The following is a 449413-nucleotide window of genomic DNA, read 5'->3' on the forward strand; positions in this document are numbered from 1 at the left end:
ATCCTGGTCGCGCGCCCCGAGCTGATCGGCAGCGACAGTCAGGCCGCCGAACGCCGCGAGCGCCTGCGCGGCGACTTGCTGCAAGGGGTCAACCGGCGCCTGGCCGAACTGGCGGCGAGCGGGCAGGGGATTGGCGTCGAGGTGGCGCGGGTCGACGTCCAGTCGAGCCTGCCGGGCCCGGCGGTGAATGCCTTCAATGCGGTACTGACCGCCAGCCAGCAGGCCGACAAGGCCGTCGCCAATGCCCGTAACGAAGCGGCCAAGCTCGGCCAGTCGGCGACCCAGGAGGCCGATCGTCTGGTGCAGGTCGCCAAGGCCCAGGCCAGCGAACGCCTGGCCAGGGCCCAGGCCGATACGGCCACGGTGGCGAGCCTGGGCAAGGCGCAGCAGGACGGCAGCGACCCGGGCCTGTTGTTGCGCCTGTACCGCGAGCGTATGCCGAAGATTCTCCAGCAGGCCGGGTCGGTGACCACGGTCGACCCCCGGGACGATTCCCGCCTGATCATCCAGGGAGCAGAGCAATGAGTGCATCGACCACGGCCCATCCGCCGTCCAGCCTGCTGAGCCGCGCCGAACAGCGCAGCGCGGCCCGCCAACTGCTGCTGGCGATGCTCGCCCTCGGCCTGCTCGGGCTGGGCCTGCTGTGGCGCTGGCTGGCGCCGGGGCAGGTCGGGGTGAGCGAGTTGCTGCTCGGTTTTGCCTCGATCCTGGTGGCGGTGCCGGTGATGCGCTCGGCCTGGTACAGCCTGCGCTATCCGAGTCTGCACGGCATCACCGACCAGTTGATCGCCCTGGCGATGCTCGGCGCCTGGGCCACCGGCGACCTGCTGACCGCCGCCCTGCTGCCGATCATCATGATCTTCGGCCACGTGCTCGAAGAGCGCAGCGTCATCGGCTCCCAGGAGGCCATCGGCGCCCTCGGCCGGCTGACCCGCAGCCACGCGCGGCAGGTACAGGCCGATGGCAGTGTGCTTGAGGTGGACAACGCCAGCCTCAAGGCCGGCGACCAGGTGGAGGTCCGCGCCGGCGACCGGGTACCGGCCGACGGCGTGGTGCTGTTCGGCCAGGCGAGCCTCGATACCGCGCCGATCACCGGCGAGTCGGTGCCGCTGGAGGCGAGTGCCGGGGTGCAGGTGTTCGGCGGGGCGATCAACCTCGATGGGCTGCTGCGCATCGAGGTGACCCGCACCGGCCATGAGTCGACCCTGGGCAAGGTGATCGCGCTGATGCAGAGCGCCGAGCGGGCCAAGCCGCCGATCACCCGCCTGCTGGAGCGCTATGCCGGCAGCTATCTGGTGCTGGTGCTGATGATCGCCGCGGTCACCTGGTTCATCACCAACGACGCCCAGGCGATGCTCGCCGTGCTGGTGGCAGCCTGCCCCTGCGCGCTGGTGCTGTCGGCACCGGCCACGGCGATTGCCGGCATCGCCGTGGCGGCGCGGCACGGCATCCTGATCCGCAGCTCGGCGTTTCTCGAGGAACTGGCCGACCTGACCTCGCTGGTGGTGGACAAGACCGGCACCCTGACCTACGGCAGCCTGCGCCTGCAGTCGCTGCAGACCGCAGTGACGGACCGCGAGCCGTTGCTGCGCCTGGCGGCGAGCCTTGGTTCGGCCAGCAGCCACCCGGTCAGCCGGGCACTGGCGGGGCTGGCGCAGCCGGCCGAGCATGTGGCCTTGAGTGACGTGCACGAGCGCCAGGGGTTGGGTATCGTCGCCAGCACCGCCCACGGCCAGGCGGCGCTGGGCCGGCCGGAGCTGTTCAGCCAGTTGGCGATCGCCACCACGCCGGTACCCGAGCACGACGGGCCGATTGCCGGCCTGGCCCTGGAGGGTGAATTTCTCGCCTGGCTGTTGCTGGCCGACAGCACCAAGCCCGAGGCCCGACACGCTCTGGGCGAGCTGCGTGAGCTGGGTCTGGGCCGGCAATTGCTGCTGACCGGTGACCGCCAGAGCGTGGCCGACTGCCTGGCGCGGGAGGTCGGCATCAGCGATGTCGCCGCCCAGGCGCTGCCCGAGGACAAGCTCCAGCGGGTGCTCGGCGAGATCGACAGCGGCTTCCGACCGATGGTGGTGGGCGACGGCATCAACGACTCGCTGGCGCTCAAGGCCGGGGTGGTCGGGGTGGCGATGGGCGCGGGCGGCGCGGACATCGCCCTGGCCTCGGCGGACGTGGTGCTGATCGGCAGCGACCTGCGCCGCCTGGGCACCTGCGTACGCCTGAGCCGGCAGTGCCGCCGGACCCTGCAGGTCAACGTGGTGATCGGCCTGGGCTGGACCCTGGCGATCGTCGCGGCGGCGGCTTTCGGCTGGCTGGGCGTGGCGGGAGCGATGATCGCGGCGCTGTTGCACAACCTCAGCACCCTGCTGGTGCTGGGCAATGCCGGGCGGCTGCTGCGCTTCCAGGAGCCGTTGCTCAAGCTTCCCGAGTAAATGGGGATAAAGCGGTGCCCATGCGGGCTATTCGCGGGCAAGCCCAAGCGCCCTCCCACTGCGGTGACAGCAGGCGAACATCATGAATCGGGTCTATCATCCCGATAGCCTGACAGTTCCCGGTAATGCGCTACCCTTTAATCAGACTTCTGAAACAAGGGGGGGACCACTCATGCTCGCGCAACTTCCACCGGCCTTACAGAATCTTCAGCTACCGCTGCGTCTGAAACTCTGGGACGGCCATCAATTCGATCTCGGGCCGCATCCCAGCATCACCATCACCGTGAAGGACCCGCAACTGGTCGCGCAATTCAGCCATCCGACGCTGGACCTGCTCGGCAGTGCGTTCGTCGAGGGCAAGCTGGAACTCGAAGGTCCGGTCAGCGAAGTGGTGCGGGTCTGCGACGAACTGAGCCAGGCGCTGCTGGAGGACGAAGGGGACGGTCCGGCACAGCGCCACTCCCACGACAAGGAAACCGACGCGGCTTCGATTTCCTACCACTACGACCTCTCCAATGCGTTCTATCAGCTCTGGCTGGATCGCGACATGGTCTATTCCTGCGCCTATTTCGAGCGCGACGATGCCAGCCTGGAGGAAGCCCAGCAGGCCAAGTTCCGTCACCTGTGCCGCAAGCTGCGCCTGCAACCGGGCGAGTACCTGCTGGATGTCGGCTGTGGCTGGGGCGGCCTGGCGCGCTTCGCCGCCCGGGAGTTCGGGGTCAAGGTGTTCGGCATCACCCTGAGCAAGGAACAGTTGGCGCTGGCCCGGGAGCGGGTGATCGCCGAGGGCCTGCAGGACAAGGTCGACCTGCAATTGCTCGACTATCGCGACCTGCCGCAGGACGGTCGGTTCGACAAGGTGGTCAGTGTCGGCATGTTCGAACATGTCGGCCATGCCAACCTGCAGCAGTACAGCAATATCCTGTTCGGCGCGGTGCGCGAGGGCGGCCTGGTGATGAACCATGGCATCACTGCCCGCCATGTAGACGGCCGCCCGGTCGGGCGCGGTGCTGGCGATTTCATCGACCGCTACGTATTTCCCAATGGCGAGCTGCCGCACCTGTCGATGATCTCGGCGTTCGTCAGCGAGGCCGGGCTGGAAGTGGTCGACGTGGAGAGCCTGCGCCTGCACTACGCCAAAACCCTGAACATTTGGAGCCAGCGCCTGGAGGGCAACCTGGAGGCGGCTGGCAAGCTGGTGCCGGACAAGGCCCTGCGGATCTGGCGGCTGTACCTGGCCGGCTGCGCCTACGCCTTCGAGAAGGGCTGGATCAACCTGCACCAGATCCTCGCGGTGAAACCGTTGGCCGACGGCGGCCACGACCTGCCCTGGACCCGTGGCGACCTCTATCGCTGACTGGCCGTCTTACCACTTGAGCGGGCGCGGGTCGGCTACCGGGTTGCTCTCCAACCGGTAGCGGCCATGTTGGCGGGGAATATCCTGGTCCGAGGGCAGCAGGGCCTGTTGCTCGAAGGTGCCGGTTTCCCGGTCGAAACTCAGGTCATGCTGGGCGACGTTGCCGTACCAGTCGCTGGAGGGTAGCGAGATATAGCTGATGGCGTAGCGCAGGTCGTCGAAGCTGCCCCTCACCACATAGACGCCGTAGTGTTCTTCGCCCGGCGAGACGATCTTGTAGAGGCCGTTGTCGTAGTAGTACAGGGCGGCCTCCTCGAAGGGTTTGTCCTTGTAGAGCACCTGGTAGTGCAGGTGATGGACATGGCTGGGCTTGCCGAATTCGACGGTGATCGACGGTGGGGTGCTGGAACTGCCAGATGTGAACTTCATCGTGGGGCCTGCGGAGGATTGCTCGGCGAAACCCCCAGCTTAAAAGACCCTCGGTGTCGATCGCAGGGCCGGGCCGGCCTTTCGGAACGGTCCTACGTTTATCTGAAAATAGTCCTTCCTGCTACAGAATCGGCGAAATCAGCCGGGCGATGCGCATGCCCAGTTGCTGCAGGCGGTGGGTTTCCCGGCTGTCCTCGTGGGTGACTTCGCGGGCCAGGTCGAAGTCCTTCAGCAGCATGTTTTCCACCTCGCCGGCGAAGGCCGGGTCGACGGTCAGCAGCATCAGTTCGAAATTCAGCCGGAACGAGCGGTTGTCCAGGTTGGCGCTGCCGATGGCGCTGATCTCGTTGTCCACCAGTACCACCTTCTGGTGCAGGAACCCCGGGCCATAGCGGAATACCCGGACCCCGGCGCGCACGGCTTCGAAGGCATAGAGGCTGGAGGCGGCGTAGACGATCCGATGGTCGGGCCGCGAGGGCAGCAGCAGGCGCACGTCGACGCCGCGCAGGGCCGCCAGGCGCAGTGCGGCGAACACCACTTCATCGGGGATGAAGTACGGGCTGGTGATCCATACCCGCTCGCGGGCGGCGTGGATCGCCTCGACGAAAAACAGCGAGCAGGTCTCGAACGGGTCGGCCGGACCGCTGGCGAGCAACTGGCAGAGGACGCCGTCGTCGGGGTAGGTGTCCGGCAGGATCAGCGGCGGCAGCTGGCGCGCGGCCCAGAACCAGTCTTCGGCGAACGACTCCTGCAGGCAGGCCACCACCGGGCCGCTGACCTGCACATGGGTGTCGCGCCAGGGCGACAGCGGCGGCCTGGCCCCCAGGTATTCATCGCCGACGTTGTGCCCGCCGACGAAACCGACCAGACCGTCGACCACCACCACTTTGCGGTGGTTGCGAAAGTTCACCTGGAAGCGGTTGAGCCAGCCGCTGCGGGTGGCGAAGGCTTTCACCCGCACGCCGCCGTCGCGCAGGCTGTCGGCATAGCCGTGGGGCAGGGCGTGGCTGCCGATGCCGTCATAGAGCAGGTAGACCTCGACGCCCTCGGCAGCCTTTTTTTGCAGCAGGCTGTGCAGGCGTCGGCCGAGCCGATCGTCGTGGATGATGAAGAACTGCACCAGCACGGCATGCCGGGCCTGCTCGATGGCCTGGAAGATCGCCTCGAAGGTGGCCTCGCCGTTGACCAGCAAGCGCACCTGGTTGTTGGCCAGGCACGGCATGCGGCCGAGCTTGGGCATCGCCCGCAGTGCCGCGTAGGCCTGGGAGTTGCGGGCGGCCAGGGCCTCCTCGACCCAGGGCCGCCAGTTCAGGTCGGCGATGGCCTTGCGCATTTCCACGTTGGCCTGGCGCCGGGCCTTGATGTAGGCATCGAAGGTGCTGCGGCCGAAGACCAGGTAGGGAATCAGCGTGAGGTAGGGAATGAATACCAGCGACAGCGCCCAGGCGATCGAGCCCTGGGCGGTGCGTACGGTCAGCACGGCGTGAATGGCCGCGATACTGCCAAGCGTGTGAATCAGCGCTATCAGATAGCCGAAGACATGAGGGCCAAAAAAATCCATGAGGTCCTGATCCTGAATCCGTACCGTCTAACAGACCATGTTCCGGCGCGATTGTCGCTATTTAATTCATCACGCAACCCAAGCATGATTCTGGCGTCTAAGCAGGACCTTTCTTCAGGAGCTATACGATGAACCTTCGTCTGCCGGGGCTGGCCCTCGCCTGTGCCTTCGTGATTCCCGTGGCCCAGGCGCAAGTGCTGCAGCCCGGTCTGTGGGAACTGACCTCCAGCAATGTGCAGGTCGAGAACCAGTCGCTGGATGTGAACATGCTGCTGGGCGTGCTCAAGCAGAACACCACGCCGGAGCAACGCGCCGCCCTGGAAAAGCAGGGCATCAACCTGGGCGGACAGGGCGTGCGGGTGTGCCTGACGCCACAGCAGGTGGCTTCCGAGGCGATTCCGCTGACCGATCCGCAGTCCGGCTGCCAGCAGCAGGTCACCGAACGCAAGGGGCCGGACTGGAAGTTCCGTTTCAGCTGTCCGAAGGCCCAGGGCGCGGGCACGGCGCATTTTGTCAGTGATCGCGAGTTCACCACCAAGGTCAGCGGCACGTTCAATGCCACCGGTATCCAGCAGAATGGCAGCATGGACACCAAGGCGGTCTGGTTGGGGCAGGATTGCGGGGCGGTGAAGCCGCGGTCCTGATGAAAGAGCGGCCTGCGGTGGGTTGTAGGAACGGGGCTTGCCCGCGAAGCTTTTGGCGACCTTGAGGACGCATTCGCGGGCAAGCCTCGCTCCTACAGGTAGAGGGGTGTCCTCAGGTGTCGAGGCGTTGCAGCAACGCCTCGACCGTCATCGTCCCCAGGTCCTCTCCCGCCCGGCTGCGTACGCTGACCAGCCCCGCGGCCTTTTCCTTCTCGCCGACCACCAGCAGGTAGGGCACCTTCTGCAGGCTGTGTTCGCGAATCTTGTAGCCGATCTTCTCGTTGCGCAGGTCAGCCACCGCTCGCCAGCCATGGGCCTTGAGCCGCTGGACGGCCTCCCGGGCATAGTCGGCCTGGCCCTCGCTGATGTTCAGCACCACCACCTGACAGGGCGAAAGCCACAGTGGCAGGGCACCGCTGTAGTGCTCGATAAGGATGCCGATGAAGCGCTCCAGCGAACCGAACAGCGCCCGGTGCAGCATCACCGGCCGCTGGCGCTCGCCGTTCTCGTCGATGTAGCCGATATCGAAACGCTCCGGCAGGTTGAGGTCGACCTGCAGGGTCCCGCACTGCCAGTCGCGGCCGATGGCATCGCGTAGCACGAACTCCAGCTTCGGCCCGTAGAAGGCGCCTTCGCCGGGGTTGATCCGGTAGTCGATGCCCATCCGGCCCAGGGCGCCGAGCAGCGCGCCTTCCAGCCGGTCCCAGGTCTCGTCGCTGCCGATGCGGTTGAGCGGGCGGGTGGAGAGTTTCACCAGCACGTCGCTGAAGCCGAACTCGCGGTAGATATCGAACACCAGGGCGATCGCCGTTTCGCACTCATCCTGCATCTGCTCCGGGGTGCAGAAAATGTGCGCATCGTCCTGGGTGAAGTGGCGCACCCGCAACAGCCCGTGCAGGGCGCCGGACGGCTCGTAGCGATGGACCTTGCCGAACTCGGCGATGCGCAATGGCAGGTCGCGATAGCTCTTGAGGCCATGGCCGAAGATCGACACCGCGCCCGGGCAGTTCATCGGTTTGAGGGCGAACACCCGCTCGTCCTCGGTGCTGGTGGTGAACATGTGATCGCGGTAGTTCTGCCAGTGCCCGGAGGTTTCCCACAGGCCGCGGTCCATCACGTCCGGGGTGTTCACCTCGACGTAGCCGGCCTGCTCCTGGCGCTGGCGCATGTAGCCGATCAGTTGCTGGAACAGCGTCCAGCCCTTGGCATGCCAGAACACCGAACCCGGTGCGCAGTCGTCGAAGTGGAACAGATCCAACTGCGTACCGAGCTTGCGGTGATCGCGCCTGCCGGCCTCCTCCAGGCGGGTGAGGTAGGCCTTGAGGTCCCGGGCGTTGGCCCAGCAGGTGCCGTAGATCCGCTGCAGCGGGGCGTTGTTGGCGTCGCCGCGCCAGTAGGCCCCGGCCACCTTGGTCAGTTTGAACGCCTGCAGGATGCCGGTCGACGGCACGTGCGGCCCGCGGCACAGGTCCTCGAAATCGCCCTGGCGGTACAGCGACAAGGTTTCGTCTTCGGGGAGGGTACGGATCAGTTCGGCCTTGTAGTGCTCGCCCAGGTTCTCGAAATATTCGATGGCTTCGTCACGCGGCAGGGTACGACGACGTACCGAATGATTGGTCGCGGCCAGGGCCTGCATCCGCTCCTCGATCAGTTCCAGGTCCTGGGGCGTGAAGGGGCGTTCGTAGGCGAAGTCGTAGAAGAAGCCGTTCTCGATCACCGGGCCGATGGTGACCTGGGCCGAGGGGTAGAGCTGCTTGACCGCCATGGCCAGCAGGTGCGCGCAGGAATGACGGAGGATCTGCAGGCCTTCGTCGTCGCGCGGGGTGACGATGCTCACTGCCGCGTCCTGCTCGATGAGGGTGTCGCAGTCGACCAGCACGCCGTCGATCCGCCCGGCCACCGCTGCCCGGGCCAGGCCGACGCCGATGCTGGCGGCCACTTCGAAGACCGACAGCGGCTGGTCGTACTCGCGTTGCGAGCCATCGGGGAGGGTGATGCGGATCATTGCTGGGGGCCTCGGTCGATCTGGAAGGGTATTAGCGGAGAAACTGCAGGGGCAGGCCCTGACAGCCGTCATGAAGTCGGCCGGCATGCCAGGCGACCTGCCCGGAAACCACGGTGGTGTGCACGTGGTGGCGGAAGCTGTGCTCGATGAAGGGGGTCCAGCCACATTCGTAGAGGATCGGTTCACCGGCGACCGGCCGCGGCTGCGGCTGGCGATTGAGCAGGACCAGGTCGGCCCAGTAGCCCTCGCGCAGGTAGCCGCGTTCGGCGATGGCGAACAGGTCGGCGACCCGGTGGCTGGTTTTGTCCACCAGGGTGGTCAGTGGCAGCACCTTGTCCGCCACCAGTTCCATCAGCGCCGGCAGAGCGTGCTGCACCAGCGGCAGGCCGGAGGGCGCTTCCTCGTAGGGCCGCTGCTTTTCTTCCCAGGTGTGCGGCGCGTGATCGCTGCCGATCACGTCCAGGCGGTTGCTCAACAGCGCCTTGCGCAAGGCATCGCGGTCCGACTGCTGCTTGATCGCCGGGTTGCACTTGATCCGGTTACCCAGGCGCGGGTAGTCGCGATCGTCGAACAGCAGGTGATGCAGGCAGACTTCGGCGGTGATGAGTTTTTCGCCCAGCGGCTTGTTCTCGAACAGCTCCAGTTCGCGCTCGGTGGTCAGGTGCAGCACGTGCAGGCGGGTGCCGTGTTTCCTGGCCAGTTCCACCGCCAGCGACGAGGAGCGGTAGCAGGCGTCGGCATTGCGGATCAGCGGGTGGGCGGCCGGCGGGATCATGCCGCCCAGCAGTTCCTTGAGGTTCTTCAGGCGCGTGTCGACGGTCGGCGTGTGTTCGCAATGGGCCAGCAGAAGGGTCGGTACCTCGGCGAACAGCCGTTCGAGGATGTGCGGGTCATCCACCAGCAGGTTGCCGGTGGACGCGCCCATGAACACCTTGACCCCGGCGACCTGGCGCGGGTCGAGGGCCGCCACGGTGTCGAGGTTGTCGTGGCTGACGCCGAAGTGGAAGCCGTAGTTGGCCACCGAGGCGTTCGCCGCCCGGCGCTGCTTGTCGGCGAGGGCGTCGAGGGTCAGGGTCGCCGGGCGGGTGTTGGGCATGTCCATGTAGCTGGTGATGCCGCCGGCCACCGCCGCCCGCGATTCGCTGTAAATGGTGCCCTTGGCCGGTGCTCCCGGGTCTCGGAAGTGCACCTGGTCGTCGATCATCCCCGGCAGAAGCCAGTCACCATTCGCGTCGATTTCCACGTCGGCGCTGGCGTTGCCGATCTCGGCGGCGATGGAGTCGATGCGGCCGTTGATCACCCGGACATCGGCGTCGAACTGACGGCCCTCGTTGACCACGCGGGCATTGCGGATCAGCAGGCTGCTCATGCTCAGAACTCGTTCTGCAGGGCCTTGTAGCCCCGGACCAGGTCGACGTTGGTGCGCGCCACGTCCTCGGAGAACTCCGAGGCGCTGACGCTGACCGGTGGGAACTGCGACAGGTCGGTATGGGGGCCGATGCGGGTGGTGGAGGGCACGTAGAAGCCGGGTGGCAGGTCGCGGCCGTCGACCACCGAGTTGTGTCGGACCACGCTGCCGTCGCCGACCGCGCAGTTGAACAGCACGCTGTTGAACCCGATGAATACCCGGTTGCCGACCGTGCAGGGACCGTGGACGATCGAGCGGTGGGCGATGGAACTGAACTCGCCGATGGTCACCGCCGCGCCGGACTTGGAGTGGATCACCACGCCGTCCTGGATGTTGGAGTTGGCGCCGATGATGATCGGGTCCATCTCGCCGTGTTCGTTGACTTCATCGGCGCGGATCACCGCGTAGGGGCCGACGAAGACGTTGTCACCGATCACCACCTTGCCGCAGATGATCGCGGTCTTGTCCACGTAGGCGGATTCGGCGATCACCGGCAGGTCGCCGGAAGGGTTCTTGCGGATCATGGGGAGGTCTCCTGAGGGGCGCTGATGATCTCTACCGCGCCGTCGCGGATGGCGTTGTAGAAACAGTTGGGACGGCCGGTATGGCAGGCTGGGCCCTGTTGCTCGACCCGCAGCAGGACCGCATCGCCGTCGCAGTCGAGGCGGGCCTCGACCAGGCGCTGGCGGTGCCCGGAGCTTTCGCCCTTGCGCCACAGCTGCTGGCGCGAGCGCGACCAGTAGCAGACCTGGCCGCGTTCGAGGGTTTCGGCCAGGGCCTGGCGGTTCATCCAGGCCAGCATCAGTACTTCGCCCGTGTCGTGTTGCTGGGCGATGGCGGCGATCAAACCGTCGGCGTTCCACGGCAGGGCGTCGAGCACGGCCGTGAGGGGCCAGCGGCTGCCCGCAGCGGCGCGCTCCAGATCGAGCATCGACAGGGGCGGCCGGGCAGTCACTTGCTCAGTGCCGCGTGCAGGGTGTTCATGTTGTATTCGAACAGGCCAATGAAGGTGCTGGCCGGGCCTTCGGCGGCGAGGGCGTCGGAGTACAGGGTGCCGCCGATCTTCGCGCCGCTTTCGTCGGCGATCTGCTTGAGCAGGCGGGCGTCCTTGATGTTCTCCATGAATACCGCGGTGACCTTGTCCTTGCGGATCTGCCGGATCAGTTCGGCGACTTCGGCGGCCGACGGCTCACGCTCGGTGGACAGGCCCTGGGGCGCCATGAACTGGATGCCATAGGCCTGGCCGAGGTAGCCGAAGGCGTCATGGGAGGTGACGATGCGTCGGTTGCCGGCCGGCAGGTTGCCGAGCTTGACCTTGGCCTCGGCCAGCAGGCGGTAGATCTGCTTCAGGTAGTCCTGGCTGTTGCGGGTGTAGTCGTCCTTGTGCGCCGGGTCGACCTGGATCAGCGCCTTGGTGATGTTGTTCACGTACAGCTCGACGTTCGCCAGGTTGTGCCAGGCGTGCGGGTCGGGCACGGTCTGGCCGTCCTCTTCCATGGTGTGCGAGAGCACGCCCTTGCTGGCGGTGACCACCGGGGCCTTGGTCTCGGTGCTGGTCACCAGGCGGTCGAGCCAGGGTTCGAACTCCAGGCCGTTCTTGACGATCAGTTTGGCCTTGAGCAGCGCCTGGGCATCATCCGGGGTCGGCTCGTAGGTGTGGGCGTCGGCGTCCGGGCCGACCATCGCGGAAACCTGGATATGGTCGCCGCCGATCTGCTGGGTGATGTCCCGCAGGATACTGAAGCTGGCGACCACCGGCAGCTTCTCCGCCGCCTGGGCGCTGGACAACTGCAACGACAGGGCCAGCACGGAGCTGAACAGAACGAGTAACGCACGCATCGGGTGACACCTCATTGGGATGGCAGGGGTGGGCGGCGCAGCAGACCGTGCACCGGACCGAAGACCACGGAGAACAGGTACAGGCAGCCGGCGACCAGCACGATGGCCGGGCCGCTGGGTTGCGAGCAGTAGAACGACAGCAGCAGGCCGGCGGCGACCGAGACGCAGCCGAGCAGCGCGGCGATCAGCATCAGCACCGGCAGGCGACGGCTCCAGAAGCGCGAGGCGATCGCCGGCAGCATCATCAGGCCGACCACCATCAGGGCGCCGATGGCCTGGAAACCGATCACCAGGTTGAGCACCACCAGGGTCAGGAACACACCGTGGGCCAGCGGGCCGAGGCGGCTGACGGTCTGCAGGAACAGCGGGTCGAGGGTGTCGAGCATCAGCGGCCGGTAGATCGCCGCCAGCAGCACCAGGCTCATGCCGCAGACCCAGAGCATGCCGGTGAGGGTCGGCCCGTCCACCGCCAGTGCCGAGCCGAACAGCAGGTGCAAGAGGTCCAGGCGCTTGCCGGCGATGCCGAGCAGCAGCACGCCACTGGCCAGCGAGATCGGATAGATCGCCGCCAGGCTGGCGTCTTCGCGCAGGCCGGTGCGCCGGGTGATCCAGGCCGACAGGCCGGCCATGCCCATGCCCGCACCGAGGCCGCCGAGGGTCAGTGCCGGCAGGCTCAGGCCGGCGATCCAGAAGCCGACGGCGGCGCCGGGCAGGATGCCGTGGGCCACCGCGTCACCGATCAGGCTCATGCGTCGCAGGATCAGGAACACCCCCAGCGGCGCGGTGCTGCAGGCCAGGACCAGGCCGCCGAGCAGGGCCCGGCGCATGAACACGAAATCGTGGAACGGCTGCCACAGGTGCTGGGCGAACATCAGCATCAGGCCACCTGTGTGATCGGTTGTTGCACGATCAGCTCGCGGCTCGGTGCCAGTACGCAGCCGCTGTGCTTGATGCGCAAGGCGTCGGGGATGTGCTGGCGTACGGCGGCGAGGTCATGGCAGACCACTACCAGCGTACGCCCCGCCGCGTGCCAGGCGTGGATGTGTTTCCACAGCAGTGCCTGGCCTTCCTCGTCGAGGGCGGCGTGGGGTTCGTCGAGCAACAGCAGCGGCGCTTCGGCCAGGCTCAGGCGGGCCAGCAGAGCGCGTTGCAACTGGCCGCCGGACAAGGCCATCAGCGGCCGCTGTTCCAGGCCTTCGAGGTCCCAGTCGGCGATCACCGCCTGCAGGCGTTCGTTGCGTTGCTGCGGGCTCAGCTTGATGCCCCACAGGCCGGCGACCACCAGTTCCTGCAGGTTGATCGGGAACTGCCGGTCGAGGTGCTGCTGTTGCGGCAGGAACGACAGGCCACCGCGGCGTGGAACATCCAACTGCACCTTGCCGGCCAGGGGCTTCTGCAAACCGGCGAAGACTTTCAGCAGGCTGCTCTTGCCGGTGCCGTTGGCACCGATGACCGCGGTGAGGCTACCGGCGGCCAGTTCGAAATCCACCGCGGGGGTCAGTGGCTGGCCGGGTGGGCCCCAGCGCAGGCCTTGGCAGCGGATCATGCCGGCCTCCAGTTCCACCCGCTCTCGGCCACGGCGTCGTGGGCGTGCAGGCTTTCAGCGTGAACCACCCGCAGGTGGAAACCCTGCACCGCGTCTGCACGCTTGAGCGCCAGGTTCAGGCGGCGTGCCGCGTCTTCGCAGAACATCAGGTTCTGACCGTTGGCGAGGGCGAAGGCCTGCTCGTCGGCGCGCTTCACCGCAGTCTGCACGGCGGTGCCCAGTGAGGCCTCGGCATCATTGATCAGGGCTTCGAAGGGAAACCGATACGTTTTTTCATCAAGTCGGATTTGCAGGTGTGCAATGCTGCGCTGGCTATGGGGTGTGGCGACGATGCCTTGGGTACTGCCGAGCCAGTTGAGGACCTTGCCGTGTTCCAGCGGCTGGTTGGCGAAGTCCTGGTTGAACTGTTGCTGGATCAGTTGTCGGGCGAGGGCGGCCGAGCAGGGGCAGGTGGAGGAGTAGGCCACGTCAATTTTCAGTTCCACGTGGAACACTCCGCTTTTCAGCTCGGCTAACACACTGACGGGATAGGCTTTCCAGCCGGCCAGCGGGCTGACCAGCGCCGGGCGCTTGAGCAGCAGATTGGTGTGGATGCGCAGGTAGGCGTTACTGGACAGCCCGTCATGGCTGTCGAGGAATTGCTGCAGCACCGCGTGGACCCGTGCCGGTGTCAGTTCTTCCTGTTGCAGGCGCTCCAGGGCCAGGTACAGCCGGGACATGTGAATACCCCGCGCTTCGCCGTCATCGAGGCTGACGCCGGCGTCGGCGCTGGCGCTGAGGCGTTGGCCGTCGAGGGTGATGGGCAGAGCAATGCCGCACATGCCCACCCACTCAAGGGGCAGGGCTTGCCGGGATGACTGCGCGGCGATATCCGGCAGCGTCAACGCATTCATGAGCAGGTCCATCGTTGGAAATAAAATGTCATGTTATATTATAACAATTGATTCGACGATGCCTTTTTTCGCCAGGGCTCTACACAGCCATATCGAGCAGGGACGCTCCCTCAATTTGTGGTTATCGGTTCATGCATAGACGTCAATTGCTCAACTTCCTGCTGGCCAGTGCGGCCTTCATCCCGCTTGGCGTGTCGGCGGCGCAGATCCGCAACGCCCGGCTCTGGCGCTCCGGCGACAAGCTGCGACTGGTGCTCGATCTCAGTGGCCCGGTGCAGTACAAGACGTTTTCCCTGACCGCGCCCGAGCGGCTGATCATCGACCTGAGCGGGGCAAAGCTGACGGGCGACTTCAGCCAACTGGCCCTGAAGAACACGGTGATCCGCTCGATCCGCTCGGGACATTTCGGCCAGGGCGACACGCGGATCGTCCTCGACCTGGCCAACCCGGTGCAGTTGAACAGCTTCCTGCTGCCGCCCGGGGAGGGGCAGGGCCACCGGCTGGTGCTCGACCTGGCCAGCAACGCCAGCGCCGCCGCACCGCCCCAGGCTCTGGCCGCGGCAGCTGTCGCGCCCCAGGCCAGGCATGAACCGGCGCCGGGCAAGGTTCACCCCAAGCGCGACATCATGGTGGTGGTCGACCCCGGGCACGGCGGCAAGGACCCGGGCGCGGTGGGCTCCAAGGGGCAGCGCGAGAAGGACGTGGTGCTGTCCATCGCCCAGCTTCTGGCCAAGCGGCTCAAGCGTGAAAAGGGCTTCGATGTACGCCTGGTACGCAACGACGATTTCTTCGTGCCGTTGCGCAAGCGCGTGGAGTTCTCCCGCAAGCACAACGCCGACATGTTCATCTCGGTGCACGCCGATGCGGCGCCGCGGATCACCGCGTCGGGGGCGTCGGTGTACTGCCTGTCCGAAGGCGGCGCGACCTCGACCACCGCGCGCTTCATGGCCCAGCGCGAGAACGGTGCCGACCTGATCGGTGCGCAGAGCCTGCTCAACCTCAAGGACAAGGACCCGATGCTGGCCGGGGTGATCCTCGACATGTCGATGAACGCGACCATCGCCGCCAGCCTGCAACTGGGGCATACCGTGCTCGGCAGCCTGGAGAACATCACCACCCTGCACCAGAAGCGCGTGGAACAGGCCGGCTTCGCGGTGCTCAAGTCACCGGACGTGCCGTCGATCCTGGTCGAGACCGGCTTCATTTCCAACGTCCGCGACAGCCAGCGGCTGGTCACCACGCGGCACCAGCAGGCGATTGCCGACGGGCTGTTCCAGGGCCTGAAAACCTACTTCGAGAAGAACCCGCCGCAGGACAGCTACATCGCCTGGCGCCAGCAGCAGGCAAACGAAGTGCTGGCCTAGCAGCCCACCAACCGATCACAGGTGAACTTCTTGCTCAGCCCTCCGGAGCTGGAGAAGCGGTTCACCGTGGTCCACCCCACCCGCCGGCTGTAGCCGACCCAGGCCTCGCCATCCGAGGCAATGCCGGTGAAGAAGGTCAGTTGTCCGTAGCGGCTGCTGGTCTGCGCCCAGTAGCGCTTGCCGGTCACTTCGAACCCCTGCAGGTAGATCGTCTTGCCCACCGTGGCGACGCCATAGGCGTTGCCGGCGGCGTCCTTGCACGCCAGCAGGGTGGCGCTGCGGGTGCAGTTGGCCAGTGGGCCGGGCACCTGGGCCCCGGCGCCGGTGGCGCAGAGCAGCAGGCTCAGCAACGGGTATTTCAGGGCGGCGCGCATCGGCATTCTCAAGAGAGGGTTGGCTCCAGCATCAACCCCTTCGTCGCCAGCGGCAAGTGGGGATTGGCTAAAATGCACTGTTATAATATAACATTAAACAAATCCCCCGACGGCGACCTCTCCATGACCGAAGACGAACTGCTCGCCCAGCCCGAGGCGGACTACATGAACGATGCACAGCAGGCGTTCTTCCGTGAGTTGCTGCTCCAGCAACGGCGTGAACTGCAGGAGCGCATCAGCGGCGAGTTCGTCGTGCTGCGCGAGCACGAGCCCAGCAGCGATCCGGCGGACATCGGCAGTGCCGAGGAACAGCGCCAATGGCAACTGCGCCTGCTGGAGCGGGAGAAGAAGCTGCTCGACAAGATCGACCAGGCCCTCGAGGCCCTGGCCCGTGGCGAATACGGCTGGTGCCGCGAGACCGGTGAACCGATCGGCCTCAAGCGTCTGCTGCTGCGGCCCACCGCCACCCTGTGCATCGAAGCCAAGGAACGTGAAGAGCTGCGCGAGCGCCACAAGCGGGCGCTCTGAGCCGGCCAACCTGATGAGGAACCAACCATGACCCAACGTCTTCCCGTGACCGTGCTGTCGGGCTTTCTCGGCGCCGGCAAGAGCACCCTGCTCAACCATGTGCTGCGCAACCGCGAAAACCTGCGGGTAGCGGTGATCGTCAACGACATGAGCGAAATCAATATCGACGGCAGCGAGGTTCAGCGTGACGTCAGCCTCAATCGCGCCGAGGAAAAACTGGTGGAGATGAGCAACGGCTGCATCTGCTGCACCTTGCGCGAGGACCTGCTGGAGGAGGTCGGCCGGCTCGCTCGCGACGGGCGCTTCGACTACCTGCTGATCGAGTCCACCGGTATCTCCGAACCGTTGCCGGTGGCCGAAACTTTCACCTTCCGCGACGAGACCGGACAGAGCCTGGCCGACATCGCCCGCCTCGACACCATGGTCACGGTGGTCGACGGCATGAACTTCCTGCTCGACTACCAGGCGGCGGAAAGCCTGGCCTCCCGCGGCGAAACCCTTGGCGAGGACGACGAGCGCTCGATCACCGACCTGCTGATCGAGCAGGTCGAGTTCGCCGACGTGATTCTGATCAGCAAGATCGATCTGATCTCCAGCCAGGAGCGCGAAGAACTGATGGCGATCCTCGCGCGCCTGAATGCCCAGGCCGAGATCATCCCGATGGTGATGGGCGAAGTGCCCCTGGCGAAGATCCTCAACACCGGCCGCTTCGACTTCGAGCGTGCCTCCCAGGCTCCGGGCTGGCTGCAGGAACTGCGTGGCGAGCATGTGCCGGAAACCGAGGAATACGGCATCGCCTCGACCGCCTACCGGGCGCGGCGGCCGTTCCACCCCGAGCGCTTCTTCGACTTCATCAACCGGCCCTGGGTGAACGGCAGGCTGCTGCGTTCCAAGGGTTTCTTCTGGCTGGCGAGCAAGTACCAGGAAGCCGGCAGCTGGTCCCAGGCCGGTGGCCTGATGCGCCATGGTTTCGCCGGGCGCTGGTGGCGCTTCGTACCGAAACAGCACTGGCCGCAGGACGAGGATAGCATCGCGGCGATCATGCAGAACTGGGCGGCGGCCACCGGCGATTGCCGCCAGGAACTGGTGTTCATCGGCCAGGGTATCGATTTTGCGCAACTGACGGCCGACCTGGACGGCTGCCTGCTCAGCGACGACGAAATGGCCCTGGGGGTCGAGGGTTGGCGGCTGCTGCACGACCCGTTCGGACCGTGGCACGACGAAGAGGCGGCTGCCTGATGCTGGCGCCGCGCTTGCAGGCGCAACCGTCGATCCGCCAGGTCGAGGGCGAGGCCCCGACCGTGCTTGGCGAGATTCTTCAGGATGGGGTCAACCTGGCACTCTGGCAGCGCCGCCTACCCAGCCATATCGCCGATTTTGCGCACTTGCTGCTGTCGTTGGGCGAGCCGTTGGCGCAGGCGCTGAGCCTGGAGATGCCGGACGACGAGTCCAGGCCGAACCTGCACGGGCTGGCCTCGGGGTTCAGTGACCTGGAGGGTTACGAGGGCTTCATCAGCGACGTGTCCTGGCTGGTCGGCGCCTATGCCTGCCTGCTCGGCGCGCGGCGGATCGGCCTGCGCCTGCGGGTGCTGGACAAGGCGATGTGCCCGCGGTTTCACGTCGACCATGTGCCGGTGAGGTTGATCACCACCTACGCCGGTTTGGGCAGCCAGTGGCTGGCGGAAGGGGCGATGGATCGGCGGCAGTTGGGCAGTCCGGTGGCGGAGCCGATGGAGGCCGGGTCGATTCGGCAGATGGACAGCGGCGCGGTGGCCTTGTTGAAGGGCGAGCGCTGGCATGGCAATGAAGGGTTCGGGCTGGTGCATCGTTCGCCGCAGGTGGGGGCGGGGGAGCGCCGGTTGATCCTGACGCTGGACTGGCTGGCTTGAGTTCAGGCGCCGCAAAGCTTCAGGTGTGCTCAGGGCACCTGCCACTGCCCGGCACTCTGGCCCTCGCAGAACGGCTTGAGGTACGCCGCGTCCGTCGCCACACCGTAATAGTGAATATTCTGCCGGTAGGGCATATTGGCAACCTGGGCGTTGCGGCAGATACCGAATGAGCCGCCCGGGCACTGCTCCACGTATTCGACCTCGACCTTTTGGCCCGCCAGGCTCGGCTGGCAGAAACCGTCGTTGAACAGCTTGGCCGGGATATTCACGTTCTCCTGGCAGACCTTCACGTCGAGCCGTTCGCCCTGGCTGTGGACCACACAGGCTTGCGCCAGGACCTGACTCGACCCCAGCGCCGCCAGCAGCGTCAGGCCAATCGACCGCATCATTCACCCACCCCTTCAGGCATATCGGCCCGCTTATGTTGCAGAACATTCCCACGCATGTCATCGCCGGTCCCCTCGGTGCCGGCAAGACCAGCCTGATTCGTCAGTTGCTGGCGCAAAAACCGCCCGGCGAGCGCTGGGCCGTGCTGATCAACGAGTTCGGCCAGATCGGCCTGGATGCCGCGCTGCTGACCCGGGCCGACGATGGTATCGCACTGGGCGAGGTGGCTGGCGGCTGCGTGTGCTGCGTCAACGGCGCACCGTTCCAGATCGGCCTCGGCCGGCTGCTGCGCAAGGCGCGCCCCGACCGCCTGTTCATCGAGCCTTCCGGTCTCGGTCATCCGGCGCAGATTCTGCGGCAACTGGGCGCGGCGCCGTGGCGCGGGGTACTGGCCTTGCAGCCGTGCGTGATGGTGCTGGACGCACCGGCCCTGGCGGCGGGCCAACCGTTGCCGGCGTCGCAGCAGGAGGCCTTGGCGTGGGCCGGGCTGCTGCTGTTGAACAAGTCGCAAGGGCTGGATGAGGCCGCGCGCGGGCAAGTGCTGGCGCGTTTGCCGGAGCGTCCGCTGCGCTGGACCGAGCAGGGTGTATTGGCGCTGGACGAGTTGCTGGCCCTGGAGTCGCCAGGCCTGGATGAATCGGCAACGCCGGGCGTGCTGCCCACGGCACCGGCGAGCGTGACGCTGCCGGCGATCTGGACCGACCCGAGCCAACCGATCTGCCAGGAGCATGCCGGGGAGGGCAACTGGAGCATCGGCTGGCGCTGGCACCCGAGCCAGCAACTGGACCCGGAACGCATTCGTGAGTGGTTGGCCACTCTGGACTGGCGGCGGGCCAAGCTGGTTATCCACAGCCCGGCTGGCTGGGTGTCGGGCAATGCTGTGGATAACTCGTCGCTGGCCTGGCAGCCCAGCGCGTGGCGCAAGGACTCGCGGCTTGAGCTGATCTTCAGTCAGCCCCAGGACATCGAGCCGCTGAAAGCCGGCATGCAGGCCTGCCGGCTGAGCTAGCCTGTTCGACTTCGGCCCGGGGCTTCGCCGGGCTGCGCTGCCATTCCTGGCAGGCCCCTGAACTGGAATGCAGGCATGCGCATCGGCCGTACAGGCCCCCAGCCGCTCAGTGACGCGACTGGCTGTGGTCCTTGGGATGATCCTGGCGCCATTGGCTCAGTTCGATGATCTCGGCCGTCGGCTGTTCGGCCCTGGCTTCGAACGGGTAGGGCGGCAGATCGATCTGCGCGCTGTGGGCGCCGAACTGGGTGATGGTGCCGACGTGGCGCTGCTCGCCGGTGACGGTGAACTCGAAGTGGTAGATCCGCGCCAGGCGCCGTCGGCCGTTGGCATCACGGACGATACCGATACGCTTGAGGGCCACGGCACCGTCGAGCAGTTCCAGGTCAAGCCGGGCACAATGCTGCTTGACCCGCTCCAGCGCCCGTTCGCGCAGGCCATGGTTGTGCCAGAGCCAGGCAGCGCCGGTGGCCAGCAACATCAGCACGAACATATTTCCCAGGGTCAGCATGAATGCCACTCCATCAAGTTGAGAGCAGCTTAACTGGCTCGCCGGTCTGTCGTACAGGCTCTGTTTAGTCGCATACTGCGTGGCTCGAATCTTTTTGTCTTGCTGGAATTCGGAATGAAACGCACTCCTCATCTGCTTGCCATTCAGTCCCACGTGGTTTTCGGTCATGCCGGCAATGGTGCGGCGGTTTTCCCCATGCAGCGGGTCGGGGTGAATGTCTGGCCGTTGAACACCGTACAGTTCTCCAACCACACCCAGTACGGCCAGTGGGCCGGCGAAGTGTTGGCGCCGCAGCGGATCCCGGAACTGGTGGAAGGTATTGCCGCCATCGGCGAGCTGGGCAATTGCGACGCGGTGCTGTCCGGCTACCTGGGCAGCGCGGCGCAGGGGCGGGCGATCCTCAGCGGCGTGGCGCGGATCAAGGCGGCCAACCCCAAGGCGCTGTACCTGTGCGATCCGGTGATGGGCCATCCGGAGAAGGGCTGCAGCGTGCCGGTGGAGGTCAGCGACTTCCTGCTGCAGGAGGCGGTGGCGCAGGCCGATATCCTCTGCCCCAACCAGTTGGAGCTGGACAGCTTCTGCGGCCGCTCGCCCCAGTCGCTGTTCGATTGCCTGGCGATGGCCCGTAGCCTGCTGACGCGGGGGCCGCAGGTGGTGCTGGTCAAGCACCTGGCCTATCCGGGCAAGCCCGAGGACAGCTTCGAGATGTTGCTGGTGACCGCCGAAGGCAGCTGGCACCTGCGCCGTCCGCTGCTGGCGTTCCCGCGCCAGCCGGTGGGCGTCGGCGACCTGACTTCAGGGCTGTTCCTGGCCCGGGTGCTGCTGGGCGACAGCCTGCTGGCGGCCTTCGAGTTCACCGCGTCGGCGGTGCACGAAGTGCTGCTGGAAACCCAGGCCTGCGCCAGCTACGAGCTGGAACTGGTGCGGGCCCAGGATCGCATCGCCCATCCGCGGGTGCGCTTCGAGGCGTTGCCGATCAGCCTGTGATCTCCGGGCCCACTCCATGTACCCGTGTGGGAGCGGGCTTGCCCGCGAATAGGCCCTCAAGTCTCGCGCCGCTTGAACGGACGCCTTCGCGGGTAAGCCCGCTCCTACAAGAGCTTAAGGCGCGTCGGCCTTGATCTCCTGGTAACGCTTTTCCAGCTCCTGGCGGATCTGCCGGCGCTGTTGGGCCTGGGCGTAGCGGCGCTTGCCCTCGCTGGTCTCCGGCTGCAGTGGCGGCACCGGTGCCGGCTTGCGCTGGTCGTCGACCGCGACCATGGTGAAGAAGCAACTGTTGGTGTGGCGCACCGAGCGCTCGCGGATGTTCTCTGTCACCACCTTGATGCCGACCTCCATCGAGGTGTTGCCGGTGTAGTTCACCGAAGCCAGGAAGGTCACCAGTTCGCCGACATGCACCGGCTCGCGGAAAATCACCTGGTCCACCGACAGGGTCACCACGTAGCGGCCGGCATAACGGGCGGCGCAGGCATAGGCCACTTCATCCAGGTATTTGAGCAGGGTGCCGCCGTGGACATTGCCAGAAAAGTTGGCCATATCCGGGGTCATCAAAACGGTCATCGACAGCTGGGCGTTTCCAGGTTCCATAGCACGCTCACGGGTAGGTAGGGACAGGTTCAGGCACCTCTGCGGGCGCTTTGGGCATTTTTCAGACACCTCGATTACGGGACGCCAGCCATGGTTGCATCGTCACGCGCCAAGCGATCTGTTTCTACATATTGCACCGGCTTTCTGTCGGAAGTCGCGGTGTTAACCTTCGAAAAGCCATGCCATAGAAAATTCTTACACCCGGAACGTTGACCGCCGACGACTCAATGGGCGCGGTGGGCGGTCTGGCCAACATCCGCCGACACAAGGAGCGTCACGCCATGCATGCCATCAGCTTTATTCAGGACCTGGCCGTGATCATGCTGGTGGCGGGTGTGGTGACCATCCTGTTCCACCGCTTCAAGCAGCCGGTGGTGCTCGGCTATATCGTCGCCGGTTTCATCATCGGCCCGCACACCCCGCCGTTCGGCCTGATCCATGACGAGGACACCATCAAGACCCTGGCCGAGCTCGGGGTGATTTTCCTGATGTTCTGCCTGGGGCTGGAGTTCAGCCTGGGCAAGCTGTTCAAGGTCGGCGCGACGGCGTTCATCGCCGCGTTCCTGGAAATCGTGCTGATGATCTGGATCGGCTACGAGATCGGCCGCTGGTTCGACTGGAACACCATGGACTCGCTGTTCCTCGGCGCGATCCTGGCGATTTCCTCGACCACCATCATCGTCAAGGCGCTCAATGACCTGAAGATGAAAAACCAGCGCTTTGCGCAACTGATCTTCGGCGTGCTGATCGTCGAGGACATTCTCGGCATCGGCATCATCGCCCTGCTGTCGAGCATTGCCGTCAGTGGCACGGTGAGTTCCGGCGAAGTGTTCTCCACCGTCGGCAAGCTGTCGCTGTTCATGATCGTCGCCCTGGTCATCGGCATCCTGCTGGTGCCACGTCTGCTGGCCTATGTCGCCCGTTTCGAAAGCAACGAGATGCTGCTGATCACCGTGCTGGGCCTGTGTTTCGGCTTCTGCCTGCTGGTGGTGAAGCTCGAGTACAGCATGGTGCTGGGGGCGTTCCTGATCGGTGCGATCATGGCCGAGTCGCGCCAGTTGCTGAAGATCGAGCGCCTGATCGAGCCGGTTCGCGACCTGTTCAGCGCGATCTTCTTCGTCGCCATCGGCCTGATGCTCGATCCGGCGGTACTGCTCGAATACGCCTGGCCGATCGCGGTGATCACCGTCGCGGTGGTGCTGGGCAAGATGGTCTCCTGCGGACTGGGCGCGTTCATCGCCGGCAACGATGGCCGCACCTCGCTGCGGGTGGGCATGGGGCTGTCACAGATCGGCGAGTTCTCCTTCATCATCGCCGCGCTGGGGATGACCCTGCAGGTCACCAGTCACTTCCTCTACCCGGTGGCCGTGGCGGTCTCGGTGATCACCACCCTGCTCACACCGTACCTGATCCGCGCGGCCGACCCGCTGTCGCTGAAGCTCGCCGCCGTGGTACCGCGCCGCATGGGCCGGGTGTTCGGCCTGTATGGCGAATGGCTGCGCAGCATCCAGCCCCAGGGCGAAGGCGCGCTGCTGGCCTCGCTGATCCGCAAGATCCTGCTGCAGGTGGGGGTGAACCTGGCGCTGGTGGTGGCGATCTTCTTTGCCGGCGGCTTTTTCGCCCAGCCGATCGCCACCTATCTGCAAGGCTGGGTCAGTGAGCCGAGCTGGAACAAGGCATTGATCTGGGGTGGCGCGCTGCTGCTGTCGCTGCCCTTTCTGATTGCCGCCTACCGCAAGCTCAAGGCGCTGTCGATGCTGCTGGCGGAGATGGGGGTGAAGCCGGACGTGGCCGGGCGGCATACCCAGCGCGTGCGCCGGGTGATCGCCGAGGTGATTCCGCTGCTGTCGCTGCTGGTGATCTTCCTGCTGTTGTCGGCGCTGTCGGCGAGCATTCTGCCCACCAGCGAACTGCTGATGCTGATCGCGGTGGTCGCCGCGGCGGTGGCGGCGCTGCTCTGGCGCTGGTTCGTCCGCGTGCATACGCGGATGCAGGTGGCCCTGCTGGAGACGCTGGAGAACAACAGGGACTCGGCGGGGCACTGAGGCCTCAGGGTGCCCCGCCGATTCCGGCGGGGTGTCAGCTTTCCAGCCAGACGTCCCGCGCCCAGTGCCAGACCGACTCCCAGGACTCTTCGGTGATCAGTTCCTCTTCGCCGGACCACAGCACCACAGTGCCGTCCTCCTCGACGCAGTAGTAGTCGTCACCGTCCTGGCAGATCGGGATCAGGTCCCGCGGCACGCCGCTGTCCCAGGCGTTGGCCGCCACTTCCGGCAGGTAGGTGTGGGATTGCGGGTCGGTGACGGTCACCGGCTCCAGGCTGCCGTAGACCACGTCGCTGACGGTCAGCAGGAATTCCTTGAAGACGAAGGGGATGTTGATGAACAGCTCCTCTTCGATCTCGACCAACTGATCCTCGTCGGGCAACTCCAGTGGCACCGGTACGGGTTCGTTGGCTTCACGCAATTGTTCGATAACTTCTTCCACGGCCTCGATCCTCTTGCTGCATGGCGCGGTTGGGTATGACGCGTTTTATACAGTAGCTCGTTACAAGTGCAATCGTGAAATGCAAAACCCCGGACAAGTCCGGGGTTCTGATGTATCAGACAACGCGCGTGGATCAAACGTTCTGGCGGATACCGGCGACCAGCCAAGGCTGGTTGTCGCCTGGCAGGCGCTCCATGTTCCAGCTTTCACTGAACACTTCGCCCTGGTCGAAACGCGAGGTTTTCGACACGCCGCTGAAGGTCAGGGTGGCGATGGTCTTGTCGGCACGGTCATCCACGCCGTCCAGTTGCACCTGCAGGTTGTCGATGTAGGTGGACTGGAAGCCGTCGCCCAGGCTGGCGCGTTCCTGCCTGAGGAACTGCAGCATTTGCGGGGTCACGAACTCGGCGATCTTGTCCATTTCGTTGGCGTCCCAGTGCTGCTGCAGCGCCTGGAAGTGGCTGCGGGCGGCTTCCAGGAAGCGCTCCTCGTTGAACCAGGCCGGGGCGTTGATCACGCGGCGCGGCGCGGCGGAACCACCGAAGATCGGGTTCTGGGCAGGAGCCGGTTGCTCGAACACTTCACGCTGGTACGGCGCGCCGGCTGGAGCCATTTGCTCCTGCTGCTTGCGGCGACGGGAGGCAATGAAGCGGAAGATCACGAAGGCGATGACCGCCATGATCAGGATGTCGAAGAACTGCATGCCCTGGAAACCGCCGCCCATGAACATGGACGCCAGCAGGCCGCCAGCGGCGATACCGGCCAATGGGCCCAGCCAGCGCGAGGCGCCGCCGGCCTTGGCTGCCGCACCTGCGGCACCCGCTGCGCCAGCCGTGGCGGCTGCACCGCCGGCAGCGCCAGTGGCAGGGGCCATCTGGCTGGTTTGGTGGGTCGGTGCCGACCCCGCGCTTTTACCGCCGCCAAAGCGCTTGGCGTTGGCGTCGAGGCTCATCGTCAGGCCGATGCAGAGCGCCAGGGCGATGCTAAGAAAACGTTGCATAAAGGGTATTCCCGTTTGTGGAGTGCACGCGAGTCATACTGCACAGGTGAATTGTTACTGGCTAGTGAGAGAGTGTTTCCGGCTTTTGCCTGAATCCTCTCACCTCAATGCTGAATATTTCATGAAAGCCAGTAGGTCCAATGTTCATTGGGTTGTTGGCTTGTCTTTAGATATTGTATGAAATTTCCAATTCGCCACCCCTCCTGTAGGAGCCGGGCTTGCCCGCGAAGCTTTTAGCGATCTCAAGGGCCCCTTCGCGGGCAAGCCCGGCTTCTACAGGGGCGCGGCGGCGCCCAAGAGGTTTCAGTGCCGCAGGAGCAGCGGTGCCCAAGGCGTTTCAACACCACAAGGCTGTGTGCCCCGGAAGCGTCAGCGCCGCAGCGCCAGCAGGACCACGCCGCCGGTGATCAGGCCGATACCGGCCCATTGCCGCAGGTCGAGCCTTTCGCCCAGCAGCAGGACGCCGATGATCGCCACCAGCACCACGCTGAGCTTGTCCACCGGCGCCACCAGCGACGCCGGGCCGGCTTTCAGCGCACGGAAGTAGCAGAGCCAGGAAGCACCGGTGGCCAGGCCCGACAGCAGCAGGAACAGGTAGCTCTTGCCGGAGATCGACCTCAGGGACTGATATTGGCCCGTGGCGTACAAAATCAAGGCCAGGCTGATCAGCACCACCACCGTGCGCAGCAGGGTGGCGAAATCCGAGTTGACGTTATCGATGCCGATCTTCGCGAAGATCGCGGTCAATGCGGCGAAGGTCGCCGACAGCAGCGCCCAGAATGTCCACGAGGAAAAGAAGCCAGGGCCCATGGTGTCGCACTCCCGCAGAGTGAATTCGATTCGATCGTTCCCACGCATCGCGTGGGCCTGCATCCGGTGTCGCCCCGCGTGACAGGGAATGGACGCCGAGCGTCCCGGGCGGCGCTCCCACGCGGAACGTGGGAGCGATCCTGGTTTCTTCCTTTCCGTTTAGATGGCTTCGAGCTTGGCGTAGCCGAGCATCAGCCACTTGCTGCCTTCGCTGAAGTTGACCTGGACCCGTGCCTGGGCGCCGGAGCCCTCGAAGTTGAGGATCACGCCGTCACCAAAGATGCTGTGGCGTACCGCCTGGCCGAGGCTGAAGCCGGTCTGCGGAATCTCGCTGCCGCTGAACAGGCTGCTGGCCTGCTGCTGGCTGCCACCGAACGGCCGGCTGACGCTGTTGGACAGGCGCACTTCCTGCACCAGGCCCTTCGGTACTTCACGTACGAAGCGCGACACCTTGTTGTAGGTCTCGCTGCCATACAGCCGACGGGTTTCCGCGTAGGTCATGACCAGGTTCTGCATCGCCCGGGTGATGCCGACATACGCCAGCCGACGCTCTTCCTCCAGGCGGCCGGGCTCTTCCAGGCTCATCTTGTGGGGGAACAGGCCTTCTTCCATGCCCACCAGGAACACGTAGGGGAATTCCAGGCCCTTGGCGCTGTGCAGGGTCATCAGCTGGATGCTGTCTTCGTGCTCGTCGGCCTGGGCATCGCCGGCTTCCAGCGAGGCATGGCCGAGGAACGCCGCCAGCGGCGACAGGTCTTCCTCGCCCTCGGCGGCTTCGAAGTTGCGCGCCGCACTGACCAGTTCCTCGAGGTTTTCCACCCGGGCCTGGCCTTTCTCGCCTTTTTCCGCCTCGTGATAGGCGATCAGGCCGGACTGCTCGATGACGATCTGGGTCATCAGGTGCAGCGGGCTGTCCTGGGTCCTGGCGGCCAGGTTCTCGATCAGCTCGATGAAGGCCCCGAGCGCGCTGGCGGCCCGGCCGGTCACGCCCTTGTTGGCGATCAGCTGGGCCATGGCCTCCCACATCGACACATTGCTGTGGCGGGCGTGTTCGCGGATGGCCTCGACGGTCTTCTCGCCGATGCCGCGGGCCGGGACGTTGATCACCCGCTCCAGCGCCGCATCGTTGCCCCGGCCTTCGAGCAGGCGCAGGTAGGCCATGGCGTTCTTGATCTCGGCCCGTTCGAAGAAGCGCTGGCCACCGTAGATCCGGTAGGGGATGCGCTCGCGCAGCAGGGCTTCTTCCAGCACCCGTGACTGGGCGTTGGAGCGGTAGAGAATGGCGATGTCGCTGCGCGCCAGGCCGGTCTTCAGCGCGCTTTCGATGGTTTCCACCACGTAGCGCGCCTCGTCGTGTTCGTTGAAGGCGGCGTAGAGGTTGATCGCCTCGCCGTCGCCGCCGTCGGTCCACAGCTCCTTGCCCAGGCGCCCGGTATTGTTGGCGATCAGGGCGTTGGCGGCCTTGAGGATACCGGCGGTGGAGCGGTAGTTCTGCTCCAGGCGGATGGTCTCGGCGTCCGGGAAATCGTCGGAGTACTGGTAGATGTTCTCGATCTTCGCGCCGCGCCAGCCGTAGATCGACTGGTCGTCGTCACCGACCACCATCAGGCTGTCGCCGCCCTTGGCGAGCATGCGCAACCAGGCGTACTGCACGGCGTTGGTGTCTTGGAACTCGTCCACCAGGATGTGCCGGAAACGCTTCTGGTAGTGCTCGAGCAGGCCCGGGTGGTCGCGCCACAGGTCCAGGGCGCGCAGCAGCAGCTCGGAGAAGTCGATCACGTTGGCCCGGGCGCAGGCGGCCTCGTAGGCCTCGTAGATGCTGCGCATGGTCGCCAGGAACAGGTCGCCGCTGGCCTGGATATGCTGCGGGCGCAGGCCCTCGTCCTTCTGCCCGTTGATGAACCACTGGGCCTGGCGGGCCGGCCAGCGCTGCTCGTCCAGGCCCAGGTCGCGGATCACCCGCTTGACCAGCCGCTGCTGGTCGTCGCTGTCGAGGATCTGGAAGGTCTGGCTCAGCCCGGCTTCCTGCCAGTGCGCCCGCAACAGGCGGTGCGCCAGGCCGTGGAAGGTGCCGACCCACATGCCGGCCGGGCTGATGCCCATCAGTTGCTCGATGCGATGGCGCATCTCGGCAGCGGCCTTGTTGGTGAAGGTCACCGACAGGATCGAGTAGGGCGAGGCGTTCTCGACCTGGATCAGCCAGGCGATACGGTGCACCAGCACCCGGGTCTTACCGGAGCCGGCGCCAGCCAGGACCAACTGACGACCAACGGGGGCGGCTACGGCCTGGCGTTGGGCGTCGTTGAGGGAGTTCAGCAGGAGGGAGAGGTCATCGTTGCGCATCGGCGCATTCTAGGGTGCTGGCTACGGGTGGGCAAACCCTAATGCAGGGCGGTCGAGGCCGTGGTCGACGAAAAAACCGGTGCGATGACGACCGGCGGGTCATTGCCCGCAGGCGGCGCAGTACCTGACTTTGTCCGGTGTGGAAGGGTCTATCGCGGGAAAATCCATTACATTTTATGACTTGGAGCAGTTTGGTCCGGCCGGAGGCTTGTGTATGCTCCTGCGACATTTATGGCTCAACCATTATAAGAACAATGCCCATATGACACACAGCTCCGACACGCTGAGCCCCTCCGTGGAGGCCGGGCGGGTGATCCGCAAGCAGTTCGCCACCGAGTTGGCGGTCGAGCGCACACGCCTGCTGTACCAGGGCTCGTTGCTGCCCACCCTGTTCATGCTGATCAACGGTCTGGTCTGCGCCTGGCTGCTCTGGAGCCCGCAGCGTTACCTGCTGGTCAGCATCTGGATGGTCTGGCTGATGGCGCTGGTGGCCTTGCGCGTGATCCAGGTCGCGGCGTTCGATTCGGCCATTCCCAGCCGGCAGGCCCAGCCGATCTGGCGCCGGATGTTCCTGCTCGGCTCCGCCGTCAGTGGCCTGACCCTGGCCTGCGCCGGCATCGCCCTGGTGCCTACCGACAGTTTTCTCCAGCAGGCCTGGGTATTCGGCCTGATCGGCGCGGCCACCCTGTCTGCCAGCATCGCCTATGCCGTGAGCTTTCCGGCGTTCCTCACCTTCACCTTGTCCTGCCTGCTGCCTGCCATCGGCTACCTGTTCTGGGAGGGTGATGGCGCCCGCCAGGGCTGGGGCTGGCTCGGACTGATCCTGCTGGCCTCCCTCAGCGTGGTGGCATTGCAGGTCAACCGGCTGATCGAGCGCGGCCTGCTGCGGCGCTTCCAGAACCAGGCGCTGATCGAGAACCTGCAGCAGGCCCAGGCCCGCAGCGAGCAGCTCAACCAGGAGCTGGCCCGCGAGGTCGAGCAACGCCGCCGGGCCGAACTGGAACTGCGCGAGGCCCAGGCCGAGCTGGAAAACCGTGTCGCCCAGCGCAGCCGGGAGCTGGACCTGGCGAACCAGGCCCTGACCAAGAGCGAAACGCGCCTGGCGCTCGCCCTGCAGGCCAGCGAACTCGGCCTGTGGGACTGGAACCTGCAGACCGACGAGGTGCACCACACCCAGCTCAAGGAGCTGTTCGGCCTCGACCCCGAATACGTCACGGCCATGCTCAGCCACCTCAAGCCGCGCCTGCACCCCGAGGACCTGCCGGCGCTCAAGCGCGCCCTGGTGGAGCACCTCAAGGGCCGCAGCGAGGACTATGTCATCGAATACCGCATACGCCATGGCGACGGCCACTGGGTCTGGATCGAGGACCGCGGCCGGGCGGTGGAACGTAGTGCCAGCGGTCGCGTACTACGAATGGTCGGTACCCGGCGCGATATCAGCTCGCACAAGGAGCTGGAGGCGCAGCGGCAACTGGCCGCGACGGTGTTCGAGGCCGCCAGTGAAGGCATCGTGATCTTCGACCCGAACTACGCGCTGCTGGCGGTCAACCAGGCGTTCAGCCGGGTCACCGGCTACCAGATCGAGGACATGCTGGGGCGCAACGTCGTCGAACTGCCTTGCAGCCGCGACGCCCGTCGGCATTACTCGATGATCCACCAATCCCTGGAGCAGTACGGCAGTTGGCAGGGCGAACTGGTGGAGGCGCGCAAGAACGGCGAGCTGTATCCGCAGTGGCTGCAACTGAATACCGTGCGTGACAAGCGGGGAAAAGTCAGCCATATCGTGGGCTTCTTCGCCGATCTGTCGGCGCGGCGCGAATCCGAAGAGCGCATGCGCTACCTGACTCATTACGACGAGCTGACCGGCCTGGCCAACCGCTCGCTGTTCAAGGAGCGTCTGCGCGAGGCCAATCAGCGGGCCCGCCAGGAAGGGCGCAGCCTGGCGCTGCTGCATATCAACCTGGATCGCTTCAAGCTGCTCAACGACAGCCTCGGCCATGAAGTCGCCGACCAGTTGTTGCAGAAGATGGCCCGGCGCCTGGTGAACGCGCTGCCGGAGGCGAACACCATCGCCCGCCTGTCCGGTGACGAGTTCGCGGTGCTGTTCGATGCCTACGGCACGCTGTCCAGCCTGGCCAGGATGGCGACGCGGCTGCTCGGCAAGCTGCGCCTGCCGGTGACGGTGGAAGGGCATGAGCTGGTGGTCAGCGCTTCCATGGGTATCAGCCTGTTGCCGGACAGCGCCCGGGAAATCCCGGCGCTGGTCAGCCAGTCGAACATCGCCATGCAACATGCCAAGCACCTGGGCGGCAACAACTTCCAGTTCTATACCGAAAGCCTGCAGGCCAGCACCCTGGAGCGCCTGCAACTGGAGAACCAGTTGCGCAAGGCCATCGAGGAACAGCAACTGAGCGTCTTCTACCAACCCAAGCTGTGCCTCGCCACCGGTCGCCTGAACGCCGCCGAGGCGCTGGTGCGCTGGGAGCATCCGACCATGGGCCGGGTGCCGCCCGGGGACTTCATCGGGCTGGCCGAGGAAACCGGGCTGATCGGTCCGATCGGCGAGTTCGTGTTGCGCCGGGCCTGCTGGCAGGCGTGTGAGTGGCAGCGCCAGGGCCTGCCGGCGATGCGGGTGTCGGTGAACCTGTCGGTGCACCAGTTGCGCCAGGGCAAGCTGGTCAGCCTGGTGCGCCAGGTCCTCGAGGAAAGCGGGCTGGCGCCGCACCTGCTGGAACTGGAACTGACGGAAAGCCAGTTGCTCGACAGCGTCGAGCACATCATCGCGACCTTCCAGCAACTGCGCGACCTGGGCGTGAAGCTGGCCATCGACGATTTCGGCACCGGCTATTCGTCCCTGAGTTACCTCAAGCGCTTCCCGGTGGACTACGTGAAGATCGATCAGGCCTTCATCCGCGGCCTGGACGAAGGCAGTGAAGACGCCGCGATCACCCGGGCAATCATCGCCATGGCCCACAGCCTGGGCCTGAAAGTGGTGGCCGAGGGCGTGGAAAACCCGCAGCAACTGGAGTTCCTCAAGCTGCACGGCTGCGACGAGGTGCAGGGCTACCTGATCAGCCGGCCGGTGGAGGCCGCGGAGTTGGTACGGCTGCTACGCAACGACCGGCACGCCGGTTGATTCGTGCACTGACTTCATGATCACCGCTTCATCTTGTAGGAGCCGGGCTCGCCCGCGAACCGCCAAAGGCGGCCATTCCCCGGCGAAACCGGCTCCTGAAAACGCATTCTCCAACGCAATGGCACAGGCGAGCACCGATTTCATGTAGTATAACTACAAGAATGCTACATCCCAGGCGTTCGCCCATAACAATCGAGTCCAGCCCTTGAACCTGTTGCAACACATCGCCCAGTCCCGCACCCTGCTTCGCAAATCGGAGCTCAAGGTTGCCGATCATGTCCTGCTCGACCCGGCGGCGGTGATGCACAGCTCCATGGCCGACCTGGCCCACAGCGTGGGCATCAGCGAGCCGACCATCGTGCGATTCTGCCGGGCCATCGGCTGCTCGGGCTTCCAGGACCTTAAGCTCAAGCTGGCCCAGAGCCTGGCGGCGGGTGCCAGTTTCGGCCAGTTCGCGATCCATGAAGACGACTCTGTCGCCGACTACAGCCTGAAGATCTTCGACACCACCCTGCACACCCTGATGGAGGTGCGCGAGAAGCTCGACCCGGCGGCCCTGCAGCGGGCGGTGACGGCCATGTCGGCCGCCCAGCGTGTTGAGTTCTACGGCTTCGGTGCGTCCGGTGCGGTGGCGGCGGATGCCCAGCACAAGTTCTTCCGCCTGCTGCTGACCGCGGCGGCATACTCCGACCCGCACATGCAGGCGATGTCGGCGGTGACCCTCAAACCCAGCGACGTGGCGATCTGCATTTCCCAGTCGGGGCGGTCCAAGGACCTGCTGATCACCGCCAACATGGTCCGTGAAAGCGGCGCGACGCTGATCACCCTGTGCCCGAGCCAGACACCGCTGGCCGAGCTGTCGACGATCAACCTGGCGATCGACGTGCACGAGGACACCGAGATCTACACGCCGCTGACCTCGCGTATCGCCCACCTGGTGGTGATCGACGTGCTGGCGATGGGCGTGGCGATGGCCCGCGGGCCGAGCCTGGTGAACCACCTCAAGAGCGTCAAGCGCAGCCTGCGCAGCTTGCGGCTGTCGCCCAAGTCGCTGAAGAACCTCGAAGACTGATTTCATCTCCCTGTCATCCGGCTGCCGCCAAATCGTAACGCCCTGAAGCCATCTTGGAGTCTCCAACCCAACCTGGGAGACTCGAAATGGCCCGGCACCACGAAGAGCAAAGCAGCGTAAAGACCCGTCGGCAGCAGGAAGACCAGCGCCGCATGGAATTCCGTCGCGCAATCGAAGACCGCAACGAACTGCGTCAGCTGCAACAGGAAATCGCCGCCCTCAATTACTGGCAGATGGACTCGGCAGCCGACCGTCGAAGCGCTCAGCGAGCCCACTGATCTGCAGCCTTTCACTTCGGATGAACCCCAGGAACGCATGCGCGACCGGTGACAGGCGTTTATCCCTGGCCTGAACCACGCACCAGCTGCGATAGAGCGGCAGTTCTTCCACCGGCAGTTCCCGGAGCACGCCGGTCGCCAGTTCCAGGCTCAGGGCGTGGCGCGTCAACAGCGCCAGGCCCAGCCCCGCCACCACGCTTTCGCACTGCGCCTCGCCAGAGGTCACTTCGAGTGTCTGCGAGAAGTGCACGCGCTTTTCCTTGAAGTACTCCTCGCAGGCCATCCGGGTGCCCGACCCCGGTTCGCGGATCAGCAACGGATAGGGTTCCAGGTCCTGCAGGCGCAGCGGGCCCCTGTGGCACAACGGATGATCGGGTGGGGCCACGGCGACGATCGGGTTGTTCAGGAACGGCAGGAATTCCAGGCCCATGTCCTGGGGCACCATGGACATGATCAGCAGGTCGTCGCGGTTGTCCGACAGCCGCCGCAGGGCCTGGGCGCGATTGACCACCGTGAGGTGCAGGCTGACCTCGGGATACTGGCGCTTGAAGGCGGCGAACAGGTGCGGCACGAAGTACTTCGCGCTGGATTCCACCGCCAGTTTCAATTGCCCCTGCAGCGATCCCTGCATGTCGGAGAGCTGCATGTCGAGGTTTTCCAGCCGGCCGAAGATGTCCCGGCTGGCGCGCTGTAACGCTTCAGCCGCTTCGGTCATGTAGAGCTTTTTGCCGACATATTCGAACAACGGCTGGCCAATCAGCTCTTCCAGCTGACGAATTTGCAGGCTGACGGCTGGCTGCGTAAGCGACATTTCCTCGGCCGCGCGGCTGTAGGAACGCAAATCGCAGACCTCATTGAAGATCTTCAACTGGCGTAATGTCATACGCATCAAGGACTTACGCATTTCTTGCAAGCACTCTCGGGCGGCTGGTCAGGCAACTATAAGTCATTGCTTATAAGCGACCCAATAATTATTGATTTTAGTTTATCGCTGACCGGGACTAGTGTGGTGATGCGACTGGCTTGAAACATTTAGTCACTCGTCGACCCGTGCTGTGGGACAGATATCGGGTCGTGGACATAGGGCTGGCCCGCGAGGCTTCTGGTGTTTTGACGGACACCATCGCGGGCGGGCCCAGGTCCTTTCTGGTTCCAGCAGGTTGTTTTGTTCCAGCGGCTTAGGAATTTCCAAGTGATAAAAAAGATCCTGATCGCCAACCGTGGTGAGATTGCCGTACGTATCGTGCGGGCCTGTGCCGAAATGGGCATTCGCTCCGTGGCGATCTTCTCCGACGCTGACCGGCACGCCCTGCACGTCAAGCGCGCGGACGAGGCCTACAGCATTGGCGCCGAGCCCCTGGCCGGCTACCTCAACCCGCGCAAGCTGGTGAACCTGGCGGTGGAAACCGGCTGCGATGCCTTGCATCCCGGCTATGGCTTTCTCTCGGAAAATGCCGAACTGGCAGAAATTTGCGCTGAACGTGGGGTGAAGTTCATTGGCCCGGCGGCGGAAGTGATCCGTCGCATGGGTGACAAGACCGAAGCCCGGCGCAGCATGATCAAGGCCGGCGTGCCGGTCACTCCAGGCACCGAAGGCAACGTCTCCGGCATCGAGGAAGCCCTGCGCGAGGGTGACCGTATCGGTTATCCGGTAATGCTCAAGGCCACCTCCGGTGGTGGCGGTCGCGGCATCCGGCGCTGCAACAGCCGCGAGGAGTTGGAACAGGCATTCCCGCGGGTGATTTCCGAAGCGACCAAGGCCTTCGGCTCGGCGGAAGTCTTCCTGGAAAAATGCATCGTCAACCCCAAGCACATCGAGGCGCAGATTCTCGGCGACAGCTTCGGCAACGTGGTGCACCTGTTCGAGCGCGACTGCTCGATCCAGCGCCGCAACCAGAAACTGATCGAAATCGCCCCGAGCCCCCAGCTGACCCCTGAACAGCGCGCCTACATCGGCGACCTGTCGGTGCGTGCGGCCAAGGCGGTGGGCTACGAGAACGCCGGCACCGTGGAGTTCCTGCTCGCCGATGGCGAGGTGTACTTCATGGAAATGAACACCCGGGTGCAGGTGGAACACACCATCACCGAGGAAATCACCGGGATCGATATTGTCCGCGAGCAGATCCGCATCGCCTCCGGCCTGCCGCTGTCGGTCAAGCAGGAAGACATCATCCATCGCGGTTTTGCCCTGCAGTTCCGGATCAACGCCGAGGACCCGAAGAACAACTTCCTGCCCAGCTTCGGCAAGATCACCCGCTACTACGCGCCCGGCGGTCCCGGCGTGCGGACCGACACGGCGATCTACACCGGCTACACCATTCCACCGTTCTACGACTCCATGTGCCTGAAACTGGTGGTCTGGGCGTTGACCTGGGAAGAGGCGATGGACCGTGGCCTGCGGGCCCTGGACGACATGCGCCTGCAAGGCGTGAAGACCACCGCCGCCTATTACCAGGAAATCCTGCGTAACCCGGAATTCCGTAGTGGCCAGTTCAATACCAGCTTCGTGGAAAGCCATCCGGAACTGACCAACTACTCGATCAAGCGCAAACCCGAAGAGCTGGCCCTGGCCATCGCCGCCGCCATCGCCGCCCACGCAGGCCTGTGAGGACTATTACAATGACCAAAAAGATTCACGTTACCGACACGATCCTGCGCGACGCCCACCAATCGCTGCTCGCCACCCGCATGCGCACCGAAGACATGCTGCCGATCTGCGACAAGCTCGACAAGGTCGGCTACTGGTCGCTGGAAGTCTGGGGCGGCGCGACCTTCGACGCCTGTGTGCGCTTCCTCAAGGAAGACCCGTGGGAGCGCCTGCGCAAGCTGCGCGCGGCCCTGCCCAACACCCGCCTGCAGATGCTCCTGCGCGGCCAGAACCTGCTCGGCTACCGCCACTACAGCGACGACGTGGTCAAGGCCTTCGTCGCCAAGGCGGCGGTCAACGGCATCGACGTATTCCGTATCTTCGACGCCATGAACGATGTGCGTAACCTGCGCGTCGCCATCGAGGCGGTGAAGGCCGCCGGCAAGCACGCCCAGGGCACCATCGCCTACACCACCAGCCCGGTGCACACCATCGAGGCCTTCGTGGCCCAGGCCAAGCAGATGGAAGCCATGGGTTGCGACTCGGTGGCGATCAAGGACATGGCCGGCCTGCTGACTCCGTTCGCCACCGGCGAGCTGGTCAAGGCACTGAAGGCCGAGCAGTCGCTGCCGGTGTTCATCCACTCCCACGACACCGCAGGCCTGGCCGCGATGTGCCAGCTCAAGGCGGTGGAAAACGGTGCCGACCATATCGACACCGCCATCTCCAGCTTCGCCTGGGGCACCAGCCATCCTGGCACCGAGTCGATGGTCGCCGCCCTCAAGGGCAGCGAGTTCGATACCGGCCTGGACCTGGAACTGCTGCAGGAAATCGGCCTGTACTTCTACGCCGTGCGCAAGAAGTACCACCAGTTCGAAAGCGAATTCACCGCGGTCGACACCCGGGTGCAGGTCAACCAGGTGCCGGGCGGGATGATTTCCAACCTGGCCAACCAGCTCAAGGAGCAGGGCGCCCTCAACCGCATGAACGAAGTGCTGGCGGAAATTCCGCGGGTGCGCGAAGACCTCGGCTTCCCGCCGCTGGTGACCCCGACTTCGCAGATCGTCGGCACCCAGGCCTTCTTCAACGTCCTGGCCGGCGAGCGCTACAAGACCATCACCAACGAAGTGAAGCTGTACCTGCAGGGCGGTTACGGCAAGGCGCCGGGCACCGTCAACGAGCAGCTGCGCCGCCAGGCCATCGGCAGCGAGGACGTGATCGACGTGCGGCCGGCCGACCTGCTCAAGCCGGAAATGGCCAAGTTGCGCAACGACATCGGCACCCTGGCCAAGTCGGAAGAAGACGTGCTGACCTTCGCCATGTTCCCGGACATCGGGCGCAAATTCCTCGAAGAGCGCGAGGCCGGCACCCTGGTGCCTGAAGTGCTGCTGCCGATCCCCGAGGCCGGCGGTGTGCGTGCGCCGGGCGGCGAGGGCGTACCGACCGAGTTCGTCATCGACGTGCACGGCGAAACCTACCGCGTGGACATCACCGGGGTCGGCGTGAAGGCCGAAGGCAAGCGGCACTTCTACCTGTCCATCGACGGCATGCCGGAAGAAGTGGTGTTCGAACCGCTCAACGAATTCGTCGGCGGTGGCAGCAGCAAGCGCAAGCAGGCCAGTGCGCCAGGCCACGTCAGCACCACCATGCCGGGCAACATCGTCGATGTGCTGGTCAAGGAAGGCGACAGCGTGAAGGCCGGTCAGGCCGTGCTGATCACCGAAGCCATGAAGATGGAGACCGAAGTGCAGGCCGCGGTATCGGGCAAGGTCGTCGCCATCCACGTGGCCAAGGGCGACCGGGTCAACCCGGGCGAGATCCTGATCGAGATCGAAGGCTGATCGACAGCCTTCATCTATCAATGTTTATCCTCGGGGAGGCGTATGCCTCCCTTTTTTTGTTCATTCTTTGAGCATGTTGTGTGGGGTGTTATGGTCTGCTGCTCTAGAACGATATGCATTTTATTGCGTATATTTGCGCCGTATAGCAAGGCTGATGCATTATATTGCAGTTATTGGGCGATGCTGGCAGGCGAATCTGTACTATATTGCAGTTTTGGCGGCAGTCTCTGCCTATAAAGTGCATTAAGTTGCAGGTTGAATCATGTACGCACTCACACTTCAGGCCTACACCGACGGAATCTGGCAGGACGCCATGACCCTGATTTTCGAGTCGCCGGAAAAAGGTTTCGAGGGGCGTTGCAGGTTTGCCTACAAGCAGAGCTATCTGCTCGATCATATCGAGGATATGGGCAGCCCATTCGCCTGTGCGGTCAGTGCGAACCTCCCGCTGGACTGGGACAGCATGGATGACCGGCAGGCTCCGGCCTTCCTGCAGGATATTGCTCCTGCCGGTGCTGCCAGGCGCTTCCTCATCGCCAGGGTGGGGCGGGAAAAGCCTGATGATGTCAATGCCGACCTTTTTTTGCTGGGTAAAAGCACCCCGGCTCCCGTTGGCCATCTGCGGGTCAAGGAGTCCGTGGACGTGCAGGACGGTCGTGAGCCCATGGGATTTACCCGAGCGGACGTGGTGGCGCGCGATAACCGATTTCTCGAGTACGCCTACGAGCAGGGCGCGGCGATTGGCGGAGCTACGGGAGCTGGAGGCGAAGCACCTGGAGGTGATCACTCGTCTGGTTGCACTTTGGCGCCAGGCCGGCCAGGGGGAGCAGGTGGAAGATCTGGTGGCGGATTATCTGCGCCGTGATTTGCTCAACAAGATCCTGGGCAACTCCGACAACCATGGGCGCAACACATCGATCATCCGCGATCAGCGGGGGGTTCGCCTGGCACCTATTTACGACCTGGCGCCCATGGTCATGGATGATGAAGGTGTGACACGCAGCACCAAGTGGGCAAGAGATATCGAAAGGGGCGGGGAGGTGGATTGGCGCAAGGCGTGCGACGCGCTGGCGGGGCTGGTCGAGCCCCAGGCGGCCTTTGAGCGGCTTCGGGCGGATGCCAGGCATCTGTTGGCCTTGCCCGATATTCTGACGGATAGTGGCTTGCCCGCCGTCACCATGAACCATCCGTTGATTGCCTTGAAAAGGCTTGGTCAGCGTCTGCGAGACTGGGGGTTGGCATGACGCTCAGCCTGGAAGTCCGTGCCCTGCTGATCCAGGCCATTCAGGATGATCTGGCCCAGGGCATGATCAGCATCGGTGTTGCGGTCAGGCGCTTGCGGACGGAGGTAACGGGGTTGCAGCAGACCCAGTTTGCCCGGATGTGCCGGATTTCGGTCCGTACCCTGGTGCATATCGAGCATGACGAAGGCAATCCGACCCTCAAGTCGTTGAACTCTGTATTCAGGCCCTTCGGGTTGCAGATGGGCGTGGTGCGACTGCGCAAGACATCAGGCTGAGGGGCTCAGCGGTCAGGCACCTGTTCATGAGCCTGACCGGTTGATGGAAAGCTGTCAGAAAGCCAGCGCCCACTGCCCCATGATGCCGTGGTTGCTGTTCTTCGCGCCGAGTTCGCCGCTGTAGCCCAGGCCCAGGCGATGGCGGGAGGACAGGTTCAGTTCGAGTCCGGCTTCGATCGCCAGGCTGTCGCGGTCCTGGGCGATGCCGCGGGTCGTGAAGGTCAGGGCGGTGGTCCGGTTCGTCTGGCGGGTGATGCTGTCGAGTTCGCCATACAGGTGCTTCCAGCCGGCACTCAGGTGCGGGGTCAGGCTCATGCCGTGGCCGAAGCGCCAGTTGCCGGCGGCCCGCAGGCCCAGTGTGGTGCTGAAGTTGTCCAGGGCCTGGCCGCTGTTCTTCAGCACCGCCTCGCCGCCTTTTTCCGTGTGTCCCTGGCGTGAGTAGCGCTGGTAGCCCAGGTCGGCAAAGGGTTCGGCACTCAGTTGGTTGTTGCCCAGGCTGTAGCCGAATTCGGCGAAGGCCTGCTGGCTGGTGGCCGTGTAGTTGCCGGAGAGTCGATCCTGATAGCCGCTGAACGCGACGTGGCGTTGAGTGCTGCCAGCGTGGCTGCTATGGATCGCGCCGAAGCGCAAGGCTGCGGGGCCGTCCTGGCGCAGGGCGTAGGCGCCGGCATGCCAGCTGTCCAGTTCGCCCCTGGAGTGGCTGCCCTTGTGCTCGGAACGGGATTTTCCGCCGAGCAGGCCCAGGCGCCATTCATTGCCCAGCGACCAGTCGGCCCCCAGCACCAGGCCCCGGGTCGTCTGCTGGAAGTCCTTGCCGCCCTGTGCCGGCTCGAATCGGCCCACGTTACTCAGGCTCTGTAGCCACAGGCGACTCCTGCCGTTGTCGGGCTGGAGCATGGCCGACAGCGCGCTGGCGCCCACCTGTCGGGTAGCGCCGAGAGTGGCCTGGGCCAGGTTGGCATTATCGGCACCGGCCAGTTGGGTCAGGGCGGCTTCTCTTTCGGCCGGACCGAGCCGGTTCAGGGCTCCGAGTAGTGGGGATGCCGGAATCGTCGGCAGAATGTTGCCACCCTGGCCGCCTTTGGCGGGCTCATGGGCGGGTGGCGGGGAGGTGGTCGGCAGGCTGCCCCCGGGTTCCGGTGGCTGTTTGAGCAGCCAGTCCCAGTCGTAGACGCTGGATGAACCGCGGTAGGCATTTGGCGGTGGCTGCTGGGCCTGTGCCTGCTGGGCCAGCAGTCCGTTGAGCACCAGGGCCAGGGAGATGGCGAGACGGGTCTTGGGGAGCATTCCATTTCATCCTCAGAATAGGTCGAGGAGGAAATGTATCGAGCTGTCCAAGCGGTAAATGTCGGGGTTTTTACCTGGGCTTCGCGGGAGATGTCAGCAGCTTTCCGTTTATTTCGGCTGTGTCCTGGTGTGCGGTGGCCGGAAAGTCGGCCACCGCGTGTCAGGCCTTCAGGCTTCGCGACATTCGGTCAGGGTCCGCACCTGCCCCGTTGCGCCCAGGTTGTCCTCCGACAGCCAGCGCTCGAAGCCGGCATTCACGGCGGGCCACTCCGAGTCGATGATGCTGAACCAGGCGGTGTCGCGGTTCCTGCCCTTGACCACCATGTGCTGGCGGAACACGCCCTCGAATTGGAAACCCAGGCGCTCGGCGGCGGCGCGGGAGCGGGCGTTGTCGTTGTTGCACTTCCACTCCAGGCGCCGGTAGCCGAGGGCGAAGGCCTCCCTGGCCAGCAGGTAGACCGCCTCGGTGCTCTTGGGCGAGCGCTGCATCGGTGCGCCGAAGGTGACGTGGCCGATCTCGATGCGGCCCTGGGCCGGCACGATCGACATCAGGCTGAGGACGCCCTGGACTTCGCCGCTGGCCTTGTCGACGACGGCAAAGAAGTAGGGATCGCTGCTCGCCGCGTGGCCGGCAAGCCAGTCGTCGAAGGCGCCTTCACGCTGCGGGAACGGGCCGTAGGGCAGGTAGTCCCACAGTTTCGGATCGGCGCCGGGGCCTTCCAGGGCGCGATACAGCTCGTCGCCATGGCGGGCGGCGTCGAGTTTTTCCAGGATGATGAAGCGTCCTTCGAGGCGTCGGGTGGACGGCGCCGGGGCGCCATTCCAGTTGGCTACGGGTGTCGACATGGTGTTGTTCTCGGGCTCAGAGGCCGTGGCGGAATTGAATGAAGCCCGGGCGCTCGGCAATCCGCTCGTACAGCTGGATGGCCGTGGCGTTGGTTTCGTGGGTCAGCCAGTGCACCTTGCTGCAGCCGTCCCGGGCCGCCGTGGCGTACACATGCTCGATCAGCTTGCGACCCAGGCCGGTACCGCGCACCTCGGGGGCGACGAACAGGTCCTGCAGGTAGCAGGAATTCTGGATGCTCCAGTTCGAGCGGTGGTAGATGAAGTGCACCAGGCCCACGGCCTTGCCGTCCTGCCAGGCCAGGGCGGCGTGGGTGGTCTCGGCCGGGTCGAGGAAGCGCTGCCAGGTCGACTGGTAGATGCTGTCCGGCAATTCGGTTTCGTAGAACTTCAGGTAGGCCTGCCACAGCGGGCGCCAGACGGCCTGGTCGGCGGCGGTCACCGGACGGATTTCGATCGAACTCATGCTGACACTCCTTGATGCATCAATTGGGCGAGGGCTTGGTCCTGGCTGTCGGCACTGGCCGCCAGCCCTTGTTGTACGCCGGCGATATCGACGGCACTGCGGTTCTGGCTGAGCTTGCGCTTGCCTTCCAGGCGCTGGATCGGCAGGGCGATGCCGACGATGGCCTTGAGCATGGTGGCGATGTACGGCTCGGGCGCATCGTCGACTGTCCAGGGGGTGGCCCGGCCGGCTTCATGGCGGTCGGTGAGGGCACCGACCAGTTGGCGCAGGCGCCCGGCCTCGTCGAACACCTCGGCCTGGCCGTAGGCGTGCACGGCCGTGTAGTTCCAGGTTGGCACGACCTTGCCGTGTTCGGCCTTGCTGGCATAGAAGGACGGGCTGACATAGGCATCGGCCCCCGGAAAGATCACCAGCGCCTCGGCGCCTTCGGCCAGCTCCTGCCACTGCGGATTGGCCCGTGCCAGGTGCCCGAGCAGGGTGCCATGGGCGCCCTGGCCCGGGTCGAGCAGCAGCGGCAGGTGGCTGGCCTGCAGGCCCAGTTTGCCGTGGGTGACCAGGATCGCCAGGCGCGTGGCCTGGATGTGCCGGTGCAGGGTGGGCAGGTCGTGTTCGGCGAAGGCGCTGGGTGTGTACATGGAAATTTTCCTTGGCGAATACCGGCATCCTAGGCAGGCTATTGGTTGGTTGTAAGAGCCATTGTTGGTGATTTTCATAGGTCCAATGCCATGCCCAGCCCATCGCTGCCCCTGTCGTTCGACCCTGCCGGGATCCAGCTGGATCCGGCCAAGGGCCTCAGCCGCCAGCTCTACCAGGCCCTGCGCCTGCGGGTGCTGGACGGACGCCTGGCCAGTGGCAGCCGCCTGCCGGCCAGCCGCGACCTGGCCAGCGCCCTGGGGATCTCCCGCAACAGCGTGGTTCGGGCCTATGACCAGCTGTATGCCGAGGGCTTCATCGAGGGGCGGATTGGCGATGGCACCTACGTTGCGCAATTGCCAGACAAGGCGCTGCCGATCAGAAAGTTGTCCACAAAAATATCCACAGAGTTTTCAACAGGCTTATCAACAGAGTTATCCACAAAATCGGTGAAAGATACTGGGATTTCATCCAGTAAAGTTATCCACAATCAGGCACTGGAGCGCATCGAGCGCAACGCGATGTACGAGCCACCGGAGGGTCCGCCACGGGCCTTTCGGGTGGGAGTGCCGGCTTTCGACCTGTTCCCGTTCGGCGTCTGGGCCAAGCTGCAGGCGGCTTTCTGGAGAAAACCGGACCTGGCGCAGCTGTGCTACGGCGAGCCGGCGGGGGAGAGGCAGTTGCGCAGCCTGATCGCTGCGTACCTGCGCAGTTCCCGTGGTTTGTCCTGCTCGCCTGAACAAATTGTGATCACCAGCGGTGCACAACAGGGCATCAGCCTTTGTGCACAGTTGCTGGTGGACCCCGGCGACGGCGTGGCGGTGGAAAACCCCGGCTACCGGGCGGCGCGGCTGGCGTTCGCGGTAGCCGGGGCGACGGTGCATGGCGTGGCGGTGGATGACGAGGGCCTGGACTGTGCCGAACTCGGGCGGTTGCCGGACTGCCGGCTGGCCTATGTCACGCCGGCTCATCAATACCCCACCGGGGTGATCATGAGCCTGGCGCGGCGCCTGGAGCTGCTGGCCTGGGCCGAACGCACCGGCGGCTGGATCGTCGAGGACGACTACGACGGCGAGTACCGCTACAGTGGCGCGCCCTTGGCACCGTTGGCGGCCCTGGACCGGCAGGGGCGGGTGCTCTACGTCGGCACGTTCGGCAAGATCGCCTTTCCGGCGCTGCGCCTGGGTTACCTGGTGTTGCCGCCGACGCTGGTGGACGCCTTTTCCCAGCGGCGCGCACTGGACATGCGCCACTCGGAAGTCAGCACCCAGGCGGTGATGGCCGAGTTCATGGCCGCCGGGCATTTCCAGCGGCATATCCGCCGCATGCGCCGGGCCGCCCTGAGCCGACGCAACACCCTGCTGGCCCATTGGCCGACCGATATCCGCGGCTGCGGCAGCCTGCCGGAAGCGGTCGCCGGCCTGCACCTGACGGTACCGGTCGAGAGCCTGGAGCGGGAGCAGGAACTGATCGCCCGGGCGGTGGCTGTCGGCGTCGAGATCAGCTCCTTGAGCAGCTTCTGGATCACCCCGCCGCAGCCGCCGGCGGAGCGCCACGCAGGGCTGGTCCTGGGGTTTGCGGCGGTGCCGGAAGCGGATATCGAGGCGGCCCTGGGACGTTTGCGCGAGGCCTGGCGGGACTGACCAGGCGGCAACGCCGGACTACTTAGTTACCGCTTCCCGTGAGCGGCGCATGACTATGGTCGAGGGCCAGATTCTTCAGCCCCGAGACCCTTTGTCATGTCCAATGCTTCAAGTCCCCTCTCTTGCGTTCTGGCTCCGGTGAGCGAGAGCGACCAGGCCTCCCACGTCTTCAGCCTCGCTGATTGCCTGGCCGCTCGTCCCAGCCTCGAGCGTGCCACGGCCGAGCTGGTGCAGGCGATGCTGGAAGACCATTTCCCGGCCCAGGGAAAACAGCTGCGCAATGCGGCTTTCATCAATCTCACGGTGGGCGCCGGCAGTGATGCACCGGCGACCCGGCAGATCGTCCCGCTGACCCATCGGCTGATTGACTGTTGGCTGGGAAAGGCCGCGCCGACTCATCCCCTGGGCAGCTACCTGACGCTTGATCCGGGCGCCGAGACGCCACAACTGCTGCGTCTGCCGGTGGGCACGGTGGAAGGACTGATAGGCGAATGGGCGCCGTCATTGCTCGATGCCTACCAGCAGAGCCTGGTGGATTTCTGGAGTTCGCCTGCTTCGTCGTGGCAGGGCTTGGCGGATTTCTGGAACCCGTCACAAGGGGCTTCGCCCTGGCAGCAACTATCGGATTTCATCGCGGCCCAGTTGCGCCAGGCCAGTGCTGTGCTCACGGGCGAGGAGTTGGACACGGTACAGGCCGTCCTCGATTTTCCGGATTTTCAGGGCCGTTCCCAGGCGCTGGGAGAGAGTTGCGCGAGGGCGCGCATCACGCTGGTCGGCACCCGTGCCCAGGGCTCCGAGACGCTGTACCGGCAGGCACTGCTGCTGACGCGTCAGGTCGGCCAGCGACAGATCGTGTTGTTGTACACGCTGCTGGGAGGCATTGAGGCGTTCGACTCCATCGAGGCGCTGGAGATGACCTTGAGTGAGGATGAGCCGGGCCCGGCCGACTATTCGGCGGACTATCATGTCTTCGATGCCCTGACGGCCACCCTGCTGACCCGCCAGTTGCAGCACATCGCCACGCTCGAACCGGGCGACTACAGCGACCGCGCCAGGCTCGACCAGCACCTGCAAGAGCTGACCGGGGCACAGGGGCTGCTGGGAGCCTTTCACTCCGACCATGAAGCGAAGCTGCGGCAGTTGCACGAGCTGCTGCCCGACTGGCTGCAGCAGGCCTCGACTGCGGACCGTAGCACCTACGCCCGCTATGTCAGCAGGCTGGCGCAAGTCCAACGGTCCCTGGGCGGCAAGGCGTTTCTCGATGGCATTCCCGGCATTCTCGAATTTGCCGAACAGGAGCTGGCCAAGAGCCTGGTCAGGCTCGACCCCAGGGCCGAGGGGGTATCGGTTGGCCATATCCGCGTGACGCTCACCCAGAGTGACAACAGTTCGTGGGAAGCCGCCGACCGGGGTTTCAACCCTGGCCTGGACCAGCGCACCCGCTCGTCCACCGAGGATTACACGGACATGGCGCTGCAGAACATCGAGGCCTTTCCACTCTCCGCCGTCGCGCAGATTCACTACGGCAAGCCTGAGACGCCGGTACCGGCCTGGATGACCTTTGAGCGGCTGCGTGCAGCCGTGAGCGAGGCCAACATCGGTGCCACCTATCCCGCCTTGCTCAAGCGCAAGCTCAAGTGCAATCCGGCCGAGCGCTATCGGCAGTCTTCGCTGTTCAGCCAGTACCTGCAGGCGCTGTTGCCGATGTTGGCATTGGAGCTGCGGTTGACGCAGCGGCTGACGGAGCCTGCGCAGCTTTACGTCGAGGCCGTGATGAGCCTGGGCACCCAGGCTCTGGTGGTGTCGGGACAGTCCATCGTGGTCCGGCCCCTGGCCTTGCTGGCGCACCCTGGCGCTACGGCGGACCAGGTACTCAATCATTTCGTGGTCGGTCCGCGGAGCGTCGACCGGGGGCCGCAGGTGCTCTTGCGACCGGCTGCGGCAGAGCCTTTGCTCGAGTTCGCCTCGCTCGCGCACCTGCTGGCAGCCATCCAGGTCGAGGGGGGATTGCAACAATCGGTGCTGGCGGGCCTCGATGACTACAGTCGCAGGGTCTATGACCGGGGTGGCTTCATTGAGCCGCATCTGTCGCAGCTCATCATCGACGACTGGACACTGCCCGCGATTCCCGAGCCGCCCACACTGGATACCGCGGTGTTGTCCGGCCGGGTCACCGACGCTCTGTTTGATGCCAGCATCGAAGCGCTGATCAGACACGCCGAGGCGGTCACGGTGTCCAATGCCGAAGCACGCCGGCAGCGCCTCACCAACCTCGGCTGGGCGTTGTTCAACCTGCTGCTGCCATGGGCGCCAGGTCCCCTGGCGGGCGTGGGGCTGATCGTGCAACTGCTGCCCAGCCTCAAGGCGCTGGCCGAGCCGAATAACCGCAGCCCCTGGGCGGCGTTCGCCGATGTGCTGTTGAACCTGGCGGCCGTGCTGGTCTATCACCGCCGGCTGGCACTCGGCCCATCGCCCGTCGTCGGTGTCGGTGGCTCGGTCCTCAGCCCATGGAGTGGTGGCGGCAGGAAGCTGCCGGCCTTCATCTGGACCCGCCGAGGACGTGAGCTGACAGCATCCGAGCTGGAGCGGCTGAAACCGTTCCACCTGGCGACCGAGGTGCCTGGCGGCATGTCGGCAGCCGTGGGTGAATGGCAGGGCCTGTATCAGCGCGACGGCTTGTTCTATGCCCATGTCGATGGCGAATGGTTTCGGGTTTCGCGCACCCTCGAAGGGGTGAGGATCGTCAATGACAACCACCCGGCGTTACAGGGGCCCTGGTTGACCCGCACGGCTTCGGGAAGCTGGCAACTGGACCGCGGTCCCCTGTTGCTGGGCGGTGCCGGCGAGCTGAGTGTGCGGGCCAGGAAGAAACTCAACACCCTGAAGTACCAGGCCCGCCAATTGCTCGACTCCTTGCCTGGCCGGCTGCACAGGGGCGAGAAGAACCTGCGTATCGCGCATGGTCCGGCCGATATCGAGACCCTGTTGGCCAATGAGGCCGGGTTGTTCAGCGAGCTGTCGGTCAAGCTGCAGGCGCTGACCCAGGGGCTGGAGGAGTATCCCGCAGAGCTGGTGGACAAGCTCGACGCCGGCGCGAAACTCCTGCGCGCCCAGGGCGTACGCCTGCGTATCGAAAGAGTGAAGCTCGACCCGCCCTCGGTCATTGGCGTGGCGTACCTCAAGAGCCGGCAGCAGATCAGGATTCGGCGCCTCGGGCCGCGCAAGGACATGTCCGGCGGCAAGGGCCGGGACTTTCTGCAGGAGTACGAGATCGCCGATCTGCAGCGTACCCCGCTGTGGTACGCGCACTTTCACTATGCGAGCCTGGAGGCGGCGGATGCCCGTTTTACCGCGGCCCATCTCAAGACGCCGCAGCAGCGTTTCCTGGGGAGGAGCTTCCAGAAGGCCCAGCAGCATTCGGGGCAGAGCATCGATGACATCCAGCGTTACACGATCGACCCGACCTCGGCCGCCGAACTGTTCCTGTCGCCGGACCGCCAGGTGTAGGCCCTGTCGCCACGGGGGCGGCGACAGGGCTGCGCCTCAGGTGCCCGACTTGATCCGGGTCCAGGCCCGGGTCCGTGCCCGTTCGGCCTTCTGGTCCAGCGGCTGCAGGGTGTAGAGGGTCTTCATCGCCGCCTCGGTGGGGTACAGGTTGGCGTTGTGGCGGATCGTCGGATCAACCATTTCGGTCGCATCCTTGTTCGGGTTCGGATAGCCGACGAAGTCGCTGATCGGGGCGATCACCTGCGGTTGCAGCAGGTAGTTGATGAAGGTGTAGGCGTCCTCCGGGTCCTTGGCGCCCTTGGGGATCGCCAGCATGTCGAACCAGATCGGCGCGCCTTCCTTGGGCAGGCGCATGTCCACCACCACGCCGTTCTTGGCGTCCTTGGCGCGGTTGGCGGCCTGGGAGAAGCTGCCGGAGTAGCCGACGGCGACGCAGATGTCGCCGTTGGCGATATCGGCCATGTATTTGGACGAGTGGAAATAAGTGATGTAGGGGCGAATCTTCAGCATCAACGCCTCGGCCTTTTCGTAGTCCTTGGGGTTCTTGCTGTTGGGGTTCAGGCCCAGGTGCTGCAGGGTCAGCGGCAGGATCTCCGACGGCGAGTCGAGCAGGGCGACGCCGCACTGCTTGAGCTTGCTGATGTTCTCTTCCTTGAAGATCAGGTCCCAGCTGTCCACCGGCGCGTTGTCGCCCAGGGCCGCCTTGACCTTGGCCGGGTTGAAGCCGATCAGGATGGTGCCGTACATGTAGGGCACGGCGAACTGGTTGCCCGGGTCGTTGGCCTCCAGCAGCTTCATCAGCTTGGGATCGAGGTGGTTCCAGTTCGGCAACTTGCTGCGGTCCAGCGGCTGGAATACTCCGGCCTCGATCTGCTTGGCGAGGAACACGTTGGACGGCACCACCACGTCATAGCCGGAATTGCCGGTGAGCAGCTTGGCCTCCAGCGCCTCGTTGGTGTCGAAGATGTCGTAGACCAGCTTGACCTGGCTGTTCTGCGCCTTGAAGTCGTCCAGGGCCTTGGGCGTGATGTAGTCGAACCAGTTGTATACCCGCAGGGTACGGTCTTCGGCGTGCGCCGCGCCGCTGAGCACGGCGGCGCACAGGGCCGGGGCGATGAGACGCTTGAGTCTGTTCATTCTTCTAGTTCCTCATTGGGCGTTCTGGAAACCTTCGAGTACGTTCACGGCATTGATGCCGATTTCTTCCACCGCATAACCGCCTTCCATCACGAACAGCGTCGGCTTGCCCAGGCGGGCGATGCGTTCGCCCATGCGCAGGTAGTCGGGGCTGTCGAGCTTGAATTGGGAAATCGGATCGTCCTTGAAAGTGTCCACGCCGAGAGAAACCACCAGCACGTCGGCGTCGTAGCGCTCGATCTCGCCGCAGGCCTGCTCCAGCGCCGTGCTCCAGCGCTCCCAGCCGCTGCCGGCGGCCAGCGGGTAGTTGAAGTTGAAACCCTCGCCGGCGCCTTCGCCCAGTTCGTCGGCATAGCCGAGGAAGAACGGGAATTCGGCTTGCGGGTCACCGTGGATCGAGGCGAAGAGCACGTCACTGCGCTCGTAGAAAATCGACTGGGTGCCGTTGCCGTGGTGGTAGTCGACGTCGAGGATCGCCACCTTGGCGCGGCCCTGGTCGAGGAACGCCTGGGCGGCGATGGCCGCGTTGTTCAGGTAGCAGTAGCCGCCCATCAGGTCGCTGGCGGCGTGGTGCCCCGGTGGCCGGCAGAGGGCGAAGGCGCTGTGGGCGCCGCGCTGGATCTCGGCCTGGGCGGTGAGGGCGACCTGCGCTGCGCTGTAGGCGGCCTGCCAGGTACCGGCGGTGATCGGTGCGCCACCGTCGAAGCTGTAGTAGCCGAGCTGGCCATGCAGGCTCTTGGGCAGGACCTGACGCAGGGTGCGCGCCGGCCAGGTGAACGGCAGCAGGTCGCCGTCCTGGCCCAGTTCGGCCCAGCGGTCCCAGGCGCCCTTGAAGAAGTCCAGGTAGGCGGCGTCGTGGATGCGGCGGATCGGTTCGAGGCCGAAGTCCTCGGGCTCACGCACCGGCCCCAGGGCCTGGTGGCGGACACGGGCGAGCACGTGATCGGCGCGCGAAGGCATCTCGAAGCAGGGCATCAGTTGCCCGTCGATCAGCTCGCAGCGGCCGTGGTGCAGGTGGTGATCGTCTGAGTAGATCGTCAGCATTTATTGTTCTCCGTTGGCGTGGACGTGGGCTCATTCTTGATGCCCGGCGCGGATCGGAGAACGGCAGGAGCGGCCAAAAGGGGATCGATATGGCCAAAACCTCTGTCCTGATTTCGCCCCTGAATGAGGCAGCGCCGCACCGTTGGGTGGCACGCTCGGTCAGGGCCGGAACTGGCTCGGGCTGACGCCACTCCAGCGCACGAAGGCATGGCGGAAGCTGGCGGTTTCGCTGAAGCCCAGTTCGTCGGCGATCCGGTGGATCGGCAACTGGTCGTCGGCCAGCAGTTGCTTGGCCCGCTCGAAGCGTAGCTCGTCGAGCAATTCCTGGTAGCTGCAGCCGAGGTCGCGCAGGTGCCGGCGCAGTGTTCGCGCCGAGCAGTTCATCTGTTCGGCCAGGCCTTCCAGGCCGGGCGCGGTGTGCAACTGGGCGGCGAGCAACTGGCGGATGCGTCCGAGCCAGGCCTGGCGCCCGGTGAACTCCAGATTCTGCTTGCGGCAGCGTTCGGCCATGGCCTGGTGGGTGATCGGGTCGGCCAGCGGCAGCGGCTGGTCCAGCCAGGTGCGGTCGAAGGCGAAGGCGTTGCGGGTGGCGCAGAATTGCAGCGGGCAGTCGAAGCTGGTGGTGTAGTCGGCCTGGTAGTCCGGCGCGTCGTGTTCGAAGCGTGCGGCGAGCAGGGGCAGGGGACGGCCGAGCAGGTCGTCGCAGATGACTTTCAGCGAGACCAGGCAGAACTCGACGTTGAAGGTCGCCAGTTGCGGGCTTTCGCGGTAGTCCGCGGCGGTGAACCAGATGCGCTCGCCGTCTTCCTCCAGGCTCAGTTCGAAGAGTGTTCCCAATAGCGCCGGATAACGCAGGGCCAGGCGCAAGGCGTCACCGAAGGTGGCACTGGTGAGCAGGGCGTAACCGAGCATGCCGTAGGACGAGACGTGCATGCGCCGCCCCAGTTCCAGGCCGATTTCCCGACGCAGGGCCACGGCGTTGGCGCACACCTGCATCTCCTGGTTGGTGGTGATGCGGGTGTCGGCGCGGCTCAGGTCCGCGGCGCTGATGCCGCTGCCGGCCAGCAGCGTGTCGTCGGGCAGGCCCTGTTCGCGGAAGGTCTTGAGCACCAGGGAAACGGCGTTGAGGGTGGTCAGGTGGGAGTGGAGCATGCTCGATTCCGGCCTTGGGAGGTGCTGGAGTCGAGCAAGTTGCGTGCCGCCGAAGTCTTTCCTGAGGTCGACACGCTCTTGCAGGATGCAGAGTTTCTCGCGAAGTTTCTAGCAATCAGAGCGTTCCACACCATGTAGTTGTTCCAGTTCCTCCAGTGTTATGGCGTTACTTCGGCCTGACTGAATATCCGAGAGGCGTTGCTGGGCCAGAGAGGCATCCTTGAAATTGTCCATGTGTTCAAGAATGGCCCTTCGGAAATGGATAGCTGCATTGATTGACTGGGTCAGGCGTCTCCCAATCATCTTTGCTCACCCTCGTTCTCCTACCGGTTGTGATCCGTCCAGCAACGCATCCACCAGCGCCCGGGCCATTTCCACCGAATGCACCATCGACCAGATCAGGCCGCGTTCGATGCCGCTGCCCTGTTCGGTGATTTCATCGGAGACTTCTTCGGCGCAGCGCAGCAGCAGGGAGACGTGGTTGAGGGTGGTTTCGGCGTCGATACCGGCCTTGACGTCGAACAGCGAGCGATGGCGGCCGTCGCGCAGGTCGCCGGGGCGGGCGGCGGTTTCCTTCAGGGCTTGCAGCAGAGGCGGTTCGTGGGGTTGGTCGTTGAGCACTTGCAGCAGGTCGGCGTTGGCCTGTTGCAGGATCGCCGTGATGCGGCGGCGGGTGGCTTGGCTGGGCGGATCGGGGACCGGCTTGTGCATGGTGTCACTCCTATTGCGGCATGGGAGCTGGCACCTGTCGCTGCTAAACGAGAGGGTGGCAGCTGTACGCGGGTTAGCAGACCGGCCAATAGGAAACCGGCGCACCCGAAGGTGCCCCACGCACAGCCGCCATGAGACTGGGGGCGTGAAAAAACGCCGGCCATGAGCCATGGGGGCGCTGTGCGCCTATTGAGCGTGGGCTGCTAAACCCGATCACCGCGAAAGAGCGGTGACGCAACGACGATAGTCACGCGGCTGGACAGGCGCAATACGTTGGAATTTTCTAGGAAATATCCCTCAAGTGAAAGGGATTTGTCTTGAAACGCAATGTTTCATGCATCGCGATTTGTCGTCGGTTGAGAGGGGGAGAGAGGCTGTCGTGGCGAGCGGGCTTGTCGGAACGCCGCACCGCCGCTCTCGGCTGCGAAGCAGTCGTAAAACCTACCGACTCGATCATCCTGACATATCGAGTGCACGGGTTTCAGGGCCGCCTCGCGCCCCAGCGCGGGCAAGCCCGCTCGCCACGAGATTGAGGGGGCCGGGATTCCGGCTCAGCAGTCTGGGAGCCGGTTGCCCATCACGTCTCCGGCATCGCCGAGGAGTGGTGGGTCGAGATTCTCCAGCCGTTGGCGCTGCTCCAGGCATAGGTGAAGGTGTAGCGGGCGGACACGCTCGGCTTGTCCTTGAAGGCGAAGGTGTAGGTACCGATGTCGATCGCTTCGTTGCAGCCGGTGCGGATGGTGCGGCTGTCGATCCTGCCGCTCGGCTTGTTGGCCAGGAAGTGCTCGAAGTAGTCGATGCGCTCGGCGTCGGTCAAGCGTGGTTTGTTCGATACGGTGGGCAGCAGCACGGCATCGTAGAGATACTCTTGCGCGACCTTTTTCGCATCACCGGTCTGCAACGCCGCGTTCCATTCATCGAACAGGACTTCGATCTGGGCGGCTGTCACCGGTGTACACATCAGGGGCTTGTCGGCCAAGGCCGGTACGGAAACAAGGCTGCACAGCGCGGCCGGTACGACTTGTTTTTTCATGGTTTTCCCAAGGCTGCTCCGGCAACTGTTCGAATAAGAAAGAGCCAATACTTCCGTGACCGGCACACTTCATCCGTTCGGGGCAGAATGCCCGTCCCGATTGGCTCGTGAGGTAATGGGCCGATGCGACGCATAAGGCTGTCGGCGTCTGTTTGCAGGCGTGACAAGGCGTCGGTGTCTGACCCGAAGTTGTTACTTGAACGTAAAAAGTTGCTCTTTTGTGCGATTGGCCTGGCGTGTTTCTTATTGTTGGAAGACAGTGCGTTCAAACAATCGACGAGAACTTTCCTGTCTATGCACGGCAACTTGGAACAATCCTACCCGAGGCGTTATGGCGGGGTGTAGTGCTCGGACGGTCTATAGGAATTGCCCTACAGATATATCGGGAGGATGTTGCTGGAGTCTGTAGGAAGGGGCTGTAACCCCAGTGAGTGCTGGCTCACTGGGGCGCATCGGACGGCAGGGCGCCGCCCGCAGGTTACATCAGCGTTGTGTCACCGGTACGCCTTGGGCGGCGCTTTCAACCTGTGGGTTGGCCGGCCAGGCGGCACGGTCCAGGTCCAGGTCGTTGAACTTGCTGGAATCGAACACCGGCTGCTTGATGCCGGCACGACGCTGTTCGTCGTAGTCGCGCATCACCCGCAGGCCGACCTTGAACAGCAGGGCCAGGGCGACCAGGTTGACGAACGCCAGGCAGGTCATGGTGATGTCGGCGAAGGCGAACACGGTCGACAGGTCCTGCATCGAACCCCAGACCACCAGCGCCAGCACCAGGCCGCGGAAGGCCATCAGTACGACACGGTTGCGGCTGAGGAACTGCAGGCTGTTCTCGCCCAGGTAGTAGTTGTAGAGAATGCAGGTGAAGACGAACAGCGACAGCGCAACGCTGACGAAGATCCGGCCCCAGTCACCGACCACGGCGGCCAGGGAGTTCTGGGTCAGGACGATACCGTCCCCTTCGAAGCCCGGGGTGTAGAAGCCCGACAGCAGGATCAGCAGCGCGGTGCAGGTGCAAATCACGAAGGTGTCGAGGAACACGCTGAACGCCTGGACCACGCCCTGGGCGCCCGGGTGTTTCACGGCCGCCACGGCGGCCACGTTCGGGGCACTGCCCAGGCCGGCTTCGTTGGCGAACACGCCACGCTTCACGCCCATGACGATGGCGCTGCCGAGCAGGCCGCCGAAGGCTGGGTCGAGGCCGAAGGCGCTCTTGAAGATGGTTTCCAGCATGGCTGGCACGTGTTCGATCTGGGTGCCGATCACGTACAGGGTCACGCCGATGTAGGCCAGGGTCTTGATCGGTACCAGCAGGTCCGACACGGCGGCGATACGCTTGATACCACCGATGAAGGTGATGGCCAGCAGCACGGCCAGGACGATGCCGGTGTGCTTCGGATCGAAGGCGAAGGCGTTCTGCAGCGAGTGGGTCACGGTGTAGGACTGCAGGCCGATGAAGGCAAAGCCGTAGGTGACCAGCAGCAGGATCGAGAACACGATGGCCATGCTTTTCAGCTTGAGGCCGTGCTGGATGTAGTAGGCCGGACCGCCACGGTACAGGCCATCGCCATCGGCGCGCTTGTAGACCTGGGCCAGGGTACATTCGAAGAAGCTGCTGGACATGCCGACCAGTGCGGTGACCCACATCCAGAACACGGCGCCCGGACCACCGAGGGTCACGGCGATACCGACGCCGGCGATGTTACCGGCGCCGACGCGGCCGGCCAGGCTCAGCATCAGGGCCTGGAACGAGCTCAGTTGGCCTGCCTGGCCGCGCAGGGATTCCTTGAAAACCCCGAACATGTGGCCGAAGTGGCGGAACTGGACGAACCGTGAACGAAGTGTGAAGTAGCTGCCGAGCCCGACGATGAGCACGATCAGTACTTTCCCTGAGAGGAAGTCGTTGATGACTTCAAGCATGGATGGATCCTCGCTTTTTTTGCAAAGGCGGCTCGATCGGCCGGTCGCGTCAACACCCGGTGTTGCGGGCAGTGTGGGCTGGCGACAGGTCTTCCCGAGCTTGCGCGGGTTGTTTTTAGTGTTGTTTCGCGTGTTTCAGTGCCGCTGTGCCGCGGATCGCTTACGCGAAGAGGGGCGGCACTATACCGATCAGGACTGCCAGCGTCTGCACAGCCTGTCATTTTTCATGAATAACCCTGTAAGCGTTGTCCCTGACACCTCGCCAGTCGGATGACGAGTACCGCTGTCTGGTAGACGATCGGCAGGGCGTTTTCACTATGAAAAATCCAGTCAAAAAAAAGGGCTTGAAGGATGGACCTTCAAGCCCTCAAAAGGTGAGAGGTGTCTAGTCCCTCGACCTGGTGAGCGTGTTGCGATCAGGTGGCTGAAGGTCAGGCCTTCAGGGGCACCAGACGTGGAGCGATCATGTTCTCCGGGCGCAGGATGTCGGCGAGCATCGCTTCGTCGAGCAGGCCTTCCTCGCGCACCAGTTCCAGTACGCCGCGGCCGCTTTCGAGGGCGACACGGGCGATACGGGTGGCGTTTTCATAGCCGATGTACGGGTTCAGCGCGGTGACCAGGCCGATGGAGTGTTCCACCAGCTCGCGGCAGCGGGTCTCGTTGGCGGTGATGCCGACGATGCAGTGTTCGCGCAGCATGTCCATGGCGCGTTGCAGCAGGCGGATCGAGTCGAAGATCTTGAAGGCGATCAGCGGTTCCATCACGTTCAGTTGCAGTTGGCCGCCTTCGGCCGCGATGGTCAGGGCCAGGTCGTTGCCGATGATCTGGAACGCCACCTGGTTGACCGCTTCCGGGATCACCGGGTTGACCTTGCCGGGCATGATCGAGCTGCCTGGCTGACGCGCTGGCAGGTTGATTTCGTTGATGCCGGTGCGTGGGCCGCTGGATAGCAGACGCAGGTCGTTACAGATTTTCGACAGCTTGACTGCGGTACGCTTGAGCATGCCGGAGAACAGGACGAAGGCGCCCATGTCGGAGGTGGCTTCGATCAGGTCGGCAGCCGGTACCAGCGGCTGGCCGCTGATGGTCGCCAGGCGCTCTACCGCCAGGTTCTGGTAGCGTGGGTCGGCGTTGATGCCGGTGCCGATCGCGGTACCGCCCAGGTTGACTTCGGTGAGTACTTCCGGTGCCAGGGTCTTCAGGCGTGCCAGGTCTTCGCCGAGGGTGGTGGCGAAGGCGTGGAATTCCTGGCCGAGGGTCATCGGTACGGCGTCCTGCAGCTGGGTGCGGCCCATTTTCAGGACGTGGGCGAATTCTTCACCCTTGGCGCCGAAGGCCTGGATGAGGCTCTCCAGGCTGGCGAGCAGAGCGTCGTGGCCCAACAGCAGACCCAGGCGGATGGCCGTCGGGTAGGCGTCGTTGGTCGACTGCGCCATGTTCACGTCGTTGTTCGGGTGCAGGTACTGGTATTCGCCCTTGCTGTGGCCCATGGCCTCCAGCGCGATGTTGGCGATGACTTCGTTGGCATTCATGTTGGTCGAGGTGCCAGCGCCGCCTTGAATCATGTCCACCACGAACTGCTCGTGGAAGTCGCCGCGGATCAGGCGGGCACAGGCCTCGCTGATGGCGGCGTGCTTGGCTTCGCTCAGGTGGCCCAGTTCGCGGTTGGCGTCGGCGGCGGCCTGCTTGACCATGGCCAGGGCCACGACGAATTTCGGGTAGTGCGAGATCGGAACGCCCGAGAGGCGGAAGTTGTTCACCGCTCGCAGGGTCTGGATGCCGTAGTACGCGTCGCCGGGTACTTCAAGTACGCCAAGGAGGTCTTTTTCTGTGCGGAAGGATGCAGCGGAGGACATGATAGAAATCATCTCGATATGAACCCGGTCGATGCCGGAACGTCGCCAATGCTAGGCCTGTGCGGTTTTTTGGGCCAATGCTGTTGCACACTGCCCCATGCATAAACGGCATAATGCAGGTGTGACGCGGCGTGCGTGACGATCGTGTGAACCAAAATGGTGCGCGTGACGGAGAAGTTGATGAATCTCGAAAGCAAATGGTTGGAAGATTTCAGTGCCCTGGCGGCCACCCGCAGCTTTTCCCAGGCTGCCGAGCGCCGCTTCGTCACGCAGCCGGCCTTCAGCCGGCGGATCCGCAGTCTGGAGGCGGCGCTGGGGTTGACCCTGGTGAACCGCTCGCGCACCCCCATCGAGCTGACGGCGGCGGGGCAGTTGTTCCTGGTGACGGCGCGTACGGTGGTCGAGCAGTTGGGCGAGGTGGTGCGCCACCTGCATCACCTGGAAAGTGGGCAGGGCGAGGTGATGCAGGTGGCCGCCGCGCACTCCCTGGCGCTGGGGTTCTTCCCGCGCTGGGTCGCGCAGTTGCGCAACGAGGGCCTGAACATCGCCACGCGGCTGGTGGCGACCAACGTCGGGGACGCGGTGCATGCGTTGCGCGAGGGCGGTTGCGATCTGATGCTGGCCTTCTATGACCCGGATGCGGCGTTGCAGATGGATGCGGAGATCTTCCCGTCGCTGCACCTGGGGCAGACCGAGATGTTGCCGGTGTGCGCGGTGGGGCCGGATGGCAAGCCGCTGTTCGACCTGGAGGGCGAGGGTAGCGTGCCATTGCTGGCCTATAGCGCCGGGGCCTTTCTCGGGCGCTCGGTGAACCTGTTGCTGCGCCAGCGCAACCTGCGGTTTACCACGGTGTACGAGACGGCCATGGCCGACAGCCTCAAGGGCATGGCGCTGGAGGGCCTGGGAATCGCCTGGGTGCCGCAACTGAGCGTGCGGGCCGAGTTGGCGCGGGGAGAGCTGGTGGTGTGCGGCGGCCCGCAATGGCATGTGCCGCTGGAGATCCGCCTGTATCGCTGTGCACTGGTACGCAAGGCCAACGTGCGGCTGCTGTGGCGCAAGCTGGAGAGCGGTACGGCGCAGGCAGTGGTGACGAACTGAAACAAACCGTCTGGGTGCAGGCTTGGCCCCTGTAGGAGCCGGCGGTCCGGCGTCCCGGTTTATCCGCGAAGAACGATGACGCGTAGTCCGGAAAAACCGCGCCGCTCCATTCGCGGAAAAATCCTGCTCCCACAGCGTTCGGCTTCCACAGGGACAGCGTTCGAGCTGGGTTCGGATTGACCTGAAAGTCAGGTAAACCGGCCTTCAGCGGCTAAAATCGACCCAGCGACAAAGGTGCGTCAAACGCGCTTTTTTCGGTATACTGCGCGGCCTTCGGTCGGTTTGCCCGGCCATTATTCGCATGACAAGCCACGCCGGTCCTCCCGCGTGGCTTGTTGTTTTTTGACGCGCCCGCGGGCGCCCAAGAGAAGAGGCACGACGATGAGCGCACTGGTTGGCGTGATCATGGGCTCCAAGTCCGATTGGTCCACCCTTAGCCACACCGCCGATATGCTGGAAAAGCTCGGTATTCCCTACGAGGTGAAAGTGGTATCGGCCCACCGCACCCCGGACCTGCTGTTCCAGTATGCCGAAGAGGCCGAGGGCCGCGGTATCGAGGTGATCATCGCCGGCGCGGGTGGCGCGGCCCACCTGCCTGGCATGTGTGCGGCCAAGACCCACCTGCCGGTCCTGGGCGTGCCGGTGCAGTCGTCGATGCTCTCGGGTGTGGACTCGCTGCTGTCGATCGTGCAGATGCCGGCCGGCATTCCGGTCGCCACCCTGGCCATCGGCAAGGCTGGCGCGATCAACGCCGCACTGCTGTCGGCGAGCATCCTGGGCGCCAAGCACCCGCAGTTCCACGCCGTGCTGAAAAAATTCCGTACTGAGCAGACAGACAGCGTTCTGGACAATCCAGACCCACGCATCGCCTGAGGTTTTTGACGATGAAGATCGGTGTAATCGGTGGCGGCCAACTGGGCCGCATGTTGGCCCTGGCAGGCACTCCGCTGGGGATGAACTTCGCTTTCCTCGACCCGGCGCCGGATGCCTGCGCGGCCGCCCTGGGCGAACATCTGCGAGCCGATTACGGCGATCAGGACCACCTGCGCCAATTGGCCGAGGAAGTCGACCTGGTGACCTTCGAGTTCGAAAGCGTGCCGGCGGAAACCGTGGCCTTCCTGTCGCAGTTCGTCCCGGTCTACCCGAGCGCCGAAGCCCTGCGCGTCGCCCGTGACCGCTGGTTCGAGAAGAGCATGTTCAAGGACCTGGGGATTCCGACCCCGGCCTTCGCCGACATCCAGTCCCAGGCCGACCTCGACGCGGCAGTGGCCAGCATCGGCCTGCCGGCCGTGCTCAAGACCCGCACCCTGGGCTACGACGGCAAGGGCCAGAAGGTCCTGCGCAGCGCGGCCGACGTGGTCGGCACCTTCGCCGAACTGGGCAGCGTGCCCTGCCTGCTGGAAGGTTTCGTACCGTTCACCGGCGAAGTCTCGCTGATCGCCGTGCGTGCCCGCGATGGCGAAACCCGTTTCTACCCGCTGGTGCACAACACCCACGAGAACGGCATTCTCAAGCTCTCGGTGGCGAGTACCGACCACCCGTTGCAGGCCCTGGCCGAAGACTACTCCAGCCGGGTGCTCAAGCAACTGGACTACGTCGGCGTGATGGCGTTCGAGTTCTTCGAGGTCGACGGAGGCCTGAAGGCCAACGAGATCGCCCCGCGCGTGCACAACTCCGGGCACTGGACCACCGACGGCGCCGAGTGCAGCCAGTTCGAGAACCACCTGCGGGCGGTCGCCGGCCTGCCATTGGGCTCGACCGCCAAGGTCGGCGAGAGCGCCATGCTCAACTTCATCGGCAGCGTGCCGCCGGTGGAGCGCGTGGTGGCGATCGCCGATTGCCATCTGCACCACTACGGCAAGGCATTCAAGGCCGGGCGCAAGGTCGGTCACGCCAACCTGCGCTGTGCCGACCGGGCTACGCTGCAGCAGCAGATCCTGCGGGTCGAAGCGCTGATCGCCGAGTAAAAGTTATCCAGGCGGGCGGGAACCATCGGTCCCCGCCGTCCTCTGATGGCAAGATGCTGGGGCCCAACTAGGCTTCAGTTGGGGGCAATTATTCAGAGGAAACGTCATGGGTATCATCGGAACCATTTTCATCGGCTTGATCGTTGGCCTCGTGGCGCGTTTTCTCAAGCCGGGCGATGACAGCATGGGTTGGATCATGACCATTCTGCTGGGTATCGGCGGTTCGATCGCCGCGACCTACGGTGGTCAGGCACTGGGCATCTACCACGCCGGGCAGGGTGCCGGTTTCATTGGCGCGGTGGTCGGCGCCATCGTCCTGCTGGTGATCTACGGGCTGATCAAAAAGAACTGAGCGACCTGCGCAACCCCCTCTGTGCAACCCGCGCAGAGGGGCTAGAATGCGCGACTTGATTCCCTCCTGCCGAGTTCCTCATGCGTCGTCTCTTGTTGACACTTCTCCTGCTGGGCAGCGGCCTGGCCCATGCGGCCGAGCTGCCGGAAACCGACTGGCTGGAACTGATGCCAAAATCGGATCAGAAAGCCCTTGAGCAAATGCCGGAAATCAGCCACAACTCCCCGGAAGCCAACGGTACCTTTACCGCCAAGGGTGGGCTGAAGCAGGCCAAGGGCTTGCCGGCGGTGATGTATTCGACCAAGACCGTGGCCGCCATGAACGGCAAGGACATCCGCATCGGTGGTTATCCGGTGCCGCTGGAAACCGACGCCAAGGGTCGCAGCACGCTGTTCTTCCTGGTTCCCTATCCGGGCGCCTGCATTCACGTACCGCCGCCACCGCCGAACCAGTTGGTGCTGGTGCGTTACCCCAAGGGCCTGAAGCTGGACGATATCTACACGCCGTTGTGGGTGACCGGCACGCTGAAGATCGAGAAGGTCAGCAATGACCTGGCCGATGCGGCCTATGCGCTGGATGCGGCGAAGGTGCGTGTGGTGAAGGAGTCGGACTTGTAAGGTGTTGGTCGGTCAGGTCGCTGTTCGCGGCGGCGGACCGCCGCGAAACAGGCGCCCGGTCTTAACCCAGGCGGCGGCTGCCGATGGTTACGCCCAGCGCATGACTGGCGCCCGGCGCCAGCGTCACCACGTCATTCATCACGTTCGCCGTCTCGATGCACAGCATCTTCGGCCAGCCATCGTCAGCTAGGTCGGCCAGTTGGCTGGCCCGGTCGATCCACGGGTTCCAGATCACCGCCGAACGCGAGTTCTCGGCCGTCAGCTCGATACGCCGCTCCCAGGTCGGGTCGACGATGCTCAATTGCGCCGGGGTATCCAGGTAGATGCGGTCGGTTTCGCCGGTGAAATGCAGCTCACCCTGCTGCCGGACCTGTTTCCAGTCATCCGTCGTGTCGATGTAGGTCAGGCCATCGAGGCCGTCGACGTGCACGTTGCGCACATCGCTGACCGCGAAGTAGGTGTGCAGCGCCTGGCTCAGGGTGACCGGATGATCGTCGAGGTTCTCGCTGGTGAGGCTGATGTGCAGCTTCTCGCCCAGATGCACCGCCAGTTTCAGTCCGACCTTGTGCGGCCAGCCCGCAAAGCCGCCTTCGGGCAGCGGCAGGGTGAATTCGGCCAGTACGCCGTCGTTATCGGCCTGGATGCCCTGCAGGTTCCATTCCCGGGTCCGGACGAAACCGTGGGCGGTCGGCGCCTCGCTGGCCTGGCGCATCGCCTGGACGCTGTCGGGGTTGCGCTGGAACACGCCGAACCAGGGCCAGCATACCGGCACGCCGGCGCGGATACTCTTGTCGTGCTTGAACTGGGCCTGGTCGTTGAGCCAGATCACCGGCGGTTCGCCGGCCAGCTGATAGCTGAGGATATGCGCGCCCTGCTGGGCGATCAGCAATTCGGCCTGGTCATGGCGGATCCGCCAGCAATTGAGTTCATCCAGCTTGACCGTTTCAACGTGTGGCGTGCTCATGGTGTTCTCGCTCGGCAACAGGGACTGCAATGGACCGCAAAAAACGCCGCGGGTTTAGGTGCGCCGTGGCACGGAGCGGGTGCGGCCGCTGCCGTCGATGGCGACGAAGACGAACACCGCTTCGGTGACCTTGCGCCATTCGCTGGACAGCGGGTCGTCGCTCCACACTTCGACCATCATCCGGATCGAGCTGCGGCCGATTTCCAGGGCCTGGGTATAAAAGGACAGCTGGGCCCCGACCGCCACCGGCACGAGGAACGCCATGCGGTCGATGGCCACCGTGGCCACCCGGCCACCGGCGATCTTGCTGGACATGGCGGTGCCGGCCAGGTCCATCTGGTTGACCAGCCAGCCGCCGTAGATATCGCCGAAACCGTTGGTTTCGCGGGGCAAGGCGGTGATTTGCAGGGCGAGATCGCCTTGCGGGATGGGGTCTTCTTGTTCGAGTTCGATCATATTCAGGGCCTCTGACCCATGACGCTACGTGGGTATTGCAGGTGAATGGACGTCTTCAGGAAAAACGATTCAGCCCGAACATGCTACGTTCGTCACGTTTCTCTAAGGCGTACTCAAGGGAAACTCTGCAAAACCGGCTGGAGGGAGCTTCCAGCGACGTTTTTGCACAGCACCCTTGCAGGGTGGCAGCCACCAGTATATCGAGCGACCCGCTTGACTTCGACCGTCAGAAAGCCCTTTCGATCGCTCTATATCGGGACATTACTTACTTTCTGAAACATTTTATTATCTTTTCCCGGCCATCCGCGCTTGTGCATGGGCAGGGTGAACGGGTGGGGCCGCGGGAGATTTTCCTGCCCGCCTGCTGCCTCGAGTGCCATCGGCCTGGCGAGCGTCAGGCTGCCGACGATATGTTTTACCGGTTTATCGTTTTACTACAACCGTGCTTGTGCGATCTTTGCCGGATCGACACCGGTGACGTTGCGGCCGGGCCACCTACAGACCTATCAGTAAATATAAGAGAAGCCTTGCATGAGTACTGTGTCTCCCAGCCTTGCGCCGCCCGCGCGCCCGCTGACCCGTAATGACTACAAGACGCTGTCGCTGTCGGCCCTGGGAGGCGCGCTGGAGTTCTACGACTTCATCATCTTCGTGTTTTTCGCGGCGGTGGTCGGCAAGCTGTTCTTCCCGGCCGAGATGCCGGAATGGCTGCGCCTGATGCAGACCTTCGGGATCTTCGCCGCCGGTTACCTGGCGCGGCCGCTGGGCGGTATCGTCATGGCGCACTTCGGCGACCTGCTGGGCCGCAAGAAGATGTTCACCCTGAGCATCTTCATGATGGCCGTGCCGACCCTGATCATGGGCCTGCTGCCGACCTACGCGCAGATCGGCATCTGGGCGCCGATCCTGCTGCTGTTGATGCGGGTGATCCAGGGTGCCGCCATCGGTGGCGAGGTTCCGGGCGCCTGGGTGTTCGTCGCCGAGCACGTGCCGGAGCGGCAGATCGGCTTCGCCTGCGGCACCCTGACGTCGGGCCTGACCGCCGGCATCCTGCTGGGCTCGCTGGTCGCGACCCTGATCAACAGCCTCTACAGCCCGCTGGAAGTGAGCGATTACGCCTGGCGTATCCCGTTCCTTTTGGGCGGCGTGTTCGGCCTGTTCTCGGTGTACTTGCGCCGCTGGCTGCACGAGACCCCGGTATTCGCCGAGCTGCAGCAGCGCAAGGCATTGTCCGACGGCATTCCCCTCGGCGCGGTGCTGCGTGACCACCGTGGCGCGATCATCATCTCGATGCTGCTGACCTGGCTGCTCTCGGCTGGCGTGGTGGTGGTGATCCTGATGACCCCGACCGTACTGCAGACCGTCTTTCACTTCACTCCGACGGTGTCGCTGCAGGCCAACAGCCTGGCGATCGTGTGCCTGACCCTGGGCTGCATCGCTTCCGGCGCCCTGGCCGACCGCTTCGGTGCGGGGCGGGTGTTCGTCATCGGCAGCCTGGCGCTGATGGCCACTTTCTGGACCTTCTACAGCACCGTGGCGGCCCATCCCGAGTGGCTGTTCCCGCTGTACGCCCTGAGCGGCCTGTTCGTCGGCACCATCGGTGCGGTGCCTTACGTGATGGTCAAGGCGTTCCCGGCGGTGGTGCGTTTCAGCGGCCTGTCGTTCTCCTACAACCTGGCGTACGCGATCTTCGGCGGCCTGACGCCGATGGTGGTGACCCTGCTGCTCAAGGACAGCCCGATGGGGCCTGCGTATTATGTTGCAATCATTTGCAGCGTCGGCGTGCTGGTGGGCGGCTACCTCTGGTCCAAGTCCCGCTGACCCCGAGGGGTGAGGACGGGTCGACCTCCTCGCCACGCACTGATTCGGCTATGGCACTCGCGCTCGGGCAGTCGTGCCCCGCGAGCTGTCATGGTTTCCAGTGAGTTGGCTGCTTGTGCAGGAGGGATGATGGCATGTTCCACCATCAGATCCAGAAGCCAGAGCGCGCCGTGCACCTTTAATCCGTCACGTAGCGCCTGGCGTCTGAGCCGGCCATCCCCGGTAAGGAGTGGGCGTCCTGTTTCCTGTGCCAGCAAGTAACATGAAACGTCGGCCAGAGAGCTGTTGTTGTGCTCGATCTTGAGCGTGAAAAGCCGCTTTACCCCGTCACCGTCGAAGGACTCCACCTTAAGCCCTTGAGACAGCAGTGCCTCACAGGGAAAGTCCCTCAGTTCTTCCAGCACGAAATCGGTGCAGCACAAGGAGAACGGCAGCCTGAACAGTTGCTCCAGCAGTCCGGCATTTCTGAAGTCGATCCAGATATTCGTATCGCTGATGTAGATCAGGTTCATGCACTCTCCAGTGCCCCCAGGAAATCTGGATCCAGGGCCGTTACCGGTCTGCGCAGAAACTCGGCGGCTCGGGACTGGGTGATCAATCCTTCCGCATACCCCCGGAATACCAGGGACTCAAAGCGATGTGGCGCCTTGCAGAGAAGGGGTTCTGGCTCCGACTTGCGCCAGCCATTGGTGCTGAATCGAATGGTGAGGGATTTGTAGCCACTTTCGCTGAGCAGATTCAGATCCTTGAGCCGGCGCAGGACTGCTTGCATCGAGAGTCCATATTGACGCTTGGCGATCAGCAACTCACGGGGGTGCACTTTCGACCTGGGGTGATGGCCGAAATCGCCAGTCACGCATTTGGCTGGGTAAAGGAAGGCCCCGGCGAAACGATGACAGCAGTTTTCCCGGTCCCGTTCGGACATTTCTTCGGGCAGCCGCATGGTCCAGTGCCCGAGTTCATGGGCGGCGGTGAACCTGATGCGCTCACCGGGGCGTTCTGCGTTCAGAGCAATCAGCACATGGTGCCCATCGCGAGTGGCGGCACAGGCTCCGTCGAAATCATTCGGTCCCTCAAGCATTACCACCTTGATGCCGTGTTCCTCCAGTTGCTCACTCAGGTGGAAAATCGGGTCGCTACCAATGCCCCATAGCTCGCGCAGTTTCTCTGCGGCCCGTTCGGCGTCGTCCGCGCCGCTCACTTCAATTATCTGGGCGGGAGTAGTGGTGGTGAGAATATCCAGTGGGTCGAAACACATTTCCAGGGAAATGTAGCGCTCAAGGTATTCGCGCATCCGTTCTTCAACCTGGAGCTGGCGATACCTGGGCATCTTCGCCAGCTTGCGAAACTCCAGGGGCGCCAGCACGACCGCTTCTTCGCGGAAGAAATATTCGGGACTCACATCCAGGGCTCTGGCGAGTTGCAGCAGCCGCGCAGAGCCTGGGATCACCGTTCCTTTTTCATACTTACTGAGGGCCTGTTTCGTGATATCGCCCATCTGAAGAGCCAAAGCCTCAAGGGTGATGCCTTTCAGTTGGCGGGCCCGGCGGATTCGGTCGTTGATCATGAAACCCCCTTTCAGTTGACAAAATTGTATTTTATCTGTGTTTTGTCAACTGGGTGAAAAGTTTCAAAATGTAGCGTGCTATCAGGAGCGTGCCTGGGCCGGGCGGCAAATTTGAGAGAGTGTTTCTAAATGATGCGGCCGATGATATGGACATCAGGGTAGGTGAGGCAGACCGTGGCTTTGCGCTTGTGCAGGAGGGTGCCGATCGCTTCGCTCCATGCTGGCCTTTCATCTAATTGTCACATACCAGTCATAGAGTGTTCATGCGGCCTGCCGATACTTGGCCCCGACTTAACATAACCTCTCTGCTAGGAGTAAGGCATGAAACTGAAACGTTTGATGGCGGCAATGACCTTTGTCGCTGCTGGCGTCGCGACTGCCCACGCGGTGGCCGCTGGTGTAGATCCGTCCATTCCCGCCTATACCAAAGTCCAAGGCGTGTCGGGCAACCTGTCCAGCGTCGGTTCCGATACCCTGGCAAACCTCATGACCCTGTGGGCTGAGGGCTACAAGAAAGAATATCCGAACGTGAACATTCAGATTCAGGCCGCCGGTTCCGCCACCGCACCGCCCGCACTGACTGAAGGTACCTCGAACCTCGGCCCCATGAGCCGCAAGATGAAGGACACCGAACTGGCAGCCTTCGAGCAGAAGTACGGCTACAAGCCGACCGCCATCCCGGTCGCTGTCGATGCCCTGGCGGTATTCGTGCACAAGGACAACCCGATCCAGCACCTGACCATGGAACAGGTTGACGCGATCTTCTCCTCGACCCGTCTGTGCGGCGCCAAGGCCGACGTCAAGACCTGGGGTGACCTGGGCGTGACCGGCGACCTAGCCAACAAGCCGGTCCAACTGTTCGGCCGCAACTCGGTATCCGGCACCTACGGCTACTTCAAGGAAGAAGCCCTGTGCAAGGGCGACTACAAGCCTAACGTGAACGAGCAGCCGGGTTCGGCTTCCGTGGTGCAGTCCATCAGCTCCTCGCTGAACGGCATCGGCTACTCGGGTATCGGCTACAAGACCGCCAGCGTGAAGACCGTGGCCCTGGCCAAGAAAGGCAGCACCGACTTCATCGAAGACAGCGAAGAAAACGCCCTGAACGGCAAATACCCGCTGTCGCGCTTCCTGTACGTCTACGTCAACAAGGCTCCGAACAAGCCTCTGGCCCCGCTGGAAGCCGAGTTCGTGAAGCTGGTTCTGTCCAAGCAGGGCCAGGAAGTCGTAGTCAAGGACGGTTACATCCCGCTGCCAGCCAAGGTTGCCGCCAAGGCGCTGGCTGACCTGGGCCTGAGCGAAGGCGCCAAGAAGTAAGCACCGGGCCGGCGTCTGGTGGCCTGTGTGGCTGATCGCACACCCAACTCCAAGTCCCTGAACCTGGATTTGAGTATCCGAATCAACCGTACAGGCCACTGGCCCCGGTATGTGGGAGCGGGCTTGCCCGCGAAAGCGATCCTGGAAGGACGCTTCGCAGGCAACCGGCAACCCGCGCACTAAATTTCCGAATCCGCTGCCAGCCATGCTGGGCGGCGGCTTCCGTGCGTCACTGCACTGTCATCTTTCTGTCATACAGGATCGCTAGGGTGTGCGCATGAACGATCTGGCCAATTCCACCATGACTACGACTTCTCCCCCCAAGCGCATTGACTTCAATACGCCTGAACTCAAGCGCAAGCGCCAAATTCGTGCGCTCAAGGACCGCCTGACCCGCTGGTATGTATTCGTTGGCGGCCTGGCCGTCCTGGCGGCGATCACGCTGATCTTCTTCTTCCTCGGCTATGTGGTCATGCCGTTGTTCCAGGGCGCCTCGCTGACGGCGGAAAAAGCCATCAGTCCGGCCTGGATGCGCGATGCCGGCAACCCGCTGATGATCTCCCTGGAAGAACAGAACCAGGTCGGCATGCGGGTTTCCGACCAGGGGCAGGTGCTGTTCTTCGCTGTCGAAGGCGCTGCCGAGCTGTCGCGGGTGAACCTGCCGATTCCGGCCGGTACCAAAGTCACCGCCATCAGCAAGGACCAGCCGGGCGTCCCGCTGGTTATCGTCGGCCTGTCCAACGGCCAGGCGCTGGTGTTCCGCCACAGCTACAAGGTGACCTACCCGGATGGCAAGAAGACCATCACCCCGACGATCGAATACCCGTACGGGGAGACGCCGATCACCCTGGATGAGCAAGGGCATGCCCTCGAGCATGTGAACCTCAACGCCAGCGACTCGACGCTGATTGCCGTGGGTTCCAATGGTGCGCAACTGCACGTGCTGGCGCTGACCAAGGAAGAAAACATGATGACCGGCGAGGTCACCAGCGAGCAGAAGAGCATCGATCTGCCGCAGATGACCGAGCCGGTGAAGGCGATCTACATCGATCCACGCCAGCAGTGGCTGTATGTGATCAACGGGCGTGCCCAGGCCGACGTGTTCAGCCTGCGCGACAAGAGCCTGAATGGCCGCTACAAGCTGCTTGAGGACGCCAACGCCGAAGTGACCGCCACTGCACAGCTGGTCGGTGGCATCTCGCTGATCATCGGTGACTCCAAGGGCGGCCTTGGCCAGTGGTTCATGGCCCGTGACACCGATGGCGAACTGCGCCTGAAGCCGATCCGCAGCTTCCAGATGGGCAGTGCGCCGATCGTCGAGATCAGCGCCGAAGAGCGTCGCAAGGGCTTCGTCGTCCTGGATGCCGCCGGCAAGCTCGGCGTGTTCCACAGTACTGCGCACCGTACCCTGCTGGTCGAGCAGGTGGTCGACGGTCCGGGCCTGTTCGGCCTGTCGCCGCGGGCCAACCGGGTGATCGTCGAACAGGGTGGCAAGATCCAGCCGCTGCTGCTCGACAACCCGCATCCGGAAGTGTCCTGGAGCGCGCTGTGGAGCAAGGTCTGGTACGAGAACTACGACGCACCCAAGTACGTCTGGCAATCGACCGCCGCCAACACCGACTTCGAGCCCAAGCTGAGCCTGTCGCCGCTGACCTTCGGTACCCTGAAGGCCGCGTTCTACGCCATGCTGCTGGCGGCGCCGCTGGCCGTCGCCGCAGCGATCTACACCGCCTACTTCATGGCCCCGGGCATGCGCCGCAAGGTCAAGCCGGTGATCGAGCTGATGGAGGCGCTGCCAACGGTGATTCTCGGCTTCTTCGCCGGCCTGTTCCTGGCGCCGTATGTCGAAGGCCACCTGCCGGGGATCTTCAGCCTGCTGCTGTTGTTGCCGATCGGCATCCTGGTGGCCGGCTTCGCCTGGAGCCGACTGCCCGAATCGCTGCGCCTGCGGGTGCCGGACGGCTGGGAAAGCGCGATCCTGATCCCGGTGATCCTGTTCGTCGGCTGGCTCTCGCTGTTCATGAGCCCGCACCTGGAGTCGTGGTTCTTCGGCGGCGACATGCGCCTGTGGATCTCCCACGACCTGGGCATCACCTACGACCAGCGCAACGCCCTGGTGGTCGGCCTGGCCATGGGCTTCGCGGTGATTCCGAACATCTACTCGATCGCCGAAGACGCCGTGTTCAGCGTGCCGCGCAGCCTGACCCTGGGCTCCCTGGCCCTGGGCGCCACGCCCTGGCAGACCATGACGCGGGTGGTGATCCTCACCGCCAGCCCGGGCATCTTCTCGGCGCTGATGATCGGCCTGGGCCGCGCCGTCGGCGAGACCATGATCGTGCTGATGGCCACCGGCAACACCCCGGTCATGGAGATGAACCTGTTCGAGGGCCTGCGCACCCTGGCGGCGAACGTCGCGGTGGAGATGCCGGAGTCGGAGGTGGGTGGTAGCCATTACCGCGTGCTGTTCCTCTCGGCACTGGTGCTGCTGCTGTTCACGTTCATCATGAACACCCTCGCGGAACTGATTCGTCAGCGTCTGCGCAAGAAATACTCGTCGCTTTAATAAAGGTAGAAGTCTGTGAAACAGAACTCCCTGAATGGCTGGTTCAAGAGCGGCGCCCCTGGCGTCTGGATCAGCGGTGGTGCGGTGTCCATCGCGGTCATCATGACCATCGGCTTGCTGGCGGTGATCGCGGTACGTGGGCTGGGGCATTTCTGGCCGGCGGATGTGATCCACGCCGAGTACAGCATTCCCGGCCAGGCCCCGCAGGTCGTGGTCGGCGAGGTGGTGCAGAAGGAAGAAGTGCCGCGGGCGCGCCTGAAGACGGCGGGCCTGCCGGTGCCGGACAACGGCCCCGAGTTCATGACCCGCGAGCTGGTCAAGGTCGGTAACCGCGACCTGAACGGCAACGATTTCACTTGGGTCGTCGGTGAGTGGCTGACCCACCTGAGTACGCCGGCCGAGCTGATGGCCATCGAGCGTCGCGAGTGGGGCAACTTCTACGGCACCCTGGTCAACGTCAAGGAAAACGGCAAGGTCGTCGCCGAAGGCGAGGCCGCCTGGCCTGAGCTGCAGGCGCGGATCGACCGTGTGAACGGTCTGGCCAGGCAGCTCAAGACCCTGGAAAAGAGCGACATCGGCGCGATCAACGCAGGTCTGGAGCGTATTCGCCTGCATGGCCGCAAGCTGGAACTCGAAGGCAAGCTGGACGCTGCCGCCCAGGCCGACATGGAAGCCGAAAAGGCCGAGCTGCATGCCCGCTACCAGGCGATCGAAGCGCGCCTGAGCGAGCTGCACACCGAGTTCAATCGCGACAGCCTCACGGCCCGCGATGGCAACGGCAAGGAACTGGAAATCGGCATCAGCAAGGTGGTCCACGCCTACCAGCCGAACGCCATGGGCACCTTCACCAAGCTGGGTTTCTACTTCAGCAAGGTCTGGGAGTTCCTCAGCGACGACCCGCGGGAAGCCAACACCGAGGGCGGGATTTTCCCGGCGATCTTCGGCACCGTGATGATGACCCTGATCATGGCGATGATCGTCACTCCGTTCGGCGTGCTGGCGGCGGTCTACCTGCGTGAGTATGCCAAGCAGAACACCCTGACCCGGGTGATCCGCATCGCGGTGAACAACCTGGCCGGTGTCCCGGCGATCGTCTACGGTGTGTTCGGCCTGGGCTTCTTCGTCTATGTGCTGGGCGGCTCGCTCGACCGGCTGTTCTTCCCCGAGGCCCTGCCGGCGCCGACCTTCGGCACCCCGGGCCTGCTCTGGGCCTCGCTGACCCTGGCGCTGCTGGCGGTGCCGGTGGTGATCGTGGCCACCGAGGAAGGCCTGGCGCGTATTCCGCGCACCGTCCGCGAAGGTTCGCTGGCACTGGGGGCGACCAAGGCCGAGACGCTGTGGAAGATCGTCCTGCCGATGGCCAGCCCGGCGATGATGACCGGCATGATCCTCGCCGTGGCCCGTGCCGCCGGTGAAGTGGCGCCGCTGATGCTGGTGGGCGTGGTGAAGCTGGCGCCGTCGCTGCCGGTGGATGGCAACTACCCGTACCTGCACCTGGACCAGAAGATCATGCACCTGGGCTTCCACATCTACGACGTCGGCTTCCAGAGCCCCAACGTCGAGGCGGCGCGGCCACTGGTGTACGCCACCGCGTTGCTGCTGGTGCTGGTGATCGCCACGCTGAACCTCTCGGCCGTGTGGATCCGTAACCATCTGCGCGAGAAGTACAAGGCGCTGGATAGCTGATGACGCATTACCTGTAGGAGCAAGGCTTGCCCGCGAAGCTTTTGGCGGCCTCCGAGGCCCTTCGCAGGCAGGCCTTGCTCCTGCAAGGTCCCTTATTGCACACGCCGCCCAGCGGCGTACCGAAACGAATTTGTTAGCGCAGGGAGTTTACCCATGCAGCATGAAACCCAACCCCACGGCATCAACATGTCCGCCCTGGGTCGCAGCAAGCAGAGCCTGGACCTGGCCAGCGAGACCGTAGCCATCGAAGTGCCGAAACTGAGCCTGTTCTACGGCGAGAAGCAGGCACTGTTCGACGTCAGCATGAACATTCCCAAGCAACGCGTGACCGCCTTCATCGGCCCGTCCGGTTGCGGCAAGTCGACCCTGCTGCGCACATTCAACCGGATGAACGATCTGGTCGACGGCTGCCGCGTACAGGGCGAGATCAACCTCTACGGCAACAACATCTACCGCAAGGGCGAGGACGTGGCCGAGCTGCGTCGCAAGGTCGGCATGGTGTTCCAGAAGCCGAACCCGTTCCCCAAGACCATCTACGAGAACGTCGTCTACGGCCTGCGCATCCAGGGCATCAACAAGAAGCGCGTGCTCGACGAGGCCGTGGAATGGGCCCTCAAGGGCGCCGCCCTGTGGGATGAAGTGAAGGACCGCCTGCACGACTCCGCACTCGGCCTCTCCGGCGGCCAGCAGCAGCGTCTGGTGATCGCCCGTACCATCGCCGTGGAGCCGGAAGTGCTGTTGCTCGACGAGCCGTGCTCGGCACTCGACCCGATCTCGACCCTCAAGGTCGAGGAACTGATCTATGAACTGAAATCCAAGTTCACCATCGTGATCGTGACCCACAACATGCAGCAGGCGGCCCGGGTTTCCGACTACACCGCGTTCATGTACATGGGCAAGTTGGTTGAATTCGGCGATACCGATACCCTGTTCACCAATCCCGCGAAGAAGCAGACCGAGGACTACATCACCGGTCGTTATGGCTAGGAGCGGCTGTGTGCCGCAGGCCGGAGGCGGCAAGGCAGATGCTGTGCGAACCCCGGATCACCCTATCACTGCTTGAAACGCGCGGCTTGAAGCCTGCAAGTTTCGCGGAGCTAAACCAATGATTGATAAAGAAGGTCTTACCCATCACATCTCCGCGCAGTTCAACGCGGAACTGGAAGAAGTTCGCAGCCACCTGCTGGCCATGGGCGGGCTGGTGGAGAAGCAGGTCAACGACGCGGTGACCGCACTGATCGAGGCCGATTCCGGCCTGGCCCAGCAGGTGCGCGAGATCGATGAACAGATCAACCAGATGGAGCGCAACATCGACGAGGAGTGCCTGCGCATCCTCGCCCGTCGCCAGCCGGCGGCCTCCGACCTGCGGTTGATCATCAGCATCTCCAAGTCGGTGATCGATCTCGAGCGTATCGGCGATGAAGCCACCAAGATCGCCCGTCGTGCCATTCAGCTGTGTGAAGAAGGCGAAGCGCCGCGCGGTTATGTCGAAGTTCGTCACATCGGCGACCAGGTGCGCAACATGGTCCGCGACGCACTGGATGCCTTCGCCCGTTTCGACGCGGAGCTGGCGTTGTCCGTGGCGCAGTACGACAAGATCATCGATCGCGAGTACAAGACCGCCTTGCGCGAGCTGGCCACCTACATGATGGAAGATCCACGCTCTATCTCGCGGGTGTTGAGCATCATCTGGGTGTTGCGTTCGCTGGAGCGGATCGGCGACCACGCACGCAATATCTCCGAGCTGGTAATCTACCTGGTACGTGGAACCGACGTACGGCACATGGGCCTCAAGCGCATGCGTCAGGAAGTTGAGGGAGTGGCCCCCGAAACTGCTAATGTTCCGGACAAAGCTGACGATAACTAAGATTGCCCGAGAGAAACGCCCGGCCAATGGTCGGGCGTTTTTGTTTGTGGCGTACGAATTTTATGCGCCTTGCGAGCGATAAAATCCCGGCGTGACTGATCAGTTTTGCAAATGGCCATTAGCCAGTATGCTGGCCGGGATTTTTAGAGGAATGGTCAATGAGCAAAGTCAGTGTGTTGGTGGTGGATGACGCATCGTTCATCCGCGACCTGGTGAAAAAGTGCCTGCGCAACTACTTCCCGGGTGTGCGGACCGAAGACGCCGTCAACGGACGCAAGGCCCAGGCGATCCTGGCGCGCGAGGCGTTCGACCTGGTGCTGTGCGACTGGGAAATGCCTGAGATGTCCGGCCTGGAGCTGCTGACGTGGTGCCGTTCGCAGGAGGCTCTCAAGACCATGCCGTTCGTGATGGTCACCAGCCGCGGCGACAAGGAGAACGTTGTGCAGGCGATCCAGGCCGGGGTTTCCGGCTACGTCAGCAAGCCGTTCACCAACGAACAACTGCTGACCAAGGTCAAGCAGGCACTGCACAAGGTCGGCAAGCTCGACGCGCTGATGAGCAGCGCTCCGAAGTCGAACGCGGGGTTTGGCAACGACTCGCTGAGCGCGCTGACCGGCGGCAAGCCGGCGGTGGTGTCGCCTGCGGCTCCAGCAGCCCCCGCAGCGGCGCCCGCTGCGTCCAAGGGCATCCTCAACAGCCCGCCGGTACGTCCGGCGGCTGCGGCTGCGGCCGCGAGCCCGGCGACCGGCGGTCGTGGCCAGGGCCAACTGCGCCTGGCCAGCGGCACCCAGCAATGTGTGATCAAGGCCCTGAGCATCAAGGAGGCCCTGCTGGTGGTGCGTCGCGGCGAGGCCCTGCCACAGATCCTGGAAAGCGCCGTGCTCGACCTGGAGCAGGGTGACAATGCCGAGGTCGCCCGCCTGAACGGCTACCTGCACGCGATCGTCGCCCATGAGCCCAAGCCGGACAGCGACTGGCTGCAACTGACCTTCCGGTTCATCGACCAGGATGCGCAGAAGCTCGACTACATCTCCCGCCTGATCGCCCGCGGCACCGCCCAGAAGCACTTCGTTCCTGGCGCCTGATGCCCGTCTGACAACCCGGTGCGGCTGGCGCCGGGTTGTTTCTCTTCGTTCCTACGTTACGTATCGAAAGACCTTTCGTCCGAATATCCGCTCGTCCGATTTCTTTATATCTGTTTTGATATAGATTGATCAGCAAGGCATGGCTGCCGGCCAAGTCTTGCAACAACCTCGTGCCACGAACGCTTCGCCCGTTGCTTACGCTTTTCCTGGCAAGCACGGGAGGTATCGCGATGGCAAGGCACAAGGACGTGGTATTCGTAGGGAGTTCGCTCAGGGATTTGCGAGCCTTCCCGCTGGAGGCGCGAAGAGTGGCGGGTTTTCAGCTGGATCTCCTGCAGCAGGGTGAAGCACCCTGTGACTGGAAGCCCATGATGACGGTGGGCAGGGGGGTCTACGAAATTCGGATCAATGATGAGAGCGGGGCATTCCGGGTGTTTTATGTGGCCAACAGGGTTGATGCCTTGTATGTGCTTCACGCCTTCAGGAAGACGACGCAGAGGACCCAGGCCCGGGATATCGAGCTGGCCAGGGCGAGATATCAGGAGATAGGAGCAAAACCATGAGCGATCATGTCCATATCGAACGTTTTTCCTCCGTCTGGGATGCCCTGGAGGAGACTCCCCGGGAGGCGGCCAACATGCGTCTGCGCTCCCGGCTCATGCTGGAACTGATCCGTAGGATCAGCGCCTGGGAGTTGTCCCAGAAGGCCGCGGCCAAGCGCCTGGGGATCAGCCAGCCCAGGCTCAACGACCTGCTCAATGGCAAGATCGACAAGTTCTCCCTGGACGCGCTGGTGAACCTCTCGGAGCCGGCGCAACTGGACGTCGACCTGTGCTTCGGCCAGGGTGCGACTCAGCTCGCCTGAGTCACACAAACATCTCGGCGGCCTGCTAATCTGCTCGCCACGTTTGGTTTGGCGGCTTGCCCTATGTTGTTCCTGCGCCTGTTGTTTTCCTGTGGCCTGCTGATGGTTGCCACCTCGGCTGCGGCCATGACGGTCTACAAGTACGTGGACGCCAATGGCGTGGTCACCTACAGCGACCGCCCGGCGCCGGGGGCCGAGGTGTTCGTGTTTCGCGATCGGATGGTCGAGCACCTGGAGCGCCAGGTGCGCCTGGACATTCGCAGGCAGAAGGGTGGCGACGAGGTGTTCGTGCGTAACGACCTGTATGCGCCGGTGGAAATCGAGTTGAGTTTCGCCGCGCTGAAGAACGTCAGCGGAGCGCCCGTGCAGCCGATTCGCAAGGTGTTGCCGGCGCGCAGTCACCAGCGTCTGGCGCTGCTCAGCGCGAGCCAGGCCGGGCAACCGTTCCTGTATACCCCCAAATTCCGCTATTCCCTTGGTGACCCTTCAGGCCAGGCTCAGGGCTATCGTTATCCGTTTCCCTGGCGCGGCGGGCCCTTTCGCCTGACCCAGGGGCCGAACGGCGAATACAGCCATCATGGCGCCAAGAGCCGCTATGCGATGGATATCGCCATGCCGGTCGGTACGCCGATCATCGCCGCGCGGGGTGGGGTCGTGGTCAAGACCGAGAACGACCAGTCCGGGCGTGGCAAGAACCCTGCGGGCAACTTCGTGCGGATCCTGCATGACGACGGCACCATGGGTGTCTACCTGCATCTCAAGCAGGGCTCGGTGAGCGTGCGCGAGGGGCAGCGGGTGGCGGTGGGGAGCCCGCTGGGGCTGTCGGGCAACACCGGCAACAGCACCGGGCCGCACCTGCATTTCGTGGTGCAGCGCAATACCGGGCTGGGCCTGGTGTCGATTCCGTATCAGTTCAGCCAGCCGATGGAGGCGTTGCCGAACTTCGCCGTGGGCGGGCAGTGAGACCACGGGTTGGACGCTGACCTGTAGGAGCGTGCCTTGTCGGAACGCCGCACCGCCGCGAACAGGCCGGCAAGCCTGGAGCCTCCCACAGGCCTGGCATCCGTTCGCCCGGGGCGTCAGTCGAGCTTGAGGACCTTGGCCAGGATGATCTTCGGCCCCTTCATCTTCTTGATGATGATGCGCAGGCCTTCGACTTCCATCACCTCTTCCTCCTCGGGCACCCGCTTCAGGCTCTCGTAGACCAGGCCGGCGAGAGTTTCGGCCTCGATATGGTCCAGGTCGATACCCAGCAGGCGCTCGACCTTGAACAGCGGCGTGTCACCGCGCACCAGCAACTTGCCCGGCTGGTAGGCGAGGATGCCGCGTTCGGCCTTGCGGTGTTCGTCCTGGATGTCGCCGACCAGCACTTCGAGCACGTCTTCCATGGTCAGGTAGCCGATCACCTTGCTGTCGGCTTCCTCGACCAGGGCGAAGTGCGAGCCGCCCTGGCGGAACTGCTCGAGCAGGCGCGACAGCGGCATGTGCTTGGACACGCGCTCCAGCGGGCGGGTCAGTTCGGCCAGGTTGAACGACTCGGGGATGTGGTCCAGGGCCGCCAGTTCCAGCAACAGGTCCTTGATGTGCAGCAGGCCGACGAACACATTGCGCTCGGCGTCGTACACCGGGTAGCGGCTGAACTTGTGGCGACGGAACAGCGCCAGGATTTCCTTGAGCGGGGCGTTGCAGTCCAGGGTCACCAGGTCTTCGCGGGAGTTGGCCCAGTCGACCACCTCCAACTCGCCCATTTCCACGGCCGAGGCCAGTACGCGCATGCCCTGGTCGCTGGGGTCCTGGCCGCGGCTGGAGTGCAGGATCAGCTTGAGCTCTTCACGGCTGTAGTGGTGTTCGTGATGCGGGCCGGGCTCGCCCTGGCCGGCGATACGCAGGATGGCGTTGGCGCTGGCGTTGAGCAGGTAGATGGCCGGGTACATCAGCCAGTAGAACAGGTACAGCGGCACCGCTGTCCACAGCGACAGCAGCTCCGGCTTGCGGATGGCCCAGGACTTGGGTGCCAGCTCGCCGACCACGATGTGCAGGTAGGAAATGATGAAGAAGGCGGTGAAGAACGACACGCCCTTGATCACTTCGGGAGAGCTTACGCCGATGGCGCCGAGCACCGGTTCCAGCAGGTGGGCGAAGGCCGGTTCACCGACCCAGCCCAGGCCCAGCGAGGCCAGGGTGATACCCAGCTGGCAGGCGGACAGGTAGGCGTCCAGCTGGCTGTGCACGGTGCGCAGGATCTGCCCGCGCCAGCCGTTCTGCTGGGCGATGGTTTCGACGCGGGTCGAGCGCAGCTTGACCATGGCGAACTCGGCCGCAACGAAGAAACCGTTGAGCAATACCAGCAGCAGAGCAAAGAGAATCATGCCGAAATCGGCGAATATCGAGAAGAGGGTCAAGCTACTAGGGGAAGGGTCCATGATGGGGTTTTACGGGTTCCATATTTCAATTTGAAGTGGTGTTTCACGGCCTGAAAGGCAGGCCCAAGCCTTCCAATGTAACGGCACACGGGCCCCTTGCCTAGTGGCCCGTGTGGCTAATTCGCATGCTCCACTCCGAGCCCATGGCTTCGCCAGACAGCGTTGCCATTCCTCGCCGTAGCCCTGCTACGACTCGTCATGGCGCCTTGCCTGGCAAACCCCTGGGCCCGAATTTGAGTATTCGAATTAACCGTACGGGCCACTAGTGGCCCGTGTGCCTGATCCCGATGGGACCGCGTATTCAGACGGAGAGTTCGTTCTTTTGCGAACGCACGACCTGGGCCGGCGCGAAATGGCAGGTGAAGGTGCTGCCGTGGCCCGGCACGCTGCTGATCTCCAGGCGCGCCCGATGGCGCAGGAGCACGTGCTTGACGATGGCCAGGCCCAGGCCGGTGCCGCCGGTGTTGGAGTTGCGGCTGGAGTCGACGCGGTAGAAGCGCTCGGTCAGGCGCGGCAGGTGCTTGTTGTCGATGCCGATCCCCGAGTCCTGGACGCTGAGGTGCGCGCCCTGTTCGTCGCCCCACCAGCGTACGCGAATGGTGCCCTCGGCCGGAGTGTACTTGACGGCGTTGAACACCAGGTTGGAGAAGGCACTGCGCAGTTCACCCTCGCTGCCCTTGAGACGGATGCCCGGATCGGCTTCGACGGTGATGGTCTGGTTGAGTTGCCCGGACAGCGCCTGGGCATCGTTGCGGATCGTCTGCAGCAGGCTATCGACCTGCACCGGATGGTTGTCCGATGGGTAGTCGGTGGCCTCCAGCTTGGCCAGCAACAGCAGGTCGTTGAGCAGCGTCTGCATGCGACCGCCTTGCTGCTGCATCTGCTGCAGGGCGCGCAACCAGCGCGGGTTCACGTCCTCGACGTTGTCCAGCAGGGTCTCCAGGTAGCCGCAGATCACCGTCAGCGGGGTGCGCAACTCGTGGGAGACGTTGGCGATGAAGTCCTTGCGCATCTGTTCCAACTGGTGGATGCGGGTGACATCACGGACCAGCATCAGATGCTCGTTGTTGCCGTAGCGGGTGATGTGCAGCTGGATGCGCAGGCGGTCGTTGGTGGGCGAGGGGATTTCCAGCGGTTCGGCGTAGTTGTCCTGCTCGAAGTATTCCTTGAAGCGCGGGTGGCGTACCAGGTTGGTTACCGGCTGGCCGCTGTCCTGCGGGGTCTTGAGGCCGAGCAGGGTTTCGGCGGCGCGGTTCCACCATTCCAGGTTGCCGTCGCTGTCGAGCATGACCACCGCGTCCTTGAGCGCCGCGGTGGACTCCTGGACCCGGTCGATCACCGCCTGCAGGCGGCCGCGCACGCGTTGGTCGCGGCGTTGCAGGTGGTAGATGCTGTCGAACACGTCGCCCCACAGGCCGTAGCCATCGGGCGGTGCCTCGTCGGGTTTGTGCAGACGCAGCCACTCATGCAGGCGCAGCAGTTGCTTGAGGGTCCAGACGAGGTAAATCCCCAGGCCCACGGCCAGGGCCCAGCTGTAATAGCCGCTGATCAGGCCGACCAGCAGGCAGCCGGTCACGAGCAACAACAGATGGCGGATCAGGGTGCCATGCCAGTTCTGATTCACTTCAACATGCGTCCTTGTCAGCGGTCAGTGCGCGTAAGGCGGCTCAGCCCTTGGTGGAAAACCGGTAGCCGGTGCCGCGCACGGTTTGTACCAGATTTTCGTAGGCATCGCCGAGGGCCTTGCGCAGGCGGCGGATATGCACATCGACGGTACGCTCTTCGACATAGACGTTGCCGCCCCAGACCTGGTCCAGCAACTGCCCGCGGGTGTAGGCGCGTTCCTGATGGGTCATGAAGAACTGCAACAGGCGATATTCGGTGGGACCCATCTCGGCCGGCTTGCCGTCGATGGTCACGCGGTGGCTGATGGGGTCGAGCAGCAGGCCACCGACTTCGATCGGCGCTTCGCCGTCGGTCGGGCCGGCGCGACGGAGCACGGCCTTCAGGCGGGCCACCAGTTCCCGGGGGGAAAACGGTTTGGTGATGTAGTCGTCGGCACCGACTTCCAGCCCCTGGATCTTGTTGTCTTCCTCGCCCTTGGCGGTGAGCATGATGATCGGGATGTCGCCGGTCAGCTCGTCGCGCTTGAGGCGGCGGGCCAGTTCGATGCCCGAGGTGCCGGGCAGCATCCAGTCGAGCAGGATCAGGTCAGGCTTGCGGTCGACGATGATCGCATGGGCCTGCTGGGAGTTTTCCGCTTCCATGCAGTCATAGCCGGCCATTTCCAGGGCGACAGCGATCATCTCCCGAATCGGGGCTTCGTCATCGACGATCAGAATGCTCCTGCCAACCATGTCCCTTAATCCTCTTGTCATTGAACTGTCTTGCGCCGCATTAGATAACGAAATTATTGCAGTCATGTGACAGCTTTTCCGCGTTGCCGACGATAGCCAGTTTCATGAACTAAGCTGGGGGTTCGAATCTACAACCACAAAAGGAAGGTTCTGATGACTAACTCTTCGTTTTCGCTCAAGGCCCTGATGGTTACCGCCGTGCTGGCCCTGCCGGCGCTGGCCTCTGCCGCCGAACCTGCCATGGCCAAGGGTGGAATGCTGGTCGACCATCATGGCATGACGCTCTATACCTTCGACAAGGACGCCGCGGGCAAGTCGATGTGCAACGGCGACCCCTGCGAGACCAACTGGCCGCCGCTGGCCGCCACCGCCACGGACAAGGCCTCGGGCAAGTGGAGCGTGATCAAGCGCGATGACGGCAAGCTGCAGTGGGCCTATGACGGCAAGCCGCTGTACACCTTCAAGGCCGACAAGAAGGACGGCGACATGACCGGCGACGGCAAGGGTGGCGTCTGGCACGTGGCCAAGCCCTGAGGACCCGTGAACCAGGGTTTTCGCGCCCCTTGTAGGAGCCGGGCTTGCCCGCGAAGCCTTTAGCCAATTCGAGGGCCCATTCGCGGGCAAGCCCTGCTCCTACAGTCTGCGGTGTATTGGGTTGCTGTGGATTGGGAATAGGCTCAACGCAGCGCGTAATCCAGCACCACGCCGATGAAGATCGCCAGCCCCGCCCAATGGTTGTGCAGGAACATCCTGAAGCAGCGCTGCGGATCGCGATCGCGGGTCATCCAGAATTCCCAGGCGAAACACGCCGCCGCCATCAGCAACCCGACATGGAACCAGGCGCCCAGTTCGAAGCGCGAGCCGGCCAGCAGCAGGCAGCCGAGCATCAGTCCCTGCAGGGTGAGGATGATCACCCGGTCGGCATCGCCGAACAGGATCGCGGTGGATTTCACTCCGATCTTCAGGTCGTCCTCGCGGTCGGTCATTGCGTAGTAGGTGTCGAAGGCCACCGTCCACATCAGGTTGGCGATGTACAACAGCCACGCCGTCGCCGGCAGGTTGCCGTCCTGGGCGGTGAAGGCCATCGGAATGCCCCATGAGTAGGCGGCACCCAGCACTACCTGCGGGTAGTAGGTGTAGCGTTTCATGAAGGGATAGCAGGCTGCCAGGGCCAGGGCACCGAAGGACAACCACACGGTGGTGGCGTTGGTGCACAGCACCAGCACGAAACTGATGCCCATCAGCAGGGCGAACACCGCCACCGCCTCCTTGCCACTGATCCTGCCCGCTGCCAACGGCCGTTGTTCGGTGCGCTTGACGTGGCCGTCGACCCTGCGGTCGGCGAAATCGTTGATCGCGCAGCCGCCGGCGCGGGTCAACACCACGCCGAGGCCGAAGATCAGCAGATGGCTCAGCGAGGGCACGCCCTTGGCGGCGATCCACAGTGCGCTCAGGGTCGGCCACATCAGCAGGTAGATGCCGATCGGCTTGTCCATCCGCGTCAGTTGCAGGAAGTCCCAGGCCCGTGGATGCAGGCGGTTCAGGGATTTGAGCAGGTTGAGGTACATCAGCAGGTCTCCTCGGTGGCATCGACGGCCTGCCACAGACTCGGCAGGAAGATCTCCGCCACCAGCAGGCTCAACGGCCCGCGGTTGAAACGCGAGCGGCGGCCCCAGAGGTTGTCGGTACGGTGTTCGGCCGGCAACCATTGTGCCGGGTAATGGCAGACCTCGATTGCCTGGCGTTCGAAGGCCTGGTCGCAGAACAGCAGTTCGCCCAGCGAGCGGCTGCCCAGTTCATCCAGGTTCAGCCCGCCCTGTTGCAGCACGCTCTGCGCCGCCACGCTGCGGGCGAACACCCAGGGCTGGCCATGACCGCGCAGATAGACCTCGCGCACCCAGCCGAGGCTCCCCGGCGGCAGCTCGAGGGCGGTGCACTCGTCGTCGCGCAACGCTTGCCAGCCCTCTAACAGCGGCGTGACGCTGAAGGCATTGTCGCAAAGCCTGGTCAGGCGTCGGGTCAGCGAACCTTCGTCGAACAGCCAGTCGAGGGTCCGAGTGCTGGGTTGGGGCGCCAGTCGACTCTGCGTGAGCCAGGCGGGAGAGGCCGGAATAGGGGCGTTGTGCGACACGATGGGCAGTTGATCGGCAGCCAGTGAGGCCGCGAGCTTACCACAGGGTATCCGGCCAATTAGAGCGCCTGGGCGGTCATGGCTGGCGATCGTGCTTGCATCTGCCGGCTTCGGTCAGTACAAAACGCCCTGAGCCGGACGACAACGCCGTACCCATCGATCGTCCGTGCCGAACATGCCTGGGAATCGAGGAAGTAACGCATGAAGAAGTGGCAGTGTGTGGTCTGTGGCCTGATCTACAACGAAGCCGAGGGCTGGCCGGATGACGGCATCGCCCCGGGTACCCGCTGGGAAGATGTACCTGAGGATTGGCTGTGCCCGGACTGCGGCGTCGGCAAGTTGGATTTCGAGATGTTCGAAATCGCCTGATCGAGCAAATTTCAAACAATCATGGATGTGGAGAAGGGAATGAACGCACCTGTCGTGATCGTCGGTACCGGGTTGGCCGGTTACAACCTGGCCCGGGAGTTTCGCAAGCTCGACGGCGAAACTCCGCTGTTGCTGATTACCGCCGATGACGGGCGTTCCTACTCCAAGCCCATGTTGTCCACCGGCTTTGCCAAGAACAAGGACGCCGACGGCCTGAGCATGGCCGAGCCCGGTGCCATGGCCGAACAGCTCAAGGCCGAAGTGCGCACCCATACCCGCATCAGCGGCATCGACCCGGGCCACAAGCGCCTGTGGATCGGCGAGGAAGCGGTGCCCTATCGCGACCTGATCCTGGCCTGGGGCGCGGAAACCGTGCGGGTACCGGTTGAGGGCGATGCGCCCGAGGCGATCTTCCCGATCAACGATCTGGAGGACTACGCCCGTTTCCGCGCTGCTGTCGCCGGCAAGCAGCGCGTACTGCTGCTGGGCGCGGGGCTGATCGGCTGCGAGTTCGCCAACGACCTGATCCTGGGCGGCTACGAGGTCGACCTGGTGGCGCCTTGCGAGCAGGTCATGCCGACCCTGCTGCATCCGGCCGCCGCCGCCGCGGTACAGGCCGGCCTGGAGGGCCTGGGCGCGCGTTTCCACCTGGGGCCGGTGCTGACCCGTCTGCAACGGGTCGGCGATCACCTGCAGGCGCACCTGTCCGACGGCAAGACCCTGGACTGTGACGTCGTGGTCTCGGCCATCGGCTTGCGCCCGCGCATCGACCTGGCCGCGGCGGCGGGCCTGCAGGTCAACCGCGGGGTGGTGGTCGACCGCCATCTGCGCACGTCCCACGCCAATATCTACGCCCTGGGCGATTGCGCCGAGGTCGATGGCCTGAACCTGCTCTACGTCATGCCGTTGATGAACTGTGCCCGTGCCCTGGCCCAGACCCTGGCCGGCAACGCCACGGCGGTGAGCTATGGCGCCATGCCGGTGACGGTGAAGACGCCGGTCTGCCCGCTGGTGGTATCGCCGCCGCCACGGGGCCTGGAGGGCGCCTGGACGGTCGAGGGGCAGGGTGCCGACATCAAGGCGCTGTGCCGTGATGCCAGTGGTCGCCTGCTCGGTTATGCCCTGACCGGCGGCGCGGTCGCGGAAAAACTGGCCTTGAACAAGGAACTGCCGGCGCTGCTGGCGTAAATAACGCTCCTTCTGTCGTAAACACCCTGCTTTTGCCTCTACAAAGGTCGCAGGCAGACTGGCGCGGGGCTCGACGCCGTGCCATTCTCCTCCCGTCTGTCGCAGCGTAGAGCCTGCGGCGCTTTGGGCGCTGTTCCGGAAGAACAGCACGGACATAACAACAAAAAACCGTCAAAGAGGCTTCACTATGCGTAAACCAGAACTCGCCGCTGCAATCGCTGAAAAAGCGGATCTCACCAAAGAACAAGCCAACCGTGTACTCAACGCGGTTCTCGAAGAAATCACCGGCGCGCTGCACCGCAAAGACAGCGTGACACTGGTGGGCTTCGGCACCTTCCTGCAGCGTCATCGTGGCGCCCGTACCGGCAAGAACCCGCAAACCGGCGAGCCAGTGAAAATCAAGGCCAGCAACACCGTGGCGTTCAAGCCGGGCAAGTCGCTCAAAGACAGCGTCAACCCGTAAGCCTCATGGCAGTACTCCCGGAGCAAGGGGAGTGTTGGGGAAGAATGGGCACGCCGATCGGATCGGGTGCCCATTTTCATTGCCGGCCCGGTTGGGCGGCGGACAAAAATGAGAGGGGCGTCATGGCTCGGTGAATGGTTGCGCCGGGCGCCTTGATTGTTACCAGTTATTGCCTGAAGATTCGCGGCTCATCGAGTCATCCACCTGCATGGAAAGCGTCTTCGACCATGACTGCATACCGCCTTCAGGAAGCCGAGCTGGACATTCCTGAGACCTGGCAGGACCAGAGCCTCAACATCTTCAAGCTGCCCGCCGTCGGTGGTGCGCGCGAAGCCAGTTTCGTCATCAGCCGCGACCCGAGCCGCGCTGACACGCCGTTTGCCGACTACGTCGAGGCCCAGCTGAAAAGCGCCGGGCAGCAGTTGCCTGGCTTCAACCTGATCAAGCGCTGGGACTTCGTGCTGAGCGAGCACGCCGCCGTGCTGCTCGACTACAGCTGGCAGCGCGAAGGGCGCGAGCTGATGCTGCGCCAGGTGTTCATCGATCGCCAGCCGGTGGGCCTGATCGCCACCCTGACCACCACGCCGAACGACCTCGTGCACCACGAGCCGGCCTGGAAGGCGGCTCTGCAGACGCTCAAGCTGCAGCCCCGGACCTGATCGGCGGCAATCGTCAATATGGACATGTTGGCCGCCGCCCGCCTCGGCGATGAGATAGCCCACGGTTTCGGCGTGGCCGCGATGGTCGCCGGTGCCGTGGCCGGTGCCCTGATCGGCGCTGCGGTGGTGGCCGCCACCGTAGCCACCGGCGGCGCGGCGCTGGCGATCATGGCCGGTTCGATCGCTGCTGGCGGGCTGTCGATGTTCCAGATCGTCAAGGGCCTGAACACCATTTTCGATTTACCGGAGCCGACGACCGGAACCTTGATACTCGGCAGCCAGAATGTCTTCATCAACAGTCGCAACGCCATGCGCGCCGGCGTCGATGCGGCGGACTCCTGCTCGGGCCTGCCGCTGAACCATCCGTACTGGCCGTTCAACGTCGAGATCGCCGAAGGCAGCGCCACGGTCTATATCAACGGCCAGCCGGCGGCGCGCCTGAAGAGCAAGATGAGCTGCGGCGCGCACATCAAGACCGGCAGCCCGAATACCTTCATCGGCGGGCCGACGGTGGCCGTGGCGTTCGTCCTGGATATCGAGGGCTGGATGCACACCGGCCTGGAAGCACTGGGCCTGGCGGCGCTGGGTGGTGCGGCGATACTGGCGGCCATGACCGGGCTGGCCGCCCTGGGTGGCTTCGTCGTGATCGGCGGGGCGATGATGGGGGGTATGGAGCTGCTGGGCCAACTGGGCGATCGCCTGGGGCCGGGCTACCGCGACCTGCTACAGGGCGTTGCCGGCATGGCCCTGCTGGGCATGGGGCCGAAGATGGCGCGCCTCGCCGAGACGCCGACGCCGCGCGCGGCAGCCTACAAGGCCGGGATGACCGAAGCCGATATCATGGCGATTCCCAAGGGCAGTCGGCCACCGCCGAGCGACTACCTCGAGGGCTCGTATATCGACAGGCACCTGCAGACCTTCAAGGACGAGGGCGGCGGCTTCCTGTTCACCGCCGACGACATTTCCAACCCCAAGTACGGCTCGTTCAACCCGAACAAGTTCGTCATGGCAAAGTCCGACCTGCAAGGCGTGGTGGCCGAGTACCAGAAGGCCGGCGATGTCTCGGTGCTGGAGTCGGCCCTGGGCTACGATCCCGGCTCGCTGGTGGGCAAGGACATCTACATGGTGAGCCTGGACAACCCCAAGGTGCTGATGCCCACCGGCAACGAAGGGGGCGTCAACTCGCTCTGGCGCCCGGGCGGCCTGACCTATCCGGGCGGCATGCGCGAGGCAGTGCTGGACAATGTGCCGATTTCCCACGGTAATGACGTCAATGTGCTGATGTCGACCCACGATGTAGTGAAAATCCAATGAGCAACCCGTTCGACAATGTGCTGCAACTGGCCCTGGCCAACGATGAGCTGGACAAGTTCCTGGTGGGCGAGCCGTTCTACTTCCTCGAAGCCAAGGTCGACAACGACGAGCCGCAGAACGTGGTGGCGGCCTTCGACCAACTGATCGTGCCGTACTGGCGTCTAACCCACGATGCGAGCTTCCCGACGCGTTTCGTCGCGGCCCTGCTGACCCTCCTGGCGACCTATCCGGATCGCAACCGGGCGATCTACATCGCCCATGACTGGGTCTGGTACTACCGCTTCTGCCAGGACAAACAACGCAAGCAGCCGCAGGGCCCCTACGGCGACCTGTTCGACGTCGACCTGGGCAGTGTGGCCGTGGCACTCAAGCGCCAGCTGGAAAGCCGCAAGGCCGACCTGCAGGCCGACACCCGCTGGGCGGGCGCGGCCTGGAACAGCCCGGATGGCATGTGGACGCCACTGATGCGTTCGGCGCTGATGGTGCGTGACAAGCTCGGCGGGCCGGACTTCGTTCCGGCCAATGCCTGAGCTGGCGTCAGGCGGTCATTGCCTGTGCGGGGTGGCCGGCGTCCTTGAGCAGGGCGTCGACCTTCTTCAAGTGATTGAGCAGGGCGCCGACGTTGCCGGCATTGATCAGCGTGCCCTGGGCGAAGGCCCTGTTCAACGGGATCATGGCACTGGACACCGCGTGGTTGGCCTGGGCTTCCTGCAGATTCTCCTGAAGTTGCCTGAGCATGTCCCTGAGCAGGGGATCATCCAGGGATAGCGGGGCGCCCAGGTCATGCTTCTTCAGCGTACTGACCAGCAACCCCAGCGCCACGCTGGCCCGCATCAACGCTCTTTCTCGTGCATCCATACGCCATCTCCCATGTTGACGATCCTGGTGACGACTCAAGAATAGACCACGATTGTGACCAACCCGCAAACAGAACATCGGGACGTGAAGTCGCACCCGTCTATCGACGTCAGCGACCCACGACGGGGTAGTGCCTGATGCGGCACGGATGGCTGTTGCCATCGCCCTTGCACATGCCATCCAGATAGCGATAGTCGACCCGTACCGTCTGTCCCTTGCCGGGCCAGCGCTTGCGTGGAAGGGTGCTCTGGTAGTCGGGCGTTTCCGGGGTGAAGGTGAGGCTCGTGCCTGCCTCCGGACACTCGACCGCCGCCGATTGCGGACTGGCCTCCAGGACCTGGGCCTGCAACTGCGGATAGGGTTGTTTCACGACCTCGGTGACGCGCAGGTCCAGGCGGCAGATCTGCCAGGTTGCGGCGTGTGCGGGGACGCACACGGTCGATAACGCCAGGGCCAGTAGCGTAGAAAGCGTGGTCTGTTTTTTCATGATCGCGCAGTGCCTGTGTGAGAGGTTCCCCGGCTGTCTCAGCCAGGTTGTTGCAGCAGCGAAATGAGCTGATCGGCGAACTCCTGTCCTTCGACCTCCACCAGGTTTTTCAGATTGAAGATGCCGCCACGCTGCATGGCCAGGTTCTTGAGTCGGCGCTTGAGCAGGTTGTTCTGCGGGCTCTCGGGTTGGCTCGTGACCTGGGCCAGGGCCTTCCTGGCGCGTTCGGCCAGATCCCGGACGTAGAGGTGGCGGCTGTCCGTCGGTGGAGAAATCTGTTCCAGGTTGCAGTTCTTGAAGGTTACGTAGTCCAGGATGCAAGCGCTGAAATCTGCCCGGAGCATGGTGTTCGGTTGCTCTGCAACGAAGTTCACTTCCTGGAGCTTGCCGGAAAAACTGCAGTTTTCCAGCTTTCCGGCGTCGAAGGTGTTGTCGATGATCTTGCAGGTGTCGAACAGGCAATCGACCAGGACGCAGTCATTGAAGGGGCTTTGGCGAAAGTCGCATTTGATGAACGTGCACTGGCGGAACACGCTGTCATTGAGGCCCGCAGCGCGGAAGTCGATGTTCCTGAAGGTGCATCGTACCAGCTCGGTGGCGCTGAAGAAGCGCGCGTTGGAGAAGTCACTCTTCTCGAATGTGCAGTCTTGCAGCAGGCTCTGGTCGAAGATCGGGTAGGCGAGGTTGGTGTTCTTCAGCTCGCATCCCTTGATCAGGGCCTGCTCGAAGCGGGTTTTCTCGGGCAGTGCCCAGTCTTCGCGCTTGACGCCCGAGAGCAGTTGCGATTCGGTTCGGTTGTTCACCACGTTACTCCTTCGTAGCCGTTTCCCCAGTCGCCGTAACGTCGCTGGTGGGTGCCTCTGGCCCAGTCAGCTTTGGTTGTCAGGTCCCACCAGGATTTATTCTTCGAATCATACACGTCGGGTAGTCGTTGACCCGACTTGGATACATTGAGGTGGGCCAACGATGGGTCCGCCTGTACGCGACGCTTGAACTCGGCATCGATCCGCTGGCCTACATACCGTCTATAGCGCGACCTGGCCTGGCCAAGGTCACCCCTGTCATAAGCTCGTTTTATCGCTGCCCGCTGTTTAACGGTAAGTGATCGTTGCGGGTTCTTGTAGACCGCCTTGCGTGCAGCGTTTGCGTGCGCCTGCAACTTTTTCGTCGTAGCGCTGCAAGGCGCCCATCCCCACGGGTCGATCCACTCGAACGGGTTGGGGGCATACTGATAGAGGTTGAAGCCACCCAGTAGCCCAATCGGATCCGGTGTGGTGAAGCGTCCGATATCGGGGTCGTAGAACCGGAACGTGTTGTAGTGCAGGCCGGTCTCACGATCCAGGTACTGGCCCTGGAATCGCAGGTTCTGCTCTTCGATGTAATAGGGCTCACGGACTTCCTCCAGGGTGTTGCCCCAGACCCTGTAGCGTGCCTGCCACAGCGTATGTCCGTCGCTTTCCGTCAGTTGCTCGGGCAGGCCGTTGAGGTCGTTGTGGTAGTAGCGCACCTTTTGCAGTGCGCCCAGCCCGTCGACACGCGCCAGCGGCTCATAACTTCCATCGTCATACAGGTACAGGCTTGTCTGGCCGTGCCGATGCTCCTGCAGCAACCGCAGCCCATCCCAGGTGAAGCGTGTCTCGCCCAGCGGATAGCCATTGCTGTCATGCTCGGTCTTCTCGATACGCCGCCCCAGCGGGTCGTAGCGCATGCGCACCACGGTCTGCTTCGCGCCCTCCTGGTTATGCACCTCGATCAGCCGATGTTCGGCGTCGTAGGCAAAGCGTTGCACCCGCCGGCTACCGCTGCGCTTTTCGATCATCCGGCCAAAGGCGTCGTAGCGGTAGCGCTTGTCCTGGTAGGTCAGCAGCTTGTTGTGCACCACCAGGCCGGCGCCAGCCGCCGGGCCGTCGAGCAGGTTGGCGGCGGCGTCGTAGGCGAAGGTTTCGCTCTGGCCCTGTACGTTGTCCTGGCTGGCGAGGATCCGTCCGGTGGCGTCGTAGTGCAGCAGTTGGCGCCGGTCACCAGGGGGTTGCTGGTCCAGGCGGCCGATCAGGTTGTCGGCCGGGTCGTAGTCGAAGTGCTTCTGTACCGGTGCCGGCAAGGCCGAGGGTGGGCCGGCGGGGCGGCGCAGGCGTGAGCGCAGTCGGCCGCTGCGGTCGTAGTCGCTGCGGGTGCTGAGCTGGCCTTGGGTGCGCAGAACCTCGCGGTGCAGGCGGTCGCGCTCGAAGTCGCTGATCACCTGGCCGTCAAGGTTGAGCTGGTGCAGGTGGCCGCTGCCGTAGTACAGGCGGTTGATCCGGCGACCGTCCGGTAACTGCGTCTGCTGCAGGTTGCCCAGTTCATCGTAGTGGTGCTGAAGGCTGCCCGCCGCGCTCTGTTCTTCCAGCAACTGGCCAAGGGCATCGTAGGCGAAGCCCAGGCTCTGGGTCTGTCCGGCGTTGTCGGTGAAGGTCACGGCGGTCAGTTGGTCGACCGAGTCATAGCTGTATTCGGTGCGGCCATCGTCGGTGACCTTGGCCACCAGGCGACCGACGGCATCGCGTTCCAACTGGTGGACGATGGGTTTGACCGGCTCGCTCGGCACGGCGGCCAGCCCAGTGCCGAAGGGGGCCGGTACATACTCCAGGCGGGTGACGTCATCCAGCCCGTCGTAGGCATAACGCCGGGCGCTGCCGTCGAGGTCCTGCTGTTCCACTAGGCGGTCGCCGGCGTCCCACAGGAAGCGGTAGCTTTCACCATTTTCGTTGGTCAGCGCCATCAGGCGGCCGTAGGCGTCGTAGCTGAACTGTACCTGGCGTCCGACGGCATCGATGCGCTGGCGCACCTGGCCGCGGCGGTCGTACTGGTAGGCGGTGGCGTGGCCGGCCGGATCGACATGGCCGGTCAACTGGCCGCTGCTGTCGCGCAGGTACCGTTCGACGCGGCCGTCGGCCAACGTGGTCTGCAGCAGGTTGCCCTGGGCGTCGTGCTGGTAGGTGGTGCGTTCGCCGAGGGCGTCGGTGACCACCTGCAGGTAGCCACGGCGGTCGTAGCCGAAGCGCGTCGGGTAGCCGGAGCAGTCGATGTGCTCGGTCAGTTGCCCGAGGTCGTTCCAGTGCAGCGTCTTGCTCTTGCCGCTGGCGTCGATGATCTGCACCACCTGGCCACGGGCGTCGTAGCGGTATTGGGTGACCTGGCCCAGCGGGTCGGTCTCGTGGGTGCAATTGCCACGCGGGTCGTAGCGGTACTGCCAGTTGTGGCCGGCGCTATCGGTCTCCACCAGCGGCAGGGCCCAGTGCTCCAGCCACACGGTCGACTCGCTGCGTCCCAGCGGATCGAGGCTGTCGCTGAGGTTGCCGGCTTCGTCGTAGCTGTAGCGGTACTGTCCGCCCTGGGGATCGATGGCGCCGAGCAACTGGCGCTCGTCGTTCCATTCGAACTGCCAGGTCTGGCCGAGGTTGTCGGTGTATTCGGTGATCTGGTGCTGCGGGTTCCAGCGTCGGATGCTCACGCGCTTCAAACCGTCGGTGATCCGCGTGGTGCCGCTGTCCAGGTCGTAGTCGAAGCGGTACTCGTCGCCGTCATCGGTCCAGTGGCGAATCACTCGCCATTCGCGATTGCCGACCTCGGCCCACTGGTAGAAGCAGCGCAGGCCGGTGGGCAACTGATGCTCGACCATCCGCCTGTGCTCGTCATAGGCGAAACGCCGCTGGACCTGGCCGAGGGCATCGCGGACTTCGGCCAGGTCGCCGCCGTTGTCGTAGGCGTAGCTGACCAGCACCTCGCGCTGGTGATCGGGATACAGGCGCTCGATCTGCACGATCCGCTGTGGCCATTGTGGGCTGTAGACCAGTTCCACCTGCACCTGATCGAAGGTGTCGCGCAGGCGGGTCAGCTTTCCGGATTCGTCGTAGTCGAGATAGAGGCGATTGTCGTTGCGATCGCCCAACTGGCTCAGGCGCAGATGGGCGGGGTTGGCCGGGGTCGGCTCGAACAGGCGGTACAGGCCGTCATCGCTCTCGATCAGCAACTGGCCGTTGCCATTACGGCGCACGGCCAGGCCTTCGCCGGCGCTGAACACCGCACCGCCGAGGGGGATCGTGCCCATGTCGATGCGCCGCGCCTGTTCGTCGGTGTAGATCAGCCGTTCGCCACCCTCGGGATGCCGCTCGACTTGCACGCAGACTTCATAGGGCACGCTCCAGCCGCTGCCGAGCAGGCTGCCCTGGCGTTCGTCGCGGCTGTTGTAGAAGCGCTGCCAGTCGATGGGCAGGATGCCGGGCAGGACGAAATCCAGCTCATCCGCGTCGCCCAGCACCTTGGCGCCGGTGGCGGCATGCACCGGGTTGGGCGAGCCGGCGATGGCCCGGGTCAGGGCGCCGGTGGCCTGGCTGACGACGAACGAGTTGACCCCCGACAGCAGCATGCACGGCAGGTTGCTCAGGAACTTGCCCTTGCCGCCCTTGAGCATCATCAGCACGGTCACCGCCAGGCCGATGCCCGGCGTCTTGCCGCTGCGGATCTCGCGGACCACCACCGAGTTGCCGCCGATGGTCACGTTCGGCGAGATGGTGCCGGAGGACACGACCTTGCCGTCGCAGGTGCTGCGGTCGCCGCTGCGCACGGCGGGTTGGCCGTTGATGCTGACCTTTTCCGAGCCTTCGGCGAGATACTGCTGTGGCATCGGCGAGTGCTTGGTGCAGGTCACCAGGTCCAGCGGCTTGGGTTGTGTGCCGGGTGCCGGGCTGGCGACCGTGGGCCGCCACATCTGCGAGAAGAAACCCTTGGCCATGTCGAGGAAGCCGGGGCTTTCCTCCTCTGCCGCGGCTTCCTCGGGAACGTTGGCGGCCTCGCTGCCGGGCACTGCGCCAGCCGGTGCCGGCGGTGGTGCGGTACCGGCGGCGCGTGCGGCGGGAATCGAGTTGGTCAGGGTATTTTTGGAGCCGGTCTGGATGGTCGCCTGCACCGTGGGCGGAAACAGCGCGTTGCCGATCCCCTCGCACATGTCGCTCAGACCCTTGTCGGCGCCGGTCTTGCTCATCACCACGCCGACGATCACCCCGACCACCGCGCCCAGCAGGCAGGCGCCGAGACCGCCGGTGGCCACCGTGATGCCGGTGGCGGCCACCACCGCCGCTGTCGCCAGTGCGCCGATGGCGACGTTGGCCGCCACCTCCAGCACGCCGCCGACGATGTCGGCCATCACCGAGGTGTGTTCCAGCCCGTCTCCCAGGCGGGCGGCCCAGAGTGCGTCGGACATGGCTCAGGCCAGTGCCAGGCTGTGCTTGATCGTGGCCCAGTGGGCGGCTTCGGCATCGCCCAGCGGCTGTGCCTTGACGTAGCTGAGCGCAGTCATCTTGCGCGTGCCGGGCAGGACGAAGGCCAGCTGGAACTGGTAGACGTTGTCCGCGCCCTTGCTGTACTGGCTGCGCGACTCGATGGCATCGAGGGATTGGTCCGCACCCAGGCGCACGTCCTGGCGCGGCTGGTAGCGCAGTGCCTGGACCTGCTGTTCGAGGCGCTTGAGCTGGCTGTCGAAGTTGCTGCGCAGGTCCTCGCCGTCGGCCAGCAGGCTGCGGCTGACGATCAGCGACGTGCCCAGTTCCGGAAACTTGAGGATGTTGATCGAGGCATCGAGCAACTCGCTGTCGGGTAGCTGGAACTGGAATTCGTTGAGGCGATAGGTCATGGCGTGAAGTCCTTTTTACTTGGCCTTGGGAAAGGCCGATGCCACCTTGGCGTCGATCGTGCCTTTCACGCCGTCGCCTTCCGGGGCGGCGTCGGGGCCCTTGCCGTTGTTGAGGTGCAGGACGCCGCCGGTGTTGAACTGCGCGTCACCGCTGGCGTGGAAGCTGATCTGCACGCCGCACAGGTTGATCTGGCCGCTGGCGTTGAGCTCCAGCACGCTGGCGCCGCAGACCAGCCGCAGGTTCTCGCCGACCTCGATCAGGTAGCTCTGGCTGACGCTGTCGGTCTTGCTCTGGCCGACGGTGAGCACGTCCTGCTGCTTGACGATGCGCACCCGGTTGTTGCCGATCAGCACGGTCTCGTCGTGGCCGATGCTCTTGTTGCGGTCATTGCCCACCGAGTGGCTTTCATTGACCTCGACCACGATGTCCTGGTTGCGCTCGGCATGGATGTACAACTGCTCGGCCCCCTTCTTGTCCTCCATGCGGATTTCGTTGAAGTTGGCCGGGCTGCCGCCCTTGCTCGAACGGCTCTTCATGCCGCTCTGGGTGGCGTTGGCGGGCAGGTCGTAGGGCACTGTCTGTTCGGCGTTGTAGACTCTGCCTGTGATGATCGGCCGGTCGGGGTCGCCTTCGAGGAAACTGACGATGACTTCCTGGCCGATTCGCGGGATCTGCATCGAGCCCCAGTTCTTGCCGGCCCAGGCCTGCGACACGCGAATCCAGCAGGAGCTGTTTTCGTTGGACTGGTCGTGGCGGTCCCAGTGGAAGTGCACCTTGACCCGGCCGAACTGGTCGGTCCAGATCTCTTCGCCGGCCGGGCCGACCACCACGGCGGTCTGCGGGCCGCGGACGATGGGCCGGGTGGTGTTGGGCAATGGGCGGAAGCTCTGCTGGGCATCGATGCAGGTCAGGCTGCTTTCGAACTGCGAGCCCGCCGTGCCGGTACCCGACTCCAGGCTCTCCTGGGCGAGGTAGTAGCGCGCGGCGACGATCAGGTATTCGCGGTTCTGGTCCTGGCGGCCGAAGCCGGTCAGGCTGAACAGGTTGCCGGCACCGATGCCGCGGGCATTGCCGTTGAGCTGCACGCGCTCGTGCAGGCTCTGGATCGCTTCGATGCGGGTGCGCGCGTAGTGCTCGCCGTCCTGGCTCTGCACGTAGCTGCCGGGGTAGTCGTACAGCGGATAGTCACCGGCGGTGTGCGGGCGCGGCATGGTCGAGCGCACGTCGATCCGCGCGCTGGGGCGCTGGAAATCATAGTCGTTGAGTTCCAGGGAGCCGGGCTGGACTTCCTGGGCCAACTGCCAGCCGTTGAGATGGTCGCGCTCGCGGTGCTGGCCATCCGGCGGGTAGTAGGGGATCGACTCGTAGCCGGGAGCCGGGTGGTGGGCACCGTAGGCGTCGGCCAGCACCAGTACGTGGCGGTCCTTCTCATGGCGGAAGTAGTAATAGATGCCTTCCTGCTCCATCAGCCGGCTGACGAAGTCGAAGCTGCTCTCGCGGTACTGCACGCAGTATTCCCACTCGCGGTAGGGCTGGCTGAGCACGTCTTCGAAGTCGGAGAAACCGAGGTCGCGGAACACCTGCTTGATGATCTGCGGGATGGTCATGTGCTGGAAGATGCGGCAGTCGGAGGTGCGGGTCAGCAGCCAGAGCCAGGGTCGCAGGGTCACCTGGTAGCTGGCGAACTGGCCGCTGTCGACGTTCTGGCTGCAGCGCGCGACGATGCCGTGGAAGTAGCGGCTGGCCCCGCCCTGCAATTGCAGGGAGAGGCTCATGGGTTTGCCCAGCAACTGGTTCAGGTCGATGGCGCCGTCGTTGGAGGTCAGGTGCAATTCGTATTCGAACGGCCGCCCCAACTCCTCGCCGCCGCCCATGTCCTTGAGCAGCAGCACATCCGGCCCGAGGGGGCTGTGGACCTGGGCCAGGCGGGTGGCTTGTGTGAATAGCATCGGTTATCTCTGGGTCTTGTGGTGACCGGGAGGGCGCTTTCGCGGGCAAGCCACGCTCCTACACGTGTTGCGTCGTACACGTGCTCTGTGTGCGACGCTGACCTGTAGGAGCAGGGCTTGCCCGCGAAGAGGCCGGCTCAGGCTTCCACGTCGCTGAACTGGTAGTGCAATTCGTTATCCCGCACGCTGATCCTCACACCCGCCAGCGGCTTGCCTTCGAGCATGCGCGTGAGGAACTCGCGGCTCATGTCCGGCAGCAGGCTGTTGGTCAGGATCGCATCGATCATCCGTCCGCCGCTCTCGGTCTCGGTGCAGCGCGAGACGATCAGGTCGACCACCTCGTCGTCGAAGTCGAAGGCGACCTTGTGGGTGCTCTCCACGCGCTTCTTGATGCGCCCCAGCTGCAGGCGGGTGATCGCCTTGAGCATGGTGTCGCTGAGCGGGTAGTACGGAATGGTCACCAGGCGGCCGAGCAGCGCCGGCGGGAAAATCTCCAGCAGCGGCTGGCGCAGGGCCTTGGCGATGTCCTCGGGGTCGGGGACGTTGCCGGCGTCCTTGCACAGGTGCGCGATCAGCTCGGTACCGGCGTTGGTGGTGAGCAGGATCAGGGTGTTCTTGAAGTCGATCAGCCGGCCTTCGCCGTCTTCCATCACGCCCTTGTCGAACACCTGGAAAAAGATCTCGTGCACGTCCGGGTGGGCCTTCTCCACCTCGTCCAGCAGCACCACGCTGTAGGGCTTGCGCCGTACCGCTTCGGTCAGCACGCCGCCTTCGCCGTAGCCGACGTAGCCGGGAGGGGCGCCCTTGAGGGTGGAGACGGTGTGGGCTTCCTGGAACTCGCTCATGTTGATGGTGATGACGTTCTGCTCGCCACCGTACATGGCCTCGGCCAGGGCCAGGGCGGTTTCGGTCTTGCCCACGCCGGAGGTGCCGGCGAGCATGAACACGCCGATCGGCTTGCTCGGGTTGTCGAGGCCGGCGCGGGAGGTCTGGATGCGCTTGGCGATCATGCTCAGGGCATGGTCCTGGCCGATGATGCGCTTGCTCAGGTGCTGGTCGAGGTTGAGCACGGTTTCCAGCTCGTTGCGGGCCATGCGGCCCACCGGGATACCGGTCCAGTCGGCGACCACCGAGGCCACCGCCTGGTAGTCCACGGTCGGCAGGATCAGCGGGCTCTCGCCCTGCAGGTCACTGAGGCGCCGTTGCAGGTCGATCAGTTTCTCGCGCAGGGCATGGCCCTGTTCGCCGCCGACATCGCTGTCCACCACGCCGGTGCTTTCACGCAGCTCGGCCCGGGTGGCGAGCAGTTCGTCGACCAGGCTCTTCTCCTCGGCCCAGCGGCTTTCCAGTTCGGCCAGGCGCTCGCGCTCGCTGGCGAGCCGTTCTTCGCTGGCGTTCCGGCGGCTGGCGGTGTCGATGCCGATGGCATGTTCGCGGGCGATGATCTGCAGCTCGGTCTCCAGCGCCTCGATACGCCGCCGGCTGTCGTCGACCTCGGCCGGTACCGCGTGCAGGCTGATGGCGACCCGCGCGCAGGCGGTGTCGAGCAGGCTGACCGACTTGTCCGGCAGTTGCCGCGCCGGGATGTAGCGATGGGACAGCTTGACCGAGGCCTCTAGGGCTTCGTCGAGGATCTGCACCTGGTGATGTTTTTCCATGGTCGAGGCGACGCCGCGCATCATCAGCAGCGCCTTGTCTTCCGACGGTTCCGGTACCTGCACCACCTGGAAGCGGCGGGTCAGGGCCGGGTCTTTCTCGATGTGTTTCTTGTACTCGGCCCAGGTGGTCGCGGCCACGGTGCGCAGGCTGCCGCGGGCCAGCGCCGGCTTGAGCAGGTTGGCCGCGTCACCGGTACCGGCGGCGCCACCGGCACCGACCAGGGTGTGGGCTTCGTCGATGAACAGGATGATCGGCTTGGGCGAGGCCTGGACGTCCTCGATGACCTGGCGCAGGCGCTGTTCGAACTCGCCCTTCATGCTCGCGCCGGCCTGCAGCAGGCCGACGTCGAGGCTGCGCAGTTCGACGTCCTTGAGCGACGGCGGTACGTCGCCGGCGACGATACGCAGGGCGAAACCCTCGACCACCGCGGTCTTGCCGACCCCGGCTTCGCCGGTGAGGATCGGGTTGTTCTGGCGGCGTCGCATGAGGATGTCCACCAACTGGCGGATCTCCTCGTCACGGCCGACGATCGGGTCGAGCTTGCCGCTGCGGGCCTGTTCGGTCAGGTCGACGGTGAAGCGCTTGAGCGCCTCCTGCTTGCCCATGGCGCTCGGCGCGATGGCACCGCTGGCTTCGCCCGGCGTGGCGCCGGCATTGAAGCCGTCGCTGGCGCCCAGGTTGTTCTCCGGCGAATCGCCGACGTACTCGTCGAAACGCTCGCTCAGGGCCTCGGCCTTGATCTTGTCGAACTCCGACGACAGCCCCAGCAGCGCGTGGCGCAGGCTCGGGGTCTTGAGGATGCCGAGCACCAGGTAGCCGGTGCGCACCTGGCTTTCGCCGAACATCAGGCTGCCGTAGACCCAGCCGCGTTCCACCGCTTCCTCGACATGGGAGGACAGGTCGGTGATCGAGGTCGAGCCGCGCGGCAGGCGGTCCAGCGCCTCGGTCAGGTCACGGGCCAGGCGTGCCGGCTCGATGTTGAACTGGCGCACCAGGCGGTGCAGGTCCGAGTCCTGCAACTGCAGCAACTGGTGGAACCAGTGGGCGAGTTCCACATAGGGGTTGCCCCGCAGCTTGCAGAACACCGTGGCGGCTTCGATGGCCTTGTAGGCAACGCTGTTGAGTTTGCCGAACAGCGCGGCGCGACTGATTTCACCCATGCTCTGTGCTCCTTGAGTGGTGGGCTGGTGTGGCGTGTTCGGCGTAATGCCGGGCCAGGATCAGGTCCCTGGCGTCCTCTTCGGGTTGGCCGACCCAGGTGTTGAAACCCAGGCGGAATTGGCCGTTGAGTTGCAGCCGGGGGACTTCGGGCTGTTCCAGGACCAGGTTGAGGTCCCAGTCCAGCTCGTGTCCCAGGTATTCGGCGACCCACGCCACCAGGTGGTGGAAGGATTCGCCATCGGGCAGCAGGCTCATGTATTCGTCGAGCTTCAGCGGGCCGAAGCGGATGCGGAACTTGTGCTGGCGGTCCCACACGTGGCGGCCGAGGCAGAAGTCCACGCCGAGCTGGTTGGCGGTAACGCCGAGACGGCTGCGTTCCGGCAACTCCAGCCACTGGCCAACGTATTCCTCGATCTCCACCGGCAGGCCGAAGTACTCGCCGAGAATGGCTTTCAGGCCGTCCGGGTAGCGGGTCTGGGCGGCGAGGTGGCCGCTGAAGTGCAGCTTGGCGGTCGGTGGAACCAGGCCCTGGTCGAGCAGGCCGGGCATGCCCCGGCCGCTGAGGGCGGCCAGGCGCCCGGACCAGTAGTCGTCGTCCGGGCGGTCATGGCTGACGGTCGGCCGCGCTTCGGCCCAGGCCCGATAGAACAGGCTCAGCAGGCGGTGGTGGAACACGTCGAGGAAGCGCTTGCTGGTGCTGTCGGCGTTGTTGCGCTGGCGTTCGCGCACGTATTCGGTGAGGTGCAGCGGCAACGGGCCGTTGGGGCCGCCGAGGCCGAAGAAGAACTGCTCCAGACGGGCCGGCGCGTTGTCGCTGGCGGGCGTCATCGAGGCCAGGGTCGCCGGGGCGAAGGCGCAGTCCAGCTGTTGACCCAGGCGCAACGGATCATCCGCCAGGCGCAGCGAATGGCCGAAGCGTGGCAGGTGCGGCGATTCGCACTCGATACGCCGCAGCGCCTGGAAGAAGTCGTATTCCCAGGGCTCGGCTTGCATCGCCGTGAGCGTGCTCACAGGGTCGGACGGCGTCCGGGCTTGGCTTTCCATCGCATGATCTCGCCGCGTTCGGTGGTTCGGATCACCGTCTCGGTAAAACTGTTGATCGACACGTAGCGTGCCAGGAAGCGTTCGAACACTGCGCCGAGGAGGAACACCCCGGTGCCGCGGAACGCGTTCTCGTCGAATTCCAGGGTGATCTCCAGGCCGCGCCCGAAGACGATCGGCCCGGGCATCGGCAGCCGCCGGGTACAGGCCTTGCTGCTGACTTCGCGCAGGCCCTCGATCTGCAGTTGCAGGGCGGCATCGTTGCTCTCGCCGTACAGCCGCAGCAGCTCGCGCAGGGCCGCGGCGCCCTGGCCCTGTTCGCTCAGCGACAGGTAGTTCAGCGAGAGCTGGCTGATCAGGCGCCAGGCCTTGTTGTCGTGGGCATGGCTGGCCCGTGGCCGGCTCGGCCCGGCCAGGCAGCGCACGGCCGATACCGGGGCGCTGTCGGCCAGGGTGAAGTCGCTCTTGCCGCTGCCCACGCTCATGAACAGCGGCAGGTCGCGGTTGGTGCACAGCGCGCTGACGCCGAGCTGGCGCAGGTCATGGCGGTAGGGCGCCTGCTGGCTGTCGACCAGGCTGACGAAGGTTTCGCTGCCGATGTAGGTCGAGCGGGTACCCTTGCGCCGCTGCTCGCTGGACAGTACCCGCGGCTCTCGGCGCAGGATGTAGTAGGCCTGGTCGCGGCCGTAGCGCGACGGATCGCGCACGGCGTAGAAGGGCAGGAATGGCTGGTCGGGCCCGGTGCCGTGGCCGGTGACGCCGGTCAGCGAGTGGATCTCGAAATCCATCGGCCGGGTGCGGTCGGCGATCACATGGTGTTCGTTGACCCGTTCGGACAGATGGATGCGGTCCAGGCGGCGCGGGAACAGGTTGATCGCCGGGGTGCAGAAAGGCACGAACTGGGCGGTGTCGACACTGCTTTCCAGGCTCGGGTCGAAGCGCTCGAACAGCACGATCAGTTCCAGCTCCTGGCCGCTGCAGCGCTTGACCGCCCGGCCCAGCCCGCTGAAGTCGACGAACAGGTAGCGCTGGGGCAGGGCGAAGTATTCCTGCAGCAGGCGATAGCCCTGGAAGGCCTGGGCCACCACCGGCATCGCCGCTTCGCGGTCGTCGAAGCCGCAGGAACGCAGGGCGTCCTGGGGCAGGCGCTCGACCCAGTCGCCGCCCGGAGCACGGGCGAAGACCGCGCAGGCGTTGCCCAGCAGTTGTTCGTAGAGGCGGAACGGTTGCTCGTCGGCACCATTGAGGTACAGCGGCAGGTTGTCCAGGTCGAGCTGGTTGAAGGGCAGCTCGGCGCCGGTGCGCAGGGTCAGGCGCAGGCCGGCCTTGGCCTTGGGCTCGCTGGCGGCCAGACGGCCGAGCACGGTTGCCGGGTTGCCGAAGTACTCGGCCTGGCTGACCTGCAGCGGCCACAGCGTCACCGCATGGGCGGTGCGGTACTCGCAGGAGGTCTGGGTGTCCTTGCCGAGGGTCGCGCGCAGCACGCTGTCCCGTGGCAGGGTGAAACCGCTGGCCAGCGAACCCTCGTCGGGGTCGGTCTGCAACTGCACCACGGTCATCGACGGCGTCGGTGCCAGGTAGTGCGGATAGGCGATTTCCAGCAGGTTGTGGGTGAAGGTCGGGTACTCGGCGTCGAGCTTGAGCTGCACACGCGCGGTGAGGTAGGCGAAACCTTCCAGCAGGCGCTCGACATAGGGGTCGGCGCAGTCGATCCCGGACAGCGTCAGGCGCCCGGCGATCTTCGGGTATTCCTTGGCGAACTCGGCGGCACTTTCGCGGACGTGCTGCAGCTCCTGGTTGTAGAGGTCGAGCAGGCGCGGGTTCATGAACGTCTCCGTTGCTCGGCCGGGACCACGCGGACATGGCCGGATTCCAGGTCGAGGTCGGTGCGCAGCAGCAGCGGCAGGGGCGCCGGCAAGGCCCACAGGTCACCCTCGATCTCGAAGCTCAGGGCATTGTGGTTCATCTCGCCGTAGGCAACCTGGGCGCGGACCCGCAGGGTGCTGGCCAGGATGCGTGGCTCGAACGTGGCGATGGCCTTGTGGATCAGGCTTTCCAGCGCCGGGATATCGATGCTCGAGGCACTGTAGCCGGCCAGTGCCGGCAGGCCGTAGTTGACCACCGAGGTGCCGGCCGGGGTATGCAGGGTGGCGTCGGCGTCGAGCAGCGAGGTGGTATTGAGCAGCCAGGTCAGGTCACGCAGCACCGAGGCCTTGAGTTGGCTCAAGGACAGCACGCGCTTGTCCGTGCCCTCCTGCGGGTGGCCGGGGTCGTCGTCGGTCAACCGGTCGAGCAGCGACGGCTGCAGCCGCTCGCGCAGGGCGAAGTCGCTGGGCACGCTGCTCATCGTGCGACGTCACAGGAACTGGACGCTGCGGGGCGGCAGCTCCACGGATCGGGAAGCGCAGGCTTGGCCATGCTTGGACACCGGCAATGAATCGAATTCGGGGGTGTTGCACCAGGTGCCCCCGACGCCGGGCGTCGGGGGCACGAGGATCACATCTTGGTGTTCGAGCGGATGTTCCAGCCGAACTTGACCGGGCCGCCCTGCTTGGAACCGTCGGCCTTCTGCTCCTGGTACTCGACCTGGACCTGGGCGAAGTTCAGGGTGACGTTTTCGGTCAGGCGATCATCGCTGCCCGAGCCGCCGGTGCTCAGCGAGGTGATCAGCACTTCGCTCAGGTCGATCTTCATGTACTCAACCTGGCTTTCGCCGCCGGCCTTGCGCACCACCAGGGTGACCTTGTCGACGTGCTTGCCGCTGGCGCAGTGCATCATCAGATTGGGCGAGGACTTGTCGACGTACTTGGTCAGCGACAGGTCCTGGATGTTGACCTTGCCGGCGCCACCGCCACCGCCCATGTGCATGTTGCCGGACTGGGACATGCCCCAGCTCCAGTTCAGGACGTCGATTTCGTCCTTGTGGGCCTTGTCCATGGACTCGCCCTTGATGTCACCGATCTTGATGAAGATATCAACAGCCATGTTTTCTCCAGTGTGGTCTGCACCACGAGGTTGTTAGCCAGGACCTGCCGTCGGTGGCGAGGTCGCCGTTATTACGGGTGACGCCTTCCCCGTATGGGAGCCTGCTCCCATCGGGGAAAACAGCGCCTGTGGGGTTACGCCCCCTTCGCCGATGGCAGCTTCGACACCAGGCGCAGCGACACGGTCAGGCCTTCGAGCTGGTAATGCGGACGCAGGAAGAACTTGGAGGTGTAGTAGCCCGGGTTGCCTTCGACGTCCTCGACCACCACTTCCGCCGCCGCCAGCGGATGCTGGGCCTTGGTGGTTTCGGTGGAGTGGGCCGGGTCGCCGTCGACGTAGTTGAGGATCCAGTCCTGCAACCAGCGCTGCATTTCGTCCTTTTCCTTGAACGAACCGATCTTGTCGCGAACGATGCACTTCAGGTAATGGGCGAAGCGGCAGGTGGCGAACAGGTACGGCAGGCGCGCGGCCAGGTTGGCGTTGGCGGTGGCGTCCGGATCGTCGTACTCGGCCGGTTTCTGCAGCGACTGGGCACCGATGAACGCGGCGAAATCGGTGTTCTTCTTGTGCAGCAGCGGCATGAAACCGTTCTTCGCCAGTTCCGCTTCACGACGGTCAGAGATGGCGATCTCGGTCGGGCATTTCATGTCCACGCCGCCATCGTCGGTCGGGAAGGTGTGCGCCGGCAGGCCTTCGACCTCGCCGCCGGACTCGACGCCGCGAATCCGCGAGCACCAGCCGTAGTGCTTGAACGAGCGGTTGATGTTCACCGCCATGGCGTAGGCCGCGTTGGCCCAGGTGTACTTGTTGCTGTCGGCGCCGTCGGTGTCTTCCTCGAAGGCGAAGGCCTCCACCGGGTCGGTTTTGGCGCCATAGGGCAGGCGGGCCAGGAACCGCGGCATGGTCAGGCCGATGTAGCGCGAGTCTTCCGATTCACGCAGGGAGCGCCAGCCGGCGTATTCCGGCGTGGTGAAGATCTTGGTCAGGTCGCGCGGGTTCGACAGTTCCTGCCACGAACCCATGCCCATCACGGTCGGCGAGGCGGCGGAAATGAACGGCGCGTGCATCGCCGCGCAGACCTTGGACAGCTCGCCCAGCAGCTCGACATCCGGTGGCGACTGGTCGAAGTAGTAGTCGCCGACCAGGCAGCCGTAGGGCTCGCCGCCGAACTGGCCGTATTCCTCTTCGTACATCTTCTTGAAGATCGGGCTCTGGTCCCAGGCCGTGCCCTTGAATTTCTTCAGGGTCTTGTGCAGCTCCGGCTTGGAGATGTTCAGCACGCGAATCTTCAGCTGTTCATCGCTTTCGGTGTTGTTGACCAGGTAGTGCAGGCCACGCCAGGCGCTTTCCAACTGCTGGAACTCGGGGTGGTGGATCACCTGGTTGACCTGGGCGGTGAGCTTGGCGTCGATGGCGGCGATGATCGACTCGATCGACTTGATGGCGTCGTTGGACACCAGGTCGGTCTGCGCCAGGGCCTGTTCAGCCAGGGTGCGCACGGCGCCCTCGACGGCCTCGCGGGCACGCTCGGTCTTGGGTTTGAACTCCTGCATCAGCAGGCTGGCGAATTCGCTGGGTTCGGTGGTGCCGCTTTGCAGAGGCTGATTGTCTTGCTGCAACTGGGTCATGATCGTTCGTCCTGATTAAGCGCTGGGCTCGGAGTCCTGGGGCTTTGGCGCACTGGCCAGGGCCTGGAGCAGCGCCGGATCCTTGATGGCCTTCATGATGATTTCCTCGGCACCGGTCTTGCCGTCCATGTAGGTCAGCAGGTTGGCCAGCTGGGTGCGCGCCTCGAGCAGCTTGTTCAGCGAGTCGACCTTGCGCGCCACGGCGGCGGGGCTGAAGTCGTCCATGCTTTCGAAGGTGATGTCCAGGCTCAGGTTGCCTTCACCGGTCAGCTCGTTCGGCACGTTGAACGCGACCCGCGGTTTCATGGCCTTGAGACGCGAGTCGAAGTTGTCGACGTCGATCTCCAGGAACTTGCGGTCGGCGACGGCGGCCAGCGGCTCGGCGGGTTTGCCGGCCAGGTCGGCCAGCACGCCCATCACGAAAGGCAACTGGACCTTTTTCTCGGCGCCGTAGAGTTCCACGTCGTACTCGATCTGGACCCGTGGCGCGCGATTGCGCGCGATGAATTTCTGAGAACTTTGCTTCGCCACGTTGCTGCTCCTGGTCGCTGTTGCGACGGTGTAGGCGTCATCGGTATAGGCCGTTAACGTAACTGCGCGGAGGGTTCAGGCTTATTCGCCTTCCGGACCACGCAGGTTTTCAAACTGGGACATGCCGTCGGGGATCAGGTTGCGCACGATCGCCTCGAAGTCGGCGTGGACCAGATGCTTCGCCCGGTTCAACAGCACCGGCAGCGGGCTCGAAGGCTCGTGGCGGGTGTAGTAGGCGAGGATCCGGTCGAGGCTGCGCAACACGTCGTCGCGGTTGCCGATCTCGCCGATGGCACGTGGCGCCGCGACCGCGGGAGCGTCCGCCGACGGGTATTCGCTGCTGTCGCCGGTGCCGTCGGTAGCCTCCGGGGCCGGGGCGGCACCGCCCGGGGCGTATTCGGCGAGCACCTGCAACGCCAGCTTGAGCGGTTGGCGCAGGGCGCTGAGGTCGACCCCCTGGGCCGAGCCGACCTGTTCGGAAACGAAGCGCTCGATGGCTTCCAGCGTGCTGCGGGCCTCGGTGATGGCGTTGCGCACGGCCTCCAGTTCATCCGGGTCGGTATCGCGCAGGGCGCCGCTCAGTTCGTCGGGGCTCAGGCTCTCGTCGGCGAAGCTCAACAGGCCGCTGGCGTTCAGTGCGGCGCGCAGGGTTACGGTGCCGAAGGCCCGCGAGCGGGTCAGCACGCTTTCGCGCAACAACCGCACGTTGGTGTCGCAGGCCAGGCCGGACAAGGCGTTGACCCGCACCGTGGGGTCATTGTCGTCGTCGGCGTCGAGCAAGGGATAGAGTTCGCCCCAGTATTGCTGGAGCAACTGGTGAATCAGTTCGAGGGCGTCGCGCAGGCCGGCGAAGCCTTCGAGGGCCAGGCTGCTTTGCGCCAGGAAATGGGTGATGCGCAGGTCTTTGCTGCGTTGCAGCAGGGCCGTGCTCGATTGCTCGATGACACGCCAGGCGGGCGGTTCTGCCGGTTGCACGGAGTCGCCCATGATGCGCTCGGGTTTACCCTGGGCATCACGTTCCAATTGCAGGAATTGCGCGTCATATTCCAGGTCCTCGCCGCAGGGCGAGTTCGCGGAAACAGCAGCAAGCAACAACGGCAGGTCCAGCAAGTTCGATCTCCTTATCGCCTGGCAAAGTGCCAGCTATTTCCCGAGAAAGTTCCCTCGGGGAAATTCTCATAATTCTCGTGGATATAGGGACTTTGATATCACACGGCCATCATGTATAAACAGGAAGTTGTGCATTTTTGGTGTAGTACTTGGGGCTTGTCAAGGTAAGCTACTCACCCTTTGTTACAGTTGTGACGGGCTCGGCAAGGCCGTCGACTGCCGGGTCATGACCTGTACGATTGTGGGAAAATTGTGGGTAGAATCTTCCAGTTTCGCCGAAATGGCTGAAAATAATGGGGTTTTACCCCGGGGCCGGAAGGCCCGGACCGCGCTTGCTGCAGGAACACCGCAGCGGGCCGGCTGTGCGTGGAAGTACTGCAAGGAGGCGCAATGTCGCTGTGCTTGACTATTACTAGTTATCACAAGATCACCCCTGGCCAATGTCCCGAAAAGACCATGGACAAGGGCGTGATGGCAATTGGCCGCAGTTCTGAGAATGACTGGGTGCTGCCCGATCCGGAGCGGCTGGTTTCTTCACGACATTGTGTTATCCAATACAGGGAGGGTCGTTACTATCTGACGGATAACAGTACCAATGGCGTGGAACTGGTCAATTCCGGTATCCGCCTACGCCGGGGCAACAGCGAGCTGTTGCAGGATGGCGAAATCATCCGGATCGGCGAGTATGAAATCCGTGTACGGATCGACTTCAACCTGCAACTGGCCGATTCGCCCCTGTCCGGGGTGGACACCTCCAACAGTTTCGAGGCCCTGATGGGGCGTGCCGCGGCCGCTCCCACGCCGACGCCCCAGCCGGCGAGCATCCCGGCGCATTTCCAGGGCGGCTCGGCGATGGACACCTTCCCCGATCTGTTCGACTTCCTGACGCCCGCGAGCGTGCCGCCGGCGACCGTACCGGATCATGTGCCGGCGCAACAGCATGATTTTCGCCCGCCGACGCCAGTGGCTCCGCCTGCTCCGGTGATTGCGCCGACCCCGCCGATTCCCTCGGCCCCGGTCGCCAGCCCCGGTATGAACATGATTCCGGAAGACTGGGACCTGTTCGGTGATACACCCAAGGCCCCGGTCGGCCAACCGGCGCCGATCCCGGTGGTGATGCCCGATGTCGTTGCTCCGGCACCCCTGGCGGTGGAGCCTGTCCCGGCTCCGGCTCCGGCTCCGGCTCCGGCTCCGGCTCCAGTCGCCGCGCCCGAGCCTGCGTCCATCCCCACACCGCAGCCCGTATCGCAGCCTGCTCCGGTGGCCGCCCCAGTGCCACCGGGAAGCCCGCAGGCCGACCTGCTGCAGGCCTTCCTGCGGGGCGCCGGGCTCGACCAGCTACGCATCGACGGTGCCCAGGTGGAAGCGCAGATGGAGGCGGTCGGCCGCAGCTACCGGCTGATGGTCGAGGGCCTGATCGACGTCCTGCGTGCCCGCAGCAGCCTCAAGGGCGAGTTCCGCATGCAGCAGACGATGATCCGGCCGGTGGAGAACAACCCGCTGAAGTTCGCGCCGAATGCCGATGAGGCACTGCTGCTTCTGCTGCGCCACGGCAATCAGGCATTCGTGGCGCCGGACCAGGCGGTCCGCGACAGCTTCGACGACCTGCGGGCGCACCAGCTGGCGGTCATGGCCGGGGTGGAAGCGGCGATCAAGCATTTGCTCAAGCGTTTCGAGCCGGCCGAACTGGAGGCGCGCATGAGCCGCCCGGGCGGCCTGTCGAACCTGTTCGGCGGTTCGCGCCAGGCGCAGTACTGGCAGCAGTTCACCGAGCTGTATTCGCGGATTTCCCGCGAGGCCGAGGACGACTTCCAGGACCTGTTCGGACGCGAGTTCAGTCGGGCGTATGAGGAACACAGCGCGCGGCTGGGCAGGGGATAGGTTGAGGCGGGTGACGGCCTTGAGGGCGCTTTCGCGGGCGAGCCCGCTCCCTCAAGGGCCAGTCCCCCGGCAGGTTCTGCAGGCTGAAGGCAACAAACGGATTCAACGGAAAGCCAGACCGTCACTGAGGACGCAGGATGATTCACCGAGTTTTACTGGCAGCGGCCATGACGCTGCTGCTCAACGCGTGCAGCAAGGACGCGGCCGCACCAGCGCCTGCCGATGAGCCGGCGGCCGACAGCGCCACCGCTGTCCTGAACTTTCATGCCATCAGCGGTCTCAACCCCGGCGCCAACGGGGCCCCGGCTCCGGTGCGGGTGCGCATTTTCGAGCTGAAGAACACCGCCAACTTCAATCGAGCCGACTATTTCGCCCTGGCCGAACGGGCCCAGGCGACCCTCGGCGCCGACCTGATCGACCAGGACGAAGTGCTGGTGCAGCCCGGCGAACAGTTGAGCGTCGAGCGGCCGCTCAACCCCGCGACCCGCCATGTCGGGCTGGTGGTGGGTTATCGCGAGATCGACCAGGCGTTGTGGCGCAGCGTACTCAGCGTCCAGCCCCGGCAGGTCACCGACTATCAGATCAGCCTCGATGTGCGTGCCGTGCGCAGCGTCGTCGAAGGCTCCGCCCCTTAGGCAAACGGAGAAGCCATGTCCTGGAACAATCGAGTGGTCTGGTCGGAAGGCATGTTCATCGGAACGCAGCACTTCCAGCAGCATGACCGTTACCTGGAAAACCTGATCGACGCCCGCAGCCGTCCGCTGTCCGCCGGTGCCTGGGGGTTCTCCGAACTGTTGATCGACCAGGGCCTGCTGGCCCAGGGCAAGCTGGCCATCGTTTCCGCCAAGGGCCTGCTGCCGGACGGCACGCCGTTCAACATTCCCCACGATGACCTGGCGCCGAGCCCGCTGAGTATCGAGGACAGCCTGCGTGACGGGGTGATCTACCTGGCGCTGCCGCTCAAGCGCGCCGGTGCCCGCGATACCGTGGACGAGGGCGAGGAGCTGGGCGGGGCGCGTTACCTGAGCCAGGTGCGCGAGGTGCGTGACGACAACGCGCCGTTCGAGAACCGGGCGCCGGTGGCCGTCGGTTCCCGGGCCCTGCGCCTGCTGACCGGGGGCGATGGCCTGAGCGACTACGCCGCCATCGGCCTGGTGCGGATCAAGGAAAAACGCGCCGACCGCGCCCTGGTGCTGGACGAAAGCTATATCCCGCCGGTGCTCGACGTGGCCGCGAGCAAGCCGCTGGCGGCGTTCCGCAGCGAGCTGCTGGGCCTGCTGCACCAGCGCGGTGAAGCGCTGGCCGGGCGCGTGGTCGCCTCGGGCGCCGGCGGCGCCTCGGAGATCGCCGATTTCATGCTGCTGCAACTGGTCAACCGCGCCGAGCCGCTGATCAGCCACCTGAGCCAGTTGAGCCCGCTGCACCCGGAACGCTTCTACAGCGAACTGGTGAGCCTGGCCGGCGAGTTCTCCACCTTTTCCCAGAGCGGCCGGCGCCCGGCCGAGTATCCGCAGTACCAGCACGACGCCCTGGCGCTGAGCTTCGCCCCGGTCATGCAGGCGCTGCGCGAGGCGCTGTCGATGCTGATCGACAGTAAGGCGACGCCGATCCCGATCGTGGAAAAGGCCTACGGCATCCATGTGGCGATGCTGGCCGACAGGACGCTGATCGACAACGCAAGCTTCATCCTGGTCGTACGTGCCGACATCCCCAGCGAAACCCTGCGCGGGCGTTTCGTCCAGCAGAGCAAGATCGGTTCGGTGGAGCACATCCGCGACCTGGTCAACCTGCAACTGCCGGGCATCGGCCTGCTGCCGTTGCCGGTGGCGCCGCGGCAGATCCCGTTCCACGCCGGCTCCACCTACTACGAGCTCGATCGTGGCAGCGAGCACTGGAAGCAACTGATGCACTCCGGCGGCTTCGCGTTCCATGTCGCCGGGGAGTTTCCGGGGTTGAACCTGGCTTTCTGGGCCATCCGAGGATAAGCGGCGATGCACTCCAATGAAGATCCGCTGGGCCAGCCAGCCCCGGTACCCAACGACCGTACCCAGTTCATGCCGCGGCCCGGTGGCCGCGAGCCCCAGGCCGCGCCACGGGCCGAGCCGAGCGCCCCGCTGTCGATGCCGGCCGCGCCGCTGCCGATTGGCCAGTCCCAGGGCCTGAACCCGCTGGAAAGCGCCGCCGGCCCGTTGCTGGCGCTGCTCACCCGGCTGCGCAACACCATCGCCCATCCGGCCCCGGCCAGCCTGCGGGCGCAGTTGCTGGGTTACCTGCGGCAGTTCGAGGAGCGTGCCGAGGCCGCCGGCGTGGCGCGCAACGAGGTGCTGCTGGCGCGTTATGCGTTGTGCACCGCCCTCGACGAAGCGGTGCTCAGTACCCCATGGGGCAGTACCAGCGAGTGGGGCAAGCAGAGCCTGCTGATCACCGTGCACAACGAGGCCTGGGGTGGCGAGAAGGTGTTCCAGCTGCTCGAACACTGCCTGCAGAGCCCGCGCGAGCGCCTGTACCTGCTGGAGCTCTTGTACCTGTGCATGTGCCTGGGCTTCGAAGGTCGCTACCGGGTCATGAACGACGGCCGCAGCCAGCTGGAGGCGTTGCGTGAGCGCACCGCCGCGACCATTCGCAGTGCCCGTGGCGAATACGAGCGTGAACTGTCGCCGCGCTGGCGCGGCCTGACCGTGGCCCGCGACCGCCTCAGCCAGTTCATGCCGCCCTGGGTCGGCGTGGCGATCGGCCTGGCGCTGCTGCTGGCCCTGCTGTTCGGCCTGCGGATGAAGCTGGCCGCCGACGCCGAGCCGGTGTTCAAGAACATCCATGCCCTGGGCGAGATCCCGGTGCAGACCATCGACCGGCCGGTGGTGCAGCCCAAGGTGGTCGAGCGGCCGCGCCTGGCCGGTTTCCTCGCCGAGGAAATCAGGGCCGGCAAGGTCGCGGTGGAGGACAAGGTCGACCGTTCGGTGGTGACCATCCGCGGCGACGAACTGTTCGCCTCGGGCAGCGCCAGCATCGTCGATGACTTCCAGCCGCTGATGCTGCGCATCGCCGACGCGATCCGCAAGGTCAAGGGCCAGGTGCGGGTCACCGGCCACAGCGACAACCGTCCGATCGCCACCCTGCGCTTCCCGTCGAACTGGGCGTTGTCCCAGGCGCGGGCCGAGCAGGTGCTGCAGATTCTCGCGGCGAAGACCGGCCAGCCCGAGCGCTTCAGTGCCGAAGGGCGCAGCGACACCGAGCCGCTGGCGTCGAACGCCACGGCCGAAGGCCGGGCGAAGAATCGCCGGGTGGAAATCACAGTCTTTGCGGAGGGAGTCGAGTGAAGGCTTTTTTCGGTTTTGTCATTCGCTGGGTGATCCCGGTGCTCGGGCTGATCGCCCTGAGCCTGATCATCTGGTTCGTCGGCCCGCTGCTCGAACTGCTGGTGCCGCAAGGGCGGCGCTGGGCACTGATCATCCTGATCTTCGCGATCTGGATCGCCTACCGCGTGTTCCGCCTGATCCAGGCCCGCCGCCAGGCGGCGAAGGTCATGCAGAGCCTGGCCGCGGATACGCCGCCGGATGCGGCCAGCGTCGCCACCGCCGAAGAGCTGGCGACCCTGCGCCAACGCATGGACGAGGCCCTGGCCCTGCTAAAAAAGGCCCGGCTCGGTGGCGATGAGCGCCGTAACCTGTACGAGCTGCCGTGGTACGTGATCATCGGCCCGCCCGGTTCGGGCAAGACCACCGCGCTGGTCAACTCCGGCCTGCATTTCCCCCTGGCCGCGCAACTGGGCGCCGGGGCGATCCGCGGTGTCGGCGGTACCCGCAACTGCGACTGGTGGTTCACCGACGAGGCCGTGCTGCTCGATACCGCCGGCCGCTACACCACCCAGGACAGCCATGCCCAGGTGGACAAGGCGGCCTGGCTGGGTTTCCTCGACCTGCTCAAGACCCAGCGTTCGCGCCGGCCGATCGATGGTGCGTTCATCGCCATCAGCCTGTCCGACCTGCTGCTCGGCACCGACGCCGAACGGGCCGCCCATGCCGCGGCGATCCGCGCCCGGATCCAGGAGTTGTACACCCAGCTCGGCGTGCGCTTCCCGATCTACCTGATGCTGACCAAGCTCGATCTGGTGCCGGGTTTCATGGAGTTCTTCGACTCCCTGAGCAAGGAAGAGCGGGCACAGGTGTGGGGCACGACCTTCACCCTGGACGACGGCAAGAACGCCGAAAGCCCGCTGGTGCACTTCAAGGGCGAATTCGCGGCTCTGGAGCAGCGGCTCAACGAGCGCCTGGTGGAGCGTCTGCAGCAGGAGCGCGACCCGGCCCGGCGTGACCTGATCTATGGTTTCCCGCAACAGTTCGGCGCGCTGCGCGAGTGCCTGCAGAGCTTCCTCGACGGTGTGTTCAAGCCCAACGCCTATGAAGACCGCGCGCTGCTGCGCGGGGTGTACTTTACCAGCGGCACCCAGGAAGGCAGCCCGATCGACCGTCTGATCGGTGCCATGGCCCAGAGCATGAGCCTGGACCGCCAGCACCTGGCCCGCCAGAGCGGCACCGGGCGCAGTTACTTCATCGAGAAGCTGTTCACCGCAGTGGCCTTCGCCGAGCGCGGCCTGGTCGGGGTCAACCCCAAGGTCGAGCGGCGGCGCAAGTGGCTGGCCCGTGGCGTACTGGCGGCGACGGTGGCGGTGGTGCTGCTGGTCAGCACCCTGTGGCTGATCAGCTACAAGGCCAACCAGGCCTATATCGCCCAGGTCGACCAGAAGGTCGCACCGCTGGGCCAGAGCGTGCAGAACCTCAGCCCGGCGCAACGCGACGTGCTGGCGGTGCTGCCGCTGCTCAATGCGGTCCGGCACCTGGCCGGCGATGCGCCGGGCTGGTCCGAGGGGCTGGGGCTGTACCAGGGCGACATGCTCGAGGCCGAGTCCGCCAGCGTCTATCGCAAGCTGCTGATCGCGGTGTTCGCGCCACGTCTGGTGACCCGTGTCGAGGAACAGTTGCGCAGTGGCGGCAGCTCGGACTTCCTCTACGAGGGCCTGAAGGCCTATCTGATGTTGGCCGATAACGAGCACTACGACCCGGAGTTCATCAAGGCCTGGATCGCCCTCGACTGGGACCGCAATCTGCCGCGCGACTTGCCGCCGGATCAGCGTCTGGCCCTGGGCGAGCACCTCAAGGCGCTGTTCGACCGGCATCCGCCGAATGCGCGACTGGACGAGCGGCTGATCGATGACCTGCGGCGGCAGTTGCAACAACTGCCGGTGGCGCAACGGGTCTATGACCGGGTCAAGCGCCAGAAGCTGCCGGCCGGAGTCAGTGACTTCCGCATCAGCGACGCCGCCGGCCGCGATGCCGCGCTGGTGTTGAGCCGCAAGAGCGGCAAGCCGCTGAGCGAACCCCTGAGCGGGTTCTTCACCGCCAAGGGCTACCGCGAAGCGTTTCTGCTGGCCAGCCTGAACCAGGCCGGGACCCTGGCGGAAGAGCAGTGGGTGTTGGGCCGCGACCAGGGGGAGCAGCAGAACGTCGCCAGCCTGGCCGCGGATGTGCGCCGGCTGTACTTCCAGGATTACCTGCGGCAGTGGGATGCGCTGTTGGCCGATATCGACTTCGTGCCGATCACCAGCGTGGCCCAGGCGGCCGACGTGCTGCGGGTGATTTCCGGGCCGACCTCGCCATTGAAGAAGCTGCTGGTGGCGGTGGCCAAGGAAACCGACTTGCAGCAGGAAGAGCGCCTGCTGGCGGCCCAGGGCAAGAAGGTCGACAGCGGCGTCGACCAGATCAAGCAGCGCCTGGGCTCGATGCTCGGCCAGGAACAACCGGCCAGCGACGCGCCGGCGGCACCGGCCGAAGACCCGGTCAGCGCGCATTTCGCCGAACTCAATGCGCTGGTCAGCAAGGGCGAGGGCGAGCCGGCGGCCATCGATGGCCTGCTGGCGGACATGAACGCGCTGTATGTGCAGGTCAGCGCCATGGTCGGGGCCAGTGGCGATGCCCTGCTCGGCGAGGCCAAGAACCAGGCCGCGGGTGCCGCCGCCCGGGTCAGCCTGAATGCCGAGCGGCAGCCACCGCTGGTGCAGGGACTGGTCAAGTCGGTGGTCAGCTCGACCACCAACAGCATGATGGGCGGGGTGCGCAACCAATTGAACGCGGCCTGGGTCAGCGAGGTGGTGAACGTCTACCGGCAGTCTCTCAGCGGGCGTTATCCGTTGTCCCCCGGCAGTTCCCGGGATGCGACCCTCGACGACTTCGGGCAGTTCTTCGGCGTCGGCGGGGTGATGGACAACTACTTCCGCAAATACCTGCAACCCTATGTCGACACCTCGACGGCGACCTGGCGCTGGCAGCCGGGGGCGGCGCAGAAGCTGGGGATTTCTCCGGGCGTGCTGCAGACCTTCCAGCGCGCCGCGGCGATTCGCGATGCGTTCTTCCGCTCCGGTGGCACCCAGCCGATCGTGCGCTTCGAGCTCAAGCCGGTGGCGATGGATGCTTCGATCACCCAGTTCCTGCTCGACCTCGACGGCCAGCAGATCAGCTACGACCACGGCCCGAGCCGCCCGGTGGCGATGCAGTGGCCGAATCCGGGCAGCATCGGCGTGGTGCGCCTGTCGATCTCGCCTCCTTCGGCCACCGGCCGTTCCGGCGTGACCCTGGACGGTCCGTGGGCCTGGTTCCGCCTGCTGGAGCAGTCGGACCTGGTGGCCGGCAACTCGCCGGACCGCTTCAACCTGCGCCTGCGGGTCGATGGTGCGAGCATCTCCTACGAGCTGCGCGCCAACAGTGCCTTCAACCCGTTCAAGAGCCGCGTGCTCAGTGGCTTCAGCCTGCCGGAGCGCCTATGACGACAGTCGGTTACTACGGCAAGCTGGCCAGCCGCGGCGATTTCGTCAGCCGTGGACTGCCTCAGGATTTCGTGCAGCCGTGGGACGCCTGGCTGGCGTCCGGGCTGCATGCCAGCCAGCAGCAGTTGGGCAGCGAATGGTTGAACGTGTACCTGGTCAGCCCGCTCTGGCGCTTCGTGCTGGCAGCGGGGGTCTGCGGCCCGGAGGCGGTGGCCGGTGTGCTGATGCCGAGCATCGATCGGGTCGGACGCTACTTTCCGTTGACCATCGCCCAGCCGCTGGATGATGGGCATGCCCTGGCGACGGTGGTCGGCGGTGCCGATGACTGGTTCGAGCGGGCCGAAGCGCTGTTGCTGGCGACCCTGGAGGAGGGCGCCAGTTTCGAGGCGTTCGAACACGGTGTGCAGAACCTCGGCCGGCTGGTGTACGCCAACAAGACGCCGGGCAGCGAGTTCGCCGGTCTGCAGCGCTTTGCCGCGCTCGATGCCCAGAGCCGCGCCCAGGCCCTGGCCGAACAGGCCTGTGTCGGTTCGAGCCTGTGGTGGGGGCGGGGGTCACAGCGGATCGACGCGGGCCTGATGCGTTGCCAGGGGCTGCCGGCCACCGCCGATTTCGGCAGTTTCCTGCTGGGCAAGGGAGCGGCGAGCTAAATGGCCAATACCCCTGAAATCACCTACAAGTCGGCCAGCTACAGCCATGTCGGCATGGTGCGCCAGATCAACGAGGACGCCTGCCTCGACCTGCCCGATGCCGGGCTGTGGGCCGTGGCCGACGGCATGGGCGGGCATGCGGCGGGCGACTATGTCGCCAGCCTGATCGTCGACACCCTGCGGCGTATTCCGCCGTCGGACTCGCTGGCGATCTACAGCAATGCCCTGCGCACGCGCCTGGCCGAGGTCAACGCGGCGGTTCGCGAAGAGGCCGGCAACCGCGGGGTGTCGATGATGGGCAGCACCGTGGTGCTGCTGGCGGTGCGCGGTGACGCCGCGATCTGCCTGTGGGCCGGTGACAGCCGCCTGTATCGCCTGCGCGATGGCCAGCTGGAGAGCATTTCCCGCGATCACAGCTACGTCCAGGACCTGCAGGACAGCGGCCTGCTCAGTGAAGCCGAGGCACGGGTGCACCCGCGGGCCAATATCGTCACCCGGGCGATTGGCGTCGAGGCGCAACTGGAACTGTCGACGAGCAACTTCCAGGTGCTCCCCGGCGACAGCTTTCTGCTGTGCAGCGACGGCCTGAACAAGACCGCCGAGGACGCCGAGATCCGCGACGTGCTCGGCCATCCGGAACCCTATGCCGTGGTGCGCAGCCTGGTCCACCTGGGCCTGACCCGGGGCGCCCCCGACAACATTACGGCGATCGTCGTCAAAGCCACCTGAAGACACTTCCCCACATGGACATACTGATTCCCGGATTCGACATAGACGGCGAGATTGGCGAAGGCGCCATGGCCACCGTCTATCTGGCGACCCAACGGTCGCTGGAGCGCAAGGTGGCGCTGAAAGTCATGGCGGCCGCGCTGGCTGCCGACCCGACCTTCTGCGAGCGCTTCCTGCGCGAAGGTCGGACCCTGGCGCGGCTGTCGCACCCGCATACCGTGACCATCCACGATATCGGCAATGTCGGCGAGCTGTACTACATGGCCATGGAGTACCTGCCCAACGGCACGCTCAAGGAGCGCATCGCCGCCGGCCTGAGCCCGGAGCAGGGCGTGCAGTACATCCGCCAGATCGCCTCGGCACTGGGCTATGCCCATGCCCAGGGGCTGGTGCACCGCGACGTGAAGCCGGCCAACATCCTGTTCCGCGCCGACGGCACCGCGGTGCTCTCGGACTTCGGCATCGCCAAGTCGCTGGACGACCGCACCCAGTTCACCCAGGCCGGCTTCGCCGTCGGTACGCCGAGCTACATGAGCCCGGAACAGGCGCGCGGCCAGGAGATCGACGGCCGTGCCGACCTCTATGCCTTGGGCGTGGTGCTCTACGAAATCCTCGTCGGCAAGCTGCCCTACACCGGTACCGACGCGCTGTCGACGGCGCTGGCGCACCTCACCGAACCGCTGCCGGAACTGCCGATCCAGCACGGTCGCTACCAGCACATCCTGCAGCGGCTGCTGGCCAAGGATCCGGCGGAGCGCTTCGCCGACGCCGCGGCCTTGCAGGCGGCGCTGGACAATCTGCCGGCCGAGGAGGCGCTGGAGTCGACCCTGATCCAGCCCCTGGCCCTGCCCAAGGTGCCCGAGAAACCGGCGACCCCCGACCTGGGCGGGCTGACGCCGGTCTCGATCGAAATTCCCAACCCGCCGCCGGCGCAACCGGCCTCGCGGCCGACGCCCCAGCCCGCGCCACCACCGAGTCCGCAGCCGGTGCTGCGCGACGCTGGCGACTCGCAGCAGCGCCGTGGTCCGGTACTGGCCCTGCTGGCCGTCGCGGTGGCGGCGGCCATCGGCGTCGCCGGTGCCGGCTACTGGTGGCTGGGCAGTGACAAACCGCTGAAGGCGCCAGCGACCACCAGCACCACGCCGCCGGCGTCCGGCACGCCGGTGGCGGGGACTCCTGCCCTGTCGAGCACGCCGCCCGCCTCGGACAGGCCGGCAGACCCGGTGAGCACGACGCCGGTTGCCCAGGCTTCGCCGGGCGAGGCGGACGGTGGCAACCGCCCGTTGCTCATGGTCGGCAAGAAAACCCTGTTCCAGCGCGTGTTGAGCCAGCCCGGAGCGCAGTTGTACAACTCGCCCGGTGGCCAGGCCGACAAGGCGCTGCCGGCGTTCTCGGTGCTGTACGTCTACCAGCGCAAGACCGTCGACGGTGCGCCCTGGCTGCGCGTCGGTGCCGCCAGCGACGGGCGCAGTGAAGGTTGGCTGCCGGGCGCCAAGGTCAGCGAGTGGAAGCAGAGCCTGGTGCTCAAGTTCACCGAGCGCTCCGGGCGTGAGCCGGTGATGTTCCTGCGCGATGCCGCCGATATCGACAAGCTGCTGGCCAATCCGGCCTCGGCGAAGAACCTGTTGCTGAACGCGCAGAAGAATCCGGCCGACAACCAGCGGGTGCTGGCCCTGGAGCCGGCGGCCAGCGCGGTGCCGCAGAACCAGTTCTACCTGCTGCCGATCTTCGGTTCGCGGGAAAGCTTCGACGAAAACGGCCAGCCGGTGCAGTTGCTCAATGTCGCCTCGATCGACCCCGGCAGCACCCCGCAGAAAACCGCCAATGGCGCGGCACCGGTCGCGGCGGCGACGGACAAGTTCCGCACCGCGATCGTGCTGGTGGTCGACACGACGGTGTCGATGCAGCCCTACATCGACCAGGTCCGCGACGTGGTCCATGAACTGCAGAGCAAGATCGCCGAGCGCGGCGAGCTGGACAGCGTCAGCTTCGGCATGGTGGGCTTTCGCAACAGCATCCAGAAAACCCCTGGCCTTGAGTACCTGAGCAAGACCCTGATCACCCTCGACCAGGGCCGCGATCCCGAGCGTTTCCTGGAGTTGGCGCGGCAGGTCAAGGCCTCCACGGTGTCGAGCCATTCGTTCAACGAGGACTCGTTCGCCGGGATCATGCAGGCGGTCGACGGCATGGACTGGTCCGGCTACGGCGGGCGCCTGATCCTGCTGGTCAGCGACGCCGGTTCGCTGCGCAAGAACGACCCCTACAGCAGCACCCGGATGAACGAGGCGGAGATCCGCCAGGCGGCGCTGAGCAAGCAGATCAAGATTTATGCGCTGCACCTTCGCAGCGAGGCCGGCAAGAAGAACCACGCCTTCGCCGAGCAGCAGTACCGCACCCTGACCGCCGACGCCAACCCGAAGATCGGCGACCTTTACATCCCGGTCCAGGGCGGCGATGCGCACAAGCTCGGCGAGCGGGTCGAGGAGATCGGTTCGGTGTTCGCCAACCTGGTGCACCAGGTGCGCAGCAACCAGGCCCAGGCGGCGCCGTTGCTGGCTTCGGCACCGAGCCTGGCGGACAAGTCGGCGGCCATCGGTTATGCCATGCACATGGACTTCCTCGGTCGCAAGGGTGCCAGCCAGGCACCGCAACTGGTCAGCGCCTGGACCGCCGACCGCGACCTGACCAACCCGGCGCTGCCGGCGTTCCAGGTCTGCGTGATGCTGACCAAGCTGCAGCTCAACGACCTGCAGCAGTCGCTGAAGCTGATCGTCGATGCCGCCCGCAAGACCCAGAGCTCGCCGAAGGATTTCTTCCAGGAAATTGCCAGCGCCAGTGCCTACATGAGCCGCGACCCCTCGGCCCTGCGCAAGGGCGGCAACCTGGCCGATGGCGGAGTGCTCGGCGAATACCTCGAAGGCCTGCCGTACCGCAGCAAGTCGTTGAGCATGACCCAGGATCTGTGGCTGTCGCTCAGCGTGGCCGAACAGGAGGATTTCATCGACGAACTGGAGTCGAAAATCCGCCTCTACGAGACGTTCCACAACGATGTGGCCAACTGGGTCCGGTTCGGCGATGCCGAGCCGGGTGACGCGCTGTACCGCGTGCCATTGTCGACGCTGCCGTGATGATCAGCCTGCGCGACGTACGCAAGACGCGGGGTGAGGGTGCCCAGCGCTACAGCCTGGTGATCCCGCGCCTGAGTCTGGCGCCTGGGCAGCAGTGGGCGGTGGTCGGCCCCAGCGGCTGCGGCAAGAGTACCTTGCTCGACCTGCTGGCGCTGGTCTCGGCCCCTGACCGCGCCGGGTTGTTCGCCTTCGAGGGGCCCGCCGGCGCGCAGGATATTGCCGCGCTCTGGCGCGAAGGACGGCAGGACGTGCTGGCGCAACTGCGCAGCCGCTATCTCGGCTATGTGCTGCAGAGCGGCGGGCTGCTGGGCTTTCTCGACGTGCGCGGGAATATCGAGCTGTCGCGCAAGTTGCTGGGCATGGCCGACGACGGCAGCGTGCGGCGGCTGGCCGAGCAGTTGGAAATCGCCGATCAGTTGGACAAGAAACCCCAGGCCCTGTCGGTCGGCCAGCGTCAGCGGGTCGGCTGTGCCCGGGCCCTGGCCCATGCGCCGCGGCTGTTGCTGGCCGACGAGCCGACGGCCGCACTCGACCCGCTGAATGCCGGGCGGGTCATGCAATTGCTGCTCGGGCAGGTGGCGGAGCAGGGCGCCTGCTGCGTGATCGCCAGCCACGACGAAGCGCTGGTGCGCGACCTGGGCATGAACGTGCTGCGCATTGCCTGCCAGCGCGACGCCGATGGCGGCGTGACCGCGACCCTGGGAGGCCAGCCGTGATGCGCGCTTCGCTGGTGGCGGCCCTGGCCTGGCAGGACTACCGCGCCGATGCGCGGCTGTCGGCCTGCTCGGTGTTGGCCCTGGTGGCGGTGATCGCACCCCTGCTGGTGCTGTTCGGGCTCAAGTTCGGCCTGGTCAGCAGCCTGACCGAGCGCCTGGAGCGTGATCCGCTGGTGCGCGAGATCATTCCCCTGGGTGGCGGGCGCTTCGGCGCGGCCTACATCGCCGAGTTGGGGCGCCGCGACGACGTGGCGTTCGCCCTGCCGCGCACCCGGCAGATCGCCGCGACCGCCGACCTGTCGATCAGTCGCCAGGGCCCGGCGTTGAACGTCGAGATGCTGCCGACCGCCGAAGGCGACCCGTTGCTCGGCGGCCTGCCGGCGCCGACCGGGCTGGCGGCGATGCTGTTGAGCCATACCGCGGCGGAAAAGCTCGGGGTCAAGGCCGGTGACTGGCTCGAAGTGTCCTTCGGGCGTCAGGTGGCCGGCCGGGTGGAAAGCCAGCACACGCAGATCCAGGTGCAGGCGGTGCTGCCGCTGGAGGCCTTCGGTCGCGATGCGCTGTTCGCCCCGCTGGCGCTGCTGGAGGCTGCCGAGGATTATCGCGATGGCCGTGGTGTGCCGATGCTCGGCTGGAGCGGCGAGCCGGCCGGTTCCGCCGCGCAGCGGGTGTATCCGGCCTTCCGGCTGTACGCCCGCGAACTTGACGACGTCGAGCCGCTGCGCCGCTATTTCGCCGAACGTGGCCTGCTGGTCTCGACACAGGCCCAGACCATCGCCCAGGTGCAGTCGCTGAGTCGCAACCTGTCCATCGTATTCTGGATCATCGCCACCCTGGCCCTGGCCGGGGCCTTCGCGGCGATCTTCGCCGGCGCGCTGGCGGCGGTCGAGCGCAAGCGCCGCGAGCTGTCGGTGCTGCGCCTGCTCGGCCTGGGCACCGGCGCCCTGTTGCTGTTCGTGGTGCTGCAGGCGCTCTACAGCGGGTTGTTCGCCGCCGGCTTGAGTGTGCTGTTGTACGTCGTCGCGGAGCAGGGCCTGAATCATCTGTTCGTGCAGGTGGCCGGCGAATACGCCAGCCAGTTGCTAGGGCGCCATTACATGCTGGCACTTTTTTCGGTGTTGGCGGTCTGTGCTCTGGCTGCGGCCCTCGGTGGCTGGCGAGTGGCACAGATAGAAGCTTCGGAAGGAATCAGAGATGTTTAAGCTGCGCAGCGCGGCCTTCATGGTGTTGATCGGCTCCCTGGGCCTTGCTTCTCTGGGGGCAGGCGGCCTGGCGTGGGCCGACGACGACACCAACAAACTGGACAACCCCAAGCCGCTGAGCGGCGATATCAGCCTGCCGCTGCCGTGCGATGGCGAGATGGTGTTCCGCTACGTCTACATTCTCGCCCAAGGCACCCTGGACGACCGCGAGATCAGCCTCGGCTACCCGTTCAGCGAAGACGAACCGGGCTACAAGCAGTCGTTCATTTCCGGTTACCGCCGGGACTTCATCAATGGCCAGTTCACCCTCAAGGACCTGCCTGCCGATTGGCAGAAGGCGATCTCGCCGGCCCTGCCCAAGACCGATGCCGACTCGCCGTTGAAACCGATGTTCTATTTCATGGGCAAGTACCCGGTGACGGCGCGCCAGTACGCACTGGTCATGTCCCAGGCGCCCTCGCTGGCCAGTGGCGAACCGGCCCCGGCCTGCGAAGCGCCCGAGGGGATTGCCGGGCGCCTGCCCAAGGTCAAGGTGTCGCGCTTCGATGCCGAGCGTTTCTCCGCGGTCTACAGTGCCTGGCTGATGAAGTACCACCGTGACCGGCTGCCGGTCAGCGGTCGTGGCCGCTCGGCCGAGGACGGTGGCGCCGGTTTCGTTCGCCTGCCGACCGAGGTCGAGTGGGAGTACGCCGCCCGCGGTGCCCAGGCGGTCAGCCGCCAGGAACTGGAAGGCCGGTTGTTCCCGCGCCGGCAGCCGGGCAGTGACACGGACGGCCCGCTGTCCGACTATGCGGTGTTCAACCAGGTCGCCGGCGGCACCGGCCAGGCGCCACGGCTGATGCCGGTGGGCACCAAGCTGCCGAACCCGATCGGCCTGTTCGACGTGATCGGCAACGCTGCGCAGATGGTCCAGGAGTCGTTCCAGCTGGTTCATGCCGGGCGCCGCCAGGGCGCCTACGGCGGCTTCGTGGTCAAGGGTGGCAACTACCTGGAAGGCGAGGGCACGCTGTTCACCGGCATGCGCCGCGAGTACCCGCTGTTCGCCGCCGATGGTACCGAGCAGAGCAACGAGACCACCGGTTTCCGGGTCGCCATCGGCGCGCTGTCGGCGCCGCGCTCGCGCTACAAGGAGCTGTTCGAGCAGTGGCAGAAGGAGGGCCGCCTGGCTGCCCTGACCGATGCCATCGACGACGTCCAGGATCCGACCAAGCGCCTGGACAGCATCATTTCCGGCACCACCGACCCGCGGCTGCAGGCCGAACTGGGGCTGGTGAACGAAGAGCTCAAGCGCAACGTCTCGCTGATCGCCCGCCAGCGCGAGGAAGCGGCCGGCAACCTGATCCAGTCGGCGGCGCTGGTGGCCGAAACCGTCAACAACTACAACATCCGCCTGACCAACCTGAAGAAGAGCCGCCAGCAGGCCGTCGACGCCAAGGACGAGGCCAGCGCCGCGCTGTTCGCCACCGCCATCGACAACGGCACCAGCGCGCTGGACGGCGCGGTGGCGATCTACATCGACAACCTGGCAACGGCCACGCGGTACACCGATGCGGTGATCCAGGCGCAGTTCCAGCGGGTCAAGGAAGAACTCAGTCGCAAACCCGTGCTCGGCAACAGCCTGGTGGCACGGGCGACCCTGTTCGTTCGTCATGTCGGCGATTATCGCAAGCAGCAGCGGGCCGACCCGGCGACGATCTTGAAAGCGTTACTCGCATCCAACGCCCAGAAGCCCTGAGTGTTGGGAATCCGGCGAGTGTAGAGGGGATCCGGGCGGTAGGTGCCGCATCGGCCAAGTCAAACCAAGAAAGGAAACATGAACATGATTTTCTCCAGCAAACCCCTTGTTTCAACCTCGCGGTGCCGCGCCGCGCTGTGGGTTGCCGCCGGATTCAGCACCGTGCTGATGGGCGGTTGCGCCACCTCGCCAACCTCCAAGGTCGGCGCCAGCACCAAGGTCGAGTACTACCCGACCTGCTACGAGCCGGTGCAGCACCTGCGTGCCACCGATTCGGACATGACCCGCTCCATCGCCACCGGTGCGGTGCTCGGTGCCCTGGGCGGCGCCGCGCTCGGCGCGCTGACCGGCGACGATTCGAGCAAGCGCGGCCGTAACGCCGCCATTGGCGCCGCGGGCGGCGCGCTGGCCGGTGGTGCGGCGGGCTACTACACCGAGAAGCAGAAGCAGATCGCCGACGACAAGCAGCGCATCAGCTCCTATGCCGGCGACATCAGCAAGAGCGCGGCCGAGATGGATCGCAACACGGCTTATGCCCGTGCTTCGCAGAGCTGCTACCAGCGTGAGTTCGCCAACCTGGTCTCGGCCCGCAAGGCCAAGACCATCGGCGATGCCGAAGGTCGCAAGCGCCTGGCGGAAATCGTCGCCGGCCTGAAGGAGTCCAATGACCTGATCGTCGCGGTCAACGGTCGCAACGCCGAAGACCTGAACAACTACACCCAGGCCTACGAGCAGGACCTTCGCCAGGTGGGTGTGCAGCGCACCGACGTGGTCACCGTGGCGACCGCGGATACCGATCCGGTGGTCGCACCGACCACCGCCAAGACCAAGGGCAAGAAGCCGCCCGTGAAGGTCGCCAAGAAGCAGCTGCCGACGGTGCCGAGCGAAGCGGTCGCCACCGAGAAGACCCTGCAGGACGCCAATGCCAAGAAAGCGGCGAGCCAGGAAGTCGCCACCGCCGGCCAGTCGCAGGTCAACAGCATGTGCAAGAACCCGGACCTGGGCGACTGGGCTCCGGTCCCTTGCCCGAACGTCTGAGTGACTGCCTGGTCACGAACGTGCTGATATAAGTGGCAAACGCCAGCCGATCTTCTTGCAAACAAGGAGATCGGTGGCGTTCTTCGAACAAACCGCTACACTGCGCCGGCCCTTTCATTTTTCTGCCGAGGCGTTGTGCATGAAATTCCGTTTTCTTCTCTGGGCGATGGGCCTGCTGATGGCCCGGGCCAGTCGCAATAACCCCGCGTTCCAGCAGCAACTGGCCGACAAGGCGCTGGTGTTCCAGCTGCAGACCCTGGACGGCAGGATCGCCCGTCACTTCATCGTCAGGGACCTGCGTATCAGCAGCAAGTCCGGAACCCATCCGGAGCCGGCGTTCGCCATCGGCTTCAAGGATGCCGCGTACGGCTTCGCCACGTTGCAGGCGAAGAACAAGCAACTGGCGTTCATGACGGGGATTCAGGACAAGTCGATCCAGATCAAGGGCAATCCGGCCCTGGTGATCTGGTTCCAGGGGCTGACCAAGTACCTCAAGCCGAAGAAAAAGAAGGCCTGAAGCGTCACCTCTCTTGATCGTTCCCACGCTCCGCGTGGGAATACAGCCCGTGACGCTGTGCGTCACAAGAGCGGACGCCGAGCGTGGGAACGATCGGTGTCCGGGTCTGCAGTCGTCGGGGGATTCAGTGCTGGCTGAACTGCGAAGCCAGTTCGCGCAGCAGTACTTCGGCTTCGAGCACCTTGTTCACCACGTCCTCGGCCTTGTCGCGGCTCAGGCCCAGGCGATCGAGCAGGGCGTCGGGGATTTCTTCGTCCGGCCCGGAACCGATGTTGCGGCTGCGCAGCAGGCGCACCGCCAGGCACACCAGGTTCGGATACTCGGCATACACGCCATCGTAGTGCGGGTCGTGCTGGAAGCGCAGGGCGGTGGCCAGTTCGTCCGGCATGTCCCAGTAGCGCATCAGCCAGGCGCCGATCTGCTCGCGGCTGATACCCAGCAGATGCTGCTCGACATAGCTGTGGCACAGGTGCGGGTTGACCTCCAGGTGCCGGCAGATCAGCGAGAAATGCGGCGGGAACACGTGGGCCAGCAGCAGGTAGCCGAAGTTGTGCAGCAGGCCGGCCAGGTAGGTCAGGCCGGCTTCCGGGCGCTGGGTGCGCGGCATGGCGCGGGTCAGGCCCTCGATCACCGCGGCGGTGTAGATCGATTGCTGCCAGTACGGCGTGCTGTGCTGTGGCTGGTCCTTGGGCAGGCTCAGGGTCTTGCCCAGGGCCAGGCCGAGCGCCAGGTTGATCACCAGGTCGAAACCCAGCACCCGTACGATCGCGTCTTCCACCGAGCGGATCTTGCCCGGCGAGGCGTAGTACGGTGACGCTGCCCAGCTCACCACCTGGGCGGCCAGGGCCGGGTCGGTCTCGACCACGCCGGTGATGTCGTCGATGGTTGCGTCAGGGTCGACCCGCAGCTTGATGATCTTCTGCGCAGTCTCCGCCAGCGGTGGAATCTCGATGGTCGCTTCCAGGCGCTGCTGGATGCGCCGGGCGGTAAATACCTGGACCGCCTGGGTGATTTCCTTGCGATCGTCGTCCGGACGGTCGAGGTTCGGACGAATGTTGCCCAGGGCTTCGCCGAAGCTGGCGGCGCTGGCCTTGGTAAGCATGCTCCTGAAGTCGTCGGTGGCGATTTCCAGCAGCAGGCCGGTTTCGCCGGAGTTGATCAGCAGGCTCGGCTCGCGCAGCAGCTGTTCTTCGTACAGGCAGGGCGAACTGGTCAGCGCCGGCAGGCCGGGCAACAGGTGCAGGCTGTGCTTGCCGAGCATGCGCTCCAGGCGTTCGGTCGACACCGCCGTCAGGCGCCGACCGGTGAGTTCGGCCAGGCGGTTGAGGTCGAGCAGTTGGTTCTGCGGGAACAGCACCATGAGCGCACCGACTGCGTCATCGAGCAGCACCGCCTGAACCTTGCGCGCCGCCGGCAGACTCGGGGAGTCGGTGACTTCACGGTAGTTGATGGCGAGCTTGTCGAGCAGCATTCGAACCACAGACGGGGTGTGCGGGGTTGCATCGATGAGGGCAACTTCAGTCATGGTCTGTATCCGGCTTCCTACAATTTCAGCAGTATAACCAGCTTGTCCCGGTCATTGGTCCACGAAATGTGAGGTCTATCACACTTGGCCGTATTGTTGGCCGTGGCGCAGCCAGCGTTCCAGCAGCGGGCTGACGTGCTGCGGCCAGCGTGCCAGCAGGGCTTGAGCCGCATCGCGCACGGCCGGAAGCAGGTCGGCGTCGCGCATCAGGTCGGCGACCTTGAACTGCAGCAGCCCGGTCTGGCGAGTGCCGAGCATTTCCCCGGGACCGCGCAGCTCCAGGTCCTTTTCGGCGATGACGAAGCCATCGTTGGTCTCGCGCATGATCCCCAGGCGCTGGCGGCCGATCTGCGACAGTGGCGGGTGGTAGAGCATCACGCAGTGGCTGACGGCGCTGCCGCGACCGACCCGACCGCGCAACTGGTGCAACTGCGCCAGGCCCAGGCGTTCGGGGTTCTCGATGATCATCAGGCTGGCGTTGGGCACGTCGACACCGACTTCGATCACCGTGGTGGCGACCAGCAGTTGCAGGTTGCCGACCTTGAATTCGGCCATCACCGCGGCTTTCTCCGCGGCTTTCATGCGCCCGTGGATCAGCCCGACCCGCAGTTCGCCGAGGGCGGCGGTCAGCTCTTCGAAGGTGGTCTCGGCGGCCTGGCAGGTCAGTTCCTCGGACTCCTCGATCAGCGTGCAGACCCAGTAGGCCTGCCGCCCTTCGGCGCAGGCGGCGCGGACCCGCTCCACCACCTCGAAGCGCCGGCTGTCGGCGACCAGCACGGTGTTCACCGGCGTCCGGCCGGGTGGCAGTTCGTCGAGGATCGAGGTGTCGAGATCGGCGTAGGCGCTCATCGCCAGCGTGCGCGGGATCGGTGTGGCGGTCATGATCAGCTGGTGCGGGCACATCTGCCCGCCAACGCCTTTCTGGCGCAACGCCAGGCGCTGCTGGACGCCGAAGCGGTGCTGCTCGTCGATGATCACCAGGGCCAGGTTCCTGAACTGCACTTCGTCCTGGAACAGGGCGTGGGTGCCGACCACCATCGGTGTACCGTTGGCGATCTGTTCGAGGGCGTTGGCGCGGGCCTTGCCCTTGAGCTTGCCGGCCAGCCAGGCGGTTTCGATGCCCAGCGGTGCCAGCCAGCGCTGGAAATTGATGAAATGCTGCTCGGCAAGAATCTCGGTCGGCGCCATCAGCGCCACCTGGTAGCCGGCTTCCAGCGCCTGCAGGGCGGCCAGGGCGGCGACTACGGTCTTGCCCGCGCCGACATCGCCCTGGATCAGTCGCAACATCGGCTCGGGCTGGCTGAGGTCATAGGCGACCTCGTTGCCCACCCGCTGCTGGGCGCCGGTCGGCGGGAAACCGAGGTTGGCGAGAAACTGTGCGGGCAGCCTGCGCGCTTTCGGTAGCGCCGGGGCACGCAGGGCCCGCAGGCTTTCGCGCAGGCGCTGCTGGGACAGTTGGTGAGTGAGCAATTCTTCGAAGGCCAGCCGATGCTGGGCCCAGTGGTGACCGAGGGCGAGTTCCTCGACGTCGGCATCGGCCGGCGGCTGGTGCAGGTAACGGATCGCATCGTCCAGCGGTGCCAGCTGGTAGTCGCTGGCCAACTCCCGCGGCAGCCAGTCCGGCAGGCTGCGCGGGCCGAGCATGGCCAGGCTCTGCTGGCTCAGCAGGCGCAGGCGTTGCTGGGTCAGGCCCTCGGTCAGCGGGTAGATCGGCGTCAGGGTCTGGTCCACCGGCGGTGGCTCGTCGCCGGTCAGCGCGCGGTATTCCGGGTGGTAGATTTCCAGCCCCGAAGCGCCGGGGCGGGCCTCACCGTAGCAGCGCACATGGGTGCCGCGCTTGAGGCCTTCCTTCTGGGCGTTGCTGAAGTGGTAGAAGCGCAGGCTCAGGCTGCCGGTGCCGTCATTGAGGCGCACCAGCAGGCTGCGGCGCTTGCCCATGACCACATCGGCGCCGCTGACCACGCCCTCGATCACCGCGTCCTGGCCGGGGCGCAGGGCGCCGATGGGAACCACGCGGGTGCGGTCCTGGTAGCGCAGGGGCAGGTGGAACAGTACATCCTGGATGGTTTCCAGGCCGACCCTGGCCAGTTTCTCGGCCATGGCTTCGCCGACACCCTTGAGTGCCGTGACTGAGACCTGCGACAGCTCGGTCACGGCATTCAGCTCGCAACGGGCGGCTTGGCCACCGAGCACAGGCGGATCGAATCGGCGAGGATCTCGATCGCCTTGGGTCGCGGGAAGCTGGCGCGCCAGGCGATGGCCACGGTGCGGAACGGTGTCGGCGGCGTCAGCGGACGCACCTCGATGACGCCGGGCGCATAGTGATGGCTGTCCACGGCCGACAGCGGCAGTACCGATACGCCCAGGCCCGAGGCCACCATGTGGCGGATGGTTTCCAGCGAACTGGACTCGACCGTGGTGTGCTTGGACGCTTCGGTGCCCTTGCCCAGGGTCGGGCAGGCTTCGAGGACCTGGTCGCGGAAGCAGTGGCCTTCGCCGAGCAGCAGCAGGCTCTTGTCGTTGAGCAGGGTACTGTCGATGGTTTCCTTGCGGGTCCAGGGGTGCGTGGCCGGCATCAGCACGTAGAACGGCTCGTCGTACAGCGGCAGGGTCAGCACATCGGCCTCGTTGAACGGCAGGGCGATGATCACCGCGTCCAGTTCGCCGTTGCGCAGCTTGTCGCGCAGCACGTGGGTGAAGTTTTCCTCGATGTACAACGGCATCTGCGGGGCGACCCGGTGCAGTTGCGGGATCAGGTGCGGGAACAGGTACGGGCCGACGGTGTAGATCGCGCCGACCTTCAGCGGCGCGGTCAGCTGGTTCTTCCCGGCCTGGGCCAGCTCACGGATGCCCTGGGCCTGTTCCAGGACCTTCTGGGCCTGGGCCACGATGCTTTCGCCAACCGGCGTCAGGCGCACGGCACTCTTGCTGCGCTCGAAAATCAGTACGCCCAGCTCGTCTTCCAGCTTCTTCACGCCCACTGACAGCGTCGGCTGGCTGACATGGCAGCGCTCGGCCGCGTGGCCGAAGTGCTGCTCTTGGGCGAGGGTAACGATGTAGCGTAATTCTGTCAGGGTCATAGTGGGCGTCCATGAAGTTGCCAACCAAGCATAACGGCTGCAATCGATAGACGCACGTTATCAGGTGAAGGTTTGGTGAAGATTGTCGTCAATGTCGATCGGAGGGGGCGGCAGGGAGGCACTGTGGAAGCCCGCTCCCACAAGGGGCGAGCCAAAGCCGCTGTCAGTTTCTATATGAAAAAAGGAAGAATCCCACGGGTTGCGTGGGATTCGGGAAGGGCTAGCGGTTGCGCTTGTCGATCGAGTAGACGAAGGGCGCAACGATCTCGATGCTGCCGTTGGTCAGCATGTCGGCCGGCGGCTTGGGCAGCGGCTGGGCACGACGGATCATTTCCAGGGTGGCCCGGTCCAGGTCGGCGTTGCCCGAACGGCCCACCAGTTCGTACGAGAGCACCTTGCCTTCGGCGTCGACGACGAAGCGCAGACGGTTCAGGCCTTCCTTGCCGCGCGACTGGGCGGCAGGCGGGTACTTCTTGTACTTGCCCAGGTGCGCCAGCAGGGTGCCTTCCCAGCTGGCCTTGGCAGCGAGCTGCTGGGGCGATGGGCCCGGTGCCGGCGCCGCGGATTTCTCCGGCGGGCGGGTGGTCGGCGGCTCCTCGGAAGGTTTCTCCTCTTCCTTGGGCTTTTCCTTCTCCGGTTCCTTCTTCACTTCCGGCTTGGGCGGCTGTGGCTTGGGTTTGGGCTTGACCGGCTTGGGGACCGAGATCGTCGGTTTCGGTGCCTCGGCCAGCTTCGGCAGCGGCAGCTCTTCCTCCGGCTCCGGCGGCTTCGGCGGGGTCACCACCTTGGGCGGGGCCGGTGGGGGCGGCGCGGGCGGCAGCGGGGCCAGCTCGACCATCATCGCCTGCGGCGGCAGTTCGATCGGCTTGGACACCGACCAGTTCAGGGCGGCGAGGATCGCCACCGCGTGAACGCCCAGCACCAGGGCCAGGCTACCGCCGTAACGCGTCAGTTTTTGGCGCGTCGTGATCATTTCTTGGCTGCCGTCTCAAGTCCGACCAGGCCGACCTTCAGGTAACCGGCCGCGCGCAGCGCGTCCATGACGTGCATCAGGTCGCCGTAGTCCACACCCTTGTCGGCCTGGAAGAAGATGGTGGTGTCCTTCTTGCCATGGGTCTTGGCGTCCAGGGCCGGGCCCAGGGACTCGGCCTTGACCTCTTCCTCGCCGAGGAACAGCTTCTGGTCGGCCTTGACGCTGAGGAACACCGGTTTCTCGGGCCGTGGCGACGGCTTGGCGGTCGAGGCCGGCAGGTCAACCTTGATGTCCACGGTGGCGAGGGGCGCCGCCACCATGAAGATGATCAGCAGTACCAGCATCACGTCGATGAACGGCGTGACGTTGATTTCGTGGTTCTCGGACAGCTCGTCGTCCGCGCCTTCCTTCAAATGCAGACCCATGGCGGATTAACCTACCTTGACCATGTGCGGCTGGCTGGCGCGCTCGGACGGCAGGTGGTCCAGGTCACGGCTGACCAGCAGCAGAACCTGGGCCGAAGCGTCGGAAACCTGGGCCTTGTAGCCGGCGATGGAGCGGGCGAAGACGTTGTAGATGACCACCGCCGGAATGGCGGCGACCAGGCCGAGGGCAGTCGCCAGCAGGGCTTCGGCGATACCCGGGGCAACCACGGCGAGGTTGGTGGTCTGGGTCTTGGCGATGCCGATGAAGCTGTTCATGATGCCCCATACGGTACCGAACAGACCGACGAACGGTGCGGTGGAGCCGATGGTGGCCAGTACGCCGGTGCCGCTGCTCATGTTGCGGCCGCAGGCGGCCACCAGTCGCTCCAGGCGGAAGCTGACGCGTTCCTTGATACCTTCCTTCTCGCGGCTGTTGGCCGACAGACGCATTTCCTCGAGGGCATCGTGCACCAGCAGGTTGGCCAGGGTACCTTCCTTGGCGGCGGTGGCGCTGGCGTCCTTGAGAGTGACAGCTTTCTTCAGGCTGGCGATTTCACCGCGCAGGCGACGCTTGGCGCCCAGCAGTTCGAAGCCCTTGGCGATCCAGATGGTCCAGGTGATGATCGAGGCGATGGCCAGGCCGATCATGACCAGCTTCACGATGATGTCGGCGTTCTGGTACATGCCCCACGGAGACAGGTCGTGGGACATGCCCAGGCTGTTGCCTTCGGCTGGCAGTGCGTCGGCATCGGAGGCCTCGGCCGGGGCGGCGTTCTCCACGGGGGCCTGGTCGGCCGCGATCGGCGCGGTCGCGGCCGGTGCTGCTGCGGTGGCGGCCGGTGCGGCGTGGTTGGTCGGCTCATCGGCGAATGCGGCGGTCGGGGCCAGCAACAGGCTGAACAGCACCGCTGCCACCGAGCGCCAGACGCGCGACGGGCTGTGGAACTGGGTTGGCGAGGCGGAGGAGTGAATGCGTGTCATGCTGGCCGGACCTGAGCGAAGTAAAAGTGGGTCTTGTCCTTCCAGGCCTCGTTGGGCCGAGAACAAATGGGTGGTCATTATTGCAAGTAATTCTTGTTAACAGAAGTAATAGAGTATCTTTTTTTCTTCGATTGCTGGCCGTTCGTCCATTCCTGACGCTAGGCTGTGGCCCTTTGCGTGGAGGTTTCCGATGTCCGCTCCTTCTGTTCTGATTGCCGGCTGCGGGGATGTCGGTTCTCGCCTGGCCAGCCAACTGCTGGGCCGGGGCTGGCAGGTCTACGGTCTGCGCCGCTCGATTTCCCGTCTGCCGGAGGGCGTGCAGGGGGTGGCGGGCGATCTGTTCAGTGCGCAGCGCCCTGCGGGCTGGCCGACCGGTTCACTGGACTATGTGGTGTATTGCGCGGCGGCGACCGAGCACGACGAGGCCGGCTATCGGGCGGCCTATGTCGACGGTCTGCGGCATGTCCTGGGCTGGCTCGGGGAGTCCGGGCAGCGGCCGCGGCGGCTGTTGTTCGTCTCCAGCAGCAGCGTCTACGTGCAGCAGCAGGGCGAGTGGGTGGATGAAACGTCGGCGACCGAAGCCGAGGGTTACTCCGGGCGATTGATGCTCGAGGCCGAGCAACTGGCACTCGACAGTGGCATTGCGGCGAGCCGGGTGCGCCTGACCGGGATCTACGGGCCGGGCCGCGAGTGGCTGCTGACTCAGGTGCGCCGGGGTTATCGGGTGGCTGTCGAGCCACCGCTCTACGGCAATCGCATTCATGCCGACGACGCGGCCGGGTTGCTGGCATTCCTGCTGGAGGCCGATCGGGCGGGCCGGGTGCTGGAGGATTGCTACATCGGTGTCGATGATGCGCCAGCTCCGTTGGCCGAGGTGGTGGCCTGGTTGCGCGAATACCTGGGGGTCACCGAATGGGATGCCGAGGCCAGCGTGCGTCGTACTGGCAGCAAGCGTTGCAGCAACGCCCGGGCACGGGCGCTGGGCTGGGTTCCGCGTTATCCCAGTTATCGCGAGGGGTATGCGGCGATTCTCGAAGGGCGCTGAAAGCTTCGTCGGCAAGCCCGCTCCCACAGGAGCCTGGCTTGCCAGGCCTTGAGTGCGTCTTCGTCGGCAAGTCGGGCTCCTACAGGAACGGTGTTGTCACTTTTCCAGTAGCCACTGGCGATTGCCGGGATAGAGCTGTGGCTTCTCGTCGGCGGCCGCCGAGTTCAGCGCCTGGAAGATCTCCAGTTGCTTGCCCTTGCGGACGAAGATCCAGGCATTGCCGCGGTCGCCCTGCTGCAGCCAGATGCTGTCGTTGTCGCCGCTCATCGAGGCGCAGTCGCCCGCCAGGCACAAGGCGTAGCGGTCGGCGCCCGGCAAACCTTCGAGGCGTCCGTCCGGAAGGAATTTCACCTCGCTGCCTTCACCCGGGCCACTGGCGATTTTCCAGTCGCCGCCCATGAACGCCGAATACAGCGCCTGCTCGAAGCTGGCACCGACCGGGGCGTTGGCCGGCAGTTCGGTCGGGGCGCGGACGAACGGCTGCTCGGGCTCGTAATCGCTGGCGCCCTGGATCAGCTCCTTGCCGTCGCGGGCCAGCGAGGTGCCGGCGCTGCCATAGAAGTCGACATGCCACTGCTTGCCATCGGCACGCACTTGCCCTTCAGGGCGCTCGAAACCGTTGCTGTATTTGGCCTGGCCGGTGCGGGTGTCGACACTCCACTCCAGGTTCGGCCCATAAGTGGCCAGGGCTTCGCGCAGGCTGCCCTTTTTCACGGCCGCGTCGATGGCGGCCTGGTTGATCCAGGTGCCGCTGACGTCATATTTGGCGGGATCGCTGGCGCAACCGCCAAGCAGGAGGGCGAACAGCGGGAGGGCTAGCGCTTTGCGCATGGTGAAATCCTTGCAGGCGAGGCTGGCGCGCTGTCGGGGGTCGCGCCAGGCAGTGCGGTGTGGTTCCGGGGGCTTATTCGATGACCAGGACGGCGTCCATCTCGACTTGCGCGCCGCGTGGCAGCGAGGCAACGCCGATGGCGGCTCGCGCCGGGTACGGCTGTTCGAAGTACTTGCCCATGATCTCGTTGACCTTGGCGAAGTGGCTCAGGTCGGTGAGAAAGATGTTCAGCTTGACGATGTCCCGGAACGAGCCGCCGGCGGCTTCGGCCACGGCCTTGAGGTTCTCGAACACCTGCACGGTCTGGGCCTCGAAGCCTTCCACCAGTTCCATGGTCCTGGGGTCCAGGGGAATCTGGCCGGACATGTACACGGTGTTGCCGGCCTTGATCGCCTGGGAGTAGGTGCCGATGGCGGCAGGGGCCTTGTCGGTGCTGATAACGCTCTTGGTCATGAATGACTCCTTGTAATGTCCGGCCGCGGGAGGCTACGCACGCATGCGGGTGATGCGGATCACTCCGGCCAGGGCGCGCAGTTTCTTGATCACCCGGGCCAGGTGCACGCGGTCGTGCACGCTGACCACCAGTTGGACCACGCTGATGCGACCATCGCGTTCGTCCATGCTGATCTTCTCGATATTGCCGTCGGCCGCGTTGACGCTGCTGGCCAGCAGGGCGATCAGGCCGCGCTGGTGTTCCAGTTCGACGCGCAGCTCGACGTTGAATTCGCCGGTGACATCCTTGGCCCAGGAGAGCTGGATGCATTTTTCCGGGTTGTGGCGGATTTCGCTGATATTGCGACAGTTTTCCAGGTGCACGACCATGCCCTTGCCCGCCGACAGGTGGCCGACGATCGGGTCGCCCGGAATCGGCGTGCAGCACTTGGCATAGCTGAGCACCAGGCCTTCGGTGCCGCGAATCGCCAGCGGGCCCTCGGGGCTCGGCAGCTGTTCGCCCTCGCCCAGCATGCGTCGGGCCACCACGTAGGCCATGCGGTTGCCCAGGCCGATGTCCTCGAGCAGGTCCTCGATCAACTCCAGGCGGTACTCGTGGAGGATCGATTGCACGCGCTCGGCCGGAATCCTGTCCAGGGCACTGTCGAAACCGTTGAGCACCTTGTTCAGCAGGCGCTCGCCGAGGGCGATGGATTCCGAGCGGCGTTGCAGCTTCAGGGCGTGGCGGATATGGGTACGGGCCTTGCCGGTGACCACGAAGTTGAGCCATGCCGGGTTCGGCCGGGCGCCGGGGGCGCTGACGATCTCGACCGTGGAGCCACTTTGCAGCGGTTCGGACAGCGGGGCGAGACGGCGATTGATCCGACAGGCAATACAGCTGTTGCCCACGTCGGTGTGCACCGCGTAGGCGAAGTCGACCGCCGTGGAGCCCTTGGGCAGCTCCATGATCCGGCCCTTGGGCGTGAACACGTAGACCTCGTCCGGGAACAGGTCGATCTTCACGCTCTCGATGAATTCCAGGGAGTTGCCCGCGCGTTGCTGCATCTCCAGCACGCCCTTGACCCACTGGCGGGCGCGGGCATGGGTGCCCTTGGGCTGCTCGTCGCCGCTGGACTTGTACAGCCAGTGGGCGGCGATGCCGTTGTTGGCCATCTCTTCCATTTCGCGGGTGCGGATCTGGATCTCGATCGGTACGCCGTGCATGCCGAACAGCGTGGTATGCAGCGACTGGTAGCCGTTGGCCTTGGGAATCGCGATGTAGTCCTTGAAACGGCCGGGCAGCGGCTTGTACAGGTTGTGCACGGCGCCGAGCACGCGATAGCAGGTGTCGACCTTGTCGACGATGACCCGGAACGCATAGACGTCCATGATCTCGTTGAAGGCCCTGCGCTTGCCGCGCATCTTCTTGTAGATGCCGTAGAGGTGTTTCTGCCGGCCGCTGACTTCGCCCTGGATACCGTCCACCGCCAGGCAGTGGCTCAAGGATTCCTCGATCTTGTTGACGATTTCCTTGCGGTTGCCGCGGGCGCGCTTGACCGCCTGGTAGATGCGCGCCGAGCGCATCGGGTGCATGGCCTTGAAGCCCAGGTCCTCGAACTCGATACGCACCGCGTGCATGCCCAGGCGGTTGGCGATGGGCGCGTAGATCTCGAGGGTTTCCTTGGCGATGCGCCGGCGTTTTTCCCCGGACAGCACTTCCAGTGTGCGCATGTTGTGCAGGCGGTCGGCGAGCTTGACCAGGATCACGCGGATATCGCGGGCCATGGCCATGGCCATCTTCTGGAAGTTTTCCGCCTGGGCTTCGGCCTTGGTCTCGAAGTTCATCTGGGTCAGCTTGCTGACCCCGTCGACCAGTTCGGCCACGGTCTCGCCGAACTGCGCCTGCAGCGCTTCCTTGGCGATCCCGGTGTCTTCGATCACGTCATGCAGCATCGCGGCCATCAGGCTCTGATGGTCCATGTGCATGTCGGCAAGAATGCTAGCCACCGCCAGCGGGTGCGTGACGTAGGCTTCGCCGCTGCGACGGCGCTGGCCGTCGTGGGCTTGTTCGGCGTAGAAGTACGCCCGGCGGACCAGGTTGACCTGGTCGGCACCGAGGTAGGTCGATAAGCGATCGGCGAGGACGTCTATGCTCGGCATGAGGTTTCCCCCGGCCGAAGCCTTGTACCCTGCGCCGTGCTACGTCGACCAGGCATAGGCTTAGACGGCCTCGTTGGACTCGTCCTCGAAAGCCGCGAACAGAGGTTCGTCTTCGACGATCTCCTCGTTGGCGATCATTTCGTAGTTCACCAGGCCTTCGGCGATTTCACGCAGGGCAACGACGGTAGGCTTGTCGTTTTCCCATGCCACTTTCGGCTCTTTGCCGCCGGTCGCCAGTTGACGAGCACGCTTGGTGGAGAGCATGACCAGCTCGAAACGGTTATCCACGTGTTCTAGGCAGTCTTCAACGGTTACGCGGGCCATGGTGTTCCTCGTAGCAAATGCGGTAGGCGGGCTGCCCGGATGGGCGAGCGGACTCAACAGTTTAAAAAATCACCAGCGATTAGGGAAGCGCTGTTTTTTTCAGCAGAGATTCCGTTGCGCCACAAGGTGCAATGTAAAGCCCTTGCGACGCTTTTGGAAAGTCTTTGTTTCAGGCCAGCAACTCGCTCAACAGGGCGGCATGCTGCTGTTGCTGCGGCTGCTGTTGCAGCCGGTTGGCGCGGAAGATCGCCTTGAGATCGTCCAGGGCGTGGGCGAAATCGTCGTTGATGATCAGGAAATCGTACTCGACGTAGTGGCTCATTTCGCTGACCGCTTCGCGCATCCGGCCTTCGATGATTTCGTCGCTGTCCTGGCCGCGGTTGTTCAGGCGCTGGCGCAGGGCCTGCTGGCTCGGCGGCAGGATGAAGATCGAGCGGGCCTGGGGCATCTGCCGGCGGACCTGCTGGGCGCCTTGCCAGTCGATCTCCAGGATCAGGTCGTGGCCGGCGTCGAGGGTCTGCTGCAGGCTGCTCTGGGAGGTGCCGTAGAGGTTGCCGAAGACTTCGGCCTGTTCGAGGAAGTCGCCCTGTTCGGTCAGGCGCACGAACTCGGCGCGGTCGACGAAGTGGTAGTTCACTCCGTTGGTCTCGCCCGGGCGCATGGCGCGGGTGGTGTGCGAGACCGACACGCGGATCTGCGGCTGGGCGTCGATCAGGGCCTTGACCAGGCTGGTCTTGCCTGCGCCCGACGGTGCGGAAATGATGTAGAGGGTGCCAGTGCTTTGGGTCATGTCGGGGTAGCCTTACTCGATATTCTGTACTTGTTCGCGCATCTGTTCGATCAACACCTTGAGGTTGACCGCGGCGGCGGTGCTGCGCGGGTCGAAGGCCTTGGAGCCCAGGGTGTTGGCTTCGCGGTTGAGCTCCTGCATCAGGAAGTCCAGGCGCCTTCCGGCGGCACCGCCGGACTTGAGCACCCGGCGTACTTCGATGATGTGGGTGCTCAGGCGGTCGAGCTCTTCGGCGACGTCGCTCTTCTGCGCCAGCAGGACCATTTCCTGTTCCAGGCGCAGCGGGTCCAGTTCGGCCTGCATGTCGGCGAAGCGGTCGAGAATCTTCTGGCGCTGGGTAGCGAGCATCTGCGGCACCTGCTCGCGCAGGGTGGCGACATCTTCCTCGATCGCGGCCAGGCGCTCGTTGATCAGGCGGGCCAGTTCCGCACCTTCGCGCTCGCGACCTTTCCTGAGTTCTTTCAAACCGTCGGCGAACAGGGCCAGGGCCTGGTTGTTCAGGGCCTGCGGGTCGCTGGCGTCGGCCACCAGCACGCCGGGCCAGGCCAGGACTTCCAGCGGGTTCAGGGCAGCCGGCTGCTTGATCAGGCTGGCGACGGTCTCGGCGGCGGCGATCAGTTGCGTGGCGCGCTCGCGGTCGATCTGCAGCGGCTGGCCGCCGGTTTCCTCGGTGTAGCGCAGGGTGCATTCCAGCTTGCCGCGGGACAGGCCCTGGCGCAGGGCTTCGCGCACGGCGCCCTCGAGGTCGCGGAACGATTCCGGCAGGCGCAGGTGCGGTTCCAGGTAGCGGCTGTTGACCGAGCGCAGCTCCCAGCTCAGGGTGCCCCGGGTTCCGGCACTTTCGACACGGGCGAAGGCGGTCATGCTATGGACCATGGAAGTACCTCGCTGTTCGGGCCTGCCGACGTTGTCGGGCGGGCCTGATGGGTAGATTGAAGCCGACTGGCAGCAAAGGCGCAGGATTGTAGCGCAGTGTGGCGGGCAGGACGAAGGTCTCCTGCCCTGTGGTTGGGTTGTAGAAGCCGGAAGTATGCTGTTGGATTTTTAGAAGTGCCCAGCGCCGGCCATGACCTCTATAATGCCGGGTAGATTTCCGTCCCTGTACAGGTATTCCCAGATGAAACGTCCAAGTGGTCGCGCCGCCGATCAGCTTCGCTCGATCCGCATCACCCGCAACTACACCAAACACGCCGAGGGATCTGTACTGGTCGAGTTCGGCGACACCAAAGTGATCTGCACGGTCAGCGTCGAGAATGGGGTGCCGCGCTTCCTCAAGGGGCAGGGCCAGGGTTGGCTGACCGCCGAGTACGGCATGTTGCCGCGGGCGACCGGTGAGCGCACCCAGCGCGAAGCCAGCCGTGGCAAGCAAGGTGGCCGGACCCTGGAGATCCAGCGTCTGATCGGGCGTTCGCTGCGCGCAGCGCTGGACATGTCCAAGCTCGGCGACATCACCCTGTATGTCGACTGCGATGTGATCCAGGCCGATGGCGGCACCCGCACGGCGTCGATCACCGGCTCCATGGTGGCGCTGGCCGACGCGCTGAAGGTGATCAAGAAGCGCGGTGGCCTCAAGGCCGGTAACCCGCTCAAGCAGATGATCGCCGCCGTGTCGGTGGGCATGTACCAGGGCGAGCCGGTGCTGGACCTGGACTACCTGGAAGACTCCGCTGCCGAAACCGACCTGAACGTGGTGATGACCAGCACGGGCGGTTTCATCGAAGTGCAGGGCACCGCCGAAGGTGCGCCGTTCCAGCCTGAAGAGCTGAATGCGATGCTGGAGCTGGCGAAGAAGGGCATGGGCGAGATTTTCGAATTGCAGAACGCCGCCCTGGCTGACTGAACGGTACGAGCAGATGCAAAAAAGCCGACAGGATGTCGGCTTTTTTGTGGGCGCTGTCCAGGTTCCCGCCGGGACCCTGTCTCACTGGCTCAGATGGTCAGCGTCCAGTCGTAGTCCACGATCAGCGGCGCGTGCTGCGAGAAGCGCGGCTGGCGTGGCAGGCGGGCGCTGCGCACGGAGCGACGCAGACCCGGCGTCAGGATCTGGTAGTCGAAACGCCAGCCGAGGTTGAGCATCTCGGCTTGTTCGTTATCCGGCCACCAGCTGTACTGGTCACCTTCACGGCTGACTTCGCGCAGGGCGTCGACATAGCCCATGTTGCCGAGAATTTCGTCCATCCAGGCCCGTTCCGGAGCCAGGAAGCCCGGAGACTGCTGGCTGTCGCGCCAGTTCTTGATGTCGAGCTTCTGTTGCGCCACGTACAGCGAGCCGCAATAGATGTATTCACGACGTTTGCGCCGCTGCTTGTCCAGATAGCGGGCGAAGTCGTCCATGAGCTTGAACTTCTGGTTCAAGTCTTCATCGCCGTTCTGCCCTGATGGAAGCAGCAAGGTCGCGATGCTGACCTTGTCGAAATCGGCTTGCAGGTAGCGCCCGTAGCGGTCCGCCGTCTCGAAACCGAGACCGCTGATGACGGCCTTCGGTTGCAACCGCGAGTACAGAGCCACGCCACCCTGGGCGGGGACTTCGGCATCGCAGGCATAAAGGAAGTAGCCATCCAGTTGGAAGGCTGGATCATCCAGTTCAAAGGCGGAGGCGCGGGTGTCCTGCAGGCAGATGACGTCGGCATTCTGGGCTTGCAGCCAACTGAGCAAACCGCGCTCGACTGCAGCCTGAATACCATTGACGTTCACACTGATGATCCGCATAAATGGCCCCAAAAATCACGTGCGTGTATGATACCCGAGGTCTACCTAATTAGCTAAATTCGTGGTATTTGGGGTTTTTTCATGCAGGCGTATCAGCGCGATTTCATCCGTTTTGCCATCGATCGCGGGGTTTTGCGCTTCGGTGAGTTCACCCTGAAGTCGGGGCGTACCAGCCCGTACTTCTTCAATGCCGGCCTGTTCAACTCAGGTTCCGCGCTGGCCCAGCTGGGGCGTTTCTATGCCGCGGCGATCGTCGACAGCGGCATTCCCTTCGACGTACTGTTCGGCCCGGCCTACAAGGGTATCCCGCTGGCGGCCGCGACCGCCGTGGCCCTGGCCGAGCATCACCAGCGCGACCTGCCCTGGTGCTTCAACCGCAAGGAAGCCAAGGCCCATGGCGAAGGCGGCAACCTGGTGGGCGCGCCACTGACCGGCAATGTGCTGATCATCGACGACGTGATCACCGCCGGCACCGCGATCCGTGAGGTGATGCAGATCATCGAGTCCCAGGACGGCGCGAAGGCCGCGGGCGTGCTGATCGCACTGAATCGCCAGGAGCGTGGCAACGGCGAGTTGTCGGCGATCCAGGAAGTCGAGCGCGATTTCGGTATCCCGGTGGTGAGCATCGTCTCGCTGAACCAGGTACTGGAATTCCTCGCCGGTGACGAGCAGCTCAAGCAGCACCTGCCCGCGGTGGAGGCCTACCGCGCGCAGTACGGGATCTGATTCCCCTTGCGCCCGGTCTGCCTGTTTCTGGCCCTGGCGCTTGGCGCCCCGTTCGCCGTACAGGCGGACGAGGTGCTGTTCTATCGGTATGTCGATGACAAGGGCGTCACCGTGCTGGACCGCCAGGGTGTGCCGCCGGAGTACGTCGGCAAGGGCTACCAGGTGCTGAACCAGCAGGGCCGGGTGGTGCAGACCGTGGCTCCGGCGCTCACGCCCGAACAGCAGCAGCGCAAGCAGGCCGAGAAGGCCCAGGCGGATGCCAATGCCCAGTTGCTGCAGCGCTATTCCAGTGTCGAGGACGTCGACAAGGCCCAGGCCCGCAGGCTGGCCGAGCTGGATGCGCTGATTGCCAACGTGCAGAACAACCTCCAGGCGCTGCTGGCCCAGCAGGCGGGCCTGCAGGGCCAGGCGGCGGAGCAGGAGCGTGCCGGCAAGGAGGTTGCTCCCGAGTTGCTGGCGCAGCTCGGCGGCCTGCGCGACGAGCAGGTGCGGATGAAGGCCGATATCGCCAGGTATCAGGCGGCGCGGGTCCGGGTTCAGCAGGACTTCGCTGCGGATCGGGCGCGGGTCGAGCAGTTGTTGCGCTGAGATCTCGGCCATGAAAAAGCCCCGCCCGGTTTCCCGGAGCGGGGCTTTTTCATTAGGGGTGTCCGGATCAGTGACGCTTGCGGTTGCTGATCAGGGTGCCCATGCCGGTGTCGGTGAAGATCTCCAGCAGCACCGCATTCGGTACCCGGCCGTCGATGATCAGCGAGCTGCCCACGCCGCCCTGGACCGCTTCCAGTGCACACTGGATCTTCGGCAGCATGCCACCGTAGATGGTGCCGTCGGCGATCAGCGCGTTGACCTGGTCGGTGCTCAGGCCGGTCAGCACCTTGCCTTCCTTGTCCAGCAGGCCGGCGATGTTGGTCAGCAGCATCAGCTTCTCGGCCTTCAGCGCCTCGGCGATCTTGCCGGCCACCAGGTCGGCGTTGATGTTGTAGGACTCACCGTTGGCGCCGACGCCGATCGGCGCGATCACCGGAATGAAATCGCCCTTGACCAGCAGGTTCAGCAGGTCGGTGTTGATCCCGACCACTTCACCCACCTGGCCGTAGTCGATGATTTCCGGTGCGGTCATCTCCGGGGTCTGGCGGGTGACGGTGAGTTTCTTCGCCCGGATCAGTTCCGCGTCCTTGCCGGTCAGGCCGATGGCGCTGCCGCCGTGGCGGTTGATCAGGTTGACGATGCTCTTGTTCACCTGGCCGCCGAGGACCATTTCCACCACGTCCATGGTCTGCGCATCGGTGACGCGCATGCCGTCGACGAAATGGCTTTCGATGGACAGGCGCTTGAGCAGGTCGCCGATCTGCGGGCCGCCGCCGTGCACGACCACCGGGTTGATGCCCACGGCCTTCATCAGCACGATATCGCGGGCGAAACCGGTCTTGAGCTCTTCGCTTTCCATAGCGTTGCCGCCGTACTTGATCACCAGCGTCTTGCCGACGTATCGGCGGATGTAGGGCAATGCTTCGGAAAGAACCTTGGCGGTGTTGGCAGCGGCTTCGCGTTCGAGGGTCATTCAGGGCTCCGGTGAAACAAGTGGTCAGGCGGTGTTCTACACCGCCCGGATGTCAGAACGGTAATTGGAGATCGGGTGCAACACGTTTGAGCTGGGCGTGGAACACGTCCTTGATACGCTGCAGCTCGTCCTCGGTATCGGCCTCGAAGCGCAGTACCAGCACCGGTGTGGTGTTGGACGCGCGAACCAGGCCCCAGCCTTTGGGGTAGTCGACCCGGACCCCGTCGATGGTGGTCAGGTTGGCATCGCCCCATTGTGCGTCGTGCAGGGCTTCAATGATGCTGAATTTGCCCTCGTCGGTCACATTAATGTTGATCTCCGGCGTGGAAATATCGTTCGGGAAGGTCGCGAACAGCTCCTCGGCGCTGGATTTCTCCTGGCTGAGGATCTCCAGCAGGCGTGCCGCGCTGTAGATGCCGTCGTCGAAACCGAACCAGCGTTCCTTGAAGAAGATATGGCCGCTCATCTCGCCGGCGAGCAGGGCACCGCTCTGCTTCATTTTCTTCTTGATCAACGAATGACCGGTTTTCCACATGACCGGGCGACCGCCATATTCCTGGATCAGCGGTGTCAGGCGGCGGGTGCATTTGACGTCGAAGATGATATCCGCGCCAGGGTTGCGTGACACCACGTCCTTGGCGAACAGCATCAGCAGGCGGTCGGGAAACACGATGCTGCCGGTGTTGGTCACCACGCCCACGCGGTCGCCGTCGCCATCGAAGGCCAGGCCCACGTCGGCGTTGGTTTCCTTGACCTTGGCGATCAGGTCCTCGAGGTTTTCCGGCTTGCCCGGGTCCGGGTGGTGGTTCGGGAAGTTGCCGTCGACTTCGCAGAACAGCGGGATCACCTCGCAGCCCAGCGCTTCAATCAACCGGGGCGCGATCACGCCGGCGGCGCCGTTGCCGCAGTCGACCACCACCTTGAGTTTTTTCGCCAGGACGATGTCCTCGCGGATCTGGCTGAAATAGCGGTCGAGGATCTCGACCTTCTCGATGCTGCCCTTGCCGCTGCTCAGGTCGTTGGTCTTGAGGCGGGTGTGCAGGGCCTGGATCTGTTCGTTGGCCAGGGTGTCGCCGGCGATGATGATCTTGAAGCCGTTGTAGTTCGACGGGTTGTGGCTGCCGGTCAGCATCACCCCGGACTTGCCCGCCAGCACGTTGGCCGCGTAGTACAGGGCCGGGGTCGGCACCAGGCCGACGTCGCTGACGTGGCAGCCGCTGTCATGCAGGCCCTGGATCAGTTGCTGGACCAGTTCCGGGCCGGACAGGCGGCCGTCGCGGCCGACCGAGACATTCGGTTCGCCCTGGGCCAGGCTCTGGGAGCCGATGGCGCGGCCGATCCAGTAGGCGGTCTCGCCGTTCAGGGTTTCCGGGACGGTGCCGCGGATGTCGTAGGCGCGGAAGATGCTGTCTGGAAAGGTCGGTACGGTGCTGTTCATGGGTTGAGGGTGCTCCGTTCTCAGGAAGTCCTGGTTTTCGTCGAGAATGTCGATATCAAGGATGTCGACACCTTGGAATAGCGGATCGGTCCAGTTGGCACCGTGGGTGACGGGCTGGATCGGCTCCGGGGCACTGCTGGTCGTCTGGCCCGGGTCAATGCCGGTGTGGTCCGTGGTGGCGACAGGCTGGGCGTTGCGCTGGGAGAAGCGCGCCAGTTCCTGCGCCAGTCCATTCAGGGCCGGCAGGCTCAAACTGAAGGCTTTGACGGCTTTTCCGCTGGAGAGTTCGTGAAGCAGTTGTTCCAGCTGTCGGGCATCGTCGTCGAGACGCTGTTGCAGGCGCCGGTGGGTCAGCCGGATCGCCAGTGCGGCGCTGCCGAGCGCCAGCGCGATGGCCAGCAGCAGGAAGCCGTAGATCTGGAGCGGATAGCCGAACTGGAAGGCCGTTCCCGGGACGAACTTCAGTGTCCAGTTGCCGTTGCCGGTGCCGAGTGGGTAGCTTTCGGTCGAGGCGCCGATGCCGCGCTGATCGAGCACCTGCTCCGGGCTGCCGAGAATGCTCTGGGTCAGGTGTAGCGAGCCGATGTTCTCTTGCCAATAGCTCAGGGGTTGCAGCAGCCGTTGCAGGTCGAAGACCAGCAGCAGGGTGCCAGCCACTGGCGCGTCCGTTGTCTCGTGCAGTGCCGCGACGCTGTAGACCAGCCAGCGCTGGCCGACCTTGTAGGCTTCCGGTGGGGGTTTGACGCCACGCTCGGCGCGCCGGATCAGGTCCAGTGCCGAGAAATTGAGCGGTGCCGCACGATCGGTGAGAGGCTGGGCGGCGTCGCGCAGGTTCAATTGCGCATCCACCAGGCCGGGCAGGTAGCGCAGGCTGTTTTCCGCCGCCTTCACGGCATTGCCGTCCGGGTTTTGCAGGGCCTTGAGCAGGGCAGGGTTGAGCGCGGCGGCGTCGGTCTCGGCGATCAGGTCGTTGGTGGCCTGGCTCAGCCTGGACGCTGCCGTGCCACCGGCCGATTGCGCCATTTGCGAGCGAAAGAACTGGTGCGTGGGGGTCAGTACGCCGAACCAGAGCAGTGCGGCCGCCAGAAGCACGCCGCCGAGCGCGATTTTCAGGCCTGGCAGCAGTGGATGGGCGGCCTCTTTCGAAGACGGCTGGTCATGATGTCCGGGTCCGTTGCCGGCCTTTGCACTGCGCTTGAAGCCTTTCAAATACCGCCTCCGCGAAACTCATCCTGAAATGCCGCGCGAATCATCCTGGCCGGTTTCTCGGCACCGGCCAGGATCAGCGTAGGTCAATGGCTGCCCGAATGCCCGAAACCGCCAGCACCGCGCTGGGTTTCGTCGAACTCCTGGACCAGTTCGAAGTGCGCCTGGACCACCGGTACCAGTACCAGTTGGGCGATGCGTTCGCCGACGGCGATGGTGAAGGCGCTTTGGCCGCGGTTCCAGCAGGAGACCATCAGTTCGCCCTGGTAGTCCGAATCGATCAGGCCCACCAGGTTGCCGAGGACGATACCGTGCTTGTGGCCCAGGCCCGAGCGCGGCAGGATCAGTGCGGCCAGGCCCGGGTCACCGATGTAGACCGACAGGCCGGTGGGAATCAGCAAGGTCTGGCCCGGTTCCAGTACGGTGTCCTGCTGCAGCATGGCGCGCAGGTCGAGGCCGGCGGAGCCGGGCGTGGCGTACTGCGGCAGGGGGAATTCGCTGCCGATGCGCGGGTCGAGGATCTTGGCTTGCAAAGCGTGCATGGGGATTAAACCTGGTTCAGTCGTGAAGCGATGAAAGAGATCAGCTGGCGGGCGATCTTGCCCTTGCTGGTCTGGGTGAAAACGGTGGCCTGCAGGTCGCGGTCGATCACGCTGCAGGCGTTCTCCTCGCTGTTGAAGCCGATGCTGGGGTTGGCCACGTCATTGGCGACGATCAGGTCGAGGTTCTTGTCCTTGAGCTTGCGCGCGGCGTAGTCGAGCAGGTGCTCGGTCTCGGCGGCGAAACCGACGCTGAAGGGGCGGTCGGGGCGGCCGGCGATGGTTGCCAGGATGTCCGGGTTGCGCACCATCTGCAGCAGCAGGCCGTCGCCGGTCGTAGGGTCTTTCTTGAGTTTTTGCGGGGCAACGACTTCCGGGCGGTAGTCCGCTACCGCGGCGGAGGCGATGAACAGGTCGCAGGGAATTGCGGCCTCGCAGGCGGCGAGCATGTCGCGGGCACTGACCACATCGATACGGCTGACCCGGTCCGGTGTCGGCAGGTGCACCGGGCCGGTGATCAATGTCACCCGGGCGCCGGCTTCGACCGCGGCCTCGGCCAGGGCGAAGCCCATTTTTCCGGAGCTGTGGTTGGTGATGTAGCGAACCGGGTCGATGTTTTCCTGGGTCGGGCCGGCGGTGATCAGCACATGCCGGCCGGTCAGGGCCAGGTGCTGGAAGCAGTCGGCGGCGCGCTGGGCCAGGTCGGTGGCCTCGAGCATGCGGCCCAGGCCGACGTCGCCACAGGCCTGGCTGCCGGCGGCCGGACCGAAGACCTTGAAGCCGCGGCTTTGCAGCAGCTGGGTGTTGGCCTGGGTCGCCGGGTCGCGCCACATGGCCTGGTTCATGGCCGGTGCGATGGCGACGGTGGCATCGGTGGCGAGCACCAGGGTGGTCAGCAGGTCATCGGCGATACCCTGGGCCAGGCGGGCGATCAGGTCGGCGGTGGCCGGTGCGATCAGCACCAGGTCGGCCCATTTCGCCAGTTCGATGTGGCCCATGGCGGCTTCGGCCGCCGGATCGAGCAGGTCCAGGTGCACCGGGTGCCCGGACAGCGCCTGCATGGTCAGCGGGGTGATGAATTCGCTGCCGCCACGGGTCATGACCACGCGTACTTCGGCGCCCTGGTCGAGAAGTCGGCGAACCAGCTCGGCGCTTTTGTAGGCGGCAATGCCGCCGCCGACGCCGAGAACGATGCGTTTCCGATACAGCCGCTGCATAGGCCTGCCTTTTAGTGTCCAGTGATTACTTCCCCCGAGGACGCCTCCCCAGGCCGGTTCGGGGGTGAAAAAGATGGACTACGATAACACAGCGCCCGTCATGGAACAGCGGGCCCCAGGGGCACAGGGAGGTGTGATGAGTATTCGTGATTGGCCGGCGGCGGAGCGGCCGCGGGAGAAATTGCTGGAGTTGGGAGCGGCCAGTCTGTCCGATGCCGAGTTGCTGGCGATCTTCCTGCGCACCGGTGTGTGCGGCAAGAGCGCGGTGGATCTGGCGCGGCATCTGTTAGGGCAATTCGGTAGTTTGCGTAGTCTGTTGGAGGCAGGCCAGCGGGAATTCAGCCTGGAGCTGGGCCTGGGGCCGGCGAAGTTCGCCCAGTTGCAGGCGGTGCTGGAAATGGCCCGCCGGCATCTGGCCGAGCGTCTGCGGCGCGAGTCGGTACTGGAGAGTCCGCGGGCGGTACGCGATTACCTGAAGGCGATGTTGCGCCATGAGGCCCACGAAGTGTTCGGCTGCCTGTTCCTGGATGCCAAGCACCGGGTGTTGGCCTTCGAGGCGCTGTTTCGCGGCACCATCGACAATGCCAGCGTGTATCCACGGCAGGTGGTCAAGCGGGCGCTGGCGCACAATGCGGCGGCCTTGATCCTCTGTCACAACCACCCGTCGGGGGTGGCCGAGCCCAGTCACTCCGATCGGCTGCTGACCGGCCGCCTGCGCGATGCACTGGAACTGGTGGACGTGCGGGGGCTCGATCATTTCGTGATCGGCGATGGCGAGCCGTTCTCGATGATGGAGCATGGGATGATGTAGCGCACGGCCCCGTTTCCGGGGCCGCTAGTGGCCTGTGTGGCTAATTCGCACAGGCCACTAGGCGAGTCAGGGCTTGACGCTGACCTTGGAGAAGTCCTGGCGCCCGAACGGGCTTACCTGGTAGCCGTGGACGTCCTTGCGCACCAGGGCGAAGGCGGTCGGATGGGCCAGCGGCAGCCAGAGTGCCTGCTGCTGGATCTGGGCCTGCGCCTGCTGGTAGAGCTTGCTGCGCACGCCCTGCTCGCTGGTGGTTTTCCCGGCGCTGATCAGCTTGTCCAGGTTGGCGTCGCAGTAGCGGGCGAAGTTGGTCCCGGACTTCACGGCGGCGCAGGAGAATTGCGGGGTCAGGAAGTTGTCCGGGTCGCCGTTGTCGCCGGCCCAGCCCATGAACAGCAGGTCATGTTCGCCAGCCTTGGCGCGACGGATCAGTTCGCCCCACTCGATCACGCGGATTTCCGCCTGGATGCCCACTTCGGCGAGGTCGGCCTGCAGCAGTTGCGCACCGAGGCTCGGGTTCGGGTTGAGCAGGCTGCCGGATGGCCGGGTCCAGAGGGTGGTCTGGAAGCCGTTCTTCAGCCCGGCCTTGGCCAGCAGCGCCTTGGCCTTCTCCGGGTCGTGGGCGTAGCCGGGCAGGTCCCTGGCGTAGCTCCAGGTGTTGGGCGGATACGGGCCGTTGGCGGCTTCGGCGGTATCTTCGAAGACGGCCTTGAGGTAGCTGGTCTTGTCGAAGGCCAGGTTGATCGCCTGGCGCACCTCAGGCTTGTCCAATGGCGGGTGCTGGCTGTTGATGGCGACGAACGCGGTCATGAAGGCAGCGGTCTTCTCCACCTTGAGTGCCGGGTCCTTGCTCGCCGAGCCGACATCCAGGGGCTTGGGCGAGAGGGCGATCTGGCATTCGTTGCGCTTGAGTTTCTGCAGGCGCACGTTGGCGTCCGGGGTGATCGCGAACACCAGGGTGTCGACCGCCGGCTTGCCGGCGAAGTAGTCCGGGTTGGCGCTGTAGCGGATCGAGGCGTCCTTCTGGAAGCGGCCGAACACGAACGGGCCGGTGCCGATCGGCTGGCTGTTGAGTTTTTCCGGGGTGTTGGCGGCCATCAGCTTGTCGGCGTACTCCGCCGAGTAGATGGAGGCGAAGCCCATGCTCAGGGCGGCGAGGAAGGTCGAGTCCGGGTGATCGAGGGTGAAGCGCACGGTCAGCGGATCGGTGGCCTCGACACGCTTGATCAGCGCCGGCAGTTGCAGTGACTGGGCGTGGGGGAAGCCGCTCTGGGCAATCTTGTGCCAGGGGTTGGCCGGGTCGAGCATGCGCTCGAAGCTGAAGCGCACGTCGGCCGCGCTCAGGTCGCGGGTCGGCTTGAAGTAGTCGGTGTGATGGAACTTCACGCCCGGATGCAGCTTGAAATCGTAGGTCAGGCCGTCATCGGAGACGGTCCAGCTGTCGGCCAGGCTCGGAACCAGCTTGCCGCTGGCGGCATCGAAGTCCACCAGGCGGTTCATCAGCACGTCCGCCGAGGCGTTGGTGGTGGTCAGCGAGTTGTACTGCACGACGTCGAAGCCTTCGGGGCTGGCCTCGGTGCAGACGCTCAACGAGGTCGCGGCATGGGCCAGCGGGCCGAAAAACGGGACGAGCAATAGCGGCAGGGCAGCGAAGCGCATGTTCAGTTTCCTTTGCAGGTCGTTGTCCCATCTGCGAGTGCAGTCTGGAAAAACCTCTACCCTAGTACCCCGGACGGCAATTGACTATCCCATTTTTACTCGGCCGGCCTGGGTTGCTGTAGAATCCGGCGCTCTTGTCCGTAAGAGATTTGCGGACTCCTGCCGTGTGTGGCGAATTTTGTGCGACGAGCGGCATTTTTCGTCCCGAGCCCCGGCATTGGGGTCTCGTACCCAGGTTTTCGGGCACTCGACACGGTTTTAATCGCACTTGATGTTGTTGCACCGTAGTCTTTCTGGTATAAAGCAGCGCTCTTTTCTAGGGGCCCGGTTCCTTCGCTTGTAGGTGTAGCCGGTAAGACCCTTAAAGAAACGCGGCGCCTGGCGCCAAATGACTGAGAGATTAAGCGGCCAACCCATGCCGGGTTGGGCATGTGGTTTTAGAGGGCTGAGGCATGTCTAGAGTCTGTCAAGTTACCGGTAAGGGTCCGGTGACTGGGAATAACATTTCCCACGCAAACAACAAAACCCGTCGTCGTTTCCTGCCGAACCTGCAGCATCACCGCTTCTGGGTCGAGTCGGAGAAGCGTTTCGTGCGCCTGCGCGTTTCCGCCAAGGGCATGCGTATCATCGACAAGCGCGGCATCGACGCCGTGCTGGCCGAACTGCGCCGTGATGGCAAGGTATAAGGAGCTAAATCATGCGTGAATTGATTCGTCTGATCTCGAGCGCCGGTACTGGTCATTTCTACACGACTGACAAGAACAAGCGCACTACTCCGGACAAGATCGAGATCAAGAAATATGATCCGGTTGTTCGCAAGCACGTGATCTACAAGGAAGGCAAAATCAAGTAATTGATTTTGTTTTTCGAAAAAAACCCCGACTGGTTCGGGGTTTTTTTCGCCTTTTTTCCGGCCTTTTCCTGCGCAGCGCTCCGCCATTTCCTGCGTTTTTTCCGTTTTGCCTTTCCTAGACTGCCTGGGCAACCAGAAAACGCAGTCAGGGAGGACGTTCATGGTTATCGCAAGGATGTTTTTATTGTTGCTGCTGGTGTTCCTGGCGGCAGCCAGTGTCGCGGTCTCGGCGGCCCCCCTGGCCGCTGTCGAAATCACCACCGAAGCCTATGTGCAACGGCTGATCCGGGCGACGCGGACGGCCTGGCCGGCGCTGGCCGGGCTCAACCACGCTACCCGGATATTCGCCGACATCCGGTTGGTGGTCAGCGACGGGCGGCGGGCCTTTGTGATGGGGATGCGCGAAGGGCAGGAGGTGGAAATGGCGAAGGTCAGGGCGCTGGGTGTCAGCCATGAGTACCAGCGCTATCGGCGGATTGCCTGGGAAGGGCGCCCGGCGATCTTCGTCGGCCTGGGTGAGACGGTACCGGAGCATGAGCGACAACGGCTGCAGGACCCGAAGGCGTTGCCCGAGCTGTTCGCTCTGGCGACCCACGAGGCCTTTCACTTCCATGTCGAAGCCGCCTGGCTACGCCTGCCGGGGGCGCAGCGCAGCATCGCCTATCCCGCCAGCGCCGAGCCAAGGCTGCTGCGCAATCGGATCATTCGCCAGTTGCTGGCGGCGGCCCGGGGGCAGTCCGAGGGGCTGGCTCGGGCCAGCTACTGGTATCGCCGCTGGCTGGACGAACATGCCGAGGAGGCGGTGCGTCTTCGCCAGGTCGACCGCTCCGAGGGCAGTGCGCGCCACGTGGAGACGGTTGCCGGCCTGCTGGCCCGGGGAGTGCGCCTCGGCTCGGCCGAGTGGTCGGAGTCGATGCTGGAGGCATTGACCCGCCAGGCACAGGAGGACTACCTGGCTCCTGACCTGGAGAGCTATGTGCTGGGGGATCTCGCTGGCTACCTGCTCGAACGCCAGGGCGTGGACTGGTTGCCCCGTGTGGCTCGGGGCGAAACACCGCTGGCGATCCTGCTGGAACCGGTGGCGCCGGTTGTCGCGCCCGCCGATGAACGCATGGAGCGGCGCATCCGCAAGGCTGTCGCCGCTGCCAACCACCAGGCGGCGCAAGCCCTGGAGCCTTTCGTGCAGCGTTTCCACGACCCGGCGGGCGGGCGCCTGCTGGTGCCGAACCGGGCCCTGCCGGACAGTTTCGAGATGGGCGATTCCTACCACCTGGCCATGCAGCCGGGGACCATTGAGGTCGGGGTGCGGGCCGGCTTCGTCCTGGGCGACGGCCGAATCGATCTCCACGCGGCCACGGTTGCCACCCAGCTGACATCCGCCTGCGGCCGCGAGGATCTCTACTGGATCCTCGCGCTGGCCCCGACCGAGCTGGAAAAAACCGCCGATGGCCGGCTGCGTGTCGAGCGCGCCGACCTCAGCCTCGACATCCCCTATCCGCAGCGCGCCGCCGGGGAGTTGCGTAGCTGGTGCGTGGCCGCCTGATCAGGCTTTCTGTTCGAACACCACATAGATCTTGCGGCAGTGCTCCAGCACCTCCCAGGTACCCTTGAAGCCGGCCGGGATCACGAAGCGGTCGCCAGCGCGCAAGGTTTTGGTGTTGCCATCGTTGTCGCGCAATACCGACACACCCTGGACGATTTCGCAGTATTCGTGTTCGGTGTAGTTCACGGTCCACTGGCCGACCGCGCCTTCCCAGACGCCGGCATTCATCTGCCCGCAGGGGCTGTCGTAGTGATTGAAGATCGTCTGCTCCGGATCGCCCTTGAGCACCTTCTCCGGCGCCGGGCGGAAGCGTTCGGGGGCGGTGGTGGCTTCGCTGAAATCGACGATGTCCTGGATGTTCATGCTGCTTTTCCTCGGCAGTGACAGGGCGGGTACTCGAATGTCTGGAGTCTATGTTTATTAAAATGAACATGGCAACGGCGTTTGCCCAGCTGCTGTCAAATATATTGAAAGTTCAGGGGCCGCTGGTTTAGGGTGGTGGGTGTCGTGGGCCGAAAAAATGGGCCATCGAACAGGATTCTCGACGGTGCTTGCGCGCGAGCGCGTGGCGCTTCTATTTCAATAAGAGGAGGACACTCGCATGACCACCCTGACTCGTGCCGACTGGGAACAACGCGCCCGTGAGCTGAAGATTGAAGGCCGCGCCTACATCAATGGCCAATACACCGCCGCCGTTTCGAACGAAACCTTCGAGTGCATCAGCCCGGTCGATGGCCGGCTGCTGGCCCAGGTTGCCAGTTGCGACAGCGCCGACGCCCAGCGTGCGGTGGAAAATGCCCGTGCCACCTTCGATTCCGGGATCTGGTCGCGCCTGGCCCCGGCCAAGCGCAAGGCGACCATGATCCGTTTCGCCGCGTTGCTGAAAACCAATGCCGAAGAGCTGGCCCTGCTCGAAACCCTCGACATGGGCAAGCCGATCACCGACTCGCTGTTCATCGACGTACCCGGCGCCGCCCAGGCACTGAGCTGGAGCGGCGAGGCCATCGACAAGCTCTACGATGAAGTCGCCGCGACGCCCCATGACCAGCTGGGCCTGGTGACTCGCGAGCCGGTCGGCGTGGTGGGCGCCATCGTGCCGTGGAACTTCCCGCTGCTGATGGCCTGCTGGAAGCTCGGCCCGGCCCTGGCCACCGGTAACTCGGTGATCCTCAAGCCTTCGGAAAAATCCCCGCTGACCGCCATCCGCATCGCCGCCCTGGCCGTCGAGGCCGGTATCCCGGCCGGTGTGCTGAACGTGCTGCCCGGCTACGGTCACACCGTCGGCAAGGCCCTGGCCCTGCACATGGATGTCGACACCCTGGTGTTCACGGGTTCGACCAGGATCGCCAAGCAACTGCTGGTCTACTCCGGCGAGTCGAACATGAAGCGCGTCTGGCTCGAGGCCGGCGGCAAGAGCCCGAACATCGTCTTTGCCGATGCCCCGGACCTGCAGGCCGCCGCCGAGGCCGCGGCCAGTGCGATCGCCTTCAACCAGGGCGAGGTGTGCACCGCCGGTTCGCGCCTGCTGGTCGAGCGTTCGATCAAGGACACGTTCCTGCCGCTGGTGGTCGAGGCCCTCAAGGCCTGGAAGCCGGGCAACCCGCTGGACCCGCAGACCAACGTCGGGGCGCTGGTGGACACCCAGCAGATGAATACTGTGCTGTCCTACATCGACGCCGGGCATGCCGACGGCGCCAAGCTGGTGGTCGGTGGCAAGCGTACCCTGCAGGAAACCGGCGGGACCTACGTCGAACCGACGATTTTCGACGGCGTGACCAACGCGATGAAGATCGCCCAGGAAGAGATCTTCGGCCCGGTGCTGTCGGTGCTCACCTTCGATACCGTCGAGCAGGCCATCCAGATCGCCAACGACACGCCGTATGGCCTGGCCGCTGCCGTCTGGACCGCGAACATCTCCAAGGCGCACCTGACCGCCAAGGCCCTGCGGGCCGGCAGCGTATGGGTCAACCAGTACGATGGCGGCGACATGACCGCGCCGTTCGGTGGCTTCAAGCAGTCGGGCAATGGCCGCGACAAGTCGCTGCATGCGTTCGACAAGTACACCGAACTGAAGGCGACCTGGATCAAGCTGTAACCTCTTCAGGGCGCCTTGGCCTGTAGGAGCCGGCCTGCCGGCGATTGCCATCTGTCTCCTACCGATCGTTCCCACGCTCGGCGTGGGAATGCCTCCCCGGACGCTCGGCGTCCGCTCTTGGGACGCGTCGTGTCACGGGCTGCTTTCCCACACGGAGCGTGGGAGCGATCCAAGGATGTGGTGCGTCCATGATGCAGCCGGGCTTTGCGCGAGGAGGTCCGGCTGCGTCGTCTTTGACAAGAACTTGTCCACAGGAGCGTGGAAATGCGTTGGGCGACTTATTTCGCCGTCCTGGCCTCGGTGCTCAGCGTCGGCCTGGCGCTGGGGGTGAGCATGCCGCTGGTGTCGTTGCGCCTGGAAAGCTGGGGTTATGGCGCGTTCGCCATCGGCGTCATGGCGGCGATGCCGGCCATCGGCGTGCTGGTCGGTGCCAGCCTGTCCAGTCGGCTGGCGGCGCGGCTGGGCACTGCCCGGCTGATGGCCTCGTGTCTGTGGGCCGGGGCCTTTTCCATCGGGCTGCTGGCGCTGTTGCCCAGCTATCCGGTATGGCTGGTGCTGCGCCTGATGATCGGGGTGATTCTGACCATCGTGTTCATTCTCGGCGAAAGCTGGATCAACCAGCTGGTGGTCGAGCAATGGCGCGGACGCCTGGTGGCGCTCTACGGCAGCAGCTATGCCTTGAGCCAACTGGCCGGGCCGCTGCTGCTGGCGGCGGTGGGCACCGAGCGTGACTATGGCTTCTGGGTCGGCGTGGCGCTGCTGGTGACCTCGCCGTTCCTGTTGCTGGGGCGTACCGGAGCGCCGAGCGCGGAGTCCGGGCGCGTGACCCTGGCCGACCTGCTGGGTTTCTGTCGCGGCCTGCCGGCGATCGCCTGGGCCATTTCGCTGTTCGCCGCCTTCGAGGCGATGATCCTGACGCTGCTGCCGGTTTACTGCCTGCGCCAGGGTTTCACGGCGGACATCGCCCTGGCGATGGTCAGCACTGTGGTGGTCGGCGATGCGCTGCTGCAGTTGCCCATCGGGGCCTTGGCCGACCGTATTTCGCGGCGGGCGATGTTCGTCGGTTGCGCGGTGGTGCTGATGCTGTCGAGCCTGGCGGTGCCCCTGCTGATCGACACCCTGCTGATCTGGCCGTTGTGGGTGCTGTTCGGGGCGAGCGCGGGAGGCTTGTTCACGCTGTCGCTGATTCTGATCGGCGAACGTTATCGTGATGACGCGCTGGTTCGTGCCAACGCCCACGTGGCCCAGTTGTGGGGTATCGGTTGCCTGCTCGGGCCGCTGGCGGCAGGGGCGGGCAGCCAGTGGATCAGCGGGCATGCCTTGCCGCTGTTCATGGCGGCAGGGGCGCTTGGCCTGGTGATGCTGGTGTTGCGCCAGGGGGCATTCGGTCGGGTCGAGCCCGTGTCGGTCTAGAGCATGCGCTCCAGGCCGACGCGGTTGGTCAGCCAGGCGTTGATCCGGCGCCACCAACTGCCAGGTTCGCGGTGCAGGACATGGATCTGGCCGTTGTCTTCGGTGACCCACACCAGTTGCCCGGCCTCCAGGCGCGGCTCGTAGCTCAGCGCCGGGGCCATGCCCTGCAGGGCCAGGGTGCGCACGTGCTCGGCCAGTTGCGGGCTGTCCACCAGCACCCCGACCTCGGTGTTCCACAGCACTGAGCGCGGGTCGAAATTGAACGAGCCGATAAAGGCCTTCTGCCGGTCGAAGATCATCGCCTTGCTGTGCAGGCTGGAGTCCGAGCCCTTGGACGAACCGCTGTGGAACAGGCGCGGACCGCTGCCGCCAGGGGCGCCGGGCTGGCGTCGCAGTTCGAAGAGTTTCACCCCGTGTTCCAGCAACGCCTTGCGATAGGGTGCGTAGCCGCCGTGCACGGCCGGCACGTCGGTGGCCTCCAGTGAGTTGGTCAGCAGGCTCACCGAAACCCCGGCGTCGGCCCGCCCCGTCAGGTACACCAGCCCCGGCTGGCCGGGGACGAAGTAGGCGGAAATCATCATCAGCTCGCTGTGCACGCTGCTCAGCACGGGTGACAGCTGGGTGGTCAGCAGCAGGCGCGGGTCGGGTTCGTCCTGCGCCAGTACCTTGCTCGGCGCATCCCACAGCGCCTGGTTCCAGGCCCAGATCAGCTCGCGGCGCCAGGTGTCCAGCCGGGGGTGGTACTGGTAGTCGGCCAGGCGCTGGTACAGCGCGGCATTGCGCTGGCGCCAGTCGGCCAGGGAACGCTGCAGGCGCTCGCGGGTGTCGACCAGGTCACTGGCGGTGGGCTGGCGCGAGAGGAACTCGCCGATGGGTTTGCTCAGGGCGCTGTTCCAGTACTGGTCGAAGCTGTGGCCGAGCTGCTCGGTCACCGGCCCGATGCTGAGCATGTCGATGTCGGTGAAGTTCAGGTCCTGTTGTGCGCCGAAGTACTCGTCGCCCAGGTTGCGCCCGCCGACGATGGCCGCGCTGTTGTCGGCCAGCCACAGCTTGTTGTGCATGCGCCGGTGCTGCAGGTTGAGGTTGAACAGCCGGCCGAGGGTGCGCGTGGCCAGGGTGCTGCGGCCCAGGTCCAGCGGGTTGAACAGGCGGATCTGGATATGCGGGTGGGCGGCCAGGGTGGCGATGAGGTCGTCGAGGCCGTCGCTGGTGGTGTCGTCCAGCAGGATACGCACCCGTACGCCGCGGTCGGCGGCCTTGAGCAGTTCGTCCACCAGCAGCCGGGTGCTCAGGCCGTCATGGACGATGTAGTACTGCAGATCGAGGCTGCTCTGGGCGTTGCGGATCAGCTCGGCGCGGGCCCTGAAGGCCTCGCCGCCGTTGGGCAGCAGACGGAAGCCCGAGCGCCCCTGGTAGGGCGCAGCCTGGGCCTGGAGGTCGCGACCGAAGGCCGAGTCCGCGGCCGGCAGTGCCTGGCTGGGAACCCGGGGCGCGTTCAACGAGGCGCATCCGCCCAGCAGCAGGGCGAGCAACAGAAAGCAGGATTTCAAGCGCGGTCGCCCCAGGTCGAGTCTGGCCAGTGTCGGGATATGGACGCTGGCCGGCGGATAAAGGTCAATCGTCGCTGCACGAATCTTCGTTCAACAGGCGGATCGCTGTCGCGCCAACCTTGCGGACCGCCTCCTCGATCTGCGCCGTTGGCTTGGCAGCGTAGTTCATCCGCAGGCAATTGCGGTATTTGCCCGAGGCCGAGAAGATGCTGCCCACCGCGACCTGGACCCCCTGGTCGGCCAGGGCGCGATTGAGCCGCAGAGTGTCGAAGCCCTCCGGCAGCTCGACCCACAGCATGAAGCTGCCCTGGGGCCGGCTGGCACGGGTACCGGCGGGGAAGTAGCGGCTGACCCAATCGAGCATCAGGTCGCGATTGCGCTGGTATTGCGTGCGCATCCGCCGCAGATGGGGCTCGAAATGGCCGTTGCGCAGGAAGTCGGCGACCGCCAGTTGCGGTTGCGGGGCGCTGGCGCCGGTACTGATGTACTTCATGTGCAGCACGCGTTCCAGGTAGCGGCCGGGCGCGACCCAGCCGACCCGCAGGCCCGGGGCCAGGGTCTTGGAGAACGAACTGCAGAGCAGCACCCGGCCATCGTCGTCGAACGACTTGATGGTCCGCGGTCGCGGGTAGGTGTAGGACAGTTCGCCATACACATCGTCCTCGATGATCGCGACGTCGAAGCGCTGCGCCAACTGCAGCAGTGCCCGCTTGCGCGACTCCGGCATGATGTAGCCCAGCGGGTTGTTGCAGTTGGGGGTCAACTGTATGGCCTTGATCGGCCACTGTTCCAGGGCCAGTTCGAGGGCGTCGAGGCTGATGCCGGTGAGCGGGTCGGTGGGAATCTCCAGGGCTTTCATGCCCAGGCCCTTGAGGGTCTGCATGGCGCCATGGAAGCTGGGCGAGTCCACCGCGACGATGTCGCCATGGTTGCAGGTGGCACGGATACTGGCCGACAGCGCCTCGTGGCAGCCGGTGGTGACCACCAGGTCCTGGGCGCCTAGGTGGCAGCCGGAATCGAGCAGCAGCCGGGCGATCTGCTCGCGCAGGCCGAGGTTGCCGTAAATGTTGTCGTAGGCCAGCCCTGGCAGGTCCTGGCGACGGCTGATCTGCGCCAGGCTGCGCAGCAGCGGCTTCATGGTCGGGCTGCCGATGTCGGGGATGCCGCGGCCCAACTGTACGGTGTCCTTGCGTGGCACCGCGCGGATCAGGTCCAGCACCTGGTCCCACTGGGAGATTTCCACCGGCCGCTGTGCCGGGCGACCGGCGACCGGCAACGCTGGCAATTCCCGGCTGGCCGGCACGAAATAACCGGACTTGGGCTTGGGCAGGGCCAGTCCGTTGTCTTCCAGCAGCCGATAGGCCTGCTGCACCGTACTCAGGCTGACACCATGCTCCACGCTCAACGCCCGTACAGACGGCAGGCGGTCGCCCGGACGGTAGAAGCCTTGTTCTATGCGGGTTCCCAGCAATTCGGCGAGGTTGACGTAGAGGCTCATGGCGGCTGCTCGATCAGGATGCGAACGGGATACCGGTACAGATTGCCAGAAAATACAGGATTCAGTCACGATTTCGCCAAATCTGTATGGAAATAATACAGGTTGTTTGAATCTGTAATGGTTTTGCGCCAAAGGCCATCCTTGCTACTCAGGGCAACCGAGTAACGAAGGAGCAATGGCAATGAACGGCTTGAGCGATGTGCGTCTGGTTTTGCGTGACCAGGAACTGATGACCGGGCAGGAGCGGGCGGGGGCGGTTTCCTGCGTTGCCCCGCGCGCTCCCGAGTTGAGTCGGATGGGCCTGTTCTGGCATCGCCTGCGTACCCGCAAGGTGCTGCTCGAACTCACGGCCGACCAGTTGCGCGATATCGGCCTGACCCGCAGCGAGGCCCTGGCCGAAGGGCTGAAACCTTTCTGGCGTGACTAGTGGCCGATTAGCGCAATTCCTTGAGGCGATGCCAGAGCATCCCCAGCGCCAGCAGCGGCGAACGCAGGTATCTGCCGCCCGGGAAGGTGATATGCGGGACCCGGGCGAACAGGTCGAAATCATCGTGTTGCTGGCCGCTGATGGCCTCGGCCAGCAAGCGGCCGGCCAGGTGGGTGGCGTTGAGGCCATGTCCGGCATAGGCCTGGGCGTAATAGACGTTGGGCTGCGCCTGCAAGCGGCCGATCTGCGGCAGGCGGTTGGCACCGATGCCGATCATCCCGCCCCAGTGGTAGTCGATCTTCACCCCGGCCAGTTGCGGGAATACCTTGAGCATCTTGGGCCGCATGTAGCCGGCGATATCCTGCGGGTCGCGACCGGAGTAGTGACAGGCGCCGCCGAACAGCAGGCGGCGGTCGGCCGATAGCCGGTAGTAGTCCAGCGCGACCCGCTGGTCGCAGACCGCCATGTTCTGCGGCAACACCGAGCGGGCCTGCTCCTCGCTCAACGGCTCGGTGGCGATGATGTAGCTGCCGGCGGGCAGCACCTTGCCGCCCAGTTCGTCGTTGAGCCCGTTGATGTAGGCGTTGCAGGCCAGCACCAGGGTCGTGGCGCGCACCGCTCCCTGTGCCGTATGGACCCGCACCTGCGGGCCGTAGTCGATGCGGGTGACGGCGGACTGTTCGAACAGCTTCACGCCCAGTTGTTCGGCCGCCGCCGCTTCGCCGAGGGCCAGGTTCAGCGGGTGCAGGTGCCCCGAGCCCATGTCGACCAGGCCACCGACGTAGCGGTCGGAGCCGACCACGCTGTGCATTTCGTGGGCCTGCAGCAGGCGGGTTTCGTGGCGGTAGCCCAGTTGCCGGAGTTCTTCGGCGTCCTCGGCGAAACCTTCCAGTTCACGGGGCTTGTTCGCCAGGTCGCAGTAGCCCCAGGTCAGGTCGCAGTCGATCCGGAACCGCTCGATGCGCTGGCGGACGATTTCCACCGCTTCCAGTCCCAGCAGTTTCAGGCGGTGCACACCGTCCTGGCCGATGACCGGGGCGAACTGCTCCAGGCCATGGCCGACGCCGCGGATCAGTTGCCCGCCGTTGCGCCCGCTGGCGCCCCAGCCGATCCTGCGGGCTTCCAGCAGGACCACGGCGAGGCCGCGTTCGGCCAGTTCGATGGCGGTATTGAGCCCGGAGAAACCGCCGCCCACCACGCAGACGTCGGCCTGCACCTCGCCCTGCAACGGAGGATATTCCGGTTGCGGGTGGCTGCTGGCGGCGTAGTAGGAAGCGGTATGCCGGGCAGGGGCGTTCATGTGCGTGGTCCTGATGATCGTGTTTGGAAAATTTGACGGAGGATAAGCCGCAGCCCCTCGCACGGGCAACTTGATGGCCTGCATGGCTAGAGGAGGTGCTGTCTGGGATGGGCCTTTTCAGGCAGAATCCAGGTCTTTCCCGGTATTTGGTAAGGCCTCGATGAGCTGCAACAGCCAGAAAATCCGCTTTCTGCGGCAGCAGATCCCGTCCTTCGAATGTGTGCCGGGCTGTCATGACTGCTGTGGGCCGGTGACCACCTCCTCGGAGGAAATGGCCCGCCTGCCCCGCAAGACCGCTGCCGAGCAGGAAGCGGCACTGAACGAACTCAATTGCGTGCACCTGGGGCCGAATGGCTGCACGGTGTATGACGAGCGGCCGTTGATCTGCCGGCTGTTCGGCACCACGCCGAGCCTGCCATGCCCCAATGGCCGCCGACCGGTGGAGATGATTCATCCACGGATCGAGAAGCAGGTTCACGACTACATCGCCAGCACCCGGCAGGTGCTGGTCTAGTCTCGCCAGGCGATCGGTGTGTCGCCAGATTCAGTCCGGGATCGGCAGGTTCAGGCTCTCCTTCACTTCCTCCATCACGATATAGCTCTTCGATTCGCGTACGTGGGGCAGCTTGAGCAGGATGTCGCCCAGCAGCTTGCGGTAGGACGCCATCTCGGAAATCCGCGCCTTGACCAGGTAATCGAAGTCGCCCGACACCAGGTGGCATTCCAGCACATGCGGCAGCTTGAGCACCGCACGGCGGAACTCCTCGAAGGTATCGCCGGACTTGTAGTCGAGGCTGATCTCGACGAACACCAGCAGGCTGCCCTTCAGGTGCTGCGGATTGAGCCGGGCGTTGTAGCTCATGATGATCCCTTCGCGCTCCAGCCGGCGTACCCGCTCCGTGCAGGGGGTGGTCGACAGGCCGACCTTCTCGCCCAGTTCGGTGAATGAAATACGTGCGTCTGTCTGAAGGATCCGCAGGATGTTGCGGTCGATCTTGTCCAGCTCGCGTTTGCTCTGGTGATTGGTCCGCATAGGGGATGCGCCTCCGTAAAAAGCCATATTGCCGAGAATTCTCGCCAAATATAGGCACTTATATAGTGAAAAGCACTGGCTGTTGTTTTTTACACTGCGCGCATCTCTGCTTTGAACAATAAACATCGGCGGCTGGCCGCCATTGAGGGGCATAAACATGCGAGTTCTGGTCTTGGGTAGTGGCGTCATCGGAACCGCCAGCGCTTATTATCTGGCCCGGGCCGGCTTCGAGGTGGTGGTGGTCGACCGCCAGCCGGCCGTCGCGATGGAGACCAGTTTCGCCAACGCCGGCCAGGTCTCGCCCGGTTATGCCTCGCCGTGGGCTGCCCCGGGCGTGCCGTTGAAAGCCATCAAGTGGCTGCTGCAGCGTCACGCGCCGCTGGCGATCAAGGCCACTGCCGATATCGACCAGTACCTGTGGATGGCACAGATGCTGCGCAACTGCACCGCCAGCCGCTATGCGGTGAACAAGGAGCGCATGGTTCGCCTGTCCGAGTACAGCCGCGACTGCCTCGACGAACTGCGCGCCGAAACCGGCATCGCCTACGAAGGCCGCAGCCTGGGGACTACCCAACTGTTCCGCACCCAGGCGCAACTGGATGGCGCGGCGAAGGACATCGCCGTGCTCAAGGAGTCCGGCGTGCCGTTCGAACTGCTCGACCGTGCCGGCATTGCCCGGGTCGAGCCGGCCCTGGCGAGTGTCACCGATATCCTCGCCGGTGCCCTGCGCCTGCCGAACGACCAGACCGGTGACTGCCAGATGTTCACTACCCGCCTGGCCGAAATGGCCGTCAAGCTGGGGGTGGAATTCCGCTTCGGCCAGGACATCCAGCGCCTGGACCACGCCGGCGACCGCGTCAACGGCGTGTGGATCGATGGCAAGCTGGAAACCGCCGACCGCTACGTGCTGGCCCTGGGCAGCTACTCGCCGCAACTGCTCAAGCCACTGGGGATCAAGGCGCCGGTCTACCCGCTCAAGGGTTACTCGCTGACCGTGCCGATCACCAACCCGGCGATGGCGCCGACCTCGACCATTCTCGACGAGACCTACAAGGTCGCGATCACCCGTTTCGACAACCGCATCCGCGTCGGCGGCATGGCGGAAATCGCCGGTTTCGACCTGTCGCTGAACCCGCGTCGGCGCGAAACACTGGAGATGATCGTCAACGATCTTTATCCTCAGGGCGGTGACCTGCAGGCGGCCAGTTTCTGGACCGGCCTGCGTCCGACCACCCCCGACGGCACCCCGATCGTGGGCGCCACGCCGCTGCGCAACCTGTTCCTGAACACTGGCCACGGTACGCTCGGCTGGACCATGGCCTGCGGTTCAGGTCGCCTGCTGGCTGACCTGATGGCGAAGAAGAAGCCGCAGATCAGTGCCGAAGGCCTCGATATTTCCCGTTATGGCAATCACCAGGAGACTGCAAGACATGGCAATCCAGCGCCAGCTCACCAATGAGCGCATGAGCCAGATCGTCGTTCACGGCGGTACGGTGTATCTGGCCGGGCAGGTTGGTGACGACCTGAGTGGCGACATCGAAAAACAGACCCGCGAGACCCTCGCCAACATCGAGCGTCTGCTGGATCTGGCCGGTACCGACAAGACCCGTCTGCTGTCGGTGACCATTTACCTGAAGGACATCGATGCCGACTTCGCCGGCATGAACGCGGTCTGGGACAAGTGGCTGCCCAAGGGCGTCGCCCCGGCCCGCGCCACGGTCGAGGCCAAGCTCTGCGAACCGGAAATCCTCGTGGAGCTGTCGGTCGTCGCCGCCCTGCCTTAAGCAAGATCCCTCTCCCGGCATGACCTGTGGCCCTCCATTTGTCATGCCGGTTTTTTATTACCCACCGACTGCCTAGAAGTTTGCCACCATGCGTCCTGCCCGTGCCCTGATCGACCTCCAAGCCCTGCGCCACAACTACCGGCTGGCCCGCGAAGTAGCGGGGGCCCGTGCCCTCGCGGTGATCAAGGCCGACGCCTATGGGCATGGCGCGGTAGAGTGCGCCCAGGCCCTGGAAGCCGAGGCCGACGGTTTTGCCGTGGCCTGCATCGAAGAAGCGCTGGAACTGCGGGCCGCAGGCATCCGCGGGCCGATCCTGTTGCTCGAAGGCTTCTTCGAGGCCGACGAACTGGCGTTGATCGTCGCGCACGATCTCTGGTGCGTGGTGCATTCGCTGTGGCAGTTGGAAGCGATCGAGCAGGCGGCCATCGCCGCGCCGATCACCGTCTGGCTGAAGCTGGACACCGGGATGCACCGGGTCGGCCTGCACCCGGACGACTACCAGCCGGCCTACCGGCGCCTGCTGGCCACCGGCAAGGTGGCGAAGATCGTGCTGATGAGCCACTTCGCCCGGGCCGACGAGCTGGACAGCCAGCGCAGCGAGGAGCAGGTCGCGGTGTTCGAGGCGGCACGCCAGGGCCTGGCCGCCGAAGTCAGCCTGCGCAACTCGCCGGCGGTGCTCGGCTGGCCGCGGATTCCCAGCGACTGGGTGCGCCCCGGCATCCTGCTGTACGGTGCCAGCCCGTTCGACGCCGAGCACCCGGTCGCCTCGCGGATGCAGCCGGTCATGACCCTCGAGTCGAAAATCATCAGCGTGCGCGAACTGCCGGCCGGCGAGCCGGTGGGCTATGGCGGCCGGTTCGTCACGCCCGGGCCGATGCGTCTCGGGGTGGTCGCCATGGGCTATGCCGACGGTTATCCACGCCATGCCCCGACCGGTACGCCGGTGCTGGTGGCTGGTCAGCGCAGCCAGTTGCTCGGTCGGGTGTCAATGGACATGCTCTGCGTCGACCTCACGGATATCCCCCAGGCCGGCCTGGGTTCGACCGTCGAGCTGTGGGGCAGGAACATCCTGGCCAGCGAGGTGGCGGCCCGAGCCGAAACCATTCCGTACCAGATCTTCTGCAACCTGCGCCGGGTCCCGAGGCTCTACACCGGGCAATAGCGGTAAGCCGGCACGACCGTTGGGGCGTTTGCCCAGGCGGATTCGGGTCCAAGTGTTGTAAATACTGAACGCTATGCCATGATATCGCTCAATTACAACATCGCCTGAATGCCTGGGGGGCTGCCGCATTGGACGTCGGTGAACGACTGCAATCCATCCGCAAAATGAAAGGTCTGTCTCAGCGTGAACTCGCCAAGCGTGCGGGCGTCACCAATAGCACCATTTCGATGATCGAGAAGAACAGCGTCAGTCCCTCGATCAGTTCGTTGCGCAAGGTGCTTGGCGGCATTCCCATGTCGATGGTCGAGTTCTTTTCCGAAGAGATCCTCCAGGAAACGCCGACGCAGATCGTCTACAAGGCCCATGAGCTGATCGATATCTCCGACGGCGCCGTGACCATGAAGCTGGTCGGCCGCGCCCATCCGAGTCGCGCCATCGCCTTTCTCAACGAAATCTACCCGCCCGGCGCCGACACCGGCGAGGAAATGTTGACCCACGAAGGCGAAGAGACCGGCATCCTGCTCGAAGGTCGGCTGGAACTGGTGGTCGGTCTGGAAACATTCGTCCTCGAAGCGGGCGACAGCTACTATTTTGAAAGTACCAAGCCGCATCGCTTCCGTAACCCGTTCGACACCCCGGCGCGACTAATCAGCGCAGCGACACCGGCCAACTTCTGACGGCCCGGGGCGCCAGCTCAGGGATTCAGGGCGCCCGGCAGTACGGACCCGCGTTGTGGGCAATACCCTTGCAACTACAGGGGTTGTTTCGCAGCAGCGGTCTTACCGCTATACTCACGCCCGCCCGCGAAACCGTGGTCGCGGCGTGATTAGCCACCATTGAGGGTGAACGCGTGAACCTAATTATGAAAATGCTGGCTGCACCAGCAACCGTATTGGCCCTATGGGCTGTCAGCGCTCAAGCTACGACGAACGACGAGATCGCCAAGCGCCTGGAGCCGGTCGGCCAGGTCTGTGTTCAAGGTCAGGAATGCAAGGGGATGGAGGTCGCGGCATCGGCGGGCGGTGGTGGCGGCGCCAAGACCCCTGACGAAGTGATTGCCAAGCATTGCAACGCTTGCCACGGCTCCGGCCTGCTGGGCGCGCCGAAAATCGGCGACACCGCAGCCTGGAAGGAACGTGCCGATCACCAGGGCGGCCTCGACGGCATCCTCGCCAAGGCCATCACCGGCATCAACTCGATGCCGCCAAAAGGCACCTGTGCCGATTGCTCGGACGACGAACTCAAGGGTGCGATCAAGAAGATGTCCGGCCTGTAAGCCAATGGATCTTCCTGGGAAAGCCGCTTTCGAGCGGCTTTTTCGTACCTGCCTTTCAGAATTTTCGATTGGCCTGTGCAGCAAAGCCCCGGCAAGCCCGGTCCAACCTCCATCCAGGTACAAGCGAGGAAGGTCGGATGACGCTGACGTGTTCCATCGAGCGGGCGGTCGACGAAGTGCTGGCACGGTTGCCCACGCATATCCACATGGGCCTGCCGCTGGGGCTGGGCAAACCCAATCGTTTCGTCAATGCGTTGTACCGGCGGGTCAGCCGGTTGCCGCAGCGGCAACTGACGATCTACACCGCGCTGAGCCTGGGCCGGCCACCCCTCGGTGAGGGTTTGCAGCGGCGTTTTCTCGAACCCTTCGTCGAGCGGGTCTTCGGCGACTACCCGGAACTGGATTTTCTCGACGACCTACGGCGTGACCGCCTGCCGGCCAATATCCGCATCGAACAGTTCTTCCTCCAGCCCGGCAGCCTGCTCCACAGCACCGCCGCCCAGCAGGACTACGTCAGCAGCAACTACAGCCATGCCGCCCGGGACATCAACGCCGCCGGCCTCAACCTGGTGGCCCAACTGGTCGCCGCTGACGAGCAGCAGCCGGGCCGCCTGAGCCTCAGTTGCAACCCGGACATCACCCTCGACCTGCTGCCGATGATCGCCAGGCGCCGCGCCGCCGGCGAGACCATCCTGTTGCTGGGCCAGGTACATGCCCAATTGCCCTACATGCCGGGCGACTCGGAGATCGACCGTGCGGCTTTCGACCTGCTGATCGACGAGCCTGAGCGCAGCACGCTGTTTTCCACGCCGAACATGCCGGTCGGCTGCCAGGACCACTTCATCGGCCTGCATGCCAGCACCCTGGTGCGCGATGGCGGAACCCTGCAGATCGGTATCGGCTCGATGGGCGATGCGCTGACCGCCGCGTTGTTGTCCCGGCATGCCGACAACGCAGGCTATCGTGCCCTGTTGGACGACCTCGACATACGGCCGTGGCAGGCGCTGATCGACCGTGAAGGGGGTATCGAACCCTTTGCCAGCGGCCTATACGGTTGCAGCGAGATGTTCGTCAATGGCCTGCTGGTGCTGGCCGATGCGGGTATCGTGCGGCGTCGCGTCCATGCCGATATCGACGCGCAGCGCCGGGCCATCGCCGGGCAGCCCGACGCCACGGCAGGCGTGGTGGTGCACGGTGGCTTCTTCCTCGGGCCACACAGTTTCTACCAGCGGCTGCGGGCGTTGCCGCGGGAACGGCTCGCCGAGTTCAACATGACCGCCATCAGCTACATCAACGAGCTGTATGGCAATGAGCAACTCAAGCGTCTGCAACGCCGGGAGGCGCGGTTCATCAACAGTGCCTTCACCATGACCCTGCTCGGTGCCGGGGTGGCCGACCAGCTCGAGGACGGGCGGGTGCTCAGCGGCGTGGGCGGGCAGTACAACTTCGTCGCCCAGGGGCATGCGCTGCAGGGTGCGCGTTCGGTGCTGATCCTGCGCAGCTGGCGCGAGGCCGGTGGCGAGGCCAGTTCCAATATTGTCTGGGAGTATGGCCACTGCACCATTCCCCGGCACCTGCGCGATATCGTGGTGACCGAGTACGGGATCGCCGACCTGCGCGGCAAGAGCGATGCCGTGGTGATCGAGGCGCTGCTCAACATCAGCGATTCACGATTTCAGGCCGGGCTGATCGAGCAGGCGCAGAAGGCCGGCAAGCTGCCGCGGGATTTTCATCTCGACCCGCGCTTTGCCGACAACACGCCACAGCGCCTGGAAGCGCTGCGTGAGCGCCATCCGCAACTGTTCGTGGAGTATCCGCTGGGCAGTGATTTCACCGCCGAGGAGCGCGACCTGTTGCGGGCGCTGAACTGGCTCAAGCGCCACTTCAAGCTCAGCGAAGTGCTGGAGCTGGGCAAGGCGACCCTGGAGGCCCCCGAGCCGTCGGCGTTCCCCGCGCACCTGCAACGCATGGGCCTGGACCAGCCCCAGGGGCTGCGCGAAGAGTTGTATCAGCGTCTGCTGTTGGCGGGCTTGCAGGCGACCGCCCGGCACCTTCAGTTGTAGGTGATTTCCACGGTGGCCTGGCTGACCAGTGTGCCTTCGCGCACGCTGCCGGTCTTCCAGTAGGCCGCGCCCAGCGGCAGCACCGCCTGGCCGCCGCTGGGCGACAGGGTGCGGGCGCTGTCGCCGCCGTCGGCGCGGATGGTCCGTTGCACGCCGCCCAGCCGCGAGTACAGCCACAGCCCGACGCCTTGGGCATCGCCGGTATTGGCGAAGCGGGCGCCGTCTGTCGGCACCTGGGTGCCGGCGAAGGTGAAGGTCACGCTGGTGATATCCGAATCGCAGAGGGCACTGATTTCGAAGTCGCGGTGGCCCGTCGATTCGCTGCCGCTGAAGTCGCCGACCTTGGCCGGTGGCAGGACCACCGGTCGATCGTATTCCCCGGGGACCAGGTTGCAGGTCCCGCCCTCGACCAGGCCCTCGATCTGCAGATTGCCCGGATTGAGGGTTTCCGCCGAGGCGTTCTCGAGGGTGGCGGCAACCATCAGCACCAGGGGTAACAGGTAGGTTTTCATGAGATGTTGTCCGTTCTGGCGGGGTGCTGGCTACCGCTATCGCGGCGCAGCGGGGCCGGTGTTTCAGTTATAGGTGATGCTCACCGTCGCCGTGGTCAGCAGGGTGCCCTTGGAGACGGTGCCGGTTTTTATGTAGTGCGCCGCCATGGGCAGCGTGGCCTTGCCGGCGCTGGTCGCGACGGTGCGCTGGCGTTGGGCGGCGGTACCGTTGGCCGGGATGTTGTAGTTCGCCCCGTCGCGGGCCTGGAGCACGGTGGAGATACCACCGGCCGTGCCGGTATTGGCCCAGCGGGTGGGGTCGGCGGAAGCCGGGGTGCCGGAGAAGGTGAAGATGACGTTCCTGATGTCCGAGTCGCAGGTGGCGCCCAGGCTGAACTCCTTGAGCCCGGTCCAGATGCTGGAGTCGAAGTCGCTGACCTTGACGGTCGGCAGTGTCGGATTGCTGATGGTGTCGAGGTTGCAGGTACCGCCGTCGATCTGGCCGCGCACGGTCAGGGTACCGGTGGTGGCGGCCTGGGCGGCGGTGAGGCTGCCGGCGATCAAAAGGGCGAGTGCCAGGAGAGGGGTTTTCATTCCGGTGGTCCTTCTGGTGGGGTTAGTTGTAGGTGATGTTGACGGTCACGGCGCTGACGAGGGTGCCTTTGCCCGGTGTGCCGATCTTCCAGTAGGCGGCGCCCAGCGGCAGGACCGCCCGGTTGGCGCTGACACTCACGGTGCGGGTGTTTTCGGTGCCGTTGGCGCGGATGGTGGACTCGACACCGCCGATGCGTGAGTACAGCCATGTGCCAACGCCGGGGGCGGTACCGGTGTTGGCGAAGCGATAGCTGTCACCGTTGGCCGGGGTGCCGGTGAAGCGGAAGGTCACGCTGGAGGCATTGTTGCAATTGGCGCTGATCTCGAAGTTGTATTTGCCGGCCGAGTTGCCGGTGAAGTTCGAGAGCTGGATCTTGTCCAGGTTGATCGTGCGGTTGACGTCGCCGACCGCCAGGTCGCAGGTCGGGGATTGAACGACGAACTGCACCGAGTTGTTGAGCGCTATGGTCTTGATCAGCCGGCCGCTCCAGTACTGTTGCCGCAGGTTCCCGGCGGGGACCGTGCCTGTCGAGATGTTGCCGATCTTGTAGAAATGCGCCTCCATGTCCGCCATGGTGTGCACGATGATCCAGGGTAACCCGGGCTCTGTGCCTGAAGAGCTGTGGAGCTCGACCGATCTGAACAAGGTGGCGTCAGGGCTCCTGTTACGGATCAGCACAGCGACTCCCGGCACGTTGGTGCGATAGCCCATGAGCCTTGGCCCACCGAGGTCGACCTGGTCGGAAGCGGCATAGCGCCCGACGATTTGGTAGGGGAACGCGGGCGAGCAGCGGCTTTCGCCGCTGGGGAACGGTCGGCTGAGCGATACCTGGGCGATCAGCCGGCCCACCGGCAGGTCGGCCGGTACGGTGATGGTGCTCGGAAAGGTCGCGCCGTTGCGGATGTTGGGATAGTAGTCACAGCCGGCCTGGGCCAGTGTGGACAGGGTCAGGCTGGCGGCCAATACGGCCAGTGAGCGGATCGGAGCTTTCATTGTGGATCTCGCGAAGTCGGGGTTTGCGGGCTGTCGATGGCCTGGCAGAGGCCGTCGATCTGGCGCAGGTTCTGGGAGCTGCCGCTGCTGTCCTGCGGGCCGAGGTCGTAGTCGATCCGGCACTGGCTGGCACTGCTGGCGCCCCACTTGACGATGAGTTGGCCGCGATCGCGGGCGACCCGAACGAAGACCTTGCCACCCTGGCCGACCACGCCGACATGGGCGTGGTCCTCATCGAATACATCGGCACCGAACGGCAGCGCGGAGTGGTCGTCTCTGGCGGCATCGATCATCACGGCGCGGCCGCTGCTGGTTTCGTACTTCATCACCACCACCGAGCCGGCACGGGGCGCGATGTTGTGGGAGGCGGCCTTGAGTTCGACGTCGTGGGACATGTCGCGCGGGTCGAGTTCCACCACGTTCTGGCGATAGGGGGTCAGGTGCGGCACCACGGCGTAGCCCTTCCCATCGACCTGGGTGTTGCCGCCGACCCAGGCGCCCTGCGCGCCGGGAGCGTTGACCAGGCCGATGGTGTCGCCCAGTTCCGGGGTCAGGGTCACGCCGTCGGCATGGGCCACCAGGCCGCCGGACAGGCTCAGCGACTGCGCGTGGTAGTCCTTGCCCTGGCTGTGGCTGGTGGAGGCCAGGGCGTAGCGGCTGCGGTATTGCAGGTCGGCGTTGAAGCTGTTGCCGACACCGTTGTCGGCATGGCTGAGCGAGGCACCGTAGTTGTACTCGTTGCGCTCGCCCAGGGTGCCGCTCAGACCCGCTCGCGCGCTGTTCTGGCGATCGCCGTGGATCAGCGTGCTCGACAGGTTGGGCGCGCGGTCGGAATGGCCCAGGGGCAGGTGGAAGGTGAGGTCTATCTGGTTGCTGCTGCGGTTGCTCAGCAGGTCGCGGCTGCGCTGGGCGCTGACGGTGTAGTTCACGCGCTGCCAGTTGCCGTTGTAGCCGGCGGTGAAGCTCAGCTCGCCGCCCTTGCGGTTCCAGTAGTGCTGCGACGAGCCGGTGAGGAACAGCGAGCCGCGCTCCAGGTTCTGGTTGAGGCTGATGTCCAGGCGCTCGCGCAGGCGACCGACGCGCTCCAGGTCGCCGCCGGTGCGTGCCAGCTCGCGCAGTTGCGCGGTGTCGCGGGCGGTGAGGAAGCCGTCGGTGGAGTAACGGAAGGCACCCAGGGCGAAGTCGGTACCGGTGCTGGCGAAGATCTTGTTGTAGCGCGCCTGCAGGCTTTGCCCGCGGCGCCGGCCCAGGCCGGGGATCTCGGCCTGGGAAGTGGTCAGGTCGAAGGAGATCGCCCCCACCGGCGTATTCAGTGCCGAACCGAACACCTGAGCGTTGTAGCCCTCGGAGGCCAGCGCGCCGGTGTAGCCGGTGAGCAGGTTGTTCAGGCCGTACTGGAACGTGCCCTGGGCCAGCCAGGGCTTGCTGTCGATGCCCAGTTCGTCCATCTCGCCCAGGCTCAGGGAGTAGCGGCTGTAGCCGGGGCGCAGCAGGTTGATGTTGGAGGCGAACGGCACGATGAACTGGCGTTGCCGGCCATCGGCTTCGGTGACGGTGACCTCCAGGTCGCCGCCGTAGCCGGTGGGGAACAGGTCGTTGAGTACGAACGGCCCGGGTGCCACGCTGACTTCGTCGAGCAGGATGCCGCGCTGGCGGACGCTGACCCGTGCGTTGGTCTCGGCCACCCCGCGGACGATCGGCGCGTAGCCGGTCAGCGAGTCGGGCAGCATGCGGTCGTCGGTGGACAGGGTGGCGCCGCGCATGCGCAGGCTGTCGAACAGTTCGCCGGTGGTGTAGATCTCGCCGGCCATCAGTTGCGATTGCAGCCCGGGCAACTCCCGTTGCAGGTAGGTGGCGCTGCTCTGGTACTGGCTGCCGGCTTCGTTGCTGCTGTAGGCGCCGTTGTGGCGCAGGTGCCAGCCTTCCAGATTGAGGCCGGTGTGCAGCCCCAGGTAGCTGGAGAACGATGAGCGGCCCTGGTTGCTGTTGCGGAAACCGTTGGCATTGTAGCGGGCGAAGGCGGCATTGACGCCCGAATCCCAGTACTCCGGGCTGACGTAGCCGCGGACCGAGCGTGACAGGTAGATTTGCGGCACCAGCAGGTCGAGCCGGCTCTCGCCGGCATCGAAGCTGACGCTGGCACCCGGTACGTAGGTGCCGAGGCTGCCGCAGTAGACAGCCGTCGGCAGCGCGGGCGGGACCGGCTCGCCGGCTTCGGCAGCCTTGGCCGGCACACGGTCGATGTCGATGCCCAGGCGCAGCAGCAACGGGCGCTCCAGGCACAGTTGGGCATTGCTCTGGCCTTCGACGCTGGCGAAGGTCAGGTCCTGGCGTCCGATCCAGTCGCCGTTCACCGTGACGTCGGCCCGGTACTGGCCCGGCAGGACCACGTTGCCTTCGTTGAAGCGCGAGATGTCGATCTGTCCGCCGCCGGGAAAGAATGCCGGGTTGAACTCCACCCGTTCGACCTCGTCCGCGGCCAGGGCGCTGCCGCTGCCCAGCAGCAACAGGCCATGAAGGACGCGGGCCAGGCGGCATGGCCGGGTACGTGGCCCGATGGACTCGGGCGAGCTTTGGGATCTCATGGTCAAGGTTCCAAACGGTTTGTGTTGCCAAATTCGGGCAAGCCGGGCCCGGCCAGCGCGCGTCAGGGATCGCGGAGGGGGCGGGCGTCTCGTGTTCGGGTGTCCTGGCGCTGCCAGGTGGGGATTCAGTGGCTCATGGACTGAGCCGGACCTTGTGCAGGTGCCGGGCTCCGTAGTCATCGATGGTCTGGAACTCGACCTGCGCATCGCCAGCCGGCACGGCGCTCAGGCCGGGCAGGGGAAAGCGGTTGCTGGCGTGCGGGTTGACCATGTTTTCGGCCGCATCCTGGCCGGTCGGCTTGGCGTGGCGCTGGCCGGCGGCGAGCAGTTCGACCGAATCGAAGCTCAGGTGGTAAGGGGTCGGGTTGGTCACTTCCAGGGCCTGGCCCTGCTCGTCCCGGACCAGGCGCCAGCGCAGCTTGTCGACGGCCTGGGTGGCTTCCAGGGGCAGGTCCGCCGGGCGGAAGAACACCTTGATGCGGGTGCGAAAGGCCAACTGCAACTGGTTTTCCTGTTCGCTGGCCTGGACCTTGGGCGGCACTTCCAGCATGTTCAGCCAGAACAGGGTCTCCTGATTCGTCGGCAGGGGGTCGCCGGTATAGGACAGGCGCAACACCTGCTGCCGGCCCGGTTCCATGCGGAAGATCGGCGGCGTGGCGACAAAGGGCACGCGGGCCTGTTCCGGAGTCACTTCTTCATCGCCGTTGTCGAGCCAGACCTGCACCAGGGCCGGTTTCGGGTTCTTGTTCTCGAAGCGGATCGTCACTTCCTTCTGGGCCGCCGGGTACACCACCCGGGTGCCGGTGATGACCACGCTGGCTTGGGCCGCGAGGCTGCCGGCGAGCATCAGGATGAGCAGGCCTAGCTGGAGTCTGAGGGTATTCATGAACGGTTCCTGGCTCCGCTTCAGGAGGTGATGTCGGCGCTGTGGCTGATGCGTGCGCCGTGGTCGCTGACGGCCGTGAACTCGACCTTCAGGGCGCCGGCGGGCCGTGTGCGCAGGGTCGGCAGGACGAAGCGCTTGATGTCGCCGGAGGGCAGCAGCAGGCTGTCGTCGACCTGCTGGTTCGGCGCCTTCGGATAACGCCCGCCCTGGCCGACCAGTTCGACCGAGCCCAAAGACACGTGATAGGGCGTGGGGTTGAGCACTTCCAGGGCATGCCCGCCAGCGTGGCGTACCAGCTTCCAGCTCAGCTTCGGCGCCGCGGCCCCCTTCGGATAGGGCAGCCCCTGCGGCCGGAAGAACACCCGCAGGCGTGAACGGAACGACAGCTCCAGCAGGTTCCTGTCGCCGGTATCGACGGTGTTCGGCTGCACTTCCAGCACGTTCAGCCAGAACAGGCTTTCACGGTCCCGGGGCAGGGGTTCGCCGGTGTAGCGCAGGCGCGGTGCCTGTTGCCGGCCGGGTTCGATGCGCATCACCGGAGGCAGTGCGGTGAACGGCGCCTGGGCGGTGGCCGGGGTGGCGTACTTGTCGCCATTGTCGAGCCAGAGCTGGACCAGCGAAGGTCGGTCGCCCTTGTTCTCCAGGCGCACGACCACTTCCTGCTGGTCGGCGGGGTAGATCACGCGGGCACCGTGGATGACCACGGCGGCCTGTGCGGTAACGGCGGTCAGCGCTGTCATCAGCAAGGCACAGAGGAACCTGCCCGGATGAGCCATGTTGTTCATTGAAGGAAAACTCTCTGGAGGTGGAGCGGACCCGCCTGGTGGCTGCGGGTCCCCTGGGACACGTCAGTCGGCGTACTCGACCATGAAGCCGACGCGGGTCGCGACCAGACCCTCGCCGGCCGTGCCGGTGGCGTAGTACTGGGCGGCCAGTGGAATGACCGCCTGGTTGTCGGCGATCACCACGCCCTCGGACTTTTCGTTGTAGACGTGGATCGGCGTGCCGTCGCGCTGGGTCACCTCGACCTGCACATTGCTGGCGGCGTCGGCACCGTCATCGATGTTCAGGCGGCCGGTGGCGATGTCGATGGCCGGGCTGGTCGGGTCGAATGCGACCATTGCCGTGCGGCCGTTGGTGCAGGTCGTCTCGCCCGGGGCGCCGACGCGGATGGTGAAGCCGGTGAGGTTGGCGCGGTCGCCGGCGTTGGTCAGGCGGGCTGCGGAGACACCGCCCAGGTCGACGTTCTTGACCACGGTGCCACCCCCTGGCGCCTCGCCTTCGATGGTGCAGGTGATGTCCCGCACCAGGCCGTTGAAGTTGATGATGCCGTCATTGGCCGCCGAGGCCGGCAAGGCGATCAGGGCGGCGAGGGCCAGGGAGACGGCGGCGGAGACTTGAGAGATTTTCATGGCGTTACCTTGAATGGTTTCAGTTGTTTTCCCGCTTGCAGGCCGCAAGGGAAGGCGTTTGGCCTGCCGGATGCGGGACGCCACTGTCGCGCAAGCCCCAACCGTGGAACATAGAGATAACTCGAAACAGAGCAGTTTCGAGATTTCTCGAAACGCGCTTCTGATATCGAGTGCTATAAGCCTGAAAGTTCTGTAGGCATTCACCATGGCTCAGGCTTTGGCTGCGGTTTCTCTTTCAGGAGGTCGATAAAAGATGACAAGTGCACTCCTTGGTCCCTACACCGTCATGCTGCTGGACGATCACGAACTGATCCGGGTCGGTACGGTCCTGTGGTTGTCCAAAGAGCCCGATCTGCAGGTGATCGGTTCCTATTCCACGAGCAGGGAACTGCTGGCGGCGCTGGCCGTTCGCCAGCCCGACATCCTGGTCATCGATTTCATGCTCGGGCCCAGGGAGATCGACGGCATCAACCTGATCCGTACGCTGCGGCTGCGTCATCCCGAATGCCGGCCGCTGGTGCTGTCGGCCCACTACACACCGGCCACCGTCTCGCTGGCGCTACGGGCGGGCAGTTGGGGGTTCTTCGGCAAGAGCGAGCGTCTGGAAGGGCTGGCGTCGGCGATCCGCACGGTGGCTCGCGGCAGGATCTACCTGCACCCGGTGATGGCGGCGGAGGTGGCGGCGGTTTCGGAAACCGAGGTGCATCGGGTGGCGAGCGTGGCCGAGCCGGTCTGCGCGGGCGCGCATGGCGAGGTGCTGTCGCCGAGGGAGCGCGAGGTGTTGCGCTGCTTTCTCGACGGCATGTCGGTCAATGGTATCGCCGCCAAGTTCTCGCGCAGCGCCAATACCATCAGCACGCAGAAACAGTCGGCCTATCGCAAGCTGGGGATCAAGAACGACAGCGAACTGTTCAAGTTGTCCAGTTCGCTGCACGGTTCGCGGGCGATGGGCTTCTGAGGCCGGGTGGCCTACTCGATGAAGGTCACGACGCCGCCGGCCAGCGACTTGACCCGGGCCAGGGACTCGACCCGGTAGCCCTGGGCGTCCAGTTCGGCACGGCCGCCCTGGAAGGATTTCTCGATCACGATACCCAGGCCCGCCACGGTGGCGCCGGCCTGCTTGATGATCGAGATCAGTGCCTGGGACGCCTTGCCGTTGGCCAGGAAGTCGTCGATGACCAGAACCCGGTCGCTGCTGGTCAGGTGACGCGGCGAGATCGCCACGGTGTTCTCCACCTGCTTGGTGAAGGAGTACACGGTGGCCGACAGCAGGTTTTCGGTCAGGGTCAGGGACTGGTGCTTGCGCGCGAAGATCACCGGTACGCCCAGGTTCAGGCCGGTCATCACCGCCGGGGCGATGCCCGAGGCCTCGATGGTGACGATCTTGGTGATGCCCGAGTCGGCGAACCGCCGGGCAAATTCGTCGCCGATCTGCTTCATCAGTTGCGGATCGATCTGGTGGTTGAGGAAGGCGTCGACCTTCAGGACCTGATCGGAAAGCACGATGCCTTCTTCACGAATTTTCTTATGCAGTGCTTCCACGTAACGTCCTCGAATAGCGCGTTCTGGCGCTGGAAAATAATAGGGGTTGTCCCATCACCCGATCCACCTGTAGGAGCGTGGCTTGCCCGCGAAAGGGCCCTTGAGGAGAAAAGCTTCGCGGGCAAGCCCTGCTCCTACAGGAAGGGTGGCGCGGGGGTAAAAGGGTCAATTCTAGCGCTTTAGCATCGCCCGTATATCCGCCAGCGCCGAGTTGCCGCGCACGGCCTTCACTTCGGTCGGCGTGTCGTCGTTGCCTTCCCAGGCCAGGTCGTCCGGCGGCAGCTCGTCGAGGAAACGACTCGGCGCACACTCGACCACCTCGCCGTATTGCTTGCGCTTGGCGGCGAAGGTGAAGGCCAGGGTCTGGCGCGCGCGGGTGATCCCGACGTAGGCCAGACGCCGCTCTTCCTCGATGGTGTCGGCCTCGATGCTGGAGCGGTGGGGGAGAATCTCTTCCTCCATGCCCATGATGAACACGTAGGGGAATTCCAGCCCCTTGGACGCGTGCAGGGTCATCATCTGCACGCCCTCGGCACCTTCCTCCTCTTCCTGCTGGCGTTCGAGCATGTCGCGCAGCACCAGCTTGCCGATGGCGTCCTCGACGGTCATCTCGCCGTCTTCGTCCTTCTCCAGGGTGTTTTTCAACGCCTCGATCAGGAACCAGACGTTGCTCATCCGGTAGTCGGCGGCCTTGTCGCTGGAGCTGTTGGTGCGCAGCCAGTTCTCGTAGTCGATGTCCATGACCATGCTGCGCAGCGCGGAGATCGGGTCTTCGCCGGCGCACTGCTCGCGCACCCGGTCCATGAAGCGCTTGAAGCGCGACAGGCGCTCGGTGAAGCGGCTGTCCAGGTGCTCGCCCAGACCGATCTCGTCGGTGGCGGCGTACATCGAGATCTTGCGCTCGGTGGCGTAGTTGCCGAGTTTTTCCAGGGTGGTCGAGCCGATTTCCCGGCGCGGCACGTTGATCACCCGCAGGAAGGCGTTGTCGTCGTCGGGGTTCACGATCAGGCGGAAGTAGGCCATCAGGTCCTTCACTTCCTGGCGACCGAAGAAGCTGTTGCCGCCCGACAGCCGATAGGGAACCTGGTGGTGCTGCAGCTTCAGCTCGATCAGCTTGGCCTGGTAGTTGCCCCGGTAGAGGATGGCGAAGTCGCTGTAGGGGCGGTTGGTGCGCAGGTGCAGGGTGAGGATTTCCATGGCCACCCGCTCGGCCTCGGCGTCCTCGTTGCGGCAGCGGATCACACGGATCTCGTCGCCGTGGCCCATCTCACTCCACAGCTGTTTCTCGAACTCGTGGGGGTTGTTCGAGATCAGCACGTTGGCGCAGCGCAGGATGCGGCTGGTGGAGCGGTAGTTCTGCTCCAGCATGACCACCTTCAGGGACGGGTAGTCTTCCTTGAGCAGCATCAGGTTTTCCGGGCGCGCGCCGCGCCAGGCGTAGATCGACTGGTCGTCGTCGCCGACCACGGTGAACTGGTTGCGCTTGCCGATCAGCATCTTCACCAGCAGGTACTGGCTGGCGTTGGTGTCCTGGTATTCGTCCACCAGCAGGTAGCGCACGCGGTTCTGCCACTTCTCCAGGATGTCGGCGTTGTCCTCGAACAGCTTCACCGGCAGCAGGATCAGGTCGTCGAAGTCCACCGCGTTGAACGCCTTGAGCGTGCGCTGGTAGTGGGTGTAGACGATGGCGGCGGTCTGTTCCTTGGGGTTGCGTGCGTTTTCCAGGGCCTGGGCCGGCAGGATCAGGTCGTTCTTCCAGCCGCCGATCATGTTCTTGATCTCGTCGACGCCGTCGTCGCCCGAGTATTCCTTCTGCATGATGTCGGTCATCAGGGCCTTGACGTCGGTCTCGTCGAAAATCGAGAAGCCCGGCTTGTAGCCCAGCCGCACATGCTCCTTGCGGATGATGTTCAGGCCCAGGTTGTGGAACGTCGAAACCGTCAGGCCACGGCCCTCGCCCGGACGCAACAGGGTGCCGACCCGCTCCTTCATCTCGCGCGCGGCCTTGTTGGTGAAGGTCATGGCGACGATGTACTGGGCCCGGATGCCGCAATTCTGGATCAGGTGCGCGATCTTGCGGGTGATCACGCTGGTCTTGCCGGAGCCGGCACCGGCGAGCACCAAAAGCGGGCCGCCGACGTAGTTCACGGCTTCTTGCTGCCGGGGATTGAGTCGGGACATGAGGGAGTAAGAAGTCTGTTACGAAAAAAGGGCGGGCATTTTAACAGGCTGGACGGATTCTGCCGCGACTCTCCGACATTGTGACGCAATAGGCGATCTAAATTTGCCGGTTTTGTTACTTTCCCGCAGGATGCGCAAAGAATTTAAGGCTATTGTTCAACCTTACCCGGTATAAGGTAGCGGTTGAGAAGTATTCGCATTGTAATCGCTCGATGGCGAGTCATAATGCTTTTCGCCAATGTTTTTTGCAGAGTCTAGGGAGCTAGCTTGTCTACGCCTGTCGAACCCTTGCGTTTGCTGCTGCTGGCCGATGATCCGGCCTGGGCGGCGTTGTTGCGCGAGTGTCTCGCTCCGTTGGGGGGCACGGCCATGCTGGTCAGTGCCACTTCGTGGGAGTTGGTCCGCGGCCTCTTCGATAACGAGCGCGCGGCGGTCCTGCTGAGCGTGCCGCAATTGCAGCCTGCGCCCGGGCGCTGCAGCCTGCCGACCGTGCTGCTGCTCGACGAGGAGCCCGAGGTCGCGCCGCTGGGCGTCAGCGACTGGCTGGTGCGCGATACCCTGGATACCGCGACTCTGCGCCGTTGCCTGCGCCATGTGCATGAGCGCGGGGTGCTGGAAAACACCCTGCAACGCCTGGCCGAGCAGGACCCGCTGACCGGCATCGCCAACCGCCAGGGCTTCCAGACCCTGCTGACCGCGCGCCTGGCCGAGAACGAGGGGCGCGGCCTGGCCCTCGGGCATCTCGACCTGGACAACTTCCGCCATGCCAACGACGCATTGGGCCACCAGGCCGGCGACCGGCTGATCCTGCAGGTGGTCGCTCGGCTCAAGAGCCAGCTGGAAGCCGGCGACCAGCTGGCGCGCCTGGGCAGCGACGAATTCGCCCTGCTGATCGACACCCGCCGTGCGCCGCAACGCGCCGAGTGGATGGCCGAGCGGATCGTCGAGGTCATGGCCGAACCCTACTGGGTCGACGGTGAAAGCCTGCTGATCGGCTGCAGCCTGGGCATCGCCCATGCCCGTGCCAAGGCCGGTGCCGACCCGCTGATGTGGCATGCGCACATCGCCATGCAGCAGGCCAAGAGCACCCAGGGCTGCACCTTCAACATCTTCAACGAACGCATCAACCGCAATGCCCGCAGCCTCGCCGACCTGGAAAGCGAACTGCGTCGGGCGTTGCGCCGCGACGAGCTGGAACTGCACTACCAGCCGCGCCTGGACTTGGGCAGCGGGCAGATCGTCGGCCTCGAAGCACTGGTGCGCTGGCGCCATGGCGAGCGCGGCCTGCTGCCACCGAGCGAATTCGTGCCGCTGGCCGAGCAGAGCGGGTTGATCGTGCCGCTGGGCTACTGGGTGATTTCCCGAGCCCTGCGCGATATGCAGGACCTGCTTGGGCGCGGGCTGGGGCCGCTGCACATGGCGGTCAACCTGTCGTTCCGGCAGTTCCAGGACAGCCAGTTGCTGTCGACCCTGAGCCGGCTGATTGTCGAGCGTGGAGTCGAGGCGCAATGGCTGGAGTTCGAACTGACCGAAACGGCGGTGATGCGTCGCAGCGACCTGGTCAAGCAGACCATGGACGCCCTCGGGCGTCTGGGCGTGCGTTTTTCCCTGGACGACTTCGGTACCGGCTTCTCCTCGTTCGTGCACCTCAACAGCCTGCCGATCGCCCTGCTCAAGGTGGACAAGAGCTTCGTCGGCGGCATGGAGCAGCGCGAAGAGAACCGCAAGCTGGTTCACGCCATGATCAACCTGGCCCACAACCTCAACCTGGAAGTGGTGGCCGAGGGCGTCGAGACGCCGGAGCAACTGGCCCTGCTGCACGGTTTCGGCTGCGATCAGGTGCAGGGCTACCTGATCAGCAAGCCGTTGCCGCTGGAGGAACTGGCGCAGTACCTGACGTCCTGTGCCAATCGGCCGGCGATCGAGGCTGTCTGCTGATCCGGCGTTCACCACGATCGCTGTAGGCGTCGGATTGATTCGCGAAGCGTTTGACGGTCTCGAGGGCCTGTTCGCGGATCAATCCGGCGCCCACAGGCGGTTAAAGTCTTCCCCTTACGGGGCGCAGTTCATGGCCGCTCGAGCCGATGCCTTCTGTTCGCTTTTGCCCAGCATCCGCTTCATCCGCCATTCGAACGCCAGGGTCAGCCCGGTCGCCGCGCACGCCAGCCCCAACGCCAGCCCCCACCAGACCCCGGTCGGTCCCCAGCCGAGGTTGAACGCCAGCAGCCAGGCCGACGGCGCGCCAATCAGCCAGTAGCAACCAAGCCCGACCAGGAAGGTGGTCTTGGCGTCCTTGAGCCCGCGGATCGCGCCCATGGCGATGGTCTGGGTGCCATCGAACAGCTCGAACCACGCGGCCACCGCCAGCAGGCTGACCGCCAGTTCGATCACCGGGCGGAACGCCGGGTCATTATGGTCCAGGAACAGCCCGATCAACTGATTCGGTGCCAGCCAGAACAGCATGGCGAAGGCCAGCATGGTCGCCGCGCCAAAGGCGATCCCGACCCGCCCCGCCCGCCGTGCGTCCAGCAGTTGCCCGGCCCCGTAGTGCTGGCCGATACGCAGGGTGATGGCGTAGGAAATCCCCGCGGGAATCATGAACGCTACCGAGACGATCTGCAGGGCGATCTGGTGCGCCGCCAACTGCGTGCTGCCCATGGTGCCCATGCACAGGGCGGCGAAGGCGAACAGCCCGACTTCCACCGCATAGGTGCCACCGATGGGCAGGCCCAGCCGCCACAGCTCGCGCAGGTACTGTCCGTTCGGCCGCGACAGGCCCCGCCGCAGCGGGTAGTCGCGATACGCCGCATGCCGGCGGATATGCCAGGCCAGGGCCAGCGCCATACAGTTGGCGACGATGGCCGTGACCAGGCCGATCCCGGTCAGGCCCAGGTGCGGCAGGCCGAACATGCCGGTGATCAGCGCGTAGTTGAGCAAAAAGTTGGCCACGGTCCCGCCCAGGCTGATCACCATCACCGGCGTGGCCCGCCCCAGCGCACTGGTGAAGCCGCGCAGGGCCATGAAACTCAGGTAGCCGGGCAGGGCGAACGGCAGTACCAGCAGGAACTGGCCGGCGGCCTGCACGTTGCTCGGCGTCTGGCCGAACAGCAGCAGAAGCGGCTTGAGGTTCCACAGCAGCAGGCCGGCGACCAGCGCCATGGCCCAGGCCAGCCAGAGCCCGGCCTGGGCCAGGCGGGTGACGCCTTGCGTGTCGCCGGCGCCGTGCCGGATGGCCACCAGGGTGCCGACCGCGGCAATCACCCCGAGGCAGAAGATCGACACGAACGAATAGCTCGCCGCGCCCAGGCCGCCACCGGCCAGGGCCTCGGGACTGAGCCGGGCCATCATCAGGGTGTCGGTCAGCACCATCAGCATGTGCGCCAACTGCGAGGCGATCAACGGCCCGGACAGCCGCAGGATGGCCAGGAGCTCGGTACGTGCTGGATGCTGCATGATCATCGGACTCGCAGAGTGACAGAAGGGTTAAAGGATTGATTCTCGGCGCTTGCACGGCTTTGCACAAAGGGATAAAAACGATTGCTCGCATGATAAAAACTCATGCAGCCATTTCTGCCAGGTGCTGTTCCATCCCGTTCCCGGAAAGTCACTCATGTCCCGTCGCCTGCCCCCGCTCTATGCCCTGCGCGCCTTCGAGGCGGCGGCGCGCTACAGCTCGTTCACCCGGGCGGCCGAAGAACTGTCGATCACCCAGAGCGCGGTCAGCCGGCATATCCGCACCCTGGAGGAACACTTCGCCTGCCGGCTGTTCCAGCGTAACGGTCGCAACCTGCAACTGACGGAGGCCGCGCGGTTGCTGCTGCCGGGCATTCGCGAGGGTTTCGGTGCGCTGGAGCGGGCCTGCGACACCCTGCGCGCCGAAGATGACATCCTGCGCATGAAGGCGCCGTCGACCCTGACCATGCGCTGGCTGCTGGCCCGTATCAGCCGCTTCCGGCATCTGCAGAAAGGCAACGAGGTGCAATTGACCAGCGCCTGGATGGACGTCGACAACGTCGATTTCAACCAGGAACCGTTCGATTGCGCGGTATTGCTCGGCGCCGGGCATTTCCCGCCGGACTGGGAGTCCAGCTACCTGTTCTCCGAATGGCTGATCCCGGTGGGCGCACCGACCCTGCTCAACGACCAGCCCTGGGACGTCGAGCGCCTGGCCGCCACCGAGCTGCTGCACCCGACGCCGGACCGTCGTGACTGGCGCAACTGGCTGGAGCGCATGGGGCTTTCCGAGCGTATTTCCCTCAAGGGCGGCCAGGTGTTCGACACCCTGGAACTGGGGATGATTGCCGCAGCCCGTGGTTACGGCGTGTCCATGGGCGACCTGCTGATGGTGGCCGAGGACGTGGCCCAGGGACGCCTGAGCCTGCCCTGGCCGACGGCAGTGGCCAGTGGCGAAAACTATTACCTGGTATGGCCCAAGACCCGCCCCGGCGGCGAGCGTCTGCGCCGCCTGAGCGACTTCCTGCAAGGCGAAGTCGCCGCCATGGAACTGCCCCAGGTCGAGCGCCTGGGCTGAGCACACGGCCCATCAATCAGATTTCTGGCAGATACCCCTGCAAATTGCTCAAGTATTTCCTTGAGCAGCCGACTGTAGCGACATGGAACCTTCGTTCAGAAAGGCCCCTCACGACTCAACATACAGAAAAGCCGGGTAGCGCCAGGGACAGGGATGACCCGGCCACTCGGTCAGGAGCTGTTCATGCCTCAACCCCGTGCCCGAATCGCCACGCAACTCGGCCTTGCGCTCTCCGTCATCCTGGCAGTGGTGATCAGCGGCAGCACCGTATTCGCCCTGCGTTCGCTGGATTCGGCCAACCTCGACACCCGCGAAGAGCACCTGGCCAGCGAAGCACGTCTGCTCGCCGACCAGTTGAACACCTTCCACGGGACCCTGCGCGAAAACACCCAGCGCCTCAGCGGGCTGTTCGAGAAGCGCTTCAGCAACGGCCTGAGTGCGCGCACCGATGAGCCGGTCAGCGTGGCCGGCACCCAGGCTCCGGGCCTGTACCTGCGCGACAAGCTGCTCAACAACGATTTCACCGAAGTCGACGATTTCAAGCAGATGACCGCCGGGGTTGCGACCCTGTTCGTGCGCAGTGGCGACGACTTCATCCGCGTCAGCACCTCCCTGACCAAGCAGGACGGCAGCCGTGCCATCGGCACCCTGCTCGACCACCAGCACCCGGCCTACGCCAAGCTGATGGCGGGGCAGGGCTATGTCGGCCGGGCCCTGCTGTTCGACCGCTACTACATGACCCAGTACACCCCGGTGCGCGACAGCAGCGGCAAGGTGTTCGCGGTGCTGTTCGTCGGTTTCGACTACACCGATGCGCAGAAGGCGCAGTTCGATAACCTCAAGCGGTTCCGCATCGGCACCACCGGTTCCCTGGCGTTGCTCGACGAACAGAAACGCTGGCTGGTACCGCCAGCCGAGGTGAACGACCCCGAGCAGGCGGCCAAGGTGATCGCCGACCTGGCGAAACAGCCCGGCCAGGGGCGCTTCTGGAGCGACAGGAACGACGACATCTACAGCGTCGCGGTGCCTTTCGCGGATGGCCCGTGGTCAGTGGTGGCGAGCATGCCCAAGGCTGAAATCAGCGCAGTGACCTGGAGTGTCGGTATTCGCCTGGTGCTTGGCAGCCTGCTGGCGATGCTGCTGGCGGTGGGGGCGGCGGTCTGGCTGCTGCGCAGCAAGTTGCGTCCGTTGGGTGACCTGGTGCGCCAGGCCCAGGCCCTGGGCGCTGGCGACCTGAGCGTACGGCTCAATGTGTCGAGCCAGGACGAGATCGGCCAGCTGGCCGGCAGTTTCAACCAGATGGGCCAGGCGCTGTCGACCATGGTCGAGCACATCCGCAAGGCGGCCCAGGAGGTCAACGGCCGTGCCCAGGCCCTGTCCGGCCTGTCGAGCGGTGCCTACGAAGGCATGGAACAGCAGTCCGGCGAAATCACCAGCATGGCCGGCGCGGTCGAAGAGTTCAGCGCCACCTCGCTGAACATCGCCGACAACATGAGCAATACCGAGCGCCTGGCCCAGGAAAATGCCCAGCAGACCCGTATCGGCCGCAGTTCCATGGAAGAGGCTTCGTCGTCCCTGGAACAGATCGCCGCGGCGCTGAACAGCACGGCGACGGTGATCAACACCCTGGGCCAGCGTTCCCAGGAAATCGGCGGCATCGTCGGCGTGATCACCTCGATCGCCGAGCAGACCAACCTGCTGGCGCTCAATGCCGCCATCGAAGCCGCCCGGGCCGGTGAACAGGGCCGCGGTTTTGCCGTGGTCGCCGATGAGGTACGCAGCCTGGCGGGGCGTACCCGCGAGGCGACGGACGAGATCTCCAGCATGATCCACAGCATCCAGCAGGAAACCGGTCATGCCATCCAGACCATGGAGCAGGGCAACTCGCTGATGCAGGAAGGCCTGTCGCGCAACGCCAACGTCGCCTCGGCGCTGGCGCGTATCGACGAACAGAGCCGCTCGGCCGGCCAGCAATTCGCTGCCATCACCACCGCCACCCAGGAGCAGAGCAGCACCGCGACCCTGCTCAGCAGCAACCTGCAGAGCATCGCCCTGGCCAACAGCGAACAGCGCGAAGTGGTCTCCAACCTGGCGCAGACCGCGCGTGAACTGGAGATGCTGGCGGCCGAACTGCGGCAGGAGGTTGATCGGTTCCGGTGAGGTGGCGCCGGTCTTTAGATCCATTCGCGGGCAAGCCACGCTCCTACAGTGCCGAGTCGTACATGGACCCTGTATACGACTCGGCACTGTAGGAGCGTGGCTTGCCCGCGAATAGGCCCTCAACCTCACCGCAGTACCAGCCACTATCCCGGCCATATCAGGCACTACTGGGCCGGTACTGCAACGCCTCGGCCAGATGCTCACGGCTGATTCCCTCTACCTGCTCCAGATCCGCCAACGTCCTTGCCACCTTCAGCAACCGATGCGCTGCCCGCAGCGACAGGGTCAGGCGTTCGCAGGCTGTCTCCAGCCACGTTTCATCGGCTGTGGATAACTTGCAGTGCCGGCGCAATCCCTGCAGATCGAGAAAGGCGTTGGCGCACCCTTGGCGTTGCTGCTGGCGCCGGCGAGCTTGCGCCACCCGCTCGGCCGCCTTGGCCGTGGTGTTTCCCGGCTCCTTGACCGGGCTCAGTGCCGTGGCCTCACGGGCCACGGTCAAGTGCAGGTCGATACGGTCCAGCAACGGGCCGGACAGCTTGTTGCGATAACGCTGGATCTGCTCCGGGGTACAGCGGCAGCGGTTGGTCGGGTCGCCAAGATATCCACAGGGGCACGGATTCATTGCCGCCACCAACTGGAATCGAGCGGGAAAACGTACCCGGTCGCGGGCGCGGGAGATCACGATATGGCCCGACTCCAGCGGTTCGCGCAGCACTTCCAGTACCTTGCGGTCGAACTCCGGCAGTTCATCGAGAAACAGCACGCCATGGTGGGCGAGGGTGATCTCGCCTGGACGCGGTCTCGATCCACTGTAGGATTCCTAATTTGCTGCGACACCACCATACTAGAGGCCTCGATATATCGGAGCAGCGTTCAGAAATAGCTGCGACGAAAAACCTAAATAGCTGCGACGGTCCTATAAATGCTCGGAAATAGCCGCGACAAAACTAAATCGGGTTCGGTTCGTGCCATCAGGCCCACAAAACGAAGCGTCTCCGGAGTATTCCCATTCCGCGGCGAAGGTGGCATCCCGTATGAGTCCACACTCGAGCGAGATTTCATCATTCGAACTGAATTCTCGAAGGATGTCCGCAGCATCACTTCGCAGCCGGTCAGCATTCCCTTCAGCAGCAACGGTCGCCCTTACAAATACACCCCAGATTTTCTCGTCCACTTTGATCTCGGAGATCGGAATCTCGACAACTGGCCCAAGCCGTTGTTGGTTGAGGTGAAGCCAGAGGTCGACTGGCGCAGGAACTGGCGAGTCTGGCTTCCCAAGTGGAAGGCTGCTTGGCGATATGCAAGTGAGCAGGGCTGGATCTTCCACATATATGACGAGTCGAGAATTCGTGATACCGCGCTGCAGAACATCAAGTTTCTGGAGCGTTATGCTCGGATGACTTTTGCACCAGAAGACAGCAACTGGATCATCGACACGGTAAGAGAGATGGGTGTGGCTCCTGTTCACTACCTACTGGCACTGCATTCCTGCGATCGGTATCGAGGTGAGGGGATCAGTCATCTATGGCATCTTATTGCGACGCGAAGACTGGCTTGTGACATCCGTCTTCCGCTAAACAATTTCCTTGACGTTTGGGTGGCATGATGACGGACGATGATTCGTTGGATGCCCAAGTGACTCCGTACGAGCCTGACCGCCTTCAAGTAATAATTGAGGTCGGGGCGCTCGTCGCTCACGGCGATTCTGCTTACCGGATCTCCCAGATCCTGGATTTTCGAACTGTGGTCGGGATTGAAGTGGAGTCGGGTAGAGCCGCTGCGTTGCCAATCGAAGGCTTGCGGACGATCAAGCGCGAGACAGTCGAGGGGCTCTACGCCAATTACGATCTCGCACTGATCGGCAGTGAAGATTGGGCCGAGGCACAGAAGCGTTTTGCCGCCATTGAGCCGCTTCTAGGGAGCGTAGTTATTGGTCGGAGAGACGTTGAAGCGAGAAGCGCTGTGGTTGGCGTTGACGTCGCGACATTGTATCGCTGGATCAAACGTTACAAGGACTGGGGAGAAAAGCTCGCTCTTATTCCACGCAGGAGGGGATGGAAGGGGGGTAACTCACGCCTTTCAGATGAAGCCAACAAGATCATCGAGGATGTGATTCGTAATTTCTTCCTTAAAACTCATCGCCCAACGGTGTTGGCGACTATCAACAAAATAGTCGAAGCCTGTGAAGCTGCGCAGATCCCCCCACCTGGAGTGACTGCAATTCGCGCACGAATCAAAGGTATACCCGACAAGGCTTACCTCCGTGGTCGAGGCTATGCGGAATTGGCTCGTAACAAGTACACTCCGACGCCTGGCTCGTTTCCGGGTGCGGACTATCCCCTTGCCGTTGTGCAAATCGACCACACTCCGATGGATATCATCTTGGTTGATGATATTCATAGGCGTCCTATCGGTAGGGTGTGGATTACCTTCGCGATTGACGTCTATTCCCGAATGATCACGGGCTACTACCTATCACTGGATGCTCCTGCCGGAATATCGGTGGCAATGTGCGTTGCTCATTCCATTCTGCCTAAGGAAAACTGGCTGATTGCTCATGGGGTCGACGGGGAATGGCCGGTTTGGGGGATACCCAAGATTTTGCATGCCGATAACGGTCCCGATTTTCAGAGCGAAGACGTCAAACGATCGTGCTCCAACATCGGCATCGAAAATCAGTTTCGCCCTGTGAAGCGTCCCCGCTACGGAGCCCATATTGAGCGCCTGATGGGAACGTTCGCGCAAACCTTGAAAGACATGCCTGGAAGGACCTATAGCAATCAAGCCGATCGCGCGGGCTACGACTCCGAGAAGCATTCTGCGTTAACCTTTGACGAGTTCGAAACGTGGCTGATTAGAGAGATTCTGATCTACAACGAGGAATATCATTCGAAAATCTACATGAGCCCTAGCCGGAAGTGGCACATTGGGATTTTTGGCAACTCAGACCATGATCCTCTGGTTGGTATCCCGCCGAGGCCAACTGATCCTTTCACACTGCAAAGGGACTTTCTGCCCTCCTTTGATCGCACCGTTCAGCATTACGGTGTCCAGATCGACCTAATGTACTACTCCGAAGCTTTGCGGCCATGGATCAATGCGAAGGATAAGGACACAGGTAAAGCGCGGACATTCGTCTTCCGTCGAGATCCTCGAGATATCAGTTACATCTGGTTTTTCGACCCACTGCTCAAACAATACTTTAAGGTCCCAGCGTCGAACCAGGCCTTTCCTGCCGCCAGTATTTTCGAGTTCAAAGCCGCGAAGAAGCGTGCGGTCGACGAAGGGCATGCCGCTATAAACGAGCCGCTGCTCAAACGCTACATCTTGGAGAACCGGGAACTCGTTGCGAACGCTGAGGCCCATACGGCTAAGACTAGACGTCAGGCCCAGCGCAATCGAAACCATGCTAAGGGCAAGACTCCGGCTGAGCCAAGTCCGCAGAAGACCAAGATCGCTCCTGGCCCAATGAGCGGCTTCGAGAACATGGTGATCGATGGTGATCTAGAAGGGTTCGGGGATATTTCATGACTCAGTACAATCATATCCATCCGGAATTCCGGCCCGTCATGCTTAAGCCCACTCAGGGGCGCATCGATTTTCTCTACGAGCAGCGCTGGATTGGCTATCCCTCTGCTCAGAAGTTGATCGACCTCATGCACCATCTGATGACAGTCCCCAAGCGTCCCAGGATGCCGAACCTGTTAGTTGTCGGTAGTTCCAACAATGGCAAGACAACCGTTATCGATCGTTTTGTAAAGCTGCACGGTACAGGTTATTTGGACACTGACGGCGAGTCAGTTAAACCTGTCATCTCGATCGAGGCACCTCCTTCTGCTGATGAGCGCTCACTTTACTGCGCCATCCTAGAGGAATTCTGGACACCCTATAGACCGACGGATGTGGTCCCGAAACTTCGCTTCCAAGTGATTCACCAAATGCGTGAAAACCATGTGAGGTTGCTCATCATTGACGAGTTTCATTCCATGCTGGCAGGTACGGCGATTAAGCAGCGAGAGATCATGAACGTCATCAAGTTGCTCTGTAATGAACTCATGATTCCTGTGGTCGGTGTTGGCACCGAAGATGCTGTTAGGGTTCTTCACACGGATCCCCAGCATGCCAGCAGGTTCGACGTTTTCACTCTGCGCAATTGGGCGTTGAACGTTGAGTTTCAACGCTTTCTGAAAGGGTTTGAATCCGTGTTGCCGCTGCAACAGCCTTCAGGTCTGGCTCATCCCGATTTGGCCAATCGGCTGCACGCGATCTCGGAGGGGAATACCGGTAACCTGCATAGGCTACTGATTGAGTGCGCTACGGAAGCAATTCACTCGGGCAAGGAAAAAATCGACGTAGATATCATCCAGAGCAAGTCATGGGTACAGCCTACTCGTGGCATCCGCGAATTGCTGTAGTCAATCCACGGTGGCCTAAAGCGCAGAGTCTGCTGGCGGATGAGCTGCTATCTTCCTGGCTCATCCGCAACGCGTTTGCGCACGGTTGCTCACCCATGTCACTCACCGGAAGTATCTGGCCCGGCTGGAGATGTTGGACCCTTGATCTGGACCGTGGGGTCCCAGACAGAAAGCTTTTGCCTCTATCAAAAATGACAGGGATAGCTGTTTCGGACATCTATTCGTCAACACTCCGTCCCATCGCTCAGGTACTAAACCCGGCGCTTGATCACCACAAAGGCATGTGGCCATGGATTCTTGGGCTCGGAACCCGCAACCGTCGCCACTCCGGCGGATTGCAGTGCTGTCCTCTTTGCTTAGCTGAAGGTGTTCCTTACTACCGGCTATCCTCGCGACTGGTTTGGCACACGTGCTGTGAAAAGCATCAGATGAGGCTTATCGACAGATGTCCTGAGTGCGGGGCGCCGTTAGAGCCGCACCTGTTGGAGCAGGTAGATTCAGATTGCGGACATTGCCATCGCTGTCGCACGCCCTTCAGTGCTCATTCTGATTTTCTGGGATTTGCCGCCGGAGCTCTCGCCTTTCAGCGTGCAGCTGATGGGGCGATGCATGGTCTGGCATCTGGAGAAGATACCAACTGTGATCCTGGCGAGTGGTTTTATCGGGCGCGCTTTATCATCAGCATACTGAGGGTTGCAGCTGTGAACGGCTCAAAACCGTTTGCGGCTTTTTTGGAGGCCTTTCATCTCGGTGTTGTTGAACGACCAGATTCTGGCCTCCCTATTGAGTTGCTCTCCGTTGGGGACAGAATGGATCTGCTGTCGGCGACTTGGAAGGTCATGGATATGGGGGAACATCAGCTGAACGACGCTATCGCGGCTTGCTTACTACATCAGCATTCCGTACCGATACCGGCCGGTGAGATTCCAGCATCTCTGCAAGCGACGCTGGAGGCGCTTCCGGTAGGTAAACCCAGGAAAAGAGCAGCAATCGAGTTTCGCTCCCCTGCTTCACAACACACCGTTGCCAAGCTGTGGGCAAGGTTAAAAAGAAAGGTCCAGCGGGATGATTGAAAGTCAAAAGCAAGGGGGCAGCTGTTGTTCGGCCTGCCACAAGCCGATGCAAAGAGCTCATCGGGTGTACTTGTTCCAACGCTATTGCAACAACTGCTATGCCAGGCTATTCAAGACTAAGCTTTGCCCAGGCTGTGGAAATAGAGCGCGCTTGCCGACTTTTCATCCCGATGCAGTCTGTCATTCCTGTGTCACCTCTGTTCCATGCATGCGGTGTGAACGCGTAGGTCGGCCCGTGGGTAGGATCACACCTGAGGGAATAGCTTGTAACTCCTGCGCTCATTACTTTACTGAGCCCCATCACTGTGAGGTGTGCAATGAGCTCTCAACCAGACTCAGCAAAAAGGTCATCGACAATCAGGAAATGCGTTGCTGCCCAAAATGTGCGAGCAACGCTGAGACGTGTCCAAGCTGTAGGCGATATAGGGTTCTGATTGATGGGCGTGATGGCGTCAGGGAGTGTCACCGTTGTGCGCATTTGGGGGAGATCGAGTGCCGAAGCTGTGGCGAACTGTCACCTGCAGGTTACGGGGCTGAATGTGAAAAGTGTCGAGACCGTAGAACCTTCTACAAGCGCTTGCAGATGAATGTGCAGGCACTGAGTCGTGATGTCTTCCAGGAAGCTTATTCGGAGTATGGGGAGTGGCTGATCGACAAGATCGGGCCGAAGAGGGCCGCTCTGCTGATCAATCGCCATTTGAAGAGCTTTGTGGAGATGAATGCACAGTGGCTTGTCCTGCCGACCTATCAGCAATTGCTTGAGGTAAAGGGTGCGCTGTGGATCCGACGCGCTCAACTCCCCATGCAGTGGATGATTGAAGAGCGCGGGATGCATGTTGATGAGGCGCTAAAGGAGGAGGTTACGGAAACGCACAAAATTGAAGCCATTGTGGCCTCCATGTCGTCAGAAGATGGGAAAAAATTGCTTCGGAGATATCGTGTGTACCTCGAATCGAAGCCCAATAAAAGAGCTAACTCGTTGAGGTCTGTCCGCATGGGTATGCGCAGCGCCGCAAACCTCGTGCTGGTGAGCGAAGCTGCCGGTCGCCCAATGCCGTCTTCTGAGTCATTGCGATCACTGCTGGCTGAAACGCCTGGAGTGGCAGCCTCGTTGGCAAGCTTCATCAGCTTTCTGAACGCGTCGTATCAGCTGTCGATCGTGTTTCCCAAAGACAATCGGGATGCCATCAAACTCAGGCGCAAGCGCTCTGAGCAGGTGCTCAAATCGCTGATGGGCGAGGTAGCCAGTGGAGTAGATGTGCTTGATCGCTGGCCGGCAGCTGCATTGGGTTATTTCCATGGCGTGACCAAGGTCAGCAAGAAAGGTATAGCCCTGACCAATGACCCCGAAAGAAACGGTCTGGTGGTCACGCTGAAAGGCAAGGAATACTGGATTCCGCTGCCGTCAACCGCTCAGGTCGAGTGAAATCATAAGCCCTTATGCAGGACCAATCAGGCCGCGCAAATTGTTCAATATCACTTTTTTAAAGGGCTCCGGTCCGTCGTCGCGCGGGCGGTGAACGAAGGTCACATGTGGATAGTTGGACATCGTCTTACGTTTGATTCGACCATCATGCCCGAGGATGTTCTTAAATATCACACCTAACTCAAGATCGACATCGAGCTTCCGGGTGGGAAGCATAACCATCAGACCTCTGTAACCATCTTCATAGTGTTTGATTGCTCCATTATCGGTGGTGGAGCTTCGTGGTTTGCGGAAGATCTCCAGGATATAGACGTGCTTCCCGGCAACAGTCATCCGGATAACGAAAATGCGTTTTGGCGCCCGTTTGAAGACTCCATTTTTTTCAGGCGGTACGGCCGAGATGTATTCATAGGCTGGCACGCCCTCGGTTTGAAACCCCGCATGCCTCGTATACCAGCCTATCTCACTGATATACCCGTCAAGGCTTACTGACAGGCTGACGCAGGTTTGCCACATTTGTGCGAGACTGCCTTCAGGAACTGCTTCTGGGGAAACAAATTCGGATTTGCCGCCGCCTCGGCCGTTCCCACGACCATCCCCTGGGGCGAGGGTATCGCGATCATTGCCGGGTATGGCGTCGCCTCGTTGCCCGGACACCACCTCTTTTCTGTGGATGATTTTTCGTCCCGTGCCAAGCGTCCTGAACGGAGGGTTATGCACTATCCGAGGGGTATCGCTGTCAGGCGCTTCATTGTCAATGAGCGACACGACGACATTTGATGACCCTGGTGGAGGGGTTTGTGTGTAGGGGCGCCCGCCATCTTCTGTTTCAGTCCCGCCCTCTGCATCATAATCTTGACGTTCGACGATGATGGGGTGGCCGTCTGGTTGACTCATCCCTTCAACGTTGAGTAGAAGAAAGGTATTGCTGTTTAACCAGTAGCCGCGGCCTTCAATGGTTGGAAAACCCGCAAACCAAGGCTCGACTCTAATGAATGCTTTTTTACCGGGCTTGAACTCCGCTTGTAGTCTTTTATGCAGGCGTTCGCACACGCCATTAGTGTATTCATCGAATATGGCGTGCGCCAGAAACGGAGCTTCACGGGACGAAACTCTACGTTTGAGTTTGAGTACCCATGCTTCGGGGTCTGGATCGACTCCATACAGATATCGCTTTTGAATTTCCTCAAGCCCATACGTTGCGAGTAGCCAGTTCGTTTCTGAGCTGTGTCCGTAGCAACGAGTGAGAAATTCCAAGCAGGGTACCAAGATGGTTTTCCCGCCTTCTGCTCTCATCCGGATGAGCCAGCTTCCGCCCGGCCGTACTGAAAGAGAGCTCAGATAAGACTGAAACAACCCCGCCGACTCAGCCGTTACCCAGTCCCACGTTCCAGGATTGAGGTTTACTATTGTCGGTTCCAGAGTCTCCATCCTGATCTCTCCGACCAGTCTGCCATTTTTCCACACGCTTCCCGGCCTGAGACTTCCCAAGTGAGAAATTGCGGCATCTATTTTCCTTGTAGACCCTAATACCCCGTCTGGGTGAATTGTCTTCAGAATCACCTCTGCCAGGGGAACGGTATTGGGGGTGTGATTTTTGGCCAATCCTCCGTGCCAACACACCACTAGTGTGCCGCCCGCTTTTGCAAGCGGGTCACCAAAATGAAGGTTGCTTGACCCGATGCTGGGCTTGCTGATTTTTCGAGGGTCTAGCATGAATACGCTCGGGCCAGAGATAGACAAGGATGTTTTGCGGTGCTCGGCAGATGGTTGGTTTGCACGAAGCATCGTTCGTTGTATCGGCGAGTGTCGGGCATCTTGAGGGTCAAGATCAGACAGGCATATTCAATCATGCTTGCGCTTGCTGCTCGTGTTCATAGTCGGGAGGCCTGTCGAGGCTCCTGACTGATTCCGTCGCCGGGTGGAGCTGTAGATAGTGCTCAACTTCAGCAGGTAGCTTGCTGTCGCGAAGGATGTTGTAGATTTCGACCCCGCGCAACTCGTTAATGGTAGTTTTTAGGAAGTCTGTCAGTCCTGTTTGCAATTTGCTCATAGGTGCTGATACTCATCCAGCCACTCTGAACTTCAAGAGGCAGAATGACGAATTGTTCGGTTCTATTGAAATGATCGAAACTTTCGCTTGATGGAATGAAGTCTTTGCGTCCATGCAGCCTTCGGCTGTTCAGTTAAACAAAGTTCGACCATCAGATGCGTGAGATTATTTTGCTGTCATCGTGAAGGATCCAATATAGATGATTCAAGCGCGAAATCTTGCGTTCACACGAAGAGCATCTGACTCAAAGAAGATGTCTATAAGTTCAGTTCTCCAGTGTCAGGCTGGTCAGCAGTAGACACCGAACTCGATACGAGCGAGGTAATCGAGTACCTGCTGTAGGCCTTGATCATCGGTGACGACGTTGCAGGGGGAACGGTAATTAAGGCCTCGGGAAGGCTTGTTGAACCATTGAGTCGAAATATCGCGACTGCCAAGGGTTTCCGTCGCTTTAGCCAATATCATTTCTCGTCGTTCTAGGTAGGCAAAGTAGTGGCCTTTCAGGCATATGGTGCTGCTGAGAATCGTTGGTCCGATCGACCAGTAGCCAGTCTTGGGTTGGGCGCTTGAGTCCGTGATTACCTCCGATGGGTCACGGTGCTCCCCTGATTCAGCATACCGTGCACTGAGAAGTCGGTGCAGTGCTTTCTCGCCAAGTGGCGATGGCAATTTTGGCGGCCTTCTACCGGAAGCCAGCTTGTGAGATTGTAAGCGGTAAGCTATTCGAGCCGATCGCAAGGGGCTGACGATCGCTTCGCTGACGTTCTGCTGCCCCCCGCAAGCACTCCGACAGGCTCTTCGTGATCAGTGCGAGCTGCGTTAGTCAAAAAACGTCCGCCTGCTCGGGAAGCCAGCGCCGCCCGTGCCTGCTCTATAAATCTTTCCCTGATCAGCCATTTATCAGTCTTTTGCTTGCGACGTCCCTTCATTTCTCACCTCGTACGGGTTCATTAAGTGTAGCTACCAAGCCTGAGCACAAAATCTTAGAAATGGTCGAACTGTGCAATGAGGCAGCGTCCTTGATTGTAGATACAGTGCAGTGTCTGCCCATTGATGGAATTAGTTTAGTAGCTTGTTATTATTCTTAATCTCCGCAAAATCTGAGCGCGGTTTGCTGATTGTGAAAAAGAAAATTGCGGTACTTCTCATCTAGTGAGTGTGCTTCCGCCCATGAATATATTTCGTCATATTTTGCTTTCGCTGTGTTGTATTTTTTGATAGCTTCTGCATCTCCACATGGTTTGGAACTAAGACTAACGCCCAGAGCAGCGAACTCTGACATCAGAGATTGCAGTTTAATTTCTGCCGCTTGTCTCTCTGCTGACGCACCTAATTTTTGTTGTTCGCTATTCAGCCTGCCAACTAGTTCGAGATACGTGGCCTCCCGGCGCTTGAGGTCCTCTTCCGCAGCCGAATTTCTTTTTGCAAGCTGGTCGGCGATCAACTCTCGCTTTTGTAACGCCGACTCTCGGCTGAAACGCGCCTGAAGCTCTTCGGATCTATATTTTTCGAACTGAATTTTATCTTCACTCAGTTTCAGCTGTGCCTGATTGATCTCACTCAGTTGTATTTGAATACCTCTATATTGATCCCAAAGATACACCACTGCACTAGCGTAACTCATAGACAAAAACAGCAGTACGGCGAAATGGCGCTTGGAGGCTAAATAAATGGTTTTCAGATTCAATCCATTGCCCTTCTCTTGGTTGTCTAATATTAATAGCTAGCGCTGATGTATAGGGGGTAAGAAGCTTGCTCGATATTATTTGCGGCGAATACTGTCGAGAAAACTCTGGAGTTTAGAATGGTTTTCTGAGAGATTTTTTCGTTAAAATCTGCTTCCATTATGGGTGAGCTCCTCGAAAGATGCATTGTTCCATGTCGAAATGTCTAGGGGAATTAGGCCGCTACACTGTTTGGGTCGCAAGAGAAACGTGAAGCTTACCTGCGTTCTTTTAGCTGGCGCTGTCTATCCCCATGACCTTCCAAGATCAACCGCGCTCCATTTGGACGAAGCTCGGTTCTTGACGCTGAATGCGTACGCTTCTGGGCCCAAGACTGTGCATGTCTTTTTCAGGTTTTCTTTCTGGGGGCCCCGTTCTTTCCAGTAGATCCAGGTATCGAAAAACGGACGATCTCGTTCCTCCAGGTCATGACGAAGGTTCAGGATCTGCGATGCTGTAGGTACGTGGTCTTTAGTGGCCTTAGGCGGCACCGCCGCGTCCAGGGCTTGAAAGAAGCGGGAGGTACTGAACCCTTGGGTCGACATCTCATGAGTTTTCAGTACGCTCATGAGATTAGCAAAGTGGTCGCCGTTCAAATAGGTTGAAAGTTGAAAATCATCGGAGACGGAGAAGAGAAAAAACTTGGGGTTTTCACCCCGAGAGGTGAGTGAAAGCTCATAGCCTCCCCTCATGGAGAACAGGCAATCAAAGCTTGCTGCTCCATCTGTGAAAAGAAATTGCTGCATATCGATATCCTGAGCGCTCATGCTGTGAGCCAGTCGTGCCAATCCATTCATGCGCATAAAATTTACCTCTCGTTGTGTAGGAGCCAGCTGCTGTTGAGGGTGTAGCTACTGATCAGCACCAATGAATTCGGCCGTTCTTGAGCCAGAAGTGGGAGCGGCAACCGTTGTTAAGCCATACTGACGGGTGAAGCGATGGGTAACCGTCAGCATTGAGGCTGTAGTCCCACCTCGGCTTTGCTTCATCAATCACTAGAAGCTCAATCGTTCGGCCGCACCCGCATGGGCACTGGAGTCCAATACACCAATCCTCGTGTGCATCTTTCGCGAGAACGATCGCGCGTATTGGCATCTTGGAGGGGAGCGAGTCGCCCTCGACGACAATAATCCTCCGAGGAGGGAGCAGGTGCTCAAACCTGAAAATGAGCTTGCGGAATAGCTTTTTGAACCCGCTCATTACACGCCCCCCAGGGGCGGGAGTCCCAACAATGGCTCCCGCGCTCCTTGAGCCAGCACAGGGTTCACACTTTTTGGCTGGACCGTTTCCGATTCGTATTCTTCGTAGCAGCCGGAAAGGGAAAACTTGCTACGCGCGTAGTTCTGGTTGGGGTCTTCACGGAACGGAAAGGCGCGAGCGATGAATTCATTCACGCACGCGCTGGCTGCTCGCATATTCAAGGTAATAACGGAGGGGGCTTCTTCTGGAAGGCCTGAGATATAGCCCTGTTTCACCTGTTCATTGTGAGCTTTGGGATCTGTGTTTCTCAGCTCTTCAGCTCCTAGCGACTCTGCGGTGTAAACCTTGCGGTCAGAAAGCGTTGGTCCGCCTGGCCGAACATAGTCGATCCGCCCTTGTACATCATGGATCTGGCGAACGCCTTTACTGGATAGGCGTGTTGGGATGGTTACACCGACGTCGAACAATGGGATCAGGAAGCTTGATGCCATCAGGTCGCATATCAGCCTTCCCTGATGAGAGTCGACACAGCAGAAGATGACATCGGCATCAGCCACGGCCACTACTGCCTCCCTGCTGAACACAGTCTTGTTGATTGCGTGGGCGATTTTCGAGCCGCGAATCTTTTCTATGGCTTCAGCGAAGACGTCGACTTTGGCGCGCGATTCCTGCGCATCCTTTAGCGTGGAGTTGAGGATACGGTTGAGGTTTTTGAGTTCTACCTGATCATGATCGATCAGAATCAGGTTGCCGAATCCTAGGCGAGTAAGCTGCTCCGCAACAATCGATCCGGTTCCTGAGACGCCAATCACGGCTGCGGTGAGTCGGCTTAGGGTGGCAGTCATGTCAGAGGTGAAGGCCAGAGCTTTTTGCTGCTCATGGGAGTGGGGGAGCCAGTAATGGATGTCATGGCCTGGCACAGTCACCATGGTGATGTCCTCAGGAACTCTGCCTTTCTGGTAGAACCGAGCTCGCATTGCACCATTGGGTGTCATGATGGCCGAGCCGTGTACTGCCTCCACTCCTTGAAACAGGGAGACCATGGTGTCCGAGTCGCTGTCATCATCGACACGAGAGAACTGGAACAATCCCCCAGGGTGAGAATGCACGAGAATGATCGAGTGCGATTGGGGAAGCGCTTCATCAATCGCTTTTTCGAGGTAGGCTCCTGGCCAGGTGATGGCGTGTGGTTGCCTGATCGCGCACTCCTCATAAGGCACCAAGATCAGTTCCTTCGATAGGAGCTTGAGAACAGAGCCAGGTGTGCGGGTACAGATAAGAATAGCTGCGGCCTCTTTACCGTCCCCCGGGAACAGGTGTTCCCGGAGGGAGGTATAGATCTCGGCCGTCAGTACGAGGCGAGATCCGTTTTTCACAGGCCAACCTCCTTGTGAAGGCAACCATCGGCCATGGCCAGCTGGGTCATTACGTTATCGGTCGTTGGGTTCCAGGAGCGATGGCGAGACCAGCGTTGGAATGGGACCCCGTCGACTTCCACCGTAGCCTCCGTCTGTGGAATCACTGCGCCGCCGACCAACTGGACAGCCGGGTATAGATAGAACATGTCCATGGCGCTGTTGGGATAGGCCAATGGGATGTTCAGCGCCAGTTGAACAACCTGCTCGGAGTAGCCAGGCGGTAGTTGGTAGTTGTGGATCAACAACCACCGGCCTCCGCTGGTCAGCCGGGTTTCCCAGTGATGACCGATGGCATCCAGATGCTGTTCGTCGCGCTCGAGCAGTTTGAACTCGCGGCGAATTGGCAGGGTTGCCTCACCATTGCTCACATCTTTTTGCGTCAGACGCAGTTTTTCGATCCCATCTGGGCGCAGATCGATTTCATCGTTGATGGTCAGCTCACGCTTGGGGTGATCACGGACAATCAGGAAAATCTGCCAGTCCCGGTTGGGGTCCAGGCTAGCGGCCGAGATGGCCTCACGTACCGAAACGATGGGCTTCGGAAATTCGTACACTTCCCCTTGAATATTGAGCTTCCAGACGGCCTTGCGGGTGATGAAACGCTCAATCCCGGCAGCATCCAGGTTGATGAATGTGGTGTCTTCGACTTCCAGATCTGCCTCGTCCTCCCGCTCCAGTAGCAGGCGCTGGCCAGGGCCAACTTCGGCGAGCTTACGGACGGTATGGCCAGAGATCTGCTTACACGGCCACTCCAGGCGAAGGCCGTCAACGGTCAGTAGGTACTTGCGATCAGACTCGATCACGATGAAGCGGTTTACTCCATCATGCAGCGCAACCGATTCCTCTGGCCGGATATCTTCTTGAGCGCCAGAATCCAGAAGCTGCAGCACGATCGGCAACTGATCAGGCTTGAAATGAGCTGCAGCCGCAATTTGGGCCCCAGTTGGTGTGCGGTCATCAAGGCGGATCTGGCGGAACTCCAGATCATCTCCTGCCACTTCTACGGTGAAGTTGAGTGGCTGGCACGATTGTTCAGTATGCATTGGTAAATCTCCAAGTATTTTCCGCACACAGGCGGCTATTAGCTTCCTGGATGGAAGCCAGACTTAGCCGTAGGGGAGGAGAGTCCCAATCAGTTCTTGACTGGTGCGGAACACGCGGAGATACTCTTGCTTCGTCTAGAGGCATCTCGACTCAAACTTCGCGCAATTGGCGTTGCGTTAGGTTTCTCGCCTACGTTGTATGGTCCTTCTCTAAGGGCACTATCTGTTTCTTCATTACCTCCTTGCTGCTGTCTTTGATTTGAGCAGATGACGCGTATCGCTTCACAGTGCTGATGATTTTTTCCCTTTCCTCAGCAGAAGCGCATCCCAGCCCCTGACTGATGGCCCTATTGTTCGAAGCCCTCAGGTGAAATGTGAAGCCTGTGGAGTCGTCCGATCTGCTGTAGAATCTGTCGTAAGGCGAGTGCTCTCGGCATGACTCGACGCCTTTGATGCAGCTAGCGAAGGTCTTATGGGCTTCGCTTTGCAATATCACCAGATTCTGTGCTGTCACAAACTGGTAGAACCAATTTTCTCCCTCTGATCTGTGAACCTCGAACCTCGCTTTCATCTCTGAACTCCTCGTGTCCGTGATCTCGTTCAATGATTCTGTTTATCGCGAGCCAAAAAAAATGGAGGCATGCGCAAAGCATACCCCCATTTCTCGATAAAGCAAGCCCTTTAAGCAGAAGTGCCGATGACCTTGTAAACGAACTCCTTGCCACCACTCTCGGCAGACATCTCTACGCGAGTGATGAAGCCTTCTTCAGATAGTCGTTTGAGGCGTGTACTGGCGTTCTGAACGCTCATTTCAAGCGCTTGAGCAACCTGTGTTGTGGTTACGGAATGATTAGATAGAACTACGTTGAGGAGTGGAATGCTTGAGGGTGAGGGTTCGGGGCCCACGAAGCGGCATTTGCCATTCACCCAGCAGGTAACTCGAAAATCTCCAGAGATCGCTGCACCTTCCAGATTGGCGATGATATCTTCGTCAAGTAAGTCAAGGATATAGAAAGAGATTTTCTTTGCGTAGAGTTTAAAAGTGAAAATGAGTGACTCGCGGAGAAAAGAAACATCGGCTCCATCAATATTCTTGAGGGATATGCCAATTGTTTTAGTGCCAGTCAACTTGGCAATATGTTCCAACAATTGGGCATGAGCCTTTCTACCCCTGATCGTACCATAGGGGTTGCTGCTTCCATCCGTGAAGTCGCGAAGGGCGATTATGTAAGTTTTCTCGTTCATGGCTTTAGTTTAACCAGAATCTATTTATCTGTCAAGTTGAATTCAAATACGATGTGTGTGCCTAAAAGTTTAGGCAAGCCTAAGCTCCAGCTATGTTTGTATAAGTCTTGATTCTGATAGGTCAGAGTAACTGAAAAGTCTTCTTGTCTAATGCTAACTGTAGCGTCGAGGCTTTCAGCTTGCCCTGAACTTCTATTTAATCCAGCACCACCTGCACCTTTGCCGCGTTTGCTCAATCCACCTTTGCGCATGGCATGTATAATTAGCTTTGCGTTGGATGCCTCAAGGGTTTCTGGAAATTGTGCTGCGACATCTGGGTAGTGCTCGGTTAGCGCAGGTCTAAGTGTCGAGCAGATTCCTCTTCCGGAGTCAGAAACCACAGCGACAATATATGTTGAGCCTTTTCGGTTGTAGCTCTGAAGCCCAGCAAATCCGGGGACAATGGTCTCGGAATGCTCCTCCACATTGCCAATTAGCTCGCCAAGTACCGTATGCAACTTATTGGCGTGAAGGTCGCCAAAAGCCTCAGCAAAGCTGAGCTTGAAGCGTTCAGGTACGTTTTCTACGCCTCCTGCAACAATAGGAAGAAGTTCAACGAGCTTCTTGTTGTTTGCTGTCAGCTCAACAGCCTTGAGGCTAGCGGGGCGGCGCGGTAATACTTTGATACTTTTATCGAGCCGTTCAAAGAAATACGCCCGTTTCAAATAAGAAAGTGTTTCAGGGTTTTCGCTAAAGTCGAGCTCAACTATCTTTTTTGCTTTGGCTAGCTGATTGGCCAATGCAAGAATTCTAGCCGCAGCACAAAAAAGAACTTTCCGCTCTTTCGGGATCTTTAGAATAATATGACCGTAGCCACAATCTAGAGGTGAGCCGTGCTTGGCAAGGGAGCGCTCAAAATGATCTTGTGTAATCCAGGTACTGCTTGCGGAAAATTCAATTTGAAAGAAAACATTTTTTTTCAGTAACCACGCAGAATGTTCATTCTGTACGAACTCCTCAAGGTTGTCGTAAAGAAATCTTGTGACATCCCTGCGTTCGATATCTAAAAGCTTTGCGATCTCCCTGGCCTTAAGCGCTCGGTTATCACTCAACAACTGGACAATCCTTTTCCGCATGGGTGTTCGCTTAGCTCAGTGGTAGTCGATGTTTTCGAAGAAGCCAATACCATTTGGTCCTTCCTGCACCTGGGACGTTGCCAGGTGGGGGCGAAATTATACAGGCAGACTGGTGAGATCGAAACGCCATCAGTCGCTTTAGCCATATCTGATTCCTGATGCGGGCCTAGGGCGGAGGCTGCATCAGGCGTTCGGCACTGGGCAGCAGTTCGGGTTTCACGACTCTGCTAAGAGGTAAATTTTTAAAGAGCGTAGAGGCAGGAGCCTCAGCCTGCACAGGTAGTGACGGTGCAGGCGCTTAACAAGTTCAATTCTTGATACTGTATGGATGTACAGTACACGAGGAGGGCTAGGAGTCGCAAGCTCTTTCCTACCCACGAAGAAAAGCAATGCCGACACGGCCAAACACACAGGTTCTATTAGGGCGGGGCTCATTGCAGCCTTGCTGAGAGCTGCATCCGCTATGGTCCGCCTGCTGAAAAGGACAGCGTTTTGCGGTATGAAAATCAGTCGGAGAGGCTCAGTAAAGGGTGTGTGCGCCTTTGCTCTCTAGGGCGGTCATCCATGGGAAATTTCTTCGACTTCATGCTGAGCGGCAGCTAAGACTCTCCTGGCATCCGTTTGAAGTACATCCTGAGGGCGCTGTTTACAGAGGCGAACCAGAGCGCCATCTCCCAGTTATTTTTCTGTGTGCTCAGCACATGGATGATTTCTGCCAGCTCAAGAGTCGATTGCAAGCAGTGAGCTGATATGAGCAGGTAGCGTGGTAGGTAATCGATCCCTTCGTGTTGAATTGCAAAGATCCAGCCTTGGTGCAAATGGCGCTGCAAGTCGATCTTTGATCGTTGCTCGGTAGCTGGCAATAGCTCCTCTATCTCGGCAGCAGACAACCAGTCACCACTATCCAAGACGATTTGTCTGGCGCGGGCGGCCATCTGTGCTTGTTTTCCAGCGGCAGCTTGCATCGCTTTTCTATTCATCGCTCGTTGCTGCGCGAGGCCTTTAGGTAGTGTTACCTCGGTCATCATGCCAGCGCATGGGGGAGAGTCTTTGACTAGGCGACGAAAGGTGGCTGATTAGAAGAGCCTCGCCATTGTTGACGAATGCTCGGTAGGAGAGTGGCGTAGCAGTGAGTGCGAATCACACCAGCATCAATCGCGGTATGCATGGCGCTCTTCAGTCGCTTGGCATGTTCGATTGCTTCCTGGCCCATTTCGGGCTCCAGAGGACTCTACCCCAGCTATCGAGCTGTCCTGGATTGGTTGAACCACACAGCTGTGGTCCACGCTGAATCAAAAAAAACCGCGTCTAGCGCGGTTTTTTATCAGCAGTTCGTGAAAGCAAGGAGCGTTTCACGGGGGCTTGGCTTTCTGTCCAGTTGACGAATCATTAAATCATAACGGCTAGCATCAGCGACTTGGCGGGCTGGGCGAATCTGTTGGTTCTCAACGCGCAGCGCTTCCTTTGCGGTAACCGATGCGGATGGTTCCAAAGGGTGTGGGGCTGAGAAGCTCATATCGGACTCCATCATTCTGCTCTTTTGAAAAACCGGGGGTTTAGCTCAGGCTTGAAGTAATGCTTTCTATCGATCCATACGAACCCATCATGCTTGCTAATGACAGCTACGTCGATGGGACCCGAAACGGACTCACTGGGCCGTGTTACGCGTTCCTTGAGTGACTCTAGCTCAATCAAGCTTCTTGCCAAGCCCGCCATGTCTGGAAGGGGAAGCGAATTTATAATATTTGAGAGCGGAAATACATGCTGGTTTCGGATCTGTTCATACCATCGGTCGGCGTGGGACTCGCGCGTTTCCTCCATGATTGTCATAAGCTCCTGCTCAGAAAGAGGATTTTGAGCTCCGCATGCGTTCATCACTTTCTGCCCCATTTCTTTGAGAGCCGTGCTTGAAGATGCGTAGACGGCTTCGAACACATCTGGAGATACACCCATGCGAAAGGTGTCAATCATGTGGGTCGTAGCAAACGGCTGGATGACTGCTGGAGTCGAGGCATCCATGGTCTTGGAGTCGTTATCGTTTTTCCTGACGATCAGTCGCTCGCCGAGAAAACCATAGCAGTCATACACTTCTAGGGCGGGAAAATACTCCTCCTTCCCATACCCAGCGACCACTACACCAGTCAGCGAGGCGTAGTCAAGGAACTGCTTGACCGCTAGTTTGATAAGCGCGCTAACGAAACTAGATACAAGGTGCGTCCGCTCGGCATTTTGGGCAAAGATTTGAATGCTTTGTGGTGCTACTTCTTCAAGGTCCGCTGCAGCTTCAGAAGCCGCGCTTGCAATATCTGCATCCGTGACCAGGTCTGGAAGCGGCATATTCTCGATGTCGGCCTCGGCACGCTGCAGAGCCTCTTCGATGTCCTGTAGTGGGGACTGTGCCAATTCCTCAATTGCTCTCAGCTCTAAATAGCTCGCTATCATGAGCTGCAGCCGATGTGAGGCGCCTCCCAGCAGCCTGAGCAACGCCTCCTTCTTGCTTGCTTTCGAAAACAGCTTGTCGTTGTGTTGGACGAACTCAAAGAATTTTTCCGAATAGGTCTGCAGCTTATCGAATTGTTCGATGCCTAGATCCTCGCGAAAAGACTTGATGTAGAGCTCCCACGGGACGGTGTTGAGTCCTGCTGAGCCGAAAATCATAAGCCCGACAGGTGCCTGCCTTGATAGCTCATACAACTTGTTGGCGCCTTTGAAGTAGCGCTTCTCGAGCTCTCCATTCTTCCAACTGGTCACTGTCGTGGCGCTGTCGGCTGCGAGCACCACAGCGGTTCGACTCATGATTGCGATCTCTGCCGTCATCTCAACTCCTTTTGCAAGAACTGCGGCTGCGATATAGCAATATGCCATTCTCTAGTAATGATAGCTATCTCTCGCATTCGGCCTAGCCACTGATTCTGGAGATGCTTGGAAAACAAGAAGGGTACTGACCACTCGACCTATGCTCGAGTTAGGTAGCAAGTCATGAAAACTCGCTAGACTGGGTCGGTCATTTAGGGGGGCACCCATGAAGCTTACCTTGTGCTCTGGCACTCCTCTGGGGGATATTCGACACGGTATTGCCGAAGAGCGGCAGTCCTCTAGTTTGCTTCCTTACGAGAACGACTAAATGAGTACGATCCACTGGTTCTCTGTTTCTAACCCTGACGGCAGGCGCTTTCCAGAATGGCGGCGATCTTTTGGTTTGGGTTACGACGGGACTGTCTTTGTGCCGGCAGCAATGGCAGGAGATGAGACTGAGTTGAATGTCATGTTCTGTGCCTGTGGCGACGGGCAGAGCACAGCTGCACATCTAGATCATCACTTTGTGCCTAGTGATTGGCTCAAGCGTGAATTCCCCAAGCACGCTGAGCTGATCGAAATGATTGAGTTACGTGCTCAAACTGTTTTGAGTGAACTCAACCATCAGGAGCTAGACCTTACGTAGGATTAGCCTCCCGGACCCGAGTCAGCACGATTACGCCATCAATGACTTCGATGCTAAGCTGGTCGCCAACATCGAGATCGAACTGCTTCAGGATCTCGGGAGGTAGGTCGACGATGAGGTCACCCGTACCATCTCTAGGATCCTGGCATTTAACTGTCATAGGCATTGACTGGCTTATGAGGGGTGGCTCCGTCCCGGCTACGATGACTCTCATCTTACTCTGTAAATTCGTCTCGCCCCACGCTGTCAGGGTACCGCTCGGCCCTAGTAAGTAAGACGTATGGGAGCAAGGTATCCGCTGCCTGCCAGAGCTGAAATCCATTGATTGGCGCGTTCCAATCGATGAGTCATTAATTTTCGACTACCTTAGGTATGCTACTTAACTCATCGGAATCCAGTATGCCCATCAAAAGTGATCTTTCAGGTTTGAAGCGGCTTTCAGAAAACGCCAAAGCGTTGGATGGAACTACCCAGGTGCCGTTTCTCGAAATCATGAGTCCAGAATTCATTTCATCTGTCAGCCGTTTTGACAGTTTTGAGAGCTTTGCCAAGGGAGCAGGATATACAGTGGTGACCGTTGAGGATCTGAAAGCCATCCCCGATGAGCCTTGGGATGAGTTCATCCGCAGCGAAACGAGCTTTGACAACTGGACGGATATGCAAAAAGCTGGCGGCGCTGAGTACATGAGGCTTAAACTTTTCGCGGGTATCGGCAGGTAGCGCTAACCGTAGATGCCAACCTTGTTGGACGGGTGCTTAGTGACCAGGGCTTGAGCAGAGGCCCTGTGGTAGTGATGGCGACTATCATGTTGATGATCTTCATCCCGAGACTAGATGCTTTGGAGTTGGTGCAAATCTGCGCTGCTTTCTGGCTCGTAGCCAGGTCCGGAGACGTCTTACGTAATAGCTTTCGGTACCAGACTACAAGGCGTTGCATTGAGCACCCTCGCCGTGGGTGACGCACGTGATAGCTCCGATCAGGTAATGGGTAACGGCGTCTCTGATGCCGACCAGCGCCTTGTACGCCTCGAGTATCCAGGCGACATCTTCCTCAGTCTGGCAGTCTGGCGAATTCCGTTTCCATGGTTTGCACCGCGTTGTGTGACGAACCCTGGAGTTTGGTGATCAATTCATGAGTCTGGCTGGTGGATTGCGAGATCCGCTGTGCCAGTTGCCGGACCTCATTGGCCACCACCGCGAAGCCGCGGCCCATTTCACCGGCGCGTGCGGCCTCGATGGCGGCGTTCAGGGTCAGTTGCTCGGATTGTCCCGCCAACTCGCTGACTTGCTCGGCGCGATGTCCAGCAGGCGTGTGAGGCAGGTCTTCAGGCGCGAATTTTGGCCGACCAACGTAGTTTCCAGGCGTCCTTGGTTCCCCGCGCATCGCTGTACATCTTTGTCAGCAGGACGCCGCTGGTCGAGGCTTCGATCCTCCGAGGCGGAAGAAAGGTATCAGAAGGGGATTAATTCTTTTGGCCGGACGTAGGAGGAGGGGCTAAATCAGTTCCGCAATCAGGGCGTAATGGCTTGATTTTGAAGGCCTACAGGCCTGCTGAAAATGTTTGGTTGCAGAATTGGTTATGTCGTAAGTGAATGAAAAATTAGGAAATTTTTTAGATTGCTTCACCTTATCATCCGTGGAGAGAACTCGATCTGCCTGCGCAATTGTTGACGCTGAGATACACCGACCAGTCCAGCGCCTCCACTTAGATGCTGGAAGACCGCATGAGCCCCATACCGAGAGCTCAGGCACCGCTACCTCTTTCATCCTATCTAGCTGAAGAACAATCTACATGTGGGCCTCTGCCCTCAGCACCGCAAGGTTCGTCTGCTGATAGCTGCGTCATGTGTCCCCTTTCTATTCTGCAGGCGGTTAGATAGCAAAAAAACTAAGTCGCCTGCCAGATATTGGTAGGCATAAACAACGGATTAGGATCGATTGCTTTCGAAGTATATATCTGCTTTAACAAAATTTTCTGTATTGGTCCTGTTTATTGAGATTAATGCTTCCTTGATGTGTTGAGTATAAAAGTTCCATTTATCTCTATTGTATTTCCTTATCGAATCTAAAATAAAATATTCTGTCATGTGAAACATGGTTAGCGTATTTTTTGGGGTGAATTTTTTTAGTTCTTCGTAATAGTGGTGATAATCATCTAGGATTATTGATTTGGAGAACTCAATAAGTTCTAGAAGGCTTTCGAGTTGACGGTCTTCATAAGCATTTGACGGGTTGTTTATTTTAATGATTTCTTCTTTTTTTATTTCTTCAAACCATCTTTTGTGATTATATTCAGGGAGCCCTTTTTTTACGCCATGGTCAAGGTATTCCAGTCTGAACGATAGCATCAATCGATTCAGATTTTCCTTGGCAGCTTTTAGCTCATCCCCAAAGTAGTTTCCTTTTAGAAGTCTGCTGAGTCTTTTTCCTTTTTCGAGCTCAGAAATATCCCCGTCATCTATGGCCAAGATAGAAAATTGCGGTACATTGGTGTGCTCCAGCTGTTTAGAGTACATCAGAAAACCGAATAGGCAAGCAGCTTGATTACCCCAAACTCCGGAAAAAATATACTTTCTAGGAAGGTTTGGGCAATCGCAAGCGATTGTTTCGATAACTTTTTCTGCTAAAGCATCTTCCACAAGCAAAAAGAAAGACCCTATGCGTTTTGCTGCAAGACTGCCAGTTCGAGTATCGATGACATCTCCATTTTTACGCCGCTCAACACTTCTCGTACCCATGATTCCAATTCCTGGAGATCCAATTTTTATTGGTTTTTTATCTGTCATTATGCCATTTTCCCTGAAGCGTAATTGAATTACTTGGTGAGGTGTTCTTGTTGTGGATCGACTAGTCGTCGCAGGAATCATTTCCATAGATGACTGAAGATTTTACAAAGATCTCTGCGCTCGCGGCACTGAAATTCGGCTTCTCTGAGTTTCAGGCAGAACCTAGCACTATCATCCGAATGAAGACTGCTCCGCCGATAGCGAGTCCGAGTACTGCCGCTCCGATCACTGCCTGTCTCCTGAAACGAGCTTGTTGCACGATGAGCATTGAGATCCGCTGTTCGAGAGTGGAAACCTGTGCACTCAGGCTGGCTAGCATCTCAGTCTGGCTGTTCATTTCCGCAATAAGGGACCGAATCATCGGCGTGGGATCAGATATCATCGCGGGTTTTGGTGACAGTGGTGTGACGGCAGCTTGCTCCATATCAATTGGGATGACCTTCGATCTTCGATCCCCCTCTACAGCAATGAGACTGCCGCCAGCGCCAGCGCAGGCTAGGTTTATGAACAAAATGAAGGAGTCGAACAGCTTCCCGGCCTGGGTGAGGAACTCAACCTGGGTTAAGTTTAGCTTCTTCAAAAGCCACTCGCCGATCGTCCCGGTAGAAAAGAACTCATGGCTGGCTACAAACTGTCCTGTGCTCGATACAATGACGTGGTTCTCAACCTTGAGCAGGGCAAACATCGGACCCACTGTGGTCGAGTATAAAGCAGCCGATAAGACTGCCAGGCCGATAAGGAATAAGCCCTTGGTCAGCCGCTCAAGCGGTGCTAGGAGCGCGAGAGGTAGGAGAATGCTGCATGCCGCTAGACATAAGCCCGCAGCGACAGGTTGCATTTCGTATGTCAACCAAATTACGGGGATCCCACAGAGGACCACAGCGTATACGGCGAGTCCCACACGACAAACCCAATCAGCAAATCTACTCATTGAAACAGTCCTTTATAAAATCTCACAGTGACACTTGCTGGAGCTTGTCGGTATCCGTCGTGCGGCCCCATAGGGGATGAACGACTTCCAACAGCCCACTGGGGCGCCAATTTCCATCCCGCCGATGATACCTAAGCTGCAGGTCCACACTACGTTCTCCGGACAAACTTGCAAGTCCTCTCCAAGGCATGATGCCAATAGTTGCAATCGAATTAAGAACGAGGGATAAGGCGATATCAACCGCAGAAGCCGTGTCGTGAGTCCTATGGTGCGCACTGATAGAAGACTTAGAATAGTCCTCAGCATTAGTGTGGTGTTTCAGACGTGCCGCTAAAAATCGCGTTTCCAGCGCTCGTGCTGCGCGAGCAAGGAAGCTGAGGATTGAAGCTCAGTTGCGAAAACCTTCAAGCGGCTCATCCGGAACTGTAGGCTATGTGATTGCTCATCAAAAGTGACTTTGTGCCGGCTGTAGAGGGCCTCACTGCGCTCCGAACCTTGGTGCTCATGGGGCTGTTAGCTCAGTCTTAGCGGTGGCTTTCAGTCGCATTTATTTCGAAAAAATCGCATTTATTTCGAAAACCGACATCCACCACCGACCAGCGCCGGCCCGGACGCCGAGTGGTGGGGCTGGCGAAACGGCCGCTGCGGCCAACTGCTCAAGGGCACATGACTGGCGACCGACTGGATCGCTGCCACCTCCAGCGCCTCATGCTCGTCCAGCGGCGGCAACAGCCCGGGCAGCCGGCTGGCCAACAGCGTCTTGCCTGTACCCGGCGGGCCGCTGAACAGCAGGTTGTGCGCACCGGCAGCGGCGATCAGCAAGGCGCGCTTGGCGGCGAGTTGGCCCTGTACTTCGCTCAGGTCCGGGTAGGGCTTGGCCTGGTGCAACAGGCCGTTGGATTCGAACGGCTTGATTGGCGCGTGGCCGTTGAGGTGGGCGACCAGTTGCAGCAGATGATCGACGGCAATCACCGTCAGCCCACTGGCTAGCGAGGCCTCTTCGGCATTGGCCAGCGGCACCACCAGCGTACGCCCGGCCGCACGGGCCGCCAGCGCTGCCGGCAACACCCCTTGTACCGGGCGAATGGCACCGGAGAGCGCCAGCTCGCCCAGGCACTCCATGTTGTCCAGTGTCAGCGCCGGAACCTGGATGCTGGCCGCGAGAATGCCCAGGGCGATGGCGAGATCGAAGCGCCCGCCGTCCTTGGGCAGGTCCGCCGGAGCCAGGTTCAGGGTGATGCGCCGGGCGGGAAAGTCGAGGGCCGAATTGAGAATCGCACTGCGCACCCGGTCCTTGCTCTCCTTCACGGCGGTTTCCGGCAGGCCGACCAGGGTCAGGCTCGGCAGGCCATTGGCGAGGTGGGCTTCGACGGTGACGGCAGGGGCTTCCACCCCGACCTGGGCGCGGCTGTGGACGATGGCCAGGGACATGTTTCTTCCTTGAACGTGGCGCGGGTTTGCTACGGTCCTGGAAGGCTAGACGAGTGAGGGACGGAGCTGGGGGGCTTTGTGTGTCGAGACGATTCGTCTTTACACGATAAGCGTATGCGGGTAGGCATGCATCGCACTGTCATGCGTCATCAGGCTCATCCCTTCGGCAATTGCCTGAGCCACCATGATCCGATCAAACGGATCGCGATGGTGGTTCGCCAGCGTGCCGACGATAAGCCCGTGCTCTGCGGTAATGGGAAGTTCAAGGTAACCGGCATCCAGCAGGGCTCTGCGCAGCACGGCTGGATTGATGCTCACCTCTTGCTCAGAGCGTAAACCGCCCTATCGTGACATTGAGTTCGCCGGCCAGTTGCGCCAGCGTCTGGCTGGCCCCGGTGGTCTGGCTGGCGCGCACGGCGGACTGGGCGGAAAGGTCGCGAATGCGCACCAGGTTCTGGTCGACTTCCCGGGCCACCTGGGCCTGTTCCTCCGAGGCGCTGGCAATCACCAGGTTGCGTTCGTCGATCTCCGCCACCGATTTGACGATGCTCGACAGGGCCTGGTTGGCGGAGGTCGCCTGGCTATGAGTGTGCTCGGCTTGCGAGGTGCTCAGTTCGAGCGCCTTGACCGTGTTGTGCGTGCCGACATGCACCTGCTCGATCATGCTTTCGATCTCTCGCGTGGACTCACCCGTGCGGTGCGCCAGGCCGCGAACCTCGTCGGCGACCACGGCGAAGCCTCTGCCGGCTTCGCCTGCCCGTGCCGCTTCGATCGCTGCGTTCAATGCCAGCAGGTTGGTCTGTTCGGACACGGCGCGAATGACTTCCAGGACCTTGCTGATCGCCTGCGTATGAGCCGAAAGCAACTGGGCTTGCGCGGAGGCGTCACCTACATTGCCCACGAGATGGGTGATCGAGGCCAGCGTCACGTTGAGTTCCTCCTGGCCTGAGCGGGCGGCGCTGTTGGAGGAGCGGGAGGCTTCGGAGGTCGAGGCGGCGTTTCGAGCGACCTCTTCCACGGCCTGGGTCATTTCCGTGACGGCGGTGACCGCCATTTCGATCTCAATATTCTGTGAGTTCAGGTCTGCATGGCTGTCGCGCATCAGCGCATTCAGCTCCTCGGCGGCGGAGCCCAGTTGATTGGCGGCGGCGCCAATCTGGTTCAGCATCGTGTGCAGATTGCCACGCATACGCTCCATCGACTGGAGCAGCAAGGCGGCCTCGTCGACACCGTCGATGTCCGCGGCGAATTTTCGCAGGTCGCCGGAGGCGATTTTTTCCGAACTGCCCAGGGCCTGGCCAATGGGGCCTGCCAGGCTGACGATCAGGCGCCACGCGAGCATCAGCGTATACAGGAGCGACATGACCAGGACGCTGCCGATCACCCACCGGGCACTGCTGTAGGCGGCTTCAGCCGCAGCGGACGCTTGCGCCTTGGAGTCGTCGTTTATCTTTTCAAGTTTCTTAAGCTGTGCCTTGATCTGCTCGGCGGTCGCCACCATTTTGCCTATGATGACTTCCTGGGCCTCTTCGTGCCTGCCGTCCTTCAACAGCTTATAGCCCACTTCCGTGTCTGCGTTGTACGTGGCAAATAGCGCAACAATGCTGTCGACCGCTGATTTTTCCTCTCCGGTACTGATGAGCGGGCGGTACAGGTCGACTGCCGTATTGAACAGTTTCTGCTTTTCCAGCACTTTGGCATAAGCTTCGGGCAGTTTTGCCTGGCCTACCGACAACAAGCGGACCACGTCGGTCCTGGTGTTCGAGAAGGCCAGTGCTATGTCGTCACCCAGTGCGATACCGGGCAGGGAGTCGTTCTCGATTTTCTGCCCTTCTTCCCTCACCTTGGCGATCTGCATCAGGCCGAAAATACCCAGGATCAGGACAATCAGGACAATCGAGCAGAAGCACAGAAGGACCCGATTGGCGATTTTCATTTTTCGCAGCAACATGTATTACCTCGATTCAATGGTCAAAAATCGGATAGTGACGAGATCATCAGGATGTCCTGCCGGGCGTTACATCAATTCGGATAATCTTCGATGACACACTCTCTGGGTATTCCAGGCAAAAAGCGCTGGGGCCTGCCGACGAGAAATCCCTGCATCCACGTCGCAGCGCAGTTCACCAGGCGCTCGGTATCACGATCGAATTCCACACCTTCGGCAATCACATGGGGCGCCAATGTCTTGCACAGTCCCACCAAATGCCTGAATGCATCACCCGCTACTTCGCAAGTTCGGGCGCGCTGCAAGTAACCCTTGTCGATCTTGATAATGTCCGGCGATGCCGTGCGGATGAATTCAAGAGTGCTGAAGCCGGAACCAAAGTCGTCCACTGCCAGCAGGCAGCCCAAACTTCGCATGCGAATGACAAACTCGGCTGCAGCGTCGTGATTTGACGAAGCGCTTTCCGTTATTTCAATAACGAGTCTTTCAGCAAGTCCGGGCTCGGCCTTGAGTTGCAAGATGATGCTGCGCCACTTTTCGTCCAGCGCCGCACTTTGCGCAGATATATTGCAGCCCAGGCGTATGTCTGGATAACTACGCAACATGTCGAGCACACTCGACACCACACAATGATCGAGGGCCCTTATGCACTTCCTTTCTTCCAGGACTGGAAACGGGTCGAGCTTCAGGGGGCCAGCGCAGTGCCTCAGCAACCCTTCGTAGTACAGATTGGTATTCGACTCGACCGACATGATCGGTTGGAACGCGAGGAAAAAACGGCCCTGGGCGAGTTCGTCGTAGAACCAGTGAACAAAGTCCGGCGTTTCTTCGGACGAGACGCTACAGAACTCCAGGTCGGAATTCATGTCTGTGTGAGAGACCACTGGCATTACCTCCGCCGGTAACAGACATCTGTGTACTTGATGGGCACGACACCGCTGGGAATGGCGGGAGATGGCTATAAGCTATCATTTGGGCAATGATCACACCGGTGCATTACCTTGCCTAGTGTCTTGAGATCCTTTTATTATGTCCGCTCGCGCAAGTCACCCTCGATAGTTTGGGCTCAGGCGGTACGTGGTCGATAAAAGATCCCCAGGGTGAGCAATGTCTGAAATTGCAGCGAGTGAATCTACTGAAATTACCCAGGCGACCTCGAAGAGAACTCCCAGGATAAAAGAGTTTTCTGATTTATATAAATCAAGACTTTCCGAGTTGCTCGAGCAGAACAAAATGGATTTTTCCCAGGTCTATCGTTTCCTTGACGAGGCCTACGAGTGCACAGGGGACATCGATATCGGTCTTGTCGCCTATCAATACGCCAAGCCGTATTTCCTTGGCGTTCCAGGTTACTCGGTGATGTCCAGCCCCACGATTGGCGTCGCGCTGGAGCGTCTGGTGAAATACTATCCGCTGATCACGGATGCATCATTCATCAGCCTGGATGAACGATTCGAAAAGCTTGCCATTACCGCGCGTCCCAAGGGTTCGTCCGGTTCCCAGGTTCCCCGGTACATCATCGATGCCGCCGCCTCTGGTATTCTCGGGCTGGTTCATTGGCTCGCTCATCCACTTGAAGTCCAGCCGAGTCTGGTGGAGTTGCCTTATCCAAGACCTGTCGATACGACAAGTCTTGAGCGCCTGTTTGGTGACTGCCTGCATTTCGAGGCCGCGCATCTTGGCTTGTCGTTCAGTCAGGATATAAAGAAGGCTCCGGTGTTTACCGGGAACCCTGTCTTTGAAGATATTCATTGCCGATATGCGGATGCGTTGCTGGAAGAGCAGATCAACGGTTCGTTGGTCGAGAAGGTTCGTTCAGTGTTTTCCGCAGGGGTTGCCGAGGGAAGACTGCCCTCGCTTCAGGCGGTGGCGCTCGGCCTGCGCGTGAGTGCACGAACGCTGCAAAAGTCCCTGGAGCGCGAAGGGGTGACCTTCTCCGAGTTACAGGAAAATCTGAGAAAGGAAATTGCCGGTAATCTGTTGTCCATCTCCACATTGAGCCTGAAGGAAATCTCCTCGATACTCGGATTTTGCCAGCCGAGCAGCCTGCACAAGGCCTGTCGGCGTTGGTTCGGCTCATCTCCCGGCCAGCTCAGGGCAACAAACTCCAGGAACCTGCAGGCTGACTGAATTATCCATGCCGACAATCGCCCCCACCTGCGCCCAAGTGGTACTGAGACTGAAGGAGCTGGCGCACTCCAGCTCTCATCGGGTCGACGACCTGCATGCTTCTCTGAGCGAGAGGGCAGCAGCTGGGCATCGGGTACGGATAGAAGATATTTCGAACTTCGTGGATATTCTTCAGCGCGACTCGAATAGCCCCGATATCGGTCTGGGCTGCCATGAGCTGTTCCATCCAGGCCAGCTCCAGTCTCAGCTCTACCCGGTGATGTGCAGTGCCACATTGGGCGAAGCCCTGACGAGTCTCTCGCAGTATTCGTCATTGTTATCGGATGGAGTGCCGCTGCTTATCCTGGAGGAATCCGGGTCCTATAGCGTCGTTTTCCTGAGGTTGGAGTTGCTGGGGCTCTGCAGGTCCTACATCGATTGCTATCTGGCCACCATCCTGGGCATCGTCCACTGGCTGCTCCCCTTGCAAAGGGTCGTGCCGGTCGCGACAGCCGTGAGTTATGACGCGCCGTCCGACCGCCATGAGCTGGAGGCTCTTTTCGGCAGGAATCTGCGGTTTTCCAATCTGGTCAACAAGATCACCTTCTCCGCCAGGGACTGGCACCAGAGGTTGCCGACTGCCTCCCTCGAGCTGAAACTGCATTATGAGCGCCTGCTCAACGCCGAGCTTCAGAACACGCCGGTGAAGATGTCGTCGGTGGTGAAGAACCATATCGTCGTGGGCTTGGCAAAGGGCATTGTCGTTTCTCTGGAGAGTATCGCGAGTGCCCTGAACCTGACCCCACGAATGCTGCGCAACCGGCTGGATGATGAGTTGACCGGCTTTCGCCAGCTTCTGGACGAGTGCCGCTTCCAACTGGCCAGCCACTTGATCGGCGCGACGGGTCAGGGCCCGGCGACGATTGCGCAGAGTTTGGGATTCACTGAGATCAGCAGCTTCTATCGCGCCTGCAATCGGTGGTTCGGCTGCTCTCCCGGCGTCTATCGCCTGAAAGCAGCCCGGGCACGTTCGCCCCGGGCTGAAACGGTCAGTTCCCTTTGATCTGCTCTGCCTCATCCGTATCGCTGGCAAACAAGCGCGCCAGTTCCACCCGCGCTTCCTGGGCGGTCTGCATGACCTTCGAGCGGTCGCCACGTACCAGGTGCTGGGCCGCCAGGGTCTCTTCGTCGTGGGTCATGAACTGCCGGATGCGGCGTTCCGCCTGAGCTGAGCCAAGGCCCAGGCCTTCCAGGGCACGGCGGGTCATTTCCAGGCTGGAGTAGTAGGTTTCGCGTACCGGCTCGGCACCGGCATCGAGCAGTTGATGCACGTGCTGGCGGTTGCGCGCGCGGGCCAGGACCTTGACCTGCGGATACAGGCGCTGCACGGTTTCTGCGGCCTTCACCGCCTTCTCCGGGTCGTCCAGCGCGACGATGAAATACTCGGCTTCACCGACCTTGGCGGCGCTGAGGATTTCCGGGCGCAGCGGGTCGCCGTAGAACACCGGCACGTGCTCGAAGTTGCGGGTCATCTCGATGGTATCGACCGAGGTGTCCAGGCCAATGAACGGGATGCCCTGGGCATGCAGGATGCGTGCGACGACCTGGCCGACGCGGCCCATGCCGGCGATGACCACCCGCGGGCCGTCGCTCTTGATCTTGCGCAGTTCTTCCGGCACTTCCCGGGCCTGCTGTGGCGGGGCCTTGATGAAGCGGGCGCAGGCCATCAGCAGCAGGGGAGTGACGGCCATCGACAGGGTGATGGTCATGATCAGGGTGTCGTAGGTACGGGTGTCGAACAGGCCGAGGTTCTGGCCGAGCTTGAACACCACGAAGGCGAACTCGCCGCCCGCGGCCAGCACCATGCCCAGGCGCAGGGCGGCGATGCGCGACAGGCCACCGGCCATGCGTCCGACGAACATCAGCAGCGGCAGCTTGATGACGATCAGCAGCAACGTCAGGCCGACGATCAGGCCAGGGTTTTCGAACAGCAGCGGCAGGTTCGCGCCCATGCCCACGCTCATGAAGAACAGGCCCAGCAGCAGGCCCTTGAACGGCTCGATCTGCGATTCCAGTTCGTGGCGGTATTCCGAGTCGGCCAGCAGCAGGCCGGCGAGGAACGCCCCGAGGGCCATCGACACGCCGGCCAGTTCCATCAGCCAGGCGGTGCCGATCACCACCAGCAGTGCGGTGGCGGTGGCGACTTCCGGCAGGCCGGTGCGGGCCACGGCGCGGAACAGCGGACGCAGCAGGTAGCGGCCACCGACCACCACCACGGCGATGCTGCCGAGGACCTTGAGGCCATGGACCAGGCCGCTTTCGCCGGTTTCCTGCACGCCGGTGACCGCCAGCAGCGGCACCAGGGCGATCAGCGGGATGGCGGCGATGTCCTGGAACAGCAGGATGGCGAAGGCGAGTCGGCCGTGGGGGCTGTTCAACTGGCGGCTCTCGGCCAGGCTTTGCAGGCCCAGCGCGGTCGACGACAGGGCCAGGCCCAGGCCGAGCACGACCGCCGCCTGCAGGCTCTGGCCGAAGGCGGCCATGGCCACGGTGCCGATCACCAGGCCGGTCAGCAGCACCTGGGCCAGGCCGACGCCGAACACCGCCTTGCGCATCAGCCAGAGACGCTTGGGCGACAGTTCCAGGCCGATGATGAACAGCAGGAACACCACGCCCATCTCGGAGAAATGCGCGACGTGTTCAGCATTGCCCATCAGCTTCAGCACTTGCGGGCCGATCAGCACGCCGGCCAGCAGGTAGCCGAGCACTGCACCGAGCTGGAGGCGCTTGGCCAGGGGGACGATGATGACGGCGGCCATCAGGAAAATGACCGAGGCCTGCAACAGGCTGCCTTCATGGGGCATGGGAGAATTCCCTTTCTTCAGTGAGACGGTGGAAGCCCGCCAGCAGTGCAGCCTGGCGGGCCTGTGTTCGCAGGGATCAGCCCAGGGTGCGTTGTGGGGCCTTGTGCACCATGGTGTAGGCGTAGTCGACGCCCATGCCGTAGGCGCCGCTGTGCTCGCGCACCAGGTCCATCACGGCATTGTAAGTGTCCTTGTGGGCCCAGTCGCGTTGGTATTCGAGCAGCACCTGCTGCCAGGTCACCGGAATCGCGCCGGCCTGAATCATCCGCTGCACGGCCATGTCATGGGCTTCCTGGGTGGTGCCGCCGGAAGCGTCGGTGACGATGTACACCTCGTAGCCTTCGGCCATGGCTTCCAGGGCCGGGAATGTCAGGCAGACCTCGGTCCACAGGGCGGCCATGATCAGTTTCTTGCGACCGGTGGCTTTCACTGCTTCCACCAGCTTCCTGTCTTCCCAGGAGTTCATCGAGCTGCGCTCGATCGGCTGGGCGCCCGGGTTCACGCCCAGCAGCTCCGGCCAGATGTAGCCGCTGAAGCTTTCGGTTTCCACCGAGGTGTAGATCGTCGGCACGTTGAAGATCTTCGCCGCCTTGGCCAGGCCTACGGTGTTGTTCTTCAGCGTTTGACGGTCGATCGATTGCACGCCGAAGGCCATTTGTGGCTGGTGGTCGATCAGGATCAGGGCGGAGTTGGTTGGGTTCAGCAGTTCGCGGTTGGACATGATTGAGTTCCTTTTTGAGTCGATAAAGTGGGTGAAGCGAATTCGGCACCGGCCTGGCGTTTGCTCAGTGGCTGCGGTATGGGTGTACTTTAGGGGTGATCCATGATCGAGACAATTAGGCAGAAATGAGAATGATTGATTCTAAAATGGGGACAATATTTTCAAGGCTCGAATGACTGCTGAACCAGCCTGGCTGGGCCTTTGCGAGAGGGGAGTCGGGAGAGGGAGGACGTGACAGGCCAGGGCGGCCTGTCACGTCGGCTGCTGCGGGATCCGGCGTTACGCCTGGAAGTCCTTGAGCAGTTGATCGGCAATACGGATGCTCAATGCGGCGCCGGTCAGCGTGGGGTTCACGCAGGACGACGACGGCATCACGCTGGTGCCGGCGATGAACAGGTTGGCGTGGTCATGGGCGCGACAGTCACGGTCGACCACCGAGTTCTTCGGATCGTCGCCCATGATGGTGGTGCCCATGATGTGCTGGCGGTTCTGGAAGCCCACGTCGGTGCTGAGGATGTCGGCGTCGAGCAGCTTGGCGAACTGCTTGAAGTCCTCCAGGGCCTTTTCCTTGCCGGCGTGCCAGTAGTCCGGGACGCTGTAGTAGATCTCCGGCACCGGCAGGCCGATGGCGTCGAACTTGGTCTTGCTCGGCGTCACGCGGTTTTCCGGCAGCGGCAGGGTCTCGAAGTCCACCGCCCAGTTCAGCGAGCGCGCCGATTGCAGGCGGATCTGCTCGTCGAGTTTCGAGCCGAGCACGCCCTTGGCGATCAGGTTGCTGGTGATCTGCGAGGTGGGCACCGTGTTGCGCACCTTGATCTTGTAGCTCGGGTAATCCTTGCGGAACCCGCCGTCGCGGCTGTTGAGGTACACCAGCAACTGGGTCGGGCCTTCGCCGGGCCACATGTCTTCCTTGGTCATCACGTTCATGCTGATGCCGGTGTGGTCCATCAGGTTGCGACCGACCTGATCGGACGAGTTGGCGATGCCGTTCGGGTACTTCTCCGAGGTGGACATCAGCAGCAGCTTCGGCGATTCGATGCCGTAGGCCGCCAGCACGAAGTAGCGGGCGGTCAGGCGGTGCTGGGTTTTGTCCGGGCGCATGTACCAGATCGCGCTGATCTTGCCGTCGTCGCCAGCCTCGATCTTGTACACCACTGAGTTGTCCAGCAGCTTGGCGCCATGGCGCTCGGCTTCGTCGATGTGCATGGAACCATCGTACTTGGCGGCAATCGGGCAGACCGGGTTGCAGTTGTTGTTGCCGGCGCATGGCGGCCGCTTGCCGTAGGGGCGGGTAGCACGGCCGTTGGGTTCGAGGATCGGGTTGTAGCCGCCCTTGCTCAGCATCGTCGACAGGCGCTTGAACATGTAGCTCGGCTTCAGGCCTGCCATCGGGTAGGGGATGGAGCGTGGCGGGAAGGCCGCGCCGCCCTGGCCGCTTTCGTCCTGGCCGTCGACGCCGGACACGCCCAGCTCGGTTTCGGCGCGGGCGTAGAAGGGTTCCAGTTCGTCGTAGCTGATCGGCCAGTCACGCCCGCGCCCGTACAGGCTGTTGAGGCGGAAATCGTTGGGCAGCATGCGCCACAGCGATGAGCCGAAGTGCCAGGTGGTACCGCCGACCACGCGCAGGTACGAGGTGTTGTATTTTACCGGGCCGACCTGCTGCAGGTAGTCGCCATAGGTGGAGGGCGCGTGCGGCAGGCTCGGGTACGGCGAGCCGGCGCCTTGCAGCTTGGCGTTGGCCAGCGACAGCTTGACCGGGGCGTTGCGGAAGGTTTCGACGATGTCGCGGCGGTTCACCCGAGGGCCGGCCTCGAGGACGATCACGGACTTGTTGGCCTTGGCCATCTCGGCGGCGATCAGGCCGCCCATCACGCCGGAGCCGATGACGATCACGTCGGCGTCGTACGCAGCACTGCTCATAGTTGGGTTTCCTGTCTATCGGTTGGCTTGTTGCCCCAGGAGTCGGGGCCACCGCCGTAGGTGGGAATGGCGAGGATGCCGTGGGTCGGGGCGTACATCAGCGCCTCGGAGTAGCTGACCAGTTCGGCGTCGGCCAGCTCGCCGACGATGCCCAGGTACCAGGCGGAGATGATGCTGGTGGCGGTCGCCTTCAGCGACGCATCCGGGTTGGGCTGGGCCAGGTATTCATCCACGTGCTTGAAGCCTTGCGTGGCGATCAGTTGGCGCAGGGCGCCGACGTTGCCGGCGAAGTTCGGCGCACGCTTGCTCAGCGCGCGGTAGTAACGCGCCGCCAGCACCGGGTTGACCGGGCGGCTGACGAGGAACTGCGACAGGGCGATGAAGTCCTGATCGTCCGCCGCCAGTACCGATTGCCACGGCGCGAGGCTGCCGACCAGGGCGGCCAGGCCCAGGGTCACCGAACCGCGCAGCAGGCTGCGGCGGGAGAGGGTGTGCTTGTCAGTCATCGAAGTTTCCATGGTTCAGGCCTCCAGGCGCCGACGACGAGCCTTGAACCTGAACAACGCCAGGATGACCAGCAGGCCGAGAATGATCAGGCCCGGCACGCTGTACTGCGCCAGGACGGCGAGTGGCGCCTTGGGGCCGCCTTCGCGCACGCGCGCCACGTCGGCGGCGGTCACGGTTTTTTCCGGGTTGCCGTAGTGGGTCAGCACGTAGTTGCTGACATCGGCGATTTCCTGGTCGCTGAGGCGGTCGGTGTAGAACGCATTGGGACCGAAGCCCGGCATGTCGATGGCGACGCCGTCGACCTTGCGGTGCACGCCATGGACGATGGTCGCGATCAGGTTGTCGGCACGGCTGGTGGCGGTGTTGTGGAACAGTGACGGGTACTCGCGGTTGCCCTGGCCGTTGGCCTGGTGGCAGTTGGCGCAGGTGCCGCTGAAGATGTGCCAGCCCGGGTTGTCCTGCGGTTTGCCGCCGCGCAGGGTCAACTCATCGCTGGAAGCCTGGCCGAAGGTGTGGCGGGCCTGGCGCTCGCCGCCGTCGACCGGAGTGGTCTGAAGCAGGTAGGCGGCGATGGCCTTGAGGTCGTCATCGCCCAGGTATTGCAGGCTGTGTTCGACCGCCTCGGCCATCGGCCCGGCGGCCTGGGCCTTGCCCTCGACGTGGCCGGTGCGCAGGTAGGCGACGATTTCGTCGCTCGACCAGGCGCCGATGCCGCTGGTCTTGTCCGAGGTGATGTTCGGCGCGAACCAGGCGCCCAGCGAGCCGCCGGACAGCGCCTTGTCGTTGTTGGCGGCCATCAGCACGTTGCGCGGGGTGTGGCAGGTGTCGCAGTGGGCCAGGGCGTTGACCAGGTAGTCGCCGCGGTTGACCTGGGCCAACTTGGCCGGATCCGGGGTGAAGCGTTTGTCACTGTGGAACAGGGCGTTCCAGCCGATCATCGAGGTGCGGATGTTGAACGGGAAGTCCAGCTGGGTCTTGGGGCTTGGGGCATCCACCGGTTTCACTTCATGCATGAAGTACTGGTAGAGCGCGGCGACGTCGCTGTCGGTCATCTTCGCGTAGGAGGTGTACGGCATCGCCGGGTACAGGTGGGTACCGTCCGGCGTCACGCCGTCGCGTACGGCGCGGGCGAAGTCCGCCTCGCTGTAGTTGCCGATCCCGGCGCTTTTGGACGGGGTGATATTGGTCGAGTAGATCACGCCCATGGGCGAGTTCAGCGGATAGCCGCCAGCGAACGCCTTGCCACCGGCACTGGTGTGGCAGGCCACGCAGTCGGCGGCCACAGCCAGGCGCTTGCCCGCCGATGCGTTGGTATCGAGCGCCTCGGCGTGGGCCCCCAGGCTGACGGCCATCAGGGCCAGCCACCCGGCCAGGGTATTGCTTATGGGTCTTGCCTTCTGAACGCCAGGCAACAGCCGACCCATCCTTTGCGGATGCATGTGTAACTCCTCACGGTTTGACTTGCGCGCGTGACGCCCGGTTCGTGTCATTTTCGTGACCGAACAACTGGTGTCGTACGACATCGTATGTTTGCGATTAATATTTCACATGCTGTAACATTTAACAACGATAATGGCAAAAAGCCATCACGTATTTGTTTCAGTAAATGGCTCTGGAATGCATGTTTCAGAAGGTAGGTGGCCTGCCGTGTCGTGCGCGCGACGCGGGGGGCGAGAAGGAAGTGATCCCATCAAGCTTGCGGGAAAAACAGGTGTTCGGCTTGTGCGTTTGTGCTGTGGTACGACGTCGTTGGCTGAATGACCTTGCCATGCGCCAGGCGTGTCCGTGTTGTTGTCGGGCGGACTCGAGCAGCGAAGGCATCCCCACACAGGCCCGTCACCCGGTTGTACGCGGGGGCAGGGAAATGCACACATGAACAGGGACGCTCTACCGGCGCCCACAAGGATCCACCGATGAACTGGCTCAACGATGCAAAGCTTTCGACCAAACTGATCTCCTCCTTTTTCCTGTGCGCGCTGATCACGCTCGCCGTGGGCATGCTTGGCATCAGTGGCGTTTCCGCACTGTCGGCGCGCCTGCAGGCGGTGTTCAGCAACAACCTGGTTTCGGTCGCCAACACCTCGCAGACCAAGACCAAGGCGGTCGGCCAGACCCGTGACATGTACCGGCTGTATGTCGCCACCGCGGGCAATGCCCCGCAGAGCGTCAAGGATGAGTTCCTGGCCTCGATGAAAGCCAATCAGTTGGCCAGCGAGCAGGCGTTCGCCGCCTACCGCAAGGGGCCGCTGGCCGAGGACGAGCGCATTGCCGGTGACCAGATGGCGCGCGACTGGCCGATCTACCAGGCGCTGGTGCAGCGCTATGTGGCGATGATGGCGGCGGGCGACCTGGAGAACGGCCGCGTCTTGCTGCTGGGTGACCTGCAGAAGGCCTACCGCAAGGTCATGGACCAGTTGACCATCATGATCGACTCCAACGATCGCCAGATCAGCGAGGACGCCAAGGCGGCGGCAGCCCAGGAGGCGACGGCCAGGGCGGTGCTGTACAGCGGTATCGGCATCGCCTTCATCGCGGCCGTGCTGCTGGGCTTTTTCATCAGCCGCCTGATCAGCCGGCCGATCGCCACTGCGGTCGACTGTGCCCAGCGCATCGCGGAGGGCGACCTGACCCAGCGCATCAGCAGCCACGGCCGCGACGAGGCCGGCCAGTTGCTCAAGGCCCTGGGCGACATGCAGGACAGCCTGAAGAACACCATCCAGCAGATCGCCAGCGCCGCCGACCAACTGGCGTCCGCCGCCGAGGAACTGACGGCGGTCACCGATGACGGCAGCCGGGCGCTGACCCGCCAGAATGACGAAATCCAACAGGCCGCCACCGCCGTCACGGAAATGACCTCGGCGGTCGAGGAAGTGGCGCGTAATGCCGTGTCGACTTCACAGGCTTCGCAGTCGACCAGTTCGCAGGCCAGCAGCGGGCGCGACCAGGCCCGCAGCGCGGTGCAGGCGATCAACAACGCGACCCGGGAAATCACCTCGTCCACCGGCCTGGTGAAGGACCTGGCGGTGCAGGTGCGCGATATAGGCCAGGTGCTGGACGTGATTCGTGGTATCGCCGAGCAGACCAACCTGCTGGCGCTCAACGCGGCCATCGAGGCGGCCCGCGCCGGTGAGCAGGGCCGCGGCTTTGCCGTGGTCGCCGATGAGGTGCGGGCCCTGGCAGCGCGGACCCAGGCGTCCACCGGCGAGATCGAGGCCATGATTCATGCGGTACAGGACCGGGCCGACAGCGCGGTCGAGGCCATGGGCAAGAGCCAGGCGCTGGTCACCGAGACCCAGGATCTGGCGCGGGCCACCGGTGAGGCGCTGGAACAGATTGCCGACGGCATCGCGCAGATCAACGGCCGCAACCTGGTGATCGCCACCGCGTCCGAGGAGCAGGCCCATGTGGCTCGCGAGGTGGATCGCAACCTGGTGAACATCCAGGATCTTTCGACCCAGACTGCCGCCGGGGCGAATCAGACCAACGCGTCGAGCCAGGAACTGTCGAACCTGGCGCTGTCCTTCAACTCGCTGGTCAGCCGTTTCCGGCTCTGATTCCACTGGGCCGTCCGGCCCGGTTTGTCGCCTGGCGCCATAACGGCGCCGGGTGCTTCATTCCTGGGTGGGCGCCAGCCGTGCTTCCAGTTCGGCGACCTTCGCCTCCAGGCTCTCCAGGCGCGCACGGGTGCGGGCCAGGACCACCATCTGGCTATCGAATTCTTCCCGGCTGACCAGGTCCAGCTTGCTGAAACCGCTCTGCAGCAGGGCCTTGAACTGGCTTTCGATTTCGTTGCGCGGCAGCGGGCTTTCGCCATTGAACAGGCGGGAGGCTTGACCGCTCAGGGCGTCGAGGAAGTCTTTGGGCGCGAGCATGATGTGGATTTCCGGATACAGGGTCGGCCCAGTGTACCACGCAGTGTCTATAGTGATTTTCGTGGGCGGCGGTGCACGCTTTTTGCGCAGGCCGCCGGGCGCCCGCGCACCGTTGTTGTGCGTGCCATTGGGGCGTGGCGCGGCTTTTCCCTGGCCATGAGGGGCAAGAGCTTGAAAATCATGGGTTTTGCAGAGATGGCAAGGTTTCTGCTTAGACACTCATGACCCATGCACTGATGCAGTCGCTGTGACCAGGCAGTGCGGCGGGCTCGGCCAATCGGCAACGGTTGGCTGACGTCGACGGGCTGATCAGGGCTGACGGCGCGTTACAAAGCCAGGCACTGCGCTTAGACTTGAGTCGGGTTTGTTTTCCTGGGGCAAGTCCACCAATTCGGGAGAGAGTTTCATGAAGCTAGTCACTGCCATCATCAAGCCGTTCAAATTGGACGATGTGCGCGAGTCGTTGTCCGAGATCGGCGTGCAGGGCATTACCGTCACTGAGGTCAAGGGCTTCGGTCGGCAGAAAGGCCACACCGAGCTGTATCGCGGCGCGGAATACGTGGTCGACTTCCTGCCCAAGGTGAAGATCGACGTCGCCATCGACGACAAGGATCTCGATCGGGTTATCGAGGCGATAACCAAGGCCGCCAACACCGGCAAGATCGGTGACGGCAAGATCTTCGTGGTCAATCTGGAACAGGCTATTCGCATCCGTACCGGCGAAACCGATACCGACGCCATTTAAGCCGCCCAAACCCCAACGCCCCAGGAGAAAACAATATGACTCTGCGTAAATTCGCAGGGCTAGGAGCCCTGTTGTCCCTAATAATGCCAGCCATGGCCATGGCGGCGGATCCTGCTCCCGCGCCCGTGCTCAATGCCGGTGACACCAGCTGGATGCTGACCTCCACAGCCCTCGTGCTGTTCATGACCATTCCGGGCCTGGCGCTGTTCTATGGCGGCATGGTGCGTTCGAAAAACATTCTTTCGGTGATGATGCAGTGCTTCGCCATCACCGGCCTGATCACCATCCTGTGGTTCATCTACGGCTACAGTCTGGCGTTCGACAGCACCGGGATGGAAGCCGGCGTGGTCAATTTCAATTCCTTCTTCGGCGGCATGAGCAAGGCGTTCCTGGCCGGTATCACGCCTGCCAGCATCACCGGTCCGGCGGCGTTGTTCCCCGAGGCCGTGTTCGTCACCTTCCAGATGACCTTCGCCATCATCACTCCGGCGCTGATCGTCGGTGCCTTCGCCGAGCGCATGAAATTCTCCGCGATGCTGATCTTCATGGGCGTCTGGTTCACTCTGGTCTATGCACCGATTGCGCACATGGTCTGGGGCGGCGCCGGTTCGCTGCTGGGCGACTGGGGCGTGCTGGACTTCGCTGGTGGCACCGTGGTGCACATCAACGCCGGTATCGCCGGTCTCGTGGCCTGCCTGGTGCTGGGCAAGCGCAAGGGCTACCCAACCACTCCGATGGCCCCGCATAACCTGGGCTACACCCTGATCGGCGCGGCCATGCTGTGGGTCGGCTGGTTCGGCTTCAACGCCGGTTCCGCTGCCGCGGCCAACGGTACCGCCGGCATGGCGATGCTGGTGACCCAGATCGCCACCGCCGCTGCCGCGCTGGGCTGGATGTTTGCCGAGTGGCTGACCCACGGCAAACCAAGCGCACTGGGTATCGCCTCGGGCGTGGTTGCCGGCCTGGTTGCCATTACGCCGGCTGCCGGCACCGTTGGCCCGATGGGGGCACTGATCATCGGCCTGGCCGCTGGCGTGGTGTGCTTCTTCTGCGCCACTTCGCTCAAGCGCAAGCTCGGTTACGACGATTCCCTGGACGCCTTCGGCGTGCACGGCATCGGCGGTATCCTCGGCGCGATCCTGACCGGTGTGTTCGCCGCTCCGTCGATGGGTGGCTTCAACGCCGCGACCACCGACGTGGCCGCTCAGGTCTGGGTACAGTGCAAGGGTGTCGGCTTCACCGTCATCTACACCGCGATCGTCACTTACGTGATCCTGAAAGTGCTGGATGTGGTGATGGGCCTGCGGGTGACCGACGAGGAAGAATCGGTCGGTCTCGACCTGGCACAACACAACGAGCGCGGCTATAACCTCTAAGCGCCTCAGAAAAAAAATGCCCGGCTTGCCGGGCATTTTTTTGTCCGGATTTTGTCCATGCGAAAAGGCCTGAAAGGATTTATCCAGAGGCATTGCGGACAAAACACCGGGCCCTGTTCCCATGGGGCAATGGCTTACAGCATGGCAGGCGTATTAGGCGCTTTGCTTTTTTCCTGAGCGCGCTAGAATGCGCGCCGATGGGCGGAGAACTGTATGTGGCAACAGACACTGATCACCTTGCGGGCCAAGCCCCGGGGTTTTCATTTGGTGACCGATGAGTTGCTCGCGGGCCTGCCTGAACTCAAGGCATGTCGGGTCGGTCTGTTGCACTTGTGGCTGCAGCATACCTCGGCCTCGTTGACCATCAACGAGAATGCCGATCCGGCGGTTCGTCGCGACTTCGAGCGTTTTTTCAATCGACTGGTCCCGCAAGGCGACCTCGACTATGAACACAACGACGAAGGTGCGGACGATTTGCCGGCGCACTTCAAGGCCAGTTTGCTAGGCTGTCAGCTGACTTTGCCGGTAACGGCGGGGCGGCTGGCGCTGGGTACCTGGCAAGGCGTCTATCTTGGCGAGCACCGCGATCATGGCGGTGCCCGTAAAGTCCTTGCCACCCTTCAGGGTGATGGGGCATAAGCCGCTGGACACCAGTGGATGTTGATTTTTTTCCGGCAGCCTTCGACAGTCGGCATAGCTGGGCTATAACTAATCTGCTTTTCGCAAGTCATGAGGTAGAACATGAGCGACGATGATCTGGAAAACGATGACCTCGAAGTAGGTGACGAAGACGAGAACGAAGAAGGCCTGGAAGCGTCTGCAGAAGACGTGGACGTTGCCGACGACGATGGCGGCGACGTTCCTGCTCCGACCTCCAAGGGCAAGGCCAAGGCTGCGGTATCGGTCGATGAGCTGCCCAGCGTCGAGACCAAGAACAAGGAGCGCGATGCTCTGGCGCGGGCCATGGAAGAATTCCTGGCGCGCGGCGGCAAGGTGCAGGAAGTGGAGGCCAATGTGGTCGCCGATCCGCCCAAGAAGCCGGATAACAAGTACGGCAGCCGCCCTATCTGAGTGGCGCTATCTGCTTGTCGAAAAGCCCGCCGTCGCTGCGGGCTTTTTCATGCCTGGGATTCGGGCCTGGCGCCTCTGCGTGGGCCTATCGGGTCGTGGTGTTCCAGGCGGTCAGCAGGGCGGGCAGTTCGGTGAGGCTGCGAATCTCGGCATCCGGGCGGCGCTCGGCTTCCCAGGCCTTGCCCGCGGGGTTGTACCAGACCGCCCGCAGGCCCGCCTGCTGGGCCCCGGCGATGTCGTCGCCGGGATGGTCACCGATATGCACCGCGGCGCTGGCGGCAATGTTGCCGCCGCGCGCCAGGGCCTCGTGGAACAGCCGTGCATCCGGCTTGGCGATACCGATGTCCTCGGCGCACAGGGCAAAGCGGAAGTAGTCGGCCAGGCCCAGGCGACGCACGTCGGCGTTGCCATTGGTGACCACGCCGAGGGCGAAGCTGCTGCCCAGGGCTTGCAGGGTCGGCTCGACCTCGGGGAACACGTCGATCTGGTGCCGCGCGTGGATGAACACCTCGAACGCCTCGTCGGCCAGTACCGTCGCCTGCGCCTGGGGGTAACCGGCTTCCTCCAGGGCATGGAACAACACTCGGCGGCGCAGGGCGCTGATACGGTGCTTGAGTGTCGGCTCCCGGAGCAGCACGCGTTCGCGGATGGCCCACAGGTGCTCGATCGGGATGCCGCCGAGGTCCGGCGCATGGCTGGCCAGCCACTCGCGCAGCACGTTTTCCGCACTGTGGATCACCGGGGCGGTATCCCACAGGGTGTCGTCGAGGTCGAAGGTGACCAGCTCAATCGTCATTGCGAGGAATCCTTGCTGCGTTTGGCCCGGGGGTGGGCGCTGTCATAGACGGTGGCCAGGTGCTGGAAGTCCAGGTGGGTGTAGATCTGCGTGGTCTTGATGTCCGAGTGGCCAAGCAGTTCCTGCACGCCGCGCAGGTCCTGGGACGATTCCAGCAGGTGGCTGGCAAAGGAATGGCGCAGCATGTGCGGGTGCAGGTTCTGCCCCAGTTCGCGTTCGCCCGCGGCCTTGACCCGCAACTGGATGGCCCGTGGGCCGAGGCGCCGGCCCTGCTGGCTGACGAACACCGCATCGTCCGCCGGATTGCTCAGGGCGCGCAGCGGCAGCCACGCCTGCAGGGCTTCGCGGGCCTTGCGGCCGACCGGCAGCACGCGGGTCTTGCTGCCCTTGCCGTGGACCTGCACCAGGCCATCGGCGAGGTCCAGCTGGTCGAGATTGAGCCCGGTCAGTTCCGACAGGCGCAGACCCGAGGAGTAGAACAGTTCGAGGATGGCCTGGTCGCGATGGGCGAGGAAGTCGTCTTCCACGGCGCCATCGAGCAACTGCTGGGCGCGATCGGTGTCGAGGGTCTTGGGCAGCCGGTGTTCGCTCTTGGGCGGTGCCAGGCCGGTGGCCGGGTCGTGATCGCAGAGGCCTTCGCGATTGAGGTACTGGTACAGACCGCGTACCGCCGACAGCAGCCGCGCCAGGCTGCGCGAGGACTGCCCCTGCTGATGCAGGCGGGCGACCAGCCGGCGCAGTCGCTGGATATCCAGGGCGGACCAGCTGCCGAGCTGTTCCTTCTCGCAGAAGGCCAGGACCTTGTTCAGGTCGCGGCGATAGGCCTCGAGGGTGTGCGGCGACACCTGACGCTCACTGCGCAGGTGCTCGCAGTAGGCGTCCAGCTGTCGTTCCATGGCTAGCGCACCGAGCGCAGGGAGTGGGTGAAGCGCGGGACGACGCGGCCCAGGACTTCGGCGATATAGCTGAGGAACAGGGTGCCGACCGAACTCTTGTAGTGCTGCGGGTCGCGGCTGGCGATGGCGAGCACGCCATGCAGGCCCAGGTGACTGATGGCGACCACGGCGGTGGAGCCGATCTGCTTGCGCTGTTCCTCACCGAACAGGAAGTCCAGCTCATGTTCGCGCAGGCTGCCGCTGACGCTCTTGCCTTCCGAGAGCAGCCCGCCGATCGCCTGCTGGGCTTCGGCGCCGCTGACCCAGCGGCCCACCGGCATGGCGTTGTCACTGAACAGGATCAGGCTGACGAAGGGCACCTGGAAGTCCTGGCGCAGGCTGTCCTCGACGGCCATCACCAGGTCGTCGAGGCTGCCGGCGTCCATCAGGGCGAGGATCAGCCGGCGGGTCTTGTCGAACAGCCGGTCGTTGTCACGGGCGACGTCCATCAGTTGCGACAGCCGGTGGCGCATCTCGATGTTGCGTTCGCGCAGGATCTTCATCTGCCGCTCGACCAGCGACACCGTGTCGCCACGCTGATGCGGGATGCGCAGCGCCGGCAGCAGTTCCTCGTGGGTGACGAAGAAGTCCGGGTGAGCCTCCAGGTAGGCGGCGACGGCGGCCGCCTCAAGGCTCTGTTCTGGCAGTTCGTGGGGCTGTTCGGCTGGAACCTTGGGCTGGTCGGTCATGACGTTCGCTCGCTTATAGACGCACTTGTCCTTCATACACCCGCACGGCCGGTCCGGTCATCATCACCGGCTGGCCGACGCCCGCCCACTCGATGGACAGGCGTCCGCCGGGCAGGTCGATGGTCACCGGCGAATCCATCCAGCCCTGGCTGATGGCGGCCACTGCGGCGGCACAGGCGCCGGTACCGCAGGCCTGGGTTTCCCCGGCGCCGCGCTCCCAGACGCGCAGTTGCGCGCGATGGCGGTCGATCACCTGGAGGAAGCCGACGTTGACCCGTGCCGGGAAGCGCGGATGGTGTTCGATCTTCGGACCCAGCTCGTGGACGGGCGCCGCATTGATGTCGTTGACGCGCAGCACCGCATGGGGGTTGCCCATGGACACGGCGGCCAGCTCGACGGTGCGGCCATCGACCTCGAGCGGGTAGCTCAGGGCCTGGGCCGGTGCCTGGAACGGGATGTCCGCCGGCACCAGGCGCGGGGCGCCCATGTCGACGCTGATCTGGCCGTCCTGGCGGACGTCCAGTTCGATGATGCCGCTCTTGGTCTCGACGCGGATCCGGCGCTTGGCGGTCAGGCGCTTGTCCAGCACGAAACGGGCGAAGCAGCGCGCGCCGTTGCCGCACTGCTCCACTTCCGAGCCGTCGGCGTTGAAGATCCGGTAGCGGAAGTCCACGTCGGGGTTGCTCGGCGCCTCGACGATCAGCAACTGGTCGAAGCCGATGCCGGTGTGGCGGTCGCCCCACTGTTTGGCGTGCTTGGGCAGGATGTGCGCGTGCTGGCTGACCAGGTCGAGGACCATGAAGTCGTTGCCCAAGCCGTGCATCTTGGTAAAACGCAGCAGCATGGGGTTACTCCGGCAGCAGGCTTTCGCCAGCGTACAGTTCGGCCAGGGTTTCGCGGCGGCGGATCTCGATCACCTGCTCGCCATCGACCAGCACTTCGGCGGCGCGGCCGCGGGTGTTGTAGTTGGAACTCATGACGAAACCATAGGCACCGGCCGAATGCACGGCCAGCAGGTCGCCTTCCTCCAGCGCCAGCTGACGGTCCTTGGCCAGGAAGTCGCCGGTTTCACAGATCGGGCCGACCACGTCGTAGGTGCGCGGCTGGGCATCCCGTGGGCGCACGGCGGTGACGTTCATCCAGGCCTGGTACAGCGACGGGCGGATCAGGTCGTTCATCGCCGCGTCGACGATGGCGAAATCCTTGTGTTCGGTGTGCTTAAGGTATTCGACCCGCGTCAGCAACACGCCGGCATTGGCGACGATGAAGCGGCCCGGTTCGAACATCAGCGCCAGGTCGCGGCCGGCGGTGCGCTCGCGCACGGCCTTGATGTAGTCGGCCACCTGCGGTGGCTCCTCATCACGATAACGCACTCCGACGCCGCCACCGAGGTCGATGTGCTGCAGGTAGATGCCGCACTCGCCAAGACGGTCGATCAGCGCCAGCAGGCGGTCGAGGGCATCGAGGAACGGGTCCAGGCTGGTCAGTTGCGAACCGATGTGGCAATCGACGCCGAGCACTTCCAGGTTCGGCGACTGCGCGGCGCGAACGTAGGCCTCCTCGGCGTCGGCAATGGCGATGCCGAACTTGTTTTCCTTGAGACCGGTGGAGATGTACGGGTGGGTACCGGCATCCACGTCCGGGTTGACCCGCAGCGAGACCGGCGCACGTACGCCCATCTCGGCGGCCACCTGTTGCAGGCGCTCCAGTTCTTCGGCGGATTCGACGTTGAAGCAGTGGACGCCGACTTCCAGGGCGCGACGCATGTCCTCGCGGGTCTTGCCGACGCCGGAGAAAACGATGCGGTCGGCGCGGCCGCCTGCGGCCAGTACACGCTCCAGCTCACCACGGGACACGATGTCGAAACCGGCTCCCAGGCGGGCCAGCAGGTTCAGCACGCCGAGGTTGGAGTTGGCCTTGACCGCGAAGCAGACCAGGTGCGGTACGCCTTCGAGGGCGTCGGCATAGGCGTGGTACTGCGCCTCGATATGCGCGCGGGAGTAGACATAGGTGGGCGTGCCAAAGCGCTCGGCAATGGCGGACAAAGCCGCACCTTCCGCGAACAGCTCACCGTCGCGGTAGTTGAAAGCGTCCATGGTGATCCCTTACTCGTAGGTGTCGTGCTTGTGCGCCTTGCTCTGCGAGGACTTGGCCTGGTCGTTGGGGTTCTGGCCGTCATCGGGTAGGTACAACGGACCCTTTTGACCACAGGCGGAGACCAGGCAAGCGATCGCGAGGAGCGCAGCAAGGGAAGAGATCAGGCGCTTCATGGCGAAATCCTTTGTAAAAGCATTGATTGCGCCCGAGTATACCGGCCACCCGGCGGCTTGCCTATGCGAGCCGCCAGCCGGACGGTGGCAGGCCGATTCTTGGTGTCTCGTCGCCCCGGGCTGGTTATGCTTTGCAAACATCCGGCGGCGCGCTTATCTTCGCCCGCCTGGAGTGACACGCATTTTTCGAGGTTTGTGCAATGAGTTTGACTGAAGCCCGCTTTCACGACCTGGTCGATAGCCTCCAGCAGAATCTGGAGGATGTGTTCGACGAGAGTGACCTGGATCTGGACCTGGAAAACTCCGCCGGAGTGTTGACCGTCAAGTTCGACGGCGGCAGCCAACTGATCTTCAGCCGCCAGGAGCCCTTGCGCCAGCTGTGGGTAGCGGCGCGCTCGGGCGGCTATCACTTCGACTATGACGAAGAGAACAGCCAGTGGGTCTGCGACAAGAGCGAGGAGCTGCTCAGCGAGATCCTCGCCCGGGCGACCTGGGAGCAGGCCGGCGTCAAGCTGGACTTCGACGAGATCTGATGGTGACGCAGCCCGCCGCTTCCGTCCGGCCCGCCAAGCCGTTGTACAGCAATGTCAGCCCGGCGGTGCCTTCGCCCTGCGTGAGCCTTTGCCGGCTCGATGAGCAGAAAATTTGTATCGGATGTTTTCGGCATGTCGAGGACATCCGCGAATGGCGCTCGGCGGACGATGAGCGTCGGCGGGTGATCTGCGCGCAGGCCAGGACGCGCAAGGCTCAGGCCTGAGCCGCTCTCTGTAGGAGCGGCTGGCCGACGCTCGGTTGCCCGCGAAGCTTTTGGCGGCCTCAAGGTCCTCTTCGCGAGCAAATCCGCTCCTGCAGGGGTGGCTGCCCGGTAGCGCAGGTACGCTGGTGGGTGGCTTGTGTATTTACGCTGCTGTGGTAGTGTCCGGCTATACCCCGCACTGAAGCGGGAAGTGAGAACCCCGCCTTTCGTGGCGGGGTTTTGCTTTTATCGTGCAGAAAAAAGGAGTCTGCCTGGATCATGAGCACCGCACCTTCCATCATTCTTACCCGCCTCGACGTGCAGCGTCTGGAGCGCCTGATCGACAGCCTCGACGACTCGCTGCCGGGCGTCATCGCGCTGCAGGCCGAACTGGACCGCGCTGAAAGCGTCGTGGGCCACGAAGAAGTGCCAGCCGGTGTCGTGACCATGAACTCCCGGGTGCATTGCCGCGAGGAAGGCAGTGGCAAGGACTACCGGCTGACCCTGGTCTACCCCCAGGACGCGAATGCCGACGAAGGCAGGATTTCGATCCTGGCGCCGGTCGGCAGTGCCTTGCTTGGCCTGCAGGTCGGCCAGCACATCAATTGGCCGGCCCCGGGCGGCAAGACCCTGAAGCTGGCCTTGCTCGATGTCGAATACCAGCCGGAAGCCGCTGGCGACTACCACCTCTGAACCGGCTTCAGACCAGATCCAGCGCGATGTTCAGCGAGTTCTCCAGCTCGGCCTTGTAGCGCAGGTGCAGGTTGGTCGAACCCGCTCCCTCGCCGACCAGGCCGCTGAGGTCCAGGTCGGTGATGTAGCAGCGGTAACGCTCGATCTCGCGGCGTTGGCCAACGATTTCCTGGGCCACCGCGATGTACAGCTGGTTGCCGTATTCCAGCTCGGAAAACTCCCGCTGATTGCAGTACAGGGTGACCTGCACCTCGTCCTGGCCGGTCTTGCCGACGATCGCCTGGACGTCGTAGAACGGCTTGTTGACCGGCGTCCGCGGCGCCGGTCGGGCCTCGACCCGGCGCGCCCGGCCCGGCGCTGAAGGCAGCAACTGGTAGTACAGCACTTCCAGCGTGCGGCTGGATGCCGAGTCCATCGGCATCAAGGCTTCGCGACGGTAGAGGATCGACTGCAGGAAGCGTTGCAGCGGCACCAGCAGGCTCTGTTCGTCGTGGAACGGCAGGCGCTGCTGCCATAGAGCATTGAACTCATCCAGCACATACAGCTCGGCCAGGTCTTCGTTGATCCGGTAGAACACCTGCACGCAGTCGGGCTGGCCCATCGGCAGCACCAGGGCCAGGTCGTGTTCTTCCATGGCGCGCAGGTCCAGGTGCAGCGGGCTGTAGGCCGACAGGTCGCTGCTCAGGTAGTCGAGCAGCAGCGAAATGCTGTCCAGGGCGATGTGCTTGACGTGGCCGGGCACCAGCTCCAGCACGTGGTAATGCTGCTGGACCTGCACCAGATAACGGTGGTTGAGATTGCCCAGCAGCAGTTCCTGGGCGGTGTTGAGCACTTCCTCGACCCGCTGGGCGATGAACTGCGCACGGTTGTGGCAGAAACAGCGCACCTGCAGCCGCGGCATGTCGCGGCCCAGGGGCAGGTTGTTGAGGTAGTCGCGTACGCAGTCGAGCAGCGCATGCGGCCCGTCGTAGCGGTTGATCAGCACCTCGTTCCAGCTGTTGAGGGTGACCTGGTCGAGGGTCAGCACCAGGTTTTCCCGGACTCCGGCATAACTCAGGGAGTCGGTGCGCTCGGTGGTCATCAGGATATTCAGGTCGCGGTGGTGCTTGAGCGGGTCGACCCCGACGTTGACCAGGATCAGCACCTCGCCGGGGATGCTGGGGCACAGCAACTGTTCTTCGTCGACACTGCTCAGTGGCAGGGCGATCAACTGCTGCAGGCTGCCGAGCAGGTTGAACAGCTCGAACTCGGTCAGGTCGCTGCTGCCGGGGTGCAGGGCCAGGCGGGTGCTGCTGTCGATCACGCCGTTGCGATGGCACCAGGTGAGCAGTTCGAGCAGCTCGCGGCTGCGCTTGATCGGCGCGAAATGCTCCCATTCCTGGGCGCCCAGGCTGCCGTTGTACAGGCCCCAGTGGGTCTGCCCCGGCTCCTTGCGGTTGGGCGACTGCACCAGGGTGAGGGTGTCCTCGGCCATGTCCGGGGCGATTCCGGGGTTGATGAATTCGATCTTGCCGGCCTTGCGCTCGAAGGCCGCGTAGAGCCGGCGGCCGAGCACGTTGAGGTCGCGCTTGTTGATCAGGCTGACCGCCTGCTCGCTGCGGGCGAACTGGGTCAGGAAGCGATAGCTGTAGTTCAGCTCGTTGACCAGCGCCCGGCGTTCGGCGCTGACCTGGCGGACCTTCCACTGACTGCGGCTGTCGAGCAGCGTCAGTTGCCGGCGGTCCCAGCCCCACTCGCCGGCCAGGCGGATCAGCAGCAGACGCTGCCAGCTGCTGTTGCGCGTGTTGCCGCCGGTGAGCTTGCGGTTGACCTTGAGATACAGGCTGCGCCGCACCAGCTCCAGCCGCTCCGGTTCGTTGCGGGCCTTGAGGTATTCCTCGATCCTCCGGTAGACCACGACATAGGGGTCCAGCTCGTCCAGGTCCAGCCGATTGGCGAACACCGCCTGCTTGAAGCGCAGGCTCAGGCATTCGACCTGTGGGTGTTCGCTGGCATAGACCTCCGTCAGCAGCAGCTTGAGCACCGACTTGTAAGGCGACTCGATGCCCTTGAACAGTTGCCAGAGCCCGGCACCGATGAACTCTCCCGGCGGAATGTGCGCCAGGTGACCGAGGTCCAGGCACTCGTCGGCGCGGATGAAACGCTTGGACAGCAGGGTGTGGGTGTACTGGTCGTAGCGCGATTCCTCGTACACCGGCACCAGCCACCACAGCGGCGTGCGTCCGGCGAGCCAGATGGCGGTGCGGTAGAACTCGTCCAGCAGCAGGTAATGCTGGGTGGTGCCGCAGTCCTCCGAGCTCAGTTGCGCGTCGCGCTCGCCACGGACGAAACGGGCCGGATCGATCAGGAAGAAGTGCGCCTCGGCGCCCTGGCTGGCCGCCCAGGCTTCGAGCAACTGGCATTTCTTGCGCAGTTCGGCCAGTTCGCCCTGGCTCAGGTCGCTGGCATGGCAGACCCAGAAGTCCATGTCGCTCTGGTCGGCCTGGGCCAGGGTGCCCAGGCTGCCCATCAGGAACAGCCCGTGGATCGGCCGTGGCAGGCTGGCGGGGCGGCTCTTGTAGGAGAACGAGCGGGTCAGGCGCTGGGCCTCGACCAGGGCCGCATCGTTCGGTTCGTAGTTCGACAGACCGGCGGGCGTGCTGCCCGAGACGTAGCCGGGCAGCAGCGGATGATTGACGTGGAAGAACAGCGGCAGCACGTTCAGCACCACCTGCTGGCGCGGCGACAGGCCTTCCAGGGCGCGCTCCAGTCGCCCCTGATTGAGTTTCAGGAAGCGCGAGCGCAGTTGACTGAGCACCTGGCGGTCAATGCCCTCGTCCAGGTTAGGGCGTATTTCGTGGGTGCGCGTCATCGGCTTGCGGCGCTCGGCATTAGGAAATATCTGAAAGACTCAGTTTACAGGCTAAGCGGGCCCCGCTTTAAGCTGAATTTGTCGATGGGTGTCAGATGGTCGGCTCACTGATCACGGGGAGCCCGCGCAGTCCGGGCAGAGGCGGGACCGCGTGGGCAATCTGCGCAATCAGGCAGCTTCTCTGACGCTCAGGATGGTCAGCAGACCCTGGGCATGCTCGGCGGCATCGCGGCCCAGGCTGGTCAGGTAGCCACCATCGACCTGGGTGATCAGTTCCTTGTCGAACAGGCGTTTGGCGGCAGCGATGGCTGAAGGGGCGGCGGTCTGATGAATTTTCAGGCCCTCCTGGGAGCTTCCCAGGTTGAACAGTGCAAGGATTTCCAGTTCGGCAACCAGCTCAGGGGTATACGACATAAGGACTCCAGACTTTCAGGAATTATTATCGGGCGACGCACCACTAAGGTGATCCCACTTGCCCGGGCTGTCCAGTGCCGGGGCGTTTTCAGTGTAGACGGAGCGGGGATGGGTGTTGTTTTATCGGCCCTGTTCGCGGGCAAGCCACGCTCCTACAGGACGGAGCCAAACACAAATCTTGTGCTCGGCACGGACCTGTAGGAGCGTGGCTTGCCCGCGAATGGTCTCTGACGTCGCCGAAATCCCCTGAGGTTCATTCCTTTTCGGGCGGCAGCTCTGGCAAGGCGCGCAGGGCTGTTTCGTACCACTCGCTGTCGAACGGGCGATCATCGTCGAGCATGGCGTCGATCTCCACCGCCAGTACATGGGCCATCAGGTTGAGGATCTCGTCGCGCTCGTAGCCGACCAGGGTCAGCTTGTTGAAGGTGGCCTTGGCGGCCGGCGGGTTGCCGCTTTCGATCTGGTTTTCGATGGCCTGGGTCAGGGTGGTCTCGGCGAACGCTTCGTCGTCGTTGTCGATATCGCTTGGCTCGCTCATGGCAGGCTCCTGTGGGTGAGGGCGCCAGTTTACCCGTATTGGGCGCCACGGTGCTGCTGGTCAATTTTTATCCAGTGCACTATAACTGCCTGCGCCCACCCCGCACGGCCTGGAGGCTCTGTGATGCTCAAGCTTTATGGATTTTCGGTCAGCAATTACTACAACATGGTCAAGCTGGCCCTGCTCGAAAAAGGACTGCCTTTCGAGGAGGTCGCTTTCTACCCCGGACAAAGCCCGGAAGCCCTGATGATCAGCCCGCGCGGCAAAGTACCGGTGCTTGGCGTTGAACAGGGCTACATCAACGAAACCACGGTGATTCTCGAGTACCTGGAAGACACCCAGGGCGGCCAGCCGCTGCTGCCGCGCGAGCCGTTCCAGCGGGCCCAGGTCATGGCGCTGGCCAAGGAGATCGAGCTGTACATCGAGCTGCCGGCGCGGGCCTGCTTTACCGAGGCGTTCTTCGGTATGCCGGTGCCGGAAGCGATCAAGGAAAAGACCCGTGGTGAATTGCTGCTCGGATTTGCCGCGCTCAAGCGCCATGGCAAGTTCGCCCCCTATGTGGCGGGCAGCGAGTTCACTGTGGCGGACCTGTATTTCCTCTACAGCGTCGACCTGGCCTGTGCGGTGGGTGGCAAGCTGTTCGGTATCGACCTGCTGGCCGACATGCCGCAGGCGAAGGCGTTGCTGGAGCGGTTGCAGCAGACCGAGCATGCCAGGCGGATCGCGGCGGACAAAGAGGCGGCGATGCCGGCGTTTCTGGCGATGATTGCGGCGAAGAAGTAGCTCTCCGACCTGTGGGGGCCGGCTTGCTGGCGGTCCGCCGAGGGCGGCCAGCCAGCACTCGTGTGGCGCCAGCTATCGCCAGCAAGCGTCCCGCCCCACCGGCTCCCACAAGGGTTGGACGGGTGTCCGGCTTCCTGGGGGCCGTCCAAACCGTGGGAGCGGGCTTGCCCGCGAATAGGCCCCACAAGTTCCGTGGGAGTCGACCGGGCTGGCGATCCGTTCCTAGCGGCTGGCGAGCAGGGCCTGGCCGCGGGCGACCGCTGCCTTGACCTGGGCCGGGGCGGTGCCGCCGATATGGTCGCGGGCATTGACCGAACCTTCCAGGGTCAGTACGGCGAACACGTCCTGTTCGATCTGGTCGCTGAACTGGCGCAGTTCCTCCAGGCTCATTTCCGCCAGGTCCTTGCCGGTCTCCACGCCGTATTTCACCGCATGGCCAACGATTTCGTGGCAATCACGGAACGGCAGGCCACGGCGCACCAGGTAGTCCGCCAGGTCGGTAGCGGTGGAGAAACCGCGCAGCGCCGCTTCGCGCATCACCGCGTGGCGCGGCTTGATCGCCGGGATCATGTCGGCGAACGCGCGCAGCGAGTCGCGCAGGGTGTCGGCGGCGTCGAACAGCGGCTCCTTGTCTTCCTGGTTGTCCTTGTTGTAGGCCAGCGGCTGGCCTTTCATCAGGGTCAGCAGGCCGGTCAGCGAGCCGAACACTCGGCCGGTCTTGCCGCGTACCAGTTCCGGCACGTCGGGGTTCTTCTTCTGGGGCATGATCGAGCTGCCGGTGCAGAAGCGGTCCGGCAGGTCGATGAACTGGAACTGCGCGCTGGTCCACAGCACCAGCTCCTCGGAGAAACGCGACAGGTGCATCATCGCGATGCTGGCCGCCGAGCAGAATTCGATGGCGAAGTCGCGGTCGGAAACGTTGTCCAGCGAGTTGCCGCCCACGGCCTCGAAGCCCAGCAGCTGCGCGGTGTACTCGCGGTCGATCGGGTAGGTGGTGCCGGCCAGTGCGGCGCTGCCCAGGGGCATGCGGTTGGTGCGCTTGCGGCAGTCGACCAGGCGCTCGTAGTCGCGGCTGAGCATCTCGAACCAGGCCAGCAGATGGTGGCCGAAGGTCACCGGCTGGGCGGTCTGCAGGTGGGTGAAGCCGGGCATGATGCTCCCTGCCTCGCGCTCGGCCTGTTCCAGCAGGCCTTTCTGCAGGCGGGTGATTTGCGCCAGGATCAGGTCGATCTCGTCACGCAGCCACAGGCGGATGTCGGTGGCGACCTGGTCGTTGCGGCTGCGCCCGGTGTGCAGCTTCTTGCCGGTGATGCCGATGCGGTCGGTCAGACGCGCCTCGATGTTCATGTGCACGTCTTCCAGGTCCACGCGCCAGTCGAAGTGGCCGGCCTCGATTTCGCCCTGGATGGTGGTCAGTCCGTCGATGATGCTGTCGCGCTCGGCATCGGTCAGCACGCCGACCTTGGCCAGCATCGTCGCGTGGGCGATCGAACCCATGATGTCGTGGCGGTAGAGGCGCTGGTCGAACGTGACGGAGGCGGTGAAGCGGGCGACGAAGGCGTCGACCGGTTCGCTGAAACGGCCGCCCCAGGACTGATTGGTCTTGTCGGTGCTCATGGATTCGCTCGTGATCTGCTGAAGATGGATTGCCGGAAAAATTGTTGCCGATCATAGCAGGGTTGCTCCGGCTGGGGCTGACACCGGTCGTGCGGTTTTTATTTCGACCGAATCGGTCGCATGGCTTGTCGTCGACAGCACAGACGTCGACACTGGGGGTATGCCAACCTCACGAACGAACACCGGGCGTGATGCGCCCGCGACACCGGAATTCTTCCTGCCGGAGCTCTGCCTGCCCGAGGCGCTGCTGGTGCTGGTGGTATTGGCCGAGCTGCTGGTGATGGTGCTGGTGCTCAGCGAACCGATGCCCGCCGGCTTCGATTGGGTGCGCCTGGCCCTGACGTCGCTGTATGTGCAGTGGATCGTGCTGCTCTCGGCGGCCGTGCTGTGCGCCGCCCGGGCCTGGCTGGCGCGCCTGCGCCCCGGCGTGGCCGGGGTATTGTGCTGTCTCCTGGTGGTCGGGCTGACACTGGCCTGCACCGCGCTCACCGAATACTTTTCCCTCGTCGCCACCCAGGCCGACAGCGGCAGCCCCGGCCGTTATCTGCGCCATGCGCTGATCAGTCTCATCATGTCGGCGCTGATGCTGCGCTACTTTTACCTGCAGAGTCAGTGGCGGCGCCAGCAGCAGGCGGAGTTGCAGGCCCGGCTGGAGGCCTTGCAGGCACGGATCCGCCCGCACTTCCTGTTCAACAGCCTGAACAGCATTGCCAGCCTGGTGGCGAGCGACCCGCGCCAGGCCGAGCAGGCGGTGCTGGACCTGTCCGATCTGTTCCGGGCCAGTCTCGCCAAGCCGGGAAACCTGGTGACCTGGCGCGAAGAACTGGAATTGGCGCAACGATATTTGTCGATCGAACGCTATCGTCTCGGCAACCGTCTACAGTTGGACTGGAGGGTCGGCACAATTCCGGAGGATTTGCCGATCCCGCAACTGACCTTGCAGCCTTTACTGGAAAACGCTCTGATCTACGGCATCGCTCCGCGTGTCGAAGGCGGGGTGGTCAGGGTCGAAGCCGACTATAGAGAGGGGGAGTTCGTATTGTGTATCAGCAATCCCTATGACGCCGCCGTGCAGCAGGCGTCCAACGGTACTCACCTGGCACTGGTGAACATTGGTGCACGACTTGCGGCACTTTTTGGGCCTCGCGCTAGTCTTAGCGTGGATCGCCGTGACGGCCGTCACTTCACCTGTCTACGCTATCCTTGTGCGAGACTCACTCAGGAATCCAGCGCAATATGAATGTCCTGATCGTTGATGACGAACCCCTGGCCCGCGAACGCCTGACCCGTCTGGTCGGCGAACTCGAGGGTTACAGTGTATTGGAGCCCAGCGCCACCAATGGCGAAGAGGCATTGGCCCTGATCGACAGCCTCAAGCCGGATATCGTCCTGCTCGACATCCGCATGCCCGGCCTCGATGGCCTGCAGGTGGCTGCGCGCCTGTGCGAACGCGAAACACCCCCAGCGGTGGTGTTCTGCACCGCCCATGACGAGTTCGCCCTGGAAGCCTTCCAGGTCAGCGCGGTGGGCTATCTGGTCAAGCCGGTACGCCCCGAGCATCTGCTCGAAGCCCTGAAGAAGGCCGAGCGGCCCAACCGTGTGCAACTGGCCGCGTTGACCCGGCCGGCGGCGGAAAGCGGCAACGGGCCGCGGACCCATATCAGCGCGCGGACCCGCAAGGGCATCGAGCTGATCCCCATCGGCCAGGTGATCTACTTCATCGCCGACCACAAGTACGTGACCCTGCGCCATGAAGGCGGCGAGGTGCTGCTCGACGAGCCGCTCAAGGCCCTGGAAGACGAGTTCGGCGAACGCTTCGTGCGCATCCACCGCAACGCACTGGTGGCCCGCGACCGTATCGAACGCCTGCAGCGCACGCCCCTGGGACACTTCCAGCTGTTCCTCAAGGGCCTCAACGGTGATGCACTGATCGTCAGCCGGCGGCATGTCGCCGGTGTGCGCAAGATGATGCAGCAGCTTTAACCCGGGACTTGCAACAGGCCCCGGGGTTCATCCGTCCGCTGTTCCAGGCCAGGGAGGCTGCGGACTTCCTGATACAAGTCAAAGCTGGCCGGGCTGAACTGTTATTATCTGCCGTATCTATTCAGTACGGACCGTTCCATGTCTTCTCGCGAAATCCGCATCGCTACCCGTAAGAGCGCGCTCGCCCTGTGGCAGGCCGAATACGTCAAGGCCCGCCTGGAACAGGCTCACCCGGGGTTGCTGGTGACTCTGGTGCCGATGGTCAGCCGCGGCGACAAGCTGCTCGACTCGCCCCTGTCGAAAATCGGTGGCAAGGGCTTGTTCGTCAAGGAGCTGGAAACCGCCCTGCTCGAGAACGAAGCGGACATCGCCGTGCACTCCATGAAAGACGTGCCGATGGATTTTCCCGAGGGGCTGGGCCTGTTCTGCATCTGCGAGCGTGAAGATCCCCGCGACGCCTTCGTCTCCAATACCTACGCCAGCCTGGACGCCCTGCCGGCCGGGGCGGTGGTCGGCACATCGAGCCTGCGCCGCCAGGCTCAGTTGCTGACCCGCCGGCCCGACCTGCAGATCCGTTTCCTGCGGGGCAACGTCAATACCCGCCTGGCCAAGCTCGACGCGGGGGAATACGACGCGATCATCCTGGCGGCGGCGGGGCTGATTCGCCTCGGCTTCGAAAACCGGATCAGCTCGGCCATCAGCGTCGAGGACAGCCTGCCGGCGGGTGGCCAGGGAGCCGTGGGCATCGAATGCCGCAGTGCCGACCACGAGATCCATGCGTTGCTCGCACCCCTGCACCACGCGGACACTTCCGTGCGGGTCACGGCCGAGCGGGCGCTGAACAAGCATCTCAACGGCGGGTGTCAGGTGCCGATCGCCTGCTACGCGGTGCTGGAAGGCGGGCAGGTCTGGCTGCGCGGCCTGGTTGGCCAGCCGGCCGGCGGCCTGCTGCTGACCGCCGAGGCCCGCGCCCCGCAGGCAGACGCCGAGGCCCTGGGCGTGCGGGTTGCCGAGGACCTGCTGGGGCAGGGCGCCGATGCCATTCTCAAGGCGGTCTACGGCGAGGCCGACGGCCAATGAGTGGCTGGCGCCTGCTGCTGACACGGCCGGCGGACGAGTCGGCCGCGCTCTCGGCGACTCTGGCCGAAGCCGGAATCTTCAGCAGTGCCCTGCCATTGCTGGCGATCCAGCCGCTGGCCATCGAAGGCGCCGAACTGAGCAAGATTCTCGAACTGCCTTTCTATGCGGCGGCGATCGTCGTCAGCAAGCCGGCTGCGCGCCTGGGCCTCGACCTGGTCGACCGCTACTGGCCGCAGCCGCCGATGCTGGACTGGTTTACCGTGGGCGCCGCGACGGCGGGCCTGCTGGACGACTATGGCCTGCGCGTGCACTACCCGGCCGAAGGGGACGACAGCGAAGCCCTGCTGGCGTTGCCAGCCTTGCAGGAGGCGTTGGCCCAGCCCGAACCTCGGGTGCTGATCCTGCGTGGAGAGGGTGGACGTGAACTGCTGGCCGAGCGTTTACGCGCCCAAGGTGCTAGTGTCGACTATCTGGAATTGTACCGCCGCCTCCTGCCCGAATACGCCGACGGCACCCTGACCCGGCAGATTCAAGCGGAACGCCTGAACGGGCTGGTGGTCAGCAGTGGACAGGGTTTTGAACACCTGCGACAGGTGGCGGGAGCGGATTGGCCTGAAGTGGCCCGGTTGCCGTTGTTCGTTCCAAGCCCGCGGGTGGCGCAGATGGCCCGTGCCGCCGGGGCGGAACATGTTGTGGATTGTCGTGGTGCCAGCGCCACGGCCTTGCTGGCGGCGTTGCAGGAGTACCCTGTGCCCGCTTTCTGAATGCAAAGGATGGACACGTGAGCGATACAGCCTTGCCAAAAGAACAAGCTCAACCGGCGCCCGAGACGCCGGCCAAACCGCCGGCGGCGCCTGTCGAGCGCCGTGGCAACGGTCTGGCGATCCTTGCCCTGCTGCTGGGGGCCGCCGGGGTGGCCGCCGGTGGCTGGGGGATCTGGCAGGTGCGCAACCTGCAGGCCAATCACCAGCAGCAGAGCGGGCAACTGCAGGACCTGGGCAACCAGGCGCAGTCGCTCAAACTCAGTGAACAGCAACTGTCCGCGCGCCTGGACCAGTTGCCGGCTGCCTCCGAACTGGAGGACCGGCGCCGCCTGGTGGCGCAGTTGCAGGGCGACCAGCAGCGACTGAGCCAGCGCCTGGAAAGCGTGCTGGGGGCCAGCCGCAAGGACTGGCGCCTGGCCGAGGCGGAGCATCTGCTGCGCCTGGCCACACTGCGCCTGTCCGCCTTGCAGGACGTGACCAGTGCCCTGGCGCTGGTACAGGGGGCCGACGACATCCTGCGTGAGCAGAACGACCCGGGTTCGTTCGCCGCCCGTGAACAACTGGCCAAGAGCCTGGCGGCGCTGCGCAGCACCGAGCAGCCGGACCGCACCGGGTTGTTCCTGCAACTGGGCGCACTGCGCGACCAGGTTGCCCAGCTCAACGAACTGGCGCCGGAATACAAGGATCGTGGCGACTCTTTGCTGGGCCTGACTTCCGATGGCGATGGCGCCAGCCGCTGGGCCCAGTGGTGGGACGAGATCTCGCGCTACATCCGCATCGACTTCAACGCCAACAAGAACATCCGGCCGCTGCTGGCCGGGCAGAGCCTGACCCAGGTCCGCCTGGCCCTGAGCCTGGCCCTGGAGCAGGCGCAGTGGGCGGCCCTGAACGGCCAGGCGCAGGTGTACACCCAGGCCCTGACCGAGGCCCGTGACGTGTTGACCGGCAGCTTCAACCCGGACAATCCGCAGAGCAAGGTCATGGTCGAGCAGCTCGCCGAACTGAGCCGCAAGCCGGTGACGGTGCTGACACCTGATCTCGCCGCGACCCTGGGCGCCGTCCAGGCCTACCTCGAGCGGCGGCACGTGGAAACCGAGACGCCGGTACGCGGCGAGGCGAAACCGGCGCAGGAGACCAGCCCATGAAGCGATTCATCGCCATTGCCCTGCTGGTCATCGCCGTTGTCGGCCTGGTGGGGTACGCGATTTACCGGCATGCCGGCTACGTGCTGATCGCCTATGACAGCTTCCGTTACGAATCCAGCCTGTGGGCGTTCCTCGCCGTGCTGCTGGTGTTGTGGCTGGTCTATCGACTGCTGAAATTGCTGGTCGGTCTGGTCACGGCATCCAGCTCGGCGGCCAATCCCTGGTCCCGGCGCAACCGCAGCCGACGCGTCCAGCTGGCCATCGAACACGGCCAGATGGACCTCGCCGAAGGCCGCTGGGCCAGTGCCCAGAAGCATCTGCAGCGCGCCGCCGAGGCTGAGCGCCAGCCGTTGCTTTATTACCTTGGCGCGGCGCGCGCGGCCAACGAGCAGGGCAAGTATGAGGAATGCGACAGCCTGCTGGAGCGGGCCCTGACACGCCAGCCGCAGGCCGAACTGGCGATTGCCCTGAGTCACGCGCAGTTGCAGGTCGACCGTGGCGATACCGATGGGGCCTTGGCTACCCTGCAGGCGATGCACGATCTGCATCCCCACAGTGTCCAGGTGCTGCGGCAGTTGCAGCGTTTGCACCAGCAGCGTGGCGACTGGTCGGCGGTGGTCCGGCTGCTGCCGGAGTTGCGCAAGGACAAGGCCCTGCCGCCCGCCGAACTGGCGGAACTGGAGCGACGTGCCTGGGGGGAAAATCTGAGCCTGGCGGTGCGCCGTGAGCAGGATGGTGAAGCCGGGCTGAAATCCCTGGAGCGCGCCTGGCAGCAGTTGTCCGCGGCCCAGCGCCAGGAGCCGCAACTGGTGCTGGCCTATGCCGAGCAACTGCGTCAGCTGGGGGCGGACGGCGAGGCCGAGGAGGCTTTGCGTACGGCGCTCAAGCGCCAGTACGACAGCCATCTGGCTCGGCTCTACGGCCTGTTGCGCGGGCGTGACCCGGTGCGCCAGTTGCAGACCGCCGAGGGCTGGCTCAAGGAGCATCCGGGCGATGCCAGCCTGCTGCTGACCCTGGGCCGCCTGTGCCTGCAGAACAGCCTGTGGGGCAAGGCGCGGGATTACCTGGAAGCCAGCCTGCGGGTGCAGCGCAATCCGGAGGCCTGCGCCGAGCTCGCCCGGTTGCTGGCCCAGTTGGGCGATACCGAGCGCAGCAACCAGCTGTTCCAGGAAGGTCTCGGCCTGCTGGATGAGCGCCTGCTCGCGCGGCCGCTGCCGGTTCCGGTCAGCGCCTGACGGCGGCAAGGGACGGGGCGCCTGTGGTGGGCGTTCCGTCCCGGACACGCGGCCTATTTCCCTGTAATGCCTTGATACCGAAATCCTACTTGCCACGTAATGGTTTCATCGGACGCCTATCGGTAATTCCTTACAGGCTTGAGGAATTATCTGCGCTGGCTTGCCTTGAAAGGGCCGCGGCCTTTCCTCTACCGTAACTGCCTGTCTCTCCTGTTACGGAATAGCCATGTTCCTGGCCCGCTCACGTTCTCTGTTCTCCCTGGCCTTCCTGGCAGCGGCGCCGGTCATGGCGGCTTCGTTGTACCTGGAGTATGGGGTGGGACTGGAGCCTTGCTCGTTGTGCCTGGTCCAGCGGCTGTTCCTCGCCGGCTTCTGCCTGGTCAGCCTGTTGGGCGCATTGCACGGGCCGGCGCGAGTCGGCTGTCGGGTGTATGGCGCGCTGGGCCTGCTGTTCGCCCTGGCCGGCGCGGCGACCGCGGCCCGTCAGGTCCTGCTGCAGCAGGTACCGCCGGAGGAGTTGATGATCTGCCAGCCCGGCCTGCATTGCCTGATGGAGCAGGTATCGCCGTTGCAGGCGCTGCAACTGATGTTCCGGGCCACCGCCGAGTGCGCGCAGATCCATTGGACGCTGTTCGACCTGAGCATTCCCGAGTGGAGCCTGCTGGCCTTTGTCGGCATGAGCCTGGTGGCGATCTACCAGATGATCGGCCCGGTTCTCGGTGGTTGGCGCGGTGCCTCGCGCGACCGATAGTCGCCCCCGCGGATTAAACGCTTGTATGAACTTTCTCGTCTGCGTACCTTGAAGCAGGTGTCGTGCGGGCATAATCTGGCCCGCACGCATCCAACGCAAACAAGGTTGCCCTGTTTGGCCAAGTCAGGATCCTCGGTGGGTACGAGGTGTCGGGCGGCATGACCCTGAAGGGAAGAAATCACCATGCTCGAAAGTTGTCAGAATGCCCAGGAACGCTGGGGCGGAGTCCATCTGCTGATCGATCGCTGGTTGCAGCATCGCCATGAACTCGTGCGGGCCTATGATGCGCTCGGCGCCGAGCCCGGGGCCCTGGCGGACAGTCGCCAGCCGTTGCAGGAGTTCTGTGGGGTCCTGGTGGACTATGTGTCGGCCGGACACTTCGAAATCTATGAACAGCTCACCAGCGAGGCCAAGGCCTTTGGCGACCAGCGCGGGCTGAAACTGGCCGATACCCTCTACCCCCGTATCGATGTGATCACCGAAAAACTGCTGGCCTTCAACGATCTGTGCGACGCCGGCAAGTGCGTGGCGGAGAAGTTCAAGGAACTCGGTGGCCTGTTGCATGAGCGCTTCGAGCTTGAGGACTGCCTGATCGAAGTGCTGCACAACGCCCACAAGGAAGAGGCCGTCGCCCAGGCTTGAGCGGTAATGGGCAGTCCCTGAAGACGGTGCGCATGGCGCACCGTTTTTCGTTTCAGGCCAGGTTCAACTGGCGACGCCGAGCAGTTCGATATCGAAGACCAGCGGGGTGTAGGGCGCGATCAGGTCGCCGGCACCGTCCGCACCATAAGCCTGTGCCGACGGCAACACCAGGCGCCATTTGGCCCCGACCTGCATCTGCGGCAGGGCGCTGCGCCAGCCATTGATCACACTGTCCAGGCGAAACCACTGCGGCTGGTCGTTCTGGTCGAAGACCGTGCCATTGGGCAGGTGCCCGACATAGCGCACCTGGACCCGTCCGTTGGCGGCAACCTTTTCGCCGGTGCCCGGTGTCAGCTCGGTCACCAGGATACCGTCGGCCAGTTCGCGGACACCTGGCTTGGCTTTCTCTTCGGCGAGGAATTTCTTCTCGGCCTCGAGTGCGACTTCGCTTTGCGGCTTGGTCGAATCGTCGGCGGCCTGCGCTTCGTGGGCGGCGAGGATCTGTTCGATCCGTTCGTTCGCGAGTGCCAGCGGCTTGCCCTGATAGGCCTGTTGCAGACCCTCCACCAGCGCCTTGAGTTGCAGGTCCGGCACCTCCTGGCGCAAGCGTTCGCCCAGGCTGGCGCCGAGGCTGTAGGCGAGGTCATGGGCGTCGTCGGCTTTTCCCTCCGTTGCACCGTGGGCCAGCGGCAGAACAAGACACAGCGACAGCATTAGGTAACGCGACATGGCAACTCTCCGACCTGAGACCCGACGGATTATGCCAGTGCCGCACGCCGGTTGTGGGGCTGCGCGAATGATCCCCGAGAACATTTTTTGCCGCATGCAACGTCGGCCCTCCAATACTGTCAACATGCCCTAGCGGCGGTAGTCACAGAAGGTCTAGTATGAGCCGCACTCACGTCAGCCAGGAGGTAAACCATGTCGGCCACCAAGAAGCCTGTAAATACTCCGTTGCACTTGCTCCAACAACTGTCGGGCAGCCTGCTCGAGCATTTGGAAAACGCTTGCTCGCAAGCCTTGGCTGATGCTGAAAAACTGCTCGCCAAACTGGAAAAACAACGCGGCAAGGCTCAGGAAAAACTGCACAAGTCGCGCACCAAATTGCAGGACGCCGCCACTGCCGGCAAAGCCAAGGCGCAAGCCAAGGCCAAGGCCGCTATCGGTGAGCTGGAAGAGCTGCTCGACAAGCTGAAAACCAGCCAATCGGAAACCCGCGCCTACATCCTGCAACTCAAGCGTGATGCACAGGAAAGCCTGAAGCTGGCGCAAGGCGTTGGTCGTGTGAAAGAAGCCGTGACCAAGGCGCTTTCGACCCGTGAAACCAAACCGGCTGCACCGGCCAAGGTCGCTGCCAAGCCAGCCGCGAAACCTGTCGCTGCTAAAACTGCCGCCGTCAAACCTGCCGCTGCCAAGCCTGCTGCCGCCAAGCCAGCTGCTGCTAAAACGGCTGCTGCCAAACCCGCTGCGAAACCTGCCGCTGCCAAGCCTGCTGCCGCCAAACCTGCTGCGAAACCAGCTACTGCCAAGACGGCTGCCGCCAAACCCGCTGCGAAACCGGCTACTGCCAAGACGGCTGCCGCCAAGCCCGCCGCGAAACCGGCTACTGCCAAGCCAGCTGCCGCCAAGCCCGCCGCGAAACCGGCTACTGCCAAGCCAGCTGCCGCCAAGCCCGCCGCGAAACCGGCTACTGCCAAGCCAACTGCCGCCAAGCCCGCCGCGAAACCGGCTACTGCCAAGCCAGCTGCCGCCAAGCCCGCTGCGAAACCGGCTGCTGCCAAGCCAACTGCCGCCAAGCCCGCTGCGAAACCGGCTGCTGCCAAGCCAACTGCCGCCAAGCCCGCGGCGAAACCTGCTGCTGCCCCTGCCGCAGCCAAGCCGGCCACTCCGGCAGCCGCTCCTGCGGCTTCGGCTCCAGCGACTGCCACTGCTCCTGCTTCGGCCCCTGCCGCGCCAGCGACCACACCGGCCGCCAGCAGCACCCCTACCAGCGCTTCCTAAGCCTGGCTCACCACGACGCGCAGCTGGTGCAGCGCGTCGTGGTTCAGGTGCGCCGCTTCACCGGCCGCACTTTCCAGCCACACCGCCAGATCATCGGCCGCTTCCCGTGGCCAATCCCCGCTCAAGGCCTCCAGGCGCGACAGCAACTGCTGCTCGGCCTCCAGTTCGAGCGCCTTGATCCGATCGCGCAGCCTCTTCAGTTCGCTGTCCTGCAGGGCCATGGCCCGCCATTGCCCGCGCAGTTGCCGCAGGGGCTGCACCACCTGTTCGTGCCAGGGGTGCGCGACCCGCCGCAAGCCCTCCAGCCGCCCAGGCGCGTACTTCACGCCGCGTACTCCGAGCCAGGCCGCGCAGAGCAGCAGGCAGACATTCGCCCCATGCCCCTGCAGCGCCAGGCAGGTTCCTTCCACGCCAGGCTTGGCGTAAATATCCAGGGAAAACGTCCACAGGTCAGCATGCATGGTGAGATCCGCGCCAGTTGCGAGGGAAGCTGGTAGACTCCGCCGCCATTATGATTCGACTTCAGAACCTGACTTTACAGCGTGGCCCGCAGCGTCTGCTAGAAGACGCCGAGCTGACCCTGCACGCCGGCCAGAAAGCCGGCCTGATCGGTGCCAACGGCGCCGGCAAATCGAGCCTGTTCGCCCTGCTGCGGGGCGAGCTGCACCCGGACTCGGGTGACTGCTTCCTGCCGGCCGATTGGCGTATCGCCCACATGCGCCAGGAGGTCGATACCCTCGAACGCCTGGCGGTCGACTATGTGCTCGACGGCGACGTGCGCCTGCGTCAGGTGCAACGCGACCTGGCTGCCGCCGAGGCGGCTCAGGACGGTTCGGCGCTGGCCCGCCTGCACTCGGAACTCGACAGCGCCGACGGCTATACCGCCGATGCCCGTGCCCGCAAGTTGCTGGCCGGCCTGGGTTTCACCAACGAGCAGATGGATCGTCAGGTCGGCGACTTTTCCGGTGGCTGGCGGATGCGCCTGAACCTGGCGCAGGCACTGATGTGCCCGTCGGATCTGCTGCTGCTCGACGAACCGACCAACCACCTCGATCTCGATGCGATCATCTGGCTGGAGGAGTGGCTCAAGAGCTACCCCGGTACCCTGCTGCTGATCTCCCATGACCGTGACTTCCTCGATGAAGTGGTCGATCACGTGGCCCATGTCGACCAGCGCAAGCTGGTGCTCTACCGCGGCGGCTATACCGCGTTCGAGCGGGCCCGTGCCGAGCGCCTGGCGCAGCAGCAACAGGCCTACGAGAAGCAGCAGGCACAGCGTGCGCACATGGAAAGCTACATCGCCCGCTTCAAGGCCCAGGCCACCAAGGCCCGCCAGGCGCAGAGCCGGATCAAGGCCCTGGAGCGGATGGAGGAGCTGTCGGCGGCCCATGTCGATTCGCCGTTCGACTTCACCTTCCGCGAGTCGCACAAGATCTCCAGCCCGTTGCTGGACCTCTCCGATGCGCGCCTGGGCTATGGCGAGAAGACCATCCTGGAGAAGGTCAAGCTGCAGCTGACTCCGGGGGCGCGGATCGGTCTGCTAGGCCCCAACGGCGCGGGCAAGTCGACGCTGATCAAGAACCTCGCCGGCGACCTGTCGCCCCTGTCGGGTCGCCTGACCCGTGGCGAGAACACCGTGGTCGGCTACTTCGCCCAGCACCAGCTCGACTCCCTGGATTCCAAGGCCAGCCCGTTGCTGCACCTGCAACGCCTGGCGCCGACCGAACGCGAGCAGACCCTGCGCGACTTCCTCGGCGGTTTCGATTTCCGTGGCGCGCGCATCGACGAGCCGGTACTGAATTTCTCCGGTGGCGAGAAAGCCCGGCTGGCCCTGGCGTTGATCGCCTGGGAGCGGCCGAACCTGTTGCTGCTCGACGAACCGACCAACCACCTGGACCTGGAAATGCGCCTGGCGCTGACCATGGCCCTGCAGGAGTTCAGCGGTGCGGTGCTGGTGGTTTCCCACGACCGCCATCTGCTCAAGAGCACCACCGACAACTTCTTCCTGGTCGCCGACGGCAAGGTCGAGGAGTTCGATGGCGACCTGGATGACTATGCCCGTTGGCTGGTGGAGTATCGCCAGCGCAGCGCACCGGTCAGCAGTGCGCCGGTCAACCCCGACAAGACCGACAAGAAGGCCCAGCGTCAGGCCGCCGCAGCCCTGCGTCAGCAACTGGCACCGCACAAGCGTGAAGCGGACAAGCTCGAAGCCGAGCTGGGCAAGCTGCACGAGCGCCTGGCGACGGTCGAGGCGAGCCTCGGCGACAGCGCCCTCTACGAAGCCGCCCGCAAGGACGAGTTGCGTGACCTGCTGGCCGAGCAGGCCAAGCTCAAGGGCCGTGAGTCCGAGCTGGAGGAGGCCTGGATGGCGGCCCTGGAACTGCTGGAAAGCATGCAGGCGGAACTGGAGGCGTTGTCCTGACGGACGCGCCCTCGCTGCTTCAAGAAAACGGTGGTCAAGTTCACGCCTTCGGATTAGCTTAGAGGTTTGTTACAACTCTTATCCGAGGTGCGTGATGCTGCTTGAGACATGGCTGGCCTTTTTCGCTGCATGCTGGGTGATCAGCCTGTCTCCAGGGGCGGGCGCCATCGCCTCGATGTCCAGTGGCCTGCAATACGGCTTCCTGCGTGGCTACTGGAACGCCCTCGGCCTGCAACTGGGACTGGCGGCACAGATCGCGGTCATCGCTGCCGGTGTCGGGGCGATCCTGGCGGCATCCTCTACCGCCTTCTACGCCATCAAGTGGTTCGGTGTGGTCTACCTGGTCTACCTCGCGGTCAAGCAATGGCGTGCGCTGCCCAGCGACATGACCGAAGAGGCGACGATCCGTCCGGTCGGCAAGCCGCTGACCCTGATGTTCCGCGGTTTCCTGGTCAACGTCAGCAACCCCAAGGCCCTGGTGTTCATGCTCGCGGTACTGCCGCAGTTCATCGACCCCCATGCGCCGCTGGTACATCAGTACCTGATTCTCGGGGTCACCATGATCGCTGTCGACATGATCGTCATGGCCGGCTACACGGGCCTGGCGGCCAAGGTCCTGCGCCTGCTGCGCACGCCACGGCAGCAGCGGCGGATGAACCGGACCTTTGCCGGGTTGTTCGTGGGTGCGGCGGGCTTCCTGGCGACCCTCCACAAGGCCACCACCTGAAACGGGGGCGAGGCAAAGAAAAAGGCGACCTTGATGGTCGCCTTTTTTGTCGCGTCTGGAACTACTGAAGAACCCTGGCCGGTTCATCCGGTGGCAGGTTGTTGCGTTGCAGTGGCGGGCGCGAGTCCGGAGACATGTCCGGACCACCCAACTGCAGGCTCAGTTGCCGTGCGACATCTTCGCCCAGGGATTTCGACACATCGCGTACCACCCGCGGGCGGTTCAGCGACACGCGGATATCCCGGCTGTTGACCAGCTTGGTGTCCTGGCCTTCGCCCATGGCGGTGAACGCCGAGGTGATCTGGTAGGTACGGGTGTTGATCAGGCTGAAGTCGCCCACCAGGGTCAGGCCCAGCACCGCCGAGTAGCTGTTGGTGTTGGCCAGTTCATTGATGTCCTGGGTGAAGTCGATGTCCGATACGGTGCCGAACAGCACGTAGTCGGCCCCCTTGAAGTTGCCGCCCTTGATCCGCTTGATGACGTCGTAGACGTCACCCTTGGAGTTGGACGTATAGGGCGTGCCCTGGACCAGCTGGAACATGCCGCTGCGCAGGATCTCACCCTTGATGTCGCCGGTGAACTTGCGCAGTTCGCCCTGCTCGATGTAGCTGCTGCGGCTCTCGTACTCGTCGTAGCTCGCCGAGCCGGACGAACCGTAATAGCCCTGCTGGAAATTGCCGCGTGCCGAGACGCTGCGGATGTACTGCTCCACCTTCGCCTGATACGCGAGGTCCGCCACTGCGACTTTCGGCGCGGCCTGCACGCCAAAGGCCCAGGCCAGGCCGATAATGCCAATCCATGCTCGCATAGCTTAACGCTCCGTGGTTTTGCGGATCTCTTTCTCGTCCATCCATTCGGCCAGGCCGCTTTCGACGTCGATCAGTTGCAGGCTGAACTTGTAGAACACGTCCTTGTAGTCGCTGCTGCGCTTGACGATCGAGCTGATCGAGCCTTCCAGTCGGTACTTGGCGGCGATCATGTTGCCGGTCTTGCTGATGGTGCTCTTCTTGTACAGGCCGCTCTGGTTCTGCAGCTTGAGCTGGTCGACCTGGCTCTGCATCTCGGTGTTGTCGCTGGCGAAGCGGGCAGTACCGGATTTCATCAGCTGGGTCTTGATCGAGGTGGTGATCTCGCGGGTGTCGATGTATTCGCTGGTCTTGTTCTTCACGTCATACACCTGGACCACCGGGCGGCCTTGCAGCACGCCGGACTGGGCCAGGGAGCGGGTCATGGATTCGGCGATCATCTGCAGGTCGGTGGAGCCGAACTCGTTGGTGACCAGCTCGACAGCCTTGGTATCCCCGTAGCTGATGTTCTTGCCGCCGAGGACCGGCGAAGTGTTCTGGGCGCAACCGCTGGCCAGCAGGGCAACGACGGCGAGGAGCGAAAGGCGTGCAAACATGGAGAGGTTCTCTTCAAAGGGGCGCAAGGGGTGGCTTCGTGTCAAGGCGTCTTGACTTCGAGGCGGAAGTCGACGGCCTTCGGCGTCGGCGCGATGGCGGGCAGGAAGGTGCTCTGGGCGCCATACAGGCTCAGGGTCTTCCAGGCTTCCTCGTCGGCGATCGGGAAGCCGTCGTTGCCCAGCCAGGCAAAGCGGTAGTACATCATCTTGTTCTTGGTGCGCGTGTTGCTCAGTTGCACCTTCACGGTCAGGAAGCCGTTTTCCCGGGCAACGCGGATGGCGCCGACCTGGATGTCTTTCATTTCGCCCATGACGACGATCTTGCTCGCGGCGCTGCCCGGCTCCGGTGGTGGCGCAGGGGTTGCACAGCCGGCCAGCAGGGCCAGGGCAACGACAGCGGTCAGTTTGAAACGCATGGAAAAAGACTCCGTTCTCAAGGTTGTTTGATACTGGCCACGGCGGTCGTGTTGGCGCTCGGGATCCGCTGCGCCGCCAGGCCGCTGGTGAATACCTGGCTGCCGATGGCCCGCAGGCTGATCACCTGGTAGTGCCGATCGACGTTGATCCTGACCAGCGAACCGCCAGCGGCGCTGGGCAGCGAGACCTGGTGCTCGCCCTTCTTCAGGCGCAGGCGGACCACCTGGGTGGTGTCCGGCAGGGTGCGCCAGGTGCGGGTATCGGCGCCCTCGAGCACGGCGGAAGTGATGCCCACGGCCAGGCCCGCGATCGGGTTGACCTTGTTCAGGTTCTTCTGGGCGATGCCGCGGCTGATGGCCCGTACGCTGGTACGCAGGATGATGCCCGGCATGTCGTCGCGCAGGGCGCGGCTGGACATGGCGGTGGTGCTGTTGAGGGCGGTCAGGTTGACCTGCTGGCCATCGATGCCGATCTGGCCGAAGCCGGGGGTCGAGGTGTCGGCCTTGATGATCGGGAACGACAGCGGGGTGATCACCACGTTGTCGGAGATCAGCAGCGGCAGCGGGATGCGGATCGAGTCGCGGGCCGGCGCCAGGCCGCTCTGCACGACGATCAGGATATCGCTGTCATCGTCCTTGCCGGCCGGCTTGTCGAGATTGACCAGGGCCTGTTCGAGCAGCGGGGTGTTGGGGCGCAGTTCGGCCGCCTGGCGATAGCCCGGCGCGGCCAGGTCCTTCTCGCCCAGCGCTTCATAGATGTAGCCGGCGAGGTAGTGGCTGAAGGCGCTCTGGTAGCTGTTTTTCAGGCTGACCACTTCGGGCGCGTCCAGGCTGGCCACCGGGTAGCCCTTGAGGTCCTTGTACTGGGTCTTGATGCCTTGCTTGTCGGCTTCCTCTTCGCGCTTGAGGTATTCCTTGTCGCGTAATTCGGCGATCACCGCTTCGCGTTCGTGGGTCTTCTTGATCGCGGTGCGGGCGCTCTCGAAGTCGTTGGTGGCGAGGAAGTTCAGCGCCATCTGGGTGGTCAGCATGACCTTTTCGTAGTCGTAGCCTTCGTAGCGGCGGACCTTGTCGTTGACCAGGAAGCTGCCGAACTGGGCGGCATACCTGGCGTAGTCGACCTTGACCGCATCCTCCCACTGGCCAACGACCTGGTCGGCGCTGTTCCAGGCCTGCTGGCTGCCGGTGATGTCGCCCTTGGCCCGCAGCAGTTCGCCTTTCTCGAAGTAGTACAGCAGGTCACGGTCTTCGCCGGTGTTGTTCTTCTCCAGCAGCGACAGCGCCGCGTCGACATTGCCGGAGGCCAGTTGCTGGTTGGTCTGCGCCAGCTCACCGTCGTAGTTGCGGAACACCGAACAGCCGGACAGCAGGGTCACGGCCCCAAGGGCGATAAGAAGGCGGGTGCTGGGTGTCATGAGCGACATCATCCCTGATGGTGAAAGCAGCCGGAGGGCGGGTCTGGCTGGATGAACCCATTGGCAGGGCAGGCTACCCTAACAATTCCTCATTAAAAGAGGAGCTTTTATTGCGTTTGCCCATAACGCCGGCGCGGCATTATAGGCGGCGAGTGCTGGCTATGTAATGGCTTTTTTGCTCCAAAATGATGGCTCATTACCGCGTCGAGCGATGACGGCGCCTGACCACGTTAAAGGGGGGCGGGTTGTGGCGTCGACGTGTCGGGGGAGGAAGATCGCGTAGGAGTCCGCGTCTGTCTGCGCAGGTCGGATCCGGGAGTTGTAGGGTGATTGCGCAACTGTCGTGGCCCGCGCCTGGGTGTCCTACCCACGCGCAGGAAACTTCAGGGTTTCGCCGGGGACGAGTGAATCGTTTAGCCGCTGGCGAATACCCGCGGCAGATCGAGCAACTGCCCATCAGGCGGCAGAGCGGCAAGGGAGTGAGCAGGCGCCAGGCCGTGGTTTTGACTGTCTTCCTGGCGGGCGTTCGGAGCGGCTATTTGTCTGTTTGCACCGCGTAATGCTTGAGTGAGGCGCGGTGAGAGGGAACAATATGTTACTTCGCATTTCCATTTAGGTCGTTTCAATGATTGTTCCCACGCGTTTCCTGGCCTGGCTGATGCTGCCGATGTTCGCCCTATGCAGCTCCAGCCTGCTGGCGAATACGGTGGAAGGCGCCCCCCAGGCCCTGCACCTGATCGATTACATCGGCGCGGACTACCCGGCCACGGTGGCGGATGGCAAGGTCATCGACGAAACCGAATACCACGAGCAACTGGAGTTCCTCGGCGCGTTGCAGAAGCTGGTCGTCGCGTTGCCGGCCCGTGCCGAACGGGCGGAGCTGGAGCAGGGCGTTGCCGACCTGCGCAAGGCCATCAGCGAACGCCAGGAGGGCTCGCTGGTGGCGCGTCAGGCCCGCCAACTGGGCGCCAGGCTGGCCGTGACCTATGAGGTCAGCCAGGCTCCGGCCATTACCCCGGACCCGGCCCGCGGTGCGCCGCTCTATGCCCAGCAATGTTCGGTCTGTCATGGCGAAAGCGGGGCCGGCGACGGCCCGGCGGGCAGCGGCATGACGCCGCCGCCGGCCAACCTGCGTGACGCCTCGCGACTCGATCGCCTGAGCCTGTACGGCATCTACAACACCCTGACCCTGGGGGTCGAAGGGACGGACATGCCGTCGTTCGCCGATCAGCTCGACGAACGCCAGCGCTGGGACCTGGCGACCTACATCGCCAGCTTCAGTGCCGCACCGGTGGCGCAGACCGACAAGACCTACAATATCGCCGACCTGGCACGCCAGACGCCCAGCGAGATCCAGGCCGCCGAAGGCGACGAGGCCGCGGCGCTGTTCCGCGCCCAGCGGGCCCAGCCGCCGCAGGTCAAGCGGGGGCCATCGCAACTGCTCGACTACACCGCGACGACCCTGGACAAGAGCCTGGCCGCTTACCGCGCCGGCGACCGCGAGCAGGCCTACGACCTGTCCGTGGCGGCCTACCTGGAAGGCTTCGAACTGGTCGAAAGCTCCCTGGACAACGTCGATGCCAACGTGCGCAAGGACACCGAGAAGTCGCTGATGGCCTATCGGCAGTCCCTGCAGGACGGCCTGCCGGTGGAGCAGGTCGAACAACGCCTGGCGTTCGCCAAGGACAAGCTCAAGACGTCTGCCGGTCTGCTCGGCAACGATGGCCTGAGCCAGTCGCTGAGCTTCATCTCCGGCCTGCTGATCCTGTTGCGCGAAGGCCTTGAGGCGATCCTGGTGCTGGCGGCGATCCTGGCGTTCCTGCGCAACACCGGCCAGCAATCGGCGGTGCGCAGCGTCAACATCGGCTGGGGCCTGGCCCTGCTGGCGGGGGCTGGCACCTGGGCACTGGCGGCCTACGTGATCGACGTCAGCGGCTCCCAGCGCGAACTGCTCGAAGGCTGCACCGCGCTGTTCGCCAGTGTGATGGTGCTCTGGCTCGGTGTGTGGATGCACGATCGCCGGCATGCCGCGGCGTGGCAGGACTACATCAAGAGCAGCCTGGTCGGTGGCGGCGGTCGTTTCGGTTTCGCCGTGCTGGCGTTCTTCTCGGTGTATCGTGAACTGTTCGAAGTGATCCTCTTCTACGAAACCCTCTGGCTGCAGGCCGGCCCTGCCGGGCACAGCGCGGTGCTGGCCGGCGGGGCGACGGCGCTGGTGCTGCTGGTGGGCCTGGCCTGGGTGATCCTGCGCGGTTCGGCGAAATTGCCGCTGGCGCTGTTCTTCGGCATCAATGCCGGGTTGCTCTGCGCCCTGTCGGTGGTGTTCGCCGGCCATGGCGTCAAGGCACTGCAGGAGGCCGGGATCTTCGGTACGCGGCCGGTGGCATTCTTCGACTTCGAGTGGCTGGGCATTCACGCCGACGCCTACTCGTTGGGTGCCCAGGTCGTCGCGTTGCTGGCGATCATCGTGCTCTACGGCCGTAGCCGGCTGGCGGAGAAGCGCCAGTTGCAGGCGTCCTGAGCATGCGCGTGTGGATCGATGCCGACGCTTGCCCACGGATCGCCCGTGACCTGGTGGTGAAGTTCGCCCTCAAGCGGCAGTTCGAGGTGGTGCTGGTGGCGGGGCAACCGCAGCCCCGGCCACCCTTCGCCCGCGTGCGGCTGATCGTGGTGCCCAGCGGGCCGGATGCCGCCGATGACTATCTGGTGGAGCATGCGGTGGAGGGGGAACTGGTGATCTGCAGCGATGTACCGCTGGCCGATCGCCTGGTGAAAAAGGGCGTGGCGGCACTTGATCCCCGGGGCAAGCCGTTCGACGAGCAGAACATGGGCGAGCGGCTGGCGGTGCGCAACCTGTTCACCGATCTGCGCGAGCAGGGGCAGGTCGGCGGTGGCCAGGCGCCCTATGGCGAGCGTGAGAAGCAGGCGTTCGCCAATTCGCTGGATCGGATCCTGACCCGGCTCGCTCGCGCCACCTAACCTTCCTGGGCCAGTTCCAGCACCCGGTCCACCAGCTTGTTGATCCCCGCCGCCGCTTCGCCAATCGACCGGGCGAGCATGTAGGCGGGGGTCGTGACCAGCTTGCGGGCCTTGTCCTCGACAATTTCATCCACCGCGCACTCCTGGTGGTTGGCGCCCATGCGGCCCAGGGCCGCGGCGGTGTCGGCGTCGTTGCCGATGGTGCAGGTCACGCCCGGGCCGTAGATCTTCGCCGCCAGCGCCGGGGTGATGCAGATCAGCCCCACCGGCTTGCCGGCCTCGGCGAAGGCTTCGGCCAGCGCCAGGACTTCGGTCTGCACGCTGCAGCCGGCGCCTTCGATGGCAAAATTGGAGAGGTTCTTCGCCGCGCCGAAGCCACCCGGCACGATCAGCCCGTCGAATTCCCGCACATCGGCCTCGCGCAGGTCGCGGACCTGGCCGCGGGCGATGCGTGCCGACTCCACCAGCACATTGCGTGACTCGGGCATTTCCTCGCCGGTCAGGTGGTTTATCACCTGCATCTGTGCGATGTTCGGGGCGAAGCACTGCACCTGGGCGCCACGCTGGTCCAGGCGCAGCAGGGTCAGCACGCTTTCGTGGATCTCGGCGCCGTCGTAGACGCCACAGCCGGATAGGATTACCGCGATTTTCCTGGTCATGTTGGATCTCCCGAAGTCTGGCGTTAAATGTCTACCAATCTGGCATTCATTGTCAGCGGAATTTGCAGCGACTACACCTAATCTCGGGCCAATCGTTCCTCTTGGGTAGCGCCATGGACCTCATTCCCTATGCGATTCCGTTTTTCGTCGTACTGATCATCGTCGAGCTGCTGACCGACTATCGCCGCGGTACCCGCAACTATCGGGTGGCCGACGCGATCAACAGCCTCAGCACCGGCGTGCTGTCGACCACCACCGGCCTGCTGACCAAGGGCGTCGGCCTGGTGACCTACGCCGTGGCCCTCGACCACCTGGCGCTGTTCGATCTGCCGGCCGACAGCCCGTGGGTCTGGGTCATGGCCTTCGTGGTCTACGACTTCTGCTACTACTGGCTGCATCGCATGGGCCATGAGCGCAATATTCTCTGGGCCGCGCATTCGGTGCATCACCAGAGCGAGGACTACAACCTGTCCACCGCCCTGCGCCAGACCAGCACGGGCTTCCTGCTGAGCTGGATCTTCTACCTGCCGCTGGCGGTGCTCGGTGTGCCACTGTCGGTGTTCATCACCGTGGCGGCGCTGAACCTGCTCTACCAGTTCTGGGTGCACACCCGGCACATTCCCAAGCTCGGCTGGTACGAGTGGTTCTTCGTCACGCCGTCCAACCACCGCGCGCATCATGCGCAGAACCCTCTCTATATGGATCGCAACTACGGCGGCGTGTTCATTCTCTGGGACCGGTTGTTCGGCACCTTCCAGGAGGAGGACGACGCCGAGCCGGTGGTGTTCGGGGTGACCACGCCGCTGGCCAGCTGGAACCCGCTGTGGGCCAACCTGCAGTTCTACGCGCAACTGGCCGCTGACGCGCGGCGTGCCGAGCGCTACCGGGACAAGCTGCGTATCTGGTTCATGCCCACCGGCTGGCGCCCGGCGGACGTCGCGGCGAAGTACCCGATGGCGAAGCATGACCTGGCGCACTTTCGCAAGTTCGAGGTGTCGCTGGAGCCACGTCAGCAGGTCTATATCGCCTTGCAGTTCGCGGTGTACGTGGCGCTGGGCAGCTACCTGATGAACTTCGCCGAGAAACTGCCCCAGGCGGCGCTGGTGCTCGGCTGGGTGGCGATGCTGCTGGGGCTGTTCGTACTCGGGGCGGGCCTGGAGAACCGGCCATGGGCGTTGAAGCTGGAGGTGACGCGGCTGCTGCTGAATGTGCCGTTGGCCTGGCTGGCGCCGCTGGTCGGGCTGTGGCCGGCCAGCCCGTTGGGCTGGATCGGCCTGCTCAGCTACAGCCTGCTGAGCGTGATCGGGCTCTACTGCAGCAGGGGGCGGGTCATTCGGCTGGCGGGTTCGTAGGGCCGGCCAGGGACTGTTCGGCCTCGGCCTTGCGGGCCAGGCGGGCGCTCTTGAAGCGCCGCCAGCTCCAGAGGACCAGGCCGACCAGCAGCAGGCCGCCGAGCACCCACAGCTCGTACTTCTTCACGCTGCCGAGCATGCCTTCGAGGATCGCCCCGAAGTGATAGGCCGCCGCCGCCAGGGCCGCGGCCCAGATGGCCGCGCCGATGCCGTTGAGCAGCAGGTAGCGCCCCGGTGGATAACCTGACAGGCCGATCGCCACCGGCATCACCGTGCGCAGGCCGTAGACGAAACGGAAGCTCAATACCCAGATGTCCGGATGGCGGCGGATATGTTCCAGGGCCCGGTCACCCATCGACTGCCAGCGCGGCTTGCGCGCCAGCAACTTGCGGCCATGCTTGCGCCCCAGGAAGTACCACAGCTGGTCGCCGGCATAGCTGCCGAAGAACGCCACGATAACCACCAGGTTGATGTCCATGTATCCGCGAAACGCCAGGAAGCCTGCGAGTACCAGAATGGTCTCGCCTTCGAAGAACGTTCCGAGAAACAGGGCGAAGTAGCCGAAATCCTGCAGAAATTGTTGGAGCATTGTCTGGATGCTGGCGAAATGAACGCGCAGCCTAACCCTTCGACGACAGAGAGGAAAGTGTCCAAATGTGTCTCGACGTTAACATTTCCTACAAAAGTCGCGACTGCGGCGCCCGGTCGCAGGAGTAAGCACAACTGTCATTCCTTCGTCATAATGGCCGCTTATAACTGCCATGCTCGCCCGCCCGCGCGGGCTCAGGAGTCTGCCGTGAGCTTTACCCCCGCCAATCGCCTGTTTCCCGCCACCCGCCTGCGCCGCAATCGTCGCGACGACTTTTCCCGACGCCTGGTGCGCGAGAATGTTCTGACAGTCGACGACCTGATCCTGCCGGTATTCGTGCTTGATGGCGAGAACCGTCGCGAGGCGGTGGCGTCGATGCCGGGGGTCGAGCGCCTGACCATCGATCTGCTGCTCGAAGAGGCGGCGAAGTGGGTCGAACTGGGGATTCCCGCCCTGGCACTGTTCCCGGTGACGCCGGCCGGGCTCAAGTCGCTGGATGCCAGCGAGGCCTGGAACCCGCAAGGCATCGCCCAGCGCGCCACCCGCGCGTTGCGGGAGCGCTTCCCCGAACTGGGGGTGATCACCGATGTGGCCCTTGACCCGTTCACGACCCACGGCCAGGACGGTATCCTCGACGAGGAAGGCTACGTTCAGAACGACATCACCGTCGACGCCCTGGTGCGCCAGGCGCTGTCCCACGCCGAGGCCGGTGCCCAGGTGGTGGCACCCTCGGACATGATGGACGGTCGGGTCCAGGCGATTCGCGAGGCGCTGGAGCTGGCCGGTCACGTCAACGTGCGGATCATGGCCTACTCGGCGAAATACGCCAGCGCCTACTATGGCCCGTTCCGCGATGCGGTCGGTTCGGCCTCGAACCTGGGCAAGGCGAACAAGGCTTCGTACCAGATGGACCCGGCCAACGGCGACGAAGCCCTGCATGAAGTGGCTGCGGACCTCGCCGAAGGCGCCGACATGGTCATGGTCAAGCCGGGCATGCCGTACCTGGACATCCTTTACCGGGTAAAGAATGAATTCAAGGTGCCGACCTTTGTCTATCAGGTCAGCGGTGAATACGCCATGCACATGGCGGCGATCCAGAATGGCTGGTTGAGTGAAGGGGTCATTCTCGAATCCCTGACCGCCTTTAAACGTGCCGGTGCCGATGGCATCCTGACTTACTTTGCCGTTCGTGCCGCTCAATTGCTACGAGAGCAAAAATAGCCCTCACAGGAACACTCGATGAATACCGAAGGACTCAGCGAAGTTGAAGTAAAAGAAGCTCAACCGGTGGTCGAGCAGATCGTCGAAACCCCGCCGGAACTGGAACCGGCGCCGGTGGTGGCCGAGGCGCCGCATGTGGCGGTGCCGTCGGTGGTGGCGATCCCGAACCTGGATGACAGCAGTCTCTACATCCACCGCGAGCTGTCGCAGCTGCAGTTCAACATCCGCGTGCTGGAGCAGGCGCTGGACGAGTCCTATCCGTTGCTGGAGCGGCTCAAGTTCCTGCTGATCTTCTCCAGCAACCTCGATGAGTTCTTCGAGATCCGTGTCGCCGGGCTGAAGAAGCAGATCACCTTCGCCCGCGAACAGGCCGGCGCCGACGGCCTGCAGCCGCACCAGGCGCTGGCACGCATCAGTGAGCTGGTCCACGGCCAGGTCGATCGCCAGTACGCGATCCTCAACGACATCCTGTTGCCGGAGCTGGAGAAGCACCAGGTCCGCTTCATCCGTCGGCGCTACTGGACCGCCAAGCTCAAGACCTGGGTCCGCCGCTATTTCCGCGACGAGATCGCGCCGATCATCACCCCGATCGGCCTCGACCCGACGCACCCCTTCCCGTTGCTGGTGAACAAGAGCCTGAACTTCATCGTCGAGCTCGAAGGTATCGATGCCTTTGGCCGCGACTCCGGTCTGGCGATCATTCCGGCACCGCGCCTGCTGCCGCGGATCATCAAGGTCCCGGAAGACGTCGGTGGCCCTGGCGACAACTATGTATTCCTGTCGTCGATGATCCACGCGCACGCCGATGACCTGTTCCAGGGCATGAAGGTCAAGGGCTGCTACCAGTTCCGCCTGACCCGCAACGCCGACCTGGCGCTGGACTCCGAGGATGTCGAGGACCTGGCCCGCGCCCTGCGCGGCGAACTGTTCTCCCGTCGTTACGGCGATGCCGTACGCCTGGAAGTGGCCGACACCTGCCCGAAACACCTGTCGGACTACCTGCTCAAGCAGTTCAACCTGTCCGAGACCGAGCTGTACCAGGTCAACGGTCCGGTGAACCTGACGCGCCTGTTCAGTATCACCGGCCTGGACAGCCATCCGGAACTGCAATACACGCCGTTCACCCCGCAGATTCCGAAACTGCTGCAGAACAGCGAGAACATTTTCAGCGTGATCAGCAAGCAGGACATCCTGCTGCTGCATCCGTTCGAGTCTTTCACCCCGGTGGTCGACCTGCTGCGTCAGGCCGCCAAGGACCCGCATGTCCTGGCCGTGCGCCAGACCCTGTACCGCAGCGGCGCCAACTCGGAGATAGTCGACGCCCTGGTGGACGCGGCGCGCAACGGCAAGGAGGTCACCGCGGTGATCGAGTTGCGGGCGCGTTTCGATGAAGAGTCCAACCTGCAACTGGCCAGCCGTCTGCAGGCGGCCGGTGCGGTGGTGATCTACGGTGTGGTCGGCTTCAAGACCCACGCCAAGATGATGCTGATCCTGCGCCGCGAGGCTGGCGAGATCGTTCGTTACGCCCACCTGGGCACCGGTAACTACCACGCCGGCAACGCCCGCCTGTATACCGACTACAGCCTGCTGACTTCCGACGACGCACTGTGCGAAGACGTTGGCAAACTGTTCAGCCAACTGATCGGCATGGGCAAGACGCTACGCATGAAGAAGCTGCTGCATGCGCCGTTCACCCTGAAGAAGGGCATGCTCGACATGATTGCCCGGGAGACCCAGTTCGCCATCGATGGCAAGCCGGCGCACATCATTGCCAAGTTCAACTCGCTGACCGATCCGAAGATCATCCGTGCGTTGTACAAGGCCAGCCAGTGCGGCGTGCGCATCGACCTGGTGGTGCGGGGCATGTGCTGCCTGCGTCCGGGTATCGCCGGGGTTTCGCACAATATCCATGTGCGTTCGATCATCGGTCGCTTCCTGGAGCACACCCGGGTGTTCTACTTCCTCAATGGCGGCGAGGAGCAGCTGTTCCTGTCCAGTGCCGACTGGATGGAGCGTAACCTCGACAAGCGGGTCGAGACCTGCTTCCCGGTCGAGGGCAAGAAGCTGATCCTGCGGGTCAAGAAAGAGCTGGAAAGCTATCTCACCGATAACACCCACAGCTGGAGCCTGCAGTCGGACGGTCGCTACATCCGTAACACGCCAACCGGCAACCAGAACCCGCGCAGTGCCCAGACGACCCTGCTCGATCGTCTGAGCAGCCCGGTCCTCAGCGTACGTTGAGGGTGATGCTGACTCGGGTCAGCCACTCCGCCTCCAGGGCGAAGTCGGCCTGAGTCAGCTGGTTCTGCTCCAGCCAGCCCTTGGGGAACACCACATCCAGGGTATCGCCGTCGGCGCGCAAGGCGACCTGCGGCATTTCCTGGGTGCCGCGGATGTGATGGAACAGGATCGCGAAGCGCAGCAGCACGCACAGGCGAATCAGCTTGATGCCGTCGTCGCCGAACTCGGCGAACTTGTCCTTGGGAATGTTGCGACGATGCCCGCGAACCAGTAGCGCGAGCATCTGCTGGTCTTCCCGGGAGAAACCGGCCAGGTCGGAGTGCTCGATCAGGTAGGCGCCGTGCTTGTGGTACTGGTAGTGGGCGATGTCCAGGCCGACTTCGTGGACCTTGGCTGCCCAACTGAGCAGCTCGCGCCAGACGCCGTCTTCCAGCTCCCAGTCCTTGGCCACCTGGTCGAAGGCATGCAGTGCCTTGCGCTCGACGCGCACCACCTGCTCCTGGTCGACATGGTAACGCTCCATCAGCGAGGTGAGGGTGCGTTCGCGCACGTCTTCATGGTGGTGGCGGCCCAGCAGGTCATAGAGCACGCCTTCGCGCAGGGCGCCGTCGCAGTGGTCCATGCGCTGCAGGTCGAGGGAGTCGAAGATCGCTTCGAGAATCGCCAGGCCGGCAGGGAAGATGGCGCGGCGGTCCGGCTTGATCCCTTCGAAATCGATCTTCTCGATTTCGCCGAGCTTGAACAGCTTGCGCTTGAGCCAGGCCAGGCCTTCGGCATTCACCTCGCCGTTGCCCTGGCCACCGGCCTTGAGGGCCAGGCCGATGGCGCGGATGGTCCCGGACGAACCGATCGCCTCGTCCCAGGTCAGGCGGTGCAGGGCGTGTTCGATGCTCATGATCTCCAGGCGCGCCGCGGTGTAGGCCTGGGCGTAGCGGGCCGGGGTGATCTTGCCGTCGCGGAAGTAGCGCTGGGTGTAGCTGACGCAACCCATCTGCAGGCTTTCGCGCAGCAGCGGTTCGAAGCGTTGGCCAATGATGAATTCGGTACTGCCGCCGCCGATGTCGGCGACCAGGCGCTTGCCCGGGGTGTCGGCGAGGGTGTGGGAGACGCCGAGGTAGATCAGGCGGGCCTCTTCGCGACCGGAGATGACCTCCACCGGGTGGCCGAGAATCTTTTCGGCGCGGTGGATGAATTCGGCGCGGTTGCGTGCCTCGCGCAGGGCGTTGGTGCCGACGATCCGTACGGCGCCCAGGGGCATGCCGTTGATCAGTTGGGCGAAGCGCTTCAGGCAGTCGAGCCCGCGTTGCATCGATTCTTCGCTGAGTTTGCGCTCTTCATCGATGCCGGCGGCCAGCTGAACCTTTTCGCCGAGCCGCTCCATGATCCGGATTTCACCGTTCTGGGCCTTGGCCACGACCATGTGGAAGCTGTTCGAGCCCAGGTCGATAGCGGCGATCAGGGAAAGATTCTTGGCTTGGGAATGGGGCATGGTTGAAGGATCTCGGTCGATAACCCCTCCATCGTGCCACGATCAGGCTCTGACGCCAACGTAGGGCGCCCGGGAGCAGCCGGTCAGGGTCGGTTGCGGGGTGGGTGGAACATCATTGCGTCAATTTTCCTACATGAATATGTCACATTCATTACTTGTTTGGCGTGGTCAAGGTGACGCCGGTATCCAAGGCGTCCGATTCCGCCTGTTCTTTATTCAACTAACCGATTGCGAACGCTCCGGTTTTTCTGGCGTGGATCAATAGGGAAACTAGCGCCCGGCAATCTTGCCTTGGTGTCAGTTATTTGATTTTTGCTGGCTGTAGAGACTGAAGTGTCCTGGGTGCAGTGGGGTTTCGGTTAAAACGGGCGGCCTTGAATAACTCATGCCCGCTAAAAACAGAATGACATGGAGGGGGAAAATGAAGTTGTTATCCAAGTTGACGCTCGGCGCCCTGCTGGTTGCCGTCGGAGGTTATGCAAGTGCCGCTGACCTGCTGGTGAAAGGCACGATCATCCCGCCGGCTTGCGAGTTGACCCTGCAGAATGGCGGTATTGTCGACTACAAGAAGATTGATGGCGACTCCCTGAAACCGGACAAATATACGCGCCTGGAGGCCAAGAGCGTGCCGTTCCTGGTCAAGTGCAAGGGTGGCACCCGGGTGGGCGTGAAGACCATCGACAACCGCGCTGGCAGCAAGGTCCCGGGTATCGTGCAGGCGTCCATCAATCCGGGCTACGGCGACATCTACAACTATGGCCTGGGCACGACGTCGGGTGGCCAGCGGATCGGCGGCTATGCGTTGATCATCAAGAAGTCCTTGGCCAACTTCCCGTTGGTCAACACCATAGTGTCGGGTAACAACGGGCTGAACTGGAAGCGTGGCGACGGTGCCCTGGGCCAGTATCAGAACATCATGTCCTGGAGTGGTTTCATGGCCACTCATCCCGCTTCGGTGGAACGTGTCAGTGGCGTGCTGGAAGTTCAGGCGGTCATCAACAAGACTTCCGAGCTTGATATAAAAGAAGCAGTAAGCCTGGACGGTTCGGCAACCCTGGAACTGCGCTATCTCTGAATAACTTGGATTCAAATGGCAACTAACCAGTAGAGAAGAAGCCGGCACGCAAGTGTGTGCCGGCCATCTCGTCATGTCTGTATCAAGCGGATCTTAATATATGTTCGCCAGGGAGCGTGTCACTTGGAGACCATGCCTCGTATGCCCTATTTTGCCGGTGCGTTGTTCTTTCTTCTGGGTGTGTTATGGGGGAACGCCCGGGCCGATGGTGTGCAACCGGAAACCACGGTGGTCATTCTCCATGAGGAGGAGGGGCAGGCCAGTATCCATGTGCGCAATACCGAGAGCGGCACGGTCCTGCTGAATTCGGCTATCGAGTCCATTCCCGAGGACCTTGAGGCGCTGGTGGTGGTGGCGCAGCCGGTCTCCCGGCTCGACGGCGGCGAGACGCAGGTGGTGACCTTTCTTGCCATCAACGACCAACCGCTCAAGACCCAGCGCCTGAAGCGGGTCACCTTCGAGGGCATACCGCAGCGCAAGTCCGCGGACGGCGCCACGGTAGGTATCAACCTGCGCCAGAACCTGCCGCTGATCCTGCATCCCAGAGGCTTGGCACGTAATGGCGAGCCCTGGAAGGCGTTGACGTGGCACCAGCGCGGATCCAGGCTGCTGGTACGTAATGACAGCCCTTATGTCGTGCGCCTGGCGCCGGAGCTCCAGCTCAACCCGCACAGGACCAGCGTGATGCTGGGCCGCAGTTACGTGCTGCCGGGGGAGGTGCTTGAGATCGAAATGGACCCGGCGCTGCCGAGGAGTACGTCGGTCACTCTGCAGCCGGCAACGGTCTACGGATTTGCGGTAGCCAGCTACGAAGCACCGATTCTTGCCGAAGCACTGTGATGCTTGCATGAGAGCGCCTGAGCGACGAGCCGGGGAGGGCCACGGCCGATGCCTGCCGATTTCCAGGTCGGCCCAGTGGCTGATCAGGGGGCTGGGGCTGGTCTTGCTGGGGTTTGGCGAGCCTGTCTCGGCCCAGAAGAAGGAGGAGGCCGCCGAGGTGGAGTTCGACTTGTCGGTGCTCTCCGGACGCGGCATCGATCCCGCAGTTGCTGATTATTTCCGCTTGGCACCGCGCTTTCGCGAAGGGCAGCAGGTGGTGAATCTGGAGCTCAACGGCGATTCGCTGGGCCTTGCCAAGCTCCATTTCGACCAGGAGGGTCAGTTGTGTTTCACCACGGCGTTGCTGGACAAGGCCGGCTTGAAGCCGACCGCCATCACTGCCGGCAGGGTGCTTGACCAGGACTGCCATGACTTCTTGCAGGCATATCCGCAGGCCCGGGTTTCCCTGCGACCCCATCGCGAGGAGGTGGCCCTGCTGGTGCCGACCCAGGCCCTGCGCGGGCAGCGGCTCGACGAGGGTGCCTACAGCCGTGGCGGTACGGCGGCCTTGCTCAATTACGAGGTGTTGGCGGTCGACACCCGTTCGCAGCAGCGGACCGAACGTTTTCTTTCGGCGGCGACCGAGGCGGGGTTCAACGCAGGCGACTGGGTCGTGCGCAGTCGCCAGTTGCATGTCGCCCACGATGGGAAACGGCAAACGGAGCATCTGTATGCCTACGCGCAACGGGACCTGAACGCCTGGCAGACAACGTTCCAGGCCGGCCAGATCAGCAGTGCAGGGCCGATATTCGCTGGTGTCCCACTCTCCGGTGTGCAGTTCATGCCCGGCGGTTCGTTGGTGGGTCGGGCCGGGCATGGCGTGGTGGTCCGGGGCGTGGCGTTCGATTCCTCGCGCGTGGAGGTTCGCCAGTCCGGCGTATTGATCCATACCACCCTGGTCCCCCAGGGACCCTTCAGCCTGGCCGGTCTGCCGTTGCTCGGCGACAGCGTCGACCTGGAGGTCCGGGTCATCGGCGAGACGGGCGGCGAACAGCGTTTTGTCGTACCTGCGGCATCCTTCCCGGGGGCCGCGTCGGTCCCGCCGGGTTACCACCTGGCCCTGGGGCGGCTGCGCGAGGGCGATGGCGACGGTGCGGATGAGCCATTGCTGGCGACCGGTAGCGGCACCTGGGGGCTAGGCCGATTCGGCTCGTTGAGCAGCGGGCTGTTGGCCAGCGACGACTATCGTGCCACCGGTTGGGCGTTCGACAGCCGAGTCTGGGAGCGGGTCGGCCTGGGTTTGCGCAGCACCCTGTCCCAGACGACCCGGCACTCCCTGACAGGGCGGCAGGACAGCCTCTCGCTGAACAGCCCATTCGTGGCGGATATCGACCTGAGCCTGAGTGCTACCCTGCGCACTGCCGGTTATCGCGATCTGTTCGAGGTGCAAAGTGCAGATCGTAACGATCATTCCAGCCTGCGCCTCAGGCGACAGTACACCACTGCACTCGGTTGGTCGGATGCGCAACTGGGCGGTTTCAGCCTGGGCTACTCGCGCAACCTGATGTTCGACGGGCGTTCGTCCCAGCGCCTGCATGGGCTCTGGAGCAGGGACTACCGGTATGCCAGCGTCAACCTGAGCGTCGACTCCAGTGTCGGGCCACGCGAGGGGCGTCATGCATCGGACTCGGGGCTGGGGATGCGCCTGGGCGTCAGCATCCCGTTGGGTGGGGATCGGCGGATTGGTTCCTACGTCAGTCGTCGCGGCGACCGGCTCAATGTCGGTGGCGATTACCGTGAGCGGGTCAGCGACACCCTGAGCTACGACCTGGGACTGGAGCGCGATCTCGGCAACCGGCAGCAACTCACCAGGGCCAACCTCAGTCTGCTGCCGCGCTACACCCAGGTAGGGCTGGGCGCGACGCGCAACCCTTCCGGCACCCGTTACAGCGGGCAGTTGTCCGGAGGCGTCGCCCTGCATGGGGGAGGGCTGACGTTCTCGCCCTACGCCATCCAGGAAACCTTCGGGGTGGCCTCGGTGGGTGAGCTGTCCGGCATCCGCCTGGCCACGCCGCAAGGCCCGGTCTGGACCGATTTCAGCGGGCAGGCGGTGCTGCCCGGCCTGTCGGCCTATCGGGAGAGCCAGGTGGAAGTCGACAGCCGCTCGTTGCCGCGGCGTGTCGACCTGATCAATGGGGTGAAGCGTCTGGAGGCCGGGCGCGGGTCGTTCAACCGGGTTGATTTCTCGGTGGTCAGTGCCCGCCGGCTGCTGCTCAAGGTCACCGACGAAAATGCCGAACCGCTGCGTCAGGGAGCATTGGTGTCCAGCGTCGAGGGCGGGCTGCTCACCACGGTCGTCGGCGAAGGCATGGTTTTCCTGAATGATGCCGAGGCTGGGCAGCGACTGAGTATCCGCCTGGCCGAGCATACCCACTGCGTCCTGACTGTCGAACTGGCCGAAGCCGTCGACAACGACAGGCCCTACGAAACGGCCACGGCGGTTTGCCGGGCGATCTGATCCAGAGGACACCGTCATGACTTCTTGCGCCAGCAGCATCCTGCGCCGTTGTTGCCTTGCTCTTGCCTTGTGTTCGTTACCCGTTGCCGCCCATGACTGCACGTTGTCCCTGAGCCAGGCGCAGATTGATCTCGGCCCGCTGCGCCTGGGGAGTCTGCCAATCCGGCCCGGGCAGTCCGAGTTGTCGCTGGGCCCTCGCCGACTGAGCCTGACGATCGTCTGTCCCCGGCCCACGGCCATGCTGTTGCGTTTCGACGGGGCCGCGGCGGGGCCGCAGGCCTACCGTCTGGCTCGGGGCTACTTCACTGTTGGCCTGGGCAACGCCCGGCTGGATGGCGAGCCCGTCAGCCTGGCGGTGGAGGGCCGCCCGGAAGAGCACGGGGCCGATTGGCTGATGGCCCCAGGCCGGACTGTGCGGGTGCTGGCGCAAGGGCTGCCGGCCAAGGGGCGGTTTTTCTCGGCGCAGGTCGAGGTCGAACCGCGCCTGCCCCTGGCCATGAGCCGAGTCGGCGACGAGACTGAAATCCAAGGCCGCGGGCGTTTCGAACTGGTGCCGAGCGAATGAGCGGTCTCAGGCGGGTGCTTCCACGCTGCCGATGAAGTTCGCCAGTTCCGCGGTCTGCGGGTTGGCGAACAGCACCTTGGGGTCTCCGACCTCATGAACCTTGCCCTGGTGCATGAACACCAGTTTGTCGCCGACTTCCCGGGCGAAGCGCATTTCATGGGTGACCATGATCAGGGTCATGCCGTCCCTCGCCAATTGGCGCACCACGCTGAGCACTTCATTGACCAGCTCCGGGTCCAGGGCCGAGGTGATCTCGTCGCACAGCAGCACTTTCGGCGACATCGCCAGGGCCCGGGCAATCGCCACCCGCTGTTGCTGGCCGCCGGAGAGACGATCCGGGAAGGCATCGAACTTGTCGCCCAGGCCGACCCGTTCGAGCATCTGCCGGGCGAGCTCGGCCGCCTTGGCTTTGGGAACCTTCTGTACCACCTGCGGGGCGAGCATGACGTTTTCGCCCACACTCAGGTGCGGGAACAGGTTGAACTGCTGGAACACCATGCCGACCTTCTGCCGTAGGCTGCGCAGGTCGGCACGGGCCGCATCGAGGTATTCGCCGTCGACCTCGATCACGCCGTCGTTGATCGATTCCAGGCCGTTGAGGGTGCGCAGCAGGGTGCTCTTGCCCGAGCCGCTGCGGCCGATAATCGCCACCACCTGGCCTTGCTCGACACTCAGGTCGATGCCCTTGAGCACATGATGGTCGCCGTAGTACTTGTGCAGGGCGGAAATTCTAAGAAGCGACATGCAGTCTCCTTTCCAGGTAGCGCGCACTGAGGGACAAGGGGTAGCAGAGGAGGAAATAGCCGACGGCCACCAGGCCGTAGACCATGAAGGGTTCGAAGGTGGCGTTGGCGAGCATGCCGCCGGTCTTGGTCAGTTCGGTGAAGCCGATGATCGAGGTCACCGCGGTGCCCTTGATCACCTGCACCGAAAAGCCCACGGTCGGTGCGATGGCGATGCGCAGGGCCTGCGGCAGGATCACGTGGCGCAGTTGTTCGTAGCGGTTGAGCGCCAGGCTGGCCGAGGCCTCCCACTGGCCGCGGGCGATGGACTCGACGCAGCCGCGCCAGATCTCCGCCAGATAGGCGCCGGTGAACAGGGTCAGGGCGATGGCGGCCGCCAGCCAGGGCGAGATGTCCACTCCGAGCAGGGCCACGCCGAAAAACACCATGAACAGCTGCATCAGCAGCGGCGTGCCCTGGAACAGTTCGATATAGGCGCGGGCCAGGCCGCGCAGCAGGGGCTTTTCGGCAATGCGCAGCACCATCACCAGCAGGCCGAGCAGGCTGCCGCCGAGGAAGGCCACCAGCGACAGCGCCAGGGTCCACTGCAATCCGCTCAGCAGGTTGTTGAGGATGTCCCAGAACGTGAAATCCATCAGCGACTCCTCGCCAGGTAGCGCCGTCCCAGCCAGTTGAGCAACTGGCGGATCAGCAAGGCCATGCCCAGGTAGATCAGGGTGGTCAGGGCATAGGTTTCAAAGGCGCGGAAGTTGCGCGACTGGATGAAGTTGGCGGCGAAGCTCAATTCCTCGGTGGCGATCTGCGAGCACACCGCCGAGCCGAGCATGACGATGATGATCTGGCTGCTCAGGGCCGGCCAGACCTTGCCCAGCGCCGGGCGCAAGACCACATGGCGGAAGGCCTCGAAGCGGCTCATGGCCAGGGCGGCGGCGGCTTCCAGCTGCCCGCGGGGAATCGCCTCGATGCCGGCGCGGATGATCTCGGTGCTGTAGGCGCCGAGGTTGATCACCATCGCCAGCACCGCCGCCTGCCACTCGGAAATCTGCAGCCCCAGGGACGGCAGGCCGAAGAAGATGAAGAACAGTTGCACCAGGAACGGCGTGTTGCGGATCAGTTCCACATACACCCCGAACAGGGCCGAGAACGGCTGGATCTTCCAGGCGCGCACGGCTGCGCCGAGAATGCCGAGGCCGACTCCCAGCAGGGTGCCGATGGCGGTCAGCTCCAGCGTGAACAGGGCGCCGCGCAGCAGCAGGTCGGCGTTGTGCAACACCGGCAGAAAGTCGAACTGATAAGCCATGGAGCGGGCCTCGGGAAAACCGGATCAGAGATCGGCGGGCAACGGTTGCTTGAGCCATTGCTGGGCGTTCCTGTCCAGGCTGCCATCGGCCTTGGCGGCGCTCAGGATCTGGTTCACCTTGTCCAGCAGGGCCGGCTCGTTCTTGTTCACGCCGACATAGACCGGGGAGTCCTTGAGCTTCACTTTCATCGCCGGCACTCGTTTCGGGTTGCGTTCGGAAATGGCCACCATCACCACGTTGCCGCTGGCGATCAGGTCGACCTGGCCGGCGAGGTAGGCGGCGATGGTCGAGTTGTTGTCCTCGAAGCGCTTGATCGTCACGCCCTGGGGCGCCACGGCGGTCAGTTCGATATCCTCGATGGCGCCACGGGTGACGCTGATGGTCTTGCCCTTGAGGTCATCCAGGCCGTTGATCGCGGCTTCGGGCGGGCCGAACACCGCGAGGTAGAAGGGCGCGTAGGCACGGGAGAAGTCGATGACCTTTTCCCGCTCGGCGTTCTTGCCGAGGCTGGAGATCACCAGGTCGACCTTGCCGGTGGTGAGGAACGGGATGCGGTTGGTGCTGTTGACCGGGGTCAGTTCCAGCTTGACCTTGAGCTGGTCGGCCAGCAGTTTCGCGGTGTCGATGTCCAGGCCGCGGGGTTTCATGTCCGGCCCGACCGAGCCGAAGGGTGGGAAGTCCTGGGGCACGGCGACCTTGAGTGTGCCGCGGGCGACGACATCGTCCAGGCCATTGGCATGGGCGACTGCCTGGCCCAGCATCAGGCTGGCGAAGAGGGCGGCGAGCAGGGCGTTGAAGCCTTTGGTCATGGCGGATCTCCGAATGCGAAAAGGGGAGGGTTACGGTTCGATATGCATTGCACAGCCCATGCCATACCGTGCGAAAAGCCCTGTATTACGGGGCTCATCAGGGTCTTTATGGTCTTACTGGTCTGAACAGTTGCTATTCTTTTCGCACCGTTATCGCGCATGGGCCACGGGGCGCGAACCAGTGCTGGGCGCGACTTGCCGCCCGCCTGTAATAGCTTTACAACTAGCGCTTTATCGGACCTTCCAGCCTGGGCACCATGAATTCGATTTCCCGCGCCGTACCTGAAGTGGCGCTGCAAGCCATTCGTAAACTGATCAGCGAGGAGGGCTACGGCCCGGGCGACGCGCTGCCCTCGCAGCGTGACCTGGCGCAGCGCCTGGGGGTCAGCCGGGCGTCGCTACGCGAGGCACTGTCGTCCCTGAGTGCGCTGGGGGTGATCAGCGTGCAGCCGGGCAAGGGGGTGTTCGTCCAGGCGCAGGGACAGGCGCCGTCCGGCAGCGGGTTGGCCTGGCCGTTCGCGGCCCAGGCTTCGGCCGAGGACATCTTCCAGTTGCGCTATGCCCTCGAAGGGTTTGCCGCCGGGCTGGCGGCGGTCACGCTGACGGCGGATGAGCTGGATATCCTGCAGGACAATGTCGACGCCATGCGTGCCGAGCTGCTCGCCGGGGACTTCGAGGCTGCCGCCCGGCTGGATTTCGACTTTCACCGGCGGATCCTGCTGGCCAGCGGCAACCAGGCCATGGTCGGCATTCTCAGTGCCACGGCCGAATTGTTCCTGGAGAGCCAGAAGCTGCCGTTCATCCGGGCCGAACGGGCCATGGAAACCTGGCAGGAGCACCGCAAGATCCTCCGGGCTTTGGCCCGGCATGCGGCGGGGCCGGCGCAGAAGGCCATGCAGGAGCATGTGCGCAATGCGGCGCTGCGCACCGGGATCGCTTTCGTCACGCCGGCCTGATTCTGCGTTGCAGGGAGCGGGGCATCGGCCCCACAGTGTGCACACAGGATTTTTGTAGTCACCCGTACCTTGTGAGAGCAGGATCCATCGGCGAAAGCGCCGGTACAATCACCGCCACCCCTGGGCTTTCTTGACCGCTTGTCGGCTGTGAGTCCAGGACAGTTGGCTCCCACGGATTGGGTGATACTCAAACTCATGGAGTACCATAGTTAGACTCAATCATCTGCGGCTTCCTGTACGTAGGAAGGGCGGCTATGATGGGCAACGTTTTTTTGGGTTTACCACTGCGGAGAATTCCATGAGCAGCCATCATCACCACCACCTTATCAAGCACGTCACCGACGCGTCCTTCGAAGCAGACGTCCTGAAGGCCGAAGGCCCTGTGCTGGTTGACTACTGGGCTGAGTGGTGCGGTCCTTGCAAAATGATCGCTCCGGTCCTGGACGATATCGCCGCTCACTTTGAGGGCAAGCTGACCGTCGCCAAGCTGAACATCGACGAAAACCAGGATACTCCGGGCAAGCACGGTGTGCGTGGTATCCCGACCCTGATGCTGTTCAAGAACGGCCAGGTCGAGGCGACCAAGGTCGGCGCCCTGTCGAAGTCGCAGTTGCAAGCTTTCCTCGACGCGCACCTCTGATCGTCGTTAAAAGGCCCCGCAAATAGCGGGGCTTTTTCGTTGTTTGGGGCTAGACTCTGTGAAATGCAGGTGTTACATTCGGCCCCGCACTGGTTTCGCCATTGCCCCCTGCTAGCCGTCGCCGACGCTCTCCTTTTCGAACAAGTACGCGATCCTGTCGCCTTCTCTGCGGCGCGGCCTCATTAAGCCAAAAGCTTAATTTCCCCCCTCCATAAATGATTACGTCATTCCTATATGAATCTGACTGAACTCAAGCAAAAGCCGATTACCGAACTGCTCGAATTGGCCGAACAGATGGGCATAGAGAACATGGCCCGTTCGCGCAAGCAGGATGTGATTTTCTCCCTGCTGAAAAAGCACGCGAAAAGCGGTGAGGAAATCTCCGGTGATGGCGTGCTGGAGATCCTCCAGGACGGCTTCGGCTTCCTTCGTTCTTCCGACGCGTCCTACCTGGCCGGCCCTGACGACATCTACGTGTCGCCGAGCCAGATCCGTCGTTTCAACTTGCGCACCGGTGACACCATCGTTGGCAAGATCCGCCCTCCAAAGGAAGGCGAGCGTTATTTCGCCCTGCTCAAGGTCGACACGATCAACTACGATCGTCCGGAAAACGCCAAGAACAAGATCCTGTTCGAAAACCTGACGCCGCTGTTCCCCAACGAGCGCCTGAAGATGGAAGCCGGCAACGGTTCCACCGAAGACCTCACCGGCCGCGTCATCGACCTCTGCGCCCCGATCGGCAAGGGCCAGCGTGGCCTGATCGTCGCCCCGCCGAAAGCGGGCAAGACCATCATGCTGCAGAACATCGCGGCCAACATCACCCGTAACAACCCCGAGTGCCACCTGATCGTCCTGCTGATCGACGAGCGTCCGGAAGAAGTGACCGAGATGCAGCGCACCGTACGGGGTGAAGTGGTTGCCTCGACCTTCGACGAACCACCGACCCGTCACGTGCAGGTTGCCGAGATGGTCATCGAGAAGGCCAAGCGCCTGGTCGAGCACAAGAAGGACGTGGTGATCCTGCTGGACTCCATCACCCGTCTGGCCCGCGCCTACAACACCGTGATCCCGAGCTCCGGCAAGGTCCTGACCGGTGGTGTCGATGCCCACGCCCTGGAAAAGCCGAAGCGTTTCTTCGGTGCCGCGCGTAACATCGAGGAAGGCGGTTCGCTGACCATCATCGCCACCGCGCTGGTCGAAACCGGCTCGAAGATGGACGAAGTGATCTACGAAGAGTTCAAGGGTACCGGTAACATGGAACTGCCCCTGGACCGCAAGATCGCCGAAAAACGCGTGTTCCCGGCCATCAACATCAACCGCTCCGGTACCCGCCGCGAAGAGTTGCTGACGGCCGACGACGAGCTGCAGCGCATGTGGATCCTGCGCAAGCTGCTGCATCCGATGGATGAAGTGGCGGCCATCGAGTTCCTGGTCGACAAGCTGAAAACGACCAAGACCAACGATGAGTTCTTCCTGTCGATGAAGCGCAAGTAAGTCGAACAGAGCAGAAAAGCCGGGGAAACCCGGCTTTTTGCTGTCTGGACGCGGCGCGGACCGTGCCAGGGCAAGTGTTCGCTTGCACGATATCGGGGCGAACCGGGTACACTGCCCACCCCGAACGCCACGGACCCTACGAGGCTCACGCATGCAGTATCGCGACTTGCGCGACTTTATCAGCGGCCTGGAACAGCGCGGTGAACTCAAGCGCATCCAGGTTCCGGTGTCCCCCATTCTGGAAATGACCGAGGTCTGCGACCGCACCCTGCGGGCCAAGGGCCCGGCGCTGCTGTTCGAAAAACCCAGCGGTTTCGATATCCCGGTGCTCGGCAACCTGTTCGGCACCCCGGAGCGGGTCGCCCTGGGCATGGGGGCCGACGATGTCGGCGAACTGCGGGAAATCGGCAAGCTGCTGGCCTTCCTCAAGGAGCCGGAGCCGCCCAAGGGGCTCAAGGACGCCTGGTCCAAACTGCCGATCTTCCGCAAGATCATTGCCATGGCGCCCAAGGTGGTCAAGGACGCGCCCTGCCAGGAGATCGTCCTCGAGGGTGACGACGTCGACCTCGGCAAGCTGCCGGTGCAGCACTGCTGGCCAGGCGACGTGGCGCCGCTGATCACCTGGGGCCTGACGGTCACCAAGGGGCCGAACAAGGATCGCCAGAACCTCGGCATCTACCGCCAGCAGGTGATCGCCCGCAACAAGGTGATCATGCGCTGGCTCAGCCACCGTGGCGGGGCGCTGGATTATCGCGAATGGTGCGAGAAGCATCCGGGCCAGCCGTTCCCGGTCTCGGTGGCACTCGGGGCGGACCCGGCGACCATTCTCGGCGCGGTCACGCCGGTGCCCGACAGCCTGTCCGAGTACGCCTTCGCCGGCCTGCTGCGGGGCAACCGCACCGAACTGGTGAAGTGCCGGGGCAATGATCTGCAGGTCCCGGCCACCGCGGAAATCGTTCTCGAAGGCGTGATCCACCCGGGCGAAATGGCCCCGGAAGGCCCGTATGGCGATCACACCGGCTACTACAACGAGGTCGACGACTTCCCGGTGTTCACCGTCGAGCGCATCACCCACCGGATCAAGCCGATCTACCACAGCACCTACACCGGGCGACCACCGGATGAGCCGGCGATCCTCGGAGTGGCACTGAACGAAGTGTTCGTGCCGATCCTGCAGAAGCAGTTCCCGGAAATCACCGACTTCTACCTGCCGCCCGAGGGCTGCTCGTACCGCATGGCGGTAGTGACCATGAAGAAGTCCTACCCTGGCCATGCCAAGCGCGTGATGCTGGGTGTCTGGTCGTTTTTGCGACAGTTCATGTACACCAAGTTCGTTATCGTCACCGACGACGATATCAATGCCCGGGACTGGAACGATGTGATCTGGGCCATCACCACGCGCATGGACCCCAAGCGCGACACGGTGATGATCGACAACACTCCGATCGACTACCTCGACTTCGCCTCGCCGGTTTCCGGCCTGGGTTCGAAGATGGGGCTGGATGCCACCCACAAGTGGCCCGGCGAAACCACGCGCGAGTGGGGCCGGGTGATCGTCAAGGATGAAGCCGTGACCCGGCGGATCGATGCCATCTGGAATCAGTTAGGAATAGATTGATGCGTGTGACCTTGCAGCCCTCCGGAGCCGTGCTGGAGATACGACCCGGCGAGCGGATTCTCGATGGTGCCCGGCGGCTGGGCTATGACTGCCCGCAGAGTTGCCGCAATGGCAATTGTCACGTCTGCGCGGCGTTGCTGGTGGAAGGCCGGGTCGCGCAGGCGGGCGCTGTCCGTGACCATGGCGAGTTCTACACTTGTATCGCCGAGCCCCTGGAAGATTGCGTGGTGCTTTGGGATGGTGTCCTGGCCTTGGGAGAGTTGCCGGTGCGTAGCCTGGCGTGTCAGTTGACCGAATGCGTCGAGATCGGCGGCGATGTCTGGCGGGTTCGCCTGCGGGCGCCGGCGGGCAAACCGCCGCGTTATCACGCCGGGCAGTACCTGATGATCGAGCGTGACAACGGCGAGAAATCGGCGTTTTCCCTGGCCTCGGCGCCACACTCCGGGCGTGACCTGGAACTGCATGTGCTGGTGCGCGAAGCCAGTGCGCGCCGGTTGATCGGGCAGTTGCAGCGCAACGGCATGGCGCGGGTCGAACTGCCGTTCGGCGATACCCACCTGGCCGAACTGCCGGATGCGCCGCTGGTGCTGATCGCCGCCGGGACCGGCATGGCGCAGATGCACAGCCTGATCGAGCACTGCCGTTCACGCGGGTTCGAACACCCGGTGCACCTGTACTGGGGGGTGCGGCGGCCCGAGGACTTCTATGAGCTGGAACACTGGGACGAGTGGCAGAAGCTGCCGAACCTGTTCCTGCACAAGGTGGTCAGTGACCTGTGCGGCTGGGAAGGGCGCTGCGGCATGCTGCACGAGGCGGTCTGCGAGGACATTGCCGACCTGTCGAGCGTGCGGGTCTATGCCAGCGGCTCGCCGGCGATGATCTACGCAACGCTGGATGCGCTGGTCGAGGCGGGGATGGATGCGCACCAGATGCGGGCGGATGTCTTCGCCTACGCGCCGAGGTCCTGATTGGCGATGGCCTGTTCGCGGATAAATCCGGCTTCCACAAGCGCTCGCGCCATGCATGAATCCTGCGAACGACGCTGACACTGTGAGAGCCGGATTCATCCGCGAACAGAGTCAGCACTCTCCACCCATGATCAGAACCTGACCCCCGTGGTGATCATCGCCGCATTGAACCCCAGCAGCACCAGTTCGGCCGCCACCGGCCCGTAGCAGGTGCCCACCGACGGAATCAGCACCGGCGCCACGCCCAGGCGGTTCAGCGGAATCTTGTCGCGGTACTCGCCGCGATAGCCCTGCAGCAACCCACCCGTCACCTTCGCGTACAACGGATAACGCGCACTGTCGAAGCGCTGCCCGACATAGCCGTAGTACGAGCGCTGGCTGAACGAGTTGCGAAAAGTCGCCGCGCCGTACAGCCATCCCGACCCGTCATGACGTTCCAGGCCAAGCAGGTCCTGATGATTGTTGTGTGCGGGAGCGGGTGAATAGTGCCGGGAGTACAGACTGGTCTGGGCATACCAGAAGCCCTTCTCTGCGGCGGACTCCTGGGCGGCGAGCACGGCGCTGGCCGGCCCCAGCGAGAGGACAAGCACTGCGGCGAACATCGGTCGATTCATGGAGCTGACCTCTCTGGGACGCGGTTATTCGAGAAGTTGGCCGTTATACGGAGCCTGACCCCGGCTCGTCAGCTCTTGCTATCTGAAAGGTCTGTAGGGTTTTTTTACTAATGCAGTGTTTAGCTTATCCATATTCGATTCTGATATTTAATTTATTTATTACATATCATTAGGCTATATGTCATCGGACTACCGGCCTGTATCAGCCAATCATCAACACAATGACCGACACCGTTCGCCACACGGACCGATCGTGCGAACTCGGGGCATGAAGCCCCGACTTTGGATTCCAAGGGGAGCGGTATGGGGAGCAACACGCAACACCGGCTGTACTCGGCGATTTTGTCCGCTCATTTGCTGACCGCCGCAGGCGCGATGACTTTCACCCAGGCGGCCGCCGCCGATTCGAATGACACCACGGCCGATGCGCCGAAACTCGATACCGTCATTGTCACCGGTACCCGCGCCCAGGAGCGCACGGCCAGCGGTTCGCTGTCGCCGATCGACGTGATCAGCGGCGACAGCCTGCGCAGCAGCGGTTCGGATGAGCTGGGCACGGTGCTGGCGCGGCTGATTCCCTCCATCAACTTCCCGCGCCCGTCGCTGGTGGATGGCGCCGAGCTGGTGCGCCCGGCGCAACTGCGCGGGCTGTCGCCGGACCAGGTACTGGTGCTGGTCAACGGCAAGCGTCGGCACACCAGTGCCTTCGTCAATCTCGGCGGTGCGGTGGGGCGTGGCTCGGCACCGGCCGACCTGAATGCGATTCCGATTTCGGCGGTCGACCATATCGAGGTGCTGCGTGACGGCGCCTCGGCCCGCTACGGCTCCGATGCGATTGCCGGGGTGATCAACGTGATCCTCAAGAGCGCCGACCACGGCGGTTCTCTTTCCAGCAAGTTCGGCGAGTACAAGAAGGGCGACGGCATTCACCGTCAGCTCGACGGCAACAGCGGCTTCACCCTGGGCGACAACGGCTTCTTCAACCTTTCCGGTGAGGGTTCCGACAACGACTACACCAACCGTGCCGGCAAGGACTACCGCCCGGCCAGCGTCGGTTCGACGACCTATGGCCAGCAGGTGTTCCGCCAGGGCGAGCCGGCCACCAACGAGGGCAAGGTGCAGTTCAACTCCGCCTACAGCTTCAACGAGGCCGCCGAGTTCTACAGCTTTGGCGGCTACAGCAAGCGTCGGGGCGAAACCGCGGCGTTCTACCGGGCGAGCAACGCCTCGAACAACATTCCGGCGATCTTCCCCAACGGCTACCTGCCGCTGATCCATGGCAATCTCGAGGACACCTCGCTGGTGCTCGGCCTGCGCGGCCTGCTGGCGGACGACTGGCACTACGACCTGTCGGCCAACTACGGCAAGAACGAGTACGAACTGCGCACGGAAACCATCAACACCTCGCTGGGCCTGAACACGCCGCGCAAGTTCGACAACGGCACCCTGAGCAACGACCAGCGCCAGCTGAACTTCGACCTGTCGCGAGAGTTCAACCTCGGCTGGCTGCCCTATCCGGTGTCGCTGGCGCTGGGCGCCGAATACCTGCGCCAGGGCTACCAGATCAGCGCCGGCCAGCCCGAGTCCTACTACCAGAGCGGCAGTTCCGGCCTGGGTGGTTTCCGCGCCGCGGATGCCGGCAGTTACTCGCGGCACAACTTCGCCCAGTACCTGGACCTGGAGACCCACTTCACCGAGAAGCTCAGCGCCTCGGCGGCGGTGCGCCATGAGGACTACAGCGATTTCGGCTCGAACGTCAGTGGCTCGCTGTCGGCGCGCTACGATTTCACCCCGCAGGTGGCGGTCCGCGGCAGCATTTCCAACGGCTTCCGGGCGCCGTCCCTGGCCCAGCAGAACTTCACCTACACCTCGTCGCAGCTGATCGGGTCGACCGTCCAGGAAGCCGGTACCTTCGCCGCCAACAGCCAGGTGGCGCGCCTGCTCGGGGCCGAGGACCTGAAGGCGGAGAAATCTCGCAACTACAGCCTCGGCCTGGTACTGGAGCCGGCGGACAACCTGACGGTGACGGCCGACTTCTACCGGATCGACATCCGTGACCGCATCAGCCTCTCGTCCAACCTGGTGCTGAACAACGCCGCGATCAACTACCTGCAGGCCAACGGTGTCGGCAACATCAACTACACCAGCGCGCGTTACTTCACCAACGCCACCAATACCAGCACCAACGGCATCGACCTGGTGGCCAACTATCGTTACCTGCTGGATAACGGTGCGCGCTGGAACAGCACCCTGGGCTACAACTACAACCGGACCAAGGTCACCGATGTGAAGGACAACCCGGCGATCCTCAATCAGTTGGGGGTCAACCTGGTGCGGGTGGATCGTCGCGAACGGCTCGGCCTGCTCGGCGACACCACGCCACGGCACAAGCTGACCTTCGGCAACGACCTGAGCTTCGGCAACTGGGTGCTGCACAGCAATCTGACTCGCTATGGCTCGTTCACCAGCTACCAGGCCGACGCGATCAACGACCAGACCTTCAAGGCGGCCTGGCTGCTGGACCTGGCGGCGGACTACAAGCTCAAGCAGTGGACCTTCACCCTGGGCGGTGACAACGTCACCGACAAGTACCCGGAAAGGCTCAGTGCCTTCGCCAACAGTGGCGGCAACCTGGCCTATAGCACTTATTCGCCGTACGGTTACAGCGGCGCGTTTTATTACGGTAAAGTGACTTACAACTGGTAACTATCGAGGAGCCCCACGCGATTCGTCATGGCTGCTACAGATCCTGTTTTGCCGGGTTTGGCTTATCCGCCGCGCCTTGAGCTGGGGGCGCAACTGACCCACGAACAATTGCTCAGCTCGATGCAGGCCACCATGGCCCGGCACAAGGGCGGGCCGGTCTGGTTGTTCGCCTACGGCTCGCTGATCTGGCGGCCGGAGTGTTCGGCGGTGGAGCGGGTGCGCGGGCGGGTCCACGGTTATCACCGTGGCCTGTACCTGTGGTCCCATGAACATCGTGGTACGCCGGAACTGCCGGGGCTGGTGTTCGGCCTGGATCGCGGGGGTTCCTGCAGCGGCTTTGCCTATCGGTTGCCGGAGGACCAGCTGGAGGCGTCGCTCTACGCCCTGTGGCAGCGGGAGATGCCGGTGCCGTCCTATCGACCGCACTGGCTCAACTGTCGCCTGGAAACCGGGCAGACGGTGCAGGCGCTGGGGTTCGTCCTGGAGCGGCACCTGCCCAGCTATGCCGGCAACCTGCCCGACAGCATCCTGACCCAGGTGTTGCAGAGTGCCTGCGGGCGTTACGGTACCACCCGTGACTATGTCGAGCAGACCGCCAGCGCCTTGCGCAGCCACGCGATGCCGGATCGTAACCTGGAGGCGAGGCTCAAGCGCTGCCGTTCAGGCTCACACTGAGTTCCAGGAGTACGCAAGTGAGGTGTCTTGCGCTGGACCCTTGTGGGGAGCCAGCCTGCTGGCGATAGCGGTGCTGCTATCGCCGCAGGCCGTGTCGAATGGCGGCCCTTGGCGGATCGCCAGCAAGCCGGCTCCCACAGGGTGAGGTGGGTCAGGCGATCGCGCTACGGCTCGTGCTGGCCGCCCGGGTGTGCCACAGGGTCGGTGCCAGGAACGCCATGGACAGCAGGCAGGCCACCACCAGCAGGACGAAACCGCCATCCCAGCCGAAGTGGTCGACGGTGTAGCCCATCGCCGCGCTCGCTGCGACCGAACCGCCCAGGTAACCGAACAGGCCGGTGAAGCCGGCAGCGGTACCTGCGGCTTTCTTCGGTGCCAGTTCCAGCGCCTGCAGGCCGATCAGCATCACCGGGCCGTAGATCAGGAAGCCGATGGAAAACAGCGCGATCATGTCGATGGTCGGGTTGCCGGCCGGATTGAGCCAGTACACCAGCGTCGCCACGGTCACCAGGCCCATGAACACCATGCCGGTCAGGCCCCGGTTGCCACGGAAGATCTTGTCCGACATCCAGCCGCACAGCAGTGTGCCCGGAATCCCTGCCCACTCGTAGAAGAAGTAGGCCCAGGAGGTCTTGTCGACGTCGAAGTGCTTGGCTTCCTTGAGGTAGGTCGGTGCCCAGTCCAGCACGCCGTAGCGCAGCAGGTAGACGAAGACGTTGGCCATGGCGATGTACCAGAGCATCTTGTTGCGCAGCACGTACTTGACGAAGATTTCCTTGGCGCTGAACTCGCTTTCGTGGCTGGCGTTGTAGCCTTCGGGGTAGTCGTCCTTGTACTGCTCGATCGGCGGCAGGCCGACCGACTGCGGGGTGTCGCGCATGGTGATGAAGGCAAAGGCCGCAACGGCCAGGGCCACGCTCGCCGGGACGTAGAACGCCGCATGCCAGTCGTTGAACCAGCCCATGCCGAGCAGGAACAGCGGGCCGATCAGGCCACCGCCGACGTTGTGCGCCACGTTCCACACCGAGACCACGCCGCCGCGCTCCTTCTGCGACCACCAGTGCACCATGGTCCGTCCGCTGGGCGGCCAGCCCATGCCCTGGGCCCAGCCATTGATGAACAGCAGGATGAACATCATGGTCACGCTGGAGGTTGCCCAGGGCGCGAAACCGAAAATGAACATGATCGCGGCCGAGATCAACAGGCCGAAGGTCAGGAAGTAGCGAGGGTTGGAGCGGTCGGACACCAGCCCCATGAGGAACTTCGACAGGCCGTAGGCGATGGCGATCGCCGACATCGCCACGCCCAGGTCACCCCGGCTGTAGCCCTCGTCGATCAGGTACGGCATGGCCAGGGAGAAGTTCTTGCGCAGCAGGTAGTAGCCGGCATAACCGAAGAAGATCCCGGCAAAGATCTGCCAGCGCAGGCGTCGGTAGGTGCTGTCGATTTTTTCCTCGGGCAGCGGTGCCCGGTGTGCGGCAGGTCGAAAGAAGGCAAACATTCAAGAGCTCCAGGTTTCTTGTTTTGACTGCGGATGCGAATGTTACATTTTCGTTACCGAAAATAGCAGGCTTTCTCATCCGCAAATGTAGGAAATGGAGTGTTCTTGATGTTGTTTTATGAACATGTCGCGAAGGAATAAATGAAGGACGCTTTCAGGGCGTGCCACCATCGCCTGGCAGCAGGTGCTCCTGGATCTTCTCGCTGCGGGACTGGATCAACTGCCCATGGTCGTCGAAGCGCAGCACGAGCAGCCAGTCATAGACATCCTCCGGCCAATGTTTCTGGCCGATGATCTTTTTCACATCCGCGCCGAAGGCCCCGATCAGGTTGTCGATCTGGCCGTGATGCCAGGCAATCAGCAGCACCGCTGCCCGGTTGGTCTTGCCCAGCGACTTGACCAGCTTGTCCACGTCCTTGTCGGCGTAGGGCTGTTCGATTGGCAGTTGCAGGCGTTGCGACAGTGGGGTGAGGGTCAGGCGCGGGCGGTCGCTTTGCTTGCTGTCGCTGGTGGCGATCAGCCGTTGGGGCACGAGGCCCTGGCCTTCGAGTTGCAAGGGGGCGAAGTAGTGGGCGTAGGCCTGGGCGCGTTGTTCGCCTCTGGGGCTGAGGCCACGGCCCTGGTCGGGCTTCTCCGCGTGCCGGACGATCAGCACCGTGGCATTGCTCAGGCCCGGCGTTGTCTTGTCGTCCTGGTGGGCCTGGGCGGTGAAGGGCAGCACCAGGGCCGATAGCAGCAGGGCGCCGGGCAGCAGCTTTTGCAGCAGGGGAATCATCGAATTGCCTCCATGGGGTAGAAAAAGCGCCCGTGATGGGCGCTTCCTGTCCGTGGGGCTGAATATAGCCCTGTTCGCTGCCGGCGCCTCGTGAAACCCGCTTCAGCGTACCTGCACCACCACCTTGCCCACCGCCTTGCGCTGGCCCAGGTCGTCGATGGCTCTGGCCGCTTCAGCCAGCGGATAGGTCTGCGACACCAGCGGCTTGAGCTTGCCCTCGGCGAACCAGGCGAACAATTGCTGGAAGTTTGCCGCGTTGTCCTGGGGCTGGCGCTGGGCGAATGAGCCCCAGAACACCCCGACCACCGCGGCGCCCTTGAGCAGCGCCAGGTTCACCGGCAGTTCGGGGATGCGCCCGCTGGCGAAGCCTACCACCAGCAGCCGGCCATTCCAGGCAATGGCGCGTACGGCCTGGTCGAACAGATCGCCGCCCACCGGGTCGTAGATCACGTCGGCACCGTTGCCATCGGTCAGGCGCTTGATCTCGTCCTTGAGGCTGGTTTCGCTGTAGTTGATCAGTTCATCGGCACCGGCGGCCTGGGCCACCGCGAGTTTTTCGGCGCTGCTGGCCGCGGCGATCACCCGTGCACCCATGGCCTTGCCGATCTCCACTGCCGCCAGGCCGACACCGCCGGAGGCGCCGAGCACCAGCAGGGTCTCCCCCGGTTGCAACCGGGCGCGCTGCTTGAGCGCGTGCATCGAGGTGCCGTAGGTCATGCTGAAGGCTGCTGCGCTGGTGAAATCCATCGTGGCCGGAATCGGCAGCACGTTGTAGCCCGGTACCGCCACTTCCTCGGCAAAGCTGCCCCAGCCGGTCAGGGCCATGACCCGGTCACCGACCTTGAGGTGGCTGATCTTTTCTCCCACGGCCGTGACCACCCCGGCCGCTTCGCCACCGGGCGAGAACGGGAAGGGCGGCTTGAACTGGTACTTGCCCTCGATGATCAGCGTATCCGGGAAGTTCACCCCGGCAGCATGCACCTGCAGCAGGATTTCGTTCTTTTTCGGCGTCGGACTCGCGATTTCCTCCAGCACCAGCGTTTCGGCAGTGCCGAAGGCTTTGCACAGTACGGCTTTCATCGGGCTATTCCTTTGGGAGTGGTGGCCGATAAGTGTAGGAGCGTGAGTCGAAGGGTCAACGAGCATGCCCTGGCCTGATAGTCGCCTATAAGCTTTGTGCTTGGGCTCGACGGCAGGGCTCGCTATGCTAGACCGCAACCAGGATTGAGGAGCGAATCGTGAAAGCGTGGATCATGTTGATGGTGGCCTTGTCGCTGCCGATGGCGGCAATGGCGGAAGAGGCCAAGGAAGGCGAGGGCGCGGCGCCCAAGGTCAGCTATATCAGCCTGACCCCGCCGTTCGTGGGCAACTATGGCCTGGACGGCAGCCCCAAGCTCAAGGTCTACAAGGCCGACGTGGCGGTGCGTGTGACCGGTGACGCGGCGGCCCAGGCGGTCAAGGCCAACGAGCCGTTGATCCGCAACCAGTTGGTGGCGCTGTTCGCCCAGCAGACCGTGGACTCGATGAGCAACGTCGAAGCCAAGGAAAAGATGCGTCAGGAAGCCCTCAAGCAGGTCCAGCAGGTGCTGACCGACGAGACCGGCAAGCCGCAGGTGGAAGACCTGCTCTTCAACAACCTGATCGTACAGTGAGCCGGCATTTGTCGTATCGGCCCGGGTGTTTTCGCGGGCAAGCCGCGCTTCTACCGTCTTGAGTCGTATTGGTAGGCGCGCGGCTTGCCCGCGCATGGGCCGCCGCCGTCAACGCAAGGCCAGAACCGCTGCCCACTGCTCTGCCGTCACCGGCATCACCGACAGGCGGCTGCCTTTGTGCACCAGTGGCATTTGCGCCAGTGCGGCCTGCTGTTTCAGGTAGCCGAGCCCGAGCACCTTGGCGAAGGTCTCGACATGCCCGACCTGCAGGGCGCTCCAGGGATTCTTCTCGGGCGTGGCCTTGGGGTCGTGGTAGTGGCTTTGCGGGTCCAGCGCCGTCGGGTCCGGGTAGGCCGCCGCGACGATCCTGCCGATTCCGGCAATCCCCGGCTCCGGGCAACTGGAGTGATAGAAGAAGAACTCGTCGCCAACCGCCATGGCCCGCAGGAAGTTGCGCGCCTGGTAGTTGCGGACACCGTCCCAGCGGGTTTCGCCCAGCTTGGCCAGGCCTTCGATCGAGAGCTCGTCCGGCTCGGATTTCATCAGCCAGTAGGCCATGGTGGTGCTCCTTGGGCAGTTTGTCGGGCAATTTCATACAAACCGACGGTCGGTTGACGCCAGCGTTTGCGTAGTGGTTCACGTTATCGCAAAATGCCGGAATTTTAAGCTTGACGCTGCTGCACGGCCTAATCATCAAACCGCTGCTGTCATCGTATGTGATTTGCCTAGGGGGGCAATCGATGAAACGCAAACCGGATTTACTATGGACTTTGGTTATTTTGTTCGGTTTGGGTGTGGTGACAACGGGTTATGCCCAGGGCCTGTGGTCCGGCAAGAAGGACGCTCCCGTCGAGATCGCCCAGCAGCAGCCCCAGCAGTCGACCCTGTTCAAGCGTTGATCCCGCCAGAAAGGCGTCGCCATTCGCGTTGACGCCCTTGTTCCACTCGCTTCAGCCTGCGATATACCACGCACTGCCTGTGACCGTTCCGCGCAGCGGCACATCCCAACTGGCCTGATCCAGTCTCGCCACTTTCTGGCATTCATGGGCCAGCCCCAGCAGCGTCGGCTTGCGCCAGCTCTTGCGGCGCGACTGATAGGCCAGGCTGCGATCGTAGAAGCCGCCGCCCATGCCCAGGCGTCCGCCGAGCGGGTCGAAACCGACCAGCGGCAGCAGCACCAGGTCGAGCGCCCAGACCTTGCGCTGGGCGGCCGGGTTGATTCGTGGTTCGAGAATGCGGAAGCGGTTGGGCCGCAGCTTTTCCCCGGGGCGAATCCGCTGGAACACCATCTTGGTCCGCGGCCAGGCGCTCAGCACCGGCAGATAGGTGTGCTTGCCACGACGCTGGGCCTCGCGCAGCAGCAGGCGCGGATCGATTTCGCCGTCGTTCGGCAGGTACAGGGAAACATGGCGGGCACGGCGGAACAGTGGGTGTTGCGCCAGTTGCCGATACAGGCCGCGTGCGGCCTGGCGTTGCTCGCCGGGCGTAAGGGCGCGGCGCGCCTTGCGCAGCAGTCGTCGAAGTTGCGGGCGGGAAAGCGGCGCAGGTTCGGTCATGGATTCGTGCTGCAGGCAGTGGAGCGGCCAGGACGGCGGCCCGTGAAGACCCCTGTCGGCATTCACCGACATGGGCCTGGAAATCAGGCTCCCCGGATGAACCGCTGTCGACTTAGCCCTTGAACCCGAGAGTTCAAGGTGGAAGGTGCAGTAGGCGTTAAGGCTTTCCGTCTAGCGGACATGCACACCGGCCCAACGTGCAAATTCCAGGGTAGTGCAAATCGGCTCAGGGACATCGTCAACTGGCAAGCACCCCAGGGAGTGATGCCAGTATAACCGAAAGGGCTGTGGGAATCAGCCTTTGCTGGTGTCCGAATCGGAAGACAGCACCAGGTCGACCCGCTCAAGCAGGTCACGCACCTGTTCGCGTGTCGAACTGCTGGCCTGCACATCCGGGCGCTCCTGTTTGTGCAGCAGGTCGTGGGTGATGTTCAGCGCGGCCATCACGGCGATGCGGTCGGCACCGATCACCTTGCCGCTGCTGCGGATCTCGCGCATCTTGCCATCCAGGTAGCGCGCGGCGCTGATCAGGTTGCTGCGTTCCTCCTGGGGACAGATGATCGAATACTCTTTATCGAGTATCTGCACGGTAACGTTATTGCTTGAACTCATGAGTCTTGCTCCAGGGCCTTGAGGCGCGTAATCATCGATTCAACCTTGCGCCGGGCGATTTCGTTCTTTTCAATAAGGTGTGCGCGCTCCTCGCGCCAGGTCTTTTCCTGAGCTAATAGGAGTCTGTTTTGGCTTTTTAGTTGCTCGACCCGGGTAATCAACAGTTCGAGTCTGGCCATCAGCGCGTGCAGGTCGTTGTCTTCCATTCATTATCTACTTTGATGTCGACTGAATATGACTGATGAGCGGTCGTGACTGGAGCGTTTGGGCTCTGTCCGAAATGTATCGGCGCTCGCCCAGGCCGCGCTGAAAACATTTCGTCCAGACCCTGGCAAACGAGTTGTCCGCCTCGATGGTCTTGGCGGGCCCTCGAATGCTAGGATACAAGGCCTTCATTCTAGACATTGCGCCGTTCGGCGCCTAGCCGCCCATGCCTATTCAGAATTCCCCCTATAACGCCTTTGCCACCCTGCTGAGCAGCAACGGCCATCCGGTCTCGCCGGCCGAACTGCACGGCCTGTTGCTCGGTCGCAGCTGCGCCGGTGCCGGCTTCGAGGCCGACAGCTGGCTGGTGGATGCCGCCGAACTGCTCGAAGGCGAGCCGCAGGACAACGTGCGCAACGCCCTGATCGGCCTGCAGGAGATGGTCAAGGGCGAACTGACCAGCGACGACATGACCGTGGTCCTGCTGCTGCCGAGCGACGACGCGCCGCTGACCGAACGTGCCGCCGCGCTGGGCCAGTGGTGCCAGGGCTTTCTCGCCGGTTTCGGCCTGACCTACCGTGCCAATGCCCTGAGCATCGAGGCCACCGAGGTGCTGCAGGACCTGGCCGCCATCGCCCAGGTCCAGGACGCCCTGGAAGAGTCCGACGACGGCGAGAACGACTACATGGAGGTCATGGAATACCTGCGTGTTGCGCCGCTGCTGCTGTTCACCGAGGTCAACAAGCCGGCCGAGCCGGCTGCCAAGCCTTCGCTGCACTGAGTTCGAAAGGGAGTTCCGTCTGCCCATGATCCATATCCCGAAAGCGGAATACGCCCGGCGGCGCAGGGCGCTGATGGCGCAGATGGAACCCAACAGCATCGCGATCCTGCCGGCGGCTGCGGTGATGATCCGCAACCGCGATGTCGAGCATGTCTATCGCCAGGACAGCGACTTCCAGTACCTCAGCGGTTTCCCCGAGCCCCAGGCGGTGATCGTGCTGATCCCCGGCCGGGCCCACGGCGAATACGTGCTGTTCTGTCGCGAACGCAACGCCGAGCGCGAACTCTGGGACGGTCTGCGTGCCGGCCAGGAGGGCGCGATCCGTGACTACGGGGCGGACGACGCATTTCCCATCAATGATATCGACGACATCCTGCCGGGCCTGATCGAAGGGCGCGACCGGGTGTATTCGGCGATGGGCAGTAACCCGGAATTCGATCGGCACGTGATGGACTGGATCAACGTGATCCGTTCCAAGGCCCACCTCGGCGCGCAGCCGCCGAACGAATTCGTTGCCCTGGATCATCTGCTGCACGACATGCGCCTGTATAAATCGGCGGCAGAAGTGAAGGTCATGCGCGAGGCCGCGGCGATTTCCGCTCGCGCCCATGTGCGGGCCATGCAGGCGGCGCGGGCCGGCCTGCATGAGTTCAGCCTGGAAGCCGAGCTGGACTACGAGTTCCGCAAGGGTGGGGCGAAGATGCCGGCCTACGGTTCGATCGTTGCCGCCGGACGCAACAGTTGCATCCTGCACTACCAGCAGAATGACGCGGTGCTCAAGGAGGGTGACCTGGTGCTGATCGATGCTGGCTGCGAAATCGACTGCTATGCCAGTGATATCACCCGTACCTGGCCGGTCAGCGGCAAGTTTTCGCCCGAGCAGAAGGCGATCTACGAACTGGTGCTGGCTGCCCAGGAAGCGGCGTTCGCCGAGATCGCCCCGGACAAGCACTGGAACCAGGCGCACGAGGCGACGGTGCGGGTGATCACCCGCGGCCTGGTGGAGCTGGGGCTGCTGGAAGGCGACGTTGACGAACTGATCGAAACCGAGGCCTATCGGGCCTTCTACATGCATCGCGCCGGCCACTGGCTGGGGATGGATGTGCATGATGTCGGCGACTACAAGGTCGGCGACCAATGGCGCGTGCTGGAGGTCGGCATGGCGCTGACAGTGGAGCCGGGGATCTACATTTCCCCCGACAACCAGAACGTGGCGAAGAAATGGCGCGGCATTGGCGTGCGCATCGAGGACGACGTGGTGGTGACCAGGCAAGGTTGTGAAATTCTGACCGGCGGTGTGCCCAAGACCGTGGCCGAGATCGAGGCCCTGATGGCCGCTGCGCGGGTGTCTGCAGCATGAGCCGGGCCAATCTGGCGATCATCGGCGGTGGCCTGGTCGGCGCCAGCCTGGCCCTGGCGTTGCAGGCCGGGGCCAAGGCACGTGGCTGGAAGATCGTGCTGATCGAACCCTTCGCCCCCGGCGACAGCTACCAGCCGAGCTATGACGCGCGTTCGTCGGCGCTCTCCTTCGGCTCCCGGCAGATCTACGAACGTCTGGGGCTGTGGCAGCCGATTGCCCAGCGCGCCGAGCCGATCAGGCAGATTCATGTGTCCGACCGCGGCCGTTTTTCCACGGCACGGCTGTCGGCCATGGAAGAGGGCGTGCCTGCCCTGGGCTATGTGGTGGAGAACGCCTGGCTCGGCCAATGCCTCTGGCAGGGGCTGGACCAGGAGGTGGTCAGTTGGCGCTGCCCGGCCGAGGTGACCCGCCTGCAGCCACTGGAAGGCGGCTATCGCCTGAGCCTCAACGATGACACCGTGCTCGACTGCGAGCTGGCCGTGCTGGCCGACGGTGGCCGTTCCGGCCTGCGCGAGCAACTGGGGATCGGCGTGCGCAAGCGGCCGTACAACCAGAGCGCGCTGATCGCCAATATTTCACCGGGCGAAGCCCATCACGGCATGGCCTTCGAGCGGTTCACCGACGAAGGGCCGATGGCCCTGCTGCCGTTGCCGGACAACCGTTGTGCACTGGTCTGGACCCGGCTCGGGATGGACGCTCAACGGCTCGCGCAACTGGACGAGCGCAGCTTCCTCAGCGAGTTGCAGGGCGTGTTCGGTTATCGCCTCGGCACCCTGAAGCAGGTCGGCGCGCGACACCTGTACCCGTTGACCCTGGTGGAGGCCGAGGAACAGGTCCGCCCGCACCTGGCGGTGCTGGGCAACGCGGCCCATAGCCTGCATCCGATTGCCGGACAGGGCTTCAACCTGTCCCTGCGCGATGCCCAGGCCCTGGCTGAAGCCTTGCTGGCCAGCGAGGCGCCACTGGGCGACTTTGCGACCCTGCGCGGCTACCAGGAACGCCAGCGCCTGGACCAGACACTGACCGTCGGTTTCTCCGACCGGGTCACCCGGCTGTTCGGCAGCGGCCAGCCGCTGGTCGCCCTGGGGCGCAACCTTGGCCTGCTGGGCCTGGACCTGCTGCCGCCGGCCAAGCGCTGGTTCGCCCGCCAGGCCATGGGGCTGGGTACGCGTGCCGATGTCTAGAGTCTTGTGGTGTCTCTGGCCACCACGAATCCTGTAGGAGCCGGGCTTGCCCGCGAAGGGGCCATCAAGGCCGCCAAAAAGCTTCGCGGGCAAGCCCGGCTCCTACATCACTTGCTAAGGTTTGAAGCATGGAAATGCGCGCAGATGTGCTGATTGTCGGGGCCGGGATGGTGGGCAGTGCCCTGGCCCTGGCGTTGAAAGACAGTGGCCTGCAGGTGCTGCTGCTCGACGGCGGGCCGATGAGCGTCAAACCGTTCGACCCGCAGGCGCCGTTCGAAGCTCGGGTGAGTGCCCTGTCGGCCGCCAGCCAGCGCATTCTCGAGCGCCTGGGTGTATGGCCTGGCATTGCCGGGCGGCGCGCCAGTCCCTACCGCGACATGCAGGTCTGGGACGGCAGCGGTACCGGGCAGATTCACTTCTCGGCGGCCAGTGTGCACGCCGAGGTGCTCGGGCATATCGTCGAGAACCGGGTGGTCCAGGACGCCTTGCTCGATCGCCTGCACGACTGCGACATGGGCCTTCTGGCCAATGCGCGGCTGGAGCAGATGCGCCGCTCCGGCGATGACTGGCTGCTGACCCTGGCCGACGGTCGCAAGCTGCGTGCGCCGCTGGTGGTGGCCGCCGACGGCGCCAATTCGGCGGTGCGGCGCCTGGCCGGTTGTGCAACGCGGGAATGGGATTACATGCATCATGCCATCGTGACCAGCGTGCGCAGCAGCCAGCCGCACCGGATGACCGCCTGGCAGCGTTTTACCGACGACGGTCCGCTGGCGTTCCTGCCGCTGGAGCGTGACGGCCAACAGGACTGGTGTTCGATCGTCTGGTCGACCACCCCGGGTGAGGCGGAGCGCCTGATGGCACTGGATGAAGCCAGCTTCCGCCATGAGCTGGAGCGCGCCTTCGAAGGGCGCCTCGGCGAGGTGCTTGCCGTTGACCTGCGTGTCTGCGTGCCCCTGCGCCAGCGTCACGCCAAGCGTTATGTCGCCGAGGGGCTGGCGCTGATCGGTGACGCGGCGCATACCATCCACCCGCTGGCGGGGCAGGGCGTGAACCTGGGTTTCCTCGATGCCGCGGTGCTGGCCGAAGTGCTGCTGCGGGCGGTCGAGCGTGGCGAGCGGCTGGCCAGTGTGAAGGTGCTCAGCCGTTTCGAGCGTCGGCGCATGCCGCACAACCTGGGGTTGATGGCGGCGATGGAGGGTTTCGAGCGGCTGTTCCAGGCCGACCCGCTGCCGTTGCGCTGGCTGCGCAATACCGGCTTGAGGGTGGTCGACCAGATGCCCGAGGCCAAGGCGCTGTTCGTGCGCCAGGCACTGGGCCTGACGGGGGATCTGCCGGAGCTGGCCAGGGCCTTGTAGGTGCCGGTGTCCGGTGTGTCCGCGAAAGTGTTCTGGAGAGCGCTGAAGGCTTCGCGGGCAAGCCCGGCTCCTACAGAAGCATGAGTCCTGAGGCGCCTTGATAGGGCAGATGGGAAACCCGTGGTGAATCTGTGCAACATCTGGTAACGCCTCCGTGCCGACTTCGGTTGAGGGCGCAAATGTGAGTCACTATCATTTCGCGCTTACTTCCGCACTTGAGGGAACGCTCCCATGCCGGCACCGAAGCGTCTACTGACAGCCCTGGCCCTGACCCTGATGGCGGGCGCCGCCCACGCTGCCGATGAGGTGGTGGTCTACTCCTCGCGAATCGACGAACTGATCAAGCCGGTGTTCGATGCCTATACCCGGAAGACCGGGGTCAAGGTGAAATTCATTACCGACAAGGAAGCGCCGCTGATGCAGCGGATCAAGGCCGAAGGCGAGAATGCCACCGCCGACCTGCTGCTGACCGTCGATGCCGGCAACCTCTGGCAGGCCGAACAGATGGGTATCCTGCAGCCCTTCACCTCGAAGACGATCGACAGCAACATTCCGCTGCAGTACCGCTCCTCGGCCCATCAGTGGACCGGCTTGAGCCTGCGCGCGCGAACCCTGGCGTATTCCACCGAGCGGGTGAAACCGGCGGACCTGACCACCTACGAGGCACTGGCCGACAAGCAGTGGGAAGGCCGCCTGTGCCTGCGTACGGCGAAAAAGGTCTACAACCAGTCGCTGACCGCCACCCTGATCGAGGTGCATGGCGCCGAGAAGACCGAGCAGATTCTCAAGGGCTGGGTAAACAACCTGTCCACCGACGTGTTCTCCGATGACATCGCGGTGCTCGAGGCGATCAACGCCGGGCAGTGCGACGTCGGTATCGTCAACACCTACTACTACGGGCGCCTGCACAAGCAGAACCCGAACCTGGCGGTGAAACTGTTCTGGCCGAACCAGGGTGATCGTGGCGTGCACGTGAACCTGTCGGGGATCGGCCTGACCAAACATGCCCCGCACCCGGAAGCGGCCAAGGCGCTGGTGGAGTGGATGACCACGCCCGAGGCCCAGCGGATCTTCGCCGATGTGAACCAGGAGTTCCCGGCCAACCCGGCGGTGCCGCCGTCGGCGGAAGTGGCGAGCTGGGGCAAGTTCGTCCCCGACGCCCTGCCGGTGGAAATTGCCGGCAAGCGCCAGGCCGAGGCGATCCGCCTGATGGACCGCGCCGGCTGGAACTGACAACACCATCCTATCTCTTGTAGGAGCGCGGCTTGCCCGCGAATGAGGCGATGCGGTGTTCCAGTGGCACTGCGTCATCGTTCTTCGCGGGCAAGCCACGCTCCTACAAGGGCGCTCACACACAACCCCAACCGAGAAGTTTCTTGGCCCACCCCATCCAACGCCGCTGGTACCCCCTGGTCTTCGCCGTCGCGGCCCTGGTGCTGTTGCCGCTGAGCGTATTGTTGCTGTCCTGGCAGTCGATCGACGCGCAGATCTGGACCCACCTCTGGGATACCCAACTGCCACGCCTGCTGGGCAACACCCTGACCCTGGTGGCTGGCGTCGGGGTCGGTGTGACCCTGCTGGGTGTCAGCCTGGCCTGGCTCACCAGCCTCTGCCAATTCCCCGGCCGGCGCTGGCTCGACTGGGCGTTGATGCTGCCCTTCGCCATTCCGGCCTATGTGCTGGCCTTCGTTTTTGTCGGCCTGCTGGATTTCTCCGGCCCGGTGCAGACCCTGCTGCGCGAAGTCTTTGGCAGCGGCCTGCGGCTGCCGCGGGTGCGCTCCACCGGTGGGGTGATCCTGGTGCTGGTGCTGGTGTTCTACCCCTATGTCTATCTGCTGGCGCGCAGCGCGTTCCTGGCCCAGGGCAAAGGCCTGATGGAAGCGGCGCGGGTGCTCGGCCAGTCGCCCTGGCAGGCGTTCTGGCGGGTGGCCCTGCCGATGGCGCGGCCGGCCATCGGTGCCGGGGTCGCGCTGGCGCTGATGGAGACCCTGGCGGATTTCGGCGCGGTGTCGGTGTTCAACTTCGACACCTTCACCACCGCGATCTACAAGACCTGGTACGGCTTCTTCAGCCTGTCCAGTGCCGCCCAGCTGGCCAGCCTGCTGCTGCTCGCGGTGATGCTGGTGCTCTATGGCGAGCGGCGGGCCCGCGGTGCCAGCCGGGCCGGCAACGAGCGGCCCCGGGGCAGTGCGCTGTACCGCCTGAATGGCCTCAAGGCCTGGGCGGCCAGCGGCTGGTGCCTGCTGGTGTTCGCCTGCGCTTTCGTCGTGCCATTGCTGCAACTGCTGGCCTGGTTCTGGCGGCGCGGGCGCCTCGACCTGGATGAGCGCTATACCGGGTTGATCCTGCATACCCTGTACCTGGGCGGCATGGCCGCACTGCTGACCGTGGCGGTGGCGATGCTGCTGGCCTTCGCCCGTCGCCAGGCGCCGACCCGGGCGATCCGCAGTGGCGTCAGCCTGGCCAACCTCGGTTATGCGTTGCCCGGCTCGGTGCTGGCGGTGTCGATAATGCTCGCCTTCAGTTACCTGGACCGCGAACTAGTGATCCCGCTGTCGAGCTGGTTCGGCGGGGCCGGCAAGCCCCTGCTGCTGGGCAGTCTCTCGGCCCTGCTGCTGGCGTACCTGGTGCGTTTCATCGCGGTGGCCTACGGGCCGTTGGAAAACAGCCTGGAGCGCATTCGGCCGTCGTTGCCGGAGGCCGCTCGCAGCCTGGGGGTGGGCGGGCCGCGACTGTTTTTCAAAGTGTATCTGCCGCTGCTGTTGCCCGGTACCCTGAGTGCGGCATTGCTGGTGTTCGTCGATGTGCTCAAGGAAATGCCGGCGACCCTGCTGATGCGCCCGTTCGGCTGGGACACGCTGGCGGTGCGGGTCTTCGAGATGACCAGCGAGGGCGAATGGGCGCGGGCCTCGTTGCCGGCCCTGACCCTGGTGCTGGTCGGCCTGTTGCCGGTGATCGGTCTGATCCGGCGTTCGGCAAGGCAAATCGGTTAGGTGCCAGGTCGGTTCCTTGCGGCTACAATGCGCGGCATTCGGTGTGGTCCGTCTGACAGACCGGGTTCCGGAATACGGCTCAAGGCCCCATTCATAAAGGGCTGAAGCCAGTCCGGCGCCTGTCCGCACCTTCGCCACGCCCGGAAGGAGAAACCCATGGGACAGCGCACGCCTCTGTATGACCTGCACCTCGCCCTCGGCGCGAAGATGGTCGATTTTGGCGGTTGGGATATGCCTCTGCACTACGGCTCGCAAGTCGAGGAGCACCACCAGGTGCGTCGCGACTGCGGGGTTTTCGATGTCTCGCACATGACGGTGATCGACGTTGCCGGCAGCCAGGCCAAGGCCTGGTTGCAGCACCTGCTGGCCAATGATGTCGAGCGACTCGACAGCCCGGGCCGCGCGCTCTACAGCGCCATGCTCACCGAGCAGGGCGGGGTGGTCGATGACATGATCGTCTACCGCACGGATGCCGGTTACCGGCTGGTGGTCAACGCGGCCACCCGCGACCAGGACCTGGCGTGGATGAACGCCAGGCTCACCGGCTTCGATGTCCAATTGCTGGAGCGTCCCGAGCTGGCGATGCTGGCGATCCAGGGCCCGCAGGCCCGGCACCGGATCAGCGAACTGGTGAGCCAGTCCCGCAGCCAACTGATCCAGCAGCTCAAGCCCTTCGAAGGCCGCAGTGACGGCGACTGGTTCATTGCCCGCACCGGCTACACCGGCGAGGATGGCCTGGAAATCGTGCTGCCGGCGCAACAGGCCCCGGCGTTCTTCAACGACCTGGTCGGGGCCGGTATCTCGCCGATCGGCCTCGGTGCCCGCGATACCCTGCGCCTTGAGGCCGGGATGAACCTTTACGGCCAGGACATCGACCTGAATGTTTCGCCGTTGGCCTCCAACATGGCCTGGACCATCGCCTGGGAACCGGCGGGGCGCGACTTCATCGGCCGCGCTGCCCTCGAGGCCGAAAAGGCGGCCGGGCCAAGCCTCAAACTGGTCGGTCTGGTGCTGGAGGAGCGCGGTGTCTTGCGTGCGCACCAGGTGGTTCGTATCGCCGACGTTGGCGAAGGAGAGATCACCAGTGGTAGTTTCTCTCCTACGCTTAGCAAGTCGATTGCTCTGGCGCGTGTTCCCGCGGCTACGGCCGACCGCGCTGAAGTTGAAATTCGCGGCAAATGGTACCCGGTTCGCGTGGTAAAGCCGACGTTCGTGCGTCATGGCAAAACCCTGGTCTGATCTTATCCGGCGAGCCTGTGCCGCAGGCCGCTGACACTTTTTCTCGAGGACTCTTGAATATGAGCGTTATCCCTAGCGATCTGCGTTATGCCCAAAGCCACGAATGGGCCCGCCTGGAAGCCGATGGTACGGTGACCGTCGGTATCAGCGACCACGCTCAGGAGGCGTTGGGGGATGTGGTGTTCGTCGAGTTGACCGAAGTCGGCAAGACCTTCGCGGCAGGTGATGCGGCGGGTGTGGTGGAGTCGGTGAAGGCCGCTTCCGATATCTATGCACCGGTGTCCGGTGAAGTGATCGCGGTGAACGAGGAACTGGCCGATTCGCCGGAGCTGCTCAACGAAGAACCCTACGAGTCGTGGATCTTCAAGCTCAAGCCGAGCGACAAGTCCGAGCTGGACAAGCTGCTGGATGCCGCTGGCTACAAGGCCTCCATCGGCGAGTAAATCGGGCGCAAGGCCCTGGGGCCCTATTCGCGGGCAAGCCACGCTCCTACAGTTTTGAGTCGTCCGTAACTTTGTGTACGACCGACAACCTGTAGGAGCGTGGCTTGCCCGCGAATAGGGCAGGCGCCTCGGTCTCAGCGCGACAGGGCGGCCTTGACCGCCGCCACCGAGCGCTCGACATCGGCCTGGGTGATCACGTTGAACATCGGCAACGAAACGATCAGGCGCCCGACCCGCTCGGCGATCGGGAACATGCCTTCCTTGAAGCCGCGGGCGCGGTACAGGCTCAGCAGGTGGATCGCCGGGTAGTGGTAGCCGATGCCGATGCCCTGCTGCTTCATGTCCTCCATGAAGGTATCCCGTGCCGGACGACCGTCCTGGCGCTCAGGCAGCACCAGCTGGAACATGTGCCAGTTGCTGTGGGTGAAGTCCTTCACCGGCAGTTGTGCGCCGTACTTCTCCTCGAAATCGCTGCCGAAGCACTCGAAGTAGTACTCGGCCATCGCCCGGCGATGGGCGGTGATGGCGTCGACCTGGGCGAACTGCCCCAGACCGATGGCCGCGGCGACGTCGGTCATGTTGAACTTGCCACCGAGCACGTCCACGTCCAGCCCGTCATGACCGCTGCGGGTCACGCCCTGCAGGCGATATTTCTCCGCCAGGCGTGCTTCCTCGGCATTGTTCAGCACCAGGCAGCCGCCCTCGGAGGAGGTGATGTTCTTGTTCGCCTGGAAGCTGAACGAGACGAAGTCGCCGAGGGCGCCGATCTTCTGGCCTTTCCACTCCGAACCCAGGGCCTGGGCGGCGTCTTCGACGATGCGCAGGTTGTGCTTCTTCGCGATGGCGTAGAGGCGGTCCATGTCCACCGGCAGGCCGGACAGGTACACCGGAATGATCGCCCGGGTGCGTGGGGTGATGGCGGCCTCTAGCTTGTCCAGGTCGATGTTGCGGGTCACCGGGTCGATGTCGGCGAACACCGGGGTGGCGCCGACTTCGATGATCACGTTGGCGGTGGCGACCCAGGAAATCGGCGTGGTGATGACTTCGTCACCCGGGCCGATGCCGGCGATCCGCAGGGCGATTTCCATGGTGCAGGTGCCGGAGTTGAAGGTCCGCACCGGACGCCCGCCGAAGTATTCCGACAACTGGGCTTCGAAGGCCGCCACCTTGGGACCGCTGGTGATCCAGCCGGAACGCAGGACGTCGGCGACCGAGGCAATGGTCGCTTCGTCGATGGTGGGTTTGGCGAAAGGCAGGAAAGGAAGTTGGCTCATGGGGTCGTGACGTCCGATGTTTAGAGGCCGGGAAATGTTCCACAGGCGGTAAAGAGTAGACAGCAATGCCGCGATGCCATCGATCATACTGATTTGATGTGAAATTTCGGTGCTTTTTGCTGTCCTGACGCTGAACGGATGCTTCGCGGCGGTCGGGGTGACGGGCTGCTATGCTGCTTGCACAGTGTTCGAAACGCGGTGCTCGCCCGTGTTGCCCAGCGCGCGCCGCCAGGAGAGAGCCCTAATGTCCGAGTTGCCGTCCCTGCGCCAGTTGCGAGACTCCCAGGCCTTTTTGCGCCGTCACCTGGGGCCCGATGCCAGCGAGCAGCAGGCGATGCTCGCCGCCCTCGGAGTGGCGAGCCGTGTCGAGCTGATCGAGCAGACGGTACCGCCGGCGATCCGCCTGAACCGCGAGCTGGAGCTGCCGGCGGCCCTCGACGAGCAGGCGGCGTTGAGCCGGCTGCGTGGCTACGCCGAGCAGAACCAGCTCTGGACCAGCCTGATCGGCATGGGCTACCACGGCACCCTGGCGCCGACGGTGATCCTGCGCAACGTGCTGGAAAATCCCGGCTGGTACACCGCCTACACCCCCTATCAACCGGAAATCGCCCAAGGGCGGCTGGAAGCCCTGCTCAACTTCCAGCAGATGACCATCGACCTGACCGGCCTGGAGTTGGCCAACGCCTCGCTGCTCGACGAGGCCACTGCGGCAGCCGAGGCCATGGCCCTGGCACGGCGGGTGGCGAAGTCGAAAAGCAACCTGTTCTTCGTCGACGAGCACTGTCATCCACAGACCCTTTCCGTGGTGCGCACCCGCGCCGAGGGCTTCGGTTTCGAATTGCTCGTCGGCCCTGTGGATAAATTGAGCCAACACAAGGTGTTCGGCGCATTGCTGCAGTACCCCGATACCCATGGCGAGGTTCGCGACCTGCGGCCGTTGATCGAGCAGTTGCACGCCCAGCAGGCGCTGGCCTGCGTGGCCGCCGACCTGTTGAGCCTGCTGCTGCTGACGCCCCCCGGCGAACTGGGTGCCGACGTGGTGTTCGGCTCGTCCCAGCGCTTCGGTGTGCCGATGGGCTATGGCGGGCCGCATGCGGCGTATTTCGCCACCCGCGACGAATACAAGCGGGCGATTCCCGGGCGCATCATCGGCGTCTCCCGGGATGCCCGCGGCAACCTGGCTCTGCGCATGGCGCTGCAAACCCGCGAGCAGCATATCCGCCGGGAGAAGGCCAATTCGAACATCTGCACGGCCCAGGTGCTGCTGGCCAACATCGCCGGTTTCTACGCGGTCTACCATGGCCCCGAGGGCTTGCGGCGCATCGCCCAGCGGGTTCATCGACTGACCTGCATCCTCGCCAGCGGCCTTGAGCGCAAGGGCATTGCTCGGCTCAACCGGCACTTCTTCGACACCCTGACCCTCGATGTCGGCGGCAGCCAGACGGCGATTCTCGAAAGCGCCCGGGCGGCGCGGATCAACCTGCGGATTCTCGGGCGCGGCCAACTGGGCCTGAGTCTCGACGAAACCTCTGACGAAACCACGGTGGCTCGGCTGCTGGATATCTTCCTCGGGGTCGATCACGGACTGGACGTCGCCGAACTGGACGCCGAGAGCCTCGATGCCGGTATCCCGGCGGAACTGCAGCGGACTTCCACGTACCTGACGCACCCGGTGTTCAACAGCCATCACAGCGAAACCGAGATGCTGCGCTACCTCAAGCAGCTGGAGAACAAGGACCTGGCCCTCAACCAGTCGATGATCCCGCTGGGCTCCTGCACCATGAAGCTCAATGCCAGCAGCGAGATGATCCCCATCACCTGGCCGGAATTCGCCAACCTGCACCCGTTCGTCCCCCGTGAACAGGCGGCGGGCTATACCGCGATGATCGCCGAGCTGGAGCGTTGGCTTTGCGCGATCACCGGCTTCGATGCGATCTGCATGCAGCCCAATTCCGGGGCCCAGGGCGAATACGCCGGGCTGCTGGCGATCCGCAAATACCATGAAAGCCGCAAGCAGGGCGCGCGCAACATCTGCCTGATTCCGGCCTCGGCCCACGGCACCAACCCGGCCTCGGCGCAGATGGCCGGCATGCAGGTGGTGATCGTCGAATGCGACGATGCGGGCAACGTCGAGCTGGAAGACCTCAAGGCCAAGGCCCGGGAAGCCGGCGACAGGCTGTCATGCCTGATGGCGACCTATCCCTCGACCCATGGCGTCTACGAGGAGGGTATCCGCGATATCTGTGAAGTTATCCACAACCATGGCGGCCAAGTGTACATGGACGGCGCCAACCTCAATGCCCAGGTCGGCCTGGCGCGTCCGGCGGATATCGGCGCCGACGTGTCGCACATGAACCTGCACAAGACCTTCTGCATCCCCCACGGCGGCGGTGGCCCGGGCATGGGGCCGATCGGCGTGCGTGCGCACCTGGCGCCGTTCGTCGCCAACCATCCGGTGGTGCCCATCGACGGCCCGCTGCCGCAGAACGGCGCGGTCAGCGCCGCGCCCTGGGGCAGTGCGAGCATCCTGCCGATCAGCTGGATGTACATCGCGATGATGGGGCCACAACTGGCCGACGCCAGCGAGGTGGCGATCCTGGCCGCGAACTACCTGGCGCAACAGCTCGGCGGGGCGTTCCCGGTGCTCTACAGCGGGCGCAATGGCCGGGTCGCCCATGAGTGCATCCTCGATCTGCGTCCCCTCAAGGCACAGACCGGCATCAGCGAGGAGGACGTGGCCAAGCGGTTGATGGACTACGGCTTCCACGCGCCGACCATGTCGTTCCCGGTGCCGGGGACGCTGATGGTCGAGCCGACCGAGAGCGAGTCGAAAGCCGAGCTGGACCGCTTCGTCGAAGCCATGCTGAGCATTCGCGCGGAAATTGCCGAGGTGCAGAGCGGCAACTGGTCCGCCGAGGACAACCCGCTCAAGCGGGCGCCGCACACTCTGGCGGATATCACCGAGGGCTGGGAACGTCCCTACAGCATCGCCCAGGCGGTCGTGCCGACGGCGCACACCCGGGCCCACAAGTACTGGCCGACGGTGAACCGGGTGGACAACGTCTACGGCGACCGCAACCTGTTCTGCGCCTGCGTACCGCTGGACGACTATCGCTGAGTGCATCGCATGATGAAAAACGCCGACTGATCGTCGGCGTTTTTCATCGATTCAAGCTGCAAACCTGGCGATCACTCTTCGGCCAGGGCGTTCTTGGCCAGGATCGCATTGGCCAGCTCCATGTCGCTGGCCTTCAGGTCCGGGTTGTCGGCCCGCACTTTCTGCATGGCGGCTTCCAGGTAGGGGCCACGGATCGCGCCATCGCTGGCGACGAAGCTGCCGGCGTCATCCTGGGCGGCGACGATCAGCTTGTGGTCCTTGAAGGTCAGGTAGGTTGAACCGGTGGTTGCGCCGGACGAAATGACGTTGCGCCAGAAGCCGTCGGCCATGGCCGAACCAATCGGGAGGGACAGCAGCGCCAGGGTGGCGACAGCATATTTGAGACGCATGATGGTGACTCCGCTTGGGTGATATGCAGCATTGGATTGTGCTCACCGAGACGGAGTTCCATTGCCCTCATTCAACTGTTTCGACCTGCAGGACGGTGCCGTGCTGCGCGATCACCCGGACCCGTGCGCCCACCTCGGCATCCGGGCCGGTGACCAGCCACACACCGTCGCCGACCTTGATCTTGCCGCGCCCGCCGCTGATCGGCGAATGCACCACGAAGACCCGGCCGATCAGCTCATGGCCGCGTTCGTTGAGCCCCGGCTGGTCGCTGACGATGTTGGCGGCGCGCTGGCGCTTCCACCAGAACACCGCCGTCAACACCGACAGCAGGCCGAACAGCAGGAACTGCAGGGTCCATGGCAGGCCGGGTATGACGAAGGTCAGCACACCGACCACTGCGGCGGCGATGCCGACCCACAGCAGGTAGCCGCCGGTGCCGAACACCTCGAGGATCAGCAGCAGGGTGCCGAGGGCCAGCCAGTCCCAGAAGGACAGATGTTGCAGGAATTCCCACATGGCCGTTGCCTCAGGTCTTCTTGCCGTCGAAGGTGGCCTTGACGATTTCGCCGATGCCGCCGACCGCGCCGATGACCTGGCTGGCCTCCAGTGGCATGAGGATCACCTTGCTGTTGTTGGCCGAGGCCAGCCGGCCCAGGGTTTCGACGTACTTTTGCGCGACGAAGTAGTTCACCGCCTGGACGTTGCCGTTGGCGATCGCCTCGGACACCACCTGGGTGGCGCGGGCTTCCGCCTCGGCCTGCCGCTCGCGGGCCTCGGATTCGAGGAAGGCGGCCTGGCGGTTACCCTCGGCCTCGAGGATCTGCGCCTGCTTCTTGCCCTCGGCGGTGAGGATCGCCGAGGCGCGCAGGCCTTCGGCTTCGAGGATCTGCGCACGCTTGACCCGCTCGGCCTTCATCTGCCCGGACATCGCCGCCATCAGGTCGGCGGGCGGGCTGATGTCCTTGATCTCGATCCGGGTGATCTTGATGCCCCACGGCGCGGTGGCTTCATCGACGGTGCGCAGCAGGCGCTCGTTGATGGTGTCGCGCTGGCCGAGCATGGCATCGAGCTCCATGGAGCCGAGCACGGTGCGGATGTTGGTCTGCAACAGGTTGCGGATGGCATGTTCGAGGTTGTTCACCTCATACGCGGCCTGGGCGGTGTTGACCACCTGGAAGAAGCACACGGCGTCGATCTGCACCGTGGCGTTGTCGGAGGTGATGACTTCCTGCGGCGGGATGTCTAGCACGCTTTCCATCACGTTGATCTTGCGCCCGATGCGGTCCATGACCGGGACGATGATGTTCAGGCCCGGCTTGAGGGTGGTGGTGTAGCGGCCGAAGCGCTCCACCGTCCATTGGTAGCCCTGGGGTACGACCTTGAAGCCCATGAAGACGATGGCGATGGCCAGGCCGACGAAGAGCAGAAGTACGCTGCCGATTTGCATGACGATTCCCTGTTCAAGTGATTACCGAGATACCGATAATGAGCTGATTGTAGCGACTCTGGCCCAGGAATAAGTGTGTCATTTGTGTTCAGCCCCGCAGGACACGCGCCATGTTAAGGTGCGGGCCATCGACCCCGCCGCGAGTAGCCGATTGCGATGATCTTCGGTCCCGATCCGTCCGCCATCCTGTTCATTTTCCTGCTGGCCGCGCTGGCCGTGGTCAGCACGATCGGACTGCTGTGGGTGCTGGTGGCCCTGCTGTTTGCGCGTACGCGCCGTCACCTGCGGCGCAATCCCTGGCGCTACGGCTGCCTGATCGTGCCGGGCCTGATCTTCGCCGGGCTGGGCGGGGCGATGTTGCGGGAGTTCCAGCGCCTGGACGCGGCGTCCGAGGCCGAGCGCCAGGCGCTGAATCCGCGGTTGCAGGCCGAGCTGCGCCTGGGCGAGCTGAGCTTCCCGGCGGGCAGCCAGGCGCATCTGGGCACCCTCGACCCCGAGGACTGGCAGGGGAAACCCCAGGCGCACGGTCTGGACAGCCTGAAGTCGATCGAACTGGCAGCGCCCATCGAGATCCTGGGGATGCCGGTGTCGGCGATCGACTTCTCGCCGGGCTACAGCGATTCCAGCGTGCGCCTGGAACATGACCAGGTCATACAGGATTGGCCCTGTGCCGCAGGCACCTGGGCGAGTTTCCGGCGCGAGGCGCAGGACACGTACCGGCCGAGCCGCTGGCGTTTCAGGGAGTGCACCCTGGTCCCCGGCGTGGGCGTGGCCGGCGTGACCTGGCCAGCGGGCACTGTGCTGCATGGCGACCGGGAGGGCTGGATGCTGCGCGCCGAAGACGCCGACAACCTCGACATCGCCCTCGATGGCCTGCACCTGTCCTCGCTGCGCATGTACCTCGACAGTCAACGGCGCACCGAGAGGTGGGACGGGCAACTGGCCCGTTCCACCACCCTGGGCGAGTGGCTTTATCCACAGGGCACGCGGGTGCGCGGTGACGAACGCGGCGCCTGGCTGTTCAGCCCGACCGGCGAGCAGGACGCGATCAACCGGCGCACCGGCGAGCAGATCGCCGAAGGGCATTCGATTCTCCAGCGGCGCGGCGATGCCGCCCCGGTGAGCATCAAGCCCAACAGCGAGGTCGGGGTGATCGACTGGTTCGTCCTCACCCCGTCGAAATGATGTGTTGCCCGCTCAACGCTGCTCGCTCTGGGGCGTGACCCGCAGCACCTCCTCGATGGTGGTCAGCCCCGCCGCGACCTTCTGTGCGCCGGACAGGCGCAGGCTGCGCATGCCTTCCTTGAACGCCTGGCGGCGCACCGCCAGCAGGTCGGTGTCGGCATGGATCAGCGCCTTGACGCTGTCGCTGAGCAGCATGATCTCGTAGACCCCGGCGCGGCCGCGGTAGCCGGTGTCGCGACATTCCAGGCAGCCGACCGCCTGTTGCGCGCCGCTGGGCAGGGGCGCCTGCCAGGGGCGGGTGAGGGTCTGCCAATCCTCCTCCGACAGCTCGTGCGGCGCCTTGCAGTGCGGACACAGGGTGCGTACCAGGCGCTGGGCCATGACCCCGAGCACGGTAGCCTTGATCAGGTAGTGCGGTACGCCCAGTTCGAGCAGGCGACTGATGGCGCTCGGCGCATCGTTGGTGTGCAGGGTCGACAGCACCAGGTGGCCGGTCAGGGCGGCCTGGATCGCCATCTCGGCGGTTTCCAGGTCGCGGATCTCGCCGATCATGATGATGTCCGGGTCCTGGCGCATCAGCGCGCGCACGCCGCTGGCGAAGGTCAGGTCGATATTGTGCTGGACCTGCATCTGGTTGAAGGCCGGCTCGACCATCTCGATCGGGTCCTCGATGGTGCAGAGGTTGACCTCCGAGGTCGCCAGTTTCTTCAGGGTGGTGTACAGCGTGGTGGTCTTGCCCGAGCCGGTGGGGCCGGTGACCAGGATGATGCCGTTGGGCTGGCGGGTCATGTCCTGCCAGCGGCGCAGGTCATCGGCGCAGAAGCCGAGCTGGTCGAAGTCCTTGAGCAATACCTCCGGGTCGAAGATCCGCATCACCATCTTCTCGCCGAACGCGGTCGGCAGGGTCGACAGGCGCAGCTCGACCTCGCCGCCGTCGGGGGTCTTGGTCTTGACCCGGCCGTCCTGGGGCTTGCGCTTTTCCGCGACGTTCATCCGGCCCAGGCTCTTGAGCCGGCTGACGATCGCCATGGTCACCTGGGGCGGGAACTGGTAGACGTTGTGCAGCACGCCGTCGATGCGAAAGCGCACGGTGCCCTGCTCGCGGCGCGGCTCGATGTGGATATCGCTGGCGCGCTGCTGGAAGGCGTACTGGAACAGCCAGTCGACGATGTTGACGATGTGCGCGTCGTTGGCGTCCGGCTCCTGGTCGCTGGCGCCGAGGTTCAGCAGCTGTTCGAAGTTGCCCAGGTTGTGGCCTTTCTGGTCGACCGTGCTGGCGCCGCTGACCGACTTGGCCAGGCGGAAGAACTCCACGGTATAGCGCTGGATATCCACCGGGTTGGCCACCACCCGCCGGATCGGCAGCTTGAGCACATGGCTCAGGTCGGCTTCCCAGCTGCGCACATGGGGCTGGGCGCTGGCCACGGTCACGCCGTCGTGATCGACCGCCACGGCCAGGATCTTATGGCGCTGGGCGAACGCATAGGACATCAGCGGCATGATCGCGGCGACGTCGATCTTCAGCGGGTCGATGCGCAGGTAGGGTTGGCCGGCCTGTTGGGCCAGCCACAGGGTCAGGTTTTCCAGGTCCAGCGGCTTGCCGGGGCGGCTCAGGTCGGGCAGGTGCTGGCTGGCGATGAACTCCAGGGGATGCAACTGGCTGTTCTGCGAGTTGCGCCGGGTGGTCATGGCGTGTTCGGCCGAGTCCTGGCTGATGAATCCCTGGCTGACCAGGACGCGTAGCAGTTCGTTGAGGTCCAGCCAGTGATCCTGGTTGAGAGAGGCGACGGGCATGCGGGCTCCTGTTCGGGCGGTCAGTAGTCCCTGTCTGACCGTGAGAAAGCAAGAATAGTCGCGAGGTTGCCCGAAGTCTGTGCCGAGACCGGAACGAGGCGTGCGATTTTTTCTCCGGCGGCTCAGCCCGCCGCCTGCAGCCGCGTTGGCTGGGCCTGTGCCGCCGGCTGCAGGTGCACGGCAAACACGCTGATGAGGTTGCGCATCTTTTCGCCGATCACTTCGGCACGGTGCCAGCTCAGGCCATTCAGCTCCAGCTCGATCAGAAACACGCCATCGTCCTGGCGGGCCTGCACCTGCAGGGGCGTGAGCAACTGCAGGGCGAACAGGTTGAGCAGGCGGCAGAGCAGGTCCGGTTCGGCCTCGGCCCGGACCTGGTACTGCACCCGGCAGTGCTCGTTGTGCGGGGACCAGTTATCGGGGCGTGAAGGCGTCAGGGGGTCGCGGCTGTACATGGTCTATCTCCTCGATCGGCTGGAGAAATTTTTACATGTCGATCCGGGTATTTCTTATCTATGATGGGCGAATTTCGCGTCATTGCGACTTGTGTTATTCACTGAAAAGGCGATTAGAGGTTTTTCTATGCAGAGTGAGCTTGATGCATACGATCGGCGGATCCTGGCGTTGCTGCAGGAGGATGCCTCGTTGTCCAGCGCGCAGATCGCCGAGCAGGTGGGCTTGTCCCAGTCGCCCTGCTGGCGGCGGATCCAGCGGCTCAAGGATGAAGGGGTGATCCGCAGCCAGGTGACCCTGCTCGATCGGAAAAAGATCGGCCTCAACACGCAGATTTTCGCCGAGGTGAAACTCAATGCCCACGGTCGCTCCAACTTCGCCGAATTCACCGAGGCGATCCGCGGTTTTCCCGAAGTGCTTGAGTGCTACGTGCTGATGGGCGCGGTGGACTTCCTGCTGCGCATCGTCACGGCCGATATCGAGGCCTACGAGCGGTTCTTCTTCGAGAAGCTGTCGCTGGTCCCGGGTATCCAGGAGGTCAACTCCATCGTCGCGCTCTCCGAGATCAAGTCCACCACCAGCCTGCCGGTGTTGCGTCCCTGAGGGCTCACCGGCCCGCGGGCCGCGGCATCTGCAACAACGCCTTGACGATGGCATCGCTCCAGGCCCGGTAGCCGGTGAGGGTCAGGTGCTGGCCGTCGATGGTCGCCCATTGGCCCTTGCCGGAGAACTGCAGCGAGTCGATGTAGCGGCAGGGCGCCACGCTCTTGCCGAGGAAATCCGACATCGTCCGTACCCGTTCGTAGGTCTTGCCGTATTTGCCGCCCTCGCTGCCCCAGCTCGGTCCGACCCAGACACAGGGGCTGTGGTGGTCGGCCAGGGCTTTCACCAGGCTGTTGGTCTGTTGCCAGATCCAGGCCTTGGGAAAGCTCGGCTTGTCGTAGCTGGCCATGGTGTCGCCCATGACGATTACGGTGATATCGGGTTTGTCGCTGTCGAGCAGCTGGCCGATCGGCCGGGTCGTCGCATTGTCCAGCACCGTGGCCTCGGCGCTGCCCCGGCGTTCGGCGCCGCCGCAGGGGCTGGGGGTCGCCTTGAGCCAGTCGCCGGCGCTGGCACCGCAGATGCCGATGGAGTGGACCTGGGCACCCTGGCGGCTGAGGGCCTCGTGCAGCGGGTTGAGCAGGAAATCGGGGGTCGCCAGGTGGCTGTCGCCGATGATCAGGACGGTCAGGCCCGCCAGGACCGATGAAGTGGCCATGTTGCACGCTCCCGCAGTTCAATTGGAGTAGGGCGAACGGTACGGGCTGACCGGCAGGGCCATCGGCCCGCTGATCTTCTCGAACAGGTAGCGCAGGTACAGCCCGGCGGTGACCTGGCGGTAATCCTGGGCGTTGTCCACACCCAGCTCGCCGCCCAGCAGCAGGTTCGAACCGAGCCGATATTCGCCCGCCGCGTTCAGGTTGTAGCCGACCCCGGTACTGCTCTTGCCGGGGTACTTGAGGTCGTTGGCAGCCTGTTCGGCGCGGTGTCCGGGAAAGTAGTCGGCGCCTTTCTGGTTGATGTACTGCACCCCCAGCGCGCCGTTGAGCCGATAGCTGAAGCGCTCGGAGCGCTGCGACCAATTGACCGGCACCGCCACGGAGAAGAACGTCTGCGGGCTGAAGTAGCCGCCGTGGCCGTAGGTGAAGAAGCCCTGGTTGTTTTCATAGGACAGCACCATGGTGCTCAGGCCCACGGTCAGCTTCTCGTCGGGCTGGTTCTCCAGGTACCAGTAGAGGCCGCCGCCCAGTTCGGCGCGGGTGTTGTCCTCGACGTTGTGGCCGACCAGCTTGTGCAGGGCGCCATAGCCATACAGGCCGACTTCCTGATCGTCGTAGCCGAGCAGCGCGCGCCCGCCGTTGGCCGTCACGCCACCCCAGCTGATGCCGGTGCGGCGGTCCTTCGCGCCGGCGAAGGAGGTCAGGCTGTCGGTGACCGGCCGCCGCGAAAGGGCGATGCTGTAGTGCATGTTCGGGCTGGAGACCAACGGCTGTTCCAGGCTGATGCCGCCGATCACGGTGTTGTAGGTGAAGCCCACGGGACTGACGCCGATGTCCGCCTTGATCCCGTGGGGCGGGCTGTCCACGGCGACCGCCAGCCCGACGCCATTGGCCTGCTGCGAGCCGGGGGAGCCGCTGGGCAGGCCGCTGCCGAAGCGGCTGAGGCTGTAGTCGTGGGCGCTGCCGGCGTGCAGCGAGACCGGGGTCACCCGCAACGCGACCCGATTGTCACCGGCCGGCAGGTTGGCTTCGAACGGTGCCTCGACATCGGTCAGCTTGCTCAGGCCCGACTCGTTATTGTTGCTGCGCACGCTCAGGCCCTGGGCGACATAGGCGCTGCGTTCCTGGAGAATTTCGTTCAGCGCCAGCTGCGCCGGACTCAGATCCTGCTGCGCGGCTTCGCCTGCACGGCGGCCGGCGGCGAAGGGATTGCCGGCCGGTGCCGGATCGTCGTCCAGAAGACTATCGGCGCTTTCATAGCGTGAGGGTGCCAGGGACGGATCGGGCGGCATGCTCTCGGCCGACTCATTGCCGGAACGCAACGGGTCCTCACTGCGGACCGCGGCCCGGCGGGGTTGTCCCGGCAGGTCGAGGAAGGGGTTGTCGCCGTCGCTGTCCGCCCTGTCGAGCGCCGGGTTGGCGCGCCGCTGGCTGCCCTCGATGGCCACGGCCTGGCGCAGCAGGTCGGCGGCCTCGGAACTCTTGCCCATGGCGCGATAGGTGTCGGCGGCGCTGGTCAGCACCTTGGGCACGCCCGGCTTGAGGACCAGGGCGCTTTTGAGGGCCTTTTCCGCCCGCGCGTTGTCGTGGGCCTGGGCGGCCAGGCTGGCGACGCTCAGTTGCAGGTCGGCATTGCGCGGATCGTTTTCCAGCAGCGGCTGGTACAGCGCCATGGCCTTGGCGTTGTTGCCGCTGGCGCTGTACAGCCGCGCCAGGGCCGCGTTCGCCTGGGGATCGCGCGGTGATTGGCGCAGGATCGGCTTGAGCAAGTCGTAGGCGGCCACCAGGTTGCCTTTCTCGCGCAACTGGTCGGCCTGCCGGATGCGGTACAGCTTCACCAGGGAGGCGTAATGTCGGCGATCGCTGTCGCTCAGGCGTGTCTCCTGCAGGTTGCGCAGGATGTCGGCGGCGTCGTTGTCCTGGTCGGCCTTGAACAGGATGTCGGCGTAGAGCAATTGCAGCTTGCTGGCGGGGTTGGGTGAGCGCTCCACCAGGTCGCGCATCAGCGCCACGCCCTGTTGTGGCTGGCCGGCATCGAGGTAGGCCGCAGCCAGGATCGCCACGCGCTCGGGCCTGCCCTCGGTCAGGGCCTGGCTGCGGGCGAGCAGGGCCTGGGCCTCGTGCTGCTGGCCACGCCGGAGGTTGGCGACGGCGGCGTCGGTCTGCACGTGCAGGGCGATTTCCTTGCCCAGCTCGTCCATTTCGCGGCTGCGCCGCGCCGCAGGGATACGCGCGAGGCTGGCCTGGGCGTCCTGCCACTCGCCCAGTTGCGCCGCCAGCAGGCTGCGGGTGTAGAGCGCGTCGGGCTGATCGGGGTGGCGCTTGAGCAGGTCATTGATCTGCTCCCGGGCAGCCTGGGTGCGGCCCTGGCCGAGGTAGATCCGCGCCAGGGCGAAGCGTGTCCAGGCATTGCCGGGGTCATCCGCGAGTGCCTGCCGGTAGGCCTGTTCGGCGGCCCTCAGGTCGCCGCGTTGTTCGGCTACCCGGGCCACCTGGGTGGCGCGCAGCGAACGGACCGACACCTCGGCGTTCAGTCGGGCCTGGGCCGTCGCTGACAGCGAGTCGATCAGCTTGAGCGCCTCATCGGCCTTGCCCTGCTGCGCCAATACCGCGATCAGGCCGTTGAGGGCCTGGGGGTCGTCGCGGTGGCTGGCGAGGATTCGCCGGTAGGCGGCCTCGGCCTTCGCCAGTTGGCCGTCCTGCGCCTGCAGGTTGGCCAGCGCCACCTGGCTGGACGATTGCCCGGGGTTCTGGCGGGCGGCCTGCTCGATCATCTGGCGCGCCTGGTCCTGGCGCCCGGCTTTCTGGGCCGCGCTCGCGCCGGCCATCAGCCGCCAGTAGCGCACGTTGTCCAGCGCCTGTCGCCAGGGCTGTCCGCCGGGCTGGCGGGTGGCCCGGACCAGCAGGTCCTCGGCTTCGTCCAGGCGCTCCTGTTTCTGCCGCACGATGCCCAGGCCGCCGAGTGCGTCGGGGTCGTCGGGTTTTTCCTGGAGGCGCGCCTGAAACGCCTGCTCGGCGGCGGCCAGGTCGCCGGCCTCGAGGGCCTGCAGGCCGCGGGCGTCCTGTGGGTCGCGGCGCCAGGCCGCAGCTTTCGCGGTGCTGGTGTTGCTGCGGGTGAGGGTCTTGCCCTTGTTCATCAACTCGCGGATTTCCCGGTCGTCCGGGTGGGTGGCGAGGAACTGCTCGAACAGCGGCACCTGCGCCGGTGCCGGCGGGCCGATCCAGGTCAGGGCGAAGCGCCAGGTCTCATTGGCGTCGCTACCGACATCCTTGTCCCTGGCCAGTACGGCCAGGCGACGGATGCCTTCGGCGCGGGTGTCGAGGTTGCGCACCATGTGCTTGGCCAGGAACAGTGCCGCGGCACGGTCGTCGGGGTGTTCGCGCAGCAGCCGTTCGAGCCCGTTGCGGGCTTCCTGTTCGCCGCCACGGGTGTAGCCCAGCAGGAAGTAGAACTCGCGGGCCAGGTCGCCCTGCGGCTGGCGTCCATTGAACAGTTGCCGGTAGACCTTCACCGCGTCGTCGTACTGGTTGCCGTCGACCAGTTTTCGCGCGCGGGCCAGCAACTGCGCCTGTTCGTCGTTGCCCAGGGCGATGTCCTGCTCCAGTTGTTGCGCCTGGCGTGGCGGCGGTACCAGCGCCTGCAGGCGGGCGAGGTACTGGCGGGCCTCGTCCGGACGCTTGAGCTGCACGTTGCCCAGGCCCAGGCCATAGAGGGCCTCGGGCTGGTCCGGGGCGAGCAGCAGCAGTTTGTTCCAGGCATCCATGGCCCGGTCGGGATTGTGCTGGGCCTGCCAGTAGCGGCCCTGCTCGATCAGTTGGACCTGTGGGTCATCGGCGGCTCGTGCCGCCGTGCCGGCCAGGGCGAGCAGCAGCGCCAGCGGCAGGCTGCGGCGCAGGTGCGTGCGCCTCGCCAGCCGGCTCATGACAACCGCCGCTTGGCCTGGGCACGCAGGCCGAGGAAGATCAGCGCGCAGAGCAGGACAAAGCCGAGCAGGACGCTGAACAGCAGCCAGCCGACATGCCGCGACAACAGCAGCTGCAGATGCCGGAACCAGCCCAGGTGGCCGACGTAGTACGGCTGGTCGGCGGTCAGGCTGGTGACCTGTTTGTCCTGGACCACCGCCAGGCGGCCCTGGATCTGATCCTTGTAGTCGTCGCCGCCGATCATCGCCGCTGTCACCTCTTGCAGCCGGGCCGGCTCGCTGCTGGCGATCACCACCACGCTGCGCCCGCCCTTGAGTGGCGATTCGAAACCGGCCATGTAGGGCGTGCCGCTGCCCGACCAGGCCAGGGCGGTGCGGGTCCTGCGGATCGCCGCCTCGCTGTCGGGGCTGAACCAGTCGTGGATGCGCAGGGCCAGGTCACTCAGGTCGAAGAAGTGATGGCTGCTTTCGCTGCGCGCCGGCAGTGCCTCGGCCCAGCGTTTGAGCAGCGGCTGGTCACCGCCGGCGGCCAGGACCAGCATGTCCTTGTCGCTGACCGTGTCGATGTCGCGGGCCTGGATCACCTGGACGCCGGTGGTCGGGTAGCCGGTGGAGTCGCCGAAGCGGCCGAACACCGTGAGGTAGGCGCTCAGTACTTCCGGGCCCGGGTTGTCGGGCATGACCACGGCGGTTTCCGCGAGATCGGCGAGGCGGGTGAAGGGGAAGCCGCTGTCGCGGAACTTGGCCAGGTCGGGCATCGGCGTGTAGTGATCCAGGCCGCTGAGGTCGAGGGTCGAGTCCGGCTCGATCTGGCCGCGCATGTCCTCGACGATGACGTCGCGGCATTCGCCCTGCTTGACGTAGTCGTACATGTAGCGCAGTTGCAGCTGGGCCTTGAAGGTGGAGATGTCCAGCGGCAGGAACATGCTCGCTTCGCGGGGCAGGCTGTCGTCGGTCTTCAGCCATTCCAGCCACTGGGGTTCGCCGTTCAGGTTGGCGATCGACGGCAGCTGCATGGAGCGGATCAGGTGGTCGTTGAGGTGCACCAGCAGCGCCGAATTGGTCGAGAACTGCTGCGGGGTGTAGCGATACTTGAGCTGCAGCGGCACGCCGCGGTTACGCCACTCGAACAGGTCCGGCGGCAGGCGCAGCGGCACGATGATTTCCCGCGGGTTGTAGCCGGAGACATGCAACTGCTGAGCGTCCACCAGCTCGCCGAGCTTCACCGGCCGGTCGGCCGGCAGCCAGTTGGGCGCATCGTAGGGCAGCCGGGCCGGTACCGGGTCCAGGCGATCGATCAGCGCGGTCGCGCCGGACAGGGCCTTGCTGCCCAGGGCGACGGCGAGGGCGGCGGTCTTCAGTTCGGCGTCGTTGCGGCCGCTGATCACCAGCAGCTTGCCGTAGGGGTCGTTGGGGTTGGTCATCATGGTGACGCTGGGGCCGGTGGCCGGGTTGCCCGACAGTTCGCCCAGGGGCAGCGCCTCGCGACGGGTCGCCAGCACGATGGCACTGCCTTTGGCCGGCAATTGGCCGACGCTGGCGGGGAAGGTCGCGGTGCGGTAGCTGGCCAGCGCGCCGAACTTCGATGACAGCGCGGCGGCCGCTTCCAGTTTGGCGAGGCCCGGGGCCGTGTCGAAGACGAACGGCAGCGTCAGCGGCCGGGCATCGTGGCGATCGAAGAACGGCGCCGGCAGCAGGGCCAGGTCGTTCTTCAGGGCGATCGGCGAGTACTGGATGTTCAGTTGGCTGTCATTGCTGACCCTGGCCCACAGGCTCGAATGCAGCGGGTCTTCGCACTGCATGGTGTAGTGGCCGATCAGTTGCAGGTCGATCCGGTTGAAGTCGGTGATCAGCCGTGCCGGAATCTCGACCACCTTTTCCAGGTCCTTGCCGGCCTCTTCCCTGGGCAGCGGCAGGCTGGCGGCGACCTTGTCGTTGACCAGCACGTTGAGCTGCGACAGGTCGGGCAGCATGGAGGGCGAATAGCTGAAGCGCAGCACCAGTTGCACGCCGGTGACGACCTGGTCGGCGCGGATGCCGAAGTCGGCGCTGTCAGTGGACTCGACCCCCTTGAGGTACATCGGGTCGCGACGTCCCAGCTGCTTGAACGTCAGGCTGTAGCTGTTGCCCGGGTTCGTCTGGGGCTGAGCGGCCGCCGTGTTGCCATGGACCTCGGCTTGCGAGAGCGCCCTGCCGGTGTCGGGGAGCAGGCTGCAACAGGCCAGCAGAGCCAGGGCATAACGGGTGCAGCGTCCCGCGCTGCCAACGGAGGAGGTCGTGGTCATGGCGTGTCCAGGGCGGCGGTGGAGGAGGAGTGGCGGCGGGCGATGGGCAGCGTGGGCAACAGGCGTACGCTGGCCTTGAGCAGTTCGGCAATGCCGTGCAGGCCGATGGTGCTGACTTCTCGCAGGGCCGCGAGGGGCGAGTCCGGTTTGCCGCTGCCCCAGTTCATGGCCCAGGTGTCGGCACGGGCGAAGGTCAGGTGGACCAGGTCGCTTTGCTGACGCAGGGTCATGGGGTCGAACTGGATACCGATGGTGCTGCCCTGGCTGGAAACCACGGTGCCGTCGAAGTCGTAGTGTTGGGCATGGCGGAACAGCGAGACCCGCAGGCGTTCGCCGCGCGGGATCGATTGTCCCTGCGCGAGCCGGAGCCCCAGGCCATGTTGCGAGAAATCCTCGGTGGTGCTCTGCCACTGCCTGCCGTCGGCCAGTTGCAGGCTGACCGGCAGTTGCGCCTCGACCCGCGGCTCGCTGCGGATCTGCCGGCTCTCGCTGGCGACCGCCAGGGCTGCGCTGGTCACCATGACGTTGTACAGCGCCCAGACCTGGTTGAGCAGGACGGTGATGTCGGTGGTGTCGTCGGCACCGATGTAGTCGTAGAGGCCGAACAGCACCCCGGCGATGTTCAGGAGCAGCAGTACGATGTAGGGGCGGGCCATCTTCCAGTCGAAAAACTCGGGATGCAGGTCGCCGCCCTTGTCGGTGACGTTGAAGTGCCCGGAGCGTGGCCGGATCATCGCCATCAGCACCGGTGGCAGGATGTACCAGGCCAGCACCGTCTCGTAGACCTCGTTCCAGTACGAATGGCGGAACCGGCCCTGGATGCGCGAGTTGGTCAGGTTGGCCAGCAGCAGGTGCGGGAACGCGTAGGCGGCGACCATCAGCGGTGCGGCGTGGAAGATCTGCGCGCCGAAAATCAGATAGGCCAGGGGCGCGGTGAGGAACACCATGCGCGGGAAGCCGTAGAAGAAGTGCAGCATGGCGTTGGTGTAGCAGACGCGCTGGCCGAGGGTCAGCCCGCGGCCGAGCATGGGGTTGTCGGTGCGGAAGATCTGGGTCATGCCGCGGGCCCAGCGGATGCGCTGGTTGATATGTCGCGACAGGTTCTCGGTGGCCATGCCGGCCGCCTGTGGCAGGGCCAGGTAGGCGGTGTTGTAGCCGGCACGGTTGAGCTTGAGCGAGGTGTGGGCGTCTTCGGTCAGGGTGGTTTCGTCCATGCCACCGACGGCCTCCAGCGGTGCCCGCCGCATCAGCGCACAGGAGCCGCAGAACATCGCCGCGTTCCACAGGTCGTTGCCGTCCTGCACCAGGCCGTAGAACAGCTCGCCCTCGTTGGGCACCGAGTGCCAGGTATCGAGATTTTTCTCGAACGGGTCGGGCGAGAAGAAACAGTGCGGGGTCTGCAGCATCGCCAGCCGGGGATCCTTGAGGAACCAGCCCATGGCGATCTGCAGGAAGGAGCGCGACGGCACGTGGTCGGCGTCGAAGGCGGCGATGTACTCGCCGTGGGTCACCCGCAGCGCGGCGTTGAAGTTGCCGGCCTTGGCATGCAGGTTGTTGTCGCGGGTCAGGTAGTGGGCACCGACGCTTTCGCAGAACTCGCGAAACTCCTCGCGGTGGCCGTCGTCCAGCACATGGACCCTGAGCTTGTCCTCGGGCCAGTCCAGCCCCTGGGCGGCGAACACCGTGACCTTGACGATCTCCAGCGACTCGTTGACCGTGGTGATGAACACGTCGACGCTGGGCCATTGCTCGGGGGCCTGGTCGAGCAGGATCGGCCGGCGCCGCAGCGGCCAGGCGGTCTGCACGTAGCCGAACACCAGCACCACCAGGGCGTAGAGTTCGGCCACCACCAGGGTGTAGCCGAACAGGGTGTCGTGGAAGTTTTCCAGCTGCAGGGTTTCGCTCAGGCGCCAGTACATGTAGCGCAGCGAGGCGATCAGCGACAGGCTGATCATCGCGATGATCGGCAGGCGCCCCTCGAAGCGCCGCAGCAGCAGCGCCGCAATCACCAGCAGCAGGCCGAGCAGGGCCTGCCGGGACAGGCTGGCCGGCGCGCTGATGACCCCGGCAAGCACCACCGCGCAGAGCAGCACAGCGATCCACAGGAGTACCCGGCGCAGGCGCTCCGGCCATTGCCGGGCGCGCCTGAAGCTGGTGCCGAGCAGACGTTCGACGCGGCGTTCGAGGGTCATGGCAGGCGTGGCTCCAGTTGGTCGTAGAGTTTGTCGGCGATGGCCAGGATGTCCTGGCAGCCGCGGGCGTCGGCGCTCTGTTCGAACGGATTGCATTCGTAGGCCAGGGCCTCAGAGATGGCGTCGTCCCAGGCGACGGTGCCGAGCAGCTGGGGCTTGAGCTGGTTTTCGAGGATCTGCGCGATGTCCACGGACAGCGCATGGGAGCTGTCCACGCCGTTGATCACGAACCGGCAGCTGGCGGGCCGCTCGCCGCCCAGGTGCGGGGCGAGGGTGTTGACCAGGTGTTCCAGTGCGGCATGGGAGGCGGCATCGGGTCGGACCACGGCGACGATCAGGTCGGCCATGTGCAGGGCCTGTTCCTGGAACACGCTGCTGCCGGCCGGGGTATCGATGATCAGCGTGTCGTGCCGGCCCAGGTGCAGGGGCGCCAGGTGCCGGGCGAGCCAGAGCGGGTCGTCCTCGAGTTGGCGTTCGAGGCCATGCAATTGCTGCGGTTCGCTTTCGCCGAAGGGCAGCAGCCGGGTGCTGGCGTAGCCGGTCTGGGCCAGCTCCTGCCAACTGCGCTGCTCCAGGCTGGCGCGGCAGATCCCGGCGGCCTGGGGAAGGATGCCCAGGTGCCGATGCTGGGCGTTCTGCGGGTCGAGTTCGAGGACCACGGCCTGGCGGTCGGCGCTGTTGAGCAGGATCGCCAGCAGGCTGGCCAGGGTGCTGCGGCCCACGCCGCCACGAGTCGAGACCACCGCGACAATCCGTGCCGCGACGTGGGGCATGACCGGCGTCTGCCGGTGTTGCTCGGCCTGGGCCTGGCGCTGCCGGGCGAGATCGGTGAGCAGCGTGCGCAGGGAGGGCGACGAGGCCGGGTCGGCGACTGCGGGAGGCACCGCCAGGCTTGGCGTTTCGGCGGGTGTTGGCGCTGGAGGCGGTGGGCTGGGTGCGGGGAGAGGCTTTTCGGTGAAAGCCCGGGCCACCTCGATTTCCCGATAGCGGTCGGTGCTGGCCCCGAACTTGCGCATCAGGTTTCTGACATCATCGTCGTCTGAAGGCTGCATGACAGTATCCGTACCATTCCAGAAGAACTTGAAAGGGGACAGATACGGCTAATCACACAATGCCGTCGTACTGCGTGCCGTTTGGCAAACGATGGTGTTCTTAAAGGTGTCGCCTGTGTGGCTTGTCGATAGAACCCGAGGGACTTGGCAATGTTCCTGAAGGTTTTATCGCGCTGGTCAGGTTCAAATGTAGACCAGATTTTCCGCTGCAAGGAATTTTTGCTGGAAAGCGCAGGTGCCGAGTCTGCTCGCGAGATATAGGCGACCTTGATGGCCTCTTCGCGGGCAAGCCCTGCTCCTGCACGATGGCGCTGCTGTTACAGGCGCGACAGGGCTTTCCAGGCACGGCCCTGGGACACGGTCAGCGCCTGCTGGACCCGTGCTTCCAGTACTTCATCGCTGATATCCAGCTCCGCCAGTTGCGCCAGCTTGTTCAGCTCGCCGAACAGGCGATCCAGCTCCGGCAGTTCCAACACGCCACGGGCCAGGTGCAGCCAGGCCTGGATACGCTCGATGCGTGGCAGTTGCTCGGCCAGGTCTTCCGGCTGTTGCTGGTAGCGGCCCAATTGCAGCGCCACGGCTTCGTCGGCCAGCAGGCGGGGCAACCAGCTCTGCAACTGCGCGGCGCCCTGGCGGTTGCCGCGGTTGGGGCGTTCGACCGTCCAGCTGCGGGCCAGCAGCCAGCGCGAGGTGTTCAGGGAGAACTGGCCCCAGCGCACATCCTCCAGCTCTTCGAGGAACTGCTCCGGTGCGGCCTTGCGCACGTCCTCGTCTTCGATACCGGCATTGACCAGCGGGCGCCAGTCTTCCAGCAACGCGTCCAGGGCCTTGCGCAGTTCGCTGGTCGATTGCCGTGGTGCCACCTGACCGAGGCTGCCGACCAGCGCCCGCAGTTCGATCAACTGTTGCAGCCAGTCCTGCAGCAGGCGCCAGTGGCCGTTGAAACGGTACTGCTCGGCCAGCCGTTGGCTGCTGCCGAGCAGGTGCCAGGCCAGCGCGGTGAAGGCGTCGTCCACCGAGGTCTCGGCGGTCAGTTGCGGCGTCGGCAGGCTCAGCGAGTAGCTGTTGGCGTCGAACAGCCGGTAGCCGCGTTCGGCCTTGCTGATATCGCAGGGCATCAGCGCCAGCTTCTCGGCCAGTTCGGCGGCCAGTTCCAGCAGCGCCTCGGGCTCGCCTTCGCGCAGTTCCAGTTCCAGCTCGCAGATTTCCTCCTTCTGCTTGCCGGCGATGACGGAACCGAGGTCCAGCGCCGCCTCGATCACCACTTTCGATTTGCCACGACCCCAGGCGATCTCGGCGCGCTCGCGAACGAAATCGGTGGTGAAGATCGGCTTGAGGGTTTTCTTGTCCAGCTCGGCCAGTTGCGCCGGCCAGCATTCGCCATCGAGCTTTTTCAGGTCCAGCCTGGCCTTGGCCAGGTGCCAGTCGTACTCGTTGCGCTCGGACAGGCCGGCGATGCTCTGGCCGCGGGTCTTGAGGGTCTGGATCACGTCGTCGCCGTCACGGCGCAGGCGCAGGGCGACCTTGGCCTTGGCCAGGTCGCGTTCGGGGGTGTCGAAATACTGGTTCATCAGTTCACGACGTTCCCAGCCGCTCTTGTTGCGCTTCTTCAACAGCGGGTGCTCGCGCAGGGCGGCGAGGGTTTCGCGGCTGACGCGGAGTTTGATTTCGGTTTCTTTCTGCATGGCCGGAAAATCCAGGATCGGGAGTGCGGCCGGGGAGAAGAGTGGCCGCCTTGGGGGATGCAGTGTACAGGACAAGCGGGTCGCACGCGTCGTGGCGGTTTATTCCGGCCGCCGGATGGCTCTATGATGGGCTTCGCCTTGGAGTCCGGGAGTCAGCGCAATGCCTTTGCCGTCGATGAAAGATCAGTTCGCTGCGCTGATTGCAGTTCCTTCCGTCAGTTGTACCCAGCCGGCGCTGGACCTGAGCAACCGCCCGGTGATCGACCTGCTGGCCGGCTGGTTGAGCGACCTGGGCTTCAACTGCGATATCCAGCCGGTCAGCCCCGGCAAGTTCAACCTGCTCGCCAGCTTCGGCAGTGGTCCCGGCGGCCTGGTGCTGGCCGGGCACAGCGACACCGTGCCGTTCGACGAAGCGCTGTGGCAGACCGACCCGCTCAAGCTCAGCGAGATCGACGGCCGTTGGGTCGGCCTGGGCAGTTGCGACATGAAGGGATTCTTCGCCCTGATCATCGAGGCGGTGCGGCCGCTGCTCGAGCAGCCGTTCAAGCAGCCGCTGCTGATCCTGGCGACCTGCGACGAGGAAAGCTCGATGTCCGGCGCCCGTGCCCTGGCCGAGGCCGGGCGGCCGCTGGGCCGTGCGGCGGTGATCGGCGAGCCGACCGGGCTCAAGCCCATTCGCCTGCACAAGGGCGTGATGATGGAGCGCATCGACATCCTCGGCCGCAGCGGCCACTCGTCGGACCCGAGCCTGGGCCACAGCGCCCTCGAAGCCATGCACGATGTGATCGGCGAGCTGCGTGGCCTGCGCGGGCAGTGGCAGCGCGAGTACAACAACCCGCAATTCACCGTGCCACAGCCGACCCTGAACCTGGGCTGCATTCACGGTGGCGACAACCCCAACCGCATCTGCGGCCAGTGTGCCCTGGAATTCGACCTGCGACCGCTGCCGGGCATGGACCCGGGCGTACTGCGCGCGGCGATCCGCGGCAAGCTTGAGCCGCTGGCTGCGCGGCACCAGGTGAAGATCGACTATGCGCCGCTGTTCCCCGAGGTGCCGCCCTTCGAGCAGGTGGCCGATGCCGAACTGGTACGCATCGCCGAAAAACTCACCGGTCACCGCGCGCAAGCGGTGGCGTTCGGTACCGAAGCGCCTTATCTTCAGCGCCTTGGCTGCGAGACCCTGATATTGGGCCCCGGCGATATCGATTGTGCGCACCAGCCGGGAGAATTCCTCGAAATGTCACGTTTGCAGCCTACCGTACAGCTGTTGCGCGAACTGATTGAACATTATTGCTTGAGCCCGGCCCCGAGCTTGCGTTAAATGCCAGGCCAAACCATTCATTACCGAGTAAGGAGAGCCCGCGTGTCGCCAAGCCTGTTCCGACGATAACCAACAGCCCGTTGTGCGTTTTCACGTTGCACCCCTTTTTCATTGGCTGTTTTTTATACAGGTTCAGGTCATGCCCGAATACGTTAACTGGCTTCGCCACGCCTCTCCCTATATCAATGCCCACCGCGATTGCACCTTTGTCGTCATGCTGCCCGGCGACGGTGTCGAGCACCCCAACTTCGGCAATATCGTCCACGACCTGGTGCTGCTGCACAGCCTCGGGGTGCGCCTGGTGCTGGTCCACGGCTCGCGCCCGCAGATCGAAAGCCGCCTGGCCGCACGCGGCCTGACCCCGCACTACCATCGCGGCCTGCGTATCACCGACGCGGCCACCCTGGAGTGCGTGATCGACGCGGTTGGCCAGTTGCGTATCGCTATCGAGGCGCGTCTGTCCATGGACATGGCGGCCTCGCCGATGCAGGGCTCGCGGTTGCGTGTGGCCAGCGGCAACCTGGTGACGGCGCGACCGATCGGCGTGCTGGAAGGTGTCGACTATCACCACACCGGCGAAGTGCGCCGGGTCGACCGCAAGGGCATCAACCGCCTGCTCGACGAGCGCTCCATCGTGCTGCTGTCGCCGCTGGGCTACTCGCCCACCGGGGAAATCTTCAACCTGGCCTGCGAAGACGTCGCGACCCGCGCGGCGATTGACCTGGGGGCGGAAAAGCTGCTGTTGTTCGGTGCCGATCATGGCCTGATCGATGAAGATGGCCACCTGGTCCGCGAATTGCGCCCGCAACAGGTTCCGGCGCATCTGCAACGCCTGGGCAGTGATTACCAGGCCGAATTGCTCGATGCGGCGGCCGAGGCCTGCCGTGGCGGCGTGGCCCGCAGCCATATCGTCAGCTACGCCGAAGATGGCGCGCTGCTGACCGAACTGTTCACCCGTGACGGCGGCGGTACGCTGGTGGCCCAGGAGCAGTTCGAGCGGGTTCGCGAAGCGGCGATCGAGGATGTTGGCGGTTTGCTCGACCTGATCAGCCCGCTGGAAGAGCAGGGCATCCTGGTGCGGCGCTCGCGCGAGGTGCTGGAGCGCGAGATCGAGCAGTTCAGTGTGGTCGAGCGTGAAGGGATGATCATCGCCTGTGCGGCGTTGTACCCGATTGCCGATTCGGAGGCGGGTGAGCTGGCGTGCCTGGCGGTGAATCCGGAGTACCGCCATGGCGGGCGTGGCGACGAGCTGCTCGAGCGTATCGAGACCCGGGCGCGGGCGCTGGGGCTCAAGACCCTGTTCGTCCTCACCACCCGGACGGCGCACTGGTTCCGCGAGCGCGGGTTCGCCCCGAGCAGCGTCGAGCGCCTGCCGAGCGCGCGGGCGTCGTTGTACAACTATCAGCGTAACTCGAAGATCTTCGAGAAGGCGCTCTGACCCTCCGAGCCCTTGGGTAGCGCTTGAGGGCCTATTCGCGGGGCTTGCCCGCGAAAGCGTCAGGCCTGTCGGCGCCGGCTCAGTTGCTGATCGCCAGGATGCTCGCCTGGTAGGAGCCGACGAACACATCGAAATCGCCGACCTCGTTCTGCTCCAGCTCCAGCTGCTGTACCAGCGACTGGCGGGCGCTTTCCTCGAACGCGGTCTGCTCCTGCTTGGTCAACGGCTGGCTGCGGAAGGACTCGGCATGGGCCAGGCTCTGGCGCATGGCGAACTGGGCGAAGCTTTCCTTGTGTTCGGTCATGCTCGCCAGTACCCGGGCCGATGGGGTCAGGGACGAATCCCTGATCTTCGCCCGCTGCTCGTCCAGCGCCTTGGCGTGATCATCGCCGCCCTGGCTCTGGTCCAGCAACGCCGCCAGCGGCGCGATCCGCTCCAGCAGCTCGGCGGCCCATTCCTTCATGTCCACCGCCTGGCCATCACGTTGCAGTTGCAGGCCCGGACGGCGGCCTTCCTTGACCACGGCGAGGAAATTCGCGGTGGCATTGCCGCACTCGCCGTTTTCGAGCTGCGGGCTGTCGTTCAGTGCGCAGTACAGCAGGAACGCGTTGAGGAAGCGCGCCTCGTTCAGATCGATGCCGGTCGGCAGGAACGGGTTGATATCCAGGCAGCGCACCTCGACGTACTGTACGCCACGGGCCATCAGCGCCTGGATCGGCCGCTCGCCGGTGTAGGTCACGCGTTTGGGGCGGATGTTGGAGTAGTACTCGTTTTCGATCTGCAGGATGTTGGTGTTGAGCTGGACCCACTCGCCATCCTTGTGGGTACCGATTTCGACATAGGGAGCGTAGGGTGTCGCCACCGCCTTGCGCAGGCTGTCGGTGTAGCTGTTGAGATCGTTGTAGCACGGCGTCAGGCCGGCCTGGGCGTTGCTCTGGTAACCCAGGTCGCTCATGCGCAGGCTGGTGGCGTAGGGCAGGTACAGCGTTTCGGCGTCGAACTGTTCCAGCGAATGCGCGCGGCCGCGCAGGAAGCCGGCATCCAGCGCTGGCGAGGCACCGAACAGGTACATCAGCAGCCAGCTGTAGCGACGGAAATTGCGGATCAGCGCGATATAGGCCAGCGACTGGTAGTCACGGTCCGAGCCGGTGAAACCTTCGGCCTGCTTGAGCAGGGGCCAGAGCTTTTCCGGCAGCGAGAAATTGTAGTGAATCCCGGCGATGCACTGCATCGTCTTGCCGTAGCGCAGGGCCAGGCCCTGGCGGTACACGTACTTGAGCCTGCCGATATTCGAGGTGCCGTAATAGGCGATCGGAATGTCTTCCTCGGCCGGCAGCGGGCAAGGCATCGACGGACTCCACAGGTACTCGTTGCCCAGCTTGCTGTAGGCGAAGCGATGAATCCTGTCCAGGCTGCCCAGGGTGTCGGCCGGGTCGGTCAGGGCCGGAGTGATGAACTCCAGCAGCGACTCGGAATAGTCCGTGGTGATCTGCTCGTTGGTCAGCGCCGAGCCGAGTTCTTCCGGGTGCGGTGTCTGCGCCAGTCGACCTTCGGGGGTGACGCGCAGGCATTCGCGCTCGATGCCGTGCAGGCACTGCTCGAGCAGGGAGAGGTGGTCGCGCTCGCCGAGCAGAGCCAGGCGGCGGTTGAGAAGTTCGCTCAAGTTGGATTCCTTCACGCGTCGGTCGCCCCAATATGGGGGTGGGCAAGACGGTCTACAAGGGTGAAGTTGAGAACTGGCGTTGTCGCCTGGTAAATGTCAGAAAACGCCGATACTTCGTCCCTGAGTCGGGCGCGGCGCCGGAGGAAAATTCCGACACTGCGCTTGCAGTGCCGAAATTAACCCAAATCGAGACGTAACAGCTAGAGAACAGCGAACGTGCCTTGTGCTTTCGCGACAAGTTTGTCGCCCTGGTGCACCTCGGCCTCGACCACCAGGGTACGGCGGCCGGGGTGGATGACCCGGGCGGTGCACAACACGTCGCCTTCGGCCACCGCCCGCATGTAGTTGATCTTGCACTCGATGGTCGCGCTGCGCTGGTCGAAGCCATGGGTGGCCGAGCAGGCCAGGCCCATGGTGATGTCCACCAGGCTGAACAGCGCGCCGCCATGCAGCACGTTGCCGCGGTTGCGCAGTTGCGGCGTCAGCGACAGGGCCACCTCGGCAACGCCGGTGTCCAGGCGTTGCAGGCGGCAGCCGAGCAGTTCGCTGAAGGCGCTCTGGGTCAGGCCGTCAGGGATTTCCATCAGCGCTTCTTCAACTGCTTGGCGTTGGCGAACAGCGAGGCCATGGCATTGTTGGCCGGGGCTGCGGTTTCCTTGCGCGGGGCGTTGTTCTGCGACGGCCGTGGGGCCGAGCCCGGGCGCGAACCACGGGCGCCGTCGATCTTCTCGCCGGGGGTGTCGCTCATGCGCATCGACAGGCCGACGCGCTTGCGCGGGATGTCGACTTCCATGACCTTCACCTTGACCACGTCGCCGGCCTTCACCGCTTCACGCGGGTCCTTGACGAACTTCTCGGACAGCGCCGAGATGTGCACCAGGCCGTCCTGGTGGACGCCGATGTCGACGAAGGCGCCGAAGTTGGTCACGTTGGTCACCACGCCTTCGAGGATCATCCCCAGTTCGAGGTCCTTGAGGTCCTCGACCCCTTCCTGGAACGCCGCGGTCTTGAACTCGGGGCGTGGGTCGCGGCCCGGCTTGTCGAGTTCCTGGAGGATGTCGGTGACGGTCGGCAGGCCGAAGGTCTCGTCGGTGAACTTCTTCGGGTCCAGGCGCTTGAGAAACGCGCTGTCGCCGATCAGCGAGCGGATGTCGCGGTCGGTTTCGGCGGCGATGCGCTGTACCAGCGGGTAGGCTTCCGGGTGCACCGCGGAGGCGTCCAGCGGGTTGTCACCGTTCATCACGCGCAGGAAGCCGGCGGCCTGTTCGAAGGTCTTTTCGCCCAGGCGCGGGACTTTCTTCAGCGCGGCGCGGGTCTTGAACGCACCGTTCTCGTCGCGGTGGCTGACGATGTTCTGCGCCAGGGTGGTGTTGAGGCCGGAGATCCGCGCCAGCAGGGCCACCGAGGCGGTATTCACGTCGACGCCCACGGCGTTCACGCAGTCCTCGACCACCGCGTCGAGGCCGCGGGCCAGTTTCAGTTGCGAGACGTCGTGCTGGTACTGGCCGACACCGATGGATTTCGGGTCGATTTTCACCAGCTCGGCCAGCGGGTCCTGCAGGCGGCGGGCGATGGAGACCGCGCCACGGATCGATACGTCGAGGTCCGGGAATTCCCGGGCGGCCAGTTCCGAGGCCGAGTAGACCGAAGCGCCGGCTTCGGAAACCATGACCTTGGTCAGGCGCATGGCCGGGTACTTCTTGATCAGGTCGGCGGCCAGCTTGTCGGTCTCGCGGCTGGCGGTGCCGTTGCCGATGGCGATCAGGTCCACCGAGTGCTTGGCGCACAGCGCGGCGAGGATGGCCAGGGTCTGGTCCCACTTGTTGTGCGGCACGTGCGGGTAGACGGTGGTGTGGTCCAGCAGCTTGCCGGTGGCGTCCACCACGGCCACCTTGCAGCCGGTGCGCAGGCCGGGGTCCAGGCCGAGGGTCGCGCGCGGGCCGGCCGGCGCGGCCAGCAGCAGGTCGTGCAGGTTGTGGGCGAAGACGTTGATCGCCTCGGTTTCCGCGCTATCGCGCAGCTCGCCGAGCAGGTCGGTTTCCAGGTGAGTATAGAGCTTGACCTTCCAGGTCCAGCGCACCACTTCGCCCAGCCACTTGTCGGCGGGGCGGTTCTGGTTCTGGATGCCGACATGCTGGCCGATCATGCCTTCGCATGGGTGCAGGGTGCCCGGCAACTCGTCGCCGACTTTCAGCGAGGCCGCGAGAATGCCTTCGTTGCGGCCACGGAAGATCGCCAGGGCGCGGTGCGACGGCATGCTCTTGAGCGGCTCGTCGTGTTCGAAATAGTCGCGGAACTTGGCGCCTTCCTCTTCCTTGCCGGCCACCACGCGGGCACTGATGATCGCTTCCTGCTTGAGGAAGTTGCGCAGCTTGTCCAGCAGGCTGGCGTCTTCGGCGAAGCGCTCCATCAGGATGTACTTGGCGCCTTCGAGGGCGGCCTTGGTGTCGGCGAAGCCCTTTTCGGCATCGACAAAGCGCGCGGCTTCGGTTTCCGGGGTCAGCGACGGGTCGTTGAACAGGCTGTCGGCCAGCTCGCCGAGGCCGGCTTCCAGGGCGATCTGGCCCTTGGTGCGGCGCTTCTGCTTGTACGGCAGGTACAGGTCTTCGAGGCGGGTCTTGGTGTCGGCGAGCTGGATGTCACGCGCCAGGGCTGGGGTGAGCTTGCCTTGTTCCTCGATGCTGGCGAGGATGCTGGCGCGCCGCTCGTCGAGTTCCCGCAGGTAGCGCAGGCGTTCTTCCAGATGCCGCAGTTGGGTGTCATCCAGGCTGCCGGTGACTTCTTTCCGGTAGCGGGCGATGAAAGGCACGGTAGAGCCTTCATCCAATAGGGCGACGGCCGCTTCGACCTGTTGTGGGCGTACGCCGAGTTCTTCGGCGATGCGGCTGTTGATGCTGTCCATAAAACCACCTGACAAAGTGTGAAATCAGGCGCGCCGGGCCTTTGGGCCTGTCGGGCGAGCCTGGTTTGGGATCAAAAAGGCGCACCTTGTGACCCGGGAAATCAGCACATTGCTGTGAGCCGTTGCAAAAAAGATGGCTTCGAACAGCAATGATCAGACGTTGCCTGACGCAGAAAGCGGGGCATTATAACCAGCGTTCCGGGCTTGGGGGGATTGTGCGCGTGTAGGCATAAAGCGCTGTTTGCTGGTAGTCGAGGAAAAATCTGCTAACAATGCACAGGATACGCATGGGGGCCGCTGGCCCCATAATGCGCGCCGAGATCAAAGGAGCAACCCATGAGCAGCACTGCACAAACTGCTGAAGGCGAAAAAATCCTCATCGTGGACGACGATCCGGGGCTGAGCAGCCTGCTGGAGCGTTTTTTCACCAGCAAGGGCTATCGCGCCCGCGCGGTGGCCAACACCGAGCAAATGGATCGTCTGCTGGCCCGTGAAGTGTTCAATCTGGTGGTCCTCGACCTGATGCTGCCGGGTGAAGACGGCCTGACGGCCTGCCGTCGCCTGCGTGCGGCGAACAACCAGGTGCCGATCATCATGCTCACCGCCAAGGGCGACGAACTGAGCCGGATCAAGGGCCTGGAACTGGGGGCCGACGACTACCTGGCCAAGCCGTTCAACCCCGATGAACTGATGGCGCGGGTCAAGGCCGTGCTGCGCCGCCAGGCCGCGCCGGTTCCGGGCGCCCCGGGCAGCGAGGACGAAAGCGTCACCTTCGGCGACTACGAGCTGTCCCTCGCCACCCGCGAACTCAAGCGCGGTGACGAGGTGCACATGCTCACCACCGGCGAATTCGCGGTGCTCAAGGCACTGGTGATGCATGCCCGCGAACCGCTGACCCGCGACAAGCTGATGAACCTGGCCCGTGGCCGCGAGTGGGATGCACTGGAGCGTTCCATCGACGTACAGATTTCCCGCCTGCGTCGCATGATCGAGCCGGATCCGTCCAAACCGCGCTATATCCAGACCGTCTGGGGTGTGGGCTACGTGTTCGTGCCGGACGGCACCGCGACCAAGTGACCGGTGATTTGTAGGAGCGAAGTGCCCGGGCGTGCGCAAGCCGTCCGGGCAAGTCGCGATCCGCAATTGTGCGAGCCCGCCTGCTCGCTCCTGCAAAGTATGTAGCGGCTGTATTTATGAAGACCCCTCTCTGGTTCCCCCAAAGCTTCTTCTCGCGCACCCTCTGGCTGGTGCTCATCGTGGTGCTGTTTTCCAAGGCGCTGACCCTGGTCTACCTGCTGATGAACGAGGACGTGCTGGTCGATCGCCAATACAGCCACGGCGTGGCGTTGACCCTACGTGCCTACTGGGCGGCCGACGAGGACGATCGCGACAAGATCGCCGATGCGGCGGGGCTGATCCGCGTGGTCAGCGGTGGGGTGCCGGAGGGCGAGCAGCACTGGCCGTACAGCGAGATCTACCAGCGCCAGATGCAGGCCGAGCTGGGGGCCGACACCGAGGTTCGCCTGCGCATGCATGCGCCGCCGGCCTTGTGGGTACGGGCGCCGAGCCTGGGCGCGGGTTGGCTGAAAGTGCCGCTGTATCCGCATCCGTTGCGCGGGCAGAAGATCTGGAGCGTGCTGGGCTGGTTCCTGGCCATCGGGCTGTTGTCGACGGCGTCGGCCTGGATCTTCGTCAGCCAGCTCAACCAGCCGCTGAAGCGCCTGGTTTTCGCCGCACGGCAACTGGGCCAGGGACGCAGCGTACGCCTGCCGATCAGCGACACACCCAGCGAAATGACCGAGGTCTACAGCGCCTTCAACCAGATGGCCGAGGATGTCGAGCAGGCCGGTCGCGAGCGTGAACTGATGCTGGCGGGAGTTTCCCATGACCTGCGCACGCCGTTGACCCGCTTGCGCCTGTCCCTGGAACTGATGGACGACCACAGTGAACTCAGCGAGGACATGGTGCGGGATATCGAGGACATGGACGCGATTCTCGACCAGTTCCTCGCCTTCATCCGTGACGGCCGCGACGAGTCGGTGGAGGAGGTGGATCTCAGTGACCTGGTGCGCGAGGTGGTGGCGCCCTACAACCAGAACGAACAGCGGGTGCAGATGCGCCTGCAGCCGATCCGGCCGTTTCCCTTGCGGCGGGTGTCGATGAAACGCCTGTTGAACAACCTGATCGGCAACGCCCTCAACCATGCCGGGGAAGCGGTGGAAGTCGCTGCCTACGTGTCTGGCGATACCAACGCACCCTATGTGGTGCTGAGCGTGATGGACCGGGGTGCGGGTATCGACCCGGCGGAGCTGGAGGGCATCTTCAACCCGTTCACCCGCGGCGACAAGGCCCGGGGCGGCAAGGGCACCGGGCTGGGCCTGGCGATCGTCAAGCGGATCGCCTCGATGCACGGCGGCAATGTCGAATTGCGCAACCGGTCCGGTGGCGGTCTCGAGGCGCGGGTTCGGTTGCCGTTGGGGCTGATGCTTCCGCGCGACGCAGTTTAGCCCGCGTCGGTTTGCCGGGCGGGTTTCAGCCCTTGCCCTTGGTTCGGGTCATGTTCGGCCCGCCGTTCTTCTCGATATGCTGGATGATCATGCCCGCCACGTCCTTGCCGGTGGTGGTCTCGATCCCTTCCAGGCCCGGCGACGAGTTGACCTCCATCACCAGCGGTCCGTGATTGGAGCGCAGGATATCCACGCCGGCCACGCTGAGGCCCATCACCTTGGCTGCGCTGAGTGCGGTCATGCGTTCTTCCGGGGTGATCTTGATCAGGCTGGCACTGCCGCCGCGATGCAGGTTGGAGCGGAATTCGCCAGGGCGGGCCTGGCGCTTCATGGCCGCGATCACCTTGTCGCCGACTACGAAGCAGCGGATATCGGCACCGCCGGCTTCCTTGATGTATTCCTGGACCATGATGTCCTGCTTGAGGCCCATGAAGGCCTCGATCACCGATTCCGCCGCGGTCGCCGTCTCGCACAGCACCACGCCGATGCCCTGGGTGCCTTCGAGGACCTTGATCACCAGCGGGGCGCCGTTGACCATCTCGATCAGGTCGGGGATATCGTCCGGCGAGTGGGCGAAGCCGGTGACCGGCAGGCCGATCCCGCGGCGCGACAGCAGTTGCAGCGAGCGCAGCTTGTCCCGGGAGCGGGCGATCGCCACCGATTCGTTGAGCGGAAAGACGCCCATCATCTCGAATTGGCGCAATACCGCGCAGCCATAGAAAGTCACCGAAGCGCCGATTCGCGGAATGACCGCGTCGAAGCCTTCCAGCGGTTTGCCGCGGTAGTGGATCTGCGGCTTGTGGCTGGCGATGTTCATATAGGCGCGCAGGGTGTCGACCACTACCATTTCATGGCCACGCTGGACGCCGGCCTCGACCAGGCGACGAGTGGAATACAGACGCGGATTACGCGACAGCACAGCGATTTTCATGCAACACCTGTGGCAGAGGTAGTAGTAACCGGGAACACCGGCTTTTCCTGAACGTATTTGCTGCCTGGATTGACCACCAGTTGGCCGTCGACCAGGGCCTTGGAACCGAGCAGCAGGCGATAGCGCATGGACTTGCGGCAGGCGAGGGTGAACTGCACCTGCCAGACCCGGTCGCCCAGGGCCAGGGTGGTGGCGATCACATAACGGGCCTGGGCATGGCCGTTGGAACTCTTGATGGTCTTCATCGCCAGCAACGGCGCTTCGCAGCGCCGATGGCGCAACTGCACCACGGTGCCCAGGTGGGCGGTGAAACGTACCCACTTCGCCCCGTCGCGCTCGAACGGCTCGATATCGGTGGCGTGCAGGCTGGAGGTACTGGCGCCGGTGTCGATCTTCGCCCGCAGGCCCGCGACTCCCAGATCCGGGAGCGCGACCCACTCGCGCAGACCCACAACGGTCAAATGGTCAAATGTCTTCAAAGTGCTCAACCGGTGAGAAACCTGCTCGGGCCGCCAGGCAGCGGTCATGGCGGTATTCACGCAGAATAATGGGTAAATGGCGATAGATATCTGTGCGACTTTTTAAAGGTCGTGAACATATCCCTGGCTCATCCGGCATTCTAGACCGGGAGGGGAAATTCAGCTTCGACGGCAACGGTAGTACAGTTGAGCAATATTTCAGTTTGAGGAATCCCCGTGGCACAGAAATCGGAAGAGGACGACAAGGTTCGCCTCGACAAATGGTTGTGGGCAGCCCGCTTCTACAAGACCCGCGCCCTGGCCAAGGCGGCGATCGAGAGCGGCAAGGTGCATTGCCGTGGCGAGCGCTGCAAGCCTTCGAAAGAGCCGCGGGTCGGCGACGAACTGCTGATTCGTACCGGCTTCGATGAGCGTACCGTGGTGGTCCAGGCGCTGTCGGTGGTGCGTCGTGGCGCCCCTGAGGCGCAGGCGCTGTATGCCGAGACCGCCGCCAGTGTCGCCAGGCGCGAGGCCGAGGCGGCCCAGCGCAAGGCCGGTGCCCTGGGGTTGACCACTGACGGCAAACCGACCAAGAAGCAGCGCCGCGACCTGTTCAAGTTCCGTGGGGCGGGTGGCGAATAATCCCGTTGATCCTTGACTGACAGGCATTCGCCCCCATGTTGCGTGGTCAGAACCCCGATTTGTTCATAAAATGCTCAGAATCTCTGAGTCGAACACCTTCATTCCTACTTCCAGAATCGAAACCTATGTCAGATCTACCAGACACCGATTACACCCAACGCTTCATCTTCGATGACAGCGACACGCGTGGCGAACTGGTGTCGCTGGAACGCAGCTACGCTGAAGTCCTGGCCAAGCACCCCTATCCGCAGCCGGTGGCCCAACTGCTCGGCGAACTGATGGCCGCCGCCGCGCTGCTGGTCGGCACCTTGAAGTTCGACGGCCTGCTGATTCTTCAGGCACGCTCCGAAGGCGCGGTGCCGTTGCTGATGGTCGAGTGTTCCAGCGAGCGCGAGATTCGCGGGCTGGCCCGCTACGAGGCGGATCGGATCGCGCCGGGTGCAAGCCTGGCCGACCTGATGCCCAACGGTGTCCTGGCGCTGACCGTCGACCCGGTCAAGGGTCAGCGTTACCAGGGCATCGTCGACCTTGACGGCGCGACCCTGTCGGACTGCTTCACCAACTACTTCGTCATGTCCCAGCAGGTCGGTACCCGCTTCTGGCTCAATGCCGATGGCCAACGTGCTCGCGGCCTGCTGCTGCAGCAACTGCCTGCCGACCGGATCAAGGATGAAGAGGAGCGTGCCGCCAGCTGGCAGCACATCACCGCCCTGGCCAGCACCCTGACCGCCGAGGAACTGCTCGGCCTGGACAACGAAACCGTGCTGCATCGCCTCTATCATGAGGAAGCGGTGCGCCTGTTCGACAACCAGCCGCTACGCTTCCATTGCAGCTGCTCGCGCGAGCGCTCGGGTAACGCCCTGGTCAGCCTGGGCCTGGAAGATGCCCAGCAACTGGTGGCCGAGCGGGGCGGTGCAATCGAGATCGATTGCCAATTCTGCAACCAGCGTTACCTGTTCGATGCGGCTGATATTGCGCAGTTGTTTGCCGGCGCAGGGGTCGAGACCCCGTCAGATACTCGTCACTAAAACGCTTCAGCGCAGGTAAATCTCCTGTCAAACGCCGGAAAATAGGCGTTCTGACAGGAGGGCCCTACTTTTTTTGGGCGTTTCTGGCATAATCCGGCGCACTTTTTTCACGGTAGTAGTGCGCGACTTTCTACTACAAAACGTTTGGAGCACTCGGCCAGCGGCCGACGGGGAATTTCATGACGCAAGCAAACAATGCCGTGTACACCGATCTGAGTGTCGATGATCTGGTCAAGGAAGCCCTGGCTCGTGGTGAAGGTGAGCTCGCCGATACCGGCGCGCTGGTGGTGCGTACCGGCCATCGTACCGGTCGTTCGCCGGTAGACCGTTTCATCGTCGAAGAGCCTTCCACCCAGGACGAAATCGCCTGGGGCCCGATCAACCGCAAGTTCCCGGCCGACAAGTTCGACGCCCTGTGGAACCGCGTCGAAGCCTTCGTCGGCGAGCGCGAGCGTTTTGTTTCCCACGTGCATGTAGGTTCCGACCCTGCACACTACCTGCCGGTCAAGATGACCACCGGCACTGCCTGGCACAACCTGTTCGGCCGTTGCCTGTTCATCAACCCGGAAGCCGGCCAGTACAACGCCGGTGGCAAGGCCGAGTGGCAGATCCTGAACGTGCCGGACTTCGAGTGCGTGCCCGAGCGCGATGGCACCAACTCCGATGGCACCGTGATCATCAACTTCGCGGCCAGGAAAGTCCTGATCGCCGGCATGCGCTACGCCGGTGAAATGAAGAAAGCCATGTTCTCGGTGCAGAACTTCCTGCTGCCGGCGGTCGACGTGCTGCCGATGCACTGCGCGGCCAACATGGGCGAAGCGGGCGACGTGACCCTGTTCTTCGGCCTGTCGGGCACCGGCAAGACCACCCTGTCGGCTGACGAAAGCCGCTACCTGATCGGTGACGACGAGCACGGTTGGGGCGAGGGCGTGGTGTTCAACATCGAAGGCGGTTGCTATGCCAAGTGCATCGACCTGTCCGAGAAGAACGAGCCGGTCATCTGGAAAGCCATCCAGCACGGCGCCGTGCTGGAAAACGTCGTGCTCGATGCCAACAAGAAGGCCGACTACGCCGACAGCAGCCTGACCCAGAACAGCCGTGCGGCCTACCCGCGTGAACTGATCGAAAAACGCGCACCGAAGAACCTCGGTGGCGAGCCGAACGCTGTCATCTTCCTGACCTGCGACCTGACTGGCGTACTGCCTCCAGTGTCGATCCTCAGCGAAGAGCAGGCGGCCTACCACTTCCTGTCCGGTTACACCGCGCTGGTCGGTTCGACCGAAATGGGTTCGGGCGGCGGCATCAAGTCGACCTTCTCCACCTGTTTCGGCGCGCCGTTCTTCCCGCGTCCGGCTGGCGTATACGCGGAGCTGCTGATCAAGCGCATCCGTGGTTTCGGCTCCAAGGTCTACCTGGTCAACACCGGTTGGACCGGCGGTGGCTACGGCGTGGGCAAGCGCTTCAACATCCCGACCACCCGTGGCGTGATCGCGGCGATCCAGAGCGGCGCTCTGGTCGGTGCCGAGACCGAGCACCTGGACACCATCAACCTGGACGTGCCACTGGCCGTCCCAGGCGTCGAAACCGGCCTGCTCAACCCACGCAACACCTGGGCTGACAAAGCTGCCTATGACGAAGCGGCGAAAGCCCTGGCTGGCCTGTTCATCGAGAACTTCAAGAAGTTCGACGTGAGCGACGCGATCAAGGCGGCGGGTCCGCAGTTGTAATCGGCCCTGCCATCGGCTTGAGAAAAACCGCCCTTCGGGGCGGTTTTTTATTGCCTGGTTTACTGGCTCAAAAGTGAAGCCGTTGAATGGGTGATTTTTCGTTATCTAGCGTGAGATGAAATGCTCAAAAATGATTAGCAAATCGTTGCGACATTCCACTATTAGTGGAATACTATGTCTGTAACTGCGGAACGACTGACCGGATGAGATTGAGCGTTCCCTAGCCCGAAAGGGTGTTCGCGCAAGGCGAACCGAGGCGAAAGCCGAAGTAGTGTCCGGATCTGCTTTACCGAATACGAAGAGGGCGCTTATGGCGCCTTTTTTCGTTTCTGCTGTTAGCGCTTCGTTGCCGTTGGCTGACCCATGTATATTTTGCCACACAGTAACATAAAGGCCATGCTGCCCTTGAGGCTGGGTCCACTTTCCTCGTCTTGGTGGTAGGCGCTTTCCACCACCAACTGCAAATCCTGCCATTGCCGGCGATCCTTACCTGCACGCCGTATTTCAAAAAACACATGATAAAGGCCTGAAGGGTCCTCAATTACGATCGAGTAGCACCAGTTCCGCTCGGTCGCGGTTTCCCAAACCTTTGTCTTTGGCGATTCTGCCAAGCCACAGATTAATGCTGGAAGGCTATGCGATAACCGATAGCGAGTGGGGCAGTATGTCCGTTGTCGTTCACTACCTGCGTCGATGATTGGTTCGCTCGCTGGATGGCTCGCTGCGTCATAGCTTTTGGAGAAGCAATGATTCGAGAAGGTTACGTGCACGCGTAGCCTTTTCTTGGCCAGTTGGCTGTCGAGTTCAAAGGTGAACGGTTCCAAGTGTGATAGGTCGACAGACGCGCCATTGATAACCAAGGGGGGGAAGTACGAATCGGTCACACGGCGCTCCTTTTTTATGCGCCTAGTGTACAGGGTCGTGGCCGACGTCACCTTACCGCCGAGCCAGTTGGTAGGGCATCTGAGTCATGCACAGGTCGCAGCCCACTCAGGTCGGCACAGTTTGATTCAATTTTTCAGCGCAAGGTGTGGACACACTCAAGTGGCCCGATTCTGAGTTTTAGAGGGCGCACGCTCAATGCCGTCACCTAAGAGTTACGTTATGGCTTTGCATCTTTGATCAGCCCCCATCTGTTGTAGCTTCAGGCAGGACCGAGGGCTCGGCAGCCACGGGGGGCGGTTCGGATGCCGGCGGGCTCTGCGGTGGGCGATAGCTGCTGCGGTTGTAAGCCATGTAACCGAGCATGCCGACCAGGAGCAGCAACAGTATCCGCAGGCTGTGGGATTTCCTGCGCAGCCTGCGTGGTGCCTTCTGCTTGCTCGGGTGCGATCCCAGCACCACGTCGATCTGTTCCGGATGCAAGCGTTTGAAACGAATAACGCCATCGTCTTCAGGGTTTTCTTGCATGATCAGCCGCTACCTTCCTTGGCGAGTCTGCGACTTGTCGGCGCTTTCCCATGGGCTTTGAGTGGGGTTGCGGATCAGATTGGCAAGGTGGCCTTTTGCCTCCAGTGACTGGTCCACAAAAGCAAAATTTTCCACCTGAACATTAGACGTTTCGTACAAAAAGTCGGTATGTTCCGCTGCAAATTTTCCGGGGGTCATTCGACACCCGCGTCTTGAGCTTAAAGGGAGTTGAGTATGCATTTGCTTCGCATGGTTTCGGTATTTTCGTTGTGTGCCCTGGCCTGGTCGGTCGAGGCCGAGTCGCTGCCGGTCGAAGTGCTCAGCGCCGTGGTCAAGGACCAGAAGATCGCCGACGCCGACGTGCTGTTGCAGCGCAACGGCGAGCAGAATGTGGTCGGCAAGACCAACGCCCAGGGCCAGGTTACCCTCCAGAGCGGTTTCGCCGACGATGCCGGCAGCCTGCTGATCATCAAGAAGGCCGGTTACTCCAACCTGGTGGTCAAGTGCCCGTGCAAGGACATGACCTATGCCATCAGCCCGGTGATGCAGAACCTCGATGGCCTGCGCGTGGTGCTGACCTGGGGCAAGACCCCGGCGGACCTCGACTCGCACATGATCTTCCCCGGCAACAACATCTACTTCGAACAGAAGCAGGGCGACGACGCCGACCTGGACGTGGATGACACCGACAGCTATGGCCCGGAAACCATCACCCTGCAGAAGAAGCACTACGGCGAGAGCTACGTCTATGCCGTACATGACTTCACCAACAGCGAAAATCCAGGCTCGCGCCAGCTGTCCAACAGCCAGGCCAAAGTGTTCGTCTACATGGGCCAGTCCCTGGTTCGCACCTACTACGTGCCGACCAACCGCAGCGGCAACCTGTGGACCGTGTTCCGCATGACCGGCAACGGCGACTTCCAGGACATCAACACCTTCAGCGGTGTGAAGGTGGAGCCGGCAAATGTGCTGAACGAAGTCTCGCCGCTGCTCGACGACAAGGTGGCGATTGCCGAAGTGGCGGTAAGCTCCACGGCACAGGCCGATGCGCGAGCATTGAACGTGAAGGGCGAGGCGGCCTACAAGGCCGGTGACCTGGAACAGTCGATCGCGCTGTTCCGCCAGGCTATCGACCTGAACAACAGCTTCGGCCAAGCCTACAGCAACCTCGGCCTGGCGTACCAGAAGGCCGGGAATACCGCCGAAGCCATCTGGGCCAACCGCAAGGCGGTCGCGCTGGCATCCGGCAACTCGGCCAACACCGTTCGCGCCAGTTCCTACTACAACATTGCCCGCATCTATGAAAACGCCGGGCAGTTCTCCGACGCGCTGCGTCACTACGAACTGGCCAAGGAACAGAAGGCCAATCCGGTGTATGACACGGCGATCGAGCGGGTGAAAAATCGCTGAGTCTTCAGCCGGTCCAGTCTCGACAACGCGCCATCTCCGGCGCGTTGTTCGTTTCCGGTTGCCGAATGCAACGAATGGGCTTGGAGCATCTGGCGTGCTTTGGGAGTGTCAGCGTGAGCTGTCGCTGAGCACTGCGTACTCATCACCGTCCAGCGTGAAGCCGGCGACTTCGTGCATGCCCAGGCGCGCATGGGCGCGTCGTGAGGCTTCGTTGTCCCGCCGAATGAAGAGAATCGCCTCGCGCCCCCGGTAATGGCGTTGGAGTTGCGCATAGAGCTGCGCCAGCAGGCCCTGGCCGCGTTCCGTGGCGGCGATGCAGGCCGGGCCATAGACGTAGGCGTCGGGGCTGCCGCGCCAGGCCGCCAGCATGGCCTGGATCGAGGGTGGCGCCGGTTGGGTGTCTTTTGCCGCGCTGAACAGTACGCCAACGACCTGGTCGTCGCGGCAGGCGACCACTACCGGAGCGTTGCCGAGGGCCATTTGCCTGACTTTTTCGAGCGGAAACTCTCCGGTCAGTGATCCACCCCGGGAAGGTGAATTGGCCTGGAGCAGTTGGGTGATGCCTTCGATATCGGCGGCGGTAGCGAGGTTGATCCTGTACATGAGTAGTCTCCTGAAGGGAGGCGAACCTACTGCATGGATGGCGCCAGGGCTTTCAGGTTACGCCCTGTGGTCGATTTTCGTACAGGCCAGCGGGGTCGATCTTCAGTTCCCTGGCTGTGCCGGCGCCAGATCCTGCCCCACCGCCAGGCTGGCGCGGATCGCTGCCAGGGCGGCCTTGTAGTAGGTCCGGCCCTCGGGCGACTCGGCAAAGTTCGAGAACTCTTCCAGTTCCGGATCGGACAGGTCGCGATAGACGTAGAGCAGGGTGTTTTCCAGGTCGTTGCCGATCTGCTGCATCAGGCGCTCGCGTTGGCCGTTGAGCAGGCCCTGGGCGGTACCGGCACCGAGCAGACCGGGGATCATCGAACTGAGGCTGTCGGCGGCGACACCGGCGATGGCCAGGCTGACCTCGGCACCGGCTTCGCGGGCCGGCAGGGCGTTGGCCAGGTGGTTGATCAGCAGTCGGCGCGTCGCGCTGGCTTCGATATGCGGCAGGCCCTGGGCGTTCTTCGCCAGTTGGTCGCGGCGGGTGGCGAGCAGTTCGGCGGCGACGATCTTGCGCCCCAGCGGCGACTGGAAGAACTTCAGCGCCGGGGCCGGGTTGGCCAGGTTCTGGCGCAATTGGGCTTCGGCCCGCTGGTCCATGGCCTGGGGGGCGAAGCGCTGGTTGCTGTTATTGACCAGGGCCTGGTAGACCGCCGGTGGCAGGCTGTTGCGGTATTTCTGCTGGGCGGCGCCCAGGGCATCGCTGAAATGCGCGCGCTGTTCTGGCCAACCGGCGACCTTGTACAACTGGTCGTGGCTGTCTGCCCAGGCGGGCACGGTGCAGAACATCAATAGCGAAAAAAGCAAACGGCGCATAGGGACTCCTGTCTACAGCCGACTATTCTCCCGGCGAGCGCCGGACTTGTCGAGAATTCGTATTGTCATGTCCGGCGGCTCTGTCGGATTCCTGGACGTACGGATACTATGCGCGCCATGCAAATACCTTCTGATCATCCGTTGCTGTTATCCATTGTCGACGACCTGGCCGAGCGCGGCTGGTCGCAACAGGAACTGTTCCTGCCTGCCGATCTGACTCGCGAGCTGGCTACCGAGTGCCGTAAACGTGCGGCAGACGGGGAACTGGCGCCGGCGGGTGTGGGGCGGGGTGCGGCGCAGCAGGTGCGCGAGGGCATCCGTGGCGATCACATCCAGTGGCTCGAACCGGGCCAGGCCGAGTCCTGCGACCGCTACCTGGGACTGATGAACAGCCTGCGCGAGGCGCTGAACCGTGGCTTGTACCTCGGGCTCGAGGATTTCGAGTGCCATTTCGCGTTGTACCCGGCCGGGGCCTTCTACCGCCGGCACCTGGACCGTTTTCGTGACGATGACCGGCGTTCGGTGTCGGCGATTCTCTACCTGAACGACACGTGGCAGCCGGAAGAGGGCGGCCAGTTGCGCATGTACCTGGCCGATGAGGTGGAGCGTGACGTACTGCCGACCGCTGGTTGCCTGATCGTGTTCCTCTCCGGCGATGTCCCCCACGAAGTGCTGCCGGCGACCCGCGAGCGCCTGTCGCTGACCGGCTGGTTCCGCCGACGCGGCGACGAGCCGTTCTGATGCCGCACAAGATCCTGGTCAGTCGCTGCCTGCTCGGGCATCGGGTGCGTTATGACGGCGGTGCTAGCGGCCCCTACGCGCAACTGGCCGCCTGGCAGGACGAAGGCCGGGTGGTTGCGCTGTGCCCGGAAGTGGCCGGCGGCCTGCCGACCCCACGGGCAGCGGCGGAGATTCCCGGCGGCCAGGGTGGGCAAGTGCTGGAGGGGATTGTCCGGGTCGTGACCCATGATGGCGCGGATGTCAGCCAGGCGTTCATCGACGGGGCCCGACAGGCGCTTGAACTGGTGCGGCGCCACGCCATACGGATTGCCGTGCTCAAGGCCAACAGCCCGTCCTGCGGCAATCTGCAGACCTACGACGGCACCTTCAGCGGTGTGAAGGTCGCCGGCGAGGGTGTGACTGCGGCCTTGCTCAGGCAGGCCGGCGTCCAGGTGTTCAGCGAACTGGAACTTCCCGAAGCCGCTGCCGCCCTGGCGCTGCTGGACGCCTGCTGAGCCTGGCCCTCAAGGCTTGGGCGGCTCGCTCGCATCCATGCCGAACCATTTCTCCGACAACGCCATCAGCCTTCCGTCGGCCTTGATCCGTTGCAGGGCCAGGTTCAGGCTCGCCTGAAACGCCGGGTTGCCCTTCTGGAACGGGATGGCCAGGGTCACGGTCGGCCCCACGGGCGCGCCTTCCTTGACCGGCAAATGGCTGTCACGAATGGCGAAGGGGATCAGCAGACGATCGCTGATGGCGGCGTCGATCTGCTTGTCGGCCACATCCTTGAGCGGCTGCTGGGCATTCGGATAACTGCGCAGGTCGACGCCTTCGACCGTGCGCGCCTGGTCGACGAACTGGCTACCTTGAGCTACACCCAAAGCACCCCCTCTGAGCGCTTCCAGCGTACTGAGCGGTCGTTGCTCCTCCTTGCGTACGATCAACTGGGCGCTGGTGTAGCTGTAGGGTTCGCTGAAGTCGAAACGTTCCTTGAGTTCCGGGGTCAGTGCTATGTGATTGATGGCAATGTCGTACTTGCCGCTTTCCACGCCCTGCAGCAGATCGGCGGAGTCGGTGGTGATGAAGGACGGATTGACCTCGAGTTCCCGGGCCAGCAGCTCGCCCAGTTCGACTTCGAAGCCGGTCAGGTGCCCGTCATCCTTGAAGCCGAAGGGGCGCATGTCGCCCTCCAGGGCAATGCGCAGTTCGCCCCGGTCATTGACGTCGTCGATCAGTTCGGCCTGGGCGAAGGGGCTTGCGAGGGGCAGTAACAGCAACAGGCCAGGCAGCAAACGCATGGTCACTCCTAAGATGAAATCGAGCGGGCGATGCGCAACCGCCACCCGCTTTGCTTTATGTTTGTGGGCAAGTTTGGACAACGATTTGTCGTGAAGTTGTCATCACCCGCCACATTTTGTGGAAAAACCGGAGAAGTTAATGAAAACCTTAGTGTCTCGTGTAGCTTTAGCCACTGCCTTGCTGGGTTCCAGCTTCCTCGCCGTCGCCGCGGATGGCATTCCGCGCACGCCAGCGCCCAAGGGCGCCGAGGTCGAGATCGTCTCGCCGAAGGACGGCGCCACGGTCGACAAGACCTTCACCGTCAAGTTTGGCATGAAGGGCCTGGAGCTCAAGCCGGCCGGTGATGCCACCCCGAACTCCGGCCACCATCACCTGCTGGTCGACCAGAAGGAACTGCCTGACCCGAGCCTGCCGATTCCGGCGACCGAGCAGGTGATCCACTACGGCAAGGCCCAGACCGAAACCCAGCTGACCCTGGCCCCGGGCAAGCACACCCTGCAACTGGTGGCGGGCGACAAGATCCACATGCAGTTCGAGCCGACGGTGGCCTCGAAGGTCATCACCGTCAATGTGAAGTAAGCGGTCGCGCAAATGAAAAAGGGAGGCCTGCGAAGGCCTCCCTTTTTCGTTCAGCGCCGGGAGCTTAGAACAGTACGCGGGAACGGATGGTGCCGTTGACGTGCTGCAGCTTCTCTTGCGCCAGGTCCGAGTACTCGGCGTCGACGTCGATCACCACGTAGCCGACCTTCTCGTTGGTCTGCAGGAACTGACCGGAAATGTTGATGCCGTTTTCGGCGAAGACCTTGTTGATCTCGCTCATCACGCCCGGAATGTTCTGGTGGATGTGCAGCAGGCGGTGCTTGCCCGGGTGAGCCGGCAGGGCCACTTCCGGGAAGTTGACCGACGATACCGAGGTACCGTTGTCGCTGTACTTGACCAGCTTCTCCGCCACTTCCAGGCCGATGTTGGCCTGGGCTTCGGCGGTGGAGCCACCGATGTGCGGGGTCAGGATCACGTTGTCCAGGCCACGCAGCGGGCTTTCGAAGATGTCGTCGTTGGAGCGTGGCTCCACCGGGAACACGTCGATGGCCGCGCCGATCAGGTGCTGGTCCTTGATCGCGTCCGCCAGGGCGTCCAGCTCGACCACGGTACCGCGGGCGGCGTTGATCAGGATGCCGCCCTTCTTGATCGCACGGATTTCCTTCTCGCCGATCATCCACTGGGTCTCGGCGGTTTCCGGAACGTGCAGGGTGACGATGTCGGACATGCCCAGCAGTTCGTGCAGGCTGGACACCTGGGTCGCATTGCCCAGCGGCAGCTTGGTCAGGGTGTCGTAGAAGAACACCTGCATGCCCAGGCCTTCGGCCAGGACCGACAACTGCGTACCGATCGAGCCGTAGCCGATGATCCCCAGTTTCTTGCCGCGGATCTCGAAGGAGTTGGCCGCGCTCTTGATCCAGCCACCCCGGTGGCAGGAAGCGTTCTTCTCGGGAATACCGCGCAGCAGCAGGATCGCTTCGGCCAGCACCAGCTCGGCAACGGAGCGGGTGTTGGAGTACGGGGCGTTGAACACGGCGATGCCGCGCTCGCGAGCCGCGTCGAGGTCGACCTGGTTGGTACCGATACAGAAGCAGCCCACGGCGACGAGTTTCTTCGCGTGATCGAAGATTTCCTCAGTCAGTTGGGTGCGCGAGCGGATGCCGATGAAGTGGGCATCGGCGATCTTTTCCTTCAGTTCGGCGTCCGGCAGGGATTTGGTGTGGTACTCGATGTTGACGTACCCGGCGGCCTTGAGGACGTCGACTGCGGATTGGTGGACGCCTTCGAGAAGAAGGAACTTGATCTTGCTCTTATCGAGAGAAGTCTTGCTCATCTGCGTAAACCTGTGTCCCGGAGAAAAATGGCAGGAAAATGGACAGCTGGAGCTGACCTCACGGCGTATTCGCCGGCTCCGCAGGTCGGCCTCATAGCACGCTTCTGCGGGGGGCGTATGCTAGCATATGCGACCCGCAAACACTCATTCTGCGACGTGAAGCGTTCTCAGGGTGACCATGAAATGTTTGAGAGTTCTGTCGATGACCGATGCCGTCCTGATTGATGAACTGAAAACCCTGGTTGAACCCGGCAAGGTCCTGACCGACGCCGACTCCCTGAATGCCTACGGGAAGGACTGGACCAAACATTTCGCCCCTGCGCCCAGCGCTGTCGTGTTTCCCAGGACCATCGAGCAGGTCCAGGCCATCGTGCGCTGGGCCAACCGCCACCAGGTCGCGCTGGTGCCATCCGGTGGCCGTACCGGCCTGTCCGCCGCCGCCGTCGCGGCCAATGGCGAGGTGGTGGTGTCGTTCGACTACATGAACCGGATTCTCGACATCAACCTCACCGACCGCACCGCCGTGTGCGAGCCGGGGGTGGTCACCGAGCAGTTGCAGAGCCGCGCCGAGGAACATGGGTTGTACTACCCGGTGGATTTCGCCTCGGCGGGTTCCAGCCAGATTGGCGGCAATATCGGCACCAATGCCGGCGGAATCAAGGTGATTCGCTACGGCATGACCCGCAACTGGGTAGCCGGCCTGAAGGTCGTCACCGGCAAGGGCGACCTGCTGGAGCTGAACAAGGATCTGATCAAGAACGCCACCGGCTATGACCTGCGCCAACTGTTCATCGGTGCCGAGGGCACCCTGGGCTTCGTGGTCGAGGCCACCATGCGCCTGGACCGTGCGCCGAAGAACCTGACCTGCATGGTGCTCGGCACACCCGATTTCGACTCGATCATGCCGGTATTGCACGCGTTCCAGGGCAAACTGGACCTGACCGCCTTCGAATTCTTCTCCGACAAGGCGTTGGCCAGGATCCTTGGCCGTGGCGACGTGCCGGCGCCGTTCGAAACCCAGTGTCCGTTCTACGCGCTGCTGGAGTTCGAGGCGACCACCGAAGAGGTGGCCAACCTCGCCCTGGAGACCTTCGAGCATTGCGTCGGGCAGGGCTGGGTGCTCGATGGTGTGATGAGCCAGAGCGAAACCCAGTTGCAGAACCTGTGGAAGCTGCGCGAATACATCTCCGAGACCATTTCCCACTGGACGCCGTACAAGAACGACATTTCGGTCACGGTGTCGAAAGTTCCGGCGTTCCTCCAGGAAATCGACACGATCGTCCGTGAACACTACCCGGATTTCGAAGTCGTCTGGTACGGCCACATCGGCGATGGCAACCTGCACCTGAACATCCTCAAGCCGGACAGCCTGAGCAAGGACGAGTTCTTCGCCAAATGCGCCACGGTCAACAAGTGGGTGTTCGAGATCGTCGAGAAGTACAACGGCTCGATTTCCGCCGAACACGGCGTGGGCATGACCAAGCGCGACTATCTCGCCTACAGCCGCTCCCCGGCCGAAATCGAATACATGAAGGCGATCAAGGCGGTGTTCGACCCGAACGGGATCATGAACCCGGGCAAGATCTTCGCGGTTTGAACCCCGCATCACGATGACAAGCAGACCAGGAGACGCTCAATGAGCTATCAGCACCAGTATGTCGACGGTACCCCCATTCACTTCCCGCTGGGCAAGGTGGTCTGCATCGGCCGCAACTACGCCGAACACGCCAAGGAACTGGATAACCCGGTGCCTACCGAACCTTTGCTGTTCATCAAGCCGGGCAGTTGCGTGGTGTCGATCGAGAACGGTTTCAAGATTCCGGTCGACCGGGGTTCGGTGCATTACGAAGCGGAAATCGCCGTATTGATCGGCAAGCCGTTGTCGACCAAGCCGAGCCGGGAAGAGGTGCTCGATGCGATTTCCGGCTTCGCCCCGGCGCTGGACCTGACCCTGCGCGACAAGCAGGCGGAACTCAAAGCCAAGGGCCTGCCCTGGGAAATCGCCAAGTCGTTCGACGGCGCGGCGGTGCTCGCTCCATTCGTGGTCGGCAGCACTTTCCCCGACCTGACCCGTATCGGCATTCGCCTGACCATCAATGGCGAGGTCCGCCAGGACGGGATCAGCAGCGACATGCTCAACCCCATCGTGCCGATGATCCAGCACATGGCCGCGTGCTTCTCGCTGCAGGCCGGCGACGTGATCCTGACCGGTACGCCGGTAGGCGTGGGGCCGCTGAACGTCGGTGACGAACTGGTGCTGGAATTGCCGGGCGTCAGCCGGTTCGAAAGCTGCGTTCGCTGAGACCTGGCCGTAGCCCTCTTCGCGTCAGGTTGCTGCGAAGAGGGCATCTTCCCTCTGTTTCCATCTGCGTGACTTCCCGGCTTTTGCCGTTTTTTTCACATTCTGTCTGGATAATTTCCCGATCTGGCGCTGGGCCTTGCCTACAGTGTTTGTCTGAATGCCATAAAGATCAGGAAAGTGCCTTCGCATGAGTGGTCAAACCTTTTCCTCTCCGTCTACCGCTGTTCGCTCCCGTTTCGCCCGACGCTGGTATTACTGGCTGCTGCTGGCGGCGCTGGTGATCGGGGTAGGGTTGTCCAGGTTCATGCACTGGGACGATCGCGGCCTGCTGTGGATCAAGGAGCGTTTCGAAACCCCTGCCGAGCGCCAGCAGAGCGTCTGGCTGCCCGGCTACCGGGCGGTGATCGACGCCAAGCCCCTGGCGGGCATGGAGAAGGACGAGGCCTCTGACGTCAGCTACAGCCCGCGGACCAAAACCCTGTTCGCGGTGATGGGCAAGAACCCGTTCCTCGCCGAGCTGACTCTGCAGGGCGACGTGTTGCGCAAGATTCCCCTGGTCGGCTGGAACAATCCCGAGGCCGTCACGGTGCTGGAAGGCGACAGGATGGCGATCGTCGATGAGCGCATGCATCTCCTGACCATCGTCACTGTGGATGCGAATACCCGTGAGCTGAATATCAAGGACTTTCCGCAGTACGACCTCGGTCCCTCGAAGGATCAGAACAAGGCGTTCGAGGCGGTGGTCTGGGATGCCCGCAACCAGCAGATCCTGCTCGGCGAAGAGCGCCCACCGGCGCTGTTCGGCCTGCAAAGCGACGGTACCCGGTTCCTGGGCGAGAAGCGCAGATTGGCTGGCGACCAGCTGGATGTGCGCAATCTTTCAGCGTTGGCGATCGACCCGCGCACCCAGCATACGCTGGTGTTGTCGGCGGAGTCGCATCTGTTGCTGGAGTTGGATGAGAAGGGCAACCAGGTCAGTTTCATGACCCTGCTCGGTGGTTTCAACGGTTTGAAACACACCATTCCGCGTGCCGAGGGCGTGACCATTGACGAGGAAGGGGTCGTGTACGTGGTCAGCGAGCCGAACCTGTTCTACCGTTTCGAGAAGCAGTAGGTCTCAGCGCAGCAAGCGCCTTGGGGCGAGCGTGGTGTCGCAGGATTAAGCTTGAATTCATGCCGTCGTGGTTAATTCGTCACCGGTCCTGTCTTCGAGCTTGCACACATGTATCAGACTTTGCGCCTGAACTCCCTGATCCCGTGGGTTGGTCTCTGTGCTCTGCTATTGATGGGATTCGTCGGCCAGCATTATCGGCTGTTCGAACGGGCCTGGTTCAACTGGCATGCCTGGTGGCAACCGAGCGAGGCAAGCATTGGCCTGGCGGATTACCGTGTGGTCATCGAGGCGCAGGCGATCGACGGGTTGGAGGATGATGTTTCTGCCCTGACCTTCGACCCCGTCAGAAAAAGCCTGTTCACCGTGACCAACAAGAATGCCGAATTGATCGAGCTGTCGCTCGATGGGCGTATCCTGCGGCGTATTCCGTTGCGTGGCTTCGGTGATCCCGAGGCCATCGAATTCATCAGCGCCGATACCTACGTCATCACCGATGAGCGCGGCCAGCGGCTGATCAAGGTTCGCCTGGGTGACGGCACGCGGTTTCTCGATGCGGCCGACGCCGAGCAACTGACCCTCGGTGTGAATCTGCCGGGGAACAAGGGCTTCGAGGGTCTGGCCTACGACTCGGTCGGCAGGCGACTGTTCGTGGCCAAGGAACGCGATCCCCTGCTGATCTACGAGATCCATGGTTTTCCCTACCCTGAGCCTGCGCAATCCTCCGCCGTGCATGTGGCCAGCAATCCTCGCCGCGACGCCCGACTTTTCGTGCGTGATCTTTCCAGCCTGCAGTTCGACGAGCGCAGCGGGCATCTGCTGGCGCTCTCCGATGAGTCGCGGCTGGTATTGGAGCTCGATGTCGATGGGCGTCCAGTCGGCAGCCTGTCGTTGCTCAAGGGCCAGCAGGGGCTCGGCGCCAGCGTGCCCCAGGCCGAAGGCATTGCCATGGATGATGAGGGGACGCTGTACCTGATCAGCGAGCCGAATCTGTTCTACGTCTTCAAGCGCACTACAGAGTAAACCCCGGGCTTGCTGGCGATGAACGATGACGCGCAGCCCGGGCTGCGCGTCTGCTCCGGCCAACTCAGGCCTTGAGCGTCTTCACGCCTTCATGGGTGCCCAGCAGCAGCAGGTCCGCCGGGCGCGCCGCGAACAGGCCGTTGGTGACCACGCCGACGATCGCGTTGATCTGCGTTTCCAGCTCCACCGGGTTGGTGATCTGCAGGTTGTGCACATCGAGGATGATGTTGCCGTTATCGGTCACCACACCTTCGCGATACACCGGGTCGCCGCCGAGTTTCACCAACTGGCGCGCCACATGGCTGCGGGCCATCGGGATCACTTCCACCGGCAGCGGGAACGCGCCGAGCACCGGCACCAGCTTGCTGCCGTCGGCGATGCAGATGAAGGTCTTGGCCACGGCCGCGACGATTTTCTCGCGGGTCAGGGCCGCGCCGCCGCCCTTGATCAGGTTCAGGTGCGCGTCGCTTTCATCGGCGCCGTCGATGTAGAACTCCAGGTCGCTGACGGTGTTGAGCTCGTACACCGGAATGCCATGGCCCTTGAGTCGTGCCGCAGTGGCCTCGGAGCTGGCGACCGCGCCATCGAAGGCGCTCTTGTGCCTGGCCAGGGCGTCGATGAAGCAGTTGGCGGTGGAGCCGGTGCCCACGCCGACGATGCTTTTCTCATCGAGCTTGGGAAGGATGAAGTCGACAGCGGCCTGGGCCACCGCCTGTTTGAGTTGATCCTGGGTCATGCGGGCTCCGGAAGCGGGCAAGGTGTGAGCGAAAGGCCGGCATTATAAGCGTCGGGCCGGCAAAAGGGGCGATCAAAACCTCAGGAACCCTGTGGTCGTTGCCGCGAGCGCTGGGTTAGACTCCTCGGTCCCTGCCCAACCCGCCAGTGATGCTTTCCGATGCTCGAACAGTACGTCAAGAAGATCCTCACCTCGCGCGTCTACGACGTCGCCGTGGAAACCCCGTTGCAGAGCGCCCGCCAGCTTTCCGAGCGGCTGGGCAACCAGGTCCTGCTCAAGCGCGAGGACCTGCAGCCGGTGTTTTCCTTCAAGATTCGCGGCGCCTACAACAAGCTGACCCAGCTCAGCGATGCCGAGCGCGCCCGTGGCGTGGTCACCGCGTCAGCGGGCAACCATGCCCAGGGTCTGGCCCTGGCGGCCAAGGTGCTGGGGGTCAAGGCGACGATCGTGATGCCCAAGACCACGCCGGAAATCAAGGTCGAGGGCGTGCGTTCCCGTGGCGGCAAGGTGGTGTTGCATGGCGACTCCTTCCCGGAAGCACTGGCCTACTCGTTGAAACTGGTCGAGGAAAAGGGCTACGTCTACATTCACCCCTACGACGATCCGCACACCATTGCCGGGCAGGGCACCGTGGCAATGGAGATCCTGCGCCAGCACCCCGGGCAGTTGGACGCGATCTTCGTGCCGGTCGGTGGTGGCGGGCTGATTGCCGGGATCGCGGCCTACGTGAAGTACCTGCGCCCGGAGATCAAGGTGATCGGTGTCGAACCGGACGACTCCAACTGCCTGCAACAGGCCATGGCCGCCGGTGAACGGGTGGTGCTGCCTTCGGTGGGGATCTTCGCCGACGGCGTCGCCGTGGCCCAGATCGGCCAGCACACCTTCGATATCTGCAAGGACCATGTCGATGAGGTGATCACCGTCAGCACCGACGAGATCTGTGCGGCGATCAAGGACATCTACGACGATACCCGTTCGATCACCGAGCCGGCCGGTGCGCTGGGCGCCGCCGGGATCAAGAAGTACGTCGAGCAGCGCAAGGTCAGCGGGCAGACCCTGGTGGCCATCGACTCCGGCGCCAACGTCAACTTCGACCGCCTGCGCCATGTCGCCGAGCGCGCCGAGCTGGGTGAAGGCCGCGAGGCGATCATCGCCGTGACCATTCCCGAGCAGCCGGGCAGCTTCAAGGCGTTCTGCGAGGCCATCGGCAAGCGCCAGATCACCGAATTCAACTATCGCTACCACACCGGCAGCGAAGCGCACATCTTCGTCGGCGTGCAGACCCATCCCGACAGCGACCCGCGCAATGTGCTGATCGAAAGCCTGACCAGCCAGGGTTTCCCGGTGCTGGACATGACCGACAACGAACTGGCCAAGCTGCATATCCGCCACATGGTGGGCGGCCATGCGGCACGGGTCAGCGACGAAATGGTGTTGCGCTTCGAGTTCCCGGAGCGTCCGGGGGCGCTGTTCAACTTCCTCAACAAGCTCGGCGGGCGCTGGAACATCTCGATGTTCCACTATCGCAACCATGGCGCTGCCGATGGACGGGTGGTTGCCGGCCTGCAGGTGCCGAGCGAGGAGCGGCACCTGGTTCCCGCCGCGTTGGCGGAAATCGGCTACCCGTACTGGGATGAAAGCGACAACCCGGCCTATCGCCTGTTTCTGGGCTGAAACGGGGCGGATGACTGCTACGCTGATGGGCAACCACCAAGGAAAAAGAGCGAGATGGAAACCTTCACCGCCCTGAAAGTGCTGCACAGCACGGTTACGGTGCTGCTTCTGGGCAGCATGCTGGCCGTGGCCCTCTGGTTCTGGCGCGGGCGCCGGGCCGGCGACCTGGCAATCCCGGGGCGGGTCCTGAAGATGCCCTGGGTACTGGCCTGGTGGCTGATGGCCCTGTGCCTGGTGGTGCAGCCGGTCAGCGGCTGGTGGCTGGTGCACCTGGGTGGTTTCCCGCTGGGCCAGACCTGGCTGCTCGGCTCCAGCGTGCTCTACACTTTCGGTTGCCTGGCCTGGGCCTGGCTCGTGGTGCGGCTCAATCGCCTGCGCCGGGGCGAGGCGGGCGGCCGTTGGAAATTCACGCTGACGCTGGCGATCTTCAGTACGCTGTGTTTCGTCGGGATCGCTGCCCTGATGGGCGCCAAACCGGTTTAGTCCGCCAGGGATCGTCATGAAAGTTCTTCTGGTGGGGGCCACGGGTTTCGTGGGTCGCCACCTGCTTGCCGCGCTGACCGCCAACGGTCATGAGGTGATCGCTACCAGCCGGCGTCGCCATTCCCGGGATTTGTCCGAAGTCGAGTGGCAGGTTCTCGATCTGGATCTGCTGGCCAGCGATCCCCAGCACTTCGTGATCCCCCCGGGTGTCGATCTGCTGATCAACGCGGCGGGCCTGATGAGTGTCGATCGCCAGGCCTTGCAGCGCACCCAGGATCGCGGCACGCGGGCGCTGTTCGACCTGGCGGCGGCGCGGGGGCTGCGGGTCCTGCATATTTCCGCGTTGGGCGCCGGCGAGCAGCCGGACGTGCCTTTCCTGGCCAGCAAGGCGGCAGCCGATGCCTATCTGATGGAACTGGGCGTATCCGCTGTGGTGTTGCGGCCGTCGTTGCTGGTGGGCGCGGGCGGGACCAGCAGTGGCTGGTTGACGCGCCTGTCGCCCTGGCCGCTGATTCCCCTGCTCGATCTTGAGGCCCGCTTGCAGCCGGTGCATATCGATGACTTGTCCGGTGCGGTGCTGGCGTTGTTGCGGCACTGGCCGTCTTCCTCGCGGGTGCTGCCGTTGGTCGGGCCGCAAGCCTTGACCCTGGCGCAACTGCTCGATCACCTGCGCGCGGCCCAGGGCTGGGCGCCGGCACGTTACCTGAGGATCCCCTCATGGCTGGCGACGGCAGGTGCCTGGTGTGGCGAGCGCCTGGGTTGGCTGGCGTGGAATCGCCAGTGCCTGCGCATGGCCCGGCGCGACAATGTCGCCGATCCCGAATTGCTGGGGGCGCTGTGCGGCTACCGGGCGGCGCCGTTGGCGACCCATCTGGTCGACTGGCCGAACGCCGCGCAAAGCGTCCAGGCGGCCTTGCGCCCGCTGATGCTGGCGGTGATGCTGCTGATCTGGTTCGGCACGGCCGCGGTCTGTCTGGGGCCGGGTTACGACTGGAGCCTGCGGATCATGGCCGAATCCGGCGTGACGGGCGAGGCTGCGCGTTTCGCCGTGTGGCTCGGTTCGTTGTGCGATGCCCTGCTCGGGTTGGGCATGCTGCTGCGGCGCTGGCGCCGCCGGGCGTTGCAGGCCCAGTTGCTGCTGATGGCCGGCTACACCCTGATCATCACCCTGGTGCTGCCGCACTACTGGTTTGACCCCTACGCTGCCGTCGCCAAGAACCTGGTGCTGATGGTCGCGACTCTCTGGCTGTTATGGACTGAACCGCGTCGATGAGCGCCTACCTGATACTCAAGACCCTGCATATCCTGTCTTCCACCATTCTCTTCGGCCTCGGCGCCGGCTCCGCCTATTACGCCTTGCGTGCCTGGCGTACCGGCAGGGTCGAGGTGATCGCCGTAACGTTCCGCCATCTGGTGTTCGCCGATTGGGCCTTCACCACCACCACGGCGGTGTTCCAGCCGTTGAGCGGCCTGGGACTGGCGTACCTGGCGGGCTGGCCGCTGACCCAGGGCTGGCTGCTGTGGAGCATGGGCTTGTTCGTGCTGGCGGGGATCTGCTGGTTGCCGGTGGTGTGGCTGCAGATCCGCGTGCACAGGATGGCCGATCAGGCGTTGCGTGAAGGCTCGCCGATGCCGCTGAAGGCGCAAACGTATATGCGTTGGTGGTTTGCGCTGGGTTGGCCGGCGTTCCTGGCGTTCATGGCGATCTTCTACCTGATGGTGGCCAAGCCGGCCTGAGCGCCTTGTGGTGGTCTTGCGGGCCTCTTCGCGGGCAAGCCCTGCTCCTACAGATTCGAGGCGTACTGGGCTCTTGTGTACGACACGGTCTTGTAGGAGCAGGGCTTGCCCGCGAAGAGGCCGCCAGGTCTTGCCTGGCTCCAGGGGGTCAGCCGCGCAGGCTGATCACTGGCCAGCCACGCCGCTCGGCCTCGGCCCGCAGGTTCGGGTCCGGGTCCACCGCGACCGGATTGCTCACCTGCTCCAGCAGTGGCAGGTCGTTCATCGAATCGCTGTAGAAGTAGCTGTCCTGCAGGCTGTGCCCGGTCTCTTCCAGCCAGCGGTTCAGGCGCGTCACCTTGCCTTCGCGAAAGCACGGCACGTCGGTGCTGCGCCCGGTGTAGCGGCCGTCGACCATTTCACACTCGGTGGCGATCAGGGTCTCGACGCCCAGGCGTGCGGCAATCGGTCCGGTCACGAAACGGTTGGTCGCGGTGATGATGACCAGCTTGTCGCCGGCATCGCGATGCCGGGCCAGCAGTTCCAGGGCCTTGGGCAGGACGATCGGCTCGATGCAGTCGCGCATGTAGTCGCGGTGCCATTCATCCAGTTGCGCCCTCTCGGTGCGACCGAGAATTTCCAGGCAGAAGTTCAGGTACTCGGCGTTGTCCAGCTTGCCGGCCAGGTAGTCCTGATAGAACTCGTCGTTGCGGGTTTTGTAGGCCACCGGGTCGAGAATGCCCCGTTCGCACAGGTAATCGCCCCAGGCGTGGTCGCTGTCGCCGCCCAAAAGTGTGTTGTCCAAGTCGAATAAAGCCAGACGCATTGCAGTTACTCGCTGAAAAGCCTGTAAAAAGGCGATCAGAATACGGTCTTTTCACAAGAGTGCACATAAGGTATGGCGGTGCGTTGCTGCTTTCACAACCTTTGTGGAACAATGCGATGACATGCGTTTACGAGGTGGTTGCCGTGATCGACCCCGATGGTTTCCGTCCTAATGTCGGGATAATTCTGACGAATGATGCTGGTCAGGTCTTATGGGCCCGGCGCATCAATCAAGATGCATGGCAGTTTCCGCAAGGTGGGATCAATCCTGACGAGACGCCTGAAGAGGCCTTGTACCGCGAATTGAACGAAGAAGTCGGCCTGGAACGAGAGGATGTGCAAATTCTGGCCTGTACCCGGGGCTGGTTGCGCTATCGTTTGCCGCAACGTCTGGTGCGTACCCACAGCCAACCGCTGTGCATCGGCCAGAAACAGAAATGGTTTCTCCTGCGCCTGCTGTCCAACGAGCAGCGGGTGCGGATGGATCTGACCGGTAAACCGGAGTTCGATGGCTGGCGCTGGGTCAGCTATTGGTACCCGTTGGGCCAGGTGGTGACATTCAAGCGCGAGGTTTATCGTCGCGCGCTCAAAGAGCTTGCCCCGCGCCTTTTAACGCGCGACTGACACGGAGTTCGACCCCGAGCCATGCTCAATACGCTGCGCAAGATCGTCCAGGAAGTTAACTCCGCCAAGGATCTCAAGACGGCGTTGGGGATTATTGTCTTGCGCGTCAAAGAGGCCATGGGCAGCCAGGTCTGCTCGGTCTACTTGCTCGACCCCGAGACCAATCGCTTCGTACTGATGGCCACCGAAGGCCTGAACAAACGCTCCATCGGCAAGGTCAGCATGGCGCCGAACGAGGGCCTGGTCGGCCTGGTCGGCACGCGCGAAGAACCGCTGAACCTCGAAAATGCCGCCGATCACCCACGCTATCGCTACTTCGCCGAGACCGGCGAGGAGCGTTACGCGTCATTCCTCGGCGCGCCCATCATCCACCACCGTCGCGTCGTCGGCGTGTTGGTCATCCAGCAGAAGGAACGTCGCCAGTTCGACGAGGGCGAAGAAGCCTTCCTGGTGACCATGAGCGCCCAGTTGGCCGGGGTTATCGCCCATGCCGAGGCGACCGGCTCCATCCGTGGCCTGGGCCGTGAAGGCAAGGGCATCCAGGAAACCAAGTTCGTCGGCGTACCGGGTTCGCCAGGTGCGGCGGTCGGTACCGCGGTGGTCATGTTGCCGCCAGCGGACCTGGATGTGGTGCCGGACAAGGCCATCACCGATATCGACGCCGAGCTGGCGCTGTTCAAGACGGCCATCGAGGGCGTGCGCAACGACATGCGCACCCTGTCGGCCAAGCTGGCCACCCAGTTGCGGCCGGAAGAACGGGCGTTGTTCGACGTCTACCTGATGATGCTCGACGATGCCTCGCTGGGCAGCGAAGTCACCAACGTCATCAAGACCGGTCAGTGGGCCCAGGGCGCCTTGCGCCAGGTGGTCACCGATCACGTCAACCGCTTCGAACTGATGGATGACGACTACCTGCGCGAGCGCGCCTCGGACGTCAAGGACCTGGGTCGCCGCCTGCTGGCCTACCTGCAGTCCGAGCGCCAGCAGAACATGGTCTACCCGAAGAACACCATCCTGGTCAGTGAGGAACTGACCGCGACCATGCTCGGCGAGGTGCCGGAGGGCAACCTGGTCGGTCTGGTGTCGGTACTCGGTTCGGGTAACTCCCACGTTGCGATCCTGGCCCGGGCCATGGGCATCCCGACGGTGATGGGCCTGGTCGACCTGCCGTATTCCAAGGTCGATGGCATCGAGCTGATCGTCGATGGCGCCCGCGGCGAAGTCTTCACCAACCCCGGCGAGTTGCTGCGCAAGCAGTACGTCAGCGTGGTGGAGGAGGAGCGCCAGCTGTCCCAGGGCCTCGATGCCCTGCGCGAACTGCCTTGCGTGACCACCGATGGCCACCGCATGCCGCTGTGGGTCAACACCGGCCTGCTCGCCGACGTCGCCCGCGCGCAACAGCGTGGCGCGGAAGGCGTGGGCCTGTACCGCACCGAAGTGCCGTTCATGATCAACCAGCGCTTCCCGAGCGAGAAGGAACAGCTGGCGATCTACCGCGAACAGCTTTCGGCGTTCCATCCGCAGCCGGTGACCATGCGCAGCCTGGACGTCGGTGGTGACAAGTCGCTGTCGTACTTCCCGATCGTCGAGGACAACCCGTTCCTCGGCTGGCGCGGCATTCGCGTGACCCTCGACCACCCGGAAATCTTCCTGGTGCAGACCCGGGCCATGCTCAAGGCCAGTGAAGGCCTGAACAACCTGCGTATCCTGCTGCCGATGATCTCCGGCACCCACGAGGTGGAAGAAGCACTGCATCTTATCCACAGGGCCTGGGGCGAAGTGCGCGACGAAGGCACTGATGTGCCGATGCCGCCGGTGGGGGTGATGGTCGAGATTCCGGCGGCGGTGTACCAGACCCGCGAACTGGCGCGTCAGGTGGATTTCCTCTCGGTCGGCTCCAACGACCTGACCCAGTACCTGCTGGCCGTCGACCGCAACAACCCACGGGTCGCCGACCTGTACGATTACCTGCACCCGGCGGTGCTGCAGGCCCTGCAGAACGTGGTGCGCGATGCCCATGCCGAAGGCAAGCCGGTGAGCATCTGCGGCGAGATGGCGGGCGATCCGGCGGCGGCGGTGCTGTTGATGGCGATGGGCTTCGACAGCCTGTCGATGAACGCCACCAACCTGCCGAAAGTGAAATGGATGCTGCGCCAGATCAGCCTGAGCAAGTCGCAGGAATTGCTGGCCCAGGTGATGACCATCGACAACCCGCAAGTTATCCACAGCACCTTGCAATTGGCCCTGAAGAACCTCGGGCTGGGGCGGATGGCCAATCCGGTGGTCAAGCACTGATCATCGGTAGGTGTGACGCGGAGCGTCACTGGCGGCATTCCCACACGGAGCGTGGGAACGATCAGTCTTCGCAACCTGTCTCGATCATCCCCGCACTCCGCGACCCGCTCCGATCCTGCCCACGCTCCGCGTGGGAAGGCATTCCGGGACGCTCCGCGTCCACTCAGACCGTCAACTCCACCTCGCCCAGATGCCCGCCATGGGGGCCGAAGCTGCGTTCGACCAGATGCCGCGTGCCATCAGCCCCGACGATCAGCGCCGTGCTCGCCCGCGTGCCGTAGCTGGGGCTGGCGATGAAAATGCTCGACAACAGGCTCTCGGTCGCCAGGCCCACGCCGGTATCCGGCAGTTCGACGAATGGCGCGATGGTCGGATCGGCCAGCAGGGCCAGCAGATTTTCCGGCGAGGGCCGTTCCAGTGCCTGCGCCAGTGCCGCCCTGGCCTTCAGCAGTTTCGGCCATGGCGTGTCGAGTCCGGCATTCGACAAGCCGTAGATCCCCTCCGGCAGTCGACGTGGCTGCCCTTCATGGGAATTGAAGTGCCAGAGTTCCTCGGCATCGCCCAGCAGCAGGTTGAAACCGGCGTACTCCGGTGATCGTGCGACGATATCCTGGAGATAATCGGCAATCGGGGTGTTTGCGCCGAGAAATCGCGCCACCAGCTCGCCCCGTGAGCGGCGTGCCGGCGGCTGATGCGGATTACGGATATTGGTCAGCGCGGCGAAGCGCCGCCGAGCGCCGACGCCCAGCCAGGTCCCGCCGGCTTCCAGGTCGCGTCCGGCGTAGACTTGCGGGTTTTCCGGCCACTGCCCCAGCGGCAGGCTCGGCCGGGCGTAGAACTCGTCGCGGTTGGCCGCAACGATCAGCGGCTGGGCATGGCCCGGGCGCCAGGCGAAGACAATCAGGCACATCAGGTGATCCCTCTGTGGTTTCCCCCACTTTACGCAGGGTGCCGTTCGTCATCCAGTAGAGACGAGCGGCATGCATCCGTTACCATGCCGGACTTGTTTCGGGGGTTGCATGGAATTTCTGCTCTATTTGCTGCTGGGTGCCTGTGCGGGCGTACTGGCCGGGCTGTTCGGCGTCGGTGGCGGGATCATCATCGTCCCGGTGCTGGTGTTCAGCTTCACCCTGCAGGGGTTCGACAGTTCGATCCTGACGCACCTGGCGGTCGGCACTTCCCTGGCCACCATCATTTTCACGTCGATCAACACCATTCGCGGTCATCATCGGCGGGGCGCGGTACGCTGGCCGATCTTCGCCTGGATGGCCGTGGGTATCCTGCTCGGCTCGGGACTCGGCGCACTGACGGCCAAGGCGATTGCCGGGCCGAACCTGCAGAAGATCATCGGCGTTTTCGCCCTGATCGTCTCCGTGCAGATGGCGCTGGACCTCAAGCCCAAAAGTCGTCGGGAGATTCCCGGCAAGGCCGGCCTGGGCCTGGCGGGTGTGGTGATCGGCTGGGCTTCGGCGATTTTCGGCATCGGTGGCGGTTCGCTGACCGTGCCGTTCCTGACCTGGCGCAGCCTGCCGATGCAGCAGGCGGTGGCGACCTCGTCGGCCTGTGGCCTGCCGATCGCCGTGGCCAGCGCCATCAGCTTCATGCTGCTGGGCTGGCATGACCCGTTGCTGCCGGAGCACAGCCTGGGCTTCATCTATCTGCCGGCCTTGCTCGGCATTGCCCTGACCAGTATGTTTTTTGCCCGCTTCGGCGTGCAACTGGCGCACAGGCTTTCGCCGTTGCTGCTCAAGCGGCTGTTTGCCGGACTATTGTTCTGTGTCGGGATGAAGTTCCTGATCTGAACCTCAGGCCCGGTTCAGCGGACCGGGCGCAATATTGGCTTAATCGCGGGTCTTCATCATGACCCGCTGGCCCGCTTGCCGCCTGGGTTAACGGGCCCCGAATTTTCTACTCTACCAAGGAGTCGCAATGCTGCCTTACCCGCAGATCGACCCGGTGGCCGTCGCCATCGGCCCGCTGAAAATCCACTGGTACGGCCTGATGTACCTGGTCGGCATTGGCGGTGCGTGGCTGCTGGCCTCCCGGCGCCTGAACCGTTTCGACCCGACCTGGACCAAGGAGAAACTCTCCGACATGGTGTTCTGGCTGGCCATGGGGGTGATCGTCGGCGGGCGCCTGGGTTACGTGCTGTTCTACGATCTGCCAGCCTACATTGCCAATCCGATGCTGATCTTCGAGGTCTGGAAGGGCGGCATGGCCTTCCATGGCGGCTTCATCGGCGTGATGCTGGCGGCCTGGTGGTTCGGCCGGCGTAACGGCAAGTCGTTCTTCGAACTGATGGACTTCGTCGCACCGATGGTCCCGATCGGCCTGGGCGCCGGGCGGATCGGCAACTTCATCAACGCCGAACTGTGGGGCAAGCCGAGCGACGTGCCGTGGGCGATGGTGTTCCCGCCGTTCAGCGACCCGGCGCAGTTGCCACGCCATCCGTCGCAGTTGTACCAGTTCGCCCTCGAGGGTGTGGCACTGTTCATCATCCTCTGGCTGTTCTCGCGCAAGCCGCGGCCGACCATGGCGGTTTCCGGCATGTTCGCGTTGTTCTACGGGATCTTCCGTTTTATCGTCGAGTTCGTCCGGGTGCCGGATGCGCAGCTTGGCTATCTGGCATTCGGCTGGGTGACCATGGGGCAGATTCTCAGCCTGCCGATGATCATCGGTGGCCTGGCGCTGTTGTGGTTCGCCTATCGCCGCAACCCGACCACTCCGGCAACGAAAGACGCCGCGCTTTAAATTCGAATCGGGGCCCGCGGGCCCCGTATTCAAGGATGCAGGTAACTCATGAAGCAATATCTCGATCTGGTCGCCCATGTCATCAAGAACGGCACCAAGCAGGCCAACCGTACCGGTGTGAACACCATCAGCTTTCCCGGCGCGATGCTACGTTACGACCTCAAGGAAGGTTTCCCGGCGATCACCACCCGCAAGCTGGCCTTCAAGTCCGCCATCGGCGAGATGTGCGGCTTTCTGCGCGGGGTGAACAACGCCGCCGAGTTCCGTGCGTTGGGTTGCAAGGTCTGGGACCAGAACGCCAACGAGAACGCCCAGTGGCTGGCCAACCCGTTCCGCCAGGGCGATGACGACCTCGGTGAGATCTACGGCGTGCAGTGGCGCAAGTGGCCGGCCTACAAGCAGATTCCGGCGAGCAATCGCGCGGCCATCGAGCAGACCCTGGCCCAGGGCTACCGGCAGATCGCCCAGGGCGAGGAGGACGGCCAGGCCTATGTGGTGCTGTACAAGGCGATCGACCAGGTACGCCAGTGCGTCGACACCATCATCAAGGACCCGGGCAGCCGGCGCATCCTGTTCCACGGCTGGAACTGCGCGCAACTGGATGAAATGGCCCTGCCGCCGTGCCACCTGCTGTACCAGTTCCACCCGAATGTCGAGACGAAGGAAATCTCCCTGACCCTCTATATCCGCTCCAATGACCTGGGGCTGGGCACGCCGTTCAACCTGACCGAGGGCGCGGCCCTGCTGAGCCTGATCGGTCGCCTGACCGGCTACACGCCGCGCTGGTTCACCTATTTCATCGGCGATGCCCATGTGTATGAAAACCACCTGGACATGCTCAACGAACAGCTCGCCCGCGAGCCGTTCCCGATGCCGAAGCTGGTGATTGCCGAGCGGGTGCCGGAGTTCGCCAGGACCGGCAAGTACGAGCCGGAATGGCTGGAGAAGGTCGAACCGAGCGACTTCAGCCTGGAAGGCTATCAGCACCATGCGCCCCTGACGGCGCCGATGGCGGTCTAAGCAGCGCCTGGCTTTGCGGCTGGCGCTCCCTGTTGTTCCTACGATGATCGTGCTTCAGGCAGATCCTGGGTGCGCCACGACACTGTGGGAACAGGATGTATCCGCGAAAGCGCCGGTGTGGGTGGTCAGTGCCCGTGACTCCTGCCCACATGTGAGTGCTCCACTTCGGTCGGCACCACGCTGCCGCTGACCTCCAGCCGCTGCAGGATCGCGCACTGCTCCGCCTCCGGCCCGCCGCCACAGCGCTGGCGCAGGTCCAGCAACTGGGCCTGCAACGCCAGCAGTCCGTCGATCCGCGCCTTGACGTGGTGGATGTGCTCGTCGACCAGCGCGTTCACGCTCTCGCACTGGTCCTGGGGACTGTCGCGCAGGCTCAGCAGGCTGCGGATCTCCTCCAGGGTCATGTCCAGGCTGCGGCAGTTGCGGATGAAGGTCAGGCGCTCGACATGAGCCTGGGTGTACAGGCGGTAGTTGCCTTCGCTGCGCGCCGGTTCCGGTAGCAGGTTTTCCTTCTCGTAGTAACGGATGGTTTCCACCTGGCAGTCGGTGAGTTTCGCCAGTTCGCCAATCTTCATCGCCGGATCTCCCAAAAGGGGGCTTGACCCTATAGTGGCTACAGGGTGTTCACTTGGCAACAGGCACCTTTCAGGGACGTATCCCATGAGCGACTCCATCCACACCCCGCGCCAGCCTGGCAACGACCACCCGCACACGCACGAGCACGGCGGCTCCTGCTGTTCGAGCACCTTCGAGCCCACCTTCGGCACTGGCCATCAGCATGCTGATCATGATCACGATCATGCCGATAAACCGGCTCAGGGCACCTGCAAGCCGCTGCAGCCAGTGAAAGCCGGCCATGCCCACGATCACGGCAGGCATTCCCACAGCTGCTGCTCGTCCGCCGAAGCCCCGGCCCTGGTCAAGCTCGGCAATGGCCCCCGTGTCGATGGCCGCCTGAGCCGCTTCCGCATCGAAGCCATGGATTGCCCGACCGAACAGACGCTGATCCAGAACAAGCTGGGCAAGCTGGCGGGCATCCAGCAGCTGGAGTTCAACCTGATCAACCGGATTCTCGGCGTGACCCATGACCTGCCGTCGACCACCCCGATCGTCGAGGCGATCAAATCTTTGGGCATGCAGGCCGAGCCGCTGGAAGAGGGTGCGAGCGAGCAGGCCGCCAGCCAGCCTCCGGCAAGGAAACCCTGGTGGCCGCTGGTGGTTTCCGGAGTGGGCGCCCTCGCTGCCGAAGTCATCCACTTCACCAACGCCGCGCCCACCTGGGTGGTGGCCATCGTCGCACTGCTCTCGATCTTCAGCGGCGGTCTGGGCACTTACAAGAAGGGCTGGATCGCTCTGAAGAACCGCAACCTGAACATCAACGCGCTGATGAGCATCGCCGTGACCGGCGCCGTACTGATCGGACAGTGGCCGGAAGCGGCGATGGTGATGTTCCTCTTCACCATTGCCGAGCTGATCGAGGCGCGTTCGCTGGACCGTGCGCGCAACGCCATCGGCGGCCTGATGCAGATGGCCCCGGAAACGGCCACAGTGCGCCAGGCGGAGGGCAACTGGGTCGAGGTCGAGGTCAAGCGCGTCGAGCCCGGGGCTCTGGTGCGGGTCCGGCCCGGTGAGCGCATCGGCCTGGACGGTGAGGTGGTCTATGGGACTTCCAGTGTCGATCAGGCGCCGATCACCGGCGAAAGCCTGCCGGTCGAGAAGAATCCTGGCGACAAGGTGTTCGCCGGCACCATCAACCAGGCCGGTTCCCTGGACTATCGGGTAACGGCGGCAGCGGGCAATTCGACCCTGGCGCGGATCATCCATGCGGTGGAGCAGGCCCAGGGCGCGCGGGCACCGACCCAGCGTTTCGTCGACAGCTTCTCGAAGGTCTACACCCCGGCGGTATTCGCCCTGGCCCTGGCCGTGGCGGTGATTCCACCGCTGTTCATGGCGGGTGCCTGGTTCGACTGGATCTACCGGGCCTTGGTCCTGCTGGTGGTGGCCTGTCCTTGCGCCCTGGTGATCTCGACGCCGGTGAGCATCGTCAGCGGCCTCGCAGCGGCAGCGCGCAAGGGCATCCTGGTCAAGGGCGGAGTCTATCTGGAAAGCGGCCATCAACTCGACTATCTGGCGCTGGACAAGACCGGCACCATCACCCACGGCAAGCCGGTACTGACCGACGTCCTGCCGCTGCAAGCGCTGCACCGCGAGACGGCCCCGGCGATCGCCGCCAGCCTGGCGGCGCGCTCCGACCACCCGGTGTCCCTGGCGATCGCCCGCGATGCCCGGGACCGGCAGCTCGAACTGCGTGAGGTCGAGGCCTTCGAAGCCCTGGCCGGGCGTGGCGTCCGTGGCGACATTGGCGGCCAGCGCTATCACCTGGGCAACCATCGGCTGGTGGAAGAGCTGGGCCTGTGCTCACCGGCACTGGAGGAGAAACTCTTTGCCCTGGAAGAGCAAGGCAAGACTGTCGTGCTGTTGCTCGACCGCTCCGGCCCGCTGGCGTTGTTCGCCGTGGCCGACACGGTCAAGGACAGCAGCCGCGAAGCCATTCGTCAGTTGCACGAGCTGGGTATCAAGACCCTCATGCTCACGGGTGACAACCCGCACACGGCCAAGGCGATCGCCGCCCAAGTGGGCATCGACGAGGCCCGCGGCGACCTGTTGCCGACCGACAAGCTGCAGGCCATCGAGGCCTTGTACGCCAAGGGGCATCGGGTCGGCATGGTCGGTGACGGCATCAACGACGCGCCGGCGCTGGCCCGCGCCGAGATCGGTTTCGCCATGGCGGCGGCCGGCACCGATACCGCCATCGAAACCGCCGATGTCGCCCTGATGGACGACGATCTGCGCAAGATTCCTGCCTTCATTCGCCTCTCACGGCAGACTGCGGGTATCCTCAAGCAGAACATCGCCCTGGCGCTGGTCATCAAGGCGGTCTTTCTTGCGGTAACCTTCTTCGGTATGGCGACCATGTGGATGGCGGTGTTCGCCGACATGGGCGTCAGCCTGTTGGTGGTATTCAATGGCTTGCGCCTGTTGCGCAAATAGATGGTGAGAGAGTGATGTGCTGAGTGCGGAGCTGAAGGCGTTTTACATGGTCGCCCGCCTGGGCAGCATCACCCTGGCGGCGAAGAAACTCGGCCTCAGCCAGCCCACGGTCACCACTCAGATCCGTCACCTGGAGAGCCAGTACTCGGTCGAGCTGTTCTATCGCGGCGGCCGCCGACTGAGTGTCAGCGAGGACGGCGCGCGGCTGCTGCCGATGGTCAAGGCGCTGCTGCAGCAGGAGGCCGATATCGAATTCTTCCTGCGTAACAGCGGCCAGGTGCAGGGTGCCTTGCGTATTGCCGCGACCGCGCCGTACTACATCCTCGATCTGGTGAAGGCGTTCCGCGAGCGCCTGCCCCAGGTCGAGGTGTCGATGGAGATCGGCAATTCCCAGCAGGTCCTGGAGGCGCTGGAGGAATACCGGGTCGATGTCGCCGCCTCGTCGCAACTGCTCGAGGACCCGCGGCTGATCCGCCGGGTGTTGGGCAGCGACCCGCTGGTGCTGGCGGTGCATCGCAATCATCCGCTGGCGATTCATGACCATGTGCCTTTGAGCGCGCTGGCCGGGTACTGCCTGCTGATGCGCGAGGCGGGTTCGACCACCCGGCAACTGACCGAAGAGCTGTTGCGCGAGGCACGGGTCAGTCATGGGCCGCTGCTGGAAATCGGCAGTCGCGAGTCGATCCGCGAGGCGGTGTTGCGCAACATCGGCATCAGCATCATTGCCCGCCAGGAGGTGCCCCATGACCCGCAGTTGCGGGTGCTGACCATCGAGAACGCGCCGCAGATCCCGGAGTACCTGTATTGCCTCAAGGAGCGCAAGTCGGCGCGCCTGCCGGCGGCCTTCCTGGGCCTGGCGCAGGAGATGGCGCCGCTCTGACTGATGGGCGCCGGAAACTGAGGGAGCCGGATTTATCCGCGAAAGGGCCAGCCCAGACACCCCCTCACTATCCCATCGTTCCCTCGGTCCCCGTGGGCACACCTGCGAGGACGCTCGGCGTCCGCTCTTGTGACGCGGAGCGCCACGGGTTGCATACCCACGCAGAGCGTGGGAACGATCAAGATCTGCGTAGTTCTTATCCTACCCAAATCCACCAATACCACTATCGGCAGCTTTTGCCTTATTGCCACACGACGTACGCATTGTCTGCCTAGCATGACCTTCATCTGCTTGATGAGGTCTGTCCATGAACCACCCGATTGCCCACGCCCCGGTCAACCCCGGCGCCGCGCTGAAAGTCCGTGGGGTGCAGAAGCGCTTCGGCGCCTTTGCCGCACTGGAGAACGTCTCCCTCGACGTCGCCGCCGGCGAGCTGGTATGCCTGCTCGGGCCGTCGGGTTGCGGCAAGACCACTCTGCTGCGCTGCATCGCCGGCCTCGAGCGCCAGGACGATGGCGAGTTGTTCCTCGGCGAGCGCAATGTTTCCGAACTGCCACCCCAGGCCCGTGACTACGGCATCCTGTTCCAGTCCTACGCGCTGTTCCCCAACCTGACCGTGGAGGCCAACATCGCCTACGGCCTGAGCGGCAGTAGCCGTGACCACGTGCGTCAGCGTGTTGCGCAGATGCTCGAACTGGTCGGCCTGGCCGGCAGCGAGAAGAAGTATCCCGGCCAGCTCTCCGGCGGTCAGCAGCAGCGTGTGGCGCTGGCCCGCGCCCTGGCGCCGGCACCGTCGCTGCTGTTGCTCGACGAGCCGATGTCGGCCCTCGACGCCCGGGTGCGCGAGCACCTATGCAGCGAGTTGCGCCAGCTGCAGCGCAGCCTCGGCGTGACCACGCTGATGGTCACCCACAATCAGGATGAGGCCATGCTGATGGCCGACCGCATCGCCGTGATGAACAACGGCAAGGTCGAGCAGTACGCCACGCCCCAGGACATCTACGACAGGCCGGCCACTCCGTTCGTCGCCGGGTTCGTCGGCCAGGGCAACTGGCTGCCGTTCCAGCAGCGCAGCACCCGGCATGCCCAGGTCGGCACCCTGCAATTGCGCCTGGCCGACGGGGCCCCGCGGGCCGGCTCCGGTCGGCTGTTCTGCCGCCCCGAGTCGATCAGCGTCAACCCGCAGGTGCATGAGGAAAACCTGTTCGCCGCGCGGGTGCGGGAAATCACCTTTCTCGGCAATCGCTGCCGCATGAGCTTCGAGCTCAACGAACTGCCCGGCCATCCGCTGCTGGCCGAAGTCGGTCCGCAGGACATGCCGCGCCTGGGCTCGCCGGATATCTGGGTCGCGCTGCCCCCGCGCAGCCTCCAGGTGTTCGCCTGAGATGGCCGCACAAATCGGCCTGGCGCTGCCGCGCCAATCGACCCCGGCGGCCAGGCGCGGCGACCTCGGGGATCGACTGTTCGTGGTCGGCGGCAAACTGCTCTGGCTCGGCCTGCTGGCTGTCTCGGTGCTGTTGCCGCTGCTGGCGATCTTCTGGCGCGGCTTCAGCAACGAGGCCGGGCAGGGCGGTGGCTGGCTCGCCGCGCGGGAGCTGCTGGGCAGCGACAACTTCCATTGGCTGCTGGGCAACAGCCTCAAGGTTTCCTTCAGCGTCGCGGCGATCGTCGTACCGCTGGCCTACCTGTTCGCCTACGCCCTGCAACGCACGCTGATTCCCGGCAAGACCCTCTGGCGCGGCCTGTCGCTGCTGCCGCTGATGGCGCCCTCGATGCTGCCGGGGATCGCCCTGGTCTACCTGTTCGGCAACCAGGGGCTGTTGCGCGGCCTGTTGGCGGACAACATCTACGGCTTCTGGGGCATCGTCCTCGGTGAAGTCATCTACACCTTTCCCCATGCGCTGATGATCCTGCTGTCGGCGCTGTCCCTGGCCGATGCGCGGCTGTTCGACGCCGCTTCGAGCATGGGCGCCAGCCCGTGGAAGGCCTACCGCAGCATCACCTGGCCGGCGACCCGGCAGGCGGTGTTCGCCGCCCTGTGCCTGGTCTTCACCCTGACCATCACCGACTTTGGCGTGCCGGTGGTGGTGGGCGGCGATTACCAAGTGCTGGCGCTGGAAGCCTACAAGGCGGTGGTCGGCCAGCAGCAGTTCGGGCGTGGCTCGCTCATCGGCATGATCCTGCTGCTACCGGCGCTGCTGAGCTTTGCCGTCGATACCTGGCTGCGACGGCGCCAGGGCGATGCCATGAGCGGTCGGGCCCAGGTGTTCCAGCCGCTGCGCAACCCGGCGCGGGATTCGTGTTACCTGGTGATCGTGCTGTTGCTCTGCGCCGCGTTGCTGCTGGTGTTCGGCATGGCGGTGTATTCGTCGCTGGTGAAATTCTGGCCGTACAACCTGTCGTTGTCCCTGAGCCACTACCGCTTTGACGAGACGGCGGGCGGCGGCTGGCTGGCCTATCGCAACAGCCTGACCCTGGCCCTGTGCACCGCGCTGATCGGCAGCGCGCTGATCTTCAGCGGTGCCTACCTGATGGAAAAGACCCGCGGCCAGCGCGGCCTGAACCTGGCCCTGCGCCTGCTCAGCTTCGTGCCGATGGCGGTGCCGGGCCTGGTCCTGGGGTTGGGCTACGTGTTCTTCTTCAACCTCGTCGGCAACCCGCTGCACGTGTTCTACGGGACCATGACCCTGCTGGTGGTGTGCACCATCGCCCACTACCTGACCACCGCGCAGATGACCGCGACCACCGCCCTGCGCCAGCTCGACGGCGAGTTCGAGGCCGCCGCGCTGTCGCTCGGGACGCCGCTGTACCGGCACTACCTGCGGGTCACGCTGCCGATCTGCCTGCCGGCCGTGCTGGACATCATCCGCTACCTGTTCGTCTCGGCGATGACCACGGTGTCGGCGGCGATCTTCCTCTACAGCCCCGACACCATCCTCGCCGCGGTCGCCGTGCTGAACATGGACGACGCCGGCAACGTCGGCGGCGCGGCGGCCATGTCGACCCTGATCCTGTTCACCTCGGCGGGCGTGTCCCTGCTGCTGGCCTGGGCCTCGCGCGGTTTGCTGCGCCGTACCCAGGCCTGGCGGCAGAGCGTGCCCGGCCATTGATTCGTCCACCAGCACAGCCCTAGACCTCAAGGAACCGCATCATGTTCAAGCCGTTGACCCTTGCCGCCGCCGTCCTCTCGCTGTTCAGCCTCAACGCCTTCGCGGCGAAGACCGAACTGACCGTCTATACCGCCCTTGAAGCCGAGCAGCTCAAGAGCTACAAGGACGCGTTCGAGAAGGCCAACCCGGATATCGGCATCAAGTGGGTGCGTGATTCCACCGGCATCATCACCGCCAAGCTGCTGGCCGAGAAGGCCCGGCCACAGGCCGATGCGGTGTGGGGCCTGGCCGCGTCGAGCCTGGCGATCCTCGACCAGCAGGGCATGCTGCAGAGCTATGCACCGAAGGACCTGGGCAAGATCGGCGACCACTACCGCGATCCGGCCAACCCGCCGGCCTGGGTCGGCATGGACGTCTGGGCCGCGACTATCTGCTTCAACACCGTCGAGGCGCAGAAGCAGCACCTGAACAAGCCGGTGAGCTGGCAGGACCTGACCAAACCCGAGTACAAGGGCAAGATCGTCATGCCCAACCCGGCCTCGTCCGGCACCGGTTTTCTCGATGTCAGCGCCTGGTTGCAGACCTTCGGCGAGAAGCAGGGCTGGCAGTACATGGATGACCTGCACCAGAACATCGGCCAGTACGTCCACTCCGGTTCCAAGCCCTGCAAACTGGCGGCGGCGGGTGAGTTCCCGATCGGCATTTCCTTCGAATACCCGGCCATTCAACTCAAGCGCCAGGGGGCGCCGCTGGACATCGTCCTGCCGAAGGAAGGCCTGGGTTGGGAGATCGAAGCGACGGCGGTGATCAAGGGCACTCCCCATGAAGAGGCCGCGAAGAAACTGGCCGACTTCTCCGCCAGCCCGGCGGCCATGGCGCTGTACAAGGAAAACTTCGCCGTGCTGGCCCAGCCGGGGATCGCCAGGCCACAGACCGAGTTGCCGGCCGACTACGAGCAGCGCCTGATCAGGAACGACTTCGCCTGGGCCTCGAAGCACCGCGACGAGATCCTGGCCGAATGGCGCAAGCGCTATGACGGCAAGTCGGAGAAGGTTGCCCAGTAAGTCCCTGGCCGAGCCCGAACCTTCGATCGTTCCCGCGCTCCGCGTGGGAACGCCTCTCTGGACGCTCGGCGTCCGCTCTTGTGACGCACAGCGTCACGGGCTGCATTCCCACGCGGAGCGTGGGAGCGATCAACCTGGCCATTGCTTCAGGACCCTTCATGACCTATCACAGCGACATCCTCATCGTCGGCGCCGGTATCCTCGGCCTGTCCCACGCCTATGCCGCCGCCCGCCGCGGCCTCAAGGTGCGGGTCTTCGAGCGCAGCGCCACGCCCCTGGGCGCGTCGATCCGCAATTTCGGCCAGGCGTTGGTCACCGGCCAGCCGCCAGGCGTCATGCTCGACCTGGCCCGCGCCAGCCGCGAGATCTGGGGCCACTGGTCGCAGCACGCCGGTTTCGAACTCAAGCGCAACGGCAGCTACCTGTTCGCCCGCAGCGAAGCCGAGGAACACCTGCTGGAAGCCTTCTGCGCCGGCCGGGCCCGCGAGCACGGCTACCGGGTGAAACTGTTGCAGGGGCGGGCCCTGGCCGACCTGCACGGCGGCCAGTTCAGCCATCATCGCGCCGCCCTGCACGGCCTGGATGACCAGCAACTGTATTCCCGCGAGGCGATCCCGACGCTGATCGACTACCTGCATCGCGAGCTGGGCGTCGAATTCCACTTCTCGACCCTGGTCCGCGAGGTCGAGTCCGGCCAGTTGCACAGCACCGCGGGGACCTTCCGCGGCACGCAGATCGTGGTCTGTTCGGGCCACGACTACCAGACCCTGCTGGCCGAGTCGCTGGCGACCCTGCAGCCGAGCATCTGCCGCCTGCAGATGCTCCGCGCCCGCCCGTTGCCCAGCGGGCTGGACCTGCAACACGCCGTGCTGACCGGTCTCAGTTGCGTGCACTACGGCGCCTTCGCCGATCTGCCGGAAGCAGCGGCGATCCGGGCGCAGATCCAGCGCGAAAGCCCGCACCTGCAGGAGCACGGTATCCACCTGCTGATCAGCCCGACACCCCATGGCGAGTTGATCATCGGTGATTCCCATCACTACGGCAGCGATCCGTCGCCGTTCAATGCCGAACAGGTGGATAACTGGATGCTGGAACTGGCCGAGCACACCCTCGGTTGCAAGGTCCAGGTGCTCGAGCGCTGGCAGGGCGTCTACGGTGCCAAGGGACCGGGCCCGTTCTCGTTCCTGCAGGCCGCGCCCGGCGTGCACGCGGCGCTGATGCACACCGGTGTCGGCATGAGCGTCGGCCCGGCCATGGCCGAGGCCAATATCGCCACGTTGCTGGGGGAGAGCCGATGAGCCGGGTCGAACAGGTGCTGGACGAGGTCTTCGGCCTCTACCGGCAGTTCGGCAGCGCCGACTACATCGGCGAGTCGGTTTCGCAACTGGAGCACATGTCCCAGGCCGCACAACGGGCGATGGCCGAAGGCTGCGACGACGAAGTGGTGCTGGCGGCGTTCTTCCACGACATCGGGCATATCTGCCCACGGCCGACGGCGGCGGACCGGAACATGGGCGGCTATGGCATCGCCAGCCACGAACGCCTGGGCGCGGACTATCTGCGCCGTGCCGGGTTCAGCGAACGGCTTGCGCGGTTGGTGGAGTATCACGTACAGGCCAAGCGTTATCTGACCTTGGTCGAGCCGGGGTACTACGAGCGTCTGAGCGAGGCCAGTCGGCGAACGCTGGAGTACCAGGGCGGGATGATGACCCTGCAAGAGGCCACCGACTTCGCGCAGGACCCCCTGTGCGACTTGAGCCTGCGCATGCGTCAGTGGGATGAACAGGCCAAGCTCGAAGGCGTGCCTGTGCTGGATCTGCAAATCCTGCGGGCCAAGGCGGCCAGTCTGCTGGGACTGTAGGGCTTTGCCTTGCTTCCTACTTGGCTGGAAGATGTGTCTGTAGGTATGTGTAGGTCTTTGCTCTGTTAGATGGTTGAACCTTCGGATATCCCGCCGCAGTCGCCTCGCTGAAAATGTGCCCATGGCCTGCCAAGGTTCCAGACCCGCGGGCCTTGCGGTATTCGGGCAGGCAGGAGGCCTTTTCTGTCGCCCCATGCCGCCTCATTCTCAAACAAGTCGAGGTTACTCATGAGCAATACTCAAACTGAAGATGTCACCGTGCAGGAAATGACCCTTGAGCAGACGGAGGAGGTTCGTGGTTCGGGTCTTCTCGCGGAGCTCGGCTTGTTGATCGATGTGGCCTATGAGTCGTTCAAGGGAGTCACGGAGAAATACAGCAACTGAGCAAGCCTTTCTTGGGCATCGCCGAATGATCGAGGCTTGGCTCCTGAACGGGGCGGATGAAGATTGACTGGCCGTTCGTTCGCCAGCGATCCCTACCGCTCCTTGTGCCACCCCCTACGTCACGGCACCACGGCTTTTGGCAGTGGACCAGGCCCGGTTCTGTACTGGGCCTTGCCGTTCTTTCTGACGCGGCCGCATGCGCCGCGATCCGCACGGGTCCTGTCATGCTTGAGTTGGGAAAGGTGGCGCCCCGGGGAGCCTTCGCGCCACTGCTGTTCGCCTGGTTGGTCGCGGTGTTCTTCATGGCCGCCATCACGTTGCTGCTGCTGGGCAACTATGCGCGCAAGGAGGATGTGCCGGGGAGGGTGCAGACCCGCGATGTGGTGCGTATCACCAGCGAACGACCGGCCCATATCCGCGAGGTGCTGGTGCAGGCCGGCGAGTCGGTGAGCAAGGATCAGCCGCTGGTGCGCATCCGCGCCCTAGAGCCGGAAAACCTCGATGAAGACGGCGCCCGGCCCATGTCCCGGCAGAGTGCGCAGCGCCTGGACAACCTGCTGCGGGACGTCGCCCGCGACGAGACCCGGGCGCGCGAATCCCACCAGACCGGCCAGAGCTCGTTGCAGTTGCAGATCGCGCAACTGCACAAGGATCTGCAACTGACGGCGACCATCAAGCGCTCGATCCAGCGGCGCGTGCGCATCGCCCTGGACAACCAGCAGCGCCACGAGCGCCTGAGTGCCGAGGGTGCGGTGTCCGCGGCGGCACTGAACGAGGCGATCGTGCGGCACGAGGCGGCGATCCAGGACCTGGCCAACAACGACCTCGCCCAGGCCAGCGCCCGTCAGCGCATACTGGAACTGGAGCAGCGTGTCCAGGAGGCCGAGCACGAGCTGACACGCCGGCTCAGCGAACTGGCCCGCCAGCGCCATGAATTCAGCGAACGCCTGGAAGCCTTGGGCAAGAGCCAGGAGTACGTACTGTTGTCACCGGTCGACGGCGTGGTCGATGCCGTCTCGGTGTTCCCCGGCGCGCGCGCCCAGGGCGGTCAGCCGATGATGCTGCTGCGCATCGCCGGTGGGGCGCAGGAGGCCCCCCGGGTGCTGTTGTCGGTGAGCCCGGCGGCGATCGGTTTCGCTACCGCCGGCACCGAGGTCATCGTCAGGGTCGATGCCTTTCCTTATGCCCGCTATGGTGTGATCCGCGGGCATATCGTTCACAGCAGTGCCAGTACCTATCTGGAGCCCGCACCCGGTGCCGGTGGCGAGGATCGTGACCCGGGGCCGGCCTACCTGGCCGAGGTGCAACTGGACTTCAGCGACCCGCGTACCCGTATCCATCGCGAGTGGCTCAAGGACGGCATGACCCTCAGCGGCTCGTTGCGCCTGGAACGGCTCAGCCTGATGCAGTGGCTGTTCCTGTCGGTGCTGCGCGGGTTTGAAGGCAACCCGGATTACCTGCGTCAAGCGGACAAGGCGGCATGAGCCGCTTCACCCAGGTGCTGCGTGATGCCCTGGCCCGTGCGCGGCATGGCTGGCGTGGGCGGGTCCCGGTGATTTTCCAGGATGAAATATCCGAATGCGGCCTGGCCTCCATCGCCATGGTCGCCGGTTATCACGGCAAGGCCCTGAGCCTGAGGCAACTGCGTCGGGACTATCGGGTCGCCCGGGATGGCATGTCGCTGTTCCAGATGATCAGGGTCGGCGAGGCGCTGGGCTTCGCCTGTCGCCCCCTCAGGCTCCCGCTCAAGGGGCTCCGGCAGTTGCGCACGCCCTCGATACTGTTCTGGCACAACATGCACTTCGTGGTGCTGCAGTCGGCTGGCGCCAAGGGCGTACACATCGTCGACCCGGCGGTGGGGCGGCGTTTCTACCGCTGGGAGGAGGCGTTGTCGATGTTCAGTGGCGTCGCCCTGGAGATGGTCCCCGGCCTGGCCTTCACCACGCGGATCGAGGCCCGTCCGCCGGCGGTGTTCGGTGTCGCCGGGGTGTTGTCCCGCAACCCCTGGCTGTGGCGCTACCTGCTGCCCATGGGACTGTTGTCGGTGCTCGGCTATCTGGGAGCGATCGCCGCGCCGAAGTTGTTCTCGCTGACGGTGGACGAGGTGGTCACGAAGAACGACCAGGACCTGCTGTTCCTGATCCTCTACGTGTTCGGCGGGATATTCCTGTTCAAGACGGTCGCCGCCTGGTTGCGGGCAGTGCTCGACACCCGCCTGCGCATCGCCCTGAGCCAGGACCTCTCCACCGGGGTGATCGCCTGGCTGCTGCGGCTGCCGGCCAGTTACTTCGAGCGCCGTGCGGCGGGCGATATCCTGCGGCGTACCCAGGCGACCGACAAGGTTTTCCTGACCTTCACCGCCGGCTGGATGGACATTGCCATCGACCTGGCGTTCGGCCTGGCCTTCCTGCTGCTGATGGGGCTGGTCAATGTGCAACTGGCGTTGCTGTCGCTGTTGTTGTGCCTGCTGTTCTTCATGGTACGCGGCCTGACCCTGCCGATGATGGAGCGCGACCACCAGCGTTCCATCGAAGCCGAGACGGCGCGCAACGTGACCCTGCTGGGGACCCTCGACTGCATCGAGTCGGTCAAGCTCTACAACCAGGAAGCGGTACGCCTGGCGAACTGGAGCAACCAGCACACCGACACCGAGATCGCCCGGGCCAGCGTCCAGCGCCTGCAGGCGATGAACCAGGTGGTGCACGAGGGTCTTTCCCATGGGCACTCGCTGCTGGTCAGCGCCCTGGGCGCACTGGCGGTGCTCAACGGCGAGAACAGCGTCGGCGACCTGTTCGCCTTCGTGCTCTACAAGGACATGTTCATGGGCTGCGCGCTGAAGGTGGTCGACCGCTACATGGGGCTGCGCCTGGTGACGGTGGAGCTGCGGCGGATCGACGATATCGTCGAAGAGGCGGTCGAACCGACCGAGTCCAGCGTCTACAGCGCAGGCCCCCTGGAGTCGGGTCAGGCCCTGCGCAGGGTTCGTCTGGACGACGCGTGCTTTCGCTACAGCTCGTTCGACCGGCCGACCTTCGAGCACCTGCATTTTCAACTGGCGGGGGCTGCCCGGCGGATCGCCATCTTCGGCCCTTCGGGGTGCGGCAAGAGCACCCTGCTCAAGGTACTGGCCGGGTTCTATCCGCTGGATGCCGGGCAACTGCGCATCAATGGCCTGAGCCTGCGCCAGTTCGGCCTGCGGCGCTATCGTCAATGTGTGGCCTATGTCACGGCCCATGACGAGATCATTGCCGGCTCGGTACTGGAGAACATCGTCATGGACAGCGACGGCAGCGACGCCGCGCACCTGAAGGCTTGCGTCGAACAGGCCGGGCTGCTCGACAGCATCCTTGGCCTGAGCAATGGCTTCAACACCCTGGTCGGGAGCATGGGGGTGCAATTGTCGTCCGGGCAGAAACAGCGCCTGCTGATTGCCCGGGCACTCTATCGGCGGCCGGAGCTGTTGCTGCTCGACGAACCCACCTCGCATCTGGACCCCGGCGCCCGGGATGTGATCATCGAGACCATCCGCCGTTTGCCGATGTTGTGCGTGATCGTGACCCATGACCGTGCGGTGGCCCTGGCCTGCGACCAGATCTGGCTGATGCGCCAGGGCAGCCTGCGGCGCCTGGGCAGGCGTCGGACATGACGCAATGGCGGTCGCGTTGGTCGATGCGCGGTTGGTTGCTGTGGCTGGGCCTGCGCAGGCGCTTGCGCGAAGCGTTGCTCAGGGGGGCCGCCCGTTGCCTGGGACGATGGGGCGTGCGCATGGGCTTGCCGGTCGTTCCGGCACTGCTGGCGCGGCTGCCGGTGGCCTGGCGGGGGCCCGCCTACCCGCGCAGCCTGCAGAACCTGGCCCTGTTCGGGCTGGAGCCGGACGAATGCCGGGAGCGGGCCTGTCGCCACAGTGCGATCAGGCTGCAATGTGCGCTGGTGGAGCACCTGTACCCGCGCCATCGGCCGGTTCGGTTGCGGGCGTGGATTCGTTCGATCGCCTGGGTCGATCCCCATGGGCTCTGGGCGCGCTCGGCTCCGTTGCTAGTGCTGGCCCATACCGGCGAGTACTGGATGGCGGTTGCCTGCCTGGTGGAGCGTCACGCCGAGGCGACGCGGTTCGTCATCCCCATCTGGAATTTCAACGACGAACTCACCCGCTCATCGCTCAAGAGCCTGGAGGCCTTCGGGCACCAAGTGGATATTCTCGACAGCCGGGCCCCGGGCACGGCGCTGGCCCGGGCGATCCGCCGCGGCGACCGGGTGATCATCTTCGCCGACCTGCCGGTGAGCATGGGAGGCCTGCGCAGCGGCGAGCCGACCGGGGGCCACCTGTTCGGGCGCGCGGCGCAGTTCGTCAAGGGGCCGATGTTCCTCGCCGCGAAGCTGGGGTGCGATGTGCTGTTGGCGGGGCATCGGGTGCAGTTGGGCGGACCGGGGCAGTTGCACCTGATCGAATGGGTTGCCAGTGCGCCGGCGGCACAGATGCAGGTGTCGTGGGCCAGGGCGATCGAGCGCTTTCTGCTGGAGTCACCGCAAGACTGGTTCTACCTGTCACGCATGGAGGCATTTTTCCAGCGGCAGCAGGGTCCGGCGCAAAGGCTGGCGAGCCTGCCCGCCGAACTGCTTCGGTGTGGCTCCCGGTGAATGTCGGCAGAGCGCTGCTGGCGGCCTGGGTCGTGGGGCTGGCTGGCTGCTCGCTGGTCCACGAGCAGGAGCCGCCCGTATTGCCGGTGGCCGAGCGCTGGCGGGAGTCTACGGATGACGAGGCGCAGTTGCCGCCGTGGCGGGTGATGTTCGCCGATGTCGAGTTGCAGGGGCTGATCGAGCAGGCCCTGGAGCATAACCGCGAGGTGCTTCTGGCGGTGTTGCGTATCGATGAGGTGCGGGCGCTGCACGGTGTGGCCTGGGCCGATCAGTGGCCTGCACTGGGCATCAATGCGGGGACGCAGAGGCGTGGTGTTTCGGCGCTCGATTCGCCCAGCGGTCAGTCGCTGGTGCGCGAGCAGGGGCATTTCCGGCTTGGGCTCACGGCCTTCGAGCTGGATCTGTGGGGGCGGGTCCGGGCCCTGCGCGAGGCGGCCGGCCAGCGTCTGGCGGCGAGCCGGGAAGATGTCCTGAGTGCCCAGCTCGGCCTGGTGGGCGAGGTGGCGGCGACGTTTTACGAATACCTGGCCAACGTCGAGTTGGGCGGACAGAGCCAGGCGTCCCTGGAGCAGGCCCGGGCCGCAGCGCGTCTGATCGGTCGTCGCCAGGCGCTGGGCCTGGCGAACGAACTGGAGCTGCGCCAGGCCGATGCGTTGGTGCTGAGCCTGGAGGCCGAGCTGGCCCAGACCCAACGGGAGCTGAGCCTGTCGCTGAACAGGCTGGAGCTTTTGGTGGGTGCGGCCGTCGATGGCGACCGGCTGGCGGGCCGGGCGGGCGATACGTCATCGATGCTGAGTGAAGTCGCGCCGGGGCTGCCCTCGGATCTGTTGCTGCGGCGCCCCGATATTCGTGCCGCCGAGGCCCGCCTGCGGGCGTTCAATGCGCATATCGGCGCGGCCCGCGCGGCCTTTCTGCCGAGTATCAGCCTGACCGGGCTGTTCGGCCTGAGCAGTCCACAACTGGGCCAGCTGTTTTCCGGTCAGGCCCGGGAGTGGTCGTTCAGTCCGCAGCTGGATCTGCCGCTTTTCGACATGGGGCGACGCTTTTCCCAGCTTGATCTTTCCCGGGCCCAGCGCGAGATTGCCCTCGTCGAGTATCAGCGGGTGATCCAGCAGGCGTTTCGCGAGGTCGCCGATGCTCTGGGTTCGAATCGCCCGCTGGCGGCCCGGCTCGCTGCGCAGCAACGTCTGGTGGACAACGAGGCGCGGCGGGCCGAGCTGGCGCAACGGCTCTACGAAGGCGGGTTGAGCAGTTATCTCGAAGTACTGGACGCCCGGCGCGGCTTGAACAGCGCGCGGCAGACGCTGGTCCGCGTGCGCCTGTCGCAGACCACCAACCGCATCGCCCTGTACAAGAGCCTGGGGGGTGGCTGGCCGTCGGTGGCGCCCGAGTGAGCCGCCGTTAAAGGTCTTGCTGCAGCGCCTCGATCTGCTCCTGGCGTTCGGCCTGGCTCAGTTTCGGTTGCGGGTTCAGCGATGACCACTGCGGGTGAGCCCGGGCCTTGCCCAGCGCTTGCGGCAGCTTGCCTTCGCGCCAGGTCGTGTCGGCGGGCGCTGCCAGTTGGATGCGCTCCAGCGCCGCATGCCCCCGGGCCTCCAGTGCCAGCAACAATTGCCGCTGACGTAGCGCGAGCAGGCGCAGCACGCTGTCGTCGAGCGTCAGCTCGCGCTGGCCCTTGAGCTTGCCGAGCAGGCGGTTGCCGTAGCCGCGGGCGGTCTGCAGGGCACCGCCGGCGATGGCGCCGGCCAGGGCGGCGGCCCCGAGTGTCAGGCCGCCGACCAGCAGGTCGACGCCGGCTCCCGCTGCGGCGCCGGCGGCGATCCCGCCGCCGACCTTCACGCCCAGTTGCTTGAGGGTTTCCGGGTTGAACAGGTCGTCGCCCCAGCGCCCGTCGAGCAGCGGCAGGTCGCTGGCGGTCGCGTCGTCGCTGCGAAAGGCGTAGAGCTTGAGCAGCGCCTCGACGCAACGTTGCTCGCGCTGACGCACCGCCTGGCGCAGTTCGGCGATGGCGGTGCTTTCGGCCGTGGCATCGCCGGCCACCTGGCGCCGGCAGGCGGCGCAGTCAATCAGCAACTCGGCGATCAGCCGGTTGGCGCCTTGCCGGCGTGCCTGGCGTTGCGCTTGCAGGTCACGGATCAGGCGTTCCAGCTGCGGCCGGGAACCTTCCAGCAACAGCGCGAGGCTTTCGTAGAGGCGGCGCTCGCCGTCCTCCGGCGGTGCGACGCTGTCGAAGCGGACCAGGGCGTGCAACCCCAGGCGGGCCAGGGCCTGGCGCCAGTCGTTCTCACGCTGGGTGGCACTGCTGACGAAGTTGAGCACCGGCAGCAGCGGTTTGCCGCAACTGGTCAGCACCGACAGTTCGTCGCGGTACTTGGCCAGTACCGGCTCGCGGGCATCGATCACGTACAGTCCGGCATCCGAGGCCAGCAACTGGCGCAGCACCTTGGCTTCCTGTTCGAAACGCTGCCGGGCCTCGCTGCCGTCGAGAAAACGGTTGACGCGGGCCGGGCCGTCCAGGCGCTCGCCAGGCCGGTCAAGACGTTCGAGGTAGTCGAGCAGGGCGATGGCGTCTTCCAGGCCGGGGGTGTCGTACAGCTCCAGCAGCGGTTCGCCGTCCACCGACAGCCGCGCACCCTCGACGTGGCGGGTGGTGCTGGGGCGATGGGAGACTTCGCCGAAGCCGACGTCCCGGGTCAGGGTACGCAGCAGGGAGGTCTTGCCGACATTGGTGTGGCCGACCACGGCCAGTTTCAGCGGCTTAGTCATGGCCGGTCTCCAGCCACATGAGCGGAGCGCTGTCGGCGAACGGCAGCTCGAGCTGTTGCAGGGCGTTGTGCCAGTCGCCGAGGCGGTCGGCGTCCAGCGCCTGGCCGGGCGGTGCCTGCAACAGCCAGACGCGGGTGGCGGCGGCACTGCGGGCCAGTTCGGCGATCAGCGCGAGGCTGCCGCGATCCGGCGAGCGCCGTGGGTCGCAGGCGATCGCCAGGCGGGCCGGCGGGAAACGGGTCAATTGTTCGAGCAGTTTCTGCCGGGATTCGCGGCTGTCGAGAATTCCGGCGTCGCGGACATCCTTCGGCAGGGCGGGCGGCCAGGGGCGCTGGTCGTCCAGTTCGACGGCCACCAGCAAGGCGCCGGCGCTGTCCTGGTCGGTCACTCCGGCCTCGGCATTGGGCAACTGTGCGGGCGCGGCATCGTGGATGCCCAGGCGTTCGCTGCTGGGCATCAGGCGTTCGCGCAGGTGGGCATAGCCGGGCAGGTTCGGGTCCAATGCCAGTGCGCGCACACCGCTGCGCCAGCGCCATAGACACAGCAGCGCCAGCAGCAGGCGGGGCAGCAGGCCATAGACCAGCAGCCCCCCGACCAGCCAGCCGGCCCAGGCCTGGCGGGCGTTTTCCAGGTCGAGGGCGGCATTGCCGCTGGCGCGGATCGTGGCCTCGCCGGGTACGCTGAAACCCAGCAGCGCGGGCAGGGCGCCGAGGCCCTGGGTCAGGCCGACGAAGGTGTCGCCGCCGAGAATGGTGGTTTCCCAGACGAAGCCGTAGCGCCGGGTGGCAAGCAGCGTCAGCAGCACCACCAGCGCACAGGCCAGGGCCAGCAGCCACAGGCCGTGGACGACCACGCCGATGGCCCAGCGGTTCAGGCGTCGGCGTTGCAGCAGGAGCACCAGTGCCGGCACCAGTTGTACCGTTTGGGCATCGCGGGCGAGTTTTTCGCTGAGCCACAGCCACAGTCGGCCCAGGCTGGCGCTGTGACCACCGGCGAAGAACAGGCCCAGGGCCCAGCTCGCCAACAGCAGCAGGTTCAGCCCGAGCAGGATGCCCAGGGCCCAGAACACGTTGACCGGCAACTGGCCGTTGCCCAGGGCGGCGAAGGCCAGCCCGGCGCCGCTGAGGGTCACCAGTACGGCGAGCAGCAGCAGGGCCAGGCGCGCACACTGCAACCAGTGGTGCAGGGCGGCGAGCTGGCCGTCGCGCTCGGCGAGCCAGAGCGCGCGGTGCTGGATGCGGGTCGCCAGGTCGCCACCGGCTGCGCGGGCGCGACGATTGGCTTCGAGGTCTTCCAGTGGCCCGGCCTGTTCTTCGCGCAGGCGCACGGTTTCGGTCAGCCAGAGGCGTTGCAGGGGAGTCGGTTCAGTCACGCGCCATCCTGTTGCGGGGGAGTGCCAGAAGCATAACCGCTGCGGCTAGTGCCTGCACCCGCGTGTCGGGTATCCTCTTCGGCATGAAAACCAAACTTCCCCTCAGCCTGATCGCGGCCCTCGCGGAAAACCGCGTGATCGGCGTCGACAACAGCATGCCCTGGCATTTGCCGGCGGATTTCAAGTATTTCAAGGCCACCACCCTGGGCAAGCCGATCATCATGGGGCGCAAGACCTGGGACTCCCTCGGTCGGCCGTTGCCGGGGCGGTTGAACCTGGTGGTCAGCCGCCAGGCCGGACTGCAGTTGGAAGGTGCCGAGGTGTTCCCGTCGCTGGAGGCCGCGCTGGTGCGGGCCGAGGCGTGGGCGCTGGAGCAGGGTGTCAGTGAACTGATGCTGATCGGTGGGGCGCAACTGTATGCCCAGGGGCTGGAGCAGGCCGATCGCCTGTACCTGACCCGGGTCGGCCTGAGCCCGGCGGGCGATGCCTGGTTCCCGGAATTCGACCTGAACCTGTGGCAGCGGGTTTCCGACGAGCCGCATCCGGCGGAGGGCGACAAGCCGGCCTTCAGTTTCGAGGTGTGGGAGCGGGCCTGAGGGATTGTGCCGAGCGTCACCACCCGGCAGGTTTCCCACGCGGAGCGTGGGAACGACCCTCTGCACTGCGATGCCTGGCGATCGCCTCTGCTAAGACGATGCAGGGCTCAGGCCTGTGCCAGCTCCGCATGCTCATCGGCATCCAGCAGGCGTTTGTCGGTCTGCTTCATCATCTGGCTGGTGAGGGTGCCGGCGGTCATCGAGCCGCTCACGTTCAGCGCGGTACGGCCCATGTCGATCAACGGTTCCACCGAGATCAGCAGCGCCACCAGCGACACCGGCAGGCCCATCGCCGGCAGCACGATCAGTGCTGCGAAGGTCGCGCCACCACCGACGCCGGCCACGCCCGCCGAACTCAGGGTGACGATGGCCACCAGGGTGGCGATCCACAGTGGGTCCAGCGGGTTGATGCCGACAGTCGGTGCCACCATCACCGCCAGCATTGCCGGGTACAGGCCGGCGCAGCCGTTCTGACCGATCGTCGCACCGAACGAGGCGGCAAAGCTGGCGATCGACTGTGGAACTCCCAGGCGACGGGTCTGCGCCTCGATGCTCAGCGGGATGCTCGCGGCACTGGAGCGGCTGGTGAAGGCGAAGGTCAGCACGGGCCAGACCTTGCGGAAGAAGCGCAGCGGGTTGACCCCGGCCAGTGACAGCAGCAGGCCATGGACCACGAACATCAGCCCCAGGCCGAGGTAGGAGACCACCACGAAACTGCCGAGCTTGATGATGTCCTGCAGGTTGGAGCCGGCCACCACCTTGGCCATCAGGGCCAGCACGCCGTAGGGGGTGAGCTTCATCACCACCCTTACCAGGCGCATTACCCAGGCCTGCAGGGTGTCGATGGCGTCGATCACCTTCTGGCCCTTTTGCACGTCATCCTTGAGCAGTTGCAGGGCGGCGATGCCGAGGAAGGCGGCGAAGATCACCACGCTGATGATCGAGGTCGGCTTGGCCCGGGCCAGGTCGGCGAAGGGGTTCTGTGGAATGAACGACAGCAGCAGTTGCGGCACGTTGAGGTCGGCGACCTTGCCGGCGTAGTCGCTCTGGATGGTCTGCAGGCGGGCCATCTCCTGGGTACCGGCCACCAGGCCTTCGGCGCTCAGGCCGAACAGGTTGGTCAGCAGGATGCCGATCAGCGCGGCGATGGCGGTGGTGAACAGCAGCGTGCCGATGGTCAGGAAGCTGATCCGGCCCAGTGCCGAGGCATTGTGCAGGCGGGCCACGGCGCTGAGGATCGAGGCGAACACCAGCGGGATCACGATCATCTGCAGCAACTGCACGTAGCCGTTGCCCACCAGGTCGAACCAGGCGATGGAGGCCTTGAGCACCGGGTTGCCGTCGCCGTAGACGGTATGCAGGCCAATGCCGAACGCCACGCCCAGGGCCAGGGCGAACAACACCTTGCGGGCCAGGCTCCAGGAGGTATGGCGGGTTTGTGCCAGGCCCAGCAACAGGGCGAGGAACACCAGCAGATTGAGAATCAGCGGCAGGTTCATGAAGACTCCGGAAACAATGAGTGCCAATCACTCTGGGGCGGTGATTGTGAACCGTTCAGCCTAACAGCTTGATATATATAGATTTAATATCTAAATGGAATGTCGACTGTCGCTTTTGGAATAAGCTGATGACGCTGGGGCGTATGCCGGTGGCGGGATCAGGACGCGGGCGGTCGTCCTCGGATGAGAACTGTCACACGGATTTGTTAGCGTCACAGACTTTCATCCAGGAAGATCCCGCCCATGAAATTCGCCCCCAAACTCCTCGCCGCCGCACTCTGCCTGGGCCTTGCCGGCCAGGCCTATGCCACCGAGCTCAAGCACTGGCCGCAGGATCAGGCCAAGAAACTGGAGGCGATGATCGCCGCTAACGCCAACAAGGGTAATTTCGCGGTGTTCGACATGGACAACACCAGTTACCGCTATGACCTGGAAGAGTCGCTGCTGCCGTACATGGAGAACAAGGGGCTGATCACCCGCGATACCCTGGACCCGTCGTTGAAGCTGATCCCGTTCAAGGACACCGCCGACCACAAGGAAAGCCTGTTCAGCTACTACTACCGCCTCTGCGAAATCGACGACATGGTCTGCTACCCGTGGGTGGCCCAGGTGTTCTCCGGTTTCACCCTCAAGGAGCTCAAGGGCTACGTCGACGAACTGATGGCGTCGGGCAAGCCGGTGCCGAGCACCTATTACGATGGCGATGTGGTGAAGAACATCGAGGTGCAGCCGCCGAAGGTCTTCGCCGGCCAGGTCGAGCTGTACAACAAACTGATGGAGAACGGTATCGAGGTCTACGTGATGACCGCCGCCTCCGAGGAACTGGTGCGCATGGTCGCGGCCGATCCCAAGTATGGCTATAACGTCAAGCCGCAGAACGTGATCGGTGTGACCACCCTGCTCAAGGACCGCAAGACCGGCGAGCTGACCACCGCGCGCAAGCAGATCAGCGCTGGCAAGTATGACGAGAAGGCCAACCTCGGCCTGGAACTGACTCCGTACCTGTGGACCCCGGCGACCTGGATGGCCGGCAAGCAGGCGGCCATCCTGACCTATATCGACCAGTGGAAAAAACCGGTACTGGTCGGTGGCGACACCCCGTCGAGCGATGGCTACATGCTGTTCCACAGCGTCGACGTGGCCAAGGGTGGCGTACACCTGTGGGTCAACCGCAAGGACAAGTACATGAACCAGCTTAACGGCATGATCAAGAGCAATGCCGAAGCCCAGGAAAAGGAAGGTCTGACGGTAACGGCGGACAAGAACTGGGTGATCGTCAAGCCGGAAGAGATCCAGTAAGACCGGGTTGCTCCGAGCAGGCAGTAAAAAGCCCGGCAGAAGTGCCGGGCTTTTTACTTCTGAGCTGATCATTCCCACGCTCCGCGTGGGAATGCAGCCTGTGTCGCTCTGCGGCACAAGAGCGGACGCGGAGCTTACGGCACCAGTTTGTCCAGCATCGCCTTGTCGCGCACCGCGCCCTTGTCGGCGCTGGTGGCGAGCAGGGCGTAGGCCTTCAGCGCGCTGGTGACCTTGCGTGGACGCTGTTCGGCCGGTTTCCAGCCTTTCTTGTCCTGCTCGGCACGGCGGGCCGCCAGTTCCTCGTCGCTGACCAGCAGGTTGATCGAGCGGTTCGGAATATCGATCAGTACCTTGTCGCCATCCTGCACCAGACCGATCGCGCCGCCGGCAGCGGCTTCCGGGGAAGCGTGGCCGATGGACAGGCCCGAGGTGCCGCCGGAGAAGCGGCCGTCGGTCAGCAAGGCGCAGGCCTTGCCCAGGCCCTTGGACTTCAGATACGAGGTCGGGTAGAGCATTTCCTGCATGCCCGGGCCGCCTTTCGGGCCTTCGTAGCGGATGATCACGATGTCGCCGGCCTTCACTTCGTCGGCCAGGATGCCGCGCACGGCGCTGTCCTGGCTTTCGAAGATCTTCGCGTTGCCTTCGAACACCAGGATCGACTCGTCGACACCGGCGGTCTTCACCACGCAACCGTCGAGGGCGATGTTGCCGTACAGCACGGCGAGGCCGCCTTCCTTCGAGTAGGCGTGCTCGACGCTGCGGATGCAGCCGTTCTCGCGGTCGTCGTCGAGGGTTTCCCAACGGGTCGCCTGGCTGAACGCGGTCTGGGTCGGGATACCGGCCGGGCCGGCCTTGAAGAAGGTGTGCACCGCTTCATCGTCGGTCTGGGTGATGTCCCACTGGGCGATGGCCTCGGCCAAGCTCCTGCTGTGGACGGTCGGCAGGTCGGTGTGCAGCAGGCCGCCACGGGCCAGCTCGCCGAGAATGCTGATGATGCCGCCGGCACGGTGCACGTCTTCCATATGGTACTTCTGGATGTTCGGCGCGACCTTGCACAGCTGCGGCACCTTGCGTGACAGGCGGTCGATGTCGCGCAGATCGAAGGCGACTTCGGCTTCCTGGGCAGCGGCCAGCAGGTGCAGGATGGTGTTGGTGGAACCGCCCATGGCGATGTCCAGGGTCATGGCGTTTTCGAACGCCTTGAAGTTGGCGATGCTGCGCGGCAGTACCGAGTCGTCGTTCTCGCCGTAGTAGCGCTGGCACAGCGCGACGATGTCGCGACCGGCGCGCAGGAACAGTTGTTCGCGGTCGGCGTGGGTGGCCAGGGTCGAGCCGTTGCCCGGCAGGGCCAGGCCCAGGGCTTCGGTCAGGCAGTTCATCGAGTTGGCGGTGAACATGCCGGAGCACGAACCACAGGTCGGGCAGGCGCTGCGCTCGTACTCGGCAACCTTCTCGTCAGAAGCGTTGGAGTCGGCGGCGATGACCATCGCGTCCACCAGGTCCAGGCCGTGGGAGGCCAGTTTGGTCTTGCCGGCTTCCATCGGGCCGCCGGAGACGAAGATCACCGGGATGTTCAGGCGCAGGGCGGCCATCAGCATGCCGGGAGTGATCTTGTCGCAGTTGGAGATGCAGACGATGGCGTCGGCGCAGTGGGCGTTGACCATGTACTCGACGGAGTCGGCGATGATCTCGCGGCTCGGCAGCGAATAGAGCATGCCGTCGTGGCCCATGGCGATGCCGTCATCCACGGCGATGGTGTTGAATTCCTTGGCGACGCCACCGGCGCGTTCGATTTCGCGGGCGACCAGTTGGCCCATGTCCTTGAGGTGGACGTGACCGGGGACGAACTGGGTGAAGGAGTTGGCGACGGCGATGATCGGTTTCTTGAAGTCGGCGTCTTTCATCCCCGTGGCGCGCCACAGGGCGCGGGCACCGGCCATGTTGCGGCCGTGGGTGGATGTTTTCGAGCGGTAATCAGGCATGGAGCACTCCGGGCGGCTAATCAGGTAACAAGTGGGGAGTGAGCTTCTGTTGACCCTCGGGAACACCTGGAAAATGGCCGTGTGTCCGAAAGCTGCCGACAACGGCACGGGATCGCCGTGCGTCTCAGCCTGAGCTCATAAACCCGCCGGGGGATGACTGGCGATGAATAGGACGATTCTACACCGCTGGCGGCTGGAAGGAATGGGGTGGACGCGACGGCGGCGTTCAGCGCCCGAGCCTGGCGCTGCTCAGCAGGCCGAGCAGGCTGCAGATGACGAAGCCCATGCCGAGGGTCGGCAGCAGCAGGACGTCGCTCCTGGCCAGCAATGCGCTGCTGGCGGCGGCTGCCAGAAACATGAGGGTGTTGCCCGCCGACGCCGCGGTGCCGGCGTTCGCCGGGAACAGCAGCATCGCTGCGGAGGTCGCCGTCGGGCGGGTGATGCTGACCGCTGCGGCGCTCAGGCACATCGGCAGCAGCAGGCTGGCGGTGGAGACCAGCCCCAGTTGCAGGGTCAGCAGCAGTGCCAGGCCGGCGGCACCCAGCAGGAGCAGGCCGATATCGATCTGCGCACGCACGCCCAGGCGCTTCTGCAACCGGGTGGCCAGCACGCCACCCAGCAGGTAGGCAGCACCATAGATCAGCAGCACGATGGCGTATTGGTATTCGGAGAGGCGCAAGCCGTCCATGAAGATCAACGGCGAGACGCTGGTCAGGGCGAAGTAGGGGCAGAACACCAGCGCCGCGATCTGCCAGTAACGACGGAAGTCGCCATGGCCGAGGATCTTGCGCATCGACTGGCGCGGCGCCGGACCTTGCGTGGTCCCGGTTGCGGAGCGCCGAGGCAGCGCCCGCAAGGCCAGCAGGAAGAGGCCGGCAGCGACCAGGGTAAAGGCATGGAAGCTGCTCCTCCAGCCGAAGCTGTCCAGCAGCCAGGAGCCGAGCAGGGGTGAGAGGGCGACGAACAGGCCGCTGAAGCTCATGTAGAAAATGCGAACAGGGATGCGCTCCTGCGGCTCGAACAGGTCTTCGACCAGCGCCAGGCCGAGGACGAAGAAGCCGCAACCCAGTGCCTGGACGCTGCGAAAGAACAGGAAGGCGACGAAGTCCGTGGCCAGGGTGCAGCCGATGGCACCGATGCAGGAGAGGGTAAGGCAGGCCAGTAGCACCTGCTTGCGTCCGAACCGATCGGAGAGTGGCCCCATCACCAACTGCGAGACGACAAAGACCAGGGTGAACAGGCTGACCGTCAGGGCGATGTCGGCGGTCGAGGTGGCGAATTGCTCCGCCAGGGCTGGAAACGCCGGCAACAGGACATTGAGCGGGAAAAAGCTGATCAGTGATATGCCGGTGACCAGCAGCAGTTGGGGGCGGCTCGATTGCCGGATGCTTGTGTCGGTCGACGCCATCATTGGCTTCCCGATGGGGTCTTGAGCAGTTCCTGAAGTTCGTCGCAGATCGATTCGCCGTGGCTGTAGCCGGCACCGACGAACAGCAGTGGCTGCTCGCTCAGGTCCTCCAAGCGCAGCGCCTGCTCGATCTTCTGTTCGCACAGGGCGGCGGTTACCCAGGTCTTCAGGCCCAGGGCGGTGGCGGTGAGCTGGAAGGTTTGCGATATATGCCCGGCTTCCAGCAGGGCGACGCGATAACCCTGGGAATGCGGATACTTCCACCACATCTTGTCGAATCGGCAAGTAATGAATATGCCGAATGGCAAGTTTTCGATAAAGTGCTGGCCTTGCACTAAAGTGGCCAGTGGCACGCCGAGGCCTCTTATAAGCGTCAGTGCATGTTTGTCAGGGTGATAATAATAAAAACCCGGTCCTATGCCGTCGACGTTGCGAATATAAAGATAACCTTCGCTACAATTAAGGCCGCCCCCTGATGGACTGCTGCGACGTGCACGAAAGTCTTCCGGTATGCAAGGGTCAGTATCCAGTTCGCGTTCCCTCAGATAACCCAGGGAAAGATAAAGAACCGTGCTGAGGTGTTCGAGGGAAATACGCCAGTCGAAAAACTTGCGGCAGGTCTTGCGTTGCAGGAGCACGCTGGTGAAGTCGACGCTGTTGCTCTCGCCATGACCCGGCAATGGCGGCGGAAGGTGGATCATGTCCTGGTGCAGAACGGTGGCATGGCGGTGGGGCGGTGGCTGCTGGCGCTGCATGACTTCCCGGCAGTGGGCAAGGTAGTCCCGTGCCCATTGGACACTGTTGTCCGGGGTGTTCGCCTGCGGCAGGTCGCGGGTGCCGATATGGAAGATCCTCGACAGGTCGTCCCAGCCCCAGTGGTCGTTGGGAAAGGGGTTTGCGCTGAGGATGCCGGTGCTCACGAAGGTCGAGTCGACAGGGTGGTGCGGGTCGAAGCGGGAGGGCTTTTCGAGCAGTTCGGTCAGCCGGTCGGCATGGTGTTTATCCATCGAGTACTGTTCATGGGACTTGTAGTTCCAGATGACAAGTGCAGGTGGCTTTATCAGGATGAACAGGTCGGGATTGATATGCATGAGTCTGTGCCCGCTTTTCGGTTTTCAGGCTGGATCGAAGATGGGGGAATCGACCCAGCCTGTCTCGGGTTTATTTCGACGTTCCGAGCATCGCGTGATGGCCTGCGGATACTTTATGCTCAAGTTTTATCTTTTCCATGCTTGTGCCTCCTTTCTGTTTATATCGCCTCGATAGTGGGCGATTAATCAGATAATAGGCTCATGAAGAAAGTTGGCAATGAGCAGTTATGTAGGCTATGTCCGAGTTATATGTCGGTCATATCCAGTTAATTGCGGTGGGCGAGCACTTTCGGGAGGGCGAGTGCCGCAGGAGTTTCAACTTGGGCGGAAAGTGACCGGCGAGGCGCCACCCGCCCTGGATACAGGGCGGGGCGCCAGCCACTCAGCTGTTGGGCAGCAGGCGGCAGGTGATGCTCTTGATGTAGCGGGTTTCCGGGATCGCCGGATGCACCGGGTGGTCCGGGCCCTGGCCGCCGCGTTCCAGCAGCTGGATATTGCGGTCCAGGTGGCGGGCGCTGGTCAGCAGGATGTTCTGCAGGTCGTCTTCCGGCAGGTGCATCGAGCATGAGGCGCTGACCAGGATGCCGTCCTTGCTCAGCAGGCGCATGGCCTGTTCGTTCAGGCGACGGTAGGCGCCCTCACCGTTCTTCAGGTCCTTCTTGCGCTTGATGAACGCTGGCGGGTCGGCCACGATCACGTCGAAACGCTCTTCGGCGGACTTCAGCTCCTTGAGGGCTTCGAATACGTCGCCTTCGATGCAGGTCAGCTTCTCGGCGAAACCGTTCAGTGCGGCGTTGCGCTCCACGCCGTCGAGAGCGAAGCCCGAGGCGTCGACGCAGAACACTTCGCTGGCGCCGAAGGCCGCGGCCTGCACGCCCCAGCCACCGATGTAGCTGAACAGGTCGAGCACCCGCTTGCCCTTCACGTACGGCGCCAGGCGCGCGCGGTTCATGCGGTGGTCGTAGAACCAGCCGGTTTTCTGGCCTTCCATCACCGGCGCCTCGAACTTCACGCCGTTCTCTTCCAGGGCAACCCACTCCGGCACCAGGCCGAACACGGTCTCGACATAGCGCTCGAGGCCCTCGGCATCACGCGCCGCCGAGTCGTTCTTGAACAGGATGCCGCTGGGCTTGAGTACCTGGACCAGCGCGGCGATCACGTCGGCCTTGTGCTGTTCCATGGTCGCCGAGGCGAGCTGGACCACCAGGATATCGCCGAAACGGTCGACCACCAGGCCCGGCAGCAGGTCGGAATCGCCGTACACCAGGCGATAGAACGGCTTGTCGAACAGCCGTTCGCGCAGCGACAGGGCGACGTTGAGGCGGTGCACCAGCAGCGACTTGTCCAGTGGCAGGCGGGCATCGCGCGACAGCAGGCGGGCGCAGATCAGGTTGTTCGGGCTCATGGCGACGATGCCGAGGGCCTTGCCGCCGGCGGCCTCGAGAATGGCCTGGTCACCGGCCTTGAAGCCGTGCAGCGGGGTTGCGGCCACGTCGATCTCGTTGCTGTAGACCCACAGGTGGCCGGCGCGCAGGCGGCGGTCGGCATTGGCTTTGAGGCGCAGGCTGGGCAGGGACATGGCGTCGCTCCGGGAAAAAAGAGCGGAATTATAACGGGAGTTGGCGTTCACCGGTTCGTCAAGTTTCATGTGATTGAGTTCACATATCACCCATCCTGAACCACTTTTCCGCTAGAATCGGCGACTCGCCCGGAGTGTGTACCAATGTCCCAAGAACTTTCAGCCGAACAGATCCAGCAGGCCTTGCAAGGCATCAGCGTGCCGCCTCAACCGCAGATCATGGTGGATCTGCAGATGGAGCAGTACATGCCTGATCCGGATCTGGATGTGATCGCCCGGCTGATCAGTCAGGACCCCGGGCTCTCCGGTGCGCTGCTCAAGATCGTCAATTCGCCCTACTACGGGCTGACCAACAAGATCGCCTCGATCCAGCGGGCGGTGACGCTGCTGGGCAGCCGTTCGATCATCAACCTGATCAACGCGCAGTCGATCAAGGGCGAGATGGCCGATGAAACCATCGTGACCCTCAACCGCTTCTGGGACACCGCCCAGGACGTGGCGATGACCAGCCTGACGCTGGCCAAGCGCACCGGCTCCCAGGCCATCGACGAGGCCTATGCCCTGGGGCTGTTTCACGATTGCGGGATCCCGCTGATGCTCAAGCGCTTCCCCGACTACATGACGGTGCTGGAGCGGGCCTACGCCGATGCCGGTCCCGAGAAGCGGGTGGTGGACACCGAGAACGACGCGTTCAACACCAACCATGCGGTGGTCGGCTACTACACGGCCAAGTCCTGGCGCCTGCCGGAGCACGTGACCAACGCCATCGCCAACCACCACAACGCGTTGGCGATCTTCAGCGACGAATCGACCCGCAACAGCCAGTTGAAGAACCTGCTGGCGATCCTGAAAATGGCCGAGCATATCTGTGAGTCCCATCGGGTACTGGGCAACCAGACCGAGGACCGCGAATGGAATGCCATCGGCCACCTGGTGCTCGACTACGTCGGCCTGTCCGACTACGACTTCGAGACACTCAGGGAAAACATCCGCGAACTGGGTGCGCACTGATCGGGCGCACGCCATTTCCTGAACGGGAATCTTCATGCCTGAACTACCCGAAGTCGAAACCACCCGGCGCGGTATCGCGCCTCATCTGGAAGGGCAGCGGGTCAGTCGCGTGATCGTCCGCGACCGGCGCCTGCGCTGGCCGATCCCGGAAGATCTGGATGTGCGGCTGTCCGGGCAGCGGATCGTCCAGGTCGAGCGGCGGGCCAAGTACCTGCTGATCAATGCCGAGGTCGGCACGCTGATCAGCCACCTGGGAATGTCGGGCAACCTGCGCCTGGTCGAGGTCGGCCTGCCGGCGGCCAGGCATGAGCATGTGGATATCGAGCTGGAGTCGGGCCTGGCCCTGCGTTATACCGACCCGCGCCGTTTCGGGGCCATGCTCTGGAGTCTCGACCCGCTCAAGCACGAATTGCTGGCGCGGCTGGGGCCGGAACCGCTGACCGACCTGTTCGACGGCGAGCGGCTGTTCCAGCTGTCCCGTGGGCGCTCGATGGCGGTCAAGCCGTTCATCATGGACAACGCGGTGGTGGTCGGCGTGGGCAACATCTATGCGACCGAAGCGCTGTTCGCCGCCGGGATCGATCCGCGGCGCGAGGCCGGCGGTATTTCCCGGGCGCGCTACCTGAAGCTGGCGACCGAGATCAAGCGGGTGCTGGCCCATGCCATCGAGCGTGGGGGCACCACCTTGCGCGACTTCATCGGCGGTGACGGCCAGCCCGGCTATTTCCAGCAGGAGCTGTTCGTCTATGGTCGTGGCGCCGAGCAGTGCAAGGTCTGCGGCAGCGGCTTGCGCGAGATTCGCCTGGGGCAGCGTGCCAGCGTGTATTGCCCGCGTTGTCAGAGCTGACCCGAGTTGCCGGCAGGCGCTATAGTGAGTCTTTGCCCCCATTGCTTAGCCCAAGGATAGCGCCATGACACCGTTTCGTACCCTGGCCTTGTTGCTGGCCCTGACCTTTGGCCTGCAGTCACTGCCGGCCCTGGCCGAAGACGGGACCAGCGGCGACCCGACCTACAAGATCCAGAATCCGCCGGCTTACGCGATGATCGGTGATCTGCTGGTTGCACGGCCGCTGCTGGTGGGCGCAACCCTGGTCGGCACGGCGGTCTTCGTGGTTTCGTTGCCGTTTACCGTGTTTGGTGGCTTCAAGGGCGTGGGCAAGGCCGGCAAGGCGCTGGTGGTCGACCCGGGCAAGGCGGCCTTCGCCCGGTGCCTGGGATGCACGGCGGAAGGTTTCGACGGCGATCAGTGATCTGCAGGGGGCTTTCGCGGCGACCTGTTCGCGGATAAGTCCAGCTCCCACAGCGTCAGCGTCGTTCGCAGGATTCATGCACGGCGCGAGCACTTATGGGGGCCGGATTTATTCGCGAAGAGGCCCGCACAGCTTGCCAACAACCATGGAATCCTCCACGGGGCGCTGGATATCAGGCCTTGCCCGTAATCTTGCGATACTTGGCCATCAGCTCTTCCTGGGTTTCCGGATGAGCTTCGTCCAGCGGGATGCAATCCACCGGGCAGACCTGCTGGCATTGGGGCTCGTCGTAGTGGCCGACACACTGGGTGCACAGGTTCGGGTCGATCACGTAGATCTCTTCGCCCTGGGAAATGGCGGCGTTCGGACACTCGGGTTCGCAGACGTCGCAGTTGATGCAATCGTCGGTAATGATCAGGGACATGGGCACTCCGGCCCGGGCGGCAGGCCCGGGCAACGTGAAAACTGGATGTGCCAATTGTGCCGCATTGACGCGCGCAGTGCACGCGGGTACGTCAGGGCTGGCGTCAGCTGCGCCGTCCGTGGCAGCTCCCGGGAGCTGCCAGGCGGGGTTACTTCCTGAAGCGCAGGGTCAGGGCGTCGGCCACCGCCGGGTGGACGAACTTGCTGATATCTCCGCCCAATGCGGCGATTTCTCGAACCAGCGTCGAGGAAATGAACGAGTAGCGCTCGGACGGCGTGAGGAACAGACTCTCCACCTCCGGTGCCAGTTGACGGTTCATGTTCGCCAGCTGGAATTCGTACTCGAAGTCCGACACGGCACGCAGGCCACGCAGGAACACGTTGGCGTTCTGCTCCTTGGCAAACTGCGCCAGCAGCGTGGAAAAACCCATCACTTCGACATTGGGCAGGTGCTTGGTGACCTCGCGGGCCAACTCCACACGCTGTTCCAGCGGGAAAAGCGGGTTTTTCTTCGGGCTGGCGGCCACGGCAATGATCACGTGGTCGAACAGGCGCGCGGCGCGTTCGACCAGATCGCCATGGCCCTTGGTAATCGGGTCGAAGGTACCTGGGTACAACACTCGGTTCATCGCGTCGTCCTGGTGGGAGTCCGTTGGGGAATCGGATGGTATCGCAGCCTTTCCTGTCGGCCAAGTCAGGACGCATGGAAGAAAGCCGTATGGACGTCGTGAACACTCCTCTTATGCGGTTTTCAGGCGCTCTGCCAGGGCCGACGCCAACTGGGCGGTCAGCCCGTAGACGGAAAGCTGCGGGTTGGCGCCGATGCTGGTGGGGAACAGCGAGCCGTCATGGATCGACAGGTTGCGCAGTTGATGGTGGCGGCCGAGGCTGTCGGCGACCGCGGTTTTCGGGTCTTCGCCCATGGCGCAGCCGCCCATCACGTGGGCGCTGCCCAGCCGGGTGCGGTAGGTTTCCAGGCGCAGACCATCGATCAGGGTTTTGGCCTGGGCGAGCGAGTTCACGTAGTTGGCATCGGCATGCAGCGGCAACACCGACTTGGCGCCGGCGGCGAACTGGATCTCGGCCATGCTGTGGAACGCCCGGCGCAGGCCGTCCCAGGCGTAGGGCGACACCTGGTAGTCGAGCACAGGGCTGCCATCGCCGCGCAGTTCCACCTCACCGCCCGGGCTGTCGGGGTGAAAACCGTCGCGCAGCAGGGCCAGCATCACGTGGGTGTGCGGCAACTGTTCCATGCGCAGGGCACTCTGCGGGCCGAAGCCGCCGAGCAGGGTGCTGGCCAGTGCCGGTTGCAGCGGTGGCACTTCCAGTTTGTAGGACATGTGCCCGGTGGTGCCGTCCAGCCATTGGAAATGGTCGGAATAGATGGATTGCGGGGCGCCGTAATAGGGGTTGATCACCTCGGAAAACTGCCCGGCGGAGAAATTCACCAGGTGCAGGAAGGTCCGTTTGCCCAGGCGATCGTGCGGGTCGGGCGCCTGGGAACGCAGCAGCAGCCCGGGGCTGTTGATACCGCCGCCAGCCAGCACGTAGTGGCGGGCCTTGACGGTGATCTTGCGGCCATTGGGGGCGACGCAGCGCGGGTCCATCCCTGAGCATTGCAGGCCGCTGACCTTGTCGCCCTCGATCAGCAGCCGCTCGGCGCGTGCCAGGTAGAGCAGTTCGCCGCCCTTTTCCAGGGTGGCGGGGATTGTGGTGACCATCATCGACTGCTTGGCGTTGGTCGGGCAGCCCATGCCGCAGTAGCCCAGGTTCCAGCAGCCGCGCACGTTGCGCGGGATGACCTTCCAGCTGTAGTTGAGCTTTTCGCAGCCGTTGCGCAGTACGTCGTTGTTGGCATTGGGTGGCATCACCCAGGGCGCGACGCCGAGCCGCTGCTCCATTTTCTCGAACCACGGCGCCATCTCGGCGACGCTGTGGCCCTTGACGTTGTGTTCCCTGGCCCAGTGTTCGAGGGTCGGCTCGGGCGTGCGGAAGCTGGAGGTCCAGTTGATCAGCGTGGTACCGCCGACCGCGCGGCCCTGGAGAATGGTGATGGCGCCATCCTTGCTCATGCGGCCGATCCCTTCCTGGTAGAGGCTGGTGTAGGCCTCGTCTTCGAGCATCTTGAAGTCGTCACTGGTCTTCAGCGGCCCTTCCTCGATCAGCAAGACCTTATAGCCGGCGGTACTGAGGATTTCGGCGGTGGTTCCGCCGCCGGCACCGCTGCCGATGATCGCGACATCGGCCTCCAGGGTCAGGTCCTGTTGCAGTTGCGAGCCGTTGTAGGTTTTCCAGCCGCGGGCCAGGCCTTCGCGGAACAGATCGGGTACCGGCATGTGACGCCTCTTTTATTGTTGTTTTGACAGGTGTGCCTAGTTGAGGGCGGCGGCGAAGCTAGACCTTGGGCGGCCCCGGATAGCCACAGTGGGCCCAGGCCTCGGGGCGGTTGTACCAGGCCATCATCACCAGTTGCAGCAGTGAGGCGTGGCCCATGCGCAGCAGGCTCAGCAGGCTGTTTTCCCAGCGTTCGAGAAAGGCCTGGATCTGCTCGGTACTGGCATTTTCCCAACTACCCCAGATGCCCGTCAGTGGGCCGCGGGTAATGCCCATGCCGAGCACGTCGAACAACTGACGGGTGAGCTTGAGCATCTCCGGCGAGAGGTGGGCGAGGCTCTTGTCGAGGCTGGCCAGGGTCTGGTCAACGGCGGCGGGCATCTTGTCGGGACTCACCGCTCCCTGCAGCATCACCGGGATCAGCGCCCGCAGAAACGGCAGGTCAGCCGCCTGCAGGACGACGAAGCCGTTGGCCGGCCCGGCCGCCGAACAGCCGGTCAGGCTGGCGGCCAGTCCAGCAGTGGTGAGGAAGGCACTGGCGCACAGGCCGAGTTTCAGCAGGCCGCGCCGTGACAGCTCGGGGGATTCGGACAGGCTTGAAGTCATTATTGTTATACCTGGGCAAGGTCAGCGAACGAACAGCTTCTGGATCAGTTTCTGGATCGATTTTCCATAGGGCGGGTAAATCAGTCGTGCGGCGTTGAAGCGCTGCTTGGTCAATACGCCCTTGGTCTTGCTGAAGGTCAGGAAGCCTTCATGTCCATGGTAATGGCCCATCCCCGAGGGGCCGATGCCGCCGAACGGCAGGTCTTCCTGGGGAACGTGCAGCAGGGTGTCGTTGAGGCAGACCCCGCCGGAATGGGTTTCGTGGAGCACCCGCTGCTGCTCGCGCCTGTTGTAGCCGAAGTAGTAGAGCGCCAGTGGGCGGGGTCGCTGATTGATGTAGGCGAAAGCCTCATCGAGGCCCTTATAGGGAACGATCGGCAGCAGCGGACCGAAAATCTCGTCCTGCATGACGGTCATTTCGTCACTGACATTCAGCAGCAGGCTGTGGCCCATGCGGCGTTGCTGGCCCTGGTCGAAAAGCGGAATCAGCAGCGCCCCCTTGCTGGTGGCATCGCTGATGTAGCCGTTGAGCCGTGCCAGCTGTCGTTCGTTGATGATGCTGGTGTAGTCCGGGTTGTCCGCCAGGGTCGGATAGAAGCCGCGTACCGCCTGGCGATAGGCTTCGACGAAGGCACCGACCCGTTCCTCCGGCACCAGCACGTAGTCCGGGGCCACGCAGGTCTGGCCGGCGTTCAGGGTCTTGCCGAAGGCGATGCGCTCGGCGGCGTCCTTGAGTGGTACGTCGCCGGAGACGATCGCTGGCGACTTGCCTCCCAACTCCAGGGTCACCGGCGTCAGGTGCTCGGCGGCGGCGCGCATCACGTGCTTGCCGATGCTGGTGGCGCCGGTGAACAGCAGGTGATCGAACGGCAGCTTGGAAAAGGCCATGCCGATGTCCACGTCACCGAGTACCACGCACACCAGATCTTCCGGGAATACCCGGCCCAACAGTTCCTTGAGCAGCAGGCCGGTGGCCGGGGTCGATTCGCTGAGCTTGAGCATCACCCGATTGCCCGCGGCCAGGGCGCCGACCAGCGGGCCGATGGCGAGAAACAGCGGGTAGTTCCACGGCACGATCACGCCCACCACGCCCAGCGGCTGGTAGACCACCTTGGCCGAGGCCGGCTGGAAGGCCAGGCCGACCTGGCGCCGGGCCGGCTTCATCCAGCGCTTGAGGTGCTTGCGGGCGTAATGGATGCCGTGGAGGCTGGGCATCAGTTCGGCCAGCAGGGTCTCGTCGGCGCTGCGGTTGCCGAAGTCGGCGTTGATGGCTTCGATAATTGCCCGCCGTTCGTCGCTGAGTAGATGGCGCAGGCTCTCCAGCCACTGCCGACGTTGCTCGGCCGGTGGCATCGGATGCGCGGCATAGGCCCGGCGCTGGGCCTGGAACAGGCGCTGGAGCTCGCTCTGTTGCTGCTGTGATTCCTGCAGGTAGGCGATTTCGGCAGACATGGCGCACTCCAGAAAGTGTGTTTTTATTTTTAAACAAATGTTTAGAGCTAAAGCTCGAAAATGTCAACAGCCGTGGGCGCCACGAACCGTTTATCCCTCGCGTGATAGGCCGTAAGATGCGAAACACCGCACTCTTGAAGTAAAGCTGAGTCATGGCCCGACGAATAAAAACCAGTGAGCGCATCGTTCAGAACAGCCTCGACCTGTTCAACCAGCAGGGCGAGCGCAGCGTCAGCACCAATCACATCGCGGCGCACATGGAGATTTCGCCGGGCAACCTCTACTACCACTTCCCCAACAAGCAGGCGATCATCGCCGTGCTGTTCGCCGAATACGAAGAACTGGTGGACAGTTTCCTGCGCCCGCCCCAGGGCCGCGCCGCGACCATCGAGGATAAGCGCTTCTATCTCAAGGCGCTGCTGGCAGCGATGTGGCGCTATCGTTTCCTGCATCGCGACCTTGAACACCTGCTCGAAAGCGATGCCGAACTGGCGGCGCGTTATCGGCGGTTCTCCCAGCGCTGCCTGATCCAGGGGCAGTTGATCTACAAGGGTTTCGTCGATGCCGGGATTCTCGCGATGGACGCGGTGCAGATCGAGTCGCTGACCCTCAACGCCTGGATCGTTCTGACCTCCTGGGTGCGCTTTCTCAGCACCACCCGGGAAAGCGCCAACCACCTGAGCGAGGAGTCGATCAAGCGTGGGGTGTACCAGGTGCTGGTGCTCGAGTCGGGCTTCGTCACGCCCCAGGCCCGGGAGGCGGTCGACAGGTTGCTGAATGAATTCTATGTCCCTCTGGCCAAGGCTCTGGAAGAGGCCTAGGGCGGCGGGTTGTTTTATCCCTTTACGAGGAATGAGTCATGCCCCTTGCGCAATTGATCAGCCCGCAGCAACTGGCCGAGCGCCAGGCCCGGCCCGGGTTGGTGATCCTGGATTGCCGTTTTGCCCTGGAAGACCCCGACTATGGCCAGCGCAGCTATGCCGAGGGGCATATCGAGGGCGCGCACTTCGCCGATCTGGAGCGCGATCTCAGCGGCCCGGTGACCCGGGGCGTGACCGGGCGTCACCCGCTGCCCGAGCCGGCGGTGCTGGTGGAGCGTCTGCAGGCCTGGGGGATCAGCGCCGACAGTGACATCGCGCTGTATGACGATGGCCCCGGCATGTACGCGGCCCGGGCCTGGTGGTTGCTGGCGTGGCTGGGCAAGCGCGATGGCGTGTTCCTGCTCGATGGCGGCCTGAAGGCCTGGCACGCGGCCGGGTTGCCGTTGAGTCTGAATCCACCGCCGAGTGGCCGTGGCACTTTCAGCGACAGTGCGGACCCTTCATTGCTGATCACTGCCGAACAGTTGCAACAGCGCCTCGGCCAGCCATCCATGACGCTGCTCGATGCCCGCGCGTTGCCGCGTTTTCGGGGTGAGGTGGAGCCTATCGATCCGGTCGCCGGGCATATCCCGGGGGCGCAGTGCGCGGCGTTCAACGACAACCTCGGTGCCGACGGACGGTTCCTGCCGGCCGATCAGCTCAAGCAGCGTTTTGCCGCCCAGTTGGGTGATCGCCCGGTGCAGGAGCTGGTGGCCTATTGCGGCTCCGGGGTGACGGCGTGCCACAACCTGTTTGCGCTGAGCCTGGCGGGTTATCCGCTGGCAACCTTGTATCCGGGCTCGTGGAGCGAGTGGATCACCGATCCGCAGCGGGCGATCGCTATCGGCGATTGAGTGGCTGGTCTGTTCGCGGGCAAGCCCTGCTCCTACAGGCTGAGCGTCGTTCGCCAGTCTTGCGCACCACACCGCCCTCGTGTAGGAGCAGGGCTTGCCCGCGAATGGGGCCATAAGTCATGCCCCGTATCGTGAAACGGCCCGCACCAGGCATCAGTCGGTGACAGGGCTCAGCGGCCGGCCAGCCACTGCGGAATCCGTCGCTCCAGGTAGTAGCCGGGCTTGCCCAGGCTGCCGTCGACGAAGCCGACATGACCGCCCTTGTCCTGCAACTCGAACTCGGTATCCGCCGCCAGCTCGGCCGGCTCCGGCAGGCTGTGGCGGAACACGAAGGGGTCGTCCGCCGCCTGGATGATCAGGGTCGGTGTGCGGATCGCGCCGAGAAAGTACCGGCTCGATGCCCGGCGGTAATAATCCTGGGCATCCCGGTAGCCATGCAGCGGCGCGGTCACCCGGCCGTCGAAATCCCAGAAGGTGCGCATGCCCGTCAGCGGGCCGAGATCGCTGAGGGTCGCCAGGCCTTCGAGTCTGCCGTCATGCTGGAACTGGCGCTGCTTGTCCTTGATGTAGGCGAGCATCTCGCGCATGAAATGCGCCTGGTAGACCTTGGAAAAACCCTGGCCGATGCGGTCTGCGCACTGATCCAGGCGAAACGGCACCGAGACCGCGACGCCAGCCTGCAAGCCGCTGTCGCTGGCACTTTCCCCCAGATGCTTGAGCAGCACGTTGCCGCCCAGCGAATACCCTACGGCGTAGAGTGCCGCCAGGGGCCGCTTGCGCCGAAGGTGGGCGATGGTCGCGGCGAGGTCCTCGCTGGCCCCGGAATGATAGCTGCGGGCCAACAGGTTCGGCTCGCCGGAGCAGCCCCGCCAGTTCAGCGCGACGCTGGCCCAGCCGCGATTGGCCAGGGCCTGTTGCATGCCGACGATATAGGGCGAATTCGAGGATCCGGTGAGCCCGTGCAGGAGCAGTACCAGGGGTGTCGAGGCCGCGTGGGGGCCGAACCAGTCGAGGTCGAGAAAGTCGCCGTCGTCCAGCCAGAGCCGTTCGCGCTGGCGGTCGAGTACGGTCTTCTTGCGCCAGAGCGGACCCCAGAGGGTCTGCAGATGGGGGTTGCCCAGGCCGGGAGCGGGGCTGAAACGGTTGGACATGGGGGGCGGTCTGTCTCGTCGTGGGTGCGCCAGGCGGCGCACCCGGTCGATCGGTCAGCCGGCGGCCGGGGCGCTGCGTTGCCATAGCGCATAGTACACCTGCCCGGACTTCTGCTCGCGGTGCAGGCGCCAGTTGCCTGGCAGGCCGAGGGTCGAGGGTGCGGTTTCGCTTTCGGTGTAGACCCAGGCATCGTCGGCCAGCCACTGGCGCTCTTCCAGCAGCGCGCAGACACCCGGCAGCAGGTTCTGGTTGAACGGCGGGTCGAGGAACACCAGGTCGAACGCGCTGGCCGGCTGGGTCTCCAGGTAGCGCAGAGCATCGGCGGTCTGCACCTGGCCGACGGTGCAGCGCAGGGTGCCCAGGTGCTCGCGCAGGCTGGACACGGCGACATGGCTGGCATCCAGCGCCTGGCCCATGGCCGCGCCACGGGACAGCGCCTCGAGGAACAGCGCGCCGCTGCCGGCGAACGGGTCGAGTACCCTGGCGCCGGCGACGTAGGGTGCCAGCCAGTTGAACAGCGTTTCGCGCACCCGGTCCGGGGTTGGGCGCAGCCCCTGGACATCGGGGAAGGTCAGGCGGCGGCTGCGCCATTCGCCGCCGATGATGCGCAGTTTGTTCACGCCGTTGTGCGACGGTGCGGGTTTCTTGCTGGGACGCGATGGGCTGGCCATTAGTGCTCCGGAACCCCGAGCGGCTGCTCGGCGGGTTTGTCTGTCGGCGGCGGCAACGGCTTTTGCGGTACCGTCGGGCCTGCGGTGACGACGATCATCTTGTCGACGCTCAGGTGTTTGTCCATGGCGGCCTTGACCTGTTCGACGGTCAGCGCCTGGGTCTGCTGCATGAAGTCTTCAAGATAGTTCAGCGGCAGGTTGTAGAAACCCATGGCACCCAACTGGCCAACGATATCGCTGTTGCTGGCGGTGGACAGCGGAAAGCTGCCGGCCATCTCGCGCTTGGCGTCGTCGAGTTCCTTCTGGGTCGGGCCGGACTTGAGGTACTCGGCCAGCACGTCCTCGACCAGTTTCTGCGTGCCTTCGCTCATTTCGGCGCGGGTCTGCAGGTTGATCATGAACGGGCCGCGCGCCTGCATCGGGCTGAAACCGGAGTAGATACCGTAGGTCAGGCCGCGTTTTTCCCGCACCTCGCTCATCAGCCGGGTACCGAAACCGCCACCGCCAAGGATCTGGTTGCCCAGGGACAGCGCGGCATAGTCGGGATCGGCCCGGTCGATGCCCATCTGGGCCAGCAGGATGGTGGTCTGCTTGGACGGGAACTCGATATGCCCGCTGCTCGGTTGCGGGTCCTTGGCCAGGGCGATTTTCGGCAGTGCCGGCCCTTTTGGCAGGGCGGCCGAGACCTGGGCGGTCAGGGCTTCGGCTTCGCTGCGCGAGAGGTCGCCGACCAGCGCGATCACCACGTTGCCGGCGGCGTAGGCCTTGGTGTGGAAGGCGCGCAGTTGGGCGACGGTGATTGGCGGGATGCTCTTGGCCGTGCCTTCGCTGGGGTGACCGTAGGGGTGATCGCCGTACAGGCGCTGGGACAGGTCCAGGCTCGCCAGCTTGCCGGGGTTCTGCTTCTGGAACTCGAAGCCGGCCAGCAGCTGGTTCTTGATCCGGGCCAGGGAATCGGCCGGGAAGGTCGGCTTTCCGACCACCTGGGCGAACAGCTTCAGGGCCGGCTCGCGTTTGTCGGCGGCACTGAGGCTGCGCAGCGAGGCGATCGCCATGTCCTTGTAGGAACCGTTGCCGAAATCCGCGCCAAGGCCTTCGAAGCCCTGGGCGATGGCGCCGACGTCCTTGCCGGCCACGCCTTCGTTGAGCATGGCGTTGGTCAGGGTGGCCAGGCCCGGGGTCTTGCCGTCCTGGCTGCTGCCGGCGGCGAAGGTCAGGCGCAGGTCGAACATCGGCAGTTCATGGGCCTCGACGAACAGCACCCGGGCGCCTTCGGCGGTGTTCCAGGTCTGTACGTTCAGGCTGCGCCGGGCCGGCGCCTTGTCGTCCAGTTCGGCCAGCGACTGCAGCTTGTGGCTCGACTTGGCCTCTTCCAGGGCCTGGCCGGCCTGGGCACTTGTCAGACCCAGCAGGGGCAGGCCGAAACTGCCGGCGGCGACGATCAGGGCCAGGCCGGGCAGGGTGAAGCGCGAACCCTTGCTCATGGGCGGGTCTCCTCGGGCAGTACATGGGCGACGCTGAGACGTTCGCGGGTGAAGTAGGTGCGGGCGGCCTTCTGGATGTCCTCCGGGGTCACGCTCTGCAGGTCGGCCAGTTCGCTGTCCATCAGCTTCCAGGACAGGCCGACGGTTTCCAGCTGGCCGATGGCGGTGGCCTGGCTGGTGATCGAGTCACGCTCGTAGACCAGCCCGGCGATGACCTGGGCACGCACGCGTTCAAGCTCCTCGGCGGTCGGCGGCTTGGTCTTGAGCTGGTCCAGCAGGCGCCACAGACCGGCCTCGGCGTTGGCCAGGGTTTTCTTCTTCTGTACGTTCGGCATTGCCGACAAGGTGAACAGGCTGTCGCCACGGGTGTAGGCGTTGTAGCTGGCCGAACCGCCGGAGATCAGTTCCTCGCCACGCTCCAGCTGTGAGGAAAGGCGGGCGCTGTAGCCACCGTCGAGCAGCGCGGCAATCAGGCGCAGGGCATTGACCGAACGCGGGTCCTGGGCGGTGGCGATGCTCGGCACGTTGAACCCGAGCATCAGGCTCGGCAACTGGGTCTTCACGTGCAGGGTGATTTGCCGCTCGCCGGGTTCGTCCAGCTCGCGCGGAATCTTCGCCGGTGGCGTGTCGCGCCGGGGGATTGCGCCGAAGTAGCGCTGCGCCAGGTTCTTCACCTCGTCCGGGGTGACATCGCCGACCACCACCAGGGTGGCGTTGTTCGGCACGTACCAGGACTGGTACCAGTGGCGCAGTTCCTCGACCTTCATGCGGTCCAGGTCGGCCATCCAGCCGATGGTCGGCGTGTGGTAGCCGCTGGCCGGGTAGGCCATCGCCTTGAAGCGCTCGAAGGCCTTGCCCATCGGCTTGTCCTCGGTACGCAGGCGGCGCTCTTCCTTGATCACCTCGATCTCGCGGCTGAACTCGTCGGCCGGCAGGCGCAGGCTGGCCATGCGGTCGGCTTCCAGTTCGAAGGCCACGCCCAGGCGGTCGCGGGCCAGGACCTGGTAGTAGGCGGTGTAGTCGTCGCTGGTGAAGGCGTTTTCCTCGGCGCCCAGGTCGCGCAGGATCAGCGAGGCCTCGCCTGGGCCGACCTTCTCGCTGCCCTTGAACATCATGTGCTCCAGGGCATGGGAGAGGCCGGTCTGGCCCGGGGTTTCATAGCTCGAACCGACCTTGTACCAGACCTGCGAAACCACCACGGGGGCGCGGTGGTCTTCGCGGACCACGACCTTCAGGCCGTTGTCGAGGGTGAATTCGTGGGTCGGTTGCGGGTCGGCGGCGAAGGCCGCGAGCGGCAGACAAAGCGTGCTGAGCAACAGGCCGGCGGCGCGGCGGGCTAGAGCATTCATTCGTTCTTAAACCTGTAGGACTGCCCGCTTGGTTTAGCGTCGGCGGGCGAGGAGGTGCTAGGATACTGATCCGTTTTACTGGCGGCCACGTCTATCCGGTCCCTGTGCTGCGCGCCAGGCCCGGAAAGGCTGTATGGGTCACCGGCCGAAACCTGCGCTCTGCCACTGCAGATCGTGGTGTTTTCGCCGATTTTGCCGTTCCAGATCTTCGTTTGGCGTCTGACTTCAGAGAAGTTTGATCTTCTCGACAAAATGTTGCGCGTGAACAAGCGGGTTAAATCGCAGTCTGTTCTGCATCGAATATTATTTGCCGGCGTGCCCATGGCGCGTCGCTACCTTGAGATAGCCGTCCTCCATGTTTGGTTCCAACGACGACAAGAAGACTCCAGCTGCGGCTGGCGAGAAAAAAGGCCTGTTCGGATGGCTGCGCAAAAAGCCGCAGGAAACCGTCGTCGAACAGCCGCAGGTTCAGCCCGAAGTCGTGCCGACGCCCGTCGTCGAGCCGGCCCCGGTGGCTGTCGAGGCACCCGTGAGCGCCGAGCCGGTGCGTGAGCAGCCGGTTGCCGAGGCACCCGCGCCATCGACGCCCTGGCCGCCGCTGCCCGTGGCTGAAGAACCGGTGGCGCTGGTCGAGGATGTCCAGGCCGAACCGGTCGTCCCGCCGATTCCGCCGGTGGCTGAACCTGTCGCGCCCGCGCCTCGGATCGCCGAGGCTGCACCTGCACCTGCACCTGCACCTGCACCGGTCGTAGTCGAGGCGCCTGCGCCGGTCGCTCCCGTTGTGCAGGAGCCCGCTCCGGCCGCTGTTGTCGAGCCGGCTGTGGCGGAGCCCGCCAAGCCGGCAGCTCCAGAGGCCAAGACCGGCTTCTTCGCCCGCCTCAAGCAGGGCCTGTCCAAGACCAGCGCCAGCATCGGCGAAGGCATGGCCAGCCTGTTCCTCGGCAAGAAGGCCATCGACGATGACCTGCTCGAAGAGTTGGAAACCCGCCTGCTGACCGCCGACGTTGGCGTCGAGGCCACCGGCGTGATCATCCGCAGCCTGACCCAGAAGGTCGCGCGCAAGCAGTTGACCGACAGCGACGCGCTGTACAAATCCCTGCAGGAAGAGCTGGCGGCGATGCTCAAGCCGGTCGAGCAGCCGCTGCGGATCGACTCGCAGCACAAGCCGTACGTCATCCTGGTGGTTGGCGTCAACGGTGCCGGCAAGACCACCACCATCGGCAAGCTGGCCAAGAAGCTGCAGCTCGAAGGCAAGAAGGTCATGCTGGCCGCCGGCGATACCTTCCGGGCCGCGGCGGTGGAGCAGTTGCAGGTCTGGGGCGAGCGCAACCATATCCCGGTGATTGCCCAGCACACCGGTGCCGACTCGGCTTCGGTGATCTTCGACGCGGTGCAGGCGGCCAAGGCCCGTGGCATCGACGTGCTGATCGCCGATACCGCCGGTCGCCTGCACACCAAGGACAACCTGATGGAAGAGCTGAAGAAGGTCCGTCGGGTGATCGGCAAGCTCGATGAGCAGGCGCCGCACGAGGTGTTGCTGGTGCTGGATGCCGGCACCGGGCAGAACGCGATCAATCAGGCCAAGCAATTCAACCAGACGGTCCAACTGACCGGTCTGGCGCTGACCAAGCTCGATGGCACCGCCAAGGGTGGGGTGATCTTCGCCCTGGCCAAGCAGTTCGGCGTGCCGATCCGTTATATCGGGGTGGGCGAAGGCATCGACGATCTGCGCACCTTCGAGGCCGAACCCTTTGTCCAGGCACTTTTTGCCGAGCGGGAGCGTTCATGATTCGTTTCGAACAGGTCGGTAAGCGCTATCCGAACGGACACGTCGGCTTGCATGAGCTGAGCTTTCGCGTCCGTCGTGGCGAGTTCCTGTTTGTCACCGGCCACTCCGGTGCCGGTAAAAGCACCCTGTTGCGCCTGTTGCTGGCGATGGAGCGGCCGACCTCCGGCAAGCTGCTGCTGGCCGGCCAGGACCTGGGGCAGATCAGCAACGCGCAGATTCCGTTCCTGCGCCGGCAGATCGGCGTGGTGTTCCAGAACCACCAGTTGCTGTTCGATCGTACGGTGTTCAACAACGTCGCCCTGCCGCTGCAGATTCTCGGCCTGTCCAAGGTCGAGATCGCCAAGCGCGTGGACTCCGCGCTGGAGCGTGTGGCCCTGTCGGACAAGGCCGAGCTGTACCCCGGCGACCTGTCCACCGGTCAGCAGCAGCGTGTCGGTATCGCCCGGGCCATCGTTCACCGCCCGGCGTTGCTGCTGGCGGACGAACCGACCGGTAACCTCGACCCGCGCCTGGCGGCGGAGATCATGGGGGTGTTCGAGGACATCAACCGCCTCGGCACCAGCGTCCTGATCGCCAGCCACGACCTGGCCCTGATCGCCCGCATGCGCCATCGCATGCTGACCTTGCAACGCGGCCGATTGATCGGCGATGGGGAGGCTGGCGCATGAGTGCGACCCGTAGTCCGAAAGTGGCTGAGCGCGTGGCTCCAAAGGCCTCCGAAGCACCACCACCGAAGAAAAGGCGCGACGAGGACGATGGTCCGGACTTCGGCACCCTGCTGCGCGCCTGGATCGAAAGCCACCGGGCCAGCCTGGCGGACAGTCTGCGCCGGTTGGGCAAGCATCCGATCGGCAGTTTCTTCACCTGCATGGTGATGGCGGTGGCCTTGAGCCTGCCGATGGGCCTGTCGCTGCTGCTGAACAACATCGAGCGCCTGGGCGGCTCCTGGCAGCGGGCGGCGCAGATCTCGCTGTACCTGCAACTGGACGCCAGCCCGAGCGAAGGCGAGAGCCTGAGCGAGCAGGTCAAGGCCATGCCGGGCGTGGCCGATGCCGAATTCATCAGCAAGGAAAAGGCCCTGGACGAGTTCCAGCAGCAGTCCGGGCTGGGCGAGGCGCTCAAGGAGCTGCCGCAGAACCCGCTGCCGGGCGTGGTGCTGGTGACGCCGAACGAAGTCGACAAGCCGACCCTGGAAGCCTTGCGTCAGCGCCTGGCCGAGTTGCCCAAGGTGCAGCAGGCACAGTTGGACCTGGTCTGGGTCGAGCGCCTGGCGGCGATCCTCAAGCTCGGCGACCGGTTCGTCTTCGGCCTGACGGTGCTGCTGGTTTCCGCATTACTTTTGGTGATAGGCAATACCATTCGTCTTCATATTGAAAACCGCCGCACCGAGATAGAAGTGATTAAACTGGTGGGCGGCACCGATAGCTACGTGCGTAGGCCGTTTCTGTACATGGGCGCGCTTTATGGCTTTGGCGCCGGGATTCTGTCCTGGGGCGTGCTGGCGTTCGGGCTGAACTGGCTCAACGAGGCGGTGGTCGGGCTCGCGGGGCTCTACGGCAGCGATTTCGCCCTGGCCGGTGTCCCGGTTGCCGATGGTCTGTCGCTCTTGCTTGGCGCGGTGCTGTTGGGGTATATCGGTGCGTGGATTGCGGTGGCGCGGCACCTGCGGGAGCTGGCACCGAAGTAATTAATGTCAAATTAATGTGTTTTTGTTGGTATTGACCGTAGTGGCGATTAAAGGAACTTGTTCAGCGGTTCCCGGTCAATTTTCGCAGTGCTTCACTGCACGAGTCTGTGAGTCGGAGGTTTTTTCGTATGACCACTTCTTTGCAACCTGCCTATGCGCTGGTCCCGGGTGCGAACCTGGAGGCCTACGTCAATACGGTGAACAGCATTCCGCTGTTGTCGCCGGAGCAGGAGCGTGAACTGGCCGAGAGTCTCTACTATCAGCAGGATCTTGAGGCCGCTCGGCAAATGGTGCTGGCCCACCTGCGTTTTGTCGTCCATATCGCCCGTAGCTATTCCGGCTACGGCCTGGCCCAGGCTGACTTGATCCAGGAAGGCAACGTCGGCCTGATGAAGGCCGTGAAGCGTTTCAACCCGGAAATGGGTGTGCGCCTGGTGTCGTTCGCCGTGCACTGGATCAAGGCGGAAATCCACGAGTTCATCCTGCGCAACTGGCGGATCGTCAAGGTCGCGACCACCAAGGCCCAGCGCAAGCTGTTCTTCAACCTGCGCAGCCAGAAGAAGCGTCTGGCCTGGCTGAACAACGAGGAAGTCCACCGTGTGGCGGAAAGCCTTGGCGTCGAGCCACGTGAAGTGCGCGAGATGGAAAGCCGGCTGACCGGCCAGGACATGGCGTTCGACCCGGCGGCGGAAGCCGACGACGACAGCGCATTCCAGTCTCCGGCCAACTACCTGGAAGACCACCGCTACGACCCGGCGCGCCAGCTGGAGGATGCCGACTGGAGTGAAAACTCCAACAGCAACCTGCACGAGGCCCTGGAAGTGCTGGATGAGCGCAGCCGTGACATCCTCTACCAGCGCTGGCTGGCGGAAGAGAAGGCCACGCTGCACGACCTGGCGCAGAAGTACAACGTTTCGGCCGAGCGTATCCGCCAGCTGGAAAAGAGTGCGATGAACAAGCTGAAGCTGTCGATTGCCGCCTAAGCGTTCGCTGCAATGAAAAACGCCCCGAGTTGATCGGGGCGTTTTCGTTTGGGCCAGAGGTTGGGCCAAGTGGTGCGTTTGAAGGCCTATTCGCGGGCTTGCCCGCGAAGGGACCTGACCCGCCACCCCGGTAACCAGGCTACAGCGCCCAGGGCGACCGGCGCGAATCGTTCAGCCCCGCCAGATACCCGGTTCCACCCAACTGACTCATCTGCTGGCGAATCCACCCCGCCCGCCGCGCCACATAGGTGCTCGGGTGGCTGGCACTCCATTCCCGCGGGTTGGGCAGCACCGCTGCCAGCAGACTTGCCTGCTGACGCGACAAGGCCGCCGCGCTGACCCCGAAATGATGTCGCGCCGCCGCTTCCGCGCCGAACACGCCTTCATCCCACTCGACGCTGTTCAGGTACACCTCGAGAATCCGCTGCTTGGGCCACAGCGTCTCGATCAGCACGGTGAACCAGGCCTCCAGCCCCTTGCGCAGATAACTGCGGCCGGACCAGAGGAACAGGTTCTTCGACACCTGTTGGCTGAGGGTGCTGGCACCGCGGATCGAGCCGCCGCGCTCGTTGTGCAGGAAGGCCGCCTGGATCGCGTCGAAGTCGAAACCCCAGTGTTCGGGAAACTTCTGGTCCTCGCCGGCCATGACCGCTACCTTGAGTTCGTCGCTGATCTGGTCCCAGGGCTTCCAGGTCCGTTGCAGGTCGATCGGCTGGCCGTCGGTCCACGACTCGATCTTGCGCTCGACCATCAGTGCCGTGCCCGGTGGCGGTACCCAACGGAACAACAGCACCAGCAGCACGCTGGCGATGGCGAACCACTTCAGGGCGGTGAGAAGGCGGCGGAACAAAGGCTGCAACATAGAGATGGCTTGGCCGGGGCGTAGGAGCGGGCCATTATACAGACCCTGTGTCCCCTGAATGGAGTGCGTCATGTTGCGTGTGTTCCTGCTGCTCGCCGCGTTTTTCGGTTTCACCGGTGTCGGCCTTGGCGCCTTCGCCGCCCATGGCCTGAAAAACCGCCTGAGCGCCGACTACCTGGCGATCTTCCATACCGGCGTCACCTATCAGTTGGTCCATGCCCTGGCGCTGTTCGGCGTGGCGCTGCTGGCCGCCCATGTTCCGGGCCGCCTGGTGACCTGGGCCGGTTCGGCGTTCACCGTCGGCATCCTGCTGTTCTCCGGCAGCCTGTACCTGCTGACCCTCAGCGGCGTCAGCAAACTGGGCATCATCACCCCGTTCGGCGGCCTGGCCTTTCTCGCCGGCTGGTTCTGCCTGGGGCTGGCCGCCTGGCGCCTGAGCTGACCGCGCAGCCCGCTTCAAGACGAATGGCTTGGGTCGCCCGGACTGATCGGGCTAGAATATTGGCCCCTAAAAATGATGGCAGCCCGGCGCATGCGCATTCAATTGAACGGCGAATCCTATGAACTGCCCGACGGCGAAACCGTCGCGGCGTTGCTGGCCCGGCTTGACCTGGTCGGGCGGCGGGTGGCGGTGGAACTGAACCTGGATATCGTCCCGCGCAGTCAGCACGCCGAAACCGCCCTGCGTGAAGGCGATCAGGTCGAAGTGGTACACGCCATCGGCGGCGGCTAGTCCGCTCCCGCGCCCTGATCCACCCCAGCAAGCCCTGAACCTTTCAAGAGGATGTGTGCATGAGCACTGTTCGCAGCGACAAGCCTTTCGTGCTGGCCGGCCGTACCTACCAGTCCCGCCTGCTGGTCGGCACCGGCAAATACCGCGACATGGAAGAAACCCGCCTGGCCATCGAGGCCTCGGGGGCCGAGATCGTCACCGTCGCGGTGCGTCGCACCAACCTGGGCCAGAACCCGGGTGAGCCGAACCTGCTGGACGTGCTGCCGCCGGATCGCTACACCATCCTGCCGAACACCGCCGGTTGCTATGACGCGATCGAGGCCGTGCGCACCTGCCGTCTGGCCCGCGAGCTGCTCGACGGGCACAACCTGGTCAAGCTGGAAGTGCTGGCCGACCAGAAGACCCTGTTCCCCAATGTGATCGAAACCCTCAAGGCCGCCGAAGTGCTGGTCAAGGAAGGTTTCGACGTGATGGTCTACACCAGCGACGACCCGATCATCGCCCGCCAGCTGGCGGAAATCGGCTGCATCGCGGTCATGCCGCTGGCCGGCCTGATCGGCACCGGCCTGGGTATCTGCAACCCGTACAACCTGCAGATCATCCTCGAGGAGGCGAAGATCCCGGTGCTGGTGGATGCCGGCGTGGGTACCGCGTCCGACGCCACCATCGCCATGGAACTGGGCTGCGAGGCCGTGCTGATGAACTCGGCCATCGCCCATGCCCAGCAACCGATCCTGATGGCCGAGGCGATGAAGCACGCCATCGTCGCCGGTCGCCTGGCCTACCTCGCCGGGCGCATGCCGAAAAAACTCTATGCCAGCGCGTCCTCGCCGCTGGATGGTCTGATCAAGTAAGAGCCTTTGATGACTGAATCGAACGAAACGCCAATCCACACGGAAGCAGGCGAAGAGCGCCAACACCGCCGCATCAAGAGTTTCGTGATGCGTGCCGGGCGCATGACCGAAGGCCAGCAGAAGGGCCTGGAGCAGGGTGGGCCGCTGTTCATCCTGCCGTTGGCCGACGCGCCGGTGGATTTCGACCAGGTGTTCGGCCGCAGTGCGCCGCGCTCGCTGGAAATCGGCTTCGGCATGGGCCATTCCCTGCTGGAGATGGCGGCTGCGGCGCCGGAGCAGGATTTCATCGGTGTCGAAGTGCACCGTCCGGGTGTCGGTGCGCTGCTCAACGGCGTGCTGACCCAGGGCCTGAAGAACATCCGCGTCTATGATTGCGACGCGATCGAAGTGCTGAACCGTTGCGTGGCGGACAACAGCCTGGACCGGCTGATGCTGTTCTTCCCCGATCCGTGGCACAAGAGCCGGCACCACAAGCGCCGTATCGTCCAGGCGTCCTTCGCCGAACTGGTGCGCAGCAAGCTGAAGGTCGGCGGTGTCCTGCACATGGCTACCGACTGGGAACCGTATGCCGAGTACATGCTGGAAGTGATGAATGTCGCGCCGGGTTATCGCAACCTGGCCGAAGACGGCAAATGCGTACCGCGCCCGGCCGAGCGGCCGATCACCAAGTTCGAGCGCCGCGGTGAGCGCCTGGGGCATGGTGTGTGGGACCTGAAGTTCGAAAAGCTGGCCTGATCGCCAAAAGCTTCGTTGACACCCCCAGCATCCTACAGATGCCAGGGTATCAACGGAATCGGGAGACGACGCCCCCTGTAGGAGCAGGGCTTGCCCGCGAAGACGTCCGCAAGGCCGCCAAAGGCTTCGCTGGCAGGCCCTGCATCCTGCAGATGCGAGGTGTCAGCGGAATCGAGTACGACGCCTTTCTGTAGGAGCGGGGCTTGCCCGCGAAGATGTCCGCAAGGCCGCCAAAGGCTTCGCTGGCAGGCCCTGCATCCTACAGATGCGAGGTGTCAGCGGAATCGAGTACGACACCTTTCTGTAGGAGCGGGGCTTGCCCGCGAAGGCGTCCGCAAGACCGCCAAAGGCTTCGCTGGCAAGCCAAGCTCCTACAGGTTTCGGTGCTTTCTCGTCAACGCCGGTCCGCCACCACCCCGATCAGGATCAACACCACCAGCAGCACCGGCGCCAGGCTGTAGTTGTTGAACTGGCTCAGCCCCCGTACCACCCAGGGCGTGGCGTAGATCAGCGCCAGGCCGCTGCCGATCATGCACAACAGGGCCATCAGCGGTACGCGCAGCGCGCCGGCAATACTGCCCAGGCGCTGGTCGACCCAGGCCTTGAGATCTGCCCCGAACAACACCAGCAGGCATCCCACCAGCGCCAGGGAAATTTCCGAGAGGTTGCTGCGGCTCCAGCGCGATACCGTGGCAAGCAGGCCGAGTATCAGGTCCATGGGGTTTCCTTAGGTCAAAAAGTGTTGCAGCAGGTCATTGAGAAACAGCTGTCCGCGCGCGGTCGCCACCAGACGTGTCGGTTCGACCTGCAACAGGCCGCTTTGTTCGGCTTCGGCCCGCCCTTCGTTCAAGCTGTCGAGAGCAAGCCCGGTGCGTTGCGCGAACAAGGCCGCGTCGACACCCTCGGTCAGCCGCAGGGCGTTCATCAGGAACTCGAACGGCAGCTCGTCGTTCTCCAGTGCCTTCTCCCCGGCCTGGAAGTTCTTGGCAGGGTTCAGGTAATCCTTCGGCAGGCGGGTCTTCCAGGTGCGCACGATACGTCCGTCCGGATGGCTGAGCTTGCCGTGGGCGCCGGCGCCGATACCGATGAAGTCACCGAAGCTCCAGTAGTTCAGGTTGTGCCGCGCGGCCCGGCCGGGCTGGGCGTAGGCCGACACCTCGTACTGGGCGTAGCCGTGCTCGGCCAGCAGGGCCTGGCCGGCTTCCTGGATGTCCCACAGGGTGTCGTCTTCCGGCAGCGTCGGCGGCTGATTCCAGAACACCGTGTTCGGTTCCAGGGTCAGTTGGTACCAGGACAGGTGCGTCGGTTTCAGCGCGATGGCCTGGCGCAGGTCGCCCAAGGCGTCCTCCAGGGACTGGTCGGGCAGGCCGTGCATCAGGTCCAGGTTGAAGTTGTCGAAGCCGGCCTGGCGTGCCATGTCCGCCGCCCGCACGGCTTCACCGCCGGTGTGGATGCGGCCCAAGGCCTTGAGCTTGTCTTCCTGGAAGCTCTGGATGCCGATCGACAGGCGATTGATGCCCAACTGCCGGTAGGCGGTGAACTTCTCCTGCTCGAAGGTGCCGGGGTTGGCCTCCAGGGTGATCTCGATGTCGCTGGCGAACGGGATGCGCGCCTCGACGCCCCTGAGCAACCGCCCCAGCGCCTGGGGGCTGAACAGGCTGGGCGTGCCGCCGCCGAAGAAAATCGAACTCAGCTCGCGGCCATAGGCGGCCGGCAGGTCCTGTTCGAGGTCGGCCAGCAACGCGTCGACATACTCTTCTTCCGGCAGCACGGGGCTGGCGGCATGGGAGTTGAAGTCGCAGTAGGGGCACTTGCGCACGCACCAGGGGATATGGATGTACAGCGCCAGGGGCGGCAACTGCGGCAAGGCCGCCCGAGGAGGTTGCGCACCGCCGTGGATCAGCGGCAGCGCGGGAGCGGTCCGGGTCATTGCAGGCCCAGGCGTTGCCGTAGCAGGACCATGGCGCGGGCGCGATGGCTGAGCTGGTTCTTTTCCACAGGGCTCAGTTCGGCGCTGGAGCAGTCGCGCTCCGGTACCCAGAACAGCGGGTCGTAGCCGAAACCGTGTTCGCCGCTGGCGGCGGTGAGGATGCGACCATGCCAGAGGCCTTCGCAAAGGATCGGCAGCGGGTCGTCGGCATGCCGGACCAGCGCCAGTACGCAGACGAACTGCGCACCGCGCTCCGCCTCGGGAACGTCCTTGAGCGCTTCGAGCAGCTTGGCGTTGTTCGCCGCATCGCCCTTGCCATCGGCGTAGCGGGCCGAATAGATGCCCGGCGCGCCGCCGAGGAAATCCACCGCCAGGCCCGAGTCGTCGGCCAGTGCCGGCAGGCCGGAGATGCGTGCGGCGTTGCGGGCCTTGAGGATGGCGTTCTCGACGAACGACAGGCCGGTTTCCTCCGGCTCGACGCTGCTGAACTCGCCGATCGAGCGCAGGTGCACCGACTCGCCGAGCATCGCCTGCAGTTCCTTGAGTTTGCCAGCGTTATGGCTGGCCAGTACCAACTGGGTGAAATTCATCATTCGCCTGGGAAAAGCTCTTGGTTGAAGCTGAAGGTATTGGTTTGCCCGCCGCTGGTGACCGCGATCTCGAAAGTACGGTTTTCCTGCTGGGGTACCGGAAACTGGGCGATGTAGTAGATCGCGCCCTGCTCGGTGATCTGCTTGAAGGTCAGTGGCAGGCTCTTGTTGGTCAGGTCCTTGACGGCACCGCTGACCTGCGCCACCACCGGCTTGCCGGCCTTGAGCACCGCGACGTTGATCACGCCCTGGTTCTTGCTGCGCACCAGTTCGGTCGCCTTGGCGATGTCCGGTTGCAGGTAGGTGGAATTGAACGTGTTGTAGTGCACGGTGATGTCACCGAACACTTCCTGGCGCTCGCCCTTGATGGCGTCGGCGGCCATCGCCGACACCCCCAGGCAGGCACTCAACAGGAAAACCGCCAGACGTCCCATGATCATCCTCCTCGCACTCAGGTGATTTATACCGCGATCCGATGTTCCTGCAGGCCGGGGCTGCTGACGCGGTAGATGCCGATCTCTCCCAACAGATTAGGCCATAGCTTACTGGCCCACCCGTGGCGGTGCTGTTGATCCACGGCAAGTCGATCAATGACCTTGGCCTGGCGCTCGCGGCACAGTTCCTCGAAGTCCTCGAAGGTGCAGAAGTGGATGTTGGGGGTGTTGTACCAGGTGTACGGCAGGAATTCCGAGACCGGCATGCGGCCCTTGCTCGCCAGGTACCAGCGGCAGCGCCAGTGACCGAAGTTGGGGAAGGTGATGATGCACTGGCGGCCGACCCGGAGCATTTCGTCGAGGATCTTGTCCGGGTAGTGCACGGCCTGCAGGGCCTGGGTCATGACCACGATATCGAAGCTGTTGCTGGCGAAGTTGCCCAGGCCCTTGTCCAGGTCCTGCTCGATGACGTTGATACCCTTGGCCACGCAGGCGGCGATGTTGTCGGCGTCGTTTTCCAGGCCGTAGCCGGTGACCTGCTTGTTGTCGCGCAGCCAGCTCAGCAGCTCACCGTCGCCGCAACCGAGGTCGAGCACGCGGCTGCCGGCGGGGATCCAGTCTTGGATGATTTCCAGGTCGGCTCTCATGGCGTCCTCACAGCGTAATCCGGTTCATGTAATGGCCGAACGCCTGCAAGTAACGCGGGATCGGGATCAGGAAGGCGTCGTGGCCTTGGGGGGCGTCGATTTCCAGGTAGCAGACGTCCTTGCGCGCGGCCATCAGCGCATCCACCACTTCCCGCGAGCGGGCCGGGGAGAAGCGCCAGTCGGTGGTGAAGGACATCACGCAGAAGCTGGCCTTGGCACCGGCGAAGGTCTTCGCCAGGTCGTTGTCGAAGTTCGCCGCCGGGTCGAAGTAGTCCAGGGCCTTGGTCATCACCAGGTAGGTGTTGGCGTCGAAGCGTCCGGAGAATTCCTCGCCCTGGTAGCGCAGGTAGCTTTCGACCTGGAACTCGACGCTGTGGAAATCGTAGTTGAGCTTGTCGCTCTTGAGTCCGCGGCCGAATTTCTCGCCCATGGAGTCGTCGGACAGGTAGGTGATATGCCCGACCATCCGCGCCAGCATCAGCCCACGCTTGGGAATCACGTTATGTTCCTGGAACGAGCCACCGTGGAATTCGGGGTCGGTGAGGATCGCCTGGCGCGCCACTTCGTTGAAGGCGATGTTCTGCGCCGACAGCTTGGGCGCCGAAGCGATCGCCACGCAGTGGCGCACGCGATCCGGGTAGGTGATGGTCCACTGCATGGCCTGCATGCCGCCGAGGCTGCCGCCGACCACCGCTGCCCACTGGCCGATGCCCAGGCGATCGGCGAGGCGGGCCTGGCTGTGCACCCAGTCTTCCACGGTCAGCACCGGAAAGTCGGCGCCGAAGGGCTTGCCGGTCTCCGGGTTGATGCTGCTCGGGCCGGTGGAGCCGTTGCAGCCGCCGAGGTTGTTCAGGCTGACCACGAAGAACTTGTGGGTGTCGATCGGTTTGCCGGGGCCGATGCAGCTGTCCCACCAGCCGGGCTTGCGGTCGTCCGGGCTGTGATAGCCCGCCGCGTGATGGTGGCCGGACAGGGCGTGGCAGATCAGCACCGCGTTGCTCGCCGTGGCGTTGAGGGTGCCGTAGGTTTCGTAGATCAGATCGTAGGCCGGCAGGGAGCGACCACAGGCCAGGGCCAGGGGCTCGCTGAAGTGTGCCGTTTGCGGCACGACCAGCCCGACGGAATCGTGGGGAAAGACTGTGGACATCGACCCTGCTCACGCTTGAATGAGGCGTAAGTCTAATGAGCGGGGGGATCAGCGGCAAGCAAAGGCCCGACCAGGTGGCGATTTGCGCAAAAACAGAAGCCTGGAGTGGACTGCTCCCAGGAAGCTGGATCCCCATCCAACCCTTGGGGCAGTCCAGACTGTGGGAGCGGGCTTGCCCGCGGATGGGCCCTTGAGGCCGCTGAAAGCTTCGCGGGCCAGCCCGCTCCCACAGGGGTTGCGTCAGATCAGGCGGAACAGCACTTCAGGCATGCCGCTCATCACCGCCAGCGGCGGGATCACATAGCTCTGCAGCAGCTGGATCACCAGGAATGCCAGGATCGGCGAGATATCCAGCCCGCCCAGGTTCGGCACGATCTTGCGGAACGGCGCCAGCACCGGCTCGCTGATCTGGTACACCAGCTCGGCCGCCGGGCTATGGCTGCTCGGGGCGACCCAGGAGAGAATCACGCTGATGATCATGGCGAAGAAGAACACCTTGAGGAACAGCGAGGTGACGCCGATGATCGCCCAGATCAGCAGGTAGGCGATATTGCCGGCCACGCCGTAGCTGAGCAGCAGGATCACCGCCATCAGCAGCATCTGCACGATGATCGCCAGCACCAGCGACGACATGTCCAGGCCGAACAGGCTCGGAATCACCCGGCGCATCGGCTTGAGCAGCGGTTGAGTGGCCTTGACGGTGAACTGGCAGAGCGGGTTGTAGAAGTTGGCCCGTACCAGTTGCAGGATGAAACGCAACAGAACCACCAGCAGATAAAGGCTGCCCAGGGTCTGGATGACGAAGATGGCAGCGCTATTGAGTGCAAACATCAGTATTCCCCCGAAAGTTACTGACCGAGCTGCTCGGCCATTTCGGCCGAACGCTGGGCGGCGGCGGCGAGCGCCTTGTCTACCAGGGCTTCGAAGCCGCCGGCCTGGAAGGTCTTGATCGCCGCTTCGGTGGTGCCGGCCGGGGAAGTCACCCGACGGCGCAGTTCGGCGGCATCCACGTCGCTGGCGACGGCCATGTGGGCGGCGCCCAGGGCGGTCTGCTGGCTCAGTTGGGTGGCGATTTCACGTGGCAGGCCGAGTTTCTCGCCGGCGGCGGTCATGGCCTCGATGAGCAGAAAGAAATAGGCCGGGCCGCTGCCGGATACTGCGGTGACCGCGTCCAGCTGCTGTTCTTCATCCAGCCACAGGGCCGAGCCGACGGCCGACAGCAGGGTCTGTGCCTGCTGGCGCTGTTCGTCCGACACCTGGTGGGTGGCGTACAGGCCGCTGACGCCTTTGCGCAGCAGCGACGGGGTGTTGGGCATGCAGCGCACCACCGGTTGTTCGCCGAGCCAGTTGTTCAGGCTGGCACAGGTGATGCCGGCGGCAATCGACACCACAAGCTGGTTGGGCCTGAGGCTGGGGCGCAAGGCCTCGCACACGGCCTTCATGGCCTGTGGCTTGACCGCCAGCACCACCACGTCCGCGCCCTGGACGGCCTCGGCGTTGTCGGCGAACACGTCGATGCCGTGTTCGGCCGCCACCCGCGCACGGGTCTCGGCGCCCGGATCGCTGGCGCGAATCAGGGCGGCGTCCAGGCCTTCGGCACGCAGACCGCCGATCAGGCTGGCTGCCATGTTGCCGGCGCCGATGAAGGTGATTCGATTCTTGCTCATGAAGGATCCTTGGAAAGAGTGTGTGGGGCCCTTTCAGGCCTGGCCGTAGTCGCGGGCGCCAAACAGGGCGGTACCGATCCGCACCCAGGTGGCGCCTTGGGCAATGGCCGACTCGAGGTCGTGGCTCATGCCCATGGAAAGTGTGTCGAGCGGCAGGTCGAGGCTGTTCTGCAAGGTTCGCACGGTGGCGAACGCGGCGTCTTGTGCGGCACGCTCTTCGGTGGGTTCGGGGATCGCCATCAGGCCGCGCAGCACCAGGTTCGGCAGTTGGCCGATGGCGGCGGCGAGGGCCGGCAGGTCGGCCGGAGTGCATCCGGATTTGCTGGCCTCGCCGCTGACGTTGACCTGAATGCAGATATTCAGTGGTGGCAGGCCGGCCGGACGTTGTTCGGACAGGCGTTGTGCGATTTTCAGGCGATCCACGGAATGCACCCAGTCGAAATGCTCGGCAATGGCTCGAGTCTTGTTCGATTGAATGGGGCCGATAAAGTGCCAACTCAAGGGCAGGTCGGTCAATTCGGCCTGTTTGCCGAGGGCTTCCTGCAGGTAGTTCTCGCCGAAGTCCCTGACGCCTGCGGCATGGGCTTCGCGAATGGCGGCGGCGGGCTTGGTCTTGCTCACGGCGAGCAGGTGGACGTCGTCGGCATCGCGGCCTGCGGCCAGGGCGGCGGCGCGGATACGGGCTGCAACGGAGGCAATGTTGTCTGCTATCGTGGTCATTCAATCTCGCCCGCAGTTCAAAAGTCTGCGGCATTCTACCTGTATTGGGGAGTCTCATGGATATCACCGAGCTGCTGGCCTTTAGCGCCAAACAGGGCGCGTCGGACTTGCATCTCTCGGCCGGGTTGCCACCGATGATCCGGGTCGATGGCGACGTGCGCCGGATCAACCTGCCGGCGCTGGACCACAAGCAGGTCCATGATCTGATCTATGACATCATGAATGACCGCCAGCGCAAGGACTACGAGGAGTTCCTGGAAACCGACTTCTCCTTCGAAGTGCCGGGGGTGGCGCGCTTCCGGGTCAATGCCTTCAACCAGAACCGTGGCGCAGGTGCGGTATTCCGTACCATTCCGTCGAAAGTCCTGACCATGGACGACCTGGGCATGGGCGAGGTGTTCCGCAAGATCACCGAGGTGCCCCGTGGCCTGGTGCTGGTGACCGGGCCGACCGGCTCGGGCAAGTCGACCACCCTGGCGGCGATGATCGATCACCTGAACAACAACCGGCACCACCATATCCTCACCATCGAGGACCCGATCGAGTTCGTCCACGAATCGAAGAAATGCCTGGTCAACCAGCGTGAGGTGCACCGCGATACCCAGAGCTTCTCCGCGGCCCTGCGCTCGGCCCTGCGTGAAGACCCGGACGTGATCCTGGTGGGCGAGATGCGCGACCTGGAAACCATCCGCCTGGCGCTGACCGCCGCGGAAACCGGGCACCTGGTGTTCGGCACCCTGCACACCACCTCGGCGGCGAAGACCATCGACCGGGTGGTCGACGTGTTCCCGGCGGAGGAGAAATCCATGGTCCGCTCGATGCTCTCCGAGTCGTTGCAGGCGGTGATTTCCCAGAGCCTGCTGAAAAAGATCGGCGGCGGCCGGGTGGCGGCCCACGAAATCATGCTGGGCACCCCGGCGATTCGCAACCTGATCCGCGAGGACAAGGTGGCGCAGATGTACTCGTCGATCCAGACCGGCGGCTCCCTGGGCATGCAGACGCTGGACATGTGCCTCAAGGATCTGCTGGCCAAGGGCCTGATCGCCCGCGACAGTGCCCGCGAGAAGGCGAAGATTCCCGACAACTTCTAGAGCAGCGTTGTCTGATCGGTCATGCCCTGGCTGGCGCGCAGGGCTTCAGGCTCAGCGCTGGACGACCCGCATATGACCGGTCTGTTCCTTCGCGATCACCCGCTTGGCGACTGCGTAGTGGCTGGCCCAGTAGGGCTTCTTCAGGGTGTCGATGGTCACCGACTTGCCGCGACGCGGGGCATGGATGAAGCGGTCGTTGCCCAGGTAGATGGCAACGTGGTTGACCTTGCGGCTCTTGATGTTGAAGAACAGCAGGTCACCCGGCTTCAGGTCCTTGCGATCGACCTTCTGGCCGTGACCGGAGGCCATGGCGTTGGAGGTGCGGGGCAGGTCGCTGGCGGCGACACCGTTATAGGCGTACTTGACCAGCCCGCTGCAGTCGAAGCCCTTGCTCGGGCTGCTGCCACCCCAGCGATAGGGAGTGCCCAGCACATTCACCGCGCGGCTCAGGGCGGCGCTGCTCTGCTTGCTGTTCGGTGCACCGGCAACGGCTGCGGTGAGTTCGGCCTGTTTCACTTTACCGTGGCTGTTATGCCTGCCAGGGTGTTTGCTGCCAGGAGCACTGATCTCGGAAATTTTGGCGACAGCTGCAGGTGACTTTGCAGTGTGGCCGTCGATATTGGGAAGACGTTGCTCACGATTGGTGGCGTGGGCGGCCAGTGGCATCAAAAGGCAAATGGTCAGCCATGTCTTGAAAAATGGTCGCATTAGGCAAGGCTCATATGGATTTAGCGCGCAACTTTATAACAGCTTGCAGGTCTTTCCGAGGCCGTTTGTCGACTCTATACAGGAGGCAAAAGCGCTCTGCGCCGCCGAAAAGAGACCCATGGGTCACGCGCAAGCCAGGTGCGGCAAGGCTTTCAGCGATTTTCAGCAAGACTCTGTTACATGTTTTGAGACAGTAAAAAAGTCACGAAAAAAAGACGAAAAATTTATCTATCGCGCTCGGAGAGGACATTCATGAACAGCTATCGGCACGATGGCACCCTGGCCAATACCCACAACGTTTTTCTCGGGTATTTGCTGTGGATCTTCGGTTTCACCGGTTCCCATCGCTTCTATTACGGCAAGCCGGTGACCGGGACGATCTGGTTTTGTACGTTTGGCCTGCTGGGGATCGGCTGGCTGATCGACGTGTTCCTGATTCCGGGCATGGATCGCGAGGCCGATCTGCGTTTTACCCCGGGGCCGCTGGACTATACCGTCGCCTGGTTGCTGCTGACCTTTCTCGGCATCTTCGGTGTGCACCGCATGTACCAGGGCAAGTGGATCACCGGGCTGTTGTATCTGGTGACCGGCGGGCTGCTGGGGCTCGGGGTGCTGTATGACTTCTGGACGTTGAATGACCAGATTTCGCTGAGGAACAGCGGACGGGGGTGAGACCCCTGCTGGGGGGTGCGGTGTTCCCTTCGCGGGCAAGCCGCGCTCCTACAGGACGGTGTTGTACACAAGAGCTGCGTACACGCGCAATTGTAGGCGCGCGACTTGCCCGCGAAGGGGCGCCACGGTCTTTACGCCTGGTGGGTAATCCGCCCATCCATCAGCGTATAACGCACCGTCCCTGGCAGCGCATGCCCGATGAACGGGCAGTTCTCGCCGCGTGACAGCCACTGTTCGCCGGCCACGGTGGAGGTGCCAGGATCGAACAGCACCAGGTCCGCCGCGGCCCCCACCGCCAGTTTGCCCGCCGGCAGGCGCAGGGCATCGGCCGGTCCGGCGCTCAGTCGGGCGAGCAGGGTTGGCAGGTCGAGCAGGCCGTCTTCCACCAGGGTCAGGGCCAGCGGCAGCAGCAGTTCGACGCTGCTGATGCCCGGCTCGGTCGCGCCGAACGGTGCCAGCTTGGCGTCACGCTCGTGAGGCTGGTGGTGACTGGAGATGGCGCCGATCACCCCGGACTTCACCGCCTCGCGCAGGCCATCGCGGTCGGCGCGGGTGCGCAGCGGGGGTTGCACGTGGTACAGGCTGGAGAAGTCGATCAGCGCTTCGTCGGTGAGGATCAACTGGTACAGCGCCACGTCGGCGGTAACCCGCAGGCCCTTGGCCTGGGCCTGGGCGATCAGGGCCGCGCCGCGGGCGCTGGTCAGCTGGCTGAAGTGCGCGCGTACGCCGGTCTGCTCGACCAGCAGCAGGTCACGGGCCAGGGCCACGGTCTCGGCGGTTTCCGGGATGCCCGGCAGGCCGAGGAAGCTGGCGGTCGCGCCTTCGTGGGCCAGGCCGCCTTCGGCCAGATCGTGGTCCTGGGAGTGGAACACCACCGTCAGGTCGAACGTGGCCGCGTATTCCAGGGCCCGGCACAGGGTGCGGGTGTTGCGGAAGCTGTTCAGGCCGTTGCCGAACGCCACGCAGCCGGCATCACGCAGGGCCACCAGTTCCGCCAGTTGCTCGCCTTCCAGGCCCTTGCTCAGGGCACCGATCGGGAACACCTTGGTATTGCCGGCCTCACGGGCACGGTCGAGGATCAGTTCGGCGACTGCCGAAGTATCGAGTACCGGCTTGGTCCGTGGCGGGCAGCACAGGCTGGTGACACCGCCGGCGGCGGCGGCGCGGGTTTCGCTGGCGATGCTGCCCTTGCGGCTGTAGCCCGGCTCGCGCAGGGCGACGTTCAGGTCGACCAGCCCGGGGGCGGCGACCAGGCCCTTGGCGTCAAGGCTTTCGCTTGGCTCGAAACCGGCCGGTGCGGTGCCGATGGCGACGATCCGGCCGGCTTCCAGGTGCAGGTCGCTGACCTGGTCCAGGCCGCTGCTCGGGTCAATGACGCGGGCGCCGATAATGCTGAGCTTCACTGGGCGTTCTCCTGCTCGAATTGGCGCTGGGCAGTCTGCCCGCTCATGGCCATGGACAATACGGCCATGCGTACGGCGATGCCGTAGGTAACCTGGTTGAGGATGACCGAGCGCGGACCGTCGGCCACCGCCGATTCGATCTCCACGCCGCGGTTGATCGGGCCCGGATGCATGACGATGGCATCCGGCTTGGCGCCGGCCAGGCGCGTGGTGGTCAGGCCGAACAGGCGGTAGAACTCGCCCTCGCTGGGCAGCAGGCCGCCGGTCATGCGCTCGCGCTGCAGGCGCAGCATGATCACCACGTCGACATCCTTGAGACCTTCGGTCATGTCGGTGTAGACCTTCACGCCGTACTGCTCGATACCGATCGGCACCAGCGTCTTGGGTGCGATCACGCGGATATCCGGGCAGCCCAGGGTCTTGAGCGCGAGCATGTTCGAGCGGGCGACCCGCGAGTGCAGGATGTCGCCGACGATCGCCACCGAGAGGTTCTCGAAGCCGCCCTTGTGCCGACGGATGGTCAGCATGTCGAGCATGCCCTGGGTCGGGTGGGCGTGGCGGCCGTCGCCGCCGTTGATGATCGCCACCTGCGGGCAGACGTGTTCGGCGATGAAGTGCGCGGCACCGGAGTCGGAATGGCGCACCACGAACATGTCGGCGGCCATGGCTTCGAGATTGCGCAGGGTATCGAGCAGGGTTTCGCCCTTGCTCGCGGACGAGGTCGACACGTTCAGCGAGATCACGTCGGCCGACAGCCGCTGTGCCGCCAGTTCGAAGGTGGTGCGGGTGCGGGTGGAGTTCTCGAAGAACACGTTGCACACGGTCTTGCCACGCAGCAGCGGGACTTTCTTCACCGCCCGGGCACCGACCTCGAGGAACGAGTCGGCGGTGTCGAGGATTTCGGTCAGCAGCTCGCGGGGCAGGCCGTCGAGTGACAGGAAGTGGCGCAGCTGGCCCTGATCATTGAGCTGCAGGGGGCGCTTGGCGTCTGGAGGCGTCATCGCAGAGGACTCTTTTTAAGGTGCTTGAAGGGCCAGATCTTGAAGTTCGAGCTGGAGCGGCGCGGGGCCGGACAATTTTACCCGTTCCGTGGGGGCCAGGGACAGGGTTGCCCCCACCACATTCGGCCGGATCGGCAACTCGGCGGCGTCCAGGTCCAGCAGGCAGACCAGGGTCACGCTGGCCGGGCGGCCATAGTCGAACAGTTCATTGAGGGCGGCGCGAATGGTCCGGCCGCTCATCAGCACGTCGTCGATCAGCACCAGGTGCTGGCCTTCGATCTCGAACGGCAGCTCCGACGGACGTACCTGCGGATGCAGGCCGTTCTGGCTGAAGTCGTCGCGGTAGAAGGAAACGTCCAGGGTGCCCAGTGGCGAATCGCTGTCCAGGGCCTTGAGCAGCGCCTGGGCGACCCACACGCCGCCGGTGCGGATGCCGATGTAGCGTGGGCTGTCGATGGCTCGCTGCTGCAGATGGGCCTTGAGGCGGACGGCCATCTGGTCGATCAGTTCGGCGGGATTGGGCAGGCTCATGATGGCTCCTTCAAGGGCCCGCCCGACAGGCGCGGCGAGGGCTGAGACGGTACGACGCGCGGCGCCGTCAGGATTCGGGGGATACGGGGTTTTCTTCGATCCAGCTTTGCAGCAGCAGTTTGGCGGCGATGGCGTCCACCGGGTTGTCGCGGTAGCTGCCTTTGTGCCCACCCTTGGCCATGCGTTCGCCCTTGGCCTCGAAGGTGGTCAGGCGTTCGTCCTGGGTGAAGAACGGCACGTTGTAGCGGCCGTTGAGGCGGCGGGCGAATTTTTCCGCGCGGGCGCACATCTCGCTGGGCGTGCCGTCCATGTTCAGGGGCAGGCCGACCACCACCGCATCGGGTTTCCACTCCTTGATCAGGGCTTCGACCTGGTTCCAGTCGGGCACGCCGTTCTGCGCTTTGAGGGTGCACAGTTCGCGGGCCTGGCCGGTGACCATCTGGCCGACGGCAACGCCGATCTGCCGGGTGCCGTAGTCGAAACCCAGCAACAGACGGATATTGGCCATCAGGCGTGGCCCGCCTGGCTGGTCAGCAGGTTGAGGTTGACGCCCAGGTGCGCGGCAGCGGCGGCCAGGCGGTCTTCGCTATCGGTGTTGAAGAGGATTTCCGGGGAGAACGGGCAGGTCAGCCAGGCGTTATCGGCCAGCTCGGCCTCCAGTTGTCCGGCTTCCCAGCCGGCGTAGCCAAGGGTGATCAGGCTGCGCTCGGGGCCGACGCCATCGGCGATGGCGAACAGCACGTCCTGGGAAGTCGACAGCGCCAGGCCCTCGAGTTCGACGGTGGCTTGGTAGGTCTTGCCGATCGGGTGCAGGACGAAGCCGCGATCGGTCTGCACCGGGCCGCCGGAATAGATCGGAATATGCTGGCACAGCGCTGGCGGGTCGATATCAGGGCGCAACTGTTCGAGGATATCGGCCAGGTTCAGCGATTGCGGCCGGTTGATCACCAGTCCCATGGCGCCGTTTGCGCTGTGCTCGACGATATAGGTCACCGTCTGCGCAAAGTTCGGGTCGGCCATATGCGGCATGGCGATCAGGAAGTGATGCTTGAGGTACGTCGGGGTGAGGTTTTTCATGAACCCTAGTGTGGCGTTGGGCAGCCGAACTGACAAGCACGATGGCGCTCAATTGCTGGACAGCCGGTCCCCCCGGGCGAAACGCCAGGTACGGATGATTTCCAGGCGGTCAATGTCCGACAGGTCGCCGGTGAACGGCGCGAACGGCGCCGCCAGGCGGACGATGCGCTGCGCCGCCTGGTCCAGCAGCGGCTGGCCGGACGATTCGAGCACCAGCACCTCATACAGCGAACCATCGCGGTTGATCGACACCATCAGCCGCAGGCTGCCGTAGATCTGTTGGCGACGGGCTTCCTCGGGGTAGTTGAGGTTGCCGATCCGTTCGACCTTCTTGCGCCACTCGTCCTTGTACCAGGCGCCCTTGTCGCGCATGGTCGAGGCCGCGCTCAGGCGATGGATGCGGGGCCGTTTGGCATAGAGCTGGCGTTCCTTGGCCAGTTCCGCCTCCAGGCTGGCAATGTCGCTGGACAACTGCGAGCTGTCGAAGGTCGGCGTCTCGGCCTTGGGCGTGGCTTCGGGCTTGGGTTCTTCGTGGCGGGTGACGGTTTTCTTCGGTTTCGGCGCGACGGTGGCGACCGCCGCCTTGGGCGTCGCTTCGCTGACCTGCGGCTTGGCCGGCGGTGGCGTGGCCACCTTGTTGACGGTGTTGTCCTGGAACGGCGCGACCTCGGTGGTGGTCGGGATCGCCTTTTTATCCAGGGTACCGCTGCCTTGCTGGTTTTCCTGGGCGAGGAAGTCGGCCTTGGCCGGCCTGGTCTCGCTCTTGAAGGTGGCCAGGGTGATTTCCAGGGTTCTGCTGACCTGTTTGGGCTCGACGAAACTGAACCCCACCCCGAGCAGCAGCGCCAGGTGGATCAGCGCGGCGAGAAACAGGGTAAAGCCGAGCCTGTCGGCCGGGCGCACGCCGGTGCGGTAGAGTTCGGGAGGCAGATCGGCGGGGAGAGTCATGACCAGAAAACCAACATCACGCGTTTCGGAGGCGGTGCATCATAGCGCAATGTTGGTTCCATCTCGGCTGTTCTACATCAACGGCTCTTGAGCTTCTGCTCAATGGCATCCATCAGCAGGCTGCCGATCCGGGTGCCGAAGGCATTGTCGATCTCGCGGATGCAGGTCGGGCTGGTGACGTTGATTTCCGTCAGGTGCTCGCCGATGACATCCAGGCCTACGAACAGCAGGCCCTTTTCCCGCAGGGTCGGTCCGACCTGGGCGGCGATCCAGCGGTCGCGTTCGGACAGCGGGCGGGCTTCGCCGCGACCGCCGGCGGCCAGGTTGCCGCGGGTTTCGCCGCTGGCCGGGATGCGTGCCAGGCAATAGGGTACCGGCTCGCCATCGACCATCAGGATGCGCTTGTCGCCGTCCTTGATCGCCGGCAGGTAGGCCTGGGCCATGATCTGCTGGCTGCCCAGGGCGGTGAGGGTTTCGAGGATCACCGACAGGTTCGGGTCGCCTACCCGGTGACGGAAGATCGAGGTGCCGCCCATGCCGTCCAGCGGCTTGAGGATCACATCGCCGTGCCTGGCGGCGAATTCACGCAGCACGTCGGCGCGGCGGCTGACCACGGTGGGCGGCGTGCACTGGGGGAACTGGGTGGCGAACAGTTTCTCGTTGCAGTCGCGCAGGCTCTGGGGCTTGTTCACCACCAGCACGCCGGCCCGTTCGGCCTGCTCCAGCAGGTAGGTGGAGTAGACGAACTCCATGTCGAACGGCGGGTCCTTGCGCATCAGGATCACGTCCAGCTCGCTCAGGGCCGCGTCGGTTTCCGCTTCCAGCTCGAACCAGTGCTCGGGGTTGGCGAACACCTTCAACGGTTTCATCCGCGCGCGGGCTACCCCGGCGTCCTGGTAAAGATCCTGCTGCTCCATGTAGAACAGCGTCCAGCCGCGCTCCTGGGCGGCCAGCAACATGGCCAGCGAGCTGTCCTTCTTGTAGGAAATGCTCGCGATGGGGTCCATGACAATCCCGAGACGAACGCTCATGGGCTATATCCTCTGTAGGCCGTGAAGGCCGCAATGACTTGATAAAGTGGCGTCAGAGTGGCGCTGTGGAGGTTCGCGGTCAAGGAAAAAGCTGGGGCGGGGGCCGCGCATGGATTGCGTAGGGAGACTGTGCTAAAAAGGTTCGCATCCTGTACGAAATCCTTCCGCATCAAGGGTTTCGCGCCCGGAAACCGGGCATCCCTGGAAAATGCGTCGCTGTGGCGATGGTAGAGCAGATATGGAACAGCATTCCACAGCCTTGAAAGTCATGGTCATCGATGACTCCAAGACGATTCGCCGTACCGCCGAAACGCTGTTGAAGCATGTCGGTTGCGAAGTCATCACCGCTGTCGACGGCTTCGAGGCGTTGGCCAAGATCGCTGATCACCACCCGGGCATCATCTTCGTCGACATCATGATGCCGCGCCTGGATGGCTACCAGACCTGCGCCCTGATCAAGAACAACAGTGCGTTCAAGTCGACGCCGGTGATCATGCTGTCCTCCAAGGACAGCCTGTTCGACAAGGCCAAGGGACGTATCGTCGGTTCTGATCAGTTCTTGACCAAACCCTTCAGCAAGGAAGAACTGCTGGAGGCGATCAAGGCGCATGTCCCGGGATTTGCGGCAGTAGAACAAGCACTTTGACGGGGGGCCGCCGGGCCGCCTGCTTTATAAGAAATGGGGAGCACCATGGCACGCATCCTGATCGTCGATGATTCGCCGACTGAAATGTACAAACTGACCGGCATGCTGGAAAGGCACGGTCATGAAGTCCTCAAGGCCGAGAACGGCGCCGACGGCGTGGCCCTGGCCCGTCAGGAAAAGCCCGATGCGGTGCTGATGGATATCGTCATGCCCGGCCTCAACGGCTTCCAGGCGACCCGGCAACTGACCAAGGATCCGGAAACCTCGGCGATCCCGGTGATCATCATCACCACCAAGGACCAGGAGACCGACAAGGTCTGGGGCACGCGCCAGGGCGCCAGGGACTACCTGACCAAGCCGGTCGAAGAGGAAACCCTGCTCAAGACCCTGAACAACGTCCTGGCCGGTTGACGGCCGGCAGCCATGGCCGAATCGCAGACCGCCTTTGCGCTCCTGCTGGAGATCGACCAGCGCTGTCGGGCGCTGGCGGCGGACCTGCCGTCCCAGGAAGCCCGCCAGGATACCTGGAGCGGCATCGGTTTCCGGCTCGGCGAGCAGTGGTACGTGGCGCCCATGGGCGAGGTGGCCGAAGTGCTGCATGAGCCGCGCTACACCCTGCTGCCGGGGGTGAAGCCCTGGGTCAGGGGCGTTGCCAACCTGCGCGGGCGGCTGTTGCCGCTGATGGACCTGTGCGGGTTCTTCGGTCATGAGTTGTCGACCGTGCGCAAGCAGCGTCGGGTACTGGTGCTGGAGTACAAGGACGTGTTCGCCGGCCTGCTGGTGGACGAGGTGGCGGGCATGCAGCACTTTCCCCGGGACAGCCGGCAGTTGCATTCGGTCGAGCGCCCGGAACAGGTCGTCGCGCCCTTCGTGCAGGGCTGTTTCGAACGTGGGCGCAACTGGTGGGTCTTCAGCCCGTTCAGCCTGGCGCAGGCTCCGGGGTTTCTTGATGTTGCAGTCTAATCGTGTGTCCGGCTTGCGCGGGGCCCGCTTCCATGGCAGTACAGGCAGAGGCCTGAGATGATCAAAGGCAAAACCGGCAATCCCGAGCAGGCCTCGCGCAGTCGTTCACAGATCATCGTGCTGTTCATCGCACTGATCGTGTTCATCATGTTGCTGTTCGCCAACTTCGCCTACCTGAACACCCAGGCCTCCTACGACAAGCAGTACATCAGCCACGCCGGCGAATTGCGCGTGCTGTCCCAGCGTATCGCCAAGAACGCCACCGAGGCGGCTTCCGGCAAGGCCGCGGCGTTCAAGCTGCTCAGCGATGCGCGCAACGACTTCGCCCAGCGCTGGGGCTACCTGAAGAAGGGCGACCCGTCCACCGGCCTGCCCGCCGCGCCGCCGACCGTGCGCAATGAAATGCACGCGGTGCAGCAGGACTGGGAAAGCCTGCTGAAAAACACCGATGCGATCCTCGCCAGTGAACAGACCGTGCTGTCCCTGCACCAGGTGGCGGCGACCCTGGCCGAAACCGTGCCGCAGTTGCAGGTCGAGTACGAGAAGGTCGTGGAAATCCTCCTGCAGCGGGGAGCACCGGCGGCCCAGGTGGCCATGGCTCAGCGCCAGTCGTTGCTCGCCGAGCGTATTCTCGGTGCGGTGAACACCGTGCTGGCCGGCGACGAAACCTCGTCCCAGGCGGCCGATGCCTTCGGTCGTGATGCGGCGCGCTTCGGCCAGGTGCTCAATGGCATGTTGCAGGGCAATGCCGCGCTGAAGATTTCCCAGGTCGAGGACAAGGATGCCCGGGCCCGGCTCGGCGAGATTGCCGAACTGTTCGAATTCGTCTCCGGCTCGGTCGACGAGATTCTCGAAACCTCGCCGGAGCTGTTCCAGGTCCGTGAGTCCGCCAGCAGCATCTTCAGCCTGTCGCAGACCCTGCTGGACGAGGCCTCGCACCTGGCCAACGGTTTCGAGAACCTGGCGGGCGGGCGTTCCCTCGACACCATCGGCGGTTATGTCCTCGGCCTGCTGGCGCTGGCCTCGATCATCCTGATCGGCCTGGTGATGGTTCGCGAGACCAACCGCCAGTTGCGCGAGACCGCGGAAAAGAACGAGCGCAACCAGCACGCGATCATGCGCCTGCTGGATGAAATCGAGGACCTGGCCGACGGCGACCTGACCGTGACCGCCTCGGTGACCGAGGACTTCACCGGGACCATTGCCGACTCGATCAACTATTCGGTGGACCAGTTGCGCGACCTGGTCGCGACCATCAACCTCACCGCCGGCAAGGTCGCCGCCGCCGTGCAGGAAACCCAGGCCACCGCGATGCAACTGGCCGAGGCCTCGGAGCACCAGGCCCAGCAGATCAGCGAGGCGTCCGCGGCGATCAGCGACATGGCCCAGTCTATCGACCAGGTGTCGGCCAACGCCGCCGAATCCTCGGCGGTGGCCGAGCGCTCGGTGGAAATCGCCAACAAGGGCAACGAGGTGGTGCACAACACCATCCACGGCATGGACAACATCCGCGAGCAGATCCAGGACACCGCCAAGCGCATCAAGCGCCTGGGCGAGTCTTCCCAGGAGATCGGCGATATCGTCAGCCTGATCGACGACATTGCCGAGCAGACCAACATCCTCGCGCTCAATGCGGCGATCCAGGCCTCCATGGCCGGCGACGCCGGGCGCGGTTTCGCGGTGGTCGCCGACGAGGTCCAGCGCCTGGCGGAGCGCTCGTCCGCCGCGACCCGGCAGATCGAGACCCTGGTGCGGGCGATCCAGGCCGACACCAACGAGGCGGTGATCTCCATGGAGCAGACCACCACCGAAGTGGTCAGGGGGCGCGTCTGGCGCAGGATGCCGGGGTGGCGCTGGAGGAAATCGAGGGGGTATCGAAAACCCTGGCCGCGCTGATCCAGAGCATCTTCAACGCCGCCCAGCAGCAAACTTCGTCGGCGGGGCAGATTTCGCTGACCATGAACGTGATCCAGCAGATCACCACCCAGACCTCATCCGGTTCGACCGCTACCGCCGAGAGCATTGGCAACCTGGCGAAAATGGCCAGCCAACTGCGGCGCTCGGTCTCCGGCTTTACCTTGCCCCAAGCGCAAGATGCGCGTGAAACCCGGTAGTACGAGCATGAGCGAGCAGCAGCATGACTACGTGGCCCTGGAGTGGGTCAAGGGCGAGATCGCCGACACCCTGAAGCAGGCCCGGCAGGCCCTGGACGGCCTCGACGGGCCGGAGCATGGGGCCGAGGAAATCGCCGAGTGCCTGGCCTGTATCCACCAGGTGCACGGCAGTCTGCAGATGGTCGAGTTCTATGGGGCGGCGCTGTTGGCCGAGGAAATGGAACAACTGGTGCTGGCCCTGCAGCAGGGCCGGGTCAGCGAACCTGGCGAGGCCGTCAGCCTGCTGCACCAGGCGTTTACTCAGTTGCCGCTGTACCTGGACCGCGTGCACAGCGCCCGGCGCGATCTGCCGCTGGTGGTGCTGCCGCTGCTCAACGACCTGCGCAGCGCCCGTGGCGAAAGCCTGCTTTCTGAAACCAGCCTGTTCAGCCCGCTGCTGCCGGACCTGCCGCCGCTCGACGCCGAGGCCCTGGCCCGGCTGGCCCCGCCGGATCTGCCCGGGTTGCTGCGCAAGTGGCGACAGATGTTGCAGACCGCCCTGGTCGGGCTGCTGCGCGAGCAGGACGACGCCACCAACCTGGGCTACATGGCCAAGGTGTTCGGTCGCCTCGAAAGCCTCTGCCAGGGCGCACCGCTGGCGCCGCTGTGGGAGGTCGGTTCGGCGCTGGTCGAAGGCATGCTCGCCGGTGCGATCGGCAACAGCCCGGCACTGCGCAGCCTGCTCAAGGATGCCGACCGGGAACTCAAGCGTCTGCTGGAACAGGGTATCGAGGGCATCAACCAGGCGGCGCCGGACGAACTGCTCAAGAGCCTGCTGTTCTACCTGGCCAAGGCCGAGCAGCCTACCGCGCAGATGCGCGTGCTCAAGGAACGCTACGGCCTCGACGAGGCGTTACCGGATACCCGCGTAGTCGACGAGGAGCGCGCGCGCCTGGCCGGCCCCGACCGCGACGCCATGCGCTCGGTGGTCTCGGCCCTCTGTGAGGAACTGGTGCGGGTCAAGGAGCGGCTGGACCTGTTCGTGCGCAGCGATCGCCAGCACGCCGACGACCTGGCCGGTCTGCTGGCGCCGTTGCGGCAGATCGCCGATACCCTGGCGGTGCTCGGTTTCGGCCAGCCGCGCAAGGTGATCATCGACCAGTTGGCGGTGGTCCAGGGCCTGGCCCAGGGCCAGCGCGAACCGAATGACGCGGTGCTGATGGATGTCGCCGGGGCCCTGCTCTATGTCGAGGCCACGCTGGCCGGAATGGTTGGCACGGTCGAGCCGCAAGGGCGTGAAGAGAGCGGCCTGCCGACCACCGACCTGACCCTGATCCACCAGATCGTGATCCGCGAGGCGCTGCTCTGCCTGCAGCAGGCCAAGGACCTGATCGTCGACTACATCGATGCCAACTGGGACCGCGAGCGCCTGGCGCCACTGCCCGACCTGCTGACCCAGGTGCGGGGTGCGCTGTCGATGATTCCCCTGGGCCGCGCGGCGAGCCTGCTGGAAACCTGCAACCACTACATCCGCGAGCACCTGATCGACGAGCCGGCCTCGCCGCCCTGGCAGCAGCTCGATCGTCTCGCCGATGCCCTGAGCGGCATCGAGTACTACCTCGAACGCCTGGCGGAAGACCACGAGGCCCTGGGCGAGCAGGTGCTGGACAAGGTCGAGCAGAGCCTGGACGCCCTGGGCTATGCGCCGGTGGAGCTGGAGGTGCCGCTGCTCGAAGAGGCGCTGAGCCCTACCGAAGCCCTGGTGATGCAGGATCTGCAGGAACTGGACGACCCCCATGTGGTGCAGTCCCTGGCCGATATGCTGGCCACTCCGGTCTCGGAACTCAATCCGCCGGCTCGACAGGTGCCCCGCAGCCTGCTGCCGCCGCCGTCCGACGAGCCGCCGGTGGATGACGAATTGCGTGAGGTGTTTCTCGAGGAAGCCGCTGAGGTCCTCGATGCCCTGCGTGACTACCTGCCACGCTGGGTCGCCGATCTCGACGGCCAGTCGGCCCTGGGCGAATTGCGCCGGGCCTTCCACACCCTCAAGGGCAGCGGCCGGATGGTCCGCGCGCTGGTGCTGGCCGAGCTGGCCTGGGCCATGGAGAACCTGCTCAACCGGGTACTGGAGCGCAGCCTGGAGCCCGCGCCCGAGGTGCCGCAACTGATCGACGAAGTACTGCACCTGCTGCCGGAACTGGTCGATGAGTTCGCCGCCGGCGCCCAGCGCCAGCGTGACGATGTCGACCAGTTGGCAGCCCGCGCCCATGCCCTGGCGAGCACCGATGATGGGGCTGACGCCGGGGCTGCGGATGACGTGGAGGCGCTTGACCGGCAGTTGCTGGAAATCTTCCGCGCCGAGGCCGAGGCCCACCTCGACAGTCTCAACCACTTTCTCGAACAGGCTGCCGAGCACCTGCCGTTGCAGGTCAGCGACGAACTGCAACGGGCCTTGCATACCCTCAAGGGCAGCGCCTACATGGCCGGCGTCCTGCCGATGGCCGAGCTGGCCGCGCCGCTCTACTACCTGGTGCGCGAGTTCAAGGCCCATCTGCTGGCGCTGGACCTGGACGAAGTCGAGCTGCTGTTCGAAGCCGAAGGCCTGTTTCGCCAGGGCCTGCAGCAACTGGCGGACGATCCGCTGGTCGCCATCGACGGTGCGCCGCAACTGATCCGCCGGGCCGAGGCATTACTGGCGGCGCGGCTTGAAGCCCTGCTCAGCGTACCCAGCAGCGCCCAGCGCACCCGCCGCGACCCGCAACTGATCAACAGCTTCCTGGCCCAGGGCATGGATATCCTGCTGGATGCCGAAAGCCTGCTGCAGCGGTGGCAGCAGCACCCTGGCGAACGCCAGGAGCTCAACGACCTGCTGGACGAACTGACCACCCTCGGCCAGGGCGCGCATCTGGCCGACCTGGAGCCGGTGGACGAGCTGTGCGAAGCCCTGCTGGATATCTACGGGGCTGTCGAGGAAAGCAGCCTGGCGGTCAGCGAGCGGTTTTTCCATGAGGCGCAGCAGGCTCACGAAGCGCTGATCAACATGCTCGACGAACTGGCCGCCGGCCAGGCGATCAACCCGCAGCCGGTGCGGATCCGCGCCTTGCGCGAGCTGCTCGACGAGGCACTCGACCCGTCCGCCACCGGGCTGATCAGGAACGACGGTGGCGCTGCTCCACGCATCAGCGAACTGGGCGCGGCCACCGCTGCGGCACAGCTCGAGGAGCGTGTGGACCTGGACGACGAGATCGTGGCGATCTTCCTCGAAGAGGCGGCGGATATCCTCGACAGTGCCGGGCTGGCGTTGCAGCGCTGGCTCGACGAGCCGGACAACGGCGCCTCGCTGCTGGCCCTGCAGCGTGACCTGCACACTCTCAAGGGGGGGCGCGGATGGCCGAGGTCGGTCCGGTCGGCGACCTGGCCCATGAGCTGGAGAACCTCTACGAGGGGCTGCTGGACCGGCGCTTCAGCCATTCGCCGCCACTGGCGTTGCTGTTGCAGAAGAGCCATGACCAACTGGCCGTCATGCTCGAGCAGTTGCAGGAGCAGCAGCCGCTGAGCGATCCGGCGCGGTTGATCGACAGCCTCCAGGCGTTCCGCCAGCAGGGTGCCGAGCCGCTGGCGCCGGTACCGGTCGAGCCGCCCGCGGCCGGTGGAGATCCGGAACTGCTCGAGGTTTTTCTCGAGGAAGGTTTCGACATCATCGAGAGCTCCGGTGCGGCGTTGCAACGCTGGCGCGCCGAGCCGTCGAGCCGCCAGGAAGTGGAAAACCTGCTGCGCGACCTGCACACCCTCAAGGGCGGTGCGCGAATGGTCGAGATCGCCCCCATTGGCGACCTGGTCCACGAGCTGGAGTTTCTCTACGAAGGCGTGTCGACCCTGCTGCTGCAGCCTGGTGACAGGCTGTTCGACCTGTTGCAGAGCGCTCATGACCGTCTGGCACAGATGCTCGATGCGGTGCGGGCCGAGCAGCCGGTGTCACCGGCCGATGCCCTGATCGCCGAGATCCAGGCGTTTGGCCGGCAGCCGCCGCTCGAACCGCCAGCGGTGGCGGAGCCGCCGGCGCCGCTCAAGAGCGAGCCGGAGGCTGAGCGCCCGCCCCAGGACATGGTCAAGGTGTCCGCCGATCTGCTGGAGGATTTGGTCAACCTGGCGGGCGAGACGTCGATTTTCCGTGGGCGCATCGAGCAGCAGGTGAATGACGCCAAGATCGCGCTCAACGAAATGGAAACCACCATCGAGCGGATGCGCGACCAGTTGCGTCGGCTCGACACCGAGACCCAGGGGCGGATTCTCAGCCGCCAGCAGGTGGAGGCCGAGCGCCTGGGTTACGAGGAATTCGACCCGCTGGAGATGGACCGCCACTCGCAGTTGCAGCAGCTGTCCCGCGCCCTGTTCGAATCGGCGTCCGACTTGCTGGATCTCAAGGAGACCCTGGCCGGTCGCAACCAGGACGCCGAGAACCTGCTGTTGCAGCAGGCCCGGGTCAACACCCAATTGCAGGAAGGCCTGATGCGCACGCGCATGGTGCCGTTCGAGCGCATGGTGCCGCGGCTGAAGCGGGTGGTACGGCAGGTCGCGGCGGAACTGGGCAAGGACGTCGATTTCATCGTCGGCAATGCCGAGGGCGAGGTCGACCGCAATGTGCTCGAACGCATGGTCGCGCCGCTGGAACACATGCTGCGCAACGCCGTCGACCACGGCCTGGAAAGCACCGAAGTACGGCGTGCGGCCGGCAAGCCGGAGCAGGGGCGGATCACCCTCGACCTGTCCCATGAAGGCGGTGACATCGTTTTCGACATCCATGACGACGGCGCCGGGGTCCCGCTCGACGCGGTGCGGCGCAAGGCGATCAAGCGCGGAATGATCGAGGAGGACACGCCGATCAGCGACCGCGACGTGTTGCAGTTCATCCTTCAGCCGGGCTTTTCCACCGCCGAACGCATCACCCAGATTTCCGGGCGTGGTGTCGGCATGGACGTGGTCCATGAGGAAGTGCGGCAGTTGGGCGGGACCATGACCATCGACTCGATCAAGGGCCAGGGCGTGCACTTCCAGATTCGCCTGCCGTTCAGCGTCTCGGTGAACCGGGCGCTGATGGTGCAGTGTGGTGATGAGCAGTACGCGGTGCCGTTGAACACCGTCGAGGGCTTGGTGCGGGTGCTCCCCAGCGAACTGGAAGGCTATTACCAGCTCAATCCGCCGCGCTACGAGTACGCCGGGCAGACCTACGAATTGCGTTACCTGGGCGAACTGCTGAAAACCGTCAGCAAGCCCAGGCTGTTGGGGCTGAGCCAACCGCTGCCGCTGCTGCTGGTGCATTGCAACGAGCAGCGGGTGGCGTTGCAGGTCGACAGCCTGGCCGGCACCCGCGAGATCGTGGTGAAAAGCCTGGGGCCGCAGTTCGCCGCGGTGTCGGGGCTCTCGGGGGCGACCATTCTCGGTGATGGCCGGGTGGTGCTGATTCTCGACCTGCTGGCCCATGTCCGCACGTCCCAGGCCTGGGTGCCGGTACCGCGGGCGCTGAGCGACCTGGCGGGCGACTTCACACCGCTGCGGCCACGGCTGGTGCTGGTGGTGGACGACTCGGTCACCGTGCGCAAGGTCACCAGCCGTCTGCTGGAGCGCAACGGCATGAACGTGCTGACCGCGAAGGACGGTGTCGACGCAATGGCCCTGTTGCAGGAGCACACCCCGGACCTGATGCTGCTGGACATCGAGATGCCGCGCATGGACGGCTTCGAGGTCGCGACCCGGGTGCGCAACGACCCACGCCTGAAGGACCTGCCGATCATCATGATCACTTCCCGTACCGGCCAGAAACACCGCGACCGGGCCATGGCCATCGGCGTCAACGACTACCTGGGCAAGCCGTACCAGGAATCGGTGCTGCTGGAGAGCATCGCCCATTGGAGCCATGCCCATGCATGAACACCGTGCCAGCAGCCTGACCGGGTTGATGCTGCCCCTGGCCGATCGCTACCTGTTGTTGCCGAACGTGGCGGTGGCCGAACTGATCGACTTCCAGCGCGGCGAGCCGGCCAGCGATGCGCCGCCGTGGTACCTGCGCCAGGTGACCTGGCGCGACCGCCAGTTGCCGCTGATCAGCTTCGAGGCGGCTTGTGGCGGCGCGATCGCCGTGGGCGAGCGTGCCCGGATCGTGGTCCTCAACACCCTCGGCGGGCGCCCGGAGCTGCGTTTCATCGCCCTGGTGATCCAGGGCATCCCGCGTTCGTACAAGCTCGACAGCCAATTGAGTTTCGTCGACGTGCCACTGTGCCGCCTGGAGAAGGCCGCGGTACAGGTCGGCGAGCTGGTGGCGAAGATCCCGGACCTGCCGGGGCTGGAACGCCTGGTACTGGAGTCGGGGCTGGCCTGAGAGCGTTTCGTGCGGCTGATGGCACCTTCGCGGGCCAGCCACGCGCCTACAGGAGGGTGGCTGGCATCGGTATCCCGAAGACGCTCGGTAGGAGCCGGGCTTGCCCGCGAAAGCGTCGGATCTGCTACTCCAGTAACACTCGCCCATTCACCACGACGATACTGCCACCCACCCCCGCGTCAAATCATTAACCTTGGCGTAACAATCAGTCGCCGGGCTTGATTGATGTCCTGTCCGATCGCTCCTACTGTCTAGCCACGACAGCGAACCCCTGGAGTGAGCATGACAGCCCCCGATTCCCCCGACTCGCGCTGGACGCGGCGCCGCGCCGAGAAGCAGCGTCGTCTCGAACAGGTGCGGGCCCTCGCCGATGGCGTGGTGTTGCCGACCGAGCAGATCGTCGCCGCCCTGCAAGCCCTGATCATGCCCGGCGACCGGGTGGTGCTGGAGGGCAACAACCAGAAGCAGGCGGATTTTCTCTCGCGTTCCCTGGCCAAGGCCGATCCGGCCCGGCTTCACGACTTGCACATGATCATGCCCAGCGTCGGCCGTGCCGAGCACCTGGACCTGTTTGAGCGCGGTATCGCCCGCAAGCTGGATTTCTCCTTCGCCGGCACCCAGAGCCTGCGTATCAGCCAGTTGCTGGAGGACGGCCTGCTGGAAATCGGTGCGATCCACACCTACATCGAACTCTACGCGCGGCTGGTGGTGGACCTGATTCCCAACGTGGTGCTCAGCGCCGGCTTCATGGCCGACCGCGCCGGCAACATCTACACCGGCCCCAGCACCGAAGACACCCCGGCGCTGATCGAGCCGGCGGCGTTCAGCGACGGCATCGTGATCGTCCAGGTCAACCAGCTGGTCGACGATGTCAGCGAGTTGCCGCGGGTGGACATTCCCGCGTCCTGGGTCGATTTCGTGGTGGTGGCCGACCGGCCGTTCTATATCGAACCGCTGTTCACCCGCGATCCGCGGCATATCAAGCCGGTGCATGTGCTGATGGCGATGATGGCGATCCGCGGTATCTACGAAAAACACAACGTGCAGTCGCTCAACCACGGGATCGGCTTCAACACCGCCGCCATCGAACTGATCCTGCCGACCTACGGCGAGTCCCTGGGCCTGAAGGGCAAGATCTGCCGCAACTGGACGCTCAACCCGCACCCGACGCTGATTCCGGCGATCGAAAGCGGCTGGGTCGACAGCGTGCATTGCTTCGGTACCGAACTGGGCATGGAGAACTACATCGCCGCCCGGCCGGACGTGTTCTTCACCGGGCGCGACGGCTCGTTGCGCTCGAACCGGATGGTCTGCCAACTGGCCGGGCAGTACGCGGTGGATCTGTTCATCGGCGCGACCCTGCAGGTCGACGGCGACGGTCATTCCTCCACCGTCACCCGCGGGCGCCTGGCCGGTTTCGGCGGGGCACCGAACATGGGCCACGATCCGCGCGGTCGGCGGCATGGCACCCCGGCCTGGCTCGATATGCGCCTGGACCGCGGCGATGCGCCCCAGGCGCTGCTCGAACGCGGCAGGAAACTGGTGGTGCAGATGGTCGAGACCTTCCAGGAGGGCGGCAAGCCGACGTTCGTCGAAACCCTCGATGCCGTCGAGGTGGCGAGGAAAAGCGGCATGCCGCTGGCACCGATCATGATTTACGGCGACGACGTCACCCACCTGCTGACCGAGGAGGGGATCGCCTACCTGTACAAGGCCCGCTCCCTGGAGGAGCGCCAGGCGATGATCGCCGCCGTGGCGGGTGTCACTGCCATCGGCCTGCGGCACAAGCCGCAGGATACGGCACGGCTGCGGCGCGAAGGGCTGATCGCCTTGCCCGAGGACCTGGGCATCCGCCGCACCGACGCCAGCCGTGAACTGCTCGCGGCCAAAAGTGTGGCCGACCTGGTGGAGTGGTCCGGTGGCCTCTACAACCCGCCCGCACGCTTCAGGAGCTGGTAAATGCACGCCTTCAATCTGCAGCCCCAACCCCTGTCACTGGCCGAGCGCCTGGCGGATTTCGCCGTCGAAGCGCTGATCGACGAAGCCGACCTGTCGCCCAAGCCCGCCCTGGTGGACCGGCGTGGCAGCGGTGCACACAACGACCTGCACCTGGGCCTGATGCATGCCTCGGCGCTGGCGTTGTGGCCGATGTTCAAGGAGATGGCCGATGCCGCCATTGCCAACCATTCCCCGGCATTCAGCGGCCTGGTATTGCGTGAAGCCCTGGGTCGTATCGGCCGCGAGGGAGAACAGGCGATGCTCAGGACCACCGGCGGAGTGAATACCCACCGTGGCGCGATCTGGGCCCTGGGCCTGCTGGTGGCTGCGGCGGCACAGGAGTCCGGCAACGTTTCTGCCCAAGCGCTGACCCTGCGGGCCGCGCGCCTGGCACTGCTGGAAGACCGCCATGCACCCGGCGGCAACAGCCACGGCCAGCAGGTGGCCCGCCGTTACGGGGCCCGCGGTGCCCGGGAGCAGGCGCAACTCGGCTTCCCGGCCGTCACCCGGCTCGGCCTGCCTCAACTGCGGCGCAGTCGCCTGGCGGGTCACGGCGAACAGAATGCCCGGCTGGATGCGCTGCTGGCGATCATGACCGACCTGGCCGATACCTGCGTGCTCTACCGCGCCGGCCTGCCGGGCCTGCAGGCGATGCAGCAGGGCGCCCGCGCGGTGCTGGAGGCCGGCGGCAGCGCCAGCCTGGCCGGCCGGCGCTGCCTGCATGAATTGGATCAACAGCTTTTGGCGATGAACGCTTCACCCGGCGGCGCGGCGGACCTGCTCGCCGCCTGCCTGCTGATCGACCGTCTCGAACAGGAAGCCTTGTGATGGAAAAACTGTCCTTCGAATTCCCCGCCGGACAACCGCCCCGGGGCCGTGCCCTGGTGGGCTGTGTCGGTTCCGGCGACCTGGAAGTGCTGCTCGAACCCGGTCAACCCGGCACCCTGTCGATCCAGGTGACCACCTCGGTCAATGGCAGCTCGGCGCGTTGGCAGCATCTGTTCGAGCGCTTGTTCGACGGGCGTCTGCCGCCGGCGCTGGCGATCGATATCCACGATTTCGGCGCCACGCCCGGGGTGGTCCGGTTGCGTCTGGAACAAGGTTTCGAGGAGATCGGCCATGACTGACAGCGAGGCTCTGTTGCACAAGCACAGTTTTGTCGAACTCGGCGCCCGGCAGCGGGCCAGGGCTTTGCTCGACAGCGGCAGTTTCCGCGAACTGCTCGATCCCTTCGCCCGGGTCATGTCGCCCTGGCTCGAACGCCAGGGCGTGGTACCCCAGGCCGATGACGGGGTGGTGATCGCCAAGGGCAGCATCGACGGCCTGCCGGTGGTCATCGCCGCCATCGAGGGCGCTTTCCAGGGTGGCAGCCTCGGCGAGGTGGGCGGCGCGAAGATCGCCGGTGCCCTGGAACTGGCTGCCGAAGACAACCGCCAGGGCATCCCGACCCGCGCCGTGTTGCTGCTGGAAACCGGTGGCGTGCGCCTGCAGGAGGCCAACCTGGGCCTGGCGGCCATCGCCGATATCCACGCGGCGATTGTCGATCTGCGGCGCTATCAGCCGGTGATCGGTGTGGTGGCCGGCAGTGTCGGCTGTTTTGGCGGCATGTCCATCGCCGCCGCGCTGTGCAGTTACCTGGTGGTGACCCGCGAGGCCCGCCTGGGCCTGAATGGGCCGCAGGTGATCGAACAGGAGGCGGGGCTGGAGGAATACGATTCCCGTGACCGGCCCTTCATCTGGAGCCTGACCGGCGGCGAGCAGCGTTTCGCCAGTGGCCTGGTGGATCGTTATGCAAGCGATGACGTGGCCGCGGTCCGGCAGCAGGTCGCGCACTTGCTGGAGGCTGGCCTGCCCGAGACACAGCGCAGTCGGCAGGCGGGCTGGTACCTGCAGCGGCTGGCTGAGCTGGATGCCGCGCCACAGATCGACCCGGCCACGGTACGCCGGCTTTTCCAAGGAGATCGCCCATGAGCACCCGTTCCCTGCGCGGTTTGCACTGGTTCCAGAGCCTGGCTGGCGATGCCGTCGAGGCGACCGGCTTGCCGGCTTCGCTGAAGGTCGCCGATACCCGGCTGGGCGACCAGCCGGTACGCCTGCTGGCGGTGGTACCCGATGCGGACAACCGGTTTGTCCGCGCCCGTCATGGCGAAGTCGGCCTGTTGGAAGGCTGGAGTCTGGCGAGGGCGGTGGACGAGGTGATCGAGGCCGACAGCGCGAGTGGGCACAAGCGCGCGCTGATCGCCATTGTCGATGTGCCGAGCCAGGCCTACGGGCGTCGTGAGGAAGCCCTGGGGATCCATCTGGCCCTGGCCGCGGCCGCCGACAGTTACGCCCGTGCCCGCCTGGCGGGGCATGCGGTGATTGCCCTGCTGGTGGGCAAGGCGATGTCCGGGGCGTTCCTCGCCCACGGCTACCAGGCCAACCACCTGATCGCCCTGCGTGATCCGGGGGTGATGGTCCATGCCATGGGCAAGGCCTCGGCGGCGCGCGTGACCCTGCGCAGTGTCGAGGACCTGGAGGCCCTGGCCGCCAGCGTGCCACCCATGGCCTATGACATCGACAGTTATGCCAGCCTGGGGCTGCTGTGGAAGGTGCTCGACGTGCAGCGGATCGAGCAGCCCACGGCGCAGGATCTGGCCTGTGTGCAGGATTGCCTCGGCGCCGCGATCGTCGATGCGATGCAACGTGGCACCGATCTGGGCGGACGGCTGGGGGCGCCCAATCGGGCTGCGTCGAGCCGGGTCCGGCAACTGTTGCGTGAACAGTGGTGAGTCGCGATGTGTAGCGACGGCCACTATCTCCCTCACGACCTGCTCTGGGGGCTGACCCCGGCGCAGTTGCCGCCGGATGCGCCGGCCTGGGTGGCTGAGGCGCTGGGCCTGGGGCAGCCGGTGGTGGTGCGGCGCGCACTGGTCGCAGCGGATCAATTGCCGGTGGGCGTGCGCGGGTTGTCGCGCGAGCAGCGTTTCGCCACGCTGATGCCGCGGCGGCTGGTCGAACGTCGGGTGCGCCCGGAGGCGCTGGTCGACAGCCGACTGGCCAGGCGGGACTGGCTGGCCTTGCAGGCTTTGCGGCATGTACGCCCGGCGCTCGATGCCCGGGGCCTGGCCTGGGGCGTCAGCGGCAGCGCCGGTTTTGAACTGGCCACCGGCTTGCCGACCCTGCACCCGGAGAGCGACCTGGACCTGATCCTGCGTGCACCGCAGGCGTTGTCGCGAGCCCGGGCCGCCGAGCTGTTGCGGCAACTCGACAATCCGTTCTGCCGTGTCGACCTGCAGTTGCAGACCCCGCTGGGCGCGGTGGCGCTGGCGGAGTGGGCGGGCCCGGCGCAACGGGTGCTGCTCAAGAGCGACGCGGGTGCACGGTTGGTGGCCGATCCGTGGAGTGCCGGGGAGTTGGCGGCGTGAGCAGCCTGCTGGCGTTTCCCGGCCAGGGTGCGCAGCAGCCCGGCATGTTGCGGCGCCTGCCCGATGCGGCGGTGGTTCGCCAGTGCCTGGGTGAAGCCGCAGAGGTGCTTGGCGAGGATCTGGCGTTGCTGGACAGCGCGCAGGCGCTGGCCTCGACCCGCGCGGTCCAGCTCTGCCTGCTGATTGCCGGGGTGGCCGGGGCCCGGCTGTTGCTGGACAACAGTCCACCGCCGGCCTACGTGGCCGGCCTGTCGATCGGCGCCTATCCGGCGGCGGTGATGGCCGGGGTGCTGGATTTCAGCGATGCCCTGCGCCTGGTCAGCCTGCGCGGGCAACTCATGCAACAGGCTTATCCACAGGGCTATGGCATGACCGCATTGATCGGCCTGGAACGGGCGGCTGTGGATAAGTTGCTGGCCCAGGTCCATGGCCCGCGCACGCCGGTTTACCTGGCGAACATCAATGCCGACAACCAGTGCGTGATCGCTGGCAGCGATGAGGCCATGGCCGCGGTCGCTGCCGCGCTGAAGCAGGGCGGAGTGGCCCGGCGCCTGGCGGTCAGCGTGCCGTCCCACTGCCCGTTGCTGGAGGCGCCGGCGCAGAGCTTGGCGGCCGCATTCGCCAAGGTACCGATGCGGGCGCCGTGCCTGGGTTATCTCAGCGGCAGCAGTGCCCGGTTGCTGCGCACTGCCGAACAGATTCGCGATGACCTGGCCTTCAACATGTGCCGGCTCATCGATTGGCGCGGTACTGTGCAAAGCGCCTACGAGCGCGGCGTGCGGCTGCAGATCGAACTGCCACCGGGGGCGGTGTTGACCGGCCTGGCGCGGCGGGTATTCGAACAGGGCAGCGTGGTCGCCTTCGACGGTGCCCGGCTGGACAGTCTCAAGGCACTGCTGGAAGAGGAGGGATGCCGCCACCGATAGAGACCGGCTGTTGCTTCGAAGGACAAAAACAACAACTTCGACACTGCGATGCGAGGATAACAACAATGATTATTTACGGTGTGGCACTGCTGGCGGCCTGTACCTTGGCCGGTGTGGTTCTGGGAGACATGCTCGGCGTGTTGCTGGGGGTCAAGTCCAATGTCGGCGGGGTCGGGATCGCCATGATCCTGCTGATCTGCGCCCGCCTGTGGATGCACAGGCACGGCGGCATGAGCAAGGAGTGCGAGATGGGCGTCGGCTTCTGGGGCGCCCTGTATATCCCGGTGGTGGTCGCCATGGCCGCCAACCAGAACGTGGTCACCGCCTTGCATGGCGGTCCGGTGGCGTTGCTGGCGGCCGTCGGTTCGGTGCTGCTGTGCGGTTGCACCATCGCTCTGATCAGCCGGACCAACAAGGGCGAGCCGTTGCCGGCCGAGCCTGCGGCGGCGTTGCCGGATGCCCATGTCGCGGGAGGTCGCTGACATGTGGGCTATCGTCGAGAAAGCATTGGAGCACAATGGGCTGATCACCGCGTTCGCGCTGGTCGGAGTGGTGATGTGGCTGTCGGTGCTGCTCTCCAGGCACCTGACCCTGGGTCGCATCCACGGTTCGGCGATCGCCATCGTGATCGGCCTGGTCCTGGCCTGGATCGGTGGCACGTTGACCGGTGGGCAGAAGGGCCTGGCCGACATGGCGCTGTTCTCCGGCATCGGCCTGATGGGCGGCGCCATGTTGCGCGACTTCGCGATCGTCGCCACCGCCTTCGAGGTGCAGGCCACCGAGGCGAGGAAGGCCGGCCTGATCGGCGCGGTGTCGCTGTTGCTGGGCACCGTGCTGCCGTTCATGGTCGGCGCGAGCATGGCCTGGGCCTTCGGTTATCGCGATGCGGTGAGCATGACCACCATCGGTGCCGGGGCGGTGACCTATATCGTCGGGCCGGTGACCGGTGCGGCGATCGGTGCCAGTTCCGATGTGATCGCCCTGTCGATCGCCACGGGCCTGATCAAGGCGATCATCGTGATGGTCGGCACGCCAGTGGCGGCGCGCTGGATGGGCCTGGACAATCCGCGTTCGGCGATGGTGTTCGGCGGCCTGGCCGGGACGGTCAGTGGCGTGACGGCCGGGCTCGCGGCGACGGATCGGCGGCTGGTGCCCTATGGCGCGCTGACAGCGACCTTCCATACCGGGCTGGGCTGCCTGCTCGGGCCGTCGGTGCTGTTTTTCATCGTGCGAGGCCTGGTGGGCTGATTCAGGCGCGATGGTTGGCATACATCCGGCACTCCGCCAGGAGTGCCAGCAGGTTGGGGTCGCGCTCCTTGGCCTTGAGGAATACCACGCCGATATGCTGCTGCAGGTGGTAGCGCGGCTGCAGCGGAATCAGTTTCACCCGGTTTTCGTACACCGCGGCGATCCGCCCGGGCAGCAGCGCATAGCCGACGCCGGAGCTGACCATGCTCAGCAGGGTGAAGATATCGTTGACCTGCATCGCCACCTTGGGCTCGAAGCCCGCCTGTTCGAACACCCGATTGCCGTCGCGGTGGGTGGCGAAGCCCTGGGTCAGGGTGATGAAGGTCATGTCGCGCAGGTCCGCCAGGTCGACCTGGGCCTGTTGGGCGAAAGGCGAGTCGGCGGGCGTGGCGAGAAAGATATCGTCGGAGAACAGCGGCAGGTGTTCGCAGTCCGGATCTTGGGTGGTTTCGTCCAGCGACACCAGGATCGCGTCCACTTCCATGTTCCTGAGCTGGTACAGCAGGTCGATGTTCGAGCCGAGGATGAGGTCGATGTTCAGCTCGCTGCGACGGATCTTCAGGCCCATGATCAACTGCGGCACGGTCTTCACCGTCAGTGAGTAGAGCGAGCCGAGCTTGAAGCGTTCGGCGCAGAAGCCGGCGGCCTCACGGGTCAGGCGCACGCTTTCGACCACGTCCTGGATCAGTTTCTGCGCCCGCTCTTCCAGCACATAGGCGCTTTCCAGCGGTGTCAGGTTGCGCCCCTCGTGCTTGAACAGCGGGCAACGCAGGGCATTTTCCAGGGAATGGATGGCGCGGTGCACGCTGACGTTGCTGGTCTGCAGTTCGGCCGCCGCCCGGGCCAGGTTGCCGGTGCGCATGAAGGCCAGGAACACTTCGAGCTTTTTCAGGGTCAGTTCTTCATCGATCAACATGGGACGGACTCTTTTTCGAATGCTCCGATTGTGCCCAAGTCCCGGAGAGTTGGCTGAGGCTTTTTCAGTGGCCCCGTTCAACCGATCAGGCCGTTGCTGGTCGCCAGTCGCTGTTGGAAGGCCCGCAGCGTCTCATCGACCGGACAACCCTGATAGCCGCCGCGCAAGGCCTGGGCCCTGACGTTGCCATAGGCCGGCAGGAAGCTCTCGGGCAGTGGACGACTGCAGGCGGTGGCATGCCACTGGCGCAGCAGGTGGCGCTGGCGGCCGGGCTGCGCGCTGTCGGTAAAGCTGGTGCGGGCATGGCAGACCAGGTGGTTGTTGAGAAACTGCAGATCGCCGGGCAACAGCTCCAGTTCCAGGCACATGTCCGGCAGGCAGGCGGTGTCATGCACCGCGTTCAGTGCGGCGCGGGCGATGTTGCCCAGGCGCGGTGCCCCCGGCAGGCGCTCGCAGTCGAGGTTGCGCTGACGATAGAAGCGGCTGGCGAAGACGCCGTGTTCCAGGGCGAATACCGGGCAGAGAAAAAAGCGCCTGTCGCTGGCGCTGTCGCGTGTCGGGTCGTAGAACGCCAGGGGTTGATAGAGCGCCTGGCACAACGCCGGATTCTCGCGCATCAGCCGGTCGTGCACGGCCCGCAGGCTGGCCAGGCGGAACAGCCCGCCGCGGGCCGCCTGGCGCAGGCAGAGCAGGGTGGTCAGGTCGCAGGCATCGGTGTGGAACTCCATGGAGCGGCTGGTGATGTGGCTGCGATGGGTCGGGTGATGGGGTTGTTGGCGGTCACGGACATCAACCAGTAACTCGCCTGCGTGATTCTGTACCAGCGGCACGCCCAGGTGCAGGCCGATACCCCAGGCGAGCAGGCGTGCCTGCTCGGGCGTCTTGTCGGCCACGGGAAATCCGGTGATCAGGAACACCCCGAGGCCCCGTTCGGTTTCCAGGACGGCCCGCTGCAGCAATTCATGTACCGTGGGCAGCGGGAAGTCCCGCGGGGTCATGTTCAGCGGCGATCTGCCCCGGCGTCTTGCATACTCCAGGGCACAATCGACTTCGATGACCTGGGAGCGATCGAGGCGGTGTATCCAGGACAGCGAATGCTCGATCAGCTTTTCGCGGTTCCAGGCCTGGAGTGTTCGGGTCATGGCGGGCTCCCGTGGGGTGATGATTCGGGGCCTTCCATTTTCTGTATCGGCCGGCGATTTTTTTTTAATCTATGGAGCGAAATCCGGAAGCTTGTTTCCTCTTTGAAGGTAGGAAGCGGCTGTACAGGGCATCGGGCGACTGGGCCAGGCATGGCGTAGCGGGCCTGATGAAGTGTCCTGAGCAATGGAGGTGGGCGGTACATGTATCACGGGGAACGACTCAACGCCTGGACCCATCTGGTGGGGGCGATACTGGCGAGCATCGGCGCGATCTGGCTGCTGGTGATGGCAAGCCTGGATGGCAGCCCGTGGAAGATCGTCAGCGTGGCGATCTACGGGGTCACGCTGATGGCACTCTATAGCGTCTCGACCGTGTACCACAGCGTCCGCGGGCGGGCGAAGGTGATCATGCAGAAGGTCGATCACCTGTCGATCTACCTGCTGATCGCCGGCAGCTACACGCCGTTCTGCCTGGTCACTCTGCGCGGACCATGGGGCTGGACGTTGTTCGGCATCGTCTGGGGGCTGGCGGTGATCGGTATGTTGCAGGAGATCAAGCCGCGCTCGGAGGCGCGGATCCTGTCGATCGTGATCTATGCGGTGATGGGCTGGATCGTGCTGGTGGCGATCAAGCCGCTGCTGGCGGCCCTGGGCATGGCCGGGTTCATCTGGCTGGCCACGGGCGGGGCGCTATACACCCTGGGCATCATCTTCTTCGCCCTGGATCACCGGCTACGGCATTCCCACGGGATCTGGCACCTGTTCGTGATAGCCGGCAGCGCCCTGCATTTCGTGGCGATCTTCTGGTACGTGATCTGATGCGTCAGAAATCGCCCCACAGCTGCTGGGCCACCGCCAGGGCCACCACCGGTGCGGTCTCGGTGCGCAGCACCCGCGGACCGAGGCGTGCGGGCAGGTAGCCGGCCTTGGCCGCCTGCTCGACTTCGGCGTCGGACAAACCGCCTTCAGGGCCGATCAGAAAGGCCAGGCTGGCCGGCCTGGGATGGCTGGTCAGCGGTTCGGCCACCGGGTGCAGCACCAGTTTCAGTTCGGCCTGGGCCTGTTTCAGCCATTCACCCAGCGGCAGCGGCGGGTGGATCACCGGCAGGGTGGAGCGGCCGCACTGTTCACAGGCACTGATCGCGATCTGCCGCCAGTGGGCCAGGCGCTTGTCGGCGCGCTCGTCCTTGAGGCGGACTTCACAGCGCTCGCTGACGATCGGGGTGATTTCGCTGACGCCCAGCTCGGTGGCTTTCTGGATCGCCCAATCCATCCGTTCGCCCCGGGACAGGCCCTGGCCGAGGTGGATGTGCAGCGGCGAGTCCGGTTGGCCGGCGAAGCTTTCGGTCAGTTGCACACGCACGTGCTTCTTGCCGACTTCCAGCAGGGTACCGAGGAATTCGTGGCCGGAGCCGTCGAATACCTGCAGCGCGTCCCCTTCGGCCATGCGCAGTACGCGGCCGATGTAGTGGGCCTGGGCCTCAGGCAGTTCGTGTTCGCCGAGGCTCAGAGGGGCGTCGATAAAGAAGCGGGACAGTCTCATGGTGTATCTCTGGATATCGGAATGATGGGTTGCCGGGGCGCCGCACTGCCGCGCCCGCCCGGCTTCTGTGGATCTAGCCCGGATCACGGAAGTCCGGATGGAAGTTTTCCGGCACCGCCACGCTGATCGCGCTGCGGGTGGCAATGTCGATCCCCTCGCTGGCCACTTCGGCGAGAAAGTCGATCTGTTCCGGCGTGATCACGTAGGGTGGCAGGAAGTACACCACGTTGCCCAGCGGCCGCAGCAGGGCGCCGCGCTCCAGGGCATGCTGGAACACCTTGAGGCCACGGCGCTCCTGCCAAGGGTAGGCGGCCTTGCTGGCCTTGTCCTGGACCATCTCGATCGCCAGGGCCATGCCGGTCTGGCGCACTTCGGCAACGTGCGGGTGATCCGCCAGGTGCGCGGTGGAACTGGCCATCCGTTGGGCCAGGGTCCGGTTGTTCTCGATGACGTTGTCCTGCTCGAAGATATCCAGGGTCGCCAGCGCCGCCGCACAGGCCAGCGGGTTGCCGGTGTAGCTGTGGGAGTGGAGGAACGCGCGCAGGGTCGGATAGTCGTCGTAGAAGGCGCCGTAGACGTCCTCGGTGGTCAGGCACGCCGCCAGGGGCAGGTAGCCGCCGGTGAGCGCCTTGGACAGGCAGAGGAAGTCCGGACGGATACCGGCCTGTTCGCAGGCGAACATCGTGCCGGTGCGGCCGAAGCCCACGGCGATTTCATCGTGGATCAGGTGTACGCCGTAGCGGTCGCAGGCCTCGCGCAGCAGCTTGAGGTACACCGGATGGTACATGCGCATGCCGCCGGCACCCTGGATCAGCGGTTCGACGATCACCGCGGCGACGCTCTGGTGGTTCTCCGCCAGGGTCTGTTCCATGACCTGGAACAGGTTGCGCGAATGCTCTTCCCAGCTCATGCCCTGCGCGCGCATATAGCAGTCCGGGCTCGGCACCTTGATGGTGTCCAGCAGCAGGGCCTTGTAGGTCTCGGTGAACAGCGGCACGTCGCCCACCGACATCGCCGCCACGGTTTCGCCGTGGTAGCTGTTGGTCAGGGTGATGTAGCGTTTCTTCTGCGGCTGGCCGCGGTTGAGCCAGTAATGAAAGCTCATCTTCAGCGCGACTTCGATGCAGGACGAACCGTTATCGGCATAGAAGCAGCGGGTCAGGCCTTCGGGGGTCATCTTCACCAGGCGCTCGGACAGCTCGATCACCGGCTGGTGGCTGAAACCGGCGAGGATCACGTGCTCCAGTTGGTCGACCTGGTCCTTGATGCGCTGGTTGATGCGCGGGTTGCAGTGGCCGAACACGTTGACCCACCAGGAGCTGACGGCATCGAGGTAGCGCTTGCCGTCGAAATCCTCCAGCCACACGCCTTCGCCGCGCTTGATGGGGATCATCGGCAGTTGCTCGTGATCTTTCATCTGGGTGCAGGGATGCCACAGCACCGCGAGATCGCGTTGCATCCACTGGTTGTTCAGGCTCATTTCCACTCTCCCACGGGCACCTTGCGACAGGCGCGGGCCAACAATCGCGCAAGCCTATGCAATGCCGGGCGACGGGACAACCCGTGCCGGTCATTCAACGGCCTCGCCACCGGCGAAGTGTCCGGGCGACGAGGCCTGCAGCGGTTGCAACGATTATCCTCCGGCGCCTCGAATAAAGTCGCCCGCCGGGGTGTTCCGGATAGGCGGCGACCTTAATATTTTCTTAACCCGCTCGTTCCAGACTTATGATCGTATTTCTCGATATTTCAAAGCAAAATTTTTCGCTTTAATTCGATAGGTAAACCATTAGTCTTGGGCGCAGTACTTACAGGATCTCTCGGCCATGCAGCTAAGTAATTCATCTTCCCGCTACGGCGCAGTCAGCATGCTCCTGCATTGGGGCGTGGCTCTGGTGGTCTTCGGCCTTTTCGCGCTGGGCTTGTGGATGGTCGGTCTCGACTACTACAGCGAGTACCGCAAGGCCGCTCCGGACCTGCATAAAAGTATCGGCTTGACCCTGTTCGCGGTGATGGTCGTACGGCTGGCCTGGCGTTTCATCAGCCCGCCGCCGCCGGCACCGTCCAATCATGGCCGCCTGACCCGCCTGGGCGCCAAGTTCGGCCATGCGTTCCTCTATCTGGGCCTTTTCGCCCTGATGTTCTCCGGGTACCTGATTTCCACCGCAGAAGGTGTCGGGATTCCGGTGTTCAATCTGTTCGACGTGCCGGCCTGGATTTCCAGCATCCCCGACCAGGCGGATGTCGCTGGCACGGTGCACCTGTACCTGGCCTGGACCGTGGTGATCTTTGCCGTTCTCCATGGCCTGGCTGCGCTGAAACACCACTTTATCGATCGTGATGCGACGCTGACCCGCATGCTGGGTCGCAAAGCCTGATGTTCAACCTCGACTCAAAAGGAATAGAAGCATGTTGAAAAAGACTCTCGCCGCCCTGGCAATCGGTACCGCACTGTTCACTGCCGGTCAGGCGATGGCCGCTGACTACGTGATCGACAAGGAAGGCCAGCACGCCTTCATCGACTGGAAGATCAGCCACCTGGGCTACAGCTTCGTACACGGCACCTTCAAGGACTGGAACGGCAAGTTCAGCTTCGACGCCAAGGCGCCTGAAGCGAGCAAGATCGAGGTCGAGCTGAAGACCGCCAGCCTGTTCTCCAACCACGCCGAGCGTGACAAGCACATCGCCAGCAAGGACTTCCTGGACGTTGCCAAGTATCCGGAAGCGAAGTTCGTCTCCACCAGCGTCAAATCCACTGGCGAGAAAACCGCTGACGTGACCGGTGACCTGACCCTGCACGGCGTGACCAAGCCGGTGACCTTCAAGGCCACCTTCAACGGTGAAGGCAAGGACCCATGGGGCGGCTACCGTGCCGGCTTCAACGGTACCACCACCCTCAACCTGAACGATTTCGGCATCAAGGGCCCAGGCCCATCCTCCCAGACTCTGGACCTGGACATCTCGTTCGAAGGCGTAAAGGCCAAGTAATACTTTTCCTGTAGGAGCAGCGCTTGTTCGCGAAGGGGCCCGATGGGCATGGCTTGGCGGGCAAACCCTACTCCTGCAGGGGAAGCTGGCCACAATGAAAAACGCCCCCGGTTCTCACGAACCGGGGGCGTTTTTCATTGCCGAGGGAATACTCAGCGATTGCGGGTCAGCAACGCCGGTTTCTCACCGCGTGGGCGGTTCGGCAACTGGTCCAGTTGCTCAGGCGTCAGGGAGCGATCGATCTTCGACTCCTTGTGCATGATCTTCGGCTGGTTCTCACGAGGGCTTTTCACCGCCGGCTCCTGGCGGAACGACTGGTCGTCCCGGGCCGGACGACGGTTGCGCGAGTCGTCGCGACGTGGCTGGCCATCCCGCGCTGCGCCATTACGGCCAGTACGCTTCTGGGCGCCCGCGCCCGCGCCTGCACCGGTGCCGTTGCTGCCGCGCTGGCCATTCTGCCGACCCTGGCCCTGGGCTGCACCGCCACGGGCTGCGCCTTGTCCGGCACCGCCGGGACGGCGACCACGACCCTGGGGCTTGGCGGCCTGTGGCACGTAGTCGACACGGTTGCCGAAGTTGTCCACGTCGTCATCGAGAAACTCTTCCGGGTCGCGGTCCGGTGCCGGACGCGGGATCTGGCGCTGTTGCTGCTGCTCGCGAGGCTTCTGCTCACGGGCCGGACGCTCGCCGCGACCGCTGTTCGCCGGCTTCTCCTTGCCGCCCTTGTCCTTGCCCTTGTCCTTGCGACCGCTACCGCTGCCACCGCCGTTGGCGCCGTCGCCACGGGGAGCACGCGCGTTGCGCGGGTTGCGGCCTTCCGGACGCTCGCGTACTTCCGGTTTTTCCGCTTCCACGGCGCTGGCGTCGAAGCCCATCAGGTCGCCGTCGGCGATTTTCTGCCGAGTCATGCGCTCGATGCTTTTCAGCAGTTTCTCTTCGTCCGGGGCGACCAGGGAAATCGCCTCGCCCGAGCGACCGGCACGGCCGGTACGACCGATGCGGTGGACGTAGTCTTCATCGACGTTCGGCAGCTCGAAGTTGACCACGTGCGGCAACTGGTCGATATCCAGGCCGCGGGCGGCGATATCGGTGGCGACCAGGATGCGGATCTCGCCCGCCTTGAAGTCGGCCAGGGCCTTGGTGCGGGCGTTCTGGCTCTTGTTGCCGTGGATCGCCGCGGCGGTCAGGCCGTGCTTGTCCAGGTACTCGGCCAGGCGGTTGGCACCGTGCTTGGTACGGGTGAACACCAGCACCTGTTCCCAGGCGCCGGTGGTGATCAGGTGGGCCAGCAGGGCGCGCTTGTGGCTGGCGGCCAGGCGGAACACACGCTGCTCGATACGCTCGACCGTGGTGTTCGGTGGCGTCACCTCGATGCGCTCCGGGTTGTGCAGCAGCTTGCTCGCCAGGTCGGTGATGTCCTTGGAGAAGGTCGCCGAGAACAGCAGGTTCTGCCGCTTGGCCGGCAGCCGTGCGAGAACCTTCTTCACGTCATGGACGAAGCCCATGTCGAGCATGCGGTCGGCTTCGTCCAGCACGAGGATTTCCACGTGGGACAGGTCGACGCTGCCTTGCCCGGCCA

411 protein-coding genes, 1 other RNA gene and 8 pseudogenes (2 of these 420 only partly in view) are annotated in these 449413 nt (G+C 63.9%); 207 read left to right on the forward strand and 213 right to left on the reverse strand.

The genetic code is table 11. The features are described 5' to 3' along the window. The 3 genes from hflK to cfaB all read left to right on the forward strand — a co-directional run. On the forward strand, positions 1-525 hold the end of the coding sequence (gene hflK, locus ACM62G_RS12005) for a protease modulator HflK (protein ID WP_419737209.1). 534 nt of this gene lie to the left of the window's left edge; the window shows 525 of its 1059 coding nt (coding positions 535-1059); the start codon falls outside the window, past its left edge; its stop codon occupies positions 523-525. Beyond that, positions 522-2432, forward strand: a complete 1911-nt coding sequence (locus tag ACM62G_RS12010) for a cation-translocating P-type ATPase (protein ID WP_419737210.1) — start codon at positions 522-524, stop codon at positions 2430-2432. Before hflK ends, ACM62G_RS12010 begins: the two co-directional genes overlap by 4 nt. A gap of 172 nt (positions 2433-2604) precedes the next feature. Further along, entirely contained in the window at positions 2605-3789 is a 1185-nt protein-coding gene (cfaB, locus tag ACM62G_RS12015) for a C17 cyclopropane fatty acid synthase CfaB (RefSeq protein ID WP_054057212.1), read from the forward strand. A 9-nt stretch (positions 3790-3798) separates the two neighbouring features. Here cfaB and ACM62G_RS12020 read toward each other — a convergent pair whose 3' ends face one another. Then, the gene (locus ACM62G_RS12020) at positions 3799-4218 is read right to left on the reverse strand and encodes a hypothetical protein (protein ID WP_054057213.1); all 420 of its coding nucleotides are present in this window, start codon (positions 4216-4218) and stop codon (positions 3799-3801) included. 121 nt (positions 4219-4339) lie between these two features. After that, the gene (gene cls / locus ACM62G_RS12025; protein ID WP_419737211.1) at positions 4340-5779 is read right to left on the reverse strand and encodes a cardiolipin synthase; all 1440 of its coding nucleotides are present in this window, start codon (positions 5777-5779) and stop codon (positions 4340-4342) included. 128 nt (positions 5780-5907) lie between these two features. On the opposite strand from cls, the gene ACM62G_RS12030 reads away from it, so the two are divergent. Further along, positions 5908-6423, forward strand: a complete 516-nt coding sequence (locus ACM62G_RS12030; protein WP_054063446.1) for a DUF3617 domain-containing protein — start codon at positions 5908-5910, stop codon at positions 6421-6423. Between the two features lie 112 nt (positions 6424-6535). Here the strand turns inward: ACM62G_RS12030 and thrS are convergent, their stop codons facing one another. The 8 genes from thrS to folE2 are packed head-to-tail and all read right to left on the reverse strand — an operon-like array spanning position 6536 to position 14114. Beyond that, complete coding sequence (thrS, locus tag ACM62G_RS12035; RefSeq protein WP_419737212.1) at positions 6536-8428, reverse strand: threonine--tRNA ligase; 1893 nt, start codon at positions 8426-8428, stop codon at positions 6536-6538. A gap of 31 nt (positions 8429-8459) precedes the next feature. Then, entirely contained in the window at positions 8460-9797 is a 1338-nt protein-coding gene (locus ACM62G_RS12040; RefSeq protein WP_054063448.1) for a dihydroorotase, read from the reverse strand. Between the two features lie 2 nt (positions 9798-9799). Next, positions 9800-10360 carry a carbonate dehydratase gene (locus ACM62G_RS12045; protein ID WP_054057218.1) on the reverse strand — a complete coding sequence of 187 codons (561 nt, stop codon included), beginning with the start codon at positions 10358-10360 and terminating at the stop codon, positions 9800-9802. After that, positions 10357-10791, reverse strand: coding sequence for a phosphoribosyl-AMP cyclohydrolase (gene hisI, locus ACM62G_RS12050; protein ID WP_273819733.1), 435 nt, complete (start codon positions 10789-10791; stop codon positions 10357-10359). The genes ACM62G_RS12045 and hisI overlap by 4 nt, the downstream gene beginning before the upstream one ends. Further along, positions 10788-11675 carry a metal ABC transporter substrate-binding protein gene (locus ACM62G_RS12055; protein ID WP_273819734.1) on the reverse strand — a complete coding sequence of 296 codons (888 nt, stop codon included), beginning with the start codon at positions 11673-11675 and terminating at the stop codon, positions 10788-10790. The genes hisI and ACM62G_RS12055 overlap by 4 nt, the downstream gene beginning before the upstream one ends. 11 nt (positions 11676-11686) lie before the next feature. After that, positions 11687-12550 (reverse strand): metal ABC transporter permease, encoded by an 864-nt coding sequence (locus ACM62G_RS12060; RefSeq protein WP_273820075.1) that lies wholly within the window; start codon positions 12548-12550, stop codon positions 11687-11689. Between the two features lie 2 nt (positions 12551-12552). After that, positions 12553-13221: a metal ABC transporter ATP-binding protein gene (locus tag ACM62G_RS12065; protein WP_054056837.1), complete on the reverse strand. Its 669-nt coding sequence runs from the start codon at positions 13219-13221 to the stop codon at positions 12553-12555. Next, positions 13218-14114: a GTP cyclohydrolase FolE2 gene (gene folE2, locus ACM62G_RS12070; protein WP_419737213.1), complete on the reverse strand. Its 897-nt coding sequence runs from the start codon at positions 14112-14114 to the stop codon at positions 13218-13220. Before folE2 ends, ACM62G_RS12065 begins: the two co-directional genes overlap by 4 nt. A 131-nt stretch (positions 14115-14245) precedes the next feature. Between folE2 and ACM62G_RS12075 the strand changes: the two genes are divergently transcribed. Further along, positions 14246-15478: an N-acetylmuramoyl-L-alanine amidase gene (locus tag ACM62G_RS12075; protein ID WP_419737214.1), complete on the forward strand. Its 1233-nt coding sequence runs from the start codon at positions 14246-14248 to the stop codon at positions 15476-15478. On the opposite strand, the gene ACM62G_RS12080 is transcribed toward ACM62G_RS12075, so the two are convergent. Then, complete coding sequence (locus tag ACM62G_RS12080; protein WP_054056839.1) at positions 15475-15852, reverse strand: hypothetical protein; 378 nt, start codon at positions 15850-15852, stop codon at positions 15475-15477. The genes ACM62G_RS12075 and ACM62G_RS12080 overlap by 4 nt on opposite strands. Before the next feature lie 123 nt (positions 15853-15975). Here ACM62G_RS12080 and dksA point away from each other — a divergent pair, with 123 nt between their 5' ends. From dksA to ACM62G_RS12095, 3 genes are read left to right on the forward strand one after another with little or no spacing between them, the layout of a single operon-like run. Further along, entirely contained in the window at positions 15976-16380 is a 405-nt protein-coding gene (gene dksA, locus ACM62G_RS12085; protein WP_054056840.1) for an RNA polymerase-binding protein DksA, read from the forward strand. Positions 16381-16407: 27 nt separating this feature from the next. Further along, positions 16408-17619 (forward strand): zinc metallochaperone GTPase ZigA, encoded by a 1212-nt coding sequence (gene zigA / locus ACM62G_RS12090; protein WP_273819745.1) that lies wholly within the window; start codon positions 16408-16410, stop codon positions 17617-17619. Next, entirely contained in the window at positions 17619-18269 is a 651-nt protein-coding gene (locus tag ACM62G_RS12095) for a DUF1826 domain-containing protein (RefSeq protein WP_419737215.1), read from the forward strand. The genes zigA and ACM62G_RS12095 overlap by 1 nt, the downstream gene beginning before the upstream one ends. 29 nt (positions 18270-18298) lie before the next feature. Here ACM62G_RS12095 and ACM62G_RS12100 read toward each other — a convergent pair whose 3' ends face one another. Next, positions 18299-18655 carry an NADH:ubiquinone oxidoreductase gene (locus tag ACM62G_RS12100; RefSeq protein ID WP_419737514.1) on the reverse strand — a complete coding sequence of 119 codons (357 nt, stop codon included), beginning with the start codon at positions 18653-18655 and terminating at the stop codon, positions 18299-18301. Positions 18656-18690: 35 nt separating this feature from the next. On the opposite strand from ACM62G_RS12100, the gene ACM62G_RS12105 reads away from it, so the two are divergent. Next, entirely contained in the window at positions 18691-19665 is a 975-nt protein-coding gene (locus ACM62G_RS12105; RefSeq protein WP_419737216.1) for a CobW family GTP-binding protein, read from the forward strand. 106 nt (positions 19666-19771) lie between these two features. Here the strand turns inward: ACM62G_RS12105 and ACM62G_RS12110 are convergent, their stop codons facing one another. Beyond that, positions 19772-20176, reverse strand: a complete 405-nt coding sequence (locus ACM62G_RS12110; RefSeq protein ID WP_054063453.1) for a DUF3301 domain-containing protein — start codon at positions 20174-20176, stop codon at positions 19772-19774. A 114-nt stretch (positions 20177-20290) separates the two neighbouring features. Here ACM62G_RS12110 and pdxY point away from each other — a divergent pair, with 114 nt between their 5' ends. Beyond that, the gene (pdxY, locus tag ACM62G_RS12115; protein ID WP_054060273.1) at positions 20291-21163 is read left to right on the forward strand and encodes a pyridoxal kinase PdxY; all 873 of its coding nucleotides are present in this window, start codon (positions 20291-20293) and stop codon (positions 21161-21163) included. A 114-nt stretch (positions 21164-21277) separates the two neighbouring features. Here pdxY and ACM62G_RS12120 read toward each other — a convergent pair whose 3' ends face one another. Next, on the reverse strand, positions 21278-21763 hold the full coding sequence (locus tag ACM62G_RS12120; protein WP_054060272.1) for an acyl-CoA thioesterase: 486 nt from the start codon (positions 21761-21763) through the stop codon (positions 21278-21280). A gap of 281 nt (positions 21764-22044) precedes the next feature. Between ACM62G_RS12120 and ACM62G_RS12125 the strand changes: the two genes are divergently transcribed. Continuing rightward, entirely contained in the window at positions 22045-23808 is a 1764-nt protein-coding gene (locus ACM62G_RS12125) for a cation:proton antiporter (protein WP_419737217.1), read from the forward strand. 34 nt (positions 23809-23842) lie between these two features. On the opposite strand, the gene ACM62G_RS12130 is transcribed toward ACM62G_RS12125, so the two are convergent. From ACM62G_RS12130 to uvrD, 4 genes are all read right to left on the reverse strand, one after another. Then, positions 23843-24250, reverse strand: a complete 408-nt coding sequence (locus ACM62G_RS12130) for an SMI1/KNR4 family protein (RefSeq protein WP_017903741.1) — start codon at positions 24248-24250, stop codon at positions 23843-23845. Positions 24251-24383: 133 nt separating this feature from the next. Beyond that, positions 24384-25250, reverse strand: coding sequence for a Tim44 domain-containing protein (locus ACM62G_RS12135; protein WP_054063454.1), 867 nt, complete (start codon positions 25248-25250; stop codon positions 24384-24386). A gap of 369 nt (positions 25251-25619) precedes the next feature. Beyond that, positions 25620-26060 (reverse strand): EamA family transporter, encoded by a 441-nt coding sequence (locus ACM62G_RS12140; protein ID WP_273819756.1) that lies wholly within the window; start codon positions 26058-26060, stop codon positions 25620-25622. 159 nt (positions 26061-26219) lie between these two features. After that, positions 26220-28403, reverse strand: coding sequence for a DNA helicase II (uvrD, locus tag ACM62G_RS12145; RefSeq protein ID WP_054056671.1), 2184 nt, complete (start codon positions 28401-28403; stop codon positions 26220-26222). A 262-nt stretch (positions 28404-28665) separates the two neighbouring features. Between uvrD and ACM62G_RS12150 the strand changes: the two genes are divergently transcribed. The 3 genes from ACM62G_RS12150 to ACM62G_RS12160 all read left to right on the forward strand — a co-directional run bounded on the left by ACM62G_RS12150 (position 28666) and on the right by ACM62G_RS12160 (position 32889). Then, complete coding sequence (locus tag ACM62G_RS12150; RefSeq protein WP_419737218.1) at positions 28666-31539, forward strand: EAL domain-containing protein; 2874 nt, start codon at positions 28666-28668, stop codon at positions 31537-31539. Positions 31540-31744: 205 nt separating this feature from the next. After that, positions 31745-32611: a transcriptional regulator HexR gene (gene hexR, locus ACM62G_RS12155; RefSeq protein ID WP_017902205.1), complete on the forward strand. Its 867-nt coding sequence runs from the start codon at positions 31745-31747 to the stop codon at positions 32609-32611. Positions 32612-32697: 86 nt separating this feature from the next. Beyond that, positions 32698-32889: a PA3496 family putative envelope integrity protein gene (locus ACM62G_RS12160; RefSeq protein WP_081005865.1), complete on the forward strand. Its 192-nt coding sequence runs from the start codon at positions 32698-32700 to the stop codon at positions 32887-32889. Here the strand turns inward: ACM62G_RS12160 and ACM62G_RS12165 are convergent. After that, on the reverse strand, positions 32831-33793 hold the full coding sequence (locus tag ACM62G_RS12165; RefSeq protein WP_054063455.1) for a LysR family transcriptional regulator: 963 nt from the start codon (positions 33791-33793) through the stop codon (positions 32831-32833). The genes ACM62G_RS12160 and ACM62G_RS12165 overlap by 59 nt on opposite strands. Before the next feature lie 288 nt (positions 33794-34081). On the opposite strand from ACM62G_RS12165, the gene ACM62G_RS12170 reads away from it, so the two are divergent. The 4 genes and pseudogenes from ACM62G_RS12170 to ACM62G_RS12185 all read left to right on the forward strand — a co-directional run bounded on the left by ACM62G_RS12170 (position 34082) and on the right by ACM62G_RS12185 (position 38836). Beyond that, complete coding sequence (locus ACM62G_RS12170) at positions 34082-35497, forward strand: acetyl-CoA carboxylase biotin carboxylase subunit (RefSeq protein ID WP_054056668.1); 1416 nt, start codon at positions 34082-34084, stop codon at positions 35495-35497. Positions 35498-35508: 11 nt separating this feature from the next. Further along, positions 35509-37317 carry a sodium-extruding oxaloacetate decarboxylase subunit alpha gene (gene oadA, locus ACM62G_RS12175; RefSeq protein WP_054056667.1) on the forward strand — a complete coding sequence of 603 codons (1809 nt, stop codon included), beginning with the start codon at positions 35509-35511 and terminating at the stop codon, positions 37315-37317. Positions 37318-37579: 262 nt separating this feature from the next. Next, positions 37580-38561 (forward strand): annotated as a pseudogene (locus tag ACM62G_RS12180) (HipA domain-containing protein). Next, positions 38558-38836, forward strand: a complete 279-nt coding sequence (locus ACM62G_RS12185) for a helix-turn-helix domain-containing protein (RefSeq protein ID WP_017902210.1) — start codon at positions 38558-38560, stop codon at positions 38834-38836. Before ACM62G_RS12180 ends, ACM62G_RS12185 begins: the two are co-directional and overlap by 4 nt. 54 nt (positions 38837-38890) lie before the next feature. On the opposite strand, the gene ACM62G_RS12190 is transcribed toward ACM62G_RS12185, so the two are convergent. The 4 genes from ACM62G_RS12190 to ACM62G_RS12205 form a co-directional block, all read right to left on the reverse strand. Beyond that, a complete protein-coding gene (locus ACM62G_RS12190; RefSeq protein WP_419737219.1) occupies positions 38891-40123 on the reverse strand; it encodes an autotransporter outer membrane beta-barrel domain-containing protein in 1233 nt (410 codons plus the stop codon). A 168-nt stretch (positions 40124-40291) separates the two neighbouring features. Further along, entirely contained in the window at positions 40292-40969 is a 678-nt protein-coding gene (locus ACM62G_RS12195) for a GNAT family N-acetyltransferase (RefSeq protein WP_273819771.1), read from the reverse strand. Between the two features lie 16 nt (positions 40970-40985). Continuing rightward, positions 40986-41432, reverse strand: a complete 447-nt coding sequence (locus ACM62G_RS12200; protein WP_054056663.1) for a GNAT family N-acetyltransferase — start codon at positions 41430-41432, stop codon at positions 40986-40988. Next, positions 41429-42067 (reverse strand): FMN-binding negative transcriptional regulator, encoded by a 639-nt coding sequence (locus ACM62G_RS12205; protein WP_419737220.1) that lies wholly within the window; start codon positions 42065-42067, stop codon positions 41429-41431. The genes ACM62G_RS12200 and ACM62G_RS12205 overlap by 4 nt, the downstream gene beginning before the upstream one ends. 90 nt (positions 42068-42157) lie before the next feature. On the opposite strand from ACM62G_RS12205, the gene ACM62G_RS12210 reads away from it, so the two are divergent. Beyond that, the gene (locus tag ACM62G_RS12210; protein ID WP_419737221.1) at positions 42158-43708 is read left to right on the forward strand and encodes a PLP-dependent aminotransferase family protein; all 1551 of its coding nucleotides are present in this window, start codon (positions 42158-42160) and stop codon (positions 43706-43708) included. A gap of 96 nt (positions 43709-43804) precedes the next feature. After that, positions 43805-47215, forward strand: coding sequence for a hypothetical protein (locus ACM62G_RS12215; protein ID WP_419737222.1), 3411 nt, complete (start codon positions 43805-43807; stop codon positions 47213-47215). Between the two features lie 36 nt (positions 47216-47251). Here the strand turns inward: ACM62G_RS12215 and ACM62G_RS12220 are convergent, their stop codons facing one another. The 7 genes from ACM62G_RS12220 to aspA all read right to left on the reverse strand — a co-directional run bounded on the left by ACM62G_RS12220 (position 47252) and on the right by aspA (position 56065). Beyond that, complete coding sequence (locus ACM62G_RS12220; RefSeq protein WP_419737223.1) at positions 47252-48352, reverse strand: polyamine ABC transporter substrate-binding protein; 1101 nt, start codon at positions 48350-48352, stop codon at positions 47252-47254. A gap of 12 nt (positions 48353-48364) precedes the next feature. Continuing rightward, on the reverse strand, positions 48365-49396 hold the full coding sequence (locus tag ACM62G_RS12225; protein ID WP_419737224.1) for a histone deacetylase family protein: 1032 nt from the start codon (positions 49394-49396) through the stop codon (positions 48365-48367). A gap of 159 nt (positions 49397-49555) precedes the next feature. After that, positions 49556-50548: an AraC family transcriptional regulator gene (locus ACM62G_RS12230; RefSeq protein ID WP_054057937.1), complete on the reverse strand. Its 993-nt coding sequence runs from the start codon at positions 50546-50548 to the stop codon at positions 49556-49558. Positions 50549-50857: 309 nt separating this feature from the next. Beyond that, positions 50858-51259, reverse strand: a complete 402-nt coding sequence (locus ACM62G_RS12235) for a DUF6124 family protein (RefSeq protein WP_419737225.1) — start codon at positions 51257-51259, stop codon at positions 50858-50860. A 577-nt stretch (positions 51260-51836) separates the two neighbouring features. After that, positions 51837-52292, reverse strand: coding sequence for an SgcJ/EcaC family oxidoreductase (locus ACM62G_RS12240; protein ID WP_054057935.1), 456 nt, complete (start codon positions 52290-52292; stop codon positions 51837-51839). Positions 52293-52775: 483 nt separating this feature from the next. Continuing rightward, complete coding sequence (locus ACM62G_RS12245; protein WP_419737226.1) at positions 52776-54209, reverse strand: alanine/glycine:cation symporter family protein; 1434 nt, start codon at positions 54207-54209, stop codon at positions 52776-52778. A 431-nt stretch (positions 54210-54640) separates the two neighbouring features. Beyond that, on the reverse strand, positions 54641-56065 hold the full coding sequence (aspA, locus tag ACM62G_RS12250) for an aspartate ammonia-lyase (RefSeq protein WP_054058582.1): 1425 nt from the start codon (positions 56063-56065) through the stop codon (positions 54641-54643). Between the two features lie 180 nt (positions 56066-56245). On the opposite strand from aspA, the gene ACM62G_RS12255 reads away from it, so the two are divergent. From ACM62G_RS12255 to ACM62G_RS12275, 5 genes are all read left to right on the forward strand, one after another. Further along, the gene (locus ACM62G_RS12255) at positions 56246-57163 is read left to right on the forward strand and encodes a LysR substrate-binding domain-containing protein (protein ID WP_054058583.1); all 918 of its coding nucleotides are present in this window, start codon (positions 56246-56248) and stop codon (positions 57161-57163) included. A gap of 381 nt (positions 57164-57544) precedes the next feature. Continuing rightward, entirely contained in the window at positions 57545-58036 is a 492-nt protein-coding gene (gene purE, locus ACM62G_RS12260) for a 5-(carboxyamino)imidazole ribonucleotide mutase (RefSeq protein WP_054058584.1), read from the forward strand. A gap of 11 nt (positions 58037-58047) precedes the next feature. After that, complete coding sequence (locus tag ACM62G_RS12265) at positions 58048-59130, forward strand: 5-(carboxyamino)imidazole ribonucleotide synthase (RefSeq protein WP_419737227.1); 1083 nt, start codon at positions 58048-58050, stop codon at positions 59128-59130. Positions 59131-59236: 106 nt separating this feature from the next. Continuing rightward, complete coding sequence (locus ACM62G_RS12270; RefSeq protein WP_054058586.1) at positions 59237-59482, forward strand: GlsB/YeaQ/YmgE family stress response membrane protein; 246 nt, start codon at positions 59237-59239, stop codon at positions 59480-59482. A gap of 80 nt (positions 59483-59562) precedes the next feature. Then, positions 59563-60099 (forward strand): DUF3299 domain-containing protein, encoded by a 537-nt coding sequence (locus ACM62G_RS12275; RefSeq protein WP_419737228.1) that lies wholly within the window; start codon positions 59563-59565, stop codon positions 60097-60099. 61 nt (positions 60100-60160) lie between these two features. Here ACM62G_RS12275 and ACM62G_RS12280 read toward each other — a convergent pair whose 3' ends face one another. After that, positions 60161-61063, reverse strand: coding sequence for a D-hexose-6-phosphate mutarotase (locus tag ACM62G_RS12280; RefSeq protein ID WP_419737229.1), 903 nt, complete (start codon positions 61061-61063; stop codon positions 60161-60163). Positions 61064-61117: 54 nt separating this feature from the next. Continuing rightward, positions 61118-61519, reverse strand: a complete 402-nt coding sequence (locus ACM62G_RS12285; RefSeq protein ID WP_010447769.1) for an acyl-CoA thioesterase — start codon at positions 61517-61519, stop codon at positions 61118-61120. Between the two features lie 531 nt (positions 61520-62050). Between ACM62G_RS12285 and ACM62G_RS12290 the strand changes: the two genes are divergently transcribed. Next, entirely contained in the window at positions 62051-63340 is a 1290-nt protein-coding gene (locus tag ACM62G_RS12290; RefSeq protein WP_054058589.1) for an MFS transporter, read from the forward strand. On the opposite strand, the gene ACM62G_RS12295 is transcribed toward ACM62G_RS12290, so the two are convergent. Further along, positions 63316-63852, reverse strand: a complete 537-nt coding sequence (locus tag ACM62G_RS12295; protein ID WP_054058590.1) for a type II toxin-antitoxin system VapC family toxin — start codon at positions 63850-63852, stop codon at positions 63316-63318. The genes ACM62G_RS12290 and ACM62G_RS12295 overlap by 25 nt on opposite strands. Beyond that, the gene (locus ACM62G_RS12300) at positions 63849-64907 is read right to left on the reverse strand and encodes a helix-turn-helix domain-containing protein (RefSeq protein WP_419737230.1); all 1059 of its coding nucleotides are present in this window, start codon (positions 64905-64907) and stop codon (positions 63849-63851) included. The genes ACM62G_RS12295 and ACM62G_RS12300 overlap by 4 nt, the downstream gene beginning before the upstream one ends. A gap of 321 nt (positions 64908-65228) precedes the next feature. Between ACM62G_RS12300 and ACM62G_RS12305 the strand changes: the two genes are divergently transcribed. The 9 genes from ACM62G_RS12305 to ACM62G_RS12345 all read left to right on the forward strand — a co-directional run bounded on the left by ACM62G_RS12305 (position 65229) and on the right by ACM62G_RS12345 (position 75250). Beyond that, positions 65229-66221 carry a phosphate ABC transporter substrate-binding protein PstS gene (locus ACM62G_RS12305; RefSeq protein WP_054058592.1) on the forward strand — a complete coding sequence of 331 codons (993 nt, stop codon included), beginning with the start codon at positions 65229-65231 and terminating at the stop codon, positions 66219-66221. 529 nt (positions 66222-66750) lie between these two features. Beyond that, positions 66751-68784, forward strand: coding sequence for an ABC transporter permease subunit (locus ACM62G_RS12310; RefSeq protein WP_419737515.1), 2034 nt, complete (start codon positions 66751-66753; stop codon positions 68782-68784). 15 nt (positions 68785-68799) lie between these two features. Next, positions 68800-70470 (forward strand): phosphate ABC transporter permease PstA, encoded by a 1671-nt coding sequence (pstA, locus tag ACM62G_RS12315; RefSeq protein WP_273819791.1) that lies wholly within the window; start codon positions 68800-68802, stop codon positions 70468-70470. A gap of 153 nt (positions 70471-70623) precedes the next feature. Then, positions 70624-71457: a phosphate ABC transporter ATP-binding protein PstB gene (gene pstB, locus ACM62G_RS12320; RefSeq protein WP_017901744.1), complete on the forward strand. Its 834-nt coding sequence runs from the start codon at positions 70624-70626 to the stop codon at positions 71455-71457. 118 nt (positions 71458-71575) lie between these two features. After that, on the forward strand, positions 71576-72337 hold the full coding sequence (phoU, locus tag ACM62G_RS12325; protein ID WP_273819792.1) for a phosphate signaling complex protein PhoU: 762 nt from the start codon (positions 71576-71578) through the stop codon (positions 72335-72337). A gap of 158 nt (positions 72338-72495) precedes the next feature. Then, positions 72496-73422 carry a response regulator gene (locus ACM62G_RS12330; RefSeq protein ID WP_416771054.1) on the forward strand — a complete coding sequence of 309 codons (927 nt, stop codon included), beginning with the start codon at positions 72496-72498 and terminating at the stop codon, positions 73420-73422. Positions 73423-73652: 230 nt separating this feature from the next. Further along, positions 73653-73985, forward strand: a complete 333-nt coding sequence (locus ACM62G_RS12335) for a type II toxin-antitoxin system RelE/ParE family toxin (RefSeq protein ID WP_419737231.1) — start codon at positions 73653-73655, stop codon at positions 73983-73985. Further along, positions 73982-74287 carry a helix-turn-helix domain-containing protein gene (locus ACM62G_RS12340; RefSeq protein WP_273819795.1) on the forward strand — a complete coding sequence of 102 codons (306 nt, stop codon included), beginning with the start codon at positions 73982-73984 and terminating at the stop codon, positions 74285-74287. The genes ACM62G_RS12335 and ACM62G_RS12340 overlap by 4 nt, the downstream gene beginning before the upstream one ends. Positions 74288-74353: 66 nt before the next feature. After that, positions 74354-75250 carry a peptidoglycan DD-metalloendopeptidase family protein gene (locus ACM62G_RS12345; protein WP_273820078.1) on the forward strand — a complete coding sequence of 299 codons (897 nt, stop codon included), beginning with the start codon at positions 74354-74356 and terminating at the stop codon, positions 75248-75250. A 116-nt stretch (positions 75251-75366) separates the two neighbouring features. Here ACM62G_RS12345 and ACM62G_RS12350 read toward each other — a convergent pair whose 3' ends face one another. The 3 genes from ACM62G_RS12350 to phoB form a co-directional block, all read right to left on the reverse strand. Next, positions 75367-76710: a hemolysin family protein gene (locus tag ACM62G_RS12350; RefSeq protein WP_273819796.1), complete on the reverse strand. Its 1344-nt coding sequence runs from the start codon at positions 76708-76710 to the stop codon at positions 75367-75369. 301 nt (positions 76711-77011) lie between these two features. After that, the gene (phoR, locus tag ACM62G_RS12355) at positions 77012-78334 is read right to left on the reverse strand and encodes a phosphate regulon sensor histidine kinase PhoR (RefSeq protein WP_054057813.1); all 1323 of its coding nucleotides are present in this window, start codon (positions 78332-78334) and stop codon (positions 77012-77014) included. A gap of 43 nt (positions 78335-78377) precedes the next feature. Further along, positions 78378-79067 carry a phosphate regulon transcriptional regulator PhoB gene (gene phoB, locus ACM62G_RS12360; protein ID WP_010447794.1) on the reverse strand — a complete coding sequence of 230 codons (690 nt, stop codon included), beginning with the start codon at positions 79065-79067 and terminating at the stop codon, positions 78378-78380. Between the two features lie 153 nt (positions 79068-79220). Between phoB and ACM62G_RS12365 the strand changes: the two genes are divergently transcribed. Continuing rightward, a complete protein-coding gene (locus ACM62G_RS12365; protein ID WP_419737232.1) occupies positions 79221-79601 on the forward strand; it encodes a hypothetical protein in 381 nt (126 codons plus the stop codon). A gap of 143 nt (positions 79602-79744) precedes the next feature. Here the strand turns inward: ACM62G_RS12365 and ubiA are convergent, their stop codons facing one another. Then, on the reverse strand, positions 79745-80635 hold the full coding sequence (gene ubiA / locus ACM62G_RS12370) for a 4-hydroxybenzoate octaprenyltransferase (protein WP_273819797.1): 891 nt from the start codon (positions 80633-80635) through the stop codon (positions 79745-79747). Then, complete coding sequence (locus tag ACM62G_RS12375) at positions 80635-81198, reverse strand: chorismate--pyruvate lyase family protein (RefSeq protein WP_419737233.1); 564 nt, start codon at positions 81196-81198, stop codon at positions 80635-80637. The genes ubiA and ACM62G_RS12375 overlap by 1 nt, the downstream gene beginning before the upstream one ends. Before the next feature lie 201 nt (positions 81199-81399). Between ACM62G_RS12375 and ACM62G_RS12380 the strand changes: the two genes are divergently transcribed. The 6 genes from ACM62G_RS12380 to ACM62G_RS12405 all read left to right on the forward strand — a co-directional run bounded on the left by ACM62G_RS12380 (position 81400) and on the right by ACM62G_RS12405 (position 85721). After that, the gene (locus tag ACM62G_RS12380) at positions 81400-81567 is read left to right on the forward strand and encodes a rubredoxin (RefSeq protein WP_054063473.1); all 168 of its coding nucleotides are present in this window, start codon (positions 81400-81402) and stop codon (positions 81565-81567) included. A 39-nt stretch (positions 81568-81606) separates the two neighbouring features. Then, positions 81607-82755 (forward strand): NAD(P)/FAD-dependent oxidoreductase, encoded by a 1149-nt coding sequence (locus ACM62G_RS12385; RefSeq protein WP_419737234.1) that lies wholly within the window; start codon positions 81607-81609, stop codon positions 82753-82755. 187 nt (positions 82756-82942) lie between these two features. Continuing rightward, positions 82943-83218 (forward strand): HU family DNA-binding protein, encoded by a 276-nt coding sequence (locus ACM62G_RS12390; RefSeq protein WP_003213368.1) that lies wholly within the window; start codon positions 82943-82945, stop codon positions 83216-83218. 227 nt (positions 83219-83445) lie between these two features. Then, positions 83446-83877 (forward strand): DcrB-related protein, encoded by a 432-nt coding sequence (locus tag ACM62G_RS12395; RefSeq protein WP_054057806.1) that lies wholly within the window; start codon positions 83446-83448, stop codon positions 83875-83877. A gap of 18 nt (positions 83878-83895) precedes the next feature. Next, positions 83896-85191 carry a PAAR domain-containing protein gene (locus tag ACM62G_RS12400; protein WP_273819916.1) on the forward strand — a complete coding sequence of 432 codons (1296 nt, stop codon included), beginning with the start codon at positions 83896-83898 and terminating at the stop codon, positions 85189-85191. Next, the gene (locus ACM62G_RS12405) at positions 85188-85721 is read left to right on the forward strand and encodes a hypothetical protein (protein ID WP_054057805.1); all 534 of its coding nucleotides are present in this window, start codon (positions 85188-85190) and stop codon (positions 85719-85721) included. The genes ACM62G_RS12400 and ACM62G_RS12405 overlap by 4 nt, the downstream gene beginning before the upstream one ends. A gap of 7 nt (positions 85722-85728) precedes the next feature. Here ACM62G_RS12405 and ACM62G_RS12410 read toward each other — a convergent pair whose 3' ends face one another. From ACM62G_RS12410 to tssA, 14 genes are all read right to left on the reverse strand, one after another. Continuing rightward, positions 85729-86049 carry a hypothetical protein gene (locus ACM62G_RS12410; protein WP_239687951.1) on the reverse strand — a complete coding sequence of 107 codons (321 nt, stop codon included), beginning with the start codon at positions 86047-86049 and terminating at the stop codon, positions 85729-85731. Positions 86050-86158: 109 nt separating this feature from the next. Next, positions 86159-86536 carry a hypothetical protein gene (locus tag ACM62G_RS12415; RefSeq protein WP_273819917.1) on the reverse strand — a complete coding sequence of 126 codons (378 nt, stop codon included), beginning with the start codon at positions 86534-86536 and terminating at the stop codon, positions 86159-86161. Positions 86537-86574: 38 nt separating this feature from the next. Next, positions 86575-87339, reverse strand: coding sequence for a pentapeptide repeat-containing protein (locus tag ACM62G_RS12420; protein ID WP_192842686.1), 765 nt, complete (start codon positions 87337-87339; stop codon positions 86575-86577). Beyond that, positions 87336-91775, reverse strand: a complete 4440-nt coding sequence (locus ACM62G_RS12425) for an RHS repeat-associated core domain-containing protein (RefSeq protein ID WP_419737235.1) — start codon at positions 91773-91775, stop codon at positions 87336-87338. Before ACM62G_RS12425 ends, ACM62G_RS12420 begins: the two co-directional genes overlap by 4 nt. A gap of 3 nt (positions 91776-91778) precedes the next feature. Continuing rightward, a complete protein-coding gene (locus ACM62G_RS12430; protein WP_054059470.1) occupies positions 91779-92204 on the reverse strand; it encodes a DcrB-related protein in 426 nt (141 codons plus the stop codon). A 15-nt stretch (positions 92205-92219) separates the two neighbouring features. After that, complete coding sequence (locus ACM62G_RS12435) at positions 92220-94154, reverse strand: type VI secretion system Vgr family protein (RefSeq protein ID WP_054059471.1); 1935 nt, start codon at positions 94152-94154, stop codon at positions 92220-92222. Between the two features lie 137 nt (positions 94155-94291). After that, complete coding sequence (gene tssH, locus ACM62G_RS12440; protein ID WP_419737236.1) at positions 94292-96973, reverse strand: type VI secretion system ATPase TssH; 2682 nt, start codon at positions 96971-96973, stop codon at positions 94292-94294. Beyond that, positions 96966-98018: a type VI secretion system baseplate subunit TssG gene (gene tssG / locus ACM62G_RS12445; RefSeq protein WP_273819921.1), complete on the reverse strand. Its 1053-nt coding sequence runs from the start codon at positions 98016-98018 to the stop codon at positions 96966-96968. Before tssG ends, tssH begins: the two co-directional genes overlap by 8 nt. Further along, complete coding sequence (gene tssF / locus ACM62G_RS12450; RefSeq protein WP_054063478.1) at positions 97982-99841, reverse strand: type VI secretion system baseplate subunit TssF; 1860 nt, start codon at positions 99839-99841, stop codon at positions 97982-97984. Before tssF ends, tssG begins: the two co-directional genes overlap by 37 nt. Next, positions 99838-100362: a type VI secretion system baseplate subunit TssE gene (tssE, locus tag ACM62G_RS12455; RefSeq protein WP_301600297.1), complete on the reverse strand. Its 525-nt coding sequence runs from the start codon at positions 100360-100362 to the stop codon at positions 99838-99840. Before tssE ends, tssF begins: the two co-directional genes overlap by 4 nt. A gap of 149 nt (positions 100363-100511) precedes the next feature. After that, positions 100512-101000: an Hcp family type VI secretion system effector gene (locus ACM62G_RS12460; RefSeq protein ID WP_054058362.1), complete on the reverse strand. Its 489-nt coding sequence runs from the start codon at positions 100998-101000 to the stop codon at positions 100512-100514. Between the two features lie 134 nt (positions 101001-101134). After that, on the reverse strand, positions 101135-102628 hold the full coding sequence (tssC, locus tag ACM62G_RS12465) for a type VI secretion system contractile sheath large subunit (RefSeq protein ID WP_054058363.1): 1494 nt from the start codon (positions 102626-102628) through the stop codon (positions 101135-101137). A 15-nt stretch (positions 102629-102643) separates the two neighbouring features. Continuing rightward, positions 102644-103159 carry a type VI secretion system contractile sheath small subunit gene (gene tssB / locus ACM62G_RS12470; protein ID WP_054058364.1) on the reverse strand — a complete coding sequence of 172 codons (516 nt, stop codon included), beginning with the start codon at positions 103157-103159 and terminating at the stop codon, positions 102644-102646. A gap of 81 nt (positions 103160-103240) precedes the next feature. Then, a complete protein-coding gene (gene tssA / locus ACM62G_RS12475; protein WP_419737516.1) occupies positions 103241-104266 on the reverse strand; it encodes a type VI secretion system protein TssA in 1026 nt (341 codons plus the stop codon). Positions 104267-104659: 393 nt separating this feature from the next. Between tssA and tagH the strand changes: the two genes are divergently transcribed. The 13 genes from tagH to ACM62G_RS12540 all read left to right on the forward strand — a co-directional run bounded on the left by tagH (position 104660) and on the right by ACM62G_RS12540 (position 122682). Further along, positions 104660-106150, forward strand: a complete 1491-nt coding sequence (gene tagH / locus ACM62G_RS12480) for a type VI secretion system-associated FHA domain protein TagH (protein ID WP_419737237.1) — start codon at positions 104660-104662, stop codon at positions 106148-106150. A 137-nt stretch (positions 106151-106287) separates the two neighbouring features. Then, entirely contained in the window at positions 106288-106785 is a 498-nt protein-coding gene (tssJ, locus tag ACM62G_RS12485; protein ID WP_419737238.1) for a type VI secretion system lipoprotein TssJ, read from the forward strand. 15 nt (positions 106786-106800) lie between these two features. After that, positions 106801-108135, forward strand: a complete 1335-nt coding sequence (gene tssK / locus ACM62G_RS12490; RefSeq protein WP_419737239.1) for a type VI secretion system baseplate subunit TssK — start codon at positions 106801-106803, stop codon at positions 108133-108135. Between the two features lie 6 nt (positions 108136-108141). After that, the gene (locus tag ACM62G_RS12495; protein WP_054063481.1) at positions 108142-109467 is read left to right on the forward strand and encodes a DotU family type VI secretion system protein; all 1326 of its coding nucleotides are present in this window, start codon (positions 108142-108144) and stop codon (positions 109465-109467) included. Next, positions 109464-112967: a type VI secretion system membrane subunit TssM gene (gene tssM, locus ACM62G_RS12500; RefSeq protein WP_419737240.1), complete on the forward strand. Its 3504-nt coding sequence runs from the start codon at positions 109464-109466 to the stop codon at positions 112965-112967. The genes ACM62G_RS12495 and tssM overlap by 4 nt, the downstream gene beginning before the upstream one ends. Continuing rightward, positions 112964-113617, forward strand: coding sequence for a type VI secretion system-associated protein TagF (gene tagF / locus ACM62G_RS12505; RefSeq protein WP_273819927.1), 654 nt, complete (start codon positions 112964-112966; stop codon positions 113615-113617). Before tssM ends, tagF begins: the two co-directional genes overlap by 4 nt. Next, positions 113618-114346, forward strand: a complete 729-nt coding sequence (locus tag ACM62G_RS12510; protein ID WP_273819929.1) for a PP2C family protein-serine/threonine phosphatase — start codon at positions 113618-113620, stop codon at positions 114344-114346. A 14-nt stretch (positions 114347-114360) separates the two neighbouring features. Beyond that, positions 114361-117474, forward strand: coding sequence for a protein kinase domain-containing protein (locus tag ACM62G_RS12515; protein WP_419737241.1), 3114 nt, complete (start codon positions 114361-114363; stop codon positions 117472-117474). Further along, positions 117474-118190, forward strand: coding sequence for an ABC transporter ATP-binding protein (locus ACM62G_RS12520; RefSeq protein ID WP_419737242.1), 717 nt, complete (start codon positions 117474-117476; stop codon positions 118188-118190). The genes ACM62G_RS12515 and ACM62G_RS12520 overlap by 1 nt, the downstream gene beginning before the upstream one ends. After that, complete coding sequence (locus ACM62G_RS12525) at positions 118190-119392, forward strand: FtsX-like permease family protein (RefSeq protein WP_054063487.1); 1203 nt, start codon at positions 118190-118192, stop codon at positions 119390-119392. Before ACM62G_RS12520 ends, ACM62G_RS12525 begins: the two co-directional genes overlap by 1 nt. Further along, positions 119385-121127, forward strand: a complete 1743-nt coding sequence (locus ACM62G_RS12530; RefSeq protein ID WP_301600283.1) for an SUMF1/EgtB/PvdO family nonheme iron enzyme — start codon at positions 119385-119387, stop codon at positions 121125-121127. The genes ACM62G_RS12525 and ACM62G_RS12530 overlap by 8 nt, the downstream gene beginning before the upstream one ends. 84 nt (positions 121128-121211) lie before the next feature. Further along, positions 121212-122165 carry a type VI secretion system-associated lipoprotein TagQ gene (gene tagQ, locus ACM62G_RS12535; protein ID WP_273820084.1) on the forward strand — a complete coding sequence of 318 codons (954 nt, stop codon included), beginning with the start codon at positions 121212-121214 and terminating at the stop codon, positions 122163-122165. Positions 122166-122304: 139 nt separating this feature from the next. Then, on the forward strand, positions 122305-122682 hold the full coding sequence (locus tag ACM62G_RS12540) for a hypothetical protein (RefSeq protein ID WP_054061280.1): 378 nt from the start codon (positions 122305-122307) through the stop codon (positions 122680-122682). A 124-nt stretch (positions 122683-122806) separates the two neighbouring features. Here the strand turns inward: ACM62G_RS12540 and ACM62G_RS12545 are convergent, their stop codons facing one another. The 6 genes from ACM62G_RS12545 to exbB form a co-directional block, all read right to left on the reverse strand. After that, the gene (locus tag ACM62G_RS12545) at positions 122807-124207 is read right to left on the reverse strand and encodes an aminoacyl-tRNA deacylase and HDOD domain-containing protein (protein ID WP_054061279.1); all 1401 of its coding nucleotides are present in this window, start codon (positions 124205-124207) and stop codon (positions 122807-122809) included. A gap of 78 nt (positions 124208-124285) precedes the next feature. Continuing rightward, positions 124286-126361, reverse strand: a complete 2076-nt coding sequence (recG, locus tag ACM62G_RS12550; protein ID WP_054063505.1) for an ATP-dependent DNA helicase RecG — start codon at positions 126359-126361, stop codon at positions 124286-124288. A 5-nt stretch (positions 126362-126366) separates the two neighbouring features. Then, positions 126367-127287, reverse strand: a complete 921-nt coding sequence (locus tag ACM62G_RS12555; protein WP_054061278.1) for a hydrogen peroxide-inducible genes activator — start codon at positions 127285-127287, stop codon at positions 126367-126369. Positions 127288-127507: 220 nt separating this feature from the next. Continuing rightward, the gene (locus ACM62G_RS12560) at positions 127508-128260 is read right to left on the reverse strand and encodes an energy transducer TonB family protein (protein WP_054061277.1); all 753 of its coding nucleotides are present in this window, start codon (positions 128258-128260) and stop codon (positions 127508-127510) included. Next, complete coding sequence (exbD, locus tag ACM62G_RS12565; protein ID WP_054061276.1) at positions 128257-128685, reverse strand: TonB system transport protein ExbD; 429 nt, start codon at positions 128683-128685, stop codon at positions 128257-128259. The genes ACM62G_RS12560 and exbD overlap by 4 nt, the downstream gene beginning before the upstream one ends. 6 nt (positions 128686-128691) lie before the next feature. After that, a complete protein-coding gene (gene exbB / locus ACM62G_RS12570) occupies positions 128692-129666 on the reverse strand; it encodes a tonB-system energizer ExbB (RefSeq protein WP_273819932.1) in 975 nt (324 codons plus the stop codon). A 190-nt stretch (positions 129667-129856) separates the two neighbouring features. Here exbB and ACM62G_RS12575 point away from each other — a divergent pair, with 190 nt between their 5' ends. Then, positions 129857-130711: an SDR family oxidoreductase gene (locus tag ACM62G_RS12575; protein ID WP_054056354.1), complete on the forward strand. Its 855-nt coding sequence runs from the start codon at positions 129857-129859 to the stop codon at positions 130709-130711. A 96-nt stretch (positions 130712-130807) separates the two neighbouring features. On the opposite strand, the gene ACM62G_RS12580 is transcribed toward ACM62G_RS12575, so the two are convergent. The 6 genes from ACM62G_RS12580 to ACM62G_RS12605 form a co-directional block, all read right to left on the reverse strand. Further along, entirely contained in the window at positions 130808-131542 is a 735-nt protein-coding gene (locus ACM62G_RS12580; protein WP_419737243.1) for a hypothetical protein, read from the reverse strand. A 73-nt stretch (positions 131543-131615) separates the two neighbouring features. Next, positions 131616-131996 carry a RidA family protein gene (locus ACM62G_RS12585; RefSeq protein WP_273819933.1) on the reverse strand — a complete coding sequence of 127 codons (381 nt, stop codon included), beginning with the start codon at positions 131994-131996 and terminating at the stop codon, positions 131616-131618. A 33-nt stretch (positions 131997-132029) separates the two neighbouring features. After that, on the reverse strand, positions 132030-134135 hold the full coding sequence (spoT, locus tag ACM62G_RS12590) for a bifunctional GTP diphosphokinase/guanosine-3',5'-bis pyrophosphate 3'-pyrophosphohydrolase (protein WP_419737244.1): 2106 nt from the start codon (positions 134133-134135) through the stop codon (positions 132030-132032). A 60-nt stretch (positions 134136-134195) separates the two neighbouring features. Next, entirely contained in the window at positions 134196-134459 is a 264-nt protein-coding gene (rpoZ, locus tag ACM62G_RS12595) for a DNA-directed RNA polymerase subunit omega (RefSeq protein ID WP_026144814.1), read from the reverse strand. A 169-nt stretch (positions 134460-134628) separates the two neighbouring features. Next, the gene (gmk, locus tag ACM62G_RS12600; protein ID WP_054056358.1) at positions 134629-135249 is read right to left on the reverse strand and encodes a guanylate kinase; all 621 of its coding nucleotides are present in this window, start codon (positions 135247-135249) and stop codon (positions 134629-134631) included. A gap of 12 nt (positions 135250-135261) precedes the next feature. Further along, on the reverse strand, positions 135262-136125 hold the full coding sequence (locus ACM62G_RS12605) for a YicC/YloC family endoribonuclease (protein ID WP_054056359.1): 864 nt from the start codon (positions 136123-136125) through the stop codon (positions 135262-135264). A gap of 241 nt (positions 136126-136366) precedes the next feature. On the opposite strand from ACM62G_RS12605, the gene rph reads away from it, so the two are divergent. After that, positions 136367-137089 (forward strand): ribonuclease PH, encoded by a 723-nt coding sequence (gene rph, locus ACM62G_RS12610; RefSeq protein ID WP_054056360.1) that lies wholly within the window; start codon positions 136367-136369, stop codon positions 137087-137089. A gap of 89 nt (positions 137090-137178) precedes the next feature. Here rph and ACM62G_RS12615 read toward each other — a convergent pair whose 3' ends face one another. Further along, positions 137179-137958 carry an exodeoxyribonuclease III gene (locus ACM62G_RS12615; RefSeq protein WP_017901686.1) on the reverse strand — a complete coding sequence of 260 codons (780 nt, stop codon included), beginning with the start codon at positions 137956-137958 and terminating at the stop codon, positions 137179-137181. 81 nt (positions 137959-138039) lie between these two features. Here ACM62G_RS12615 and pyrE point away from each other — a divergent pair, with 81 nt between their 5' ends. Then, positions 138040-138684 carry an orotate phosphoribosyltransferase gene (gene pyrE / locus ACM62G_RS12620; RefSeq protein ID WP_273819935.1) on the forward strand — a complete coding sequence of 215 codons (645 nt, stop codon included), beginning with the start codon at positions 138040-138042 and terminating at the stop codon, positions 138682-138684. A 6-nt stretch (positions 138685-138690) separates the two neighbouring features. Continuing rightward, complete coding sequence (locus tag ACM62G_RS12625) at positions 138691-139272, forward strand: hypothetical protein (RefSeq protein WP_054056362.1); 582 nt, start codon at positions 138691-138693, stop codon at positions 139270-139272. Positions 139273-139339: 67 nt separating this feature from the next. Here ACM62G_RS12625 and argB read toward each other — a convergent pair whose 3' ends face one another. From argB to coaBC, 4 genes are all read right to left on the reverse strand, one after another. Then, positions 139340-140245: an acetylglutamate kinase gene (argB, locus tag ACM62G_RS12630; protein ID WP_017901683.1), complete on the reverse strand. Its 906-nt coding sequence runs from the start codon at positions 140243-140245 to the stop codon at positions 139340-139342. Positions 140246-140297: 52 nt separating this feature from the next. Next, on the reverse strand, positions 140298-141683 hold the full coding sequence (algC, locus tag ACM62G_RS12635) for a phosphomannomutase/phosphoglucomutase (protein ID WP_204375717.1): 1386 nt from the start codon (positions 141681-141683) through the stop codon (positions 140298-140300). 1292 nt (positions 141684-142975) lie between these two features. Next, positions 142976-143431, reverse strand: coding sequence for a dUTP diphosphatase (gene dut / locus ACM62G_RS12640; RefSeq protein WP_054056364.1), 456 nt, complete (start codon positions 143429-143431; stop codon positions 142976-142978). 5 nt (positions 143432-143436) lie between these two features. Beyond that, a complete protein-coding gene (gene coaBC / locus ACM62G_RS12645; protein WP_054056365.1) occupies positions 143437-144645 on the reverse strand; it encodes a bifunctional phosphopantothenoylcysteine decarboxylase/phosphopantothenate--cysteine ligase CoaBC in 1209 nt (402 codons plus the stop codon). 136 nt (positions 144646-144781) lie between these two features. Between coaBC and radC the strand changes: the two genes are divergently transcribed. Beyond that, positions 144782-145456: a RadC family protein gene (gene radC / locus ACM62G_RS12650; RefSeq protein WP_419737245.1), complete on the forward strand. Its 675-nt coding sequence runs from the start codon at positions 144782-144784 to the stop codon at positions 145454-145456. Positions 145457-145522: 66 nt separating this feature from the next. On the opposite strand, the gene ACM62G_RS12655 is transcribed toward radC, so the two are convergent. After that, positions 145523-147112 (reverse strand): ABC transporter substrate-binding protein, encoded by a 1590-nt coding sequence (locus tag ACM62G_RS12655; RefSeq protein WP_419737246.1) that lies wholly within the window; start codon positions 147110-147112, stop codon positions 145523-145525. 452 nt (positions 147113-147564) lie between these two features. Between ACM62G_RS12655 and rpmB the strand changes: the two genes are divergently transcribed. The 3 genes from rpmB (at position 147565) to ACM62G_RS12670 (ending at position 149508) form a co-directional block, all read left to right on the forward strand. Next, positions 147565-147798 carry a 50S ribosomal protein L28 gene (gene rpmB / locus ACM62G_RS12660; protein ID WP_026144812.1) on the forward strand — a complete coding sequence of 78 codons (234 nt, stop codon included), beginning with the start codon at positions 147565-147567 and terminating at the stop codon, positions 147796-147798. An 11-nt stretch (positions 147799-147809) separates the two neighbouring features. After that, positions 147810-147965 carry a 50S ribosomal protein L33 gene (gene rpmG, locus ACM62G_RS12665; RefSeq protein WP_003177274.1) on the forward strand — a complete coding sequence of 52 codons (156 nt, stop codon included), beginning with the start codon at positions 147810-147812 and terminating at the stop codon, positions 147963-147965. Positions 147966-148140: 175 nt separating this feature from the next. Further along, positions 148141-149508 (forward strand): hypothetical protein, encoded by a 1368-nt coding sequence (locus ACM62G_RS12670; protein WP_419737247.1) that lies wholly within the window; start codon positions 148141-148143, stop codon positions 149506-149508. Here ACM62G_RS12670 and ACM62G_RS12675 read toward each other — a convergent pair whose 3' ends face one another. After that, positions 149509-149871, reverse strand: coding sequence for a cupin domain-containing protein (locus ACM62G_RS12675; RefSeq protein ID WP_054063494.1), 363 nt, complete (start codon positions 149869-149871; stop codon positions 149509-149511). 238 nt (positions 149872-150109) lie between these two features. Here ACM62G_RS12675 and ACM62G_RS12680 point away from each other — a divergent pair, with 238 nt between their 5' ends. Continuing rightward, entirely contained in the window at positions 150110-151603 is a 1494-nt protein-coding gene (locus tag ACM62G_RS12680; RefSeq protein ID WP_054056370.1) for an aldehyde dehydrogenase, read from the forward strand. Between the two features lie 264 nt (positions 151604-151867). Next, complete coding sequence (locus tag ACM62G_RS12685; RefSeq protein ID WP_416771013.1) at positions 151868-153016, forward strand: MFS transporter; 1149 nt, start codon at positions 151868-151870, stop codon at positions 153014-153016. On the opposite strand, the gene ACM62G_RS12690 is transcribed toward ACM62G_RS12685, so the two are convergent. Further along, positions 153013-154566, reverse strand: a complete 1554-nt coding sequence (locus ACM62G_RS12690) for a phospholipase D family protein (RefSeq protein WP_419737248.1) — start codon at positions 154564-154566, stop codon at positions 153013-153015. The genes ACM62G_RS12685 and ACM62G_RS12690 overlap by 4 nt on opposite strands. Positions 154567-154630: 64 nt before the next feature. Beyond that, positions 154631-156064, reverse strand: a complete 1434-nt coding sequence (locus tag ACM62G_RS12695) for a PLP-dependent aminotransferase family protein (protein WP_054056373.1) — start codon at positions 156062-156064, stop codon at positions 154631-154633. 181 nt (positions 156065-156245) lie between these two features. Between ACM62G_RS12695 and ACM62G_RS12700 the strand changes: the two genes are divergently transcribed. Next, a complete protein-coding gene (locus tag ACM62G_RS12700; RefSeq protein ID WP_273820043.1) occupies positions 156246-156491 on the forward strand; it encodes a DUF1127 domain-containing protein in 246 nt (81 codons plus the stop codon). 7 nt (positions 156492-156498) lie between these two features. Here ACM62G_RS12700 and ACM62G_RS12705 read toward each other — a convergent pair whose 3' ends face one another. Next, positions 156499-157791, reverse strand: a complete 1293-nt coding sequence (locus ACM62G_RS12705; RefSeq protein ID WP_419737249.1) for an NAD(P)/FAD-dependent oxidoreductase — start codon at positions 157789-157791, stop codon at positions 156499-156501. Between the two features lie 160 nt (positions 157792-157951). Here ACM62G_RS12705 and ACM62G_RS12710 point away from each other — a divergent pair, with 160 nt between their 5' ends. Then, the gene (locus ACM62G_RS12710) at positions 157952-158305 is read left to right on the forward strand and encodes a YkgJ family cysteine cluster protein (RefSeq protein ID WP_010447925.1); all 354 of its coding nucleotides are present in this window, start codon (positions 157952-157954) and stop codon (positions 158303-158305) included. Between the two features lie 30 nt (positions 158306-158335). Here the strand turns inward: ACM62G_RS12710 and ACM62G_RS12715 are convergent, their stop codons facing one another. Next, a complete protein-coding gene (locus ACM62G_RS12715) occupies positions 158336-158824 on the reverse strand; it encodes an Lrp/AsnC ligand binding domain-containing protein (protein ID WP_054058367.1) in 489 nt (162 codons plus the stop codon). Positions 158825-158981: 157 nt separating this feature from the next. Between ACM62G_RS12715 and dadA the strand changes: the two genes are divergently transcribed. The 6 genes from dadA to ACM62G_RS12745 all read left to right on the forward strand — a co-directional run bounded on the left by dadA (position 158982) and on the right by ACM62G_RS12745 (position 165109). Next, positions 158982-160283, forward strand: a complete 1302-nt coding sequence (gene dadA, locus ACM62G_RS12720) for a D-amino acid dehydrogenase (protein ID WP_054063497.1) — start codon at positions 158982-158984, stop codon at positions 160281-160283. Next, positions 160255-160608, forward strand: coding sequence for a RidA family protein (locus ACM62G_RS12725; RefSeq protein ID WP_054058369.1), 354 nt, complete (start codon positions 160255-160257; stop codon positions 160606-160608). Before dadA ends, ACM62G_RS12725 begins: the two co-directional genes overlap by 29 nt. Before the next feature lie 88 nt (positions 160609-160696). Next, positions 160697-161770, forward strand: a complete 1074-nt coding sequence (gene alr / locus ACM62G_RS12730; protein WP_273820050.1) for an alanine racemase — start codon at positions 160697-160699, stop codon at positions 161768-161770. 128 nt (positions 161771-161898) lie between these two features. After that, positions 161899-162447, forward strand: a complete 549-nt coding sequence (locus ACM62G_RS12735) for a cupin domain-containing protein (RefSeq protein WP_017901663.1) — start codon at positions 161899-161901, stop codon at positions 162445-162447. Positions 162448-162632: 185 nt separating this feature from the next. Further along, positions 162633-163046, forward strand: a complete 414-nt coding sequence (locus ACM62G_RS12740; RefSeq protein ID WP_081005863.1) for a c-type cytochrome — start codon at positions 162633-162635, stop codon at positions 163044-163046. A 137-nt stretch (positions 163047-163183) separates the two neighbouring features. Next, positions 163184-165109, forward strand: coding sequence for an acetyl-CoA hydrolase/transferase C-terminal domain-containing protein (locus ACM62G_RS12745; protein ID WP_419737250.1), 1926 nt, complete (start codon positions 163184-163186; stop codon positions 165107-165109). Here ACM62G_RS12745 and ACM62G_RS12750 read toward each other — a convergent pair. The 7 genes from ACM62G_RS12750 to ACM62G_RS12780 all read right to left on the reverse strand — a co-directional run bounded on the left by ACM62G_RS12750 (position 165100) and on the right by ACM62G_RS12780 (position 172071). Continuing rightward, a complete protein-coding gene (locus ACM62G_RS12750; RefSeq protein ID WP_419737251.1) occupies positions 165100-165621 on the reverse strand; it encodes a fimbrial protein in 522 nt (173 codons plus the stop codon). The two genes, ACM62G_RS12745 and ACM62G_RS12750, sit on opposite strands and share 10 nt — an antisense overlap. A 63-nt stretch (positions 165622-165684) precedes the next feature. After that, the gene (locus ACM62G_RS12755; RefSeq protein WP_419737252.1) at positions 165685-166194 is read right to left on the reverse strand and encodes a fimbrial protein; all 510 of its coding nucleotides are present in this window, start codon (positions 166192-166194) and stop codon (positions 165685-165687) included. A gap of 22 nt (positions 166195-166216) precedes the next feature. Then, complete coding sequence (locus ACM62G_RS12760) at positions 166217-167188, reverse strand: fimbrial protein (RefSeq protein WP_273820059.1); 972 nt, start codon at positions 167186-167188, stop codon at positions 166217-166219. Next, positions 167185-169773 (reverse strand): fimbria/pilus outer membrane usher protein, encoded by a 2589-nt coding sequence (locus ACM62G_RS12765; protein ID WP_419737253.1) that lies wholly within the window; start codon positions 169771-169773, stop codon positions 167185-167187. Before ACM62G_RS12765 ends, ACM62G_RS12760 begins: the two co-directional genes overlap by 4 nt. Before the next feature lie 133 nt (positions 169774-169906). Further along, positions 169907-170659 carry a molecular chaperone gene (locus ACM62G_RS12770; RefSeq protein ID WP_273820063.1) on the reverse strand — a complete coding sequence of 251 codons (753 nt, stop codon included), beginning with the start codon at positions 170657-170659 and terminating at the stop codon, positions 169907-169909. 20 nt (positions 170660-170679) lie between these two features. After that, positions 170680-171444, reverse strand: a complete 765-nt coding sequence (locus tag ACM62G_RS12775; protein ID WP_054064600.1) for a fimbria/pilus periplasmic chaperone — start codon at positions 171442-171444, stop codon at positions 170680-170682. A 63-nt stretch (positions 171445-171507) separates the two neighbouring features. Next, positions 171508-172071 carry a fimbrial protein gene (locus tag ACM62G_RS12780; protein ID WP_054056654.1) on the reverse strand — a complete coding sequence of 188 codons (564 nt, stop codon included), beginning with the start codon at positions 172069-172071 and terminating at the stop codon, positions 171508-171510. A gap of 286 nt (positions 172072-172357) precedes the next feature. Between ACM62G_RS12780 and ACM62G_RS12785 the strand changes: the two genes are divergently transcribed. Continuing rightward, positions 172358-173029, forward strand: a complete 672-nt coding sequence (locus tag ACM62G_RS12785) for a response regulator (RefSeq protein ID WP_054056653.1) — start codon at positions 172358-172360, stop codon at positions 173027-173029. Positions 173030-173040: 11 nt separating this feature from the next. Here ACM62G_RS12785 and ACM62G_RS12790 read toward each other — a convergent pair whose 3' ends face one another. Both ACM62G_RS12790 and rep read right to left on the reverse strand, forming a co-directional pair. Beyond that, positions 173041-173613 carry a xanthine phosphoribosyltransferase gene (locus ACM62G_RS12790; RefSeq protein WP_054056652.1) on the reverse strand — a complete coding sequence of 191 codons (573 nt, stop codon included), beginning with the start codon at positions 173611-173613 and terminating at the stop codon, positions 173041-173043. A gap of 171 nt (positions 173614-173784) precedes the next feature. Further along, a complete protein-coding gene (gene rep, locus ACM62G_RS12795) occupies positions 173785-175794 on the reverse strand; it encodes a DNA helicase Rep (RefSeq protein WP_026144807.1) in 2010 nt (669 codons plus the stop codon). Positions 175795-176061: 267 nt separating this feature from the next. On the opposite strand from rep, the gene ACM62G_RS12800 reads away from it, so the two are divergent. Further along, positions 176062-177732, forward strand: a complete 1671-nt coding sequence (locus ACM62G_RS12800; protein ID WP_054064598.1) for a putative bifunctional diguanylate cyclase/phosphodiesterase — start codon at positions 176062-176064, stop codon at positions 177730-177732. 114 nt (positions 177733-177846) lie between these two features. On the opposite strand, the gene ACM62G_RS12805 is transcribed toward ACM62G_RS12800, so the two are convergent. Continuing rightward, the gene (locus tag ACM62G_RS12805; protein WP_419737254.1) at positions 177847-179253 is read right to left on the reverse strand and encodes a NorM family multidrug efflux MATE transporter; all 1407 of its coding nucleotides are present in this window, start codon (positions 179251-179253) and stop codon (positions 177847-177849) included. A gap of 151 nt (positions 179254-179404) precedes the next feature. Here ACM62G_RS12805 and ACM62G_RS12810 point away from each other — a divergent pair, with 151 nt between their 5' ends. Together ACM62G_RS12810 and ACM62G_RS12815 are read left to right on the forward strand one after the other, a co-directional pair. Continuing rightward, on the forward strand, positions 179405-180325 hold the full coding sequence (locus tag ACM62G_RS12810) for a LysR substrate-binding domain-containing protein (protein ID WP_054064597.1): 921 nt from the start codon (positions 179405-179407) through the stop codon (positions 180323-180325). Positions 180326-180508: 183 nt separating this feature from the next. Further along, positions 180509-182485: a methyl-accepting chemotaxis protein gene (locus tag ACM62G_RS12815; protein WP_273820071.1), complete on the forward strand. Its 1977-nt coding sequence runs from the start codon at positions 180509-180511 to the stop codon at positions 182483-182485. Between the two features lie 157 nt (positions 182486-182642). Here ACM62G_RS12815 and ACM62G_RS12820 read toward each other — a convergent pair. Then, positions 182643-183293: pseudogene (locus ACM62G_RS12820) on the reverse strand (ATP-binding protein); the annotation flags it as partial. A gap of 114 nt (positions 183294-183407) precedes the next feature. Here ACM62G_RS12820 and ACM62G_RS12825 point away from each other — a divergent pair. The 6 genes and pseudogenes from ACM62G_RS12825 (at position 183408) to ACM62G_RS12850 (ending at position 189399) form a co-directional block, all read left to right on the forward strand. Further along, a complete protein-coding gene (locus ACM62G_RS12825) occupies positions 183408-184091 on the forward strand; it encodes a heteromeric transposase endonuclease subunit TnsA (protein ID WP_419737255.1) in 684 nt (227 codons plus the stop codon). Continuing rightward, positions 184091-186016 (forward strand): Mu transposase C-terminal domain-containing protein, encoded by a 1926-nt coding sequence (locus ACM62G_RS12830; protein ID WP_419737517.1) that lies wholly within the window; start codon positions 184091-184093, stop codon positions 186014-186016. Before ACM62G_RS12825 ends, ACM62G_RS12830 begins: the two co-directional genes overlap by 1 nt. Then, the gene (locus tag ACM62G_RS12835; protein ID WP_419737256.1) at positions 186013-186900 is read left to right on the forward strand and encodes a TniB family NTP-binding protein; all 888 of its coding nucleotides are present in this window, start codon (positions 186013-186015) and stop codon (positions 186898-186900) included. Before ACM62G_RS12830 ends, ACM62G_RS12835 begins: the two co-directional genes overlap by 4 nt. Continuing rightward, a pseudogene (locus ACM62G_RS12840) lies at positions 186861-187325 on the forward strand (TniQ family protein); the annotation flags it as partial. The gene ACM62G_RS12835 and the pseudogene ACM62G_RS12840, both read left to right, overlap by 40 nt. Before the next feature lie 57 nt (positions 187326-187382). Further along, positions 187383-187973: a hypothetical protein gene (locus tag ACM62G_RS12845; protein ID WP_419737596.1), complete on the forward strand. Its 591-nt coding sequence runs from the start codon at positions 187383-187385 to the stop codon at positions 187971-187973. A 583-nt stretch (positions 187974-188556) separates the two neighbouring features. Then, positions 188557-189399 carry a hypothetical protein gene (locus ACM62G_RS12850; RefSeq protein WP_419737257.1) on the forward strand — a complete coding sequence of 281 codons (843 nt, stop codon included), beginning with the start codon at positions 188557-188559 and terminating at the stop codon, positions 189397-189399. A 12-nt stretch (positions 189400-189411) separates the two neighbouring features. On the opposite strand, the gene ACM62G_RS12855 is transcribed toward ACM62G_RS12850, so the two are convergent. The 13 genes from ACM62G_RS12855 to ACM62G_RS12915 all read right to left on the reverse strand — a co-directional run bounded on the left by ACM62G_RS12855 (position 189412) and on the right by ACM62G_RS12915 (position 202014). Beyond that, positions 189412-191115: a hypothetical protein gene (locus ACM62G_RS12855; protein ID WP_419737258.1), complete on the reverse strand. Its 1704-nt coding sequence runs from the start codon at positions 191113-191115 to the stop codon at positions 189412-189414. Between the two features lie 133 nt (positions 191116-191248). Beyond that, positions 191249-191452 carry a hypothetical protein gene (locus tag ACM62G_RS12860; protein WP_419737259.1) on the reverse strand — a complete coding sequence of 68 codons (204 nt, stop codon included), beginning with the start codon at positions 191450-191452 and terminating at the stop codon, positions 191249-191251. Positions 191453-191740: 288 nt separating this feature from the next. After that, positions 191741-191917, reverse strand: a complete 177-nt coding sequence (locus ACM62G_RS12865) for an antitoxin Xre/MbcA/ParS toxin-binding domain-containing protein (RefSeq protein WP_419737518.1) — start codon at positions 191915-191917, stop codon at positions 191741-191743. Positions 191918-192536: 619 nt separating this feature from the next. Continuing rightward, positions 192537-193139: a hypothetical protein gene (locus ACM62G_RS12870; RefSeq protein WP_419737260.1), complete on the reverse strand. Its 603-nt coding sequence runs from the start codon at positions 193137-193139 to the stop codon at positions 192537-192539. 282 nt (positions 193140-193421) lie between these two features. Further along, a complete protein-coding gene (locus ACM62G_RS12875; protein WP_419737261.1) occupies positions 193422-193943 on the reverse strand; it encodes a hypothetical protein in 522 nt (173 codons plus the stop codon). Positions 193944-194034: 91 nt separating this feature from the next. Then, entirely contained in the window at positions 194035-194376 is a 342-nt protein-coding gene (locus ACM62G_RS12880) for a DUF6527 family protein (protein WP_419737262.1), read from the reverse strand. Beyond that, the gene (locus ACM62G_RS12885) at positions 194376-195752 is read right to left on the reverse strand and encodes a ThiF family adenylyltransferase (RefSeq protein WP_419737263.1); all 1377 of its coding nucleotides are present in this window, start codon (positions 195750-195752) and stop codon (positions 194376-194378) included. Before ACM62G_RS12885 ends, ACM62G_RS12880 begins: the two co-directional genes overlap by 1 nt. Then, entirely contained in the window at positions 195749-196837 is a 1089-nt protein-coding gene (locus ACM62G_RS12890; RefSeq protein ID WP_419737264.1) for a multiubiquitin domain-containing protein, read from the reverse strand. Before ACM62G_RS12890 ends, ACM62G_RS12885 begins: the two co-directional genes overlap by 4 nt. 190 nt (positions 196838-197027) lie before the next feature. Beyond that, positions 197028-197408, reverse strand: coding sequence for a YegP family protein (locus tag ACM62G_RS12895; RefSeq protein ID WP_419737265.1), 381 nt, complete (start codon positions 197406-197408; stop codon positions 197028-197030). Between the two features lie 110 nt (positions 197409-197518). Beyond that, complete coding sequence (locus tag ACM62G_RS12900) at positions 197519-198082, reverse strand: MarR family transcriptional regulator (protein WP_419737266.1); 564 nt, start codon at positions 198080-198082, stop codon at positions 197519-197521. A gap of 20 nt (positions 198083-198102) precedes the next feature. After that, the gene (locus ACM62G_RS12905) at positions 198103-199176 is read right to left on the reverse strand and encodes an ATPase (protein WP_419737267.1); all 1074 of its coding nucleotides are present in this window, start codon (positions 199174-199176) and stop codon (positions 198103-198105) included. A 620-nt stretch (positions 199177-199796) separates the two neighbouring features. Continuing rightward, positions 199797-200225, reverse strand: a complete 429-nt coding sequence (locus tag ACM62G_RS12910) for a hypothetical protein (RefSeq protein ID WP_419737268.1) — start codon at positions 200223-200225, stop codon at positions 199797-199799. Positions 200226-200724: 499 nt separating this feature from the next. Then, positions 200725-202014 (reverse strand): hypothetical protein, encoded by a 1290-nt coding sequence (locus tag ACM62G_RS12915; protein WP_419737269.1) that lies wholly within the window; start codon positions 202012-202014, stop codon positions 200725-200727. 307 nt (positions 202015-202321) lie between these two features. On the opposite strand from ACM62G_RS12915, the gene ACM62G_RS12920 reads away from it, so the two are divergent. Continuing rightward, positions 202322-202639, forward strand: a complete 318-nt coding sequence (locus tag ACM62G_RS12920; protein ID WP_419737270.1) for a hypothetical protein — start codon at positions 202322-202324, stop codon at positions 202637-202639. Here the strand turns inward: ACM62G_RS12920 and ACM62G_RS12925 are convergent. Continuing rightward, positions 202632-202961, reverse strand: coding sequence for an AbrB/MazE/SpoVT family DNA-binding domain-containing protein (locus tag ACM62G_RS12925; protein ID WP_419737271.1), 330 nt, complete (start codon positions 202959-202961; stop codon positions 202632-202634). The two genes, ACM62G_RS12920 and ACM62G_RS12925, sit on opposite strands and share 8 nt — an antisense overlap. A gap of 77 nt (positions 202962-203038) precedes the next feature. Here ACM62G_RS12925 and ACM62G_RS12930 point away from each other — a divergent pair, with 77 nt between their 5' ends. Next, positions 203039-203359 (forward strand): hypothetical protein, encoded by a 321-nt coding sequence (locus ACM62G_RS12930; RefSeq protein ID WP_419737272.1) that lies wholly within the window; start codon positions 203039-203041, stop codon positions 203357-203359. Positions 203360-203560: 201 nt separating this feature from the next. Here the strand turns inward: ACM62G_RS12930 and ACM62G_RS12935 are convergent. The 8 genes and pseudogenes from ACM62G_RS12935 to ACM62G_RS12970 all read right to left on the reverse strand — a co-directional run. Then, positions 203561-203897: pseudogene (locus ACM62G_RS12935) on the reverse strand (methyl-accepting chemotaxis protein); the annotation flags it as partial. Between the two features lie 671 nt (positions 203898-204568). Continuing rightward, entirely contained in the window at positions 204569-205426 is an 858-nt protein-coding gene (locus tag ACM62G_RS12940; protein ID WP_419737273.1) for a hypothetical protein, read from the reverse strand. A 151-nt stretch (positions 205427-205577) separates the two neighbouring features. Next, the gene (locus ACM62G_RS12945) at positions 205578-206111 is read right to left on the reverse strand and encodes a hypothetical protein (RefSeq protein ID WP_419737274.1); all 534 of its coding nucleotides are present in this window, start codon (positions 206109-206111) and stop codon (positions 205578-205580) included. An 825-nt stretch (positions 206112-206936) separates the two neighbouring features. Beyond that, a pseudogene (locus ACM62G_RS12950) lies at positions 206937-207788 on the reverse strand (YifB family Mg chelatase-like AAA ATPase); the annotation flags it as partial. A gap of 99 nt (positions 207789-207887) precedes the next feature. Continuing rightward, positions 207888-208106, reverse strand: coding sequence for a type II toxin-antitoxin system VapC family toxin (locus ACM62G_RS12955; protein ID WP_419737275.1), 219 nt, complete (start codon positions 208104-208106; stop codon positions 207888-207890). A gap of 7 nt (positions 208107-208113) precedes the next feature. After that, positions 208114-209151: a methyl-accepting chemotaxis protein gene (locus ACM62G_RS12960; protein WP_419737519.1), complete on the reverse strand. Its 1038-nt coding sequence runs from the start codon at positions 209149-209151 to the stop codon at positions 208114-208116. A 54-nt stretch (positions 209152-209205) separates the two neighbouring features. Next, positions 209206-209739 (reverse strand): annotated as a pseudogene (locus ACM62G_RS12965) (MCP four helix bundle domain-containing protein); the annotation flags it as partial. A gap of 71 nt (positions 209740-209810) precedes the next feature. Then, positions 209811-210620, reverse strand: a complete 810-nt coding sequence (locus tag ACM62G_RS12970; protein ID WP_081006120.1) for an EAL domain-containing protein — start codon at positions 210618-210620, stop codon at positions 209811-209813. 223 nt (positions 210621-210843) lie between these two features. Here ACM62G_RS12970 and ACM62G_RS12975 point away from each other — a divergent pair, with 223 nt between their 5' ends. Together ACM62G_RS12975 and ACM62G_RS12980 are read left to right on the forward strand one after the other, a co-directional pair. Then, a complete protein-coding gene (locus tag ACM62G_RS12975; protein ID WP_419737276.1) occupies positions 210844-211866 on the forward strand; it encodes an AraC family transcriptional regulator ligand-binding domain-containing protein in 1023 nt (340 codons plus the stop codon). Between the two features lie 7 nt (positions 211867-211873). Continuing rightward, the gene (locus ACM62G_RS12980) at positions 211874-212908 is read left to right on the forward strand and encodes an AraC family transcriptional regulator ligand-binding domain-containing protein (protein ID WP_419737277.1); all 1035 of its coding nucleotides are present in this window, start codon (positions 211874-211876) and stop codon (positions 212906-212908) included. Here ACM62G_RS12980 and ACM62G_RS12985 read toward each other — a convergent pair. The 5 genes from ACM62G_RS12985 to ACM62G_RS13005 all read right to left on the reverse strand — a co-directional run bounded on the left by ACM62G_RS12985 (position 212895) and on the right by ACM62G_RS13005 (position 219296). After that, on the reverse strand, positions 212895-214709 hold the full coding sequence (locus tag ACM62G_RS12985) for a monovalent cation:proton antiporter-2 (CPA2) family protein (RefSeq protein WP_054063621.1): 1815 nt from the start codon (positions 214707-214709) through the stop codon (positions 212895-212897). The two genes, ACM62G_RS12980 and ACM62G_RS12985, sit on opposite strands and share 14 nt — an antisense overlap. Positions 214710-214785: 76 nt before the next feature. Continuing rightward, positions 214786-215430 carry a hydrolase gene (locus tag ACM62G_RS12990; RefSeq protein ID WP_054059374.1) on the reverse strand — a complete coding sequence of 215 codons (645 nt, stop codon included), beginning with the start codon at positions 215428-215430 and terminating at the stop codon, positions 214786-214788. Between the two features lie 279 nt (positions 215431-215709). Beyond that, positions 215710-217350: a GMC family oxidoreductase gene (locus ACM62G_RS12995; RefSeq protein ID WP_054059373.1), complete on the reverse strand. Its 1641-nt coding sequence runs from the start codon at positions 217348-217350 to the stop codon at positions 215710-215712. Beyond that, a complete protein-coding gene (locus tag ACM62G_RS13000) occupies positions 217347-217856 on the reverse strand; it encodes a sorbitol dehydrogenase family protein (RefSeq protein ID WP_239688020.1) in 510 nt (169 codons plus the stop codon). Before ACM62G_RS13000 ends, ACM62G_RS12995 begins: the two co-directional genes overlap by 4 nt. A 15-nt stretch (positions 217857-217871) precedes the next feature. Then, entirely contained in the window at positions 217872-219296 is a 1425-nt protein-coding gene (locus tag ACM62G_RS13005; protein WP_419737278.1) for a cytochrome c, read from the reverse strand. Between the two features lie 474 nt (positions 219297-219770). Between ACM62G_RS13005 and ACM62G_RS13010 the strand changes: the two genes are divergently transcribed. Then, positions 219771-221411, forward strand: coding sequence for a methyl-accepting chemotaxis protein (locus ACM62G_RS13010; protein WP_273825881.1), 1641 nt, complete (start codon positions 219771-219773; stop codon positions 221409-221411). A gap of 57 nt (positions 221412-221468) precedes the next feature. Here the strand turns inward: ACM62G_RS13010 and ACM62G_RS13015 are convergent, their stop codons facing one another. Beyond that, the gene (locus ACM62G_RS13015) at positions 221469-221729 is read right to left on the reverse strand and encodes an accessory factor UbiK family protein (RefSeq protein ID WP_017901766.1); all 261 of its coding nucleotides are present in this window, start codon (positions 221727-221729) and stop codon (positions 221469-221471) included. 406 nt (positions 221730-222135) lie between these two features. On the opposite strand from ACM62G_RS13015, the gene glnK reads away from it, so the two are divergent. The 4 genes from glnK (at position 222136) to sutA (ending at position 224921) form a co-directional block, all read left to right on the forward strand. Beyond that, the gene (gene glnK / locus ACM62G_RS13020; protein ID WP_002555808.1) at positions 222136-222474 is read left to right on the forward strand and encodes a P-II family nitrogen regulator; all 339 of its coding nucleotides are present in this window, start codon (positions 222136-222138) and stop codon (positions 222472-222474) included. Positions 222475-222509: 35 nt separating this feature from the next. Then, the gene (locus ACM62G_RS13025) at positions 222510-223850 is read left to right on the forward strand and encodes an ammonium transporter (RefSeq protein ID WP_054059368.1); all 1341 of its coding nucleotides are present in this window, start codon (positions 222510-222512) and stop codon (positions 223848-223850) included. A 213-nt stretch (positions 223851-224063) separates the two neighbouring features. Continuing rightward, on the forward strand, positions 224064-224489 hold the full coding sequence (locus ACM62G_RS13030) for a secondary thiamine-phosphate synthase enzyme YjbQ (RefSeq protein WP_054059367.1): 426 nt from the start codon (positions 224064-224066) through the stop codon (positions 224487-224489). Between the two features lie 102 nt (positions 224490-224591). Next, positions 224592-224921, forward strand: coding sequence for a transcriptional regulator SutA (gene sutA / locus ACM62G_RS13035; RefSeq protein WP_017901763.1), 330 nt, complete (start codon positions 224592-224594; stop codon positions 224919-224921). Positions 224922-225006: 85 nt separating this feature from the next. Here the strand turns inward: sutA and ACM62G_RS13040 are convergent, their stop codons facing one another. From ACM62G_RS13040 to lptM, 6 genes are read right to left on the reverse strand one after another with little or no spacing between them, the layout of a single operon-like run. Beyond that, on the reverse strand, positions 225007-225717 hold the full coding sequence (locus ACM62G_RS13040; protein ID WP_054059366.1) for an HAD family hydrolase: 711 nt from the start codon (positions 225715-225717) through the stop codon (positions 225007-225009). Next, complete coding sequence (xerC, locus tag ACM62G_RS13045) at positions 225714-226613, reverse strand: tyrosine recombinase XerC (RefSeq protein ID WP_419737279.1); 900 nt, start codon at positions 226611-226613, stop codon at positions 225714-225716. The genes ACM62G_RS13040 and xerC overlap by 4 nt, the downstream gene beginning before the upstream one ends. Positions 226614-226615: 2 nt before the next feature. Next, positions 226616-227341: a DUF484 family protein gene (locus ACM62G_RS13050; protein WP_054059364.1), complete on the reverse strand. Its 726-nt coding sequence runs from the start codon at positions 227339-227341 to the stop codon at positions 226616-226618. Between the two features lie 13 nt (positions 227342-227354). Then, the gene (dapF, locus tag ACM62G_RS13055; protein ID WP_416770974.1) at positions 227355-228185 is read right to left on the reverse strand and encodes a diaminopimelate epimerase; all 831 of its coding nucleotides are present in this window, start codon (positions 228183-228185) and stop codon (positions 227355-227357) included. Between the two features lie 4 nt (positions 228186-228189). After that, positions 228190-229437 (reverse strand): diaminopimelate decarboxylase, encoded by a 1248-nt coding sequence (gene lysA / locus ACM62G_RS13060; RefSeq protein WP_054059362.1) that lies wholly within the window; start codon positions 229435-229437, stop codon positions 228190-228192. 9 nt (positions 229438-229446) lie between these two features. After that, positions 229447-229611 carry an LPS translocon maturation chaperone LptM gene (gene lptM / locus ACM62G_RS13065; RefSeq protein WP_081006013.1) on the reverse strand — a complete coding sequence of 55 codons (165 nt, stop codon included), beginning with the start codon at positions 229609-229611 and terminating at the stop codon, positions 229447-229449. 200 nt (positions 229612-229811) lie between these two features. Between lptM and cyaY the strand changes: the two genes are divergently transcribed. The 3 genes from cyaY to rnk all read left to right on the forward strand — a co-directional run bounded on the left by cyaY (position 229812) and on the right by rnk (position 231040). Beyond that, positions 229812-230144, forward strand: coding sequence for an iron donor protein CyaY (cyaY, locus tag ACM62G_RS13070; protein ID WP_054059361.1), 333 nt, complete (start codon positions 229812-229814; stop codon positions 230142-230144). Then, complete coding sequence (locus ACM62G_RS13075; protein WP_054063618.1) at positions 230144-230368, forward strand: DUF1289 domain-containing protein; 225 nt, start codon at positions 230144-230146, stop codon at positions 230366-230368. Before cyaY ends, ACM62G_RS13075 begins: the two co-directional genes overlap by 1 nt. Positions 230369-230626: 258 nt before the next feature. Then, a complete protein-coding gene (gene rnk / locus ACM62G_RS13080) occupies positions 230627-231040 on the forward strand; it encodes a nucleoside diphosphate kinase regulator (protein ID WP_419737280.1) in 414 nt (137 codons plus the stop codon). A 7-nt stretch (positions 231041-231047) separates the two neighbouring features. Here the strand turns inward: rnk and ACM62G_RS13085 are convergent, their stop codons facing one another. The 3 genes from ACM62G_RS13085 to ACM62G_RS13095 form a co-directional block, all read right to left on the reverse strand. Next, a complete protein-coding gene (locus ACM62G_RS13085) occupies positions 231048-233891 on the reverse strand; it encodes a class I adenylate cyclase (protein ID WP_273825877.1) in 2844 nt (947 codons plus the stop codon). 168 nt (positions 233892-234059) lie between these two features. Continuing rightward, positions 234060-234305, reverse strand: a complete 246-nt coding sequence (locus ACM62G_RS13090; protein ID WP_017901999.1) for a TIGR02647 family protein — start codon at positions 234303-234305, stop codon at positions 234060-234062. Positions 234306-234558: 253 nt separating this feature from the next. Beyond that, positions 234559-234843, reverse strand: coding sequence for a hypothetical protein (locus tag ACM62G_RS13095; protein ID WP_054059358.1), 285 nt, complete (start codon positions 234841-234843; stop codon positions 234559-234561). A gap of 123 nt (positions 234844-234966) precedes the next feature. On the opposite strand from ACM62G_RS13095, the gene ACM62G_RS13100 reads away from it, so the two are divergent. Continuing rightward, the gene (locus ACM62G_RS13100; RefSeq protein ID WP_054059357.1) at positions 234967-235626 is read left to right on the forward strand and encodes a glutathione S-transferase; all 660 of its coding nucleotides are present in this window, start codon (positions 234967-234969) and stop codon (positions 235624-235626) included. A gap of 222 nt (positions 235627-235848) precedes the next feature. Here the strand turns inward: ACM62G_RS13100 and argH are convergent, their stop codons facing one another. Continuing rightward, complete coding sequence (gene argH / locus ACM62G_RS13105; protein ID WP_054059356.1) at positions 235849-237243, reverse strand: argininosuccinate lyase; 1395 nt, start codon at positions 237241-237243, stop codon at positions 235849-235851. A 160-nt stretch (positions 237244-237403) separates the two neighbouring features. Here argH and ACM62G_RS13110 point away from each other — a divergent pair, with 160 nt between their 5' ends. The 8 genes from ACM62G_RS13110 (at position 237404) to ACM62G_RS13145 (ending at position 244843) form a co-directional block, all read left to right on the forward strand. Continuing rightward, the gene (locus ACM62G_RS13110) at positions 237404-238483 is read left to right on the forward strand and encodes a sensor histidine kinase (RefSeq protein WP_054059355.1); all 1080 of its coding nucleotides are present in this window, start codon (positions 237404-237406) and stop codon (positions 238481-238483) included. Further along, a complete protein-coding gene (locus ACM62G_RS13115) occupies positions 238480-239226 on the forward strand; it encodes a LytR/AlgR family response regulator transcription factor (protein ID WP_054059354.1) in 747 nt (248 codons plus the stop codon). Before ACM62G_RS13110 ends, ACM62G_RS13115 begins: the two co-directional genes overlap by 4 nt. A 138-nt stretch (positions 239227-239364) precedes the next feature. Then, positions 239365-240306 (forward strand): hydroxymethylbilane synthase, encoded by a 942-nt coding sequence (hemC, locus tag ACM62G_RS13120; protein WP_054063616.1) that lies wholly within the window; start codon positions 239365-239367, stop codon positions 240304-240306. Beyond that, complete coding sequence (locus tag ACM62G_RS13125) at positions 240303-241070, forward strand: uroporphyrinogen-III synthase (RefSeq protein ID WP_273825875.1); 768 nt, start codon at positions 240303-240305, stop codon at positions 241068-241070. The genes hemC and ACM62G_RS13125 overlap by 4 nt, the downstream gene beginning before the upstream one ends. 17 nt (positions 241071-241087) lie before the next feature. Beyond that, entirely contained in the window at positions 241088-242215 is a 1128-nt protein-coding gene (locus ACM62G_RS13130; RefSeq protein WP_054061395.1) for a uroporphyrinogen-III C-methyltransferase, read from the forward strand. Further along, positions 242212-243450 carry a heme biosynthesis protein HemY gene (locus ACM62G_RS13135; RefSeq protein WP_054061394.1) on the forward strand — a complete coding sequence of 413 codons (1239 nt, stop codon included), beginning with the start codon at positions 242212-242214 and terminating at the stop codon, positions 243448-243450. Before ACM62G_RS13130 ends, ACM62G_RS13135 begins: the two co-directional genes overlap by 4 nt. A 226-nt stretch (positions 243451-243676) precedes the next feature. Next, positions 243677-244201 carry a disulfide bond formation protein B gene (locus ACM62G_RS13140; protein ID WP_054061393.1) on the forward strand — a complete coding sequence of 175 codons (525 nt, stop codon included), beginning with the start codon at positions 243677-243679 and terminating at the stop codon, positions 244199-244201. Between the two features lie 183 nt (positions 244202-244384). Next, complete coding sequence (locus tag ACM62G_RS13145) at positions 244385-244843, forward strand: Rsd/AlgQ family anti-sigma factor (RefSeq protein ID WP_054061392.1); 459 nt, start codon at positions 244385-244387, stop codon at positions 244841-244843. A gap of 63 nt (positions 244844-244906) precedes the next feature. Here ACM62G_RS13145 and ACM62G_RS13150 read toward each other — a convergent pair whose 3' ends face one another. Beyond that, on the reverse strand, positions 244907-245572 hold the full coding sequence (locus tag ACM62G_RS13150; protein WP_054061391.1) for an FKBP-type peptidyl-prolyl cis-trans isomerase: 666 nt from the start codon (positions 245570-245572) through the stop codon (positions 244907-244909). Positions 245573-245764: 192 nt separating this feature from the next. Between ACM62G_RS13150 and ACM62G_RS13155 the strand changes: the two genes are divergently transcribed. Continuing rightward, entirely contained in the window at positions 245765-246844 is a 1080-nt protein-coding gene (locus ACM62G_RS13155) for an AlgP family protein (RefSeq protein WP_419737281.1), read from the forward strand. Here ACM62G_RS13155 and ACM62G_RS13160 read toward each other — a convergent pair. Next, entirely contained in the window at positions 246841-247305 is a 465-nt protein-coding gene (locus ACM62G_RS13160) for a TIGR02444 family protein (RefSeq protein WP_054063612.1), read from the reverse strand. The genes ACM62G_RS13155 and ACM62G_RS13160 overlap by 4 nt on opposite strands. Positions 247306-247355: 50 nt before the next feature. Between ACM62G_RS13160 and ACM62G_RS13165 the strand changes: the two genes are divergently transcribed. After that, the gene (locus ACM62G_RS13165) at positions 247356-249266 is read left to right on the forward strand and encodes an ATP-binding cassette domain-containing protein (RefSeq protein ID WP_273825871.1); all 1911 of its coding nucleotides are present in this window, start codon (positions 247356-247358) and stop codon (positions 249264-249266) included. Between the two features lie 94 nt (positions 249267-249360). Then, positions 249361-249993 (forward strand): LysE family transporter, encoded by a 633-nt coding sequence (locus ACM62G_RS13170; RefSeq protein WP_273825870.1) that lies wholly within the window; start codon positions 249361-249363, stop codon positions 249991-249993. 61 nt (positions 249994-250054) lie between these two features. On the opposite strand, the gene ACM62G_RS13175 is transcribed toward ACM62G_RS13170, so the two are convergent. From ACM62G_RS13175 to ACM62G_RS13190, 4 genes are read right to left on the reverse strand one after another with little or no spacing between them, the layout of a single operon-like run. Further along, on the reverse strand, positions 250055-250801 hold the full coding sequence (locus tag ACM62G_RS13175) for a penicillin-binding protein activator LpoB (RefSeq protein ID WP_419737282.1): 747 nt from the start codon (positions 250799-250801) through the stop codon (positions 250055-250057). A gap of 3 nt (positions 250802-250804) precedes the next feature. Next, positions 250805-251395 (reverse strand): penicillin-binding protein activator LpoB, encoded by a 591-nt coding sequence (lpoB, locus tag ACM62G_RS13180; protein WP_054058765.1) that lies wholly within the window; start codon positions 251393-251395, stop codon positions 250805-250807. Between the two features lie 41 nt (positions 251396-251436). Next, complete coding sequence (locus ACM62G_RS13185) at positions 251437-251811, reverse strand: YcfL family protein (RefSeq protein WP_419737283.1); 375 nt, start codon at positions 251809-251811, stop codon at positions 251437-251439. 17 nt (positions 251812-251828) lie between these two features. Then, positions 251829-253226: a COG3014 family protein gene (locus ACM62G_RS13190; protein WP_419737284.1), complete on the reverse strand. Its 1398-nt coding sequence runs from the start codon at positions 253224-253226 to the stop codon at positions 251829-251831. 625 nt (positions 253227-253851) lie between these two features. On the opposite strand from ACM62G_RS13190, the gene ACM62G_RS13195 reads away from it, so the two are divergent. After that, a complete protein-coding gene (locus tag ACM62G_RS13195) occupies positions 253852-255747 on the forward strand; it encodes an FTR1 family protein (RefSeq protein WP_419737285.1) in 1896 nt (631 codons plus the stop codon). 2 nt (positions 255748-255749) lie between these two features. Further along, entirely contained in the window at positions 255750-256205 is a 456-nt protein-coding gene (locus ACM62G_RS13200) for a YaiI/YqxD family protein (RefSeq protein ID WP_419737286.1), read from the forward strand. Here ACM62G_RS13200 and elbB read toward each other — a convergent pair. Beyond that, a complete protein-coding gene (elbB, locus tag ACM62G_RS13205) occupies positions 256202-256864 on the reverse strand; it encodes an isoprenoid biosynthesis glyoxalase ElbB (RefSeq protein WP_419737287.1) in 663 nt (220 codons plus the stop codon). The two genes, ACM62G_RS13200 and elbB, sit on opposite strands and share 4 nt — an antisense overlap. Positions 256865-256977: 113 nt before the next feature. Between elbB and ACM62G_RS13210 the strand changes: the two genes are divergently transcribed. Continuing rightward, positions 256978-258216, forward strand: a complete 1239-nt coding sequence (locus ACM62G_RS13210; protein WP_273825867.1) for a sterol desaturase family protein — start codon at positions 256978-256980, stop codon at positions 258214-258216. On the opposite strand, the gene ACM62G_RS13215 is transcribed toward ACM62G_RS13210, so the two are convergent. Then, positions 258194-258805 carry a DedA family protein gene (locus ACM62G_RS13215; protein WP_273825866.1) on the reverse strand — a complete coding sequence of 204 codons (612 nt, stop codon included), beginning with the start codon at positions 258803-258805 and terminating at the stop codon, positions 258194-258196. The two genes, ACM62G_RS13210 and ACM62G_RS13215, sit on opposite strands and share 23 nt — an antisense overlap. A gap of 207 nt (positions 258806-259012) precedes the next feature. Between ACM62G_RS13215 and hemB the strand changes: the two genes are divergently transcribed. Next, positions 259013-260026: a porphobilinogen synthase gene (gene hemB / locus ACM62G_RS13220; RefSeq protein WP_054058486.1), complete on the forward strand. Its 1014-nt coding sequence runs from the start codon at positions 259013-259015 to the stop codon at positions 260024-260026. Between the two features lie 18 nt (positions 260027-260044). Then, positions 260045-262267: a polyphosphate kinase 1 gene (gene ppk1 / locus ACM62G_RS13225; protein ID WP_273825865.1), complete on the forward strand. Its 2223-nt coding sequence runs from the start codon at positions 260045-260047 to the stop codon at positions 262265-262267. Here the strand turns inward: ppk1 and ppx are convergent. Continuing rightward, on the reverse strand, positions 262254-263756 hold the full coding sequence (ppx, locus tag ACM62G_RS13230; protein WP_054058488.1) for an exopolyphosphatase: 1503 nt from the start codon (positions 263754-263756) through the stop codon (positions 262254-262256). The two genes, ppk1 and ppx, sit on opposite strands and share 14 nt — an antisense overlap. A 421-nt stretch (positions 263757-264177) precedes the next feature. Between ppx and ACM62G_RS13235 the strand changes: the two genes are divergently transcribed. From ACM62G_RS13235 to ACM62G_RS13250, 4 genes are all read left to right on the forward strand, one after another. After that, positions 264178-264831, forward strand: a complete 654-nt coding sequence (locus ACM62G_RS13235; RefSeq protein ID WP_273825864.1) for a DUF1120 domain-containing protein — start codon at positions 264178-264180, stop codon at positions 264829-264831. 132 nt (positions 264832-264963) lie between these two features. After that, the gene (locus ACM62G_RS13240; RefSeq protein WP_301600441.1) at positions 264964-265671 is read left to right on the forward strand and encodes a fimbria/pilus chaperone family protein; all 708 of its coding nucleotides are present in this window, start codon (positions 264964-264966) and stop codon (positions 265669-265671) included. A gap of 7 nt (positions 265672-265678) precedes the next feature. Continuing rightward, positions 265679-268168, forward strand: coding sequence for a fimbria/pilus outer membrane usher protein (locus ACM62G_RS13245; RefSeq protein WP_419737288.1), 2490 nt, complete (start codon positions 265679-265681; stop codon positions 268166-268168). A gap of 16 nt (positions 268169-268184) precedes the next feature. Continuing rightward, positions 268185-268733: a hypothetical protein gene (locus ACM62G_RS13250; protein WP_273825862.1), complete on the forward strand. Its 549-nt coding sequence runs from the start codon at positions 268185-268187 to the stop codon at positions 268731-268733. Positions 268734-268739: 6 nt separating this feature from the next. Here ACM62G_RS13250 and ACM62G_RS13255 read toward each other — a convergent pair whose 3' ends face one another. The 4 genes from ACM62G_RS13255 to ACM62G_RS13270 are packed head-to-tail and all read right to left on the reverse strand — an operon-like array spanning position 268740 to position 271586. After that, positions 268740-269477, reverse strand: a complete 738-nt coding sequence (locus ACM62G_RS13255; RefSeq protein WP_054058491.1) for an amino acid ABC transporter ATP-binding protein — start codon at positions 269475-269477, stop codon at positions 268740-268742. Next, the gene (locus tag ACM62G_RS13260) at positions 269464-270114 is read right to left on the reverse strand and encodes an amino acid ABC transporter permease (protein WP_419737520.1); all 651 of its coding nucleotides are present in this window, start codon (positions 270112-270114) and stop codon (positions 269464-269466) included. The genes ACM62G_RS13255 and ACM62G_RS13260 overlap by 14 nt, the downstream gene beginning before the upstream one ends. Next, entirely contained in the window at positions 270111-270776 is a 666-nt protein-coding gene (locus tag ACM62G_RS13265; protein WP_054058493.1) for an amino acid ABC transporter permease, read from the reverse strand. Before ACM62G_RS13265 ends, ACM62G_RS13260 begins: the two co-directional genes overlap by 4 nt. A gap of 24 nt (positions 270777-270800) precedes the next feature. Continuing rightward, the gene (locus ACM62G_RS13270) at positions 270801-271586 is read right to left on the reverse strand and encodes a transporter substrate-binding domain-containing protein (RefSeq protein ID WP_054058494.1); all 786 of its coding nucleotides are present in this window, start codon (positions 271584-271586) and stop codon (positions 270801-270803) included. A 257-nt stretch (positions 271587-271843) separates the two neighbouring features. On the opposite strand from ACM62G_RS13270, the gene ACM62G_RS13275 reads away from it, so the two are divergent. The 5 genes from ACM62G_RS13275 (at position 271844) to ACM62G_RS13295 (ending at position 277262) form a co-directional block, all read left to right on the forward strand. Beyond that, on the forward strand, positions 271844-272542 hold the full coding sequence (locus ACM62G_RS13275; RefSeq protein ID WP_419737289.1) for a FadR/GntR family transcriptional regulator: 699 nt from the start codon (positions 271844-271846) through the stop codon (positions 272540-272542). Between the two features lie 298 nt (positions 272543-272840). Then, the gene (gene trxA, locus ACM62G_RS13280; RefSeq protein ID WP_054058496.1) at positions 272841-273182 is read left to right on the forward strand and encodes a thioredoxin TrxA; all 342 of its coding nucleotides are present in this window, start codon (positions 272841-272843) and stop codon (positions 273180-273182) included. A 234-nt stretch (positions 273183-273416) separates the two neighbouring features. Further along, entirely contained in the window at positions 273417-274676 is a 1260-nt protein-coding gene (gene rho, locus ACM62G_RS13285; protein ID WP_054058497.1) for a transcription termination factor Rho, read from the forward strand. 151 nt (positions 274677-274827) lie between these two features. Next, complete coding sequence (ubiD, locus tag ACM62G_RS13290) at positions 274828-276294, forward strand: 4-hydroxy-3-polyprenylbenzoate decarboxylase (RefSeq protein WP_054063603.1); 1467 nt, start codon at positions 274828-274830, stop codon at positions 276292-276294. Continuing rightward, positions 276294-277262 carry a CDP-6-deoxy-delta-3,4-glucoseen reductase gene (locus ACM62G_RS13295; RefSeq protein WP_419737290.1) on the forward strand — a complete coding sequence of 323 codons (969 nt, stop codon included), beginning with the start codon at positions 276294-276296 and terminating at the stop codon, positions 277260-277262. The genes ubiD and ACM62G_RS13295 overlap by 1 nt, the downstream gene beginning before the upstream one ends. 131 nt (positions 277263-277393) lie before the next feature. Here the strand turns inward: ACM62G_RS13295 and ACM62G_RS13300 are convergent, their stop codons facing one another. Further along, positions 277394-277876 carry a sn-glycerol-3-phosphate transporter gene (locus tag ACM62G_RS13300; protein WP_419737291.1) on the reverse strand — a complete coding sequence of 161 codons (483 nt, stop codon included), beginning with the start codon at positions 277874-277876 and terminating at the stop codon, positions 277394-277396. Between the two features lie 303 nt (positions 277877-278179). Here ACM62G_RS13300 and ACM62G_RS13305 point away from each other — a divergent pair, with 303 nt between their 5' ends. Both ACM62G_RS13305 and ACM62G_RS13310 read left to right on the forward strand, forming a co-directional pair. Beyond that, positions 278180-280582 carry a TonB-dependent receptor plug domain-containing protein gene (locus tag ACM62G_RS13305; RefSeq protein ID WP_419737292.1) on the forward strand — a complete coding sequence of 801 codons (2403 nt, stop codon included), beginning with the start codon at positions 278180-278182 and terminating at the stop codon, positions 280580-280582. Between the two features lie 27 nt (positions 280583-280609). After that, a complete protein-coding gene (locus ACM62G_RS13310; protein WP_054058502.1) occupies positions 280610-281257 on the forward strand; it encodes a gamma-glutamylcyclotransferase in 648 nt (215 codons plus the stop codon). Between the two features lie 151 nt (positions 281258-281408). On the opposite strand, the gene glpT is transcribed toward ACM62G_RS13310, so the two are convergent. The 3 genes from glpT to ACM62G_RS13325 form a co-directional block, all read right to left on the reverse strand. Beyond that, complete coding sequence (gene glpT / locus ACM62G_RS13315) at positions 281409-282758, reverse strand: glycerol-3-phosphate transporter (protein WP_054063599.1); 1350 nt, start codon at positions 282756-282758, stop codon at positions 281409-281411. Between the two features lie 154 nt (positions 282759-282912). Continuing rightward, the gene (locus ACM62G_RS13320; protein ID WP_419737293.1) at positions 282913-283533 is read right to left on the reverse strand and encodes a flagellar basal body-associated protein FliL; all 621 of its coding nucleotides are present in this window, start codon (positions 283531-283533) and stop codon (positions 282913-282915) included. Positions 283534-283635: 102 nt separating this feature from the next. Further along, positions 283636-284613 carry an NADPH:quinone oxidoreductase family protein gene (locus tag ACM62G_RS13325; protein ID WP_416770937.1) on the reverse strand — a complete coding sequence of 326 codons (978 nt, stop codon included), beginning with the start codon at positions 284611-284613 and terminating at the stop codon, positions 283636-283638. Positions 284614-284771: 158 nt separating this feature from the next. Between ACM62G_RS13325 and ACM62G_RS13330 the strand changes: the two genes are divergently transcribed. Next, a complete protein-coding gene (locus tag ACM62G_RS13330; RefSeq protein ID WP_054058506.1) occupies positions 284772-285185 on the forward strand; it encodes a flagellar basal body-associated protein FliL in 414 nt (137 codons plus the stop codon). Between the two features lie 108 nt (positions 285186-285293). Here the strand turns inward: ACM62G_RS13330 and ACM62G_RS13335 are convergent, their stop codons facing one another. Beyond that, positions 285294-285743, reverse strand: a complete 450-nt coding sequence (locus tag ACM62G_RS13335; RefSeq protein WP_054058507.1) for an EVE domain-containing protein — start codon at positions 285741-285743, stop codon at positions 285294-285296. 110 nt (positions 285744-285853) lie between these two features. On the opposite strand from ACM62G_RS13335, the gene ACM62G_RS13340 reads away from it, so the two are divergent. After that, on the forward strand, positions 285854-286084 hold the full coding sequence (locus ACM62G_RS13340; RefSeq protein ID WP_017902648.1) for a hypothetical protein: 231 nt from the start codon (positions 285854-285856) through the stop codon (positions 286082-286084). Positions 286085-286135: 51 nt separating this feature from the next. Here the strand turns inward: ACM62G_RS13340 and ACM62G_RS13345 are convergent, their stop codons facing one another. From ACM62G_RS13345 to ACM62G_RS13360, 4 genes are all read right to left on the reverse strand, one after another. After that, the gene (locus ACM62G_RS13345; RefSeq protein ID WP_419737294.1) at positions 286136-286741 is read right to left on the reverse strand and encodes a 5-formyltetrahydrofolate cyclo-ligase; all 606 of its coding nucleotides are present in this window, start codon (positions 286739-286741) and stop codon (positions 286136-286138) included. 85 nt (positions 286742-286826) lie between these two features. Beyond that, positions 286827-287005: non-coding RNA, 6S RNA (gene ssrS / locus ACM62G_RS13350), on the reverse strand. A 30-nt stretch (positions 287006-287035) separates the two neighbouring features. Then, on the reverse strand, positions 287036-287353 hold the full coding sequence (locus ACM62G_RS13355; RefSeq protein ID WP_054058508.1) for a cell division protein ZapA: 318 nt from the start codon (positions 287351-287353) through the stop codon (positions 287036-287038). Then, complete coding sequence (locus ACM62G_RS13360; protein WP_054058509.1) at positions 287350-287559, reverse strand: TIGR02449 family protein; 210 nt, start codon at positions 287557-287559, stop codon at positions 287350-287352. The genes ACM62G_RS13355 and ACM62G_RS13360 overlap by 4 nt, the downstream gene beginning before the upstream one ends. Positions 287560-287783: 224 nt before the next feature. Between ACM62G_RS13360 and ACM62G_RS13365 the strand changes: the two genes are divergently transcribed. From ACM62G_RS13365 to gcvH, 8 genes are all read left to right on the forward strand, one after another. Next, complete coding sequence (locus ACM62G_RS13365; protein WP_054058510.1) at positions 287784-288338, forward strand: YecA family protein; 555 nt, start codon at positions 287784-287786, stop codon at positions 288336-288338. A gap of 25 nt (positions 288339-288363) precedes the next feature. Further along, on the forward strand, positions 288364-289698 hold the full coding sequence (gene pepP / locus ACM62G_RS13370) for a Xaa-Pro aminopeptidase (protein WP_273825852.1): 1335 nt from the start codon (positions 288364-288366) through the stop codon (positions 289696-289698). Beyond that, on the forward strand, positions 289695-290882 hold the full coding sequence (gene ubiH / locus ACM62G_RS13375) for a 2-octaprenyl-6-methoxyphenyl hydroxylase (protein ID WP_419737295.1): 1188 nt from the start codon (positions 289695-289697) through the stop codon (positions 290880-290882). Before pepP ends, ubiH begins: the two co-directional genes overlap by 4 nt. A gap of 134 nt (positions 290883-291016) precedes the next feature. Beyond that, positions 291017-292237, forward strand: coding sequence for a 2-octaprenyl-3-methyl-6-methoxy-1,4-benzoquinol hydroxylase (locus tag ACM62G_RS13380; protein ID WP_419737521.1), 1221 nt, complete (start codon positions 291017-291019; stop codon positions 292235-292237). A gap of 231 nt (positions 292238-292468) precedes the next feature. Then, a complete protein-coding gene (locus ACM62G_RS13385; RefSeq protein WP_054061502.1) occupies positions 292469-293470 on the forward strand; it encodes an extracellular solute-binding protein in 1002 nt (333 codons plus the stop codon). A gap of 143 nt (positions 293471-293613) precedes the next feature. Then, entirely contained in the window at positions 293614-295230 is a 1617-nt protein-coding gene (locus ACM62G_RS13390) for an ABC transporter permease (protein WP_419737296.1), read from the forward strand. A gap of 156 nt (positions 295231-295386) precedes the next feature. After that, positions 295387-296469: a glycine cleavage system aminomethyltransferase GcvT gene (gene gcvT, locus ACM62G_RS13395; protein ID WP_054061164.1), complete on the forward strand. Its 1083-nt coding sequence runs from the start codon at positions 295387-295389 to the stop codon at positions 296467-296469. 59 nt (positions 296470-296528) lie between these two features. Continuing rightward, positions 296529-296912: a glycine cleavage system protein GcvH gene (gcvH, locus tag ACM62G_RS13400; RefSeq protein WP_054061165.1), complete on the forward strand. Its 384-nt coding sequence runs from the start codon at positions 296529-296531 to the stop codon at positions 296910-296912. Positions 296913-297046: 134 nt separating this feature from the next. Here gcvH and ACM62G_RS13405 read toward each other — a convergent pair whose 3' ends face one another. Beyond that, positions 297047-298186 carry a DegT/DnrJ/EryC1/StrS family aminotransferase gene (locus tag ACM62G_RS13405; protein WP_054063592.1) on the reverse strand — a complete coding sequence of 380 codons (1140 nt, stop codon included), beginning with the start codon at positions 298184-298186 and terminating at the stop codon, positions 297047-297049. Between the two features lie 244 nt (positions 298187-298430). On the opposite strand from ACM62G_RS13405, the gene gcvP reads away from it, so the two are divergent. Further along, positions 298431-301304: an aminomethyl-transferring glycine dehydrogenase gene (gcvP, locus tag ACM62G_RS13410; protein ID WP_419737297.1), complete on the forward strand. Its 2874-nt coding sequence runs from the start codon at positions 298431-298433 to the stop codon at positions 301302-301304. Between the two features lie 71 nt (positions 301305-301375). Here gcvP and ACM62G_RS13415 read toward each other — a convergent pair whose 3' ends face one another. The 3 genes from ACM62G_RS13415 to ACM62G_RS13425 all read right to left on the reverse strand — a co-directional run bounded on the left by ACM62G_RS13415 (position 301376) and on the right by ACM62G_RS13425 (position 303141). Next, entirely contained in the window at positions 301376-301693 is a 318-nt protein-coding gene (locus tag ACM62G_RS13415; RefSeq protein WP_054061175.1) for a DUF2388 domain-containing protein, read from the reverse strand. A gap of 67 nt (positions 301694-301760) precedes the next feature. After that, positions 301761-302210 carry an NfeD family protein gene (locus ACM62G_RS13420; RefSeq protein WP_054061168.1) on the reverse strand — a complete coding sequence of 150 codons (450 nt, stop codon included), beginning with the start codon at positions 302208-302210 and terminating at the stop codon, positions 301761-301763. Between the two features lie 10 nt (positions 302211-302220). Continuing rightward, a complete protein-coding gene (locus ACM62G_RS13425; RefSeq protein ID WP_054061169.1) occupies positions 302221-303141 on the reverse strand; it encodes an SPFH domain-containing protein in 921 nt (306 codons plus the stop codon). Positions 303142-303297: 156 nt separating this feature from the next. On the opposite strand from ACM62G_RS13425, the gene ACM62G_RS13430 reads away from it, so the two are divergent. Further along, on the forward strand, positions 303298-304326 hold the full coding sequence (locus ACM62G_RS13430) for a hypothetical protein (RefSeq protein ID WP_419737298.1): 1029 nt from the start codon (positions 303298-303300) through the stop codon (positions 304324-304326). A 12-nt stretch (positions 304327-304338) separates the two neighbouring features. Here the strand turns inward: ACM62G_RS13430 and ACM62G_RS13435 are convergent, their stop codons facing one another. Both ACM62G_RS13435 and ACM62G_RS13440 read right to left on the reverse strand, forming a co-directional pair. Continuing rightward, positions 304339-306120, reverse strand: coding sequence for a GspE/PulE family protein (locus tag ACM62G_RS13435; protein WP_419737299.1), 1782 nt, complete (start codon positions 306118-306120; stop codon positions 304339-304341). 122 nt (positions 306121-306242) lie between these two features. Continuing rightward, a complete protein-coding gene (locus ACM62G_RS13440; RefSeq protein ID WP_419737300.1) occupies positions 306243-306575 on the reverse strand; it encodes a hypothetical protein in 333 nt (110 codons plus the stop codon). 127 nt (positions 306576-306702) lie between these two features. On the opposite strand from ACM62G_RS13440, the gene ACM62G_RS13445 reads away from it, so the two are divergent. Continuing rightward, positions 306703-307176: an Lrp/AsnC family transcriptional regulator gene (locus ACM62G_RS13445; protein ID WP_054063589.1), complete on the forward strand. Its 474-nt coding sequence runs from the start codon at positions 306703-306705 to the stop codon at positions 307174-307176. A gap of 4 nt (positions 307177-307180) precedes the next feature. Here ACM62G_RS13445 and ACM62G_RS13450 read toward each other — a convergent pair whose 3' ends face one another. From ACM62G_RS13450 to ACM62G_RS13475, 6 genes are all read right to left on the reverse strand, one after another. Then, complete coding sequence (locus ACM62G_RS13450; RefSeq protein ID WP_419737301.1) at positions 307181-307834, reverse strand: SGNH/GDSL hydrolase family protein; 654 nt, start codon at positions 307832-307834, stop codon at positions 307181-307183. An 18-nt stretch (positions 307835-307852) separates the two neighbouring features. Continuing rightward, entirely contained in the window at positions 307853-311758 is a 3906-nt protein-coding gene (locus ACM62G_RS13455) for a cellulose synthase subunit BcsC-related outer membrane protein (protein WP_419737302.1), read from the reverse strand. Beyond that, positions 311755-314043: a cellulose biosynthesis cyclic di-GMP-binding regulatory protein BcsB gene (bcsB, locus tag ACM62G_RS13460; protein ID WP_419737303.1), complete on the reverse strand. Its 2289-nt coding sequence runs from the start codon at positions 314041-314043 to the stop codon at positions 311755-311757. Before bcsB ends, ACM62G_RS13455 begins: the two co-directional genes overlap by 4 nt. Next, the gene (gene bcsA / locus ACM62G_RS13465; protein ID WP_419737304.1) at positions 314040-316235 is read right to left on the reverse strand and encodes a UDP-forming cellulose synthase catalytic subunit; all 2196 of its coding nucleotides are present in this window, start codon (positions 316233-316235) and stop codon (positions 314040-314042) included. The genes bcsB and bcsA overlap by 4 nt, the downstream gene beginning before the upstream one ends. Next, positions 316232-317287 (reverse strand): cellulose biosynthesis protein BcsQ, encoded by a 1056-nt coding sequence (gene bcsQ / locus ACM62G_RS13470; RefSeq protein WP_273823285.1) that lies wholly within the window; start codon positions 317285-317287, stop codon positions 316232-316234. The genes bcsA and bcsQ overlap by 4 nt, the downstream gene beginning before the upstream one ends. A 317-nt stretch (positions 317288-317604) precedes the next feature. After that, positions 317605-318972: an inorganic triphosphatase gene (locus ACM62G_RS13475; protein WP_419737305.1), complete on the reverse strand. Its 1368-nt coding sequence runs from the start codon at positions 318970-318972 to the stop codon at positions 317605-317607. A 160-nt stretch (positions 318973-319132) separates the two neighbouring features. Here ACM62G_RS13475 and argE point away from each other — a divergent pair, with 160 nt between their 5' ends. Then, positions 319133-320293, forward strand: a complete 1161-nt coding sequence (gene argE / locus ACM62G_RS13480) for an acetylornithine deacetylase (RefSeq protein ID WP_419737306.1) — start codon at positions 319133-319135, stop codon at positions 320291-320293. 139 nt (positions 320294-320432) lie between these two features. Continuing rightward, positions 320433-321731 (forward strand): amino-acid N-acetyltransferase, encoded by a 1299-nt coding sequence (gene argA / locus ACM62G_RS13485; RefSeq protein WP_054058623.1) that lies wholly within the window; start codon positions 320433-320435, stop codon positions 321729-321731. 79 nt (positions 321732-321810) lie between these two features. Here argA and gshA read toward each other — a convergent pair whose 3' ends face one another. The 3 genes from gshA to ACM62G_RS13500 form a co-directional block, all read right to left on the reverse strand. Then, entirely contained in the window at positions 321811-323394 is a 1584-nt protein-coding gene (gshA, locus tag ACM62G_RS13490; protein WP_273823287.1) for a glutamate--cysteine ligase, read from the reverse strand. Between the two features lie 200 nt (positions 323395-323594). Next, positions 323595-323978, reverse strand: a complete 384-nt coding sequence (locus ACM62G_RS13495; RefSeq protein WP_054058625.1) for a PaaI family thioesterase — start codon at positions 323976-323978, stop codon at positions 323595-323597. Beyond that, positions 323978-326296, reverse strand: coding sequence for a Tex family protein (locus ACM62G_RS13500; protein WP_054058626.1), 2319 nt, complete (start codon positions 326294-326296; stop codon positions 323978-323980). Before ACM62G_RS13500 ends, ACM62G_RS13495 begins: the two co-directional genes overlap by 1 nt. 336 nt (positions 326297-326632) lie before the next feature. Between ACM62G_RS13500 and ompR the strand changes: the two genes are divergently transcribed. Both ompR and ACM62G_RS13510 read left to right on the forward strand, forming a co-directional pair. Then, positions 326633-327373: a two-component system response regulator OmpR gene (gene ompR / locus ACM62G_RS13505; RefSeq protein WP_054058627.1), complete on the forward strand. Its 741-nt coding sequence runs from the start codon at positions 326633-326635 to the stop codon at positions 327371-327373. A gap of 116 nt (positions 327374-327489) precedes the next feature. Beyond that, on the forward strand, positions 327490-328803 hold the full coding sequence (locus ACM62G_RS13510) for an ATP-binding protein (protein ID WP_273823289.1): 1314 nt from the start codon (positions 327490-327492) through the stop codon (positions 328801-328803). A gap of 25 nt (positions 328804-328828) precedes the next feature. On the opposite strand, the gene rimK is transcribed toward ACM62G_RS13510, so the two are convergent. After that, positions 328829-329734 (reverse strand): 30S ribosomal protein S6--L-glutamate ligase, encoded by a 906-nt coding sequence (rimK, locus tag ACM62G_RS13515; protein WP_017903280.1) that lies wholly within the window; start codon positions 329732-329734, stop codon positions 328829-328831. After that, positions 329731-330213 (reverse strand): ATP-dependent zinc protease, encoded by a 483-nt coding sequence (locus ACM62G_RS13520; protein WP_054058629.1) that lies wholly within the window; start codon positions 330211-330213, stop codon positions 329731-329733. Before ACM62G_RS13520 ends, rimK begins: the two co-directional genes overlap by 4 nt. 216 nt (positions 330214-330429) lie before the next feature. Between ACM62G_RS13520 and ACM62G_RS13525 the strand changes: the two genes are divergently transcribed. From ACM62G_RS13525 to ACM62G_RS13535, 3 genes are all read left to right on the forward strand, one after another. After that, complete coding sequence (locus ACM62G_RS13525) at positions 330430-330834, forward strand: RNA-binding S4 domain-containing protein (RefSeq protein WP_054058630.1); 405 nt, start codon at positions 330430-330432, stop codon at positions 330832-330834. A gap of 125 nt (positions 330835-330959) precedes the next feature. Further along, positions 330960-331862, forward strand: a complete 903-nt coding sequence (gene hslO, locus ACM62G_RS13530) for an Hsp33 family molecular chaperone HslO (RefSeq protein WP_054063581.1) — start codon at positions 330960-330962, stop codon at positions 331860-331862. 179 nt (positions 331863-332041) lie between these two features. Next, positions 332042-333589 (forward strand): phosphoenolpyruvate carboxykinase, encoded by a 1548-nt coding sequence (locus tag ACM62G_RS13535; RefSeq protein ID WP_054058632.1) that lies wholly within the window; start codon positions 332042-332044, stop codon positions 333587-333589. 335 nt (positions 333590-333924) lie between these two features. On the opposite strand, the gene ACM62G_RS13540 is transcribed toward ACM62G_RS13535, so the two are convergent. Both ACM62G_RS13540 and ACM62G_RS13545 read right to left on the reverse strand, forming a co-directional pair. Then, on the reverse strand, positions 333925-334473 hold the full coding sequence (locus ACM62G_RS13540; protein ID WP_419737307.1) for a hypothetical protein: 549 nt from the start codon (positions 334471-334473) through the stop codon (positions 333925-333927). A gap of 238 nt (positions 334474-334711) precedes the next feature. Next, complete coding sequence (locus tag ACM62G_RS13545) at positions 334712-334999, reverse strand: hypothetical protein (RefSeq protein WP_419737308.1); 288 nt, start codon at positions 334997-334999, stop codon at positions 334712-334714. 234 nt (positions 335000-335233) lie between these two features. Here ACM62G_RS13545 and ACM62G_RS13550 point away from each other — a divergent pair, with 234 nt between their 5' ends. Beyond that, positions 335234-336409 (forward strand): tetratricopeptide repeat protein, encoded by a 1176-nt coding sequence (locus ACM62G_RS13550; RefSeq protein WP_419737309.1) that lies wholly within the window; start codon positions 335234-335236, stop codon positions 336407-336409. 108 nt (positions 336410-336517) lie between these two features. Here ACM62G_RS13550 and ACM62G_RS13555 read toward each other — a convergent pair whose 3' ends face one another. Together ACM62G_RS13555 and ACM62G_RS13560 are read right to left on the reverse strand one after the other, a co-directional pair. Continuing rightward, the gene (locus ACM62G_RS13555; RefSeq protein ID WP_419737310.1) at positions 336518-337012 is read right to left on the reverse strand and encodes an N-acetyltransferase family protein; all 495 of its coding nucleotides are present in this window, start codon (positions 337010-337012) and stop codon (positions 336518-336520) included. Positions 337013-337114: 102 nt separating this feature from the next. Continuing rightward, a complete protein-coding gene (locus ACM62G_RS13560) occupies positions 337115-337873 on the reverse strand; it encodes a DUF2059 domain-containing protein (protein WP_273823291.1) in 759 nt (252 codons plus the stop codon). 108 nt (positions 337874-337981) lie between these two features. On the opposite strand from ACM62G_RS13560, the gene ACM62G_RS13565 reads away from it, so the two are divergent. Both ACM62G_RS13565 and ACM62G_RS13570 read left to right on the forward strand, forming a co-directional pair. Then, the gene (locus ACM62G_RS13565) at positions 337982-338614 is read left to right on the forward strand and encodes a 2OG-Fe(II) oxygenase (RefSeq protein ID WP_273823292.1); all 633 of its coding nucleotides are present in this window, start codon (positions 337982-337984) and stop codon (positions 338612-338614) included. Then, on the forward strand, positions 338614-339108 hold the full coding sequence (locus ACM62G_RS13570; RefSeq protein ID WP_419737311.1) for a DUF523 domain-containing protein: 495 nt from the start codon (positions 338614-338616) through the stop codon (positions 339106-339108). The genes ACM62G_RS13565 and ACM62G_RS13570 overlap by 1 nt, the downstream gene beginning before the upstream one ends. 9 nt (positions 339109-339117) lie before the next feature. On the opposite strand, the gene ACM62G_RS13575 is transcribed toward ACM62G_RS13570, so the two are convergent. Further along, complete coding sequence (locus tag ACM62G_RS13575; RefSeq protein WP_054058638.1) at positions 339118-339891, reverse strand: transporter substrate-binding domain-containing protein; 774 nt, start codon at positions 339889-339891, stop codon at positions 339118-339120. 139 nt (positions 339892-340030) lie between these two features. Here ACM62G_RS13575 and ACM62G_RS13580 point away from each other — a divergent pair, with 139 nt between their 5' ends. Continuing rightward, a complete protein-coding gene (locus ACM62G_RS13580) occupies positions 340031-340471 on the forward strand; it encodes a DUF4399 domain-containing protein (RefSeq protein WP_054063574.1) in 441 nt (146 codons plus the stop codon). Positions 340472-340535: 64 nt separating this feature from the next. On the opposite strand, the gene serA is transcribed toward ACM62G_RS13580, so the two are convergent. Beyond that, positions 340536-341765, reverse strand: coding sequence for a phosphoglycerate dehydrogenase (gene serA, locus ACM62G_RS13585; protein WP_017903268.1), 1230 nt, complete (start codon positions 341763-341765; stop codon positions 340536-340538). A gap of 202 nt (positions 341766-341967) precedes the next feature. On the opposite strand from serA, the gene ACM62G_RS13590 reads away from it, so the two are divergent. From ACM62G_RS13590 to ACM62G_RS13605, 4 genes are all read left to right on the forward strand, one after another. Next, positions 341968-343362: an FAD-binding oxidoreductase gene (locus ACM62G_RS13590; protein WP_419737312.1), complete on the forward strand. Its 1395-nt coding sequence runs from the start codon at positions 341968-341970 to the stop codon at positions 343360-343362. Between the two features lie 39 nt (positions 343363-343401). Beyond that, positions 343402-344067: a fumarylacetoacetate hydrolase family protein gene (locus tag ACM62G_RS13595; protein WP_054058641.1), complete on the forward strand. Its 666-nt coding sequence runs from the start codon at positions 343402-343404 to the stop codon at positions 344065-344067. Between the two features lie 187 nt (positions 344068-344254). After that, positions 344255-345181: an SdiA-regulated domain-containing protein gene (locus tag ACM62G_RS13600; RefSeq protein ID WP_419737313.1), complete on the forward strand. Its 927-nt coding sequence runs from the start codon at positions 344255-344257 to the stop codon at positions 345179-345181. Positions 345182-345289: 108 nt separating this feature from the next. Next, positions 345290-346201: an SdiA-regulated domain-containing protein gene (locus tag ACM62G_RS13605; protein ID WP_273823297.1), complete on the forward strand. Its 912-nt coding sequence runs from the start codon at positions 345290-345292 to the stop codon at positions 346199-346201. 64 nt (positions 346202-346265) lie between these two features. Here ACM62G_RS13605 and rpiA read toward each other — a convergent pair whose 3' ends face one another. Beyond that, entirely contained in the window at positions 346266-346937 is a 672-nt protein-coding gene (gene rpiA / locus ACM62G_RS13610; protein ID WP_054058644.1) for a ribose-5-phosphate isomerase RpiA, read from the reverse strand. A 159-nt stretch (positions 346938-347096) separates the two neighbouring features. On the opposite strand from rpiA, the gene ilvA reads away from it, so the two are divergent. From ilvA to ACM62G_RS13630, 4 genes are read left to right on the forward strand one after another with little or no spacing between them, the layout of a single operon-like run. Further along, complete coding sequence (ilvA, locus tag ACM62G_RS13615) at positions 347097-348611, forward strand: threonine ammonia-lyase, biosynthetic (protein WP_054058645.1); 1515 nt, start codon at positions 347097-347099, stop codon at positions 348609-348611. Positions 348612-348665: 54 nt separating this feature from the next. Next, positions 348666-349094, forward strand: coding sequence for a DUF2269 family protein (locus tag ACM62G_RS13620; protein ID WP_054058646.1), 429 nt, complete (start codon positions 348666-348668; stop codon positions 349092-349094). Between the two features lie 16 nt (positions 349095-349110). Then, entirely contained in the window at positions 349111-350367 is a 1257-nt protein-coding gene (locus ACM62G_RS13625) for an SDR family oxidoreductase (protein WP_273823298.1), read from the forward strand. Next, positions 350364-350831: a DUF2269 family protein gene (locus tag ACM62G_RS13630; protein WP_419737314.1), complete on the forward strand. Its 468-nt coding sequence runs from the start codon at positions 350364-350366 to the stop codon at positions 350829-350831. Before ACM62G_RS13625 ends, ACM62G_RS13630 begins: the two co-directional genes overlap by 4 nt. A 148-nt stretch (positions 350832-350979) precedes the next feature. Here ACM62G_RS13630 and ACM62G_RS13635 read toward each other — a convergent pair whose 3' ends face one another. Continuing rightward, the gene (locus tag ACM62G_RS13635; protein ID WP_273823299.1) at positions 350980-351636 is read right to left on the reverse strand and encodes an HAD family hydrolase; all 657 of its coding nucleotides are present in this window, start codon (positions 351634-351636) and stop codon (positions 350980-350982) included. Positions 351637-351779: 143 nt separating this feature from the next. Between ACM62G_RS13635 and ACM62G_RS13640 the strand changes: the two genes are divergently transcribed. Next, positions 351780-352259 carry an RNA pyrophosphohydrolase gene (locus ACM62G_RS13640; RefSeq protein WP_026145062.1) on the forward strand — a complete coding sequence of 160 codons (480 nt, stop codon included), beginning with the start codon at positions 351780-351782 and terminating at the stop codon, positions 352257-352259. A 21-nt stretch (positions 352260-352280) separates the two neighbouring features. Then, positions 352281-354554 carry a phosphoenolpyruvate--protein phosphotransferase gene (ptsP, locus tag ACM62G_RS13645; protein ID WP_054058649.1) on the forward strand — a complete coding sequence of 758 codons (2274 nt, stop codon included), beginning with the start codon at positions 352281-352283 and terminating at the stop codon, positions 354552-354554. Between the two features lie 163 nt (positions 354555-354717). Here ptsP and ACM62G_RS13650 read toward each other — a convergent pair whose 3' ends face one another. After that, positions 354718-355464, reverse strand: a complete 747-nt coding sequence (locus ACM62G_RS13650; protein ID WP_419737315.1) for an NRDE family protein — start codon at positions 355462-355464, stop codon at positions 354718-354720. A 109-nt stretch (positions 355465-355573) separates the two neighbouring features. On the opposite strand from ACM62G_RS13650, the gene ACM62G_RS13655 reads away from it, so the two are divergent. The 3 genes from ACM62G_RS13655 to ACM62G_RS13665 all read left to right on the forward strand — a co-directional run bounded on the left by ACM62G_RS13655 (position 355574) and on the right by ACM62G_RS13665 (position 358325). Beyond that, positions 355574-356356, forward strand: coding sequence for a sulfite exporter TauE/SafE family protein (locus ACM62G_RS13655; protein ID WP_054058651.1), 783 nt, complete (start codon positions 355574-355576; stop codon positions 356354-356356). 127 nt (positions 356357-356483) lie between these two features. Next, positions 356484-357305, forward strand: a complete 822-nt coding sequence (gene lgt, locus ACM62G_RS13660; protein WP_054058652.1) for a prolipoprotein diacylglyceryl transferase — start codon at positions 356484-356486, stop codon at positions 357303-357305. Positions 357306-357353: 48 nt separating this feature from the next. Beyond that, entirely contained in the window at positions 357354-358325 is a 972-nt protein-coding gene (locus ACM62G_RS13665) for a thymidylate synthase (RefSeq protein ID WP_054063564.1), read from the forward strand. A 125-nt stretch (positions 358326-358450) separates the two neighbouring features. Here the strand turns inward: ACM62G_RS13665 and cadR are convergent, their stop codons facing one another. Next, positions 358451-358900 carry a Cd(II)/Pb(II)-responsive transcriptional regulator gene (cadR, locus tag ACM62G_RS13670; RefSeq protein WP_054063563.1) on the reverse strand — a complete coding sequence of 150 codons (450 nt, stop codon included), beginning with the start codon at positions 358898-358900 and terminating at the stop codon, positions 358451-358453. A gap of 85 nt (positions 358901-358985) precedes the next feature. On the opposite strand from cadR, the gene ACM62G_RS13675 reads away from it, so the two are divergent. The 12 genes from ACM62G_RS13675 (at position 358986) to ACM62G_RS13730 (ending at position 374707) form a co-directional block, all read left to right on the forward strand. After that, complete coding sequence (locus tag ACM62G_RS13675) at positions 358986-361376, forward strand: heavy metal translocating P-type ATPase (RefSeq protein ID WP_419737316.1); 2391 nt, start codon at positions 358986-358988, stop codon at positions 361374-361376. 16 nt (positions 361377-361392) lie between these two features. Further along, on the forward strand, positions 361393-362256 hold the full coding sequence (locus ACM62G_RS13680; protein ID WP_054058655.1) for a LysR family transcriptional regulator: 864 nt from the start codon (positions 361393-361395) through the stop codon (positions 362254-362256). A 307-nt stretch (positions 362257-362563) separates the two neighbouring features. Continuing rightward, positions 362564-363640, forward strand: a complete 1077-nt coding sequence (locus ACM62G_RS13685) for a putative 2-aminoethylphosphonate ABC transporter ATP-binding protein (protein ID WP_419737317.1) — start codon at positions 362564-362566, stop codon at positions 363638-363640. A gap of 1 nt (position 363641) precedes the next feature. Then, positions 363642-365366 (forward strand): putative 2-aminoethylphosphonate ABC transporter permease subunit, encoded by a 1725-nt coding sequence (locus ACM62G_RS13690; protein WP_419737318.1) that lies wholly within the window; start codon positions 363642-363644, stop codon positions 365364-365366. Positions 365367-365407: 41 nt separating this feature from the next. Continuing rightward, positions 365408-366430 (forward strand): putative 2-aminoethylphosphonate ABC transporter substrate-binding protein, encoded by a 1023-nt coding sequence (locus ACM62G_RS13695; RefSeq protein ID WP_419737319.1) that lies wholly within the window; start codon positions 365408-365410, stop codon positions 366428-366430. A gap of 158 nt (positions 366431-366588) precedes the next feature. Further along, positions 366589-367728 carry a TIGR03364 family FAD-dependent oxidoreductase gene (locus ACM62G_RS13700; RefSeq protein WP_419737320.1) on the forward strand — a complete coding sequence of 380 codons (1140 nt, stop codon included), beginning with the start codon at positions 366589-366591 and terminating at the stop codon, positions 367726-367728. After that, positions 367725-368291 carry a phosphonate degradation HD-domain oxygenase gene (locus tag ACM62G_RS13705; RefSeq protein WP_419737321.1) on the forward strand — a complete coding sequence of 189 codons (567 nt, stop codon included), beginning with the start codon at positions 367725-367727 and terminating at the stop codon, positions 368289-368291. The genes ACM62G_RS13700 and ACM62G_RS13705 overlap by 4 nt, the downstream gene beginning before the upstream one ends. 228 nt (positions 368292-368519) lie before the next feature. Beyond that, a complete protein-coding gene (locus tag ACM62G_RS13710) occupies positions 368520-368675 on the forward strand; it encodes a hypothetical protein (RefSeq protein ID WP_160319861.1) in 156 nt (51 codons plus the stop codon). 224 nt (positions 368676-368899) lie between these two features. After that, the gene (locus ACM62G_RS13715; protein WP_419737322.1) at positions 368900-370159 is read left to right on the forward strand and encodes an HlyD family secretion protein; all 1260 of its coding nucleotides are present in this window, start codon (positions 368900-368902) and stop codon (positions 370157-370159) included. After that, the gene (locus ACM62G_RS13720; RefSeq protein WP_419737323.1) at positions 370156-372321 is read left to right on the forward strand and encodes a peptidase domain-containing ABC transporter; all 2166 of its coding nucleotides are present in this window, start codon (positions 370156-370158) and stop codon (positions 372319-372321) included. Before ACM62G_RS13715 ends, ACM62G_RS13720 begins: the two co-directional genes overlap by 4 nt. Further along, positions 372318-373313 carry a hypothetical protein gene (locus tag ACM62G_RS13725; protein ID WP_419737324.1) on the forward strand — a complete coding sequence of 332 codons (996 nt, stop codon included), beginning with the start codon at positions 372318-372320 and terminating at the stop codon, positions 373311-373313. The genes ACM62G_RS13720 and ACM62G_RS13725 overlap by 4 nt, the downstream gene beginning before the upstream one ends. Continuing rightward, on the forward strand, positions 373310-374707 hold the full coding sequence (locus tag ACM62G_RS13730) for an efflux transporter outer membrane subunit (RefSeq protein ID WP_273823310.1): 1398 nt from the start codon (positions 373310-373312) through the stop codon (positions 374705-374707). The genes ACM62G_RS13725 and ACM62G_RS13730 overlap by 4 nt, the downstream gene beginning before the upstream one ends. 7 nt (positions 374708-374714) lie before the next feature. Here the strand turns inward: ACM62G_RS13730 and ACM62G_RS13735 are convergent, their stop codons facing one another. Next, the gene (locus tag ACM62G_RS13735) at positions 374715-376079 is read right to left on the reverse strand and encodes a GTPase/DUF3482 domain-containing protein (RefSeq protein ID WP_419737325.1); all 1365 of its coding nucleotides are present in this window, start codon (positions 376077-376079) and stop codon (positions 374715-374717) included. Further along, positions 376072-377451, reverse strand: a complete 1380-nt coding sequence (locus ACM62G_RS13740; protein ID WP_419737326.1) for a DUF2868 domain-containing protein — start codon at positions 377449-377451, stop codon at positions 376072-376074. Before ACM62G_RS13740 ends, ACM62G_RS13735 begins: the two co-directional genes overlap by 8 nt. 83 nt (positions 377452-377534) lie before the next feature. On the opposite strand from ACM62G_RS13740, the gene ACM62G_RS13745 reads away from it, so the two are divergent. Further along, a complete protein-coding gene (locus ACM62G_RS13745; RefSeq protein ID WP_419737327.1) occupies positions 377535-378047 on the forward strand; it encodes a dihydrofolate reductase in 513 nt (170 codons plus the stop codon). A gap of 107 nt (positions 378048-378154) precedes the next feature. Here ACM62G_RS13745 and ACM62G_RS13750 read toward each other — a convergent pair whose 3' ends face one another. Further along, the gene (locus tag ACM62G_RS13750) at positions 378155-379546 is read right to left on the reverse strand and encodes an L-cystine transporter (RefSeq protein ID WP_419737328.1); all 1392 of its coding nucleotides are present in this window, start codon (positions 379544-379546) and stop codon (positions 378155-378157) included. A gap of 243 nt (positions 379547-379789) precedes the next feature. Between ACM62G_RS13750 and ACM62G_RS13755 the strand changes: the two genes are divergently transcribed. Then, positions 379790-380845, forward strand: a complete 1056-nt coding sequence (locus ACM62G_RS13755) for a haloacid dehalogenase-like hydrolase (protein WP_419737329.1) — start codon at positions 379790-379792, stop codon at positions 380843-380845. A 134-nt stretch (positions 380846-380979) separates the two neighbouring features. Here ACM62G_RS13755 and ilvD read toward each other — a convergent pair whose 3' ends face one another. The 4 genes from ilvD to ACM62G_RS13775 all read right to left on the reverse strand — a co-directional run bounded on the left by ilvD (position 380980) and on the right by ACM62G_RS13775 (position 386905). Next, positions 380980-382827: a dihydroxy-acid dehydratase gene (gene ilvD, locus ACM62G_RS13760; protein WP_419737330.1), complete on the reverse strand. Its 1848-nt coding sequence runs from the start codon at positions 382825-382827 to the stop codon at positions 380980-380982. Positions 382828-383053: 226 nt separating this feature from the next. Beyond that, positions 383054-384235, reverse strand: coding sequence for an MFS transporter (locus ACM62G_RS13765; protein WP_419737331.1), 1182 nt, complete (start codon positions 384233-384235; stop codon positions 383054-383056). Continuing rightward, complete coding sequence (locus ACM62G_RS13770) at positions 384235-385326, reverse strand: SagB family peptide dehydrogenase (protein WP_419737332.1); 1092 nt, start codon at positions 385324-385326, stop codon at positions 384235-384237. Before ACM62G_RS13770 ends, ACM62G_RS13765 begins: the two co-directional genes overlap by 1 nt. Positions 385327-385708: 382 nt before the next feature. Continuing rightward, complete coding sequence (locus ACM62G_RS13775) at positions 385709-386905, reverse strand: class I SAM-dependent rRNA methyltransferase (RefSeq protein ID WP_054058394.1); 1197 nt, start codon at positions 386903-386905, stop codon at positions 385709-385711. 198 nt (positions 386906-387103) lie between these two features. Between ACM62G_RS13775 and ACM62G_RS13780 the strand changes: the two genes are divergently transcribed. From ACM62G_RS13780 to ACM62G_RS13790, 3 genes are all read left to right on the forward strand, one after another. Beyond that, a complete protein-coding gene (locus tag ACM62G_RS13780) occupies positions 387104-387916 on the forward strand; it encodes an HDOD domain-containing protein (protein ID WP_192842705.1) in 813 nt (270 codons plus the stop codon). A 34-nt stretch (positions 387917-387950) separates the two neighbouring features. Then, entirely contained in the window at positions 387951-388763 is an 813-nt protein-coding gene (gene mutM, locus ACM62G_RS13785) for a bifunctional DNA-formamidopyrimidine glycosylase/DNA-(apurinic or apyrimidinic site) lyase (RefSeq protein ID WP_054058396.1), read from the forward strand. Positions 388764-388827: 64 nt separating this feature from the next. Then, positions 388828-389166 (forward strand): multidrug transporter, encoded by a 339-nt coding sequence (locus ACM62G_RS13790; protein WP_419737333.1) that lies wholly within the window; start codon positions 388828-388830, stop codon positions 389164-389166. 172 nt (positions 389167-389338) lie between these two features. Here ACM62G_RS13790 and ACM62G_RS13795 read toward each other — a convergent pair whose 3' ends face one another. The 5 genes from ACM62G_RS13795 to ACM62G_RS13815 all read right to left on the reverse strand — a co-directional run bounded on the left by ACM62G_RS13795 (position 389339) and on the right by ACM62G_RS13815 (position 393981). Then, entirely contained in the window at positions 389339-389590 is a 252-nt protein-coding gene (locus ACM62G_RS13795; protein WP_054058398.1) for a YfhL family 4Fe-4S dicluster ferredoxin, read from the reverse strand. A 148-nt stretch (positions 389591-389738) separates the two neighbouring features. Next, on the reverse strand, positions 389739-390218 hold the full coding sequence (gene coaD / locus ACM62G_RS13800) for a pantetheine-phosphate adenylyltransferase (protein WP_054058399.1): 480 nt from the start codon (positions 390216-390218) through the stop codon (positions 389739-389741). A 111-nt stretch (positions 390219-390329) separates the two neighbouring features. Further along, a complete protein-coding gene (locus ACM62G_RS13805; protein ID WP_273823321.1) occupies positions 390330-391925 on the reverse strand; it encodes a GMC family oxidoreductase in 1596 nt (531 codons plus the stop codon). Between the two features lie 58 nt (positions 391926-391983). Next, positions 391984-392529, reverse strand: coding sequence for a twin-arginine translocation pathway signal protein (locus ACM62G_RS13810; protein ID WP_054058401.1), 546 nt, complete (start codon positions 392527-392529; stop codon positions 391984-391986). 21 nt (positions 392530-392550) lie between these two features. Next, positions 392551-393981 carry a coniferyl aldehyde dehydrogenase gene (locus tag ACM62G_RS13815; RefSeq protein ID WP_419737334.1) on the reverse strand — a complete coding sequence of 477 codons (1431 nt, stop codon included), beginning with the start codon at positions 393979-393981 and terminating at the stop codon, positions 392551-392553. Positions 393982-394133: 152 nt separating this feature from the next. On the opposite strand from ACM62G_RS13815, the gene ACM62G_RS13820 reads away from it, so the two are divergent. Together ACM62G_RS13820 and ACM62G_RS13825 are read left to right on the forward strand one after the other, a co-directional pair. After that, on the forward strand, positions 394134-394802 hold the full coding sequence (locus tag ACM62G_RS13820; RefSeq protein ID WP_054058403.1) for a TetR/AcrR family transcriptional regulator: 669 nt from the start codon (positions 394134-394136) through the stop codon (positions 394800-394802). Between the two features lie 38 nt (positions 394803-394840). Further along, positions 394841-395695, forward strand: a complete 855-nt coding sequence (locus ACM62G_RS13825; RefSeq protein ID WP_419737335.1) for a sulfurtransferase — start codon at positions 394841-394843, stop codon at positions 395693-395695. A gap of 170 nt (positions 395696-395865) precedes the next feature. Here the strand turns inward: ACM62G_RS13825 and ACM62G_RS13830 are convergent, their stop codons facing one another. Genes ACM62G_RS13830 through ACM62G_RS13845 form a run of 4 tightly spaced genes read right to left on the reverse strand, consistent with a single transcriptional unit; the run spans position 395866 to position 400351 of the window. Beyond that, positions 395866-396846 (reverse strand): hydrolase, encoded by a 981-nt coding sequence (locus ACM62G_RS13830; protein ID WP_419737336.1) that lies wholly within the window; start codon positions 396844-396846, stop codon positions 395866-395868. Between the two features lie 54 nt (positions 396847-396900). Continuing rightward, a complete protein-coding gene (gene rsmD / locus ACM62G_RS13835) occupies positions 396901-397518 on the reverse strand; it encodes a 16S rRNA (guanine(966)-N(2))-methyltransferase RsmD (RefSeq protein WP_273823325.1) in 618 nt (205 codons plus the stop codon). After that, complete coding sequence (locus tag ACM62G_RS13840) at positions 397518-399002, reverse strand: M16 family metallopeptidase (RefSeq protein WP_419737337.1); 1485 nt, start codon at positions 399000-399002, stop codon at positions 397518-397520. Before ACM62G_RS13840 ends, rsmD begins: the two co-directional genes overlap by 1 nt. After that, positions 398999-400351: a M16 family metallopeptidase gene (locus ACM62G_RS13845; RefSeq protein ID WP_054058408.1), complete on the reverse strand. Its 1353-nt coding sequence runs from the start codon at positions 400349-400351 to the stop codon at positions 398999-399001. Before ACM62G_RS13845 ends, ACM62G_RS13840 begins: the two co-directional genes overlap by 4 nt. A 355-nt stretch (positions 400352-400706) precedes the next feature. On the opposite strand from ACM62G_RS13845, the gene ftsY reads away from it, so the two are divergent. From ftsY to rpoH, 4 genes are all read left to right on the forward strand, one after another. After that, positions 400707-402140, forward strand: coding sequence for a signal recognition particle-docking protein FtsY (gene ftsY / locus ACM62G_RS13850; protein ID WP_419737338.1), 1434 nt, complete (start codon positions 400707-400709; stop codon positions 402138-402140). Beyond that, a complete protein-coding gene (ftsE, locus tag ACM62G_RS13855) occupies positions 402137-402808 on the forward strand; it encodes a cell division ATP-binding protein FtsE (RefSeq protein WP_054058053.1) in 672 nt (223 codons plus the stop codon). Before ftsY ends, ftsE begins: the two co-directional genes overlap by 4 nt. Further along, a complete protein-coding gene (gene ftsX, locus ACM62G_RS13860; protein WP_054058054.1) occupies positions 402805-403827 on the forward strand; it encodes a permease-like cell division protein FtsX in 1023 nt (340 codons plus the stop codon). Before ftsE ends, ftsX begins: the two co-directional genes overlap by 4 nt. A gap of 128 nt (positions 403828-403955) precedes the next feature. Then, positions 403956-404810 carry an RNA polymerase sigma factor RpoH gene (rpoH, locus tag ACM62G_RS13865; RefSeq protein ID WP_010444950.1) on the forward strand — a complete coding sequence of 285 codons (855 nt, stop codon included), beginning with the start codon at positions 403956-403958 and terminating at the stop codon, positions 404808-404810. Positions 404811-404949: 139 nt separating this feature from the next. On the opposite strand, the gene mtgA is transcribed toward rpoH, so the two are convergent. Continuing rightward, positions 404950-405672, reverse strand: coding sequence for a monofunctional biosynthetic peptidoglycan transglycosylase (gene mtgA, locus ACM62G_RS13870; RefSeq protein ID WP_054058055.1), 723 nt, complete (start codon positions 405670-405672; stop codon positions 404950-404952). Between the two features lie 70 nt (positions 405673-405742). Here mtgA and ACM62G_RS13875 point away from each other — a divergent pair, with 70 nt between their 5' ends. The 4 genes from ACM62G_RS13875 to trmB all read left to right on the forward strand — a co-directional run bounded on the left by ACM62G_RS13875 (position 405743) and on the right by trmB (position 407994). Next, positions 405743-406114: a DUF423 domain-containing protein gene (locus ACM62G_RS13875; RefSeq protein WP_273823329.1), complete on the forward strand. Its 372-nt coding sequence runs from the start codon at positions 405743-405745 to the stop codon at positions 406112-406114. Between the two features lie 90 nt (positions 406115-406204). Beyond that, a complete protein-coding gene (thiS, locus tag ACM62G_RS13880) occupies positions 406205-406405 on the forward strand; it encodes a sulfur carrier protein ThiS (protein ID WP_054058057.1) in 201 nt (66 codons plus the stop codon). 59 nt (positions 406406-406464) lie between these two features. Next, positions 406465-407259, forward strand: a complete 795-nt coding sequence (locus ACM62G_RS13885; protein ID WP_017903470.1) for a thiazole synthase — start codon at positions 406465-406467, stop codon at positions 407257-407259. A 9-nt stretch (positions 407260-407268) separates the two neighbouring features. Continuing rightward, a complete protein-coding gene (trmB, locus tag ACM62G_RS13890) occupies positions 407269-407994 on the forward strand; it encodes a tRNA (guanosine(46)-N7)-methyltransferase TrmB (RefSeq protein WP_273823330.1) in 726 nt (241 codons plus the stop codon). A 394-nt stretch (positions 407995-408388) separates the two neighbouring features. On the opposite strand, the gene ACM62G_RS13895 is transcribed toward trmB, so the two are convergent. The 9 genes from ACM62G_RS13895 to ACM62G_RS13935 all read right to left on the reverse strand — a co-directional run bounded on the left by ACM62G_RS13895 (position 408389) and on the right by ACM62G_RS13935 (position 415129). Beyond that, complete coding sequence (locus ACM62G_RS13895) at positions 408389-408712, reverse strand: DUF3392 domain-containing protein (protein ID WP_010444939.1); 324 nt, start codon at positions 408710-408712, stop codon at positions 408389-408391. 9 nt (positions 408713-408721) lie between these two features. Then, on the reverse strand, positions 408722-409924 hold the full coding sequence (hemW, locus tag ACM62G_RS13900; protein ID WP_273825209.1) for a radical SAM family heme chaperone HemW: 1203 nt from the start codon (positions 409922-409924) through the stop codon (positions 408722-408724). Continuing rightward, on the reverse strand, positions 409921-410517 hold the full coding sequence (rdgB, locus tag ACM62G_RS13905; RefSeq protein ID WP_054058061.1) for an RdgB/HAM1 family non-canonical purine NTP pyrophosphatase: 597 nt from the start codon (positions 410515-410517) through the stop codon (positions 409921-409923). Before rdgB ends, hemW begins: the two co-directional genes overlap by 4 nt. Continuing rightward, positions 410514-410948 (reverse strand): DUF4426 domain-containing protein, encoded by a 435-nt coding sequence (locus ACM62G_RS13910; RefSeq protein WP_054058062.1) that lies wholly within the window; start codon positions 410946-410948, stop codon positions 410514-410516. The genes rdgB and ACM62G_RS13910 overlap by 4 nt, the downstream gene beginning before the upstream one ends. 26 nt (positions 410949-410974) lie before the next feature. Beyond that, complete coding sequence (gene metW / locus ACM62G_RS13915) at positions 410975-411595, reverse strand: methionine biosynthesis protein MetW (protein WP_054058063.1); 621 nt, start codon at positions 411593-411595, stop codon at positions 410975-410977. Between the two features lie 7 nt (positions 411596-411602). Beyond that, positions 411603-412742: a homoserine O-succinyltransferase MetX gene (metX, locus tag ACM62G_RS13920; RefSeq protein ID WP_419737339.1), complete on the reverse strand. Its 1140-nt coding sequence runs from the start codon at positions 412740-412742 to the stop codon at positions 411603-411605. Between the two features lie 240 nt (positions 412743-412982). Next, a complete protein-coding gene (locus tag ACM62G_RS13925; protein ID WP_054058065.1) occupies positions 412983-413573 on the reverse strand; it encodes a YggT family protein in 591 nt (196 codons plus the stop codon). Positions 413574-413590: 17 nt separating this feature from the next. Next, positions 413591-414409: a pyrroline-5-carboxylate reductase gene (proC, locus tag ACM62G_RS13930; RefSeq protein WP_419737340.1), complete on the reverse strand. Its 819-nt coding sequence runs from the start codon at positions 414407-414409 to the stop codon at positions 413591-413593. A 33-nt stretch (positions 414410-414442) separates the two neighbouring features. Beyond that, positions 414443-415129 (reverse strand): YggS family pyridoxal phosphate-dependent enzyme, encoded by a 687-nt coding sequence (locus tag ACM62G_RS13935; RefSeq protein ID WP_273825216.1) that lies wholly within the window; start codon positions 415127-415129, stop codon positions 414443-414445. A gap of 56 nt (positions 415130-415185) precedes the next feature. Between ACM62G_RS13935 and ACM62G_RS13940 the strand changes: the two genes are divergently transcribed. Beyond that, complete coding sequence (locus ACM62G_RS13940) at positions 415186-416220, forward strand: type IV pilus twitching motility protein PilT (RefSeq protein WP_054058067.1); 1035 nt, start codon at positions 415186-415188, stop codon at positions 416218-416220. 51 nt (positions 416221-416271) lie between these two features. On the opposite strand, the gene ACM62G_RS13945 is transcribed toward ACM62G_RS13940, so the two are convergent. Further along, positions 416272-416928 carry a C40 family peptidase gene (locus ACM62G_RS13945; protein ID WP_054058068.1) on the reverse strand — a complete coding sequence of 219 codons (657 nt, stop codon included), beginning with the start codon at positions 416926-416928 and terminating at the stop codon, positions 416272-416274. A gap of 252 nt (positions 416929-417180) precedes the next feature. Between ACM62G_RS13945 and ACM62G_RS13950 the strand changes: the two genes are divergently transcribed. Further along, positions 417181-417600, forward strand: a complete 420-nt coding sequence (locus tag ACM62G_RS13950; RefSeq protein ID WP_054058069.1) for a TM2 domain-containing protein — start codon at positions 417181-417183, stop codon at positions 417598-417600. Between the two features lie 131 nt (positions 417601-417731). Here the strand turns inward: ACM62G_RS13950 and ACM62G_RS13955 are convergent, their stop codons facing one another. From ACM62G_RS13955 to gshB, 7 genes are all read right to left on the reverse strand, one after another. Further along, positions 417732-419003: a dihydroorotase gene (locus tag ACM62G_RS13955; protein WP_054063537.1), complete on the reverse strand. Its 1272-nt coding sequence runs from the start codon at positions 419001-419003 to the stop codon at positions 417732-417734. Next, positions 419000-420004 carry an aspartate carbamoyltransferase catalytic subunit gene (locus tag ACM62G_RS13960; protein WP_054063536.1) on the reverse strand — a complete coding sequence of 335 codons (1005 nt, stop codon included), beginning with the start codon at positions 420002-420004 and terminating at the stop codon, positions 419000-419002. Before ACM62G_RS13960 ends, ACM62G_RS13955 begins: the two co-directional genes overlap by 4 nt. Before the next feature lie 15 nt (positions 420005-420019). Further along, positions 420020-420535, reverse strand: a complete 516-nt coding sequence (pyrR, locus tag ACM62G_RS13965) for a bifunctional pyr operon transcriptional regulator/uracil phosphoribosyltransferase PyrR (RefSeq protein ID WP_054060887.1) — start codon at positions 420533-420535, stop codon at positions 420020-420022. Between the two features lie 67 nt (positions 420536-420602). Further along, positions 420603-421043 (reverse strand): Holliday junction resolvase RuvX, encoded by a 441-nt coding sequence (gene ruvX / locus ACM62G_RS13970; RefSeq protein ID WP_054060888.1) that lies wholly within the window; start codon positions 421041-421043, stop codon positions 420603-420605. Then, the gene (locus ACM62G_RS13975) at positions 421043-421612 is read right to left on the reverse strand and encodes a YqgE/AlgH family protein (RefSeq protein ID WP_054060889.1); all 570 of its coding nucleotides are present in this window, start codon (positions 421610-421612) and stop codon (positions 421043-421045) included. The genes ruvX and ACM62G_RS13975 overlap by 1 nt, the downstream gene beginning before the upstream one ends. Positions 421613-421660: 48 nt before the next feature. Further along, positions 421661-422560, reverse strand: a complete 900-nt coding sequence (locus ACM62G_RS13980; RefSeq protein ID WP_273825224.1) for an energy transducer TonB — start codon at positions 422558-422560, stop codon at positions 421661-421663. A gap of 77 nt (positions 422561-422637) precedes the next feature. Beyond that, positions 422638-423591 (reverse strand): glutathione synthase, encoded by a 954-nt coding sequence (gene gshB, locus ACM62G_RS13985; protein ID WP_273825225.1) that lies wholly within the window; start codon positions 423589-423591, stop codon positions 422638-422640. A 238-nt stretch (positions 423592-423829) separates the two neighbouring features. Between gshB and pilG the strand changes: the two genes are divergently transcribed. The 15 genes and pseudogenes from pilG to madM all read left to right on the forward strand — a co-directional run bounded on the left by pilG (position 423830) and on the right by madM (position 441248). Beyond that, positions 423830-424237, forward strand: coding sequence for a twitching motility response regulator PilG (gene pilG, locus ACM62G_RS13990; protein WP_054060892.1), 408 nt, complete (start codon positions 423830-423832; stop codon positions 424235-424237). Between the two features lie 45 nt (positions 424238-424282). Then, a complete protein-coding gene (gene pilH, locus ACM62G_RS13995; RefSeq protein WP_054060893.1) occupies positions 424283-424648 on the forward strand; it encodes a twitching motility response regulator PilH in 366 nt (121 codons plus the stop codon). Positions 424649-424660: 12 nt separating this feature from the next. Next, complete coding sequence (locus ACM62G_RS14000; RefSeq protein ID WP_054060894.1) at positions 424661-425200, forward strand: chemotaxis protein CheW; 540 nt, start codon at positions 424661-424663, stop codon at positions 425198-425200. A gap of 57 nt (positions 425201-425257) precedes the next feature. Next, positions 425258-427314: pseudogene (locus tag ACM62G_RS14005) on the forward strand (methyl-accepting chemotaxis protein). A gap of 7 nt (positions 427315-427321) precedes the next feature. Continuing rightward, positions 427322-433221, forward strand: a pseudogene (locus ACM62G_RS14010) (Hpt domain-containing protein). Beyond that, complete coding sequence (locus tag ACM62G_RS14015; protein WP_054060897.1) at positions 433214-433669, forward strand: chemotaxis protein CheW; 456 nt, start codon at positions 433214-433216, stop codon at positions 433667-433669. The pseudogene ACM62G_RS14010 and the gene ACM62G_RS14015 overlap by 8 nt, the downstream one beginning before the upstream one ends. Positions 433670-433951: 282 nt before the next feature. Beyond that, a complete protein-coding gene (gene mdcA, locus ACM62G_RS14020) occupies positions 433952-435628 on the forward strand; it encodes a malonate decarboxylase subunit alpha (protein ID WP_419737341.1) in 1677 nt (558 codons plus the stop codon). After that, positions 435629-436495, forward strand: coding sequence for a triphosphoribosyl-dephospho-CoA synthase (locus ACM62G_RS14025; RefSeq protein WP_419737342.1), 867 nt, complete (start codon positions 435629-435631; stop codon positions 436493-436495). Then, entirely contained in the window at positions 436495-436794 is a 300-nt protein-coding gene (locus ACM62G_RS14030; RefSeq protein ID WP_419737343.1) for a malonate decarboxylase subunit delta, read from the forward strand. The genes ACM62G_RS14025 and ACM62G_RS14030 overlap by 1 nt, the downstream gene beginning before the upstream one ends. Further along, positions 436787-437638: a biotin-independent malonate decarboxylase subunit beta gene (locus ACM62G_RS14035; RefSeq protein WP_273825232.1), complete on the forward strand. Its 852-nt coding sequence runs from the start codon at positions 436787-436789 to the stop codon at positions 437636-437638. The genes ACM62G_RS14030 and ACM62G_RS14035 overlap by 8 nt, the downstream gene beginning before the upstream one ends. Further along, positions 437635-438438: a biotin-independent malonate decarboxylase subunit gamma gene (gene mdcE, locus ACM62G_RS14040; RefSeq protein WP_419737344.1), complete on the forward strand. Its 804-nt coding sequence runs from the start codon at positions 437635-437637 to the stop codon at positions 438436-438438. The genes ACM62G_RS14035 and mdcE overlap by 4 nt, the downstream gene beginning before the upstream one ends. A 6-nt stretch (positions 438439-438444) precedes the next feature. Next, positions 438445-439074, forward strand: a complete 630-nt coding sequence (locus tag ACM62G_RS14045) for a malonate decarboxylase holo-ACP synthase (RefSeq protein ID WP_419737345.1) — start codon at positions 438445-438447, stop codon at positions 439072-439074. Continuing rightward, a complete protein-coding gene (mdcH, locus tag ACM62G_RS14050) occupies positions 439071-440000 on the forward strand; it encodes a malonate decarboxylase subunit epsilon (RefSeq protein ID WP_419737346.1) in 930 nt (309 codons plus the stop codon). Before ACM62G_RS14045 ends, mdcH begins: the two co-directional genes overlap by 4 nt. A gap of 65 nt (positions 440001-440065) precedes the next feature. Next, positions 440066-440482 carry a malonate transporter subunit MadL gene (gene madL, locus ACM62G_RS14055; protein WP_054061301.1) on the forward strand — a complete coding sequence of 139 codons (417 nt, stop codon included), beginning with the start codon at positions 440066-440068 and terminating at the stop codon, positions 440480-440482. Between the two features lies 1 nt (position 440483). Then, positions 440484-441248, forward strand: a complete 765-nt coding sequence (madM, locus tag ACM62G_RS14060) for a malonate transporter subunit MadM (RefSeq protein ID WP_054061302.1) — start codon at positions 440484-440486, stop codon at positions 441246-441248. Between the two features lies 1 nt (position 441249). Here madM and ACM62G_RS14065 read toward each other — a convergent pair whose 3' ends face one another. Together ACM62G_RS14065 and ACM62G_RS14070 are read right to left on the reverse strand one after the other, a co-directional pair. After that, positions 441250-442164 carry a LysR substrate-binding domain-containing protein gene (locus ACM62G_RS14065; protein WP_054061303.1) on the reverse strand — a complete coding sequence of 305 codons (915 nt, stop codon included), beginning with the start codon at positions 442162-442164 and terminating at the stop codon, positions 441250-441252. A 77-nt stretch (positions 442165-442241) separates the two neighbouring features. Continuing rightward, a complete protein-coding gene (locus ACM62G_RS14070; protein WP_419737347.1) occupies positions 442242-443306 on the reverse strand; it encodes a TauD/TfdA family dioxygenase in 1065 nt (354 codons plus the stop codon). Between the two features lie 201 nt (positions 443307-443507). On the opposite strand from ACM62G_RS14070, the gene trhA reads away from it, so the two are divergent. Beyond that, complete coding sequence (gene trhA / locus ACM62G_RS14075; RefSeq protein WP_054061305.1) at positions 443508-444125, forward strand: PAQR family membrane homeostasis protein TrhA; 618 nt, start codon at positions 443508-443510, stop codon at positions 444123-444125. Between the two features lie 4 nt (positions 444126-444129). On the opposite strand, the gene ACM62G_RS14080 is transcribed toward trhA, so the two are convergent. Together ACM62G_RS14080 and ACM62G_RS14085 are read right to left on the reverse strand one after the other, a co-directional pair. Continuing rightward, positions 444130-444849, reverse strand: coding sequence for a 16S rRNA (uracil(1498)-N(3))-methyltransferase (locus ACM62G_RS14080; RefSeq protein WP_054063526.1), 720 nt, complete (start codon positions 444847-444849; stop codon positions 444130-444132). 73 nt (positions 444850-444922) lie between these two features. Continuing rightward, positions 444923-446329: an adenosylmethionine--8-amino-7-oxononanoate transaminase gene (locus tag ACM62G_RS14085; protein WP_273825246.1), complete on the reverse strand. Its 1407-nt coding sequence runs from the start codon at positions 446327-446329 to the stop codon at positions 444923-444925. A gap of 343 nt (positions 446330-446672) precedes the next feature. Here ACM62G_RS14085 and ACM62G_RS14090 point away from each other — a divergent pair, with 343 nt between their 5' ends. Beyond that, positions 446673-447224 carry a cytochrome b gene (locus ACM62G_RS14090; RefSeq protein WP_419737348.1) on the forward strand — a complete coding sequence of 184 codons (552 nt, stop codon included), beginning with the start codon at positions 446673-446675 and terminating at the stop codon, positions 447222-447224. A 31-nt stretch (positions 447225-447255) separates the two neighbouring features. Next, on the forward strand, positions 447256-447834 hold the full coding sequence (locus ACM62G_RS14095; protein ID WP_054061309.1) for a YceI family protein: 579 nt from the start codon (positions 447256-447258) through the stop codon (positions 447832-447834). A 152-nt stretch (positions 447835-447986) separates the two neighbouring features. Here the strand turns inward: ACM62G_RS14095 and ACM62G_RS14100 are convergent, their stop codons facing one another. Then, positions 447987-449413 carry the 3' portion of a DEAD/DEAH box helicase gene (locus ACM62G_RS14100; protein ID WP_419737349.1) on the reverse strand. The gene runs 427 nt beyond the window's last position, so the window shows 1427 of its 1854 coding nt (coding positions 428-1854); the start codon falls outside the window, past its right edge; the stop codon is at positions 447987-447989.

Source organism: Pseudomonas sp. COR18 (assembly GCF_048568395.1).
Taxonomy (GTDB): domain Bacteria; phylum Pseudomonadota; class Gammaproteobacteria; order Pseudomonadales; family Pseudomonadaceae; genus Aquipseudomonas; species Aquipseudomonas fuscovaginae_B.

Excerpts from the sequence above, each read along its gene's own strand:
- pyrR (WP_054060887.1), bottom strand. The coding sequence starts at position 420,535 with ATGAGCCTGCCCAATCCCGCCGAACTGATCGACCAGATGGCCGTCCGC.
- ACM62G_RS13405 (WP_054063592.1), bottom strand. The coding sequence starts at position 298,186 with ATGAGCCAACTTCCTTTCCTGCCTTTCGCCAAACCCACCATCGACGAA.
- ACM62G_RS12245 (WP_419737226.1), bottom strand. The coding sequence starts at position 54,209 with ATGCTTGAAGTCATCAACGACTTCCTCTCAGGGAAAGTACTGATCGTG.
- ftsE (WP_054058053.1), top strand. The coding sequence starts at position 402,137 with ATGATTCGTTTCGAACAGGTCGGTAAGCGCTATCCGAACGGACACGTC.
- ACM62G_RS13030 (WP_054059367.1), top strand. The coding sequence starts at position 224,064 with ATGTGGCAACAGACACTGATCACCTTGCGGGCCAAGCCCCGGGGTTTT.
- ACM62G_RS12930 (WP_419737272.1), top strand. The coding sequence starts at position 203,039 with ATGCCCATCAAAAGTGATCTTTCAGGTTTGAAGCGGCTTTCAGAAAAC.
- ACM62G_RS13310 (WP_054058502.1), top strand. The coding sequence starts at position 280,610 with ATGGCTGCTACAGATCCTGTTTTGCCGGGTTTGGCTTATCCGCCGCGC.
- ACM62G_RS14085 (WP_273825246.1), bottom strand. The coding sequence starts at position 446,329 with ATGAGCCTGAACAACCAGTGGATGCAACGCGATCTCGCGGTGCTGTGG.
- ACM62G_RS12510 (WP_273819929.1), top strand. The coding sequence starts at position 113,618 with ATGGCCAATACCCCTGAAATCACCTACAAGTCGGCCAGCTACAGCCAT.
- ACM62G_RS12405 (WP_054057805.1), top strand. The coding sequence starts at position 85,188 with ATGAGCAACCCGTTCGACAATGTGCTGCAACTGGCCCTGGCCAACGAT.
- trhA (WP_054061305.1), top strand. The coding sequence starts at position 443,508 with ATGTATCACGGGGAACGACTCAACGCCTGGACCCATCTGGTGGGGGCG.
- ACM62G_RS12865 (WP_419737518.1), bottom strand. The coding sequence starts at position 191,917 with ATGATATTGGCTAAAGCGACGGAAACCCTTGGCAGTCGCGATATTTCG.
- gshB (WP_273825225.1), bottom strand. The coding sequence starts at position 423,591 with ATGAGCGTTCGTCTCGGGATTGTCATGGACCCCATCGCGAGCATTTCC.
- ACM62G_RS13575 (WP_054058638.1), bottom strand. The coding sequence starts at position 339,891 with ATGCGTTTGCTGCCTGGCCTGTTGCTGTTACTGCCCCTCGCAAGCCCC.
- ACM62G_RS13555 (WP_419737310.1), bottom strand. The coding sequence starts at position 337,012 with ATGTACAGGATCAACCTCGCTACCGCCGCCGATATCGAAGGCATCACC.
- ACM62G_RS12530 (WP_301600283.1), top strand. The coding sequence starts at position 119,385 with ATGTTTAAGCTGCGCAGCGCGGCCTTCATGGTGTTGATCGGCTCCCTG.
- trmB (WP_273823330.1), top strand. The coding sequence starts at position 407,269 with ATGACTGAATCGAACGAAACGCCAATCCACACGGAAGCAGGCGAAGAG.
- zigA (WP_273819745.1), top strand. The coding sequence starts at position 16,408 with ATGACCCAACGTCTTCCCGTGACCGTGCTGTCGGGCTTTCTCGGCGCC.
- ACM62G_RS12985 (WP_054063621.1), bottom strand. The coding sequence starts at position 214,709 with ATGCCCCATGAAGGCAGCCTGTTGCAGGCCTCGGTCATTTTCCTGATG.
- ACM62G_RS13715 (WP_419737322.1), top strand. The coding sequence starts at position 368,900 with ATGCTTGAGTTGGGAAAGGTGGCGCCCCGGGGAGCCTTCGCGCCACTG.
- ACM62G_RS12520 (WP_419737242.1), top strand. The coding sequence starts at position 117,474 with ATGATCAGCCTGCGCGACGTACGCAAGACGCGGGGTGAGGGTGCCCAG.
- ACM62G_RS12785 (WP_054056653.1), top strand. The coding sequence starts at position 172,358 with ATGCTGCTGGACGATCACGAACTGATCCGGGTCGGTACGGTCCTGTGG.
- ACM62G_RS13135 (WP_054061394.1), top strand. The coding sequence starts at position 242,212 with ATGAAGCGATTCATCGCCATTGCCCTGCTGGTCATCGCCGTTGTCGGC.
- ACM62G_RS12135 (WP_054063454.1), bottom strand. The coding sequence starts at position 25,250 with ATGCAACGTTTTCTTAGCATCGCCCTGGCGCTCTGCATCGGCCTGACG.
- ACM62G_RS12755 (WP_419737252.1), bottom strand. The coding sequence starts at position 166,194 with ATGAAAACCCCTCTCCTGGCACTCGCCCTTTTGATCGCCGGCAGCCTC.
- ACM62G_RS12925 (WP_419737271.1), bottom strand. The coding sequence starts at position 202,961 with ATGGATTTCAGCTCTGGCAGGCAGCGGATACCTTGCTCCCATACGTCT.
- ACM62G_RS12195 (WP_273819771.1), bottom strand. The coding sequence starts at position 40,969 with ATGTCGACACCCGTAGCCAACTGGAATGGCGCCCCGGCGCCGTCCACC.
- proC (WP_419737340.1), bottom strand. The coding sequence starts at position 414,409 with ATGAGCAAGAATCGAATCACCTTCATCGGCGCCGGCAACATGGCAGCC.
- ACM62G_RS12960 (WP_419737519.1), bottom strand. The coding sequence starts at position 209,151 with ATGTCGCTCCTGTATACGCTGATGCTCGCGTGGCGCCTGATCGTCAGC.
- ACM62G_RS12855 (WP_419737258.1), bottom strand. The coding sequence starts at position 191,115 with ATGCTAGACCCTCGAAAAATCAGCAAGCCCAGCATCGGGTCAAGCAAC.
- aspA (WP_054058582.1), bottom strand. The coding sequence starts at position 56,065 with ATGTCCTCCGCTGCATCCTTCCGCACAGAAAAAGACCTCCTTGGCGTA.
- ACM62G_RS12125 (WP_419737217.1), top strand. The coding sequence starts at position 22,045 with ATGCATGCCATCAGCTTTATTCAGGACCTGGCCGTGATCATGCTGGTG.
- lpoB (WP_054058765.1), bottom strand. The coding sequence starts at position 251,395 with ATGTTTGCACGCCTTTCGCTCCTCGCCGTCGTTGCCCTGCTGGCCAGC.
- ACM62G_RS13925 (WP_054058065.1), bottom strand. The coding sequence starts at position 413,573 with ATGTTTGCACTCAATAGCGCTGCCATCTTCGTCATCCAGACCCTGGGC.
- cfaB (WP_054057212.1), top strand. The coding sequence starts at position 2,605 with ATGCTCGCGCAACTTCCACCGGCCTTACAGAATCTTCAGCTACCGCTG.
- ACM62G_RS13140 (WP_054061393.1), top strand. The coding sequence starts at position 243,677 with ATGTTCCTGGCCCGCTCACGTTCTCTGTTCTCCCTGGCCTTCCTGGCA.
- ACM62G_RS12615 (WP_017901686.1), bottom strand. The coding sequence starts at position 137,958 with ATGCGGATCATCAGTGTGAACGTCAATGGTATTCAGGCTGCAGTCGAG.
- ACM62G_RS12150 (WP_419737218.1), top strand. The coding sequence starts at position 28,666 with ATGACACACAGCTCCGACACGCTGAGCCCCTCCGTGGAGGCCGGGCGG.
- ACM62G_RS13625 (WP_273823298.1), top strand. The coding sequence starts at position 349,111 with ATGAAAGTTCTTCTGGTGGGGGCCACGGGTTTCGTGGGTCGCCACCTG.
- argB (WP_017901683.1), bottom strand. The coding sequence starts at position 140,245 with ATGACCCTCGAACGCGAAGCCGCTGCCAACACCGCCAAGGTTCTTTCC.
- ACM62G_RS13275 (WP_419737289.1), top strand. The coding sequence starts at position 271,844 with ATGAATTCGATTTCCCGCGCCGTACCTGAAGTGGCGCTGCAAGCCATT.
- ACM62G_RS13710 (WP_160319861.1), top strand. The coding sequence starts at position 368,520 with ATGAGCAATACTCAAACTGAAGATGTCACCGTGCAGGAAATGACCCTT.
- bcsQ (WP_273823285.1), bottom strand. The coding sequence starts at position 317,287 with ATGCAGCCTTCAGACGACGATGATGTCAGAAACCTGATGCGCAAGTTC.
- ACM62G_RS13235 (WP_273825864.1), top strand. The coding sequence starts at position 264,178 with ATGAAGTTGTTATCCAAGTTGACGCTCGGCGCCCTGCTGGTTGCCGTC.
- ACM62G_RS12285 (WP_010447769.1), bottom strand. The coding sequence starts at position 61,519 with ATGATCGAACTCGAACAAGAAGACCCCATCCCGCAAGGCGATCTCGCC.
- ACM62G_RS13910 (WP_054058062.1), bottom strand. The coding sequence starts at position 410,948 with ATGGGACGTCTGGCGGTTTTCCTGTTGAGTGCCTGCCTGGGGGTGTCG.
- ACM62G_RS13300 (WP_419737291.1), bottom strand. The coding sequence starts at position 277,876 with ATGAATCGACCGATGTTCGCCGCAGTGCTTGTCCTCTCGCTGGGGCCG.
- ACM62G_RS12740 (WP_081005863.1), top strand. The coding sequence starts at position 162,633 with ATGAAAATGCTGGCTGCACCAGCAACCGTATTGGCCCTATGGGCTGTC.
- ACM62G_RS12575 (WP_054056354.1), top strand. The coding sequence starts at position 129,857 with ATGTCCGCTCCTTCTGTTCTGATTGCCGGCTGCGGGGATGTCGGTTCT.
- ACM62G_RS13580 (WP_054063574.1), top strand. The coding sequence starts at position 340,031 with ATGAAAACCTTAGTGTCTCGTGTAGCTTTAGCCACTGCCTTGCTGGGT.
- ACM62G_RS13950 (WP_054058069.1), top strand. The coding sequence starts at position 417,181 with ATGAACAGCTATCGGCACGATGGCACCCTGGCCAATACCCACAACGTT.
- coaBC (WP_054056365.1), bottom strand. The coding sequence starts at position 144,645 with ATGCAGCGGCTGTATCGGAAACGCATCGTTCTCGGCGTCGGCGGCGGC.
- ACM62G_RS13840 (WP_419737337.1), bottom strand. The coding sequence starts at position 399,002 with ATGAGCAAGGGTTCGCGCTTCACCCTGCCCGGCCTGGCCCTGATCGTC.
- ompR (WP_054058627.1), top strand. The coding sequence starts at position 326,633 with ATGAGCAGCACTGCACAAACTGCTGAAGGCGAAAAAATCCTCATCGTG.
- ACM62G_RS13255 (WP_054058491.1), bottom strand. The coding sequence starts at position 269,477 with ATGTCGCTTCTTAGAATTTCCGCCCTGCACAAGTACTACGGCGACCAT.
- ACM62G_RS13795 (WP_054058398.1), bottom strand. The coding sequence starts at position 389,590 with ATGTCCCTGATCATTACCGACGATTGCATCAACTGCGACGTCTGCGAA.
- ACM62G_RS13665 (WP_054063564.1), top strand. The coding sequence starts at position 357,354 with ATGAAGCAATATCTCGATCTGGTCGCCCATGTCATCAAGAACGGCACC.
- ACM62G_RS13700 (WP_419737320.1), top strand. The coding sequence starts at position 366,589 with ATGACCTATCACAGCGACATCCTCATCGTCGGCGCCGGTATCCTCGGC.
- ACM62G_RS13885 (WP_017903470.1), top strand. The coding sequence starts at position 406,465 with ATGAGCACTGTTCGCAGCGACAAGCCTTTCGTGCTGGCCGGCCGTACC.
- ACM62G_RS12515 (WP_419737241.1), top strand. The coding sequence starts at position 114,361 with ATGGACATACTGATTCCCGGATTCGACATAGACGGCGAGATTGGCGAA.
- radC (WP_419737245.1), top strand. The coding sequence starts at position 144,782 with ATGAGTATTCGTGATTGGCCGGCGGCGGAGCGGCCGCGGGAGAAATTG.
- ACM62G_RS12940 (WP_419737273.1), bottom strand. The coding sequence starts at position 205,426 with ATGACAGATAAAAAACCAATAAAAATTGGATCTCCAGGAATTGGAATC.
- dadA (WP_054063497.1), top strand. The coding sequence starts at position 158,982 with ATGCGAGTTCTGGTCTTGGGTAGTGGCGTCATCGGAACCGCCAGCGCT.
- ACM62G_RS12160 (WP_081005865.1), top strand. The coding sequence starts at position 32,698 with ATGGCCCGGCACCACGAAGAGCAAAGCAGCGTAAAGACCCGTCGGCAG.
- ACM62G_RS13160 (WP_054063612.1), bottom strand. The coding sequence starts at position 247,305 with ATGCATGCTGACCTGTGGACGTTTTCCCTGGATATTTACGCCAAGCCT.
- tssH (WP_419737236.1), bottom strand. The coding sequence starts at position 96,973 with ATGGGTGAAATCAGTCGCGCCGCGCTGTTCGGCAAACTCAACAGCGTT.
- ACM62G_RS13380 (WP_419737521.1), top strand. The coding sequence starts at position 291,017 with ATGCGCGCAGATGTGCTGATTGTCGGGGCCGGGATGGTGGGCAGTGCC.
- ACM62G_RS13605 (WP_273823297.1), top strand. The coding sequence starts at position 345,290 with ATGTATCAGACTTTGCGCCTGAACTCCCTGATCCCGTGGGTTGGTCTC.
- ACM62G_RS12605 (WP_054056359.1), bottom strand. The coding sequence starts at position 136,125 with ATGGTCCATAGCATGACCGCCTTCGCCCGTGTCGAAAGTGCCGGAACC.
- ruvX (WP_054060888.1), bottom strand. The coding sequence starts at position 421,043 with ATGGCCAATATCCGTCTGTTGCTGGGTTTCGACTACGGCACCCGGCAG.
- ACM62G_RS13675 (WP_419737316.1), top strand. The coding sequence starts at position 358,986 with ATGAGCGACTCCATCCACACCCCGCGCCAGCCTGGCAACGACCACCCG.
- ACM62G_RS12815 (WP_273820071.1), top strand. The coding sequence starts at position 180,509 with ATGCCTCAACCCCGTGCCCGAATCGCCACGCAACTCGGCCTTGCGCTC.
- ACM62G_RS12680 (WP_054056370.1), top strand. The coding sequence starts at position 150,110 with ATGACCACCCTGACTCGTGCCGACTGGGAACAACGCGCCCGTGAGCTG.
- rimK (WP_017903280.1), bottom strand. The coding sequence starts at position 329,734 with ATGAAAATCGCTGTGCTGTCGCGTAATCCGCGTCTGTATTCCACTCGT.
- ACM62G_RS12415 (WP_273819917.1), bottom strand. The coding sequence starts at position 86,536 with ATGAAAAAACAGACCACGCTTTCTACGCTACTGGCCCTGGCGTTATCG.
- ACM62G_RS12920 (WP_419737270.1), top strand. The coding sequence starts at position 202,322 with ATGAGTACGATCCACTGGTTCTCTGTTTCTAACCCTGACGGCAGGCGC.
- ACM62G_RS13875 (WP_273823329.1), top strand. The coding sequence starts at position 405,743 with ATGTTGCGTGTGTTCCTGCTGCTCGCCGCGTTTTTCGGTTTCACCGGT.
- ACM62G_RS12335 (WP_419737231.1), top strand. The coding sequence starts at position 73,653 with ATGGCAAGGCACAAGGACGTGGTATTCGTAGGGAGTTCGCTCAGGGAT.
- ACM62G_RS12065 (WP_054056837.1), bottom strand. The coding sequence starts at position 13,221 with ATGATCCGCTGCCAAGGCCTGCGCTGGGGCCCACCCGGCCAGCCACTG.
- elbB (WP_419737287.1), bottom strand. The coding sequence starts at position 256,864 with ATGACCAGGAAAATCGCGGTAATCCTATCCGGCTGTGGCGTCTACGAC.
- serA (WP_017903268.1), bottom strand. The coding sequence starts at position 341,765 with ATGAGCAAGACTTCTCTCGATAAGAGCAAGATCAAGTTCCTTCTTCTC.
- ACM62G_RS12255 (WP_054058583.1), top strand. The coding sequence starts at position 56,246 with ATGAATCTCGAAAGCAAATGGTTGGAAGATTTCAGTGCCCTGGCGGCC.
- phoB (WP_010447794.1), bottom strand. The coding sequence starts at position 79,067 with ATGGTTGGCAGGAGCATTCTGATCGTCGATGACGAAGCCCCGATTCGG.
- ACM62G_RS13650 (WP_419737315.1), bottom strand. The coding sequence starts at position 355,464 with ATGTGCCTGATTGTCTTCGCCTGGCGCCCGGGCCATGCCCAGCCGCTG.
- ACM62G_RS12200 (WP_054056663.1), bottom strand. The coding sequence starts at position 41,432 with ATGAGTTCGATCGAAATCCGTCCGGTGACCGCCGCCGACCAGGCCGTC.
- ACM62G_RS13155 (WP_419737281.1), top strand. The coding sequence starts at position 245,765 with ATGTCGGCCACCAAGAAGCCTGTAAATACTCCGTTGCACTTGCTCCAA.
- ACM62G_RS13495 (WP_054058625.1), bottom strand. The coding sequence starts at position 323,978 with ATGGAAATCCCTGACGGCCTGACCCAGAGCGCCTTCAGCGAACTGCTC.
- tssG (WP_273819921.1), bottom strand. The coding sequence starts at position 98,018 with ATGGAAAGCCAAGCCCGGACGCCGTCCGACCCTGTGAGCACGCTCACG.
- ACM62G_RS12835 (WP_419737256.1), top strand. The coding sequence starts at position 186,013 with ATGACTCAGTACAATCATATCCATCCGGAATTCCGGCCCGTCATGCTT.
- ACM62G_RS12235 (WP_419737225.1), bottom strand. The coding sequence starts at position 51,259 with ATGCACAAGCCGGTCCCCGATCCGCCCAGCCAAGCCACCCGCCGCCGC.
- dksA (WP_054056840.1), top strand. The coding sequence starts at position 15,976 with ATGACCGAAGACGAACTGCTCGCCCAGCCCGAGGCGGACTACATGAAC.
- ACM62G_RS12340 (WP_273819795.1), top strand. The coding sequence starts at position 73,982 with ATGAGCGATCATGTCCATATCGAACGTTTTTCCTCCGTCTGGGATGCC.
- ACM62G_RS14035 (WP_273825232.1), top strand. The coding sequence starts at position 436,787 with ATGACTGACAGCGAGGCTCTGTTGCACAAGCACAGTTTTGTCGAACTC.
- ACM62G_RS13545 (WP_419737308.1), bottom strand. The coding sequence starts at position 334,999 with ATGCAAGAAAACCCTGAAGACGATGGCGTTATTCGTTTCAAACGCTTG.
- ACM62G_RS13810 (WP_054058401.1), bottom strand. The coding sequence starts at position 392,529 with ATGACTTCAAGCCTGTCCGAATCCCCCGAGCTGTCACGGCGCGGCCTG.
- ACM62G_RS13185 (WP_419737283.1), bottom strand. The coding sequence starts at position 251,811 with ATGCGTTTCAAACTGACCGCTGTCGTTGCCCTGGCCCTGCTGGCCGGC.
- ACM62G_RS12185 (WP_017902210.1), top strand. The coding sequence starts at position 38,558 with ATGACGCTCAGCCTGGAAGTCCGTGCCCTGCTGATCCAGGCCATTCAG.
- tagH (WP_419737237.1), top strand. The coding sequence starts at position 104,660 with ATGTCGCTGTGCTTGACTATTACTAGTTATCACAAGATCACCCCTGGC.
- uvrD (WP_054056671.1), bottom strand. The coding sequence starts at position 28,403 with ATGCGCAACGATGACCTCTCCCTCCTGCTGAACTCCCTCAACGACGCC.
- ACM62G_RS12030 (WP_054063446.1), top strand. The coding sequence starts at position 5,908 with ATGAACCTTCGTCTGCCGGGGCTGGCCCTCGCCTGTGCCTTCGTGATT.
- ACM62G_RS13595 (WP_054058641.1), top strand. The coding sequence starts at position 343,402 with ATGAGCTATCAGCACCAGTATGTCGACGGTACCCCCATTCACTTCCCG.
- rpmG (WP_003177274.1), top strand. The coding sequence starts at position 147,810 with ATGCGTGAATTGATTCGTCTGATCTCGAGCGCCGGTACTGGTCATTTC.
- ACM62G_RS12020 (WP_054057213.1), bottom strand. The coding sequence starts at position 4,218 with ATGAAGTTCACATCTGGCAGTTCCAGCACCCCACCGTCGATCACCGTC.
- ACM62G_RS13025 (WP_054059368.1), top strand. The coding sequence starts at position 222,510 with ATGACTCTGCGTAAATTCGCAGGGCTAGGAGCCCTGTTGTCCCTAATA.
- exbD (WP_054061276.1), bottom strand. The coding sequence starts at position 128,685 with ATGGGTCTGCATTTGAAGGAAGGCGCGGACGACGAGCTGTCCGAGAAC.
- rsmD (WP_273823325.1), bottom strand. The coding sequence starts at position 397,518 with ATGGCCAGCCCATCGCGTCCCAGCAAGAAACCCGCACCGTCGCACAAC.
- ACM62G_RS13690 (WP_419737318.1), top strand. The coding sequence starts at position 363,642 with ATGGCCGCACAAATCGGCCTGGCGCTGCCGCGCCAATCGACCCCGGCG.
- ACM62G_RS12555 (WP_054061278.1), bottom strand. The coding sequence starts at position 127,287 with ATGACCCTGACAGAATTACGCTACATCGTTACCCTCGCCCAAGAGCAG.
- rep (WP_026144807.1), bottom strand. The coding sequence starts at position 175,794 with ATGTCCCGACTCAATCCCCGGCAGCAAGAAGCCGTGAACTACGTCGGC.
- ACM62G_RS13150 (WP_054061391.1), bottom strand. The coding sequence starts at position 245,572 with ATGTCGCGTTACCTAATGCTGTCGCTGTGTCTTGTTCTGCCGCTGGCC.
- ACM62G_RS13010 (WP_273825881.1), top strand. The coding sequence starts at position 219,771 with ATGAACTGGCTCAACGATGCAAAGCTTTCGACCAAACTGATCTCCTCC.
- cadR (WP_054063563.1), bottom strand. The coding sequence starts at position 358,900 with ATGAAGATTGGCGAACTGGCGAAACTCACCGACTGCCAGGTGGAAACC.
- ACM62G_RS12460 (WP_054058362.1), bottom strand. The coding sequence starts at position 101,000 with ATGGCTGTTGATATCTTCATCAAGATCGGTGACATCAAGGGCGAGTCC.
- ACM62G_RS12655 (WP_419737246.1), bottom strand. The coding sequence starts at position 147,112 with ATGCGCTTCGCTGCCCTGCCGCTATTGCTCGTCCCGTTTTTCGGCCCG.
- ACM62G_RS13005 (WP_419737278.1), bottom strand. The coding sequence starts at position 219,296 with ATGCATCCGCAAAGGATGGGTCGGCTGTTGCCTGGCGTTCAGAAGGCA.
- pilH (WP_054060893.1), top strand. The coding sequence starts at position 424,283 with ATGGCACGCATCCTGATCGTCGATGATTCGCCGACTGAAATGTACAAA.
- ACM62G_RS12205 (WP_419737220.1), bottom strand. The coding sequence starts at position 42,067 with ATGTACACACCCAGCGCCTTCGCCGAACACGACCTGCCCACCCTGCAC.
- pyrE (WP_273819935.1), top strand. The coding sequence starts at position 138,040 with ATGCAGGCGTATCAGCGCGATTTCATCCGTTTTGCCATCGATCGCGGG.
- ACM62G_RS13325 (WP_416770937.1), bottom strand. The coding sequence starts at position 284,613 with ATGAAAGCCGTACTGTGCAAAGCCTTCGGCACTGCCGAAACGCTGGTG.
- madM (WP_054061302.1), top strand. The coding sequence starts at position 440,484 with ATGTGGGCTATCGTCGAGAAAGCATTGGAGCACAATGGGCTGATCACC.
- ACM62G_RS13425 (WP_054061169.1), bottom strand. The coding sequence starts at position 303,141 with ATGCAAATCGGCAGCGTACTTCTGCTCTTCGTCGGCCTGGCCATCGCC.
- ACM62G_RS13590 (WP_419737312.1), top strand. The coding sequence starts at position 341,968 with ATGACCGATGCCGTCCTGATTGATGAACTGAAAACCCTGGTTGAACCC.
- sutA (WP_017901763.1), top strand. The coding sequence starts at position 224,592 with ATGAGCGACGATGATCTGGAAAACGATGACCTCGAAGTAGGTGACGAA.
- glpT (WP_054063599.1), bottom strand. The coding sequence starts at position 282,758 with ATGTTTGCCTTCTTTCGACCTGCCGCACACCGGGCACCGCTGCCCGAG.
- ACM62G_RS13830 (WP_419737336.1), bottom strand. The coding sequence starts at position 396,846 with ATGTCCAACCGTTTCAGCCCCGCTCCCGGCCTGGGCAACCCCCATCTG.
- ACM62G_RS12120 (WP_054060272.1), bottom strand. The coding sequence starts at position 21,763 with ATGGAACCTGGAAACGCCCAGCTGTCGATGACCGTTTTGATGACCCCG.
- algC (WP_204375717.1), bottom strand. The coding sequence starts at position 141,683 with ATGAACAGCACCGTACCGACCTTTCCAGACAGCATCTTCCGCGCCTAC.
- ACM62G_RS13450 (WP_419737301.1), bottom strand. The coding sequence starts at position 307,834 with ATGGCCACTTCATCGGTCCTGGCGGGCCTGACCGTCCTGATCATCGGC.
- ACM62G_RS12225 (WP_419737224.1), bottom strand. The coding sequence starts at position 49,396 with ATGCTGACGATCTACTCAGACGATCACCACCTGCACCACGGCCGCTGC.
- ACM62G_RS13075 (WP_054063618.1), top strand. The coding sequence starts at position 230,144 with ATGGTGACGCAGCCCGCCGCTTCCGTCCGGCCCGCCAAGCCGTTGTAC.
- ACM62G_RS13210 (WP_273825867.1), top strand. The coding sequence starts at position 256,978 with ATGGACCTCATTCCCTATGCGATTCCGTTTTTCGTCGTACTGATCATC.
- ACM62G_RS12095 (WP_419737215.1), top strand. The coding sequence starts at position 17,619 with ATGCTGGCGCCGCGCTTGCAGGCGCAACCGTCGATCCGCCAGGTCGAG.
- bcsA (WP_419737304.1), bottom strand. The coding sequence starts at position 316,235 with ATGACCCTCGAACGCCGCGTCGAACGTCTGCTCGGCACCAGCTTCAGG.
- ACM62G_RS14080 (WP_054063526.1), bottom strand. The coding sequence starts at position 444,849 with ATGAGACTGTCCCGCTTCTTTATCGACGCCCCTCTGAGCCTCGGCGAA.
- ACM62G_RS13725 (WP_419737324.1), top strand. The coding sequence starts at position 372,318 with ATGACGCAATGGCGGTCGCGTTGGTCGATGCGCGGTTGGTTGCTGTGG.
- dut (WP_054056364.1), bottom strand. The coding sequence starts at position 143,431 with ATGCACGCTTTGCAAGCCAAGATCCTCGACCCGCGCATCGGCAGCGAA.
- exbB (WP_273819932.1), bottom strand. The coding sequence starts at position 129,666 with ATGACACGCATTCACTCCTCCGCCTCGCCAACCCAGTTCCACAGCCCG.
- pdxY (WP_054060273.1), top strand. The coding sequence starts at position 20,291 with ATGAAACGCACTCCTCATCTGCTTGCCATTCAGTCCCACGTGGTTTTC.
- ACM62G_RS13735 (WP_419737325.1), bottom strand. The coding sequence starts at position 376,079 with ATGACTAAGCCGCTGAAACTGGCCGTGGTCGGCCACACCAATGTCGGC.
- ACM62G_RS12770 (WP_273820063.1), bottom strand. The coding sequence starts at position 170,659 with ATGAATACCCTCAGACTCCAGCTAGGCCTGCTCATCCTGATGCTCGCC.
- ACM62G_RS12270 (WP_054058586.1), top strand. The coding sequence starts at position 59,237 with ATGGGTATCATCGGAACCATTTTCATCGGCTTGATCGTTGGCCTCGTG.
- ACM62G_RS12810 (WP_054064597.1), top strand. The coding sequence starts at position 179,405 with ATGTCCCGTCGCCTGCCCCCGCTCTATGCCCTGCGCGCCTTCGAGGCG.
- ACM62G_RS12430 (WP_054059470.1), bottom strand. The coding sequence starts at position 92,204 with ATGACCTATCGCCTCAACGAATTCCAGTTCCAGCTACCCGACAGCGAG.
- gcvH (WP_054061165.1), top strand. The coding sequence starts at position 296,529 with ATGAGCGTTATCCCTAGCGATCTGCGTTATGCCCAAAGCCACGAATGG.
- rpoH (WP_010444950.1), top strand. The coding sequence starts at position 403,956 with ATGACCACTTCTTTGCAACCTGCCTATGCGCTGGTCCCGGGTGCGAAC.
- ACM62G_RS12710 (WP_010447925.1), top strand. The coding sequence starts at position 157,952 with ATGAGCTGCAACAGCCAGAAAATCCGCTTTCTGCGGCAGCAGATCCCG.
- ACM62G_RS13085 (WP_273825877.1), bottom strand. The coding sequence starts at position 233,891 with ATGACGCGCACCCACGAAATACGCCCTAACCTGGACGAGGGCATTGAC.
- ACM62G_RS13110 (WP_054059355.1), top strand. The coding sequence starts at position 237,404 with ATGCCAACCTCACGAACGAACACCGGGCGTGATGCGCCCGCGACACCG.
- tssJ (WP_419737238.1), top strand. The coding sequence starts at position 106,288 with ATGATTCACCGAGTTTTACTGGCAGCGGCCATGACGCTGCTGCTCAAC.
- ACM62G_RS13980 (WP_273825224.1), bottom strand. The coding sequence starts at position 422,560 with ATGACTCTCCCCGCCGATCTGCCTCCCGAACTCTACCGCACCGGCGTG.
- ftsX (WP_054058054.1), top strand. The coding sequence starts at position 402,805 with ATGAGTGCGACCCGTAGTCCGAAAGTGGCTGAGCGCGTGGCTCCAAAG.
- ppx (WP_054058488.1), bottom strand. The coding sequence starts at position 263,756 with ATGCCCCATTCCCAAGCCAAGAATCTTTCCCTGATCGCCGCTATCGAC.
- ACM62G_RS12385 (WP_419737234.1), top strand. The coding sequence starts at position 81,607 with ATGAACGCACCTGTCGTGATCGTCGGTACCGGGTTGGCCGGTTACAAC.
- ACM62G_RS12875 (WP_419737261.1), bottom strand. The coding sequence starts at position 193,943 with ATGAGCGCTCAGGATATCGATATGCAGCAATTTCTTTTCACAGATGGA.
- ACM62G_RS13475 (WP_419737305.1), bottom strand. The coding sequence starts at position 318,972 with ATGCAGAAAGAAACCGAAATCAAACTCCGCGTCAGCCGCGAAACCCTC.
- ACM62G_RS14025 (WP_419737342.1), top strand. The coding sequence starts at position 435,629 with ATGCACGCCTTCAATCTGCAGCCCCAACCCCTGTCACTGGCCGAGCGC.
- ACM62G_RS13705 (WP_419737321.1), top strand. The coding sequence starts at position 367,725 with ATGAGCCGGGTCGAACAGGTGCTGGACGAGGTCTTCGGCCTCTACCGG.
- ACM62G_RS14090 (WP_419737348.1), top strand. The coding sequence starts at position 446,673 with ATGCAGCTAAGTAATTCATCTTCCCGCTACGGCGCAGTCAGCATGCTC.
- bcsB (WP_419737303.1), bottom strand. The coding sequence starts at position 314,043 with ATGACCACGACCTCCTCCGTTGGCAGCGCGGGACGCTGCACCCGTTAT.
- ACM62G_RS12305 (WP_054058592.1), top strand. The coding sequence starts at position 65,229 with ATGAAACTGAAACGTTTGATGGCGGCAATGACCTTTGTCGCTGCTGGC.
- oadA (WP_054056667.1), top strand. The coding sequence starts at position 35,509 with ATGACCAAAAAGATTCACGTTACCGACACGATCCTGCGCGACGCCCAC.
- ACM62G_RS12975 (WP_419737276.1), top strand. The coding sequence starts at position 210,844 with ATGTCTGAAATTGCAGCGAGTGAATCTACTGAAATTACCCAGGCGACC.
- ACM62G_RS13770 (WP_419737332.1), bottom strand. The coding sequence starts at position 385,326 with ATGCATATCAATCCCGACCTGTTCATCCTGATAAAGCCACCTGCACTT.
- ACM62G_RS13790 (WP_419737333.1), top strand. The coding sequence starts at position 388,828 with ATGACACCGTTTCGTACCCTGGCCTTGTTGCTGGCCCTGACCTTTGGC.
- ACM62G_RS13570 (WP_419737311.1), top strand. The coding sequence starts at position 338,614 with ATGCCGCACAAGATCCTGGTCAGTCGCTGCCTGCTCGGGCATCGGGTG.
- ACM62G_RS13940 (WP_054058067.1), top strand. The coding sequence starts at position 415,186 with ATGGATATCACCGAGCTGCTGGCCTTTAGCGCCAAACAGGGCGCGTCG.
- ACM62G_RS13215 (WP_273825866.1), bottom strand. The coding sequence starts at position 258,805 with ATGCTCCAACAATTTCTGCAGGATTTCGGCTACTTCGCCCTGTTTCTC.
- ACM62G_RS12240 (WP_054057935.1), bottom strand. The coding sequence starts at position 52,292 with ATGAAAAAACAAGTCGTACCGGCCGCGCTGTGCAGCCTTGTTTCCGTA.
- ACM62G_RS13240 (WP_301600441.1), top strand. The coding sequence starts at position 264,964 with ATGCCTCGTATGCCCTATTTTGCCGGTGCGTTGTTCTTTCTTCTGGGT.
- ACM62G_RS13565 (WP_273823292.1), top strand. The coding sequence starts at position 337,982 with ATGCGCGCCATGCAAATACCTTCTGATCATCCGTTGCTGTTATCCATT.
- ACM62G_RS13805 (WP_273823321.1), bottom strand. The coding sequence starts at position 391,925 with ATGCCGGTACCCGATCTGTTCCGCGAAGGCCTGGCCCGCGGCTGGAAA.
- ACM62G_RS14000 (WP_054060894.1), top strand. The coding sequence starts at position 424,661 with ATGGCCGAATCGCAGACCGCCTTTGCGCTCCTGCTGGAGATCGACCAG.
- ACM62G_RS13600 (WP_419737313.1), top strand. The coding sequence starts at position 344,255 with ATGAGTGGTCAAACCTTTTCCTCTCCGTCTACCGCTGTTCGCTCCCGT.
- gcvP (WP_419737297.1), top strand. The coding sequence starts at position 298,431 with ATGTCCGAGTTGCCGTCCCTGCGCCAGTTGCGAGACTCCCAGGCCTTT.
- ACM62G_RS13845 (WP_054058408.1), bottom strand. The coding sequence starts at position 400,351 with ATGAATGCTCTAGCCCGCCGCGCCGCCGGCCTGTTGCTCAGCACGCTT.
- ACM62G_RS12295 (WP_054058590.1), bottom strand. The coding sequence starts at position 63,852 with ATGAACCTGATCTACATCAGCGATACGAATATCTGGATCGACTTCAGA.
- ACM62G_RS12300 (WP_419737230.1), bottom strand. The coding sequence starts at position 64,907 with ATGATCAACGACCGAATCCGCCGGGCCCGCCAACTGAAAGGCATCACC.
- ACM62G_RS13620 (WP_054058646.1), top strand. The coding sequence starts at position 348,666 with ATGGAAACCTTCACCGCCCTGAAAGTGCTGCACAGCACGGTTACGGTG.
- lgt (WP_054058652.1), top strand. The coding sequence starts at position 356,484 with ATGCTGCCTTACCCGCAGATCGACCCGGTGGCCGTCGCCATCGGCCCG.
- ACM62G_RS12760 (WP_273820059.1), bottom strand. The coding sequence starts at position 167,188 with ATGAAAGCTCCGATCCGCTCACTGGCCGTATTGGCCGCCAGCCTGACC.
- ACM62G_RS12365 (WP_419737232.1), top strand. The coding sequence starts at position 79,221 with ATGACTAACTCTTCGTTTTCGCTCAAGGCCCTGATGGTTACCGCCGTG.
- rpoZ (WP_026144814.1), bottom strand. The coding sequence starts at position 134,459 with ATGGCCCGCGTAACCGTTGAAGACTGCCTAGAACACGTGGATAACCGT.
- cls (WP_419737211.1), bottom strand. The coding sequence starts at position 5,779 with ATGGATTTTTTTGGCCCTCATGTCTTCGGCTATCTGATAGCGCTGATT.
- rdgB (WP_054058061.1), bottom strand. The coding sequence starts at position 410,517 with ATGATGAATTTCACCCAGTTGGTACTGGCCAGCCATAACGCTGGCAAA.
- ACM62G_RS13695 (WP_419737319.1), top strand. The coding sequence starts at position 365,408 with ATGTTCAAGCCGTTGACCCTTGCCGCCGCCGTCCTCTCGCTGTTCAGC.
- ACM62G_RS12830 (WP_419737517.1), top strand. The coding sequence starts at position 184,091 with ATGACGGACGATGATTCGTTGGATGCCCAAGTGACTCCGTACGAGCCT.
- rnk (WP_419737280.1), top strand. The coding sequence starts at position 230,627 with ATGAGCACCGCACCTTCCATCATTCTTACCCGCCTCGACGTGCAGCGT.
- ilvA (WP_054058645.1), top strand. The coding sequence starts at position 347,097 with ATGCTCGAACAGTACGTCAAGAAGATCCTCACCTCGCGCGTCTACGAC.
- tssC (WP_054058363.1), bottom strand. The coding sequence starts at position 102,628 with ATGACCCAGTTGCAGCAAGACAATCAGCCTCTGCAAAGCGGCACCACC.
- ACM62G_RS12210 (WP_419737221.1), top strand. The coding sequence starts at position 42,158 with ATGCCCAGCCCATCGCTGCCCCTGTCGTTCGACCCTGCCGGGATCCAG.
- ACM62G_RS12900 (WP_419737266.1), bottom strand. The coding sequence starts at position 198,082 with ATGAACGAGAAAACTTACATAATCGCCCTTCGCGACTTCACGGATGGA.
- ACM62G_RS12750 (WP_419737251.1), bottom strand. The coding sequence starts at position 165,621 with ATGAAAACCTACCTGTTACCCCTGGTGCTGATGGTTGCCGCCACCCTC.
- ACM62G_RS12915 (WP_419737269.1), bottom strand. The coding sequence starts at position 202,014 with ATGACGGCAGAGATCGCAATCATGAGTCGAACCGCTGTGGTGCTCGCA.
- ACM62G_RS13895 (WP_010444939.1), bottom strand. The coding sequence starts at position 408,712 with ATGGACCTGATACTCGGCCTGCTTGCCACGGTATCGCGCTGGAGCCGC.
- folE2 (WP_419737213.1), bottom strand. The coding sequence starts at position 14,114 with ATGAATGCGTTGACGCTGCCGGATATCGCCGCGCAGTCATCCCGGCAA.
- ACM62G_RS12765 (WP_419737253.1), bottom strand. The coding sequence starts at position 169,773 with ATGAGATCCCAAAGCTCGCCCGAGTCCATCGGGCCACGTACCCGGCCA.
- ACM62G_RS12860 (WP_419737259.1), bottom strand. The coding sequence starts at position 191,452 with ATGAGCAAATTGCAAACAGGACTGACAGACTTCCTAAAAACTACCATT.
- ACM62G_RS12585 (WP_273819933.1), bottom strand. The coding sequence starts at position 131,996 with ATGACCAAGAGCGTTATCAGCACCGACAAGGCCCCTGCCGCCATCGGC.
- tssF (WP_054063478.1), bottom strand. The coding sequence starts at position 99,841 with ATGAACCCGCGCCTGCTCGACCTCTACAACCAGGAGCTGCAGCACGTC.
- ilvD (WP_419737330.1), bottom strand. The coding sequence starts at position 382,827 with ATGCCTGATTACCGCTCGAAAACATCCACCCACGGCCGCAACATGGCC.
- xerC (WP_419737279.1), bottom strand. The coding sequence starts at position 226,613 with ATGGAACGACAGCTGGACGCCTACTGCGAGCACCTGCGCAGTGAGCGT.
- tagQ (WP_273820084.1), top strand. The coding sequence starts at position 121,212 with ATGATTTTCTCCAGCAAACCCCTTGTTTCAACCTCGCGGTGCCGCGCC.
- mdcE (WP_419737344.1), top strand. The coding sequence starts at position 437,635 with ATGAGCACCCGTTCCCTGCGCGGTTTGCACTGGTTCCAGAGCCTGGCT.
- ACM62G_RS12280 (WP_419737229.1), bottom strand. The coding sequence starts at position 61,063 with ATGAGCACGCCACACGTTGAAACGGTCAAGCTGGATGAACTCAATTGC.
- ACM62G_RS13755 (WP_419737329.1), top strand. The coding sequence starts at position 379,790 with ATGAAATTCGCCCCCAAACTCCTCGCCGCCGCACTCTGCCTGGGCCTT.
- ACM62G_RS13200 (WP_419737286.1), top strand. The coding sequence starts at position 255,750 with ATGCGCGTGTGGATCGATGCCGACGCTTGCCCACGGATCGCCCGTGAC.
- ACM62G_RS12995 (WP_054059373.1), bottom strand. The coding sequence starts at position 217,350 with ATGAGCAGTGCTGCGTACGACGCCGACGTGATCGTCATCGGCTCCGGC.
- ACM62G_RS13775 (WP_054058394.1), bottom strand. The coding sequence starts at position 386,905 with ATGTCCCTGCCCAGCCTGCGCCTCAAAGCCAATGCCGACCGCCGCCTG.
- alr (WP_273820050.1), top strand. The coding sequence starts at position 160,697 with ATGCGTCCTGCCCGTGCCCTGATCGACCTCCAAGCCCTGCGCCACAAC.
- mutM (WP_054058396.1), top strand. The coding sequence starts at position 387,951 with ATGCCTGAACTACCCGAAGTCGAAACCACCCGGCGCGGTATCGCGCCT.
- pstB (WP_017901744.1), top strand. The coding sequence starts at position 70,624 with ATGCAGCATGAAACCCAACCCCACGGCATCAACATGTCCGCCCTGGGT.
- rph (WP_054056360.1), top strand. The coding sequence starts at position 136,367 with ATGAAACGTCCAAGTGGTCGCGCCGCCGATCAGCTTCGCTCGATCCGC.
- ACM62G_RS12715 (WP_054058367.1), bottom strand. The coding sequence starts at position 158,824 with ATGCGGACCAATCACCAGAGCAAACGCGAGCTGGACAAGATCGACCGC.
- ACM62G_RS12165 (WP_054063455.1), bottom strand. The coding sequence starts at position 33,793 with ATGCGTAAGTCCTTGATGCGTATGACATTACGCCAGTTGAAGATCTTC.
- ACM62G_RS13655 (WP_054058651.1), top strand. The coding sequence starts at position 355,574 with ATGGAATTTCTGCTCTATTTGCTGCTGGGTGCCTGTGCGGGCGTACTG.
- ACM62G_RS13125 (WP_273825875.1), top strand. The coding sequence starts at position 240,303 with ATGAGTGGCTGGCGCCTGCTGCTGACACGGCCGGCGGACGAGTCGGCC.
- hslO (WP_054063581.1), top strand. The coding sequence starts at position 330,960 with ATGTCAGATCTACCAGACACCGATTACACCCAACGCTTCATCTTCGAT.
- ACM62G_RS14015 (WP_054060897.1), top strand. The coding sequence starts at position 433,214 with ATGCATGAACACCGTGCCAGCAGCCTGACCGGGTTGATGCTGCCCCTG.
- ACM62G_RS12265 (WP_419737227.1), top strand. The coding sequence starts at position 58,048 with ATGAAGATCGGTGTAATCGGTGGCGGCCAACTGGGCCGCATGTTGGCC.
- ACM62G_RS13335 (WP_054058507.1), bottom strand. The coding sequence starts at position 285,743 with ATGGCCTACTGGCTGATGAAATCCGAGCCGGACGAGCTCTCGATCGAA.
- ACM62G_RS12850 (WP_419737257.1), top strand. The coding sequence starts at position 188,557 with ATGAATGTGCAGGCACTGAGTCGTGATGTCTTCCAGGAAGCTTATTCG.
- ACM62G_RS12910 (WP_419737268.1), bottom strand. The coding sequence starts at position 200,225 with ATGATGACCGAGGTAACACTACCTAAAGGCCTCGCGCAGCAACGAGCG.
- ACM62G_RS13975 (WP_054060889.1), bottom strand. The coding sequence starts at position 421,612 with ATGAAAAACCTCACCCCGACGTACCTCAAGCATCACTTCCTGATCGCC.
- ubiH (WP_419737295.1), top strand. The coding sequence starts at position 289,695 with ATGAGCCGGGCCAATCTGGCGATCATCGGCGGTGGCCTGGTCGGCGCC.
- tagF (WP_273819927.1), top strand. The coding sequence starts at position 112,964 with ATGACGACAGTCGGTTACTACGGCAAGCTGGCCAGCCGCGGCGATTTC.
- ACM62G_RS12045 (WP_054057218.1), bottom strand. The coding sequence starts at position 10,360 with ATGATCCGCAAGAACCCTTCCGGCGACCTGCCGGTGATCGCCGAATCC.
- mdcA (WP_419737341.1), top strand. The coding sequence starts at position 433,952 with ATGACAGCCCCCGATTCCCCCGACTCGCGCTGGACGCGGCGCCGCGCC.
- ACM62G_RS12775 (WP_054064600.1), bottom strand. The coding sequence starts at position 171,444 with ATGAACAACATGGCTCATCCGGGCAGGTTCCTCTGTGCCTTGCTGATG.
- tssE (WP_301600297.1), bottom strand. The coding sequence starts at position 100,362 with ATGAGCAGCGTGCCCAGCGACTTCGCCCTGCGCGAGCGGCTGCAGCCG.
- ACM62G_RS13355 (WP_054058508.1), bottom strand. The coding sequence starts at position 287,353 with ATGAGTTCAAGCAATAACGTTACCGTGCAGATACTCGATAAAGAGTAT.
- ACM62G_RS12395 (WP_054057806.1), top strand. The coding sequence starts at position 83,446 with ATGACTGCATACCGCCTTCAGGAAGCCGAGCTGGACATTCCTGAGACC.
- ACM62G_RS12980 (WP_419737277.1), top strand. The coding sequence starts at position 211,874 with ATGCCGACAATCGCCCCCACCTGCGCCCAAGTGGTACTGAGACTGAAG.
- ACM62G_RS13820 (WP_054058403.1), top strand. The coding sequence starts at position 394,134 with ATGGCCCGACGAATAAAAACCAGTGAGCGCATCGTTCAGAACAGCCTC.
- lysA (WP_054059362.1), bottom strand. The coding sequence starts at position 229,437 with ATGGACGCTTTCAACTACCGCGACGGTGAGCTGTTCGCGGAAGGTGCG.
- ACM62G_RS13455 (WP_419737302.1), bottom strand. The coding sequence starts at position 311,758 with ATGAGCCGGCTGGCGAGGCGCACGCACCTGCGCCGCAGCCTGCCGCTG.
- ACM62G_RS12075 (WP_419737214.1), top strand. The coding sequence starts at position 14,246 with ATGCATAGACGTCAATTGCTCAACTTCCTGCTGGCCAGTGCGGCCTTC.
- ACM62G_RS13265 (WP_054058493.1), bottom strand. The coding sequence starts at position 270,776 with ATGGCTTATCAGTTCGACTTTCTGCCGGTGTTGCACAACGCCGACCTG.
- thrS (WP_419737212.1), bottom strand. The coding sequence starts at position 8,428 with ATGATCCGCATCACCCTCCCCGATGGCTCGCAACGCGAGTACGACCAG.
- spoT (WP_419737244.1), bottom strand. The coding sequence starts at position 134,135 with ATGCCGAGCATAGACGTCCTCGCCGATCGCTTATCGACCTACCTCGGT.
- ACM62G_RS12705 (WP_419737249.1), bottom strand. The coding sequence starts at position 157,791 with ATGAACGCCCCTGCCCGGCATACCGCTTCCTACTACGCCGCCAGCAGC.
- ACM62G_RS13430 (WP_419737298.1), top strand. The coding sequence starts at position 303,298 with ATGATCTTCGGTCCCGATCCGTCCGCCATCCTGTTCATTTTCCTGCTG.
- ACM62G_RS13935 (WP_273825216.1), bottom strand. The coding sequence starts at position 415,129 with ATGACCACGATAGCAGACAACATTGCCTCCGTTGCAGCCCGTATCCGC.
- ACM62G_RS13635 (WP_273823299.1), bottom strand. The coding sequence starts at position 351,636 with ATGCGTCTGGCTTTATTCGACTTGGACAACACACTTTTGGGCGGCGAC.
- ACM62G_RS12895 (WP_419737265.1), bottom strand. The coding sequence starts at position 197,408 with ATGAAAGCGAGGTTCGAGGTTCACAGATCAGAGGGAGAAAATTGGTTC.
- ACM62G_RS12100 (WP_419737514.1), bottom strand. The coding sequence starts at position 18,655 with ATGCGGTCGATTGGCCTGACGCTGCTGGCGGCGCTGGGGTCGAGTCAG.
- ACM62G_RS13420 (WP_054061168.1), bottom strand. The coding sequence starts at position 302,210 with ATGTGGGAATTCCTGCAACATCTGTCCTTCTGGGACTGGCTGGCCCTC.
- ACM62G_RS12890 (WP_419737264.1), bottom strand. The coding sequence starts at position 196,837 with ATGCATACTGAACAATCGTGCCAGCCACTCAACTTCACCGTAGAAGTG.
- ACM62G_RS12540 (WP_054061280.1), top strand. The coding sequence starts at position 122,305 with ATGAAATTCCGTTTTCTTCTCTGGGCGATGGGCCTGCTGATGGCCCGG.
- ACM62G_RS13720 (WP_419737323.1), top strand. The coding sequence starts at position 370,156 with ATGAGCCGCTTCACCCAGGTGCTGCGTGATGCCCTGGCCCGTGCGCGG.
- ACM62G_RS12140 (WP_273819756.1), bottom strand. The coding sequence starts at position 26,060 with ATGGGCCCTGGCTTCTTTTCCTCGTGGACATTCTGGGCGCTGCTGTCG.
- ACM62G_RS13535 (WP_054058632.1), top strand. The coding sequence starts at position 332,042 with ATGACGCAAGCAAACAATGCCGTGTACACCGATCTGAGTGTCGATGAT.
- hemW (WP_273825209.1), bottom strand. The coding sequence starts at position 409,924 with ATGACCCGGACCGCTCCCGCGCTGCCGCTGATCCACGGCGGTGCGCAA.
- ACM62G_RS13295 (WP_419737290.1), top strand. The coding sequence starts at position 276,294 with ATGCGTGTGACCTTGCAGCCCTCCGGAGCCGTGCTGGAGATACGACCC.
- ACM62G_RS13500 (WP_054058626.1), bottom strand. The coding sequence starts at position 326,296 with ATGGACAGCATCAACAGCCGCATCGCCGAAGAACTCGGCGTACGCCCA.
- ACM62G_RS12695 (WP_054056373.1), bottom strand. The coding sequence starts at position 156,064 with ATGAGCCTCTACGTCAACCTCGCCGAATTGCTGGGAACCCGCATAGAA.
- pepP (WP_273825852.1), top strand. The coding sequence starts at position 288,364 with ATGATCCATATCCCGAAAGCGGAATACGCCCGGCGGCGCAGGGCGCTG.
- tssK (WP_419737239.1), top strand. The coding sequence starts at position 106,801 with ATGTCCTGGAACAATCGAGTGGTCTGGTCGGAAGGCATGTTCATCGGA.
- cyaY (WP_054059361.1), top strand. The coding sequence starts at position 229,812 with ATGAGTTTGACTGAAGCCCGCTTTCACGACCTGGTCGATAGCCTCCAG.
- ACM62G_RS13685 (WP_419737317.1), top strand. The coding sequence starts at position 362,564 with ATGAACCACCCGATTGCCCACGCCCCGGTCAACCCCGGCGCCGCGCTG.
- ACM62G_RS13015 (WP_017901766.1), bottom strand. The coding sequence starts at position 221,729 with ATGCTCGCGCCCAAAGACTTCCTCGACGCCCTGAGCGGTCAAGCCTCC.
- rpmB (WP_026144812.1), top strand. The coding sequence starts at position 147,565 with ATGTCTAGAGTCTGTCAAGTTACCGGTAAGGGTCCGGTGACTGGGAAT.
- gcvT (WP_054061164.1), top strand. The coding sequence starts at position 295,387 with ATGGGACAGCGCACGCCTCTGTATGACCTGCACCTCGCCCTCGGCGCG.
- ACM62G_RS13195 (WP_419737285.1), top strand. The coding sequence starts at position 253,852 with ATGATTGTTCCCACGCGTTTCCTGGCCTGGCTGATGCTGCCGATGTTC.
- ACM62G_RS13000 (WP_239688020.1), bottom strand. The coding sequence starts at position 217,856 with ATGACTGACAAGCACACCCTCTCCCGCCGCAGCCTGCTGCGCGGTTCG.
- ACM62G_RS12190 (WP_419737219.1), bottom strand. The coding sequence starts at position 40,123 with ATGCTCCCCAAGACCCGTCTCGCCATCTCCCTGGCCCTGGTGCTCAAC.
- ACM62G_RS13945 (WP_054058068.1), bottom strand. The coding sequence starts at position 416,928 with ATGCGACCATTTTTCAAGACATGGCTGACCATTTGCCTTTTGATGCCA.
- ACM62G_RS13305 (WP_419737292.1), top strand. The coding sequence starts at position 278,180 with ATGGGGAGCAACACGCAACACCGGCTGTACTCGGCGATTTTGTCCGCT.
- ACM62G_RS14030 (WP_419737343.1), top strand. The coding sequence starts at position 436,495 with ATGGAAAAACTGTCCTTCGAATTCCCCGCCGGACAACCGCCCCGGGGC.
- ACM62G_RS13510 (WP_273823289.1), top strand. The coding sequence starts at position 327,490 with ATGAAGACCCCTCTCTGGTTCCCCCAAAGCTTCTTCTCGCGCACCCTC.
- ACM62G_RS13415 (WP_054061175.1), bottom strand. The coding sequence starts at position 301,693 with ATGCGTCTCAAATATGCTGTCGCCACCCTGGCGCTGCTGTCCCTCCCG.
- argE (WP_419737306.1), top strand. The coding sequence starts at position 319,133 with ATGCCTTTGCCGTCGATGAAAGATCAGTTCGCTGCGCTGATTGCAGTT.
- ACM62G_RS13630 (WP_419737314.1), top strand. The coding sequence starts at position 350,364 with ATGAGCGCCTACCTGATACTCAAGACCCTGCATATCCTGTCTTCCACC.
- ACM62G_RS13145 (WP_054061392.1), top strand. The coding sequence starts at position 244,385 with ATGCTCGAAAGTTGTCAGAATGCCCAGGAACGCTGGGGCGGAGTCCAT.
- ACM62G_RS12010 (WP_419737210.1), top strand. The coding sequence starts at position 522 with ATGAGTGCATCGACCACGGCCCATCCGCCGTCCAGCCTGCTGAGCCGC.
- ptsP (WP_054058649.1), top strand. The coding sequence starts at position 352,281 with ATGCTCAATACGCTGCGCAAGATCGTCCAGGAAGTTAACTCCGCCAAG.
- pilG (WP_054060892.1), top strand. The coding sequence starts at position 423,830 with ATGGAACAGCATTCCACAGCCTTGAAAGTCATGGTCATCGATGACTCC.
- rpiA (WP_054058644.1), bottom strand. The coding sequence starts at position 346,937 with ATGACCCAGGATCAACTCAAACAGGCGGTGGCCCAGGCCGCTGTCGAC.
- ACM62G_RS12380 (WP_054063473.1), top strand. The coding sequence starts at position 81,400 with ATGAAGAAGTGGCAGTGTGTGGTCTGTGGCCTGATCTACAACGAAGCC.
- ACM62G_RS13100 (WP_054059357.1), top strand. The coding sequence starts at position 234,967 with ATGCTCAAGCTTTATGGATTTTCGGTCAGCAATTACTACAACATGGTC.
- ACM62G_RS12685 (WP_416771013.1), top strand. The coding sequence starts at position 151,868 with ATGCGTTGGGCGACTTATTTCGCCGTCCTGGCCTCGGTGCTCAGCGTC.
- ACM62G_RS12310 (WP_419737515.1), top strand. The coding sequence starts at position 66,751 with ATGCGCGATGCCGGCAACCCGCTGATGATCTCCCTGGAAGAACAGAAC.
- ACM62G_RS12805 (WP_419737254.1), bottom strand. The coding sequence starts at position 179,253 with ATGATCATGCAGCATCCAGCACGTACCGAGCTCCTGGCCATCCTGCGG.
- ACM62G_RS12880 (WP_419737262.1), bottom strand. The coding sequence starts at position 194,376 with ATGAGCGGGTTCAAAAAGCTATTCCGCAAGCTCATTTTCAGGTTTGAG.
- ACM62G_RS12230 (WP_054057937.1), bottom strand. The coding sequence starts at position 50,548 with ATGCTCCACTCCCACCTGACCACCCTCAACGCCGTTTCCCTGGTGCTC.
- phoU (WP_273819792.1), top strand. The coding sequence starts at position 71,576 with ATGATTGATAAAGAAGGTCTTACCCATCACATCTCCGCGCAGTTCAAC.
- ACM62G_RS13095 (WP_054059358.1), bottom strand. The coding sequence starts at position 234,843 with ATGAGCGAGCCAAGCGATATCGACAACGACGACGAAGCGTTCGCCGAG.
- ACM62G_RS12390 (WP_003213368.1), top strand. The coding sequence starts at position 82,943 with ATGCGTAAACCAGAACTCGCCGCTGCAATCGCTGAAAAAGCGGATCTC.
- ACM62G_RS13360 (WP_054058509.1), bottom strand. The coding sequence starts at position 287,559 with ATGGAAGACAACGACCTGCACGCGCTGATGGCCAGACTCGAACTGTTG.
- metW (WP_054058063.1), bottom strand. The coding sequence starts at position 411,595 with ATGAGAGCCGACCTGGAAATCATCCAAGACTGGATCCCCGCCGGCAGC.
- ACM62G_RS13960 (WP_054063536.1), bottom strand. The coding sequence starts at position 420,004 with ATGACGCCTCCAGACGCCAAGCGCCCCCTGCAGCTCAATGATCAGGGC.
- ACM62G_RS12080 (WP_054056839.1), bottom strand. The coding sequence starts at position 15,852 with ATGCGCGCCGCCCTGAAATACCCGTTGCTGAGCCTGCTGCTCTGCGCC.
- ACM62G_RS12040 (WP_054063448.1), bottom strand. The coding sequence starts at position 9,797 with ATGAGCAGCCTGCTGATCCGCAATGCCCGCGTGGTCAACGAGGGCCGT.
- metX (WP_419737339.1), bottom strand. The coding sequence starts at position 412,742 with ATGTCCACAGTCTTTCCCCACGATTCCGTCGGGCTGGTCGTGCCGCAA.
- ACM62G_RS13560 (WP_273823291.1), bottom strand. The coding sequence starts at position 337,873 with ATGCGCCGTTTGCTTTTTTCGCTATTGATGTTCTGCACCGTGCCCGCC.
- ACM62G_RS12545 (WP_054061279.1), bottom strand. The coding sequence starts at position 124,207 with ATGACTGAAGTTGCCCTCATCGATGCAACCCCGCACACCCCGTCTGTG.
- ACM62G_RS12110 (WP_054063453.1), bottom strand. The coding sequence starts at position 20,176 with ATGCTGACCCTGGGAAATATGTTCGTGCTGATGTTGCTGGCCACCGGC.
- ACM62G_RS12560 (WP_054061277.1), bottom strand. The coding sequence starts at position 128,260 with ATGATCACGACGCGCCAAAAACTGACGCGTTACGGCGGTAGCCTGGCC.
- ACM62G_RS13250 (WP_273825862.1), top strand. The coding sequence starts at position 268,185 with ATGACTTCTTGCGCCAGCAGCATCCTGCGCCGTTGTTGCCTTGCTCTT.
- ACM62G_RS13320 (WP_419737293.1), bottom strand. The coding sequence starts at position 283,533 with ATGATTCCCCTGCTGCAAAAGCTGCTGCCCGGCGCCCTGCTGCTATCG.
- ACM62G_RS13385 (WP_054061502.1), top strand. The coding sequence starts at position 292,469 with ATGCCGGCACCGAAGCGTCTACTGACAGCCCTGGCCCTGACCCTGATG.
- ACM62G_RS12400 (WP_273819916.1), top strand. The coding sequence starts at position 83,896 with ATGGACATGTTGGCCGCCGCCCGCCTCGGCGATGAGATAGCCCACGGT.
- dapF (WP_416770974.1), bottom strand. The coding sequence starts at position 228,185 with ATGCTGCTGCGTTTTACCAAGATGCACGGCTTGGGCAACGACTTCATG.
- ACM62G_RS12495 (WP_054063481.1), top strand. The coding sequence starts at position 108,142 with ATGCACTCCAATGAAGATCCGCTGGGCCAGCCAGCCCCGGTACCCAAC.
- ACM62G_RS13365 (WP_054058510.1), top strand. The coding sequence starts at position 287,784 with ATGCCTATTCAGAATTCCCCCTATAACGCCTTTGCCACCCTGCTGAGC.
- ACM62G_RS12780 (WP_054056654.1), bottom strand. The coding sequence starts at position 172,071 with ATGAAAATCTCTCAAGTCTCCGCCGCCGTCTCCCTGGCCCTCGCCGCC.
- madL (WP_054061301.1), top strand. The coding sequence starts at position 440,066 with ATGATTATTTACGGTGTGGCACTGCTGGCGGCCTGTACCTTGGCCGGT.
- ACM62G_RS12290 (WP_054058589.1), top strand. The coding sequence starts at position 62,051 with ATGAGTACTGTGTCTCCCAGCCTTGCGCCGCCCGCGCGCCCGCTGACC.
- ACM62G_RS12435 (WP_054059471.1), bottom strand. The coding sequence starts at position 94,154 with ATGCTATTCACACAAGCCACCCGCCTGGCCCAGGTCCACAGCCCCCTC.
- ACM62G_RS12055 (WP_273819734.1), bottom strand. The coding sequence starts at position 11,675 with ATGCGTGCGTTACTCGTTCTGTTCAGCTCCGTGCTGGCCCTGTCGTTG.
- mtgA (WP_054058055.1), bottom strand. The coding sequence starts at position 405,672 with ATGTTGCAGCCTTTGTTCCGCCGCCTTCTCACCGCCCTGAAGTGGTTC.
- ACM62G_RS13040 (WP_054059366.1), bottom strand. The coding sequence starts at position 225,717 with ATGACGATTGAGCTGGTCACCTTCGACCTCGACGACACCCTGTGGGAT.
- ACM62G_RS12105 (WP_419737216.1), top strand. The coding sequence starts at position 18,691 with ATGTTGCAGAACATTCCCACGCATGTCATCGCCGGTCCCCTCGGTGCC.
- ACM62G_RS12675 (WP_054063494.1), bottom strand. The coding sequence starts at position 149,871 with ATGAACATCCAGGACATCGTCGATTTCAGCGAAGCCACCACCGCCCCC.
- ubiA (WP_273819797.1), bottom strand. The coding sequence starts at position 80,635 with ATGTACCTCAACCTGCTCAAATCCCTGAACCGCCTGCATCCACGGGCC.
- ACM62G_RS13440 (WP_419737300.1), bottom strand. The coding sequence starts at position 306,575 with ATGTACAGCCGCGACCCCCTGACGCCTTCACGCCCCGATAACTGGTCC.
- ACM62G_RS12945 (WP_419737274.1), bottom strand. The coding sequence starts at position 206,111 with ATGTTTGCCCTGCTCAAGGTTGAGAACCACGTCATTGTATCGAGCACA.
- ACM62G_RS13090 (WP_017901999.1), bottom strand. The coding sequence starts at position 234,305 with ATGTCGTATACCCCTGAGCTGGTTGCCGAACTGGAAATCCTTGCACTG.
- ACM62G_RS13765 (WP_419737331.1), bottom strand. The coding sequence starts at position 384,235 with ATGGCGTCGACCGACACAAGCATCCGGCAATCGAGCCGCCCCCAACTG.
- trxA (WP_054058496.1), top strand. The coding sequence starts at position 272,841 with ATGAGCAGCCATCATCACCACCACCTTATCAAGCACGTCACCGACGCG.
- ACM62G_RS14065 (WP_054061303.1), bottom strand. The coding sequence starts at position 442,164 with ATGTTGATCGATGAAGAACTGACCCTGAAAAAGCTCGAAGTGTTCCTG.
- gmk (WP_054056358.1), bottom strand. The coding sequence starts at position 135,249 with ATGACCCAAAGCACTGGCACCCTCTACATCATTTCCGCACCGTCGGGC.
- ACM62G_RS13165 (WP_273825871.1), top strand. The coding sequence starts at position 247,356 with ATGATTCGACTTCAGAACCTGACTTTACAGCGTGGCCCGCAGCGTCTG.
- ACM62G_RS12525 (WP_054063487.1), top strand. The coding sequence starts at position 118,190 with ATGCGCGCTTCGCTGGTGGCGGCCCTGGCCTGGCAGGACTACCGCGCC.
- ACM62G_RS13745 (WP_419737327.1), top strand. The coding sequence starts at position 377,535 with ATGAAAACCAAACTTCCCCTCAGCCTGATCGCGGCCCTCGCGGAAAAC.
- ftsY (WP_419737338.1), top strand. The coding sequence starts at position 400,707 with ATGTTTGGTTCCAACGACGACAAGAAGACTCCAGCTGCGGCTGGCGAG.
- ACM62G_RS12275 (WP_419737228.1), top strand. The coding sequence starts at position 59,563 with ATGCGTCGTCTCTTGTTGACACTTCTCCTGCTGGGCAGCGGCCTGGCC.
- lptM (WP_081006013.1), bottom strand. The coding sequence starts at position 229,611 with ATGAAGCGCCTGATCTCTTCCCTTGCTGCGCTCCTCGCGATCGCTTGC.
- hemC (WP_054063616.1), top strand. The coding sequence starts at position 239,365 with ATGTCTTCTCGCGAAATCCGCATCGCTACCCGTAAGAGCGCGCTCGCC.
- ACM62G_RS12725 (WP_054058369.1), top strand. The coding sequence starts at position 160,255 with ATGGCAATCCAGCGCCAGCTCACCAATGAGCGCATGAGCCAGATCGTC.
- ACM62G_RS13345 (WP_419737294.1), bottom strand. The coding sequence starts at position 286,741 with ATGACCGAACCTGCGCCGCTTTCCCGCCCGCAACTTCGACGACTGCTG.
- rho (WP_054058497.1), top strand. The coding sequence starts at position 273,417 with ATGAATCTGACTGAACTCAAGCAAAAGCCGATTACCGAACTGCTCGAA.
- ACM62G_RS12215 (WP_419737222.1), top strand. The coding sequence starts at position 43,805 with ATGTCCAATGCTTCAAGTCCCCTCTCTTGCGTTCTGGCTCCGGTGAGC.
- ACM62G_RS13435 (WP_419737299.1), bottom strand. The coding sequence starts at position 306,120 with ATGCCCGTCGCCTCTCTCAACCAGGATCACTGGCTGGACCTCAACGAA.
- glnK (WP_002555808.1), top strand. The coding sequence starts at position 222,136 with ATGAAGCTAGTCACTGCCATCATCAAGCCGTTCAAATTGGACGATGTG.
- ACM62G_RS12990 (WP_054059374.1), bottom strand. The coding sequence starts at position 215,430 with ATGTCCAACCGCGAACTGCTGAACCCAACCAACTCCGCCCTGATCCTG.
- argH (WP_054059356.1), bottom strand. The coding sequence starts at position 237,243 with ATGAGCACCGACAAGACCAATCAGTCCTGGGGCGGCCGTTTCAGCGAA.
- thiS (WP_054058057.1), top strand. The coding sequence starts at position 406,205 with ATGCGCATTCAATTGAACGGCGAATCCTATGAACTGCCCGACGGCGAA.
- ACM62G_RS13175 (WP_419737282.1), bottom strand. The coding sequence starts at position 250,801 with ATGCGAGCATGGATTGGCATTATCGGCCTGGCCTGGGCCTTTGGCGTG.
- ACM62G_RS13050 (WP_054059364.1), bottom strand. The coding sequence starts at position 227,341 with ATGACCGACCAGCCCAAGGTTCCAGCCGAACAGCCCCACGAACTGCCA.
- ACM62G_RS14070 (WP_419737347.1), bottom strand. The coding sequence starts at position 443,306 with ATGACCCGAACACTCCAGGCCTGGAACCGCGAAAAGCTGATCGAGCAT.
- ACM62G_RS13245 (WP_419737288.1), top strand. The coding sequence starts at position 265,679 with ATGAGAGCGCCTGAGCGACGAGCCGGGGAGGGCCACGGCCGATGCCTG.
- ACM62G_RS13445 (WP_054063589.1), top strand. The coding sequence starts at position 306,703 with ATGCAGAGTGAGCTTGATGCATACGATCGGCGGATCCTGGCGTTGCTG.
- ACM62G_RS12350 (WP_273819796.1), bottom strand. The coding sequence starts at position 76,710 with ATGGACCCTTCCCCTAGTAGCTTGACCCTCTTCTCGATATTCGCCGAT.
- ACM62G_RS13825 (WP_419737335.1), top strand. The coding sequence starts at position 394,841 with ATGCCCCTTGCGCAATTGATCAGCCCGCAGCAACTGGCCGAGCGCCAG.
- ACM62G_RS13190 (WP_419737284.1), bottom strand. The coding sequence starts at position 253,226 with ATGACACCCAGCACCCGCCTTCTTATCGCCCTTGGGGCCGTGACCCTG.
- ACM62G_RS13815 (WP_419737334.1), bottom strand. The coding sequence starts at position 393,981 with ATGTCTGCCGAAATCGCCTACCTGCAGGAATCACAGCAGCAACAGAGC.
- ACM62G_RS12700 (WP_273820043.1), top strand. The coding sequence starts at position 156,246 with ATGAACGGCTTGAGCGATGTGCGTCTGGTTTTGCGTGACCAGGAACTG.
- ubiD (WP_054063603.1), top strand. The coding sequence starts at position 274,828 with ATGCAGTATCGCGACTTGCGCGACTTTATCAGCGGCCTGGAACAGCGC.
- ppk1 (WP_273825865.1), top strand. The coding sequence starts at position 260,045 with ATGAATACCGAAGGACTCAGCGAAGTTGAAGTAAAAGAAGCTCAACCG.
- ACM62G_RS12745 (WP_419737250.1), top strand. The coding sequence starts at position 163,184 with ATGACGCTGACGTGTTCCATCGAGCGGGCGGTCGACGAAGTGCTGGCA.
- ACM62G_RS12425 (WP_419737235.1), bottom strand. The coding sequence starts at position 91,775 with ATGTCCGACGCACTCTGGGCCGCCCGCCTGGGAGACGGGCTGGAACAC.
- ACM62G_RS12580 (WP_419737243.1), bottom strand. The coding sequence starts at position 131,542 with ATGCGCAAAGCGCTAGCCCTCCCGCTGTTCGCCCTCCTGCTTGGCGGT.
- purE (WP_054058584.1), top strand. The coding sequence starts at position 57,545 with ATGAGCGCACTGGTTGGCGTGATCATGGGCTCCAAGTCCGATTGGTCC.
- ACM62G_RS14045 (WP_419737345.1), top strand. The coding sequence starts at position 438,445 with ATGTGTAGCGACGGCCACTATCTCCCTCACGACCTGCTCTGGGGGCTG.
- ACM62G_RS13170 (WP_273825870.1), top strand. The coding sequence starts at position 249,361 with ATGCTGCTTGAGACATGGCTGGCCTTTTTCGCTGCATGCTGGGTGATC.
- ACM62G_RS12410 (WP_239687951.1), bottom strand. The coding sequence starts at position 86,049 with ATGGATGCACGAGAAAGAGCGTTGATGCGGGCCAGCGTGGCGCTGGGG.
- ACM62G_RS13750 (WP_419737328.1), bottom strand. The coding sequence starts at position 379,546 with ATGAACCTGCCGCTGATTCTCAATCTGCTGGTGTTCCTCGCCCTGTTG.
- ACM62G_RS12670 (WP_419737247.1), top strand. The coding sequence starts at position 148,141 with ATGTTTTTATTGTTGCTGCTGGTGTTCCTGGCGGCAGCCAGTGTCGCG.
- ACM62G_RS12330 (WP_416771054.1), top strand. The coding sequence starts at position 72,496 with ATGAGCAAAGTCAGTGTGTTGGTGGTGGATGACGCATCGTTCATCCGC.
- ACM62G_RS13270 (WP_054058494.1), bottom strand. The coding sequence starts at position 271,586 with ATGACCAAAGGCTTCAACGCCCTGCTCGCCGCCCTCTTCGCCAGCCTG.
- ACM62G_RS12220 (WP_419737223.1), bottom strand. The coding sequence starts at position 48,352 with ATGAACAGACTCAAGCGTCTCATCGCCCCGGCCCTGTGCGCCGCCGTG.
- ACM62G_RS13550 (WP_419737309.1), top strand. The coding sequence starts at position 335,234 with ATGCATTTGCTTCGCATGGTTTCGGTATTTTCGTTGTGTGCCCTGGCC.
- coaD (WP_054058399.1), bottom strand. The coding sequence starts at position 390,218 with ATGAACCGAGTGTTGTACCCAGGTACCTTCGACCCGATTACCAAGGGC.
- ACM62G_RS14095 (WP_054061309.1), top strand. The coding sequence starts at position 447,256 with ATGTTGAAAAAGACTCTCGCCGCCCTGGCAATCGGTACCGCACTGTTC.
- ACM62G_RS12825 (WP_419737255.1), top strand. The coding sequence starts at position 183,408 with ATGCTCGGAAATAGCCGCGACAAAACTAAATCGGGTTCGGTTCGTGCC.
- ACM62G_RS13115 (WP_054059354.1), top strand. The coding sequence starts at position 238,480 with ATGAATGTCCTGATCGTTGATGACGAACCCCTGGCCCGCGAACGCCTG.
- argA (WP_054058623.1), top strand. The coding sequence starts at position 320,433 with ATGCCCGAATACGTTAACTGGCTTCGCCACGCCTCTCCCTATATCAAT.